A 350912-nucleotide genomic window follows, 5' to 3' on the forward strand; every position below is an offset into this window, starting at 1 on the left:
GCTGGCCGCTCTGCCGGGTGCGGTGGGGGCAGCGACGACAACGAGACCCGCACCGCCCGCACCGCCCCCGGACGCCGCGGCCGCCGTCGTCGTGCGGGACCTCACCCTCCGTCGCGGGCGGATCGAGGTGCTGCACAGCCTCTCGCTGACCATGGGCCGAGGCGACTTCGTCGCAGTCGTCGGGCCGAATGGGGCCGGGAAGACCACACTGGCGCAGGCGATCGCGGGGCTGCTGCCGACACCGCGCGGCACGGTCGCCGCCGACCGGGCCGGCTTCGTCTTCCAGAACCCCGAGCACCAGTTCGTCCGGCACAGCGTCGCCGACGAGCTCGCGTTCAGCCTGCGGGGACGGCCGGCCGAAGAAGTGGCGGAGCGGGTCGACGCGATGCTGGCGACGCTCGACCTGACCGCGCAGCGCGAAGCGCACCCCTTCCTCCTTTCCGGCGGCCAGAAGCGCCGGCTCTCCGTCGGCACGGCGCTGATCGCGGGCGCGCCGCTGCTGGTCCTCGACGAGCCCACCTTCGGCCAGGACCGGGCCCGGGCGTCAGAGCTGCTCGAGACGCTGTCCCGGCTCAACGCCGGCGGCGCCACCGTGATCATCGTGACCCACGACCTCGACCTCGCCTCCGAGCACGCGAGTCACATCGCGGTGATCGCGGACGGGCGGCTCGCGGCCCACAGCACCACGAAGGGCATCCTGGGCGATGCCGGCCTGCTGCGGCGCACCGGACTGCGGCAGCCGCCGCTCGGGCAGGCGCTCGCCGGGCCCGGCATCCCGGCGGCTCTTCGCGGGATCACGCGGCTGCGCGACCTGCCGGGCGGTGCGCTGTGACCTTTCTCTCCGGTGACCCGTACGGCACGGGCGAGCGGCCGACGCGGCGGTTCCTGCACCACCTGAACCCGCTCGCGAAGGTCGCGGGCATCCTGCCGGCGTGGATCGGGCTGTTCTTCACGCGGGATGCGCTGACCCCGCTGATCGTGCTCGTCGCGGCGATGCTGCTCCTGCTGATCGGGGCGCGGCTGCGGCCCGCGGTGCTCGTGACGCTCCTGGTCGGGGCGCCGGTCGTGGTGCTCGCAATGGCGCTGAGCTTCGGCTTCTGGACAGACCCGGCCCGCGTGACCGACCGGACCGTGCTGTTCGCGATCGGATCGGCGCCGTACACTGCGGGGGCGTTCGCGGTCGGAGCGGCGACCTCCCTGCGGCTGACCGCGCTCGTGTCGCTCGCGCTGGTGGGCGGGCTGACGACGACGGGGCCGGACCTGTCGCGGGCGCTGGTCGCGCAGCTGCGCGTACACTACCGGATCGGCTACACAGCGGTCGCGGCTACCGGTTCCTGCCGCGGTTCCGGACAGAGCTGGCGGTCATCCGGCAGGCGCAGCGGGTGCGCGGCATCGGGAGGCTCTCCCGGCCGTTCGCGGCTGTCATCCCGCTGCTGGCCTCGAGCATCCGCCACGCCGACCGGATGGCGCTCGCGATGGAGTCGCGGGCCTTCGGCGCGCATCCCACGCGCACCGAGCGGCACCCCTCGCGCTGGCGCGCCCGCGACACGGTCTTCACGCTCGTGCTGTGGCTACTCACCGCCGCGCTGTTTCTCGGCAGCGCGCTCGCGACGCGGGCCTGACCGCCACCGCCCGACGATTCAGAGGACAGGGCGGGCGATGCGAGCGGCTTGTTCGAGCGCCGGGAGGGCGCGGCGAAGCCCGTCCACCTGTTCCGGCGAGAGACCCTGGAGGATGGCGACGACGGCCCGGGCCCGGTCGGAGCGGGCGGCGAGGAGCAGATCGATGCCGGCATCCGTGCCGGAGACGAGGAAGGAGCGGCCATCGTCGGGGTCGGGGGTGCGCTGAACGAGGCCGCGCGCTTCCAAGTCGGTGACGACACGCGTGATGGTGGGGGCGGCGACGGCCTCGATGGCGGCGATCTCACTCGGGCGAAGGGGACCGCTGCGGACGATCGTCGACAGGGCGGAGAGCTGACCGTGGCTGAGGTCGCCGGTGGCCGACCGGATGCGCCTGCTCAGCCGGCCGACGGCAAGGGTCAGGCGACCGGGAAGATCGTCGCCGCCGATGATCGGCCGTCCAGAATCGTCATACTCGCTCTGCATCGACTTCCTCGCCTTCCTCACTGACCATCCGCCCTCCGCGGTGGTCCTCCTGACCATATTTCGACTCCGCCTGCGAAAGAGGCTATTACACCAACGACGCTTATTATTACGGCTGGGAGGAACACTGCGACAAGACCGTCCTCGAACGATCTCGGCATCGGCCGAGGGGGAGCTGCCCGCCTGGGCCGGCGGTGCCGCTCCCGCCCGGGCCGCGAACCCGCGGAACCGTGAGCCCACGGAGCCGGGATGTCCCGATGAGGGGAGCCTGCGGGCAGCAGCAGCGTCACGACACAGCGCCGTGGAACGCTCCAGACCAGCAGGAGCCCTCTCCCGAGCCGCCCCACGAGGTCGGCGGCGGGTTGGGGCGACGATGGAAGCGACACGGTCTGGCGGCTGCTCGCGACCCCTGGACGACGAGGGCTCCGGTCGCCTCACCGGTGCGTGCGGCTCCGAGCGAGTCTGCGATCTCTAGGAGATACTAATTTTTATAAAAATGACATCGTTGCCGACTGTGGCCGCCGTCTTCCAGCCATTCACGCGGCCACTCTCCGGCGATTCCTTTATGGAAATCAAGGAATTTCTTGCCGTCCACCGCGCGTCGCCGACGTCGCCGACAGCGCTGAAATCACCCGGACAGGGTGATCGCATCTTCGCCGAAACGCGCCTATTGTTCGCGAGTGCAGGCCCCTTGCGATCGGATTCACTGCGTGCTGACTTGTCGGAGGTCTTGTGGTCGATGTCGACGGCGAAACGCCAGAACCCGGTGGAGAGCGGATGGTACTGCGCCGCGCCCTGGTCCGCCGGCTCGATGAAAGCGAGCGGGATTCCGCGATGATCACGATCATCGCCTCGACCGGGAGCGGCAAGACCGAACTGCTGCGCCGGTGGTGTGGAAGCGCCTCCAGCAAACGCAAGTATTTTGACGTTGCTTCGGACTCTCACTGGCTGGATCGGCTCGCCAGGACACTCGGCCAGGAGAACGGCGTGACGGTCGTGGTCGACGCGGTGGAGCGAGTAGAGGGCAACGCGGAGCGCGAACAGCTCCTCGAACTCGTGACGAACGCGACGGGTGCCGTGGTCCTCAGCGGACGCGATCTGCCGATCGCGATCGCGGCGCCGCGCGAGGAACGGCCGCACCTCTCGATCGGACCCGGCGAACTGGCCCTCCGCGTCGAGGAGGCGTATAAACTGCTGCGCGCCCACGGCGTCACACTCGACACCTCCGAACTCCTCGCCCTGGTGGACCGCGCCGACGGACGGGCGGCGACGCTGACGCTGGCGGCGGAGACGGCGGCCAGAGCGGAGAGCCCCGGAGCGGCGATGGCCGCCGTCCGCCGCTCGCCGGGCAGCCTCGCCACCCTGCTCGTGCGCCGCCTGCTCGACTCCCTCGACGGGGAGCGCGCGGTTGCTGCTGGCGCTGTCGACGGTCCCCTCTTTCGATGCGGAGCTCGCCGCCGCGCTCGCGGGCTGCCCGCACGCCATCGCGGCACTCGAAGGGATCGGCTTCGGCCCGGGACTGCTGAACCGGCCGGACAGCGGCACAGACCCAGACCCCCACGGTCGCTACAGCTTCGAGCCATCCTTCCGCGACGGCCTGATGGCCGAGTTCCTGAACCGCGATGCCACCCGCTTCGCCGAGTTGCACAGCGTCGCGGCCGAGCGGCACATCGCCAACGGAGACATCGGGCTCGCCCTGGATCAGGCGCTGCACTCGGGTTCGGCCGACCTCATCGAAGACCTGCTGCGGCGCTTCGGCCTCGGACTCGTCTTCAGCGGCTCTGTCCTCCGCGTCCGCAACGCCCTCGCGGCGCTGGAGGATCGCGGCATCCTCTCCCCCACGACCGGGCTGCTCGGCGCGCTGGTCTGCTCACCGCAGCTGACCGAATCTGTGCGCGTGGATCATTTCCTCGCGCTCGCGGAGGACGAGGTCGCCCCGCGCTCACCCGAGCGCGACGTCGCCGCCGGCGCGCTTCACGCACTGCACACCCAGGACGGTCCCGGGGCCGATGCCGCGCTCAGCGCTGTGGAGGCCGCGGTCGCCCGCACGACCAGTCAGCCGTTCGGCGAGGGCGGCCCGGTGGCCGTGCTCGACGCACGCCTGTTCGCCGAAGTGGTGACGGCGCGCGTGCGGATGGCGACAGGCCACCCCGACATCGCCCTCCGTCGCGCCGTCCTCGCAGCCGACGGCGCAGAGGAGTCGAACCGTCCCTGGCTCGCGATGCTGGCCCTGGACACCGCCGCGAACGTCGCCACCGGCCTCGCCAACTGGGCGCTGGTCGGCGTCCTGGAGCGTCGCATCGCCGGGCTCGAACAGACCACCGTCGAACCGGGCAGCCTGGTCGACGCCGGTATCCGGCTGCGCGCCGCCGTCGCCGCGTACCGGTCGTGCGAACCGTATCGCGTCTCGCAGCTGGACGACATCATCGCAGCGCAGTGGCGAGCCCTCGACTCCGTGGGCGTCCTCGCGCCGCGAGCCCTCCGCCTGCTGTTCCGTCTGGACACCGAGCCGGACCCGCGCGCCGTCTTCGATCAGATGGAACAGCTGTTCGCCGCCAGCCTGCGGCGACGCCCAGAGACCCTGGCGCTCAGCGCGTTCCGCTTCCTCGACCTCGCCCTCCTCTACCGCGGGCGCAGCGCCGCACGCAGCCACGTCGACACCCTCACAGCGGCCGTCGGCTCCGATCACCTGTGCGCCTTCCTCGGCTGTGCGATGCTGCGGGAGGGGACACCGGCCCAGGAGGCCGGAGCCGTCGCCCTGGAGACGGCCCTGACCGACGGCACCCGGGCACGCGAAAGGACGAATCTGGTCCTCGGCTGGCTCCTGCTCGCCCAGTGGTCGCACAACGCCGGGGACGATGCCTCGGCGCAGGCCCGGCTGACGCAGGCCGTGACCCTGGCCGAGCGGATGCGGGCCCGACGCCCCTTCCTGGCACGCCCCTCCTTCGTCCGACTGATCTCGGACCATCTCGGCTCGTTCGGTGCGACGGACGGTTTCGCCGCATCCATCGTCGAAGCGGCCGGGGCAGCCGGGATCAGGGGCGAGGACGACGGCGGTCCGGAGTCCCGCCTGACCGCTCGTGAGCGCGACCTCCTGCGCGAGCTCCCGCTGCACCAGACCGTGCCGCAGATCGCGGCCAAGCACAGTGTGAGCGTCAACACGGTGAAGACCCACCTGCGCTCGATCTACACGAAGGTCGGCGCCAGCGGACGCGCCGAGGCGGTCCGGCGGGCACGCGAACTCGGTCTGCTCTAGGTGTGCTGCTCAGGGCAGTTGGTTGAGGTGTGACGCGATAGATGGGTGAGGACCTCCCGGTCGAGAGTGGGGCTGTCTAGTTTCCCTGCACTCGATGACTTAGGAGGTCCTCGTGACCCACGCTAATGCTGCTTTGACTCCTCGCGAATGCCTCCGCCTGGCCCGCCAAGTCGTCGACGACGGCTGGTCCGTTGCTGCGGCGGCGACCTACTTCCGAGTGTCCTGACGCACCGCGGACCGATGGGCTCGTCGTTACGTGGAGATGGGCGAGGCGGGAATGCTGGACCGTTCGTCACGGCCGCATCACAGCCCGAACAAGACCCCGCGAAGACTGGTCCGCAAGGTCGTGCATCTGCGGTGGAAGAAGCGGCTGGGACCAGTCGGTATCGGCGCCCAGCTCGGCATGCCCGCCTCGACCGTTCACACGGTCCTCTCCCGGTGCCGGATCAATCGGCCCAGCCACGTCGACGTCCGCACCGGCGAACCCGCCCGCCGCTACGAGCACGAGCATCCCGGATCGATGATCCACGTCGACATCAAGAAACTCGGCAACATCCCCGACGGTGGCGGCTGGCGCTACGTCGGACGTCTCCAGGGAGAGCGGAACAAGGCCATCACCGCGAAGCGGACCGGGAAACACGGGATCACCGGCGACATGATCACCGGCACAGCGTTCGTTCATACCGTCATCGACGATCACTCCCGTGTCGCTTACGCCGAGATCCACGACGACGAAGAGGATCCTCGCCCCGCAACGCCCGACGCACCGTGTTCCGCCCCACACTAAGATCACGCGCGATCTGCTTGATCGGGATCTTCTCCGCCCGATGCAACCGCCGGATCTCTGCCCACGTATCCACTGAAATCACCCTCCTAGCCTGAGCCAGAGGGTCCATTCCAAGTCGGCGCTACGGGGTCCATTCTACTTTGGCGTTAACAGCGCACGCATGGGCGATCCTGTCACCATGCATACGTGAGCACACGACTGCCTGCGTCCCTCAACGCGCTTCTCGCCGGACTCATCCTGATGGGATCCATGGCGCCCACCGCATCTCCCCCTGCGAGCCCAGTCTTGGCAGCGACCCCGACGACCTCTGCGGTCGCCGCGGGCGACCGTCGAGACGTGACGGAACCGAGCGCCCCCGACACGGTGTGCGCCACCGTGACCGCGCAGCTTTCCATGCCCGGCGGGAAGGCGAGCGACGCGGGTGAGGCATCGCCGCCCGACACCGCGCGCATCCAGCACGCGCTCGATGCGTGCGCGCAGAAAGGGACGGACGTCGTCGCCGTGCGTCTGAGCCCAACGCCGGATGCGGCGGCTTTCCTGAGTGGGCCACTGACCGTGCGCGAGGGGGAGGTGCTGCTGGTGGACGCGGGAGTTGTCCTCTATGCATCGCGCAATCCCGCCGACTACCAGGTCGACGACCACCCGGCCTGCGGCACCATCTCCAAGAAAGGCGGCGGATGTGCGCCCTTCGTCACTCTCGCGGGTGCGCACAGCGGCATCGAGTCGGTCCCCGCGGCCGACAGGTCGCAGGGGCGCATCGACGGCCGCGGCGGGAGCACGATGCTGGGCGCGGCGCGGAGCTGGTGGGATCTCGCGGCTGCCGCGAAGGGCCACGGGACGCAAAACGTGCCGCGGCTCATTCAGGCACGCGGGGTCGACGACGTCGTACTGCACGATGTCGACCTCGTCGACGCGCCGGGATTCCACGTCTCGTATCAGAACGGCGACGGCCTGACTGTGTGGGGTGTGCGCATCCAGACGCCGGCGGACGCCCGCAATACCGACGGCATCGACCCCGCCGGTGCGCAGGACGTGACGATCGCCGACTCGTGGATCATGGACGGTGACGACGGCATCGCGATCAAGGCTCTCTCTGCTCCCTCCGCCCATATCTCCGTCATCCGGGACCATTTCTTCGGCACCCACGGGATCTCGATCGGCAGCGAGACGGAGGCGGGGGTCAGCGACGTGTTCGTGTCGGACGTCACCGTCAGCGGCAGGGATGCGTTCGGCAACGTCAGCGCCTCATCGGCGGGCATCCGGATCAAGAGCTCGCCCAAGGCGGGCGGCCTCGTGCAGCAGGTGACGTATCGGAACATGTGCGTCGACGCCGTCAAGGCGCCGATCCAGTTCGATCCGAACTACGCGAACAGGACGGGATCGACGGTGCCGTGGTTCACCGACATCGTGATCGACGGGTTCCGGTCGTCGAACTCGCCGACCAACGCCGAGAGCATGCTCAAGGGACTCGACGAAGCGCATCCGCTCGCCCTGACGATGTCGAACGCCGTCGTGGACGCGCGTCACGTGACGGTCGCACTCGCGACCATCTCGGCATCCGGAGTGACCTTCGGGGGCTTGCCGCTCGCCGTCAACCGGCCCGGCGTGGACGTGACGATAACTCCGGGGCAGCCGAACGCGCCCACCTGCACCTTCCCGACCTATCCCGCCCCCTGACACTCGCAGCCTGCTGTGCCCTCGTCATGCCGCTCGGGCCCGCAACCACGTCGTTCCCCTTCACCGGCGCTCTTAGGGTTGCCAAGCGTTAGGCGGTCGAGGGTGTCCGCCGTGCGACTGGTGACATCTTTCAGCCAGGCGGTAAGGGAGGAAGTTCGCTTCTGGGCGGCACGAATGTCAGCGGTCGCGGAGTTGAGCTCAGCGGCTGCTGATTGCAGATTCTCGGTGCTTGTCGATGCGGTGGCGCTTGCGTAGAAATTGTACGGGTGAGCCGTGTCGCCGGGCGTCAGGGCGATCAGTCCGGCCAGCCGGACTTCCGCGTTGTGCAAGGTTGTGCATTTCTCGGCTGGAAGGTTGGGCTGACCCCGGTGGTCGGCGGCAATGGTGGTGTCGGATTCGCGTCCAATGAGAACATGCCATCCTCAAACTGACATAAATCGATTATCGGCTATTTTTGGGGCGATTTTGGGTACGATTGCGCGAGCTTTCCTTTTGTCGAAATTGCTACCCATCTCGCAGTCTGTGCGAGTAGCCTGGCGATATGACCACCACAACGACGCAGAAGCCTAGGATGCGCGCGTACGACGACGCAGTGCGTTCGACATTTCCTGAGCTGGTCACCAAGCTCCGCGACATCATCGGCGTGCGCCTGGTCGCCTACATCGGCAACGTCAAGTCGACGAAGCCGGTAGCAGAGTGGGCCGTCGGCCCTCGGGAGCCCGGCGAGACCGACCGCGACCGGCTGTTCGTCGCCTACCAGATCGCGGCGTTGCTTCGCGAGCGGAAAGAAGCCGTCACGGTCCAGTCCTGGTTCAAGGGCATGAATCCCGCCCTCAACGATGCCTCTCCGGCGCGAGTGCTGCGCGAGGGCGATCCGAACGAGGTTGGTCCGGAGGTGATGGCGGCCGCCAAGGCGTTCGCCTTCATTGGATGACGGGGTTGGCGATCGCGGAGGTCTCCGAGCAAGTCTGGCGGGTGGGTTACCGACCCGACCCGTGGGCATGGGCGGACTGGCGCTACGCGAACGACGCAGGCCGGTTCAACGGCCGCTGGGACGACCAGCTCTGGCCGAGCTGTTCCGAACGCTCTACACCGGCGAGAGCTTGCTCGCCTGCCTGCTGGAAGTGCTGGCGCAGTTCCGGCCCGAGCCGCAAACGGACGCCGAGCTCGATGAGATCGAGGACGAGGCCGGCGAGGTAGACCTCTATCCGGACGCTCCCTCTGGCACCGTCGGTTACGGATGGCTGGAGGAGCGTTTCGGCGGCAAGGTGGACTAGACAGGCCGGTACTGCTTCGTCACACACAGCGAGAGCCTCGCGGCCATTCAAGCCAGCTTTCCGTTCGCTCGATTCAAGCTGACCCCGATCCTGCTCGACACCTCGGTCTTGAAGGACGCGCGACAGCGGGACCTCACTCGCTCGATCGCTCGGTGGATCTTCGAGCTGCGCGACCAGAACCAGAACGACCTGGTCGACGGGATCCAGTTCACCTCACGTTTCGGTGATGAGTACCGGATGTGGGCCGTCTTCGAGCGCGCAGCGGACCGCGAGACAAGCGAACGCCTGGCCAATGCTGAGACGTTCGAGCTGCGCCACGATACGCCCGAGATCGTCGATGCGTTCCGGCTTCACCGACTGCGCTGGCCGGACTAAGGCCGGCTCAGTGATTCGTAAGTGCTTCCGCGGCGAACTCGGTGATGAAGCACAGGTGAAGCACGCATTCCGTGTGGTTGAGGCGTTCCGGGCCGCTCATCAGGTCCCACTCGCCAAGGCCAACATGGGTCTGCGGTCGATGATCAAGACCGAAGGTTGTCAGGTTGAAGTCTCGCAGCGTCTCAAGCGATTCACGACGATCATCGACAAACTCACCGCCCGGGAGCAGACGCTTGCGCTCTCAGGGATGCAAGACATTGGCGGTTGCCGCGCCATCCTCGGCAGCGTCGAGGAGATCCGCCGTGTCGAGGCCCGGCTACGCAAGCGCCGTCCCGTGACCAGATACAAGGATTACATCACTGACCCTCGCCTTTCAGGCTATCGCGGAGTGCATCTGGTTGTTAAGTATGATCAACGGTGTGTGGAGATCCAGCTACGCACCCCGCTCATGCATCTTTGGGCGATCACGGTCGAGCGCCAGTCGGCGCTCGTCGGTGAGAACCTCAAACAAGACGGATCTCATGCCGTCCAACAGTTGATGTCGGTGATGTCACGGGCAATGGCCATCGACGAGGCAGGCGAGACCATACCCAGCTCTTTACTCGAAGAGATCGAACGCCTTAGAGTTCAAGCAACTCCCTACCTCGAGAAAGGATCGGTGTGATGACGACTATCCAGCATTTCATTCTGGTGTTCGACCACTCCAAAGGTCACCTCACCGGCGAACCGCTCGAATACGGTCAGGACAGCGAGAGCGCCCTTGCCCGCTACTCCGAGCTTGAGGAAGAGTTCCGCAGCAACACGAACATGGACATCGTCCTCATCGGCTCGGACTCTCTCGATACCGTCAAGGTCACCCACGCCAACTACTTCGATGGGACCGCTGCGTTCGCGAAGTACCTGAACGACATTCAGGCACAACGAACCAACTAACCCCTCGCCCCACCCCAGCGGGAACACCACCCACAACCAGCTAACACCCGACACGCCCCGGCCCAGCCCCACCCCTCACACGGGTAGGCCGGGACGGTTTTGTGTTCTGCGCTGGCCTCAGCAATGGGGAGGGTCTGTCTCACAGTGGCGCGATTCACGACCAAATCTCTGGGGTGTTCCAACCAGCGGGGAATCCCATTTCGGTGACGGCGTGGTTGGCGGGAATCTTGTTGATCAGGGCATGTAAGAAGAGTTGGCCGGTCGTTGTCCGCGTTGATGGTCGTTGGTCAGTAGGCGGGGATGCGTAGGGGCGCTCCGTCATGCGACGACCGCCTGTAGTGCGCCAGCTGAGCGATGGGCGCTATGTTCTTGGCGTTACGCGCGTGACGACACTGCCCCGATCGCAGAGGTTCCATGGCGGACACGAAACCCAAATGGCCTGCACACCTTGAAGAGGTATGCAGGCCATTTGCTGGAATTCAGACTTGGTGGGCCGGTTTCATCGGCCGACCAAGTGCAATTCCAGTGTCTCCTCCGAGAGGAGGCTCGTGGCGCTGACTGTGATCAGTGGACACCGGGCTTGACAATGCTGGAAGAGATGGCCACCTAATGAACGTTATTGGAGAATCGCTTGAGCGCCAGCTTGGTGCCGTGGAAGAAGTCCTGGTCCCCGGGCAGGAGGCCGCCTGGGCCCGCGTAGGGGCTCGTGTTGTCCCAGTGCTGCCACAGCGTCCAGTGTTTCCACCCACCGGGCAATGCGCCGGGGCCGTCCGATACGTCCGAGACCCAGTTGGCGATGAACAGCGGGTAGGAGGCGAAGTCCGTGGTGTTGCCAGTGTACTCCTTCCACCAGGACGGGTTGGTGTAGATGACCGGCTTCACACCACCCGTCCTCTTCTCCACCACGGAGACAAAATCGTGTATCCACTTGACGATGTCCGCCGGGGTCATCGCCTTACATTTCTTGATTGCCCACGGCTTCGTCAGGTCGTCGCAACGGTGCTCCAGGTCAAGCATGGGAGGCAGGATACGCTGAGTGGGCTCCCAGTTGTGGATGGTGTTCATAAAGTGCTTCGCCTGCGAAGTGCCGTCCGACCAGAACGGCCGTCCGAAGTGGTACGACCCGCGATAAAACCCGGCATTTTGGGCTCCCTTCCACTGCTTCTCGTACTGGGAGCTCACGTAGTCGTCGTCCTCGGTCGCTTTGATGTAAACGAAACGGGCACCCTTCGACGCCGCATCGCTCCAGTTGACGTCGGTCTGCCAGCCGCTCACATCATCGCCACGCACATAATCCAAAGGCGGAATTGGCCGCGGTCGTTGCCGCAACTCTTGGGAGCTTACATCGCGAGCGAGCGTGCTACCAGCGTGGTCTTGGGTGGGATCGCCACCGCCCCTGTCCGGCTCCGCCGCCGCGGCGGACAAAGAACCACCGAGCCCCACCGCCAGGATCGCGGCCATCACGGCCGAGACCATACCGACACGCACCGAATGAGCTCGACGTCCTCGCATCATCTTTTGAACGTTCATTAAGAATAACCTCGTTTTCAAAGAAAATCGGTGTATCTATGGAGAGCTATGACAATGCCACCGGCGCCGGCCGAGTGTCAATACCGGGTAAAGCAAACCGGGATCTTCTGGGGGACAAGTGAAGTCGTTCGTGATAACCAGCTATGACAAGGAGTCGCGTAGGACTGCTGAGGGTTTGGGTGATTCCTGATCTGTGGTGACCGGCGCGCGGACAGGGTGACACTGCGGCGGGTCGGGGTCAGAACAAGAACTGCTGCACGCCTTTTGCATCCCGATGGTCGCGCCGAAAACTCACGAGCTCGCTGGCAGGTCGTTCCGCTGCCGCTCTGCTCGGCGTGCGTGGAACTACGCGACAGGCCAGACCTCCAGCCGTGTGCTCATATCCATTATATTATCACAGCGAAAAACACATCCACACGAGGACACCACCGGGCATACCCCCACACTTTGCCCACACCCGACAAGGCTGCCACCTCGGGGAAAGCTTTACTCGGACTAGTCCCGCGTCCAGCGCGCGGCCGCGGCACCGAGTGCGACGAGAAGGGCGGTGGCCGCCAAGCCGATGAGGCCGATGCCGATGTAAGCGAGCGGGAGCGTGCCCATGTAGGGGTTCGAGAAGCCGACGAAGAGGAGGATCACCCCGAGCACTACTCCGATCAAGGTAATGTAGACGAGCGCCATCATGAACGGATTCGCGCGCGGGATCTCGATCTTATCCGCATTGGGAACTATCGGCGTCTCGTTGCTCACGCTCTGAGAGTAGCAGCGACCGGACAGTCTTGGGTACACCCCAGGGTGAGGGCAAACCCTAGCAGGTGTAGGCCAACCTACATGCTCTGTTTTAGCTTCCGCCACGATTGGAATATGAAGTTTTCATTTCTAATTTTATAGCACTCTTTGTGTGCATTCTTGTAGAGTAATACTGAGGGCGCCTACTCTGGTTCGTGGGCGTAGTTCGTGGGTTTTCCTCGCGGCCCTGCTTCTCATCGTCGCTGTAGCGCTCGGGATTCCGCCGATCTACGGAGCCGTGGACCCCCTGCTTGGTGGCATCAATCTCGCTAACTACGCGTTAAGTAGTGCTGTGTTCGGGGCGTGCCTGTGTGCAGGCATCGCGGTTGCCGAGGCACATCGGCTCTCCGCAGCCAAGAAGATCCTGTGCGGGCCGGTGGGCGTGATCAGCCTTGCGCTCTTCATCGTCATAGAGTTCGTGTTGCTCATCTCCGCGGGGCTATCCCACAGCTCCGTGTCACTGGGCGGATTTGAGGACCACTGGCAAGTTGGCCTGTACGCCACTCTCGGCCGCGTCTACCCCGGCATTGTGGCGGCGCTCCTGATCCCATCGATAGTCTCCACGCTCGGTCTGCCCGAGCGGGGATGGCGCGCGGGTGGTGTCTTTGGTTCTACTCGTATCCGTGAGCGGGATCCTACTCACGGCGCTGCTGACCCTGCTCATCGTGAGCGGATGGCTACCACAGGGAATGAACCCGATTGTCACTTATGTGACGTACGCCTCGATCGTTCTGTTTGCGCTGGCCAGGCTGGGAGGCTGGCTCACCCGCAATCGCCTACAGCACGAGGTAGACGATGAAAACGACCGCTCCCGCGAGTACACCGACTAAAACCTGCGCCGTCGTGTGCGCACGGACGACGATACGCGCCCACCCTAAAGTGATCACCGCCAGCCCGAGGAGAGCCGCAGCCCACCAGGGCATCACCGTGAATTGCAGCAGCCAAACGAACGCGGCGATAGCCATGTGGATAGACAGCTTCCACACCACATTGACTGCCATAACCACGATCAGCCCCACTGCGGAGGCGATTGTGAGTGAGGTCACCTCCCAGGGTGCGCGCACGCCGAGCAGGATCACGATGACGCCGAACACGACACCAAGGACACCAAGGAGGATCGGGAGCCGCTGTGACCGCTGCCCGACGAACCGGTCTGACACGCGCCCTTGTCGAGCGAGCCAGATCATTGCCAGGTACGGCACTACCGCCACGCCCAAAATCGGCAAGAGCGCCCACCATCCGGGTGCCGATCCGACCCAAAGGCCCGCTTCTACAAAAGCGACCGTGAGCAGCGGTGCCGGCCCGAACACCTCGGACAACAGATGCCCCAGCCGGTCGTTGCTTCGTCGTCGAGTGAGTGTCATCCGAGATGCTCCACGATTCCTTGGTCGATGTCGTGCGCCCGTTCAATGACTGCTCGTCGTATGCGCCGAGCGCGGACTACAACCGCTTCGATGAGCTCATACGGATCAGCCGGAATTGCCGAGCAAATCGTCATGAACTCAACCATGGTGCATGAACGCCGCGAGTTCAGGATGCGATACACGGTGTCTTTCTTCAAGCCGGTGGTCTTGACCAGATCAACGGCATTCAGGCCGGCGTCCGTCAGCTCGGCGGTCAACTCGGCCGCGATAGCGCGATCAAGATACGACGCCAAGTCGTGATCGAAGATAAACATCCAGCCATCATATCAAATCAGAGACCAGGTGATCTTTAACACGAATAATTCTCTAATTTGCGAACAAGGCTAACTGTGATGCATAATTCAAATGTTAACCAGCCGAGCCAAGGAAGCCCAATGACGATTCACCAGACCACTAAGAGATGGTTTCAGTAGTCGTTTTTGGTGAGTTTGCGGGCGCTGGTGATCGCGATTGCTAGAGCGACGAGCGCCGTGATCGTTGAGGCGGTGCGGTCGTAGCGAGTGGCGAGTTTCCGGAAGGCGAGGATCCAGGCCATGGTGCGTTCGACTACCCAACAGTGTTTACCCAGTCACTGTTTGGAGTCGACTCCGATTCGTGCGATGCGTGCCTTGATCCCACGACAACGCAGGTAACAGCGGACGCGGCGGTTGTCGTAAGCCTTATCGGCGTGGAAGATAACCGGGCGGCGTCTGGGCCGACCGCGGCCGACGCCCTTGATCGCGGTGATGTTGTCTAACACAGGTTCCACGAGCATGGAGTCGTGTCGGTTGGCGCCGGAGATCTCCACATGCAGCGGGAGTCCGTTGCGGTCGGTCAGGACATGGTACTTGGTGCCCCGTTTCCCACGATCCGTGGGGTTAGGTCCAGTGAGATCGCCCCCCTTTTCGCCCGGACACTTACGGAGTCCAGGCAGGTTCTTGACCAGTCGATCATGCCAGCCTGGCCGAGTTCGTCGAGCATGATCTTCCGCAGTGCATCCCACGCGCCCGCTTCGGACCATTCACGCAGACGCCGCCAACAAGTGACCCCGGACCCATACCCCAACTCGGGCGGGAGCTTCTCCACGGGATCCCCGTCAGCAGCACGAACACGATCCCAGCGAACACCTTCCGGTCAGGAACCCGAGGCTGCCCAGCCCGCCCATTGACCACAGGCGGCCGAGGCGGAATCAACGGCTCCAGCCGCTCCCACAACATATCCGTAATGAACCGATCCTCAGCAAGCGTCGACACTCGACCAGCATCCCCGCTAACCAGCCACAACAACCACCGCCACGCCGACTACTGAAACCACCTCTAAGGACCCAAGCCCCGTGAGAGTTGCGCAACGAGTACGCGACGCCATCAGCATAGCAGGGATCGCGGATAGTGCCCTCGCTCGCGAGGTGGGCCTGACTGATGACGGATTCGCACGCAGGCTCAGTGGTCACGACGATTGGACGATGAGCGATCTGCTCACCCTCGCCGTACAACTGGGAATCGAAGCTCCCGCATTGATTAGATGAAAGAAGCCCCAAGCTCAGAACATGGGTCTACGGCTACACTTGGGGCTACAGTCGAACGTTAATTTCGGTGCGCCACGAGGGATTCGAACCCCCAACCTTCTGATCCGTAGTCTGACGGGTCTTTTGCTGGTTCCCGTGCTGCTCGCGTTGCTGTGGTGGGTCGTGGGGGTGGCGCGGTGAGTGGCGGGGTGGGGTGCAATCTGTGTGGTCGGTCGGCGCCGGATGCTGAGCCTCATGTCTGTTTCCGGGCGGATTGTCACGTGTGAGCGGGATGACAGGCTGTGGGTTGATGTGCGGGAGGCCGTGCTGGGTCGGCTTGACCAGTATGCGCGGGGGTCGCTCACGTTCGAGTGGAGGATGAGGATCGCGGAGGAGGCTGCCCGGTTCGTGGAGGACATGGTGGGCGAGCTCCTCGATGTGGATCCTGACTGGTAGGCCCAGTCTAATACCGAACCATATTCATCTTCATGAATATTGTTTCTGATGTGTGGGCGCAGGCGATTCGGGAGTACCTGGTGGCACAGGTCGCGGCGGGGGCACCACCGACGACGTGCGCGACGAGGCGGCAGCATTTGGAGCACTTGGCCCGGCGCGTGGATGTCGGGCCGTGGTCTGTTACTGGGGCTGATTTGGTCGCGTATGCGGGGGCGCAGGTGTGGAAGCCGGAGACGCGGCGGGGACGGCGGTCCACGTTCCGGTCGTTCTACGGGTGGGCGGTCGCGGTTGGGCATGTCGAGGCGTCACCTGCGGTGGTGTTGCCGAGGGTGAAACCGGGTCAGGCGCGGCCGCGACCGATCCCGGAGCATGTTTATGAGGATGCCCTGCTGCGCTCTGATGAGCGTTTGCGTCTGATTCTGCGTTTGGCGCACGATGCGGGTTTGCGGCGTGGGGAGATCGCGGTGGTGCATTCCCGCGACCTGTTCGAGGACCTGCATGGCTGGTCGCTGCGCGTCCGCGGCAAGGGAAACAAGGAACGGGATGTGCCGTTGACACCGCGCCTGGCGTTGGAGCTGCGAACCCTGCCGCCGGGGTGGGCGTTCCCCGGGGACGAGGGTGGGCATCTCTCTGCCCGGTGGGTGGGGAAGCTCGCCACCGGTGTTCTGCCGGATGGGTGGACGTTGCACACGTTGCGGCACTCGTTCGCCACCCACGTGTATGCCAGGTCTGATCTTGCGGTCACCCAGGATCTTCTGGGGCATGCATCCCCGGCTACGACCCGCGTCTACGTGCAAGTGGCGGATGGGCGTTTACGTTCCGCTGTCCTCGCCGCTGCTGCTGGTTGAGTGTTTCCCGGTGGTGGGTGTGTTGGTGAGGGCGAGGGTGTTGGAGAGGCCGAGGATGGCGGCTATGAGGGTGAGCCAGAGGTTGCTTTGGTTGGGGGTGATGAGGTTGTAGCTGACGGCGGTGGCGGCGGTGGCGATGAGGATGCGGTAGATCCAGGCGCGGGTGGCCGGGTTGGGGATGAGGTTGTTCATGGGGATGTCTTCCTATCGTGGTTGTTATTTTTTGTCTGCGTAGTATCCGGTGGGTGGGGGTGGTGGTGGTGGGGGTCCTTCGCCGCGGTAGATGTGGTCGATGAGGTCGCGGGTGTAGACCCAGAGGGTTCGTTCGCGGGTTTCGAGTTCGGCGAGGCGTTTTTCCAGTCGGGCGATGCGCCCGTACCTGGTTGCGGCGAGGCTGCCGGTGGCGGCGAGGGCGGCGACGGTGAGGGTGAGGAGCCAGTCAGGCATTCTGTTGCCCGTTCTCTCTCTGTTCGCGTTTGCGGGCGGCGATTTGTTGCCGCATTTGGATGAGAAGTCCGTCGGGGGCGGTGATGAAGGGTTGGCCGTTCGGACCGGGACGGACGGCTCCGGACATGATGAGCGCATTGACCTCGTCCATGCTGGTGAGGACGATGAGGTCGCCGTCGTCGGGGACGAGGTAGAGGGATTTGTCGATGGTGTCGTTGTTCTTGATGATGACGGCGGAGGGCATGTTCTCTTCTCCTGGGATGGGTGGGGTTGGGGTGATGATGGGCCAGCCGAGGATGTCTGCGGTCCAGCCGAGGTAGCGGCGTCCCCAGTTGTGTTCGGGCCAGTCCAATGGGACGGTGGCGTTGATGCCATAGCCGCCTGCATCGGTGGTGCGGATCATGCCGTCCCCGATGTAGAGGGCGACGTGCCCGTCACCGGCCGTGGCTCCAGAGCGCGCGGCGGTGTAGTAGACGGGCGCACCGATGTCGGGGTTGCGGTCGCCGGGATGTTTCAGCGGCGACCCGTTCCACCCGTCGATGGCGCGGGTGATCGGGGGCGGGTAGCCGTAGGCGGTGAGATCAGAGGTGATGGTGGTGTCGGGGGCGTAGGAGGACCAGACGAAGCCCAGGCACATGCCGTGTGGCCACCGCTGCTGGGCGAGGGCGTAGGCGATGGCTTGGGTGGGGGTTCGGAGGGCGGTCATGATGGGTTTCCGTGTCGGGGGATGTGGGAGGTGATGGTGAGGGTGGCTTCCGCGATGGCGATGGCGGGGGTGGCGGTGGCGTGGAGGGTGTAGGCGTGGGTGCCGGCCCGGCCGGTGACGGGGACGGTGAGGGTGAAGGGGACGGCGGCCAGCGCCCCGGATGCCCAGGGGGCGACGGTGTAGCGCCGGGAGGCGAGGGGGATGCCGTCCTGCCCTATTTGCACGGTGACGCCTTGGTTCGCTCCGGAGTCTTTGTTGATCAGGAGCATGTTCGCGTGGACGAGGGTCGGGGTGTCGGGGAAGACGCCGGTGGCGGTGAGGCCGGGGACGGCGGTGAGGGTTTGGCCCGTGGGGAGGATGAACTCGTCACCCTGGGTGGCGGAGGCCAGGACGGTGCCGGGGATCGGGTACCATCCGGCCGGGGTCGCGCCCTGCGGGTTGGTGTCGGGGTCGTAGGTGGCGTAGTAGCGTTCCGTCCATCCCTTGTCGGTGCGGATGGTGTGCGCGCCGTGGGTTTGCAGGGTGAGGCGTTCGCTCTCGCTTCCCGGGATGCCGAAGTGGGCGTCGCGAGCGTCGAGTGTGGGTGCGACCACGATGGGTGGGTTGGTGGCGGCGGGGATCCCGGCGGCGGTGAGGGCGGCTTCGACCCCGACGGCGAGGGCGGCGAGTTCGTCGCCGAGTTTGTAGGCTTTGGTGGCCCCGTCTGGGTAGGGGATGTTGTAGCGGCGGGTGTGTCCGGTCATGGGGCGAGTCCGATCGTGACGCGGCCGAGTTCGGCGAGGGTGAGGGTCGGGTCGTAGTCGGCGAGGGTCGGTGTGGGGTGGGTGACGAGCCGGTCGAGGGCAAGCGATCCGCCCGTCTCGATGGGGGTGGGGATGACGGTGACCTCGTGGGCCCACCCGGTGGTGTAGGTGAGGGTGCCGCCGATGATCTGGTACTGCGGCCCCATGCCCGCCACGCCGTTGAACGCGCTGCCGGGGAAGTGTAGAGGGGAAGGTTTTGCACGACGGGCCCCGGTAGAGGACCGCTTCGGTCTCCTCCGGCAACGGCAGACGCTTCATGTCGAAGGTCAGGGTGGGTGGGCGCAGTCTCCCGTTGAGACCGTTCACGATGGTGAGGATGTCGGTCAGGAGGCGGGTGGGGAAACGGTTGTAGGCGTCGCGGTAGCCGGGGACGAACTCGGTGGTGTCGAACGTCATGAACTGGGTGTCAACTTTCAGGACCCGCATCCCGGCAGGGTCGTACTGATCGGTGCGGCCCTGGATGAACCCTTGCGTGTAGAGGGTGCGTTTCTGCTCTCCCGGGGTGAGGGCAGGATCGGCCCCGTACCACCAGTAGGTGAGGTTCACCACGTCGATGGCATCGGCGACGGTGGACTCCACGGTGAGGTCGTTCACCCGCACCCGGGCTGCGGGCACAATCTGCCCGTCGGGGGCGTGAAGGGTGATCCTCCCGCTCTCCAGGGTGAGGGCGAGCGGGGACGCGGTAGCGAAACGGGCGACGGTGACCTCGTTCGCCCCCGGGTCGTAGGAGGGGACGGCGAGAGGCTCCGCCTGGTACGCCTGGTTGATCAGATCGCGCACGCTGCGGGCGGCCTCGGCTGCCTGCCCATGGAGGATCGGGACCGCTTTCGGGGTCCCTGCGGACAGGCGTGGGGTTTGAATCCAGTGGAGGATGGCGGACAGGCCATGCGTCCACAGGGTGCCCAACCGGTTTTCCGGGGTTTGCTCGGACCAGCCGCCCGCGCCCTCGACCCACCCGTCGAGCGCGTCCCCGGGCAGCACGGCCATGGCGAGGGTGGCGAGGGTGTCGGAGGCGGTCACCGTGACAACCCACACATCCTCGTCGGTGTCGGTGAGCGGGTTGTGGATGCGGTGCCGCTTCGCGGCCTGTTGGGTGATCACACCCCGGAACACCACCTGCTCCGGGGTTGCCTCCCGCACCCGGATCGCCACGGTCACCGGCCGCCCGATCCGCCTCGCGTCGGAGATGAACCCTCCCGTCCGATCGATCAGGGTCAGGGTGAGGACCCCGGGCTCCGGCTGCTCGTAGGCGTCGGTGCGTCCCCACCGGATGCGCACACCGTCCACCGCCACCATGTCCCCGCCGTCCCACACCTCCGGGACGGGAACGCCGCCGATGGCCACCCGAGCGCCTACGGCCGTCATAGCCTGCCTCCGGCGGGGGTGCGCCCACCGATGGCGGCGCTGTCGTCGAGAAGTTTCCTGATCTGCCGTGCGGTGCCCTCCGGGTCGGTGACCACACCGGTGACCGTGATCGTGACGTTCTGGTTCACGACCGTCGCGGACGGGAGAGCAGAGGCGGTGAACGGGGAGATGAAACCGGTGTACCCGGCAACGAAGACGGCCGGGACACCCCCGTAGCTGGAGGCGGTGGCGGAGGCGGTGGCATGTTTGCCGCCGGAGGTGGTTTTCTGTTGCGCGCCGAAGAGGCGAGAAAGCCAGTCGATGGCGGTCTTGATCCAGCCGATGAACGTTTTGATCCCGCCCACGATGCCGTCCCACACGTCGGATGCGACCTTCGACACCTCTTTCCAATGGGTGACCAGCACGATGATGATCGCGATGATCAAGCCGATGGCGGTAATGACCAAACCGATGGGGTTGGCGGTCATGGCGGCGTTGAACGCCCACTGCACCGCCGTGGCGATCTCCGCAATGGTCCGCCAGGCGCGGATCGCACCGTTCAAGACGAGGATCCCGCCGGCGAGGACGCTGACACCGGCGGCGAGGACGGTGGCGACACCGGTGTTCTTCGACACCCACCCGGCGAGATCGGTCAACGCCTGGGAAACCCACGTCACCACCGGCAGGAGCACGGTGCCAAGCTGGGCGGACACGTTCTGCCACTGTGCGGCGCTTCGCTGGGCGGCCCCTTCAGCAGTGTTCGCTTCACGGGCGAACTGGCCGGTGGCGTCCCCGGTTTGCTGGGTGAGCAGTTCCAGGATCGCCATGGCCTGCGCCTGCTTGCCCGCCGCCCCGGTCAACCCGGACGCACCATCCGCGGCGAGACGGGCGTTGATATCGGACTGTTTGATCGAGACGCCCGTACTTCTCGATAGGGTCGGTCTCTCTCTCGCCCAGCAGGGCGCTGAGCGCCTCGACAGCATCCGCGGCGGTGCCACCGTAGGTGGCCGAGAGGTCGGCACCTAATTTGATCAAGTCTTTCGTTTTGGGTTCCAGCTGGGAGATGGGTATACCCAGGTTTTTCAGTTGCGCACCCAGGATCGCCGCGGATTGTTGGGCTTGGTTCTGGGACAGGCCCACCGTCTTCCACGCCGACGCCGCCCACTTCTGAATATCGGATGCTTGCTGTTTGAACACGGTGGACACCGCACCCGCGGACTGTTGCATATCGGAGGCGGCATCGGCGGCGTCCTTGCCGAGGGCCAGTAGCCCCGCACCGGCAACACCAGCGATGAGGGACGCCTTGTCCGAGACCTTTTCTGAAACCGTCCGCGGCGCGCGAGGCAGCCTGGAAGCCTTTCTGGGCGTCTTTCGCGTCGGAGATGATCCGCACGGACAGGATCGCAGTCTTACTCACACTCTCACCCCTTTTCAGGTTCGGCCGCGGTCGGTTTCGGCCGCGGTCGGTGAGGATCGTCAGCACGGTTTGGATGAGCCGGTCGTCGGTTTCGGTCAACCACCGGGCCGGGTCGGTGCCGGTGGCCACGGCGATCTCGGTCAGAAGCCGGGCGGTGGACCCGGCAGGGTAGGGTCCACCCGCGAGGTCACCGCCTCCCCGCGGTCGTCCAGGGCAGGACTGACGTTCTGAATCACGTCGAGGAACGCATCAACCGTCGGCGTCTTCAACACGCCAGGGGCGGCTGGGTCGCGTTTGATCGCCGACCAGGCCATGAACGCCATCGCGAACAGGGGCGCATCGTCCAGGGCAGGCCACCCGGCACGGTCTCGGGCGATCTCGTACCGGGCGGCGTCGCTATACCCGGGACGGCAGACGAGGGTGGCGGCGGGGGCACCGGGTGGGGCGTAGGCGACGGACAGGCGGGGAAACTCGGCCGAATCGGTGGGCATGGTCATATTCCTTCTACTTTGTTAACCAAACTGTCGAGGTAGCGTTCATACAACGGCACCACACCGGTTGCGAACGCTGGGCAACCTCCGACAGGAACGGGTGCGGTTTGATATGCCGGGCGAACCATCCCCAATGGATCGGGTTCGCGTAGGGGACGGTGGCGTACCCGGCGCGGATGAACCCCGCCGTTTTGGTGCCGGAGGAGCGGATGCTCGCCGCCAGAGCGCCCGTGCGGCGGGCAACCCGGCCCCGCACGGCCGTGGCAGCGATGCGGGCGGCAGCAGTGTTGACCTGGGTGAAATCGGCCAGGTCGTCCCCTGCGGCCCGCAACGTGCGACGCAACCGGGCGAGCCCCTGAACCTGGAGAGCCCCCGCATCGGGTGTGTTCGCCATGCCGCTCACCCGCCGGTGATCGGGGTGAGGGTGGGACGACCGATCACGGGAAACTCGAAATCGACCTGCGAGGTGGACCCCACGTCCCCACCGAAGGCGGTGGGGCGAATCTTCAGAACACCCTCGAACTGACGGCCCGACGCGGTGGCCGGGGTGAACTTGAACGGTTTCGCCTGCCCGGCATGGGTGAAGCAATACTCCTGCACCGACGTTTTCGCACCCAAGTCGGCGTTCAGTTTCCCCTTCACCGTCCACGTTTCCGTGTCCGCCCCGGCCACGGTGTCGCCGGAGAGCACGAGCATGTCGTCCTCGCTCTTCACGTCCGGTTCCAGGGTGATCGAGGTCACCTGTGTCTCGAACACGGTGATGTCGGCGTTGTCGCCGATGATGAATTTGCCGGGGCCGGTCTTCTGCACGGTGGCGGTCATAACGGGTTTCCTTCTCTGTCAGGTGAGGGTAAGGGTGGTTTGCAGCCCGAGGAGGGGGTCCGGGGACAGGGACGGCAAGGTGAGAGTCACCGTCTGGACGACGCCGGTGATACCGGCCAGCCCGTCCAAGCCGTCCAACAGCGCGCCGAGGTCGTCCAAAACGATGCGGGAGGTGCCGGTGTCCGGGGTGACGGCAATCGCGTTGACGGTCGCGGTCACCCCACTGCCGCCCAGCCGGTCGAAGGTGAGAGTGTCCGGGATCAACCACACGCACGGCGGCACCATGTCCCGCGGGTCGATCACGCACGCCACCCCCGCCGCACTCCACTTTTCGGCCAGGGCGGTCAGGTCGGTGCCGAGGGTGGCCAGGGCGCTCATCCGACCGCCGGTGACTCGAAACCGTCCAAACCCAACATGCGGGCGATATCGGAGTCGTACCGGGCCGTGTAGGAGATCACATCACTGGTGAGCGCCTCCACACCGTTCGGACTGTTGCGCCTACGCAACAGACGCGCGCCCAGCATCAGAGCGCCGAGAGTGACCGAAGCCGGCCACGCCGTGTCCTCCGGCACGCCCGCCACCACCGGCAGGCCGCCGACATACGCGTTGACGGCACCCACGACCAGGCTCATATTCTGGTCGTCCGCGGGCACTTTCGACCAGGCGGAAAGCTGTGCAGCGGCCACGCCGCGCTTCTCGCCGACGACCATGCCGCTACTTGCCCGCCGTGTTCACGACTTTGAGGACGGCGCGCGGGTCGTTCACGATGGCGGCGATGTAGGAGAACACGCCCAGATCGATGCCACCGTTCGGGATGTTCAACGCCTCCACCTGGATCGGCCCCTTCTCGTACGGGGTGTAGGCGCGGGAGTCCGCCGCCAGGATCGTCCCGGACGGAAGCTCCGGGTCGCACTCGAAGGACAAACCCCCGGCGGTGCCGTTGGTGGTCCCCAGCTGCAGTTCGCCCTGCGAGCGAAGCCACCACGGCACCTCCGATTCCTTCAACGCCGCGAACGCCAACCACTGATCGGTGGCCATGCTGATGATGTCCAGCCGCGCCCCCAAGGTGACGGCGGCGACGCCGAGACCGGCGAGGGTCTGCGCGAACGTGGCACCGGGCGCGACGGTGGTCGCCGCGGTCAACAGCTCACTCACGAGCCACGCCTCGGTTTTGCGTTTGTAGTCGTCCATCGCTTAGGCGAGGGTTTGGGTGATGAACGCCCCGTCACCCAAATCAATGAACGCCCGGTCGAAGTCCCACCCGCCCGCACGGCGTACCGCGTCCGCGGACACCGGCACCGTCTTGATCGAGGAGGAGGGGATCGCCGCCGGGGCTCCCGCGTACGCGGTCAATAGTCGGCAGGGTCCCCAGATCGATCTTCCACCCCTGCACCTTCAGCGAGGACAACGGTTGCGGGGAACCCTTGTCGAAGAACGGGCGCACCGCACGGGACGCCTGCCACAACTCGTCCACCCACTGCGGGCGGGTGATCGTCGCCATCCCAGCATCATTGGCGGGAAGAACGTCATTCAACGCCGCCGTCAACAGCTGCGGGGGCGTGCCCCGCCGGTACCCGTCCGCGAACGCCGCCGACACCCGAGCCAGGGACAGGTCCCCACCGGTCGAAGGCACAACCTGCGCCGCCTGCACCGCCTGCGCGGTCGGGGCGGCGGTAGGGGGTGTTCTCCCGTTCGCGCGGGGCGGGCTGGGCCGGGGTGGCGGCCTGTGGGACGGTTTGTGGGACGGCTGGTGTGGGGTTCATGTTGTTCTCCTGGGTGGGGGTTTGGGCGGCGGTGACGGTGGTCACGCGGGCGTCCGGGTAGGCGGGCAGGGTGACGAGGGAGACCTCTCGGAGGGTGGCGGCGGACACCAGGAGGGTGTCCCCGTCGGCGGCGTAGGCGTAGTCGGTGATCATCGCCCCGACCGACAGGCCGTCCCGGGAACCGTTCTTCGCCTGGACGAGAGCGGTGTCACCGTCATGACCGGGATGCACGGTGAACGTCGCGTCGGCATGGTCGACGCCGTCCTGGAAGTCGGTCATGTAGCCGACCGCGGCAGCGTATGTGTCGTGTTGGATCAGCAGTTTCACCGCGGACAGGTCGGTGGGCACGGCAAGGGACCCCGCGGCGAACTGGGTCGGCCCGGTGGAGGCGTGACCGGTCTCACCGTAGGAGACGATCCGGCCGGTGATGGTGCGGGCGGCGGGCGAGGAAGCGGTCACCGTCACGGTGAGGGACGCCTGAAGAGGTTCAGGGGTGTGGGACTGACTCGGGTGGGGTGGATTGGTCATGGGGTGGGGTCTTCCTTCGGCGTGTCGGGGTTCTCCTGCGGGGTGTCGCCGCGCAGCGGAACACTCTGTCCGGCCTCGATGAGGCGGCACTCGTCGGGGGTGTAGATTCCCGCGGCTATGGCGGACTGGTAGCCCTGCATGCGCGCGTTGAAGTCACCGGCGATCAGGGCTGCGGTGACCGCCGTGCATTCCTGTCCCTGCGGGAGCACGTCCGGCAGGGTGAGGCGGGAGGTGATCGCGTCCACGTAGGGTTGCAGGGTGTAGTCCAGGAGTTCGCGGGATCGGGCGGGCACGGTGGTGTAGTTCATGCCGTTGCCTTCCACGGACACGTCCACCGCCCAGGCGGGCAGGTTGCAGGCGCGCGCCACGTCCAGGGCGGACTGGGTGTGCGCGGCGATCATCAACTGCTCCGGGGCCTGCCCCATCGTGGTCGCGTTCACGGTGGCGTTGGTGAAACCGACACCACCGTTCTCGCCCGTGCGGGCGGCGACCCACCGGGCGATCAGGGCGTCGATCTGCTCCTGCGGCATCGGGGGTCCACCGGTTTGGTGCAAATGGATCGAGGGCACCGGGTTGCGGTAGGCGCGCGTCGTGGCCCGCTTCAACGCAATCGCGTCCCGAATGTCCTGCGCCGCAGTGTGCAGGATGCCCTCGTGGGGGCATCGACGCGAATCCACTCACCAGGCTTCACCCGCCTGGAATCCACCGCCAGCAGGGTCCCCGCCCCATCGGTGCGGGCCTGCCACTCGGGCACCCACGCGAACCGGGACGGGTAACCGGTAGCATACCGTTCGGTGATCTCCAGGAACGCCCGCCCGTGGAACAGCAACGCATCGACGATCCATGCCAGTGTGATCGGGCGGGGCCGTCCGGCCTCGATCTGGGAAACCCAGCCCGGTTGCCCCGGGATCGGGATTCCGGTTTTCGTCACCTGCAACGGGAACCGGGCGATCTGCTGGCAGATCAGGTTCCGGGCGCGGGCGATGACCGGCACCGACATCGCCTCCCTGCGTCCGACCGGCATCGTCTCGGTCCCGAACAGCTCACCCAGGGTGAGGCGGGTGAGAACATCGTCATCCCGCCACGGCGAGGCCGCCGGTGCCATCAGGGACGACTGCCGAAGACCGGCCACCACCCGAAACGGACTGAGAATTCCCATACCCACCACCCTCAATGCGACCCCCTACACGGGGCGAATCAGCGGCGTTTCCGCTGCCTGCGCCGGTACTGCTCGCGAGCGCATTCCGCGTTCGTGACGCCGGGGTGGATGGTGTGTTCGTGGCGGACGGCGACGTCGTGGAATTCGCCGCGGTCCATGGCGAAACCGTGCCAGTAGGGGCATGCGTGGCAGCGCACGACGATCAGGCTCGCGGACTCGTCGCACCAGGTGTAGTCGGTGGTTTTTCGGGGCATGGGGGGTGTCCTTCTTTAGACGAATCGGAAGATCGGTTCGGCGGGGATGGGGTCGCCGTGGTCGTAGGCTCATAACCCGACCGCGGAGGCTTCCGGGCCGATGATCGCTCCGGTGGAGCGGGAGCGGGAGAACACTCGAACATCCCCCGACTGGCGCATGACCAGATTCGCGAGACCGGTGGTCAGGGTGCGGGAGCCGTCGTGTTTGAGGGTGCGGGCTTCGGTCACATACCCCAGCCACGCCTCGCACGCGGTCGCGAAGTCTTTGGGCCCGGTGGTGGACGGTTTCACGTACAGGGCGCCGGACTCGTAGGCGCGCTCCAGCTCGTCGGTGATCGCCCGGGTCGGCCCACCGTCGTCCGCGGCCAGATGCGCGGGCTGCCAGTGGGCGCACAGGTCGAGCAGGAACGGCACCACCCATGTGGTCCCGCCGGCGGTGTGCAGGATGCGAGTACACGGGGCCCCGTCGATGTCGCGCCAGGTGGCGCACACCGTCGCCAGCTCGTTCCCGGGAGAAACCGCGTAGGCGATGGCCAGAGCACGGCGGGAGGGAACCTGGATGGGGTCGGCGGTCAAGGCGGCGAAGTCCGCAGCAGGCACGAGCGGGTCGATGGTTTCGGTGAGCCGGTTCATGTAGGCGCGCATCCACTCCCCGCGCGGCTGGTTTGCTGCTTCTTTCTCCAACGCGGCCTGGGTGATCGTGTTCCCCAACGCCGGATGGAACACCCACCATGTTTTCGGTTCGTAGGGGTCCGCACCGTCGGGCATCGCCCACTCGGCGTAGAACATGTTCGGGTCTCCGGAGCGTCCGCGTTCCACGTACTCGTTCATGAACCCGGACTGTGCCGTGCCCTGGGTTCTGATCATCCAGATTTGCGATACCCCGTCCAGGGTGGACTGTGCGGGGCCGATAGCGCCCATCAGCTCCCCACCACGGACCGCATCGTGCTTCCAAATCTCGTCCAACGTCACCAGGTGCGGTGTCTCGCCGTGGATCGCGGACGGGGAGGGGGCGAACAAATGCACACCCGACCCGTTGGCGACGGTGATCGACTCGGTGCCCTGCGCCCGCCGAATCTTGAACAAAGACGCCAACGGTGAGGCCCCCACCAGCTCGCCGAGGTCGGTGAAGCGGGCGCGGGCGTCTTTCCCGGTCTGCGCGGTGAAAAACGCTTTGACCCCCGGGCGGGTCATGATCCGATGCAACTGCACCGGCCCCACCAGCGTGGTCTTCCTCGACTGGCGCGGCACCGTGACCAACACGATCTTGTACTTGTACGACCCGTCCGGATTCTTCTCCGTCGCCCCCCTCGCCACGATGCGCTGCCACGGCATCAACGGTTTCCCCAACGCCGCGGCAAGCTTTCCGATCTGATGACCCTCCGTGGCCGCGGCCGGATCGAGCGGGGTCAGGAACCGGGGTTCAGGAGCGAACACCGTCAGCCGCATCGTCCTGCAACAGGGCGGCGACAACCTCGTCCAGTGCGTCACGGCGGGTGGCTTCCGGTTGCGGCAGCGACGCCAACACCTCGTTCATCACCCGTAGCAGGTTCGCCCGCCCGCTCGGGGCACCCCGCCCGGTCGAGGAATCCAGGTCACGGGCCGTGACCCTCGCCAGCTCACACACACCCGCATGATGCGCCTGCACATACCCCAACCGGGTCAACTCATCAATCTGCGCCACCACCATCGCCTCCAGACCCCCACGGCCGGGACGAAAGCTTCGAAACCCGGGAGCGTCACGGATTCAACCGCATCACCACTCATCGCTCTCATTCCTCTCGGATCACTTTTTTTCAGGACGTTTCGGGGGGATACGGACACGCTGCGCGGGATGTCCCGGCTACTCGACAGTAAAAAAATCCCGCCCGTCCTCAACGATCTCCTCCCCCGTCACCGCACGATTCCCCCGCGCCTCGTTACACCGCCTGTGCGCCGGGGCAAGATTCAACACGTCGTACACGGCACCCCCCTTCGAGCGGGGCACCACGTGATCGGCCGTATCCGCACCCGGGAGACCACACAACCAACACGTGTCCCCATACGTGGCAAGCGTCAACGCCACGAACTGCTGCGCACGACGCCCACCCCACCCCGGCTGCGAAACCCCCGGCTCCGCCACCACACCCGGACCACGACCCAGCCCACTCACCACACACCACCATCCGGGTCGAAACGGGCGGCCTCGAACACCTGGAACACCGGCCGCGGATGGGTGCGCCAATGCTCGACGAGCTCCGCCGACGCATACGCATACGCCCGAGCGGCAGGACCAAGGAACAAACTGTAGGGGTCGATACCCAACCGCCTCCCCCAAGCGTTCAACATCGCACCCCGCGTCTCCTCCTCCGCCACCACATACGCCGCCTGCCGCACCACCTCGAACTCCTCACGCAGGCCACGCCACCGCGACACGGCGAACCCGAACACCGGCGAGGTCACCACACACCACCCGATACCCTGGGGCCGTGCCCACCATCGACGCCACCCGGCTTGCCCTTACCCTCACCCTCGTCCTGGCCGCGGCCGGTCTGATCACCGTGCTCGGCATCCTGATCCAGTTCGCGATCATCCGCACCGCCGTGCTGTCGGCTCTGCGCCAACACGCCCACGAGAACCGCGCGCACCCGCCCGGCACGGGCACGCCGCCGCTCACCCAGCAACAGACCGTAACCACCCCAGGCCAGGACCACGAACAGCAGCAGCAGCCACCCCGGCGTCTCCAGATCGGGGACACGCTCCAAACACGCCGCGATCACCGCCGCACCTCCCGCCGCGCCAACCGGTCCGCGTAGATCGCGTCCATATCCACCCGGTCATACCCGACGAGCAGCCGTCGGCCCGCGACCAGCCAGGGACCCGCCATCCCGTCATGCCCGCCCGTGGCCACCAACACGGCCACGAACCGGACCTGCGCCGCGGCACGCCGCCGCTGATCCTCCGCCACAATCGTGGAAGCACGGTCCGCAGCCGCGTCCAAACCGCGGGCGGTGTGCCGCAACGACGCCACCACCACCCGGCGGTCCGCCTCAGCCGAGGTCGAAGACCTGCTGAACATACTCATCACGATTGGTTTTCCTTCCAAGGTCTGCGGCCATCCAGGCCAACTCTTCCCGGGTGTAGACGCGGCCCGGGGCCACCACCTGCCCGGTCCGGCTGGTAAACCGCCCATCACACCGGGCACCACACCCATGACGACACCACCCCGACGCATCCCACCCATGCCGGGCACCCACCGGCCGATACGGCGCACACCGCATCGCCTGCCTCATCGCCCACCCCCACGACGGCGGACACTACCGACGCTGAACCAGTCCCACACCACAGCGACACCCCACACGGCCGCGATCAGGGGAAGGATCAAGGCGGGCATCACCGGGGCACCTCGCAGTCCGCCCGATAGCACATGCAGGCCCCGGGGTATGACGACGAGGGGCCATGCATCACGATCCCCTCGCCGCCACCGGAGACCCGGACGCCGTTCGCAAACTCGCCGTCGCCGTGCTTCATCTTTCCGACGCGATCAAGAGCATCGCCCGAGAACTCGACAAGCCCAGGTCCTGACCAATCGCAGTCGGCTCGATAGCACTGACACTCCCCATACGGCGTCGGGCCATGTCCAGCCCGCCCCACGGCGACACCCGTCTCCCTCACCGCGTTCGGCGGGTTCACATCCACGCCCGCCAGCAGTTGGGCCGACACGTTCGCGAGGTGCTTGGACACCTCCGCATCGGTGATGTCGTCGGCGGTGACGATCTCAGCTGCGGCGCGTTTCCTCCCGTGACTGTCCGTCTCGATATCGAACACGACAGTGATGGCATGCTCCCGCGGGTTGATCCTCTTGATCCGGGTCAGGTATTTCGTGATCATCGGTGTTTTCTTCTTCCTGCTGTTTGGTGAGTGTTGGGAGCGGTGGGCCCCCCACAGCCGAATGGGCACGGTTTTTAGGCGCGCCACATCAGCAGAGAGGGACCCACCGCGGGGTGCTGCTCTTCGGAGCCGCGCCGGTCGCTATCGGGCCACCACCCCTTTCGGGACGGTCAGGGCCGGGATGTGTGACAGAGGATTCATCTGGGGTGCGCCGCCCGGGCCTGTCTTTATCAGCGCGCTCTGCCACTCGTGGTCACTTTTGGTAACGCGGGTACAGCTCCGCGGGTCCCACCCCTACACGGGGCGTAGTGTCGTACCTGTTTCAGCCATATTCAGTTATCCCCTTCCACGAAGAAACAGGAGAACCACGAGGATGACGTGAAATCACATTTTTGTGCATGGATCATCTGATTGCGATCTTGCGACCAGAGACACGCATTTGGAGCGGCGTGTCGAGAAATTGGTTATCTCCGTACTACCCTGGGCATCATGACAATCACGACGACTCCGGGGATCGATGCCCTACACAAGCGACTTCGCATGGCACGCATCGGCGCAGACCTGGAGCAAGCGGATATCTCTGAGCGACTGGGCGTCGCACGCAACACCGTGAGCAACTGGGAGACGGGGCGCTCGGAGCCCTCCGCAACCCACTTCGTTCAGTGGGCGCTCATCTGCGGTGTCCCGCTCGAATGGCTGGGGGCCATTAACGATGAAACCCCCGCCGAAGCGGGGGTTTCACATGATGGTGCGCCACGAGGGATTCGAACCCCCAACCTTCTGATCCGTAGTCAGATGCTCTATCCGTTGAGCTAGTGGCGCATGCTCCATGCGTACTCGCGCGGAACGGATTAGAGCCTACATGACCGCATCGGAGACCGCCAATTGACGCGGAAGGGGTGGCGGGACGCTTCTGAAGCCGGCCGAATCCGGCGACCCTTCGCGACGCGACAGCCGTAGCATGAAGGCATGGTCACCGAGTTCAGCAACCAGAAGGACGCCGGGCGGTACGAGATGCGGGTCGACGTGGAGTTGGCCGGCTTCGTGGACTATCGCGTGCTGGACGGTGAGATCTCGCTCACGCGCACGTTCACCGTCCCGACGTTCCGCGGGAAGGGCCTCGCGGCGAAGCTGGTCGAGTACGCCGTGGACGACATCGCCAGGAGCGGAGAGCTGCGGGTGGCGCCGATCTGCCCGTACATCGCCAAGTGGTTCGATGCGCATCCCGAACACTCGGGGCTGCTGCGGCGTTAGACCGGGCGATGCGGGAGGCCGGGGAGAGACGCGCGGCGCGAGCCGTGCGCTTCGGGGGCGCGGACACGCTCGCGATCCGGTCTGAGCCTGTGCGCGCCCCCCGGGGCAACGAGGTCATCGTACGGGTCACCCACGCGGCGATCGGGGCCACGGATGTGACGGCTGTCCAGGGCCGATACGTCCTCCAGCCGTTCACCAGGCTGGTGCCGGGGTACGACTTCATCGGAGTGCTCGAAACGGAATCGGCGATGTCGGCCGCGCTCGGGCTGCGGAAGGGCAGGCGCGTCGCCGGGGTCCTGCCGGGCATGGGCGCTCAGGCGACCCGGCTGGTGGTCACGCCGAAGACGCTGGTCGCCGTGCCCGAGAGCCTCGGTTCGGCGGTCGCCGCGACACTGGCCCGATCGCGATGCCGAGGCCGAGCGCGGCCTCGTAGAGAATGATCGCGGCGGAGGTCCCGCTCTAGGTGTGTTTCTCAGGGACGTTGGTCAATCTGCTGATGGGTGGCTGGCTGCCGATGGCGGTGTGGGGCCTGTGGTGATTGTAGGAGTGCAGCCAGGCCGGGAGTGCGTTGCGGCGGGCTGATTCGGAGTTGTAGTGCCGGGCGTATGCCCAGCCGTCGGCGAGGGTGCGGTGGAAGCGTTCGATCTTGCCGTTCGTCTGCGGATGGTAGGGCCGGGTGCGTTTCGGTTGGATGCTGAGCTCGGCGCAAGCGTCGCGCCAGGCGTATGAGCGGTATGCGGAGCCGTTGTCGGAGAGCACCTGTTCGACGGTGACGCCACGGCTGGCGAACCAGCCGACCGCTCGACGCAGAACAGCGATTGCAGTGGCGGCGGTTTCGTCGTCGTGGATCTCGGCGTAAGCGACACGGGAGTGATCGTCGATGACGGTATGAACGAACGCTGTGCCGGTGATCATGTCGCCGGTGATCCCGTGTTTCCCGGTCCGCTTCGCGGTGATGGCCTTGTTCCGCTCTCCCTGGAGACGTCCGACGTAGCGCCAGCCGCCACCGTCGGGGATGTTGCCGAGTTTCTTGATGTCGACGTGGATCATCGATCCGGGATGCTCGTGCTCGTAGCGGCGGGCGGGTTCGCCGGTGCGGACGTCGACGTGGCTGGGCCGATTGATCCGGCACCGGGAGAGGACCGTGTGAACGGTCGAGGCGGGCATGCCGAGCTGGGCGCCGATACCGACTGGTCCCAGCCGCTTCTTCCACCGCAGATGCACGACCTTGCGGACCAGTCTTCGCGGGGTCTTGTTCGGGCTGTGATGCGGCCGTGACGAACGGTCCAGCATTCCCGCCTCGCCCATCTCCACGTAACGACGAGCCCATCGGTCCGCGGTGCGTCAGGACACTCGGAAGTAGGTCGCCGCCGCAGCAACGGACCAGCCGTCGTCGACGACTTGGCGGGCCAGGCGGAGGCATTCGCGAGGAGTCAAAGCAGCATTAGCGTGGGTCACGAGGACCTCCTAAGTCATCGAGTGCAGGGAAACTAGACAGCCCCACTCTCGACCGGGAGGTCCTCACCCATCTATCGCGTCACACCTCAACCAACGTCCCTGAGCAGCACAACCTAGACCCCGGCGACGAGGCCGGTGCTCCACTCTCCTCCGGCCTCGGTGACCGAGAGTTCGCCCGCGTAGTCGAGGAGCCGTCCGAGCCCCCTGCTCGCGGCGGACTCGTACACGCCGACGACGACCACGCGCGCGCCGGAGGCGACAGCGGCGGCCAGCCCGGCCGGCGCGTCCTCGAAGGCGAGGCAGGATGCGGCGGGAACGCCCAGTTTCTCGGCCGCCAGCAGGTAGGCCTGCGGGTCGGGCTTGCCGCGCACGACATCCTCCGCCGCCACCAGGACAGGCGGGACCGGGACACCCGCCGCCGCCATCCGGGCGACGGCCAGCTCGCGCGGTGCGCTGGTGACCACGGCGACGGGGGCGCCCGCGTCGATCAGCGCGGCCAGGAGAGCCCCGGCTCCGGGCACCTCCACGATGCCCTCGGTGCGGGCGACCTCCTCGGCGACAAGGGCGGAGAGGAGCTCGCCGAGCTCGGCGGGGGAACGCTGCGGGAGGAAGCGCGCCAGGGTGTCGATCGCCTGGCGGCCGTGCGCGTACCCTAGGATCTCGGCGGGGTCGAGGCCGTTCGCCCGGCTGAACTCGGTCCACACCGCCTCCACGACGGGGGTGGAGTCGACGAGAGTGCCGTCCATGTCGAAGAGGAATCCGGCCGCGGTCAGCTGCATGCCCCCAGCGTAGAGGGCGCGCGTGGACGGGACGGTCAGCCTCCGGCCGGGCGGGCGTTCTGCGCGGCGGGAAGGCCGACGGACGCACGGCCGGCCGCAGGGGCGCCGGACCGGTCGGTCCAGCGCCCTCTGCGACGCGGTTGGTTCAGTGTTTGAACGCGTCCTTGACTTTCTCGGCGGCGTTCTTGAGGTCGGCCTTCACCTGGTCGAGCTTGCCCTCCCCTTCAAGCTGCTCGTCGCCGGTGGCCTTGCCCGCGGCTTCTTTCGCCTTGCCTCCGGCATCCTCGGCCGCGTTCTTGATTTTGTCGTCGAGTCCCATGACCTCGTCCTTTCGCTTGCTCGGTGATCGTTCTTCCTCTGGGACGCTCCCACGCGGGTGGGCGCTCTTCCAGCCTCCACACTCCGGGCTGATTTTCAACCCCCCATAGCCTCCTCTTCCGGCCCGCGTACGGGACGAAGAGAATGGAGCACTGTGAGCACCGATCTCCCCCGGAACACCTACCGCCTCCAGATCACCCCCGAGTTCACGCTCCGGGACGCCGCCCGGACGCTCGGCCAGCTGGCGCGGCTCGGGGTGGACGCGGTCTACCTGTCGCCGCTGCTGCAAGCCGAACCGGGCTCCGCTCACGGCTACGACGTGACCGATCCGACCCGGGTGGACGCGGAACGCGGCGGTCCGGACGCGCTCCGCAAGTTCGCAGACAGCGTACACGCGCACGGGATGCGCGTGGTCGTGGACATCGTCCCCAACCACCTCGGCGTAGCGACGCCGGCGAACACAGCCTGGTGGTGGGACGTCCTGGCGGGCGGGCCGGAAGCCGGGCACGCGGGCTTCTTCGACATCGATTGGGCGTTCGGCGGTGGGCGCGTGCGCATCCCGGTGCTGGGCGAAGGCGCGGACGAGCTGGACAAGCTGAGGGTGGAAGACGGCGAACTGCGGTACGGGGAGCACCGCTTCCCGATCGCGGCCGGAACGGAAGGCGGTTCGCCGCGCGAGGTACACGAACGGCAGCACTACGAACTCGTCTCGTGGCGACGGGCGGACGCGGACCTGAACTACCGGCGCTTCTTCGCGGTGGACACGCTCGCCGGTGTACGCGTGGAGGACCCGCGCGTGTTCGGGGAGACGCACCGTGAGATCGGCCGGTGGCTGCGCGAGGGCCTGGTGGACGGGCTGCGCGTCGACCACCCCGACGGGCTGCGCGACCCCGGCGCGTACCTGGAGCGGCTGGCGGAACTCGCCGGCGGGAGGCCGGTCTGGGTCGAGAAGATCCTGGAGGGCGACGAGCGCATTCCGGCCTGGCCGATCAGCGGGACCACCGGGTACGACGCGCTCGGGGCGGTCGACCGGGTGTTCATCGACCCGTCCGGCGAGGAGCCGCTGACCGCGCTCGCGGAGGAGGTGGACGACCGGGAGGAGAGCCGCGACTGGCCCGCGCTCATCCACCGCCGCAAGCGGTCCGCGGCCGACGGCATCCTGCGTTCAGAGGTACTGCGGGTGACGCGCGAGCTCACGACGGCCGGTGCGACGGCCGATCCCGAGACGCTGGCGGATGCGGTGGCCGAACTGGCCGCGGCCTTCCCCGTCTACCGCAGCTACCTGCCGTTCGGGCTCGGCTATCTGACAGCGGCGCGGGATGCGGCGCTCGCCGCCCGACCGGACCTCGCTGAGGCGCTGGAGGAAACGACTGGGCTCCTGAGCCGCGCCGGCTCCGGCCCGGCCGAGCGCTTCCAGCAGACGACCGGGGCGATCATGGCGAAAGGTGTCGAGGACAGCGCGTTCTACCGGGTCTCCCGGCTGGCCTCGCTCGCCGAGGTCGGCGCCGACCCCTCCGCGTTCGCGCTGACCGTGGAGGCGTTCCACCGCCTCCAGGCCGACCGGCTCGTGCGCCTCCCGCACTCGCTGACGGCGCTGAGCACGCACGACACCAAGCGCGGCGAGGACACCCGCGCGCGCATCGCGGTGCTCGCGGAGCTGCCGGAGCAGTGGAAGCGGTTCCTGACCGCGGTCCGCGAGCGGGTCGCGATCGGCGACGGCTCGCTGGAGAACCTGCTGTGGCAGTCGATCGTCGGCGCGTGGCCAGCCTCCCGGGAGCGGCTGCGCGCCTACGCGCTGAAAGCAGCGCGCGAAGCGGGAGCGAGCACGTCTTGGGCCGATCCGGACGCGGACGCCGAGACGGCGCTCGCCGGGCTGGTGGATGCCGCGTTCGACGACGAGCGGGTCCGCCACGAGGTGCTCGCGATAACCTCCCGGGTGGAGGCGCCGGGAGCGAGCAACGGACTCGGAGCGAAGCTCGTGCAGCTGACGATGCCGGGCATCCCGGACGTCTACCAAGGCTCGGAGCGCTGGGAACGCTCGCTGGTCGATCCGGACAATCGCCGGCCGGTCGAGTTCGACGTCTCCGCCGGGCTGCTCGCACGCCTGGACGCGGGCTGGCTGCCGGAGGTCGACTCCTCGGGGGCGGCGAAGGTGCTGGTCACCTCGCGCGCGCTGCGGCTGCGCCGCGACCGGCCCGAGCTGTTCGCGGAATACCGGCCGATGGCCGCCGAGGGGCCGCGAGCAGGCCACCTGCTCGGGTTCGACCGCGGCGGCGCGACGACCCTGGCGACGCGCCTCCCGGTCGGTCTCGAGCGCGCCGGCGGCTGGGGGGAGACGACCGTCGAGCTCGGAGACGAGCCACTGCGCGACGAACTGACCGGCCGCGAGCATCGCGGCCGGGTCAGAGTCGCGGCGATCCTGTCGCAGTATCCGGTCGCTCTGCTGGCGGTGCCGCGATGAGCGACCGCCGGTTCCCCGTGTGGGCGCCGAGGGCGAACGACGTGGCGGTCGTGGCGCCGGCGCTCGGGACGTTCGCGCTCACCGCCGCCCCCGACGGCTGGTGGCGGCTGCCGGAGCCGCTCGACGCGGGTCCCGAACCGCTCGACTACGGATTCGTCGTGGACGGGAGCGGCCCGCATCCCGACCCGCGCTCCCGGCGCCAGCCGAACGGAGTACACGCGCTCGGCCGCGAGTTCGACCCCGCCCCGGTCGAGCCCTGGCCCGGACGCGAGGCGACCGGCGCCGTCCTCTACGAGCTCCACCTCGGGACTTTCACACCCGAGGGTACTCTGGACGCGGCCGCCGAACGGCTCGACCACCTCGCCGGCCTCGGCGTGGAAGCGGTCGAGCTCCTCCCGGTCAATGCCTACAACGGGCCGTACGGCTGGGGCTATGACGGTGTGCTCTGGTACGCGGTCCACGAGCCGTACGGCGGACCGGAGGCGTACCAGCGCTTCGTCGCAGCCTGCCACCGCCGCGGGATCGCAGTGATCCAGGATGTCGTCTACAACCATCTGGGCCCGAGCGGCAACGCCCTGCCCGTCTTCGGCCCCTACCTCAGCGAGGGCCGCACCACCTGGGGAGCATCGGTCAACCTCGACGGAGCGCTCTCCGACGAGGTCCGGCGTCACATCCTGGACAACGCGGCCTACTGGCTGCGCGACCTGGGCGTGGACGGGTTGCGGCTGGACGCGGTGCATGCCCTCCAGGACTCCCGCGCCGAGCACATCCTGGAAGCGCTCGCCCGGCAGACCGAACAGTTGCGCGAGGAGACCGGCCGCCCGCTGACGCTCATCGCCGAGAGCGACCTCAACGACCCGCGGCTGATCCGCTCGCGGGCCCGGCACGGATACGGGCTCGACGCGCAGTGGAACGACGATGCGCACCACAGCATCCACGCGAACCTCACCGGCGAGACCTTCGGCTACTACGTCGATTTCGGGTCACCGGACGCGCTGGTGAAGGTCTTCGAACGCGGGTTCTTCCACGACGGGACGTACTCGGCCTTCCGCGAGCGCCACCACGGCCGGCCGCTGGAGGCCGATCAGCCGCACTCGCAGCTGGTCGCCTTCAGCCAGGACCACGACCAGATCGGCAACCGCGCTGCGGGCGACCGGCTCAGCGCGACCCTCGACGACGGACGGCTCGCCGTCGCGGCGGCGCTGACGCTGCTCGGCCCGTTCACGCCGATGCTGTTCATGGGCGAGGAATGGGCGGCCGGGACACCGTGGCCATTCTTCGCCTCGCATCCGGAGCCGGACCTCGCGGAGGCGACCCGCAGCGGACGGATCGCCGAGTTCGCCCGGATGGGCTGGGACCCGGCCGCAGTGGCCGACCCAATGGACCCGGCGACCTTCCACGCGGCGAAGCTCGACTGGAGCGAGCGCGACAGCGAGCGCGGAGCCCGGATGCTGGACTGGTATCGCACTCTGACGCGGCTGCGGCGGACGATGCCGACGGACGCGAGAGCGCGGGAGGTGCGGTTCGCGGACGGCGTGTTCTCCTTCGTGCGCGAGAGGACGCGGGTGACCGTCGGCCTCAGCGGGGGCGGTCTCCCGCACCCGGACGGGACGGAGGCCGTGCTGGCGAGCTTCGGGGACGCGGTGCTGGTGACGCGCGTCTCCGCCCATTCGGCATAGCGGCCGCCGACCACCGTGTCAACGACTTCACGGGAGACGATCGACGCCGTAATCTGTCGCTCTACCGAACGGAGCCCTGTGACCGACCCCCTATCGTCGCCGTACCCGCTCGGCGTCACCCTTCTCTCCGGCGGCGCGAATGTCGCCGTCTACAGCGAACGCGCCGACCGCGTCACCGTGTGCGTGTTCGGCGAGGACGGCTCTGAGACGAGAACCGAGCTCACCGACCGCACCGGGCACGTCTTCCACGGCGTTGTGCCCGGGATGGCCGCCGGCGCGCGCTACGGGCTGCGCGTCGACGGCCCGTGGGACCCCACCGGCGGTCAGCGCTTCTCCCCCGCCAAGGTGCTGCTGGACCCGCACGCGCGCGCGATCGTGGGCGCATGGGACCTGAGCCAGGCCGACTTCGGGCACCAGCTTCGGCATCCCCGCCGCCGCGATGACACGGACGGTGCGGGTCACGTCGCGCTCGGCGTCGCCACCGACCCGGGTTTCGACTGGGGCGATGACAGGCCCCCGCGCATCCCGCTGGGAGAGACAGTCATCTACGAAATGCACGTCAAAGGCTTCACCAAGCGGATGCCCGGCGTGCCCGAGGAACTCCGCGGCACGTACGCGGGGCTCGCCAACGAGGCCGCGATCGACTACCTCAAGCGGCTCGGCGTCACCGCTGTCGAGCTCCTGCCCGTCCACCAGTTCGTGCAAGACTCGCACCTGCTCGAGAAGGGGCTCCGCAACTACTGGGGCTACAACTCGATCGGCTTCTTCGCCCCCCACAACGAGTACGCGGCGACGGGCGCGATCGGGCAGCAGGTCGACGAGTTCAAGGGAATGGTCAAAGCCCTGCACGCCGCAGGCATCGAGGTGATCCTGGATGTCGTGTACAACCACACCGCGGAAGGCAACCACCTCGGTCCGACACTGAGCCTCAAAGGCATCGACAACCCCTCCTACTACCGCCTGGTCGAGGGCGACGAGCGGCACTACTTCGACACCACCGGGACCGGAAACAGCGTCAATGTGAGCCATCCCGCCGCCCTTCAGCTCATCCTGGACTCCCTCCGCTACTGGGTGGAGGAGGTGCATGTCGACGGCTTCCGCTTCGACCTCGCCACCGCGCTCACCCGGCAGGGCGGCGAGGCCAGCCTGCACAGCGCGTTCCTGACGCTGGTGCAACAGGACCCGACGCTCAAGCCCGTCAAGCTCATCGCCGAGCCGTGGGATGTCGCCGGCTACCAGCTGGGCGGTTTCCCGGCGGACTGGTCGGAATGGAACGGCCGGTTCCGCGACGACGTCCGCGACTTCTGGCGCGGGACGGAGGGGATGCTGGCCACGCTCTCGCAGCGCGTGCTCGGCAGCCCCGACCTCTATGAGGACTCCCGCCGCGCCCCGCTGTCCAGCGTCAACTTCGTCACCGCGCACGACGGCTTCACGCTCGCCGACCTCACCTCCTACGAGCAGAAACGCAACGAGGACAACGGCGAAGACAACCAGGACGGCGAATCCGACAACCGCTCGGCCAACTACGGCGCCGAGGGACCGACGGACGACCCCGGCATCCTGGCGGTCAGGCTGCGGCAGCGCAAGAACTTCCTCGCCACCGTGCTCCTCTCGGCCGGCGTGCCCATGATCCTCGGCGGCGACGAGATCGGGCGCACGCAGCGGGGCAACAACAACGCCTACTGCCAGGACGGCGAGATCTCCTGGTTCGACTGGGCGGCGGCCGACGAGGAGCTGCGCGCCTTCACCGAGCGCCTCATCCGCCTCCGCCGCACCGAGCCCGCACTCCGGCCGGAGTGGTATCGGCGGGCGCCGGAGGCGGGCGGGCGGGATGTCGTGCGCATCCTGCGCGCCGACGGCGAACCGTTCGCAGCCGAGGACTGGGAGGACCCCGAAGCCCGCTCGATCGCCTTCGAGCTGCGTCATGAGGGCGCCGACACATTCCTGCTGCTGCTCAACGCCGCCGCGAACGGTGTGAAGTTCACCCTTCCCGCGACCGCCGACGGACCCTGGTCGCTCGAGCTCTCCAGCGACCCCGGGCTGGAACGGGCCGGCGGCGAGAGCGTCATCGCCGGCGAGATCTCATTCGCCCTCCTCCGCTCGTCGATGAGGGCTTGAGCGAGCCGTCCGCGGTCCCGTCTGTGCTGAGACCTGTCGCTGAGGGAGGAGTTCTGGCACACCACGCCGGGGAGTGGCAGGAAACGGAGGACATCGAGAGCGATCAGGAGGGGGGTGTCCTCCGTTTCCGACAGGACGCGGGGGCGGAAAACCGGGCGGAAACCGGGGCGGGGGTCAGCGGTGCCAGGCCGATGCGGGAGCCTGGACGATCTCGACGGGGCGGGTGCTCCAGTGCGCGCCGTTCGCGTAGTGGCTCGACGCCCACGGCGAAGCCCAGATGGCAGCGGCCGTCGCGTCCGCGTTCGTCCCGGCCTGCAGGCCCGCGACGATGCCCGGGTAGCCTTGTTGCAGGTTCTTCGCGCAGTACTCGGCGGCGCTCACGAGGTCAGGGTAACTGCCGAGACCAGCGCCGCCGCCGGAACCGTAGCCGTTGTTCAGAGGGTTGTTGCGGTTCCACCAGTCCGGCGGGCCGTTCTCCTGCCGCATCCAGCGCAGCATCACGGTCACGTTGGCGTCGGTCATCGGCCAGTCGCCCACGATGAGCACCAGCTTCGCCCACGATTCGTTCGTGCCGATCTGGACGAGACTCTGAATGCCGTCCGTCGCCCCGGACGACTCCCGGTTCGCGACCGGCGCGGCGAGCGTCGCGGCGGTGAAGAGGTACTGGTCCTTGTCCTGGCTCTGCGGCGCGGACCCGCCCGGAGCCACCGTCGTGGCGGGTCCGATCTGGAGGGCGCAGTCTGTCGGGACGATCGAGAAACCGCAGATGAGCCCGATCACGGCGAGCGTGACACCGATCCGGTGCCGCAGCGGCACCCGGCACGGCTGTGCGTGCAGGGCGACGGGACGGCCCGCCACGCGGCGGCCGCGGCTCCGTGGGGTGGCGGATGGGAGCTGCATACCCGACCGAGGGTACCAAAGCCCGTGATGGCAAGGAGCCCGGCAGGGAAGCGCCGCCCTCGGCCGGAAACACCCCGGAAGCGCGACAACGACCGCGGGGCCGCGCTGGCCGGGGACAGCCTCACTGAGGGTTTTCACATACTCGCCGAGTGTTTTCCAATCACCCGGCGGAACCTGTCCGATAGCGTCTCCGCGTGCCCAGACCTTCCGTTGAGTCCGCCCGCCTCCGCGTGCCCGCGCACTGGATCGTGTGGACAACCGTCCTGTTCGCCGTCACATTCGCGCTCGGCTTCGCTGCGAAAGCCGTTCCCGCCCTGCGGTTCGGCGACGTGGTCGTCGCCGTCAACGCCGTCTCCTCCCCGGCCCTCGACCGGGTGGCGCTCCTGGCCGACCTTCTCGACCGGCCGACGGTGGCGGCGGGGATCCTCGCGGCGGTCTTCGTCGTCCTTCTCTTCGTCACCGGCTGGCGCCGCGCGCTCGGCGTCTGCGTGGCGACCGGATTCGGCTGGCTGACGACGCTCCTGGTGAAGGCGGTCGTCGCCGAGCCCCGGCCGAGCACCGCGGAGCTGACGCACCCGCTGCATATCAGTCCGGCGACCCTCAGCTACCCGAGCGGTCACGTCGTGTTCGCGGTCGCGGTGGTCACCGGGCTCGTGCTCGCGTGCCGGCGCACCGGCCCAGCCGTGGCGGTCGGGGTGGTCGGCGGCGCGATCGCACTCGTCGTGGGCTGGGCGCGCCTGTATGCGGGCGTCCACTACCCGACCGATATCGTGGGCGGCATCCTCAACGGGATCGCCGGGGTGCTGCTGTTCGCCGGGCTCTGGAACCTTCCGTTCGGACGGCGGCAGCCGCGCTCAACAGCGGAGCAATAGCGGCGCAGCGGTGGCGGCCGTCAGCAGACGGACAGCTCCGCCAGCAGCACCCGGTCCTCGCCGGACTCCCAGAACTCGAACCGGTCGACCGCCAGGCCGGACGGCCCCGCCATCTCCGCCAGCCGCTCCGGAGAGTCGAACAGGTCGTGGTGGATCGGAAAAGGCTGTCGGCATCCGCCGCCGTGTTTCCAGGCATCCATCGCGGCGAAGGTCGCGGTCACCGCCCGGCCTCCGGGCCGCAGCACGCGCACCCACTCGGCGAGCGCCGCCCCGGGCCGCGAGAAGAGGTAGAGGCCGGTCACACAGGTGACGAGGTCAGCGCTGGCGTCGGGGAACGGGAGCACGGTCGCGTCCGCTTCGATCAGCTCCGCCGACGGCAGGACGGCCCGCGCGACGGCGAGCATCCCGGGCGAGAGGTCGAGGCCGGTCAGCCGCAGCGACGGCAACCGGCTGTACAGCGCGCGGAGGACGAGGCCCGTCCCTGTCGCAACGTCCAGCACATCGTGGATACCCCCGAGCTCCGCGAAAGCGGCGACCCGCTCAGCGAGGGCGGTGTGCATCGAGCTGCGGTCGTATTCGGCCGAACGCTGATCGAATCGCAGACGGATGGCATCCAGATGCTCCATCACAGCAGAGTACCGGCCGGCGCGGCGAGGAAGGACAGCTCAGCCGGAGCACCGGCGCCTGGCGGCTCTGCGACGCAGAGCGCGTCAGTCGTCCCCCCGCACCGTGGCGAGCACCCGCCACAACCGCTCGATATCGTCCGGCAGAGCGTCCAGCCGCCCCCGTTCGTCCGCGATCGCGTACGCACCGAAGAGTGCCTGGATGGCGACAGCCGACACTTCCCGCGGATCGGCCCCCGCCAGTTCACCGTCTTCGACGGCCTGAGTCACGAACATCGTGACCAGATCGGTCCAGCTGTCGCACGAGTTGCCGTCGACGGCCGGCCGCAGCGTCGTCTGACTGAGCTTCATCGCCGCGCGCATGCGGACATCCGCCGCGTACGCCACGCCCACTCGCTTCGTGATCTCCACGGCTGCGGCGATGCCTCGCACGCCGGAGCCGGTCACATCGGAGACGATCGCGGGCCAGTCGCCGTCCCCGCCCGCCACAAGAGCCCTCGCAAGGTCAAGTTTCGAACGGAAGTGGAAGTACACCGCCCCCTTCGTCGCGCCGGTCCGCTCGACGATGCGTTCGAGACGCGCACCCTCGTAGCCGTGCTCATCGAACTCAGCGGCAGCGGCGTCCAGGATCGCGGACCGGGTCCGTTCGGCACGTTCCTGTTTCGGCATTCTAGAAACGTACCGTGGATCGTCGCAGAAATGCCTGCCCGGATGGCAGAATATGCGCCTGGTCTCCTCGGCACCGCCGACGCGGTCCCCGTCGCCGCCGGGCGGACAGCGCGGACCGAAGAGGTCGCCGTCCGGGTGGACGGGAAAGCTCTCTCGTCCGCTCTGCCCTGCCTGCCCGAGACCCATCCTTCCCCCGGCCGCGAGGAGAGGATGAGGCTCAGTCCACGGACACGGCGAACAGATGCGCCGCGATCTCATGAGGCAGTTCGATACGGCCGTCCTCCCCGTCGATCTCCACGAGGATGGACGGTCCGCGCCGTTCGACCGCGACGCGCCGGCCGGGGAGCAGGCCGAGGGTGTGGAGGTCGCCCAGGGCCTCCACGTCCGCTTGCAGAGGTTCCCCGATCCAGGCGATCGTCGCGTCGCTGCGGCCCTCTCGCGAGGTGGCGACCTTGACGAGGTTGCGGGCTGCGTCCGGCGGGAGGTTCCCGGCTAACCGGTTGCCGTAGGGTGTCGTCTCCGGCGAGTCTAGCAACCGGTCGAGCAGGGCTTCGACGCGGTCGCTCATGACATGCTCCCAGCGACAGGCCTCCTGATGCACCTGCTTCCAGTCGAGCCCGATCACGCGGTCCAAGAAGACTTCCGCGAGCCGGTGCTTGCGCATGACAGACATCGCCCGCGCGCGTCCGCGGTCGGTGAACCGCAGCTGCCGGTCAGCCTCGACCACGAGCAGATCGTCGCGCTGCATCCGAGACACCGTCTGTTGCACGGTGGGTCCGGAATGCCCGAAACGCTCGGCGAGGCGGGCCCGCATCGCGACGGCGCCCTCCTCCTCGAGCTCCAGCACCGCCTTGAGGTACATCTCGGTCGTGTCGACCAGATCCTCCGCCTGCATCCCGCCTCCGATCTCGCTCGGTAAGGCAAGCCTAACCTACCGAGACGGCACTGTTCGGGAGGGCGGCGTCTCCTCCGGGCGCGGCGAGGCGCCTCCGCACACTTCAGCGATGGCGATGCCCCGCAGCCCTCCCCAGAAGCGCTCGTATCCGATCGGTTAGGTGCCCCCGATCTCGTGCGAAACCGGGCTCGCGAAGGTCGCCGCGATCGCGCGGTCCTCGTCTGGCGACGGCGTCCCGTCGCGGGCCGCGGACTGGAGCGCGCGGTAGACAGTGGCCCGCGAGGTGCCAAGCTCCTCCGCGATCTCGCGGACGGAAGCGCCCTGATCGCGCAGCGCGAGCGCCCGCTCGACATTCATGTCGGACAGGGCGCGCGGACGGCCGCCGAGGCGACCCCGCGCCCTCGCGGCATACACCTGCACCAGTGTCCGCTCGCGGATCAGATTGCGCTCGAGATCGTTGAAGGCCGAGATCGTGCGGATGATCGCCGCCCCTTCCGTCCCCCCGGTGTCCAGTCGCTCGGCGAGGGTGAGCACAGCGACGCCGCGCTGGGCGAGCAGTTCGAGCAGCGAGAGCACGGACGGGGAGGTGCCGCCGAGGCGATCCAGACGCCACACCACCAGCCGGTCGCCGCGTCCGAGCGCATCGAGCGCCCGCGCGAGCTCCGGCCGCCGGGGGCTCGAGGTGTTCAGGCTGATGTCCTCGAAGATCGTCCCCGCACCCTGCTGGCGCAGCAGGTCCCGCTGGAACTCTGCGCTGTGCTCCAACGGCCCCACGAAGATGTATCCGAACACGGCCATCCGCGACCACCGCTTCCGCTGTCCTCAAAGTTGTCCGAATCGTAGCACCGGACTCTGCGGGCTAAGGGGACTGCTGCCGGTTCAGGTGGATCCAATCAGACCTGTTCGAGGGGGGTGTCCCGTGTCTCTTTGGCGAAGAGATAGGTGATGGCGCCGACGAGGAAGCAGATTCCGAAGAAGGCGAAGCAGGGGGCGATGACGGCCAGGGTCACGGACTGCTTGACGATGTTGCCGCCGATGGCCGCGCCCATGATGAGAGGTCCGATGATCTTCGCGGTGGCTCCGGTTCCGTAGCCGAGGCCGAGGCCGGTGGAGCGGGCCGAGGTGGGGAACTGCTCCGCTCCGAAGGGGTTGAGGACACCGAAGGCTCCATCGCCGAAAGCCATCGCGATGGTGATGCCGGCGAAGAACATCCACGCGTTTCCCGCGGAGGCGACGGCGAGGAAGCAGCCGGCGGCGCCGAGGAGCCCGTAGCCGAGCATGACGTAGCGGCGGCCGATGACGTCCGCGAGCCACGCCGCAGACAGCCGCCCGAGGAGATCGGCGAGAGAGACGACGATGAAGAGGTTCGCGACAGTGTCAGCGAAGAATCCGAAGCCCTCCCCGAGGAGGGTCTGACCCCAGGATTGGATCGCGAAGCCGCCCATGATGAAGCTGAACGATCCGATCGTCACGACCAGCAACGACGTGAGGTAGGTCGAGAACAGCACCCGGTAGGTGGTGTTCTCGGCTGCCGGCTGGTGCGCGGGCAGGGCGCCGACCCGGTCGACGGGCACCTGCAAGGCCCATGCCAGCGAGGCCCGTGCGTCTTGTTCGCGACCACGGCTCTGGAGGAACCGCGGCGACTTGGGGACGAACGCCAGCCAGATCAGCAGCAGTGCCGGGATGCACCCCAGCAGCACGAGCATGCGCCAGTCGGCGCCGACCGCCTTCTGCGCGAGCGAGCCGATCAGCAGACCTACGTGGATGAACACGGACCCGAGTCCGGCGAGGAAACCTCGCTGTTTGCGGGGGACGAACTCCTGGACATAAGGGACCGAGACGATGTTCAGTCTTCCCACCCCGATGCCGACGACGATGCGGAGGACGGCGAGGACGATCCACCCCCCATCCGGGGTGAGCAGTGTCAACGCCGTGCCGGCGACGAACACCGACACACAGCATACGAACGTTCATTTCCGTCCGATCCGGTCGCCGAAGTGCCCCCAGAAGATCGCGCCGATCACGGTGCCCAGGCCCGCACAGGCGAGGATGGCGCCGGCCTCGAACCCGGTCAGCTTCCACGGTTCGGTCAGCAGCGACACGATGAAACCGACGAGGAACAGGTCGAAGAACTCGGCGAGGTTGCCGAGGACGACCACCCCGATGATGCTCCATTGGTTGCGGGTGAGCGGGCGGGTGTCGATCTGCGCGTATGCGGTGCGGGTGTCGGAATCTGCGGCGAGATGGTCAGACATGGTGTTCTCCTCGTTGAGTGTGACGTCCGGAGTTACCGGACGATGTCTGTGGTGTGTGGGATATCGAGGTCGGGAACGGCGATGTGGGTGAGGTCGCCGTGGTGGGTCAGGGCGAAGGATGCGGCGCGCTGACCACATCCGATCCCTGCGAGCAGGTCACCGGCGAGCAGGCCGTGGATCGTGCCTCGACGAAGGCGTCGCCGGCGCCGGGGCGGTCGACCACGGGGACTCGCTCGACGTCGAACTGACCTTCACCGATGTCCCCGCTGGAGACGTAGACGCCGTTGACCTGGTCCGTCGAGATGACGTGCCGGCTGCCGAACCGGTCCCGAAGGGCTCGGGCCGTCTCCGGCCCCGTGCCCTCGATGCCGAAGACGGCTTTCGCGTCGGTGCGCGAGCAGAACAGCATTGCCGCCTTCTCAGCGATCGGCGCCAGTGTGCGGGCGGCCTCGTCGCCGGACCAGAGCGAAGTGCGATGGTTGACATCGAGAATCACCTCGATGCCCCGTTCATCGGCCTGGTCGACCAGGCGATACAGCACCGCCGCTGTGGTCTCGGTCAAAGCCGCAGTGATGCCGGTGACGAAGACGGCTTTCGTGTTCAGCAGAGCCTCCCAGTCGTAGTGGTCGGCCGTGGTGGTGCGGAACGGGGTGTTGTGCCGGTCGTAGAGGACCTTGCCGGGCATCGGGGACTCGCCCGGCTCCATGAAGTAGAGGGCGACGCGCCCGGTGGGGGTGCGGATCACATGCGAGGTGTCGACCCCCACGCTTCGGTACTCCTGAAGGACTCGATCGGACAGATCCCCGATGAGCAGGACCGTCGACCAGGCGGTGCGGCGACCGAGCTGGGCGAGAAGCCCCGCTACGTTGGCCTCACTGCCGGCGGCGGCCATGCGCAGGTCTCTTGCCGAGGCCAGCCGATCGCCATGGGCGACGGTGAGGCGGAGCTGTCCTTCCCCGATTCGTGGTGAGGTCGTACATCATGCGCTCACTCCGCTGCTCGCCTGGCGAGTGCCTTAGCGGGTGTGATAGCGGTGGTAGTTCGCTTCGATCTCGGCGTCCGGCAGGACCTCCACTGGCCCGAGACGCTCCGCGATCGCAACCGTGCGGGCCACGTCTTCGACCAATCACAGCGGCCTGCAACGCCTTCTCGATACTGGCGCCGATGGTGAACACGCCATGCTGGCGCATCAGGATGGCCGGCGACCGGCCGATGCGGGAAAGCATCTCGCGCCCGATCGCGTCCCCACCGATCGGCGCATAGCCGCCGCACGGCACCGGTCCTCCGAACTCGTCGGCGATCGCGGTCATGCAGCAGGGGATCTCCCGCCCCACCGCGGCGAACGCCGTGGCATAGGTGGAGTGCGTGTGGACGATGCTGTTCACATCGTCTCTGCCGCGGTAGATCCCCAGGTGCGACGCGGTGTCCGACGACGGCCCGTGCTGCCCTTCGACGACTCTGCCTTCGACGTCGACGACCACCATGTCCGCAGGAGTCATCACATCATATCGCACGGCGGAAGGCTTGATGACGATGACCCCGGCTTCGCGGTCGCGCGCCGAGAGGTTGCCTCCCGTCCACGCCACAAGGCCCGCGCGAGCGAGCGCAAGGTTCCCCTCGCACACGTCTTTCTTCAACTGCTCAAGCATCATCGCTCCTCACCGTTCGTCGCGGCCGACGCCGCTCGTCATGGACCACGGGGATGCCGGCGTCCGCCAGCCACAGAGCGACGAGATCCCGCGAACGGGCCGCCACGACCGCCGAGTCGTCGGCATCGTCGTTCCACATCTCCAACATCAGCCGCCCGCACCAGTCCTGTCTGGCCAGTTCGCTGAAGGCGACGTCGAACTGCGCGATTCCCTCACCGAACGGCACACGCCGCGGTTCGCCCACACGCACATCTTTCACATGCAGTGCGACCATGCGCCCCGCGCCGACGGCGAGCTCGGCCCGGGTGTCCAACTGCTGCTCGGCCAGATTGCCGATATCGGGATACAGTTGCAGCCACGGTGACCCGATCTCCTCGACAACCCGCATGGCGGCGCCGATCGAGGTGATGTCGTGGCCATCGACGTTCTCTATCCCTAGGATCACTCCTTCTCGCGCGGCCAGTGCCACCGCCTGTGCGAGCACGTCGACCCACCGCCGCCGTTGCCCCTGGTCCGGCTCCTCGTAGTAGGCGTAGTAGCCCACGACCTGCAACACGGACATGCCGAGGTCGTGTGCCAGGCGAATGCCGTCGCGGTAGATCGCAGCAGCCTCGGCACGCACCGCCGGATCGGCGGAGCCCGGGCCGATGCCGCGATGCGCCGACAGGCACAACCCTCCTAGCCGCACGCCGGCATGGGCGGCGCTGTCGCGCACCTGACGCCGCAACGACGCGGGCCACGCGAGTCGGGCCCGTCGAGACGGGGTCTCGTCGACGCTCAGGTCCACGAAAGAGAATCCGGCCCCCGCCGCCTCTGCGAAGAACCGGTCCCAATCCCGGGGAGAGCGCGGATTCCTCAACGCCTTCTCGTATATCCCGAGGCTGACAGCCGAAGAGGACCGTGAAGACTCCACACCCGGAGCGGATGCGTCCACGACGACGGCCATCATCGCTCCCAGGCCTTCGCGATGGCCGCTCTCATCGCGGCTGCCGAATGCCCGGGGTCGTGAGAGCTGGTGATCTCTCGTCCGACGATGACCACCCCGACAGGAAGACCGGCGAATCCCGGAAGATCGGCAGCCGTGAACCCGCCGGTGACGCTCACCGTGAACCCCAGCTCAGCGAGCTCGGTCACTCTGTCCAGATCCGCGGTCGTCCACTCGAGCGTCCCCGCGGCTTCGCGGTCACGGGATCGTTTGACGATCGCATGCTCGACTCCCGCATCTCGCCACGCCCGTGCGCGGTCGAGGCTGTAAAGGTCGTCGTTGGTCTCGACCTGGACCTGCCCGTCGAACTCCGCCGCTGCGGCGACGACCTGGCGGATCGTCGTCAAAGACGCACCGGCGACGCAACTGACCCAATCCGCCCCGGCTTCGAAACAGTGGCTGGCGATGAGGCCCCCCGCCTCCGCGATCCGGACGTCGGCGAGGACGGTCTTGTCAGGGTAGAGCGCGCGGACCTCGCGGACGGCGCGCAGCCCTTCACCGAGGATCAGGATCGTGCCGCACTCGATCACATCGACCTCCCCGGCAGCGCGGCTGAGCGACCGCAACGCCGAGGGAAGATCGAGGACGTCCAGAGCCAGCTGGAGAAGCGGGGCGGGGAGGCTCATGCACTCACCGCTTCCCGCGCATCGCGAAGAATCGCTGGCCGTTGCCCATCAGCAGCTTGTCGACGTACTCCGCAGAGAACCCCTCGGCGAGCATCCGCGGCCCGTCGACGCTGGCGTTGAAGTCGACGCCGCTGACGGCGCCATACGCCTTCTGATAGGAGCGTTTGCCGGAGTCCGTGCCCAGGAGCAGACGGTCCTCGAAACCTGCCTCACCAAGCTGGCGCATCTGCGCGATCCGGTTGGAATCGGGCTGGTACTTGATCCGGTACGTGCCGTCGAGCTCCAGGTACACACCCTCATCGAGAATCTGACGCAGATAGAACACATCGGCGTTGCGCTGGATGTGACCGCACGCGATCCGATCCGGCGGGACCCCCATACGCGTCAACTCCTGGGCCTGTTCGAGACCGCAGGTCCCCGCCGTGGTGTGGGTGTTGATCGGCGCCCCCGTCTCGATCGACGCGAGAGCAGCAGCCTGCATGCACTTGCGCTCGAACGGCGTGATCGCGCCATAGGCCGTCGCCACTTTGATGCAGTCCGCCTTGTACGATGTGCGCTCCACGATCGGACCGGAGTAGTCGTGGCGGTCGATGCCTTCTTCGATGTCCGCGATCAGCAACTCGGCGATCGTGTCGACGCTGTACCGGTTCACCCAGTGCGACTGCGTCTCCAGGTACACATGCTCCCGATGGAACCCCGTCACCGCGATCACCGTGAGCCCTTCCACGGCCCGCGCCACTTCGGCCAGACGTTCCAGGTCCCGCCCGCAGTTCGCCGGGCACATGTCCACGACGGTGCCACCGGCCGAAGACCACCTCTTCGAGGCCTCGACGAACGAGGTGGCCTCTGCGATGGCCTTCGGGACATCGTCGAGCTGATGATCCTTGTCCAGATAGACCTCACCCGCGCCGACCCGAATGAGATGGTCATGCGCGTTGACCACACCCAGCGTGACCGGATCGACGTCCCCGGCAATTGTGCGGGCGAAAGGGCTGCTCATCTGATCTCCTCTGATGACTCGCTTCACGGGGCTGGTGATGTCCTAGTGGGAAGCCCGCCTCGTCGCCTCGTGCGACGTTGCCCTCGATGACACGAACGTTAGGGGTCCTCCCCTGTCGTGCGCAGCGCACTGATGCACATCTGTTCGCTGACTGCGGGAAGGGAGAACGGAAGACGAGCGCGATTCTCGGGTCTGCTCCAGCAGCTCGCCGACTATGATGCACATATGTTCATCGCAGACGATGCACAGGTCGACCGTCAGCACGCCGTGAAGCTGGTGGAAATCGCACGAATGTACTACGAGGGCAATCTCAGCCAGGCGGAGATCGCGTCCCGCGTGGGATACTCACGCCCCACCATCTCGCGACTGCTCTCCGAAGCGCGCGACCGCGGAGTGGTGCAAGTCCGCATCGTCCGCCCCCGAACGGGTCGTGGCCCTCGAGCAGGCTCTGACCGAGCGCTACGGCCTGTCCCACACACGGATCGCCGACCCCCTCGATGCCATGTCCGTTCAGCCGCAGGTCGCGCGCTGCGCCGCGGACCTGATCGCGAGCGAATGCCGCCTGGACAGCGTGGTGGCCGTGTCCAACGGACGCTCGGTCTCCTCGACCATCGCCGCCCTGCCCGATCTTCACCTGCCACGGACACGAGTCGTGCAGATGATCGGCAGCACCCCCTATTCGGACATGATGCACGACTCCAGCGAGACCTGCCGCCAGATAGCCCTCAAACTCGGCGGCAGCCTCGTGACCCTCCCCACACCGCTCATCGTTTCGAACGCCGCCGCCGCACGGTCGCTCATGAGCATACCTCAGGTGCGGTCCGTGCTCGCGGAGTCCGCGCGCGCCGACATCGCTCTCGTCGGGGTCGGCGCCGTCCACGATGGATGCTCCGGCAGCATCTTCTCGGGCGTCGAATCAGCAGGCCTGGCAGCACAGCTCATCAGAAGAGGCGCCGTCGCCCACATCTGCGGGCACCATATCGACGCCACCGGCGCACATGTGGAGACCAGCCTGTGCCACCGCACCATCGCTGTCACACCCGAGACCCTCCGCGCCATCCCGCTCGTGGTCGCCGTCGCCTGGGGCGCAGACAAGGTCCCCGCGACCCGCGCGCTCCTCGCCGGCGGATACCTCCACGCGCTGGTCACCGATCGCGATACCGCCATTGCGCTCGCATCCGACTGATCCCCCGTGCGCCGCTGACGCCAGCCGGCGACCGTCTTTCCGCGCTTCAGGGCGAAGAGCCGTTTGTCGATCGCGGCCTCGATCTGCGCGGCCGGCCGCTCACGCAAGAACCGGCATCCCGATCGACCAGATCGCCGAATGGCTGGGCGACGACCCGCGCACGATGCTCAAGGTCTACGCGCATGCCTTCGACGAGCAGCAGACGATCAGAGGGCCTCGTCGCCTCACCGAGCTGGGAGGAACCACCACAGGAACCCCGCACCATTCCTGGGAACGTAAACGACCGCCGCAGACGACATGGTTTCCAACCAGGAAACTGGCGGAGACGGAGGGATTTGAACCCTCGGTCCCCTTATGGGGACTCCACCTTAGCAGGGTGGTGCACTAGGCCTGACTATGCGACGTCTCCTCGTGTCCCTGCCGGGGCAGACACACGTCAGCCATTATATCGGACGTTTCCGCTCGGTTCGGACACGGATCTCCCCGGGGCCGGGACACGGCCCGCAGCTCCCGGATGCGCGCCTCCGGTCGGCCGCGTCACCGTCCTGAAAGGGAGACCGCAGGAGCGACAGCGCCGCAGGTCCTCGACAGCGAACCGACCGCTCCGGCCCGTCAGGGGTGGGGCTCGACCCGATCCTCTCCTCCGGACGCCGTGACCGATATGACCTCGGTCCCGTCGGTCCCAGCCGACCAGATAAATTTGACATTTACAATTAGTAATGGCGGTTCCATAGACGCCGTCCATCTATTCGGTATTGTCGGCGCCGATAAATTCAACTAGGCAGATGGAGGCGCATCCTCAACGGAGCATCGCGAACGACAGACTGCCGGACGGCGACGGGCTGGTTGGCTGCGAGCGTGTTCGAGGGCGGGATGCGCTGCGATCGTCACGACATGCTGCTCGTGCTGACCGCAACACGCGGCCAGCTGGTTCGTTCAGGCAAAAGTCCGTGCCGATGTTCCCTCGGAACTCACGCTCCACGACCTCCTCCAGCCCAGCTATTGCATCTAACCGAACGTCAAGGCAATCCAACGAATGCTCGGGCACGCTTCAGCGGTTATGACGCTCGATACCTACACCGACCTCTTTGACGACGACATCGACGCCGTAGCCAAAGCACTCGATACAGCTCGCACGAACTGGGATATGGGCAAAAAGCTCGTAGAACCAAGAGACACTCCCGAGAATTCAACGATCTCGGGGAATCTCACAGCGGAGGGCGTGGGATTCGAACCCACGAGACATTTCTGCCCACCAGTTTTCAAGACTGGCTCCATCGGCCGCTCGGACAGCCCTCCCGGCCGCCGAGGTGCCGGCGGCCTCGCGCGAGTCTAGCGAACCTGGCTGGGGCTTCGGCGTCCGGTGAGGAACCAGTTGGCGGCGGCCGCGGTGAAGACGACCAGGGCGGAGAGCGTGGGGACCAGCAGGGCAACCTCGGTTCCGGCAGCCGCGGCGAGGGCTCCGACGAGGGCGGAGGCCACGGCCTGGCCGACGATCAGGGCCGAGCCGAGCATGGTCATGACGGTTGCCGAGCGGCCGAGGGGGCTGCGTTCGGCGCCGAGACCGTACTGGGTGACGAGGGTGGGGCCGACGCCGAAGCCGGCGAGGAGGAGCACGACCAGCATTCTCGGCACGGTCGTTGTGAACGGGAGCGCGATCGTGGCGGCGACCAGGAGACCGGCGAAGGTCAGCCAGCGAGCGCGCAGGCTGAACCGCAGCGGTGCCCAGGCGACGCCGAGCGCGAGGACGGCCGAGCCGAGACCCATGACGCCGTAGATCAGGCCGGCCTGCTCGGGATGCCCGAAGCGGGTGAGGAAAGCCGTGAGGGCGGTGAGGGTCGAGCCGAAGAAGAAACCCATCCCGAGAACACCGACGACGAGGAGGAGGGCCGGGCGGAACAGCAGGGAGGCCGGGGCCTGGCGCACCGCAAGGCCGTCGGGCGCAAAGGGGCGCGTCGCTCCGCTGGGGTGGAGGGCGAAGGCGGTCACGAACACGAGTGCCAGCACCGCGGCAGCGATCACGGGCACGGCCGGGTTCAGGGTCGTGGCGAGCAGGCCGACGATGAACGGGCCGAACACGAACACAATCTCGTCGACCGCCGATTCGTACGCCATCGTGCCGTTCGGCACCGGCGCGTGCCGATCGGCCGGGAGCATGCGCTCGATGATGCCGACCAGACGGCTCCGCGACATCGGGGAGACCTGCGGGGCGGTCGCACCGATGACGAACGCTACGGCCAGCAGCGCGATGTCCGGCGCGGAGCTGAAGGCGATCCACGCCATCCCGAGCAGCGCCAGACTGTTCAGCATCCCGGAGACCAGCACCACGCGCCGCTGCCCGATCCGGTCGGCCAGCGCGCCGATGAGCGGCCCGAACAGGGCGGTTCCGATGCCGGCCATCGCCGAGGTCAGACCGCCGAGCGCGAGTTCACCGCGTGCGGCGACGACCAGGGTGAGCACGCCAACGACCATCATCGCGTACGGCAGCCGGGCCAGCAGGGCGACCGGGAAGTACGACACACCGACTGCCCGGACAAGGGCCGCAGGGCGCTCCTCCGTCTCGGTTCTCGTCATCTCGGCTCTCTCTTCCCCGGCGAACCGGGGGCGTCTGGTGCCGCCTTGGTCCACCGGAGAGAGCCGGCGCGAGGTAGATACACGAAGGTGCGGGGAAGGAGGCCCGGAGAGCCGCCCTCCCCCATTGTGCCGGAGGGAGGCTAGTCCTGGAAGGGCTTGGAGCAGGTGACCTGCGCGGCGGTCTGGCCGTGGACAGTGGACGGGAGCTGGACGGAGGCGTCGGCCGCGGCGGTCGAGCCGTCGGCCGGGGCCGGTGTGGCGGTCTCGGCCGGCGGCGTCTGCGCCGGCGTGCCGGGGGCGGCCTCCGAGCCAACGCCCGTGTCGCCGGTGAGGGAGATCGGCCGGTCGTTCTGCAACGCGGTCATGAGGGTCTCGGCCGCGTCGGTCGTCGGGGCGACACCGCCCTCCACATAGTGATTCGGGTACTGCACGAACACGACCTTCGAGATGTCGATGCTCTTCAGCGCCATCGCCATGGAGGCGATGGTGGTCACATTGTTGAGGCTGTCGGAGAGCGTGATGTTGCTCGTCGCCGCTTTCGCCAGGGCGTAGACCCTGACCGGGTTGGCGAGGGTGTCCGCGCTCTTGATCTGGCGGACCAGGGCCGAGAGGAACACCTGCTGGTTGCTGATGCGGCCGAGGTCGGAACCGTCGCCGACGCCGTGCCGGGTGCGCAGGAACGCGAGCGCCTGGGCGCCCTGGAGCGTGTTGTCGCCCGCTTTGACGTTCAGACCCGTGTAGGGGTCGACGATATCGCCGGCGACACAGACGTTCACGCCGCCGACCGCGTTCGACATCTCGATCACGCCGTCGAACTCGATGACGCCCGCGTAGCCGATCTGCAGGCCCGTGAGCTTCTCGACGGTGAGCACGGTGCAGGCGAGGCCGCCGTAGCTGAGCGTGTTGTTGAGCTTCTGCCGGCTCATGGCGTCGAAGCTGCCGCCCCTGGGGTCGGGGCACGATGGGATGGCGACGAACATATCGCGGGGGAAGCTGACGACAGTCGCATTCTTGTGGTCCGCGGAGACGTGCAGCAGCATCGTCACATCGTTGAGGTTCTCCCCCCGTTCGCCGTAGGCCTGGTTGCCGCCTCCGGAGTCGCTGCCGGCGAGGAGCACGTTGAACGAGCCGTCCATCGCGCCGAGCTGCGGGGTGACCGCGTTGCCCTTCGCGTCGACGAGTTTGACCGAGGGCTTGATGCTGCCGACGATGTCCATCGCCGCGTACGCCGCGACACCGACACCACTGGCCGCGCCGACGGCGAGCACGGCGGCCAAGAGCGCTGCGAGGGTCTTGAACGGGCTGTGCCGCTTCAGACGACCGTGCCGGGCCATCGAGAGACCGGGCGCTTTCTCCTGCGCCCGCGCCTGGGCGCGGGTGGAGGTCTCGTTCATTCACTCCTTCTCATCGGGGTCCGGGGGACGGGTGAGACCACGAGGCGCACACCGTCTGTCAGTCTGACATATCGACCTGGCAATGCTCTGGATGAGAGGACGTCCTGGTCAGAGGCTGTCGAGGAGGGTGGCCACACCATCCTCGACGACAGCGCCGGTGACAGTGCGCGCCGCCTCCTTCACCTCGGCGGGCGCCTGCCCCATCGCCGCGCTCCACCCCTCGGCGCCCGCCCACCGCAACAGCTCCAGGTCGTTGCGGCCGTCGCCGACCGCCACGACGTTCGCGAGCGGGATGTCCAGCGCACGGCGCACGCGCTCCATCGCTGTCGCTTTGTTCACGCCGTCCGGCGAGATGTCGAGCCACGCGGTCCAGCCGATCGCGTAGCTGACGCGGTGCAGGCCCATCTGTTCGCACAGATCGCGAGGAACTCTTCCTCGTCGTGGTGCGGCGACACGACGACGACGCGGGTCGCGGGATGCCGGGTCAGCTCCTCGAAGGAGACCTGCTCAGCGTTCACCAGCTCCCAGTCGATCATTCCCTCGGTGTAGCGGCGGTAGCCGGTCGGGTCCTCGACCATGAAGCTGCCCGAGGGCAGGTGCGGCCGGATGGTGCGCAGCACCGGGGACGGATCGAATGTCTCGATGAACTCACGCCGATAACCCTCTTCGAGGGTTTCATCTGCTCTCATTGTCAGAGCGGCGTTCGCGCACACGACGAACTCGCTGGTCAGCCCGAACTCCTCATGGATGGGCCGCGCGGTCTCCCAGCTGCGGCCCGTGGCGAGCATGACCTCGTTTCCAGCGTCGCGGACGCGGGCGACAGCCTCCCGCACGGCCCGCCCGACGGTCCCGTCCTCGTGGATGAGCGTCCCGTCCACGTCGAGCGCGATCAGGAGGCGGTCGCTCCCGGCTGTGCGCGTCATTTTCCGATCGGCTCCAGGGTCTCGAGCCCGCCCAAGTAGGGCCGCAGCGCCTCCGGCACGAGCACCGAGCCGTCTTCCCGCTGGTGGGTCTCGAGGACGGCGACGATCCAGCGCGTGGTGGCGAGCGTCCCGTTGAGGGTCGCGACCGGCGCGGTCTTGCCGCTCCCGGTCCGATAGCGGGTCTCGAGCCGCCTGGCCTGGAACGTGGTGCAGTTGGAGGTCGAGGTGAGCTCGCGGTAGCGGCCCTGGGTCGGTATCCACGCCTCCACGTCGTACTTGCGCGCCGCGCTGGAGCCCAGGTCTCCGGCGGCGGTGTCGATGACGCGATAGCTGAGGCCGAGGGCCTGCATCATCTCCTCCTGCCAGGCGAGCAGCCGGGCGTGCTCCGCCTCGGCGCGCTCCGGAAGCGTGTAGACGAACATCTCCAGCTTGGTGAACTGGTGGACGCGGATGATGCCGCGGGTGTCCTTGCCCGCCGAGCCCGCCTCCCGCCGGTAGCAGGTCGACCAGCCGGCGTAGCGCAGCGGCTCCGTCACATCGAGGATCTCGTCGGCGTGGTACCCGGCGAGCGCGACCTCGCTGGTGCCGGTCAGGTACAGGTCGTCGTTCTCGAGGTGGTACACCTCGTCGGAGTGCTCGCCCAGGAAGCCCGTGCCCTGCATGACCTCCGGCTTGACCAGCGTCGGGGTGATCAACGGCACGAACCCGTTGGCGAGCGCCTTGTCGAGCGCCAGGTTCATGAGCGCGATCTCGAGCCGCGCGCCGACGCCACGCAGGAACGAGAAGCGCGCGCCGGAGACCTTCGCCCCGCGCGCCATATCGATCGCGCCGAGCAGCTCGCCGAGGGCCAGGTGGTCACGCGGCTCGAAGCCGAACGCCGGAATGCCGCCGACCTCCTTGAGCACCGCGTAGTCGTCCTCTCCACCGCTCGGGACGCCCGCAACGATCGGGTTGCCGATCTTCCTCAGCACGCCCTCGAAACGCGCCTCGGCGGCGGCGGCGACCTGCTGGGCCTCCTTGACGCGGCCCGCGAGCTGCTGGGCCTGCGCGACCAGCTCCTTCTTCTCCTGTTTGGGCGCCTGCGCGACCCGCTTGCCGAAAGCGTTCTGCTCGGCGCGGAGCTCGTCGAAAGCCGTAATCGCGGTACGGCGTTCGATGTCCGCCTGCAGGGCTTCGTCCACCAGCTGCACGGAGCCGCCGCGCGCCTCCTGCGAACGACGGATGACATCGGGATGCTCGCGGAGCAGGACTGGATCGATCACGGAGCCCAGCCTATCGCCGTCGGGTACCGTGATCTCATGGCGGATGCTGCGGGGGTGGAGGGCAGAACCGTCGCCGTGGTCTACAACCCGGTGCGCATCGACGTGCCCCGCGTCCGCGCGGCGGTCGAGTCTGCCGCCGAGCGCGCGGGCGATGTCGAGCTGCTGTGGCTGCCGACCACAGCCGAGGAAGGCGGCCAGACTCAGACCCGGCATGCGCTGGAGCGCGGCGCCCAGCTCGTGCTCGCCGCCGGCGGGGACGGCACGGTCCGCGCGGTGGCGGAGGCCATGCGGGAGGGGGACGCCACCCTCGGGATTCTCCCCTCGGGCACGGGAAACCTCCTGGCGCGCACCATCGGCATCCCGTTCGCGAACGTCGAGGAGGCCTGCACGATCGCCTTCGAGGGCGCGACCCGGCGCATCGACATCGGTGTCGCCACGGCCGAGCGGGAGAACGGCCAGCGCGACGAGTACGCCTTCCTGGTGATGGCCGGTGTCGGCATCGACGCGCAGATGATCGCGAACACACGACCGGAGCTGAAGCGCCGGCTGGGCTGGCTCGCGTATGTGGACGCCGGGTTCCGCGCGCTGCCCAAGGCGCAGAAGCTGCGCCTGCGGTTCCGCCTCGACGACGCCCCCGAGCGCTCGGCCGAGGTGAGCACCATCCTGGTCGCGAACTGCGGCACACTGCCCGGCAACATGGAGCTGATCCCGGACGGCTCGGTGGACGACGGGATGCTGGATGTCGCGCTCCTGCAGCCCGCCTCTGTCTTCGGCTGGCTGGCGATCTGGCGCAAAGTCACCTGGGAGAACCGCGTGCTCCGGCACAGCGCGCTCGGCCGCCGCATCATCCGGTTCACCGACCGCGCGGTGCGCACCCGGCTCAGCTATCTGCGTGGCGCTTCCGCTCAGCTGCGCACCGAGCGGCCGGAGCCGTTCGAACTCGACGGCGACGCCTTCGGCGAGGTCGTGTCGCTGGACCTGCGGGTGGACGAGGGCGGGCTGCGGGTGCGGGTGCGGGTGCGGGGCTAGCGGCCGGCGTCGTCGACGAGGGAGGCCAGCCACTCCCGCGCCTCCGTGAACACACTGTTCCGGTAGCGCTGGTCGAAGTCGACGCCCACGCCGTCAGCGCGCGGGTAGGAGCCGAGGAAGAGGACACCCGGACTGAATCGGCGCAGACCGAGCAGGGCGTCGGCCACGCGCTCGTCGCGGATGTGGCCATCGGCGTCGATGACGAAGCGGTACCGTCCGAGGGCGTCGCCGATCGGGCGGGACTCGATCAGGCTCAGGTTGATGCCGCGGGTGGAGAACTGTTCGAGAAGCTCGAGCAGTGCGCCGGGACGGTCGTCCGGCAGCTCGGCGATGAGACTCGTCTTGTCGGCGCCGGTCGGCGCCGGGACGGAGTGCGAGGTGCTGACGAGCACGAACCGGGTGACAGCGTTCGGGTCGTCGCCGATGCTCTCGGCGAGTACGGCGACGTCGTGGTGGTCCACGATCCCCGGCGGGGCGATCGCGGCGTCGGCGCTGCCGCCGGCTCCGCCCCCGAAGAGAGAGGTCGCGGCCGCGACGTTGCTGGCGGCGGGCAGATGCCCGTGCTCGGGCAGGTTCGCGTCGAGCCACCGGTGGCACTGGGCATAGGCGACGGGATGCGCGTTGATCGTCCGCACATCGCCGAGCGTCGTTCCGGGCCGGGCGACGAGGACGAAATCCACCGGGACGAGGTATTCGCCGACGATCCGCAGACCCGGGACCGTGGCCAGCGCATCCTGCGCCACCGACACACCCCCTTCGATAGAGTTCTCGATCGCGATCATGGCCGCGACGCTGCGCCCGGCGACCACATCCGCCAGCGCCTCCCCCACATTGGCGACGGCCCGCCAGCGCTTCCCGCGGGCCTCCGGAACCTGTGCGAGCGCGGCTTCGGTGAAAGTGCCCGACGGTCCGAGAAAGCTGTAGACCTCGTCGACGGAGGCGAGAAGCTCGGCAGAGGGTTCGGGGGCGGCACTCGACATGGCGCTCAGCTTACCGAGAGCGGCTCCTGCCCCTCCCGGCGGCCCGCGCGCCGTGGAAGCATAGAGGACATGGACCCCCGAGCAGGCACCCCCGCACAGCCCTCCGACCTGATCGACATCGACGCCCTGCGGCGCGCCTACTACAAGCGGAAGCCCGATGCGGGCATCCCCGGACAGCGGGTGGTGTTCGGCACCTCCGGCCACCGCGGGTCCTCCCTCGACACGTCTTTCAACGAAGATCACATCGCGGCGACCACCCAGGCGATCGTGGAGTACCGCGCCGCGCAGGGCATCACCGGGCCGCTCTTCATCGGCGCGGACACACACCTGCTGAGCGAGTTCGCGACCGCGACCGCGCTGGCCGTGCTCGTCGGCAACGAGGTGCGCGTGCTGGTGGACGAATTCGGAGACTGGGTGCCGACCCCGGCCCTCTCGCACGCGATCATCGCGTACAACCGCGCGGGCCATCCCAACCGGGCGGACGGCATCGTCGTCACACCCAGCCACAACCCGCCCACCGACGGCGGCTTCAAGTACAACCCGCCCCACGGCGGCCCCGCGGACACCGACGCGACCAGCTGGATCGCGAAGCGCGCCAACGAGATCATCGCGAACGGGATGCGGGAGGTGCGGATGGCGGAGCCCAGCGGCGTCGAGACCTACGATTTCCGCGGGAAGTACGTCGACGACCTCGAGAGCGTCATCGACATCGCGGCCATCCGCGACAGCGGCATCCGAATCGGCGCCGACCCGCTGGGCGGGGCGAGCGTCACCTACTGGAAGGCCATCGCGGAGACCTACGGCCTGAACCTCGAGGTCGTGAACCCGGCGGTCGATCCTGCCTGGGGCTTCATGACGCTGGACTGGGACGGCAAGATCCGGATGGACCCGTCCAGCCCCTCCGCGATGGCCTCGGTGGTCGCGCGCAGCGGGGACTTCGACACCCTGACCGGGAACGACGCCGACGCCGACCGGCACGGCATCGTCACACCCGACGACGGCCTGATGAATCCCAACCACTACCTCGCGGTGGCGATCGACTACCTGTTCCGCACTCGCACCGGGTGGCGGAAGGACGCCGCGGTCGGCAAGACCCTCGTCTCCTCCTCGATCATCGACCGTGTGGCCGAATCACTCGGCCGCCGCCTCTGGGAGGTGCCGGTCGGCTTCAAGTGGTTCGTTCCGGGCCTCATCGACGGAACGGTCGGCTTCGGCGGAGAGGAGAGCGCGGGCGCGAGCTTCCTGCGCTTCGACGGCAGCGCGTGGACGACGGACAAGGACGGCATTCTGCTCTCCCTGCTCGCCAGCGAGATCCGCGCGGTGACAGGCAAGTCGCCCTCGCAGCTCTACCGCGAGCTGACCGAGCGCTTCGGCGACCCCGTCTATCAGCGGGTGGACGCACCGGCCAGCCCGGAGCAGAAGGCGGCGCTGTCGAAGCTCGACGGCGACGCCATCGCCGCGACCGAACTGGCCGGAAAGCCGATCGCCGCCAAGCTCAGCCGCGCCCCCGGCAACGACGCCCCGCTCGGCGGCGTGAAGGTCGAGACGGCGACAGCCTGGTTCGCGGCCCGCCCGAGCGGCACCGAGAACGTGTACAAGATCTACGCGGAGTCATTCGCGGGCGAAGGGAACCTGCGCGAGGTGCAGGAGCAGGCCAAGCGGATCGTCGGGGAGGCGCTGGGCGGGTAGGCCCGGCGGCTCGTGCCCGGCCCCGCCTAGTACTCCGTCCCGCCCGGCAGGCCGAAGAACTCCTCGAGTGTCGTGACACCGGTCGCGTGCAAGTGCGTCGCGAGGGGAATGCCGATGTACCGGTAGTGCCACGGCTCGAACATGAACCCCGTCACGGCCACCTTGTCCGCGGGGTAGCGGAGCAGGAAGCCGAAGCGCCAGGCGTTCGCAGCCAGCCACTCGCCCTGGGGCGTCTGGGCGAAACACGCGGACAGGGAGCACTGGGCGGGCACCGCGCTGATGTCCACGGCGAAGCCGATCTGGTGCTCGCTGTGGCCGGGCCGGGCCGGGCCGTACCGGCGTCCGCGGAGGCCACACCGCTGCGGGCGGCTTCGTAACCATAGACCCGCACCTGGGAATCGTACGAACGGTAGGCGCTCTGCACGGAGAAGTCGAGACCGGCCTCCGCCTTGCCTGCCTGGAACAGTGCGACCAGGGCCGTGGCAGCCTCCGCCCGGAGGGGCTGCCGGTTGACGAAGGTCACATCCGGGTACACGAGATCCGGCGGCTCGTAGGCGATCGGGTTCAGCGGACGCGACTTGTTGACGACGACCCAGCTGCTGACAGGGTCGTCGGTGGACTGCGCGGTCTTGTCGAAACCGACGGCGGCCGGGGTGGGAGAGGCGGACGGCAGCGGGCGCGGGGATGCGGCGTCCGGACCGGAGGGGCGGCGCTCGCCGTTCGCACCCTTTCCGCCGCGCGACACAGCTCCGCTGCCGGCGCACCCGGACACGGCCATGACGAGCGCGACGGCACCGCCGAGCAGCGCGCGTCTGCGAACATCCCCCGTCTTCACAGAACGAGCTTAGCCGCTGCCACCTTGTGGGACGTCACCCTGCCAGGCTCCAGAAGTGGCCGGAGCCGCCCGGGTGGTCGACGGTGATGGTCTGGTCGAGGTCGCGGTAGTCGCTGTCCTCGTTGTGACCGACCATCAGGATCTTGATCTGGCCGTGTACACGCTGCACACCGGAGACGATCTGGACGTGATCGAGCGAGTAGTCGCCGCTCCAGTCGAACATGACGATGTCACCGAGCTTGATCTTGTCGCGCTGATCGAACGAGTACTCCGTCAGGCCGAGCTGCGCGGCGTTCTCTCGGAGATAGTCGTCCATGGCCGGGACGTATCCCCAGGAAGAGCTCCAGTCGTCTCCGGCGTCTTTGTTGTACCACTCGGAGTTCATCGTCCAGCCGCGGGCGATGAGAGTCTGGCTGACGAAATTGGCGCAGTCTCCGCCGACCGGGTTGAGGTCGCCGTACTCGGCGGTGTTGTAATCCTTCCAGTACGTCATCGCGTAGGAAAGCTGCTTATCCACGGGCGTCTGCACCCGGTAGTCGTACGTCTTCGCACCGGTCGAGATCGCTTTGCCGGTCTTGTCCGTGATCGCGATCGGCACAGCGCCGGGGGCGAACCCCTGCGCGGCCGGCACGGTCGCCACGATCTTGTCCGCGGAGTCCTTCGTGACGGTGGCCCGCTGACCGCCGATCTCGATATGAGCCACCTTCCCCAGGTTGACGCCGGTGATCGTCACCGTGCCGCCGGAGACGCTGCCGGCCACCGGCTCGATCGCCGAGACCGTGACAGAGGCGGCGCTGTGGGTCACAGCTGCTTTGGCGACGGCCTTCGCCAGAGAAGACGGCTCGCCCGCGCAACCGGTGAAGGCGAGCGCGGCCATCATCGCGACGGCGGAGACGAGGAGGATTCGTGTGCGGTGGAGAGAACTCATGCGACCTTAGGAGAGTTTCGGAGGTTCGAGGCGGCGCGAACAACGCTACTCCGACGAGCTTTGCGCACCACCGGCACAGCGGGGGAACAGCGCCGCCCATCGCGGACGTTGCCCGAGAATAAAGGCATTATTAGCCACGTTCGCTCTTGGCGAACAGGGCTGCGTGAGGGCGGCTCGCGTTGCCGAAATAGTCGCACTGGGTGTAACTTTGCAGCCTGCGCAAAAATATTTGCTCTCCACGCCGCCGTGACGGCCGCATCGCCGGACGTCGCGATTCACGACTCTCGACTCGGGGACCCATGTCAAGCCAAGCACCAACGGCCAGCGCCGCTCCCAAGCCGATCATGACCCAACGGCAGATCCTCTTCGTGATCTTCGGGCTCATGGCCGGCATGTTCTTCTCCGCCCTCGACCAGACCGTCGTCGACACCGCCATCCGCACCATCGGCGACGACCTGCACGGCCTCAGGCAGCAGGCCTGGGTGACCACGGCATACCTCATCGTCTCCACGATCGCGACCCCGATCTACGGCAAGCTGTCCGACATCTTCGGCCGTCGCCCGCTGTTCATCTTCGCCATCGTCGTCTTCATCCTCGGGTCGTTCGCGGCCTCTTTCTCGAACTCGATGATCGAGCTGGCCGCATTCCGCGCGATCCAGGGCCTCGGCGCCGGCGGCCTGATGTCGATGCCGCTCGCGATCATGGGTGATATGCTCGCCCCCCGCGAACGCGCCAAATACCAGGGCGACTTCCTCGCCGTCTTCGGCATCTCCTCGCTGATCGGCCCCTGGTCGGCGGCCTCTTCGCCGGCGCCGACCAGATCCCCTAGATCGCCGGCTGGCGCTGGGTGTTCCTCATCAATGTGCCCATCGGCGTCCTCGCACTGTTCATGGTGCTCCGCTTCCTGCACCTGCCGAAGAACGCGCCCGCATCGGTGCGCATCGACTGGTGGGGCGCCGCAGCGGTCATCGTCGCGCTGGTCCCGCTGCTGCTGGTGGCCGAAGAGGGCCGCGACTGGGGCTGGGACAGCGCTGGTGCGATCGCCTGCTACGTGATCGGCGCCGTCGGCATCCTCGCCTTCATCCTCATCGAGATGAGGATGAAGGACGACGCGCTCATCCCGCTGACGCTGTTCCGCTCCTCCACCTTCTCGATGGCGACCATCATAGGCGTGTTCGTCGGCTTCGGGATGTTCGGGGCGATGCTGACCATCCCGCTCTACCTGCAGCTCGTGCTCGGCGCGAACCCGACCGAGTCCGGCTTGCAGATGCTGCCGATGATCCTCGGCCTCATGATCTCCTCGATCGCCTCCGGCCAGATCATCAGCCGCACCGGCCACTACCGGCAGTTCCCGATCATCGGAACGGCGATGCTCGCGAGCGGCTTCCTGTACCTGACGTTCCTCAAGAGTACGACAGCTCGTACTGGTTCATGGCGGGCGCGATGCTCCTCATCGGCCTCGGACTCGGCCAGCTGATGCAGACGCTCACGATCACCAGCCAGAACTCGGTCGGCCCGAAGGACATCAGCGTGGCGACCAGCGCCTCCACGTTCTTCCGCCAGATCGGCGGAACGCTGGGGACCGCGGTTCTGCTCTCCCTGCTGTTCACGGTTTTCCCGACGAACCTGCAAAACTCGCTCGCCGCCACGTCCACCCTGTCCAACGCCCTCGACGCCGCCCTCGACCCCTCGGTGGCGAACGCCCCGGCGAACAAGGGGATCATGGACAAGATCTACAACAGGATCGTGGAACCGCTTGAGGAGAACGCCCAGGCCGGGGCGCGCGCAGCGGGCGTGAAGCAGCTCGTCGCGCAGGGCGTCCCGCTGGACATCGCCGAGCAGAGAGTCCCGGCCGCGCCGATCGACTTCTCGAACGCCGAGGCGCGCAAAATCGTTGTCGAGAGCGCTGTGCCCGAGGTCCAGACACAACTCAAGAAGTCCGCTCCGAGCAGCTCGAACACCTCGGAGATCGACGACACTTCCTTCCTCACCAATGCCGACCCACGGCTCTCGAAGCCGTTCCTCCAAGGCTTCAACGCCTCGGCGGTCACGGTCTACTGGGTCGGGCTCATCGTCGTGCTGATCGCCTTCGCTCTGTCGCTGTTCTTCCGGACCCCGCCGTTGCGGGCCAAATCGGCGCTGCAGGAAGCCGCGGACGCCAAAGCCGAGAAGGACGCGACCGAACGCGAACAGGAGGAGCACGCGGATGCCGGCGTCCTCGCGAACCGCGCCGCGGAGACGTTCGGCGCGCTGGTCGAGCCCGGCGCCGACACCGCTTCGGTGCGCGCTCAGCGCCCGCAGACGGCAGGCGAGTAGCCCACCCGGGAACTCACGACGGCCGCCTTCCCCCGGGACGGCGGCCGTCGCCGTCCGCGAGCCGCCGCAGAGCGAACGGTGCCGCGACGCCGTGAAGCAGGATGCTGCCCACCACCGTGAGCACCGTCACGCCCAGAACATCCCCGCTGTCGTTCTCCGGCAGCTGGTTGAAGGCGAGGAGGCCGAACACGATCGACGTGGTGCCCCGCGGCCCGAGCAGCCCGAGAAAAGCGCGCTCGCGCCAGCCGAGCGGTGAGCCGAGCATCGCGAGGAAGACCGGCAGAGCCCGGAATATCGTGAGCGCCAGCAGTGCGATGACCAGCAGCCGCCAGTCGATCCCGTCCACGATCACGGCGGTTGTCATCCCGCCCAGGATGAACCAGACGAAGTTGGCCGCGACCGTGCTCGCCTCTTCCACCAGCAGCAGTTCCTCGTGCGGCACCGAGCGCAGCCCGGTCTTCCGCGTCCGGGCCACGCGGAAGACCACACCGGCCACGAACGCCACGACGAACCCGTTGGCGCCGATGTCGTGCAGCGTCGCCACACCGAACGCCAGCAACGGCGCGAGCAGCGTGACGAACCGGATACCGGTGGCGTCCGCCCAGCCGCGGCGGGACGCCCAGCGGGTGAGGAACCCGAGCGCTCCGCCGAGGACCAGCCCGACGACGATCGCCAGAACCGTGGCGGGGACTGCTCCCAAGAACGCCTGCAGGAAGTCCGCGATGTTCTTCTCGAGGTGTTTCCCGTCCATCCCGGCCTCGTTCCCCGTGTCGACGATGCGGATGAGGGCGGGCAGAGCGACGGCGACGGCCAGCGACATGCCGAAAACCGGCGAGATCAGGCCGTCGTTGTAGCCGCCCTCGACGTTGAGGATGCGGCGCACGCGGGCCGGGATGAGCTGCGAGCGCAGGAGAGCCGTCGCCGGAGCGAAGTCGATGGGCATCACGATGCAGGCGATGACGACGAGCACGAAGATCCCGGTCGTGGGCAACAGCCACACCCCGACGGCAACCACCAGTGCGAGCGAGAGCGGCAGCGCGATGAGCACCAGCCGCACGAGAGAGCGGCCCTCGCCGCCGAAGAGACCGCCACGCACCTCGCAGGCGTCCACGAAGAGCAGGACCGCCAGGATCAGCTCCACGACACGCTCGGCTATGTCGCTGTCGATGGCCGCCGTGAACGCGGGCACATCGACGAGGACGACGATCGCCCCCAGCGCGGCGAGCGCGGCCGGGCCGGCGATGCCGGTGCGCTCGAAGCGGCGCGCAACGAGAGACCAGAGAACGACAGCGGCGAAACCGACGAGGATGATGACGGGCACCCGGACCTCCGTTTCGGTGAGCGCCCCGCCCGGCCTGGAGGACTGCGGCCCCAGTCTGTCATCGAGCGGACTCCGCAGTCGCGCTCATCGCCCGTGATCTCGGGATCGCCCCGGCTCTCTGCCCCGCCAGCGGATCAGGCCAGCGCGCGATAGAGCCGGTTCCCGATGACGGCGATGAGGAGTCCCGTGGTCACGATCGCAGCGACGCCACCGGCGTAGGCGATGAACAGGTGCTCCGAGCCCGCCTGCGCCGAGAAGTAAGTCGCGGCCAGCGCAATGACCGCGGCGACCGCGCAGACCACGGCGATCCAGAACGGCGGCCACAGCTTCGAGCGTACGGGCGGGTCGGCCGGAGGAAGCCGCAGCGCCGCGAGGACGACCCCGGCGGCGCACCCCCAGAAGGCGATCACCAGCATCGCGGCCACCACATCGCTCGGCCGATGCCACTGCTCGACCAGTGTCGAAGCACCGGCGACGATCGTGAAGACCGAACCGATCACAGCCGCGAGAGGCCGGTAAGCCGGGGCGGTGACGAGGAACACCACCAGCGCGGCCGAGCCGGCGACGGAGGTGTGGCCGGAGGGCAGGGAGTTGGAGAGGCCGATGTCCACGCCCTTCTCCGGACGGGACAGGATGGCGTACTTCAGCACCTGCGTACACACGTTGGCCGCCAGCGCCGCGCCGACGGCCACGGCGAACACCGTGCCGTTGCGCCGGACGAGCACGATGGCAAGCGCGATCACGACCCCGATGACGACGGCCGCGACCGGCAGGACCTCGAGGAAGGTGGAGGCGAATTCGATCAGATCGCCCTTCCAGACATCCGCCCCGGTGAAGGCGCTCTCATCGATCACCTGGCCGATGTAGCTGCGGACGAACAGGAGATAGACGCCGGCGAACAGGACCGCGCATCCGAGTGCGCCCACGAAGAAAGGCAGGGCGCGAAGCGTAGGTCGCATAGTCACCCACCCTCCCACACGCGGACCGCGAATCGCCAGGACACCGGCCGCGGTCAGCCCACGAACCGTACCGGGCGCACTGCGGCGGCGAATCGCTCACGCATCACCGCGACAGCGTCCGGACTGCTGTCGACCAGCAGGAAGCGCCGGCCCAGCCCGGCGGCGACCGCGCCCGTCGTTCCGCTGCCGGCGAAGAAGTCGAGAACCCAGTCGCCCTCGCGGCTGGAGGCCTGCACGATGCGGCGCAGGATGCCCTCCGGCTTCTGCGTCGGGTACCCAGTCTTCTCCCGCCCGGTCGGCGACACGATCGTATGCCACCAGACATCGGTCGGCAGCTTGCCGAGCTCAGCCTTCTCGGGCGTGACCAGCCCGGGCGCCATATACGGCTCCCGGTCGACCGCGGTGGAGTCGAAGAAGTAGCCGCGCGGGCTCTTCACGTAGACGAGGATGGTGTCGTGCTTGGCGGGCCAGCGGTTCTTGGCCTTCGCCCCGTAGTCGTAGGCCCAGACGATCTCGTTCAGGAAGCATTCGCGGCCGAACAGCGCGTCCAGGAGCACCTTCGCGTAGTGGGCCTCACGGTAGTCGAGGTGGAGGTACAGCGTGCCGTCGTCGGCGAGGACCCGCCACGCTTCGATCAGACGCGGCTCCAGAAACTGCCAGTAGTCGTCGAAGCGGTCGTCATAGCTGAGCAGATCGCCCTTGATCCGCTCATAGCTGCGGCCTTTGAACCCGATCACACTGCCGCTCTCGGAGCGCACGGACGTGGTCCGCTGCCGCGCCTGCGGCCTTCCGGTGTTGAATGGCGGGTCGAGGTAGATGAGCCGGAAGGCGCCGTCCGGCAGAGCAGTCACGACGCTCACGTTGTCGGCGCGCACGACGGTGTCCGGTGCATCGGGATGCCAGAGCGGCGCAGTGTCCGCTGAGTCCGCGGCTGTCCTGACAAAGGGGTCAGCGGTCCTGAACTCGGATTCAGCGGGGGCGGATTCGAGCATGAGCCCATTCTTCCTCACCCAGGGAGAGCACGACAGCAATAAGTCCTTCCCACCACCCGTCGCAAACGGAGGAGATCTCAGCCGGTGACCGGCAGACAACAGGGAACGGAGGAGAAAGCGAGCGCTGGCGGCCGAATCTCCTCCCTTTGCGACAGGACAGGCTGGGACGACGGGGCGGACAGACCCCCGGACCAGACTCCCTAACCGCGGGTGCGCCGCGGGGGGAGGGGCGCGCGCCCCGAGTCGCCGGGCGCGCGGCCCTCGGCACGCTGGCCGCGGCCGGCCGCACCGAGGTCGATGCTGATCTTGCCGCCCTCCCAGATGCCGGTGCCGCCATCACCGGCAAGCGGCGCCGGAGCGGGCAGCAGCGAGTGCCGGTCCAACTCCTGCTGGGCCTCGTGCCGGGCCGGTGCGAAGATCTCGTCGAACGAGCCGCCAACAGCACCACCGATGGTCCCCGAACCGCGGCGGGACTTGTCCGACAGGTCGATCAAACCCAGCTTCACGGCCACGACGATCGCAACCACGATCGCTCCGACCGCGATCAGGACCCAGAAATCCACTCATCAAGGGTAGCGGAGAGTCCCGGCCGGTCTCGGCAGGTTCACAGCGGATTCACGAATTGCGGCGACCCCGGCAGGACGAGCGGGCGACCGGTGCGGATGCGGCCCGGCATCCGCCGAGTGCGGCACACCCCGCTCAGCAGGACCGGGTGAGCACCGTGCCTGCCGATCGGGAGGCGCGGTCGCATAGCCGCCACGACGGGAATCACCGCATCAAGGCACTCGATAGAGCCATTCGTCCGTGTCGAACTTCTCCCGCACGAGCCGTTCGGCCGCAGCGTATTCCGCTTCGGTGATATCCCCGTCCTTCGCGCCGGAGAAGACCCGGAAAGTCAGCTTCAGCTGCTCGATGATCTCCGCACGGCTCAGGCCGGTCTGACTCCGCAGCGGGTCGACACGTTTCGCTGCGCTCGCGATGCCCTTGTCGCTGATCTTCTCCCGGCCGATCCGGAGCACCTCGGTCATCTTCCGGCCGTCGATGTCGTAGCTCATCGTGACGTGGTGCAGCACAGCGCCAGAGCCCAGCCGCTTCTGGGCCGCACCGCCGATCTTGCCTTTCGGACTGGCGATGTCGTTGAGCGGGACATAGCTGGCGTCGATTCCGAGCGACCTCAGCGCGACGATCGCCCACTCGTCCAGGAACGCATAGCTGTCCGCGAAGCTCATCCCCTGCACGAGGTCTGCGGGCGCGTAGATCGAGTAGGTGATGACCGAACCGGCCTCCATGAACATCGCACCGCCGCCGGTGATGCGCCGGACGACCTGGATGCCGTACTTCTCCGCGTTCTGCGGGTCCACCTCGTTCCTCACCGACTGGAAGCTGCCGATGACGACCGCCGGCTCCTCCCACTCCCAGATCCGCAGCGTCGGTCCGCGGCGGCCCTCCCCGACCTCCGCGGTCAGCACTTCGTCCAGAGCGAGGTGCGTCCGCGGCGACAGCGGCTCGGGATGCACGATCTCCCAGTCGTAGTCGCGCCAGTTCGTCGCGCGGGCGAGCGCACGGCGGATCGCGACAGCGACCGCCTCCGGCGAGAAGCCCAGCAGCAGAGCGCCCTCCGGCAGCGCCTCCTTCACGGCGGCAGCGATCGTCTTCGCATCGGCCTCGGCCGACAGGCCGTTCACGGCGCCGTCGATCGCCTCCAGCGCCAAGTCCGGCTCGAGGAAGAAATCGCCAGCCAGTCGGAACCCGCTGATCGTGCCATCCACGACCTCCAGGTCGACGACGACGAGTTTGCCCCCTGGAACCTTGTACTCACCATGCATGGCCCCAGCTTAGAACCGTGCGGAGAGGACTAGACCCGGGCCGGGAAGCGGGCGTCCAGCCACGCAGTCAGGTCGGCGAACACCTCTTCGCGGTTCGTCTCGTTGTAGATCTCGTGGCGCGCGCCCGGGTAGACGATCGTCGTCACGTCGGACAGACCGGAGCGGTGGCGGTAGGCGGACTCCAGCTTGCGCACCGATGCGGCGCCGCCCAGCGGATCGTCGTCGCCCACCTGCAGGAGGAGCGGCAGGTCATGCGCGAAGCTCCGCGCTGCGGACGCCCGAGCAGCCGGGCGGCATCCGCCAGCCCGAACAGCTTCTGCAACGGAACCCCTGTCGTCAACAGGTCCGCGGCGAACGCCTCGGCCACCGCCGGGTCCCGGCTGAGCCACTCGGCGCCGGTGGCGCCGAGATGCGTGTGCCGCTTGTTGAGATCGCCCGAGTTCATCGACCCGAGGACGCGGTAGGCCGTGCCGGAGAGCACGGCCGCGTCGTACTTGTCGCTGTGGCCGTTGAGCACCATCTGCCCCATGAGCGAGCCCCAGCTGTGGCCGATGAGGACGAGCGGCAGGCCCGGGCTCTCAGCGCGGATGCGGCCGCCGAAATCGCGCAGATCGCGAACGGCCGCCCGCACCCCGCCGGGGCCGAGGCGGCCGAGGCGGGCAGTGTCCCCGTTCCACTGCGCCATCCCCGTGCGGCCGTGGCCGCGGTGGTCGTCCGCGTAGACGGTGTACCCGTGCGCCGCGAGCCGCCCGGCCAGCGCGGCGTACCGGCCAGCGTGCTCCCCCACGCCGTGCGCCAGCTGGATGACGGCGCGCGTCTCCTGGGCGGGATAGACATCGTAGAAGATCCGCAGGCCGTCGTCGGCCCTGTAGTCGTGCTCCATCGGCCCATTCTGCCGCAGCGGCCCACGAAGAGATTTATTTAGAAAAACTAATTTGCTAGGCTAAATATCTATGAGAGCCCGTCTCTCCACCCACGATCTCAGCAGCACGCTGCGTGTGGCCGTCGCGCGCCTCTCCCGCCGCCTCCGCGCCGAAAAGGAGGACGACAAGCTGAACGACACCCAGACCTCCACCCTCGCTTTCCTCGTGCGCGAAGGCTCGGGCACGATCGGCCGGCTGAGCGAGCACGAGCACGTCAAGCCCCCCTCCATGAACCGCACCGTCAACCATCTGGAGCACGCCGGCTACATCGAGCGCACCGCGCACGCGGACGACGGCCGCAAAGTGGTCGTCGTCCCGACGCCATCCGGACGCCGGCTCGTGGAGGAGACCCGCCGCCGCCGCGACGCCTGGCTGCACCAGCGGCTGAACGCCCTCAGCACCGACCAGCGCGCGACCCTGGCCGAGGCCGCCGCGATCCTGCGAGAGCTCGCCGACTCGTGAGCGCGATGTTCCGCTCCCTCGCCGGGGTGAACTACCGCATCTGGGCCGCCGGAGCGCTCGTCTCCAACATCGGCACCTGGATGCAGCGCACGGCCCAGGACTGGATCGTCCTCACCCAGCTCACCCAGAACAACGCCACCGCCGTCGGCTTCGTCATGGCCCTCCAGTTCGGGCCGCAGCTGCTCCTGCTCCCCATCACGGGATGGGCAGCCGACCACCTCGATCGGCGCAGGCTGCTCCTGGCGACGCAGGGGGCGATGGGGGCGCTCGGCCTCGTGCTCGGCCTCCTCACCGTCACCGGGGCCGTCCAGCTCTGGCACGTCTACGCCTTCGCCCTCGCGCTCGGCGTGGTCGCCGCCTTCGACGCCCCCGCCCGCCAGACCTTCGTCTCCGAGCTGGTCGCCGGGCCGAACCTGTCGAACGCGGTGGCGCTCAACTCGGCCTCGTTCAACGCCGCCCGGCTGATCGGCCCGGCCATCGCCGGTCTCCTCACCGCCGCCATCGGCGCGGGCTGGGTCTTCCTCATCAACGCGGGGACCTTCGGCGCGGTGCTGCTCTCGCTGACCCTGCTGCGCCGGGAACAGCTGTATCGCACCGAGCGGGCCAAACGCTCCCCGGGCAGCCTCATCGACGGGTTCCGCTACGTGCGACAACGCCCCGACATCCTCGTCATCCTGATCATGGTGTTCCTGATCGGAACCTTCGGCCTCAACTTCCCGATCTTCATCTCGACCATGTCGGTGAGCGTGTTCCACCGGGGCGCGGGCGAGTACGGCGTCCTGTCGTCGGTCATGGCGATCGGCTCCGTCGCCGGTGCGCTGCTGTCCGCCCGGCGCGAGCGGCCGCGAGTGGCGCTGCTGTTCGCCGGCGCGGCCCTGTTCGGAGTGGGATGCGCGATCGCAGCGGTCATGCCCGTCTACGGACTCTTCGCCCTCGCACTGATCCTCATCGGCGTCTCCGCGCAAACGCTCATGACCACCGCGAACGGCGCGGTCCAGCTGACGACGGACCCGGCGCTCCGCGGCCGCGTCATGGCCATCTACATGGCGATCTTCATGGGTGGAACTCCTCTCGGCGCCCCCATCGTCGGCTGGGTCGCCGACGCCTTTGGCCCACGCTGGGCGATGGGCGTCGGTGCGGCCAGCGGCTTGGCGGCGGCCCTCGTGGGCATCGTCTACCTCGTGAGCCACCGCGGGATGCGGCTGCGGTTCGACGGCATCCGGCCGCGCGTGACGATGGACACGCGCGAGCGGCTGCGCGAAGAGCTGGAAGGAGCCGAAGCGACGGCCACGCGGGCGTCATGACCGCACAATCCGTTTAGCAGACAGCCGAACCCCGTTTAGCAGACAGCCGAACCGCTCAAAGCCGTGAGACTCGGCACCTTTCCACAATCCTCAAGCGTGCCTACGGGAATCGCGTCACGCGAACGGCCTTCCTCACGCAGGACCGATCCTGACAACCTACCGATGACCCACAGAATCCTTCATATACCTTCACGGCAGAACCATCCCAGCCGATTCTATCCGTCATCTCTCGAATCGTTTCAGCGGAGCCCGCTTCGGCCTGCTGTCAGGCGAAACGCTATCACCCCAGACGACCGTTGCCTGGAGCGCATACGAGCCCAAAGCGAGCCGGGATCCGTCTTCGTCGCTAACATTCTCCGGAGTGGGAACGTCCCATCCGGCACATGTCACGACGAAATCCGAACCGGGGGTTCCCCGGCTACGCAATGAATTTTTAATCCGCGTTGAAGACGACCCGTGTCTTCAATTACCGCTTTTCCGTGAATATAAGCCGTAAGACCACCCGAGCATAATTCCGATTATTGCACCCGAGATGAGCGGCAATACGAACCATGGTCCCGCTATTGGAAGAAAAGGCTTAAGTGCAGCCAGCAAAAGAAAGCTCCCAACACATCCTCCTGCACCAACAATAGCGACTCGTGTTCTATCCGATTTTATCCGCCTTCCGAAGTAGGAAGAGTAGAAAGCGGTCACCGCTCCACCAAGACCGGCCATAACCCCTAAGGGCATCCAGAGCATAATTAAATATAAAAGACTCCACGATGATATCAGTGCCAGAAATGGTCTGGAGGCAAAAAAGAGGGATCCGATAAAAATTACACTCAGTGTCATTGAGCCGATAGCTGGGCCTAACAAAGCGAAGAAGCAGCCTAATCTGAGTTTACGATTTATCATTTTTCACCATACTTAAGAATCGCGCCGCGCAATAGAGTCGACTGAGTCGACCAGGTCACTTTAGCGAAGCCGATGTCTATTCCTCTCGTCACAAAATAATTAGCGCCGTGAGCGTTCGCGATTTGATCAAGAAATTTCTCACCTTTGCGATCAACAACCCGAAACTCAATAGTAGAGCCAGGAGCATCGAAGTAGTCGTTCGAAACTACGGTGAACTTGACACTATTATCCGTTGTCGCGATTTTCACCGTACCTGAAGCGTCACCCAGGTGGCCACCGCTATTAACGGCGTCTACCAATCGGCATGTTTCACCGGAAACAAAATGAAGAACATCCTTCAATAGTGAAGAGAAATATCTCACCCGGATGTTCTTTAAATATTTTAGCAATTTCCTTAGTGGAATACTTCTCAAGACCTACACCAAGCCAATTCTTGTAATGATAGGAATATGATTCCGTCTGCCACGGCACGCGGGAAACTGGTGGCTGTGGAACAGGTGAAGGAAGTGCCCTGGGCGAAGGAAGCAACTTCGACCCGGTACCACCAGATCCGGGTTTACCCGTTCCTCCTTTGCCGCTGCTGGTCGGTCCGTTAGCCTTATAAGGATTGGCACTCGAACCATAAGTGTATTCTTCGGCAGCAGCAGCCGTTCCCCATTTCTTCAGGAATTGATACTGCGCAGTTGACTTCGGATCAAAGCCGGGAGCCCACGGGATCAGTCCAGATGGGTCGCTCTTGGTGACGGGGTTGTTGTGGGAGTAGGAGTACCCGTTGTTCTGTTGCGGGTCGTTGAGGTCCAGGACCGGGTCCACCGAGAGGAACTTCCCGAGCGCCGGGTCGTAGGCTCTCGCACCTAACTGGGTGAGCCCAGTGACCGTGGAGGTGGGCTTGTTCAAATACCCATGCCCACTCCCCCAAACAGTCGGCGTTCCCCTAGTGTTTCCATACGGATCCGCGAACCGCCGAGGTGGGTTCTAACAGTGGTCGCAACACCGGCTAGTTTCGGGAGTTGTTATGACACTTGTAAGGACGTCGCAGAAGATGACCGGGCCGGCACCGATGTCGGCCGAGCGTGCATGATATATCGAGTTGTGGCGGCAGGGAATGAACACCTCCGAGATCTGCCGGATGCTCGGGATTCGCCGCAAGCTGGGCAACAACTGGCGGAACGGGTGGAAACATCGCGACCTGGTCACGGGCAAAGTGCGTTACTATCCGCCGATCGATGAGGTTCCGGTGGTGACGACGGTCTCGGCCCGGTTCTTATCGGAGGACGAGCGGGTGAGGATCGCCGACCAACTCAGGACGGGCGCGAGCATCCGCAGTATCGCAGCCGACCTGGGACGAGCACCGTCGACAATCAGCCGGGAAGTGCGCCGCAATCGCGGGATCACTGGGGAAGTATCGACCGTTCCATGCGCACCGGCTCGCGAGGAGTCGCCGTGCCCGTGACCGGCCGGGGAAGATCGCCTCCAACCCCCGATTGCAGCAGGAGATCCGTGGGCTGTTGAAGAAGTATTGGAGTCCCGTTCAGATCTGTCAGCACCTGCGTCAGCAGCATCCTGACGATCCGAGCATGCGCGTGGTGCATGAGACGATTTACCGCGACCTCTACGACTACCGCGGCGGCGCACTCCCGCGCGAACTCTGCCGAATGCTGCGCACCAAACGCGACAGACGCAAAGCACCCCGCGTGATCGCCCGGCGCAGGATCCGATTCAACGCTGCGCTCACGATCCATGACCGTCCGTTCGCGCCCACGGACCGCAGCGTCCCCGGAGCCTGGGAAGGCGACCTCATCATGGGGCTCGGCAACCGTTCGGCGATTGCCACACTCGTCGAGCGAACGACCCGGTTCACTCTCCTGTTGCCTGTTGACGCTGTCAACAGATCCGAGAGCCTCCGCGATCAGCTCGTCCCTGCTCTCGCGGCGCTCCCGCCCGAACTACGCCGCTCAATCACCTGGGACCAGGGCTGGGAAATGGCGAGACATGAAGAGATCAGCCGCGCAACAGGAACGAGAATCTACTCCTGCGACCCGCACTCGCCCTGGCAGCGCGGCAGCAACGAGAACACGAATCGGCTCTTGCGGGACTACTTCCCCAAACGCACCGACCTCAGAACACACACCCCGAAAGAGCTCGCCCTCGTCGCCGCCGAACTCAACAACCGACCCCGCAAAATCCTCGGCTGGAAGACCCCGAACACCCTCTTCAAGTGTTGCGACCACTGTTAGAACCCACCCCCACCTCCGGACCCGTCTGCAACAACACATTCCCCTCCGCGTCATACACCCGCGACTGCACACCCTCCTCAGTGGTAACGGTAGACAGCTTCCCCGACTCATCCCACGACAGAGCCTGCCCCGGACGGGCCACCGTGTTCCCGGACGCATCATAGGCGTACTCACCAGCACCGATCACCGTAGCCGCATGCGGACGCACCCCACCCGCCGCCGGATAAACGTAGGCGGTGGTGGTATCCCCACCCGCGGTGTGGGTCGTGGTCGAGGTCCGGTTCCCCGTCGCCGCGTCCACCCCATAACTCGTCCAATACGCGGCTGGACCCCCCAACCCCGCCACACTCGGACTCGCCCCGCAGTCCCCACTAGCGGGCGTCCACGCCTCGGTCAGCTGCTGCAACCCGTCATAACCGAAACACTGCGTGTCCGCCGCGACCCCTGCCCGCTCACTCGTGCTCGCGATCTTCACAATCCCACCCACAGCATTCCGGGTGATCCGCCGATCCGCCTCCCGCACATACCCACCCACATACGACGTATCGATACTCTGATTCACCAACCCCGTCCCCGGGTCGTACCCGAACCCGGTATACAGCATCTTCCCCGAACTCCCCCGCCTGATCTGCGACACCTGACCCGTCGGCGTATACGACACGATCCCGTACATCGTCGAACCCGAAATCGAGTCCAGATTCCCCACCCCGTCATACACGTAATACAACCGCTCCTGCGACAACCCCCCGATCGCCGGCAACGTGATCTGGGACACCTCCCCCGTCGTCTGCGTATACAGCGTCGACACCTTGTAGGCCGTGGTGGGGGTGGGTGCGCAGTCGCTGCTCTTCGGCGTCCACGCTTCGGTGAGCTGGTGGAGGTAGTCATAGCGGAAGCACTGCGTATCCGCGCCGGCCGCGCCGGTGGTGGAAGAGGTCGGTTTGCCCTTAGCCAACGTGTCGAACGACCACGACGCCAGCAACGCACCACTGGTAGAATCGGAGTATTTCGCCGTCTTCCGGTTCAACTGGTCATACGTGTACGCCAACACCTGCCCGCGCGCGTCCGTGGTGGACAGCACATTCCCCGCCAGATCATAGACACTCACCGTGCGACCGGAGTCCGGGTCGTCGGCGACAACCTGGTTGCCTTTCAGGTCGTACTGCCACGCCCACCTATTGCCCGCAGGATCGACCATGCCGGTCATCTTCCCGCCCGGGTTGTACTCATACGTGGTGGCCAACCCGGCACCAGCGATCCCCGCTCCCTGGTACTGGACCAGCTTCGTCTTCTCCCCCCGCGAGTTCGTGAACGTACTCGTCGGGGTGCCCCCAGCCGGTGGCACCATATCGGTGCGATCCGCCCCCGGATACGCATACCTCGTCCGGGACGTCTCATCCCCATACGTATACAGAACACTCGCGGTAGTCCGCCCCGCCGCATCGAACACCGTGTCCGTGCGGGAAGGCACCTGAGCCATACTCGTCGGCACGAACAGCTTGCCATTCGGCGCCTCGGTCGCCCAATACGGCCTCGTGGTCGACACCGTCCGACCCTGGGAATCATAAGCCGTGTCCGTGTTCACCCCACCGGAACCGACCGCGGGCGCCTGCGACTGCACCAGACGGCCGAGACCATCGACCACCTCGATCGTGGTCTTCGTCCCACCCGGGATCAGCGTCTTCGTCGTCACCGTCGATGCCTGCGTCTGCGACACCCCATAGGCGAACGCGCTCGACGGGGAGGAGGCGTTGTCCGCCTGCGCCCGGTTCGGGAGCCAGACTGCGGTGCGGCGGCCGAGCGCATCGTACGTCGCCGAGGTGACCTTCCCGTTTTCATCCGTCACTGACAACTCCGCGCCGCGTGCCGGATCCAGCACCGTGCTCGATACCCACCCGACCGGATTCGTGGTCTCCACCCTCGTCGTCGGGCCCCCCGTAGTGGCGGGCGTGTAGGCGGTCTTCGACACCCGCCCCAACACATCCGTCACCTCAACCGGCCGCCCCAGGCCGTCGTACACGCTCGTGGAGGCGACCGTCCACGTCTTCGCCGCACCCGACATCTCGGTGACCGCCTCGGTCATGGTCACCTCCCCCCGCGTCGGCGCCGCACCGACCGCGGCCCCGTCGTAGGCGGTGCGGACTCCGCTGATCAGCCGATCCGCACCCACCGTTCCGGACTGATCACACGCCCCGGAGGTGGTCAGCACCTCGGAAACTGAACCGACCAGGTTCGCCGCCGCGTTCACCGCCGCATACACCGTCGTCGCACACGTCGCAGGCGCGTCACTGGACACCACCTGCTGCGTCACCGACAACCCCCACGCCCCCGCGAACGCCGTGGACGACGTCGTCGTCCGGCTCCCCCCAGTGGACACCGGCTCGCTGGTCACCACCGTCGCCTCACCGGTATACCACGCGGAATGGTAACCATTGCTCGCCGTCGCCGCCGACATCCACGGCGTCGTCGTGGTCGACACCACCGGACCCCCCCACCCCCAACGTGGTCACCTGCTCCCGGACCCGCCCCGCAAAGGGACGCTCATCCGGCACACCCAACACACTCACGGCTTTCGCGCCGCCCGCGGGGGCGGCGCGGTCGCCGTTCAAGCCGCGGAAAAAGGTGTACTTCGTCACAGCCTGCCCCGCCGGATTCCCCGCACTCCCGACCCGCACCTCGGTGGAATCGAACCCAGCGAAAACCGACCAGGAGCGCTTGTCCGCCGCAGACAGCGGGGAGTCGTTGTACCGCCACGCCGGCGTGCCATACAGGTAGGACTTCTCAACCGCGGGAGACCCCGCACCACCGTGTTCGGGTTATCGATCACACTCGTGACCACATACTTATGGAACAGATCCTGCTGAACTGCTTGCGGCGGCGTCACCGCCGGACTCCACCACTGCGAGTAGCAGCGTTTCGTATTATTCTGCGGATTCGCGAAAATCGCCGCCCGATCCCCCGGCACACACTCCTGCCCCGAATAATTCACGCTCACCGTCGCACCCAGCTCGGTCTTGATCGAAGAGATCCGCCACTTATCCAACGGCACCAACCCGTCGATCGCCCACACCCGATTCTGCATCGTCGTCCCCGCAAAACTCACGGTCGGCTCCGTCAGTGACGTGCCGTTGCTGTAGCCGGTGTGGGTGATGCTGTCCAGCCACAACGCCGCCGACGTGCCATCGCCGGGGGCGGGGAACGACTGCTTGAGCTCCTAGGAATCCACATCCTTGTACGACCCACCCGTGAGGACCTGGGTCTTCACGCTGGCGAGCTTCGAGGTGGTCCAGAACGTCGGGGAAATCTGGGTCGCGCACGAACCCGAGGTGCAGAGCTGGTCGAACGGGACATCCGGATACGCCGCCGCATTCACCGGCTTCACCGCGTTCCCGGCTGTCGGCTGGGCCATGCACGACTCACCACCCGGATCCGAGCAGCGACCATTCCTGTCATAGGTGTCATAGGAGAAGAACACCTTCCCGCTGGCCGCGTTCGCCCCATAGACGGTACGGTGCTGGAGGTCAGGCCGTACTCGATGTGCTCCAACTCACCGCCCCGCGTATAAGCGGTCGCCGTCGACCCGTTTTTGGCGTAGAGGTTCGTTTGCGCGTTGTAATAGAACGCCTCCGCATTGCCGTGAGTGTCCACCACGTAGTCGAGGTTCCACCGCCACCCCAAGGTGCAGGACGACGCCGCGTGACACGGCTCCCCGACATCGTTCCCGAACACCGGAACACTCCACGCACTATTCGTCACCGGCTTCCCCGCACTCCAGCCAGGAAGCTGATTCAGGCCGAAGAAATACTGGGTCCCGTCCGTGGTCGTCATCTGCCAACACGCCGTGTCCGAGGTGCCATTCGCGGCACACAGTCCACCCTTGAGCTCCGTGAAGCGAGTGCCGTCATCATTGCCCAACCGGTACTGATTCGACCCCGCAACCTGGATCAACTCACCCGAATGCCCCGCGAACGACACTGACGCATTCGCGTTCTTCCAACACAGGTCCCCACTCGTCCTCACCGCACCACTCGGCCCATCATCCACCGCACACCCCACATAAGAACGCTCGATGAACCCACCCCCCGCCAAAGACCACCCCTCACCGACCGCCGACGGCTGATTATTCGTCGACCCCGTCAACCCATCCACCGACTGCGAATCATACGACAACGAAAGATCCGGAGAAGGACCAGCCGCAACCGGCGGCACCCGCAACGGATACTCCCACGTGAACGTCCCCGTCTGCGCCGACACATCCCACTCACTCGACGGCCTCAACGACGTCGCCGTGAAATCCCCCGTCCCCCTCCCACCAACCGGCGCCGCCAACGGTATCAACAACACCGGCGCCGAAGACAACACCGGCGCAAGCACCACATCCCCACCCTTCGCCTGGACAGACGAGGGGACCGAGTCGGCTGCCTCCACCACCGCCTTCGCGGACTCCGGCGGCTTCACCCCGTCCACCTGCACCCACCGGGCACGCGAAGCATAATCCGCACCAAACACCGCATCCAACAACCGCGACGGAACACGCACCCCCACCGACGCCTCACCCTTGCCCCCATCCACCCGCTTCAACTGAACGACCGGGCCGGACACACCGAGCTTCTTCGCCCGCTCAGCACTCAAAAACCGTGCCTCAACCTTCCCCGCACTATCCCTCGCCGCAGCCTTCGCCTTCCCCTTACGGGAGACATCGAGTTGCTTCCTCGCATCCCGAACCGCAACAGGATCCCCCGCCGCAGCCACCGCCACCCCCGACCCACCCAACTCACGCCACGCACCATCCACCACCGTGGCCCGACCACCACCAACAGAATCGACAACCACCGCACCCAAACCCGCCGAACCATCAGTGACAACCTCATACACCCCCGACAACGCCTCAGCAGACACAACTGGCGCCGACACCGGAGAAACACCACCCCCAACCTCGACCCCCGACGCCAGAGAACCCTTCACAACCTTCTCCGACACCAACGGAACCGGCCTCTCACCAGCAAACACCGGCACACCCTGCACAATCGCCACCACCAACGCCGCAACAGTCGCAACACCGATCGCAGCACGGCGACCAACCACCCCACGGCGACCAACCACCCCACGGCGAATAGAACGAGAAGAATCACGCTTCATTAGGAATCTTTCTGAACTCAACGAAATCACGCAGGAAAACAGGTCACGGTTGGGGGACAGGACGCTGACGCAACGTCGAATCCGGCAACGCAGCCGGATACACAGAGACATCTGCGACAGCGCCATCGAAGAACTGCGTCGGAATCCCACCGGTGAGAGCCGAGCCGACCACGACAGCGCCCAAAGCCGGAACATCATCCACCGGAAGCGAGAAGAACACCCGGTTCACAGTGAGGACATCATCCGCGTAAACCACAATCCCCAACTGCCGATTCACCGCATCCCAGACACCCGAAACCGTCACGAAACCCGGTGTGGTCGAAACCGCCGGTCCCGTCACGCACTTCGTCACCGCCGTGGGGCCCTGGGCGCGCAGACAGAACTGCCAATTCATTCCCGCCTGCAAAGAGAACCCTGAATCACTCACCCCGCTCCCCGAGACAACCGCCTGCGCCTCCGTCTGCCCCGACGTCTTCACCCGCGCCGAGACCGTGAACGATTTCGTCGTGTCCACCACACCCGGAGCGGTGGCCGTCGGCTGATACTTCGCCAGGAACCCCCGCGAGCCCTCGTTCACCGCCCCAGAAGGACAGGCAGAAGTCGTTGTCGTGAAGTAGTCGTTCCCCACCCGGCAGCGGAAGATCTCCACCGCCGTGTACCCGGCCGGCAGCGCCGAGGCCGAGGCCCACACATACCCGAGAGGCCGCCCCGTTGGACCAGCGCCGTCGCAGTTCGCGGCGCGGGAGAGCATGTTCCCCGCCCCATACGCGCACGCATACAGCACCTGCGTCCCGGACGGCTGCACAGCACCGGAACCGTACCGGGCAAGCTGCCCGATGGTGGACTCAAGGACGAACCCCGGCAGGGAAGCAGCGTCCTTCTCTGTTGCGTGCCCCCCACCCGGCTTCGCATAACCGTTCAGCGAAACCATGCCGAGGAACCTCAGCTGTGGGTCCTCACCGTCCGCACTCGCCCACCCGGCATTCCCGCCGACCGGAATCGACGCCGCTCCGACCCGGTCCGTCAAGGTCATCGCATCCACATCATCCGCACTCCAGACGTGACCGGTCGACAGATCCGGCAGTTCCGCCCGAACCTCCAGCCCCGCCGCGGACGCCTTCGACACCGAATCGTACGAAACGTTCCCCGCCCTGTCGTATGCGGCAACCCACAACGTCGAGAGGTCCTCGACCGGAGCGACCCGAATCGTCGTCCGTCCCGACGGATCCGCACAGACAACACGCACCGCGCCCGCCTGTCCCAGCCCACAATCCGGCAACGCCGACGTGTAACTGGTCACCGGCGCGGCAGGGCTCATCACCGGCCTACCGCCGTTGGTCCACCACACCTGATACCCGGCGATGGCGGGTTCCGCAGCAGTGACCACCACATCGAGCGGGCTGCCGACCGTCGCGCCCACCGCATCCACGCTCACCGTCGGCAGTGCCGGTTTCGTGGAATCCGCCACGAAATAGCACCTCGGGGAAGCAGCCGAATAGTTGATCGTGTCGAAGCCCACCGCCGACCACGCGTATTTCTCCCCGTCCACCAAACAGTTCGCCGGGATCGTGTACGTCAGGTTCGCGCCCTGAGCCTGGAAAGCCGTCCCCGGGACATCCTGCACCCCATTGGACAGCCGCGTGATCGTGAAGATCGCCGCCGTGTTCTGCGGGTCCGGGTCCGTCACCGTGACCCCGATCGTCACCGGCGCGCCACCGTAAACATAGACCGGATTGTTCGCATCCGTGCTGCAGGACCGTGCGGGAGCCGTGAACGCAGGAGCGGCTGGCGTGTTCGGGCGTGAGTTGTACGTCACGATCAACTGGGCATCCCACCGGTAATGTTTACCGGTGAGGGAGCTGCCCTCATTCTCCGCCCGCAGCGCGAGAGTCTGATACGGGAGCCCCGCGGCAGCAGCATCCTGAATCGCGACAGTGGCCGAGAAACCCACCCACTGCGGGTCCCGCTGGCACGGACCACCGACGTTGTAAGCCTGCCCGTCGATCGCCCGCACCCACTGCCCCGGGTCGGAATTCCAGGTGAAGCCGACACCGGAGGGCCCGTACTGCCACAACTGCATCCACGTGCTCGCACAACTGTTCGCCCACGTCTGAACGACATTGAAACGAGCGTTCTGAATCGCCTTCCCGGCAAGGAAACTCGTATCGAACCGGTAGAACGCCCGAGAGAGGTAGCCGACACCGCCCTGGACCCCGTAGCCGGCGCTGTTCTCCGGCGGATTCAAGTAAGACTGATTCGGATACGCACGATCCGTATACCAGTCGTACTGCAAATAGCCACTCCAATCCGGGTCCACATACAACGGATACGTCACATCACCATCCGTGATCGCACCAATGTCAAGAACCGACTCCGCACCCGACACGGAACTGGCAACCGCACGCGGCTCCGAACCCCCCGGACTCTCCTCGCTCGCCGCCTCGTGCGACGAGTCCCACCACAGCGGCGTCGCCGCCAGAACCGGCTCACCCTCGGCAGGATGCGCCTCCAACGCTCCCGTCTCGGCCGACTCGACCAGGCGCGCACCCGTGACCGTCAAACGCAAAGCCGACAACCGCTCATCCGCAGCAGCTTCCGCGTTCTTGACGACCAAAACTTCCCGCATGCCCGCTTTGGTCGCGGTGACCCACAGATTCACACCGAAGCGTTTAGGCTGACGGCATGACCGACCACTTCGACAGAATCACCATGTTCGGCGCCGACTGGTGCCGGGACTGCATCCGCTCCAAAGCCCTGCTCGACCGCGTCGGAGCCGACTACGAGTACATCGACCTCGTGGCGCATCCGGAGGAGGCCGATCGCGCCCAGGCGATCAGCGGCCGCACCAACATTCCGGTGATCGCGTTCCCCGACGGCCACCACCTGGTCGAGCCGACCGACCCGGAGCTGCTGGCCGCACTGGAGGGCTGACACCCGGCTTTCGACGGCTCCTCGCACACTCATGCAGCCCTCCTGCCGGGACAGAGTAAGGATCACCTGGAATATGAGCGTTGCTTGTCTGGCATTGAGATGCCAGGGTTGACGGGTCTGCTTTTGTGAAAGGCCCCTATGAGTCACCGCATCCTCCGCCGTGTCGGGGCGGGCATCGCCCTCTCGGCGCTGGCCCTCTCCGGTTCGCTCGTCGACCTGCCGGCCTCCGCCGACACGAACCAGGAGTTCCCCACCACCGGCCCCGCCTTCGAGACAGAGGCGACCGCCCTGCTCCCCCTCGAGGGGCTGGTGTCCGTCGGGCGTGATGCGCAGGGCAAGCTCGTCGTGGCACGCGCAGCGGACGCCCCCACGGCCACGGTGGCGGCGATCGACGGGCTGCAAGCGCGCTACAGCAACGTGGTCGAGCGTGTGAGCGAGACCGCCCGGCCGTTCGCGACCACGGATGTCGTCGGCGGAGCAGGCTACATGATCGACACCGCGAACGGCCTCACAGCCTGCTCCCTCGGTTTCAGCGCCTGGACTCCGGGAGGAGGCCCGGCCGTCATCACCGCCGGGCACTGCGCCGAAGAAGCCACCGGATCGCCCCTGCGGACCCTGCCCTCGGCCGAGCCTGCTGCCGGGGGCCAGGGTACCAGAGGATGTCCGCCCTGGGCGATATCGGTTTCGCGCAGTTCGGCGGCGCGGGCGGCTCTGCGGGCTTCACCGGAGACCCGGACAGCATAGACATCGCGGCCATCGACGTGACCGAGCCCTCGCTCGCCCTCCTGCCTGCTGTGACGAACTGGACGACGACGGCCTCGGACGACCTCTCCGCCACCCCCATCTCGGTCAAGGCCGTCGCGAATCCTGCCCTCGGGTCGCGCGTCTCGAAGTCGGGACGGACCACGGGCTTCACCACAGACGGAACCGTGGTCGAGGAAGGCTGGGCGATGATCGGCGATCGCTGGGTGCGCGGCTTCAAAGCCGACGGCCTGACCGCCGCGCCCGGCGACTCGGGAGGCGCGGTCATCCAGAACAACACGGCGGTCGGCCTGGTCAGCGGTGGGATCGAGGGCGACTTCACTTGGGTCGCCGACATCGCGGACACCCTGGCCGCCACCGGCGGCTACACGCTGCGGCTCGTCCTCGACGCGCCGGTGGTCTCCGTGGCGCCGGGCGCCTCCGTCACGCGCGGCTCGCGGATCACGGGGACGACCTCGGCCGGCGCGACCGTCACGGTCAGCGGCGATGACGGTTTCACGACGACCACGACCGCCGCCGCGGACGGATCATGGTCGTTCGCCGCTCCGATGACCGAGGGCCCGTTCAGCTTCACCACCCGGGCGCAAGACGGCTTCAATGCGTCGACGGACCACACCACCTCGGTCACACTCGTCGCGGCGCCGCTGACGGCTCCCGCCGTCACCTCCCCCGCCCCCGGAGCGCGGGACACTCCCGTGACCGCCATCACCGGCACGGCGAATCCGGGCTACACGGTCACCGTTTCCGGCGACGCGTCGGGCGCTGCGGTCGCAGCCCCCGACGGCACCTGGACGATCCCCGCCACGCTCGGCGTCGGCGCGCACCGCATCGCTGTCAGACAGAGCTTCGACGGCGACACGTCCGGGGAGACGGTGGTGGCGTTCGAGGTCGCTGAGGCCGTGGAGCCCGTCGGCCCGCCGGCGGACGAGACAGGGAGCGCCGCCTCCCCGTCCACGAGGACCGCGGCGACCACGACGAGCGCACGGCTCGCGGACACCGGCTCCGATCTTCTCCCGGTCGCGGGCGGAGCGACGGCCCTGCTGCTCACCGGACTCGCGTTGCTGGTCATCCGCCGGAGACGCGCTGCGGCCTGATCGGCCGCTGTGAGCGGAGGCCGGGAACCGACGAGGTTGCCGGCCTCCGTGCGTCCCGGCACCCGGGCATTCCGGCGTTCGCACGAGATGGTGGAGGGCGATCGGGTGGCCAGCCGGGATTCCGGCCCCTCGCAGCCCGAATGCGGGCGGCTGACGGGGAGCCAAGCAGCCGGGCGCTGCCTCCTCTACGGGGCATAGTGCGTCCTCTGCGCGCGGGCGGCGACGGCCAGGAAGCGCTACCGGTCGGCGATGTTCGCGGTGAGGGCCGCGACGGTCGCCGCGCGCTCGGCCGGGGTCTCCGGTTTGCCCGGAATGCCGGGGCGGGTCTGCCACGGGAGGGGGCCGTCCGCGCGACGGCGCTCGACGCCCAGGGCGTCCAGCCGCTCGAGGTGGCGGTCCAGCCGCGGCTCGAACTCCTCCCACGAGCGCGGGCCGCTGGACCACAGCGCCTCGCCCAGGGCGCCCAGTCGCGGGAACGCGAAGTAGTCGAGCACGCGCGGCGAGTCGATGTACTCGCTCCACAGGTTCGCCTGCGCGCCGAGCACGCGAGCGCGTCCGTCCGCGTCCAGGGCCTCGGGCACCGGGTCGAACTCGTAGACGTCCCGGGGCGTGATGACGGTGACGAGCGGGATCGGCTCGTCCGGCCGTTCCGATTGGCGGTAGTTGAGGTAGAGCCGGGTATCCGGGCAGAGCACCACGTCGTGTCCGGCTCGGGCGGCGGCGATCGCCCCGGTGTCACCCCGCCAGCTGGCGACGGTCGCGCCCGGGGCGAGTCCGCCTTCCAGGATCTCGTCCCAGCCGTAGAGACGGCGGCCGTGTGCGGTGAGGTGGTCGTCCAGCTGCCGGACGAACCAGCTAGCTCTGCGCCTCCTCCGGCGTCTCCGCCCCGATTTCACGCATCCGCTCGCGACTGCGCTCGTCCTCCAGCCACTGCGTCTTCACGGCCTCGTCGCCGCCGACGCCAATGAACGCGGACGGGAAGACCGCCATGACCTCGTCGAGCACGTTCCGGAAGAACTCCACCGTGCTCTCTTCGAGGTTCACAAAGTCCGGCAGGATGCCGAAGCGCGTGCCGACCTCGATCCGCCGGCCGCCGACGCCCAGCGACGGATACGCCGCCAGCGCCGCCTGGACGTGCCCGGGCAACTCGATCTCGGGAACGACCGTGATCCCGCGCGCAGCGGCATAGGCCACGACCTCGCGCAGATCGTCCTGCGTGTAGAACCCGCCGTGCGGGCGGCCGTCTCCGGGGCGGTCCGGCCCCCAGCCGACCTGCGTCTCGGTCCGCCAGGCACCCACATCGGTGAGCAGCGGGTAGCGCTCGATCCGCATCCGCCAGCCCTGATCGTCGGTGAGGTGCAGGTGCAGGATGTTGAACCGGTGCAGCGCGATCAGGTCGACGTAGCGCAAGAGCTCACGCTTCGGCAGGAAGTGCCGCGCGACATCCAGCATCACCCCGCGCCAGCGGAACGCGGGCGCGTCCCTGACCTCGCACGCCGGCGCCGCCCAGCACACGCCGGGCACGGCACCCGCGCGATAGACGGCGACGGGGAACAGCTGCAGCAGCGTCTGGGCGCCGTGGGCGAGACCGGTCGCTCCTCCCGCGCGGAGCCGCACACCGCCGGGATCGACGGCCAGACGGTACTCTTCGTCGCCGAGGGAACCATCCACATCGAGCCGGATGCCGAGATCGTCTCCGTCGAGCCCGTAGCCCGTCGCGGCCGAGAGCTGCCCGCGCAGCCAGCCGGCCACACCCGCCGCCTCCGCCCCCGCTTGGATGCGCGCCCCCGGTCGCAGAACGTACTCGCCCGGCCGCTCCTCGAGGCTCACCGGTCGCGGCAGCAGCCGCTCGGCGGCGCTCACGAGCGCTCCGGGCGCGCCGGGCGCTGACTGCGGACGGCCTCGTAGATCAGCCGGAGCGAATCGGCCATCTGGTCGTACAGCCGCTGCGCGACGCGCACGAACAGGAAGTCCACGAGCGCCAGCTGCGCGGTGCGGCTGGCCATGGCCCCGGAGCGGTAGAAGTTCTCCCGCGCCTGCGTCATGAGCAGCAGATCGCTGACGGCGGCGATGCTCGACTCGAGGGACGTTCGTGATCGCGACGGTGGTCGCACCGGCGGCCCGCGCCACGGCGAGCGCGTGATTCGTCTCCAGCGTCTCGCCCGAGTGGGAGAAACCGATGGCGACATTGCCCGGCTTCTGCAACGCGGCGGATGAGAGCGCGAGGTGGGAGTCGACCGAGCAGAAGGCGGTGAGGCCGATGCGGGAGAGCTTCTGCTGGAGGTCCTGAGCGGTCAGACTGCTCGATCCGATGCCGTAGAGATCGACGCGCGGCGCGGCGATGATCGCGGCGACCACGGCGTCCAGCGCCTCCGCATCGAGTTCGCGCGCGGTCTGCTCGATGGCGAGGGTCTCCTGGTAGGCGATCTTCGCGACCACCTCCTCCACACTGTCGGAGGGGTCGATGTCGCTCTCGGTGAGTTCGAACCGTTCGCGGGCCGCCTGTTCCCGGCTGGTCGCAGCCGCGACAGCGAGCCGGAACTCACGGTAGCCGCTGTAGCGGAGCGCCTGGCAGAATCGGGCGATGCTGGCCTGGGAGGCGTCGCACACAGCGGCCAGCTCCGCGATGGTCAGATCGACGACACGCTGGGGATGCTCGATCACCGTCCGCGCGATGCGCGCCTCGGTCGCGCTCAGGCGCGGGACGGCTTGGCGGACGGCGGAGAGGACGTCAGACATCCGGCTCAGCCTCTGCCGCACCGGCGGCCAGCGGGGCGGCGTTCTGTGAGTCAGCCACGGCCAGTCCTCTGGCAATACTGTCCGTTTTGCATATTCTCATGGTGTCGCCGGGGTGGACCGCTCGGCCAGTTCCAGACCGGCGATTCCGGCGAGCGGCCGTCCGGGCACGGTCCCCGGCGTCAGCGTCAACTGCCCGAGCACACGCGCGCGATCGATGGGGGTGCCCGGGAGGCCCACGGGGATGCCGTGCCACGAGAGGTAGCCGACCAGCGCGAACAGCAGCGATTCCTTGTGGTCCGCGTCGATCCCGAGTTCGTCGCTTGTCACGACCGGGATGCCGTGGAGCCCGAGCGCCGTGCCGAGCGCCCGCAGCAGTGCCGGGTTCCGCACGCCTCTGCCCGAGACGACCACCCGTGCCGGCGGCTGCGGGACCGCGAAGCGCACCGCGTCCGCGACCGTCCGCGCGGTCAGCGCCGTGAGCGTCGCTACCAGATCGGCGAGACCCGGCTCGCTGCCGGCGATCGCCAGCGCGCGATCGACGACAGCGAGATCGAACGTCTCCCGTCCGGTGCTCTTGGGCGGCGGCGCGGCGAAGTAGGGGTGCGCGAGCAGCTCCGAGAGGAGCGCCTCGTCGGCCGCGCCCGCAGCAGCCAGGAGGCCGTCGGTGTCCTGCGTCTGCGCATCCCCGGTCGCCCGGGCCACGACGGCGTCGATCAGCGCGTTGGCCGGTCCGCTGTCGAAGGCGACCAGCCCACCGTCGGAAGAGACCACCTGGACGTTGGCGATGCCCCCGAGGTTCACCGTAGCCACCGGACGGCCGGCGCGGACAGCCTCGCCCGCCAGCCACGCGCGGTCGAAGAGGCCCATCAGCGGGGCGCCTTCTCCGCCTGCTGCGATGTCGGCGGCGCGGACGTTCGAGAGCACCGGGACGCCGAGCCGCTCGGCGATCCATGCGGGCTGACCGATCTGCAGGGTCCCGCGGGCATGCCCGTCCTCGACCCAGTGATGCAGCGTCTGCCCGTACGAGACGGCCAGCTCGACGCCGCCCGCCTCCTCGGCGGCGAGGGCCGCGGCGGACGCGAACTCCTGACCGGCGACGGTGTCGAGCCGGCAGAACGCCTCCGGCGTCAGCGCGGCTCCGGCGACGGCCGCGAGCAGGTCCGCGTGCGCGGGCGACGACCACGGCACGGTGCGTGCGAGAAGCGTTCGCAGGCTCAGCGCCGGGCGGTCGCCGTCGTCCAGCGGCACGATGTCGGCCACGGCGACATCGATGCCGTCGACGCTCGTGCCGGACTGCAAAGAGAGTATCCTCACGCGCCGCTCATCCCAGCGAGGGCTTCCGCGACGACGACGGCCGTGACACGGCTCGACCCGAACGCGTCGACTGTCGGCAGCGGCAGGGCGTCGGGCGCGGGGAGGCCGGTGTTGACGAGGATCGCCTGTGGGCGCGCCGCCGCAAGCGTCCCGAGGGCCTGGCGCTGCGGCGAGCCGGGCTGAACAGCGTCCACGAGGACGGTTATCGCCGCGTCGGCGGGCGCGGAGCCGAGAGCATCGCTCAGCGCCGCCGCGCTCTCCGGCGAGCCCAGAGGTCCGACGCGGAACCCCACGGCGCCGAGGGCGACGGCGAACGGCTCGGCGGTGGAGGCGACGGCCCCCGAAGCCCGGTCGCGCAGATCGAGCACGATGCGGGGACCAGCCGCGAGCCCGGGCGAACCGTGAACGCCGATCGCCCGGCGCACGATCGCGGCAGCGTCGAAAGGCGAGGCCGGCACAGGCTCCGGGCGCGACGCCACCCATTCGGAGAGCCGCGCGACGGAGGCGGAGGCCCGCTCGAGCGCTGCGACCGGGAGCGTCCCGTCGTCCACAGCGGCCAAGAGCGCGTCCCGCACCTCGACGTAGTCCGCCTCGTCACCGGAGGCTCCACGCTTGGGGCCCAGGTCGGACGGGTTCCCGATGCAGAGCAGATCGGCGCCGGCGAGCAACGCGCGCACCGCGCCGGGCCCGGCTCCGAACTCGGCGCGGATCGCGGCCATGTCGAGGGCGTCCGTGACGATCGCACCGCCGAAACCGCGCTCGCGCAGCATCCTGAGCACCCGGGCGTCGAGCGTCGCGGGGAGCTCGCCCAGCGCCTCCACGACGACGTGCGAGGTCATCACCGCGGCGACACCCGCGTCGATCGCCGCCTGGAACGGCGGCAGGTGCTCCGACTCGACCGTGCCGAGCGGAAGCGAGACCCGCGGGAGCCCGACGTGGGAGTCCACGGCGGTGTCCCCGTGACCGGGGAAATGCTTGACGCAGGCGGCGACGCCCGCATCCTGAACACCGCCGACCATCGCCGCGACATGCCGCGCGACGAACGCGCCGCGGTCGCCGAACGATCGCGTCCCGATCACCGGGTTGCGCGGGTTCGAGTTGACGTCGGCGACCGGTGCGAGAGCGACGTTGGCCCCGGAGGCGCGCACCCGGCGGCCGAGCTCAGCCCCCGCGGCGCGGGTCACGGCCGCATCGTCGACCCGCCCGAGCTGCGCGGCGCCCGGCAGCGTCGAACCGTGCGCGGCTTCGAGGCGCGTGACGGTGCCGCCCTCTTCGTCGATGCCGAGCAGGACGTCTCCGCCCACCGCCGACAGCCTCGCCGACAGCGCGGGCAGCTGAGCGGCATCGTCCAGGTCGATGTTGTTCCCGAAGTAGACGGCTCCGGCCAGAGCACACTCGCGACGAGACGCCGCAGAGCAGGGTCGGCGACGGAGCTCATCCCTTGACGGCTCCGGCGACCAGGCCGCTGGAGAGCCGGCGCTGCACCACCATGAAGAAGATCATGACCGGGAGGGTGATGATGGTGGAGGCCGCCATCACATAGCCCCACTCGTTCGCGTTCTCGCCGAAGAACTGCTTGAGACCGATCGCGACCGTGTAATTGTCGGTCGCCCCGCCGAGCAGCGTCATCGCGAAGACGAACTCGTTCCAGGCGGTGATGAACGAGAACACACTCGTCGCGACCAGGCCCGGCATGACCAGCGGGAACAGCACCGAGCGGAACATCCGCCACCAGCTCGCGCCGGCGAGGTACGCGGCCTCCTCCAGCTCGACCGGGACCGCGGCCACGAAGCCGCGCAGCATCCAGATGCCGAACGGCAGCGACAGGGCCACATAGACGATGATGAGGCCGAGCAGCTGGTTCAACAGCCCGAGATCGCGCACCTGCACGAACAGCGGGATCACCAGCGCCTCCAGCGGCACCATCTGCACGGTCAGAACGATGAACAGGATGGCCGTGCGGAACTTGAACTTGAAGCGGGCCACCGCGACCGATGCCAGAAGCGCGAACGCCGCCGACAGCAGCACCACGGAGACCGCGACGATGGCCGAGTTGCGCAGGAAGACATCGAAGCCGCCCTTGGTGAGCACATACGCGAAGTTGTCGAAGGTGAACTCCTGCGGCACGAGCGACTGACCACCGCTCGACAGCATCCAGTAGACCGGGAAGAACGTGAAGATCAGCAGCAGCGTGACGAAGACCGCTTTGACGATGTTCCCGCGAAGCTTGCGCGTCACAGCTTCTCCTCCTTCAGCATCGTGCGGACGTAGATCACGGTGATCACCAGCAGGACCAGGGTCAGGAGCACCGCGATGGCGGAGCCGAACCCGTAGCGGTTCTGGCCGAACGACTCCACGTACGACCACACGCCGAGGTTCAGCACCTGGCGGTTCGAGCCCGAGCCGCCCGGCATGAGGTAGACCTGCGCGAACACTTTGAAGTCCCAGATGGTCGACAGGATGATGACCACCGCGAACACCTGCTTGAGCGAGGGGACGACGATCGAGAAGAATCGGCGGACAGGTCCCGCGCCGTCCATCTCCGCTGCCTCCAGCGTCTCTTTCGGCACACCGAGAAGTCCCGCGAGAACGGTGATCGCCACGAAGGGGAACCCGTGATGGACGATGTTCAGCAGCACGATCGCATAGAAGCTGATCGGGTTGGTGAACCAGTTGAAGGACTCGTCCATGAGTCCCAGGTTCTTGAGCGTCTGGTTGACGATGCCGTTGTCGGCGTCGAAGATCCAGACATAGGTGCCCGTCACAGCGGGCATCGCCCAGACCACCATGATGGCGCTGCCCACGACGGTGCGTCAGACCGGGCCGAGGTTGGCCATGAGCACGGCGACGAGGGTGCCGAGCGCCACGGTCCCCGCGACCGAGAGGATCGCCAAAACGACGGTGTTCGGCAGCGCGACCGTCCACAGCGTGGCGTTGCCGAAGACCTCGGCGTAGTTGGCGAAGCCGACGAAGTTCGTCTTGCCGCTGACGATCTCGCGAAGGCCGTAGTCCTGCAGCGAGATCAGCACCACACGGGCGAGCGGCCACAGGAGCAGCACCGCCAGCACGGCAAGGGCGGGAGCCAGCAGAAGCCACGGCCGGCTCACGCTCAGGAAGCTGCGGCTCCGCTTCGGGCCGGCGCCGGGGGCGACCGGCCACCGGCCGCGCGCTGTGCGCGCGGCCGGTGTCTCGGGACGAACGTCGACGGTCATCGTCCTACTTGCTGTTCAGCAGATCGGTCATCTCCTTGGCGGCGTCCGACGTGGCCTGATCGACCGTCTTCTGCCCGGAGAGGATCGCCTGGATCATCGTGTTGGTCGTCTGCTTGGCCTGGACCTTGCCGAAGTTCGGGCTGACCGGCAGCGAGGCGCCGCCGTCGACCATCTGCGTGGCGAAGGGCTTCACCAGCGGGTCGTCCGTCTTCATGGTCTCCTTGACCAGCGAGTTGAGGCCGGAGAAGTAGCCGATCTGCTCGGTCCACTTCTTCTCGAACGTCCCGGTGGTCATCATCTTGATGAACGCCCAGGCGAGATCCTTGTTCTCCGCCGACTCGAACATCGACAGGTGGGAGCCGCCGAGCACCGACGGGCTGATGCCGCTCTCCTTGCCCGGGATCGGCACCGCGCCGATCTTGCCGACGAGGTCCGGCGCGTTCTTGGCCACGGTTGCCGGGGTCCATGAGCCCTGGATCGACATGGCGGACCTTGCCCTTGTTGAAGTTGTCGATGACGTCGGTCTCCTTCCAGGTGGTCGCACCCGCCGAGGAGAAGCCGTACTTGGTGGCCAGGTCCGTGTAGAACTGGATGCCCTCGCGCGACTTCGCGGAGTCGAGCCCGGAGGTCCACTTGCCGCTCTTCTCGGTGGCGACCTGACCGCCGGCGCCCCACACCCACGGGTACACGCCGAACTCGGCGTTGCCCGGGACCACGAACGGCATCATGTCCGGTTTGGCGGCCTTGATCTTCTCGGCGGCGGCGACGATGTCGTCCCAGGTCTTCGGCGCCTCGAGGCCGAGCTCCTGGAAGACGTCGGTGCGGTAGACGATCGAGCGGACTCCGGCGTACCACGGCATCCCGTAGAGCTCTCCGTCGTAGGTGCCCGACTCCTTGAGGCCCTTCACCAGGTCGGACTCGAGACCGTCTTTCTTCACGTGGTCGCCGATCGGGGCGAGGGCGCCGGCGTCGGCGAACTCGGCCGTCCAGGTCGTTCCGGTCTCGGCCACGTCCGGGGTGGTGCCACCGGCGATGGAGGTGATGAAGCGGTCGTGCGCATCGGCCTACTGGACGAACTGCACATCGAGCGTGGCGCCGGTCTCCTTCTTGAACTCGTCGCCGACCTCCTTGAAGAAAGAGGTGGATTCAGGGTTGGTGCCCTGCATGATCCACACGGTGAGCTTCTGGCCCTTCGCGTCGATCGGGCCCCCATCGCCGCTGTCGCCGCTGGAGCAGGCGGTGAGCCCGAGCACGGCGACGGTGAGTGCGGCGATGGAGAGATAGCGCTTCTTCATGGTGCTGTCTCCTCCTTGAAACGGAAATAGTGATCGCAGAACGTGTCCGCTTCTGAAACTATCCTTCATAATTGGTGTCGAGTTTGCAAGTTTGTTCCACCGTCATGCATGCATTTACTGACGCTCGAAAAGAGACGCATTCAGTGAGTGACGAGCGCCCGGTGCAACTGCGCCCGCTTGCCACTGCCGCAGGGACGTCGCTGCCGGCCGACTCGGCTCCTCGGCGGCAGCGAACCCCATCCGGTCGCCCGCACCGGAACAACGACGGGGAACGGCATGGCCCGGCGGTCCCCGGCCCGCCACCGCTCTGGCGAAAGTGCGCACCGAATCGGCGATCAGCGCTTGCCCCGCTGCGGTCGGTCCACCGCATCCCCAGCCAGCACAAACCGGCGCGGAGGGACCGCTTGCCTGACAGGTCAGCGCACCCCGCGCATCATCCGCAGCACCCACGGGCTCAGCGCCGCGAGCACCACCCCGATCGCGACCCCCACCGCGCCGATCATCCCGAAGTAGACGACCTCGGTCTCCGGCGAGTACTTCTTCGCCAGCTCGCCCGCCATCGCGGTCCCGAGCGACACCGAGAGGAAGTACAGCGCCACCATCTGCGTCTGGTACGCCTGCGGAGCCAGCTTCGTCGAGGCCGAGAGGCCGACCGGCGAGATCAGCAGTTCCGCGATCGTGAACACCAGCAGGATGCCGACCAGCGCGAGCAGCGGCGTGCTGTTCTTCCCGCCGCCGGCCCAGATGATGAACAGCCAGAACGCGAGGCCCATCACCACCGTCCCGGCCGCGAACTTGATCGGCGTCGACGGCTGTTTGGCGCCCCACTTCGTCCAGATCGCCGCGAACACTCCGGACAGGACGACGATGAAGATCGGATTGATCGACTGCACCCAGGAGACCGGGAAGGTCCAGCCGAAGAGGTTGCGGTCCAGGCGCTCGTCCGAGTAGATCGTCACCACGGTGAACTGCTGCTGGTACAGCGTCCAGAACGCCGCGTTCGTGACGAAAAGGGGGATGAAGGCCACGATCCGGCTGCGCTCCTCGCCACTCAGCAACTTCGAGCTCAGGATCACGGCGAAGTACGCGATCGTGGCGAGGATCACGACGACGATCACGCACAGCGCGAGGTTCTCCGCGGTGATGACCCCGGTCAGCACCAGCACCAGGATGAGGATCACACCCGCGAGGCCGACCCCGGCCACGAGGGGGTAGCGCTTCGCGGGCAGCGGGTTCGGCACTTCGCGCGCCTGATCGGGCAGCCGCTTCCGGCCGAGCGAGTACTGGAAAAGCCCGATCGCCATCCCGACCGCCGCCAGACCGAAACCCCAGTGGAACCCGAGCTTCGACTGGAGCAGCCCGGTCAGCAGCGGTCCGAGCAGACCGCCCAGGTTGATGCCGAGGTAGAAGATCGAGAAGCCCGCATCGCGCCGCGAATCGCCCTCGTCGTAGAGGGAGCCGACGATCCGCGTCGCATTCGCCTTCAGACCGCCGCTTCCGACCGAGACGAACAGCAGACCGACGATCACGCCCGCGATGCCCGGCAGCACCGCGAGGGCGAGGTGCCCCGCCATGATGACGACCGCGCTCCAGAAGAGCACCCGCTCCGAGCCGAACAACCGATCCGCGAGCCACGCCCCCAGGATGGTCGACAGGTAGACGGCTCCACCGTAGGCCCCCACCACGCCCGCCGCCGTCGGCCGGTCGATTCCGAGCCCGCCATTCTCGACCGAGTAGTAGAGGTAGATGAGCAGGATGCCCTGCATCCCGTAGAACGAGAACCGCTCCCACAACTCCACCCCGAAGACGTTGGCAAGCGCCCGAGGCTGCCCGAAGAACCCGTGGCCGAGGGGCTCCCGAGTCTTCGCCAGAGAACTGTCACCGTTGCTGGTAGTGCCCATGCTGCAATACTCCCACCCCGGCAGCCCAACGTGAATTCCGGAAGCCGCGCGCTCGCGTGCTAATCTGCGCGCGTCTCGCCCGGGCCGGTCGCTCCTTCCCGAGGAGAGACCGAGCGGATCAGCCCCCCAGTGCAGCAGCGCCAGGCTCGCAATCGAGCGAATCCACGCCCATCTACGCATGATTCACGCGTGAAACACGCAGCCATGCAATGATCCACCGTAGGCTTCCCCCGTGGACAACCTCGATCGCAGCATCCTCGACCTGCTCCGCCAGAATTCCCGCGCCGGGTACAGCGCTCTCGGTGAGATCGTGGGCCTGTCCGCGTCCGCGGTCAAGCGCCGCGTGGATCGCCTCGTCGCGGACGGAGTCATCCGCGGCTTCACGATCCAGGTCGACCCCGCCCTCGACGGAATGAGCACCGAGGCCTATGTGGAGCTCTTCCGCCGGGGCACGGTCTCACCCGAGGAACTGCTGCGCATTCTGTCGGCCGTGCCGGAGGTCGTAGACGCCGGAACCGTCACCGGGAGCGCAGACGCGATCGTTCACATCCGCTCGCGCGACATCCCGAGTCTGGAGGCCGCGCTCGAGAAGGTGCGCCGAGCCTCGAATGTGGACCACACGCGCAGCGCGATCGTGCTCTCGCGCCTGATCGACCGCGGAACCGGCTGAGCCCCAGACCTCGCCCGACCGGCGGAACGACCCCCTCGGGCGTCGACACGGGACCGCGCCGCCTCTCCGGGACAGCCCTGCCGACGCTGCCGGGAGCGAGCGGATGCGCTCGAACAGGTCGCCGCTCTCGGGTCGCTGAGGCCGTTGTCGAGCCATCCTGATCCTTGTTCTGCGAGAACATTCAGCGGACACCCAGCTCTCAGCGCCTCGCACGGAGCGCCGCCACGGGCAAGAGTGGCACGATGGGCGCATGAAGCTGCTCGTTGTCGAAGACGATCCGGATATGGGAGGGCTTGTCCAGCGCGGTCTGGCCGCGGAAGGCTACGACGTCACCCTGATGACCAACGGCGTGGACGCGCTCATCGCGCTGCGCGACGACACCTACTCGGCCGCCGCCATCGACGTGATGCTCCCCGGTATGAGCGGGTTCGAGCTGTGCCGGCACATCCGCGATTCCGGCACGGCCATGCCCATCCTTCTGCTCACCGCCCGCGACGCGATCGAAGACCGTGTTCACGGCCTGGACTCGGGAGCGGACGACTACCTCACCAAGCCCTTCGCGTTCGCCGAGCTCGCCGCCCGGGTCCGCGCGCTGCTGCGCCGGGAGCCCACCGGGATGCGACCCCAGATCATCGTCGGCCGTCTCACGATCGACTCCCACGAACACCAGGCGCTCGTCTCCGGCCACGAGATGCCGCTCAGCCGCCGCGAGTTCACCTTGCTGCGCCTCTTCGCGACCAACCCGGACAAGACGCTCTCCCGCACGGACATCCTCGAGTCGGTCTGGGGGACGACGGAGAACATCGGCACCAACGTCATCGACCAGTACGTCTCGTATCTGCGGAAGAAGCTGGATGTCGCAGGCGCGGGCCTGTCGATCGTCACAGAGCGGGGGCGCGGCTACCGCCTGGACGCGAAGAACGCGCTGGAACCGAAGCCGTCCGGCGGGAGCGCGGCCGGGGCCGCCCCGGAGGCCGCGGCTCCGTGACCTGGCTTCGGCGGCTGTCGATCACCGCACGGATCACGATCGGCAGCCTCATCGTCGCTGCCCTGTTCGGCCTGGCGGCGGTCGTCGTGATCCGAGTGGGCGTCTCCTCCATCCTCCACAACGCGACCGTCACCCTTCTCACCAACGACATCAGCGGGCCCGAGGCGTCCGTGCAGAAGAATCCCGATGGACCGTTCAATCTGCCCGGTGGCGGCCAGGAGCTCGCGGTGGTCGGCTCCGACGGCCAGCTGCTCGAGACGACACTCCCCTCCGCGATGGCGTCCCGCGTCCCGCAATTGCTGGGTCTCGGGGACGACCCGACCACCGTGCAGATCAGGGACGACCAGTACCTCGTCCTCGTCCGGAGCGTCCAGACACCGGCCGGAGCCCTGCACATCATCGCCGCGCGCAACGATGAGACGACGGCCCTCATCCTGGACCGCCTCACCCTGGCGCTACTCGTCGGCGCGGGCATCGTGGTCCTCGGTTTCGGGGCCGCCTCCTGGCTGCTCACCCGCACTGCGCTCCGGCCGGTGAGCAGGATGCGCGAGCAGGCCGAGCGCATCGCCGGCTCCGAACGCGCGGGCAGGGACGAGTCGGCCGGCCTCCTCAGCGTCGGCCCCGCACGCGACGAGCTCTCCGAGCTCGCCACGACGCTGAACGATCTCATCCGCCGGCTGCGCGCCTCCGCCGAACGCGAGCGCCAGATGGTCTCCGACGCCAGTCACGAGCTCCGAACCCCCCTCGCCGTCCTCCGTGGACGTCTGGAGCTCGCGGAGCTGGATGCCGGCGACCCGGACGCTTTATTGGCCGACATCCGCTCCTCCCACGCCACCGCGATCCGTCTCGGCCAGCTCGCCAACAACCTGCTGGAGCTTTCTCGCATCGAGGCGGGCCCAGCGAAGGGCCGCATCGGCTGGCGCACCCTCGTGGACGAGCTGACCGACGCGATCGACCGCGCGCGCCTCCTCGTCAGCAGCGACGAGGACTCCGGCGACATCTCCGTGGACTTCTCCTACGATCCCCGGCGCCGACCCGGCCCCTCGGCCCGCATCGCCCTTTCTCCCACGGACTTCGGCCGCATCCTCGACAATCTGCTCGGCAACGCCATCACCGCCATCCGCGCCATGCCTGCCGACCGCCGCCCCGGTGAGGCCATCGTCACCGCCGACCTCACTGTCGCCGAGGATTTCGCCCTCCTCACAGTCCGCGACACGGGCCCCGGCATGCCCGCGGAGTTCATTCCGGTCGCCCTCGACCGCTTCACCCGCGCCGACGACGCCCGCACCTCCCAGTCCGGGACGGGCGGCGGGCTCGGGCTCGCCATCGTCTCCGCCCTCGCCGCCGCGGCCGAAGGCTCGGTGCGCCTCAAGAACGCGGATGACGGGGGCCTGGTGGTCGTCGTGCGGCTGCCGCTGGTGACGGAATAGGGTCCCCGCCGGTCAGATGACCTCCTCTGTCGACCGCGTCGGATTCCCGAACCGGTGGTTGGTGATCGAGATGGCCTGCTCGTGCAGGAAAGGCAGCACCTCGACTCGCCCCGAGGGTGTGACCGAGCCGGAATAGACCGCGACATCCGGGCTGCCGCTGAGCGCCACGGCCAGTTCCACCGGGTCGCCGCCGATCAGCCGGATGCGGTGGTCCGGAATGCGCTGCGCACGCACCCGTGAGAGCCAGTGCGCGTCGGACTCGACCACGACCTCCACTTCCCGTTCACGGAGCAGTTGCGCCGTCCCCCTCGGCAGTTTCACGCTCGTGCTGACCGAGAACCGTGAGCGGGCCACCGTCGCGGACGCCATCACACGAAGCAGTTCCGGTAGAGACGCGCCCTCCGACAACCGAACCGTCACCGGGACCGGGCGGTAGCGGAAGAGATTCCTCTCGACTCCGAGCCCGGAGACATCTCTCACCTGGTGGTACTCCGTCGCCATCGCGATCGCGTCGCTCAGCGCGGACCGCCGCACGAGGTCGAATGCGGGATAGCCCATCGACGACTGACCCGATTCGATCAGGTCGGTCACCCGCTGTTCCAGGCCACGCAGGTGCAGGCTGGAACTCGACTGGCCGAGCTCCGGTTCGCAGCTTCCGAGCCCGATCAGGTAATTCGGGCCTCCCGCTTTCGTTCCCGCACCGACCGAGGAGCGCTTCCACCCGCCGAACGGCTGCCGCCGGACGATCGCCCCGGTGATCCCGCGGTTGACGTACAGGTTGCCCGCCTCGACGGTGTCGAGCCACTGCGCGAGTTCCTCGGAGTCGAGCGAGTGCAGACCGGCCGTGAGCCCGTACTCGATCGCGTTCTGAAAGCGCACCGCCTCCTCGAGGGTCCTGGCCGTCATGATCCCGAGCACCGGCCCGAAGAACTCGGTGAGGTGGAAGTACGATCCCGGCTGGACGCCAGTCCGGATGCCGGGCGACCACAGCCTGCCGCTGTCGTCCAGCTGTCTCGGCTGAACGAGCCAGCCCTCGTCCGCACCGAGCGTGGTGAGCGCGTGCAGGAGCTTGCCGCTCGCCGGTTCGATCAGCGGGCCCATCTGGCTCGTCGGGTCCTGCGGGTAACCGACCCGCATGCTGGTGGCCGCATCCACGAGCTGGTTTCGGAACCGCTCGGACTTCGCGACCGATCCCACCAGGATGACGAGGCTCGCGGACGAGCACTTCTGCCCGGCGTGCCCGAAGGCGCTCTTCACGATGTCCGACACGGCGAGGTCGTAGTCCGCACTCGGCGTGACGATGATCGCGTTCTTCCCGCTCGTCTCCGCCAGCAGCGGGAGATCCGGACGCCAGGAACGGAACAGTTTGGCCGTCTCGTACGATCCGGTGAGGATGACCCGATCGACCCGGGCGTCGGCCACGAGCTGCTGCCCGAGCTCGTCTTCCCCGATGTCCACAAGGACCAGCAGTTCCCGGGGAACGCCCGCCTCCCACAGTGCCTCGACCATCACCGCGCCGCTGCGCTTCGCCTGCGGCGCGGGTTTGACGATCACCCCGCTGCCTGCGGCGAGCGCCGCGAGGACTCCGCCCGCTGGGATGGCGACCGGGAAGTTCCAGGGCGGGACGACCACCGTGAGCTGCGACGGAACGAACCGCGCCCCCTGGATGCTGTCGAGCTCGCGCGCGAGGGTCGCGTAATAGTGAGCGAAGTCCACCGCCTCGCTCACCTCGGGATCAGCCTCCGCGATGGTCTTGCCGGTCTCGGCCGCCATCACTTCGATCAGGCGGTCCCGGTTGGCTTCCAGCGCGTGCCCGGCCCGATCGAGGAGGCCCGCGCGCTCCTTACCGCTGCGAGCACCCCACGCGGCCCCTGCCGCGCGCACGCTTTCGAGAAGCCCGTCCAGCGTCGCCGGATCGCTGACAGCCGCACTCGCGATCGCCGCGACCCCGAGCTCACTCGCCCCGGCCCGGCTCAGGATGCGGCGGCCCCACGCCCGGTTGGCTGCGAGCGACGGATCGGTGTCAGCGGCGTTCTCGAACCCCGAGCGCCCCTCGTCTCGGCTGCTCCGCTCCCCGACGGCGCCGTCAGCGAACTCCAGACCCCCGCTCGACCCGCGGGTGAGGCCGAGCACCATGCTCGTCAGGCCCTCGTCCGCCGCACCCGGCACCGGATCGTCCGCCGACGGCCGCGTGAAGGCGGCCGCCGTCGACTCCTCCCACTCCCGGGTGCGATCCTGTATGCGGTTCGGAAGCGGCGCCGCTTCATGCGACAGGGCATCCGCCTCGAACTCCGCCACCGAGGCGAGGAAGCGCTGCCGCTCACGCTCGAACAGCTCGGGGTCCGACCCGAGCTCGAACACCGCCGACATGAAGTTCTCCGGGCTCGCGTTCTCTTCCAGCCGGCGGATGAGGTACGAGATCGCGACATCGAACTCGTCCGGATTGACCACCGGCGTGTACAGCAGCAGCTCTCCGACCGTCCGCTTCACGGCCTCCGCCTGAGCCGTCGCCATCCCGAGCAGCATCTCGACGTCGATCCGCTCGGCGACCCCGCGCCGAGCGGCGAGCAGCCACGCGAAGGCGACGTCGAACAGATTGTGTCCGGCGACGCCGATCTTCACGGCATCGGTGCGCTCCGGCGTCAGCGCCCAATCGAGCACACGCTTGTAGTTCGCGTCGGTGGCCTGCTTGCTGCCGTATGTGGCCAGCGGCCAGCCGTGGATCGCGGCGTCCACCCGCTCCATCGCCAGGTTCGCGCCCTTCACGACCCGCACCTTGATCGGAGCACCGCCCGCGACCCGTCGTTCGGTCGCCCATTCCGTGAGCCGCTGAAGCGCGTCGAGCGCATCCGGGAGGTAGGTCTGAAGCACGATCCCCGCTTCCAAACGGAGGAACTCCGGCTTGCTCAGGACGCCGGTGAACACCGCCATCGTGAGATCGAGATCGCGATATTCCTCCATGTCGAGGTTGATGAACTTCGGCGTCGGCGATGACGCGGCCAGCTGGTAGAGCGGCGTCAGCCGATCTACCACGCGTGCGACCGTCTCGTCGAACGACCACATCGACAGCTGCGAGGCGATCGACGACACCTTGATCGAGACATAGTCGACGTCGTCCCGGGCCAGCAGCGCACGAGTGCCTTTCAGCCGCCGCGCCGCCTCCTTCTCCCCGAGCACCGCCTCGCCGAGCAGGTTGAGGTTCAGGCGCGCGCCGTGGCCGGCCGGGTCGTGGGGTGCGCGCAGGTGCGCGATGGCGGGCCCGAGCTTCTCGGGCGTCGCGTCCACGACGAGATGGCCGACCATCCGCCGAAGCACACGGCGCGCGATCGGAATGACCACCCACGGCAGCACCGGACCGAAGACACCGCCCAGCCAGATCGCGAACCGCATGTACCAGGGCAGGAACGCCGGAATCTTCTTCGCGACGCGCTGCAGGTTGTACCCGGCGACGAAGAGATCCTGCGGCCGGGCCACACCGTCTACGAACCCGACTGCGAATTCCAGGCCGTCCGGATCGCGCAGCACACCCGCCAAACGCTCGGCCGCCGGGTCCTCGTGGACCGCCTCCCCACCGTGGCCCGCGCTCTGCGCGAGCCACGAGCGCACGAGCTCGACCGCCTCATCGGCCAGTCGTCCCGCAACCACGTCCCTGCTCTCAACCATGTCCACGACTGTATTCCTCGCTGCCTGGGCGGCATGCCGACCGTCCGAACCTGTGGACAAGTCGCAGCCGCGCGGAACCTGTGGAGTACATTCTCGGGTCTGACTATGATCGGAAAAAGCGAATGTTTCCGAACAATAGCGTGAAGCTGAACCGAATGGATGCGCGATGCTCGACACTCGTAAGCTTCGCCTCCTCCACGAGTTGAGAATCCGCGGCACCGTCTCCGGCGTCGCCAAAGCCCTGTCGTACAGCCCGTCCTCCGTCTCCCAGCAACTCGCCGCCCTGGAACGGGAGGTCGGCACGGTCCTCCTCGTCAAATCCGGGCGCCGTCTTCGGTTCACCCCGCAGGGTGAACTCCTCGCCGAGCGCACGACCGGCATCCTGGACGCTCTCGACGCCGCCGAGTCCGCGGTCGCGGCCTCCAGCACGACCGTCAGCGGCGTCGTGCGGATCGCCGTCTTCCAGTCCGCCGCACACGCCATCCTGCCCACCGCCCTCGACACCCTCGCACGCGACTTCCCCGAACTTCGCGTCGAAATCGCCGAGCGCGAACCGGACCAGGGGCTGTTCGAGGTGTCCGCCCGCGACGTCGACCTCGCCATCGCCGAGCAGTACCCCGGCAGCGCCCGGGGGATGCGCAACGACCTGGACCGCGTCGAGCTCGCGACCGACAGCATCCACCTCGCCACCGCCAGACGACGGGACGCCCGCATCCGAACCGCCTCCCTCGCCGCCGCCGCCGACCTGCCGTGGGTCCTCGAACCCGAGGGGACCGCCGCCCGCACCTGGGCCGTCCAGCTCTGCCGCACAGCCGGCTTCGAACCCGATGTCCGGTTCGAGACCGCCGACCTGGTCGCGCATATCCGGCTCATCGCTTCGGGAAACGCGGTCGGCCTGCTGCCCGGCCTCGTCTGGTCCGGCGAGGAGCCGAGCGTGTGCCTCCTCCCCCTGCCGGGTTCCCCGCGCCGCACGATCTTCACCTCCGCCCGCCGCTCCTTCGCCGTCAGCCCGGGTGTGGTGGCGTGCCGCCGGGCTCTCGCCGCGGCGATCCCGCGACCGCCGGCCGACCGCCCCGCGCCGGGTCCCTTCCCCTAGGCTCGTCTCCATGACCGACCCCGAAGCCCTTCGCGGCGCCGCGAGTCACGATGTGGTGATCGTCGGCGGCGGTCACAACGGGCTCACCGCCGCTGCCTACCTGTCGAGCGCCGGCAAGAGCGTCATCGTGCTGGAACGCCTGGACGAGGTGGGCGGCGCTGCCGTGAGCACACAAGCGTTCCCCGGCGTCGAGGCACGCCTCTCCCGGTACTCCTCCCTCATAAGCCTGCTTCCCCAGCGCATCGTCGACGACCTCGGCCTCGATATCCGCCTCGCCCGCCGCCGCTACTCCTCATACACGCCCGTGCCGGGCGACCCGGACAGCGCTGGACTGCTCATCGACAGCGCCGACGACGCGGCGACGGCGGCCTCGTTCTCGCGCATCGGCGCCCCCGACGACGCCGCCGCCCTCGCTGCGTTCTCCGAAGCGACCGGAAAAGCGGCCCGCGCGCTCTGGCCGACCGTCACCGAACCCCTCCTCACCCGGTCCGAAGCCCGGGCCCTCGTCGCGGACGACGAGCTGTGGGAGGCGCTGATCGAGCGCCCGATCGCTGGTTTCATCGAGAGCCGCCTGCGCAACGACCTCGTCCGCGGCGTTGTGGCGACCGACACCCTGATCGGCACCTTCGCGAGCACCGCCGATCCCGGACTCGCCCAGAACCGCTGCTTCCTCTACCACGTCATCGGCCAGGGGACCGGCCACTGGGATGTTCCGGTCGGCGGCATGGGCGCTGTCACCGGCGAGCTCCTGCGTGTCGCCCGCGAAGCCGGCGCACGCATCGTCACCGGCGCGGAGGTCACCGGCATCACTCCCGGTGGCAGCGTCCGGTACACCCGCAACGGCCACGAGCGCCGCGTCGACGGCACGCACATCCTCGTCAATGCCGCCCCCGCTGTCCTGGACCGCCTGCTCGGCGAAGAACCGGCCACCCCGCGACCGCGGGCCGAGGGCGCACAAGTGAAGGTCGACCTCCTCCTGAAACGCCTCCCGCGCCTGCGCGACGAGTCGATCGACCCGAAAGCGGCCTTCGGCGGCACCGTCCACATCAACGAGAGCTACACGCAGCTGGAGCAGGCGTACTCCGAGATGCTCCGCGGCGTCATGCCCGACCTCCTCCCCTGCCAGATCTCCTGCCACACGCTCACCGATCCCAGCGTCCTCGACCCGGATCTCGCGGCATCGGGCGCCCAGACGATCGCCGTCTTCGGCCTGCACACCCCTGACCGGTGGCTCAGCGACGAGAACAACGACGCGACCCGGGAACGCCTCCAGGCCGCCGCGCTCGCCTCGCTGAACTCCGTCCTCGCCGAGCCGATCGAAGACCTGCTCTTCACCGACGCGAACGGCGATCCCTGCATCGAGACGACGACCACACGGGATCTGGAACGCGACCTCGACCTGCCCGGAGGCAACATCTTCCACGGCCCGCTCACCTGGCCGTTCGCCGAAGACGGCGACCCGCTGAACACACCGGCCGAACGGTGGGGCGTCGCCACCGCGCATCCCCGCATCCTGCTCTGCGGCTCGGGCTCCCGCCGTGGGGGCGCGGTCAGCGGGCTCGGAGGGCACAACGCGGCGATGGCCGTGCTGGAGGGCTGAGAGCACTCGAATCCGATGCTCAGAGACCTCCCTCTGCGCTGCGGCGGAGACGTGGCTAAGGTGGGGAACACCAGCAATCGCACTCCCGGGAGGTCAGCATGATACGGCAGCCGACAGGACGACTTATCCGCAAAGACGACGGAGTGTATGTGGTCCTCGACCGGATCTTCCGAGCGCCGATCGAAGAGGTCTGGTCCTACTTCTCCCGGTCCCCGCGCCTCGCCCAGTGGATCGGAGAGTACACCGGGACGCCCTCGACGGGGGCGGTCCGGTTCCGGATGAACCAGGAGGGCGAGAACGCCGAGTGGGAGAACGTCGCCATTCTTCTGTGCGACGCGCCACACCGCCTCCATGTCGATGTCGGCAGGTCCCTGTGTGCGCTCGTGATGTACGTACACCTCACCGAGGCCAGCGGCAACACCACCGTCACCTTCGGCCAGCGGATGCAGTCGCTCTCCGAAGAAGAGGCGAACATGGGCGTCGGCTGGGACTTCTACCTCGACCGTCTCGTCGCCGCACACGATGACAAGACGCCGCCGGACTGGCTCGAACACTACAAGACGCTCTGCCGCGAACTCGACCACGACCTCCGGGCCGAGCGCCTCTCCGCTCAGCAGAGACGGTGAGCGGTTCAGTTCCCTTTATTGGCAAGGAATTGATGGGTGTAGTCCCCACATTACTACCCACATAGCCCGGTGAAGCTTTCCCCGAGGTGGCAGCCTTGTCGGGTGTGGGCAGGGGGGTGTTTGTGGGCAAAGTGTGGGCAGGGGGGTGGGGGTATGTCTACCGCCTGGAGGTTGCGGTCGATACGATTTGGCTGCACCCTGGACGGAAGGATCGTGGTGGGGCGATACTGGCGGAAGCACCCCAAGAAAGAATTGGAGGCTTTGCTTGGCGAGTTCCACGAAGCAGGGTGGCGAATCCAGGACCCGCCTAAGTACTACAGGCTGTATTGTCCGTGCTCCGCGGAGCACAAGACGTTCGTCCATCTGACGCCCAGCGGCGGATACTACGCTAATCACAAGCTGCAGTGGCTTTACAACCTTGACTGCTATACCGGATCGCGAGGAGAGAACTGATGCTTACCAGCATCCACAGCCAGTTCTATGTGTCCGGGGACAATGACCTGGATGCGCAGACAGACGCGGTGATGGAAGCTCTTCTTGAACTCGAAGAGGCGTCCGAGGGTCTCCTCAGCGGCAGCGACGTTACCGCATCTCTGCGGGAGCGGGTGGTGACCATCTCGGTTCTCATTGAGGCCGAGTCGGCGGCTGACGCGAAGCGCATCGGTGTCCTTGCCCTCGATGCGGCGGTCAGGATCGCGGGTGGCAACCCGACGATCCTGGAAGATGATGGTCCCGAAGATGGGTTCGTTCTCCAGGGTCGCACCGCCGAACTCATCGGCTCCAACTGAACGACGAAGCCCGCCCCCGCACAACAGGGGTTGTGCGGGGGCGGTAGATGGAAATCTATATAGCACTTACTGAAGTCGTTAGGCTTACTCAGGAAGGAGCTAAAGAAAAAGCGGTGCCAGCACCACCATCTAAGAAAAATGCCGCACTAAGGTAACGCATCTTAGTTCGTTCCCGCTCGCCTCTATATCCACCTACTATCATGCCATACAAGGTCACACCACTAAGGGGGTTCCTGTCATTGGTGCTACTAAAAACTGGCCCTCCGGAATCACCAGGGCCGCCTAAACCAAGAGGCCCTTCTGCGGTTTTCTCCCCCTCACGAACAGGCTCGGGAGGACTGATGGGACGCCAGAGACAAGTATAACTCCCCACGATACCACTCGTGCAGAAAAATAATGCATTACCGGCGCCGTCCGAGTAATTGACGACAGGAACGGTCGCGTAACCATGCAACCCAGGATGATATATAATCACCCTATTAAAAGCGCGAGGCGCGCTGTGCATAATCATCGTGCATGTATAACCCTTGACTTCAAAATGGCAATAGCGACTGCGCCGAGTTGTAGGCACAACACGAACAAGCATCAGGTCAGCATCGTCTGCCTTGTAGTAAACTTTTCCGACAACCGAGCCGCCGACCTTGACAACATCGCCTTCATTCCCACAGTGCCCTGTAGTGGCCACGTACCGAATAGCCCGACGGTATGCGGTCAAGTTATCCCAGAAACCTATGCTTGATAGCACAAAAGCTGCTGTACAGGGGACCCGAGGCATGTCTAATTGGGTGCCGCCGACAATATTATTCGGATCCGTACGTAACGGTTCGACTGCGGACGCGGGCCCTGTGGTGGCTACCCCCAGGCCGACGACCAAAGCTAGTACGAGACCCGCGATCGATGCTCGGCGACGTAAAACACGCCGACGAAAACTAAACAAACTAAAAACCTTACCTTTCAAAACGGAAACAAGTCCTCTAAGAAACATTGGAAAAAGCTGTTTACTGGAAATAGTTCTCACGAACACTTCCGGTCTACTGACCTTCTTGCATAACCTGCTCAAGGCTTGCCGTAACAGGGAAGACCGTTGCGCGCCGCACATTGATGGTTTCTACAAGGTCGCCTCCTTCGAGGCGGAAGGAAGCCCCCACCTTTTCGCCGTGCGCGTCTACAGCCCAGGGAACAGCGAACCCTCCGACCGGATCATTCTGCCCGTCACTAACAACAGCTACGGAACCGTCCTGGCGGATAACAGGGTGAAGACCTTTCATCATCTGTAACGGGAACCGGTACTCCCTTACCGCACCTGGTGACGGCACCCGCATCAGAACCTGCAGAGCATTCTCGGTCGGAAAAACACTCATAACCGTCTCCCCTACCTTTGTAGAACCCAAAGCACGCCCGGTGCCATGAAACGGTCGCCGGGAAACACCACCCGCATCGACAACCTCATTCGTCTGCTCGCCTGGCACGGTGAACGAAAAACCGCCATCATCTTCCGACGGCCCCTCCTCAGCCTGGGGAACCGGGCGGGTACGAGAGTCGACCACCGTCTTGGTATCACGCATCGGTGACCCCACGGCCGAGTCCACGCGCGAAACCAGCACAACAGACGACCCGGCAACCAGCCCCGCGACAACCAAACCAGCCACCCCCGCCACAACCCGAACCCTCCAAGATTGTGAGAACACACCCAACATCAAAACCTCCTCAATTCCTGCTACCCCTCGCACCATACGAGCGAGCATTCCCCCCAGACAGGCCCCTCATGAGGGGGCCTGTCTGGGAGGCAGGGAAGAGGTTAACCCCATGAGCGGGTCTGCGGGGAGGCCTATCCAAAAAATGGTGGAAACGGACGGTGACCCTAAGGCTCAGTTAAGGCCAGGGAGTCAGCCACGGCCGGCGAAGGCGATCACGAACACGTTCAGCGTTGGCCTCCACCCCCAACCACCACCGAAAAGCACGACAAAAACCCGCCCCGCCCAACCTCGTGAAGAGATGGGTGGGGCAGGGTGGCGGTGTCGGGTGTTAGCTGGTTGTGGGTGGTGTTCCCGCTGGGGTGGGGCGAGGGGTTAGTTGGTTCGTTGTGCCTGAATGTCGTTCAGGTACTTCGCGAACGCAGCGGTCCCATCGAAGTAGTTGGCGTGGGTGACCTTGACGGTATCGAGAGAGTCCGAGCCGATGAGGACGATGTCCATGTTCGTGTTGCTGCGGAACTCTTCCTCAAGCTCGGAGTAGCGGGCAAGGGCGCTCTCGCTGTCCTGACCGTATTCGAGCGGTTCGCCGGTGAGGTGACCTTTGGAGTGGTCGAACACCAGAATGAAATGCTGGATAGTCGTCATCACACCGATCCTTTCTCGAGGTAGGGAGTTGCTTGAACTCTAAGGCGTTCGATCTCTTCGAGTAAAGAGCTGGGTATGGTCTCGCCTGCCTCGTCGATGGCCATTGCCCGTGACATCACCGACATCAACTGTTGGACGGCATGAGATCCGTCTTGTTTGAGGTTCTCACCGACGAGCGCCGACTGGCGCTCGACCGTGATCGCCCAAAGATGCATGAGCGGGGTGCGTAGCTGGATCTCCACACACCGTTGATCATACTTAACAACCAGATGCACTCCGCGATAGCCTGAAAGGCGAGGGTCAGTGATGTAATCCTTGTATCTGGTCACGGGACGGCGCTTGCGTAGCCGGGCCTCGACACGGCGGATCTCCTCGACGCTGCCGAGGATGGCGCGGCAACCGCCAATGTCTTGCATCCCTGAGAGCGCAAGCGTCTGCTCCCGGGCGGTGAGTTTGTCGATGATCGTCGTGAATCGCTTGAGACGCTGCGAGACTTCAACCTGACAACCTTCGGTCTTGATCATCGACCGCAGACCCATGTTGGCCTTGGCGAGTGGGACCTGATGAGCGGCCCGGAACGCCTCAACCACACGGAATGCGTGCTTCACCTGTGCTTCATCACCGAGTTCGCCGCGGAAGCACTTACGAATCACTGAGCCGGCCTTGTCAACCTGCGATTTCGAGATCACGATCTCATCCACAAGCCTCCTCTTGTCGATCTGAGATTACAACCTCGTCCGCACTGCACGCCGAAACGGCCCCGGCCTACCGCCTCAATTGAGGGGTGGGCCGGGGCGTGGTGGTGGGTGTTAGGGGTTGGCGGGTGGGGTGGTTGTGGGGTCCTGCGTCGGGTTGGCGGGGGTTTGCGGGTCGGTCTTTTTGATGGTGCCGAGGCCGATGGTTGTCAGCCACCGGTTGATGGTGGGGATGGCCATGATGCGGGTGAGGGCGGCGGCAATCCCGGTGACGATGCCGGCGAGGCCGACCAGCCACAGGTAGACCTTCGAGGTGAGGGGCAGGCCGAGGGCGTCGATGACCTGCGGGAGGATCACGGCGAAGGTCAGGAAGGCGGGGATCCCTGTCTGGATGATGGTGCGGAGGACCCGTTGGCCGGTGTGAATAATCTCCGGGATCTCGGCGGTGAGGTGCTTGCTCATGATTCTCCTTCGGGGAGGTGTGGTCGGGGGTGTTCGAGGTTGTCGATACGTTGGTCGGTGTGGGAGAGGTCGGATCGGAGTTGGCGGATGTCGTGGCGGATGCCGCCGATGTCGCGCATGATCGTGCGCACGGTGACGGCGACGGTGTTGATGCCACGGATGACCGCGCCGTGTTTCTCGTCCATGTCGTCGCGCAAGGGTTGGTCATGGTCGTTAGTGACCTCGTAACGGATCGCGTCGGTGCTTCTGGCCTGTCGGCGGCCCATCACGTAGATGAGCGCGACCGCGACCGCCTGCATCGACCCGATCGCCCCGAGAAGGACAGCATCGCTCATCGTGCGGTCATCCCTGGGATGCGTGGGCGAACACGTCCTTGATCGCGGTCTCGCACGCGGCCTGGACTTGTTCAGGGGTGAGGGAGAGGCCACTGTTGGCCTGGATGCCGGCCAGCACGGCCGGGACGAGAAGGGCGGACACGGACTTCGCGAGGGCCACGGGGTCGCCGCCCTGTTGTGCGCGGAGGCGTGCGGTGCGGGATGCGAGGATGCCCCATACCGTCCCGTCGCCTTCCGCGTGGACGGGCTCGATGAGGCCGGTGCGGGTCAGGGCTTGGAACTCGTCCGCGGTCAGCCAGTCGAGGGTCCCGTCCGGGTTCAACGTGCCGATCGCGCCGGAGGCGTCGCCCGTTTTGATCAGCTGGATTTTCATGTCCTCCTCCAGAGGGGTTGGGGTTGTGAACGCTGTGGTCAGCGACGTTTGGGCTTTGTTACGGTCGATGGGGGTGGACGTGTACTGCCATACCGTCCAGTCAGGCCACCACCGGATGGGTGGTGGGGACGGGGTGTAGGAGGCGATCCACAAGGGCGCGCCGGCCGCCACGACGGCGGACCAGTCGGCGGCGTCCATGAGCGACTTGTTCAGATACACGCCCGGGACCACCCTGAGACGGGTCTTCACCTGGTTCAGGAAGGCGAGCGCCTGCGCGGGGCTCCACGCCCGGGTGCCTGTGGATGCCTCGTCCTCGATATCGAGCCACAGCGAATCCCCGGCGACGTAGGCGAGGTTGTCGGCGAAGAAGTCCGCGCACACCACTGGGTCGAGGTTCCCGTTGAAGAAGTAATGCCCGACATGCCTCCCCGCGGCCCGCGCGAGCGCGACCTGTGCCCGGTAGCAGGACCCGACGGTGAGTCCAACATTGGCGCGGCTTTGTTGGAGCACACCACTGAGGTTGCTAGGGCGTGGATCCACACTTTCGTCGCGAACGGCGGCACCACGATAGCAGCGCCGGCCGTGATCCAGGAGCGGGGGCCGGCCGTGGCTGTGCCGGTCCAGGAGAACCCCGAATAGTAATTCGCAGCCGTGCGGGTTTTGAGTTTTCCGAGGGGGGCGCCGGAGAGTTGGTCGAGTCGGGCGTTGATGCGTTTGATCTCGCCGAGGATAGAGGCGTTGAACCCGGTCGGGTCGTCCACAGCCATCGGTCACACTCCTTGCATTGCCAGTTTCACTGTTGTTCATGCGTCATCGCCCTCAGCGGCGACGCATCATGTCATGATGTAGCGTCCCGTTGATGAGTCAGGGACCCACATGTGGTTTCGAATGTTGACCGGGCGGCCATGGGTTGTAGATCCTTGCATGCTGAGTTTCACTGTTGTTGATGCGTCGCCGCTGAGGGTGATGATGCGCATGGTGTAGCCGCCGGGTGGGGAGTCGGGGACCCAGATGTGTTCTCGAACGTTGACCGTGCAGAGCTGCCCTAACGTGTAGGTGCCGGCCAGGGGTGGCTGGGACCCATCGACCTCGAGCCCGAACTGGATTATCGGGTTCTGGGCGAGCGCGAGATCCCCGGCGACAGCGGCGTCCAGTGTGCTCTGGACAGTTATGTCTTTGTAGTCTTTCTGCTGCTCCAGGTCGGGCCAGTCGGCGTTGACAAGGGTGTCGTCGCTTGCCGTGGACATGAGCGTGTCCACGTCGGAGCCGGCCCCGTTGCCCCACTGCCGGGTGGCCATTTGGGAGGCGTCTTCCAGGTGGGTGAGTTTCTTCACCGGTGATCCTGGCTGGGTGGCGTCGAAGGCTACCGGGGACGGTGTGATCAGCAAGGGCTGTTCGGTGGTGCCGATGCGCATCAGCCAGTTGATCTGTGACCGGTTGCCGTCTGACCAGACCGGGGTGAAGTCGTGCTCGGGGCCGTTGATCAGACCGGAGAAGTCGATGAGCGCTGACCCGACTGTTTTCAGATTGAACCCGTTGTACGTTTTCACATGGGTGGGGTCGGTGTCGGTTTCGATCGTCGGGTAGATGATCGGCAGTGTGTTTCCGACGACGAAGGTGAGCATGCTGACGCAAATTGACCCGAGCGACATGCCCGTCCACCGCTGCGATTGCGTCGCATACGGGGGGACCCAGTTGATGATTTTCCGCCGGTCGAGGAGGCTGCGGAACCCGGCCGCGTTCAACGTCACCGTTTGCCCGTCGAATGCGCGCGTGGTGATCGGGCCGGCGAACACTGGAACACCGATCGCGTCGTGCGGGTTCTGCCATTCGATCACGAGGGTGGTCCGCCACGGGGTGGTGTTCAAGCGCATCAGGTCCCTGTTCGCCATGGTGAGCGCCCCAGGGGCGAGCTCGACCGTGGCCGTGTCATTACCGAGCAGTTCCCGCTTCCATGACGTGATGTTGCCGTCCAGCGGGGCCAGCATATCCTCGGTGACGGTCTCACACAGGAAAATGGCGTACGACATCGAATCACCCCTTGCCGAGCCCGTAGATCCACAGCTGCCCGGTCATGGTCCCGCTCGTGTTCTGCGAGAGCGCGAATCCATCGTGCGACGCGGCGGTGAGGTACTTTCCCGAGATTTGAGCCGAGTACGGGTAGGACACGGCGGACGCGGCGATGGTCACGTTCGCGGCCAGAGCGGGACCGTAGAGAGTAACCTCGATGTCGGTCAACGTCTGCGTTCCCGCCTCGAGCTCGATAGCTCCAAGGGTGCCCGCGGTGGTGTTGACCACGCGGCCTGTCCCGGTGTCGTAGCCACGGACGGCTTGGTAGTTCGCCGCGGTCGCGTCGGCAGCGCCACCGGCCACCATTTGGAGTGCCGTGTTCGACGCCGCCGATTTGCCCGTGTTCGCGATAATCACCTTGTAGTTGGTAAACACTGACGTGAACACCCCGCTGATGACGAGCTTGGTGACACCCGAGTACGTGACAGCTCCGCGCGCGCTCACGCTCGCCGTTCCGCCCGTGGCGGCCACCGATGTCGGCGTAATGAGGGTGAGGCCCTGCTGCTGCGCCACGGCGGCCGACACCCAGCCGCCGCCGCTCCACACATAGTCGCCGTTGTTCGCGTTGTCGTTGTAGATGGTGGCGTGCTGACCAGCGGTCCCGGTCACCGTGCTCAGCAGGGCGTAGGTCGCAGCGATGATGTCAACGGGCGCGAATGTCGTTGGCGAGCGAAGGGTGAGTGTGCAGGCGGCGGCGCTGGCGGCGTTCGTCGGCACGGTGATGTCGGCGTAACGGAGATACCCGGCGGGTACAGCCGGCGCGACACCGGGCGCCCCGGCGGTCCCGGCGATGAGGGAGAACGACGCGCGCGCGTCGGCGTCGCCGTTCTCCGGGTTGTTCTGCTTCGCGACGATCAGGTCAATCCGGGAACCGGTCGCGGGTCCGGCGGCAGGGGTGAGCACGGTCTGGTCGATGGCGGAGACGAACGATGCCGCCGCGTTCGTCGGATCCGGCAATTGCAGCACAGCGGGCGCGATCGTGAACGCCATCGTCGACGCTGACTGGCTGACCGTCCCGCCCTGGACCAGTTGGGGGGTCGCACCGATGATGCCAGAGAGCGCCAGGCGGGCATCGATCGGTGCCGTGCCGGCACCACTGCTGGTGGGGGCGACGAACAGTCCACTGCGTGCGGTCACGGCTTACCTCCAGAGGTCGGCGATGGTGATCGCCGCGACACCAGCCGCGGCGGAGAAGAAGACAGAACTGGTGGACGTGACCGCGGAGAACTGGCGCGAGCTCAGCCTGGTGGTCCGGTCGACACCGCCGGTGAGGGTCGCGTAACCGGTTCTGTAGTCGATGGTCAACGTTTGGCCGGCGGGCACCGTGTCCGTGTAGGTGACCGTGTTCCCGTCGATGACGATCGAGAACCCCGACACCGGACCAGTCACCACCACATACGGGAACGCGGGGGTGTTCCCCGCGTTCGTGAGCGTGACCGCCCCCGAGGAGAGGTCCGTCACACCGAAGTCGAGGACGGTGGGCACCGCCTGGAACAGCGGGAACGTCATACCGGACGCGCTCGCACCCGACGCCGCGAGTTGCAGGATGCGGGGAGGCGACTGCCAGGCGGGGTCCGGGCATCGGAACTGCACCGCACCGCTGGCCGATCCGGCATACCATTCCAGGCCGAGAGGGAATGAACGCTTGGCGACCTTCGCAGGGATGCCCTGCGCGACCATGCCGGGCAGTTTCACCCACAACGGCCCCGCCGTCGCCTGCGGCGAAAGCACGCCCCGCAGCGCCGACAATGCGTCCGTGAGGGTCACAGCTGGGTGCTCCCGGTGTGGCCGAAGAACTCACACCGGGAGCGGCTCCTACGATCGGGGAAGAAGCGCCACGGGATTCCGCCCCGGACGCGCCAACCGAAGGAGAACCATGGACAACAACACGGTCAAGCAGCTCATCAATGAGGTCGGCGCAGCCGCCAGCTACGCCGCAGACGCCGCATCGAACGGAACGGCGATCCTGGAGAAACTTGACGAGGTCATACGGCTTCTTAAACGGATCGCGAACAAGTAACGGGGCGAGGACTCGTGCCCTCTCGATCGCCAGGCGACTAAGAGCGATCTGACGGGCACGAGCGTTTATCTCAGCATCTTCCTCAACCGTGAGACTCGCTATAATCTCGGTGGAACTCATTGCGATTCCTTCCTGAGACGCCCCGGATGCCACCCCGGGGCGTCTCGCTTTTTGTCGTGACAGATTGGGAAGCCGTGATCAGGCGGAAGGTGCGGCGGGTGATACCAACCCAGAGGAAGTCCGGATGATGGTGGCTTCGGGAGGCAAGATCGCCACCTCCGGACCGTGCTCATCGCTGAGCGTGTGGACGCGCTCGGCGTGCCAGCGGGGATTACATCCGAGAGCTAACGCCATTTCACGGGGAGTATCTGCACCCTTCGCCCCGGCGCAGGAGACACAACTGCCACAGGCTGAGGCGTCAGAAGGCACTGCTTGCCGTGAATCCTGTAGATCCCGGATGAACTGACGAAGCTTCTCAATGTCTTCACGAAGCTCCTGGTTATCCAGACCAGGGATGTACTTCCTCGCATCCTGTTTAACGACCTGCTTGCGCAAATCCCGGATCTGCGCACGAACCCCCCACTGGTTAACGAAGTCCTTGCAAGCAAGAAAAACGCGAAACACGAGAAACACGAGGATCGCACTAGCAACAGCAACAGCAATCGACATCCAAAACGAGATCACGCAGCACGCTCCGATTTTTGGGTTGTGCCATACCCTGGTGAGTAGGCTTCCGGAATGACTGATGGCATCGTTCTTGCCGCTACTGTCGCGACAGCGGCGTTCACCGGGTGGGCCGTCTGGCAGCGGTGGCGATACACGCCCCGCCCACACTGGACGGCACCACAAGTGGAGCGGGTGGGATACACGATCAAAGACGGGCGGGTTCTCGTCCTGTTCTCGGTGATGAATGTCGGCGACGGCGACGCCCTGAACGTGGAATGGGCGACGGATGGAGCAGCGATATTGTCATGTGATCGTGTCGCGCGCATCGCAAACGGCGGCAAGGCGATGATTGATGTGTGGCTGCCAACCGACGCAAAGCTCGCCCAAGGCCAGCTCGGGACTCCCGATCCGTGGCCCGATACAGAGACCTGGGATGCCCGAGGGGTTCGGTTGACCATCATTTGGTCTCAGCACCCTTCGCCTCGGCGCAGGAGACACCACTTCCACGGGCTTCCGAACGCACCTGAGCCAACAGCCTGAACAACTCCCGGGTCTGCTTCAGAATCAAATGCTGAACCGAAACGATCGACCACAACCCGGCCGCGGCAACCACCACGAACACCGACAACACCCACCCAGTCACGCGGCACGCTCCGTCCGCGCGTGCTCTCCCGTCGCACGCTCAGCGATCCGGCGACCGAAATCAGCGGACTCGAGAAGGTCCGCCTCCTTCATTCCCAGGGCGGTGGCGATCTTCTCGATCTCATCCGCGTCAAGGGCGTCAGATCCATTGAGGCGACGGTAGGCCGTGGCTCTGCTCACTCCGAGGATGTACGCAAGGTCGCTGCCAGGTCTTCCCCGTCGAGCCAGCTCGGCACGCACAGCCCCCGCGAGGGACACCGCGTAAGTGTTGCTAATTGGAAACATATTCAGAACCTACCTACACGCAAAGCCTGTTGTCAAGAGAAAACATCTGAGTAGAATGTCTCCCGTGCGGAAAAAGGTCAGCGACAGCCCCCCTGGTCAGTTCGCCTCGAAACTGAACCGATACCTCGCGCACCTCAACAGTGAGAACGGGTGGGACGCATCCGGACGCGCACTCGAACGCGCAACATCCAACGGACGCAGCTACAGCTACTGGCGAAACCTGCTCCTCGACGAACGCGCCATGAACGCAACCGACATACAAATGCTCGCCGAAGTCTTCGGCACCACCCCCCACGCCTTCGCCCGCGACGCCGTGACATGGCACGATCACACCACCACCCGCTGACACACCGAATGGGATGTGATTCATAACGCGCTCCTTTCTTAGCCGGCCCAACAGGCCGGGGTGGCTCATGTGACGGGGGACGGACAGGGGCGGCTTAGTGCGACCGTTCTTTGATGAGGTCGCGTTCTTCAAGAGCTGCGATGTAATGGTCTAAGTCGGTCTTGCGGAACTTGATCCGTTTCTGGCCACCGACGGGGGTCAGTTCGCCTTTTGCTCGTAGGTCGTCGATGTCTCGAAGGGTGCCGTCGATGTAGTACGCGGCGATCTCCCGCGTCATCAACGCGGGCGCGAACTCAATACGGAGCGTCATGACGCAACTGCCCCTGTAGGGAGCTGGGGGTACGAAGCGTTCCGCTTGGCCCGTTCGATGAAGTCGAAGGGGTCATATCCCAGCGCCCGAGCGGCTCGGTCGATGTCATCCGCGCTCAGCTCGGTCCTCCCGCTGAGCTTTGCGGAAGTGCTCGGCTGAGAGATTCTCCATGCCTTCGCTACAACCGACTGGGAGAGCCCACGCCGCGCGATCTCGGCCTTGATCTCGGCTCTAGCCGCTTCGGTGAGAGTGACTTCCATAGCCACAACTATATAGCAGTAGCTATGGAAGTCAATCCCTATTGCGCTGACTATATTTTATAGGTTATTTTATGGTCCATGACCGACCCGCTTACTCCGCTCTCACGAGCGCTTCATGACGAGATCTCGGCTCGCCGGGGGCCATCGCGGCGAGGGAAGCCGACCCAAGAAGAAATAGCCGAGGCCATCAACCGGACGCAACCGTATGTATCCTCTCGCATCACCGGAAAAGAGCCTTGGACCACGACGGACATCGACAACTTCGCACCGCTGTTCCGGGAAACCGCCTTCTCCTTGATCGCAGCTGCGCGCAAGCGGCTTGAACTCGAGAATGTATCGATGGCCCACGAGAGACGCGATGGTGCCAATGCGACTCATAAGGATGGAACCTCCTCAAATCTTGTCGTGAAGACGAAGGTTCGCCGCGACACACAGGTCAAGCGTGTTAAATCCGCCCATGACGACCTCATGGACCACTTTGGTTGACGATGAGTCGATGAACGTGATGAGAACGAGTGTTGGTGGACTATCGACGGAGGCACGAGAGTTCCTATCCGAGTTCGAGGCGGCTCTCGCTCGGATGTCTCCGGAGCGTCAACAGATGGTTGTGGCAACAGTTCGCGCTTGCGTTGATCCTGACAAAGCCATGTCAACCATGGCTCAGCTGATGGAGCACTTCGGATGACCGCCCTCAAGCTCGTCGTGGCGGCCATATGCGTGGCTATTTTTGTTGTGCGCCTACGCGACTTGCGAAGACTCAAGTTCAACACTCCCCCGGTGCAGCGTGCGTCGAAAAGAACCCTCACCCTCGTCTCGCTGCTGTTTGCGATCGCGGTTCTACTTGACGTTGACCCGTTCGTAGATTGGCTTGACGCTTTACTAGGAGGGATTCAGCTTCCGAACCTGATCCTCAGGGCCGTGGCCTACACCCTCTTCTTCCTCATCGCCCTCGTAACTGCGCGCGGATTCGGTTCTCTGCTGTCAATCTGGCTAGTCAAAGGCATTCCTGGACGGGTGGCGCTCATCGTCGCCTCCGGGCTTACAATCACGGCATTCTTCTTCAAAGACCACAATGCGCCGTATGCAAAACGTTCGCAGACTGGATCTATTGCCCTCACGTGGCAGGCATACCTTGCCTATCTCTGTATCGCTCTTCTGACGTGTCTTCTTCCTGCGGCTTTGTCCCCTGGTGGTGCCCCCGTTCTCAGAACATCAGCCGCGCTCATAGGTCTCGGATGCATCGCTGCAATCTCGTTCTTACCTGTTCGGGCTGGTGAGGCTGCCCTCAATTACACCCATGTCGTCTCGAATCTGCTGAAGATGGGGACGGTGCTATTGCTCTCCGCTGGAATCCTGACACCTTGGGTTGTGCGCCGAACAGAACTCATGCGAGAACGAAGAAAGCGAGGCCGATAGCTCCACCGAGAACCACACCTGCAATCACCTGCCAGACCGTGTGAGCGTGCAGGATGACGCGCGAAGTCGCGACGGCAGCTACTACGGCGATGGCCACGACTCCCCAAAATGTCCAGCTCCAAACGGCAACCGCGACGAGACTGGCCATCGTCGTGTGAGCAGAAATCTTCCACCAGGCGCTTACGATCCCTACTGCAGCGACCGCGAGCATGGTTGCTAAGACAGCTCGGTAGACCAGCGTGGGCGCTCCCATCATGGGCAGGACGCAGAGCGCCGTGGCCGCAGCAAGGATCGAGATGATAGCGAGTAGAACCCGCGCCCGGCGATCGGGTATGAACCGGTTTTGGAGTTTCCCGCACCTTATTCCAAGCGCTATCACTGCGGCAGGAACACCTGCAGTTATCATCGCCGCAACAAGCCCAACCAGCGGCGAGCCTCCGATCCAACCGCACGCAATCAGCAAGAAGACAGCCAAGTTCAACGTTGCAAAGGTGGTGGAAATGAACCGCGCGAAACTCACCACGAATGGAGCCTACTGCAGCAGTGTCTCTGAAAGGTGAACATCTTCCCGAGACAGCCCTAGCCACTGACCGAGTTAAAACCAGCTGATCGACCCCAGGTTGGTATAGCTGGGGGATCGCAGTCAGTGATCTGCTTGATCTTCTTGTCGAGGTCGGATCAGATCGCCTCGCCTTGCTACGCCGTGAACATCGATACCGTTGTGGCTATCACCACTCGTTCTTGGACATGCTGGCTTGTGTTGTTTGGTGGTCGGGCTGTCAGCTTGTGGGCGGGTGGAGTGCGTCTTTGAAGTGGGTGCCTAGGCGTTCCATTGCGTCGCGGGCGGCGGGGGAGGAGACGTGTTGGTAGCGGCGGGTGGGTTTTCTCGTCGACGTGGCCGACGATCTCTCCCACGATTTTCGCGTCGATGCCGAGTTCCATTAGCGCGGTCGCGGTGGTGTGTCGCGCCCAGTGTGTGGTTGGGATACCGGGTGTCCCGGGTGCTCGGTCTTTCGGTGGTTTCGTCTGTTCCTGGCTGATGACACCAGCTCGGAACAGCAAGTCGCGCCACAGCTGCTGATCCTCGTGCGGGAGGTAGGGGCGGCCGTCTTCGTGCCGCCATAGCAGGCCGTAGGGGTTCGGGCGGTCTTTCGTCGCCTCAAGGTATTCACGTAGGACCGCGACCACGGGCGGGATGAGAGGAACCGTGCGCGATTTTCCCGACTTCGGTCGGATCAGAGCCAGCCTCCCATACAGGTGGATGTACTCCAGGGAGGGTTTCACCTTGAACCGGCGTTGGGGGCATGACGAGCCGCGCTTGGTCAGACACGACCACCGTCCGTCCGCGAGTGGCTCGCAACCGTGCTCGGAGCGCAGCTCCTCAAGCTGCCAGTCCACGCGCAGAGTCCCCGCGTCAAGATCCAGGCCCTCGATCAGGGCTCCGAGTCGTTCGGACTGACGGATGCCATCGAGCACCGCCACCCACCAGCGGGTGCCCTCCACGTTCGCGGATGCGGCGAGCACGGCGAGCGCCTGCTCGGTGCTGAGGCTACCGCGAGGGTTCTTCGCGATGACCTCCGGAGGCTTCACGTCGTCCACGACGTTGCGCGTCACAAGCCCGTCGGCCTTCGCGGCGCTGAGCATGCCGCATGAGAATCTCATGCGCCTTACGCGCGGTGCTCGTCGCGAGGCCAGCATCGAAGACGGCCTTATGCACCAGGCGAACATCCGACGGTTTCAGCTCCGAGATCCGGCGACGACCAAGGAGAGGAACGATCCAGTTGCGCATCAGAGACTCTGTAGTCGCGAGTGAGTTCGGCTTCAGCCTCATCCGACAATCGGTCTCGACATAGTGCTCAGCCCATGCCGCAACAGTCACCGTGCGATCCAAGGTCGTACCGTACTCCGCGATCTCCGCAAGCTTCTGCTTCAACCTCTCACGCGCGACAGTTTGCGTCCGCGCCGACACCTCACGCTGCCGGCGGCGACCATCAGGGTGGAAGCCGTCGTCATACCGCCCACGCCACAGGCCCTTTGCCCTGTCATAGTGCAGACCGCCCTCACCCGGCGACCGCTTCTTCGGCATCACTCCCCACCATTCTCACCAGGTACCCACATAAGTCCCCACATACAACCGCAAAAACTATGTTTGCAGATGCACCCCCCGAAGACCATCACTTCCGCATAAATCCGGGGATCTCAGACCTATTTGCCAACATACTGCGACCCCACAAAACACCATACCATTTATGCTCAGCGGAACGGTACGACCGGCTGACGCCTCCGCCCGCTAGCTCCAGCGGTGGTCCTGCACCGCCATCCGGGGACCGCGCCGCTGGAACCGGAATCCGCTCGCCAGGATCAACCGGACGATCCGCTGCCGCTGGCCGGCCCAGGGCGCGAGCAATTCCAGCATCGCGTCGTCGTCCACCCGGCTCCCCGTCAGCGCCTCGCCGATGTTGTGCGCCAGGTGGTAGTCGCCGACGCTGACCAGGTCGGGGTGCGCGTGGGAGCGTTGCAGCGTCTCCGCTGTCGTCCAGATCCCGACGCCCGGGACCGTCCGCAGAGCCTCCGCGGCGGCGTCCAGCGTCGCCGCTCGCTCGGTCGCCCGTTCCAGCGACGGCGCGACCGCCAGCACGGCCTGGATCGCGCGCACCCGCCGGGGGTCCACGCCGGCGCGATGCCACTCCCACGACGGGATGCCGCGCCACTGCTCATATGTCGGCACGACCCTCAGCCCGTCCGGAACCGGCCCGGGCGCCGGTTCGCCATACCAGCGCAGGAGCCGGGACCACGATCGGTAGGCTTCGAGACTCGTCACCCGCTGCTCGATGATCGCCGGGATGAGCGCTTCCACTGTCCGCGCAGTCCGCGCCAGGCGCAGGCCCGGGTTCCGCCGCAGGCTGTCGCGGAGCAGGGGATGCGTCCGCACCTCGAGCCCGGACCAGTCATCGCCGCGCCCCAGCAGTCCCGGCACCGCCGCGACGGCCCACTCCGCTCCCGCGCCCCAGGCCGCCGCCGCCACGCTTCCGTCCGACGCCGGGCGCAGCACGCGCACGGTCGCCGGACCCGCCGGTGTGCGCCAGGTTCGCCACACCCCGTCACGGTCCCACCGGGTCGTCGGATCGTACGGGCCCCGGCCGAGGAACCCGAGCGTCGCGGGCACATCCACCGGCACGACCGGGCGGTACACCGTCTCCACAGCAGGCCCTGAGCAAGCGTCAGCCGAGAGGAGAGCGGTCATGGTCGGAATGCTACGTCACACTTCCGACGTCCGGGTTCCCGGTCCGGCCGTCTCCACCCGCGGCCGGCGCGCGCCGGCCGTGGAGGTCAGCGCTCGAGCGGGACCTCCAGGATACTGGCCCCCATCGGCGGGGCCGAGAGGGCCTGATCGAGTTCGCCCTTGGTCCGCGCGACCCGATGCGCCCACCCGTACGCGGTGGCGAGCGCCGCGATGTCCACCCTCTGCGGCGTGCACAGGACGCGGTCGAATGCGGCCGGCGGCGCGGTCGCCGCGACCTCGAGCCCGTCGAAGATCGTCCCCCCGCCATCGTTCCCGACGATCACCTGCACGTTCGGCCGCGCTTCTCCGGAGCCGCCGAGAAGGGCCCCCGCGTCGTGGAGCAGCGCCAGATCGCCCAGCAGGACTCGCGTGATCCCGGGCAGCGCTCCGGTCTCGACAGCGACCGCCTGGCTCACGAGGGCGACGCCGATGGCCGTGGCGATCGTGCCGTCGATCCCCGCTAGACCGCGGTTGGAATGCACGCGCAGTCTCTTCCCCGGAACGATGCGGTCGGCATCCCGGATCAAGCGGGACGCGCCGAGCACCAGCCGATCGTGCGGCCAGGTGTAGCGCCACAGCGCCTCAGCGAGCAGCGGCCGGGTGATCGGTGCGCGGACAGCGGCGAGCTCCGTTCGCGCGAACGCCAGCGCGTCGGAAGGGTCGGGGGACCGCGCCTTCGCCAGATCCGGCACCGTGGCGTCCGGGGACGCCAGCCGCTCCGCGGCCTCGATCAGCCTGCGGCTGGCGGACACCCAGCGTCCCACCCAGGCCCGCGCATCCGGCGAGCGGGGGTCCACCTCCGCGGCCGGCCGCACCGCACCGACGATGACCGCGCGCCGCCCCGGGTTGTAAGCCTGCCGTCCGCGCGGCGCGACCACGACCGTCTCCACATCGTCGCGCAGCAGCAGGGCAGGCACTTCGCGGCTGAGCGTAGGATGCCCGAACACCACGGCACGGCGCACCCGCCCCCCGAACTCCGGTTCCCGCAGCAGCTCCCGGTACGCGACCACGAGGTTGGGCCCGAAACGGGACCCACTGCTCACTTCCGCCAGCAGCGGGAACCCCGCCGCGCGCGCGTACTCCTCGGCTTCTGGACCGGCATCCGCCCCGGCGATCACGACTGTGGCCGGGCCGGCGCCGGGCACGACCGTCTCCCGGCCGAGCGTCTGCGCTCCTGCGAGCGCCGGAAGCGCCCCCCGTTCCACCACGGGCAGCGGCGGCACTGCGGCGGAGAGCGGCTCTCGGAAGGCGAGGTTCAGGTGAACCGGTCCCGGGTCTGCTGTGTCCGCGCCAACGGCTGCGCGCACGGATTCGACCGCCAGCCGTGCCGCGGTCGCGGCATCCTCTTCTCCACCGCTTGGAGCGGGCACATCCTCCGCGAGCCGCACGGCGACGCCGTACAGGCCGTCCTGGTGGGTCGTCTGGCTCGATCGGATGCCGCGAAGCTCCGGGGGCCGGTCCGCGGTGAGCACGATGAGCGGCACCCCGGACTCGTGCGCTTCGAGAACGGCCGGGTGGAGATTGGCCGTCGCCGTGCCGCTCGTCGTCACGACAACGGCGGGCGCGCCGGCCTCGCGTCCCATCCCGAGCGCGAGGAATCCGCCCACCCGCTCGTCGAGACGGACATGCAGCCTGACGGCGCCCGCCCGCTCGAGTTCGGCCGCAGCGAGCGCGAGGGCCTGCGAGCGCGAGCCTGGGCTGATGACGATGTCACGCACGCCGGCTCCGACGAGGTGTGTCAGCAGTGCGAGCGCGTAGTCCGTCGCCGGGTTTCCGGTTCGCGGGATGCGCTGCGCGGGCTCGTCCGCCGCCCGCGCCTCAGGCACCCCGGTAGCCGGTCTGATCATCGGGCTTGTTCTTGTCGTCCAGGTCGGCGAGCTCCTTCTCAAGCTGCCGGATGCGCTCTTCCTGGTCGTGGTCGAACCGCAGCTTCCCGAGGAACTCGGGATCGTCGTCCGGTGCGACCACCCGGCGCCCCGGCGCCTGCGACTGCCGCCGGCCCCGGCCGACGACGAACCACAGGAGGCCGCCGATGATGGGGAAGACAACGGTCACAAGCAGCCAGACAGGCTTGGGGAGGGCGCGCACCCGCGACCGGTCGAAGAAGGCGCAGTCCACCAAGGAATAGATGCAGAAAACCGCGGCTGCGACGCCGAGGACTATCCAGAGGCGAACCATGCGTCAATCGTAACTCTCAGAGTCGGTGCCTAAGCTGGGAGGGTGAAGCGGATTCCCTCTTGGCTGACCTACAGCGCTCTCCGGCTCCTGGTCTTCGCCGTCCCTCTCGTCATCCTGCTTCTGCTCGGCATCATCTGGTGGGCTTCCGCGATCGCCGCAGCGCTCATCGGCCTCTGCCTCTCGTACATCTTCCTGAGCCGTCCCCGCAACGCGGTCTCCACCGATCTGTACGCCGCCCGCCACCGCGAGAAGCCCGTCGCCTCCCCGGACGACGACGTCGAGGACGCCGCGGTGGACGCGGCGCAGGAGGCGCTGGGTTCGCTCCGCGCCACCGGCCGGGAAGAGAAGCCCGGCGCACCCGCTTGACCGGCGGCGGGACGGCCCCGGTCTCCCCGGGAGCTCAGAGCCGACCCGCGTGGTCAGGCACCCCGCATGGTCAGAACGCGTAGGCGAGTCCCAGTGCGATCGCGACCAGCAGCCCCGTCAGGCTCGTGAGCTGGAGGGCGGTCACCAGCTCCCGCGCGGTCTTGGCGAACAGGGTGATGACGCACGCCGGCAGCGCCGCGAGCAGCGCGAACATCCCAAACCACGCGATCGGGTAGAGCAGCGCGAGCACGCCGAGGATCGCGAACGCCACCAGAACGAGCACACAGAACACGATCCGCGACGCGACATCGCCGAGGAGCACAGCCAGCGTCCGCTTCTTCGCGAGGCGATCCGGTTCGATGTCCCGGATGTTGTTCACCATCAGCACCGAGCACGCGATGAGCCCCGCGATGACCGCCCCGAACCAGGACTCCTGGTTGATGACCCCCGCCAGCATGTACGTCGTCCCGGCGGTCGCGACCAGCCCGAAGAAGAGGAAAACGAACACCTCTCCGAGCCCGTAATAGCCATACGGCCGCTTTCCCCCGGTGTAGAACCAGGCCGCGGCGATGGCGGCCGTTCCCACAAGCAGGACCCACCAGTGCTGCGTGAGGACGACGAGCGCCAGTCCCGCGAGTGCCGCGAGCCCGAAGAAGACGAGGGCAAGCGTCAGAACTCTGCGTGGTGCGGCCTTCCCCGACCCCGTGAGCCGCCCCGGCCCCACCCGGAACTGGTCTGTGCCGCGGATGCCGTCGGAGTAGTCGTTTGCGTAGTTCACGCCGATCTGGAGCAGAACGGCGACCGCGAGACACAGCAGCGACCGCACAGGATGCCAGACGCCTGGCCCTTCTGCGACCTTCGCCGCCCCCACACCGATGAGAACGGGAGCGATCGCCAGTGGGAGCGTCCGCAACCGTGCCCCGGCGATCCAGTCCCGGCCCGTCGCCGGCCTCACCGCTGCGGCCGCGGCTCCCGGGCGTCCACTCTTCCCACCGCGTGGTCCGCGCGCCGGGGGTGGCGCCATCCGCTGCATTCCAGGCTTGTTCTGACTCATCACAGAGCGAATCGTAACAAGATCGGCTATGCCTCCGTTCCCGAGTCGCCGCTGCCCGCGGCGATCCTCCCGATTCTGGGCCGATCCGGCTTGCCGCTGCCCAATCGGGGCAGCTCCCGCACCCGGAGGATCCGCGACGGAGCGGCGGCCCGGCCGAGGCTCCGCGCCACGCTCGCCCGCAGCGCAGTCAGTTCCTCCCCACCCTCCATATCCTCCATATCCTCCATATCCTCCATATCCTCCACCGTGGATTCACTGCTGCTGCCGCTGCCGCCAGCCCCTCTCGCGGTGACCACACCGCGTTCCCCCGTCCCTCCTCCGACCACGACCACCGGCACCTGACCCCACTCCGCGTCCGCCGCACCGACCACGACGGCCGCCTCATATCCCGGCCTCTCCCGGACCACCCGTTCGACCGCGTCGAGCAGCACCTTCTCCCCACCGGAGATGATCACGTTGTCCGCGCGCCCCCGCACCCGCACCCGTCCATCGACCACACTGCCCAGGTCCCCCGTTCGGTACCAGCGCACCCCCTCCTGCTCGTGGAACACCGCCGCCGTCCGCTCCGGCTCCCCCAGGTACCCCTCGGCCAGCGACGGCCCGCTGACCTCGAGCGTCCCGGCGACCTCGCGCACGAGCGTGGTCCCGATCGGCGCACCGTCGTAGACGCACCCTCCCGCCGTCTCGCTGGACCCGTAGGTGCTCAGGATGCGCGCACCCGCCGTCACCGCCCTCTCCCGCAGCCGCGGATCGAGCGCCTGTCCCCCGACCAGAATCCCGTCGAATCGGCGAACCGCCTCCGCGACGGTCCGCGAGCCGCCCTCGATGGCGTCCATCAGCCGGGCGAGCTGCACCGGCACCAGCGAGGTGTAGCGGAGGTCATGGTCGAGCCGGTCCGCCGCCCGCGCGAACCGCTCCGCCTCGAAACGCCCCTCCTCGACACAGACCGGCTCGGTCTGCGCCGCCAGCGACCGCACGAGAACCTGAACGCCCGCGACGTAGTGTACCGGCAGCGCCAGCAGCCACTGTCCCTGGCCTCCCATCGCCCCGGCTGAAGCCGCCGCACTCGCGAGGAGCGCATCCGCCGACAGGGCCACCCGCTTCGGCGGCCCGGTCGACCCCGACGTCTCGATCACCAGAGCGACACTCTGCGCGACCGTGCCCTCGACGGGCGCCCCATCGCCGGCAGGTCTTCCCCCCTGCGCCCCACCGTCCCGAGGCAGAACCGCTGGCCCCCCTTCGCTCAACGCGGCCCGCAACGCGACGAGCACAGCGGCCGGCCGGCCGGCGTCCAGCACCCTGAGCGGTCTCATCGTTGCGTGACCTCAGTACTGCCAGGGGAACGGCGACCAGTCGGGCTCCCTCTTCTCAAGGAAAGCGTCGCGCCCCTCGACAGCCTCGTCGGTCCCATAAGCGAGCCGCGTCGCCTCTCCGGCGAACACCTGCTGCCCGACCATCCCGTCGTCCACCGCGTTGAAGGCGAACTTCAGCATCCTGATCGCTGTCGGCGACTTCGTCAGGATCTCGCGCGCCCAGTCGAGTGCGGTGGTCTCCAACGCGGCATGGGGCACCACCGCGTTGACCGCCCCCATCTCGTAAGCACGCCGTGCCGAGTACTCGCGTGCCAGGAAGAAGACCTCGCGCCCGAACTTCTGCCCCACCTGGCGGGCGAAGTACGCGCTGCCGTATCCGGCGTCGAACGAGCCGACATCCGCATCCGTCTGCTTGAACCGCCCGTGTTCCTCACTGGCGATCGTCAAATCGCACACGACGTGGAGCGAGTGCCCCCCGCCGGCGGCCCACCCGGGCACGACGGCGATGACCACTTTGGGCATGAAGCGGATGAGCCGCTGCACCTCCAGGATGTGCAGACGTCCACTCCGCGCCGCGTCGATACCCGCCGAGGTCTCGCCGTCCGCGTACTTGTAGCCGTCCCGCCCGCGGATGCGCTGATCGCCGCCCGAGCAGAACGCCCACCCGCCGTCTTTCGGACTCGGGCCGTTGCCGGTGAGGAGCACCACCCCGATGCGCGGGTTCGTGCGCGCATCGTCCAGGGCGGCATGAAGTTCGTCCACCGTGTGAGGCCGGAACGCATTGCGGACCTCGGGACGGTCGAACGCCACACGCGCCACACGCCCGCTCACGTCGTGGTGGTAGGTGATGTCGGTGAGCCCCCCGAAACCGGGGACATCGGCCCACTCTCGCGGGTCGAAAGTCTCTGATACTGCCGCTGCCATGAAGACAGCCTACGGTGGCCCGTCCCGGCGCAAGGGGCTCGTGGGAAACTTGTGGAATGATGCCCGAGCTAGCCGACCTGTTAGCGACTTCTCACGTCGTCCGCCTTCCGATGACCGGCAGATTCCGCGGCATCGCTGCCCGCGAGGCGGTGCTTTTCGAGGGCCCTCAGGGCTGGACGGAGTTCTCCCCGTTCACCGAGTACGACGATGCCGAGTCAGCCGCCTGGCTGCACGCCGCGATCGACTTCGGCTGGCGCGCCACACCACCGGCAGTGCGCGAGCGCATCCCCGTCAACGCCACGGTTCCGGCCGTCGCGGCGGGAGAGGTGCCGAGGGTCCTGTCGCGCTACCCGGGCTCGCGCACGGCGAAGGTCAAGGTCGCCGAGCCCGGCCAGACCCTCGCCGACGACATCTCCCGCGTCCGCGCCGTCCGCGAGCGCCTCGGCCCCGAAGGCCGCCTCCGCATCGACGCTAACGCCTTGTGGAACGTGGATGACGCCGAGCACGCCATCCATGCACTCGCCCCGTTCGACCTCGAATACGTCGAGCAGCCCTGTCCGTCCGTGGAAGAGCTGGCCGAAATCCGTCGGCGCACCGCGTACATGGGCATCCCGATCGCCGCCGACGAAAGCGTCCGCAGGGCAGACGACCCGCTCGCCGTCGCCCGTGCGGGAGCGGCCGACCTGCTGGTCGTGAAAGCGCAGCCGCTGGGCGGCATCCATTCCGCTCTGCGGATCGTCGAGGCCGCCGGTCTCCCGGTCGTCGTCTCCAGCGCGATCGACACGTCAGTCGGTGTCGCGATGGGCGCTCACCTCGCCGCTGCCGTTCCGGAGCTCCGATTCGATTGCGGACTCGGCACGGTCGCGATGTTCGAGCGGGATGTCGCCGTCGATCCCCTGCTCCCGGTCGACGGCAGCATCCCCGTCACGCGTCCGGTGATCGCCCCGGACCGGCTCGCAGAACTGGCCGCACCCGCCGAGCGCCGGGAATGGTGGCGGAACCGTGTCCGCCGTTGCTACGGGCAGCTCGAACATGCACTCGCGGGCTGACTGCTCAGACGTACAGCTGATCGGGCACGTCGAGACCGTAGATGGCACGCCCCGAGTTCCAGATCGCCGCGCACGCCGCACGCAGCAGGTTCAGCTCGTCGCTGCCCGATTTCAGGATGCGGACATCGTTGCCGTCGATCGTCACCGTCGCGTCGCCCACGCTCACAGCACCGCTCCGGGCCACCTTCATGACCGGATACGGCTGTGCGAGCCCACGCAAATCGTCCAGGATGTAGGTCGGCCGCGATTCTGCATCCGCCGCGATCAGCTGCTTGGCCCGGTCGATCCCCGTCAGCACCAGCACGGAGTCGATTCCGGCCCGGTTCGCACCGAGCACATCGGTGTCGAGGCGGTCACCGATGAAAAGCGGTCTCGCCGCAGCGAAGCGCGCCACCGCCTCCGCGAAGATGGCCACCTCCGGTTTGCCCGCCACGATCGGCAGGCGCCCAACCGCCGTATGCACAGCCGAGACGAGAGTGCCGTTTCCGGGCGCGACCCCGCGAGCCACCGGGATGGTCCAGTCGGTGTTCGTGGCGATCCAAGGTCGCTCGGCATCGGTTCGACCCTGGAGCGCGAACGCCGCCTCGGCGAGCTGCGTCCATCCCACATCGGGTGCGAAACCCTGGATCACCGCCGCCGGGTCGTCCTCGGCAGAGCGGGTGATGCCGAAGCCGCCCTTGCGGACCTCATCCACCAGCCCGTCGCCGCCGACGACGAGGACGGTCGCGCCGGGCGGCACCTGCTGGCTCAGGAGCCGCACGGCCGCCTGCGGCGAAGTCACGACATCCGTGGGCTCGACCCGAAGACCGAGTTCGGTCAGATGCCCGGCGACCGACGCATCTGTCCGGGAAGCGTTGTTCGTGATGTAACCGACTCGTGTGGTTTTTGCCGCGTGATTCAGGCTCTCGACCGCATGCGGGATCGCATCCGGCCCCTTGTAGACGACACCGTCCAGATCCGCCAGGATCAGATCGCGGCCGTCCAGCGGCGAAACACTGTTCTCATTCCTCCGGAACAACGCCATCGCCCGGCTCCCCCTCCTGCGCTCCCGCCTCGACCACGCCACCGTCGGCTCCGTCGCTCGCGCCCTCGTCCTGGATCGCGTCGAGACCCTCGATCCGGCACTCCTCCTCGACCACAGTGATGGTCTCAAGCTCATCGCCCGCATGAGCTTCCGCCAATGCCGCTGCCGCCCGCTCCGCGTACCCACGCCAGAATGCCGCCTGCTCGGCACGCCCGAGCTCCTCCAGCACTTCCGCATAAGCGTGAAACAGATCCGGGCTCCAGTTGAACGCGCGGTCCGGGTCCAGCTGTGGGATCTCAAGCTCAGCGAGCGCCGCCTCCGGCTGCTCCTGGTCCAGGCGCGCGCCCGACATTGCGATGGCGAGGGAGACCTGTACAGCGCTGGGGAGCGTCGCACGGTCCACAGAACGCCCGAGCTCGAGCGCGCGGTCAGGGCGCCCGACGCCCCGCTCGCTGTCGACCATCAGAGGCAGCTGGTCGTTGGAGCCCGTGATCCGCCGGTAGGTCCTCAGTTCGCGAAGGGCCAGCGCGAAGTCACCAGTCGCGTAGGCCGTGATCGCGAGCGTCTCACGCACGACACCGATGCGCCCGGCGCGCCGTGCCGCCGAGAGCGCATGACGGTGGGCAAGCACCGGGTCTTCCTCGATGACCCGCGAAACCATCACGAGGTGCCGCGCCACCCACTCCGCGTTGTCTTTGCTCAATGTCTTGAGTTCGACGCGAGCCCCCTTGTCGAGGTCGCGTGCCTCGATGTCATGCGGCAGGTCGGGGTCATCGTGCCGCGGACGGATGGAGCGCAACTCGCGCGCTCTCTCCTGCTCAGGTGTGAGCGCGGTGTCCTGGGCGGACCAATCACCGCGAGCGGGACGTCCCCCCTTTGTCCACAGACGCTCATCGTCGCGACGCCCCTGAGCCGCACGGGATGCGTGGAGGCGACCGCCGTCGGAAGAGCGCCCGCCCCGTGAGGGCTGCGCGTCGCGATCGCGAACGCCGTAACCACCGCGGCGATCGTCCCGTTCCGCCCGCTGACCGTTCCGGGCAGGACGGCCGTCGCGTCCGCGGTCGTTGCCGTCGCCGAAACGATCGGCGCGCGCACCCGCAGAATCGCTCGTGCCAGCACGGCCACCGCGATAAGCCAGCTTGCCTTCACCGGCACGCTCACGGCGATACGCCGGCTTCTCCTCGCGCGAACGCTCACCTCGAGGAGACGGTCTTCCACCACGGTCGCCGCGGTGAGAAGGCTTTCCGCCACCGGAGCCTTCGCCCCGGAAAGGCTGCTTCCCCTCCCCGGGACGCTCATGCCGATACGGCTTCCCGGCATCCGAACGATCACCGCGATACGAAGAAGTCCCCTTCCCGGAACGCTCAGAGCGATACGGCTTCCTCTCACCCGAACGCTCGCCCCGGGAGGGCTGCCGGCTACCGGCCGAACGCTTCGCGCGGAAAGGCGGCTTCCCCTCACCGGAGCCTGTCCGAGATGTTCCCGACCGGTCGCCACGACCGGCCGCCGCATCATTGCCACGAGTCGGGCCAGCGTTCTTCGCGCCGGTGCCGCCGAGGCGCGCGTCACCGTGGCCGGCGCTTTTGCCGCTGTTGCACCGCGCCCGTGCGTTCGTACCGTCGTCTGCCGGGGTGTCGCTCACGGCTTCTCCTGTCGATGCCGAGGATCGGTCCCCGGCCTACGTGCGTGCTTCACGAGCAGCTGCCCGCGAGAAAATGACCTGTTAAAGCGAAATGGCCACCCATCACTGGGTGGCCATCTCACAAAGAAGTCCGGCGGTGTCCTACTCTCCCACAGGGTCCCCCCTGCAGTACCATCGGCGCAGAGAGTCTTAGCTTCCGGGTTCGGAATGTGACCGGGCGTTTCCCTCTCGCTATGGCCGCCGAAACACTATTGATGTATCAAAGTGAACGATCAAGCTTCGCTTGAATCAGTTCTCGACCGTACATCGAGAACCACATAGTGGACGCGTGCAATCTCAGGCCCCTCATAGCTGCCTTACAACTCCTATGAGAGTGGTGATTAGCAAGTTATCGGCTTATTAGTACCGGTCAGCTCCATGGGTCGTTAGTCCCCACTTCCACATCCGGCCTATCAACCCAGTAGTCTAGCTGGGAGCCTCTCGCCCGAAGGCATGGAAATCTCATCTTGAGGCCGGCTTCCCGCTTAGATGCTTTCAGCGGTTATCCATCCCGAACGTAGCTAACCAGCGGTGCTCCTGGCGGAACAACTGGCACACCAGAGGTTCGTCCAACCCGGTCCTCTCGTACTAGGGTCAGATCCTCTCAAATTTCCTGCGCGCGCAGCGGATAGGGACCGAACTGTCTCACGACGTTCTAAACCCAGCTCGCGTACCGCTTTAATGGGCGAACAGCCCAACCCTTGGGACCTACTCCAGCCCCAGGATGCGACGAGCCGACATCGAGGTGCCAAACCATGCCGTCGATATGGACTCTTGGGCAAGATCAGCCTGTTATCCCCGAGGTACCTTTTATCCGTTGAGCGACAGCGCTTCCACAAGCCACTGCCGGATCACTAGTCCCGACTTTCGTCCCTGCTCGACTTGTCAGTCTCACAGTCAAGCTCCCTTATGCACTTACACTCGACACCTGATTGCCAACCAGGTTGAGGGAACCTTTGGGCGCCTCCGTTACTTTTTGGGAGGCAACCGCCCCAGTTAAACTACCCATCAGGCACTGTCCCTGAACCGGATTACGGTTCTAAGTTAGATATCCAGAGTGACCAGAGTGGTATTTCAACAATGACTCCACGAACACTGGCGTGCCCGATTCAAAGTCTCCCACCTATCCTACACAAGCCACACCGAACACCAATACCAAACTATAGTAAAGGTCACGGGGTCTTTCCGTCCTGCTGCGCGTAACGAGCATCTTTACTCGTAGTGCAATTTCGCCGAGTTCGCGGTTGAGACAGCTGGGAAGTCGTTACGCCATTCGTGCAGGTCGGAACTTACCCGACAAGGAATTTCGCTACCTTAGGATGGTTATAGTTACCACCGCCGTTTACTGGGGCTTAAATTCTGAGCTTCGCCGAAGCTAACCCTTCCTCTTAACCTTCCAGCACCGGGCAGGCGTCAGTCCGTATACATCGTCTTGCGACTTGGCACGGACCTGTGTTTTTAGTAAACAGTCGCTTCCCACTGGTCTCTGCGGCCTTCAAACGCTTCAGGAGCAAGTCCTTTCACGCCTCAGGCCCCCCTTCTCCCGAAGTTACGGGGGCATTTTGCCGAGTTCCTTAACCACGATTCTCTCGATCTCCTTAGTATTCTCTACCTGACCACCTGAGTCGGTTTGGGGTACGGGCGGCTAGAACCTCGCGTCGATGCTTTTCTTGGCAGCATAGGATCACTGAATTCGCCTTGACGGCTATGCATAAGATCTCAGGCTATGTGAGAGACGGATTTGCCTATCTCTCGCCCTACATCCTTACCCCGGGACAACCACCGCCCGGTACAGCTACCTTCCTGCGTCACACCTGTTAATACGCTAGCCGCACCAGCATGGGATCGAGCGTTAGGCCTGGACCGTCACCCCGAAGGGATCGGTGTCCAGGATTAGGACTCTTAGCACCACTGGATTAGCTTGAACGGTTCTTCGCCGGTACGGGAATATCAACCCGTTGTCCATCGACTACGCCTGTCGGCCTCGCCTTAGGTCCCGACTTACCCAGGGCGGATTAGCCTGGCCCTGGAACCCTTGGTCTTTCGGAGGACGGGTTTCTCACCCGTCTTTCGCTACTCATGCCTGCATTCTCACTCGTGTGGCGTCCACGGCTGGTTCACACCGCCGCTTCACTCGCCACACGACGCTCTCCTACCCATCAACACGGCTGGACCACGAAGGCCTACCAATAATGCCAATGCCACAACTTCGGTGGCGTGCTTGAGCCCCGTTACATTGTCGGCGCGGAATCACTTGACCAGTGAGCTATTACGCACTCTTTCAAGGGTGGCTGCTTCTAAGCCAACCTCCTGGTTGTCTGTGCAACTCCACATCCTTTCCCACTTAGCACGCGCTTAGGGACCTTAGTTGGTGGTCTGGGTTGTTTCCCTCTCGACGATGAAGCTTATCCCCCACCGTCTCACTGCTGCGCTCTCACTTACCGGCATTCGGAGTTTGGCTGACGTCAGTAACCTTTTGGGGCCCATCGGCCATCCAGTAGCTCTACCTCCGGCAAGAAACACGCAACGCTGCACCTAAATGCATTTCGGAGAGAACCAGCTATAACGAAGTTTGATTGGCCTTTCACCCCTATCCACAGCTCATCCCCTCAGTTTTCAACCTAAGTGGGTTCGGTCCTCCACGACGTCTTACCGTCGCTTCAACCTGGCCATGGATAGATCACTTCGCTTCGGGTCTAGGACATGCGACTGAATCGCCCTATTCAGACTCGCTTTCACTACGGCTACCCCTCACGGGTTAACCTCGCCACATATCGCTAACTCGCAGGCTCATTCTTCAAAAGGCACGCTGTCACCCCTACAAGGAGGCTCCAACGGTTTGTAAGCAAACGGTTTCAGGTACTATTTCACTCCCCTCCCGGGGTACTTTTCACCTTTCCCTCACGGTACTTGTCCGCTATCGGTCATCTGGGAGTATTTAGGCTTATCAGGTGGTCCTGACAGATTCACACGGGATTTCTCGGGCCCCGTGCTACTTGGGATACTCTTCGCGCCATTGGACCATTTCGGTTACGGGGTTGGCACCCTCTATGACTGGCCTTTCAATGCCATTCACCTATGATCCTCTGTAACGCTTGCTGTTCGGCAGAAGCAGCAGAAAAGTCCCGCAACCCCGACCATGCAACGCCTGCCGGCTATCACACATGATCGGTTTAGCCTCTTCCGGTTTCGCTCGCCACTACTAACGGAATCGCTTTTGCTTTCTCTTCCTGTGGGTACTGAGATGTTTCACTTCCCCACGTTCCCTCTACCCGCCCTATATATTCAGGCGGGAGTCACTGGGTCACCTTGCGGGCCCAGCGGGGTTTCCCCATTCGGAAATCCTCGGATCAAAGTTCGTTTATCAACTCCCCGAGGCTTATCGCAGATTACTACGTCCTTCTTCGGCTCCAGATGCCAAGACATCCACCGTTTGCTCTTAGAAACTTGAAATCACATGAGTTTGAATCGATCGGCGTCTCCTCTATCGAAGTAGATTCGACGCAGATTGACCAATGATCTAATCAGTACTCGAAAGTACTGTGATCATCTTTTGTGATCCGAACCCGAAGGTTCGAATCTAAGATGCTCGCGTCCACTGTGTAGTTCTCAAAGTACGGGCGGTACCTTTTCCGTCAGCCGAATTATGACCAACAAGAAAAGGTCCGAGGTCCAGTTCTCATCCGATCGATGAGGCCCGGTCCCTCAGGACCCAACAGCGTGCATGTGCGGGGCTTCCAGGATCGAACCGTTCCTTTCTCCGAAGAGACGTACTGAGTTCGAGCCGTTCGGCTCCGCACCAATGTCAATGTTCCACCCATGAGCTACCGTCTGAGACCAAGTCTTACCGAAGTGATAAGTACTGTCTCAGATCCGGCGCCTGGACACCCGAGGGTGCCAGATGCTCCTTAGAAAGGAGGTGATCCAGCCGCACCTTCCGGTACGGCTACCTTGTTACGACTTAGTCCTAATCACCGATCCCACCTTCGACGGCTCCCTCCACAAGGGTTGGGCCACCGGCTTCGGGTGTTACCGACTTTCATGACTTGACGGGCGGTGTGTACAAGGCCCGGGAACGTATTCACCGCAGCGTTGCTGATCTGCGATTACTAGCGACTCCGACTTCATGAGGTCGAGTTGCAGACCTCAATCCGAACTGAGACCGGCTTTTTGGGATTCGCTCCACCTTACGGTATTGCAGCCCTTTGTACCGGCCATTGTAGCATGCGTGAAGCCCAAGACATAAGGGGCATGATGATTTGACGTCATCCCCACCTTCCTCCGAGTTGACCCCGGCAGTCTCCTATGAGTTCCCGCCATTACGCGCTGGCAACATAGAACGAGGGTTGCGCTCGTTGCGGGACTTAACCCAACATCTCACGACACGAGCTGACGACAACCATGCACCACCTGTTCACGAGTGTCCAAAGAGTTGACCATTTCTGGCCCGTTCTCGTGTATGTCAAGCCTTGGTAAGGTTCTTCGCGTTGCATCGAATTAATCCGCATGCTCCGCCGCTTGTGCGGGCCCCCGTCAATTCCTTTGAGTTTTAGCCTTGCGGCCGTACTCCCCAGGCGGGGCGCTTAATGCGTTAGCTGCGACACGGAAACCGTGGAATGGTCCCCACATCTAGCGCCCAACGTTTACGGCGTGGACTACCAGGGTATCTAATCCTGTTCGCTCCCCACGCTTTCGCTCCTCAGCGTCAGTTACGGCCCAGAGAACTGCCTTCGCCATCGGTGTTCCTCCTGATATCTGCGCATTCCACCGCTACACCAGGAATTCCATTCTCCCCTACCGCACTCTAGTCTGCCCGTACCCACTGCAGGCCCGAGGTTGAGCCTCGGGTTTTCACAGCAGACGCGACAGACCGCCTACGAGCTCTTTACGCCCAATAATTCCGGACAACGCTCGCACCCTACGTATTACCGCGGCTGCTGGCACGTAGTTAGCCGGTGCTTTTTCTGCAGGTACCGTCACTTTCGCTTCTTCCCTACTAAAAGAGGTTTACAACCCGAAGGCCGTCATCCCTCACGCGGCGTTGCTGCATCAGGCTTGCGCCCATTGTGCAATATTCCCCACTGCTGCCTCCCGTAGGAGTCTGGGCCGTGTCTCAGTCCCAGTGTGGCCGGTCACCCTCTCAGGCCGGCTACCCGTCGTAGGCTTGGTGAGCCGTTACCTCACCAACTACCTGATAGGCCGCGAGTCCATCCTTGACCGAAGTTCTTTCCAACCGCTAGAGATGCCTCCGCGGTTCGTATCCGGTATTAGCTTCCGTTTCCGGAGGTTATCCCAGAGTCAAGGGCAGGTTACTCACGTGTTACTCACCCGTTCGCCACTAATTCCCAAGAGCAAGCTCCTGGTTCATCGTTCGACTTGCATGTGTTAAGCACGCCGCCAGCGTTCGTCCTGAGCCAGGATCAAACTCTCCGTAAAATGTTTAACTCCAAGCCGCAAGCGACTGGAAACATAGCGCAGGCTAGACAGGAAATATGTCTTCGCACTGCGAGTTTGTCTTGACTAGTTTCGAATATCTACTGACATTCTGTATCTAATCCAAAGGAATCTCGCATCGACTCATCTGACCGAAGTCTTCTGGGTCAATGCCGAGGTTGTTTGGCATTTGACATTATGCACGCTGTTGAGTTCTCAAGGATCGGACGCTCTCACTTTTCACCCTGTCGGGCTGCTCAATGAGGCAACTTCGCTATCTTACCACTTTCGGTCAGTTTGTCAAGCTGTCCGTTTCGCGCTTTTCGTTCATCCATCGTGGGATACATCCGACTGCTCGCGATCCGAAGCGATTAGACCTGTCCAGTGAGTGGGGTATTTATTCTAAGCGATACAAACGAACTTTCACAAGCTCAGATTGCCGCTAACTAAGGATCTTGGTCCCACTTGAGGCCGGGGAGATCTTCCTCTCTCCCGCACCTTTGGGGTGACAAGTAAGTACTTTACGCAGGTCCCCCGAGAGCGTGCAAATTCGACTGACAACCCGGGCGTGTCGAGGTTGACTTCGCCGGAACTCCGCTGTCGTCGCGCTCAGGGACGGGTCGGCCGCGCCGGGAGGGGATCGTTCCTGAACGGCACATCCTGGAAACGACGATGGCGCCGAACCGAGTTCGGCGCCATCGGAGCTCGCGAGTCCCGCTCTGGTCAGAGACCCGAGTAGGCATGCAGCCCGTGGAAGAAGACATTCACGATTCCGAAGTTGAACAGGACCGCGGCGAAGCCGACGATCGCAAGCCAAGCCGAACGGGACCCCCGCCACCCGCGGGTGGCGCGCGCGTGAATGTAGCCGGCGTAGACCACCCAGATGATGAACGTCCAGACTTCCTTGGTGTCCCACCCCCAGTAGCGCCCCCACGCTTTCTCGGCCCAGATCGCTCCCGCGATGAGCGTGAAGGTCCAGGCGATGAAGCCGACGATGTTGATCCGGTAGGCCAGGTTCTCGAGCGCAACTGAGGTGGGCAACGTGGCGAGGAAGGCGAACTGCTGCGGACGCGACTCCTCGAGCTGGCGCTCGCGCCGATACTGCAGCAGTTGCAGAGCCGAGAGCGCGAAGCCCAGCGCGAAGAAAGCCGTTCCCAGGACGGCCACAATGATGTGGATGACCAGCCAGTACGACTTGAGCGCGGGCTGGAGCGGAACCACCGGGACGAAGTAGCTCATCAACGCGACACCCTGGAGCACCAGAACGAGACCGAGGATGAACGTACCGAGGTACTTGATGTCCCACTTGAGGTTGGCGACGAGGAAAACGCCGATAATAACCAGAGTCCCGGTCATCGAGAACTCCCACATGTTCGCCCACGGGACCCGCGTGGCAGCGATGCCGCGAAGGAGGGTCGCGACGAAGTGAGCGACCCAGCCTGCGATGGTCAGCCCGAAGGCCAACTTGAGGGAGACCGACGACCCCGAGCCGTAGAGCACATCCTGCTCGACGCGCGAGCTGATCCGAGAGGAGAGACGTCCGAGCGCGGAGGACGGGGGCGCAGCGTCACCGCCACCGATGATGGGAATTCCAGAGCCGGGCGCGCTCGCTGCGGTGATCGTGGTCACGCCGGCGGCGACGGGAGCGGAGACATCGGCCCGGCGGGCGACCGCGCTCGGGACGACGGCCGCTTCGACCGCGGTCGCCCGGGCGCCGCGGCGGGCCAGATCGAGCGCGAACGCGATGAACGCGGCGCCGTAGAACCCCATCGCCACATAGATGAAGACCGTGGAGAGCTGAGACAGGGTTTCGGTCACGGTGCAAGCCTATTTCGTCGAGGGTCGGGACAATATCGCCGCGTGCTCATCGGCGACGGCGGAGACCACGGCGAGGAGATTCGGGTCCTCACCCCGGGCGAGGCCAGCATACTCCAGCATCAACGAGCCGTCACCGTCCTCGACCGCCTTCACCCAGATGCGTCGTCGCGGAACGAACAGCGATGTCAGCAGTCCAGCCAGGATGAGGACGGCGAACACGAGCACCCAGACCTGTGCGGGATCGTGGTGGACCTCGAGCGAGGCGTAGCGCTTGACGCCGTCGAGCGAGATGGTGCCGAGCCCGTTCGGCAGCTCGACCTTCTGGCCGGGACGGAGTTCGAGGGCCTTCGTCTTCGTGGGCGGACCCGCGAGCTGTTCCAGCCTGTCGGTGTTCAGCGAATAGACCGATTGCGGGACCCCGCTGTCGACGCCGAGGTCCCCGACGTACACATTGAGGCTGAGCACGGGATCGTCCAGACCGGGGAAGGTCGAGGTAAGGGCGCCGGCCGTGCCGCTCTCGCCGACGGTGGGGTAGAAGAAGCCGATCATCCCGACCTGCTGCCTCAGACCGTCGGGGACTTTGACCCAGCCGAGTGAGGTGAGGCGCGGGTCCTGCGCCAGGAACGGCACCGAATCGGCGAACACCACCCTGCCCTCCGGGTCTCGGACGGTGATGGTCGGGGCGTAGCCGTTCCCAAGCAGATAGACGTTCGTGCCGCCGATCGCGAGCGGCTCGTTGACCTTGATGCTGGAGGTGCCGCTCGCCTCCCCCGGCCCCGTGGTCGTGACGGTGGCCGCGTAGTCGAGCGGGGTGCCTTTGGCGTGCTCGTTCTGCGTCTCGTAGGCGACATCGAGTTTGTCGACCCTTATCGAGAACGGCTGAAGCGAGAAGTCGGAGAAGAAGCGCCCGGGGTTGAAGGAGTTGTAGGAGGGCAAGCTGTTGACGAAGCTCTGACCCTCGACCACCACCTTCTGCCCGGTGTAGCCGAAGCCGCCGCCGATGCCGACGGCGACCAGAACGCCGACGAGGGCGATGTGGAACACGAGGTTCCCGCTCTCGCGGAGATATCCGCGCTCGGCCGAGACCGACGTGGAGGTCGCATCCTGATAGAGGGCGACGCGGTAGCCGGAACGGTGGAGGATCTCGCGCGCGGAGCCGATCGGGTCCGGCCCGCCGGTGCGGAGCCCGGCCGGGAGTATCCGCACCTGGAAGCCCGCCATGCGGGTGAGCCGGACCGGTGTCCTCGGCGGCTTGGCACGCATCGCGTCGAAATGATGCTTGGTGCGCGGGATGATGCAACCGATGAGCGAAGCGAACAGCAACAAGTAGATGGCCGAGAACCAGAACGATGTGTAGACGTCGAAGAGCTGGAAGTTGTCGAGGACCGGCGCCAGCTGCGGGTTCTCGCTGAAGTACCTGGTGACGCCGTTGGGGTCGGCTCCCCGCTGCGGGAACAGGGAGCCGGGAACGGCGGCGATCGCGAGGAGCAGCAGCAGGAACAGCGCGGTGCGCATGCTCGTCAGCTGACGCCACGCCCAGCGTAGCCACCCGGTCAGTCCCAGCCGTGGCTGGACGACGTCGGGGTCCTCGCGCGGCGGCGCGACGTCGATGTGATCAGAGGGCCGGCTCAAAACCAGTGATCACCGCCAAGGACTGCGACAGGAGGGCTATCCAGAGCCCGGTTGCCATCAGAATGCCGATGACCACCAGCAGGGCGCCCCCGATGGTGTTGATGACACGAATGTGCCGTTTCAGGAACGAGACAGAACCCGCGACCCAGTCGAACCCGAGCGCCACCAGCAGGAACGGGATGCCGAGCCCGACGCAGTAGAAGAGCCCGAGCAGGGCACCACGCCAGGGCGATCCAGAATCCACGCTGAGAGCGCTGATGGCGGCGAGGGTCGGTCCGATGCACGGCGTCCAGCCGAGGCCGAACACGATGCCGAGAAGCGGAGCGCCCACGAGACCGGTGGCCGGACGCCAGGCCGGCTTGATCGTGCGCTGGAGAAACGAGAACTGGCCGATGAAGACCAGCCCCATGACGATGACGAGAACTCCCAGGAGCTGGATGATGACATCCTGCCAGCGGAACAGCCACTGCCCGAGGGCGCCGAACGCAGCGCCGTAAGCGACGAAGACCACTGCGAAGCCGAGGACGAAGAGCGAGACGCCGAGGAGCACCCGGCCGCGGTCACGTTTGGCGCCGGGGTCGCTGATCCCGCCGACGTACGCGAGATAGCCCGGCACGAGCGGAAGGACGCACGGAGAGAGGAACGACACCAGCCCCGCGAGGACAGCGATGGGCAGCGCGATGAGGAGCTGGCCGCTGAAGACGATCTGACCGATGTTCACGTCAGTTCTCGGCCACGGCATCGGAGATCAGCGAGTCCAGGATGCTGCGGTCCGGAAGACCACCCAGGATACGCGCGGCGACACGGCCCTTCTTGTCGATGACGAGCGTCGTCGGAGTGGCTTTCGGCGGAACAGCGTTGCTGAACGCGAGCAGGACGGAACCGGTGTCGCGGTCGAGCACAGAGGGGTAGGTGACGCCTTTGTCCTTTTCGAAGCTCGCGGCGGTGCTGGCGCTGTCGTACAGGTTGACACCGAGGAATTCGACGCCGTCGGAGGCGTGCTTTCGCGAGAGCGCCTCCAGGTCGGGAGCCTCCAGCCGGCACGGCGGGCATCCCGCGTACCAGAAGTTCACGACCAGCACCCTGCCCGCGTAGTCCTTCGAGGAGACGGCAGCGCCGTCGGCCAGCTTGCCCTGGAAGCGGACGGGCTCGCCGCGCTTGTCCGATGGGTACTCGCTCACGCTGCCGTCGCCGGCGATGTAGCCCTGGCCACTGCCGGAGCGGTATTGCGCGGCGAGGCTGTCGTTCGACGAGCACCCGGCAAGCAGAAGCGCTGCGACGACGGCGACAGCGGGCAGAGCACGCCTCAGGCGGGGGCGGGGGCTCATACGGCTCCCACGTCGGTCGCGGTCGAGCCGAGGCGGGCAGCGGGCTCGACGTAGGCGACCTCGACGAGACGGCCACCCGGCCCGGCCTTCGCAGAACCGGACAGGCCTTCGGCCTCGCCTTCGCCAGCCTCCACCGTGGCGCGCTCGAACGTGGTGATGCTGGACAGCGAGCAGCGGCGGTTGCGCGGGTCGTGTGAGAAGCGCGCGCCGACGACGGAGAGGTGGGCGACCCAGATCGGCAGCTGGTGGCTGACGAGGACGACATCCCCCGATTCGACCGAGTCGAACGCGTCCTCGATGGCCTCGCGTATCCGCTTCTCGATGCTCGTGTAGGGCTCGCCCCAGCTGGGTCGGAGCGGGTTGACAAGGTACGGCCAATTCACGGGCTTTCTCAGAGCGCGTCGCATCACGGTGCCCTCGAAGCGATTCGCTGGCTCGATGACGCGCTCGTCGACCGCAGGCTCCTGGCCGAACGCTGCGGCGATCGGCGCGGCGGACTCGCGCGTGCGCTGGAGGGGAGACATCCGGATGGCGGTGACGGGACGACCGCGCGAGACCAGTTCGTCGGCGGCGGTCTGCGCCATCCGGTGACCGAGTTTGGAGAGGCCGAATCCCGACAGCCTGCCGTACAGGATGCCGTCGGGGTTGAACACCTCGCCGTGACGGACGAGGTGGACCTGGCTCGCTACCACAGACCCAGTCTACGGATGCTCTTCCCTTGAATTGACTGAACATGAGGCCGAGTGCCACACGACCGGGCCGATCGCGCGAGAAAGCCGGGCGGTAGGCTTGGGGCTCGTGACCGCACGCAGTTTGATCAAAGACCTCGCCGCCCTTCCCGACGGACCCGTGAGCGTCGCCGGATGGGTCGAGACCGTCCGCGACCAGAAGAAGGTGCAGTTCGTCGTGCTGCGCGACGAGTCCGGCGCCGTCCAGCTGGTCAATCCGCGCACGATGGACGAGGACGGGACCGTCGTCGCCGATGAGCCGGCGCTCACGATCTCGGGGCTCTCGCAGGGCTCGTTCGTCCGGGCGACCGGCGAGCTCAAGCACGACGAGCGTGTCAAGCTCGGGGGCATCGAGATCAAGCTGAGCGCTCTCGAGGTGGAGACGGCGGCCATCCCGGAGACCCCGATCGCGGCGGATAGCGGCATCGACAAGCGCATGGATTGGCGCTTCCTCGACCTGCGCGAGCCGAAGCACGCCCTGATCTTCCGCGTGCAGACGACATTCGAGCATGCACTGCGGCAGTACTGGGTGGACAACGGCTTCATCGAGATCCACACGCCGAAGCTCATGGCCTCCGCCTCCGAATCGCGCGCCGAGCTCTTCGAGCTGCCGTACTTCGAGACGACGGCGTACCTCGCGCAGAGCCCGCAGATCTTCAAGCAGATGGCGCAGGCGGCCGGCTTCGGCAAGGTGTTCGAGATCGGCCCGGCCTTCCGAGCCGATCCGAGCTTCACCAGCCGCCACGCGACGGAGTTCACCAGCGTGGACACCGAGATCAGCTGGATCGAGAGCCACGAGGACGTCATGAAGGTCCACGAGGATCTCCTTGTGGCCGGGTTCACCGCCGTCAAAGAGAAGCACGGCACGGAGATCGAGGCGCTGTTCGGCGTGGAGATCACCGTGCCGGCCACACCGTTCCCGCGCATCCCGCTGGCCGAGGCCAAACGGATCGTCGCCGAGCGCGGCTACGAAGTCCCCCGGCACGACGACGACATGGACCCGGAAGGCGAGCGCCAGATCTCGGCCTACGTCAAGGAGGCGTTCGGGCACGAGTTCGTCTTCCTCACCGACTACGCAGCCAGCATCCGGCCTTACTATCACATGCGTCATTCTGAAGACCCGTCGATCACGAAAAGCTACGACCTGATCTTCAACGGCGTCGAGATCTCGACCGGCGCCCAGCGCGAGCACCGTGTGGAGACGATCGAGCGGCAGGCCCGAGAGAAGGGTCTGGCGGTGGAGGAGCTCGAAGACGTGCTCGCGTTCTTCCGCTACGGCGTCCCGCCGCACGGCGGCTTCGGGATGGGGCTCGCCCGCGTGCTGATGCTCATGCTGCACCTCTCGAACCTCCGCGAGACGACCTATCTCTTCCGCGGGCCGACGCGCCTGACCCCGTGACCCCCGCAGCGGGAAGCGTCGTCCAGCGCTCGCCCGCCACCAGGATGTGCCCGAGGAACCGCAATCCGATGGTGGCGGCCGCCTGATCGAGACGGCGGGTGAGCATCGTGTCGGCGACAGAGGCGTCCAGGACCCCCGAGGGGTGGTTGTGCGCGACGGCGAACGAACGCCCACCGCGGGTGAGCACGGCTTGAAGGATGTCGGCGGGCTGGATGCTGGTCTCGTCCACTCCCCCGTCGCGCAGCAGCACGAGTTCGATCGGACGGGCGGCGCGATCGGCGATGACCACGACGAACCGCTCGCTGTCGCAGTGAAGGAGCTCTGGCCGCACGATGTCGGCGATGGCTCCGGCATCGACGAGGCGCGTCCAGGCCGACGGAGCGCCCGCCCGGCGCCAGATCTCGATGATGGCCACGAGCCGGCCCGCGGTGGCGGGGCCGACGCCGGGGAGCGTCTCGAGCCGGGCGAAGTCCATCGTCGCGAGCCCGGGGAAACCGCCTGTGCGGCGGAGGATGGATCGTGCGAAGGCGAGGACGCTGCGACCGCTCTGCCCGGAACCGAGGACGAGTGCGAGGACTTCGTCGTCGGTGAGCGAGCCGATGCCGAGACGGCGCATCCTCTCGCGCGGGCGATCATGGTTCGGGATGTTCGCAAGCGGCACCTCCTCTTCTTCCTGCTGGGACATGACCCTCAAGCTACGGACGCTCCTCCTCAGTCATCGGCCCATCCGGCGATCTGTGGAGAAGTCCCGGCCCGGCGCGGCCTGTGGAAAGTAAAAGGCTGTCTCGAAACAAGACCCACCCCGAAGCTCCGGAACCACGCCGACGCTGGCACCGCCCTAGGTGTGCTGCTCAGGGACGTTGGTTGAGGTGTGACGCGATAGATGGGTGAGGACCTCCCGGTCGAGAGTGGGGCTGTCTAGTTTCCCTGCACTCGATGACTTAGGAGGTCCTCGTGACCCACGCTAATGCTGCTTTGACTCCTCGCGAATGCCTCCGCCTGGCCCGCCAAGTCGTCGACGACGGCTGGTCCGTTGCTGCGGCGGCGACCTACTTCCGAGTGTCCTGACGCACCGCGGACCGATGGGCTCGTCGTTACGTGGAGATGGGCGAGGCGGGAATGCTGGACCGTTCGTCACGGCCGCATCACAGCCCGAACAAGACCCCGCGAAGACTGGTCCGCAAGGTCGTGCATCTGCGGTGGAAGAAGCGGCTGGGACCAGTCGGTATCGGCGCCCAGCTCGGCATGCCCGCCTCGACCGTTCACACGGTCCTCTCCCGGTGCCGGATCAATCGGCCCAGCCACGTCGACGTCCGCACCGGCGAACCCGCCCGCCGCTACGAGCACGAGCATCCCGGATCGATGATCCACGTCGACATCAAGAAACTCGGCAACATCCCCGACGGTGGCGGCTGGCGCTACGTCGGACGTCTCCAGGGAGAGCGGAACAAGGCCATCACCGCGAAGCGGACCGGGAAACACGGGATCACCGGCGACATGATCACCGGCACAGCGTTCGTTCATACCGTCATCGACGATCACTCCCGTGTCGCTTACGCCGAGATCCACGACGACGAAACCGCCGCCACTGCAATCGCTGTTCTGCGTCGAGCGGTCGGCTGGTTCGCCAGCCGTGGCGTCACCGTCGAACAGGTGCTCTCCGACAACGGCTCCGCATACCGCTCATACGCCTGGCGCGACGCTTGCGCCGAGCTCAGCATCCAACCGAAACGCACCCGGCCCTACCATCCGCAGACGAACGGCAAGATCGAACGCTTCCACCGCACCCTCGCCGACGGCTGGGCATACGCCCGGCACTACAACTCCGAATCAGCCCGCCGCAACGCACTCCCGGCCTGGCTGCACTCCTACAATCACCACAGGCCCCACACCGCCATCGGCAGCCAGCCACCCATCAGCAGAATTGACCACCGTCCCTGAGAAACACACCTAGTCCCGCGCCGGGATGACCGTGAGGTGGTCGCCACCCGGCTCAAGGTCCACCCGGACCATGTCTCCGTCGCGCACCTCCCCGGCCAGCAAAGCGGTCGCGAGCCGGTCGTCGATCTCCCGCTGCATCAGCCGGCGCAGCGGACGAGCCCCGTAGATCGGGTCATAGCCACGCTCGGCGAGCCAGCGGCGCGCGTCCGGCGTGACCGCCAGCTCTAGCCGCCGCTCAGCCAGCCGGGCGACGAGCCGGTCGATGCCGAGCTCCACGATCTCGCCGAGATCCTCCTGCGTGAGGGTGGAGAACACGACGATGTCGTCGAGACGGTTCACGAACTCCGGCTTGAACGCCTGCCGGACGGCCTGCAACACCGCTTCCTCGCGCTCGGTCGCGTTCAGGACCGGGTCGACCAGGAACGGACTGCCCAGGTTCGAGGTCAGGATCAGGATGGTGTTGCGGAAGTCCACCGTGCGCCCCTGCCCGTCGGTGAGGCGGCCGTCGTCCAGCACTTGCAGGAGGACGTCGAACACCTCCGGGTGCGCCTTCTCCACCTCGTCCAGGAGGATCACCGAGTACGGGCGCCGCCGCACAGCCTCGGTCAGCTGGCCGCCCTGCTCGTAGCCGACGTATCCGGGAGGGGCGCCGACCAGCCGCGAGACCGAGAACTTCTCCCCATACTCGCTCATGTCGATACGGATCATCGCCTTCTCGTCGTCGAACAGGAAGGCGGCGAGCGCTTTGGCCAGCTCCGTCTTGCCGACGCCCGTCGGGCCGAGGAAGAGGAACGACCCCGTGGGCCGGTCCGGGTCCGAGATGCCGGCGCGGGTTCGGCGCACAGCGTCGGCCACCGCCTGCACCGCCGGTCGCTGTCCGACGATCCTCCGGCCGAGCTCGCTCTCCAGGTGCAGCAGCCTCTCGGTCTCGCCCTGCGTCAGCCGGGAGACGGGGATGCCGGTCCAGGCCGCCACCACGGCCGCGATGTCCTCGGCCGCGACCTGCTCGTTGACCATCCGCGGGTGGCTGTGCTCGGCCCGCTCGGCCTCCGCCAGCTCCCGCTCGATGTTCGGGATGGTCTCGTACTCGATGCGGGACGCCTCCTGGTAGCGGCCGTCGCGCAGCGCGAGGTCGCGGGCCGTCTTGGCCTCGTCCAGCTGGCTGCGCAGCTCGCCGACGCGGGTGAGCGCCGCCTTCTCGGACCGCCAGCGCTCCTGAAGCTCCGTCAGCTCGCGCTCCTGCTCGCCCAGCCGCTGCCGCAGCTGGTCGAGGCGTTCCTTGCTGGCGGCGTCCTTCTCCTTCTTGAGCGCGAACTCCTCCAGCTTCATCCGCTCGACCTGCCGCTGAAGCGTGTCGATCTCGACCGGCGCAGAGTCGATCTCCATCTTCAGCCGGCTGGCGGCCTCGTCGATCAGGTCGATCGCCTTGTCCGGCAGCTGGCGAGCGGTGATGTAGCGATTGGAGAGGGAGGCCGCGGCCACCAGCGCCGAGTCCTCGATGGTCACGCCGTGGTGGGCTTCGTAGCGCCCCTTGAGCCCGCGCAGGATGGCGACCGTGTCCTCCACGCTCGGCTCACCCACGTACACCTGCTGGAAGCGGCGCTCGAGGGCGGCGTCCTTCTCGATGAACTCGCGGTACTCGTCCAGCGTCGTCGCCCCGATGAGCCGCAGCTCGCCGCGCGCCAGCATCGGCTTCAGCATGTTCGACGCCGCGACGGACCCCTCACCGCCGCCCGCGCCCATGAGGATGTGCAGTTCGTCCACGAAGGTGATGATCCGGCCCTCGGCGTCGTCGACCTCCTTGAGCACGGCCTTCAGCCGCTCCTCGAACTGACCGCGGTACATGGCCCCGGCCACCAGCGCCGAGAGGTCGAGCGAGACCAGTTGTTTGTCTTTCAGCGAGTCGGCGACATCCCCCGCGACGATGCGCTGGGCCAGGCCTTCCACCACGGCGGTCTTGCCGACGCCGGGCTCGCCGATGAGCACCGGGTTGTTCTTGGTGCGTCGCGTGAGCACCTGGCTCACACGACGGATCTCGGCGTCTCGTCCGATCACCGGGTCGAGTTTGCCGCTCTTGGCGATCTCGGTGAGGTTCACGCCGTACTGTTCAAGAGCGCTTGTGGCCTCCTCCTGGGTGGAAGGGGCGCCCTGCAGGTTCGCCATACTCCTCGATCCTTTCCGCCTGACGACAAAGTTGAGTCTATTATGCTCAACTTTGGATCGGGGAGGGGCTTTCCGGGGTTGTGACCGATTTCTCGCGCAGCGCCAGACGAGCCGCGAGCCACGCAAGGGGCGCGGCCACCAGGACGGCGAACAGGACTAAGAACACGGCGGCGGCGCTCTCGCCCAGCATCATGACCACGCTCACAACGATCGCAATCGCGATCGCGCTGCCTCCCGCCGCCGCGGCCGGGGGCTGCGTGGCCGTTCTCCGGGTCAGGATCACGGCGGCGACAGCGCCCACCGCCGCGACAGCCGCCACCGCCCCGCCGATGAAAGCGCACGGAACGAGGAAGCCCACGATCGTGAGCGGCGTCTGCCGGGCCTGCCACTCCGACCGGGTCATTAAGAGGAGCACGGCGCCGACCAGGGCGCCCATTCCAGCCCCCGCGGGCACGGCGAGGCCGGCCGCCACCCAAAGCCGCCGCAGCCGCAGTCCAAAATCGCCCACGGTCTCTCACCGTACTCTGGCAGCGGTGCGCATCGTCCTCCTGGACAGCGCGACGGCCGCCGCGCTGTCTCAGATCCTCCCGCTGCTCCTGCTCACCCTGATGGTCGAGTTCCGGCGCGTAGAGCTGCACAAACGCGGGAGGAGCGTGCGCACGACGAGGACCTTGCTCGGCGTTTTCTTCCTCGTGTTCGGTACCTTCGAGACGGCGTTCGTCCTGTCGATCGACGGCGAACTCATCCCGTTCGCGTGGAGCGACCTGCTCGCCGCGCTCACGATCTTCGGACTGATCGCCGTGCTGTTCGCGCTCTCACTGCTCGAGCCGCCCGGCGCGAAGCAGCGAGACCGCGAGAAGGACGACGGCCTCCTCTGACCGCCCGCTACCGGCGCACCACGCGGATCGGCCCGGTCTCATCCACGAGGTCCGCGGGGAGGCGGCCCGGTCCGCGGACACACAGCTGTTAGGCGGCGAGGAGCAGCGCGATCCACACGACTCCGACGACGAGCGCGATGCGGGTGTCCTCGAACCAGCCGAGGACGCCGATCACGAAGACGAGGAAGGCGAGGGTCGCGATGCTCGCTGCGGGCCAGAGCGGGACGGGGAACTCCGAGGGCAGCATCCCCTCACGCCGGATGCGTTGCTTCATGCGCAGGTGGGCGAGCAGGATCATCAGCCACACCCACACCGTCGCGAAGGTCGCCACGGAAGCGATCACGAGGAAGACGCTCTCGGGGATCACCGCGTTCAGCACCACGCCCAGGAGCAGCGCGCAGGCCATCACCGCGACCGTCAGCCACGGGACGCCGTTGCGGGTGACACGACCGAACGCGCGCGGGGCGTGGCCCTGCGCGGCGAGGCCGAACATCATCCGGCCCGCGCCGAAGATGTCCGAGTTGATCGCCGAGAGCGCCGCGGTGATGACGACGGCGTTCAGGATGGACGGGGCCGCCGGGATGCCGAGCCCCTCGAAGATCATCACGAACGGGCTCTGCGCCCCGTCGATCGTGTTCCAGGGAACCAGCATCATGATCACCGCGAGGGTCAGCACGTAAAAAAGCAGGATGCGGACGGGGACCGAGTTGATCGCGCGCGGCAGCACCTTCTTGGGCTCCGCCGCCTCGCCCGCGGTGATGCCGATCACCTCGATGCCGCCGAAGGCGAACATCACCACGGCGAACGAGGCGATCACACCGCCGATCCTGTTCGGCGCAAAGCCGCCGGTCGCCGGGTCGGCCAGATTGCCCGGCCCCGCGTCGTTCGCACCGGCGAAGCCGAACACGATGATCACGACGCCGACGACGATCATCGCCACGATCGCGCTCACTTTGATGACCGAGAACCAGAACTCCAGCTCCCCGAACACCTTCACGCTCAGCAGGTTGAGCGCACCGATGAAGAAGACGATCGCCAGCACCCAGATCCACCGCGGGACGTCCGGGAACCAGAACGACATGTAGATCCCGAAGGCCGTGACGTCGGCCAGTGCGACCACGATCATCTCGAACGCATACGTCCACCCGGTGACGAACCCCGCCCGGGGACCGAGATACTTCGACGCGTACTGACCGAACGAACCGGAGACGGGGTGCCGCACCGCCCTCTCTCCGAGCGCTCGCATCACCATGAAGACGGCCGCACCGCCCACGATGTAGGCGATGAGCACGGCGGGACCCGCCTTCTGGATCGCCGAGGACGATCCGTAGAAGAGCCCGGTGCCGATGGCGGAGCCGAGCGCCATGAAGCGGATGTGGCGGGCGCTGAGGCCGCGGGAGAGGGCGGATGCGGCGGCCGCGGGCAGCGCCCTCCCCGCCGCGCCTGCGCCGGTTGCGGCGTCAGGCGCCGGCCTCTCCGTCTCGTTCCCGGTCGCGGGGGTGTGCTGCTCCATCGCTGCTCCATCTCCTGCGGACACCTCGCCGCATCCCGCCACTCAACCGGCTCGCCGCGAACATATCTACCGGTATGCATTTTTGCCCGTCTGGTATCCCAGACGCCAAGGCCGGTCGCCGAAGGACGCGCCGACTCCCGCGCGAACGTCCTCCGGGTTCCCGCGCCGAGCCGCGCGATGCGCTGTTCGAGTTCGTCGCGGACCCGAGCGGCGCCGAGACGACCAAGTCCCGCTCCGGCGGGGGTGATCGTGACATCCGCCGCCCGGGCGCCTTCGACGCTCGGGACGCGCGCGACGAAACCGCGCGACCGTCGACTCGTCGAGACCGAGCACGCCGGGACAGTCTTCCTGCCCCGCTGTCGCCCGCAGCGGAGGAGAGCGGAGGAGTTTCCTCCGACATCCTCCCTTTCCCGGCATCCGCCCCCATCCCATCCATCCCATCCATCCCCGTCCCGCCGGAAAAGGAGGAGATAGCAGCCAGAAAGGGGCGTCAACGCAGGAAACGGAGGAGATTCGGGAGGATGTCGGCCGAATCTCCTCCGCTTCCGGCGGGGCGAGACAGGGGCGGGGCGGTCCACAACCGCCACAGGCGGCAGGGATGTCAGGGTCTCCGGCTCAACTGCTTCAACCGCTCGTTGTAGGCGCGGAGCTCCGCATCCCCGTCGCGCTCCGCCTGCCGATCGAGGCGGCGGGCGGTCCTTTCGTCCGAGCGCATCCACTGGACGCTGACGAGCAGGGCCACCAGCACCATCGGCAGTTCGGAGGCGCCCCAGGCGACACCGCCGCCGACGTGCTGGTCGGCGAGCAGCGCGGCCGTGCCGGTCTGCCCGAGCGCGTGCCACCAGTCGGCCGCGAGCACCGTCCGGCTCTGCATGACCGCGACCCCGAAGAACGCGTGGAAGGCCAGCGTCGCCAGCATGACGATGAACAGGATCGGATAGGCCGGCCGCGGCGGCCCGGGATCGATGCCGACGAACACCCAGAAGAACAGGTATCCGCTCAGCAGGAAGTGGACGCACATCAGCACATGCCACTCGTGGCTGAACATCGCCGATTGGAAGGCGGGGGTGAAGTAGAACACGACCAGGCTGCCGGCGAAGACCGCACCCGCGACGGCGGGGCGGCTCAGGAAGCGCAGGTAGCCCGAGTGCGTGAAGAGCAGCAGCCACTCCCGGATGCCGCGGCTCCCGTCCTGCCGGGCGGGCAGCACGCGCAAAGCGAGCAGCACGGGTCCGCCGAGCACGAACAGTGGGGGCGCGATCATCATGAGCCCCATGTGCTGCACCATGTGGGTGCTGAAATGCACTAGCCCGTACACCGCTGCGCCGCCGCTGGTCAGCCAGACGAGGGCAAGGCATCCCGCGAGCCAGGCGACCAGGCGGCGCACCGGCCAGCGATCGCCGCGCCGGCGCAGCCGCACGAACGCCCAAACGTACAGCCCGGCGAGGGTAGCGGCGAGTGCGAGCCAGACCCAGTCGAGGTGGAAGACGGTGAACATCCTGGCCATGGTCACCGGGGGCGGGTAGTGGAAGCCCAGCAGTCCTTCCTGCGCCTCGGCGCCCGTCAGCGGCTGCTGGGAGACAGGCGGCGCGCTGCGCGAGAGACCGACGGAGACGCCGATCGCCACGGCCATGAACAGCACTTCGGCGGGGGCGAAGCGTACGAACGCGCGCCGATCGCCGGGGTCGCGGCGCAGCCGCGGGATGACCCGCCTGCGCTGCGCTGCGCCCGCGCACCCGAGCAGCACCAGGATCGTCGCCTTGAGCACGATGAGGAGCCCATAGGGCTGAAGCAGATCGGCGGGCGACCCCAGGCGCAGGGAGGCGTTCACGACACCCGAGAAGGCGACCGCGCCGAAGGCCCAGCCCGCCATCGTCGAGTAGCGGCCAACCGCTGCGGCGAAGCCTTTCTTCATGGTCGAACGCATCGCGAGCAGCGCGAACAGGCCGCCGACCCAGACCGTCACGCCGATGAGATGCACGGCCAGGCTGTTCACCGCGTTCGCGTGCTCGAACGACCCGGCCGCGTGGCCGGAGAGGGCGAGGGGCAGCAGCGCGAAGAGGGCGAAACCAGCAGCGAAACCAACCGTCGTGAGCCGCCGGGCGAGCAGAGCGAGCACCGCGGTCACGAGGACGCAGACGGCCGAGACCACGAGCGACTGCCCCAGCTCGACACCGAAGAGGAACGTTCCAAGCGTCGGCCAGAACAGCGGGTCGCGCGGCTGAACCCCCGATACGCTCACACCGGTCAGGACCAGCACCGTCACGGCGGCGGCGAACCACACCGCGGCCGCCCATCCCGCCCACCGTGCGGCACGCGACTGCGCCCAGCCGAGCATTCCCGGCCGTTTCAGCTGCCCGGGGGCGAAGAACGCAGCGACCACCAAGAAGCCGATCGCGACCGTCGCCGCGAGATCGTGAACCGTGCGGGCGATGGGGATGCCATAGGTGACCACATCGCCCGGGTCCTGAAGGGCGGTACCCGTGAGGAAGGCTCCCGAGAACACCATCGCCAGCAGAGCGCCCGCCACCGCCAGAGGCACACACAGGATGAGGAGCGCAGCGATCGCGCCGCCCCCGGCCGACGGGAGCGGCGGCGAAACCGGCTCCGTCGAGGAGCCGGAGGCCGGCGAGCTCACGCCGAGTCCCCCGCGTCGTCGTCGGGCGCAGCCGCCGGGCGGCGGCGTGCGACGAGCAGCACGATCGCGATGCCGGCCGCGGCGAGCGCGAGTATCCCCACCGCGACGCCGACGACGATCGCGGTGGAGTCGCCCGGCGGCTCCGCCTCGGTCCGCCGTTCCGAATCCCGCCGCCCCGACCCCTGCTGTCCCGCCAGCGGGGTCGGGCTGGACGACGCGAGGATCGCGCCCACACCGCAGGCCGGCCGCTCGGCCGACCCCGCCGCCGCGGCGAAGCCGGCAGGCGCCTGGAACCGGAACTGGATGGAACTCGACACCGTGTGGCCGTCGGCCGAGACGATCTGCCACTCCACCGTGTAAGTCCCGTCGCCGCCGAGGGCGACCGGGACGGTCACGGTGCGGTCCCGGATGCTCGAGCATCCCGTCTCGAAGTGCCGCCCCGCCGCGTCGGTCACCTGGACGAGGGCAGAGGAGCCGTCCCCGGTGAGGTCCAGCACGCGGTCGTTGAACGTGAGGCTCACGTCCGGGAGAGCCTGGGCCTGAACCGATCCCGCCGCGGGAGAGCTCTCCACGAGATAATCGTGGGCGCTCGCGGTGGCAGCGGGCGCGAGCGCTATCGCCACGGCCGCCACGACGCCCGCGGCCACGCAGACCCGTCGCGCGGTCACGACCGCGGACCCGTCGAGCGCCGGGTCGCGGCAAACACGGCGACGACGAGGGCGATCGCGCCGAGGGCGAGCCCGCCGATCCCGAGGCCGATCGCGACAGCGTCGCCGCTCATCGAACCGGCACCCGCCGAGGACCCGGCCGGGGCGGCCACGACACTCGGGACAGCGTCGTCGTCGGCTGCGGGCGGCGCATCGGCGATGTACACGGTCGGAGCCGGGCGCTCGGGCTCGCGGCCAGAGGCGGGCGTCTTCTGGTCCCAGTCCACGACGGTGCCATCAGAGTAGTACTGGCGGGTCGGCAGCGGGATGCTGCCGGTGTCCGGCATCGCACCGGCGGAGATCGTGAACTCCTGGAACTGGCCCGGCTCGATCCGCACACCCGGTTCGGCCGTCCAGGTGATTCTGACCGGAGCTTCGGTGATGGTGCCCTCGCCGGTCTTGACCGGTTTGGCGAGCTTCTCCGTGGTGACCGAGGCCGTCCAGCCGGGGACGGGCTTGTACGAAACGGACCCGAATGGCGTAGCCGTCGGAAGATCCACTTCCAGCTTGACCGTTCCAGCCGTGGCCGACTCGGTGGGGACTGTGAAGGTGAGGGTGGCGTAGCTGCCGACGCTGGCCCGATCGGGATCGACGTGTACGTGGGCGCTGGCCGCGAGCGGGACGGCGAGGGCGAGGGCGATCGCGGCGACCGAGGCTCCGGCGGCGGAGACGAGAAGGCGGGTAGATTTCACGGCAATTGTTATCCTTGTCTGGGATGGCTGACGCCCTCCCGCGGGTACGCAGAAGCGCCCAGGACACGGGAGGAGGGATGACGTCTCCCGGACGGACGGACGCGCGGCTCAGCCGACCGGGACAGCCCGCTACGGCGGACCGCGATGCCGCATCCCGCCCAGCACAGCCCGGGGAGAGGGGAGCGTGAGGGGCACGGGCTCCACACGCCCGCGGCTCGTCCCCGCCGCGGTGGGGCACGGACCCGCGACGCGGTCGAAGAAGCGGCGCAGCCGGTACGAGGCGAACCCGCAGACGGCCCAGAAGGTGTGCTCGCCGTGCCGCAGGACGACGATCGTCAGCGCAGCGGCTGCGATATGAGCAAGCCACATCGCCCAGCCCTCCACGACGAGAGCGGGGTCGGTCGCGGCTCCGGGGAGCAGCGTCAGGTGCATCCCGGCGTGAAAGTGCCCGCCCGCCGGCATTCCGCTGAACGATTCGGACGGGCTGAGCGAGAACAGCGCGTGGAAGAGGAACTGGCTGAGCAGCACGGAAAGAGCGAGCCGCCACAGCGCGAGCCGCTTGCCGGCGAGCGCGATGCAGGCGAGGGAGGAGAACGTGAGGCTGAGCGTCAGAGCGACGGCGCTCGGCGCCTGCCCGCCGCCCGCCACATGGAACAGCGCGGCGACGAGGGTCGCGACCCCGGCGGCGGCGAAGCCGCGGACGACCCGGGCTCCGCGCGAACTCATGGCTTCGAGTCTACTCGGGGTCCTGAACGGCTCGCGGTTGAGCCGGCCGGAAGCCGCTCCTGCCCGGCCACAGCGCGGCTAGGGTGAGACCATGCCGGAAGACCCGACGCCACCGTCTGCGCGCCACGCGGTCGCCGCGACGAGCATCGGCGAGCTGACCCTCACCGCCCGGGGCGATGCTCTGACGGGCGTCTACTTTCCCGGCCACTGGCATCCCGCCACAGCCGAGCGTCTGGGCGATGCCGTCGCTCTCGACGGCGACCCGGCTCTCTCGAGGGCCGCCGTCGAGTTGCGCGAGTATCTGGCCGGTGAGCGGACGGCGTTCGACCTCCACATCCAGCCCATCGGCGACGAGTTCCAGCTGCGCGTGTGGGCGTGCATCGAGCGCATCCCCTACGGATCGACCACCACCTACGCCGCCATCGCCGACGAGCTCGGCGACCGCCGCCAGGCCCAGCGGGTCGGAACCGCGGTCGGCCGGAATCCACTGTCGATCGTGATCGGCTGCCACCGCGTGCTGGGGAGCGACGGGAGACTGCACGGCTATGCGGGCGGGCTGGAGCGGAAGGCGCTGCTGCTGGAGCTGGAACGCGGCGGACCGGCGGACGACCAGCTGTTCTGACACGCTCCGGGCCGGGCTATCGCTTCCACGACGCGGTCACCGTGAACTTCGCGTTCCGCGCCACCTGCCGCGTCCGCCCCACCGCGCGCTCGAGCGCCGGCCGGTAGCCCAGGTGCGAGTTCCACACTGTCCACAGCTCGCCTCCGGGGGCGAGCACACGCCCCGCCTCCGCGAACATCCGGTGCGCGATCCCCGTGTGGACCGCAGCGCCGATGTGGAAGGGCGGGTTGAGCACGATGAGATCGGCCGACGCCTCCGCGCGGGTCGCGAGGCCGTCGTCGCGGATCGCAGAGACACGGCCGGCGACGCCGTTGGCCGCGGCGGTCGCACGCGCGGAGGCGACGGCGGCGGCGGACTGGTCGGAGCCCACGACGATCAGCTCCGGCCGTCGCACGGCGAGCCAGGAGGCGAGCACACCGGTCCCGCAGCCGAGGTCGATCGCTGTCCGAGCGCCGGGGACGGCGGCTTCCAGCGTCGAGAGCAGGAAACGCGTGCCGATGTCCACGCCCGTGCCCGCGAAAGCGGCGCCGTGGGCGCACACCCACAGACCGGTCTCCCGGTCGAGAGCGCGCTCCGGCCAGCGGTCCAGCGCGGTCGCGGCGGCGGGATGCGGCTCCGCGACGGTGAGGACGCGCGCCTTCTGCCGCGCGAGCGAAGCGCGGACCTCGCCGAACACCTCCGCGAAGACGGCGTTCATAGCGGGCGTCATGCGCTTGAGCATGCCGCCCGCGTACTCGGCGACAGCGGGGTGCGCATGCTCGGCGATCAGGGCGGCGGTCTCGGCGAGGGCGTCCAGGCTCCGCGGCAGGCGCAGCAGCACCGCCCGCGCGCCGGCGAGGAGGGAAGCGTCGAGGGCGTGGTGCTCGTAGGTCCCCGCGAGGCCCAGCTCCGCGGCGTTCCGGTCCAGAGCGCGTTCAGCGGTCAGCGGGTCCTGGTGGACGCGGATGCCGCGGGCGCCGAGGGAGGCCGCCGCCAGGGTGAGCGCTCCATAGGGGTCGCCGATGACGACCAGGCCCGGCCGGAGCACAGCTTCACCGGCGGTGTCCGCCAGCAGCCGGTCGGCGGCGTCCGCCGCGAACAGAGTGGGCGCCTCCACATCGGGCAACCGCCGCAGGCGCTCATACGGGAACACCGGCCCCGTCAACCGGACCGACCCAGCCAGCTCAGCCGCGAGACCGGCCCGATGATCGCGAACGCTCGCCCGACGACATCCGAGTACGGCAACGAAACCCCGCGACGCCGATTGCTGGTGCGCACGGCTGTCGAGCGAGTTGTAGCGATTGTCCCCCATGACCCAGAGCGAGTCCGGGGGCACGGTCACCCGGAAGACGACGCCGGAGGCCGCCGCCGTGCCCGACGGCAGCATCAGATAGGGCTCGCCGAGCGGCTTGCCGTTGACAAGCAGGCGACCGTCGGCGGAACAGCACGAGACGGTGTCGCCGGGCAGGCCGATGACGCGCTTGATCAGGTACTCATTGCCCCGGGCCGGCACGACGCCGACCTGTTCGCCCACCCAGCGCGCGGCCTGCACGGGCCACGGGCGGGTGTCCGGCCCGGACGGCTGCAACCAGCCCCCCCCGGGTCCTGGAAGACCACGATGTCGCCGCGCTGAAGCGGGACGAGTCCGGGAACGAGCTCGTTCACGAGCACCCGGTCCCCTTTCTGGAGCGTCGCCTCCATCGACGCCGAGGGAATCCAGAAGCTGCGCACCAGATACGACTTGACCAGGGTGGAGGCGAGCACCCCGATCACGACGATGAGCGCGATGTCGCGCACCAGCTTCCACCGGTCCCGGCGGCGCGCGTCTCTATCGAAGGCCTCGAATGTCACGGCGGGATCTTACCTTACATATCAAGACGCCACCTCGACGGCTTCGTCCGGGAACCGCTCGTTCCGGGCGAATCCCTGACCGGCGTTTGCCGGGGCAAGCCCCGTACGGACACGTCCGCAGCGCTCGGGGGCACGCGCAGAGGGGCGAGGAAGGCAGAGAAGCTGAACTCGCCGACGAGGCGTTGGCTTGTCAAGCCGACCGAGGCGTCTAGGGTGGGGCTCGTGGGAACCCTCGCATGGCTGGCCGGCGCGCTCGCGCTGCTCGCCCTCGTCCCGGCCATCCGGTTCGCCCGCCGGGCGTGGCGCTTCCGCGCGGCGACGACCGTGCGCTTCGCGCTCATCGGGCAGATCGCCGGACTCCTGCTGATCGTCGTCTGGTGTCTGCTGGCCCCGCGGCCGGACCTCGGCGGCGCCGGCTGGTTCGTCGTCGCCCTCGGCGCGCTGACGCTCTCCCTCGCGCTCGGCGATGCCTGGCAGTCCCTCGGCGGCATGCGCGTCCTGGCCGCGGCGCTCGCCGCCGCCACGGCGGCGGTGACCGTCGCCGCCGCGGTGGTCACCGTCCTCCCGACCCTGAACACGGCGACGATCGGGGGCCGCGCTGTCCCGATCACGGAATCGACGCTCGCCCAGGGCGAGCAGCTGACCGTCCACATCCCCCCGACCGCCTCCGGGTTCGCGGCGCGGGACGCCCACCTCTTCGTCCCGCCCGGCTGGCTCCGCGACCCCTCCTCGACCCGCCCCGTGGTCCAGATGATGATGGGACAACCGGGAAAGCCGACCCTCGGCGCCACCCTGGATGCGCTGCACAGCCTCGGCGACGACCGCTTCTCTGACGCACCGTTCATCCTGGTAGTCGACCAGCTCGGCGCGATCGACAAGAACCCGCCGTGCGCAGACACCAGCGCAGGAAAGGTCGACATCTACCTGGCGAAGGATGTCCCCGCCTGGATTCGCGCGAATCTGCCGGTCGACCCGGACCGGGACGGCTGGACGATCGCCGGCTACTCGCACGGCGGGGAATGCGCGGCCTACCTCGGCGCGAAACATCCCGGGACCTGGGCGAACGTCATCGACATCTCCGGCCCCGACAAACCCGGCGAGCACACCCCCGACCGCACCCGGGACCTGTACTTCGGCGGCAGCCAGAGCGCCTTCGAGGCGACCTGGCCAGAGAACGTCCTCGCGGCGTCCGACTACTCCGCCAAACCGATGCGCGGCATCTTCATCGCGGGACAGCTCGACACCCACTTCCGCCCCCAGGTCGTGGCCACCGCCACCGCCGCCGAGCACGCGGGCTGGAAGGTCACCTACTGGGCCGCACCCGACTCCACCCACACCGCGGCCCTCGGCCCCGGCCTCACGACCGCCTGCAACCAGCTGATCCCGCACTGGCTCGCGACCGGGGCCGTCCAGCCCGGGGATCGGATGCTCTGCACAGCGATCGAGACGCCCGCCGGGTGCGGGCTGGCGCAGGTGGCGACGGTCGCCGGAACGGCGGCGATCGCTTATCTGAGCGCACTGGCCCTGTTCCTGAGCGCGCAGCTGCTGATCTTCTTCGTGATCCGGCCGTCGAAGAGCCCCGACCCGGCGTAGCCGCGCCGCACAGGCCGGGCTCCGCAGCGACAGCGCGGCGGCGAGGGCTCAGCCGCCCGCCACCGCTTCCCGCGCCGCCGCGAACGCGGCCACGCAGCGCCGGATCTCCTCGCCGGTGTGCGCCGCCGAAAGCTGCACCCGGATGCGCGCCTTCCCCCGGGGGACCACCGGGAAGGAGAACGCCGTGACGTACACCCCGCGATCCTGCATCTCCTCCGCGATCCGCGCGGCGAGCGCAGCCTCCCCGAACATCACCGGGACGATGGGATGCTCCCCCGGCAGCAGCTCGAACCCGGCCTCGGTCATCAGCTCGCGGAACAGGGCGGCGTTCCCGGCGAGGCGCGAACGCAGCGCGTCCGACTGCTCCAGCAGATCCAGCGCGGCGAGGGTCCCGGCGACGATCGGCGGCGCGAGCGTGTTGGAGAACAGATAGGGCCGCGAGCGCTGCCGCAGCAGCTCCACGACCTCGCGGCGGGAAGACACGTATCCGCCGGACGCGCCGCCGAGCGCTTTGCCGAACGTGCCGGTGTGGATGTCCACCCGCTCCCCGACCCCGCACAGCTCAGGGGTGCCCCGGCCGTGCTCGCCGACGAACCCGACCGCGTGCGAGTCTCGTCCACGAGCACCAGCGCGCCGAACTCGTCGGCCAGGTCGCAGATCTCCCGCAGCGGGGCGATGTACCCGTCCATCGAGAACACCCCGTCGGTCGCGATGACCGTGAACCGCGCCCCCGCCTCCCGGGCCGCGGTCAGCTGGGCGCGGAGGTCGTCCAGATCGCGGTTCCGGTAGCGGTAGCGCATCGCCTTCGAGAGGCGGATGCCGTCGATGATCGACGCGTGGTTCAGCTCGTCGGAGACGATCGCGTCCTCCGGGCCGAACAGCGTCTCGAAGACCCCGCCGTTCGCATCGAAGCAGGACGAGTACAGGATGGTCGCCTCCGTGCCCAGGAACCGGGACACGCGCCGCTCCAGTTCCAGGTGCTGCTCCTGTGTCCCGCAGATGAAGCGGACGCTGGCCATCCCGTACCCCCAGTCGTCCAGCGCCGCCTTCGCCGCGTCGCGCAGAGCGGGGTGGTCGGCCAGGCCGAGGTAGTTGTTCGCACAGAAGTTGAGCGCATCGGCGCCGTCGGCGGCGATTCGCGTCGCCTGAGGGCCGTGGATGCTGCGCTCGCGCTTGGTCAGCCCGGCCTGGTCGATCTCGGCGAGCTGCGCGCTCAGGTGGTCCCGAAACGTTCCGTACATCAGAGCTCCGTCCAGTCGAGGATGACTTTGCCGCCGTCAGCCGTGGCCGCCGCGAAGCCCTTCTCCCAGTCCCGGGCCGCGAACCGGTCCGACACGATCGAGGCGATGGCGTCGTGCAGCGGCTTCGACGTCTGAAGCATCGCGCCCATCGCATTCCAGGTCTCGAACATCTCGCGACCGTAGATGCCCTTCAGCGTCAGCATGTGGGTCACCACGATCCCCCAGTCGATCGCCGTGCGCTGTCCGGAACCGGTCTGGGAAGGCAGCCCGAGCAGGGCGATCCGGCCGCCGTGGTTCATGTTCTCGATCATCGACGGCAGCGCGCCCGGCGCCCCGCTCATCTCGAACCCGACATCGAACCCCTCGCGCGCATCCCGAGCGCCCGCTGCGCCTCGCGGATGTCATGCTGCGAGACATCCACGGTGTAGTCCGCGCCCATCCCGCGCGCCAGCTCCAGCCGCCGCGCGCTGATGTCGGTGCCGACGATGAAGCGCGTGCCCACATGGCGGGCGACGGCGATCGCCATCAGGCCGATGGGCCCGCACCCGGCGACGAGGACGTCCTCGCCCACGACGGGGAACGCCAGGGCTGTGTGGACCGCGTTGCCCAGCGGATCGAACAGTGCGCCGACCTCCGGCTCGACACCGGTGTGATGCACCCACACATTCGTCGCGGGCAGCACCAGGCACTCCGCGAACGCGCCGTCGCGCTGCACGCCGACGCCCTGGGTGCGGATGCACATCTGCCGGCGTCCAGCGCGGCAGTTGCGGCAGGTCCCGCAGACGATGTGCCCTTCGCCGGAGACCCGGTCGCCCACCGCGACATCGCGAACGAGCGGCCCCACGGCGACCACCTCGCCGAAGAACTCGTGGCCGGGGATCAGCGGTGCGGTCACGGCCGAGGCGGCCCAGTCGTCCCAGCGCAGGATGTGCAGGTCGGTACCGCAGATCCCCGTCCGAAGCACCCGGATCTTGACATCCGCGGGCCCGATCGCGGGCTCGGGCATCTCGACCATTTCCAGACCGGGGCCACGCTCGGATTTGTACAGGGCTTTCATGTCGCCGTCCTCGTGGAGTCGCTCGTGCTTCGTCGCAGAGAGGCCGATGCGCCTTGTAGGCACGGTGGCCGTGACCCAGCCTAGTGGGGGCTTCCGCCCCGTACGGCGCCCGTCATGGAGCGCGCGAGCCGCTACGGCTCCAACGGCCGCCAGACGACCAGCTGTGTGCTGCGCCGCGCCCGTGTCCCCACGCGCAGCGAGACGACCTCTCCTTCCAACCCGGCGGCGAAAACCCGCCGGCCGGGCCGGTTCAAAAGCTCATCGGCCAGCGCCGCCTCCAGTTCGCGCACCCTGCCCCGGAGCGCGTTGACGCTGTCTTCGAGTTCCAGGATGCGCCGGATGCCTTCCAGGCTCACACCCTCGAAGCCGAGGCGGGCGATCTCCTGAAGCTTCTCGACATCGCGCATGGAATAGCGCCGTGACTTGCCGGCCGTGCGACTCGGGCTGACAAGGCCGAGCCGATCGTACTGGCGGAGGGTCTGCGGGTGCATCCCGGCCAGTTCGGCCGCGATCGAGATGACGAAGACCTGCGTGTTCTCGTCCACCGCCGCCTCCTCAGCTCCGCGCCTTGGCCAGGAGGTCCTCTCGCGGGTTCTCGTCGGGGAGTTTCTCGGTGAACGCCTCAAGGGCCTCCTTGGCCTCTCCGGACAGATGCGAGGGCACCGCGATCTGAACGACGGCGAGCAGGTCGCCGGTCCCCTTCGCCGTCTGCACACCGCGTCCTCTCACGCGCAGAGCGCGGCCGCTGGGCGTGCCGGGTGCGACGCGCAACTTGACCGGGTCTCCGCCGAGGGTGGGGACCTCGATGGTCGCGCCGAGCGCGGCTTCGGCGAACGTCACCGGAACGGTCACGCGGAGGTTGAGGCCGTCGCGCTCGAAGACGGGGTGCTTGCGCACCGTCACCGTCAAAACGATGTCGCCGGCCTCGCCGCCGTCCGGGCTGGGCTCGCCTTTGCCGCGCAGCTTGATCTTCTGCCCGTCGGCGACACCGGCGGGGATCTTCACTTTGAAGGGTTTGCCGTCGGCGGCCTGCAGGCTGATGGTCTCGCCTTTGGTGGCTGTGAGGAAGTCGATGGCGGTGTGGGCGGTTATATCGCGGCCGCGGGCCGGACCACCGTAACCGCGATAGCCGCCGGTCGCGGTGCCGAAACGGCCGTTGCCGAACAGCCCGCCCAGCACATCGTCGAAGTTGCCCCCGCCCGCGTAGTACTGGCCGCGCTGCTGGCCGCCGCCGAACATCCCACCGAAAACATCGTCGAAACCGCCGCCCGGGGCGCCGCTGCCCGGGGCAGTGAAGCGCGCGCCCGAACCCATCGCGCGAACCTGGTCGTACTCTTTGCGCTCCTCGGCGTCGCTCAGCACCGAGTACGCTTCGCTGATCTCCTTGAACTTCGCCTCCGCGGCGCTGTCACCGGTATTCGAGTCGGGGTGGTATTTGCGTGCGAGCTTGCGGTAGGTCTTCTTGAGCTCTGCGTCGCTGACGTCCTTGGAGACGCCAAGGACCTTGTAGAAGTCCTTGTCGAACCAGTCCTGGCTTGCCACGGCGCCTCCTCTCCGTCTGTGGTTTCCTTCGTCGAAATCTGACTGTCGCTTCGCGCGAGGAGCGGCGGGATGCCTCTCCCGCCGCTTCTCGCGCTGTTTCGTCCCTGACCGCTCAGGCCGGAACCGCGACGACCACCTTGGCCACCCGCACGGTGACGGAGCCCAGCCGGTAGCCGGTCTCCACCACATCGGCGACGGTGTCGGCCGTCACGCCGGGGGTGGGCTGCTGGAAGATCGCCTCGTGGATCTGCGGATCGAAAGGCTCGCCTTTCTCACCGTACGGGAGGAGGCCGAGCCGCTCGACGCTCGCACGCAGCTTGGTCGCGATGGTCGCGAACGCGCTGCCCTCGACGAGGTCGCCGTGATTGTCGGCGCGCTCGAGGTCGTCGAGCACCGGGATGAGGCCCTTGACGGCATCCCCGATCGCACGCTCGCGCTCGATCTCGCGGTTCGACTCCGTCCGCTTGCGATAGTTGGCGTACTCCGCGGTGACCCGCTGGAGGTCGGCGAGCCGCTCGGCCGCGAGCTGGTCGGCCGTGGTCTGACCGGAGAGAAGGTCGAGGTCGTCATCCGAGATGATCTCCTCGCCCTGGCTCTCTTCGACCGGACCCACGTCCACCAGTTCCTCGTGCGAGAGGTCCTGCGGCTCCCGGACCTTGCCGGTCTCGGGATCGATCCGCCGCTTGTCTCGGACGATCGGCTCCTCGCGCTCGGGCTCGTCGGAGCCCTGGCCGAGGTTCTGGTCGCTCATGGCTGCTTCTTCTCCTCGTCTTCGACGACCTCGGCGTCGATGACGTCCTCCTCGCCGCTGCTGGACGACGGAGCGGACGTCTCCTCGCCCGCGCCGCCGGCCGGGGCCTCAGCGGCCTGGGCCGCCGAGTAGATGGCCTGGCCGAGCTTCTGCTGGCTCTCGTTCAGCTTGTCGTACGCGGTCTTCACGGCCTCGTCGTCCTCGCCCGCCAGAGCAGCCTTGAGCGCGTCCACGTCGCCCTGGACCTCGTTCTTGATGTCCTCGGGAAGCTTCTCCTCGTTGTCTTTGATCAGCTTCTCGATCGAGTAGACGAGCTGCTCGGCCTGGTTGCGGGTCTCGGCGGACTCGCGGCGCTTCTTGTCCTCCGCGGCGTGCTCCTCGGCCTCGCGCACCATGCGCTCGATGTCGTCCTTCGGCAGGCTGGACCCACCGGTGATCGTCATCGACTGCTCCTTGCCGGTGCCCTTGTCCTTCGCGGACACGTGGACGATGCCGTTCGCGTCGATGTCGAAGGTGACCTCGACCTGCGGGATGCCACGGGGCGCCGGGGCGATGCCGGTCAGCTCGAAAGTGCCGAGCGGCTTATTGTCGCGGGTGAATTCGCGCTCGCCCTGGAAGACCTGGATCGCCACAGACGGCTGGTTGTCGTCGGCCGTGGTGAACGTCTCGCTGCGCTTGGTCGGGATGGCCGTGTTGCGCTCGATGAGCTTGGTCATGATCCCGCCCTTGGTCTCGATGCCGAGGGACAGCGGGGTGACGTCGATGAGGAGGACGTCCTTGCGCTCGCCCTTCAGCACACCGGCCTGCAACGCGGCGCCGACAGCGACCACCTCGTCCGGGTTGACGCCCTTGTTGGGCTCTTGACCACCGGTCTCCTGCTTCACCAGCTCGGAGACGGCCGGCATGCGGGTGGAACCGCCGACGAGGACGACGTGGGCGATGTCGGAGACCTTGATGCCGGCCTCTTTGATGACGTCCTGGAACGGCTTCTTGGTGCGGTCCAGAAGGTCGCTGGTCATCTGCTCGAACTGCGCGCGGGTGAGGGTCTCGTCGAGGTTGGCCGGGCCGTTCTCGGTGAGCGACAGGTAGGGAAGCTGGATGCTGGTCGACATGCTCGACGACAGCTCCTTCTTGGCCTGCTCCGCCGCCTCCTTGAGGCGCTGCTTCGCGATCTTGTCGGTGGAGGCGTCGACGCCGGTGGACTCCTTGAAGCGCTTGATCAGCCACTCCACGATCCGCTGGTCCCAGTCGTCGCCGCCGAGGCGGTTGTCGCCGGCGGTCGCGCGGACCTGGATGGTGGAGAAGTCGTCGTCTTTGCCCACTTCGAGCAGGGAGACGTCGAACGTGCCGCCGCCGAGGTCGAAGACGAGGATGAGTTCGTCCTCTTTGCCCTTGTCGAGTCCGTAGGCGAGGGCCGCCGCGGTCGGCTCGTTGATGATGCGCAGCACGTTGAGGCCCGCGATCTCTCCGGCCTCTTTGGTGGCCTGGCGCTCGGCGTCGTTGAAGTACGCCGGAACGGTGATGACGGCATCGGTGACGGTGTCGCCGAGATACTGCTCTGCGTCCCGCTTGAGCTTCTGCAGGATGCGCGCGGAGATCTCCTGCGCGGTGTACTTCTTGCCGTCGATCTCCTGAGTCTTCCAGTCAGTCCCCATGTGGCGCTTGACGGACGAGAGGGTGCGGTCGACGTTGGTGACGGCCTGGCGTTTGGCGGTCTCGCCGACGAGCACCTCGCCATCTTTGGTGAACGCGACAACCGAGGGGGTCGTGCGGAAGCCCTCCGCATTGGCGATGACCGTGGGCTCGCCGCCCTCGAGCACCGACACGACGGAGTTGGTGGTTCCGAGGTCGATTCCTACTGCACGGGACATAGGTGCTTTCTCTCCTTATTGTTGCGGGTCTGTCTGTTTCGTTCCGAAAGCCAGGGGCCGAGACTTGAGTCTCAACGACTCAAGTCTCGCATCCCGGCCGGGACATGTCAAGGCGACCGCCCTAAACTTGAGCATGATCGACTCAACTTTTGTGCCCGCGGCGCCTCTTCCCTCGTTCGGCGGCCGGGTATCGCCTCGCGCCGGCGTGCTGGGATGTCGCCCGAGCCCGAAGGGGGACTGGACGTCCCCACCACAACCGTGTGAGATATATCGCATGGAACATCCCGTCGACCGTCGAACGCTCAAAAAGGAGATCGCCCGCCGCCTCGCTGAGGGACCGGTTCAGGTCCACGCGAAGGAGACGCCCGTTCCGCTCGGCGAATGGCGCTCGATGGTGCGGGAGGTCGCATCCGAACTGGGACAGCCTGTGACGGTCTACGCCGCCGCCGACACCACCTGGGCGGCTCTCCTCTCCACCGACTGATCCGCTCACACCCGGCGCACAACACCCGTCGATACCGTAAGGGCATGGACACCGAACTCGCACCGCTGCTGTCCTCGCGCGCGATCGAGGCTCTGCAGAGCATCGACCCGGCCACACTCATCGAGATGCAGGCTTTCCGGGATGATTTCGCGCGGTTCATCATGCCCTACAAGTTCGGGATCGACGAGATCTCCACGAAAGTGTCCATCCTGCGCGAGGAATTCGCGGAACTGCACGACTACAACCCGATCGAGCACATCTCCAGCCGACTGAAATCGGCGGAGAGCATCGAGCAGAAGGTCGTGCGGAAGAACTGCGAGCCCTCGTTCGAGGCCATCCGGGACGCCATCACCGACATCGCGGGCATCCGGATCGTCTGCTCGTTCGTCTCGGACGTGTACCGGGTCTTCCAGCTCCTGACAGCACAGGAGGATGTGCGGGCGCTTGAGGTGAAGGCTACATCGCACACCCGAAGCCCAACGGATACAAGAGCCTGCACGTCATCGTCGAAATCCCGGTGTTCCTCAGCGACGGACCCGTGCTCTTTCCCGTCGAGATCCAGCTGCGGACGGTCGCGATGGACTTCTGGGCGAGCCTCGAGCACAAGATCTACTACAAGTACGAAGGGGATGTGCCGGAGCGCCTGCTCCAGGATCTCACCGCAGCGGCCGGGACGGCGAGCCAGCTGGACGTGACGATGGAGGACATCCACCGTCAGATCCGCGGCGACGGCGACGGCACCTTCACGCTGCCGATCGAGGCGTGACTCCGGACCCGGCCCTCTCCCCGGGCCGGGCGCGCACTCACCGGCGCCGGCAGGCCCTACGCTGTGCTCATGATGACCGACAGCCCGGCCGCGGACGGCGATGCCCTGGCGGACCCGCTCTCCACCGACCGCCGTATCCCGCGGGGACGGATCGTCGCGTGGGCGCTGTGGGACTGGGGAGGGGCGGCGTTCAACGCGGTGATCACGACTTTCGTGTTCACGGTCTACCTCACCGGCAGCCTGTTCGTGGAGCCCGCCCTCATCGCCGCACGCGACGCGGATACGGACCCGAATGGCCCGGCGCACGCGGCGGTCGCCGCGGCCGAGGTCCCGCTGTCGAGCGGTCTCGGCTGGGGACTCGCGGTCGCGGGCATCGTGGTCGCCCTGCTCGCACCGGTGCTCGGACGGCGCACGGACGGCTCGGGACGGCGGAGGCTCTGGCTCGGCATCAACACGGGCGCGGTGGTCGTGGCGACGGCCCTCCTGTTCCTCGTGGCGGGCACGCCGAAGGCCTTCCTGCTCGGCGTCGCGCTCGTCGCGATCGGGACGGTGTTCTACGAGATCGCGACCGTGAACTACAACGCCATGCTCGTCCAGGTCTCCACCCCGGCCACGATCGGCCGGGTGAGCGGGTTCGGCTGGGGCGCGGGCTATCTGGGCGGCATCGTGCTGCTGCTCATCGTCTACGTCGGGTTCGTCACGGACAACGCCGATGGGACCGGCGGCCTCCTGCACGCGAGCGAGGAGGCCGGGCTCAACATCCGCATCATCGCGGCGGCCTGGACGCTCGTGTTCTCGCTGCCCGTCCTCATCGCCGTGCCCGAGACGGAACCGAACGCGCGCAGACCCCGAGTCGGCTTCTTCGCTTCCTACGCGGTCCTCGTGCGCGATATCGGCCGGCTGTGGGCCGAGAGCCGGAACACTGTGCTGTTCCTCCTCGCCAGCGCACTGTTCCGGGACGGAATGGTCGGCGTGTTCGCCTTCGGCGGCATCCTGGCGCAGGGCACGTTCGGGTTCACCAGCGGCCAGGTCATCGTCTTCGCCATCGCGGCCAATGTGGTCGCCGGCGCGAGCACCGTGCTCTGCGGCCGGCTCGACGACCGCTTCGGGGCGAAAGCGGTGATCGTCACAGCGCTGATCGGGCTGGTGCTCGCGGGGCTGGCTGTGTTCTTCCTGCACGGCTCCGGCGCGGCGGCGTTCTGGGTCTTCGGCCTCATCCTGTGCCTGTTCGTCGGCCCGGCGCAATCGGCCAGCCGGACCTTCCTCGCGCGCTTGACGCCGCCCGGACGGGAAGGAGAGGTGTTCGGCCTCTACGCGACCACCGGGCGAGCGGTGTCTTTCCTCGCACCGCTGCTGTTCGCGACCTTCATCGCGATCGGCGGGGCGGAGTACTGGGGCATCCTGGGCATCGTGCTGGTGCTGCTGGCGGGGCTCCTGCTGCTTCCGGTGAGATCGCCGCGGTGACGCGGAGGAAACGGAGGAGTTGTGGCGCCGAGGTTGGGCGTGTCGCAGGGAAGGGAGGAGATTCGGGGGTGACGGAGTGCGATCTCCTCCGTTTTCGACGGGGCGGGGCACGGGCGCGACGTGGGTGAAGCCGTCCAGCCAACGCGGCCAAGACGGCCAGGACGGCCAGGACGGCCACCTAGGATGGACGCATGACGCCACCCCCGGAAGAGGTCGTGCTGCTCGCCGAGGACAGCACCCCGATCGGGACGGCGGACAAAGCCACAGTCCACAGCGCGAGCACCCCGCTGCACCTCGCGTTCTCCTGCCACCTCTTCGACGGCGAAGGCCGCGTCCTCGTCACCCGCCGAGCCCTCGGCAAAGCCACCTGGCCGGGCGTCTGGACCAACTCGTTCTGCGGGCACCCGGCCCCCGGAGAATCCTTCGAGGAGGCCATCGCCCGCCGGGCGCGCGACGAACTCGGCACAAGCGTCGACGCCCTCGTCCTCGCCCTGCCAGACTTCCGCTACCGGGCCGTGGACGCCACCGGCGTGGTCGAGCACGAGATGTGCCCGGTCTACACCGCCACCATCGCGGGGGAGCTGCGACCGTCTGCGGACGAAGTCGCCGAGTGGGAGTGGGCGGACCCGCGGGCGCTGCTCAGCTCGGTCACAGCGACGCCGTGGGCGTTCAGCCCCTGGCTCACCCTGCAACTGCCCGCCCTGTACACCGGCTCGGGCGACCGACCTTGGGGCCAGCTGTGAGCGCTGCTCATATTCTCCACCTGTGCAATTGACTGTGGATAACTGCGCGGATCGTATGCCGTGACGTGAATCCGTTCGCGCACTCACGTTCTGCGCGACGGGCGCATCATCCCGTGCGCGTCGCGTCGAGGTGCTGCTCGAGCCACCAGGTGCGGCCCCTGTCGTCGGACACCCAGCTCTCCCACTCGAACGAGTCGGAGGTGATGTTCGAGAAGTTCCAGCGGATGGGACGTCCGTCGGTCTGCGTGCCATCCTGCCGGATGCCGTCACGCCGATGGGCCGTCGCCACGAGCGTGCAGAAGGCGCCCTCCGCCGCGCCGAACCAGCTCACCCGCCACGCACCGAGCGTCGAGTCGTAGACGCGCATCGTGGAGCCGCGCCCCTCGAGCCGCTCCGGGTCCTCCGGGTCGCGCGCGATCAGCACATCCTGGACGGCGCGCCCGCCGAGTGTGTAGGCGAACGCCCACTCGGTGACCGACTCGCGCCACTCCTCCGCGCTCTCGTCGAAGGCGCGCAGTTCGGCCCGCCAGGTTCCCACCAATTACCCGAACAGGTGGATGCGCTGCGGCCGTTCGGCCGTGGGACCCGCTGCGATCAGGGCGCGTGCGAAAAGAGACTCGGTGACTTCGCTCAGGCGGATTCTAGTGGTCGTTGCAACACGACGATTAGCTGGTAGGTAGTTTAGCGAGGCGCTGGGCTGGGGTTTCCCAGCCGAGCGTTTTGCGTGGGCGGGTGTTGAGTTCGTGTGCGACTCGGGCAAGGTCCGCGGGCGAGTGCTGTGAGAGGTCGGTGCCCTTCGGGAAGTACTGCCTCAGCAACCCGTTCGTGTTCTCGTTAGAACCGCGCTGCCAGGGCGAGGCTGGGTCGCAGAAGTAGACGTCCATGTCGGTGGCGATCGTGAACGTCTTGTGGGCGGCCATCTCCGCACCCTGGTCCCAGGTCAGCGACTTCTTCAGTTCGGCCGGCAGGCCGCTCATCGTCCGAATGAGGCCATCGCGGACGGTCTCGGCAGCGTGGTCGGTCGGGAGGTGGACGAGCATCACGAACCTGGTGGTTCGCTCGACGAGGGTGCCGATCGCGCTGGCGTGGTCAGCGCCGATGATGAGATCGCCTTCCCAATGCCCTGGAACAGCACGATCAGCGACCTCAGCGGGGCGCTCGGAGATCATGAGCATCGGGTCGACGAACCGCGAACGACGTGCGTTGGTTCCCCGGTTCGGTCGGCGACGTGCGCGCCCGGTACGCAGCGCTGTCGCGAGATCACGGCGCAGCTGGCCGCGTCCTTGGAGATAGAGCGTCTGGTAGATCGTCTCGGTCGCCACTCGCATCCCAACGTCGTCCGGGAACTGACGGATCAGGGCTCGAGTGATCTGCTCGGGAGACCACCGCAACGCCAGCTTCGACTCAACGAAAGCACGCAACCGCAGCTCTGTCACCAGTCTTCGCGGCTTTGGCCGTGGGCGACGCTTCGCCGAGTAGCGATGTGCTGCGAAGGGGTGATAGATCCCGGTCGAGGACCGGTTCCGGGAGATTTCCCGACTGATCGTGGATGGCGACCGCCGCAGCTGGGCGGCGATGCTCCGCAGTGACAACCCATCGCGGAGGAGATCCCGGATCTGCTCACGTTCCTCCAGCGAAAGGAACCGCGGATCGAGCTTCCTCTCCAGCTGAAAGATCGCCGCCGGCGAGATTGTCTCGGTGCCGTCAAGAAACGTCGTCATACCTGTTTTGTAATCGACGACCCGACCATCTGGGTAATAGCGGCGATGAGCGGTCTTCCGGACACCGTTATCCCAATCCCGTGCCGTGCGGATGTTCACCCCGACGGCAGCCGCTGCTTCGCGACGCGAGATGCCATCGCGTCGCAACTGGAAGTAGCGTTCCTTTCCTGGATGCGGACCAGTCCCGGTTTTCCCCTGGCTGCGCAGGCCGGCCTTCCATACCCACGTCCCGCAGGTCGCCGGGTTGAACCCCAACTCACGCGCCGCGATCGTGATGCTCCCACACGCCTCGAACAACGCGAAGAACGCGTCCTTATCAGCCTGCGTGAAACAGCGTCGATCCCTCGAATAGCTCCTTAAACGGGCCACGGTCGTTACAACTCCCAGAAAGTCCAGGTGTTGCAACGACCGTTAGAACCCAAGTCAACATGGGTGGGGCCCTCTCAATGGATTCAGCTGGACGGTCGCCCGGCCTCCGCGCTCGACACATCGGTCCGGTGGAAGTTCAAGAACGACCGCGACGCCGTCGGCCCGCGCTGACCCTGGTAGCGCGAGCCGTACTCCGCAGACCCGTACGGCTTCTCCGCCGCCGAAGACAACCGGAAGAAGCACATCTGGCCGATCTTCATCCCCGGCCACAGCTTGATAGGCAGCGTCGCGACATTGCTCAGCTCCAGCGTGACATGCCCCGAGAACCCGGGGTCGATGAAGCCCGCGGTCGAGTGCGTGAGCAGCCCGAGCCGCCCGAGCGAACTCTTCCCCTCCAACCGCGCGGCCACATCGTCCGGCAGCGTCACACGCTCGAACGTCGACCCCAGCACGAACTCGCCCGGGTGCAGAATGACAGGTTCGTGCGGGTCCACCTCCACGAACCGCGTCAGCTCCGGCTGATCCTCCTCCGGGTCGATGAAGGGATACTTGTGGTTGTCGAACAGCAGGAAGAAGCGGTCGAGCCGCACGTCCACACTCGACGGCTGAACCATCCCCTGCTCGAACGGCTCCAGAACGATGCGCCCAGCACTCAGCTCGGCCTTGATGTCACGGTCGGAGAGAAGCACGGAGACAGCCTACCGGGTGACGGTTTGACGGCAATAAGTAAATTTCAGTCGTGCGAAATGGGCGTTCCCCCACGCCGACCGCCACCGAGCCCCTGTACACCAGGGACAAGCTCCCTCAAGAGCGAATCCGGCAACGGGACAACAGGTGGCGACGATCCTGGCGCTTGAGATCGATCTCCTCGGCGAAGAGTCTTCGTCCAAGAAGGTTGAGAGGCTCTTTCATCTGCATCGGTCGGCGATGAAGCGAGACACGATCGACGCCCTCTGGAAACGCCAGACAGCCACGTCTCCCAACGCCCTTGCCGCCGTGCTCCTCTCCGACTCGGTCATTGACGCAGCACGCAAAGAGATCCGCCGCAGTTCGGGCTTCAACCCCGACCTCGGAGACATTCGTTCCGTCGTCGTCGGCAGCGTGATTCGGCCAGAATTGCTCTAATGGGAAGACCGGGCGATGCTCGATCCGCTCAGTGCCTCCGACCTCGCTGCTAGGCTGGAACAGCTGACGTCACGACACCGCAGTGGCAGCGGTGACACAGCCAAAAAACTGCGAGTCTGGTAGGTTTTGGTTAGCTTGAACCGCTGGAAGCCCAGTGATTTCAGCCACGCGAGTGTAGTTCAATGGTAGAACTTCAGCTTCCCAAGCTGATAGCGCGGGTTCGATTCCCGTCACTCGCTCCACAGAAACAGACCAACTCGTTCCCGCCCCGACCGGGAAAACCAGGGCGCAGGAGCGGCTCCCACTTTGCCATCGGGTTCGCCCGGCGCAGGTGTCGGCCTGCCTATCGAGCTTGTCCTCCACAGGCCGTCACCTTCCGCCGTGTATGGTTGTTCTGACAAATTCGCATGGGGAGGCTTCATGCAGATGCAGGCTGAGCACCCGCTGCCTCGGGATCTCTTCGCCGGTCTGGACAAGACGAGCCCCATCCCGCTCTACTATCAGCTCGCCACGCGGCTCGAGCAGGCGATTCGGGAGGACGTTCTGCCGCCGGGCGCGCGGCTGGAGAACGAGATCGCATTGGGTCAGCGACTGGGATTGTCGCGGCCGACGGTTCGGCGGGCGATTCAGGAGCTGGTCGACAAGGGGTTGCTGGTTCGGCGGCGGGGAATCGGGACGCAGGTCGTGCATGGCAAGGTCACGCGCAACGTCGATCTGACCAGCCTGTACGAGGATCTGTCGCGGTCGGGGCAGACACCGCAGACGCGGGTGATCGGTGCGGAGGTGCGGGGGGCGACGGGCGATGAGGCCGAGCACCTGACGATCGGGACCGGAGATCCGGTGCTGCACCTGGTGCGGCTGCGGTTCGCGGACGGGGTACCGCTCGCGATCCTGGACAATACGCTGCCGACGGCGTTCGCCGACATCGCACGGGAGGACCTGGAGACAAGAGGGCTCTACCAGGTGCTGCGGGAGCGGGGCGTCACGATGCGGATCGCCAATCAGCGGATCGGGGCGCGAGCGGCGACCGGGCGCGAGAGCGAGCTGCTGGAGCTGAAGAAAGCGGCGGCCGTGCTGACGATGGAGCGGACGGCGTTCGATACGGGCGGACGGGCGGTGGAGTACGGGCAGCACTGCTACCGCCCGGACCTCTACTCGTTCGAGATCACGCTGGTCGACCGGTAGCGAAGATCAGCCCGGCTTTCGGCCTTCTTCCACAACGCACGCGACGAGGAGCGGCGAATTCGCCTCGCAGACAAGAACTACGAGGCAGGTACACACTTACTATAAAAAAACTTGTATCATTTTTTCCCCGTGCGATAGTTGGCCCACCCGGTGCCAGCCTCCCCGACTGGCCTCCGTTTTTCCTATCGAGACAGACGGGGCATCGTGTCCCTCTGCCGATCCGTAGCAAAGGAAGAAGGACGACATGATGATTCGCAATCTCTGGTCCGCTATGGGGGCCGCAGGTCTCGCAACGGTGTTGTTGGTCTCGACCGCGGGGCCGGTCGTTGCCGCCGACGATCCTGACCCCACAAGTCCCGTCACCCAGTCCGCCACGCCCGACCCCTCTTCGGACAAAACCGAGATCGAGGCCGCGGAAGCGCGATTCCAGGCCTCTCTCACCAACGACGACGGCTCGAAAGCCGTCTGTCGTGGAAGACGATGCAACCACCGCCGTGGAAAGCGACGCATCCTCCACCGCGGAAGACGACGGCTCCTCCGACACCGCAGGCGACGGGTCGGTCTCCACGTCGGACGTGGAGCGGGAGCGTCAGATGACGCCGATCAAGGGCGGGACCGAACTGCGGTTCCCCGACGAGAAAAACTGCACGGCAGGCATGGTGCTCAAGAAGAACGGCCTCTGGGCTAACCTCACCTCTTACCGCAAGGCGGTCCGCTACGTGGTCACCGGGGGACACTGCGGCAGCATCGGCGACCCGGTGATAGTCGCCAACCGCACCCTGGGGAAGGTGATCTGGAAGTCAGGTATATCCGACCTCATGCTGATTCGCGTCTTGCCGTCCTACTACCAGACGTCGCACTGCGGCATCGGCGGCTCGGGCGCTCCGAACTGCATCTACTTCGTTCACACTCACCCGCTCGCCGTGAGCCGGGTCCTCACGGACACCCTCCAAGCTCGGGGGCTCTCGAGCGTTCCGATCACAGAGGTCCGCAACGGGGCTCCCGCCACCGGCACGTTCTGCACGAGCGGCAAAACGACCGGCGTCAACTGCACCTGGACGACGACCGATCTCCCCCGGACATCGACCACGCGGCTGGGGGAACGCTGGCCGCCGCCACGTCGCCGACCGCCATCGATGACGGCGATTCCGGCGGCCCGGTCTACGACACAGTCAACGGTCTGATCTACGGGATCATAAAAGCGACTCTACTTGTGTCGGAGACCACTACGGTCTACATCAAAGCACAACAGTTCTTCACCAAAACCGGCAGCACCTACTCGTTGGCCCCGTCGTCCTGAGAGGAATCGCGACCCTCGGTGCGCCGCAACCGGGCCGTGCCCTCCGCGAGAAGATCGTGGACGGCACGGCCCGCCCCAGGCAGACACACCCTAGGCATAGAAAGCGGGGCGCTCCGCCGACGCGACGGCGACCGGGCCAGGCTCGGAGAGGGCGCGGACACCGGCCTCGCAAGCGAGCGCGACGAGATAGCCGTCCCAGGCGTTCGGCCCGGCGACGAGGGAGCCGTCGCGCACAGCGTCCACCCACGCCTGCACCTGTGCGTCATAGGCGCGGGCGAACCGGGTCGTGAAGCTGGTGTGCTCGGCGATGGAGAACCTCGCGTCCGACCAGCGCTGGAGTCCCGCGGGCTGACCGATGCGCGCGGTGCCGGTCTGGAAGACAGCCTCGGCGGCGACCTGGTAGCCGAACTGGACGCTGACATTCATCTCGACATCCACCAGCACGCCGTTCTCCAACTCGATGAGCACCAGAATGGGTTCGCGCAGCCGCTCCGGCGCCCGGTCATTCCGGCGCGGATACTTCACCTCGACACTGGCCACCGCCGAACCGGCCAGCCACGGCATGACATCGAACTCATGTACCACCGAGTCGGTGATCAGCATGCTCTGGGTGTAGCTCTCGGGCACCGAGGGATTGCGGTGAACGCCGCGCAAGAGGAGCAGCTCGCCTGCGTCGCCGGAGACGACCAGTTCGCGCAGCGCGCGCTACTCGTCGTCGAAACGGCGCATGAAGCCGAGCTGGATGTGCGGGCGGTCGAGCGTCTGCTCCAGCTCCAGGACACGCAGCGCGGCCGCACTGTCCGGCGTCAGCGGCTTCTCGCACAGGACAGGCAGCCCGGCCGCGAGGGCAGGCACGAGCACCGGCTCGTGGAACTGCCCGGGAGTCGCGATGACCACGGCGTCGAGGTCATCGGCGTCCAGAGCGTCGTCGAGGCTGGCGAAGGCACGGGAGCCGGGAGCGGCCGCCGCGGCGGCCGCGGCTCGACCGGCGTCCGGCTCCACGATCGCCGAGACACTCGCGCCGCTGATGACGCGGGTGATGCGCTGGATGTAGTCGGCGCCCATCTGGCCGGCGCCGACGACGCCGACGCGGAGATCCGGAGTGGTGGTCATGGTCTTCCTTCGTGGCGTGGGGTTCGGTTCAGCGTCCGTGGACGAGGGCGGCGGCGGTGTCGACCGCCTGGGCGACATCCCCGTCCTGGGGTACAGGAGGGTGCGGCCGACGACGAGGCCATGCACCCCGGGGAGGGCGAGCGCCGCCTCCCAGGAGGCGAACGTCTCGCCGGGGGAGGCATCGCTGTCGTCGCCGAGCAGCAGCGTCGGCAGCGTGGTCGCCGCCATGACGCGCTCCATCTCCGGAACGACGGGCAGTTTGAGCCAGGTGCCAGGTGTACGCGGAGGAAGCGCCCAGGCCGGCGGCGATCGCGACCGAGGCGATCACGACATCCGGGGTGAGGTCGTTGACGACGCGGCCCTCCCGCCAGGAGCTCAGGAAGGGTTCGAGGAGGATCGGCAGGCCGGAGCGGGCGGCGGCGGTCACCGCGTCGGCGGTCTTCTCCAGTGTGCGGACGGTGGCGGCGTCCTCCCGGTTCACCCGGACGAGGAGCTTGGCGGCATCGAGGCCGTCGCGCACCATCCCGCCGACATCGTAGCCGGTGAAACGGTCGTCCATTTCGAAGACCGAGCCGCTCAGGCCGCCGCGGTTCATGGAGCCGACGGCGACTCTGTCGTCGAGGACGCCGAGGAGGGCGAGGTCTTCGACGATGTCGGGGGTGCCGAGCACGCCGTCCACACCGGGACGGGACAAGGCGAGGGCGAGCCGCTGCAACAGGTCGAAGCGGTCGGCCATCGCGAGCTGATCGCCGCGGACGCCGCGGGCGCCGCGGGCGGGGTGGTCGGCCGCGACGATGAAGAGGCGGCCGTCTCCACGCACCAGCGGACGGCGGGTTCGCGCGGCGAGGGCCGCCGCGACGCCGTCCGGCCGGCTCTGGCGGACCTCGCGGAGGCGGGCGAACGCATCGGCGCCGATGAGCGGCGCCGGGCGGCCGATCGGGTCAGCATGTGGACATGGGCGAGCTCCTCGAGGATGCCGTCGACCTCGGCCGTGGTGGGCATCGCGGTCGAGCACTCGCGCCGGGTGGCCACGATCGCGCCCGCGACATTGGCGAAACGGAGCACGCGCTCCAGCGGCCACTCCTGAAGCAGGCCGTAGCAGAGCGCGCCGCCGAAGCCATCGCCGGCGCCGAGGCCGTTGACGACAGCCACCGAATAGGGTGGCACTTCGACCGTCTCCTCGCGGGTCTTCGCGAGGACGCCGCGCGGCCCCTGCTTCACGATCGCCAGCTCGACGCCACGGTCGAGAAGGTCGTCCGCCGCGCGCTGCGGGTCGCTCTCCCCGACGGCGACCTCGCACTCCTCGCGATTGCCGACCGCGACCGTCACCCGCTCGAGCGCGCGGCCGACCTCGACGGTCGCGCTCGCGGCCGAGGCCCAGAACATCGGGCGGTAGTCGAGGTCCAGGATGGTGAGGGGCCGCCGGCCGCGCGCCGCCCACGCGACATGGTGCGCGGTGCGGCTCGGGTCGCGGGAGAGGCCGGTCACCGTGGCCCAGAAGATGCGCGCGCGGCCGATGGCGTCGAGGTCGAGCTGCTTGCCGGTGATCGCCAGGTCGGGGGCGAGGGGGTCGCGGTATGAAGTACAGCGGGAAGTCGTCCGGCGGGAAGATCTCGCAGAACGTGACCGGCGTCTTCAGCGACGGGACGGTGGCGACGAACCGGTCGTCGACGCCGAGCCGGCGCAGCTCCCGGTGCGCGTAGCGGCCGAACGGGTCGTCGCCGGTTGCGGTGACGACGGCGGAGCGCAGACCGTGCCGGGCCGCGGCGATCGCGACATTGGTCGCGCTCCCGCCGAGGTACTTGCCGAAGGTCTCGACGTCTTCGAGGCCGACGCCGTCCTGCAGCGGGTAGAGGTCCACGCCGATGCGGCCGACGCTGATGAGATCGTACGGCTGGTCCGAGTCCGTCATGACGGGCAACTCCTTCGTCGACGCGATGCTACTGCGACCACAGTCTACGCTAATGTCCTGTCAAACTTACAAGAGCTGGGCTGTGTTCTGGCCCGCGGCTTCCGCATAGGGTCGAAGCATGACACGCGCCTCCTCCCGGCCCACCGCCCTCGTCACCGGCGCCTCCCGCGGCATCGGCCGCGCGATCGCTCAGGAACTGGCCAGGACGCACCGCATCCTCGTCGGCGGACGCGACCGCGCGGCGGTCGCAGCGGTGGTCGCCGAGCTGCCCTCGGCGGTCTGCTCGGGCGTGCTCTGGAAGACGCCGAGACCGAGGGCCGGCATGGTGACATGGTTGTTGAGGGTGAGTTCTGCTGGCATGTTCCGACGGTATGCCGTGGTGGCCGGGAGGAGGAGGGCCGGACGTTCCGGGTACGGGCAGGGCCTCCCTCCCCCGCCCCGCCGCGGGTACCGTCGACTCCATGACCCACAGTGACGACGCGCGGGAGTTCCTCACCTCCCGCCGGGCGCGGATCACGCCCGAGCGCGCCGGGCTGCCCGCGTTCGGCGGGCACCGGCGGGTGCCGGGGCTGCGGCGCGAGGACGGTCGCGATGCTGGCGGGGATGAGCGTCGACTATTACACACGGCTGGAGCGCGGGAATCTCTCGGGCGCGTCCGACAGCGTTCTCGAAGCGCTCGCGCAGGCGCTTCAGCTCGACGAAGCCGAAACGGCTCACCTGTTCGATCTCGCACGCGCGGCGACCGCGTCCCCGCGACTGCGGCGGCGGCGCAGTCCGAGGACAGTCCGGCCGAGCCTGCAACGGGTGATCGACGCGATCGGCGCAGCACCGGCGTGGGTGCGGAACGATCGCGGGGATGTGCTGGCCACAAACGAGCTGGGCCGCGCGCTCTACCTCGACCTCCTCGCAGAGACAGTGCAGCCGCCGAACAATTCGCGGTTCACGTTCCTGAACCCGCGGGCACGGGAGTTCTACGCGGAGTAGGAGCGTGCAGCGGACGACATCGTCGCCATCCTGCGCTCCGCGGCGGGGAGGAACCCCTACGATCGCGACCTCACCGACCTGAGCACGCGGAGCGAGGAGTTCCGGGTGCGCTGGGCTCGCCACGACGTCAAGCACCACCGCACCGGGCGGAAGCGGGTGCGCTACCACCATCGTGGGCGATCTCGACCTCGCGTTCGAGGCGCTGGAGCTGCCGGGAGAGCCGGGGTTGCGGGTCAATGTGTACACGGCCGATCCGGGCACGCCCTCGGAGGATGCGCTGAAACTGCTGGCGAGCTGGGCGGCGACGCAGCGGGCGCCGGTGGGGGCTCCGGCGGCTGAGACCACCTGACACGTCACCATCGGAAAGGGAGAACCATGCGACGACAGCGGAAGACGCCGACGGCCAGAGGACCGCAGGAGCTCTTCACCGGCGATGTCCACTTCGACATCATCGCTGCCGGGGAGACGCCCTCGCGGCTGCGCGTGAACCTCGTGCGGTTCGCGCCGCGCGCACGGACGGCCTGGCACCGGCACGCGAACGGGCAGACCCTGCATGTGACGCAGGGGGTGGCGCTGATGCAGGCGCGCGGCGGCGAGGTCATCGAAGTGTACCCCGGGGAGACCGTTGTCACTGCGCCGGGCGAGTAGCACTGGCATGGCGCGGCGCCGGAGCACTTCATGGAGCACCTCGCGATGTGGGAGGCGCTCGGCGAGGGGCAGGACGGACCGGAGACCGAGTGGGCCGAGCAGGTGACCGATGCGGAGTACGCGGGCTGAGCGAAGGCCCGGGGCTGCGGACAGATCGAAACGCCGCCAAAAGCGAGGAACGGAAAAGGAGGGGAGGAGAGCCGGCACGCCGCTTGCCGGCAGGAAAAGGAGGAGATCGCAACCTTCTTCTGCCGAGTTCCCCTCCGCTTTCGCCGCCCCGAGGGAGACCCCGCCGCGAGGAACCCCCGTGGTGCGCAGACGATGATGCGCCGCCGTTGAAACGCCCAGAGACGGCGCCCGGCCGGAGGCGCTGACAGCGCGAGGGCCGATCAGCCGATGAACAGCTGACCGGCCCTCGCCGAATCCAAGCCGTCTTGTCAGACGGTGCGGATGTTGGAAGCCTGCATCCCTTTGGGGCCCTGGGTGAGTTCGTACTCGACCTTCTGGTTCTCCTCGAGGGTGCGGAAGCCCTGGGTCTGGATTTCGCGGAAGTGGGCGAAGACGTCGACCGAGCCGTCGTCGGGGGCGATGAAGCCGTACCCCTTCTCTGCGTTGAACCACTTCACGGTGCCGATAGCCATCGTCTCTTCTCTCATCTCGGGTTTGGGTCCGGGTCGGCGTGTTTCGCCACCTCGGCCGCTGTTAACCAATGTTAACCGTAGTCCCAGATGCGCCCAGATGCACCACTGAGATCGACCCGGCGGCGAGAACGCCGTCGGAGACGTTTCGTAGACTGACGTGGCGAACCGGTGAAACGGCCCGGAGGGAGGCACAGGATGGCGCACGATCACGACCACGGCGGCCCCGCACCCGCGTTCGGCGAGGGAGCCCGGCGGCATCGCATCCGTCTCGGCATCGCCCTGGGCATCACCGCGGTCATTCTGATCGCGGAGATCGCGGGAACGGTCCTCACCGGCTCGCTCGCGCTGCTCGTCGACGCCGGCCACATGCTGACCGATGTCGGCGGACTCGCGATGGCTCTGGTCGCATCCTTCCTCAGCACGCGCCCGGCGACCAGCCGGCGCACCTGGGGCTACCGGCGCGCAGAGGTGCTGGCGGCGACCGCCCAGGCGGCGGTGCTGCTCGCGGTCGGGGCGTTCGTGATCGTCGAGGGCGTCCGGCGGCTGTTCGAGCCGCCAGAGGTCCCCTCGGGCGAGCTGCTGGTGTTCGGTGTCATCGGACTCGTGGGGAACGCCGCCTCCCTGCTGGTGCTAGCCTCCAGCCGCCGGGAGAACTTCAATCTGCGCGCCGCCTTCCTCGAAGTGCTCAACGACGCGATCGGGTCGGTCGCGGTGATCGTGGCGGCCGTGCTGATCGCGGTCACGGGGTGGGGCGGCGCCGACTCGCTGGCGGCGCTCCTGATCGGGGCGCTCATCCTGCCGCGCGCGTTCAGGCTGCTGCGCGAGACGACGAACGTGCTCCTCGAATCGACCCCGCCGGGGCTCGACCTGGATTCGGTGCGCGACCACATCCTGAACGTGCCGGACGTGCGGGAGGTCCACGATCTGCACGCCACGCAGATCGCGACAGGGCTGCCGGTGCTCACGGCGCACGTCATCGTGGAGCCGGAGTCGTTCGAGAACGGGCGGCTCCCGGTTCTGCTCCACAAGCTGCAAGAGTGCGTCGCCACGCACTTCGAGGTGAGCGTCGAGCACTCGACGTTCCAATTCGAGCCGCCACAGCACAGTCAGCACGAACAGCGCGGGCACGAATAGCGGCGGTGGGAGCCGCGCTCCGCCCCCGGAATGCGACACGCCGAGGACCGATGTTCTGGACAGCACAGCAGCGGCGGCGATAGCGTCGATCATCCGTCCAGGGAAGGACCCCCCGATGTCGACCACTCAACCGTCCGGTTTCTCCTCGTTCTCCCTCAACAGCGACGACATGGCGAAGAAAGCCGTCAACAGCGTCCGGATCGCGCTGGGCGTCAGCGGCGCCGTCGCGCTGATCGCCGGCATCGTCATCGTCTTCTGGCCGCGCTCCGCGGCGGCGGGGCTGACCATCCTGCTGGCCATCTCGCTGCTGGTCTCCGGCATCGCCTATCTCGGCGTCGGCGTCTTCGCCAAAGGCATCGGCAGCGGCGCGCGGGCCTTGGACATCGTCTTCGGCGCGCTGCTGATCGTCGGCGCGATCCTCGCGTTCGCGAACATCGCGGCCACGGCCGCGTTCCTGGGGGTTTTCCTCGGCATCCTGGTCGGCATCGCGTGGATCGTGGAGGGCGCCGTCGCCCTGGCCCAGATCGGCGCACCGGGCTCGCGAGCCTGGGGCGTCTTCTTCGGCATCCTGAGCATCGTCGCCGGGATCGTGCTGCTGTTCAGCCCGCTCTGGGGGATCGTGGTGCTGTTCCTGCTCGCCGGGATCAGCCTGATCGTGCTCGGGATCGCCCAGATCGTGCGGGCCTTCTCGTTCGGCCGCGGGGTCGCCACGACCGCACCTTAGGGGTTCACTGGTTCCGTGCTGCTGGACCGGATCGTCACAACGCTCGGAACCGTCTCCGCGACACGCTCGCGGCTGGCGAAGGTCGACGCCCTCGCGAACCTGTTGCGCGACCTCGGCTCCGAGGAGATCGCCCCCACCGTCGGATTCGTGCTCGGCCGGCCGCGGCAAGGCCGGGTGGGCGTCGGCTGGCGCGGCGCACGGGCGGCGCTCGGCACGCCGGCGGCCGAGCCGTCGCTGACAGTCCACGATCTGGACGCCCTGCTGGATCGGCTGGCCGCCGTCTCCGGCGCGGGGTCCGGCGGCGAGCGGGCACGGGAGCTGCGGGAATTCGCGGAACGGGCGACCGAGGGCGAACAGGACTTGCTCGTGCGGGTGCTGCTCGGCGAGATGCGCACGGGCGCGCTGGACGGTGTGCTGCTGGAGGCGATCTCTCGGGCGGCCGGCCGATCGCGAGTGTCCGCCGGGCGGCGATGCTCTCGGGCGATCCCGGTGAGACCGCCCGCCTCGCGCTGACCGACGAGCCGGGGAAGCTGGACGCGGTGGGGCTCATCGTGGGCCGGCCCGTCCTCCCCATGCTCGCGGCTTCCGCCCCGACGGCGGCCGAGGCGCTCGCGACGACGGGCACGGCCTCGATCGAGCACAAGCTCGACGGTGCGCGCATCCAGGCGCACCGCCGCGGGGACGAGATCAGGGTGTACACGCGCAGCCTCGCGGACATCACGCACCGCGTGCCCGAGGTCGTCGAGGCGGTGCGGCGCATGCCCGCGCGCGATCTCATCCTGGACGGCGAAACCCTCTCGCTGGACGAGGACGGAGCCCCGAGACCCTTCCAGGAGACGATGTCGCGGTTCGGCAGCGAGACAGCGGGGGAAGCGGCGCTGCACCCCTGGTTCTTCGACATCCTCCACCTCGACGGCCGCGACCTGCTCGACGAGCCGCTCTCGACGCGGCTGCGGGAACTGGAGCGGGTGGCCGGCGACCGGCGCATCCCCGGCGCGGTCACAGACGACCCGGCCGTCGCCGAGCGTGTGTCGAGGGAGGCGCTCGCGGCCGGGCAGGAGGGTGTCGTGGTGAAGGCGATCGGCTCGGTCTACACCGCCGGGCGGCGCGGTTCGGACTGGATCAAGGTGAAGCCGGCGCACACCTACGACCTGGTCGTGCTCGCGTGCGAGTGGGGGTCGGTGCGGCGGCAGGGGCTGCTCTCCAACATCCACCTCGGCGCGCTCGGCCCGGAGGGCGAGTTCGGCGAACAGGGCGGGTTCGTCATGGTCGGCAAGACCTTCAAAGGACTCACGGACGATCTGCTGCGCTGGCAGACGCGGCGGTTCCCGGAGATCGAGGTGCGGCGGACGCCCGGCACCTTATGGGTGGAGCCGGTGACGGTCGTGGAGATCGCGATCGACGGCGTGCAGCGCTCCAGCCGCTATCCGGGCGGCCTGGCGCTGCGGTTCGCACGCGTGAAGCGCTACCGGGACGACAAGCCGGCCGCCGAAGCGGATACAATCGGCGCCCTGCGTGCCCTGCTCCGGACGTAGTGCGCCGGCCGGGACGGACAAGACCGAGGGAAGAGACCATCCAGCGGGGGAGGCAACGGCTGGCGCGTTCTGGGCTCCGGCGGGCCTGAGCGACCGCTACGACCGACCGCGATTGCGTCGACGGACCTCCCGCGGTGCGCGCCCGGCCAGGAAGGAGCGGCCAGGGTCGACCACGAACCCCTGCCGGAGCGCCTCGCGGCCCACCAGCATGCGGAACCCCATCTGGTCGCGATTGCTGAGCGTCGTCTCGGCGACGACCGTGCGACCCGCGAGCTTCAGCTCGAGCAGCACGACGACGCGCTCCTCGGTGTGACCGGACGAACTGCGCACGAAGCGTCGATCGTGGACGGCGCACTCGACGCCCACCGCGTCCGCCTCCGAGTCCTGCCAGGGATGCACGGTGAAGCGCACCCGGTCGCCCGGCAGCTCTTCGAGGTCGAAGGCGTGCAGCGCGGAGCTGCGAGCCCCCGTGTCGAGCTTGACCTTGATCCACGGGATGCCGAGCCCGGACAGGCCGGCCCACTCGCGCCAGCCGGCGACAGTGACACCGGGCACGGGGCTGGCGGGGGATTCGGCGGGCATGCCCCTATCTTGACAGGCGATCGGCCTCCGGCAGCTGACCGGACGATGCCGCCCGCCAGCGCGTCGCGGCGCAGGGGCGCGTGCGCGGGGCGGGACTCTTCGCCCCTCGTCCGCTCCCGCCAGGGTGTCGTCCCGGCGAACAGGAAAGAGCCGATGAACGACGATAGCGGGCCGCGCCGCCGGGATGTTTAGATGGAGGGCCGCCGCCGACACCCCTCTCCGCAGGAGCCTCGATGAAACTTGCCATCCTCTCGCGCGCCCCCCGGGCGTACTCGACGCAGCGCCTGCGGGCGGCCGCACGCGCTCGCGGGCACACGGCTAAGGTGCTGAACACGCTGCGTTTCGCGATCGACCTCTCCGAGGACGAGCCCGATCTGCACTACCGCGGCCGGCTGCTGTCCGACTACGACGCCGTGCTGCCCCGCATCGGCAACTCGATCACCTACTACGGCACCGCCGTCGTGCGCCAGTTCGAGCAGATGGATGTGTACACGCCCAACACGGCGAACGGCATCACCAACTCGCGCGACAAACTGCGCGCCAACCAGATCCTCTCCCGCCACAACATCGGCATGCCGCCCACCGCGTTCGTGAACGGCCGCGCCGATGTGCGCATGGCTATCGAGCGGGTCGGCGGAGCGCCCGTCGTCATCAAGCTGCTGGAGGGGACCCAGGGCATCGGCGTCATCCTCGCGCCCGAAGCGAAGATCGCGGAGTCGATCATCGAGACACTGCACTCGACGAAGCAGAACGTCCTCATCCAGAGCTTCATCTCGGAGAGCCGGGGCCGCGACATCCGCGCGCTCGTCGTGGGCGACCGGGTGGTGGCCGCCATGCGCCGCATCGCGTGCGGCGACGAATTCCGCTCGAACATCCACCGCGGCGGCACCGTCGAGAAAGTCACGCTGACGCCGGAGTACGAGGAGGCGGCCGTCCGGTCCGCGCAGATCATGGGCCTGCGCGTCGCCGGTGTCGACATGCTCGAGGGCAACGACGGCCCGCTCGTCATGGAGGGCAATTCCTCCCCGGGCCTGGAGGGCATCGAACGCGCGACCGGGCTGGATGTGGCCGGTGCCATCATCGACTTCATCGACAACCAAGTCGCCTTCCCGGAGATCGACGTGCGGCAGCGCCTCAGCGTCTCGACCGGCTATGGAGTGGCCGAGCTGCTCGTTCACACGAACGCGGACCTGGTGGGCAAGACCATCAAGGAGTCCGGCCTCTGGGACCGGGACATCACCGTGCTGACGCTGCACCGCGGCAGCTCTGTCATCCCGAACCCGCGCAGCGGCGTGATGCTGGAACCGAGCGACCGTCTGCTCTGCTTCGGGAAGCTGGAGGAGATGCGGTCGATGATCCCGGACCGTCGCAAACGGCGGACGAAGGTGCGCAAACTGCCGGTGGCCTGAGCCGGGGCCGACGTGCCCTGCCGTCAGTCCGACTTGTCGAGGGTCCCGATCTTGCCGCCCTTGTCGTCGTAGACCGTCAGGGTGCTCCCGGCGACCGTTCCTCTGGCGGCCTTGTCGAGCCACTCATCGACCCCTTCGCACGCCATCCGCGTGCTCACGATCGGGCCGAAGGAGATCGAGTCGCCGTCGATCGAGCCCTTGCCCATCAGCCGGTTGCAGCCGTCGGAGCCGGAGAACGAACCGTCGCTCTGGATGGTGAGATTGGGTTTGCCCGCGGCGCTCGACCCCCAGCTCCCCGCCAGCGCGGCGCTGCCCGGGTTCCCCGCGCACCCGGCGAGGAGCGAGACCGCGGCGAGACCGAGCGCTCCCGCCCGAAGCCATTTCCCAGTGCCCATATCGTCCCCTTGTCATCGCGGCGGTCGCCTTGGCCCGAGAATAGCGGGCGGGAGGCGACCGCGCACTACAGGATCTCGGCATGCGCACGGGGACTCGTGCCCTGGGCGGGCATCGTGTGCGTCGGACGCTCGTTCGGGGCCCCGGCGCGTGTTCTGGGGCGCGCACCGGTCCGGCGGGGGACGAGCGGGGTCCGCTCAGGCGCCGGCGGCGGGTCTGGTGTCGGAGCGGAAAGCGGCCACGGCCTGATCGTAGGTGGTGTGCCTGCGCGCGGGGCGCGAGTCCACGGCGGGCGGAACATCCGTACGGCTCAGAGCGTGCAGCACGAGCTGTTCGACCAGGGCAGCCGCCGTGGTCTCGCGCGCGCGGGCGATGCGCACCAGCGAGGCGAACTCGCGCTCGCCGAGTCGAAGGGTCAGGGGGATGCCTGCGGGCGCGCGACCCGGACCGTATGCGGATGCGGGCTCAGCAATCTCATTGCTATGAGAATCCTTCATGAGGCGATGATGGCATGATCGCGCTCGCTCCAAAAGAGACCAAAGTCCCTCATCTTTCCGTGCTCCGCGATCGCCTGGTCGGCGACCGCTTCCTTGTCGAGCCGGTCCTCGGGGGAAAGCCTTTGAAATCATGGTCATGATCTTTGGAGAAGCTGTCCCGGCCACGCCGAGCCCTCCGCTCGGAAAAAGCACGGGGACCGAACGGGATCAGCGGTGGTGGCGGCGTTCGAGGGCGGCGCCTTCGACATCGGCGTTCGGGAGGAGACGGTCGAGCCAGCGCGGCAGCCACCAGGCCGAGCGTCCGAGAAGGTGCATCAAGGCGGGCATGAGCAGCATCCGCACCGCGAAAGCGTCGACCAGGACACCGAAGGCGAGCCCGAATCCGATGGACCGGATCATGGTCGAGTCGCTGAAGATGAAGCCGCCGAACACCGAGATCATGATGAGCGCTGCGGCCACGACGACGGTCCGCCCGGCCCGGAAGCCCTTCGCCACGGCCAGTCGAGCCGGTGCTCCGTGCGCACACGCCTCGCGCATCCCCGAGCCGAGGAAGAGCTGGTAGTCCATCGCGAGCCCGAACAGGATGCCGACCAGGATGACGGGCAGGAAGCTCAGGATAGGCCCGGTGTGGATGCCGAGCGCGTCCGCGCCCCAGCCCCACTGGAACAGCGCCGTGATCGCCCCGTAGGTCGCGAACAGCGACAGGATGAACCCGCCGGTCGCGATCAGCGGCACCAGCAGCGACCGGAACACCAGCACCATGATCAGCAGGGACAGCCCGACCACGACGAGCAGGTAGAGCGGCAGAACGTCCGCGAGGTTGGCCGAGATGTCGAGGTTGATCGCCGTCTGGCCGGAGACGCCGAGGTGGATGTCGCCCTCCACCGGGGGCAGCTCGCGCAGCGCACGCACCAGCTTCTCGGTGGACACACTGTTCGGCCCCTCGGCCGGGACGACCTGGAACGCCATCAGCCGGTGGTCGTCCGAGACGGCGATCGGGGCGACGGCCGTCACATCCTTCTGATCGGCCAGCGTGCGCGCGATGGCGAGCTGCGTCGCCGTCGCCTTCCCGTCGGCGAGGCCGGCCGGGACATCGGCGGTGACAAGCAGCGGCCCGGTCGCACCGTCTCCGAACGACGCCGCGGTCTGCTGGAACGCGTTGTAGGTGGTCGAGCCGACAGGCTCCGATGACCCGTCCGGCAGCCCGACGCGCATGGACAGGGCCGGGATGGCGACGATCAGCAGCCCGACGACGCTCGCCACCACGGTGATGACCGCCCGCCACGTCGACATCGGCTTGGCCTTGGTGTCGTCGACGTGGACGCTGCCGGCCTTGGCTCGGGCGCGTTTGGTGAGGACGCGCATCCCAAGCAGGCCGAGCAGCGCCGGCGTCAGGGTGACCGCGATGAGAACCGCGAGCACGACCGCGACCGCGCCGACCGTTCCCATCAGCCCGAGGAACGGGACGCCGGTCACGTTGAGCGCGAGCAACGCGACCACGACCGTGGTCCCGGCGAAGACGACGGCGTTCCCGGAGGTGCCGTTCGCGAGTCCCACCGACTCGACCGGGTCGGCTCCTTCGAGCAGCTGGCGCCGGTGCCGTTTTCACGATGAAGAGGGAGTAGTCGATGCCGACGGCGAGGCCGAGCATGATCGCGAGCACAGGGGTCACGGACGCCATGTCCACGACGCCCGAGAACGCGAGCGATCCGAGCGCGGCGACACCGACCCCGAACAGCGCGGTCGCGACGAGCGAGCCGAGCACGATCGCCGCGAAGACGACGCCGACAGCCTCCCCGGCGCCGACGATCTGCGGCACGCCCTGCGCGATGTCCGTCGAGAAGGAGACGTGACTCCATCGATGCGCTTCGACTCGAAGTGGTCCATGACGCCCTGCTTCGCCGCTTCCGGGAGTTCGAGCCTCTGCTCGGTGAAGGCGACGTTGACCAGCGCGGTGGAGCCATCCGCCGACACGACGCGGATGCCGTCGGCGAGCTTCATCAGCTCCGCGCCCCGCTGCAGCTCGGTCCGCTTGGAGGCGAGTTCGGCCGCGCCGTCGTCCAGCTTCTTCTGCTGGGCCGCGAGCTCGGCCGCGCCCGCGTCGAGCTGGGCCTGCTGCGCGTCGAGGGAAGCGGTCGGCATCCCGGGCGGCCTCCAGCTGCTTGCGCGCGGCGTCGAGCTGAGCCTGCGCCGCCGCCTGCGCCTTGCCCGAATCGAGCTGGGCCTGCCCGGCGTCGAACTGCCGCTGGGCGGCATCCAGCTGCGCTGAGCCGTCGCTCAGCTGTTTCCGCTGCTCGGCGCGCTGGGCCTCGGTCGCGAACGGGTCGACCACCGTGGCCACATCCTGAAGCCCCTCGGCGCTCGCCACGAGGTCGCTGATCGCGGCGCGCTGGCCGGCGTCCAGCGCCTCGCCGCCGTCGGCGTGGAAGACGACGGTGCCGGCCGCGCCCGCATAATCCGGAAGCTTCTTCGTGAGTTCGTCGACGACCGCTCCCAGGGCCGTCCCTGGCACGTCGAAGGCGGTGGAGAGCCCCTTGAAGCCGATGAGGAAGCCGCCGACCGCGATCCCGAGCACCACGATCCAGGCGACGATCACACGCCACGCGCGCTGAGCCGCGAATGTTCCGATGCGGTAGCTTGGGTTCTAACGGTCGTTGCAACACCTGGACTTTCTGGGAGTTGTAACGACCGTGGCCCGTTTAAGGAGCTATTCGAGGGATCGACGCTGTTTCACGCAGGCTGATAAGGACGCGTTCTTCGCGTTGTTCGAGGCGTGTGGGAGCATCACGATCGCGGCGCGTGAGTTGGGGTTCAACCCGGCGACCTGCGGGACGTGGGTATGGAAGGCCGGCCTGCGCAGCCAGGGGAAAACCGGGACTGGTCCGCATCCAGGAAAGGAACGCTACTTCCAGTTGCGACGCGATGGCATCTCGCGTCGCGAAGCAGCGGCTGCCGTCGGGGTGAACATCCGCACGGCACGGGATTGGGATAACGGTGTCCGGAAGACCGCTCATCGCCGCTATTACCCAGATGGTCGGGTCGTCGATTACAAAACAGGTATGACGACGTTTCTTGACGGCACCGAGACAATCTCGCCGGCGGCGATCTTTCAGCTGGAGAGGAAGCTCGATCCGCGGTTCCTTTCGCTGGAGGAACGTGAGCAGATCCGGGATCTCCTCCGCGATGGGTTGTCACTGCGGAGCATCGCCGCCCAGCTGCGGCGGTCGCCATCCACGATCAGTCGGGAAATCTCCCGGAACCGGTCCTCGACCGGGATCTATCACCCCTTCGCAGCACATCGCTACTCGGCGAAGCGTCGCCCACGGCCAAAGCCGCGAAGACTGGTGACAGAGCTGCGGTTGCGTGCTTTCGTTGAGTCGAAGCTGGCGTTGCGGTGGTCTCCCGAGCAGATCACTCGAGCCCTGATCCGTCAGTTCCCGGACGACGTTGGGATGCGAGTGGCGACCGAGACGATCTACCAGACGCTCTATCTCCAAGGACGCGGCCAGCTGCGCCGTGATCTCGCGACAGCGCTGCGTACCGGGCGCGCACGTCGCCGACCGAACCGGGGAACCAACGCACGTCGTTCGCGGTTCGTCGACCCGATGCTCATGATCTCCGAGCGCCCCGCTGAGGTCGCTGATCGTGCTGTTCCAGGGCATTGGGAAGGCGATCTCATCATCGGCGCTGACCACGCCAGCGCGATCGGCACCCTCGTCGAGCGAACCACCAGGTTCGTGATGCTCGTCCACCTCCCGACCGACCACGCTGCCGAGACCGTCCGCGATGGCCTCATTCGGACGATGAGCGGCCTGCCGGCCGAACTGAAGAAGTCGCTGACCTGGGACCAGGGTGCGGAGATGGCCGCCCACAAGACGTTCACGATCGCCACCGACATGGACGTCTACTTCTGCGACCCAGCCTCGCCCTGGCAGCGCGGTTCTAACGAGAACACGAACGGGTTGCTGAGGCAGTACTTCCCGAAGGGCACCGACCTCTCACAGCACTCGCCCGCGGACCTTGCCCGAGTCGCACACGAACTCAACACCCGCCCACGCAAAACGCTCGGCTGGGAAACCCCAGCCCAGCGCCTCGCTAAACTACCTACCAGCTAATCGTCGTGTTGCAACGACCACTAGAATCCGCCTCTAGCATGGGGGCGTGAAGATTCTGGTCCTCGGTTCCGGTGCCCGCGAGCACGCCATCATCACTGCTCTCCTGGCGGAGCGGGCCGGCCACGAGATCGTGGCTGCCCCCGGCAACGCGGGCATCGCCGCCGACGTAGCGGTCGAGCCGGGTCTGGACACGCTGAACGGCGCGGCCGTCACCGCGTTCGCGATCGAGAACGGCTTCGAGCTCGTCGTCATCGGCCCCGAGGCTCCGCTGGTCGCGGGCGTGGCCGATCCGCTGCGCACGCACGGCATCCCGGTTTTCGGCCCGGGACGGGCGGCCGCTCAGCTCGAGGGCTCCAAGACCTTCGCGAAGCGGATCATGGACGAAGCGGGCGTCCCCACCGGCCGGGCCGTGCGAGCGGCCACCCTGGCCGAGGCCGGAAGCGCCCTGGACGAGTTCGGCGCGCCCTACGTCGTCAAAGCCGACGGGCTGGCAGCCGGCAAGGGCGTCATCGTCACGGAGGACCGGGAGGCGGCGCTCGCCCACGCGGAGCGCTACCTCACGCACGGCAGCGTCCTCGTCGAGGAGTTCCTGGACGGCGAGGAGGTCTCCCTCTTCCTCGTGAGCGACGGCCACACCGTGCTCCCGCTCAGCCCGGCGCAGGACTACAAGCGCCTGCTCAACGACGACGCTGGCCCCAACACCGGCGGGATGGGCGCCTACTCGCCGCTAGCCTGGCTCCCGGAGACCTTCGTGGACGAGGTGATCGACACCGTCGCCCTGCCCACCGTGCGCCAGCTCGCGGCCGAGCAGACGCCGTTCATCGGACTGCTCTACTGCGGTCTCATCGTCACCGCGACGGGCATCCGGGTCATCGAGTTCAACGCGCGCTTCGGCGACCCCGAGACGCAGGTCGTCCTCCCGCGGCTGGTGACCCCGCTCTCGACCCTGCTCTTCGCCGCCGCGACCGGCACACTGTCCGGGATGCCGCGTCCCGAGTTCGCGCCCGACACCGCCGTGACCGTCGTGCTGGCGAGCGAGGGCTACCCGGAGTCCCCGCGCACCGGCCGGCCGATCGCCGGGCTGGAGGAAGCCGCCGCCGTCCCGGAGGTGACCATCGCCCACGCCGCCACCGCCCGCGACGAGGCGACCGGCGCCCTCCTGGCGACCGGTGGCCGCGTCCTGTCGGTCGTCGCGCGCGGCGCCACGTTCGCCGACGCCCGCACGCGCGCCTACGACGCCCTCTCCCGCATCCGCCTCGACGGCTCCCAGTACCGCACCGACATCGCCGCCCGCGCCTAACCAGCCATCCATTCCTCAGTTCTTCCGGGATTTTCCGGCGTTTCGGCGGAAGAAGTGAGGAAGCGGCGGCTGAAGCGGGGGAAGCCTAGGATGGGGGGGTGAGGGAAATGCCGGGGTGGAAGCGTGTGTATTCGGGGAAGGTGCGGGACCTTTTCGTGCCGGAGGCCGCCGAGGGGCTGAACGACGCCGACACCGTGCTCGTGGTCGCGAGCGACCGCGTCAGCGCCTTCGACCACGTCCTCGAGCCGGGCATCCCGGGCAAAGGCGAGCTCCTGACCACGCTGAGTCTGTGGTGGTTCGATCGGCTGGACGTACACAACCATCTGATCCCGGATCACACCCTGGAGGGCGAACGCGTCGGAGAGCGCATCCCCGCCGCGGTCTCCGGGCGGTCGATGCTGGTGAAGCCGCTCGACATGTTCCCGATCGAGTGCGTGGTCCGCGGCTACCTGACGGGAAGCGGATGGCGGGAGTACCAGGAGAGTCAGAGCGTGTGCGGCCTCCCGCTGCCGGCCGGGCTCGCCGACGGCGACCGGCTGCCGGAGCCGATCTACACCCCGGCCTGGAAGGCGCCGCTCGGGAAGCACGACGAGAACATCAGCTACGAGCGCACCGTCGAATTGGTGGGCGCCGAGGCGGCCGAGAGGCTGCGGGAGCTGTCGCTTGCCGTCTACGGGCGCGGCGCGGCGATCGCGGAGGAGCGGGGCGTGATCATCGCCGACACGAAGTTCGAGTTCGGGGCCGACCGCGAGACCGGCGAGATCACGCTCGCCGACGAGGTGCTGACGAGCGACTCCAGCCGATACTGGGACGCGGCGGCGGCCAGTGACGGCCGCACGCCGAAGGAGCGGATGGCGAGCTTCGACAAGCAGATCGTCCGCGACTGGCTGGCGGCGAACTGGGACAGGACGGGAACGCCCCCGGTGCTGCCCGCGGAGATCGTGGAGCGGACGGCCGGGCGCTACCGCGCGCTCGTGGAGCGGTTGACCGGGGCCTGACGGCCCTGCCCTGACCTGACCTGCGGGACGCGAAATTTCCGCGGTGCCTCCCACGTTGCACCGCGCATGGCCGAACTCCTCCCCGCCGATTCCACGATGGGTGCGGTGACGCTCCGGGTCGCCGACCTGGACACGTTGACCGCCTACTACCGCGATGCCGTCACCCTCTCCGTGCTCACCGCCGAGGGCGAACGGGTCGTCCTCGGCCGGGGGAGCGTCCCCGCCGTCATCCTGGAGCACGCGCCGGAGCTCCGGCACGCGGGACCGGGGGAGGCGGGGCTCTTCCACACAGCGATCCTCTTCGACAGCGAGGAGGCGCTGGCGGCTGCTGTCCACTCCGTCGCACGGCACGCACCGGGGACCTTCACCGGCAGCGCCGACCACCTCGTGAGCAAAGCGTTCTACTTCACCGACCCCGAAGGCAACGGGGTGGAGCTGTACTGGGACCGCGACCGGAGCCAGTGGAGCTGGACGCACGGACAGGTCGAGATGGACAGGCTGTTCATCGACCCGAACCAATTCCTGCAGGAACATCTCACCGAGCGCGGGGCCGCCCTGGCCGAGGGCGCGACACCGTTCGGGGAGGCGGCCGTCGGCCACATCCACCTCTCCATCGGTGATCTGGCGTCGGCGCGTGAGTTCTACGCCGAGCGCCTCGGGTTCGAGGTGACGGCCACGTTCGGGAATTCGGCGCTCTTCGTCTCCGCCGGCGGCTACCATCACCACCTCGGGATGAACACCTGGAACAGTCGCGGCGCAGGACGGCGCGGCCTCGCACTCGGACTCGGCGAGGTCGAGATCCGCGTGCCCGGCCGGGACGATCTGGGCGCGCTGACGGAGCGGATGCAGCACTACGGCGTGCCCACCCGCGACGACGGCCGGACGGTCTCCTTCGAAGACCCGTGGGCGAACGCGGTGCGCGTGGTCGCCTGATCCGGCCGAAGCCGAAGGCCCCCTCGCGAACCGGCGGATTCTAGTGGTCGTTGCAACACGACGATTAGCTGGTAGGTAGTTTAGCGAGGCGCTGGGCTGGGGTTTCCCAGCCGAGCGTTTTGCGTGGGCGGGTGTTGAGTTCGTGTGCGACTCGGGCAAGGTCCGCGGGCGAGTGCTGTGAGAGGTCGGTGCCCTTCGGGAAGTACTGCCTCAGCAACCCGTTCGTGTTCTCGTTAGAACCGCGCTGCCAGGGCGAGGCTGGGTCGCAGAAGTAGACGTCCATGTCGGTGGCGATCGTGAACGTCTTGTGGGCGGCCATCTCCGCACCCTGGTCCCAGGTCAGCGACTTCTTCAGTTCGGCCGGCAGGCCGCTCATCGTCCGAATGAGGCCATCGCGGACGGTCTCGGCAGCGTGGTCGGTCGGGAGGTGGACGAGCATCACGAACCTGGTGGTTCGCTCGACGAGGGTGCCGATCGCGCTGGCGTGGTCAGCGCCGATGATGAGATCGCCTTCCCAATGCCCTGGAACAGCACGATCAGCGACCTCAGCGGGGCGCTCGGAGATCATGAGCATCGGGTCGACGAACCGCGAACGACGTGCGTTGGTTCCCCGGTTCGGTCGGCGACGTGCGCGCCCGGTACGCAGCGCTGTCGCGAGATCACGGCGCAGCTGGCCGCGTCCTTGGAGATAGAGCGTCTGGTAGATCGTCTCGGTCGCCACTCGCATCCCAACGTCGTCCGGGAACTGACGGATCAGGGCTCGAGTGATCTGCTCGGGAGACCACCGCAACGCCAGCTTCGACTCAACGAAAGCACGCAACCGCAGCTCTGTCACCAGTCTTCGCGGCTTTGGCCGTGGGCGACGCTTCGCCGAGTAGCGATGTGCTGCGAAGGGGTGATAGATCCCGGTCGAGGACCGGTTCCGGGAGATTTCCCGACTGATCGTGGATGGCGACCGCCGCAGCTGGGCGGCGATGCTCCGCAGTGACAACCCATCGCGGAGGAGATCCCGGATCTGCTCACGTTCCTCCAGCGAAAGGAACCGCGGATCGAGCTTCCTCTCCAGCTGAAAGATCGCCGCCGGCGAGATTGTCTCGGTGCCGTCAAGAAACGTCGTCATACCTGTTTTGTAATCGACGACCCGACCATCTGGGTAATAGCGGCGATGAGCGGTCTTCCGGACACCGTTATCCCAATCCCGTGCCGTGCGGATGTTCACCCCGACGGCAGCCGCTGCTTCGCGACGCGAGATGCCATCGCGTCGCAACTGGAAGTAGCGTTCCTTTCCTGGATGCGGACCAGTCCCGGTTTTCCCCTGGCTGCGCAGGCCGGCCTTCCATACCCACGTCCCGCAGGTCGCCGGGTTGAACCCCAACTCACGCGCCGCGATCGTGATGCTCCCACACGCCTCGAACAACGCGAAGAACGCGTCCTTATCAGCCTGCGTGAAACAGCGTCGATCCCTCGAATAGCTCCTTAAACGGGCCACGGTCGTTACAACTCCCAGAAAGTCCAGGTGTTGCAACGACCGTTAGAACCCAAGACCCTCGCGAGGGGGCCTTACCGGAAGCGGGACGCTCAGCGCTCGGCGGGAGCGGCATGCATTCCGCGGTGACCGTCCTCGTCCGGCGCGGGCACTTCGGCCGCGTGGACGCCGTGGCGCACGGCGTCCACAGGAGCCTCCGAAGCGTGCGATCCGTGCGGCGCGGCGCCAGCGGCGGCTCCGGCTGTGACGGACTCCGGCTCGCCGGTGTCCGCACCCGCGTCCTTGCCGGCGCCGCTGCCTGCTCCTGCGGCACGCGGTCCCCAGGCCGGCGGGCGCGGCTTCTCCCACCAGACCACGAACAGCGCACCGAGGACGGCGACAGCAGCGGGCAGCAGCAGCGACTCCGACATCGCCTGCGTGAACCCGGCGTGCAGGAAGGCCGGCAGCTCCGTCCCGGTCGTCGCCCCGCTCGCGCTCGCGCCGCCGGGGAGCTTCGGCAGATCGACCGCGAGGCGGCCGGAGATGAGGGCGGCGATGGAGGCGCTGCCGAGCACCGCGCCGACCTGGCGGGTGGTGTTGAAGACGCCGGAACCGGCTCCGGCCTGGCTCAGCGGAAGGTTCCGGGTGGTGGTCGCCGAGATCGGCCCCCACACGCCGGACATCGCGATCCCGAGGAGGGCGCTCGGGATGAGGAGCAGCCCGATGTTCACGTCCGGGCTCAGCATCTGCGAGTAGAGGAACAGCGCGAGCCCGAACAGCACCAGGCCCGGGGTGGCGATGAACTTCGGGTTGATCTTGTCGATCAGCTTTCCCATCACCGGCGCGAGCGCACCGGAGAACACGGCGGTCGGCGCCAGCATCAGGGCCGACTGGGTGGGGGTGAGGCCACGGACGGTCTGGAAGTAGAACACCAGCGGCAGCGCCATGCAGGTCACGGCGAAGCCGACGGCCGTGATCGCGCCGTTGGAGAGCGAGAAGTTGCGGTCCTTGAACAGGGTGAGCGGCAGCAGCGGCTCCCTCTTGTTCAGGGCCTGCCAGACGACGAAGCCGATCAAGACGACGATGCCGGCGACGATCAGACCCCACACGCTGATCGGGCCCCAGATGACGCCCCAATCGTAGGTGCCGCCCTCCTGGATGCCGAACACCAGCAGGAACATACCGGCCGCCGAGAGCACGACACCGAGGATGTCGAACCGGTGCGAGTGCGTCGGCAGCGCCGGGACCAGCCGCAGCGCGAGGACGAACGCGACGACACCGACCGGGAGGTTGATGAAGAAGATCCACTCCCAGCCGAGCGCGTCGACCAGGACGCCGCCGAGCAGCGGGCCGACGAGCGTCGCCACGCCGGCGACCGCGCCCCACAGGCCCATCGCTGCGCCGCGGCGGTCCGGCGGGAAGATGCGGATGATGACGGCCATCGTCTGCGGCGTCATCAGCGCCGCGCCGAGTCCCTGGACGACGCGGGCGGTGATCAGCATCCCGATGCCGCCCCCCGGCATATCTCCGGAGAACCCGCACCAGGCGGAGGCGAGAGTGAAGATCACGAGGCCGATCAGGTAGATGTTCTTCGGGCCGAAGCGGTCGCCGAGACGACCGGTGATGAGGAGCGGCACGGCGTAGGCGAGCAGGTAGGCGCTCGTCACCCAGATGACCGCGTTGTAGTCGGTGCCGAGGTTCAGCCCCTTCATGATCGACGGGTTCGCCACGGAGACGATGGTGGTGTCGATGAGGATCATGAAGAATCCGATGACCAGCGCCCAGAGGGCGGGCCAGGGCTTCCATTCGCGTTCCATGAGAAGTCTTTCTGTTGTGTTCGGGAGGTTCAGGGGTGGTGCTTCTCCTCGTCCCAGGAGAGCTCTCCCGAGACGAGGTCGTCGATCAGGGCATCGAGGGCGGCCACGTCGGCCTCCGCCATCGTGCGCAGATAGCGCACATCCATCCAGTACTTGACAGGCAGCCCCTTCGCCCGCACGGTGTCGATCGCGTTGTCCAGCACGGCGATGTCGGCGCGGAGCAGACCGACCCGTTTCCGCAGGAGCGCGATCACGGTCTCGAGGGGCAGATTGTGCGCCTCCCCGAGACCGAGCGGGAACTCCGGGAACTCGTTGACCGGCGTGCCGAGGATCTCGGCCACGCGCTCAGCGAGCGCCAGCGTCCCCTTCTCCGTGATCTCGTAGGTGGTGCGCTCGGGCCGGTTGCCCTCGCGCTCGGTCCCGGTCGCCCGCACCAGAGCCTGCCAGGCCAGCCGGTCGACGGTGTGGTAGAGCGAGCCGGGACGGACCTTGACCAGCCGGTTCTCCGAGCGCTGCATGAGCGTCTGGTACATCTCGTACGGGTGCGTCGGCCCCTCGGCGAGCAGCGCGAGCGCGGCGACGGCGAGGGAGGTGAGCGCAGGGGTACGGGGCATGGGTCCTGGGTGGTCGGCGGTTGGCGGGAAAAGTATTGAATGAATGATTATTCCGAATGGAATAGTACGCATGGAGTGATCATGATGTCAAGCGGGTTCGCCGGGCTCCCCGCCCCGCTCCTCGAACAGCCGCCGGTGCGCTTCGGCTATGAGCTCCAGCGGAGTGAAATCGTCGAGGTCCGCTCTCGCGAGCACCGTCGCGGCGCCGATCCCCGTGAGGACCTGGAGCGCGGCCAATTCCTCGGCCGAGAATCCCCGCACCTTCAACCGGTAGACGCCGCTGCGCTGACGCCGTCCGCTCGCGAGCCGGCTCGCACTGCAGTCGACCACGCCGAGATCCTCGAGGTCGATCAGATGGGAGAGGGCCACGGTGGTCGACATCCGCAGAGCGGCGCCCATGTCGACGCTGGACGCGCCTTCGGGATGCGTCAGCAGATAGCGCAGCACCGCGGCACGGTTCGGCGTACACGCGACCACCGCGAGGAAGCCAATCGCACGATCAGGGAGGGAGGAGGTCTCCGACATTCGCCGACGCACCATGAGACCATCATGGGACGATCACTATCAAAAATCTTGTTATTAACTTATCTGTTAACAGATATGACAGAGATCGAAGCGCTCCTCCGGGCCGCGTCAGGGCCGAACGGCCACCCGCGGATACTCCGAGCAGGCGAGCGCGGCGTCCACCTCAGCCAGCGGGAAAACCGCGCCCACCAGTTCCTCGAACGGGTATCCTCGCCCCTCGCCGGCGAGGAAACGGACGGCCTGCTCCAGGTGATGCGGCGCGTAATCATGCACACCGCGAACAGTGAGCAGCCGGCGCGCGAGCTGTTCCGGCAGCAGCGGCCGTTCGGCAGACGGTCCGGCAGGGCCGACGGAGCCGACGAGCACCAGGATGCCGCCGACGTCCAGCATCCCGAAGAGAGAGCGCAGGGCGAACGGCGCCCCCGTGAACTCGAGTGCGATCGTCGGCGCCGCACCGCGCCCGCCGGCCTTCACGAAAGCCGCCAGCGAGCCTCCCAGGCCCTCAGCGGAGACCCCGGGATCGGCCACGGCGACAGCACCGAACGCGAGAGCCGCCTCACGGCGCTTCGGGTCGGGGGAGGGACAGCCCCGGCCCGCCTCGGCGGGGCTGAGGGCGAAGTCGGCGAGGTCGCGCCAGCCCAGCGCGTCGAGCACGGCGTCCTTGGTCGCGCGTGAGAAGCCCGTGATGAGGGCGACCTTGACGCCGATCGCGCGGAGACGGCGGATGAGCTCCTCGGCGCCCGGGACGGGACGGAGGCCCTCCTCTGCGGCAAGCTCGACGTAGGCGGACCCGAACACGGCGTTCGCGTGCTGCGCCTGGTACTCGTCGACGGTGAGCACGCGGAAGACGGAGATCGTCGGCTGCCCCATCGTCTCGCGGACGAAGGCACGGGCGCGGGCGGAGTCGGCGGCAGACCCGGCGATGCCCGCGGCTTCGGCGGCGCGCTCGAAGGCCCGCTCCACCAGCGCGCCGTCGACGACCGTCGTCCCGGCCAGGTCGAGCACGACGAGCTGGAGGTCGTCGACATCGAGGTCGTCGGTTTCGTCGTCGATGGTCGCGGCATCGTCGAACTCGCTGGTGATGAGACCGTCAGGGGTCATGGTGTGGCCTTTCTGTGCGGGGAGTGCCGGCTAGCGGAGCGGGGCCGCCGGGACCGGGACCCGCGGAACGGAGGAGAAGAGGTCGTCCACGACCCGATCGGCGAGGCCGAGGCCGGTCGTCATCCCGATGCCCGTGGTCACCGAGACCACTCGGACGGATGGAGCGGGCGAGGCGACCAGGAAATCGTCCGGCGCGGAGGCGTAGACGCCCTGCCAGCGCTCGCGCACCCGCAGGCGCTCGACGCCGAACAGCGCGCGGGTCTGTTCCAGCAGCAGTTCGAACGCCGGTTCGGACTGGAAGGGCGGCACATCCGCGTCGCGGTAATGCGTGTCGCCGACGATCAGCGAATCGTCCGGGCGCTGGGTGTACATCTGGTTCACATCCAGCGCCGCCAGCTCGGGATGCGCCTCAGCCAGCCGCTCGCGCACCACCGGTGCGCTCGGGGTCGCCGCGAACCCGCCGTACCGCAGCAGCGACCAGCCCGTCAGCACCGGCGCGGAGAGCGGCCGGTCGAGGTCGGCGTCCACGAGCATCATGTCGAGACCGCAGCGCAGGATGCCGTGTGCCTCCGCGATGCCGGGGAACAGCTGATCGACATCGTGGTTCACAGCGACGACGACCGCATCGGCGGAGACCCGCCCGCGCGAGGTGTACACGCGCCCGGTCTCCACGCCGGTCACGGTGGTCTGCCAGAAGAAGTCGACGCCGTGCGCGTCCAGCCAGCGGGCGATCGCCGGCGCGGCCTCGCGCGGGTCCACCTGCAGATCGGCGGGCAGCAGCGCGCCGCCGACGACACCGCCGCCAGCCGGGACGCGCTCGCGCACCTCCGCGGGCGTCAGCAGCCGCACATCCTGGACTCCGCGGCGGTCGCGGAACTCCTCGAGCACGGCGAGCTCGTCCGCCGCCTGGGCGACGACGACCGTCCCGGACTCGCGCAGCCAGAACCCGGCCTCCGGGGCGAGCATCAGCCACAGCTCCCGCGCGAGCTCGGCATAGGTGCGCGCCTCGCCCTCCTGCGGGGTGACGCACAGGTGCCCGAAGTTGCGGATCGAAGCGCCGTTCACACCCCGCGCCCGCTCGATGACGGCGACCGTCAGCCCGCGCCGGAGCGCCGCCACGGCGTGCCCCAGGCCGACGACGCCCCCGCCGACCACCGCCAGATCGTAGTGCCTTCCCATGCCGACTCCTTCCGCGCCTCAGCGCGTCGCCTTCCGCATCCAGACGGCGACGACCTCCACGGGGAAGGCCGTCGCCCGATCGCGAGGACGAACGCGAACACCTCGTTCCACGCCGCGACGCGCGCCACGCTGTCCGGGGAGGGGCCGCTCCCGCCACCGCCGACGGCCCCGGGGACCGTCGGCGCACGGATTCGTCAAGCCCCGCCCCTCGACAGCGCGCGCGTTCTCAGCCATGCGCACCACGGTAGGGGACGGGGACGACAGCGGCGGGAAGCCCGGGTAACCGGAAGGTGAACGGCGGGCGACCGCCGCAGGAGTGCGGGCGGGGCCGGCGGGGGCCGGTCCGACCAGCTCCGGCCCCACGGTAGAATCGGTGCGTCCCCATGCGCGAGTGAGCGGAGATCACCCTTTGTCGACGATCGTTGTTGAAGTCATGCCCAAGGCCGAACTGCTCGACCCGCAGGGGAAAGCCGTCGCCGCGGCGCTCACCCGCACCGGGAAGGGAGCGTTCTCCTCGGTCCGCGTCGGCAAACGCTTCGAGCTGACCGTGGACGGCCCGATCGACGACGCCACGCGCGCCGCGGTCGAGGAGATCGCGAACGACATCCTCTCCAACTCCGTGATCGAGGACGTAGTGGGCATCCACTATCCGCACGAGGACGCCTGATGCGCATCGGCGTCATCACCTTCCCCGGCTCGCTCGACGCCCGCGACGCGCTGCGCGCCGTCCGTCTCGCCGGCGCCGAGCCGGTCGCCCTCTGGCACGGCGACCACGATCTGCAGAGGGTCGACGCCCTGATGCTGCCGGGCGGGTTCAGCTACGGCGACTATCTGCGCTGTGGAGCCATCGCGAGCCTGTCGCCGATCATGACCGAGGTCCTGGAGGCCGCGGGCAAGGGGATGCCGGTCCTCGGCGTCTGCAACGGCTTCCAGATGCTCGCCGAGGCCCATCTCGTGGCCGGCGGTCTCATCCGCAACGACCACGGGAACTTCATCCGCCGCGACCAGTCGCTGACCGTCGAGAACACGGACACCCCCTGGACGGGCGGCTTCGAGCGCGGCCAGGAGATCGTCATCCCGCTCAAGAACGGCGAGGGCGGCTTCATCGCCTCCGCCGAGGAGCTGAAACGGCTCGAGGGCGAAGGGATGGTGGTCTTCCGCTACCGGGGCGTCAACCCCAACGGCTCCCTCAACGACATCGCCGGCGTCCGCAACGATCGCGGCAACGTCGTCGGGCTCATGCCCCACCCCGAGCACGCGGTCGAGCTGGGCTTCGGACCGGACACCGCCCAGGCGATGCGCTCCGGCACGGACGGACTCGCCTTCTTCACCTCGGTCGTCCGCTCGACGCTGGTGGAAGTGTAGCCGGGAGCCATGGCCGCCCTTCGGGCGAAGGGACTAGCGGCGCTCTTCCGGGCGGCGTTGACTGAGGGCATGGACGACACGGCGGGACGCAGGACACTCATCCGCACCCTCATGCAGCAGTTGCAGACCGGCCCGGTCACGGTGCGCGCGGAGGACATCGACATCTCGCCCCTCGAATGGCGCTCAGCCGCACGAGAGGCCGCCCAGCGGCTCGACCGGCCACTGACCGTGTACGCGCACGGGACAGTCACCTGGGTGCGGCTCGCGGAGCCGCCGACAGCGCCGACGCGCGCGCAGCGCCTTCCAACTTTCGGGTGATGCGCGCCGCCGCGGCTCCGGCGATGCTGGAAACATGCCACCTCGCCTCCTCTATCGAACGCTCGCCATCGCGGAAGCCGCCACCTGGACGCTCCTCCTCGCGGGAATGCTGCTGAAATACGCCGTCAAAGTCGGGGATTGGCCGGTCGTCGTGGCCGGTTCCCTCCACGGTTTCGTGTTCCTCTCGTACGCCATCGTGGCCACCCTCGTCAACGTCAACCAGCGCTGGCGCCTGCCGCTCATCGTGCTCGCTGTCGTCACCGCGATCGTCCCGTACGCGACCGTGCCGTTCGACCTCTGGGCGGACCGCTCGGGCGGCTGGACGGGGGCTGGCGCACGACAGCCACCGAAGACCCTCGCGACCACACGAGGTTCGGCCGGCTGTTCCGGTGGATGCTGACGCACGTCCCGGTGCTGGCCGGAACCCTGGCGGCCCTCGCCGTGGCGATCATGGTGGCGCTGCTGCTGATCGGGCCGCCGAAGCTGTCCTGACCGCTGGCTCCGCGGACCCGGCCCTCCCTAGCTGCCTCCGCGTTCACGGGTCGAGGCTGAGGTGGGGCTGTGGCATGCGGGGAGGTGGGGATGGGGATGCTCGATGATCACCACCTCTCTGGCGTGCTTCTTTCCCACGACCGCCGCGTCAGCGCGGACCGGGGCTTGACAGGCACGCTTTGATCCAGTAAAGCGTACCGCAACCCAATACTGCGCACAGAAGTTATCCTAAACAAGATTCGAGGTGGGTTTGCCATGATGACGAAACCTCCGAAGAAGGCGTTCCCCTGTCGTCGCCTCTTCAGCGTCGTCGCAGCCGGGGTGGTTCTCGCTCTTACGCCCGTCGCCGGGGCGCTTGCCGCTCCATCGTCTCCGCCCGGCGGCAAGGTCGCGGTCGCGACGCGGCCAGCGAACGTGCCGGCTGACTACATCGCCACTCCCGACGGATTCTTCGCACCGAGTTGCGTCTATCGTCTCGCCGCGAACCAGCTTCTCATGCCGGACCGCGGCACCGAGGCCATCGTCACGATGTCAGCCGCACAACGGCGCCTCGCCAACCCCGCGGCATGGGCGCCCCCGCCGCCCCTTTATCGACGGGCGTGGTCGACACGGTGACTCCCCAGCAGATTTCCACCGCACCGCACGTCAGCGCCTGCACGCACAACCACTACAGCCCGGCGGGCACTGCCCTCTCGCCTCAAACGACCACGCAGTCCAGACCGAAGCGGCCCACAATCAACGGATGGCTGGAGGATGCGCAAGACGCCACGACGGGGCCGATGAGCTCTTTGCACGAGGAGTGGAATGTTCCACGTGGCCCGAAGAAGCCCGGCAGGCAATACGTCTACTTCTTCCCAGGCTTTCAGAACCTAGAAGGACCCGCCACGATCATGCAGCCAGTGCTTGCCTGGACAGGTTCCGGCAACATCAACGGATGGTACGCGTCAAGCCGGAACTGCTGCATCGTCGGCAATGTGTACGGCAGCGATAACATCCTGATCACCGGAACCACCGTGACCGGCGACGTGTCCGGGCAGGGCTGCGACCCATCCACGGGCGTGTGCTCGAGCTGGACGATCACCGTCACCGACCAGCGATCGAAAAAGTCCGCCACTCTCACCACCACCTCCGGGGGATACCCGATGAACTGGACATTCGGCGGAGTGCTCGAGCCCTACGGCGTGTCCCGTTGTTCTCATTTCCCCGGCACCGATTTGACATTTTCGAATACCAGTTTCACCAACATCGCTAACGAACCAGTGTCCCCAACGTGGGAGACCGAGATACACACCCCGGTCTCGCCACAATGCGGCTACAAGGTCACGTTCCCCAGCCCTGACTCCATAACTCTGAGCTACTGAAACCCTCTTCCTGCCGTCGAACACCAACCATAACGGCCCGGAGCGATTCTGGGATTCTCGCGGTCGTTGCACCACCAGAGAAGTTCTGGGAGCTGCAACGACCGCGGCCCGTTCCAGCGCCAGCTCGAACTCGAACACCGGCCTCGTCGGCTCCGGCATCGGCACCCCGCTGCCGGAACCGCCGTCCACTCCATCCTCCCCTCGTCAGAGCGTCAGACCGTGCCCGATCGGGAACAGCGCGTCGCGCGATCCGCCCACGGCGTCGGGTGCGTGCTCCTCCACCGCCGCCATCGAGGACGGCAGTTCGAGCGGGAGTCTGCCCCGCGGCGGAATGCGGCCGGAGAGCGCGTCCCGGAGCGCCGCGTCGCTGGTCCCGAAGACGCCGACCAGTGCGACCACACCGGGCATGTCGACGAACGGCGTCAGAATGGCCGCGCGGTCCAGGTTGACGACCAGGACGACCGGGACACGCGCAGCGAGCGCCCGGATGCGCTCCACCTCGGCCGGCGGGAAATCGAGCGACCCCTGGTGGAACCACGCCTCAAGGAACAGGTCATCGCGGTGCTCCCACGGAGCGTTCACGCGCACGACGGCGACCTCGGCCTCCTCCGGCGTGGCGACCGCGTCCGGGAGGGAGCAGCCGTCCGCGTAGATCCGTGTGGCGGGGGCCAGCGGCAGAGCCCCCTCCGCCACCTGGAGCAGCGTCACCGACTCGGCCTGCGCCCGGTGGCCCGCGGCACGGAACGCCTCGTTCCCGACCAGGGCGAAGGCGGCTTCTTCGTCCACGAACGGGTCGCCGAAGAGCCCGAGCTGGAATTTCACGAGCAGCAGGCGGCGCGCGGACTCGTCGATCCGCGCCTCGCTGACGCGGCCGTCGCGCACGAGGGCGAGAAGCAGGTCCACGCACTCCTCTCCGCCGAACTGGTCGGCGCCCGCGTCGAGGATGCGGAGCATGCGCTCTTCGGGGTTCAGCTCCTCCACGCCCCAGGCGCGGGCCGGGAGCGCCTGGTCGCCGACATGGTTGTCGTTGACGAGTTCCCAGTCGGTGACCACGACGCCGTCGTAGCCCAACTTCTGACGGAGCAAACCGGTCACGATCTGCTTGTTGTAGCCGAAGCCGACGGGCTCGATCTCCTCGCCGTCGATCTCGAGGGCGATCGGCATCCCGTAGTAGGTGTGTTTCTCAGGGACGTTGGTCAATCTGCTGATGGGTGGCTGGCTGCCGATGGCGGTGTGGGGCCTGTGGTGATTGTAGGAGTGCAGCCAGGCCGGGAGTGCGTTGCGGCGGGCTGATTCGGAGTTGTAGTGCCGGGCGTATGCCCAGCCGTCGGCGAGGGTGCGGTGGAAGCGTTCGATCTTGCCGTTCGTCTGCGGATGGTAGGGCCGGGTGCGTTTCGGTTGGATGCTGAGCTCGGCGCAAGCGTCGCGCCAGGCGTATGAGCGGTATGCGGAGCCGTTGTCGGAGAGCACCTGTTCGACGGTGACGCCACGGCTGGCGAACCAGCCGACCGCTCGACGCAGAACAGCGATTGCAGTGGCGGCGGTTTCGTCGTCGTGGATCTCGGCGTAAGCGACACGGGAGTGATCGTCGATGACGGTATGAACGAACGCTGTGCCGGTGATCATGTCGCCGGTGATCCCGTGTTTCCCGGTCCGCTTCGCGGTGATGGCCTTGTTCCGCTCTCCCTGGAGACGTCCGACGTAGCGCCAGCCGCCACCGTCGGGGATGTTGCCGAGTTTCTTGATGTCGACGTGGATCATCGATCCGGGATGCTCGTGCTCGTAGCGGCGGGCGGGTTCGCCGGTGCGGACGTCGACGTGGCTGGGCCGATTGATCCGGCACCGGGAGAGGACCGTGTGAACGGTCGAGGCGGGCATGCCGAGCTGGGCGCCGATACCGACTGGTCCCAGCCGCTTCTTCCACCGCAGATGCACGACCTTGCGGACCAGTCTTCGCGGGGTCTTGTTCGGGCTGTGATGCGGCCGTGACGAACGGTCCAGCATTCCCGCCTCGCCCATCTCCACGTAACGACGAGCCCATCGGTCCGCGGTGCGTCAGGACACTCGGAAGTAGGTCGCCGCCGCAGCAACGGACCAGCCGTCGTCGACGACTTGGCGGGCCAGGCGGAGGCATTCGCGAGGAGTCAAAGCAGCATTAGCGTGGGTCACGAGGACCTCCTAAGTCATCGAGTGCAGGGAAACTAGACAGCCCCACTCTCGACCGGGAGGTCCTCACCCATCTATCGCGTCACACCTCAACCAACGTCCCTGAGCAGCACACCTAGGGGAGGGTGTGACCGGCGGCCCGGAACAGGCGATACCACTCTTCGCGTGTCAGCGGGAGGTCGGAGCCGGCCGCCGACTCAGCGACACGTCCGGCGTCGGTGGTGCCGAGCACGACCTGTATCCGGGCGGGGTGACGGGTGATCCAGGCGACGGCGACACCGGCCGGGGTGACGCCGTACCGGGCAGCCAGTTCGTCCAGCGCGTCGTTCAGCTCGGCGTAGTGCTCGCGGTCGCCCAGGAAGACGCCGTCGAAGAAGCCCTTCTGGAACGGCGACCACGCTTGCAGTGTGATGTCGTTCAGCCGGGCGTAGTCGAGGATGCCTTTGTCGCGGTCGACGGACTGATCGAGGCCGGCCATATTGGCGGCGACGCCCTGCGCGAGGATCGGCGCGTGCGTGATGCTCAGCTGCACCTGGTTCACCGCCAGCGGCTGCCGGACCCAGCGCTTCAGCAGTTCCACCTGGCCGGGCGTGTGGTTGGAGACGCCGAACGACCGCACCTTGCCGGACTCCTCCAGCCGGTCGAACGCCGCCGCGACCTCCTCCGGCTCGACGAGCGTGTCGGGCCGGTGCAGCAGCAGGATGTCGAGGTAGTCGGTGTTCAGGGCCGCGAGCGATTCGTCGACGGTCGTCAGGATGTGCTCGCGCGAGAAGTCGAAGAAGCCGTCCCGGATGCCCACCTTGGACTGGATGACGACCCGGTCGCGTTCGGCGGCGGGGATCGCCCCCGCGTCGCCGAAACGCCGCTCCGCGCCGTGACGCTCGTCGCCGTAGATGTCGGCGTGGTCGAACATGGTGATCCCGGCATCCCGGGCGGCTCCGACGAGCGCGCGGATCTCCTGGGCGGAGAGCGGGCTGATCCGCATGAGGCCGAGGATAACGTTCGAGGCATCGATCGCGGTGTTCGGCAGCGTGAAGGTCTTCATGCCCCCATGTAACACCCCCTTCGGGGGGTTCGCACCCGGGGGCCCGCGGGCACGACAAAGCTAGGCTCGCAGGATGGACGACGCGCTCGGCGAGGAGGCGGTGATCGCTCTGCGCACAGAGCTGGTGACCGCTGTCCGCACGCTGACAGAGGCGGGCGCCCGGGATGAAGCGCTCGCGGTGTACGTCCCACGCGGCGGCGCAAGCTCGGCGTCCCCCTCGAACCGGTGCTGCGTCCGGTCGGACGGGTGTGGCGGCTCGGGGTGCTGCTGCTGGACGCCGAGGCCGGGCTGCACGCGACGGGCCGGCTCATCCGCGCGACGCCTCCGGGGCGCACGCAGTACGTCTCCGTCTCCGCAGAGACCCGGCGCGCCTTCCGCGCGGCGGCCGGACGCGGACATGTCCGGGACGGTGAGACGGTCAACTTCGACAGCGTCCCGATCGATCTGACGGCCGGGGCGCTGCGGGACGCCACCGGACCGCTTCTGCTCCGCGACGGACGGCTGCTAGTGCGCTGGAGCGCAGCGGGCGAGCCGGTGGACGCGCACACCTACCTGGCCGAGCGGGTGGCGCTGGCGGCGGACCCACCCGCAGGCGCCTGACCCCCTCCACCCACCCCATCCCCCTCCTCCCCTCCCCCATCTCCCACCCCCTCCTCTCCCACCCCATCCAGCCCCACTGGAAGGGAGGAGATTCTGCCCCACCATCCCCATATCTCCTCCTTTCCTTGCGACACGCCGCACCTCGGCTCCACAAGTCCTCCGTTTCCTGCGCGGCAGGAAAAGGAGGAGATACATCTCAGATCCGGACAAAACGCAAGAAAAGGAGGAGTCTCGAGCGGCGAGGGCCGAAAACTCCTCCCTTTCGGGTGGGGCGGGGTGGGGGTGGGTGGCTAGCTGCTCGCTGCGAGGCGGAACCGCTCGGGTGGCGGAGCGCCGTCGAGGGCGAGCCGCGCGAGCATCCCGCCCAGCTCCGGCGCGAACTTGAAGCCGTGCCCGGAGAATCCGGTCGCGACGGTGACCTGCCCGACCCGGTCGAGCACGAACGCATCATCCGGCGCGTTGTCGTAGAGGCAGCTGACCACCGCGGGACGGTCCGCATCCGCACCGGGCACCCATTCCGCGACATACTCGCGCAGAGCGGCCAGCCGGAGCGGATCGGGGCGCGGGTCACGCGCTTCCGGGTCGACGGCCGGACCGTTGCCGTGGATGCCGACCTTCACTCCCTCTCCGGGCGTCAGCAGACCGTAGACGTCCCGGCCGGCCGAGACGGGATGATGCACGAAGCTCGGCCAGACGCTCTCGTCCGAGACCGGGCCCAGGACAAGCGGGAAATGGGCCGGCTGCTCCTCCGTCACGCGCACCTCCGGCAGCGGGCGGCCGCGCTCCGCGAGCCAGCCGCCGACGAGCTTCGGCGTCCACGAACCCGCCGCGACGGACCAGACAGGATGCCCGCAGCACGTCGTGGCCGACGAGCACGGAGACCGCGCCGCTGCCGACCGGCCGCACCTGCGCGACCGGCGCGCCGAACCTCAGCTCGGCCCCCGCGACGGCCGCCGCATCCAGCAGCGCCTCGATCGCAGCGTCGGCATGCAGCCGGCCACCGTCAGCGTGGAAGAGCACGTCCTCCTCGAAGAGCAGCCCCGGCCACCGGCGGTGCGCTTCCGTCCCGTCGAGCCGCTCGGTCCCGATCCCGGCCGCGGCCATCGCGTCCTGGATGCGGTCCAGAGCCGCCGGGTCGCCGTGATCGACCGCGCCGGTCTCCTCCAACAGGGCGCGTCCGCTCGCGCGTTCCAGCTTCCGCCACCCGTCTCGCGCGGCCACGGTCATCCCGACGTAGTCGGCTTCGGCGTAACCGTGGCGGAAGATCCGCGTGGCGCCGTGCGAGGAGCCGCGGTCGTGCCCCCGTCCGAACGCCTCCAGCAGCAGAACGCGAGAGCCGGCCTCGGCGAGCGCTCCGCGCCTCTCCCGGCGAGCGCAGACGACGACCCCCAGCGCAGCCCCCAGCAGAGCGCCGGTGGTGTTCGCGGCCACATCCATCAGCGAAGCGAACCGCTCCGGCAGGAAGGCGAACTGCCCGGCCTCGATGACCGCGCTCGCGGCGAAGCCGACGAGCGGGGCCAGCCACCAGCGCCGACGGCCGACGATCAGGACGAAGAGCAGCCCAGGGGGAACGAAGAAGAGCACATTGCCCGCGCTCTCGAGGACGGTGTATGCGTCGATCGGGCGGATGCCGATCCCGGAGAACGCCCCGAGCAACCGGAACAGCGGCTGCTGGAGTGGGCGATCCACCGGGATCGGCCAGAACGCGACCAGGGCCACGAAGAGCGCGTACGCAGCGAGGGCGACGGCAGCGGAGGAACGCGCTCGACGGGACAGGGGCACCGGGACAGCATAGGCGTCCCGGCTCACCGCGCCCTGGGAGAGAAATGTAAGATCGACCAGTGCAACAGACCAGGAAACTGCCGGTGCTCGTGCTCGCCGGGATGGTCGTCGGCTCGATGGTCGGCGCGGGCGTCTTCTCGCTGCCCGGCACCTTCGCGGGCGCCACCGGTGCGATCGGAGAGGCCGTCGCATGGACGCTGGCCGGCACCGGTATGCTGACACTCGTCTTGGTGTTCCAGCGCCTCGCCGTCCGCCGCCCCGAACTCGACTCCGGAATCTATGCCTACGCCAAGGCCGGGTTCGGCGACTACGTCGGCTTCTTCTCCGCGTTCGGCTACTGGGCGAGCGGATGCGCGGGCAACGTGACCTACCTCGTCCTCATCGGGTCCACGCTCGGGGCGCTCTTCCCCGCGTTCGGCGGTGGGAACACCGTGGTCGCGGTGCTCGTCTCCAGCGGCCTCGTCTGGCTGTTCTCCTTCCTGATCCGGCGCGGCGTCCCGCAAGCGGCCTGGATCAACACGATCGTCGCCGTCGCGAAAGTCCTGCCGCTGGAGGTCTTCCTCGTCCTGGTCGCGACCGTCGGCTTCTCCTGGCAGATGTTCGCGCAGAACCTCTGGGGCGGCGAAGCGCCCGGCCTCGGCTCCCTCGGCGGCCAGATCCAGCAGACGCTGCTGCTGACGGTCTTCGTGTTCCTCGGGGTCGAAGGAGCCTCGGTCTACTCGCGCTACGCCCGCTCGCGAAAGGATGTCGGCCGGGCCACGCTCATCGGCTTCCTCGGGGTGCTCTGCCTGTTCGCGATGATCACCATCCTCTCGTTCGGGGTCGCCCCGCGCGCGGAGATCGGCGGGATGAGGCAGCCGTCGGTCGCGAGCGTGCTGGCCGTCGTCGTGGGGCCGTGGGGCTACGCCTTCATCAGCGCCGGGCTGATCGTGTCGGTGCTCGGCGCGTACCTCTCCTGGACGCTGATGGCCTCCGAAGTGCTGTTCAGTGCGGCGCGCAACGATGACGCGCCTCGGTTCCTCGCCCGCACCTCCGCCCGTGGCGTCCCGGTCGCGTCATTGCTGCTGACGAGCCTGCTGGTGCAGACGCTGCTGGTGGTGACGCTGTTCGCGGAGAATGCGTTCACGTTCGCCCTGAGCCTGTGCAGTTCGCTCGCGCTCATCCCCTATGTGCTCACCGCCGCGTACGCGCTGAAACTTGAGACGCCGGCCGGCGACGATCCCGGCGGGCGCAGCCGGCGCGGGCTGGCGGTCGCGGTGATCGCGACCGCGTACACCCTCTTCCTCATCGTGGCCGCCGGGCCGCAGTATCTGCTCATGACTTTCGTGATCTATGCGCCGGGGACGCTGCTTTTCGCTCTCGCCCGCCGCGAGCGCGGGCTGCGGGTGTTCCGTCCGCACGAAGCCGCCCTGTGCGTGGCCGCAGTGCTCCTGGCGGTGACGGCGGTGGTGGCGCTGGCCACCGGGTGGATCAGAATCTGACGGTCATCCGGGTCTCAAACCGATATCGGCCTAGCGATCGGCCCGGGCCACCCGCAAGAGCGTCCTGAGCGCCGCGGGGAGATCCGTGTCCGGCCGCCAGACCGCGCGCAGTTCGCGGACGATGCGCAGATCCGTCAGCGGCACGCGCACCAGCCGTCCGGCGGCGAGGTCGTCGCGCACTGTCAGGATGCTGAGCAGCGCCGGCGCGAGACCGGACGCGACCGCGGTGCGGATGCCGGCGGTGGTCGGCAGCTCGGCCACGGGTTCGGCCGGGCGCAGCCCGGCGCCGGCGAGCGCCCGCTCGGCGGCGAGGCGCGTGCCGGACCCCCGTTCCCGGGCGACCAGCGGCACGGCGGCGAGGGCCGCGGCGTCGAGACCGGCTGCGCGCGCCCACGGATGGCCGGGCGCGACGACCACGATCAGCTCGTCGCGGGCGATCCGGCTGGTGCGGAGTCCGGGGGCGGAGTCCGGCGTCTCCACGAAGCCGAGGGGATACTCGCCGCGTGCGACCCCGGCCAGCACCGCCGCGCTGTTGACGGCGGCGACCGCCACCCGGGCCTCGGGGGCGACGGAACGCAGCCGCGTCAGCCAGCGCGGAAGCAGGTACTCCGCGACGGTGAGGCTCGCCGCGACGGACACCGCGCCCGCCTCGTCGCCGCGCAGCGCCGCTGCGCCTTCCACGAGGCGACCGGCGGCGGCCATCACCTCCGCCGCCCAGCCGGCCACGACCTGCCCGGCAGCGGTCAGCCGCGTCCCGGCCGGCGAGCGTTCCAGGAGCGCGAGTCCGAGGGCATCCTCCAAGCGGCGCATGCGGGCGGAGACCGCCCTGCGTCACCCCGAGCACCGCCCCGGCGGCCGAGAGCGAGCCGCGTTCGGCGACAGCGCACAGCATCCGGAGGGCCGCGATGTCCACGCCGGCTCCAAGCTGTGGTTGTGTCCCTGTCACGAACCGAGACTACCGCCGCCCCTCTCCCCTGGCGCAGTGTGGGGAGCATGAACCGTTTCCGCTTCGAGGCCGTCACCCCCAACTGGTTCGCCGCCGTGATGGGCACCGGGATCGTCGCGAACGCGCTGGCGGGCTTCCCGGGGCAACTGCCCGGGATGCGCGCGGCAGTCCTCGTGTTCTGGCTGCTCGCCGCCGTCCTGCTCGTCTTCCTGCTCGCGGCGACCGCCCTGCACTGGCTGCGGCATCCCGAGGCGGCACGCGGTCATCATCGTCACCCGGTCATGGCACACTTCTACGGCGCGCCGCCGATGGCCATGCTGACCGTGGGCGCCGGAGCGCTGCTGGTCGGCCACGACCTCATCGGGGACCGGGCGGCGCTCGCGGTGGATGCGGTGCTCTGGACGGCCGGCACCGTTCTCGGGCTGTTCGCGGCCGCCGCCATCCCGTACCTCGTCTTCACCCGGCTCGAGTTGGCGGACGATGCGGCTTTCGGAGGCTGGCTCATGCCCGTCGTCCTGCCGATGGTCTCCGCCGCCACCGGCGCCCTGCTCCTCCCCCACCTGGACGGCGCCGGGCAGCACACGATGCTGCTCGCGTGCCTGGGAATGTTCGGCATGAGCCTCCTCGCGTCGTTCTTCATCGTCGCCCAGCTCTGGACACGGCTCACCCGCCACAAAATCGGGGCGTCCACGATGGTCCCCACACTGTGGATCGTGCTCGGACCGCTCGGCCAGTCGGTGACCGCGCTCACCCTGCTGGCCCGCGAGAGCGGAAGCCCCTCGCTGCGCTCGGACGCGGTGCTCGTGGGCACGCCGATCCTCGGCTTCGCGCTGCTATGGCTCGCGATCGCGGCGGCGATCACCCTCAGCACCGCTCGCCAGGGGATGCCGTTCGCGCTGACCTGGTGGTCGTTCACCTTTCCGGTGGGCACCTGTGCGACCGGCGCCGCCGGGCTCGCGATCGTCACCGGCTCGCCCGCGCTCACCGCTCTCGCGGCCGGCTTCCTCGTGCTTCTGCTCGCCGCTTGGCTCGTCGTCGCGACACGCACAGTCGCCGCTCAGCTTCCCGGCCGTGCCCCGGCTGCGTCCGCTTCAGCCGCGCACGACACGACACGCACGACGACAGCGACCAGAACGATGAGGCCCGCGGCAGCGAAGGCGGCGACAGCGACCGGGACGCTCGGCAGCGAGCCCGCCAGCCGTGACAACCCGATCCAGGAGAGCCCCCACGCCGAAGCGGCAGCGGGAGCGAACCGGCCGCGATCCCCGACGGCGAGAGCCGAGCCGATGACCGCGACGACGCCGAGCACGGCCATTCCCCAGACCTCTCGGTCGATGCCCCACCCGGCGAAGCCGGAAGCAGCGAGCGCGGCGGCGATGTTCGCGACAGTTGCGACCATGACCCAGCCAAGGAAGAGACCCGTCGTGCCGTCGAAGAGGATCGCGTCGGCCATCGTGCCGGCCGGGTCGCGCCGGAGCCGCACGAAGGCGACGATCAGCGCCACGAGCAGGGCGGCGATGACCAGGACGCTCAGGGCGAGCAGCCTGGCCTGGACCGAGAGAATCCAGGCCGCTGTGAGGAGCATGGACGCCGTCATCCACCAGCCGGCGGCGCCGGGACGCCTGCGAGGGAAGCGCCTGCCAGATCGCAAAGGCGGCGAGGCCGGCATAGATGACGCTCCAGATGGCGAAAGCGGGACCGGCGGGTGCGACAAGGGTGGCATCCGGTCCGAGCGCGCCGCCCACCGCCTCCGGGATGGGACGGCCCCCGGCGAAACCCGACCCCGCGAACGCACCGATCAGAGCGACGACGGCAGCCGCGACGACCGCGCTCTGCCGCACCCGGTCGGCCGCGGTCGGCCGGACCGATCCGATCGGGAGGTCGTTGATCGTGGCGCTCATGGTAGACCCGCGACGGGCGGTGAGAAAGGGCGGCCGCCTCCGGACGACATCAGCAGCGCAAGAGCATCGGCCATCCCGCCAGGCTAGTCGGCGCTGTAGGGCCGCTCGCGCAGCAGCCTCGCCAGGTGCGCGGCGTTCCGCGCCGCTGTCGCCGTGGCCGAGGCGACCGCCTCTGGGGTCTCGTCGAAGTCTTTGTAGTCGACCGTCTGCATCGCCTCTCCGTTCCAGTACGTGCAGCCCTGCGACGGAATGCTGAACCCCACTCGTTGAGTCCCTGGAACACGTCGGCCACGATCGCGTGCGCGCCGTCCTCGTTCCCCACCACCCCGGCGATCGCGACCTTGCCCTCGATCAGCGGCCGGCCGCCGTCGCCGGTCTGGGAGAGTTCGGCGTCCAGCCGCTCGAGAGCCCGCTGCGCGACGGAGGTGAGGTGCCCCATCCACGTCGGACTGACGAGCACGACGATGTCGGACGCAATGATCTGCTCACGGAGGTGCGGCCACTCGTCGCCATCGCCCTGATCGAGTTCGACTCCGGGCCGGATGTCGTAGTCCACCATCCGCACAGCGGTGCCGGTCACCCCGTGCTCCGACAGGGCATCGAGCAGTTGTTTGGCGAGCAGCTGACTAGCTCGACTCCGCCGGGGACGGTTTGAGAGTGCAGACCAGCGCCAGCGCGCTGAGGGTTCGGGGGAAGTCGCTCATATCCCGACTGAACACTCCGCGGACACGAATGCAACCCCCTCCCGGAGACCTTGACGCAGCGCGGACATGACCGTATGGCTGAGTGGTGAGACGGGCGAGGCAGAAGCACACTGGCGGCGCCCTCGTGGCCGCGTACTATCGGCGGGGAAAAGGAGAGGGGCCGGGAGAGGACATGAAGGTGTTCCATGTTTACATCGACGATCTGAGGTTCACCTTCGTCGATCCCGAGCCGGTCGAGGAACTCAAACACCGGATCGTGGAAGCCAGCCGTGCCGCCGGTGCATTCGTGGCGATCACGCAGTCGAGCCGCCCGCCGAGCGAGGTCTTCGTGACCGGCCATACGCGTGTCCGGATCGAGACGGCGACCATCCCCCAGAACTCGGCCCCCGACGCCAGCGACAGGGACGACGACGCTTTCTGGTTCGACTTCGACTCCCTCCCCTGAACCGGCGCCGGCCGAGAACGCAGCGGGGATGCGGCCTGGCCGTCCTCGGCTGGCGAGCGATGCGGATGCCCGGTAGATTGCCCAAGATGAGCACACCAGAAGACGAGCGCACGCCGCAGCAGCACACCGGCGACCAGCCGAACGGCTTCCGGGCGGCGGAGCCCACCGTTCCCGCGGCCCCAGCGGCCCCCGTCCCGCCGGCACCACCCGCCCCCGGCGGCGCGTTCCCGGCCGCGCCGCCGGCACCAGCCGCATTCCCCGCGTACAGCGGCACACCCACCGCTCCGGTCGAGCGACCGACCGCCGCCCCGACGACTGTCACCGCGTCTTTCTGGCTTGTATATCGCGACCGCCGCGCTGAGCATCGTCGTCGGCATCGGTCGGCATCGCCGCCGCCGCGGGCAGCCGAGCGGTGGTCATCGACCAATTGCAGCGCCAGGGCGGCGCCTCCCTCCAGGGCCAGGACCTCGATCAGCTCGCGGACACCGCCGTGACGATCGGCATCGTGACGATCGTCGTCACGATGATCGTCGCGACCGCCCTGTTCGCGCTGTTCGCGTTCCTCATTCGTCGCGGAGGCAACGGCGCCCGCATCGTCTTGACGATCCTCACCGTGCTCTCGCTGCTGAACCTCGGCTCGGCGTTCGGCCTCGGATTCCTCCTCGTCGCCGCGGCGGTCGTGGCGGCCATCCTGATGTGGCTGCCTTCGTCGAACCAGTGGTTCGCCGCGATCAAGGCGTCGAGGGCTCCACGCGCTTAGCCCACCGGTGCTGGATGGGCGCCGGAGAGATCGACGGCCGCCGGCGGAACACCTGCGTCTCAGCCGGTGTGGCCACCCGCTCAGACGGGCAGGTACACGCTGAGCTCGTCCTCCGCCATCACCACCATGCCGCCCGTGTGCTGCGAGGTGTGCATGAGGGCTTCCAGCCACTGCGGGTTGATCGACGGCGGACGGCTGCCGGTGAACTGGAACGAGAGCGGGACCTCGCGGCTGATCCAGAGCGACACGCGCCCGGACCCCTGCTCGACCGGCACATCCCAGTTGAGGAGGAAGCTCTCGTGGCGGCGAAGCTTGGCGACGACCGCGAGCTTGATGTGGCTCAGCACTCGGTCATCCAGATCATACTCCTGACCCGTGCCGTAGACGAGTTTTCCCATGCTGTCCATAGTGCCTCACGCAGAGCACGGCTGCCCCTCCGCTCTCGGGGGATTGACACACGAAAGATTTCACCCTAAACGCCCCCGGCGTCGTGGATGCCGCGGGCGGGCGGCCTCAGGCGGGGACGCGCGGGGCGGTCGTGGCGGCGACGAAAACCGATTGGAGCGCCTTGACCTCCTCGGTCGTGAGCTGTTCGCGGTAGACCTCGGCGAGGCCCGCCCAGCGGACGGCAGACTGCGCGACCTGGCGCATCCCGACATAGCCGACCGCACGGGCGGTGTCGAGGAAGGCCGCATCGATGGTGGCGACGCGGTCGTGTTCGGCGTCGAGCCGGGAGACCTTGACGCGGGCCGCTTTCTCGAGCTGACGGCGACCGCCGCGCTGGGCGGCGAGCTGGAGCTCGACAATGCGGGCCAGGTCGTCGGCGCTCAGTGCGGCGACGCGGCGGAGGAACGCTCTCATCGAATCCCCTTTCATAACGGTCACGAGGCGAATATGAAATCTTAGCCGCAGATGGTGAGAAAATCATCAGAGAATACTTGCTTTTCCCGGGAGTCTCCGCGACCCCGGAGAACCGGCGGAGAACGGAACATCCAGGCCGGGGGGCTCGGCAGGAGAGGGAAGCTCGGCGTCGGGCATCGGAACCGCCGTGACGCTGTAAGCCGGACGAGAGCGCTCCGCCGACTTCTGCGGGCATTCTGGCAGAAGACGTGCGCCCGGCGGTGCGAAGTGGCTAGGCTGGCCGTGTTCGCGCGCGTCGAACACCAGGCAAAGAGGCCTCGATCAGCATGAACCGCCCACTCGCTGTCGCCGCGATCGGTTTCTAGCATGTCCACGCGGGCGACTACGCGCGCGCCGTGCAGGAGCATCCCGACACCACTCTGGTCGCCGTCTGGGACGACGACCCCGAGCGCGGCCGGGCCGCCGCCGAGCAGTTCGGAGTCGAGTTCGTCGCCGATCTGGGCGAGCTGCTCGCCCGCGACGGGCTCGACGCGGTCACCGTCACCACCGCGACCGACCAGCACCGGGAGGTGATGCTGCGCGCGATCCGCGCCGGCAAGCACGTCTTCACCGAGAAGGTCCTCGCTCCGACGTCGGAGGAGGCGGAGCAGATCGTCGCCGCCGCCGCGCACCTCGCTCTCGAGGTCTCGCTGCCGCGGCTCTACGATCCGTACACCGTCGCGATCGAACGGATACTCGACGAGGGGAGGCTCGGGGAGCTGACCTACAGCCGGGTGCGCCTCGCGCACGATGGCTGGGTGGCCGGCTGGCTTCCGGAGCGCTTCGGCGACCCGGAGGCGGCCATCGGCGGCGCCCTCACCGATCTCGGCTGCCACCCCGCCTACCTGACCCGGCTGTTCCACCGGGCCGAGCCGACCGCGATCTCCGCCGTGTAAGGCAGCGTCACCGGGCGGCAGGTGGAGGACAACGCGGTCGTGACCGCGGAGTTCCCCGGCGGCCTTCTGGGCGTGTTCGAGGCGAGCGTCGTGCAGGGCCCCGGCGACTTCTCGATCGAGTTGCGCGGCACGCGGGGAGCGCTGACGTACGGAGACGGCCGCAGCCTGCGACTGAACACCGGCGACGGCTGGCGGGAGCTCCCGCTGCCGACAGCGCGCCCGGGGGCGTTCGTCCAGTGGGTGCAGCACATCCACGACGGGACACGCGCCGACGACAACCTGGACCACGCGCTCGCGCTCACCCGCTCCGTCGTCGCCGCGAACGAGGCCGCCCGCACCGGGTACACGGTCGCGCTCGTTCCGGCGACCGCCTGACACACCCGCTGTCCCTTATCCCTTTGCTCACCCCTTTCCTTCGGAGGAGACCATGATCGCATCCACCGTTCGCATCGGCCTGATCGGGGCCGGCGGCATCGCCAGAGCGCACCTCGAGGGCTACCTCGCGAACCCCGGCACCATCACCTTCGCCGCGGTCGCCGATCCGGTGCGCGAGAGCGCCGAGAGCCGAGCGGGTGACACCGGAGCGGCGATCTACGCCGACTACACCGCGATGCTGGCGGAGGCAGACATCGACGCCGTCGACATCTGCCTGCCGCATCACCTGCACAAGGACGCGATCGTCGCCGCCGCGCGCGCCGGCAAGCACATCCTGTGCGAGAAGCCGCTCTGCCTGACACCGGAGGAGGCCGTGGAGGTCGCCACCGCCGTCGAGAAGGCCGGTGTCACCCTCATGTGCGCCCACAACCAGCTGTTCCTGCCGGCCGTCGCGAAGGCCAAGGAGCTGATCGACGCCGGGACGATCGGCCGGGTGTACGAGGTGCGCACCACCGACTCCTTCCACAACGACTTCGACCCGTCGAACATGGGCTGGCGAGCCCACGCCTCCACCTCAGGCGGCGGCGAGCTGATCGACACCCGGATACCACCCCACCTATCTGCTGCTGCACCTGGCGGGCGGGGTTCCGGTGGAGGCGACCGCGATGCTCGCGACCCACCGGCTGTCGTTCATGGAGGGCGAGGACTCGGCCACTGTGCTCGTACGGTTCGACAACGGGGTCATCGGCACCGTCGTCACCAGCTGGGCCTATCAGCCGGCCGATGGCACCGAGAAGTTCTCGGCGGTCGGCGAACTCGGCAGCCTCACGAGCGACGCCACCACGCTCAGCTACCGCCGCCGCGGCGATGCGGAGCCGACCGTCCTCGAACTGGGAACGGTCAACCCGTTCGCCGAAGAGCTCGGCCACTTCGCCCGCAGCGTGCTCGAAGGCACCCGCCCGCTGCACACACAGAAGGAGGGGATAGACGTGCTCGGGATCATCCTCGCGGCGTACGAATCGGCGCGGACGGGAACGGTCGCCCCGATCCCGTCGCTGACGGCGGCCCGCTGAACCTGTCCGGCGGCAGCCCGGCCGTGGCCGAACGGTGCGGTTTCCCGCGTTGGCATCACACAAGGCTCCATGACACGCAATCTATTTAATTTCAATACATACTTAATACGTGCAATTGGGTTAGTATTCAGCATGAGCACTCCACGGACGGGGCGCCGGCTGCGCAGACCAGAGCACACGAGGAACGACGACTTCGTCGCCGTTCCCTACCTTCGACAGGGCCAGATGATCTCCCTGATCAGATGGACACAGGTGTCCGGAGAATGGAAGTACTCCACCCTCCTCGCCCAGTACCTGCATCGCGACGAGGGCAGCTGGTACCTTGTGGTCGGCGGGCAGAGCGCCAAACTAAGCCGCTCGGAGTGGGCGATCTTCAACTGAGCGACGGCCGCCCGGGAACGGGCGGAACGCAGATTCGGGACGCGAGCGACGATGACAGCAGAGCGCGGGGGCGCCGCCGCGCCCCCGCGCTTCGATGAAGACGACTACGATACCCGCATGAAGACGGCGCTGCGCACCGCCCTCGGCTGGATCGCCGCCGTATTCGTCAACCTGGGCGCCCTCCTGTTGGTCGCGGGCATCCTCGTACCGCGGACGAACGGCTCCCCGGCGCTGGACGTCGGAATCGGGATGCTGGCCGCGGGAGCGATCGCGGGGGTGGGGTGGACACTGGGCGGAGGCAGTTAGACGCCCGCGGGGACCAGCGCCGCCCCCGGTGCGGGGCGGTGGCACAGCCGACCGGAGTCCCCTGGCCGCGCGACCCGCTCCGGCGTACAGCTCCCTGCTATGAGCACCCCAGATGACAAGGCCAGCGCCGCCCGCGAGAACCTCGAGGGCGGCTACACCGAGGCGAACGACGAAGGACCGCACAAGCGGACCATCCACGGCCAGTACACCGAGACGGAGGGCGTCACCCCCGACTCGGATGTCGAGGGGTCGTACACCGACGCGGAAGAGGCCGCCGACGCGCCCGACGGCGACTATACGGAGGGCGACTACCGAGAGCCCTGAGCCCCCGCGCGTCAGATGAAGCGCTTGCGGGCCTTCTCCGCCTCGCGCTTGGCCTTTTTGCGAGCCTTCTTCACGGTCGGATCGTTCCAGAACGATCGGACGGAGCTGGCGATCTGATCGTAGCGCTCGCGTCCCGCGCGGGCGCCGAGGATGTAGGCGGCGACGAAGAGAGCGAGGACGAGGAGAGTCTTGGGTCGCATGGCGCGACCATAACCCTTGGCGGGTCATCTGGGAAGGCCGGAAACGGCGTCGGCTTCTCACCGAGCGTCGCGCTTCTTCGCTTGGAGCGCACCACGAGACGAGGGATGGCAGCCCCGCGATCACGAAGGCAGTCTGGAGGCACACCCCGAGGACGACGCGCTCTCCGGCCGAGGGGACCGAATGGCCGCGCGACGATCAGAGGTAATACCAGCTGACCCTCGCCGTGATTCCTCCGTACCCGTACGATTCGACGGCGATGGTCATGACGGGGTTTCCGTGGCTCCTCCCACCGACGTAGTAGCACTTGACGTACGCGAAGCCGTGCATGGCCGGGCAGTTCTGGTCCGAACGGTAGGGAACGCGCTCCCCGATCAGCTCCACGTACTCAGCGGCTTTGAGATGCACGCCGTCCCAGTAGGGGTCCGAGCCGGCAGAAGTGCAGTTCGTGATATCCGAACCCACTTGGCCGTTGTTGTACCACTGGGTGGCAGCGCAGTTCGCAAGTCGTTCGACCCCTGTCGAGCGCCAGGAGAAGTCTCCGGATGTCGTGTAGAAGTCTTCGGCTTGAGCGGCTCCGGCCGTGCCGGCGACAAGCGTGATCGTTGCGATGCCCGCAATGAGCAGGCGGGAGAACGTGCGCGATAATCGCATGGTGATTCCTCTCGATTGTGAGTGACGGGCTTCAGCTCGCCCGAACACGCTGAAAGATAGAGATCGACGGGGAATGGCGGCTGCTCTCACGGATGAAAAGACCGTGAACAGGGGCTGAATCAGCCCTGACATCGGGGCGAGGACGGGACGGCCGCTTCCGCCTGCTCATTCACCGTCGCGGACGCTCGGGACGCCGATGCGGCGCGGCGGGCCCGAGACGATTCACGCGTATGAACCCTCTCGGGCGACCGGGGTTTCATCCACAGCAGGATCCGGTACACCCTCTCCACATCCATGCATTTTGTTCTCCACAGTGCATGAAGCAAAAATAATGCTGGTCAGAAGTCTTTTCTAGCTCCAGTGACGACAGTTATCCCCAGACAGTCGTGCGTTTATCCACGAGATTTCCCCGGTCTTGAACGTCTTTTCCACACAGTTATCCACAGGTAAATCACCCCAGAGCGGCAAGCACCGCGTCCGAGACATCGCTGAGGTGCCGGAGCGCCCGGTGTCGCTCGTCCGCGGTGTTCGTCAGGTAGGCGACCACGACATCCCGGGCCGGGTCCGCCCAGACATTGCAGATATTGCTGCCGTTGTGCCCGAAAGCGAGCGGGCTCGCCCGCGAACCGGTGGGCCGGGCGAGCCCGATGGGGCCGCCGAGTTGGAAGCCGTGCGCCCAGCGAACGGGCCCGCCCATGATCCGATCCGGCTCGCCGTCGCTCGACACGGCCCGCGCTGCTGCGATCGTCTCCGGGCGCAGCACCCCCTCGCCGCCGGCCAGCAGCATCCGGTAGAACTCCGCGAGCTCGCGCCCGTTGGTGCTCACCGCCGCAGCCGGGATGGGAACCGAGCGGGTCCGCAGGCGGTTGAAAAGCAGGGTCCGGGCACGCTCGGGCACGCTCAACGCGCGCAACGGGACCGCACGGCCGGACTCGGCCGCGGCCAGCCCCAGCGACGTCGCGCCGAGACCCGCGGGCTCCAGCAGTTCCTCGGCGATGAACCGCTCCACCGGAACCCCGCTCACCCGGCGGACGAGCTCACCCAGGATGAAGCCGAAGCTCAGGATGTGATAGCCCACCACTTCCCCGGCCGGCCATCGCGGCTTCGCGTCCTCCGCCGCGGCGACCGAGCGCCCCGGGTCGGTCATGCGCACGGTGTCCCCGAGCATCGTCCCGGTCGAATACGGAACACCCGCGCGGTGCGAGAGCACCTGCCGGATCGTGACGCCCTTCTTACCGCGGGCGGCGTACCCAGGCCAGTGACGGGCGACAGGATCGTCCAGCCGCAGCATCCCGCGCTCGGCGAGCAGATGGACAGCGAGAGCGACGAACGGTTTGCTCACCGAGAATGTGTAGAAGAGCGCGGCCGCGCTGCACCCGGAACGGCGGTCGAGGACGACCTCGCCGCCGCGCAAGACAGTGAGCCAGGCAGCGCCGCCGCGGGCGTCGACGAGATCGGTCACACGGCGGAAATCGGGCACGCTGGCATCCTCCTCCGCAGCGACCCGGCACGCAATGATCCAGGGAGCGCCCGTCTCTCCGGCGCACGGCCGGCCCGTGGCCCGGAACGGAGTGAGCCCGCTTTTCAGCCGGCGACGAGCCCACCCCGTTCCCCTCCGCCGACGAGGACGCTGTTCGCGCTTCTGAGCGTGGATGACTCCCTTCGCGAGCATGTCGCAGCGCTGCGTCATCCACAGCTTGGATAACGGTGTGAATGACACGATTGTTTTTTCGCACACAGCTTCGAAAATCGAATTTGAGAAGCAAATAACCTGATCAAATGGCTTTTCTCTAAGCTGAGAATTCTGCGACCATACACATGTCGGGCGTGTCCTCCACATTTTCTCCACGCTCTTCCCCGTGTTGTCCCCAGAGTTATCCACAGCTGCGCGACAGGGGAGGCGGCGGTTGCGGAAAGCGCCAATCCGATCGGCGGGTCCGCGTCGAACCCCTGATCGAGGTGGGCGGCCCGTCCGCCGTCGTCAAGGAGGAACGAACAATGCGCACATCACCGAATCGCCTCGTCGCCACCGTCTTCGGCGCCGTCTACCTGCTGGTCGGCCTGCTCGGCTTCGCCTTCACGGGCGGCGTCGGATTCGTGGCGACCCAGGGCGGGCTGATCCTCGGCATCTTCGAGGTGAACCCGCTTCACAACATCATCCATCTGCTCGTCGGCGCAGCGCTCCTCATCGCAGGACTCACCCGCGCCGTCGCCGCCAAGGCGGTGAACACCACGATCGGAGCCGTCTACCTGCTGCTCGGCATCGTGGGCTTCTTCCTGGTCGGGACGGAAGCGAACATCCTCGCCCTGAACACGCCCGACCACTTCCTGCACCTCATGAGCGCGATCGTGCTCCTCGGTGTCGGTCTCGGCGCCGAGCGGACCGTGCGCTCCTCTTCGGCCGCCGTCTGACCGATCGGGCCACGGCACTCCCATGAGCAGGATGAGGGAATCCCTATCCCGTCGCTCCGGCGACCCGGGCATTCCTCGCCGTGGCCGCGCTGGGGGCCGGGCTACTGCACGCGGCCCTGGCCCCCAGCGCACCCCTTCCGATGCTCGCCCTGCTGCTGGCCTTCGCGCTGGCGGAGCTCGGCTGGGCGGTGGCGACACTGGCGCGCGATCGGCCACCGCTGTTCCGCGCCATCCCGGCGCTGGCCCTCGCGCCGATCGGGATGTGGGCGACGCTCGCCACGATCGGCGCAACGGCATCCTCCGGCACAGTGCTGACGCTCCCGCTCCTGCCGATGGGCGTTGCCTCGCTGCTGGACCTCGCCGTCGCCGCCCCGGCAGCCGTCGTGCTCCGCCGCCGGCGCCCGGCTCCACCCCAGAGCGGAGCCGTCCGCTTCACCGCCGCTCTCCTGCTCAGCGCCTGCGCTGTCTGCGGCGTCACCATTCCGGCACTTGGAGCCACTCATGCTGGCATCGCAGCGGTGACGGTCCACCACCACTGATGGTTGACGGGACCGGCCGCCAGAGGACACACTGAGGTAAGCCTTACTTGATCTGGAGACCTCATCGTGGCCGAGCCCATCCCCTTCTCCCAAGCACTCCGCGAGCGCACCCAGACTGTCCACGAGGAGAGCGAAGGCGCGACCTTCATGCAGGACCTCATGAGCGGCAAAGGCAGCCGGGAAGACTATATCCACCTGCTCGCGCAGCACTGGTTCATCTACGACGCGCTGGAAACGGCCGCCGGTTGGATGGCGGACGACCCGATCGCCGCCCTGTTCATCACCCCGAAGCTCACGCGCCTGCCCGCCATCGAAGCCGACCTGGAGTTCCTCCTCGGTGAGGACTGGCGCGACCGCGTCCACCCGCTCCCGAGCACACTGCGCTACACCGCGCGCATCCGCGAGGTCGGCAGCACCTGGCCGGGCGGCTTCGTCGCCCACCACTACACGCGCTACCTGGGCGACCTCTCTGGCGGCCAGATCATCCGCACGCTTCTACAGCGTCAGTACGGCTTCGAGACCAACGGGGTCGGTTTCTACCTCTTCGCCGAGATCGCCAAGCCGAAAGTGTTCAAGGACGTCTACCGGGCCCAGCTCGACGCGGTGGACTGGAACGAGGAGGAGCGCGACCGCGTGATCGCCGAGGTCGGCCTCGCTTTCCGGTTCAACACACAGCTGTTCGACGATCTGGCGGCGGCCAAGGCGGCGGCCGCCTGAACACCCCCGGGCCGGTCAGCGCAGGCTGAGCACGAAAGACGCGTTCCCGAACCGCACGATCGAGCCCGGGTCCACCTCGTGCCGGGTGTTCGGATCGCACGCGAACGTCCCCTCGCCAGGGTAGGTGATGGTCGTCCCGTTCGCCGACCCGAGATCCATCACCCAGAAGACATCGTCGTACCGGCCGAATGCCAAGTGCGCACGGGAGACGGACTTCGCATCGTCGGCCACCGTGATGAGTTCGACGTGAGCGGGGTCGTCGAACTCGGTTCCGGGCGTGTGGACCGCCGGGTTCCGCCCCACGACTCCGCTCCCGCTGGACTCCACGCGCTGACCGTCGCTGAACTCCATCACGAATGTCACTGACATCTCCGTCTTCCCTTCACACCGCTCAGGATGCCACGCCAAGACATCATGACTCTAACCCGTGTTCGCACCCCGTGCGCACGCAGCAGAACAGACCGCGCCCGGCGCACACCGACCCAATAGGCGTCCACCTCGGCTTGCGTGGGCTCGTAGGCGTCGAATGCCACCCGGTCGGCCCGCGCGGCGAGCACCATGACCTCGGCGCTCCGCGCGATCGCGGCGACCTCCTGCCGCGTCGCCGCGCGCGGAACGGATTCCCCGAGTTCGGCGATCCGGTCGCGCACCTGAGACCAGCCACCGGTGAGCACGCGCTCCCGTCGGTCCTTCCGGCGCCGCCGCCCGCGGAGGACTCCGCGCAGCAGCGCAGGCAGCCAGAGCGGTGCGAGCAGCGCAGCCAAAGCGGGGCCGGCGACAGCGGCGATCCCCAGTACAGCGTTCAGGGTGCGCAGCCACTCGGGAAGCTCGGGCTCCGGCTTCTTGTCGTCGCCGGCCGAGCCGGTGGAGGAGACGGCATCGGGTCGTGTCGGCGGGGGTGGCGGCAGCACCGTCTCCGGCAGCGCGATCGCCTTGGTGCTCTCGCGATCGTCCTCCGGCGCCTCCCGTTCGGGCGGGTTGGGATCGATCGCCAGCCAGTGGCCGTCCGCGGTCCGCACCTCGACCCACGCGGTGAGATCCGCGCCGGTCACCCGGTCACCCGTCGGCTCGTATCCGACAACCACCCGCGACGGGAAGCCGAGCTGCCGTGCCATCAGCGCGAGAGCGGGCGCGTACTGCTCGGCGTCGCCGACCATCGGCTCGGTGTCGACTAGTTCGGACAACCAGGCGACGCTGTGACCGGAGCGGCTCGGCGGCTCCCCCTCACCGCCGTGGCTCGTGTAACCGGCTCGCAGCCAGGTCGTGAGCGCGAGAAGCCGCGCGCCCGGGGAGCCGTCGCCGGCGTGGCGGCCGACGGCATCGGCCAGGGAGGCCGGGATGCTGGAGACGCCCGAGCCGGCCCCGGGAGGCACGGCCGCGGCGATGCTCGCGTCCTCGGACATTCCCTCGATCACGGTCCGCATCGTGTAGCGAGTCCCCTTCCCGACCTCACCGGCGACCGCACCCGCACCCGCCGTGCTGTTGTAGAAGAAACCGTCCAGCGTGATCGACTCGACAGCGCCCGCCGTGGGAAGCCACGATCCGCGGTAGTCCTCGACGGTGACCGCGACGCGCGCCGACCGGCCCTCGGGCGCAACCGGACGAACCACGCGAAGGGAGATGCGCTCGTACGCGCCGGAGGCCGGATCGGTCCCCACGGCGAACACGCGGCCATCGTAGTCGTCCAGCACGGCGAGCCGCAGCCGCGAACCCTCCGGCAGCCCGCCGACGCGCAGCATCACGGTCTCAGCGCCGGGCGGCAGCACGCTGTTGCGGTAGGCGACGAGCGGGCTCAGCTCCGCTCGCGGGTCGAACGGCGACGTCACCGCATCCCGGATGACGGTCCGGGACGCGGTGGCCGGCAGCACCGCGGCGATCCCGGCGCCCGCGCCGGCCGTCGCCGCGATGACCGCGGTCGCCGCCAGGAACCGTCTCGGCCGCGCCCGCCCGCCGCGCGGCATGCCGATCCCGCGGGTCGCCCAGAGCAGCGCCACCACGACGAACAGGATGCCGAGCAGGACGGGCCAGAGCGGCTGGTGGCCGCCGAACGCCAGCCCGAACAGGAACACCGCCGCGGCAGCGGCGAGCGCCCAAGCCGGACAGGAAGAACGCAGAACGAGGGAGAAGCCAGCTGCGGCAGCCGCTGCGACGACCAGCAGAGCGGGCATGAGGAGCGCGCCGTAGTCGCCCAGCGGCAGCGGCACCGACAGCATATCCTTCCACCCGAACACGGCCCCCGAGGCCAGCATCCCGAGGCCGTCGGGCGTCGGCACCACCACGGCGACCGTTCCCCCGGGGACGGCGAGCGGCGCTCCGACGAGGGCGAGCGCGAGCGCGGTGGCTCCGGCGACCGCCCAGCCCGGCCAGCGGAACCGAGCGCCGAGCGCCGCGACACCCCCGCCGACGACCACGCCGCCACCGATCACCGCCAGCACCCGCCCCTGTTCGTAGACCGGCCACAGCGACGCCGCAGCGACGAGCAGCAGGGCGGCGAAGAAGGCCGCGTCGACGGCGCGCGCCCTCACGCCGCGGCCTTGCCGAGTGAACGGCCCAGGTCGTCGAGGAACCCGATGGTCAGCACGGTGAGACCGCCGATCCTGCGCAGCGTCGGCAGCCGCCCCGGACCGCAGACGACCACCACGATCTCCGCTCCGGCCGGGAACCGGAGCGCCCACGACCGCAACTCGCGCATCGTCGGGGCGGTGCCGCACACGAGATAGGCGAGCGAGACGTCCTCGATCGTGCCCGCCGCCAGCCGTGACAGGCGACCGATTCCCACCCGAGCGGAGCCGAGCTGCACTTCGGCGAGCGCGTCCAGAAGCCGTGCCGTGCCGATGGTGGGCAGCAGAGCCGGGCGCGTCGCGTCAGCCGGGTTGCCGGTCACCACGCTCAGCCGGCGGCCGTCCCGCACCGCGCGCACCGCGATCGAGGCCGCCGCGGAGACGGCCAGCTCGAACTCCTCCTCGTCGGCGTAGTCTCGCTCTGCCAGCGAGAACGCGACCAGCAGGTGACTTCGCCGCGTCTCCTCGAACTGCCGCACCATCAGGTCTCCGCTGCGGGCAGTGCTCTTCCAGCTGATGTGTCTCCGGTCATCGCCCGGGGCGTACTCGCGCAGCGTATGGAACGCCAGGTCGCTCGCGGTCAAGTCTCTGGTCGGCGTCCCCTCCAGGTCACGCACGTAGCCGCTGCTCGCCGCTGGCACTGCCACGGTCACGGGATGCACCCGCACCTCAAGCCGTTCGGCCGACTCCACCTCGCGCCGGTACAGCCCGACAGGATCGCCGCGCACGGTGCGCACCGGCCCCACCACGACCAGCCCACGCCGGAGCGCCGGGACCGACAGGGCGCTAACGCCTCCCCGCGACCCGCGGGGCACCACTTCGCGCACCTCATCGCCGATCCGCACCTCCACACGGCTCGCCCAGCGGCGCCCGGTGCCCGCGCCGAGGACGACCCGCACCGCGACGGGACATCCGACCACGGTGCGAGTGGCGTCCGCCTCCAGACGGGCGGCGTCCCCCGGTCGCCGCAACAGGAAGAACACCGCGCCCGCGGAGAGCATGAGGAGAGCGGCACCGGCCGCAACGGCCTCCTTCCAGCCGAGCAGAAGGCCTGCAGCGAAAGCGCCGACACCGGCCGCCACCACGACGCGTCCCGTGCCGGTGACGTGGCCCAGCGCGGCCCGCAGCCGCTCAAGCGCCCACCGTCGCTCCGGCCCCGGCACGGCGGCTCTCGGTCACACCATCATCCGTTCCGCCGGGGGCAGCACGTCCAGCAGGAGCCGGCCGATCACACTCGCCGCGGTGACCCCGTCGAACTCGGCCTCCGGATCGAGCGCGAGCCGGTGCGCCAACACGGGCTCAGCGAGGGCTTTCACATCGTCGGGCAGCACATACGCACGTCCCTGCGCCGCCGCCCACGTCATCGAGGCGCGCACGAGGGCCTGGCCACCGCGGATGGAGGCGCCCAGCCGCACCTCGTCTCGCGTCGCATCCACCAGCCGGGCGACGTAGTCGATGACCGCAGGGTCCGTCCGGGTGCGGCGTGCGATCTCGGACATCCGCTCCAGATGCGCCGCCGAGGCCACGGCCGGCAGCACGAGCTGGTGGACGTCGATACGCGCGTTCCCGAGGATCTCGCGCGTCGAAACCGGGTCGGGGTAGCCCAGCGATGTCTTCACAAGGAAACGGTCCAGCTGCGCTTCGGGGAGCCGGTACGTGCCCGCCTGCTCGATCGGGTTCTGCGTCGCGACCACGAAGAACGGCCGCGGAACCTCATGCACCTCGCCGTCCACGGTGACGCGCCCCTCCTCCATCACCTCGAGCAGCACGTTCGCGAAGACGGGACCGGCGTGGAAGCGGAACTCCTGGCTGCGCTGGTCGTACACGCTCATCCCGGTCACATCTCCCGGCAGCAGGTCCGGTGTGAACTGGATGCGGCCGCTCGCCCCGCCGACCGACTGGGCCAGAGCCCGGGCGAGCGCGGTCTTGCCGGTGCCCGGCACATCCTCGAGAAGCAGGTGCCCGCCGCTGACGAGGGTGGTCAGCGCCAGCTGCACGGATCCGGGTCTTGCCGCGGACGATCCGCTCGACGTTCCCGACGACGGCGGAGAACACATCAGCGAACCAGGCCGCCTCCTCCGGTGTCATCGGGTCGTTCACGGGTCGCGTCCTCTGGTCGGTCACGGTGCGGTTCCTTCCTTCGGGATCGTGGTCAGGGCCGGCGGAACGAGCCCGCTGCGGACGAGGCGGGCGACAGGCGAGTCCCACCCGTTCACCCGCACCCAGACGTCGTAGACCCTGGCCGGGTCGGTGAGCTGCGGTCCGGTCAGGACGCTCTCCCCGCCCGCCCGGTTCTCCGCCGCGCACGGGATGCTGCGCCAGGCGGCCGAGGGCGCCGTCCCGACCGGCACGACCGCGACCTCGCACGAGGACACATACCCCGTGGTCGCGATGCCGCCGAGCGTCCACTGGGGGGAGCCTCCGGCGTCGGGGAGCAACGAGAGCGAGGGGTCGGCGAACCCGGCGGACTGGAGATCGAGGATGTTCGTGGTCGCCGCCGTGCAGAAGGCCTCGTTGACCAGGAACACGGTGTAGTCGGTCGCGATGGGGGACTCTGGATCGGTGTAGGGCGAGCTTCCCGCCGCGGCGCCCGAGCCGGGGTTCTTCCCGTCGCAGACCTGCCCGCCACCGCGCGAGACCACAGCGTACCCGAACGAGCCGCCCCCGAACTCGGCCATCCAGCTCACCTGCGCCCGCCCCTGCTCGACGGACCGGGCCACCTGCGGGGACGCGGTAAAGCTCGGCGCCGCGACCGCGCCACCGGTCGCCGACGGCCCGAGGCTCGACAGGTTCCGCGCCTGGACGGTCGCCGTGTAGTACTGGCCGGGCCGCAGAGCGCTGGAAGCGATCGTCGCGTTGGTCGCCTGGGCGCCGATGGTCTCGCCCGTCGCTACCACTCCGTCCGGGCCCTGGACCGAGTACGCGTACGAACGGATCGCGCTCCCGTGCGCCGGGTCATCGACCGCGCTCCAGGAGAGCGTCATCGCACTGCCGTCCCTGACGGTGGTGCCCGGTGTGAGCTGGACGGACGCCGGCGCGGCGGGAGTCCCATCGACCACGACCACCTCGCTCGGCGGACTCGCCGGCCCGTCGCCGACGCCGTTCACGGCCGCCGCGGTGAACTGGTAGCCCACGCCGAACGTCAGACCGCGCACTTCGCAGAGGCGCCTCGCGCTGCACCGCTGCTGGATGTCGCCGCTCGTCGAACGGACGATGAAGGAGGTCACCGCCGACCCGTTGGAGGTCACCGGCGGCATCCCGAGCGTCACCGACGCCGCAGCGACGTCATGGTCGAGCACCACGGGCGGCGCCGAGGGCGTGCCCGGCACATCCTGGACCATCAGACGCAGCGTCGCAGACATGCGGCGCGCCGGATCGTCGGTGGCGTCGGCGACGGTGTACGGGACGCTGAACGTCCCGACCGGCACTCCAGCGCCCACCGAGACGGTGACGCGCCCGGTCGCAGACCAGCCGCTCACCGCGATCCCCGGAGGCAGCGCCGAGGTGTCGAGAGCGACGACCCGCAGCGGTTTGCCGGGGAAGGGGTTCGTCGGCTGGTCGTTGCGCAGCACATCCACCGTGTCCGATGCGCCGCGCCGCAGCACCAGCGTGTCGTCCGCGGGCGCCGCGAGGGGCCGTGTGGAACGCACCACGGCGACAGTGATCTGCCCGGCCGTCCCCGCTCCGTTCCGATCGCGCGGTGTGACGGTGAACGCGGCCACCGACCCGACAGGCGCCCGGTCGTCGGCGCTCACCGTGAGCGTCGATCCGTTGAGACCGGAGGTGACGCCCTCGTGCGTCACTGGGTCCACTGTGTAGGAGACGGCGCCCCGCGACGAACCCGCCCCGCTCTCGGTGAGGGCGCGGAGGTCGACAGCGGTGTGCCCGCCCGGCTCCACACGGAGCGCGGTGCCGCGCAGGGCGGGCGGCTGGCTCTTGTGCGGGGCGACGGAGATCGGGAGGGTGAACGTCGCCCGGTTGCCGTCAGCCCCCTCCCGATCGGACACTGTGAAAGTGATGGAGGCCGGGCCGAAGTACTCCTTCGCCGGCGTGTACCGGAGGGTCGTCTCGTCCACGACCAGCGGCTGTCCGTCCGAGTACGTCGCCGTGACGCTCGCCGCGTCCACGATCCGCGCTTTGCGTCCGGCTGCGGCGACCACATAGTCGCCGATGCGGATCGTCAGCGGCTCACCGCTCGTCGTCGTCAGCTGCGGCGCGTCCGTCCGGCGCTCCGGGGCCGCGTCCTCGTACCCCGGGACCCAGACGAACGCCGTCGCGCTGACGGACGGGTCATCCTTGCGCGCGACCGTGTACGGGATGACCTGGCTCCGGGGCCGCACCTTCACCCGCACCCGGTCCCCGGACACGCTCGCGGTCGGGAAGCCGTCGTGTACCCTCAGCGTCAGCGCGGAGGTCCCGCCCTCACTGAAGGTCACCGAGCCGAGGGCGTCCACGGCGACGGTCTGCTTGCCGTCCACTGCCGTGAGCGGCACACGGACATCGGAGGCGACCGGGGCCGCCAACGGGGCGTCCGCCCGCACATCCAGATACAGCCACGCACTGGCTGTGCCGCCGCGCGGGTTGCGGACCGTGTACAGCACAGCCGCCGCGCCCGACGTCGCCGGGGCCGTCAGCTCGATGGTCTTCTTCCCGTGCGTCGCCACCAGACCGTCCGCGCCCTCGGCGGCGGCGACCGTCAGCGTGCCGCCCTGCGGGTCGCTGACGTTCTGCGTCACATCGACCTTCAGGGGCGACCCCGGCCGGACCGCGACCGCGTCGTCCACCGCCACGGGCGGCTGCACCGCCTCGGTCGGCGGCAGGACGCCGACGCGCACCAGTCCCGTCGCCTGGGCGCCCAGCGCGTCCACCACCGTGTACTGGAACTCATCCGTGCCCGCCGCGAAAGGACCCGGCGTGTAGTCGATGGAGTCGGCGCCGACGCCGGAGACCGCGCCAAGCCGCGGTGCGCCCGTCTGGCCGCCGAGCGTCACCGTGTCCCCGTCGGGGTCGATGCCGGTCAGCGGGATCGGGATGCGGACCATCTCGCCAGCTGTCGCGTGGGCCGTCACGGTGAGCGGCAGAGGAGGCCGGTTGTCCGACGACGCCGCATCCCGGACCGTGATGGTCACCTGGCCGATCGCGGTCTGCCCATCCGTCGTGCTCACCGAGTAGGCAGACCTGAAGGTGCCCGGTTTGAGCGGGGCGAGATAGCGCAGCCGGTCACCGGACGCGAAGAGGGCGCCGGCTCCCGGCGGCAGCTCTTTGACCAGCTCCGAGCCGAGGATCAGCGGTTTGCCGTCCGGCTGCGAGTCGTTCGCGAGCACCGGGATGTCCGCCACCTCGCCCACCCGCACCGTCACCTCGTCCGGCATCGCGACCGGGGGCTGCAACTGAAGCGGCTCCGGAACCTGGACGACCGTGATCGTCCCGGGAGCGCTCGAGCTGCCATTGCTCACGGTGTACTGGAAGCTCACCGGCCTATCGCTCAGGGGGCGGGTGAGGGCGAGGGAGACCCGGCTCTCGTCCAGCACACCGACCGCGAGCTCGTCCGGGACGCCGTCCACAGCGGTGATCCCCAGCACGCCGCCCGCCGGATCGACGTCCCCGGCCAGCGCCTCCACCTGCTGTGTCTGCCGCAGCGAGGCGTAGACGGTCACCGGCTGCGTCACCGGCGGCAGGGTGGCTTCCGGCGGATCGCTCAGCCGCAGCCGCACCCGGCCGCTCGCGTTCTGGTCGCCGTCGCCAGCGGTGTAGGTCAGCTCGTAGTCGCCCGCGGCCGGGGCCCGCGCGACGAAGGTCCCCGCCGCATAGTCCGGGGTGATCGTGACCGAGCCTCCACCCGACTCGGTCACCCCGGCGAGCATCAGCTCCCCGGTGCCGCCGCGCACGTTCGGCAGGGGCGCGACCGCGACCGGTTGCCCCGCGAACCCGGTCAGGGTGAACGAGCCGGCGATGATCGGCACCGTGCCCGGAGCACCGGCCGTGACCGCGAGGGAGCCGTTGCCCGTCGCTGTGCCGTCGGACACGGCCAGCGGCACAGTGCTGAGTCCCGGCTGCGTCCCGTCATCGGTGTACTGGACCTCGCCTGCCGGGGTGAAGGACACGCGGCCGGGGGCCGCCGCCTGCGCGTCGGCCAGGAAGATCGGGTCGCCGTCGGGGTCCACCCAGTCGTCCAGCGCGGCGATCCGGGTCATGCCTCCGTTGGCGACGGACGTCCGGGTCGTGCGCACCTGGACCGGTGGGCTGTTCTGCCCGGGCGGCACGATCGTGATGACCACGTCCGCCGCCGCCGTCCCTCCGTTCCCGTCGTCGATCGTGTAGCGCACGGTCTGCGTCCCCATCGCCTCCGGCGTCGCCGTCAGCTGTAGTTTCTGCGCGTTCTCCACGATGTCGAGACGCCCGAACCAGTCCGGCAGCGGCGTGAGCGCGGTGAGCGCAAGCAGGTCCCCGTTCGGGTCCGTGTCGTTCAGCAGCACCGGAAACGAGGTCACACGCCCCGCCCGCGCGCCGAACTCGTCATCCTGAGCGAGGGGCGCAGCAGCGACGCTGTCGATCTCCGGAGGCGTGTCCCGCGCGTCCTGCCGCGGGTGCCGCTCTCTGTCCTCCGCGGTGAAGTCCTCCCAGTTGTCGATGAGGGCGCCGTCGCGCTGGATCGCCCACGCCCGCCCGGTCGCGGCGTCGCTGACGACCGCCCGGCGTCCGTTCGCGAGGATCGCAGGAGCCGCGCCGACCATCTCGTCGAGCACGACGACCCGCAAGGACGACCCGCAGAGTTCGTACCCGACACCGCCCGACCAGGCCGCGTAATCGCAGCCGTCCACCCGCGACGGCCGCGCAGCGGTGCCCGTCGCCCGCGGGTCGTGGCCGATGGCGGTGACCTCGCCGGTCTCGGCGTGGACGGCGAGCACCCCCCGCGAGTGGGCGATCAGCAGCCGGCCACTGTCGGTGACGGGCGTGGCGAGCCGCGCGGAAGCCGGCTCCGGGATGTGCGCACCGAGCCGCACTGTGCGCCCGTCCAGCCACAGTTCGCCCGAAGCGGCGTCGTACACCGAAGGCCGGCCGCCCACGGGCGAGACCTGGACAGCCCCCGTCTTGCCCGTCCCGCCGCCGAATCGCACCGTGCGCGTCTCCGGCTTGGCCGCCGCGGTGAACACACCGGTCGTGAGACGCCCGCTCTTCGCCGAGAATACCCGGCGAAGTTCCCGTCCGCGTCGGCGGCGAGCGTGGCGTCGGCCCCCAGGGCGTAAGCGGGCGTCGACTTCGCCCGGAACGAGGCCACCGCCGACTCGGCGACGCTCCACACATCCCCGCTCGCGGGCAGGTACACGGCGACCCGTTTCCCCGCGTCCACCACTTCCGGCAGTCCGCTCGGCAGCGGAACCGTGTCCGTGACCTCCGCGCGAGCCGTGTCCACGATCTGCAGGGTGTTTTGTTCGCGCGGTCGTGGACGAGCAGCCGCGTCGGGTCCTGGATGAGGTCGGCCCCCATCCCGCCCGCCGCGACCGCTGCGCTCAGCGAGCCGATCTCCGTGTTGGCGTGGCCGACCATCCCGAGCGAACCGTTCGCCACCCACACCGATCCGTCGTCCAGCTCCGGTCGCTGGCGCGCGTAGCCCTCCGAGACCACCGTGACAGCGACGAGCCCGGCGACGAGCATCCCGCCGAGAACACCCAGCATCGCCCGCGAGAGCCGTCGCATCGCGTCGCCGCGCGCCGCGCATCGCGGCGGTTCGACCAGGTGCTGACGGCCCGTGTCCACGCCCCCTCATCCCGAGCACGCCGATCCGCTCTGCTGTCCGCCCAGGACGCCGCGGAGCACCGTGACCGTCACGCACACCCGCCCCGACACCGTCGAGACCGTGTAGCTGGTGGCGTTCTGCGGCATGCCCTCCGCCATGCCGCCCGGGCCGGTCACCCGGACGAGATAGCTGTCGCCCTCCACCAGTCCGGGGTCGTCCCAGCGGAAGGTGACGGTTCCCTCCCCCGAGTCCGCCCGAATCGAACCGACCTGCGGGATGGCGCCGCCGCCCGCCGGAGCGACGACGCTGAGCCCGAGGGCGACGAGCACGCCGACGACGACCAGCGACACAGCAACGACAACCGGAACGAGCCATCGCCGCCGGGCGCGCCCGGGGGCGCCCGTCTTCGCACGGGGCGTCTGCCCGATCCCGCCCGCCGTCGCCGTGGACTCCCCGGGAACCGGCCGGATGCGCCGCCCCGTGCGCCCCGATGTCGCCACGAACATCACCGTGGAGCCGCCGAGCCGCGTTCGCAGGCCCGTCGCGTCCTCCGCCGCCAGCACCCGGGCGGCCGGCACATCGAGCACGGAGGGCCGCATGCCCAGCTCCGCCTCCGCCAGCTGGATGCCGCGCAGCACATCCAGGACGGTCTCGGGCCGGTGCGCCGGGTCTTTGCTGAGCCCGCTCGCCAGCAGCTCCTCCAGCGCCGGAGTCACGTCCTCCCGCCCGATCGACGGCGCGGGCCTGCGGCCCAGGACCCGGCGCTGCACATCGTCGCGTGTGTTGGCCTGCCCGGGAAGCTCGAACGGCGAACGGCCGGCCAGCAGGCTGTAGACCGTCGCACAGAACGCCCACACCTCTGAGGCGACTGTCCCGCTCGTCTCTCCGGCCAGCACTTCCGGCGCCGACCACGGCACCGACATCCCGAACGCGCCCTGGCCCTCCGTGCGCACGACCGTCGCGGGGATGCCGAAGTCGGCCAGCACGGGCTTGCGCGTAGGCGGTGATCAGAATGTTCGCCGGTTTCACATCCCGGTGCAGCACCCCGCCGCGGTGCGTCGTCTCGAGCACGCTCCCCACCGCCACCACGACCTGCAGCACCTCATGCACGGGCAGCCGCTCCGTGCGGAACCGCTGCCCGTAAGACCCGGGGCAGTATTCCATCACCAGATACGGCCGTCCGTCCCCACTGACACTCGCCTCGTAGACCGTGAGCGCCGATGGGTGGGCCGACAGCCGTGCCATGAGCGTCGCCTCCGACAGGAACATCTCCCGCACGTCGACACTCGACACTTCGGTCAGCAGCACCTTCACCGCGACCTCCCTGCGCGGCATCCCCTGTTCGTAGAGGTAGACATCCGCGAAGCCCCCGAACCGATCGGCCGCACAGCGGTGTACCCCGCCAGCACCGGCGCGGGCTGAGGCAGCCGGGATGCCACAGCTCAGCCCACCGTCTCGAGGACGACACCGTCGCCCAGCAAGATCCGAGCCCCGCGCGCCACCGGGATCTGCTCGCCCGGACTCAGCCGGAACACCGCCCCGTTCGGCTGCTCGACCATCGTGCCGCCCGCGGACCAGAGATCGCGGACCAGCACCAGCCCGTCGCCCGCGGTGAGCTGCGCGTGGGTCTCCTCCACCGTCCCGGAGCCGAAACCGACCGCGACGAGCGATGACCGCCGCTCGTCGGCTTCGGCCGGGAGCGAGGGGCGCCGGCCGACGTACATCACACCGGCGAGCTCGTGTTCGACCGCACCGGCCGCGTCGGTGACACGGATACGGGCAGGCCGGTGCGAACGGCGGTTCGGCGAGGCGGATCGGGGCTGATACGCGGGCACCGCAGCGAACCAGCCACCCACAATGGTCGCGTCGAGGTCACCGGCCGCCGGAAGCGGAGCGCTCACGACGGTGGCTGCGAAATCGGGCGGGGGGAGAGGTGCGGGAACGGGGGAAGCAGGAATGACGACGGGGATGGTGCGATCGGCGCTGCCGGGACCCTGACTGTCGTCGGCGCCCGGGTCGCCGTCGATCCAGGGCTCGCCGGTCGTGAAATCGCGATCCGCGAGGACGACGCTGCCGAGATCCTCGGCGGCGGCCGGGTGGCCGTCCTGCTCCGCGATGCCATCGCCCGCAGAGCTGTCACCCGTGGGGCCCACCGCCGAAAGGTCCTTGCCGACGGGCTCGCCAGCATCCTCCCCGGGGCACTCCGCCTCGAACGCGGTCTCCGCAGGCGGCTGCGACAGGCGTGCGAGCCGGACGACCCCGTCGTACACGGCCTCCCCGAGCAATGCGCCCAGGACATCGACCTCTGCACCGGACACGAGCCCCAGTCGCACCGCGACGTGCCCGCCGATGGCGAGCTGGAGGATCCCCGATCCGCGATCCTGCACCTGGAATGTTGCGTCGGCGGAACGGTCGCGCGCGATCGCGACCTTGCGCGGAGCGCATAGCTCCAGGCCCCAGAGCTCAGACATCGTACCTTCGGGTGTTCTGATTCAAGGACGCCACCGCCGACCGTCCTTATGATTTCGGAAAGGAAATCAAATCAGTCATACCGGATTCCACACCGGTTAGCATGGGAGAGACACCGTCTTCCGAGGAGCCGTATGTCCGCCGAACGCTCGATCCCCACGACGCCAGGACACCCACCCGTCCGAGCCACCCGCGCCGTCCCGGCTGCGTCGGCGCGCAAACCGATCAGAGCGCAACGGCCCGTCGCGCTGGGTGAGACAGCGACCGCCGCGGCGACGTTCGCGAAAACCGAGGCTGCATACGCAGCGAAGGACACGAACACAGGTGACGCAATGAATGTCGCCGAAGGACAGGGCAGCACCGCGCCGGCGGCGGCCGGCCCGGCGATGCCCGGCCCGGCGGCCCTCCCACCCCACGCGATCCCCGATCCGGAGCTCAGCCACGCAGTTCCGCCCCCGCCCGCCGCGGCGGACGTCGACCCGCCCACCGGTCCCGAATCGGACAGGGTGGGTTCTAACAGTGGTCGCAACACCGGCTAGTTTCGGGAGTTGTTATGACACTTGTAAGGACGTCGCAGAAGATGACCGGGCCGGCACCGATGTCGGCCGAGCGTGCATGATATATCGAGTTGTGGCGGCAGGGAATGAACACCTCCGAGATCTGCCGGATGCTCGGGATTCGCCGCAAGCTGGGCAACAACTGGCGGAACGGGTGGAAACATCGCGACCTGGTCACGGGCAAAGTGCGTTACTATCCGCCGATCGATGAGGTTCCGGTGGTGACGACGGTCTCGGCCCGGTTCTTATCGGAGGACGAGCGGGTGAGGATCGCCGACCAACTCAGGACGGGCGCGAGCATCCGCAGTATCGCAGCCGACCTGGGACGAGCACCGTCGACAATCAGCCGGGAAGTGCGCCGCAATCGCGGGATCACTGGGGAAGTATCGACCGTTCCATGCGCACCGGCTCGCGAGGAGTCGCCGTGCCCGTGACCGGCCGGGGAAGATCGCCTCCAACCCCCGATTGCAGCAGGAGATCCGTGGGCTGTTGAAGAAGTATTGGAGTCCCGTTCAGATCTGTCAGCACCTGCGTCAGCAGCATCCTGACGATCCGAGCATGCGCGTGGTGCATGAGACGATTTACCGCGACCTCTACGACTACCGCGGCGGCGCACTCCCGCGCGAACTCTGCCGAATGCTGCGCACCAAACGCGACAGACGCAAAGCACCCCGCGTGATCGCCCGGCGCAGGATCCGATTCAACGCTGCGCTCACGATCCATGACCGTCCGTTCGCGCCCACGGACCGCAGCGTCCCCGGAGCCTGGGAAGGCGACCTCATCATGGGGCTCGGCAACCGTTCGGCGATTGCCACACTCGTCGAGCGAACGACCCGGTTCACTCTCCTGTTGCCTGTTGACGCTGTCAACAGATCCGAGAGCCTCCGCGATCAGCTCGTCCCTGCTCTCGCGGCGCTCCCGCCCGAACTACGCCGCTCAATCACCTGGGACCAGGGCTGGGAAATGGCGAGACATGAAGAGATCAGCCGCGCAACAGGAACGAGAATCTACTCCTGCGACCCGCACTCGCCCTGGCAGCGCGGCAGCAACGAGAACACGAATCGGCTCTTGCGGGACTACTTCCCCAAACGCACCGACCTCAGAACACACACCCCGAAAGAGCTCGCCCTCGTCGCCGCCGAACTCAACAACCGACCCCGCAAAATCCTCGGCTGGAAGACCCCGAACACCCTCTTCACTACGCTGCTAGAACAAACACACCATCCATGAGTGTTGCGACCACTGTTAGAACCCACCCGCGCACCCGCCCCGACGGCCGGTCCCGACACCAGCTTGGCCCCCTGGTCCCACTCCGAGGCCACAGCCGATGACGCGCCCAAGCTCGTTGCCAGCCGCGAACCCGAACTCATGCCGCACCCGGTCGCCGATCACCGCCCCTCCGACCCGGCCCCGTCCGACCCGGCCGACCGGCTCCGCCACGACTCCCACCCGAATGCCGTCTCCCTCCCGCGCACCCCTCCCGGCCCCGCAGCCTTCTCCTTCGACTCCACCGTCCTGCCCGTCCCGCACACCGGCCTGGATCACCCGTTCACCATCGGAGCGCGCTCCGATGGTGAGGTCCCGGCCTTCTCCGAACCCGAGCCCATGGCTCGACTCGACCTCGACGACGTCGGCCCCCAGCTCCCCCTCCCCGACTTCACTCCCGAGCTCTCGGCCGAACCCGCCGCCGACCTCGCCTTTCTCCCGCTGATCCTTCCCGAAGCAGAGACCCTTCCCGAACCAGAAGCCTTTCCCGAACCAAAGGCCCTCGGCATCGGCGACCCGATCCCGCCCGATCCCTTCCACCTCGATCGCCTTGAGGCGCTCGAACTCTCCGCCCGCCTGGCCCGTGCGGGTCTCGCCGACCTCCCGCCCACGACGTCCCCACCTTCGCCGAGCAGCCGCTTCCTCCGCTCGGGCGCGCCCTCCCCTCGGCGGCCGGGCCGATCGCCCCGCTCCCCCTCGCAATGCCGGGCGCTGACCGCCCCGCCTCGCCGTCGGTCTGGGACCACCTGGCGGAGCCCTCGAGGCCGGTGTCGCGATCCACCGACCCCGTGAGCAGCCCGCCGGACGGGTGGGGCCCAGCCGCAGCGCACGGGCAGCGCCCCGTAGAGCCCTCCCCCGCGGCCGGGCCCTCCCCCACCCCTCAGCGGGCGACCGAACGCCCGAAGACGGCGCATCCGCTCCGACCCCGGACCATCCTGCTCTCCTCCGGAAGCGCCGCTCTGTTCGCCGCGCTCCTGACCGTCGTCATCTGGCTCCGGTAGCGAAGCCTGAGTCGGCCACCGAGACCCGAACCGGGCGGGCGTCCCGCATGAAGCGCTCGACATCGGGGTCCACTGTGATGTCGCTCGGACGAAGCGGGCGGGTGAGGTAGAGCCCCTCGAGCGTTGTGATGCGGCTCAGCGCGACGTAGGTCTGCCCGGACGTGAAAGCGTGTGTCCCCAGATCCACGATCGCCGAGTCATAGGTCTTGCCCTGCGATTTGTGGATGGTGACCGCCCACGCCAGTCGCAGCGGGAACTGCGTGAACTCCGCCATGACATCTTTCGTCAATGTCTTCGTCTCGGGGGAGTAGGTGTATTTGTATTTTTCCCAGAGAGCGGGCTCCACCTGGTGGATGTCACCGTCCACGTCCACGGACACGGTCGAGTCGATCCGTGTGACGGTTCCAATGGTGCCGTTGACCCAGCGAGGGCCGTCGCCCTGCCCGACGTCGTTGCGCAGGAACATGACCTGAGCGCCGACTTTCAGCTCAAGGACATCGTCGGCTGGGAAGGTGCGTCCGCCGAAGTCGCCGCTGACGTCCGCCTTGGCGGTGAGCGCGCGCCCTGGCAGGCGTTCGAGCGCCTGCGCATTGATGCGGTTGACGGTGTCGTTGCGCGTCGCGAGGGTGATGGTCCCCTCGCTCGGCGCCGGGCGGGCACCGGTCTCGTTGAGGCGGTCGGCGATCTCCTTGGTGACCTGGCCATGGCGGACAGCGTTCAGCATGAAACGGAAGTCCGACTCGTGCTGGCGGTGGACATGAAGCAGCTCCACGATCTTCAGGTCCGCCTCACGCCAGACCTTCGCGTCGAAGAACCACATCGACCGGTAGGTGTCACGGAAGTAGGCGCGTTCCTCCCGGTCTCCCGGCACCGGTGCCAGCTGATAGGGATCGCCGAACAGCACCACCTGAACACCGCCGAACGGCTCGGCGCCGCGCTGGCGGGCCTGGCGGAGGCTGCGATCCACCGCGTCCATCAAATCGGCGTTGACCATCGAGACCTCGTCGACGATCAGGGTGTCGATCGTGTTGAGCAGTTTCCGGAGGTCGGCGCTTTGCTCGATGTCGTGATCGGCGACGACGCCGATCGGCAGCCGGAACAGCGAGTGGATGGTCTGGCCGCCCACATTCAGCGCGGCGACCCCGGTGGGCGCCGAGATGACGATCGATTTCTCGGTGTTCCAGGAGAGGTGGTTGAGCAGCGTCGACTTGCCCGTTCCAGCGCGGCCCGTGACGAAGACGTGTTCGCGGGTGTGCTCGATGAGCTCGAATACGGCCTGCTGTTCGGGGGAGAGCGAGAGTCGGCCCATCCGAGTCCCTTCCGCTCGCGCCTGCCGAACCACTCTAACCCCCGCCGCGCCCTGCGCCCCGTTATCCACAGGCCCCTAGGATGGCCTTATGGGTGGGGAGGGCACAAGCGTCAGGATGCGCCCCGTGCTCCTCTGGTCGGGCGTGGGTCTCCTCCTGCTCCTGGCTTTCGCCGCCGCGCTCGGCGCCGTCCAGCGCACGTTCTACTCACCCGGCGGCTTCGTGACGAACTACCTGGAGGCGATCGCCGCCCACGATGTCCGCGCTGCCGTCTCCATGCCGGGCGCGGCCCCGACACCAAACGCGCTGAAGCAGGCCGGCTTCCCGGAGAACGCCTCCCGCGAACTGCTCCGCGGCGATGTCCTCCCACAGCTGACCGAGATCGCGATCGTCTCCGACCGGCGGCTGGCCTCCGGCGAGCACCGCGTCACTGCCCGGGCCCGGGAGGATGGCAGACCGGTGACGGCGACCTTCGCTGTCCGGCCGTCCGGATCGGTGCTCGGCATCCTGCCGACCTGGTCGTTCGCCACCACTCCGCTGTCCGTCGCCCGCATCGCCGTGGCCCACGCGGACAGCTTCACGATCGCCGGCCATACGCTCTCCCCGCGCGCCGCCGCACCCGGCCAGCCCCCTGACGCCTTCAGCGTCTCGGCGGACTATCTCGTTCTGGCCCTGGCCCGCTACGAGTTCGGCCACACCTCGGCGTACTCGTCTGCCGCACCCGCTGTCGTGACCGGCGTGCCCGGTCGCATCGTCGAGACGACCATCGACGCGCAGCCCACTGGCCGGTTCACGGCGGCCGTGCAGAAACAGCTGAACAGCTTCCTGGACCAGTGCGCGAGGCAACAGGTGCTGCAACCGGCCGGCTGCCCGTTCGGGGTCGACATCGACGACCGGGTCAAGGGCGCCCCCGCCTGGAGGATGGTCTCCTATCCCGAAGTCCGTCTCCAGCCCGGCGCCACAGCCTGGACGATGGACCAGAGCGCCGGAGTCGTGCATCTCTCCGTGACCGTGCAGTCCCTCTTCGATGGAACGGTCGAGCGGCGCGAGTCGGACGAACGGATGACGGTGTCGCTGACCAGCGTCACGATCCGGCCGGACGGGTCGCTGAGGATCGTGGTCGCGAGATAGGGGGCTCTTCCCGTGGCGCCCCGCCCCGCTGTGCCAGCCGAGCGAGCCGCTCGTTGTACGCCTTCAGCTCTGCTTCGCCGGTGCGATCGGCATTGCGATCGCGCCGCTTGGTCTCGCGGTCGTCGCTGCGGCTCCACTGGATGGCGACGACGATGGCGAGGATGACCGTCGGGATCTCGCCGATGCTCCAGGCGATCCCGCCGCCGGTCTGCTGGTCGACCAGGGGGGCGGCGCCCCAGGTGCGGCCCATCGCGCCGAACCAATCGGCGAGCAGCAGCCCGTTCATCTGCATGACGGATAGACCGAAGAAGGCGTGGAAGGCCATCGTCGCGAGCAGCAGCAGCCGGAAGGGATACGGCAGCCGGTACTTGACCGGGTCGATGCCGATCAAAGACTGCACGAAGAGGTAACCGGTGATGAGGAAGTGGACGATCATCCACTCGTGGCCGACGTGGTCGGTGGTCGCCCAGCGGAAGATCGGCGTGTAGTAGAACGCCCAGAGCGAGCCGGCGAAGAGAACGGCCGAAACGAGGGGGTTGGCGATGACGCCGGCGAAGCGGGAGTGGACGGCGAGCAGTATCCACTCGCGGCCACCGCGTGAGCCATCGGTGCGTTTCTTGATGGCACGGACGGCCAGGGTCACCGGGGCTCCGGGGACGAGCAGGAGCGGCACAGCCATCGTCAGGACCATGTGGGCGGACATGTGGGCCGAGAAAAGATATTTCTCGTAGACATTCACGCCGCCGCTGGTGACGAAGAAGAGGAGGGCGATGCCGAACGTCCACAGGATGGTGCGGTGGACCGGCCACCCATCGCCTCGCTTGCGCAGCCGCCACACCCCGGCGAGGTAGAAGAAGAGGGCGAAGGCGCAGCCGAGCGCCCAGAGCAGATCGACGTTCCAGCTCGTGAAGAGCCGGCTGAAGGTCAGCTCGGGCGGAAGCTTCTCACCGGTCAGGATCTCGGCGGGCGTCGGAGCCGCCGCACGTGTCTGAGGGACGGGCGTCACCGTGCGGGCAAGGGCGGCGGCGACACCGGAGGCGACGCCCATGAACGCGAGTTCGGCGGTCACGATCCACCAGAAGGCTCCGCGCTTGCCGGTGCGCCGCAGCCGGTCGAGGAGGAGGCGGCGCTGCGTCACACCGAACAGACCGAGCGTGACCAGAACGGCGACCTTGACGAGCACCAAGATGCCGTACGGCGTCATCAGCTCAGCGAGCGTCCCGACTCGCAGCTCGGCGTTCACATAGCCGGAGGCGGCCACGACGATGAAGGCGATGAGCGCGATCGTGGAGTAGCGCTCGAGCACAGCGAGGAGCCGTTCGCCATCGAGCGTCTGTTTGATCGCGATGAGCGTCACGAGCCCGCCGAGCCAGACAGAGGCGAAGAGGACGTGCAGGCCGAAGGAGGTGACCGCAGCGTCGTGGCCGGCCGCTTCGGCGCTGTGGCCCTGCTGCGCCATCGGCACCACCGCGGCCATCGCCAGGAGGGTGACGAAGACGATCGCGGTCTGGTTGCGCACCGCGAAACAGAGGATCGTGGTGGCGGCGGCGATGAGCGTGATGCCGAGCCAGGCCTGGCCGAGGGAGATGCTGGTGATGAACGAGCTGAGGCCGTTGGTGAAACTGCGATCGAGGGACCACGGCACGGTGGAGACGCTGACGAAGGTGAACAGACCGGTCACCGCCGCAGCGACCGTGAGGACGGCCGCGCATCCCGCTGCGACATCGAGCGCCTTCCCGTACTCGTCTCTGTCCGAGCTGAACGCAAAGCAGCAGAGGACGAGCGCGCCGACCGTGCCAGCCAGGCTGAGGTTGACGATGAGGGTCGAGAGGGGCAGACCCCAGCGGACCACGGGGCCCGGGTCGAGCAGCAGCGGGGCGGCGGCGCCGCCGCCGAAGGCGAGAGCGGCCACCACAGCCGCGGCGGCGGCGAGGAGGAGCACGGCGGGGCCGATCACGCGGAGAAGACGAGACACCCTCTTACCCTACGGGGAGCGGGCTGGATGGCCATCTACCACACGTCACCGGTGTGCCCAGAGACCCGCGCAGACACGTCGGGGGCGGCGCCGCAGTTGCGGCGCCGCCCCCGACGCAAGCGTGCAAAGGCTACTTGACGGCAGCCTTGAGCTTCGAACCCGCCGTCAGCTTGACGCGATGGCCGGCCGGGATCGAGATCTCCTCGCCGGTCTGCGGGTTGCGGCCGGTGCGCGCGGCGGTCTCGGTGCGCTCGGCGGCGAGCCAGCCCGGGATGGTGACCTTGCCGCCACCCTTGACGGTGTCCGCGACCGTCGCGAAGAACGCGTCGACGACGCCGGAGACGGTGGCCTGGCTCTGACCAGATGCCGCGGCGACGGCGGCGACGAGTTCGGTCTTGTTCAGGTTGTCAGCCATTGAGTGTCCTCCTCGGACCTTATTGCTGGATTTACAGCTTCTCTGTGGAACGGCCACACGGGCCAGTAACGTTTGGTCGGTCGACCGCCTCGAATGTATCAGACACCCCCGGAAACACGCGGATTTTCGCGGATTTTCGACCGGTTCCCCGGGTGTTTCGCCGTCCGGGGACGCCAAAGGGGCGCCCGGCCGCAGCCAGACGCCCCCTCAACGGGTGTCGCTTTCGCTCACCAGCTGGACTTGGTGATGCCGGGCAGCTCGCCCCGGTGCGCCATGTCGCGGAAGCGGACGCGCGAGATGCCGAACTTGCTGAGGTTTCCGCGGGGACGGCCGTCCACAGCGTCGCGGTTGCGGACGCGAATCGGCGAAGCGTCGCGCGGGAGCTTCTGCAGGCCGAGACGCGCGGCCTCACGGGACTCGTCGGTCCCGTTGGGGTCGACCAGCGCCTTCTTGAGCTCGGCGCGCTTCGCGGCGTAGCGCTCGACGACGACCTTGCGCTGCTCGTTCTTGGCAATCTTGGACTTCTTAGCCATGTTTAGCGCTCCTCTCGGAAGTCGACGTGCTTGCGCACGACGGGATCGTACTTCTTCAGCACGAGACGGTCAGGGTTGTTGCGACGGTTCTTGCGGGTCACGTAGGTGTACCCGGTGCCCGCCGTCGAACGGAGCTTGATGATCGGACGGACGTCCTGCTGCTTTGCCATTAGATCTTCTCCCCACGGGCCAGGAGGTCTTTCACGACGGCCTCGATGCCACGGGCGTCGATGACCTTGATGCCCTTGGCGCTCAGGGTCAGGGTCACGTTACGGCGAAGCGACGGAACGTAGTACGTCTTCTTCTGGATGTTCGGGTCGAACCGGCGCTTGGTGCGACGGTGCGAGTGCGAGATGCTGTGACCGAAGCCGGGGGTGGCTCCTGTCACCTGGCACACTGCTGCCATTGCTTTCTTCTCCAATACCGTGGGACCGGACGGTCCCACCCAAGGTCACTTGTCGGCACACGGCTTCCCACCTCCGTACGGGTGTGGGGTTTCGTGAGCGGTCTGAGCAGGAGGAGCCCACTCAGCCAAAGAGCTATGCTACGGCATGAGGGGGGACGCGGCCAAATCCGCCGCGGAGCACCGCGCACACACCCCGAACACGTCCACCACATGCGCCGCCTGCGTGAACCCGTGGGCCGCCGCTGTCGTCCGGGCCCAGACCTCGACTTCGTCCGCCTCGATCTCCACCGTCAGCCCGCAGTTGCGGCAGATCAGATGATGGTGGTGGCGGCCGCTCGTACACGCCCGGTAGAGGCTCTCGCCCTCCGGCGATTGCAGCGAGTCGGCATCCCCCTCCGCGGCGAGATCCGCGAGCGCGCGATAGACCGTCGCCAGGCCGATGGGGGAGCCCGCCTCGTGGAGGCTGAGATGGAGTCCTTGCGCGCTGATGAAGCCCTCGGTCGAGGACAGGGCCTCGCGAACGGCATCCCGCTGCCAGGTGTTGCGCTTCACCATGCGTCCAGGCTAGCTGGCGCGGCTCACGAATCGCCGTGAGCCGCGGAGGCCGACGAGCCGGCAGACCGCATAGATGACGAACGAGATGGTGGTGACGTAGGGGCTGATCGGAAGCGGCTTCCCGAGCGCGAGCAGGATGCCCCCGACCACGGAGACGAGGGCGAAACCCACGCTGAGCAGCGTCACCACGAGCGGCGACGAGGTGACGCGCATCGCGGCCGCGGCCGGTGTGACCAGGAGGGACAGGACGAGCAGAGCCCCTACGATCTGCACCGAGACCGCCACGGCGAGGCCGAGCAGAACCATGAACGCGAGGGCGACGAAACGGGTCGGGACGCCACGGGAGGCGGCGACGTCCGGGTCGAGGCTGTCGAACATCAGAGGCCGCCACATCAGCAGCAGCCCGATCAGCACGACCGCGCCGATGCCGAGCAGCCAGCCGAGCTGTGAGTCGTCGACGGTCACGATCTGCCCGGTGAGCAGGCCGAACTTGTTGGCGCTCCTGCCGGGGTACAAGGCCAGGAAGAGGATGCCGAGGCCCAGCCCGAACGGCATCAGCACCGCGATGATCGAGTTCCGATCGCGCGCTTTCGCGCCCAGCAGCCCGATGATCATGGCGGCGATGAGCGACCCTCCGAGCGACCCGACGACCACGTTCGCCCCGAACAGCAGCGCCGCCGAGGCCCCGGCGAACGACAGCTCGCTGATGCCGTGGACCGCGAACGCCATGTCGCGCTGCATCACGAAGACGCCGATGACCCCGCCGACGACCCCCAGCACGGCTCCGGCGATGAGCGAGTTCTTCACGAGCATCAGGAGTTCGCCGTAGTTGGTGAAAGTGAACAGCTGCGACCAGAGATCGTTCATGCGGCGGGCTCCGGGTGCGGCCCCCGGCCGTGGTCGTGGTGGCCGTGGGTCTGGGCGTCCGGGATACCGACGACCAGGATCCGCCCGCGGCTCCTGATGACGTCCACCGGTGTCTCGTAGAGGTCCGTCAGCACGTCGCTGCGCAGCACCTCGTCGGGCGTGCCCGTGCGGAACCGGCCACCGGCCAGATAGAGGACGCGGTCGACCATCCCGAGCACCGGGTTGATGTCGTGCGTGACGAACATCACAGCGCTGGCGTGCTCGCGCCGCCGTCGGTCGATCAGCTTGCTGACACCGCGCTGGTGCTGAAGGTCGAGGGAGAGGAGCGGTTCGTCGCAGAGGAGCAGAGCCGGGTCCCCGGCGAGCGCCTGCGCGACACGGAGCCGCTGCTGCTCGCCCCCCGAGAGCGACCCCACGGGCGTGTCCGCGTAGCGGCGAGCTCCCACGGCGTCCACGAGCCGCTCAACGTGTCGGCGGTCCGCGCGGCGGAGGATCGGGAGGCCCCAGCGGTGCCCGTTCACGCCGAGCGCGACGAGGTCGCGGGCACGCATGGGGGTGCCCGCGGGTAGGAGCGTCTGCTGGGGGATGTAGCCGATGCTCCGATCGCCGCGGCGCACAGGGCTCCCAGCCAGCTCGACCGTCCCGGAGTCCAGCCGCTGCTGTCCGAGAATCGTCTTCAGCAGACTGGTCTTCCCGGAGCCGTTGGGGCCGAGCACGGCGACGAACTCACCCGCGTGGATGTCGAGGTCGAGGCCGCTCCAGAGCGTGCGCGCGCCGAAGCTGAGGGAGGCGCCGCGGAGACGGAGAACGGTCTCCCGTTCGGCCGCCGCGAGCATCCGCTCGATCGGCTCGCTCACTTCGCGAGCGCCGCCGCCATGGCGTCGATGTTCGCCTTCATCCAACCGATGTAGTCCTTGCCGCTCGGAAGAGTCTCAGTCACCGGTACGACGGGGACGCCGGCCTGCTTCGCGGCGGCGAGCACACGCTCGGTCTCGGGTCCGCTGGTCTGCTCATTGTAGGCGAGGAGTTTCACGTTTCGCCCGCTGAAGAGATCGAGCGTCTGCTGGAGCACCAACGGCGACACATCGCTGCCCTCCTCGACCGCTTCGCTGAACTTCTCGGGTGTCTTGTTCTCCAGTCCCATCGCCTGAAGCAGGTAGAGCGGGACCGGCTCGGTGATGGCGACGCCCTGGCCCGCATACGTCGCCTTGAGCTCGGCGGCGCGGTCTTCCAGCTCGGTCAGCTTGCCGCGGAACGTCTCGGCGTTCTTCTCGAACGTCGCCTTCTGGCCCGGGTCGGCCTTGGACAGAGCCGACACCAGAGCGGTGGAGAGTTTCTCAATGGTCGGGAAGTCGTACCAGACGTGTTCGTTGAGCTCGCCGTCGACGGGCTTCTTGCCGGAGAGGTCGACGACGTTCAGGACCGCAGCGTCGTGGTTCTTCGCCGCGTTCCGCAGCTTCTCCATGAAGTCGTCGTACCCGCCGCCGTTCTCGATCAGGATGTCGGCTTTGCTCACGGCGAGCTGGCTCTGCGCACTCGCCTCGAACGAGTGCGGGTCCTGCGCGGGGTCGGTCATGAGGGAGGTGATCTCGACGGCGCTGCCAGCGATCTTGGCCGCAATGTCGCCGTACACGTTGGTGCTGGCGACGATACGCACCTTCCCATCGGAGGTGGATTCGGCTGTGGAGCCGGCGGAGCAGCCGGCGAGCGCGAGGACGGAGGCTGCGGAGAGCGCGAGCGCGAGGAGGGAACGCTTCATGAGCGGAACCTGTCTAAGTCGGGGTGGGGTGGGCGGCCTGACGGCTAAGACAGTAGTACATGTTGATAATGATTGTCAAGATCAATCAAGGAGCAGCGCGGGCTCCTCGATGATCGAGGCGACATCCGCGAGGAACCGGGATGCGACGTCTCCATCCACGACCCGATGGTCGAACGAGCCGCCGAGCGTCGTGACGAATCGGGGACGCACCTCGCCGTCCACCACCCACGGCTTCTGCTTGATCGTCCCGAGCGCCACGATGCCGACTTCGCCCGGGTTCAAGATGGGCGTCCCGGTGTCCATCCCGAACACGCCGATGTTCGTGATCGTGATCGTGCCGTTCGCCATGTCCGCCGGCTGCGTCTTGCCCTCGCGCGCCGTGAGGGTGAGCTCTTCGAGCGCCCTGGCCAGTTCGAACAGGCTCATTCCCTGAGCCTCTTTGACGTTGGGCACGATGAGCCCGCGCGGAGTGGCGGCGGCGATGCCGAGGTTCACATAGTGGCGGACGATGATCTCCTCGTCCGTCCAGGTCGAGTTGACAGTGGGGTTGCGCCGCACCGCCCACACGATCGCCTTCGCCATGATGAGCAGCGGGGAGACCTTCACGCCGACGAAATCGGGCGCGTTCTTCAGGCGCTTGACGAACTCCATGGTGCGGGTCGCGTCCACATCCACGAAAACGCTGACGTGCGGGGCGCTGAACGCGCTCGTGACCATCGCGTTCGCGATCGCCTTGCGCACGCCCTTGACCGGGATGCGCTCCTCGCGGTCGTCCGGCCACTCCGGGGTCTGGATGTTGCGGAACACGCTAGCCTGCGTCGCCTCGCGCAGAACATCGTCGCGTGTGACTTCGCCGATGGCTCCCGTCGCCGTCACCGTGCTCAGATCGACGCCGAGATCCTTGGCCAGCTTCCGGATCGGCGGCTTGGCGATGACCGGCCCGCCACCCGGCGGCGGAACCGGCGTGGACGGGGCCAGCCCCAGCTCCGCGACCGGCTCGGCCGGCGGGAAAGCGGCCGGACGAGCAGCGGCCCCCGGATGCGTGACCCGGCGGCGGCTCGTCCCGTGCCCCGCAGAGCCGTAGCCGACGAGCACGGCGCCCGCCTTCGGCTCCTGGCTCTCGTGGGTGACGCTCGCCGCGGCGTCCACCACGGCCTGCTCCGCCTCACCGGCCGGCTCGGGCTCGCCCCGCTCGGCTTCGCCTCCGCTGACGGTGAAGATCGGCGTCCCCACCTCGACGGTCTGCCCCTCGGCCACCAGCAGCTCGCCGACGGTCCCCTCGAACGGCGACGGCAGCTCCACCAGCGACTTCGCCGTCTCGATCTCGACGATCACCTGATTGACGGCGACCGCATCGCCGGGCGCGACCTTCCAGGAGACGATCTCCGCCTCGGTCAGGCCCTCGCCCACATCGGGCAGAAGGAACTGGGACTCGCGCATCTACGTCTTCTTTCGGTTGGCGGGCTCGGTCAGCGGGCTCGGCTCAATAAGCGAGCGAGCGGTCGACGGCCTCAAGAATACGGTCCGCATCCGGCAGGTAGAGACCTTCGAGTTTGGCCGGGGGGAAGGGGGTGTCGAAGCCCGCGACCCGGAGCACCGGGGCCTCCAGTGAATAGAACGCCTTTTCGCCGACCACCGCGGCGACCTCGGAGCCGACGGAGACGGTGCCCGGCGCCTCCTGTGCGACGACCAGGCGGCCCGTCTTCTGCACCGACCGGAGGACCGGGGCGTAGTCGATCGGGGCGAGCGAGCGCAGATCCACGACCTCCAGGCTGCGTCCCTCCTCGGCCGCGATCTCGGCCGCGCGCAGAGCGACGGGCACCATCCCCGCCCACGCCACGATCGTCGCGTCCGTTCCGGTGCGGACGACCCGGCTGGCGTGCAGCGGCACCGGGTTCTCGAGCGTGTCGACCTCGCCCTTCGGCCAGTACCGGCTCATGGGCTCGAAGAAGATCACGGGATCGTCGGAGGCGATGGCCTCCTGGATCATCCAGTACGCATCGTGCGGTGTCGACGGCGCGGCGATCCGCAGTCCGGCGGTGTGCGCGAAGTACGCCTCCGGGGCCTCCTGATGGTGCTCGACCGCGCCGATGTGGCCGCCGTGCGGGATGCGGATGACGACCGGCATCGAGATCTTGCCGCCGTGCCGGTTGGCCATCTTCGCCAGCTGCGTCGTGATCTGGTCGAATCCGGGGAACACGAAACCGTTGAACTGGATCTCGAGCACCGGCCGGTAGCCGCGCATCGCGAGCCCGATCGCCGTGCCGACGATGCCGGCCTCGGCCAGCGGCGTGTCGACTACGCGGCTCGCGCCGAACTCGCTCTGCAGTCCTTCCGTCACACGGAAGACGCCGCCCAGCGGACCGACGTCCTCCCCCAGGATGAGGACCGTGGGGTCTGCGGCGAGAGCCTGGCGCAGACCCGCGTTCAGGGCCTTGACCATCGGGAGCGACTGGATGCGCGGTTCGGGTTCGGCGAGCGCGGGCGCAGCGCCCGCAGGCGGCGTATCGGGCGCCCGCTGCCCGTCGGCGGCCTCCCGATCGGCGGCATGCTCTCCGCTCGACCGGGAGCCGGGCTCGCCCGCCACGATCTCTCCGAGGTCGAGGGCCTGCGTGTCGGCCAGCTCGGGCTCGCTTTTCGTCTCGTTCACGCGTCACCTCCGAACGACGCTTCGTACTCCGCCAGCCAGCGCCGCTGCTCCTCCATCACGGGGTGCGGCTCACTGTAGACATGCTCGAACATGCTGCCGGCCGGCGGCGCGGTCAGCTCGAGCGTACGGCGTCGGACATCGGCGGCCAGATCGGCCGCCTCCTCGTCCGCACTGTCGAAGAACGCCTGCCCGACGCCCTGCTGCTCCAGGAACGCCCGGAAGCGCAGGATCGGGTCGCGTTCGGCCCAGTGTCTGACTTCGTCGTCGGTGCGGTACTTGGTCGGATCATCGCTCGACGTGTGCGCTCCCATCCGGTAGGTCAAAGCCTCGATCATGCTCGGGCCTTCGCCACCGCGGGCATCGTCCAGGTGCTTCGCGGTCACCGCGTAGGCCGCCAGCACGTCGTTCCCGTCGATCTGGACCCCCGGGATGCCGAAGCCGCTGCTCCGCAGGTAGAGGGGGGTGCGCGACTGCGTCTTCACCGGAACCGAGATCGCCCACTGGTTGTTCTGAAGGAAGAACACCTGCGGCGTCTGGTAGCTCGCGGCGAACACGAGCGCCTCGCTCACATCCCCCTGGCTGGTGGCGCCGTCGCCGAAGTAGCAGATGACGGCCTCGTCGGTCTCAGGGTCGCCGGTGCCGACCTTGCCGTCGAACGTCACGCCCATCGCGTATCCGGTCGCGTGCAGCGTGTGCGAGCCGATCACGAGTGTGTAGAGGTGAAAATTCCTGACCGCCGGGTCCGTCGGGTCCCAGCCGCCGTGCGTGACGCCGCGGAGCAGCGCCATGATGCCGACCGGGTCGATCCCCCGGATCATCCCGATCACATGCTCGCGATAAGAGGGGAAGATGTTGTCCTGCGGTCGCGCCGCGTAGGCGGACCCCACCTGAGCGCCCTCCTGCCCGTGGCTCGGAACCCACAGCCCGAGCTGGCCCTGGCGCTGAAGGTTCGCCGCCTCGTGGTCGAACGCGCGGACCCGGATCATGTCGCGGTAGAAGCGGCGGTAGTCGTTCTCGTCGAGCCGCTCCAGGTAGGGAAGGTACTCGCCGGCGGGTTCGCTCGGCTGGAAGCGGCCGTCTGCCGTCAGCAGCTGGACGGTGTTCGCCGGGCGCGGGGTATCGTTCGTCGCAACCACCGTTCTAACCTAACCGCTTACCCGGGTGCCCATTTGGTAGCTTTCCTCCAAGATCGGCGCTGACTTCAAGGACTCTCTCCACAGATTCATGCTCTCCGACGCTGATCCGAATCCCCTCCGACGGAAAAGCCCGAACGGTCAGGCCCGCGGCCGAGAAGGCGTCGTTCGCGGCGGCCGTCTCCTCGCCGGTGGCCAGCCACACGAAATTACCCTGAGCCCGCGGAACGCTCCACCCCTGCTCGATGAGCGCCTCCCGCAGCCGGTCACGCCGCATCGCGATGCGCGCCACCCGCTCCATCAGCTCATCCTCGGCCTCGAGGGAAGCGAGAGCCGCGACCCGGGCGGCGTCGGTCACCGACAGGGGGAGGGCGGCCGATCGCGCCGCATTCAGCACCGCAGCCGGCCCGACCGCGTAGCCGATCCTCAGGGCCGCGAGCCCGTAAGCCTTGGAGAAGGTGCGCAGCACGACCAGATTCGGGTGCCGCGCGAGCAACGGGATGCCGCTCACCGCCGCCTCGTCCGTCTCGAACTCGTGGTACGCCTCATCCAGCAGAACCAGCAGATCGTCCGGAACCTCCGCCATGAACGAGGCGAACTCCGCCGCCGTCACGACCGGGCCGATCGGGTTGTTGGGCGTGCAGACGATGACGGCTCGCGTACGGTCCGTGATCGCCGCGGCGAGCGCCGGCAGATCGTGCCCGCCGTCGGCGCGGTTCGGCACCTGCACGCTCGTCGCCCCGGCGACCGTCACCAATACCGGATACGCCTCGAATGACCGCCACGAATACACGACCTCATCGCCCGCTCCCGCCGCCGCACGGATCAGCTGCGCCAGCAGCGCCACGGAGCCGCTGCCCAGATGCACCTGCTCGATGTCCACACCGTGCCGCTCGGCCAGCTTGTCCTGCAGATCGGCGCCGCCCGCGTCCGGATGCCGGTTCAGCCCGCCGAGCATCGCACCGACGGCCGCCACCACCGAGGGCAGCGGGGGGTACGGGTTCTCGTTGCTCGACAGCTTGAAGCCGTCCGCCGCCGCCGTCCGCCCCTGCTTGTAGGCGGGAACGGCCACGATCTCGGGCCGCAACCGCACAGGCAGCGTGCTCTCGTCAGTCACAGACCCAACTTAGCCGCGCAGGCATTCCGGCGGGAGCACATCCTCTGTCTGCCCGGGCGGTGGCGGCCCTTCGGCTTCGAGGCCTGCCTCTCCTCCCTTTCCGCTCACGCACGGTGCGTCCACTCAGCGCTGTCCTCGGAGGGCAGCGCCTGCGAGGATGACATCATGCGATTCCTGCTCAAGACGATCATCAACGCCCTCGCACTGTGGCTCACGACCTTCGTCGTCAGCGGGGTGACCGTCCGCTCATACGCCGACTCGGACACGGCGACAGTGCTGACGTATCTGCTCATCGCCGTGATCTTCGGGCTGGTGAACGCGATCGTCGGGACCGCCATCCGGATTGTCGCGTTCCCGCTGTACATTCTGACGCTCGGCCTCATCTGCCTGATCGTGAACGGCCTGCTTCTGCTGATCGTATCAGGGATCAGCGATGCGATGGGCTTCGGGCTGCACATCGCCGGCTTCTGGTCGGGCGCGCTGGGCGCGCTGGTGCTGGGCATCATCGCCTGGCTGTTCGGGCTCTTCCTGCGGCCGCTCTCGCGGAGGTGAGCATGCGGTGCGCGCTCCGCGGCGGGCCGCCGTCCGCGGGTGCGGGAGAATAGAAGCATCCACCCCGCGCAGCCACTCCGAGGAGCCCCATGACCGCCCTGCCTCCCCAGCCGTTGAGCCCCCTGGACGGACGCTACCGCCCGGCGGTGCTCGGCCTCGGCGACCACCTCTCCGAGGCGGGCCTCAACCGCGCCCGCGTTCAGGTGGAGGTCGAATGGCTCCTCTACCTCACGAACCACCGGATGTTCGGGTCGAGTCCGCTGAGCGCCGAGCAGGCCGAACAGCTGCGGGCCCTGGTCGATAGCTTCGGGCAGGCCGAGATCGAACGGCTGGCCGAGCTGGAGGCGACCACCAAACACGATGTCAAAGCCGTCGAGTATCTCGTGCGCGAGCGCCTCCACACGCTCGGACTGGACCACATCGCCGAACTCACGCACTTCGCGGCGACCAGCGAGGACATCAACAACCTCTCCTACGCGCTCACGGTCAGCGCCGCCGTCAGCGAGGTCTGGCTGCCCAAGTACCGAGCCGTGATCGACGAACTGCGCGCGCAGGCCGCTCAGCACCGCGACGCCGCGATGCTCGCGCGGACCCACGGCCAGCCCGCGACGCCCACCACGATGGGCAAGGAGCTCGCAGTCTTCGCACACCGTCTCGAACGCATCCGCAAGCAGGTCGAGCAGACCGAGTGCCTCGGCAAGTTCTCGGGCGCGACCGGCACCTTCGCAGCGCACCTCGTCGCCGATCCCTCCGCCGACTGGCCCGCGATCTCCGAGGAGTTCGTCCGCAGCCTCGGGCTCGACTGGAACCCCCTCACCACCCAGATCGAATCCCACGACTGGCAGGCGGAGCTTTACGGGCGCATCTCACACGCCAACCGCGTCCTGCACAACCTCTGCACCGACATCTGGACGTACATCTCGCTCGGCTACTTCCGCCAGACGCCCGAACCCGGCGCCACCGGATCGTCGACCATGCCGCACAAGGTCAACCCGATCCGCTTCGAGAACGCCGAGGCGAACCTCGAACTCTCCAGCGCCATCCTGGACTCGCTCGCGGCCACCCTGGTCACAAGCCGGCTCCAGCGTGACCTCACCGACTCCAGCGCGCAGCGGAACATCGGCGTCGGGCTCGGCCATTCCGTGCTCGCGCTCGACAACATCCATCGCGGACTCGGCCAGATCTCGCTCGATGCCGACGCCCTGGACGCGGACCTCGGCACCAATTGGGAGGTGCTGGCGGAGGCCATCCAGACCGTCATCCGCGCGGAGGTCACCGCGGGCCGCTCGACCATCGAAGACCCGTACGCACTGCTCAAGGGTCTGACCCGTGGCAAGCGCGTCGACCACGCCGCGCTGACCGAGTTCGTCAGCGGCCTCGAAATCGGCCCGGCAGCCAAGAACCGTCTGCTAGAACTCACACCGGCGGGCTACATCGGCCTCGCCTCGCAGCTGGTCGACCGCCTCTGAGCGAACGGCGATTCCGGGAGCCCGCGGTCAGTGCGCCGCGGGCTTCTCCGTTCCCGGGGCCTCGTCCCCTCCAGCCGGAGCCGTTCGCCCCCCGGGCTGCGCCCGCTCGGCAGCCTTCGCCGCCGCTTCGGCATCCTGCTCATGGATGTCCTCCGCCTCGGCTTCGTTCGGTTTGAAGGCGAGCGCGAACAGCGCCACCGACACCAGCGAGACGATGAACGCGATGCCGAACGCCACACCGGCGATCAGGAGCTCGCGCGTCGCCATCAGCACGATCAGCCCGGTGAACACAGCAAGACCGCCGGAGATCGCGAGCAGCTCGATCGGGAGGAAGCGGTCACGGCGGGTGGGTTCGAGTCTGGCGCTCACGGGGGAGTCTTTCTGGCTGCGTTTGCTCACGATCCGCTCTCCGCTCGCTGCGGCGACGCGGATCGGGATGCGGATCGCAGCGTCACCGCCCCGATGCCCTGGAACACACCGACGATCACGGCCCACGCGCCGAACAGGCTGACAGCGAGCACCGCATCGGCCGGCGCGAACAGCAGCACAAGCGCGAGCACAGCCGTGAGAGCGCCGGTGATGAGCCAGTCGCGGGCCGCGGGCTCCCGGTGGCGGGAACGAAAACCGTTGTAAAGCTCGAGGAAACCGGCCAGGGCGCCCCACACGGTCACGAGGTAGAGGAACATCGCGAGTCCGCTGCCGAGCAGCGCCAGGGCGAGCGCGCCGGCGAGGACACCGAGGACGCCCTGGATGACGAAGAGCGTCCGGGTCAGGCCGCGCGACGAGGACAGAATGCTCAGAATGCCGGTGGCGAGTCCATCGAGAACAGCGAACGCACCGAAGACGATCAGCCCGAAGGCCGCGGTGTGCGCGTCCCGCGTGAAGGTGATGACGACCGCGGCAGCCAGCGCCACGACGGCGCGCACGGCGGGCACAACCCAGGTGCGGCTCGGGGCGGAGACCCCCGGCGGCTGGGCAAGAACGGCGGGTGCCACTCGGCGACCTCTCTCAGTCGGTTTCGCACCCAGTCTAGCTGGCGGCTTCCTGCGCGTTCGCCCGGGCCGGCATTCGCAGCAGAGAGGTCAGGGCGGAACCCATCCGTCTATTACAGATGTTCGTTTATCGGTGCGCATCATGCGAAAGAATGATTTTGAAAACTATATCTAAAGTACCGCATACTTTGGGTAAGATCCTCTCTAAACTGAATCGGTTTCAGCCTGGAAGGAAGGCCGAACATCATGCCAGTCCCCATCTCAAACAAGGTCGATCTCGCACCTCGACGGCTCCTCCGCGACACTGTGGCGGAGTCGATCCGGAGCGCGATCCTGGACGGATCGTTCCGTCCGGGCGAGCGCCTCCACGACGAGGAGCTCCAAGGTTGGCTCGGAGTCTCACGAACTCCCATCCGCGACGCGCTCAACGAGCTCTCGCGGGCCGGGCTCGTCGAAATGGCTCCGAACCGGCTACACCCGGGTCGCCGACCCGGACTCCCGCGCTGCCGCCGACTCGCTCGAGACGCTGGCGGCGCTGCTTTCCGGAGTGCTCCGCATCGCTGTGCCGCGGATGACTCCCTCCGAGCGCCGCGAATGCTCAACCGGAATGGACCGCATCCTGCGGGAGTTCGGCGAGAACGATTCGGCGGCGCTAGGTGTGTTTCTCAGGGACGTTGGTCAATCTGCTGATGGGTGGCTGGCTGCCGATGGCGGTGTGGGGCCTGTGGTGATTGTAGGAGTGCAGCCAGGCCGGGAGTGCGTTGCGGCGGGCTGATTCGGAGTTGTAGTGCCGGGCGTATGCCCAGCCGTCGGCGAGGGTGCGGTGGAAGCGTTCGATCTTGCCGTTCGTCTGCGGATGGTAGGGCCGGGTGCGTTTCGGTTGGATGCTGAGCTCGGCGCAAGCGTCGCGCCAGGCGTATGAGCGGTATGCGGAGCCGTTGTCGGAGAGCACCTGTTCGACGGTGACGCCACGGCTGGCGAACCAGCCGACCGCTCGACGCAGAACAGCGATTGCAGTGGCGGCGGTTTCGTCGTCGTGGATCTCGGCGTAAGCGACACGGGAGTGATCGTCGATGACGGTATGAACGAACGCTGTGCCGGTGATCATGTCGCCGGTGATCCCGTGTTTCCCGGTCCGCTTCGCGGTGATGGCCTTGTTCCGCTCTCCCTGGAGACGTCCGACGTAGCGCCAGCCGCCACCGTCGGGGATGTTGCCGAGTTTCTTGATGTCGACGTGGATCATCGATCCGGGATGCTCGTGCTCGTAGCGGCGGGCGGGTTCGCCGGTGCGGACGTCGACGTGGCTGGGCCGATTGATCCGGCACCGGGAGAGGACCGTGTGAACGGTCGAGGCGGGCATGCCGAGCTGGGCGCCGATACCGACTGGTCCCAGCCGCTTCTTCCACCGCAGATGCACGACCTTGCGGACCAGTCTTCGCGGGGTCTTGTTCGGGCTGTGATGCGGCCGTGACGAACGGTCCAGCATTCCCGCCTCGCCCATCTCCACGTAACGACGAGCCCATCGGTCCGCGGTGCGTCAGGACACTCGGAAGTAGGTCGCCGCCGCAGCAACGGACCAGCCGTCGTCGACGACTTGGCGGGCCAGGCGGAGGCATTCGCGAGGAGTCAAAGCAGCATTAGCGTGGGTCACGAGGACCTCCTAAGTCATCGAGTGCAGGGAAACTAGACAGCCCCACTCTCGACCGGGAGGTCCTCACCCATCTATCGCGTCACACCTCAACCAACGTCCCTGAGCAGCACACCTAGAGCCCGTCAGCCCTCGGCCTCCGTGGCCATCAGCAGATAGCCGAACTGTTCGGTGACCACGGAGAAGCCGTGCCGCTCGCAGAGCCGTCGGGCCGCCGTGTTGAGGCTCCACACCGAGAGGGTCATCCGGTCGCCCGCAGCGACGAGGTCGGCGAGCACCCGCGAGGCGATCCCGCGACCGCGGCGCTCGGTGAGCACGGCGATGTCGACGAGGTAGATGCGGGGGCCGTTGCGGTCGAGCGTCACCGATCCCGAGGGCTCGCCGTCGTCCGTGATGATCGAGGTCGTCGCGCACGGGTGGCGGTCGTGGCGCTCGGCGGCGTGGACGCTGTAGCGCAGAGCCAGGGCCGGAGCGCGGAGGCCGGAGCGCGTGCCGGCCACTCCGCTGAGCGCGTCCAGGAACACCCGACGCAGGAAAGCCTCGTCGTCGGCGGTCGCCGGGCGGAGCTCGACGGCACGAGACACCGAGGGCACAGGCTCCCCTTCCTCAAGGCGGCTCTGCAGCTGGGAGGGATGCGCGAAAGCCTGGATGCGAGCATAGGGCATCCCGGGCGGTCTCCTCTGGCCCGCACTGAGGGGACACCGGCCCGGGGGCGGCGGGAGAATCCCCGGCCGCACCCGAGCCGCGGGGAATACCATTGTCCGGAAGGAGCGGACTTCGACTCCTCGACCACCCATCGTGTGAGGAGATACATGCCCATCCCCAATGACCAGCCCGAACAGCATCACCGGGTTCTGCTGCGCGACATGGTGCGCGAACGCATCCGCGACGCGATCATGGACGGCACGCTCCGCCCGGGCGAAGACCTCCGCGACGAGGAGCTGCAAGCCTGGCTCGGTGTCTCTCGCACTCCCATCCGGGACGCGGTCAACGAGCTCACCCGGGCCGGTCTCATCGAAATGGCCCCCAACCGCTACACGCGCGTGGCGACCCCCAGCGAGGAGGAGGCGCTCACCGCCTACAACACGCTCGGCGTCGTCCTGGCCGGCGTCGTCCGCCTCGCCGTCCCGAAGCTGTCGGACCGTGCGCGCAAAAGCGTCCTCTCCGACCTGGAGAAGTTGGCCGAGGCCGCGCGCGGCGGCGACTTCGACAGCGTCCGCGACCTGTTCATCCCGGTCTTCTCCCGCTACATCGAACACTGCGAGAACCCGCAGCTCGTCCAGCTGTGCCACGACACGCTCGACGGCCTCTCCTACAAGATGCGGACCGAGCGGATGCGCACCCTCGTCGACCAGCAGGAGCTCGCCGCCTCGATCGAGAAACTGCGGGAGGCCACGGCGTCCGGTTCCGCGGTGGAGGCAGAGCTCGCGACGGGGCTGGTGTTCCTGCTTCCGGCGTAGGCTCGGCAGCATGCTTGCGACGATCATCCACAGGGAACGCGACGTCCGTCTCGAAGAGGTCCCCGACCCTGTCCTCTCCGCCGGAGGCGACGCGATCGTGCGCGTCGCCGCCGCCTGCGTCTGCGGGTCCGATCTGTGGCCCTATCGCGGCGTCACACCGACCAGCCAGCCCCACCGGATCGGCCACGAGTTCGTCGGCGTCGTCGAGGCGGTCGGTCCGGAGGTCGAGACCATCGAACCGGGCGACTTCGTCATCGCACCATTCTATGACTGCGATATGACTTGTGTGAACTGCGAGAACGGCGTGAGCGCCTCCTGTCTGGACGGCGGATGGTGGGGCGCCGACGACCGCTCCGGCGCTTTCGCGGACGACGGCCAGGGACAGAGAGTCCGCGTTCCGCACGCCGACGGGTCGCTCGTCGCGACGCCGGAGTATCCGCCCGAGGAGCTCATCCCGAGCCTCCTCACCCTGTCGGACGTGATGGGTACCGGCCACCACGCCGCGGTCTCTGCGAGCGTGCGCCCGGGCAGCACCGTCGTGGTCGTCGGGGACGGCGCGGTCGGCCTGTGCGCGGTGCTCGCCTCTGCGCGGCTCGGCGCCTCCCGCATCGTCGCGATGTCGCGGCACGAGTCGCGCCAGGCGCTCGCCCGCGAGTTCGGCGCGACCGACATCGTCGCCGAGCGCGGGGACGCGGGCGTCGCTGCGGTCAAGGAGTTGCTGGACGGTATCGGCGCAGACTGCGTCCTTGAGGCTGTCGGCACCAAGGAGTCGATGGACCAATGGACCAGGCCATCCGGTCGTGCCGTCCGGGTGGCATGGTCGGGTATGTGGGCGTGCCGAACGGCGGCCCCGAACTCCCGGTCCGCCCCCTGTTCGCCAGCAACATCGGCGTGAACGGTGGTGTCGCTCCCGTTCGCAATTATGTGGAGGAGCTGTTGCAGGATGTCTGGTCGGGTGCGATCGGGCCCGGTCGTGTCTTCGATCTCCAGCTGCCGTTGAGCGATATCGCTGAGGCGTATGCGGCGATGGACGAGCGCCGTGCGATCAAGGCGCTCGTCCGGCCGTAGCCCGGCTCAGCCCGATCCGGAGACGTCGGCGCGGAGTCGAAGCGACGGGGCATCGAGGAGTGTCTTGTCGGAACAGGGCCTCATCGATTCCGCTCCAGCGCAGGAGGTTCGTTCTCTCCAGCGCTCAACCACGACAGTGAGTCGTCGCAGCTCAGCTAACGTCCCCGCGAAGTGCAGCCAGCCCGTCGGGCGCCTTACTCGGGGTCAGCGCTGACAGACGCTCAGCGTATGATTTTGCGCTACTTCTGCACCGAACCCAACGTGATGTGGTGGAGGCTGCTACCTTCGGCGTTTCAGGTTCTTGATATCAGATTCATGACCGGCTCGATAGAGAGGTACTCTCCGGTGCTCTGGAACAAATCGTTCACTACTGCAACTTCTGTTGCTGTCATCTGTACGGCCGGTGCGTTCCTGACGGGATTCGCACCAATACCAGCCAATGTGTCAGCGGCCGAAACATCTGAATCGCTCACCCTTGCCGCTTCGAAAGACTTGGCGGCGATCGGTTCAGAAGATGCCTTGCCTGAGCGGGATCTTGAGGTGGAAGGCGGTGACGAAGGATGGTACATCCTCGCACCAGATGGTTCTAAACAAAAAGTTCAGCCGGGTTCAGCGAGTCTGAAAGCTCCTGAGTCAGGTCGTTCACCACGACTGCTGGATCTGTGGATGTGGACTCAATGTTGGACGATCAATGACAGTAATTTCACGATCAAGTCATACGATTGGTGGTGGAGCGGTCAAAAAAATCAGATTGATCTGAAGTGTGGTTTCCATGACACGGCGAGAGGAACTGGTTCGGGGTACAAACACATCGCCGCTGGTCACCAGCAGGACTGGCAGAACAAACTGGACCAGATCGGAGACCCCCGCTATTCCTGGGACGATGTCATGAGTTCTGGGATCTATGCCGCTTTGATGTACCCCGAGTACACGACAGCACAGTCAGGTCAGAAGCGTTGTGCCTATGGAATTCTCGTTTATCTCACCGCCAAGGGTATTCAGCAACAGTTCGAGCCCACAGTTTTTTGGTCGGAGAACAACAAACTGATCATTACTGCCATCCCGAAAACTAAAGGTAGCTGTTAGGACGAATCCGAACATTGAAGCAGCAGCGTGAGGTCCGATTTCTCCTTGACTGGTGGGAGTCGGGTACCGAAAAGTATGCGATGGAGCCGAGTGACTACGGCCTCTCAGATGAGCTCACATTGCGCTTGCGTCGCTTCTACGATCATTGGTTCCAGCATGTGGACCCTGTCATGGGGTGGGACACCGAAGAAAACCTGGCGATATACCATCGGGACAAAGAAGAAGTTCTTCAGCTCCTTCGAGATGAGCTATCCATTGACGTGAACCTATTGGCCGATTAGCGCATCGTCGAATCGGCTTGTTTTCGTTCCATCCGTCCGAACAGGCGGAACCAGCTGTTCGTGCGCTCCGCGCGCCATCGCCCTTGTGCCTGTTTCCCGGGTGTGCGCTCGCACGTTTCATTGAGCTGCGCGCCGCCGATCCTCTCGTGACGCGCGCTCTTATGCGGCGATGGACGAGCGCCGTGCGATCAAGGCGCTCGTCCGGCCGTAGCCCGCTCAGCCGTTCGCGAGCAGGAGGCTGTCGAGGGTGTTCCGCGTGCGCGGGGCGAGTTCGCGCTCGCGAAGCGCCTCCGGCAGCGTTCCGGCGTCGCCGAGCGTGCCGATCGCGGTGACCGACACGGGCAGGAAGCGCTTCTCGAGGTCGAACGCCGCGCTCAGCCCCGCCGCATCGAAGCCGCCCATCTGGTGAGTGTGCAGACCGTCGTAGTGCGCCTGGACGATGAGGTGCGCGACGGCCTGGCCCACGTCGTAGGTGGCCCAGGGGTGCTCTTTGCCCTCCGCGTCCGCCGTCTCGGCCACCGCGGCCACCAGCACGCTCGCGGCGCCCGCCCAGAGCTGATTGAAGCCGACCAGCTGCGCGGCGATCGCCTCGAAGGCGGCGCTGCCGCGGCGCGCGACGATGAAGCGCCAGGGCTGTGAGTTGTTGGCGGACGGCGACCAGCGGGCCGCTTCCAGGGCGGCGGTGAGTTTGGTCTCGTCGATGACGGCGTCGCCGTCGAACGCCCGTGGGCTCCAGCGCTCGGCGAGCGTGGGCATCAGCGGGGTGGAGGTGTCGGCGGTGCGGGGCGAGGTGGCTTCGGCGATGGACAAAGCGGACTCCTATGTGAGAGGGCGGAAAAGGGTTCGGCGCCATTGCCTAGCTGTATCCCCCTCGAACACCGGGAGCGCTGGGAGAATTCCCGCAGCTTTCGTTCTTTCCGCTCCGCCCGGAGAGCGCCAGGGTGTTCCGCTTTCTTCTTCCCGAGCGCTTGCCCGGGACGATCCGTGAGGGGCTCCACGATCCGTCCCCGCTGAGCCTTGCTTCTCGTCTCCGCCCCTTGTGATGCGATGCGAACGGTGTCTATGAAGATTTTTCATTAATTTCGGCGCAGTCTCCTCGGGTGGATCGGGGGCGATGTCGCCCGCGGTCGTTGCGCCCGCAGCGCTTCCGAAAACCGATGATTTCAGCTCCGATCGGGTATTTCATTTCCCGGAAGGGCGGCGCTGCGCTCGTCTGCGTTCCGGTGTGCGCGAGCGCTGGGAGAGAGCGACCCGTGTGCTCTTGTCCACCCCCACTTTCCGGGTTCCGGTCGCCCGAGTAAAACATGGTCCACCCCAACCGGTCAGGCCCCAGCGCTGCGGACGCAGCGCCCCCAACCCACACTCGAAAGGTCAAGCGCTGTGAGAGGTCCCCGTCCGTGTTCATCTTCCTGCTACAACTCCGTCACATGCTCGGCGGTCACCCCGAGTTCTATCTGTTCGCCTTCTACTCCGCCCTGATCTGGGTGATCTGGATCGTCAAGGTTCTGATGTCCCGTCTCTACCGCCCCTACACCGCCGGGTTCTCCGGCACGACGAGTGTCGTCGTCCCGGTCGTCGACGAGCCGCTCGGCCTGTTCCGGAAGGTGCTCGGCCGGATGGTGGAGCAGCGCCCGAGTGAGATCATCGTCGTGATCAACGGTGTCCCCAACCCGGGGCTCGCGGGGGTGTGCGAGGAATTCTCGCCGCTCGTGCGCTGGGTTCACACGCCCATCCCGGGCAAGCGCAATGCGGTGATGATCGGCACGCGGATGTCGGTGGGCGAGATCACTGTGCTGGTCGACTCGGACACGGTCTGGACGCAGGACACCCTCAGCGAACTGGTCAAGCCGTTCGCCGACCAGCGCGTCGGCGGCGTCACGACCAAGCAGCGCATTCTGGAGCCGGAGCGCAGCTGGTTCACGCGCTGGGCCGACTGGCTGGAGAACACCCGGGCGCTCTACTCGATGCCGGCGCAGACCGTGGTCGGGCAGATCGGCTGCCTGCCGGGACGCACGATCGCGTTCCGCCGTTCGATCCTCATCCGGGTCACGGAGAAGTTCATGACGGAGAGGTTTCTCGGCGTCTTCCTCGAAGTCTCCGACGACCGTACGCTCACGAACCTCACCCTCAAGGAGGGCTATCGCACCGTCTACCAGCACACGAGCCTGACCTACACCGACGCCCCGCATGAGGTGAGGAAGATGTTCAAGCAGCAGCTCCGCTGGGCTCGCGGCAGTCAGTACAACACCCTGCGGATGCTGCCGTGGATGGTGGGGCACGCCCCGATGCTGGCGTTCTTCTTCACGATGGACATCCTTCTTCCCTTCCTGCTCATGGGCGTCCTCGGCGGGTGGGCTTACCGTTCGCTCACGGGCAACGGCTACAACTTCTACGAGGGCTTCCTGACCTCCTACGGCATCCAGGGCGGTGTCATGATGGTGGCCGGGCTGATGGTCGCGTCCAGCGTCGTCAGCATGTCCATCCGGCAGATCCGCCACCTCTCCGAGAAACCGAGCGACTTCTTCCGGCTGCCGGTGTTCATCGTCGTCTCGACGTTCTTCCTCATGCCCATCCGCCTGATCGGGTTCTTCCGGATGGCGCACGCCGCCGGTTGGGGCACCCGCGCCGGCGCTTACTCCGGCGGTCCCAGCGAGGTCAGCTCCGACGAGGAGATCGCGGCCTTCGACGGCACGGTGTCCGCCACCGCTCGGGCGACCACGATGCGCGATGCGACGAAAGCGGCGATCGAGGCGACCGGCACCGTCGTGACCGAGCCCGCCCGGCGCCGGCGCAACCCGCTCGCCGCCATTCCGTACCTGATCGGCATCGCGATCCTGACGGCGGAGGCTCTGTTCCTTGTCTAGTTCGACATTCATCAGCAGGGCGGCACAGTGTGGTGGGCGCGCTCCACATCGCGCGCCCAGGCGACCGCCGCCGCCTTCTTCGTCCTCATCACCGTCCTCGCCGGCCTCTCCGTCTATGTCTGGGTCTCCCTCAGCGGGACCCCGCTGCGCAAGGCTGTCGCCGAGGCGGCCGGCGCCATCACACCGTTCGCCGCCCAGAACGCCCAACTGCGGCGCGATCTCAGCAAGGCCACGAGCGTCATCGCCTCCCAGAAGGGCAAGCTCTCGGCGATCCAGACAGAGAAACTCGCCCCTGCGATCCGGCCCCGGCCTCCGTCGCCTGCGGCCCTGGCCGGGCCTCCGTCGCGCCGCACGCCCGCGCGGAGCTCCTGAATCCATCCCGCCGCTACGACGGGATGTACACCGAGAAGGCGCCCTTCGACTGGGCGGCATTCGATGCGACCAGTGCGAAGGTCGGCGTCGCACCGAACCTCATCGGCTACTTCTCCGGGTGGAACGAGAGGTTCCGCGCCGACGCCGTGATCCGGGCTTGGGCACACGGAAGCCTCCCGATGATGGCCTGGGAGTCCCGGCCGCTCGGCGTGGGCGGCGACCCGGCGGTCGCGCCCGGATACTCTCTGCCGGCGATCATCGCGGGCGGCTTCGACACCTATCTGCACCAGTACGCGAAGGACATCGTCGCCACCGGCCTGCCCCTCGTCATCCGCTTCGACCATGAGATGAACGGTGTCTGGTACCAGTGGTCGGAGACCGATGGCAGCGGTCCCCCCATCAACGGCAACGCCCCCGGCGATTATGCCAAGATATGGCGACACGTCCACGACATCTTCCAGCAGGAGCACGCGAACGACCTGGTGATCTGGAACTGGTCGCCGAACATCGTCAACGACCTGCCCGCCTCTCACCGTGCCGACGGCTATCTGGCCTCGCTCTACCCCGGCGACCGCTACGTCGACTGGGTCGGCCTCTCCGGCTATCTGCGCCCGCCCTACCGCAGTGACCAGTCCTTCACGTTCGCCGGCAGCTTCGGGCCGAGTCTGAGTCAGATCCGTGCGCTGACGAAGCATCCGATCATCCTCTCCGAGATCGGCGCTAGCGAGGCCGGTGGTCACAAAGCGGCATGGATCACCGCGCTGTTCGACGCGTTCGCCCAGCCGGAGAACGCTGACATCATCGGTTTCGCCTGGTTCAATCTCGTGGTCACATGTCTCGTCGGGGGAGAGCGTGTCACCAACGACTGGCGTGTCGACTCCCAGCCGGATTCGCTCTCGGCCTTCATCGCCGGGCTGACGAGACCCGAAGACCGATTCACCCTCGCACCGCCGCGCTGATGCGTTCGGGGCCGGCGTCTCGCCCGGGCGTTCCGCCGCAGCGGTCTGGAGAATATCCAGCGCTGTAAGCAGGGGCGCTCTCCCGCGCGACGACGGAGAACTCCGCCAGTTCGTGCCGGCCGGCGGCGTCGAAGCCGTCGATGCGCTCCAGCAGCATGGCGACGGCGCGGTCGGCGAGGCCGCGCAGGTCCGGCGCGACGGTCGTGAGCGAGGGGTAGGTCACGGCGGTGACGGCCACATTGTCCCACCCGGTCACGACGATGTCGTCAGGGATGCGCAAACCCCGCTCCTGCACCGCTCGCAGCGCCCCGATCGCCGCGAGGTCGTCGCGGCACACGAGCCCGTCGAGTTCGAGGCCCGCGTCGAGCGCCGCGCCCACCGCGGTGGCGGCGTTGACCGCGGAGACCGAATCGCTCGCGATGAGGCGGCGTGTGTCCGGTGCGATGCCCGCCGCTTCGAGCGCCTCCTGGTAGCCGGCGATGCGCAGGCGTGAGGTGCGGGTGAGGCCGTGCGCCTCGTGGCCCACGAACGCGACTTTCCGGCGTCCGAGCGCGAGGACGTGCTCGGTGACGGCGCGGGCGGCGGCGACGTTGTCGATCATGATCCTGTCCAGTGCCAGCGGGGCGGCGTTCTCGCCGAGGATCACGAGGGGCACACCGGGCCGGCTCTGGGCGAGCTCGGTGGAGCCCATGACGGTCGGCTGGAACATCATCCCGTCGACCAGGCCCGCCTCGCTCGCCGACACCACGGCCCGTTCGCCCTCGATGGTCCCGTCGGTCTGCTCGAGCAGCACGCGGTAGCCGTGGCGCGCGGCGGCGGCGTCCACCGCGCGGGCCAGTTCGGCGAAATACGGGAGGGTCACGTCGGCGAAGGCCAGTGCGAGGAGCCCGGTGCGTCCGGTCGCGAGCCGGCGGCCCATCATGTTCGGGCGGTAGCCGAGCTCGTCGATCGCGCGCTGCACCCGCTCGCGCATCCTCGCGCTGACGTGGGGATAGTCGCGGACGACATTGGAGACCGTCTTGATGGAGACGCCCGCGTAGTCGGCGACATCCTGCAGCCTGACCGCCATTCCGTCCTCCCGTTCCGATGCGCTCACTTTAGCGGAGGCTGCCTTGACACCAAATCTCCAGCGCTGTAAATTCTCCCCACACGCCGAGACGGCTAGATCGGCGGCACACCCGTGCAGCACTCGAGGGAGAGAACAAATGAAGATGCGAACAGCCGCCCGCGCCATCGCGGTCGCGGCCGTCGCCGGGCTCGGCCTGGCCCTCACCGGATGCGGAGCCTCCTCGGGCGACTATGACGGCCCCAAGGTCACCATCAGCTTCTGGAACGGCTGGACGGGCGGCGCAGCCCCGGTCCTCGTGCCGAAGCTGATCGAGAAGTTCAACGCCGAGCACGAGAACATCGTCGTCAAGGACGTCCCGATGGAGTGGGCGGACATCGCCAAGAAGATGCCGCTCGCCGTCAAAGCCGGCAAAGGCCCGGATGTCTCGGTCGGCCACGGTGACGACATCGCCACCTACGCCGCCCAGGGCCTCGTGCTGAAAGCCGACTCCATCGTCACGTCCCTCGACTACAAGGAGAGCGACTTCCCGGCCGGGTTGATGAAAGCCGGCGCCTACGACGGCGCCCAGTACGCCGTGCCGTGGAGCGTCACCCCGCTCGGCCTCTACGCCAAACAAGGACGTCCTGACGTCCGCGGGCGTGGACACCGGGAACCTGCCCGCGGACAAGGCCTCCTACCTCGCCGCGCTCGACAAGCTGAAGGCGGCGGGCGTGCAGGGGGAGTGGGTGGACGGCTACGTCTTCACCAGCACGTTCGAGTTCCAGTCGCTGCTCTGGCAGTTCGGCGGCGACCTCTTCGACAAAGACGTCACCAAGGCCACGTTCAACTCCGACGCCGGCGTCCAGGCGCTCACCTGGATGACCGACCTCGTGAAGAACGGCTACAGCCCAAAGGACGTCGCGCAGGACGGCAACATCAACGCCCTCATCGCCGGCAAGACCGCCTTCAACTGGAACGGTGTCTGGCAGACCACCAACACCGCGTTCGACAAGCTGAACTGGGCGGCTGTCCCGGTTCCGCAGATCGGCACGGAGAAAGCCGTCTGGTCGAGCTCCACCCACTGGATGTTCATGAACAACAAGGGGCAGGACAAGAACAAGACCGCCGCCGCCGCGACCTTCGTCAAGTGGATGAACGACAACTCCGCCGACTGGCCGCAGACCGGTGAGCTCCCCGCCAAGAACTCGGTGCGCGACGACCCCGCGCTGGTTCGGGACTATCCGAACCTGAAGCCGTTCCTCGACCAACTCGAATACGCCCGCTACGAGACCGCCGCCCCGGGCATCACCACCGTCACGGCGACCGTCACCACCGCGGTCAACGAGGCCATCACCGGCAAGAAGAACCCGAAGAAGGCGCTGGACGACGCTGCGGCGAAGGCCGACACCCTCCTGAAGCAGAACAAAGCGAAGTACGGTGACTGACACCGCCGAGATCGCGACCGATGCTGCGAGCGGACGCCAGTGCATCGGCGCCGCGTTCGCGGACGACCCCGCCGGACCGTTCTCCTCGCCCGCCGAGCGCCCCCTCGTCTGTCCGGTCGCGGCCGGCGGGGCGATCGACGCGAGCGTGTTCACCGACGCAGACGGGGCGCAGTACCTGCTCTGGAAGGACGACGGCAATTGCTGCGGGCTCGACACCTGGATCCACCTTCAGCCGCTGAGCCCCGACGGCGTGGCGCTGGCCGGGGAGCCCACCCGGCTGATCGAACAGACGCAGCAGTGGGAGGGCGACCTCGTCGAGGCGCCCGTGCTGGTGCGTCGGCGATGGGGGCTATGTGCTCCCCTATTCGGCGAACGACTACGGCGCCGACGCCCACGCCACCGGAGCCGCGCGGTCGAAGAGCCTTCTCGGTCCGTACACCAAGGACGCGGAGCCCCTCCTCTCGACAGCCGGAAGCCACGGGCGCTTCCTCGGCCCCGGCGGCCCGGACATGGTGAGCTTCCGTGGGCGCGACTGGATGCTGTTCCACTCCTGGGACGAAGCGTATCTCTACCGCGGCCTCCACGCCGTCCCGGTGATCTGGCGCGACGGACTGCCCCATCCGGAGGACGAACGATGACGCACCGAGGGCGGTGGCTTCTCCCCGCGCCGTGACCCACGATGCCGGGCGGTGTGGATGCTAGGTTTCCACACTGCCCGGTATACGTTCGGGGTTATCGCCGGTGGGTTATTCGGGTTCCCCCGGCGACTCTTGAAGGATACCGGATGTGTCGGTCAAATGGAGGACACTCTTGTACCCCGACCCGCCCCCAGTTCGAGGCACGTCTGAAGCGATATGAGCCTCTGGACGTGTCACCGCCCGAGTTCGCGGACGAGCGCGGCGACGAAGTCGTCGATGTCCTGCTCGGTGGTGTCGAAGGAGCACATCCAGCGCACCTCGTTCCGTGCCGCATCCCAGTCGTAGAAGCGGAAACGCTCGCGCAGGCGGTCGGCGACACCGGCCGGAAGCGTCGCGAACACGCCGTTCGCCTGGGTTCTCTGGCTGAAACCGATGCCCTGGACGCTTCCGTCCGCGATTCCCGCCTCCAGCGCGCCGCGCAGCCGGGCCGCCATCGCGTTCGCGTGGGAGGCTGAGCGCAGGTGCAGATCGTCCGTCAGGAGGGCGATCAGCTGGGCCGAGATGAAACGCATCTTCGACGCCAGCTGCATGGTGAGTTTGCGCAGGTAGAGCAGCCCCTCGGAGGCGTCCGGGTTCAGCACGACGACGGCCTCGCCGTAGAGCATCCCGTTCTTGGTGCCGCCGAAGCTCAGCACGTCCACTCCGGCATCGGCCGTGAACGCGCGCAGCGGCACGCCGAGCGTCGCCGCCGCATTGGAGATGCGCGCGCCGTCCAGGTGGAGCTTCATCCCGCGGGCGTGGACATGGTCCGCGATCGCCCGGATCTCCTCGACCGTGTACGCGGTGCCCAGCTCTGTCGTCTGCGTGATGGACACCGCGAGCGGCTGAGCGCGATGCTCGTCTCCCCATCCCCACGCCTCGCGGTCGATGAGCTCCGGGGTCAGCTTGCCGTCCGGGGTCTCGACGGTCAGCAGTTTGAGCCCGTCCACCTTCTCCGGCGCCCCGGCTTCGTCCGTGTTGATGTGCGCGGTCTTCGCGCAGATCACAGCGCCCCAGCGGGGCAGCATGGATTGCAGGCCGACCACGTTCGCACCGGTCCCGTTGAAGACGGGGAACACCTGAACGCCCTCGCCGAAGTGCTCGGCGAAAACCTCGTGCAGCCGCTCGGTGTAGACATCCTCGCTGTAGGCGATCTGGTGACCGGTGTTGGCGGCCGCGATCGCGTCGAGGATCTCGGGATGTGCGCCCGCGTAGTTGTCGGAGGCGAAGCCCCGCAGGTTCCGGTCGTGGAGTGGTAGCGTCACCCGTCCATCCTAGGTTCGCCGGGCGATCCGGACGGTTGCGAGCTGGAAGGGACGCAGCGGGAACGACCAGCGATCGCCGTCGGACGTCAGCGGTTCGCCGCTGTCGCGCTCCAGCAGGTCCACCCGACGCGCACCCGCCGCGGGGAAGCCGGCGGAGAGGGCAGCCTCGCCGTGCCGGCCGAGACTCTCGTAGAGTCGGACGATGACATCGCCGCTGCCGTCCTCGGCCAGCTTGACCGCCTCCACCAGCACGCCCTCGCCCTCCGCGGCCACGAGCGGAGCGGGCGCGGAGGGCAGCGCGACTCTGCGTAGCGGCAGGGCGAGTGCGTAGCCGTCGGCGATGGCGTCCGGAATGTCCGCGCCCGGCCGCACCAGCAGTGTGAACGTGTGCAGCCCCTGGTCGGTCTCCGGGTCGGGATAGCGCGGGCCCCGGAGCAGGGAGACGCCCAGGCGGGTGAGCGGCCGGCCCTCGTCGTCGCGGTCCAGCCGCACATCGTAGCCGGGGGTGACATCGTTGGCGACAGAGACGGCGAGGCCGCCTTCCGCCAGGTGCAGCCAGCGCTGCGTGGACGCCTCGAACCGGGCATGCTCCCAGCTGGTGTTGGCCGTCGCCGGGTGCCTGATGTGCCCGAAATGGGTCTCGGCGACGGTCTCCGCTGCCCGCAGCGCGAACGGGAAGGCCAGTTTCAGCAGCGTCTCCCACTCGTGCCAGTCCTCCTCGGTCTCGATGCGCAGCGCCCCGCCCTCGACGCTGATCCGCTGCGACAGCCAGGACCGCTCGGTGAGTGCGCGCTCCACCCGGACTCCGTCGCCGTCGGCGGTGACGCGCACCTGGCCGTCCGGGAGGCGCACGGCGCGCCGGTGGTGGCCGTCGATGTCCCAGGCGTCCCAGCGGTTCGGCAGGTCCCGGTGCAGTTCGGGGGAGTTGCCCAGGGAGCCGGGGCGGAGCAGGTCGGGACCGTCCGGAGTGCTCAGGGAGAGCAGCCGGCCGTCGGGGGCGATGATGGCGCGGAGGCGGGGGTCCGAGAGGGCGATGGGCGCGGTCGGGACGGTACTAGTCGTGGTGGGGACGGTGCCGGCTGCGAGCGGGAGAGCGCTCGCCGCCCTCCCGCCGCCCAGCGCGGGGACCCCGCTGACCGGGAGCGGCCCGGCGTCGAGCAGCACGGTGCCGTCGCCGGTCTCCGCGTCGCCGCCGTCATCGGCGCAGCCGGCGCCCCGCATCGCTGTCACAGCCTCCGCGATCGCCTCCTCCGCCTCCTCCGCCTCCTCCGCCACCCGCGCGTGATCCTCCGCCATCTCCCGGTACACCCAGGCGATCGCGCTGCCCGGCAGAGAGTCGTGGAACTGGTGCAGCAGCACCCTCTCCCAGCATTCCCGCAGCGCCTCGCCCGGGTAGTCCGCTCCCGTCCGCACCGTCGCCGCCGCGCACCACAGCTCCGCCTCGCGCAGCAGCCGCTCGCACATCCGGTTGCCGCGTTTCGCCGCCGCCTGCGTCGTCGCCACGCCGCGGTGCAACTCCAAGTACAGCTCGCCCGCCCAGACCGGGGGCTCGCGCAGCTGCGCCTCCAGCTCCTCGAAGAACGCCTCCGGTGTCCCCCATCGCACGCGCGGGACGCCCTCGAGGTCGCGCATCCTCTCGGCGCGCTCGCCGTGTTCGCGGGTCGGGCCGCCTCCACCGTCGCCCCAGCCGCTCGGGGCGTAGGAGAGCGTGTCGCTGTCGCTGGCGGCCTGCTGGCGCTCGGCCAGGGTCAGCTGCCGTGTACTCAGATCGCAGTTGTAGTTGTCCACTGGCGGGAAGTGGGCCAGGATGCGCGACCCGTCGATCCCCTCCCACCAGAAGGTATGGTGGGGCATCCGGTTGGTGTCGTTCCAGGAGAGCTTCTGGGTGAGGAACCAGCGCCCCCCGCCCCGCGCATCAGCTGCGGCAGCGCGGCCGAGTAGCCGAACGAGTCCGGCAGCCAGACCTCCTCGCACACCCGCCCGAACTCGCGCAGAAAGAACGACTGCCCCGTCAGGAACTGCCGCACCATCGACTCCCCGCCGGGCAGGTTGGCGTCCGCCTCCACCCACATCCCGCCGACCGGCACGAAGCGGCCCTCGGCAGCCCGCGACCGCACCCGCTCGAACAGCTCGGGGTGCCCTTCCTTCAGCCAGGCGAGGTGCTGGGCCGAGGAGGTGACGAAAACGAAGTCCGGGTACTCGTCCATCAGCGCGAGGGCATTGGCGTAGGTCCGGGCGACCTTTCTCCACGTCTCCCGGTACGGCCACAGCCACGCCGAGTCGATGTGCGCATGGTCCGCCGGCGACGACGGTGTGCGCGCTCGCCGCCGGTCGCGCCAGCGCGCCGGCGAGCGCGGCCCTGCCCGCCGCTGCGGTCGCGCCCACGGCGGCCGGATCGACGGCGTCGAGCATGTCCCGCAGGGCGTAGAGCACGGCGGTGCGGCGCGCGGGCGGGGTGTCCGGCTCCTCGGCGATCTCCTGCAGCACCAGCGCGTCGTGCAGCAGCCCCCACACCGCGGGATCGCGCAGCACAGCCTCCACTCTCCCGAGCCGGTAGCGCGGCTCGGCCGGCAATGTCGCGGGGTCGCCGAGCGGGGTCGGCTCGAAGGTGAACTCGGGGTCGAGGGTCGGGTTGCCCGCCGCCTCCACCAGGACCTCGACGCGCAGCGGGGCGCCGCCGGACTCCCAGGCCGCGCGCTCGGCCTCCGGAAGGTGGGGGAGCACGAGCCGCAGCGGGATGTGCCGGTTCAGCGGGGAGACGCCCTTCAGCACGAGGCCGCCCGGGGCGTGGGCGAGCCCCTCGGCCTGGAACCCGACCATCCCGGGCGTGAAGCCGAGGTCGACGACGAGGTCCGCCCGCTCGGCGTGCGCCGCCCAGGCGGCGGGCAGTTCGCCCGCGATCCGCAGCCAGGTGGTCGACCGGGGCGCGCCCCACGGATCGCCCGCCGTCATCGGTTCGAACCGGGCCGCCGCCGCGGTCGCGAACGGCACCGGTTCCCCGGGCGCGGTCCAAGCGCGCACGGTCAGCGGGACGCTCTCGGCCGCGATCCCCGGACGCACCCGGTCGCGCAGCAGCCGGCGCAGCCGCCCCAGGACGGCCGCGCGCTCAGCGCGCACATGCTCGGCGGTGGTTCGGTCTGCGCTCATCGGCGGCTGTCCTCCGTGGGTCGGGTGGCGAGCGGGGGTCGGATGGTGAGCGTGCGGCGTTGGGCGCCCACGGCGACGGTCAGGGTGGTGGTGGTCTCGGCGAGCGGTGCGCGCTCGGGAGCGGGGACGAACAGACCCTCCGCGGGCAGGTCCAGAACGAGCGTCGTCCGGCCGTCCGGCGGCAGCGTCACTCGGCCGAACGTCAGCAGCTCGGCGCGCCGCGGCACCACGATGGAGCCGTCGCGGCGGGCGAAGACGAGCACCAGCTCCTCGGCGGCACCGGCCCAGCCCCGGCCCGGTGTCGCGGCCAGCTCGACCCGTACGGCGTCGGCGTCGGCGCTCGCCGCGATCAGCTCGACCCCGGCGTAGCCGAGCCCGTGTCCGAGCGGGAAGAGCTCCGGCTCTGGCGCGTCCCGGTAGACCCCGGCAGCGGGATGCCGGTCGTCGCCGTGTGCGGGCACCGTCCCGGGGTGGGCGGGCAGCGCCGCCGCGAGCCGTCCGGTCGGCTGCCGGTTGCCGCAGAGCACCGCGGCGATCGCGTCGGCGCCCTCCGGCCCGGGGTAGGCGCAGAACAGTGTCGCGTCGGAGCGCGCGACGACCCCGGCGAGCACATACGGCCGTCCGGTGACCACGACCGAGACGAGAGGCGCGACGGTCAGGCCGCGCAGGGTCGCCAGCAGCGCATCCTGGTCGCCGGGCAGCAGGAGCGACGCCCGATCGACGCCCTCTCCGGTGTCCGCGGCGCCGTTCTCGGCGAAAGCGTCGTCGAAGCGCCGGTGGCTCGTCCCACCGAGCACCGCGATGACGCGGTCGGCCCCGGAGAGGGCGGCGCGCAGCTCGGAGCCGGGGATCCCGTTCTCCGGCCACGGTCCGGTGACGACGGCGATCCCGTCGCGGCCGGCGCGCTCCCGAAGAGCGGCCAGGCGTCGGCGGCCGCTTTGGCCGCGGCGTAGTTCGCGCCGCCCGCGGACGGCGACTCGACCGCGGTCGAGGAGACGATCGCGAGCCGGCCGGCCGGGGAGGCCGCCAGATCGTCGGCGAACACCCTGGTCGTGTTGCGCGGGGTGCGGAAGCCGCGCTCCAGGAAGTCCCAGTCCTCGTCGCTCTGGCCCGCGAGGCCGCCGCCGCGCCAGCCGCCGACGAGGTGGATCAGCCCGTCGAGCGCCCCGAAATCGCGGTGGATGCGCATCGCCAGCTCGGCGACCGAGTCCCGGTCGGCCAGGTCGCCGGCCTGGGCGCCGACGCCGGGGACCGCCGCGATCAGCGCCTCCAGCGCCTCCCGCCGCGTCCCCACCGCGAGCACGGTCGCGCCCGCGACCAGCACGAGCCGGCCGTCGGCCCCGTGGGGCGCCGGGCCGGTCATGCCGCGTCCGTCGTGCCCGTGATGCCGGCCGTCGACTCGATGACGCCCGCCATTTTCTTGCTCAGCGCCTCGTAGAACATCGACAGCGGGAACTCGTCGTCCAGCACCGCGTCGGTGTAGCCCTTCGGCGGGCCCGCCAGGATCTCGTCCGGGAGCCCGCGCGCCCACTGCGACGCGGGATGCGGCGTCAGCGTCCGGGTGAGCATCTCGTACGCGGCCAGCCAGTGCGCGACCTTGGGCCGGTCGATCGAACGCCAGTACAGCTCGTTGATCCGGTCGCTGAGGGCGACCACGACATCCGGCGCCGCGTCCCAGTCGATCGTGAGCCGGGTGTCGGTCCAGTGCAGTGCCTCGTGCTGGTGCAGCCACGCGAACAGCAGCTGGCCGCCGAGCCCGTCGTAGTTGCGGACGCGGCTGCCGGTGATCGCGAACCGGAAGATCCGGTCGAAGATGACCGCGTACTGCACGAGTCTCGCGTGCTCGCGGATCGTCTCGTCCATGTCCTCCGCCCGCGCGAGCCGCACCGACTCGCGGAAAGCGGTCAGGTCGCAGCGCAGCTCTTCCAGCGAGTAGAGGAAGAACGGCATCCGCTGTTTGATCATGAAGGGGTCGAACGGCAGGTCGCCGCACATGTGGCTGCGGTCGTGGATGAGGTCCCACATCGCGAAGGTCTCCTCCGTGAGCCGCTGATCCTCCAGCATCCGGGCGGCGTCCTCCGGCAGCTCCAGTCGGGCGATCCCGGCCGCGGCCCGCACGACGCGGCGGTAGCGCGCGGCCTCGCGGTCCTGGAAGATCGCTCCCCAGGTGAAGGCAGGGATCTCGCGCATCGACACCGTCTCCGGGAACAGCACCGCGGAGTTGGTGTCGTAGCCGGGAGTGAAATCCACGAATCGAAGCGGCACGAACAGCTTGTTGCCGTAGTCGCCGGCTTCCAGCGCGCCGATGAATTCGGGCCAGATGACCTCGACCAGCACGGCTTCGACGAACCGGTCGGCGCTGCCGTTCTACGTCTGCATCGGGAAGACCACGAGGTGACCGAGTCCGTCCACGCGGTGTCGCTGGGGCTGGAACGCGTTCAGCGAGTCAAGGAAGTCCGGGACGCCGAAGCCGTCGTCGGCCCAGCGCGCGAAGTCCCGCTGCAGCGCGGTCAAGTACGCCGCGTCGTGCGGGAAGCCCGGGGCCAGCTCGGCGATCGCCGCCGCGATCACAGCAGCGTGCCCAGCAGCGGCCGGGCGGGCGGACTCCGGCTCGATCGAGCCGTCCCTCGCCTGCATTCCCTGTAGCGCGACCGCGGCGCCCTTCAGCCGGAGCCACGCGGGATGCTCTGCCAGCTCCCGCACGCTGCGGCCGTCTTCGACGACCTTGGGCTCTCCGACAATCGCGTCCGGAGCGATCTGGTGGACGGACTGAGACATGACGAACCTCACCGTCGTTGGGTTGTGGCCGCTGAGACGCGGGCCGAGCGCGAGCGCGGTGTGCGCTCCCACCGAGCCTATCCGCGCGGATAGGGAGATTTTTTGCTCATTTCGGCGTATTCGTGCTTGAAAGCTGGCGTCCGCGCAGGAAATGGGATCAGGTGACGCTCGTGGTGTCCGCTGGCGCTGTGCTCTGTGCCGGGATCGCGGTCTCGCCCACAGCCGGAGCCGGAGCCGGACCAGGAGCCGGAGCCAGCGCAGCACACCACGACTGCCAGGCTGCCCAGGATGGATAAGGGTCAGCGCGCCCGAGGAGTTTGCGATGATGGAGACATGGCGAGAACGGTTCGGGGCGCGCGGGTGCTCATCACCGGCGCGGTCTCCGGCACGGGGCCGCTCTACGCGGAGCGCGCTGCTCGAAGGAGCCCGTGCGGTCGTCCTCTGGGATCGCGACAAGAGCGCCCTCGCCCGCCTCACCGACCGTCTGCGTCAGGAGATCCTCGCCGGGCGCGCCGGCGGCTGGGGCTCTCCGCCCCGCTCGCCCAGTTCGGCCGCCGGGCGTCCGGAGACCAGCGTGCATCCCCACGTCATCGACGTCGGCGAGCTCGGGGCCATCGCGCAGACCGCTCAGGCCGTCCGCAGGGAGATCGGCGGCATCGACATCCTGATCAACAACGCCGGCATCGTGCGCGGCAAGCTGTTCTGGGAGCACGACAACGGCGACGACATCCGCCCGACGATGCAGGTCAATGCGCTCGCTCCGATGTACATCCCCCGCGAGTTCCTGCCCGGGATGCTGACCAGCCCCCGCGCGGCTCGCATCGTCACCATCGCCCCCGCTGCCGGCGGCCTGGCGAGCCCGCGGATGAGCGTCTCCGTTGCGAGCAAGTGGACCGTGATCGGGTGGAGCGACAGCCTCCGCTTGGAGCTGAAGCGCGAAGAAGGCTACGACCGGGTCAAGATCACCACGGTCGTCGCGGGCTCCACCGGCGCCGGGACGTCCGAGGGCGCTCGGGGTCTGCTGCGGACGCCCCTCCTGACGCCGGAGCAGGTGGTGGACCGGGTGTGGCGCGCCATGCTCACGGGCCGGCCGATGCTGTCGCTCCCGTGGCCGCTCGGGCTCGCGAAGCTCCTGGAAGGAGTGTGCTGCCGACGCGGGCGTTGGACGCGCTGGCGGCATGGCCGTTCGGTGTCCACGGGCCGGTTGACGGGGCCGCCGGCGGCTCCTGAGGGCGTGCGCCTCCGCCGCCGACTCAGCCGATAGCCCGCACAACGGTGCGGTGGCCTGGACCCAGGTCGTCAAGACCGTCGAAACCGAACAGCCGGAGCTGAAGCGGGCACTCGGACCGGGCCTGCTGCTGCTGTTCATCGTCGGCGACATCCTCGGCACCGGCGTCTACGCCCTCACCGGCCAGGTCGCGACCGAGGTCGGCGGAGCCGCATGGCTGCCGTTCCTGCTCGCCTTCGCCGTCGCGACGTTCACCGCGTTCTTCCTACTTGGAGCTCGTGACCAAGTATCCGCAGGCCGCGGGAGCGGCGCTGTACACACACAAGGCGTTCGGCGTCCACTTCTTCACGTTCATCGTGTGCTTCATCGTGATGACCTCGGGAATCACGTCCGCCTCCACTGCCTCCCGCGCCTTCGCAGTGAACCTCAGCATCGGCTTCGGCATCTCCAACGACAACGTGACCACCCTGCTCGTCGCCCTCGCTTTCATCGTGCTGATCATGCTCGTGAACCTCCGCGGTGTCACCGAGAGCGTCTGGCTCAACGTCGTCCTGACCCTCGTCGAGCTCTCGGGTCTCCTCCTCGTGATCTTCATCGGCCTCTGGGCGGATCTCCGGCGGCAACGCCAACTGGTCCCAGGTCGTCGCCTTCGAGACCCCGGAGGACAAAGGCGTCCTTCTCGCCGTCAGCACGGCGACCTCCCTGGCCTTCTTCGCGATGGTCGGCTTCGAGGACTCGGTGAACATGGCCGAGGAGACCAAGGACCCTAGCAGGATCTTCCCCCGGATGATGCTCAGCGGTCTCGGCATCGCCGCTGTCATCTATGTGCTGGTCTCCATCACCGTCGTCGCCCTCGTCCCCATCGGCAAGCTCGCCGGCAGCGAGGCTCCTCTGGTCACCGCCGTCCAGACCGCCGCCCCGGACTTCCCCATCGCCGGTCTGCTGCCCTTCATCTCGATGTTCGCCGTGGCCAACACCGCGCTCATCAACATGATGATGGCCAGCCGCCTGCTCTACGGCATGAGCAAACAGGGCGTCCTCCCGCCCTTCCTCTCCCGGGTGGCCCCGAAGCGCCGCACTCCGTGGGCGGCCATCCTCTTCACCAGCGCCCTCGCCGTCGGTCTCATCGCCTATGTCTCTCTCGACCCTCAGGGGTCGATCGTGGCCCTGCTGGGCGGCACGACCTCGCTGCTCCTGCTCGCCGTGTTCGCTGTGTGAACGTCTGCGTGCTCGTGCTCCGCAAGCAGCCGGTCGGCCACGGGCACTTCCGCACCCCGATCGCGCTGCCGGTCATCGGTGCAATCACCTGTCTGTACTTGGTGTTCCCGTGGACCTCGGGACGCTCACAGGGACAGTACGGGATCGCGCTGGCCCTCCTCGCGATCGGGATCGTGCTCTGGGCGGTGACCCGGCTGTGGACGAGAGCGGCGGGGCGCAGGGAGGGAACCCGTTCGACGGAGGCAACCCGTTCGTCCGGCCGATAGCGGCTGACCGTCTCCGGTTCTCTGCCCGGTGAGTCCCGGGGAGGCCGCCGCAGGCCGGGAACACTCCGCTCAGCGGAACATCGGCCGGTCGTCCGCGTCTTCCGGGCGGTCGTCCGCGAGCTCGACCAGCACGGGGACGTGATCGCTCGGCGCGTCGCCCTTGCGCTCATCGCGGTGGATGCTGGCGTCCACGACCCGGTCGGCGAACGCCCGCGACCCGAGGACGAAGTCGATCCGCATGCCTTCGTTGCGCGGGAAACGCAATTGCTTGTAGTCCCAGTAGGTGTACCCCTCGGGAACGATCGGGCGCACCACATCCGTCAGCCTGGCCTTCTCGAACGCGGCGAACGCGGTGCGCTCCGGCGGGGAGATGTGCGTCGAGACGTCCGGGATCAGGCTCGGGTCGCCGACATCGGAGTCCAGGGGGGCGACGTTCCAGTCGCCCATGAGCGCGAGCGGCAGCTCGGGGTCCTCCGCCAGCCAGCTGCGCGCGTTCGCGAGGAGCGCTGCCAGCCAGTCGAGCTTGTAGGCGTAGTGCGGGTCGTCGAGCGCCCGGCCGTTCGGGACGTACAGGCTCCACAGCCGCACGCCCTCCACCGTCGCCCCGATCGCGCGCGCCTCCGTGGGCAGGCCGGGCCCATAGTGGCCCTTCAGGAAGCCGGGCATGTCCGGGAACCCGATCTCGGGCTCGTCGATCGGCAGCCGGGAGGCGATCGCCACCCCGTTCCACTGGTTCAGCCCGTGCAGCACGACCTCGTATCCGGCCTTCTCGAACGCCTCGTGCGGGAACTGCTCGGGTTTGCACTTGATCTCCTGCATGGCCAGCGCATCCACGTCTTCCCGGACCATCCAGTCCACCACCCGGGCGACTCGGGTGCGGATGGAGTTCACGTTCCAGGTGGCGACACGCATGCCCTGATCGTATCGGGGAGCGCTGACGCCCGTCTCGCCCCCGGGCGCATCCTGCGCCGGATGCGCCCGAACCCCTGCATACGGTGCGTTCGCCCCATAGAATCGCAGGTGTGACCGACCCACGACAGCAGCTCATCGACTACATCTCGGCCGAGGCCGTCTTCCGCGGCGACTTCACCCTGACCAGTGGCAAAAAGGCCAGCTACTACGTCGATCTGCGCAAGGTCAGCCTCGATCACCACGTTGCGCCGCTGATCGGCCAGGTCATGCTTGAGGTGATCGCCGGCATCCCGGACGTCGTCGCGGTGGGCGGGATGACGATGGGGGCCGACCCTGTCGCTGCCGCCATCCTGCACCAGGGCGCTGCGCGCGGGCTCGCCTATGACGCCTTCGTCGTGCGCAAAGAGCCCAAGGACCACGGCCGCGGCAAGCAGGTCGAGGGCCCGGACCTCGCCGGCAGACGCGTCATCGTGCTCGAAGACACCTCCACCACCGGTGGTTCCCCTCTCACAGCGATCGAAGCCCTGAAGAGGGCGGGTGCGGAGATCGCCGCCGTCGCTGTCGTGGTCGACCGCGACACCGGCGCCCGCGAGGCCATCGAAGCCGCGGGCTACCCCTACTACGCCGCCATCGGCCTGAAGGAGCTGGGGCTCGAGTGACCGACCATCGCGACCCCGAGCGTCCGTCCACCGGAGAGGAACCGGAGAGCGAGGCCCCCGCGCCCGCCGTGCCCGAGTTCGGGAGTTCGGAGTGGCTGCTCGCGCAGCTCACCGGTGGACGCCGGGCGGAAACGCCAAGTCCGCCGCCAGCCGGGGCGGCCCGACGCGACACGGCCGGGGAGGCCGCGCCGGGTGCTGCCGTGTCGCGGGGCGCCAGCGCGCAGCGGGATATCGCCGAGCTGCGGGCTGTCGCCCCGCGACGGCGTGCCACCACACCGCCGGATGAGAAGCCGACGGCGGACGCTCCGGGGGCGGTCGAGGATGCGCCGGCCGAAGCTGCCGCGCCGGTCGAACCGGATGCCGCTGAGAAGCCCATTGCATCGCCCGCGCTCGTCGCCTCCGGCTTCGAAGCGCTTCTGAAAGAACCCGAGGCGGAACAGGCGGAGGAGCCGGCCGAGGCCAGATTCGCGTGGAATCTGCGGCTTTCCGAAGACGCGGCGCAGAGCGAGGAGGCCGCCGGTCAGTGGTTCGAGGAAACGAAGCCTCGTGCGGCTCCGGAGGCGGCTCCCGTGCCGTCCTCGGCCCCCAGCTTCGAGCCGTCGAGCCTCTTCACGCCCCTCACCCGGCCTCGCCCATCGGCGGGGAACGAGCCAGAGCCCCCGGCCGGGTCAGGCGAAGAGCCGGAGGCGCCGCCCGCGGAGGAGACGGATGCGATGCTCAGGGGGCTGCTGTCGCCGGCGACGAGCGCGTTCGACGCGTTCCGCCTCACGGACGCAGCGGTCGCGGTTCCCGGCGACGAGGGCCTTTCCGGGCTGCCGGAGCCGGACCAGACCGAGCCCGAGCCGCCCGAGCAGGACCAGACCGAGCCAGACAAGGCGGATGACGGCCTCGCGCTGCTCTTCGGCGCTCCCGCCGAGGAGGAGGAACCCGAGGCCCTCGCGACGCAGACGCGGACGGAAGCCGACCCGGCCATCGCTCCCCGGCGCGCGTCCACGGGCGGCAGCCTCCTTTTCCCGCCGCTGGAGGCTGCGGCTCTGGAAGGACCGCAACTCACTGCGCCGACAGAGAGGGTTGCGGTCGAGGCGCTCACCGCCCGTTTCGAGCCGTGGGCCGATCTCGCTGAGACGGCCACGCTGGACGCGGCCCGCACACCGGAGGCCGCAGCGTCCGCCACGGCCCCGCCGATCGGGAACCCCCCATCTGTCCCGGCCGCTCCGTCCGCGACCGCTGCGTTCGAGGGCTCCGACTTCGCGCCAGCCGCACCCGCCCCTCCCGCGCCCCCGCGTTCGCCGGCGAGCAAGCAGACCCGCTCGCTCCTTCTGGTGGCCGGGGCTCTGGCGGTCGTCCTCCTGCTCGTCGGTCTGTTCGCGCTCGGGATGGCCATCCCGTCGCTGCTCGGCGCTCCGTCGGCGAAGCAGCCGGCCGCCGGAGACGCGTCGGCGATGTCGACCGCTCCTGCGGCGGCGACGCCGGCGCCGACCATCACCCCGAAGGCGGCCACCGCTGCCGGAGCCGGGGTGCATTCGTGGCATTCCCTCGGCGGCGGTGAGTGCATCGAACCGTACACCGGTCCCTGGGCCGACACGTTCACTGTGGTGGACTGCGCGGCGCCGCATGCCGCACAACTGCTGTACACCAACCTCTTCTCGGCCGACCCCGCCGCGTCCTACCCGGGAGCCGACACGCTCGCGGGGCAGATTAATGCGCTCTGCACGGCGCCGGGCGTGATCGACCTCGCGGCGGCGGGCTCCTATCCAGACCTGCAGGTTCAGGGAACCTTCCCGGCCACCGAGGCCCAGTGGGCGTCCGGCCAGCGCTCCTACTACTGCTTCGCCAACCGGTCCAGCGGGCAGCCGCTGACCTCGTCGGTCGCAGGCCCCGGACCCACGGGCTGACCCCGGCGGTCAGCGTATGCCGGGGCCGGTCAGCGCATCCCGAGGTCGTGTTCGTAGCGGACCAGCGCGCTCGCGGGGTTGAGCGATCGGGCCCGGGCGATCAGCTCGCCGAGAGTGTCCGCGCCGGGGAAGCTGAGGTTGAGCACGACGGCGTTCCGCCGCTCGCCGCTGCCGAAGAACCCCTCGGCGTCCAGGTCGGAGAGCGCCCCGCTGAGACAGCCGAGGAGGGCCTCGCCGGTCGCGGGCGGGCGGTCGAACGGGGTAGCCGAACTCCTCGAACAGTGCGGCCACCGGACGGAAGTGCTCGTCGCCGTACAGGTCGTACGGCGAATCGTTGACCGACCAGCGCAGCTCCTCGGGCCGGCGCTCCACCCCGTCCGCGCGCAGTTCCGCCACCGCGCGGTCGAGGCCCTCGATCGAGGCGGCCGTCGGGGCGGGCCGGTGCGCCAGCGGGGTCGTCCAGAGCCCGAAATAGTAGAAGGTGTCGTCTGGATGCGCGGTGCGCAGAGCGTTCCACGCGTCCCGCGCGGCTTCCCGCACGGCCATCCGGATGAGGGTGAGCGACTCGGGTGTCACATCCCGCATGGTGGTGCTGCTTTCTCGTGGTGCGTCAGAACTCGGACTCGACCGGTTCGTGTACGACGAGGGCTTCCACGCCCGGGAGGATCTCGTCCGGGCGGAACGGATAGCGGTCGATCTCCGCTTGGTCGCTGATGCCGGTGAGCACCAGGATGGTGTGGAGACCGGCCTCGATGCCCGCGAGGACGTCGGTGTCCATCCGGTCGCCGATCATCGCGGTGTTCTCGGAGTGCGCGCCGATGCGGTTGAGCGCGGAACGGAACATCATCGGGTTGGGCTTGCCGATGACGTAAGGCTCCATACCGGTCGTTTTGGTGATCATCGCGGTGACCGCTCCGGTGGCGGGCAGCGGCCCCTCGGCGCTCGGCCCGGTCGCGTCGGGGTTCGTCGCGATGAACCGTGCGCCCTTGCCGATGAGGCGGATGGCCTTGGTGATGGCGTCGAACGAGTAGCTGCGTGTCTCGCCGACAACCACGTAGTCCGGATTCGTCTCCGTCATGATGAATCCGGCCTCGTGCAGCGCCGTGGTCAGACCGGCCTCGCCGATGACGTAGACGTTCCCGCCGGGATTCTGCTGGCGGAGGAAGTCGGCGGTCGCCAGAGCGGAGGTCCAGATGGACTCCTCGGGCACGTCCAGGCCGGACGCGCGGAGCCGGGCGGCGAGATCGCGCGGGGTGTAGATCGAGTTGTTGGTGAGCACCAGGAACGGTGTGCCCTGATCCCGCCACTGCTGAATCAGCTCCGGGGCGCCGGGCAGGGCCTGGTTCTCGTGGACGAGCACACCGTCCATGTCGGTGAGCCAGCATTCGATCTCGTCGCGCCGCGTCACGGGAGCCCCTTTCGCTGGAGAAGTGACGCTCTCAAGCATATTGCCCCGAACATTGCCGTGAGGTTTCCCGCAGGTCCGGGCTTCCCGGGAACGCCGCCGGGGCGAGGGGCCATGCAGCGCGGATACCCTTGACCGGTGGACAACTCGGAGCACGCAGCGCCGGGGCAGGCGACCCCTAGCCCCGAACTCACCGCCCACGGCGTCGGTCCCTGGCCCGGCGTCTGGCCCGCGGACCCCGTCTTCGACCCCGAACTCCTTCGGACCGGAGACACCCGCAATGTGATCGACCGTTACCGCTACTGGCGGATGGAGGCGATCGTCGCGGACCTCGACCAGCATCGGCATCCCTTCCACGTCGCCATCGAGAACTGGCAGCACGACATGAACATCGGCTCGATCGTCCGCAGCGCCAACGCGTTCGCCGCGGACACGGTGCATATCATCGGACGGCGTCGCTGGAACAAGCGGGGAGCGATGGTCACAGACCGTTACCAGCACCTCCAGCACCATGACGATGTCGAGTCCTTCGTCGCCTGGGCGCGCGCGGACGGCCTCCCGATCGTGGCGGTGGACAATGTTCCCGGTTCGGTCCGCATCGAGACGACCGGGCTGCCGCGGGAGTGCGTGCTCTTGTTCGGGCAGGAGGGTCCGGGGCTCTCCGAGCCGGCGATCGCGGCTGCGGACACGGTGGTGGAGATCAGCCAGTTCGGCTCCACCCGGTCGATCAACGCGTCAGCGGCGGCCGCTGTCGCGATGCACACGTGGGTCGTGCAGCACGTCCCGTTCGCGTAGCGGGGTGATGGAAAAGGAGGAGACAAGAGGCGACATGCCGCTTACCAGCAGAAAAGGAGGAGAACAAGGTCTTCTTCTGCCGGATTCCCCTCCGTTTCCGACGGAACCGCATTTCAGCCCTCGCCCCGCCAGCCCGCATCGGCGGCGATCCCGGCCACCGCTTGCGCGTCGAGGGCGTAGACGGTCTCACCGTCGCCCTCGGCCGGGACAGCGACGACATGCGCTCGCGCGGGTCCGTTCGCGGGAAGGTCGATCAGCGCGAAGCCGGACCCCCGCACCGCCCGTTCCCCCGGCGGCGGCCACAGGACGTCCGTCGTGTTCGCGACGGCCGGCGCCACGACGATCGAGATGCCGCGCGCACCGCCCGCGGTCACGAGCGCGTGGTGGTAGTGGCCGGCGAGGATCAGCCGGACATCCCCGGACGAGCACACCTCGAGCAGCGGCTCGGGGTCGACGAGGCGGAGCGTGTCGAAGAGCCCGGTCGTCGGCGGCGCGGGCGGGTGGTGCAGGACGACGGCCGTCCCGTGCTCGGACGGCTCCGCGAGAGCCTCGGCGAGGCGGTCGAGCCGGGCGGTGTCCATGCGCCCGTAGCCGGCGCGGGGCACGCTGGTGTCGACGGTCAGGACGCGGAAGCCGTTCACGTCGAGTTCGCGCTCGCGCGGCCCGAGCACGGACTCGAAGGCGTCCGGCAGATCGTGGTTTCCCATCGCGTACGCGACCACCGCCCCGCGTTCGGCCGCTCACGGTTCGAGCCGTTCCTGCAACAGCCGGTACGACGCGGGGCTGCCGTCGTCGGAGAGGTCCCCGGAGGCGGCCACCACATCCACGGCGCCCAGCGACGAGGCGTGCGCCAGCACCCGGTCGAGGGCGGCGAGCGTGTCGACGATCCCGTAGTGCAGCCGGCCGTCGCCGCGCAGGTGCGTGTCGCTGAGGTGCAGAATGCGTAAGCGTGCGGTCACGAGGCGAGTGTAGCCGGGGCCGCCGACACTCGGCCCCGGCCCCGCCTCAGCTGATCAGCGAGGGCTGAAGATCGCGCAGGGTGCGGAAGTGCGTCATCCGGGTCACCCCGATCGCCGCCAGCAGCAGCGCGACGAGCAGCCACAGCGCCAGCACGCCCGCATCCGCCCACGCCGTCGCCGGGTTGCCGCCATACATCAGCTGGCGGATGCCGTCCACGGCATACGACATCGGCAGGACGTGGTGCAGTGCTGCGAGCGGACCGGGGAGCGTCTGCCAGGGGAACGTCCCGCCCGCCGTCACCAGCTGGAGCACCATCAGCACGAGCCCGAGGAACTGCCCCACGCTTCCGAGCCACACGTTCAGCGCGAGGATGATCGCGGCGAAGGCGGCCGAGGCGAGGGCCATCAGCCCGTACATCCCGAGCGGGTTCTGGATGCCGAAGCCGAGGGCTCCCGACACGATCGCGAACAGGCCGACCATCTGCACCGCCCCGAGCAGGGCGGGGGTCAGCCAGCCGGCGAGGGTGATCTTGACCGGCGAGTGCAGTGCGGTGATCGCGCGGCGGGAGACCGGCTTGATGATCAGGAACAGCGCGTAGATGCCGATCCAGCCGGCGAGGGCGACGAAGAACGGCGCGAGGCCCGCGCCGTAGGTTCCGGCGGAGGTGATCGACTCGTTCTTCAGGCTCACCGGGTCCGCGATCGTGGACGCCTGCTTTTTCTGCAGATCCGGGGAGGTGTCCGGGATCTGGCTGACGCCGCTGGCGAGACCGTCGTGCAGGTGTGCCGCGCCGTCGTGCAGCGTGGTCAGACCGTCCCGGAGCTGGGCGGCGCCCGAGGCTGCGGCGTTCGCGCCCAGAGCGAGCTGCGCCGCGCCGGACTGCGCCTCAGCCGATCCGGCGGCGACCTGGGCCGCCCCGGACGCGACCTGGCTGGCGCCGGCGGCGAGCTGGCCCACCGGGCCGACGGCCTCCTGGATCTGGGCGTTGCCCGACTGCACCTTGCCGTCGATGTCGCTGAGGGCGGCCTGAACCTGGGCGATAACCGCGGGGTCGGCTCCGTCGTTCTGCAGCTTCTGGACGAGCTGCTGTCCGGCGGCGGGGGCGTCCGCCGCCAGCTGCGCGGCGGCCCGGCTGGCCTGCGCCGCCTTCGCGGCGAGCTGGCTGTTCCCGGCGGCGACCTGGGCGGCGCCGGTGGAGACCTGTTGCGCCCCCGAGGTGAGTTCGCCCAGTTTTTCTGCCAGGGTGTGCGAGCCGGTCGCGAGCTGCGCCGTCCCGTCGGCGAGCTCGCTCGCTCCCGATCGCGCGGTGCCGCTCCCCTCGGCCAGCTGCTGCGCGCCGTCCGCGGCTGTGATCAGGTTCGATCGGATATCGGCGAGACCGAGAAGGAACCGCTGCGCCGCCTCCTCGTTCACCCGCTTGACGATGGAGGTGCGGATCTTCTCTCCGGCCTGGGCGCCGATGGTCGAGGCGAGATAGCTGTTCGTGTCGTTCGTCGTGAGGGTGACGACCGCGCGGTGCGGGCTCGAACCGGAGGCCGAGGCGAGGGCTTCGGAGAAGCCCGCCGGGAAGGTGATGCTGAAGTCGTATTTCGAGTCGTCCACACCCGAGGCCGCGGAACCGGAGGCGACGCGGTGCCACTGGAACGCGCCGTCCTCGATGAGCTGGCCGGCCACCTGGTCGCCGTAGTTGATGCTCTTGCCGTCCACGGTCGTGCCGGTGTCGTCCACGACGATGGCCGCCGGTATCCGGTTGAGATGGGCGTACGGGTCCTGGTTGGCCCACAGGTAGAGGCCGCCGTACAGCACGGGGACGCACATCAGTGCGATGAGCGCGACGATGGCCATCGGGCTGGCGGTCAGCCGGCGGAACTCCGCCGCGATCATCTGCGGGATCTTCACGCGCGCTCCTCGGCCTGTTCGGGTTCGGTCATGACCACATCGGGGAGAGCGTCGGTGTCGTCGCGTCCGGGGTCTTCGTCGAAGGTCTGGGGGCCTCCGGTCTCGTCCAGTCGGGAGACCAGGGATTCCGCCGCGATGGCGGCGGCGGAGGCGTCGCCCGCGACGATGAGCACCGCGATGCCGCGTCCGGCGAGCTCGCGGGCGAACCGCCACCACTCGACCGGATCGCCGCCGTGCCGGTCGGGGGAGACGATGACGAGCCCCTCCACGCTCTTCCGCATCAGCGCGAGCTCGGCGAGCAGACGGATGCGGACCGTCGGCGGCACCGTCCCGATGGCGTAGCGCGCGAACTCCGAGGCTCCGAGCTCGGCCAGTCGCCGGTTGACGGCGAGGGGGGAGGAGGACCGCCCGGCGAACATGAGCTCCTCCGCCGCGATCCCGGCGACGGTGACATCCGGGGCCGGCTCGCACACATCGGTCGCGTCGATGAGGGCGACCCTGCGGCGCAGAGCCGAGGCGTCGGTCGCCCCGTCGATCGTGACCGTGCCGGCGTCGGGACGCATCCGCCCGGAGGCGATCAGGCCGAGGACGGCCGGCCGCTGCTCGGTCTCGGCCCGGGCGAGCGTGGCCTGGCCAGTCTGGAAGGTGAGGGAGGTGGGCGGGAGGGCCGCGTTGCGCGGGTCCTTGGCGACGCTGTCGAGCACGATCCTCATCGGATGCTCGCCCCCTCGGCCTGCACAGCCTCGAAGGCCAGCTCGGGGGTCCCGTCGATCAGCGTTCCGGCCTCCTGCCATCCCATCCCGGCCGCGGACAGCCCGGCCAGCATGACCAGCCGGTGCCCGTCGGCGTCGGAGAGCCCGGTGCGCGTGGCCTCGTCCAGCACGGAGACGGCGGCGTTCTCGATCAGCCGGGTGACGGTCTCGCGATCGAGGTCGGCGCGGATTGCGCCCGCGGCCATCCCGCGCTGCACCGTCGTGCGCAACCGCTCGCGCGCCGGGTCGAGCGCTGTGACCACCTCGGCCCGGTGCGGACCGCGGACGGCCAGCGCCGCGCTGACCCGGATGTGCTCGACCCCGGCCCAGAGCGTCGCGCCGTACAGGGCGATCTCGACGCGGGCATCCGGATGCGACACCGGGCCGAGCAGGGCGGCGAGGCGGGCGGCGCCCCGGGTGAACACCGCGGTCAGCAGCTCGTCGCGGGTGGCGAAGTGCCCGTAGATCGCGCGGCGGCTGAGCCCGGCGCGCGCGGCGATGGTCTCGAGGGAAGCGTCGATGTCCTCGGTGAACGCCGCCGCCGCGGCCACGAGGATCGCCTCCCGGTTCGCGGTGGCGTCGCGCCGGGGGGTGCGGGTGGGGTTCGGCATGGCGCTATCGTAATCATATTGCACAGTACTGTGCAAATTCTCCTCGAGCTGCCCTTTCCCGGCCTTGGGGAACATCGGTATAGCCATTAGCGGTAAGCGGTAGACAAATGTGTCTATTGGTGGAGCTCGCTGGTCAGTGATGTTCCCCAAGGTCGAGCACGTGCGCCCGGCGACATACTCGCCGTCCAAGAGGTCGACCGCCTCGGCCGCAACCTCCTCGAAGGCCTCGTCGTCCTCAACGACCTGTTCCAGCGAGGCGTCGCTGTCAAGGTCCTGGACGGCATCGCTGCCGGCGAGCACACCGAGCGCTCCCTCATCCTCGATATCGCCCTCGCACTGTCCGAAGACCGGCGCCGCGACATCGCCACCAAAGCCAAGAACGGGCTCGATGCGCCCGACGTGCCGGGCGCATCGGAGGACGTCCCACCGTCGTCGACGACGACAAACGCGCCGCCATCCACGCATGACGAGCACGAGGCGAGTCCATCCGCACCATCGCCCTGCCATCTCCATCGGCGTAGTCCACAAGACCCTCACCGAAACAACGTCGCCGAGCCCGGGCCAGAGCTAAGCGCTACGCGCCGGTCCATTGCGACTCAACCGGCGCGTCCAGATAGTTTCTGGACATGGCAACGCCCAAGGACTTCGATTCCCTAGCTGTGCTGCCCAGGGACGTTGTGAACGCGTTCGGCGGGGGTTGAGCCTGCGATGCCGGTGTGGGGTCTGTGGTGATTGTAGTGATGGAGCCAGGTTTCGTAGCTGGCTGCGCGGGCTGCGTCTGATTCGTAGGTCTGGGCGTAGGCCCATTCGCTGGCGAGGGTGTGGTTGAAGCGTTCGGCTTTTCCGTTGGTCTGCGGCCGGTAGGGACGGGTGCGGCGGTGTTTCACCTGGTCCTGAGTGCGTCGGCGAACATTTTGGAGCTGGTAGCAGGAGCCGTTATCGGTCATCACCGCGGTCACAGCGATGCCGTGACCGTTGAAGAACTTGCGGGCGCGAACCCAGAACGCAGCCGCGGTCTCCTTGCGTTCGTCTTCCAGGATCTCGGAGTAGGCCAGACGGGTGCAGTCATCGACCGTGTGATGCAGAAACGCGTAACCGTGCCCGCATTTGCCACTGTTGCGGCGACCGGCCTGTTTGCCCACCTTGCGCCATCCGCCGCCGGCAGGGATCTTCCCGAGCTTCTTGATGTCGACATGCACGAGCTGACCGGGAGCCTGCCTCTCGTAACGGGTCGGCTTCGGCTTACGCACCGGAAGATCGGTGGACTGGTCAAGATGGTGCAGCAATGGCATCCGGTATCGGGCCAGCACTCGCCCGACCGTCGAGCGTGGAATACCGAGGTGGTAGCCGATGCGGTGTATTTGGTGAACCGGAGCGATAAAATCCGCCGCTCACGTCGCCTGGAGAGCCGCGACGGCGAGGAATAGGGACGAGAAGGACGGTCGATCAACGGCATCTCGGACCGGTATCGACTCGCCCACCGGTACGCGGTTGCCGGTGAAACCTGGAAACGCTCGGCTGCCCGCCGAATCGCCCAACCGTCGTCGATGATGAGTGATGCAAGCCGACGACGCCCTTCCGGCGTCAAAGGCGCGTTATCGTGAGTCACGAAGACCTCCGTGGAGCGGATGTGAGGGTGGTGCCCACATCGTCCCGGAGGCCTTCGCCTACCTCACCCGTTCACAACGTTTCGGGGAAGAACAGCTAGAGTTTGGCTGCGAGGACTGACCCGCCTTTAAAAACGGCCGCTGGGCCATGACCGTGTGCGGGTCACCGCTCCTTGAAGTATTGAAATAGCTTATCTTCACGAATACTCAGGACCATCCAGCCGCTGCCGATGAATGCACCCACGGAGCTCGCCACCAATGTGCCTGCGAAGACCCCTAAAAGGGTCATATGCAGTCCGTCAGAAAGCGCCGCCACCGCAAGCGCGAGAGGCGTCACGATGGTGGCCGCAGCTACAAGCACGAACACGATCTCGAATACCGACATGACCCAGAGCTGGCGGCGGTGGAATCCGACATGGAGGAGCGACGCGTACTCCAACTTGCGCATCGCCCCGGCGAACGCTGCCCGTCCCGCTCCCCACCGCCGTTTTCCCCGCACCGGCGCTGCTCGCCTCCACCGGGCCCGGCGCAGGATGGCCTTCCGGCCGCCCGCGATAGGATCGGATGCGACGCCCGTGCGCCCCGGCGGCGGCGCGCCCGTCCACCGAGAGGATACGAACAGTGCCCGCGATCGTGATCATCGGCGCCCAGTGGGGCGACGAAGGCAAAGGGAAAGCCACCGACCTCCTCGGCAGCCGCATCGACTACGTGGTCAAGTTCAACGGCGGCAACAACGCCGGGCACACGGTCGTCGTCGGGGAGGAGAAGTACGCGCTGCACCTGCTGCCGTCGGGCATCCTGACCGAGGGCGTCACACCGGTCATCGCCAACGGCGTCGTCGTCGATCTCGACGTGCTCTTCCAGGAGCTGGACGGCCTCATCGCCCGCGGCGTGGACGTCTCCCGCCTCAAGGTCAGCTCCAACGCGCACGTCATCACGCACTATCACCGCACGATCGACAAGGTGACCGAACGCTTCCTCGGCAAGCGCCAGATCGGCACGACGGGCCGTGGCATCGGACCGACCTATGCAGACAAGATCAACCGCGTCGGCATCCGCATCCAGGACCTCTTCGACGAGAACATCCTGCGCCAGAAGGTCGAAGGGGCGCTCGACCAGAAGAACCACCTGCTCGTGAAGGTCTACAATCGCCGCGCCATCGGCGTGGACGAGATCGTGGACGATCTGCTGAGCTATGCCGAGCGTCTGCGCCCGATGGTGGTCGACTCCTCGCTGCTGCTGCACGAGGCCTTGGAGGACGGCAAGTATGTGCTGTTCGAGGGTGGCCAGGCCACCATGCTGGATGTCGACCACGGCACGTACCCGTTCGTCACCTCCTCCAACTCCACGTCCGGTGGCGCAGCGACCGGCTCGGGAATCGGCCCGAACCGCATCGACCGCGTGATCGGCATCGTCAAGGCGTACACCACGCGCGTCGGGGCGGGCCCGTTCCCGACCGAGCTGTTCGACGACTGGGGCGAGTTCGTCCGCGAGCGCGGCTTCGAGTTCGGCACCACCACCGGCCGGCCGCGCCGCACCGGCTGGTACGACGCCCCGATCGCCCGGTACACCGCGCGCATCAACGGCGTCACCGATTTCGTGCTGACCAAGCTGGACACCCTCACCGGCATCGAGCGCATCCCGGTCTGCGTCGCCTACGACGTGGACGGCGTGCGCCACGACGAGGTGCCCGCCTCCCAGAGCGACTTCCACCACGCGAAGCCGATCTACGAGGAGTTCCCCGGCTGGACCGAGGACATCGGCGGCGCCCGCACCTTCGAGGATCTCCCGAAGAACGCCCAGGACTATGTACACGCCCTGGAGCGCATGTCCGGCGCACGCATCTCGGCGATCGGCGTTGGCCCGGCTCGCGACGAGATCGTCGTGCGTCACGACCTCGTGGGCGAGGCCCCCTCGTCCGCCGCCGCTTCTCGCTGATCCCCGCCAGCCGATCCTCCTCGCCCCGTCGGCAACGGAGGGCATTCGCGCATCTCTCGCGCAGAACTCCTCCGTTCTCTGCGTTCCCTCCGGGTCTTCGGCACGATCTCCTCCTTTTCCGGCCCTGTCGGATCGCGGGCGTGCCTTCTCCGCGTCACGCGAGGCGGGCGGCGGGCGTCAGAACCATGTGCTCAGCCGCGGCGGCGCCGCCGTGCGGAACAGCCGGTCGAGTGTGGCGACATCCCCGCGGATGCGCCCGGCCACGCCCAGCGCCCGCGCGCTGTCGTGCCCGAGGTACACGCTCCCGAGCGCGGCGACCGGCAGGGTCGCCTCCGCGGCCTCGTCCGTCCGCTCCACCCGTCCAGCGCCGCCGGCGACCGTCAGCCGATAGCGCCCGGCGGCGATCCCGAGGTCGTCGCCCACCTCCAGCACGAGCGAGCCGTCGCGCTCGTAGCTGCGGGCTTCGAGGCTGGCCGGGACGTCCAGGATGCGTACCCGCAGGTGGTCTTCGACGCTGGTCAGCTGCGCGCCGCGGACATCGGAGACGAGCGCTTGCAGCGGTTCGTCCACACCGCGGGTCGACGCCTTCACAACGGCGACCAGGTCGAGCTCCAGCAGGAAGCGCCACAGGGCGGTGAGGGCGGCGTCGGTCGCCGCGGCGAGGTAGTGAACCTCGACGGCGTTGCGGACCACGTCGTCGGTCCCCGTCACGGTGAAGCCCACGAAGCCCTCCGGCTCGCCGGCAGGGGAGTCGTAGCGGACCAGGCGGTGCCTCTCCCGATCGGGGGCGCCGCTCAGCGGCCCGATGAGCTGGTCGGCGAGGAAGGGCGTCATCCCGATCTCCCCCGCCCGCGCGGCCATCGCGCGATCCAGGACCCGGCGGCCGGTCTCGCGGTACTCGTCGGGGGAGGTGAAGGCCAGGCGGCCGGGGGCGTCGCCACCGGCCCAGCGGACCCGCTTGGTGTCGACGGCCCAGGAGGCCGCGTACGTCGCCGGCCCGAAGCCCCAGCGGCCGTAGATGACCGACTCGGAGACGGTGAGGGCGGCCACCGGGACGCCCAGCCGGTGCGCGGTCCGCAGCTCGGCCCCGAGCAGGGCGGTCGCCATCCCGCGCCGCCGGTGCGTGGACGAGACGGTGACCGAACTGATCGCCCAGGCGTTGAGTGTGCCCCCGCCGGGGACCGTCAGCGGCGCGACCCACGAGCTGACGGTGCCAACCGGCCAGGCGTTCGGCAGGCGGTCGTCGTAGACCGCCGTCGTGCGCCGGTCGGCCAGTTAGCCCCGGGCCTCCGCGAGCGTCTCGTCGCTCGGCTGCCGGTCGTGGAACCCCCGGAAGCTCGACCGGATCCACTCCGTGAACGCGGCCTCGTCCGCCGTGTCCGTCAGCGCCAGCCGCAAGCCGTTCGCGGCGAGGGCGCGGGCCGAGTGCTCGTCGAGGGATGCTGTGCGGTACGTCTCTGCCATCCCTCCACCGTAACGACGTCCGGCGCTCCGCTCGGTGCGGGGTGTTCGGGGCTGTGCGTCACCGCGGTGGCACACCCCTCTGTCGTACCCCGGGACGACATCGCGCGGATGATCCCGGCGACCCGGGATGACGCCCGCGGAGGATGCGCCGGACCGCTCGCGGCGGAAGGCTGGGGCCATGATCGAGAACACCTCCCCGCCCGCGCCGCCGACTCTCCAAGCCTTCGGCCTCTCAAAGTCCTACGGGCCCGTCGCGGAGCCCGCGCTGGCCGGTGTCGACTTCCGTCTCGAGCCCGGCGAGTCCGTCGCGATCATGGGCGCCTCCGGGTCGGGCAAGACCACCCTGCTGCACTGTCTCGCTGGCATCGTGGCCCCCGACTCCGGCACGGTCGTCCTCGACACCGTGCGGGGCCCGCTGGAGATCACCGGCTCGGCGAATCCGAGCGCTCCCGCCTGCGCCGCGAGGCTTTCGGGTTCGTGTTCCAGCAGGGCCTCCTGCTGCCCGAGCTGACGGCGATCGAGAACGTCGCCCTGCCACTGCTGCTCTCCGGGGCCAGCCGCACCGCGGCGGAGCGCAACGCCGCGGCCTGGCTTGCCGCGCTCGGTCTCGGCGGCTTCGAGCAGCGCCGCATCGGCCAGCTCTCCGGCGGCCAGGCCCAGCGCGTCGCCATCGCCCGCGCCCAGGTGACGGGCGCTTCGATCGTCTTCGCCGACGAGCCGACCGGAGCCCTGGACTCGCGGACCTCTGGCGAGGTGATGGATGCGCTTCTCACCGCCACCACCGGCCGCGGCCGGTCCCTCGTCGTCGTCACACACGACGAGGGCGTCGCGGCACGCTGCTCCCGTCTCCTCCGCTTGGCCGACGGCCGCATCGTGGCCGACGCGCGCACCAGCACGGAGCGGACGCGATGACCACCCTCCGCCTCGCCTGGCTCTTCGCCCGTCGCGGCGCGACCGACCGCGCCACCATCGTCCTCCCCGTCGTCGCTTTCGCCGTCGCCACCGCCCTGCTCCTCATCGTCGCCGGCGGGGCCCAGACCTTCTTCTCCTGGAACGACCAACTCGCTTTCTTGTATCAGGTCCTGGCCGTGCTCACCCTCGCGCTGCTCGTCGTTCCCCTTGTCGCGCTCGGCGGCTCCGCCGCTCGTCTGTCGGCCCGCCGTCGGGACGAGCGCCTCGCCGGTCTGCGCTTGCTCGGCGCCTCGCCCGCGCTGGTCTCTTCGCTCACCGTCATCGAGTCGACCGCTCTCGCGCTGCTCGGCGCGCTCGCCGGTGTCGTGCTCTACCTGCTCGCTGTCCCGTTCGTCGGTCTCCTCTCGTTCCGCGGTTCGCCGCTCGGCTCGGCCGTGCTGCTCGCCCCCGGCTGGATCGTGGCCGCTGTGCTCGGCCTCGGCGTCCTCGCTGCGGCGAGCGCCGCGCTGGGACTGCGCCGGGTCATCCTCTCGCCCCTCGGGGTGCGGACCCGGCAGCGGCCGCAGCGCGCCCACTGGCTCCGTGTCGTCATCGGCTCGGGCGCGATCGCGGGCGCTTCTGTCCTCATGGGCATGATCGGGCTCGTGCAGAGCATGGTCGGCCTGCTCACCGTCTTCGCGGTCGGCTTCGGGGGCGCGCTCGCCGTGCTGAACCTGATCGGACCGTGGGCGCTACGGCTGGACGCTGCACACCAGGTGAGGCGGGCGGCGACCACGCGCAGGCTGATCGCGGCGCGTAGCGTCCTGGAGTCGCCGAAGGCCGCGTGGCGGCAGGTCTCCGGTGTGGCGATGACGAGTTTCACCGCCGTTTTCGCCGGGGTGGGTATGGCGCTGCTGGACTCCGTGGGCAAGCAGTTGGACCGGGACTCGCGCCTGCTCGTCGCCGACATCCGCACCGGTGTCGTCACCACCATCGTCGCCTCTTTCCTCATGGTCGCGTGCTCGGCGGGCGTGAACCAGGCGGCGGCGGTGCTCGACCGCCGCGATCTCTACGTGAGCCTCGACCGGCTGGGGATGCCGGTGGCCGAGATGGACGCGGCCCGCGGCCGGGCGGTGCTCTCCCCGTTGCGCTTCACGACGATCGGCTCGGCGGTCGCCGCCGCGGTCGTCGTCCTGCCGCTGACCGGGATCAGCCTCATCCTGTCGCCGCTCAGCCTGGCGGTCGTCGCCGGTTGTCTCGCACTCGGCATCCTGCTCGTCTGGGTCGCGCTGTTGGCGACGCGGCCGGTGCTGCGGAGGGTTCTCGCCTATCCAGAGCCGGCTCTGTGACCCTATAGTGTCGTCTCATGGCTGAGAATGACTCGACGGCGGAGGCTCTCGTGCGGCTGCGCGGCATCCGGCAGAGCATCGACAACATCGACGCGGCGGTCGTCCACATGCTCGCGGAACGGTTCAAGTTCACGCAGCAGGTCGGAGCGCTGAAAGCCGAGTACGGCCTGCCGCCCGCCGACCCGGAGCGCGAGCGCGAGCAGATCGACCGGTTGCGGATGCTCGCCGAAGAGAGCCACCTCGATCCCGGCTTCGCCGAGAAGTTCCTGAACTTCATCATCGCGGAGGTCATTCGCGAGCACGAGCGGATCGCCATCGGAAACGGCCCCTGACGTGGTGTGGAACCCGGCCGAGCTCCCGGACGCGCACAGCCGGACCGTCGTCATCACCGGCGGCAACGCCGGAGTCGGGTACTTCACCGGCGAGCAGCTCGCCCGGGCGGGCGCGCACGTCGTGCTGGCCTGCCGCGACCCCGAGCGCGCCGAGGCGGCTGTGGCGGCAATCCGCCGCCGCGTCCGCGGGGCGCGTGTCGAGGCCGCTCCGCTCGATGTGACGGACCGCGACTCGGTGGACGCGTTCGCCGTCGCGCTGCTGGAGCGGCAACGGGTGGATGCGCTCGTGCTGAACGCCGGCATGGTCCATCCGCCGTCGGAGCGGGCGACCGACCGGTATGGCAACGAACTCGTGCTGTCCACCAATGTGATCGGGCATTTCCGCCTCGTGGCGCGTGCTCTGCCCGCGCTCGCCCGGGCGGACGGCGGCCGGGTCGTCAGCCTCGGCTCCCTGGCCACCCGCTTTGGACGCCTGCGCCTGGACGATATCCAGCTCGCCGGCACGTACACCCCCTGGCGCGCCTACTCCCGCTCCAAGATCGCCGCCGAGGCGTTCGGCTTCGAACTCGACCGCCGTCTGCGGGCCGCTGGCAGCGACATCGCCAGTCTGGTCGTGCATCCGGGCTACTCCACGTCGGGGCGCACCCCCGGCGTTCACGGCGTCAACCAGCCCGGCCGGGGGAAGCGCTTCGCCGACAACCTCCAGGCAGCGTGGACCCAGGGCAAGGACAGCGGGGCGTGGACGCCCGTCCGTGCTGTGCTCGACTCCGCCCTCGCCGGTGGCGACTACCTCGGTCCTGTGGCCCGCACCAAGGGCGTCCCGGCCCACGCGCGGCCCACGCGCGAGTCGCGCTCGCCCCGGACCGGCGCCCGGCTCTGGGCGTTTCTCGAATCCGCCGCCGCCCAGCCGTTCTCTCTCCTCTGAACGGCTGTCGTTTCCCTCACTCGTGGACGATGACGATGGAGAGGAGGCGTTGGCCGGTCGGGATGAGCGCGTGCAGAGCGTCCCGGGCGGCGGCGTAGTCCGCGCCGTCCGCGGTGAGTTCGGTGACGGCGCTCGCCCGGATGACAGCGGTCGCGATCACCCGCCCGCCGCGGGGCATGGCGCTGTGGATCTGCAGCAGCTCGTAGCCTTCGGGCAGCTGCTCCTCGACCAGTGACCGCGCGCTCTCGGAGTCGTCCGCCTCCGCTGTGAGCTCGCTCGTCTCGCTGCTCTGAATCAGACCACGCACCTTCATACCTCCACCCAGCCATCGCTTCCTCAGTTCTTCCGCCCGACACGCCGACAGAGGGCGGAAGAACTGAGGAAGCGATGGCGGGGTCAGGCGGTGGCTACGCGGCCCACTTTTTCGGTTTTGTCCCAGCGGGATTCGGCGCCGGCCAGCTCTTTCAGGTAGCTATCGAAGGTGATGGCGCACAGGAGCGATCCGTACCCCGCGATGTAGATGAGGGCGGGCGCGAGCCAGCGGCCGGCGCGCAGGCGTTCGGAGCGGCGGGCGAGCCAGGCGACGAGCATCGAGAACGGTATCCAAATGTAGATGGCGAGCGTCAGAGTGAACAGGGCCGAGCCCCCGAGCCGGACGCCGAACAGCCCGGGAAGCCAGGTCAGCATCATCGTCGGGAAGAGGGCGGTGAGCATCACGAGCATATTGACGATGCCGGGGAAGAGCATGACGTGGCCGACCTCTCTGCGTGTCGTCACCGCGTCCGTCTGCGATCCGAGGATGAGCACGAACAGGTAGGCGAGCGCCGCCGAGATCCACAGGATGCGGAAGACCGTCGTCGCGAAGCCGCTGTGCAGGAACAACAGCCCGGCGAGCCCGATCGACGAGATCACCATGATGAGCGGGAGCAGCCACAGGCTGAACCACACGATCCCGAACGTCCAGGCGCCGAGGTGGTGCTTGCGGGAGGGCCGGAACCACACTTTCGAGTACCGCGCCGTCACCGACACATTGCCGCGCGCCCAGCGCAGCCGTTGCTTCCACAGCGCGTCGATCGTGCGCGGCTCCTCGGCGAGCACATGCGCGTGCGGCTCGAACACGACCCTCTTGCCCTGCAACTGCGTCTCGAACGTGGTGATGGTGTCCTCGGCCAGCGTGCTGGTGTCCACCTGGCCGCCGATGGCCATGAGGTTCTCGCGGGAGTGCAGCTGCGCGCCGCCGGCGAGGCAGGCCTGAGCGCCGAGCACGTTCTGGGCGCGGCGGGCGGCCGGCTGCGAGAGGACGTACTCGGTGCTCACGAACTTGGTCAGGTAGTTGCGGTCGGCGCTGCCCTCGTGGATGTACGCGGAGACGGCGCCCACGTCCGGGTCGGCCAGGTGCCGGGTCATCTTGCGCAGCGAGTCCGGCTGGTAGATGACGTCGGCGTCCATGATGAGGAGCGCCTCCATCCAGTCGTCGGCGAGGATGCGCTCGATGCCGTGGTTGAGGGTGTGAGCCTTGCCCTGGCCGCCCTTCTCGCGGCGGAACAGGAAGACGTTGCCCGGGTAGCGCATCGCCCGCTCGCGCACCACAGCGGAGGTGTCGTCTGTGCTCGCGTCGTCCACCACATAGATGCGCAGCGCCTCTTTCGGGTAGTCGAGCGTCACGAGGCGGTCGATGGAGGCGCCGATCACCGCCCCCTCGTTCCACGCCGGGACCACGATCGCCACTCGGGGAAGGTAGGGCGCCGCTTTGCGGTAGTGGTTGATCCAGGCGTGCAGGGGGATCACGAAGAACGTCGACGCTGCGGCCACGACCGGTATCAGGCCGGTGAGCGCGAAGATGAGGCAGACCACCGTGCCGATCCACTGCAGCGCGCCGAGCACGTCCACGTCGCTCCCTCCCTGTGTCGACGCCCACACTATCGCTTCAGCCCGGCGGCGGCAGGGTCCCTCCCGCGGCGAGGCGCATCAGTTCGGATGACAGATCGATTCCCAACTCGGAGCCGCCGGCGGAGCCGAACTCGTGCCGATAGGGGTCCCACGAGGTGTCCTTGATGCGGGTTTCGACCCCGGACTCCATCAGCACGACCAGCTCGCGCGCCGCGCGGTCGATGCGCTGGCCGAGGGCGCTGTCTTGCCAGTCCTCGGTCGAAGCGAAGACGGAGGTGGGGGCGGTCATGGTGCGCATGTAGGCGAACATCGAGCGCAGCTCCCCGTCCACCGCGAGCGCGTGCCGGGCGGTCCCGGCCGTCGCGCCGAGGAGGAGCGGCTTGGCGATCAGGAGATCGTTGTCGAGCACCTGGAAGAACGAGCTGAACAGCCCGCTCATCCCGGCCTTTTAGATCGGCGTCGCCGCCACGATGCCGTCCGCCGAGGCGAGCGCTTCGACGGCCTTCCCGAACGTTGGTCCGAGGTGACCGGAGGCGAGCGCGCCGGAGAGCTCCGGCAGCAGTTCGCGCAAGTCCAGGCGCAGCGTCTCGACCGTGCGGCCGTCGCGCTGCACGTTCGCCTCCACGCGCAGGGCCAGCCGCTCGGCCAGCAGCTTCGTGGCGGAGGGATCGCTCACGCCCGCGTTCACGGCCACGAGCCGGAACGGGCGCTGCGGGGCGTTCGTCACGGGGTCTTCACTCCTCTGCGCCGGGGGTCGCAGCGCCGGGCTCTCGCTCGGCGCTGTCTTGGTAGGGCGCGCCACCGGTCAGGTTGTCGCCGCGGTTCGCGTTCGGCCGCGGCTGGCGCGGTGTCTCCTCGCCGTACTTCGCGCGCACGAGCGAGGCGTGGGTCGGCGCGTCGGGGGTTTGCGGGTCTTTGCGGGCCGCGGTCTCCTTGCGGAGCACCGGGACGACCTCTCCGCCCAGCAGGTCGAGCTGTTCGAGCACGGTCTTCAGCGGGAGGCCGGCGTGGTCCACCAGGAACAGTTGGCGCTGGTAGTCGCCCGCCCACTCGCGGAAGGTCAGCGTCTTGTCGATGACTTCCTGCGGGCTGCCGACGCTCAGCGGGGTCGCCTCGGTGAAATCCTCCATCGTCGGGCCGTTGCCGTAGACCGGCGCTTCGTCGAAGTAGGGACGGAACGCGTTCTTCGCGTCCTGCGAGTTCTTGGCGATGTACGCTTGCCCGCCGAGGCCCACGATCGCCTGCTTGGCGGTGCCGTGGCCATAGTGCTCGAAGCGCTCGCGGTAGAAGGCGATCAGGCGCTGGTAGTGCTCCTTCGGCCAGAAGATGTTGTTCGCGAAGAAGCCGTTGCCGTAGTAGGCGGCCTGTTCGGCGATCTCCGGGGTGCGGATGCTGCCGTGCCAGACGAACGGGGGCACGCCGTCGAGCGGTCGCGGGGTGGAGGTGAAGCCCTGCAGCGGGGTGCGGAAGCGGCCCTCCCAGTCCACGACATCCTCGTTCCACAGCCGGTGCAGGAGGTTGTAGCTCTCCAGCGCGAGTGGCAGGCTCTGGCGGATGTCCTGACCGAACCACGGGTAGACCGGGCCGGTGTTGCCGCGGCCGAGCATCAGATCCATGCGGCCCTTCGAGAGGTGCTGAAGCATCGCGTACTCCTCGGCGAGCCGCACCGGGTCGTTCGTGGTGATCAGCGTCGTGGAGGTCGTGACGATCAGGCGCTCGGTGAGGGCTGCGATGTGGGCGAGCAGGGTGGTGGGAGAGGAGGAGAAGAAGGGCGGGTTGTGGTGCTCTCCGATCGCGAAGACATCCAGCCCGACTTCCTCCGCGTGGGTCGCGATCGTCACGATCGCGTCGATGCGCTCCGCCTCGCTCGGCGTCTCGCCCGAGGTCGGGTCCCGGGTGATGTCGCTGACGGAGAAGATTCCGTACTGCATGCGCTGGCTCCTCAGAGTGTTCTCGGCAATTCTATGCAAATGCATACAACGGCATCGGCGACCGGGTATTCCCGGGGTGGGGTCCAGCAAAACATGTCACATTCCGTGTACTCCCAGGTTGCTTGGTCCAGAATGCCCTGACAGGGTTCGCAGAGGGAGGGTCTCGCGGATTGCGGTCGTCGTCCCCCTCACTCATTGGAGTTCCGCCGAGATGACCCACCTCTCGCGCCGCCGCCGCGCCGCTTCCGCGCTCGGCTTTCTCACTCTCAGCGCCGTGGCCGGCGTCATGGTCGTCGCGATGGTCGCGCCGGCCGTCGCCGTGAGCGGTATGGCCGCCGACAGCGGCCTCCAGCTTTTCGAGGGGCTGCCCGAGTACATCAAGCCGGACAAACTCGCGCAGACGACGGACATCTACGCGAAGGATGGGACGGGCGCCCCCGTTCTGCTCGCCGCGGTCTACGAGCAGAACCGTGAGGTCGTCGGCTCGGACCAGATCTCCCCGCAGGTGAAGGACGCCCTGATCGCGACCGAGGACCCGCGGTTCTACAGTCACGGCGGCGTCGATGTGAGAGCGGTTCTGCGCGCCGCCGCCGGGAACGCCCTGAGCGAGAACGTCGGATCGGGCGCGTCCACCATCTCTATGCAGTATGTCAAGAACATCCTTGTGCAGCGGGCGGAGGCCATTCCGGACAAGGCCAAGCGCGAAGCCGCCTACGACGACGCGACCAAGACGAGCATCGATCGCAAACTCAAGGAGATCCGGCTCGCGATCGGCCTGGAGAAGGCGTACACCAAGGATCAGATTCTGCTCGGCTATCTGAACATCGCGCCGTTCGGCGGCACGACGTACGGTATCCAATCGGCGGCGAAGTACTACTACGGCGTCACGGCGGCCGAGCTGACGCTGCCGCAGGCGGCCAGCCTGATCGCGTCGGTGAACGAGCCCAATGGGCTGCGCCTCGACCGCGAGGAGAACCTCGCGGACAACAAGAAGCGCCGGGACGGCGATGTGCTCGCCGCGATGCTCGAAGAGGGCAAGATCACGCAGGCACAGCACGACGAGGCCGTCGCCGCCCCCATCGAGCCGAAGATCACCCCGCTCGCCACTGGCTGCCACGCGGCGAACCCGCTGGGGGCCGGCTTCTTCTGCGACTACGTCGAACGTGTCATCCAGAACCGGAAGCTGCTCCAGGACGCTGCCGACCCGGAGCGGAGCACCCTCACCACCGGCGGCTACGACATCTACACGCCGCTCGATCTCGACCTCCAGCGCGCGGCGCTCGAGTCGATGAGCACGTACGTCCCGACGTCCGCCCCGGCCCTCGACCTCGGCGGTTCGCTCGTGACCATCGAGCCCGGCACCGGACGCGTCCTGGCGATGGTGCAGAACAAGGACTTCAACGCCGACCCGGACGACACCTCGCCGGAGAGCACGGCCGTCAACTTCGCCAGCGATTATGAGGACGGCGGTTCCAGCGGGTTCCCCGCCGGCTCGACGTACAAGGTGTTCACGCTCGCCGAGTGGCTCAAGACCGGGCACTCGATCGACGACACGGTCAACGGGAACGCGCGGGCACTCAGCCTCTCCACCTTCCGCGACAGCTGCCAGGGAACCCAGGGCGGAACCTATTCGCCCAGGAACGACAGCGGCCAGACGCCGGGGGACATGAGCGTGCGCGCGGCGACCGCCGGTTCGGTGAACGGGGCGTTCTTCTCGATGGCGCAGAAACTCGACCAGTGCGAGATCCGCAAGACGGCGGAGGCGTTCGGCGTCCGCCGTGCGGACGGGAAGCCGCTCACCTCCTACGTGTCGGACATCCTCGGAATCAACGAAGTGGCGCCCATCCGGATGGCCGCGGCCTTCGCGGGGATCGCGAACAAGGGCATCGTCTGCTCCCCCCTCGCGATCGACCGCATCGTGGACTCCGAGGGCAAGGACGTGCCGGTTCCGGGGCCGGAGTGCTCGGCGGCCGTCAGCCCCGAGGTCGCGGCCACGATGGCCTCGGCGCTGAGCGGTGTGATGAGCGGGACAGGCTCCGCGTCCAACCCGAGGGACGGTATCCCGGTGTTCGCCAAGACCGGCACCTCCGACGGAGAGCACCACACCTGGTTCGTCGGCTCCACCACGGAGCTCACGACGGCGGTGTGGGTCGGCAATGTCCAGGGCGAGGTCTCGCTGCGCCGGTCCACGGTCGGCGGCGTCCAAGGCGATCAGCTGAGACACCGGGTGTGGAAGACCTACATGACGGCCACCGACGCGAAGTACGGTGGAGCGGCGTTCCCGGCGTCGGTGGCCCAGCCGGTCCGCGTGACGACCCCCGCCCCGACGGCGTCTCCGAGCACACGACCCGAAGGGTGAAATCGCGGCATCGTGGCCGCAAGGCGCCGGACGACGCGAGCGGTTAGGGTAGTGTCGCGCGCGTGAGAGTCACTCTTCAGTTCATCGGCATGGGCCTTATCTGGGGCGCCAGCTTCCTGTTCATGAAGATCGGACTGGAAGGGGTCAGCTTCGGGCAGGTCGCCTGGGCCCGGCTGGTCTTCGGCGCGGTGACACTCGGCATCATCCTGCTCGTCACGCGCACCAGGCTCCCCCGCGAGCCGATCGTCTGGCTGCACTTCGTCGTCGTGGCGATCATGGGCTGCGCGCTTCCGTTCCTGCTCTTCGCCTGGGCGGAGCAGTACGTCTCCTCCAGCCTGGCGAGTATCTACAACGCGGTGACACCCATCACGACCGCCATCATGGCGACGGCGGCCTTCCGGGTCGAACGGCTCAGCCGCGACCAGGTCCTCGGGGTGATGGTCGGCGTGCTCGGTGTCGTCGTGGTCGTGGGGCCATGGCAGCTGTCGGCGCTCTCCGGCTCGCTCGGGGGACAGCTCGCCTGCCTCGGGGCGGTCACCTGTTACGGTGTCAGCTTCAGCTACTTGCGCCGCTTCATCTGCCACCGCGACATCCCGGCCACCGCGACGGCGTTCCTCAGCGTCGGCCTCGCCGCGGCGATCATGGTCGCGCTGACCCCGGTGATCGCCTGGCACCCCGTCCGGTTCAGCTGGCCGGTCCTGCTGAGCCTGCTCGCCCTGGGCGCTCTGGGGTCGGGTGTCGTCTACATCTGGAACATGAACGTGCTGCGCGCATGGGGGCCGACAGCGACCTCAGGCGTGACCTACGTGACGCCGGTCGTCGGCGTGGCGCTCGGCATCCTGGTGCTCGGGGAGCGCCTCAGCTGGAACGAACCGGCGGGCGCGCTGGTCGTGCTCTGCGGCATCCTGCTGACCCAGCAGCGGGTGCGGCTGTTGAGGCGGCGGCCGCCGGCAGCTGACCACCGTCCCGCCGGCCTCCCGCCGAAAACGGAGGAAATCCGAGCTCGGATCGACCCCGCAGTCCTCTCCTTCCCGGCGATCCGCCGGTTTTCGGGCGGATTCTCCTCCCTTTGCCACCGTGCGAACAGGCCGGTCGGTTCAGCCCACCACCGGTCCGAAGCGCTCCGGAAGCGTGGAGCGATGGACGCTGCGCAGCTCCTCCACGTCGATCGCGAAGAGGTCCTGGACCTCGAGCACCGGCTGCGTGCCGGCATCGCCGTCGGTGACGCCGATGCGGAGCGCGGGGACGCCGCGCCCGTCGCAGAGGCCACGGAACCTCACGTCGTCCTCGCGGGGAACGGAGACGATCACGCGCGCAGTCGACTCGCTGAAGAGCGCGCTCGCCGCGTCCACGCCGTCCCGCTCGGCGATGTCGCCCAGCCAGACGCGGGCGCCGACGCCGAAGCGCAGGACGCTCTCGGCGAGGGCCTGGGCGAGGCCGCCGTCGGCGAGGTCGTGGGCGGATGAGATGAGGCCCTGCTGCGACGCGGCGTGCAGGGTCTCGGCGAGCCTGCGCTCGGCGGCGAGGTCCACCGCGGGGGGTCGTCCGCCAAGGTGACCGTGGACCGTCGCCGCCCACGCGGAGCCGTCGAGCTCTTCGCGGGTGATGCCGAGGAGGTAGATGTTCTCGCCCTCGTCCTGCCAGCCGGCCGGGATGCGGCGCGCTACATCGTCGATCACGCCCAGCACGCCGACGACCGGGGTCGGGAAGACAGGGACATCGCCGGTCTGGTTGTAGAAGGAGACGTTGCCGCCGGTGACGGGGACACCCAGTTCCAGGCAGGCGTCCGAGAGTCCCTCGACGGCCTGCGAGAACTGCCACATGACCTCGGGGTTCTCAGGGCTGCCGAAGTTGAGGCAGTCGGTGACCGCGGCGGGCACGGCGCCGGAGGCGGCCACGTTGCGGTATGCCTCAGCGAGGGCGAGCTTGGCGCCCTCTTTCGGATCGAGCTGGCAGTAGCGGCCGTTGGCGTCGGTGGCGATGGCGAAGCCGAGGCCGCTCTCCTCGTCCACGCGGATCATGCCCGCATCGTCCGGGAAGGCGAGCGCGGTGTTGCCGCCGACGAAGTAGTCGTACTGGTCCGTGATCCAGGACTTGTCGGCCAGGTTGGCGCTGCCCAGCAGGGCGAGGGTCTGCTCGCGCAGCGCGTCGCCCGAGGCCGGCCGGGCGAGCGCCGAGGCCGAGTCGGCCCGCAGGGCGTCGATCCACGACGGGTAGGCGACGGGACGCTCGTAGACCGGTCCGTCGATCGCGACCGTGCGCGGGTCGACGTTGACGATCTCCTCGCCGTGCCAGTCGATGACCAGGCGGCCGGTGTCGGTCACCTCGCCGAGGACGCTGGTCTCCACATCCCACTTCGCCGTCACCGCGAGGAACTGGTCGAGAAGCTCGGGCTTGACGACCGCCATCATCCGCTCCTGGCTCTCCGACATGAGGATCTCCTCGGCGGTGAGGCTCGGATCGCGCAGCAGCACACTGTCCAGTTCGATGAACATCCCGCCGTCGCCGTTCGAGGCGAGTTCGCTGGTGGCGCAGGATATGCCGGCGGCGCCGAGGTCCTGGATGCCCTCGACCAGTTTGCCGCGGTACAGCTCCAGGCAGCACTCGATGAGCACCTTCTCGGCGAACGGGTCGCCCACCTGCACGGCCGGGCGCTTGGCCGGCCCTCCCTCGGAGAACGTGTCGGACGCCAGGATGCTCGCCCCGCCGATCCCGTCGCCGCCGGTCCGCGCGCCGAACAGCACGACCTTGTTGCCCACGCCGGAGGCGTTCGCAAGGTGCAGATCCTCGTGACGGAGCACACCGACCGACAGCGCGTTGACGAGCGGGTTGCCCTGGTACACCGGGTCGAAGTACGTCTCGCCGCCGATGTTCGGCAGGCCGAGGCAATTGCCATAGAACGAGATGCCGGAGACCACACCATGCACGACGCGCGCGGTGTCCGGCTCGTCGATCGCACCGAAGCGCAGCTGGTCCATCACCGCGACCGGACGCGCGCCCATCGAGATGATGTCGCGGACGATCCCGCCCACGCCGGTCGCCGCGCCCTGGAACGGCTCGATGTAGGAGGGGTGGTTGTGCGACTCCACCTTGAAGGTGACGGCCCAGCCTTCGCCGATATCCACGACGCCCGCGTTCTCGCCCATCCCGACCATGAGGTTCTTCTTCATCGCTGGCGTGACCTTCTGCCCGAACTGCCGCAGGTAGATCTTCGACGATTTGTAGGAGCAGTGCTCGGACCACATCACCGAGTACATCGCCAGCTCGCCGCTCGTGGGCCGGCGTCTGAGGATTTCGCGAATGCGCGCGTACTCGTCCGGTTTGAGGCCGAGCGCGGCGAACGGCTGCTCCCTCTCCGGCGTGGCGGCGGCGTTCGCGACCGTATCGACGACCTGGTGGGTGGTGGTGTCGGTCACTTCGGCGGCACTCCAGGATGCTTGTGACGGCGGGGGATGGGGCTCAGTCTACCGGGGTCAGGCGGGGCAGCGTTCGCTGGGCATCGTGCGCACCGAGACGTTCTCCAAGGGGACATTCGACTCGTTGGCGACTTGGATGCTCACGACACGATTCTCGAAGATCGCGAACACGATCCACCCTCCCCCACCGTCGGCGAGGCCGTAGTAGGTTGTCACATCGTTGTAGCTGCCCGTTCTCTCGATCTCGGGGTAGGCGCTGAGAAGTCGCTCCGCGGATGAGCCCACACCGATCCCTGCTTCGGTGGTCGGGCCACGGGGGACGTCTTGGCTCCAATCGCCGACGATGACCGCGGCGGTGTATGACGGGTCGGTCACCCCGCCGACGAGGAGAACCGAGAAGCCTTCGCTGTCGACAAGACTGAGCTGGCCCGGAACGCAGAGCTTGTCGGTATTGTCGGAGAAAGCGGCGAGCGTCTGCCGTTCCCGCTCCATGGACGAGCCGAGCGCTATCGGCCCGATCCCGTGGAATCCGATCGTCCAGGTCGTCGGGTCCGCGATGTCAGGAACGGCCACCGGTGGGTTCGTCGGTGTCGGTGTTGGTGTCGGCGACTCCATCGGCGCCGGCGCGACCGCCGGCCCCGGCTCGAAGATCCGCGTCCCCAATGCGAACGCGGCGCCACCGCCGGAGAGCGCCAGCGCAGCGATCACCAGCCCTACGATCAGCGCTACTCGCTTGCGCACCGGTCCCCGCTCCTTGTCCGCGCGCGCTTGCTCGTCCAGCCATCGGTTCCTCACTTGTTCAGGCGACACGCCGGGGCCGGGCCGGAACAAGTGAGGAATCGATGGCGGGGAGAGGGAGAGAGAGGGTCACTTGATTCGGGCGAAGGGGTCCGGGATGGCGGCCAGGAGCTCGCGGGTGTAGGGGTGCGTCGCGTTGTCGATCACCTGTGCGGCTGTCCCCTGTTCGCGCACCCGCCCGCCTTCGAGCACCGTCACGTCGTCCGCGAGCGCCCGCGCCGACAGGAGATCGTGTGTGATGTAAAGCATGGCGATGCCGCGGCCGGCGACCAGGCGGCGGAGGAGATCGAGGATCTCGGCGCGGATGGAGACATCCAGCATCGAAACCGGCTCGTCGGCGATGAGCACAGCCGGGTTCGCCGCGAGGGCGCGGGCGATCACGACCCGCTGGCGCTGGCCGCCCGAAAGCTGGTGGGGCAGCTTGTCGATGAAGCGCGCCGCGGGCGTGAGGCCGACCTGTTCGAGGAGGGCGGCGGCGCTCGCCGCCACCTCCGAGCGTGGGATGCCACCGTAGCTCCGCAACGGCCGCGACAGGATGTACTGCAAGGTGTTCGCGGGGTTCAGCGAGGCGAACGGGTCCTGGAAGACCAGCTGTGTCGTCGCGCGGTACTCGCGCAGGCGGCGTCCGCGCAGCGTCCCGACCGGGACGGAGGGGGAGCCGGGACGGGTGAGGGTGACCGTTCCGCCGGCGGGCCGCTCCATCCCGAGCAGGAGGCGCGCGATCGTGGACTTGCCCGAGCCGGACTGGCCGACCAGGGCGGAGATGGTGCCTTCGAGGAGGGTGAGCGAGATCTCGGCCAGGGCGGTGACGTGGCGGCGGCTGCGACCGCGGCCGACGCGGTAGGTCTTGCCGACCCCGCTCATGGTCAGCAGCGGCTCGGCGGCGCTCGCGGTGGCGGCCTTCGCCACCGCGCCGGAGGTCACGCGGTAGGCGTCGAGGAGTTTCGCTGCGTAGGGATGCCCGGCGCCGCCGGCCAGCAGGGCCGCGGGCGTCGACTGCTCCACGATCTCGCCGTCCAGCATGACGAGCACGCGGTCGCTCAGCTCCAGGACGGTGCCGATGTCGTGGCTGACGAACAGCACTGCGAAGCCCAGCTGCCCCTGAAGCTCGCGCAGCCGGTCCGGGATGCGGCGCTGCACGAGCACATCGAGCCCGGTGGTCGATTCGTCCAGCACGACCAGCTCGGGGCTGAGCGCCAGCGCGAGGGCGAGGGTGACGCGCTGCTTCATCCCGCCGGAGAGCTCGTGCGGGTAGGAGTCGAGCACGCTCTCCTCCAGGTCGACCATCCTGAGCAGCTCCGCGGCGCGGGCGCGGGAGGCCGGGACGCGATGGGCGCGGAAGGTGTCCCGGAACTGCGCCGCGATCGTCATGACCGGGTTGAGCGAGTTCATCGAGGACTGGAACACGGTCGAGAGCGAGACCCAGCGGATGCCGCGGAGCTCGTCGTCGCCGAGCCCATCGATGCGCCGGCCGTCGAAGACGACGCTCCCGCTCTCGATGGCGGCCGGTTTGCTGAGCAACTGCAGGATGGCGTTGCCGAGCGTCGACTTGCCGCATCCCGACTCGCCGACCAGGCCGACGAACTCGCCCTTCTCGATGGCGAACGAGACCGAGCGGACCGCGTGGTGCGGCGCGTGGTCGCGCGGACGGTAGACGACGGACAGATCGGTGACCTCGAGGAGTGCCACGGTCATCCCTCCCTCAGTTGGGGGTTGCTCAGCGTGTCGATGCCGAAATTGATGAGTGTGAAGCTCGTGATGAGCAGGGCGAGGGTGAGCCCCGGGGCGATCAGCCACGCGAGCTGCCCGGTGAGCAGGGCGCCGCCGACATTGGCTTGGTAGAGCATCGCGCCCCAGCTGACCGTCTGCGGATCGCCCAGCCCCAGGAACGCGAGCCCGGCCTCGCCGCCGATCGCGCCGAGGGCGGCGCCCATGAAGCCGACGACGATGAGCGAGGTCATATTGGGCATGATCTCCCGCAGGATGATGCGTGGCGTACGGTCTCCGGCCAGTTTCGCCGCAGCGACGTAGTCGCGGGTGCGCAGGGAGATGACCTGCGATACGCCCGACCATGTCGATCATCAGGTCGAGGGGGATGCGTTCGCCGTCGTCGTAGCCGAAGCTCGCAGCGATGGAGTGGCTGGCGGTCGCCAGCGCGCGGGTGCCGGGGAGGGCCGCGATGGCGCGTGCGCTGACCGCATCCCAGACATTCACGACTCGCAGCAGATCGGGGTCCTCATGGAGCCGGCGCAATTCGGCGCCGCGCTCGTGGATGGTCGTCATAGTGTCACCCTACGTCGACGGTCCCCGCGGCTCTAGGATGGCCGCATGACCGGAACCGGCGACCAGCTGCCGGCGCGGGACGCGCCGGAGACGGCGGCGCGCGTCCCGGCGAGCGGTTCGCACGACGTCCTCCACCCCGGCGCAGCTCTGTGCCTCTCGAGCGCTCCGAGCACCGGCGGCCTCCCGAACCCCCCAAGACCTGGTCTGCGAACGGCCGCCGTGTCTCGATCAACGCGGTCGTCGACTCCGCGTTCTTCGTCTTCGGCGGGCTGGCCGCGATCTGGCTGGCGTGGATCGTGCTCACCGAGAGCTTCGGGTGGGGCTTGCTCCTGTCTTCCGTTCTTCGTCTTGTTCTGGGTCGTCCTCGCCTACCTCGTGCTGCCGCGGCTGCATCGCATCCTGACCCGGATCTACGTTCCGGACTACTTCATCGGCCGGGCCCGCACCAGCGACGGGCTGCTCGGCGACCCGATCAACCTGGCGCTCCTCGGCACGGAAGCGCAGCTGGACGAGGCCATGACCGCGGCCGGATGGAACCGCGCGGACGAGGTGACAGCGGCCTCCAGCCGGCGGATCGTCGCCTCGACGATTCTTCGCCGCAGCTATGACGAGGCCCCCGTGAGCCCGCTCTTCCTGTTCGGGCATCAGCAGGACGTCGCTTACCAGCAGGAGGTTCTGGGCAACCCCGCCAAGCGTCACCACGTCCGCTTCTGGCGCTGCCCGGAGGGCTGGCTGCTCCCCGGCGGCCACCGCGTCGGCTGGCTCGCCGCCGGCACGTTCGATCGTGCTGTCGGCTTCTCGCTGTTCACGCTCCAGATCACTCACAAGATCGACGCGAACACGGACATCGAGCGCGACCATATCGTCTCCACCCTCACCGGGTCCGGGCTGGACGTGGAGGTGTCGGTCATCCGCGACTTCTCCACCGGCTACCACTCGCGGAACGGCGGCGGGGACAGCATCGAGACGGATGGCGATCTCCCGATCGTCGACCTCACCGGTGTGAGCGTCTAACCCGCCTCGACCGCAAGAGCCCGGAACGCGGACGCCCGCCGGGCCGCTCTGGCCGCGCGGCGACCCGTGCCGACCACACTCGGCTTCCTCCTGATGCTCCTCCGAGTGCTCGCCGGTGCGCTGACCGCCCTCGACTGGCCCGCCTTCGTCCACTCCCGGCTCGCCACAGCCGGCCCGTCGCTGACCGCTGCCGAGCAGTCCCAGGCGGAATCGGCCATCGCCGTCGCCGCGGGGGTCTTCGCGGGCGGGCTCGTCTTCTACTCCGTCCTCGCCCTGCTCGTCTTCGCCGGCAGCAACTGGGCGCGCATCGCCTCCATGTCGTACAGCGCGCTGCTGATCGTCGTCGCTGCAATCGACTTCTTCAACGGCGGGGCGCAAACGACCCTCCGAGCGAACATCCTGGGTCTCCCGCTCGACATCCTGGTGGTTCTGGCCCTCTCCTCCCAGGGCGCCCGCCTGTGGGCGAGACGCCCGCGCCCGGGCCGTCGCCGCGAGCGCCGCCTGGACGGCTGACGGCCGACGGACCACGAGACGACGAACGAGCCAGCGGACACCGGCACACCCTCCAGGCCGCATCGTCGTCACGGCTGTCGGCGCTGTCGTCCTCTCGCGGCCGGTCTGATCATGCGATACATGCGCCACCTCCACGATCGCCCCTTCGCATACCTCGACACCGAAGCCGAGGCTGATCCGTTCATAAGCCGGCAGCCTCCGCAGGGAACGGGGTCTGCTGCGCTCAGCCGGCTGCCGCCGCCCTCTCACCTGTCGCCGCATGCGCCGCCGCCGCATGCTCCGGACAAGCCAAGGCCCCGCATCCCTCGCAGACCACCAGCTGCTCCCGGCAGGCCGCCTCCACGCAGTTCCGCATCCGGCTGCTCGCCTCCCCGCACCCGGCGCAGCGCCCGATCACAGCAGCCGAGGGGGAGAACGTCACCGAGCCGCGCCCGTCGAACACGTACAGCGACCCCTCCCACAGCCCCGAGTCCCCGAAGCGCTCGCCGTAGCGCACCACCCCGCCGTCGAGCTGGTAGACCTCCTGGAACCCGCGCGAGCGCATCAGCCCGCTCAGGACCTCGCAGCGGACACCGCCGGTGCAGTACGTCACGATCGGCCTGCCCTTCAGATGATCGTATTTGCCGCTGTCCAGTTCGGCGACGAACTCGCGCGTCGTCGCCACAGCCGGGACCACCGCGTCCCGGAACCGTCCGATCTCCGCCTCGAAGCGGTTGCGCCCGTCGAAGAACACAACATCGTCCCGGGCCTCGACCAGGGCATGCACGCCGTTCGGATCGAGCCGCGCGCCGCCACCGAGGACTCCCGACGCGTCGACGACCAGCTCGTCCGGCGCTCCGAACGACACGATCTCGTCGAGTACGCGAACGGAGAGCCGGGGGAAGTCCAGGCTTCCGCCCTCGGCGTCCAGCCCGGACCCCTCGCTCCACTTCGCGTCCAACCCGGTGAAAGCCGCATAGTCTTTCGTCTTCCGCAGGTAGCGCTTCAGGGAGCCGAGCTCACCGCCGAGCGTGCCATTCAGCCCGTCCTTGGAGAGGAGGATGCGCCCGCGCAGACCGAGGGACTCGCACAAGTCGCGCTGCCACAGCCGGACGGCCTCGGGATCGGGCAGCGGGGCGAAGACATAGAAGAGGAGGACTTTCGCGACGGGCACCGGATGATGCTAGCCGCGAAAACTTCGAGTACCGTCAGATTCGTTCGTCTGCCGTTCATCAGAGGGGAGGATGGTCGCACTATGCGTTCCATCGTCATCATTCCGACCTACAACGAGCGGGAGAACATCGGCCCCGTCGTCGGCCGGCTTCGCGCGTCCGTTCCGGACGCCGACGTCCTGATCGTCGACGACGGCTCACCGGACGGAACGGGCGACCTGGCCGACGCGCTCGCCGCGACCGACGCGAACGTCAATGTGCTGCACCGCGCGGGGAAGTCCGGTCTGGGCGCCGCTTACCGTGCCGGGATGACCTGGGCGCTCGACGCGGGCTATGACGCGATCGTGGAGATGGACGCCGACGGCTCGCACCAGCCCGAGCAGCTGCCCCGCCTCCTGGCCGCCCTCCGCCGCCCGCCGGGCGAGGCGCCCGGTCCCGGCGCGGCGAGCGCCGACCTCGTCTTGGGCTCCCGCTGGGTCCCCGGCGGGAGTGTGGTCAATTGGCCTGCGCACCGTCGCCTTCTCTCGCGGGGCGGCAGCGCCTACTCGCGCATCGCGCTCGGCGTCCCCGTGCGGGACATCACCGGCGGCTATCGCGCTTTCACCGCTGACGCGCTGCGCAGCGTCCACCTGGACGACGTGGAGAGTCAGGGCTACTGCTTCCAGATCGACATGCTCCGCCGCGCCCACGCCGCCGGTCTCACCGTCACGGAGGTGCCGATCACCTTCGTGGAGCGGGAGCACGGCGCCTCGAAGATGACCGGCGGCATCGTCGCCGAGGCGATGCTCCGGGTCACAGCATGGGGCATCGCGGGCCTGCCCGGGCGATTCCGCCGCCGGACCGTGGCACCCGCCGAGGTGACCGAGGCGGCTCCGCAGGCGTAGCGTGTGGCCTATGCCGAACGATCCTCTTCAGCGCTTCCGCTCCGTCCCGCACTTCACCCTCACGAGCGACGACATCGCCGACGACCGGCCGCTCTCCCGCGAGCAGTGGGGCGCGGGCGGCGGTGGCGGCGACCGCTCGCCGCAGTTGTCCTGGAGCGGATTCCCGGCGGAGACGAAGAGTTTCGCCGTCACCATCCACGATCCGGACGCACCTACAGGCTCCGGCTTCTGGCACTGGGCCGTGTACAACATCCCCGCCTCTGTCACCGCGCTCGCGGCGAACGCGGGGGCCGAGGGCGGCGCGGGGCTGCCCCGGGGCGCGGCGATGCTCTCCAACGAGCTGCGCTCGAAGAGCTTCACCGGCGCGGGTCCGCCACCCGGCACCGGGACGCACCGCTACTTCGTGACCGTGCATGCCCTGGATGTGGACCGTCTCGACCTCGATCCGGAGTCGACTCCCGCTCTCCTCGGCCTCACCGCCGCCTTCCACGTCCTCGCGCGCGCCCTCCTCGTCCCGACCGCGACCGCCGGCGACATCTGACCCGTTCGGCCCGGCGAGCGGCCGAGCCCGGGAAGAGCGGCCGGGAGCCATCCGAGGAGCGCAGGGGAGGTAGGTTCGTTACGTGAAGCTCCACAACGTCCGTGTGTACAGAAGCGACGAAGACCTCCCCCGTCAGGACCAGCTCGCGTGGAAGATCGCCCAGGTCGCCGCCGACCCGGTGGAGGTGGATGCCGCCGTCGCCGACATGGTCATCAACCGTGTCATCGACAACGCCGCTGTCGCCGCGGCCTCCCTCACCCGCCGCCCGGTCGTCTCGGCCCGGTCGCAGGCGCTCGCGCACCCGCTTCCCTCCGCCGAGCTCGAGGAAATCACGCGGAGCGCCGGCCGCCCTCAGGACGGTTCGACCGTCTTCGGCGAGCGAGCCGCCGCCCGGGTGAGCCCCGAGTGGGCCGCCTGGGCCAACGGCGTCGCCGTCCGCGAGCTCGACTACCACGACACCTTCCTGGCCGCCGAGTACTCGCACCCCGGCGACAACATCCCGCCCGTCACCGCGGTCGCTCAGCATGCCGCGCGCGCGTTCGGGCTCACCGGTCGCGACCTCGTGCGCGGGATCGCGACCGGGTATGAGATCCAGATCGACCTCGCCCGCGCGATCAGCCTGCACAAGCACAAGATCGACCATGTCGCCCACCTCGGCCCCTCCGCCGCCGCCGGAATCGGGACGCTGCTGCACCTGCCTCCCGAGGCGATCTTCCAGGCCGTCGGCCAGGCGCTCCACACCACCACGGCCACCCGGCAGTCCCGCAAAGGGGAGATCTCCAGCTGGAAGGCTCACGCCCCCGCCTTCGCCGGGAAGATTGCTGTGGAGGCGATCGACCGGGCGATGCGCGGCGAGACCAGTCCCACCCCGATCTACGAGGGCGAGGACGGCGTGATCGCTTGGCTGCTGGACGGGCCCGATGCGAGCTACGGCGTTCCGCTGCCCGAGCCGGGCGAGGCGAAGCGCGCCATCCTCGACTCCTACACGAAGGAGCGCTCGGCGGAGTACCAGGCTCAGGCGTGGATCGACCTGGCCAGGAAGCTACACCGCGAGCATCCCGAGGTCGCGGACCCCGCGCGTGTGGAGAGCATCCTCCTCCGAACCTCGCACCACACGCACTACGTCATCGGCTCGGGGGCGAACGACCCGCAGAAGTACGACCCGGCGGCCTCCCGCGAGACGCTCGACCACAGCATCCCGTACATCTTCGCGGTCGCACTTCAAGACGGCGGGTGGCACCACGTCGAGTCCTACCTCCCGGAGCGAGCCGCCCGTCCGGACACGGTCGCGCTCTGGGGCAAGATCGCCACCGCCGAAGACCCGGAGTGGACGCGGCGCTACCACTCCACCGACCCCGCGGAGAAGGCGTTCGGCGGCCGGGTGGAGATCCGTCTCGCCGACGGCCGTGTCGTCGCCGACGAGATCGCCGTCGCGGACGCGCATCCGCTGGGCGCCCGCCCGTTCGCTCGCGCCGACTACGTCGCCAAGTTCCGCTCGCTGGCCGCCGGGGTGCTCGACCAGACCGAGATCGAGCGCTTCCTCGCCCTCGCCGAGCGCCTCCCGGACCTCTCCGCCGCCGATCTCGGGGGACTCACCATCACCGCGCGGCCCGGCCTGCTCGCCGGCATCCCCGTTCCGAAAGGGCTCTTCTGATGCTCTACTCCTCTGTGCCGGCGCACGAAAAGCGCGCGGCCTTCCGCGCCCGCCTCGCCTCGGGCCAACTGGTGAGGATGCCCGGGGCTTTCACCCCGCTCAGCGCGCGCCTCATCGAACGCAAAGGCTTCGAGGGCGTCTACCTTTCCGGAGCCGTCCTCTCCGCCGACCTGGGCCTCCCCGACATCGGCCTCACGACTCTCACCGAGGTCGCCGCCCGCTCCGCCCAGACCGCCCGGATGACCAGCCTCCCGGCCCTCGTGGACGCCGACACCGGCTTCGGCGAGCCGATGAACGTCGCCCGCACGGTCCAGACCCTCGAGGACGCCGGTGTCGCCGGCCTTCACATCGAAGACCAGGTCAATCCCAAGCGCTGCGGCCACCTCGACGGCAAGCAGGTCGTCGACGAGGGCACCGCCCTCAAGCGCATCCGCGCCGCCGTCGACGCCCGCCGCGACCCGAACCTGCTGATCATGGCCCGCACCGACATCCGCGCCGTCGAGGGGCTGGATGCCGCGATCGACCGCGCCAAGGCCCTGGTGGATGCCGGGGCCGACGCGATCTTCCCCGAGGCGATGGCCGATCTCTCCGAGTTCGCGGCCGTCCGTGCGGCCGTCGACGTCCCGATCCTCGCCAACATGACCGAGTTCGGCAAGAGCGAGCTCTTCACCATGGACCAGCTGCGCGACATCGGTGTGAACATCGTCATCTGGCCGGTCTCGCTCCTCCGCCTCGCGATGGGCGCCGCCGAGCGCGGCCTCGACCAGTTGCTCACCGGCGGCACCCTCGAGCCCACGCTCGGGGAGATGCAGCATCGCGCCGAGCTGTACGACCTGATTGACTACGAGGGCTACAATGCGTTCGATTCCTCTGTCTTCACCTTCGTGGTGAGGCGCTGACGCGCCGCGCCACCAGCAGCAAAGGAGTAAGCAGCATGACCGACCTGGAGATCCACAAGGGCCTCGCCGGTGTCGTGGTGGACACCACGGCCATCTCCTCGGTGAACCCCAAGACCAACTCTCTGCTCTACCGCGGCTACCCCGTGCAGGAGCTCGCGGCGAACCGCTCGTTCGAGGAGGTCGCCTGGCTGCTGTGGAACGGTGAGCTGCCGAACACCGGCCAGCTGGCCGAGTTCGAGAAGCGTGAGCGCAGCCTCCGCCGCCTGGACGACCGGACGCGCCGGGCGCTCGACGACATCCCGGCCGATGCTCATCCGATGGATGCGCTGCGCACCGCGGTCAGCCAGCTCGGCGGCATCGACCCCACGCTCCAGCAGCGCGACGGCATTCTCGACCCCGCGCTCAACGCCGACCGTGCCGTCTCCCTGCTCGCGCGGCTGCCCTCCATCGTCGCGCACATCCAGCGCCGCCGCCGCGGCCTCGAACCCGTCGAGCCGCGCGACGACCTCGACTACTCGCGCAACTTCCTCTGGCTCACGTTCGGCGAGGTCCCGGATGACGTGGTGGTGGACGCTTTCCGCATCTCGCTCGTCCTCTACGCGGAGCACTCCTTCAACGCGTCGACCTTCACCGCTCGCGTCATCGCCTCCACCCTGTCCGATGTCTACTCCGCGGTCACCGGCGCGATCGGCGCGCTCAAAGGCCCGCTGCATGGCGGGGCGAACGAGGCGGTCATGCGCGCTTTCGAGGAGATCGGGGACGCAGGCAGGGCCGAGGCCTGGTTGGATGAGGCCCTCGTCGGGAAGCGCAAGATCATGGGCTTCGGCCACCGTGTCTACAAGAACGGCGACTCCCGCGTCCCGACGATGAAGGCGGCGCTGGAGAAACTGGTCGAGCACGCCGGCAGGCAGGACCTGCTGGCCCTCTACGAGGCACTCGAGAAGGCGATGGGGGATCGCAAGGACATCAAGCCCAACCTCGACTACCCCTCCGGCCCCGCCTACTCTCTGATGGGTTTCGACACCGAGACCTCCACCCCGCTCTTCGCCGCGGCACGCGTTGTGGGGTGGACCGCCCACGTCTTCGAGCAGTACGCGGCGAACTCCCCCATCCGCCCCCTCTCCCAGTACACCGGCCCCGCCGAACGGCACCTCCCCCGCTGACGCTCATCGTCGCGATGACCGGGAACTCGGTCCCGCCCCTCTTCCTCTCCTTTTCCTTCCCCGCCCTCTCTTCCCGCCCTTCACCCGCTCCGCCCTTCACCCGCAAGTAAGGGAGGAGATTCGCCCCCATCCCGGCCGGATCTCCTCCCTTTCTGCACCTCAGCCCCTTACCGCGCGCCAAAGTCCTCCCTTTTCGGCCGCCCTGGGCGGCGAACTCCTCGAACGCGTCCGGCAGCCCCTTCACCCCGTCGCGGACGGCAGTGAACACCGTCAAACAGACAGCCTCGCCTCAACAGACAGCCTCACCGTGTTCAGTGCCGCCCGCGTGTCATGAGTTGGTTCCGTCTGTTGGGGGTTCTGGGGTGGGTGTCGGTGGTCTGGGGGTGTTCCACTGCTCGTAGGGGATCACGCCTTCGTCGCCCGGGAGGACTTTGCCTTGGTCGCGTTCGGCTTGGTCTTCTTCGTTCAGTTCCCAGAAGTCTCCGGGGGAGCAGGGGGCCAACGCGCCGACTCTGTAGGAGTTATCGGCGGCGTGCGTGTCGAAATCAGCGCGGAGCACCGGACCGCCCGATCCGTACACGACCGGGCCGCCCTGATCCAGAATCCGCACTGTCATTCCCAGTGACTTCCAGTAGTCCGCAACCTTGCGAGCGTCGCCGGTGTGGTCGGTTCCTCGGGGTGCCCAGTGGTCGTAGCTGTAGCTGGCGCCGAGGACGCCGCCGCCGAGGGAGCACTCATCAGCCCACACCGGACCGTTGCGGGGCCACCATCCGGTGACCGCGAGTTGTTTTGTTGTGCTGATCACGAGATCGACGACCGCGTCGCGGCCTTCTCTCGGTGTCATCGTGTTCTTCTCCTCACCTTTTCCTGCACACCCGACACTCGCCGTCCCGAACAGGACAACCATCACTGAGACAGCGATCACCCGCCGCGCAGTCCTAGCGAACATGGGCACCTTGCTCCAATCCTGAGAGAACACCCTTTTGGTAGTTGGTCGGCCCCAGGGGTGCGTATCGCGTGATCTCAGCGGTGTCACTCGTGATCGCGCGGGCCGTGTTCGCCAAAGACTCCGTTCCGCGGTCGAGGTATCCGGCTTCGGTGCCTCCGTCGCTGACGAGGGGGCTGTGGTCGGTGACGATGCGGTCGGCGTCGCCTCCGGTTTCGACGCCGAAGGGGTGGGAGCCGAAGCCGGGGGTCATCGGGTTGACTGTGTGGTCGCGGCTGCTGGTCCTGCCGATCCAGGCCCACTGATCCCCGCTCTCCCTCTCCCCGGGAAGCTTGTCGCGGGCGTGGCCGGAGTACACCTTCCCGACGTTCAGATCCGGCTGGGGAGCGCACACTGTCTGGCAGGCCGGCGGAGCCGAGGGTCACAAAGGTGTCTGCGCGCACTCCGGGTTGGGTGAGCGCGATGGCGGCGGTGGTCGTGCCGTAGGAGTGGGCGACGATGGACAATGACGGCATCGACCCGCCGCGCACGGCGGACAGGCCCCTGAGCGCCGAGGCGAGTTTGGTGCCGCCGGCGACCGCCCGGGTGACATCCAGCACCCCGAAATCCAGATCCCCGGCGCTCGGCGCGGGCGGGGTTCTGTATCCGATCCAGGCCACCACCGCGCTCTCCGGGGGAAGCAGCGCGCGCAGGTTCTGCGCCGCTTTCGCCCACCCCGTCATCCCGTGGGTCGTCGTTCCCATCCCGGGCACGGTGTAGCTGACCGTCGTGGCCGTGTCCAGATCACCGATCGCGACCGCCGCCAACGGCGGACGATCACCGGTCAACGCGATAAGCGAACGAGACGCCCAGGTCGCCGTCGTCTGCAGGGCCGCGTGGATGTTCTTCAACGCTTTCAGCTGCTCTTCCCCCTCCCGCAGGGACTGCTTCAGCGCCCGCTGTGACAACGCCGAAGGCCCCCTCGCGAACCGGCGGATTCTAGTGGTCGTTACAACTCCCAGAAAGTCCAGGTGTTGCAACGACCGTTAGAACCCAAGACCGAGGTGTCACCGACGACGGCCCTCAACCCCGCCAGCCGCGTCTCCAACTCCGCGATCGCCGCAGCCAGAGCACGCCGGTTCGCGTAGTCCCTCGCCCCGTAAGGGATGCCTTCCAGATTCCCGAACAGGACAGGGAAAGCCGTCAACAGCACCTCGTGACGCGCAGAGAACCGCGCACCAGGAGACGTCGACGAAGCCAGACCCTGCCACCAGGCATGGATCGCCACAGCATCCATGAGCAACAACCGGGTCCCCACACCCGGAGACGCCGCCAGCAACGCCCTCAACTCGACGACCGTGAACGTCGCGAAAGCCGCCAACACCTCCCCATCGCTCGGAGGACGCACCGCCGTCGCAACCAGATCCAGAGCACGATCCGACAGCAGACCACGACCGGCAGCATCGAACGCCGCAGCGATCTGCTCAACCCAGAGCGCATCGTCCCGGCTCTCCTCCAGAAGCCGCTCGAACCCCCGCAGGAACGTCACCGACTCCACCGGAACCCAGGAACACGACGCAACGAACGCACCCCACGCGTTCCGCACCCTCCACAACTGCTCCCCCAAACCGACATCACCCGCCCGCGTCTGCGACACGAAGACCCGCAGATTGTCCGGGACCGCTGAACTCCTCCCCGAGGACCCACCACCCGAAGTCCGCTCCCGCTGCCGCGGCGAGAACACCGCAGACACCACCGGAGGCCGCACCGCGACCTCCGACGGCCGCGGATCGAAGAACCCATCCACAGCCACACCAAACCACCCCCACCGCATCCGCAACCACACGACGACGCTCCCGCTCCGCCTCCCGCTCACGCCACGCCCTCAAATCCCGCCGACGCTTCTCCTCCTCCCGCGCCCTCACCACCGCCACCTCAACCTGCTCAGCGAGCCTGTCCAGCACACCCGCCAACCGGCCACGATCCGCAGCCTCCACCGAAGCAGCAACCGCGAAAAGACCGGCATAACAACCAGAGAAACCCTCCACAGCCGTCTCCACCGCCCCCCGACGCACTACCCCCACACCACGCAACTCCACATCCGCCGCACGACAAGCAGCGATCAGAGCCTCCGCCACCCCCGCATCAAACCGAAACCCCACCCCAACCCCCATGTGAACGCAACATTCCCCGAACGACAAACACACTACCCAAGAAAAATTACAAGTATCAAACATATCACATGTTTTTCACCGCGATCAGACGCCCGGTGAGCGTTCTTGTCACTCCGGCAGGAACCGCTCTCCTCGGCGCTGGAATTGTTGTGTCTCTTCTCCACGGTGAGGCGGTGAGAAAACCTCCGCCTGAGCTGCCGCGAGAACGCTCCCTGGCAACGCCCTAGGTGTGTTTCTCAGGGACGTTGGTCAATCTGCTGATGGGTGGCTGGCTGCCGATGGCGGTGTGGGGCCTGTGGTGATTGTAGGAGTGCAGCCAGGCCGGGAGTGCGTTGCGGCGGGCTGATTCGGAGTTGTAGTGCCGGGCGTATGCCCAGCCGTCGGCGAGGGTGCGGTGGAAGCGTTCGATCTTGCCGTTCGTCTGCGGATGGTAGGGCCGGGTGCGTTTCGGTTGGATGCTGAGCTCGGCGCAAGCGTCGCGCCAGGCGTATGAGCGGTATGCGGAGCCGTTGTCGGAGAGCACCTGTTCGACGGTGACGCCACGGCTGGCGAACCAGCCGACCGCTCGACGCAGAACAGCGATTGCAGTGGCGGCGGTTTCGTCGTCGTGGATCTCGGCGTAAGCGACACGGGAGTGATCGTCGATGACGGTATGAACGAACGCTGTGCCGGTGATCATGTCGCCGGTGATCCCGTGTTTCCCGGTCCGCTTCGCGGTGATGGCCTTGTTCCGCTCTCCCTGGAGACGTCCGACGTAGCGCCAGCCGCCACCGTCGGGGATGTTGCCGAGTTTCTTGATGTCGACGTGGATCATCGATCCGGGATGCTCGTGCTCGTAGCGGCGGGCGGGGTCGCCGGTGCGGACGTCGACGTGGCTGGGCCGATTGATCCGGCACCGGGAGAGGACCGGGTGAACGGTCGAGGCGGGCATGCCGAGCTGGGCGCCGATACCGACTGGTCCCAGCCGCTTCTTCCACCGCAGATGCACGACCTTGCGGACCAGTCTTCGCGGGGTCTTGTTCGGGCTGTGATGCGGCCGTGACGAACGGTCCAGCATTCCCGCCTCGCCCATCTCCACGTAACGACGAGCCCATCGGTCCGCGGTGCGTCAGGACACTCGGAAGTAGGTCGCCGCCGCAGCAACGGACCAGCCGTCGTCGACGACTTGGCGGGCCAGGCGGAGGCATTCGCGAGGAGTCAAAGCAGCATTAGCGTGGGTCACGAGGACCTCCTAAGAGATGGTTTCAGTAGTCGTTTTTGGTGAGTTTGCGGGCGCTGGTGATCGCGATTGCTAGAGCGACGAGCGCCGTGATCGTTGAGGCGGTGCGGTCGTAGCGAGTGGCGAGTTTCCGGAAGGCGAGGATCCAGGCCATGGTGCGTTCGACTACCCAACAGTGTTTACCCAGTCACTGTTTGGAGTCGACTCCGATTCGTGCGATGCGTGCCTTGATCCCACGACAACGCAGGTAACAGCGGACGCGGCGGTTGTCGTAAGCCTTATCGGCGTGGAAGATAACCGGGCGGCGTCTGGGCCGACCGCGGCCGACGCCCTTGATCGCGGTGATGTTGTCTAACACAGGTTCCACGAGCATGGAGTCGTGTCGGTTGGCGCCGGAGATCTCCACATGCAGCGGGAGTCCGTTGCGGTCGGTCAGGACATGGTACTTGGTGCCCCGTTTCCCACGATCCGTGGGGTTAGGTCCAGTGAGATCGCCCCCCTTTTCGCCCGGACACTTACGGAGTCCAGGCAGGTTCTTGACCAGTCGATCATGCCAGCCTGGCCGAGTTCGTCGAGCATGATCTTCCGCAGTGCATCCCACGCGCCCGCTTCGGACCATTCACGCAGACGCCGCCAACAAGTGACCCCGGACCCATACCCCAACTCGGGCGGGAGCTTCTCCACGGGATCCCCGTCAGCAGCACGAACACGATCCCAGCGAACACCTTCCGGTCAGGAACCCGAGGCTGCCCAGCCCGCCCATTGACCACAGGCGGCCGAGGCGGAATCAACGGCTCCAGCCGCTCCCACAACATATCCGTAATGAACCGATCCTCAGCAAGCGTCGACACTCGACCAGCATCCCCGCTAACCAGCCACAACAACCACCGCCACGCCGACTACTGAAACCACCTCTAAGTCATCGAGTGCAGGGAACTAGACAGCCCCACTCTCGACCGGGAGGTCCTCACCCATCTATCGCGTCACACCTCAACCAACGTCCCTGGGCAGCACACCGACGCTTGCCGCACCGTTCTCGCCGCAGCCGTCCGCGTCTGTGACAACATGGTCCTCACGCGCCTCTACGAGGAGACAGTGTGGGGGCTGGTCTTCCGCGTGCGGGCCGGGTACGAGACCGCGGATCTCCGGGAATCGGTCAACAGGCTCTACCAGGACCTCCGCGACGAGGTCACCATCACCACCAAGCGCAGCACGCGCTACGACCAGCACCATCCGATCACCCCGCGGCGACCGGTCGCGGCCGCCCACTGACGAACGAGACCGGCTGCGGCGATGCCGCCGCGGCCGGATCGATCGGGTGAACGACGATCAAAGCGTCGCCGTGGACTTCGATCGCCAGGGCTGAACAGGATGACGACGTCCGCGCAGAGCCTCTCGGCCGAGACGGCGGGCTACTTGATGGCGCCCGCGGACCAGGTAGCGCTGAGCGATGAAGGCGAAGCAGAGGGGGATGACGATGGAGATCACAGTGACAGCCGCGAGGTTCCCCCACTGCACGCCGGCGCTGGTGACGAAGAACGCTGCGCCGACGGTCACGGGCACGGCGCCCGAAGCCGACAGGATGACGGCGAACAGATAGTCCGACCAGGCGAAGACGAACACGATGATCGCAACGGCGACAAGGCCAGGTGCGAGAAGCGGGAGCACCATTGAGAAAAGGGCGCGGTACGTTCCCACGCCGTCGATGGCAGACGCTTCCTCGATCTCGACAGGGACATCCCGCAAAGTCCCGCAGATGATCAACAAGGCGAGGGGGAGTTGCATGAACGTGTTGGCGAGCACGAGGCCGAAGACGGTGTCGTAGATGCCGAGTCCGGAGAAGATGAGGAAGAACGGCACGGCGAAGAACATCGCGGGGACCAGTCGGAGACTGGTGATCGCCTGCAACAGCCAGCTCCCGCCGAATCCGGTTCGGACGATTGCATAGCTCGCAGGGACCGCGATGATCATGACCAGGATGACGGTGCCGACGGAGAGCTGAACCGAGTTGAGCAAGTAACCGGGGAAGTTGTACTTCGAGCCGCTGAGGACCGCCGCATAGTGATCGAAAGTGAAGCCACCGGCGACCGAGAATGGCGAGAGGCCGATCGCCGCGTCGGTCTTCAGTGAGGTGTAGATGGCGTTCAGCAGCGGCAGATTGATCAGCAGGGCGACGAGCGCGAAGAGGATCGTGCGCCACCAGGCTTTCGGCTTTCGACGCCGGCCGATCCCTTTCGTCGCGGTGCGCGCGTCCGTGGCGGCGCGTGCTCGGCTTCCGATGGTGATCTGGGTCATGGTGTCGCTCCGCTTGTGATGCGCCGGATGACGAAGGGGATGATCGGCAGCATGATCAGTGCGATCAGCACTGCCGCGGCTGAGGCGAGGCCGAAATTGCCTCCGGCGAGGATCTTGTAGACGTAGATGCTCAGTGTGGTGGTCTCGGTTCCGGGGCCTCCGGAGGTGAGCACATTGATCGTGTCGAAGGTCCGGAAGCCGTCGATGGCGCGCAGGAACCCGGTGATGAAGATCGTTGGCGTCATCAGGGGGAGGAGGATCGAGAAGACGAAGCGGCTTTTGTTCGCGCGGTCGAGTTGCGCAGCTTCGTGCAGTTCTGCCGGGATTCCCTGCATCGCCGCATGGAAGAGGAGGAAGGTGAACGACGTCCACTGAAGGATGTCCAGAATCACCAGCATGGGGACGACGGTGTCGGCGCTGAGGAGGGAGACGCGAAAACCGAGGCTGTCCAGGAAGGCCGGCGCGATGCCGATGTTGGCGCTGAGCATGAGCCGGAACATGATGCCCATCAGGGCCGGCGCGATCATGATCGGCAGAATCAGTGCGCTGAGGAAGAACTTCTTGCCGGGGAAAGCCCTGTCGAACAGCAGGGCGAGGATGAATCCGAAGGCGAGCTCGAACGCAGTGACGACGATGGTGTAGCCGATGGTGAAAAGCAGAGCGCGCCAGAACCCGGGGTCGCTGAGCATAGCGCCGTAGTTGCTGAAGCCGGTCCAGCTGGGAGTCGGGTTGAGCAAAGTGTGATTTTGCAGTGACGACGCGACGCCGTTCACGATGGGGAACGCGACCAGCAGAGCGAGGAAGAGGATCAGCGGTGTGGTGAGCACCCAGCGGACCGCACCTCGTGCGCGAACGTTCGTCTTCTGCCGGGCGACCGGGGCAGCTTGTTCGCCGCCCCGGTCGCCCGGCGTGTGGCCGTGGTTTCGGACATCGCGCTCTTTCTTGCTGCCGCGCCCGTTGCGCTACTTGCCCGACAAAGTGGTCAGGTCGGCGTTGGCCTTCTTCAGAGCCTCCTCGACCTGCCCCTGGCCGACCCATGCTCCGGAGAGATCGTTGGCCAGAGCGGTGTAGATGTCGAAGGCCCGGGCCAACGTCGGCTCGGCGTACGTGCCATCTTTCAGGATGCCTTCCAACGCGGTGATGCTAGCGCTCTTCTGACCCTGGAGCGCGCCGGGCATAGAGGCGAGACCCCCAGCGGCCACGTAGGTCTTCATCGCGTCCACGCTGTCGAGGTACTTGATGAACTTCTGCGCAGCGTCGACATGCTTGCCGTACTTGTTCACACCGATCGCCAGCGTGTGTACATGACTGAGGTGATCCTTCCCCGGCACACGGGCGATGCCGATCTTGCCCGCCGTCTTCGGGGACTGCTTCGGATCGTTGAGCTGATCGTAGGCCGCGTTCCGCTGGAGCGCGAAAGCGGCGTTGCCGCTGGTGAGCGCTGCCTGTGTCTCAAGGTATTCAGCCTGGTCGGAGTCCGGCGAGGTCAGAGCCTTGGTGTAGATCGTCCGGTAGATGTTCACGGCGACGGCCGCCTCCGGGCTGTCGAGGTTCGGCTTTCCCGAGGAGTCCAGCCAGCTGCCGCCGCTGTTGTAGAGGGCGTCGTCCCAGACCATCGCGTTGTAGACCAGGTTCTTCGCCTGCAGCGCCGTGCCGTACTTCGTCGGCGATGCCGGGTTTGTACTGCTGTGTGAAATAGGCTGCCGAGGCGATGTAATCATCCCAGGTCCACTGGTCGGGGCTCTTCGGTTCGAGAGTCTTGCCGAGCACCTGCTGGCTGATCTTCTCGAACGTTGCCTTGTCGTTGAGCATGCTGCCGATCAGGTCGGTGCGGTAGAAGACCATGTGAACGCTGGGGTCCAGGGGGATGCCGTACTGCTTGCCCTGAACATTGAGCGAGCCCAGCGAGCTCTTGAAGTACTGGCTGTCGTTCAGGCTGAGCGGCGCGAGGTACTGGGAATGCTGGGCGATGTAGTAGATGGCAGTCTGGTAGAAGTCGTAGTCCGACGACTTCGTCGACATCAGCGTCGCCTCTCTTGCGTACGTGTCGGTGCGGCTGAGCTGGTCGACCGTGACGTGGATCTTGTCCCCGGCTCCGGGACCGGAGTTGTAAGCGGCCATGACTTTGGACATGGCATCGGCCTCCGGGCCGGGGTTCATGATCAGCTTCAGAGTGGCGACGCCGCTGGCGTCGGCGCCGCCGCCCGATGCGTTGCAGCCGGTCAGAGCCAGCGTCACTGCGGTCGCACCAGCGGCCACCATGAACGCTCGCCGGGCGAGTTGTGCCTTCTTCATTGCCTTGTTCTCCCGTCGTTGGGTGGAAGTTCTGATTGATTGGCAGGTCTTGCGTACTTTGTCGCTCTCGTTTCGCGGGTGATAGCTGCGTCGCGTCAGCATGCTCACCGTGGGGTGCTGTGGACCTGTTCGGGTTCCCGGTGCATCGGAGTCCGATTGTGGTCCTCTTCCGATCGTGCCCGCCCCGACCGGCTGAGATGATGCAGCTGTTTTCGCGAGAGAGGCTCATCAGGCGTCCGGGCGCCGACGGCCGGACGACTGTCGTGCCGAGGCGGTCCCGGCCAGCCGGGGCCTGGTCAGCGCGACTGCGCGACAGTCCTGGCGCCACATCCCGCCCTGGGGACGCTGAGCGCAGGCACACCAGAAACAGCCGCAAGACGCGTTCCGCGCCCGTCGGATGCCGTGCTGTTCATGTGGTCTCCTTCGGCTTCTGAGCGAATCTATAACCCTAGGGTTATTGAATCACTCTATGATTGCAGTACGCTAACATCGTGATTGTCCTACCCGCAAGGACGAAACAAGACCGTTACATAGCGAGCGGACCCGAGGAGGTGTTGAGATGGCCGAACTCGCATTCGACCTCGGTCAGACCCAGACGCGGGTCCGCTTGATCACTGAGCGAGGCGACCGTGCGAATCTCGAGCTGGACGGCTTCCGCTATGGAAGCGACACGATCCAGACGATCCTCGACCGGTGCCGCCATGCCGCGGCAACGTTCGGTGTGACCGAGGTGCGGACCGTTGCCGGTGGAGGCACCGGCTTGTACGGTGCCGCCCCGCCGCCCAGCGCGTTGCGCGCCTCCTTGTCGGCGTCGCTCGGTGTCGAAAGGGTGATCATCGCCGACGACGCAGTCACCTCGCACCTGGGGGCTCTCGCCGGTGAGCCTGGCACACTGATCGCCGCCGGAACCGGGATCGTGGGCCTGGGCATCGGCCCTGCCGGAGCCGCTCGCGTCGACGGCGTCGGATCGCTCATCGGCGACGACGGCTCCCCCCGGCTTCTGGAGGCGCTCGAGCACGAGTACGGACCCGCAGCCGACGTCCCCAGCCTCATCATTCCCGGTCGGGAGAGTCGCCTCCTTCGCACCGGCCGTCGCTGCGGCGGCCCGCGAAGGCGACGTGAAAGCCGGCGCGATCTGGGCCGAAGCGGCCCGCCACATCGGCGACGCTGTGATCGCCGCCAGCAGTCGAGCAGGGTTTCAGAGCGATGAGCGATTCCCCTGGGGCGTCTCCGGCCGGCTGACCGGCGCCGGTGACTTGCTGGACCCCGTGCTCGACAGCATCGTGTATGCGCGCTTCCCTGCCGCCTTCAGATTCCCGGCTGTTGGATCGGCACTCGACGGAGCCGAACGACTGCTGCATCATCCCAATGCCACCGCTCTCGCGCCACTGGTTGCTCTGAGCGCAACAGAAAAGGAACTCAATACCTGAGCACCAGAAAACCTCCGGCCTCCGGCTTCCCCCTGGCGTCTTCATCTCGTGCCAAGCGCCGGTGGGCAGCCCGCTTCGCAACCCGAGCATCATGGTCAGTCTGGCGCTCGCCGCGCAGAAGGCCGGAGCTGCCGGCATCCGCGCCGAAGGCGCCGAGGACATCTCCCAGATCGTCCGTGCGGTGCAGATCCCTGTCATCGGAATTCGCAAGAAGCACTATGACGGAGGCGAGGTCTACATCACCCCAACTCGGTTCGAGGTGGACGAGATTGCCGGAGCCGGAGCGACGATCCTCGCGCTGGACGCCACGACCCGGCCACGACCCGGAGGGGAAACGCTCGAGTGCGTCGTCAGCCACGCCAAAGCACTCGGACTCATCGTGATGGCCGATCTCTCACGAGCAGAGGACGCCGGCCCGGCCGTCGAAGCCGGCGCCGATGTCCTCGTCACAACGCTCGTGGCAGCAAGCGAGCAAGACATCCGCCCGGGAGGACCCAATCTTTCGGTCATCGAGCGGCTGGCCCAGAGCTTCCCCGATCGGCAGATCATCGCCGAGGGGCGATTCGCGGGACCGAAGGACGTCCAGGGAGCACTCCGCGCAGGCGCCTCCACCGTCGTCGTCGGCAAAGCAGTCACCGACGCCTATGCCCTCACCATCGATCTCGTCGCCGCAGCCAACTCCTTGGCCGCATCCCGGCCCGTTGGCTAAGACTGGGGTTTTCGAGTAAAAATAGAGAACCGCTGGTGGCTCCGGCGGCCTGAAAAGGGAGAACCCAGTGGCGAAGTACGAAGACGTGCTGAAAGACCTCTCCCTGTCGATCGCCAAGATGCAGCCCGGCGAGCGCCTCGCCGGCGAACAGGCATTGGCGGCGCAATACGGCGTATCGGCCATGACCGTGCGGCGCGCCCTGCAAGTTCTGATCCAAGCCAAGCGAATCATCGGAATCCGCGGACGCGGCACCTTCGTCGCCCAGCCAACCGTGACCAAGCGGATGGTGATGGCATCGTTCACGGACTCGATGAAGGCCTCTGGCATGACCGCTCATGCGCGTGTCTTAGCCGCGACCATCGGGCCCGCCGGCGCAGAAGCCGCCGCGGACCTGAACATCCAGCGAAATGACCAAATCATCACCGTGGAGCGCCTCCGTTTCGGCGACGACGTCGCCTTGAGCATCGACCGCACTGTGCTGAATGCGGAAAGAGTGCCTGGCCTGCTGGGGGAGGACCTGACCGGCTCTCTCTACGAACTGCTCTACCGTCGATACGGGATGACGCTCTCGCGAGCCGAATCGCGTGTGTCGGCGGTGCTTCCGACAGCGGAGGAGGCAGCCCTGCTGAACATCCCGCCCAGCCAGCCCTGCCTGCGCGTACACTCCCGGAGCATGACCGACGAGAGGGCGATCGCTGAGCAGACCACCTCGCTCTACCGGGGTGACCGCTATGAGCTTTCCTTCAACCCGGACGCCGAGACCTGAGCACACGTTGTAAGGCCATTCACATTCGTCAGATCGGTGCCATGTCCGCGAAACGCGAGTACATGCCCTGGAATGCGACCGTAACCGTCTTCGTCGGTCCATTACGGTGCTTCGCCACGATCAGATCGGCTTCGCCCGCGCGCGGGTTGTCCTTCTCGTAGGCGGACTCGCGGTGGAGGAGCACCACGACATCGGCGTCCTGCTCGATCGAGCCAGACTCGCGCAGGTCGCTCAGAGCGGGAAGTTTGTCGGCACGCTGCTCGGGACCGCGATTCAGCTGGGAGAGCGCGATGACCGGAACCTGGAGTTCCTTCGCGAGCAGCTTCAGCGCCCGCGAGAACTCGCTGACCTCCTGCTGGCGGCTCTCGACTCGCTTGCCGCTCGTCATCAACTGCAGGTAGTCGATGATCACCATCTTGAGCCCGACGCGCTGCTTCAGACGACGGCACTTGGCCCGGATTTCGACCAGGGTCATATTGGGGCTGTCGTCGATGTAGAGGGGTGCGTCGTTGATGCGCCCCCGAGTGGCCGCGATGGTGGTCCAGTCGCGGTTGTCCACCGTGCCCTTCCGCATGTGCTGCAGGGGGACGGTCGCCTCGGCGGAGAGCAAACGCATCGCGATCTCGCTGCGGCCCATCTCGAGCGAGAAGAAGATCGTGGGCAGATCGTGCTTGATGGCGGCCGCGCGAGCGAAGTCGAGCGCGAGCGTCGACTTTCCCAGCGCGGGCCGCGCGGCGACGATGATCATCTGACCCGGGTGCAAACCATTGGTCAGCTCATCGAGCTCGGTGAAGCCAGTGGGAACACCCGTCATCGAGCCGTCCTTGTGCTTCGCCGCCTCGATCTCGTCGATGGCGACGGTGACCGCCTCCGTCAGCGGGACGTAATCCTCCACCTCCTGCGTTCCGGTCACCGAGTAGATCTCAGCCTGGGCGTTGTTGACGAGGTCGAGCACCTCACCCTCGGCTTTGTAGCCCATCTGGGTGATGCGAGTGCCCGCCTCGACCAAGCGGCGCAGCAGCGCCTTTTCGGCCACGATGTTAGCGTAGTAGCCGGCGTTGGCCGCCGTCGGAACAAGACTGGTCAGCGTGTGCAGGTATTCGGCTCCGCCCGCACGCGACAGCTCACCCAGTTTGGTGAGTTCGTCGGTCACGGTGATGACATCGGTCGGCTCGCCATGCGAGTAGAGCGACAGGATGGCATCGTAGACGATCTCGTGCTTCGGGATGTAGAAGTCCGTGCCACGGACGACCTCGACGACATCGGCGACGGCGTCCTTGCTCAGCAGCATGCCGCCGAGAGCGCTCTGCTCCGCAAGGAGATCGTGGGGCGGAGTGCGTTCAGGGGTGCGGGCCTCGCCCTGTTCACGATCGTCCGCGAGACCGATGTGGGCGATCGACACGTTCTCTCCTCACTCGTTTCGGCGCGCCGGACAGGTACACACTCTCGCACTGCCTCTAGCGTGAGTCCCGGGCACCCCGATTGCGTTCTGACGCGCCGCACCGCACTTCTGGCGGGCTGACAAAACACGGAAGCACGCTCTCAACGGCAAGGTACGAACAACCACCGACACTCGGACGGGCTTCCCGATCAATGCCCGCCTTGAATGTCGATCCACTCTACGAACCCAGATCCGACATCCACAACTTTGCCTGTGGATAACTTTGTGGACAATCTGCGGGAAACGCCGCGACGCTTGTGTAAAGCTTGGGAATAGATCTGTGGATGGAGAGAAATTTTTGACGTGGAAATGTTCTTTAACCAGCTCTTTCTCTTTCCACATCCTGTGAGGAAAAACTTCTTCAGACACTGTGGCAAGAACCGAGATTTGGGCGTGTCGGACTGTGGATGAAGCTGGGAAAACTTCCCTGAAAAGAGTGTAGCGGCGGGCCTTCGCCCGCCGCTACACTCTGCTTTCGCGACCGCTATTTGGCAGCGACCACCTGGAGGGTGATCACGGCCGAGAGGTCCTCGTGCAGGCGGACGGTGGCCTCGTGGTCGCCGACGGCCTTGATCGCGTTGGGGAGTTCGATCTTGCGCTTGTCGAGTTCGCCGATGCCAGCGGCCTTGACGGCCTCGGCGACATCCGCGGTCTTCACCGATCCGAACAGACGACCTTCGCGGCCGGCCTTGACAACCAGCTTGACGCGGGTGGCCTCCAGCTTCGCCTTGAGGTCCTGAGCGGCCTCCAGCGAGTGTAGTTCGCGAGCGGCGCGAGCCGCCTTGATCTGCTCGACCTGCTTCTCGCCGCCGCGGGTCCACGAGATCGCGAAACCCTGCGGAACGAGATAGTTGCGAGCGTAGCCGTCTTTTACCTCGACGACGTCGCCGGCAGAGCCGAGGCCGGTGACCTCGTGTGTGAGAATAACCTTCGACATGTGTCTACTCCTTAACGGCCGGAGCCGGCGTAGGGAAGCAGAGCCATCTCGCGCGCGTTCTTGACGGCGCGCGCGATCAGGCGCTGCTCCTGGACGGAGACACCGGTGATGCGGCGGGCGCGGATCTTGCCGCGCTCGGAGATGAACTTGCGCAGGGTCGCGACATCCTTGTAGTCAATGACGCCGACGCGGACGGACTTCGCCGGAGCGGCGTTCTTCCCGTCTTTGCCCTTGCGGATCGGCTTGCGGCGGTCGCCGCTCGACTTTCCAGCCATGATTTCCTTTGCTTTCCGCCCGTCACGGCCGAGGCCGACGGGCATATGAGTGTTGGGGACCTGTTAGAACGGAGTCTCGTCGTTGTACGCGCCCGGGGTGTTCCAGACATCGGCGCCAGCGGACGGGTCCGCGGGAGCGGCTGCCGCCCACGGCTCTTCGACGGCAGGAGCTCCGCCACCGAATCCGCCAGGACCACCGGGGCCGCGCGACGATTGCGCACGGGTCACTTGAGCGGTGGCGTAGCGCAGCGACGGCCCGATCTCGTCGATCTCGAGCTCGATGGAGGTGCGCTTCTCGCCTTCCTTCGTCTCGTAGGAGCGCTGCTTGAGCCGGCCCTGGGCGATGACGCGTGAGCCCTTGGTCAGTGAGCCTGCGACATGCTCGGCGAAGTCTCGCCAGACGCTCGCGCGCAGGAACAGCGCCTCACCGTCCTTCCACTCGTTCGCCTGACGGTCGAACGTGCGGGGAGTGGATGCGATGGTGAAGTTGGCGACGGCCAGCCCGTTCTGCGTGTAACGCAGCTCAGGGTCCGACGTGAGGTTGCCCACCACGGTGATGACGGTCTCGCCGGCCATGGGACTAGGCGCCGGCCTTCTCGGCGGTGGCGGCCTTGCGGGCGGCCTTCTCGGCGGCGCGCTTCTGAGCGGCCGCGACCTGGGCGATCGCCTCTTCGGCGCGGAGGACCTTGGTACGCATGACGGCCTCGCTGAGCTTCAGCTGGCGGTCGAGCTCTTTCGTGGTGTCACCGGTGGCGGTGAGCTGCACGACGGCGTAGATGCCCTCGGACTTCTTGTTGATCTCGTAGGCCAGGCGGCGGCGACCCCAGATGTCGACGTTGTCGATCGTTCCACCGTCGTTCCGGACGACGTTGAGGAACTTGTCAAGGCTGGGAGCAACGGTGCGCTCGTCGATCTCGGGATCGAGGATGACCATCAGCTCATACTGATGCATGACTAACCCACCTCCTTTGGTCTTGGCGGCTGCAGACGGTCTGCAGCAGGAGGGTTGTACATCGTGTGCGCGAGCAGGAACCCGCCCGGGCAACTTACCAAGGGTAACGGATGCCCCGTCTCGACGCCAGCTCGCGGGGTGAGGGGCGGCCAGACCGGGTGGGTGGCCCTGACGGCGAGGGCGGGGGAGGAGAATACGGGTCGCAGTACACATGCATCAACCATCCCCGCTCACCCGAAGCAGTGGGCTCGACGACCCGAATCCGTGGAAAACTCGTCGATCGAACGCACCTGTGGAGGATTACGCCTCCGCCGAACGCTCCGACCACCATGACAGCAGCCGGCGGGCGGCCTCTTCTTCGCCGAGAGAGCCCTGATCCAGCCGCAGATCCAGCAGGTACGTCATCGCCTGGCCGACTTCCCGCCCCGGCTTGATCCCCAGGAGCGCCATGACCTGCTGACCGTCCAGGTCCGGGCGGACGGCATCCAGCTCCTCCTGTTCTTTGAGCGAGGCGATGCGCTGCTCCAGATCGTCGTACGCGAAGCCGAGCCGGTCCGCTTTGCGACGGTTCCTCGTCGTGACATCCGCCCGGGTGAGGATGTGCAGCCGCTCCAGCTCGGGACCCGCATCCCGCACGTAGCGGCGCACCGCGGAGTCGGTCCACGCTCCTTCTGTGTACCCTAAGAACCGCAGATGCAGCTCGATCAGGCGGGACACGGACTCGATCGTGGCCTTGTCGAAGCGAAGGGCCGTCAAACGCTTCTTCGCGAGTTTCGCCCCGACCACATCGTGGTGGTAGAAGCTGACCGCCCCACCCGGCTCGAACCGGCGCGTGGCCGGCTTCCCGATATCGTGCAGGAGGGCGGCGAGCCGCAGCGTCAGATCCGGCGCGTCGCCGGGATGCCGTTCCTTCTCGTACTCGATCGCCTGCTCCAGCACGGTGAGACTGTGCTGGTAGACGTCCTTGTGGTGGTGATGCTCGTCCACTTCCAGGCGCAATGCGGGCAGCTCGGGAAGAACGCGCTCGGCGAGACCGGTCGACACCAGCAGCTCGATTCCTGGACGCGGGCGGTCGGACATCAGCAGCTTGCCGAGTTCGTCCCGGATGCGTTCCGCGCTGACGATCTCGATGCGATCGGCCATCGCGGCCATCGCGGCCCGGGTCTGATCGTCCACCTCGAATCCGAGCTGGGCGGCGAACCGTGCTGCACGCAGCATCCGGAGCGGATCGTCCCCGAACGACACTTCGGGGCTCGACGGCGTCGTGAGGACGCGGGCAAGCAGGTGCTCGACCCCGCCGGAAGGGTCCACCAGCCGCACCTCCGGAACACGCAGAGCGAGCGCGTTCACCGTGAAGTCCCGCCGCAGGAGGTCGCCCTCCAGTGCATCGCCGAACTCGACGTCCGGTTTGCGGGTCGTCCCGTCATAGCTGTCGGAGCGATAAGTGGTGATCTCCACCGCCTTCTCGCCGAACACAGCGCCGATCGTGCCGTAGGCGCGGCCGATGTCCCAGACCGCGTCGGCGAGGGGGGAGAGGAGGCGGACGATCGCGTCCGGACGCGCGTCGGTCGTGAAGTCGAGATCGTGTACCTCCCGCCCGAGCAGGGCGTCCCTGACCGGGCCGCCGACCAGCGACAGTTCGTGTCCGGCCGCCGCGAAAGCCGCCGCCAGGCGGGCCACGGTCGGCGAAGCGGCGATGGCTGCGAGGCGGTCGAGAGATTCGGCGACGGACTGCATGATGCCCCAGTTTAATGGGCGCGCTCGGCGCGCTCTCCCAGGGGTCGGCCCCTAGAATCGTCGTCATGGAGGCCGAACCGGGAGCGCGCGTCGACGCATGAGTGAATCCGGAACCACCCTCCGGGGTGTGCGATTCGCCGCCGTTCTCTTCAGTGCGGCGGTCGCCTTGTCGGCCCTCCCCGGCGGGGCCCCGGTGTCCGAGGCGAGCACCGTCTGGGGCTCCGCGACGAGCGGCGAGCGATCCGCCATGGGCAGGACAGCAACGACGGCTCGGCTCTCCGCCTCCCTTTCCGCCGGAACCGCGGGCCTTCTGGCGCCGGGCCAGGACCTCATCGCATCCGTCACCGTGACCAACTCCTCCGACACCGCGCTCACCTCCGGAACGGTCGGGTTCTGGCTGGACCCCGATGCGTTCACTTCGCGCAGGGGACTGACAGCCTGGCTCTCCTCGATGGACGCGGTGAAGGACAGGGTCGACCTCGGCTCGGTCGCGCTGCCGGTGCTAGAGCCCGGCTCTTCGGCCGTTGTGCGCGTCCCGGTCGCCGCTGCGGCTGTGCCGTTCGCCTCACGACCGGTCTCCGGCGTCTTCGGTGTCGGCGCCGCGGTGAGCGCCGACCAGCAGACGGCCGAAGCCCGCTCGTCGCTCGTGTGGTCGGTGGGCGAGACGGCGACCAAGACGGATGTCGGCGTGGTGATGCCGATCGTGAGCCCCTCCAGCGGCACCGGCCTGATCTCCGCCGACGATCTCGCGACCTACACGGCTCCCAACGGCGTCCTCACCCGCGACCTCGACGGGATCACCGGCCACAGCACGGTCGCCGTCGGCATCGACCCGATGATCGTCGCATCCATCCGCGCCCTCGGGAACGCCGCGCCCGCGACTGCGACCGACTGGCTGGCACACCTGAGCGCTCTGCCCAACGACACCTTCTCAGTGGGTTATGGGGACGCGGATATGACCGGTCAGCTGCAAGCCGGCCTCGCCACGCCCCTCGCCCCGATCTCCCTCGGCTACGCCCTCGACGCGAAGAACTTCTCACCGGCCCCGACCACGATCGGCGAGCCCACCACCACCGCCACGCGCGTCCAGCCGACACCGACGATCTCACCGGCACAGACCCCGAGCCCCAGCCCGACACCCCTGCCGGCCCTCCCCACCCTGAACGAACTCGTCGCGTGGGACTACGACCTTCCCGGCGTCGCCTGGCCCGGCGACGGCACTCTCCGCTCCGACGATCTCGCACCGCTCGCCACCGCCGGGCTGAAAACGGTCATCGTCTCCGGCGACAACACGAACGCCGACGAACTGGACAGCACACCGAACGCCGTCGTCCACACCGCCAGCAGCACGCTCGCCGTCGGCGACCAGCGGATCTCCGACGCCCTCCGCCAAGCGGTCTCCGCGCCGAGCGACATCGCGTGGAACACCGCGATGTCAGCAGTGAACGCACAGCTCGCGCTCCTCAGCGCCGAGGACACGGCCCCCCGTAAGATCCTCGTCGCCCTCGACCGTTCGTGGCCGTCGAGCGGGACGCAGTTGCAACGCACCCTCGACGCTCTGCTGAGCTCAGCGTGGTCGACGCCGGCCACCTTCTCCAGCATCATCTCCGCCTCCGGTTCCACCGACACCGTCTTGGTGGATGCGGCCGAGTCTCAGAGCCGCATCGACGCCATCCGAAGCCTGCTCACCGACGAGAAGGCGCTGACCGACTTCGCGACCGTCCTGGTCGACCCCGCGACGCTGAAGGGCAGGACCCGCGCGCAACTTCTCACTCTGCTGGCCGTGTCCTGGCAGAACCCTCGCACCGACTGGTCCGCGGCCGTGAAGAAAAGCCGCGAAGCCACCACCAAGACGCTCCACGCGATCCGCATCCTGCCCACCGAGAACATCAACCTGGTGAGCGCGCAGGGGTCCATCCCGTTCACAGTGAGCAACGAGCTGCCGGGCGAGGTCGCGACTGTCACGCTCAGGGCGTCTCCATCCAACGGCCGTCTCGAGATCGACGGACCCACCACCAAGTCCATCCCGAAGGATTCGCGGGGGACGATGCTCGTCCCGGTCAGGGCGAAGGTCGGAAACGGCCAAGTCGTGCTCTCCCTTCAGCTATACAGCCCGACAGGCGTCCCGATCGGCGATCCCTCCGCGGTGAGCGTGGAGGTACACGCTGACTGGGAGGGGCTCGGCGCGCTCGTCTTCGGCGCGCTGCTGGTGCTTCTGTTCGGCTACGGAATCGTCCGTGGACTCCTGCGCCGCCGGGCCCAACGACGCGCAGAGGCGCAGCAAACGCCCGAGGACGACAAAGACGGCAACGGTGCTCCCGGCGACGGCGGGAGCACGGATGGCTAGCATCGGCCGAGCCAGCGCCATGCTCGCGTCGGGGACATTCGTCTCGCGCGTCCTCGGCTTCGCGAAAGCCTGGCTGCTCGTTCAGGCGATCGGCGCCCTCAGCTTCGCGGGCGGGGCCTACGCGACGGCGACGCTGGTCCCCAACAGCATCTACGCGATCATCGCGCAGGGGGTTCTCAACGCCGTCCTGGTACCGCAGATCGTCCGGGCCTCCGGTGCGGCCGGCGGCGGACGCCAGTACATCAACAAGCTCGTCACGCTCGGAATGGTCGTCTTCGCTGCTGTGGCGCTGGTGGCGACCCTGCTCGCGCCGGTCCTCATCGGCCTGTTCGGTCTGCGCGGCGAACAGGCCGCGCTCGGCACGACTTTCGCGTACTGGTCGCTCCCGCAGATCTTCTTCCTCGGTCTGTACACACTGCTCGGCGAGGTGCTCAATGCCCGCAAGTCGTTCGGTCCCTTCACCTGGGCGCCGGTGATCAACAACATCGTCGCGATCGGGATGCTGACCGCCTTCATCCTGGGATTCGGCTCCGATCCGCTCGGCGAGCGCTCGCACGAGTGGAGCTCGGGGATGGTCGCGCTGCTGGCCGGCGGGGCGACTCTGGGCATCGCTGTCCAGGCCGTCGTCCTGTTCTTCTTCTGGCGCCGGATCGGCCTGCGGTTCCGCCCCGATTTCCGCTGGCGAGGCGTCGAGCTCGGCAACGCCGGGAAAGCCGCCGGCTGGACACTCGGGATGCTCATGGCCACCCAGATCGCGGGGCTGATCGAGACCAACGTCGCCAACTCCACCGGAGACGGCAAAGCGGGACTCTTCGCCATGAACAACGCGTGGCTCGTGTTCATGTTGCCGCACGGCATCATCGCGGTCTCGATCGTCACCGCGTATTACACGAGGATGGCGGAGCACGCGCACCGGGGCTCCGCCTCCGGGTTCCGCGCCGATTTCTCCAGCGCGGCCCGCTCGATCATGTTCCTGATCGTGCTCTCGTCCGCAGTCCTCATCGTGATCGCCTTCCCGGTCGCCCGTGTTTTCACACCCGAATACCCGGCGATGGGGCTCGTCCTCATCGCCTATCTGGTGGGACTGGTCCCTTTCTCTCTCGTCTTCATGGCGCAACGCGCGTTCTACTCGCTCGGCGACACCCGCACTCCGTTCCTGTTCACACTGGCGCAGACCGTGCTAATCGTCATCGGCGTTCTCGACTGTCTCGCGATCCCGGCCGGATACCGCGCAGCCGCGATCGCTGTCGTCGTGTCCACCGCCACGCTCGTCCAAGCCGTTCTGGCTTTCGCGCTGCTACGCCGACGCACCGGGGGAGTGGACGGGCGGCGCATCCTGAGCGGTCTGTGGCGGTTCCTCGCCGCAGGGCTGGCCGCCGTCGCTGGCGGGGCCGGATTCCTGGTCCTGCTGGGCGGGGTGGGTGAGGGTGCGTTCCCGGTGAGTAGTCCCCTCAGCGCGATCGTCGCCTCCGCCGTCGTCGGGATCGTCATGACGATCGTCTATGTCGGTTCCCTGGCGATCTTCCGCTCGGCAGAGCTGGAAGCCGGATTGGCGGCTCTCGTGGAGCGTGTTCTCAGACGCTCATCGACAAGGGGGTGACACGGAATAGCATCCGCCTAGGATGTGTTCTACAAGTCGGTGCCGCCGGACCCGGGGGCGCCGCCGATCACCAAGGAGCTCCGACGTGCGGCAGATCATCATCATCGGTTCCGGCCCAGCCGGTTACACCGCAGCCATCTACGCCGCGCGCGCCAACCTGAAACCGCTGCTGATCGCCTCCTCTGTCGAGGCCGGCGGCGAATTGATGAAAACCACCGAGGTAGAGAACTTCCCCGGCTTCCCCGACGGCGTCATGGGCCCCGATCTCATGGTCAAGATGCAGGCACAGGCCGAGAAGTTCGGCACAGAAGTCATCCTGGACGACGTCGTCTCCGTCGACCTCTCCGGCGATGTCAAGACCGTGACTCTCGGCTCCGGCGACGTCCACAAGGCACTCTCCGTGATCTTCGCGACCGGCTCCGCCTACCGAAAGCTCGGGCTGGAGGACGAGGAACGGCTCTCCGGCCACGGCGTCTCGTGGTGCGCGACGTGCGACGGTTTCTTCTTCCGCGAACGCACGATCGCGGTCGTCGGCGGTGGAGACTCGGCCTTGGAGGAGGCGACCTTCCTGACCCGCTTTGCGGACAAGGTCTACGTCATCCACCGTCGCGACTCCCTCCGTGCGTCCAAGATCATGCAAGACCGGGCCTTCGCCAACGACAAGATCGAATTCATCTGGAACTCGGAAGTCGTGGCGATCAACGGGAGCGAGCAGGTCGAGGGCGTCACCCTCCGCAATCTTGAGAACGACGACCAGAGCGATCTGGACATCGAGGGACTGTTCATCGCAATCGGCAACGACCCGCGCGTCCACCTGGTGCATGGTCAGCTCGACCTCACTCCCGAGGGAACCATCGCCGTCGCCGGCCGCAGTTCGAAGACCAAGCTCGCGGGCGTCTTCGCCGCGGGCGACGTCATCGACTCCTCGTACCGTCAGGCCGTGACCGCCGCCGCGTCGGGCACGGTCGCCGCGCTCGACGCGGAGCACTACCTGTCCACCCTCCCCCAGGACTTGCTGGACAATGCAGCGGAAACTGCGTCCGGCGACCTTGAACTCACAACCACCGCATAAGGAGAATCAGCCAATGTCAGCATCACGTTCGGTCACGGACGCATCCTTCGAACAGGATGTCCTCAACAGCGAGAAGACGGTCCTCGTGGACTTCTGGGCGGAGTGGTGCGGCCCGTGTCGCGCTGTCGGCCCGATCCTCGACCAGATCGCCGCGGAGCACTCCGACAAGATCGAGATCGTCAAACTCAACGTCGACGAGAACCCGCAGACCGCGGCGAAGTACCAGATCACCTCCATCCCCGCGATGAAGGTGTACCAGGGTGGCGAGGTCGTCAAGACCGTCATCGGCGCCAAGCCCAAGCCTGCCCTCGAAGCCGACCTGGCCGCCTACCTGGCGTAGGGCGACCGGTCTTTCCCGACCCGTCCGGTGCTCACCCGCCGGACGGGTCTTTTGGTACCCGCGCATGCCTCGATTTCCAGCGGAAAGCGCGACCCACATAGCATGGCTGAACGACACTAGAAATGGACTGATTGTTGACTGAACAGGGCAGCCCGCGTCAGCAGGGCAACAATCTGGACCCGTGGTACACCCACTACGCGCAGCGCACCAGCGGCCTCGCCGCCAGTGAGGTCCGAGCTCTGTTCGCCGTCGCCAGCCGTCCCGAAGTGGTCTCGCTGGCCGGCGGCATGCCGTACGTCGCCGCCCTCCCCGAAGACCTCGTCATCGGGGCGATGGATCGTGTCATGCGCGAGCGTGGACCGGTCGCTCTCCAGTACGGCTCCGGACAGGGGGTTCCCACCCTGCGTGAGCAGATCCTCGACGTCATGGCCCTCGAGGGGATCAGCGGAAGCGCGGACGATGTCATCGTCACCACCGGCTCTCAGCACGCACTGGAACTCTTCAGCAAACTCTTCATCGACCCGGGCGACGTGGTTCTCGCCGAAGGCCCCAGCTACGTTACGGCGATGGTGATCTTCCGCTCCTACCAGGCCGAAGTCGACCACATTCCCATGGACGAGCACGGGCTCATTCCCGAAGCGCTGCGCGAGCACATCGGCCGGCTCAAAGCGACCGGACGCCGCGTCAAGTTCCTCTACACCGTCCCGACCTTCCACAACCCGGCCGGTGTGACCCTCAGCGGGGAGCGCCGGCTCGAGATCCTCGAAATCGCACGCCAGAACGACATCCTGGTCCTCGAAGACAACCCCTATGGCTTGCTGTATTTCAACGAGAGCCCGCCAGCGGCCATGCGCTCCGTCGAGCAGGAAGGCGTCGTGTACCTAGGCACCTTCTCCAAAACGCTGGCCCCGGGGTTCCGCGTCGGATGGGCGCTCGCCCCCCATGCCATCCGCGAGAAGCTCATCCTCGCCAACGAGGCCGCCGTGCTCAGCCCGAGTTCATTCAGCCAGCTCGTCATCTCGGAGTATCTGTCCGACGCCGACTGGCGCGGACAGATCGACACTTTCCGGGGCGTGTACCGAGAGCGCAAGGAGGCGATGATCTCAGCATTGGAGGAGCATCTCCCCGAACTCACCTGGACGAACCCCAATGGGGGCTTCTATGTCTGGCTCACCCTTCCTCCGCACCTCGATTCCAAGGCGATGCTGCCACGAGCAGTGACCGAGCTGGTGGCCTATACGCCAGGAACGGCCTTCTTCGCCGATGGTTCCGGCGCCCAGAACATCCGTCTTTCGTTCTGCTATCCGACTCCCGAGAACATCCGCATCGGCATCCGCCGACTCGCCAGTGTGATCAACGGCGAACAGGATCTCCTCGACACGTTCGCCGGCACGGGACCGCTCACTGCCGTCCGGCCCGGCAAACCCAGCGTCAACCCGCCGACCGATCTGCAGTGAGTCCCGCAGAAGAGAAAGAGCTGATCATGCCTGAGAAATCATCCCTCGACATCGTCGTTCTCACCGGCGGCATCTCACACGAACGCGACATTTCCCTCCGCAGTGGACGACGTGTGGCAGACGGGCTTCAGTCACTCGGGCACCGAGTGACGGTCCGCGAGCCTGATGCGACGCTGCTGGCATCCATTCAAGATGAGCACCCCGATGTCATCTGGCCCGCACTGCACGGGGCGAGTGGCGAAGACGGCGCACTACGAGGGCTTCTCGAACTCGCCGGTATCCCGTTCGTCGGATCGCGGACCGGCGCATCCCGTCTCGCCTAGTCGAAGCCGACCGCGAAGGCCATCGTCGAGCGCGCCGGAGTGCGTACTCCCACATCCATCACCCTGCCCAAAGAGACATTCCGCGAACTCGGTGCCAACAGCGTGCTCGCCGCCGTGCTCGACGGACTGTCACTCCCGTTAGTCGTGAAGCCCGCAAAGGGCGGATCAGCGCAAGGGGTCACCATTGTCAGCGACCGTGGAGAGCTGCCCCGGGCAATGGTCGACGCCTACACCTATGCAGAGATCGCTCTCATCGAGCGCAATGTCGATGATGTTGAGGTCTCCGTCGCTGTGATTGACACCGGCGATGGACCAGAAGCGCTCCCGCCCGTCGAGATCGAGCCCGTGGCTGGCGCATACACCTTCGATGCCCGATACAACGCGGGGGAGACCCGGTTCTATGTTCCCGCCCGTCTAGACGAAGCCACGGCTGACGCCGTTGCGGAGGCGGCGAAGACTGCCCACAGGGCGTTGGGCCTGCGCCATCTCTCACGAATCGATCTGATCGTGGATGCCAGCGGCATACCGTGGTTCCTTGAGGCGAACGTACTTCCGGGCCTTACCGAGACCTCGATCGTGCCGCAGGCGATCGCTGCTTCAGGCCGCAACCACGGGGAGGTTTACGCCACTCTTGCCGACGCCGCAATCAAGGAAGGTTGATCGGCTGAGGTTTCACGTGAAACGGACTCGGGACTTGCTCGAATACTCTGACTCGCCGATTTCTTCCAGAATGCGGTTCAGATCCTGGATCGTGGCGAAGTCCACCACAATCTGACCTTTCCGCGGGCCGAGGGTGATCTTGACGCGAGTGTTCAGGCGGTCGCCGAGTTTCTGAGCGACCTCATCCAGATGACCGCGATGCCTCCCGGGTTTCACCGCCGTGCGAACAGTCTTGGGCGCTTTGCTCGCCACTGCTTCAGCTGCGCGAACGGAAAGATCCTCGTTGACGATCTTGTCGGCTAAGTGGACCATTCCGGTTTGGTCATCACCGAGCGAGAGAATCGCGCGTGCGTGCCCCGCTGAAAGGACGCCCGCCGCAACGCGCGTCTGCACAGTTGCCGGAAGCTTAAGTAACCGGATCGTGTTTGTGATCTGAGGTCGCGAGCGACCGATCCGCGTGGCCAGCTCCTCCTGTGTGATGCCAAAATCAGCGAGAAGCTGCTGATACGCAGATGCTTCTTCCAGTGGATTGAGTTGCGAGCGGTGGAGGTTCTCGAGAAGTGCGTCACGCAGCATCGCCTCATCCGCAGTGTCCTTGACGATCGCGGGGATGCTGTCGAGCCCGAGTTCTTTCGTCGCACGCAGACGTCGCTCACCCATGATCAACTCATACGTGCCGGCCTGATTACGCAGCGGACGGACGACGACCGGCTGAAGCACTCCGACCTCACGAATGCTTGCAACCAGCTCGTCCAGCTCGTCCCGGTCGAACTCGACACGAGGTTGAGACGGATTCGGCACAATATCGATGGGGGAGAGGTTCGCCAAACGTGCCCCTGGGACCGCAACAAGCGCTTCGGTTACAGTGTCCGACGGCTCGGGGAAGAACACATCCACTGGTCGAGCCGACTGGTCGGTCGTCGGAATGAGGGCACCGATGCCCCGACCCAGTCCGGTGCGCTTGGCTGCCATTAGCGGGATTCTCCTCTTCGTGCGATTTCGGCGGCGGCTTCGAGGTACGAAAGCGAACCAGAGGAGTTCGTGTCGTAGCTGATGACACTCTGGCCATAGCTCGGCGCCTCCGAGATGCGCACCGAGCGGGGGATGATGGTGTCCAAAACCTCCTTGGGGAAATGAGAGCGAACATCCTCCGCAACCTGATGGGCGAGATTGGTCCGCGAATCATACATCGTCAGCAGAATCGTCGACACTTGAAGCTTCGGATTGAGGTGCCGCTCGATCAGCTGAATGTTCTTCAGCAACTGGCTCAGACCCTCCAGAGCGTAATACTCGCACTGGATCGGGATAAGGACCTCAGTCGCCGCGACAAAAGCATTGATCGTGAGCAATCCGAGCGAGGGCGGACAGTCGATGAGAACGTAGTCAATATCATACTCATCCAAGAATCGGTTCAGGGCGCGGGAGAGCCGCTGTTCGCGGGCGACCATCGAAACCAGTTCGATTTCCGCGCCTGCAAGGTCGATCGTGGCCGGAATCACGAACAGTCCATGGAATTCGGGGCTCTTCTGGATGACATCTTCGAGCTCTTTGTCGTTCACGATGACGTCGTAAACGCTCGGCGTTCCCTCGCGGTGTTCGACACTGAGCGCGGTGGATGCGTTACCCTGCGGATCGAGGTCTATCACCAAGACTCGCGCACCTGATTTAGCAAGCGCGGCTCCAAGGTTGACAACAGTCGTCGTCTTCCCAACCCCGCCCTTTTGGTTCGAGATGGTGAAGATGCGAGTGTTCGAGGGCAACGGAAGACTCGCATCCGCAATCGCCTTCCGACGCCTCATGAGTTCCTGTATCTCTCTGGCCAGGGGGGTAGAGGTATCGAAAGCGGACTCACCCACCTCCACAAATATGTCTTGATCCGGTTGTTTCACGTGAAACCTCGTCACTTGGTTGGTGCCCGGCACCGCTTTGTCGGGATGAAGGCACACTCTCCGCGCACCACTCATAAACTCTAACGTGCATCCCCGACACCTCTCAGCGCTATCGGGGGACTGGTGGAAAACTCGCTAACTTGTTCGGTCCTGTGGGGAAATACTCTCAGCGAACAGTCGCCCGGATGACTCGTGTCACTTCGTCGAGGATTCCTTCGCCCAAGACGATGACTTCCGCACCACGCACCTTGAACTTACTGATCTCCTTCGCCGCACCATCAATCTCGGCTTGAGCAGCGGCACCCTTCATGAGTACGAGCTCACCGCCATCGCACAGCAGGGGAGCGGTCAATGGAAGCAGCTTGCGGAAGGCGCTCACCGCGCGCGCTGTGACCTGATCGAGCGGTGTTGCCAACTTCGCGTCTTCGGCTCGAGCACGAACGACATCAACGTTCAACAGTCCTAGCTCAGTGACTTGCTCATTCAACCAAGTCACCCGTCGATCCATCGGCTCGATGAGCACGAAAGAGACATCTGGCCGAGCGATCGCAAGCACCAGCCCGGGGAGACCCGCGCCACTGCCGACATCACCAACAACACCGGGTCGTAGAAGCGGTGCTACGATAGCCGAGTTCAAAATGTGCCGAGACCACAGACGTGGAAGTTCAAGCGGGCCGATGAGACCCCGTTCTTCCCCCTGTGATGCGAGATTGGCCGTGAACGTGCGTGCGATCGGCAACCGATCACCGAACAGCTGTGCAGCCGCAGCTGGCTCCAGCTCTACCGAATCCGTCACCGTTTCACGTGAAACTATGCAGCAGTGATAACCGTGTGCCGGCCGCGACCTTCGCCCTGGGAGGTCGAGACGTAACCACGCACGGAGACGATGTCGTGAACCAGCTTGCGCTCATACGAGGACATCGGAGGAAGCGATGCCTCCGCAGCGCCTTCCTTCAGTCGCGCAATGGCGTGCTCGACCAGCTGAGCAAGCTCTGCCTGGCGCGCATCGCGCGAACCAGCAATGTCCAGAATGAGTCGTGAGAACTCGCCGGTGTTGTTCTGTACAGCCAGCCGAGTGAGCTCCTGAAGTGCGGAGACTGTGTCCGGCTTCGCGAGAAGCTGGAGATTGGTTTCTGCCTCAGCGTTCACGGAGATGTAGACACGGTCGTTGCGCGTGTCGATGTCAATGTCGCCATCGATGTCGGCGATGTTGAGAAGTTCCTCGATGTAGTCCGCTGCGATGTCGCCTTCGCGATCGAGCTGGGATCCCGTCGATGTTACGGCTGCTTGCTCAGCCGTCATGGAGGGCAGCCCCTCCATGGGTGGAGTGGACTCGGTGTGCACGTCGGTCATGGTGTCGCTTCCTACTTCTTTCCGGCCTGCTTTTTCGCGCGATTCTTGCTCACGGGCTGGACCCGCTGAGTCGTCTGCGGCTTCTGTTGCGGCTGCTCTTCGACCGTGAGGACGACGGAGCCATCCTGCTGAACAAGCTTGCCCTTTCGGGCGAGGCGAGCCTCACGCGCTTTCGCAGCGTCCGAACCCGGAGTCGGCATGTTACGGATGACGAGGAACTGCTGTCCCATAGTCCAGAAGTTCGAGGTCAACCAGTAGAACATGACGCCGAGCGGGAAGGCGAAACCAGAGAACAAGAAAACAAAGGGAAGCAGGTAGAGAAGGATGCGCTGCTGCTTGAACTGGGGACTCGCCTTGGTCTCCGGGGACATGTTCTTGGAGACGATCTGCAACTGGGTGATGAACTGCGACCCCGTCATGAAGACGACCATGATGGCCGCGATGATCATGACCGACGTCTGCACAGGGTTGGCATTCATGGCGCCCTGGAAGCTCTGGTGCAGAGGGGCAACGCCGAAGAGAGTCGCGCCGCCGAATTGCTCGGCGAGGCCAGAGTTGAGCGGGCCGACGCCGGCGTGACCACCCTGTGCTCCATTGAGCACTTGGAAAAGCGCGAAGAACACCGGCATCTGAAGCAAGAGCGGAAGGCAGGAACTCAGCGGGTTGGTGCCCGTCTTCTTGTAGAGATCCATCGTCTCGCGGGACATCGCTTCGCGGGAGAACTGATCCTTCTTGCCCTTGTACTTGTCCTGGATTTTCTTGAGCTGAGGAGCGATCTCCAGCATTCGGCGCTGGTTCTTGATCTGCCGGACGAAGATCGGGATGAGCGCAGCGCGCACGACGATCGTGAGGCCGACGATCGAGAGCACCCAGGTGAGACCGGCCGCCGGGTCGAAACCGACTTGAGAGAGGAGCCAATGCCAGGCAACGAGAATCAACTCCACGACCCACTTGATAGGCCAGAGCAGAGTACCGATGATGTCCATAGTTTTGTGGCTAGGCCTTTCCCTGGCTGATGGCGACGACGAAACCGAACGCGGTCACCCGATAGCGGCTCTTCCTCCGGAGAGGGACATCATCGACCCCGCCCGCTGCCCACGGATGGCAGCGGAGGATACGGCGCACCCCGAGGTATCCGCCGACGATCACTCCATGCTCCTGCATAGCCTGCAAGGTATAGGCGGAACACGACGGATAGTAGCGGCAGACATCCCCGTAGAACGGAGAGACAACCGCTCGGTATCCCCGGAGCACAAGGACGGCGACGTTCCGCGGAACGAGGAGCACTGCTGAGATCGCGGTGATCATGGACGGACGTTGCCTTCGCTGGTGACGCTGTGACGGGAGACGCGTTGAGATGTGGAGGGGGTGAGGAAGCGAGCGGCAGCGCGCGAGACCTCTGCGTGCAGAGTAGCCCACGACGCTTGAGCGGATGCTGGCAATGCCCTGATCACGATGTCGATTCCGGTGTCTGCCGCGGCGCCGGCCAGGAGATCGGGGAGAACCAGATACGCGGCCGCTTTCAGCCGGCGACGCACGAGGTTCCGGCGAACCGCGTTTCCGACGGCCTTGCTCACGATGAAACCGAAGCGCACACCAGAGGAGTCACGATTCTTCCGGACGTAGGCGACGGTGTTCGCTTCCGTGAAGCGAACACCGCGCCGCACGGTCGTCCGATAGTCCACCCCCCGCGCGATGCGGTTGGCTTTCGCGAGCACCGGCTCAGTACTACGCCGAGAGCTTCTGGCGGCCCTTGGCGCGACGAGCGGAAAGGATGGCGCGGCCGGCACGTGTCCGCATGCGGAGACGGAAGCCGTGAGTCTTGGCGCGCTTGCGGTTGTTCGGCTGGAAGGTTCGCTTGCTCATAATCAATCTCCGTGTGGTGGTCTCTTCACAGGCCAGTACTGAGTGTTGAGGGGCCAGCACGGAAAGGCCAGGAAAGCTTCTAGGCAGCCGGAACGGCTGAAGTCAACTGATTAAAACTTACGACCTGAGCCCGACCGAGGTCAAACCGATCGCCCAAAACCATTGATTATGCACGGGATTGGCAGGAACCCCGGCATCGACGCGCCGGTGTATTCCGGTAAT

The 350912-nt window shown here is 67.7% G+C and carries 322 protein-coding genes, 4 tRNA genes, 3 rRNA genes and 53 pseudogenes (1 of these 382 running past the window's edge); 141 read left to right on the forward strand and 241 right to left on the reverse strand.

What is annotated here, in order from left to right; all coding sequences use genetic code 11:
• Both O159_RS11215 and O159_RS15960 read left to right on the forward strand, forming a co-directional pair.
• Positions 1-832, forward strand: partial view of an ABC transporter ATP-binding protein gene (locus tag O159_RS11215; protein WP_043993731.1) — the final stretch only. 836 nt of this gene lie to the left of the window's left edge; 832 of the gene's 1668 nt are visible here — the last part of the coding sequence; its start codon lies beyond the left edge, outside the window; it ends in the stop codon at positions 830-832.
• 550 nt (positions 833-1382) lie between these two features.
• Complete coding sequence (locus O159_RS15960) at positions 1383-1622, forward strand: energy-coupling factor transporter transmembrane component T (protein WP_021755902.1); 240 nt, start codon at positions 1383-1385, stop codon at positions 1620-1622.
• Positions 1623-1640: 18 nt separating this feature from the next.
• On the opposite strand, the gene O159_RS11225 is transcribed toward O159_RS15960, so the two are convergent.
• Positions 1641-2105 carry a MarR family winged helix-turn-helix transcriptional regulator gene (locus tag O159_RS11225; RefSeq protein WP_021755904.1) on the reverse strand — a complete coding sequence of 155 codons (465 nt, stop codon included), beginning with the start codon at positions 2103-2105 and terminating at the stop codon, positions 1641-1643.
• A gap of 468 nt (positions 2106-2573) precedes the next feature.
• Positions 2574-3308, reverse strand: coding sequence for a hypothetical protein (locus tag O159_RS11230; RefSeq protein WP_021755906.1), 735 nt, complete (start codon positions 3306-3308; stop codon positions 2574-2576).
• Positions 3309-3510: 202 nt separating this feature from the next.
• Between O159_RS11230 and O159_RS11235 the strand changes: the two genes are divergently transcribed.
• Entirely contained in the window at positions 3511-5358 is a 1848-nt protein-coding gene (locus O159_RS11235) for a LuxR C-terminal-related transcriptional regulator (protein WP_021755907.1), read from the forward strand.
• Positions 5359-5470: 112 nt separating this feature from the next.
• Positions 5471-6097: pseudogene (locus O159_RS11240) on the forward strand (helix-turn-helix domain-containing protein); the annotation flags it as partial.
• A 13-nt stretch (positions 6098-6110) separates the two neighbouring features.
• On the opposite strand, the pseudogene O159_RS15965 reads toward O159_RS11240, so the two are convergent.
• Positions 6111-6254, reverse strand: a pseudogene (locus O159_RS15965) (helix-turn-helix domain-containing protein); the annotation flags it as partial.
• A 176-nt stretch (positions 6255-6430) separates the two neighbouring features.
• Between O159_RS15965 and O159_RS11245 the strand changes: the two are divergent.
• The 7 genes from O159_RS11245 (at position 6431) to O159_RS11265 (ending at position 10407) form a co-directional block, all read left to right on the forward strand.
• Entirely contained in the window at positions 6431-7822 is a 1392-nt protein-coding gene (locus O159_RS11245) for a glycoside hydrolase family 28 protein (protein ID WP_236609479.1), read from the forward strand.
• Positions 7823-8088: 266 nt separating this feature from the next.
• Positions 8089-8253, forward strand: coding sequence for a hypothetical protein (locus tag O159_RS15100; protein ID WP_169725668.1), 165 nt, complete (start codon positions 8089-8091; stop codon positions 8251-8253).
• A gap of 110 nt (positions 8254-8363) precedes the next feature.
• Positions 8364-8756: a hypothetical protein gene (locus tag O159_RS11250; protein ID WP_043993735.1), complete on the forward strand. Its 393-nt coding sequence runs from the start codon at positions 8364-8366 to the stop codon at positions 8754-8756.
• Positions 8757-8823: 67 nt separating this feature from the next.
• Complete coding sequence (locus tag O159_RS13445) at positions 8824-9099, forward strand: hypothetical protein (protein ID WP_169725697.1); 276 nt, start codon at positions 8824-8826, stop codon at positions 9097-9099.
• 108 nt (positions 9100-9207) lie between these two features.
• Positions 9208-9474, forward strand: coding sequence for a hypothetical protein (locus O159_RS15105; RefSeq protein WP_052323540.1), 267 nt, complete (start codon positions 9208-9210; stop codon positions 9472-9474).
• The gene (locus tag O159_RS11260; RefSeq protein ID WP_236609480.1) at positions 9437-10138 is read left to right on the forward strand and encodes a RelA/SpoT domain-containing protein; all 702 of its coding nucleotides are present in this window, start codon (positions 9437-9439) and stop codon (positions 10136-10138) included. The genes O159_RS15105 and O159_RS11260 overlap by 38 nt, the downstream gene beginning before the upstream one ends.
• The gene (locus O159_RS11265) at positions 10138-10407 is read left to right on the forward strand and encodes a hypothetical protein (protein WP_043993737.1); all 270 of its coding nucleotides are present in this window, start codon (positions 10138-10140) and stop codon (positions 10405-10407) included. The genes O159_RS11260 and O159_RS11265 overlap by 1 nt, the downstream gene beginning before the upstream one ends.
• 606 nt (positions 10408-11013) lie before the next feature.
• Here O159_RS11265 and O159_RS11270 read toward each other — a convergent pair.
• From O159_RS11270 to O159_RS14230, 5 genes and pseudogenes are all read right to left on the reverse strand, one after another.
• A complete protein-coding gene (locus tag O159_RS11270; RefSeq protein WP_236609559.1) occupies positions 11014-11697 on the reverse strand; it encodes a GH25 family lysozyme in 684 nt (227 codons plus the stop codon).
• Between the two features lie 735 nt (positions 11698-12432).
• On the reverse strand, positions 12433-12687 hold the full coding sequence (locus O159_RS11275; RefSeq protein ID WP_021755913.1) for a hypothetical protein: 255 nt from the start codon (positions 12685-12687) through the stop codon (positions 12433-12435).
• An 815-nt stretch (positions 12688-13502) separates the two neighbouring features.
• Positions 13503-14090, reverse strand: a complete 588-nt coding sequence (locus O159_RS11280) for a hypothetical protein (protein WP_144267677.1) — start codon at positions 14088-14090, stop codon at positions 13503-13505.
• Complete coding sequence (locus O159_RS11285) at positions 14087-14404, reverse strand: helix-turn-helix domain-containing protein (RefSeq protein WP_021755915.1); 318 nt, start codon at positions 14402-14404, stop codon at positions 14087-14089. The genes O159_RS11280 and O159_RS11285 overlap by 4 nt, the downstream gene beginning before the upstream one ends.
• Positions 14405-14556: 152 nt before the next feature.
• A pseudogene (locus O159_RS14230) lies at positions 14557-15415 on the reverse strand (IS5 family transposase).
• A 473-nt stretch (positions 15416-15888) separates the two neighbouring features.
• Between O159_RS14230 and O159_RS11295 the strand changes: the two are divergent.
• Positions 15889-16089, forward strand: a complete 201-nt coding sequence (locus O159_RS11295) for a hypothetical protein (protein WP_169725698.1) — start codon at positions 15889-15891, stop codon at positions 16087-16089.
• Positions 16090-16121: 32 nt separating this feature from the next.
• A complete protein-coding gene (locus O159_RS11300; RefSeq protein WP_043993740.1) occupies positions 16122-16937 on the forward strand; it encodes a tyrosine-type recombinase/integrase in 816 nt (271 codons plus the stop codon).
• Here the strand turns inward: O159_RS11300 and O159_RS11305 are convergent.
• The 20 genes from O159_RS11305 to O159_RS11395 all read right to left on the reverse strand — a co-directional run bounded on the left by O159_RS11305 (position 16902) and on the right by O159_RS11395 (position 29113).
• A complete protein-coding gene (locus tag O159_RS11305) occupies positions 16902-17129 on the reverse strand; it encodes a phage holin (protein ID WP_021755918.1) in 228 nt (75 codons plus the stop codon). The two genes, O159_RS11300 and O159_RS11305, sit on opposite strands and share 36 nt — an antisense overlap.
• A 24-nt stretch (positions 17130-17153) precedes the next feature.
• Positions 17154-17384 carry a hypothetical protein gene (locus O159_RS11310; protein WP_021755919.1) on the reverse strand — a complete coding sequence of 77 codons (231 nt, stop codon included), beginning with the start codon at positions 17382-17384 and terminating at the stop codon, positions 17154-17156.
• Positions 17377-18090, reverse strand: coding sequence for an NlpC/P60 family protein (locus O159_RS14675; protein WP_021755920.1), 714 nt, complete (start codon positions 18088-18090; stop codon positions 17377-17379). The genes O159_RS11310 and O159_RS14675 overlap by 8 nt, the downstream gene beginning before the upstream one ends.
• Complete coding sequence (locus O159_RS11320; RefSeq protein ID WP_021755921.1) at positions 18087-20237, reverse strand: hypothetical protein; 2151 nt, start codon at positions 20235-20237, stop codon at positions 18087-18089. The genes O159_RS14675 and O159_RS11320 overlap by 4 nt, the downstream gene beginning before the upstream one ends.
• Before the next feature lie 17 nt (positions 20238-20254).
• Entirely contained in the window at positions 20255-21097 is an 843-nt protein-coding gene (locus O159_RS11325) for a hypothetical protein (protein ID WP_043993743.1), read from the reverse strand.
• Positions 21098-21794: 697 nt separating this feature from the next.
• Positions 21795-22145, reverse strand: coding sequence for a hypothetical protein (locus tag O159_RS11330; RefSeq protein WP_144267679.1), 351 nt, complete (start codon positions 22143-22145; stop codon positions 21795-21797).
• 13 nt (positions 22146-22158) lie between these two features.
• A complete protein-coding gene (locus O159_RS11335) occupies positions 22159-22539 on the reverse strand; it encodes a hypothetical protein (RefSeq protein ID WP_043994303.1) in 381 nt (126 codons plus the stop codon).
• A gap of 5 nt (positions 22540-22544) precedes the next feature.
• Positions 22545-22967 carry a hypothetical protein gene (locus tag O159_RS11340; RefSeq protein WP_021755926.1) on the reverse strand — a complete coding sequence of 141 codons (423 nt, stop codon included), beginning with the start codon at positions 22965-22967 and terminating at the stop codon, positions 22545-22547.
• Positions 22968-22985: 18 nt separating this feature from the next.
• Positions 22986-23345 (reverse strand): hypothetical protein, encoded by a 360-nt coding sequence (locus O159_RS11345; RefSeq protein WP_021755927.1) that lies wholly within the window; start codon positions 23343-23345, stop codon positions 22986-22988.
• Positions 23342-23677, reverse strand: coding sequence for a hypothetical protein (locus O159_RS11350; protein WP_021755928.1), 336 nt, complete (start codon positions 23675-23677; stop codon positions 23342-23344). The genes O159_RS11345 and O159_RS11350 overlap by 4 nt, the downstream gene beginning before the upstream one ends.
• 4 nt (positions 23678-23681) lie before the next feature.
• Complete coding sequence (locus tag O159_RS11355; protein ID WP_021755929.1) at positions 23682-24158, reverse strand: hypothetical protein; 477 nt, start codon at positions 24156-24158, stop codon at positions 23682-23684.
• A 43-nt stretch (positions 24159-24201) separates the two neighbouring features.
• Positions 24202-24468 (reverse strand): hypothetical protein, encoded by a 267-nt coding sequence (locus tag O159_RS14680; RefSeq protein ID WP_144267681.1) that lies wholly within the window; start codon positions 24466-24468, stop codon positions 24202-24204.
• A 25-nt stretch (positions 24469-24493) separates the two neighbouring features.
• On the reverse strand, positions 24494-25258 hold the full coding sequence (locus tag O159_RS13455; RefSeq protein WP_021755930.1) for an HK97 family phage prohead protease: 765 nt from the start codon (positions 25256-25258) through the stop codon (positions 24494-24496).
• A complete protein-coding gene (locus O159_RS13460) occupies positions 25255-25935 on the reverse strand; it encodes a phage portal protein (RefSeq protein WP_081689886.1) in 681 nt (226 codons plus the stop codon). The genes O159_RS13455 and O159_RS13460 overlap by 4 nt, the downstream gene beginning before the upstream one ends.
• Entirely contained in the window at positions 25860-26417 is a 558-nt protein-coding gene (locus O159_RS11370) for a hypothetical protein (protein WP_236609481.1), read from the reverse strand. The genes O159_RS13460 and O159_RS11370 overlap by 76 nt, the downstream gene beginning before the upstream one ends.
• Positions 26418-26455: 38 nt before the next feature.
• A complete protein-coding gene (locus tag O159_RS11375) occupies positions 26456-26671 on the reverse strand; it encodes a hypothetical protein (protein ID WP_021755933.1) in 216 nt (71 codons plus the stop codon).
• Between the two features lie 69 nt (positions 26672-26740).
• Positions 26741-28006: a hypothetical protein gene (locus tag O159_RS11380; RefSeq protein WP_144267684.1), complete on the reverse strand. Its 1266-nt coding sequence runs from the start codon at positions 28004-28006 to the stop codon at positions 26741-26743.
• An 88-nt stretch (positions 28007-28094) separates the two neighbouring features.
• Positions 28095-28361: a hypothetical protein gene (locus O159_RS11385; RefSeq protein ID WP_021755935.1), complete on the reverse strand. Its 267-nt coding sequence runs from the start codon at positions 28359-28361 to the stop codon at positions 28095-28097.
• Between the two features lie 153 nt (positions 28362-28514).
• On the reverse strand, positions 28515-28826 hold the full coding sequence (locus O159_RS16900; RefSeq protein ID WP_052323542.1) for an HNH endonuclease: 312 nt from the start codon (positions 28824-28826) through the stop codon (positions 28515-28517).
• Positions 28820-29113, reverse strand: a complete 294-nt coding sequence (locus tag O159_RS11395) for a hypothetical protein (RefSeq protein ID WP_169725699.1) — start codon at positions 29111-29113, stop codon at positions 28820-28822. The genes O159_RS16900 and O159_RS11395 overlap by 7 nt, the downstream gene beginning before the upstream one ends.
• A 26-nt stretch (positions 29114-29139) precedes the next feature.
• On the opposite strand from O159_RS11395, the gene O159_RS14685 reads away from it, so the two are divergent.
• The gene (locus tag O159_RS14685) at positions 29140-29466 is read left to right on the forward strand and encodes a hypothetical protein (protein ID WP_043993747.1); all 327 of its coding nucleotides are present in this window, start codon (positions 29140-29142) and stop codon (positions 29464-29466) included.
• Here the strand turns inward: O159_RS14685 and O159_RS11405 are convergent.
• Positions 29427-29735: a hypothetical protein gene (locus O159_RS11405; RefSeq protein ID WP_144267686.1), complete on the reverse strand. Its 309-nt coding sequence runs from the start codon at positions 29733-29735 to the stop codon at positions 29427-29429. The two genes, O159_RS14685 and O159_RS11405, sit on opposite strands and share 40 nt — an antisense overlap.
• Before the next feature lie 308 nt (positions 29736-30043).
• Positions 30044-30541: a hypothetical protein gene (locus O159_RS11410; RefSeq protein ID WP_021755942.1), complete on the reverse strand. Its 498-nt coding sequence runs from the start codon at positions 30539-30541 to the stop codon at positions 30044-30046.
• A gap of 540 nt (positions 30542-31081) precedes the next feature.
• Between O159_RS11410 and O159_RS16905 the strand changes: the two are divergent.
• Positions 31082-31231: pseudogene (locus O159_RS16905) on the forward strand (helix-turn-helix domain-containing protein); the annotation flags it as partial.
• A 56-nt stretch (positions 31232-31287) separates the two neighbouring features.
• On the opposite strand, the gene O159_RS11415 reads toward O159_RS16905, so the two are convergent.
• Positions 31288-31363, reverse strand: a tRNA-Arg gene (locus tag O159_RS11415).
• A 147-nt stretch (positions 31364-31510) separates the two neighbouring features.
• On the opposite strand from O159_RS11415, the gene O159_RS11420 reads away from it, so the two are divergent.
• Together O159_RS11420 and O159_RS11425 are read left to right on the forward strand one after the other, a co-directional pair.
• Complete coding sequence (locus tag O159_RS11420; RefSeq protein ID WP_021755944.1) at positions 31511-31795, forward strand: GNAT family N-acetyltransferase; 285 nt, start codon at positions 31511-31513, stop codon at positions 31793-31795.
• An 89-nt stretch (positions 31796-31884) separates the two neighbouring features.
• On the forward strand, positions 31885-32235 hold the full coding sequence (locus O159_RS11425; protein WP_144267688.1) for an alcohol dehydrogenase catalytic domain-containing protein: 351 nt from the start codon (positions 31885-31887) through the stop codon (positions 32233-32235).
• A 19-nt stretch (positions 32236-32254) separates the two neighbouring features.
• On the opposite strand, the pseudogene O159_RS11430 reads toward O159_RS11425, so the two are convergent.
• The 3 genes and pseudogenes from O159_RS11430 to O159_RS11440 form a co-directional block, all read right to left on the reverse strand.
• Positions 32255-33253: pseudogene (locus O159_RS11430) on the reverse strand (IS481 family transposase).
• Positions 33254-33366: 113 nt separating this feature from the next.
• Positions 33367-34032: an HAD-IA family hydrolase gene (locus O159_RS11435; RefSeq protein ID WP_021755946.1), complete on the reverse strand. Its 666-nt coding sequence runs from the start codon at positions 34030-34032 to the stop codon at positions 33367-33369.
• Between the two features lie 145 nt (positions 34033-34177).
• Complete coding sequence (locus tag O159_RS11440; protein ID WP_043993749.1) at positions 34178-34351, reverse strand: CsbD family protein; 174 nt, start codon at positions 34349-34351, stop codon at positions 34178-34180.
• Positions 34352-34504: 153 nt separating this feature from the next.
• On the opposite strand from O159_RS11440, the gene treY reads away from it, so the two are divergent.
• The 3 genes from treY (at position 34505) to glgX (ending at position 40608) form a co-directional block, all read left to right on the forward strand.
• Positions 34505-36811, forward strand: coding sequence for a malto-oligosyltrehalose synthase (treY, locus tag O159_RS11445; protein WP_021755947.1), 2307 nt, complete (start codon positions 34505-34507; stop codon positions 36809-36811).
• The gene (gene treZ / locus O159_RS11450) at positions 36808-38490 is read left to right on the forward strand and encodes a malto-oligosyltrehalose trehalohydrolase (RefSeq protein ID WP_021755948.1); all 1683 of its coding nucleotides are present in this window, start codon (positions 36808-36810) and stop codon (positions 38488-38490) included. Before treY ends, treZ begins: the two co-directional genes overlap by 4 nt.
• A gap of 78 nt (positions 38491-38568) precedes the next feature.
• Positions 38569-40608: a glycogen debranching protein GlgX gene (gene glgX / locus O159_RS11455; protein WP_021755949.1), complete on the forward strand. Its 2040-nt coding sequence runs from the start codon at positions 38569-38571 to the stop codon at positions 40606-40608.
• 174 nt (positions 40609-40782) lie between these two features.
• Here the strand turns inward: glgX and O159_RS11460 are convergent, their stop codons facing one another.
• On the reverse strand, positions 40783-41508 hold the full coding sequence (locus O159_RS11460; protein ID WP_236609482.1) for a hypothetical protein: 726 nt from the start codon (positions 41506-41508) through the stop codon (positions 40783-40785).
• A gap of 194 nt (positions 41509-41702) precedes the next feature.
• On the opposite strand from O159_RS11460, the gene O159_RS11465 reads away from it, so the two are divergent.
• Positions 41703-42380 (forward strand): phosphatase PAP2 family protein, encoded by a 678-nt coding sequence (locus tag O159_RS11465; RefSeq protein ID WP_043993751.1) that lies wholly within the window; start codon positions 41703-41705, stop codon positions 42378-42380.
• Positions 42381-42400: 20 nt separating this feature from the next.
• On the opposite strand, the gene O159_RS11470 is transcribed toward O159_RS11465, so the two are convergent.
• From O159_RS11470 to O159_RS11515, 11 genes are all read right to left on the reverse strand, one after another.
• Entirely contained in the window at positions 42401-43006 is a 606-nt protein-coding gene (locus O159_RS11470) for a class I SAM-dependent methyltransferase (protein ID WP_043993753.1), read from the reverse strand.
• An 84-nt stretch (positions 43007-43090) separates the two neighbouring features.
• On the reverse strand, positions 43091-43672 hold the full coding sequence (locus tag O159_RS11475; RefSeq protein ID WP_021755953.1) for a TetR/AcrR family transcriptional regulator: 582 nt from the start codon (positions 43670-43672) through the stop codon (positions 43091-43093).
• A gap of 217 nt (positions 43673-43889) precedes the next feature.
• Positions 43890-44567, reverse strand: a complete 678-nt coding sequence (locus O159_RS11480; RefSeq protein ID WP_021755954.1) for a metal-dependent transcriptional regulator — start codon at positions 44565-44567, stop codon at positions 43890-43892.
• A gap of 156 nt (positions 44568-44723) precedes the next feature.
• Positions 44724-45365 carry a recombinase family protein gene (locus O159_RS11485; protein ID WP_021755955.1) on the reverse strand — a complete coding sequence of 214 codons (642 nt, stop codon included), beginning with the start codon at positions 45363-45365 and terminating at the stop codon, positions 44724-44726.
• A 95-nt stretch (positions 45366-45460) separates the two neighbouring features.
• Complete coding sequence (locus O159_RS11490) at positions 45461-46522, reverse strand: MFS transporter (RefSeq protein ID WP_021755956.1); 1062 nt, start codon at positions 46520-46522, stop codon at positions 45461-45463.
• 15 nt (positions 46523-46537) lie between these two features.
• Entirely contained in the window at positions 46538-46822 is a 285-nt protein-coding gene (locus O159_RS15300; RefSeq protein WP_021755957.1) for an MFS transporter, read from the reverse strand.
• Between the two features lie 106 nt (positions 46823-46928).
• Positions 46929-47714 (reverse strand): sugar kinase, encoded by a 786-nt coding sequence (locus O159_RS11495; protein ID WP_021755958.1) that lies wholly within the window; start codon positions 47712-47714, stop codon positions 46929-46931.
• On the reverse strand, positions 47695-48474 hold the full coding sequence (locus O159_RS11500; RefSeq protein ID WP_236609483.1) for an L-ribulose-5-phosphate 4-epimerase: 780 nt from the start codon (positions 48472-48474) through the stop codon (positions 47695-47697). Before O159_RS11500 ends, O159_RS11495 begins: the two co-directional genes overlap by 20 nt.
• Complete coding sequence (locus tag O159_RS11505; protein ID WP_236609484.1) at positions 48464-49420, reverse strand: L-ribulose-5-phosphate 3-epimerase; 957 nt, start codon at positions 49418-49420, stop codon at positions 48464-48466. The genes O159_RS11500 and O159_RS11505 overlap by 11 nt, the downstream gene beginning before the upstream one ends.
• Complete coding sequence (locus tag O159_RS11510; RefSeq protein WP_021755961.1) at positions 49417-50082, reverse strand: orotidine 5'-phosphate decarboxylase / HUMPS family protein; 666 nt, start codon at positions 50080-50082, stop codon at positions 49417-49419. The genes O159_RS11505 and O159_RS11510 overlap by 4 nt, the downstream gene beginning before the upstream one ends.
• Before the next feature lie 4 nt (positions 50083-50086).
• Complete coding sequence (locus O159_RS11515; protein WP_021755962.1) at positions 50087-51082, reverse strand: phosphotriesterase family protein; 996 nt, start codon at positions 51080-51082, stop codon at positions 50087-50089.
• A gap of 291 nt (positions 51083-51373) precedes the next feature.
• Between O159_RS11515 and O159_RS16910 the strand changes: the two are divergent.
• Together O159_RS16910 and O159_RS11520 are read left to right on the forward strand one after the other, a co-directional pair.
• A pseudogene (locus O159_RS16910) lies at positions 51374-51478 on the forward strand (helix-turn-helix domain-containing protein); the annotation flags it as partial.
• Between the two features lie 34 nt (positions 51479-51512).
• Positions 51513-52268, forward strand: coding sequence for a sugar-binding transcriptional regulator (locus O159_RS11520; RefSeq protein WP_021755963.1), 756 nt, complete (start codon positions 51513-51515; stop codon positions 52266-52268).
• A gap of 317 nt (positions 52269-52585) precedes the next feature.
• Here the strand turns inward: O159_RS11520 and O159_RS11525 are convergent.
• The 7 genes from O159_RS11525 to serS all read right to left on the reverse strand — a co-directional run bounded on the left by O159_RS11525 (position 52586) and on the right by serS (position 58421).
• Positions 52586-52677: transfer RNA gene (locus O159_RS11525), tRNA-Ser, on the reverse strand.
• 805 nt (positions 52678-53482) lie between these two features.
• Positions 53483-53567: transfer RNA gene (locus O159_RS11530), tRNA-Ser, on the reverse strand.
• A gap of 33 nt (positions 53568-53600) precedes the next feature.
• Complete coding sequence (locus tag O159_RS11535) at positions 53601-54842, reverse strand: MFS transporter (protein ID WP_043993755.1); 1242 nt, start codon at positions 54840-54842, stop codon at positions 53601-53603.
• A gap of 140 nt (positions 54843-54982) precedes the next feature.
• Complete coding sequence (locus O159_RS11540; protein ID WP_021755965.1) at positions 54983-56236, reverse strand: LCP family protein; 1254 nt, start codon at positions 56234-56236, stop codon at positions 54983-54985.
• A gap of 108 nt (positions 56237-56344) precedes the next feature.
• The gene (locus O159_RS16625) at positions 56345-56575 is read right to left on the reverse strand and encodes an HAD family hydrolase (RefSeq protein WP_330216824.1); all 231 of its coding nucleotides are present in this window, start codon (positions 56573-56575) and stop codon (positions 56345-56347) included.
• Complete coding sequence (locus tag O159_RS11545; protein WP_330216825.1) at positions 56572-57159, reverse strand: HAD family hydrolase; 588 nt, start codon at positions 57157-57159, stop codon at positions 56572-56574. The genes O159_RS16625 and O159_RS11545 overlap by 4 nt, the downstream gene beginning before the upstream one ends.
• Positions 57156-58421, reverse strand: coding sequence for a serine--tRNA ligase (gene serS / locus O159_RS11550; protein WP_021755966.1), 1266 nt, complete (start codon positions 58419-58421; stop codon positions 57156-57158). The genes O159_RS11545 and serS overlap by 4 nt, the downstream gene beginning before the upstream one ends.
• Here serS and O159_RS11555 point away from each other — a divergent pair.
• On the forward strand, positions 58392-59450 hold the full coding sequence (locus O159_RS11555; RefSeq protein ID WP_021755967.1) for a diacylglycerol/lipid kinase family protein: 1059 nt from the start codon (positions 58392-58394) through the stop codon (positions 59448-59450). The two genes, serS and O159_RS11555, sit on opposite strands and share 30 nt — an antisense overlap.
• On the opposite strand, the gene pheA is transcribed toward O159_RS11555, so the two are convergent.
• Positions 59447-60430: a prephenate dehydratase gene (gene pheA, locus O159_RS11560; protein ID WP_021755968.1), complete on the reverse strand. Its 984-nt coding sequence runs from the start codon at positions 60428-60430 to the stop codon at positions 59447-59449. The two genes, O159_RS11555 and pheA, sit on opposite strands and share 4 nt — an antisense overlap.
• 69 nt (positions 60431-60499) lie before the next feature.
• Here pheA and pgm point away from each other — a divergent pair, with 69 nt between their 5' ends.
• Positions 60500-62119, forward strand: coding sequence for a phosphoglucomutase (alpha-D-glucose-1,6-bisphosphate-dependent) (gene pgm / locus O159_RS11565; protein ID WP_021755970.1), 1620 nt, complete (start codon positions 60500-60502; stop codon positions 62117-62119).
• A gap of 26 nt (positions 62120-62145) precedes the next feature.
• Here pgm and O159_RS15970 read toward each other — a convergent pair whose 3' ends face one another.
• The 3 genes and pseudogenes from O159_RS15970 to O159_RS11575 form a co-directional block, all read right to left on the reverse strand.
• Entirely contained in the window at positions 62146-62406 is a 261-nt protein-coding gene (locus O159_RS15970; RefSeq protein ID WP_236609485.1) for a M15 family metallopeptidase, read from the reverse strand.
• Positions 62407-62495: 89 nt separating this feature from the next.
• Positions 62496-62897 (reverse strand): annotated as a pseudogene (locus O159_RS15975) (M15 family metallopeptidase); the annotation flags it as partial.
• A gap of 91 nt (positions 62898-62988) precedes the next feature.
• Entirely contained in the window at positions 62989-63882 is an 894-nt protein-coding gene (locus O159_RS11575; RefSeq protein WP_021755972.1) for an amidase domain-containing protein, read from the reverse strand.
• Positions 63883-64181: 299 nt separating this feature from the next.
• Between O159_RS11575 and O159_RS16330 the strand changes: the two are divergent.
• Positions 64182-66198: pseudogene (locus O159_RS16330) on the forward strand (MDR family MFS transporter).
• Between the two features lie 13 nt (positions 66199-66211).
• Here the strand turns inward: O159_RS16330 and O159_RS11585 are convergent.
• The 6 genes from O159_RS11585 to O159_RS11610 form a co-directional block, all read right to left on the reverse strand.
• Positions 66212-67519, reverse strand: a complete 1308-nt coding sequence (locus O159_RS11585) for a cation:proton antiporter domain-containing protein (protein ID WP_021755976.1) — start codon at positions 67517-67519, stop codon at positions 66212-66214.
• A gap of 134 nt (positions 67520-67653) precedes the next feature.
• A complete protein-coding gene (locus tag O159_RS11590) occupies positions 67654-68478 on the reverse strand; it encodes a phosphatase PAP2 family protein (RefSeq protein ID WP_043993758.1) in 825 nt (274 codons plus the stop codon).
• Positions 68479-68531: 53 nt separating this feature from the next.
• A complete protein-coding gene (locus O159_RS11595) occupies positions 68532-69470 on the reverse strand; it encodes a DNA-methyltransferase (RefSeq protein WP_021755978.1) in 939 nt (312 codons plus the stop codon).
• Between the two features lie 200 nt (positions 69471-69670).
• Positions 69671-70033: a hypothetical protein gene (locus O159_RS11600; protein ID WP_021755979.1), complete on the reverse strand. Its 363-nt coding sequence runs from the start codon at positions 70031-70033 to the stop codon at positions 69671-69673.
• 213 nt (positions 70034-70246) lie between these two features.
• Positions 70247-71296: a lipoate--protein ligase family protein gene (locus tag O159_RS11605; protein ID WP_021755980.1), complete on the reverse strand. Its 1050-nt coding sequence runs from the start codon at positions 71294-71296 to the stop codon at positions 70247-70249.
• Positions 71297-71438: 142 nt separating this feature from the next.
• Positions 71439-72179, reverse strand: coding sequence for an alpha/beta fold hydrolase (locus O159_RS11610; protein WP_021755981.1), 741 nt, complete (start codon positions 72177-72179; stop codon positions 71439-71441).
• A gap of 70 nt (positions 72180-72249) precedes the next feature.
• Here O159_RS11610 and O159_RS11615 point away from each other — a divergent pair, with 70 nt between their 5' ends.
• Both O159_RS11615 and O159_RS11620 read left to right on the forward strand, forming a co-directional pair.
• Positions 72250-72681: a MarR family winged helix-turn-helix transcriptional regulator gene (locus O159_RS11615; RefSeq protein WP_021755982.1), complete on the forward strand. Its 432-nt coding sequence runs from the start codon at positions 72250-72252 to the stop codon at positions 72679-72681.
• Positions 72682-72686: 5 nt separating this feature from the next.
• On the forward strand, positions 72687-73985 hold the full coding sequence (locus O159_RS11620) for an MFS transporter (RefSeq protein WP_043994316.1): 1299 nt from the start codon (positions 72687-72689) through the stop codon (positions 73983-73985).
• An 890-nt stretch (positions 73986-74875) separates the two neighbouring features.
• On the opposite strand, the gene O159_RS14700 is transcribed toward O159_RS11620, so the two are convergent.
• Positions 74876-75178, reverse strand: coding sequence for a hypothetical protein (locus O159_RS14700; protein WP_236609487.1), 303 nt, complete (start codon positions 75176-75178; stop codon positions 74876-74878).
• Between the two features lie 10 nt (positions 75179-75188).
• Positions 75189-75821 (reverse strand): annotated as a pseudogene (locus tag O159_RS14255) (RHS repeat-associated core domain-containing protein); the annotation flags it as partial.
• A 163-nt stretch (positions 75822-75984) separates the two neighbouring features.
• Between O159_RS14255 and O159_RS13465 the strand changes: the two are divergent.
• Positions 75985-77116, forward strand: a pseudogene (locus O159_RS13465) (IS30 family transposase).
• Here O159_RS13465 and O159_RS13470 read toward each other — a convergent pair.
• Positions 77094-79508: an RHS repeat domain-containing protein gene (locus O159_RS13470; protein WP_052323544.1), complete on the reverse strand. Its 2415-nt coding sequence runs from the start codon at positions 79506-79508 to the stop codon at positions 77094-77096. The pseudogene O159_RS13465 and the gene O159_RS13470 overlap by 23 nt on opposite strands.
• Before the next feature lie 10 nt (positions 79509-79518).
• Positions 79519-79752, reverse strand: coding sequence for a hypothetical protein (locus O159_RS15110; protein ID WP_169725691.1), 234 nt, complete (start codon positions 79750-79752; stop codon positions 79519-79521).
• Between the two features lie 378 nt (positions 79753-80130).
• Between O159_RS15110 and O159_RS16335 the strand changes: the two genes are divergently transcribed.
• The gene (locus O159_RS16335) at positions 80131-80253 is read left to right on the forward strand and encodes a hypothetical protein (protein ID WP_269078356.1); all 123 of its coding nucleotides are present in this window, start codon (positions 80131-80133) and stop codon (positions 80251-80253) included.
• Between the two features lie 77 nt (positions 80254-80330).
• Here the strand turns inward: O159_RS16335 and O159_RS13480 are convergent, their stop codons facing one another.
• From O159_RS13480 to O159_RS11635, 3 genes are all read right to left on the reverse strand, one after another.
• Positions 80331-80525: a hypothetical protein gene (locus O159_RS13480; RefSeq protein ID WP_021755825.1), complete on the reverse strand. Its 195-nt coding sequence runs from the start codon at positions 80523-80525 to the stop codon at positions 80331-80333.
• Complete coding sequence (locus O159_RS13485; protein WP_144267659.1) at positions 80495-82156, reverse strand: hypothetical protein; 1662 nt, start codon at positions 82154-82156, stop codon at positions 80495-80497. Before O159_RS13485 ends, O159_RS13480 begins: the two co-directional genes overlap by 31 nt.
• Before the next feature lie 142 nt (positions 82157-82298).
• A complete protein-coding gene (locus tag O159_RS11635; RefSeq protein WP_169725700.1) occupies positions 82299-84815 on the reverse strand; it encodes a DNRLRE domain-containing protein in 2517 nt (838 codons plus the stop codon).
• A 122-nt stretch (positions 84816-84937) separates the two neighbouring features.
• Between O159_RS11635 and O159_RS11640 the strand changes: the two genes are divergently transcribed.
• The 3 genes from O159_RS11640 (at position 84938) to O159_RS13490 (ending at position 87042) form a co-directional block, all read left to right on the forward strand.
• On the forward strand, positions 84938-85186 hold the full coding sequence (locus tag O159_RS11640; protein ID WP_021755986.1) for a glutaredoxin family protein: 249 nt from the start codon (positions 84938-84940) through the stop codon (positions 85184-85186).
• A 138-nt stretch (positions 85187-85324) separates the two neighbouring features.
• Positions 85325-85930: a chymotrypsin family serine protease gene (locus O159_RS11645; RefSeq protein ID WP_043993759.1), complete on the forward strand. Its 606-nt coding sequence runs from the start codon at positions 85325-85327 to the stop codon at positions 85928-85930.
• Entirely contained in the window at positions 85846-87042 is a 1197-nt protein-coding gene (locus O159_RS13490; RefSeq protein ID WP_052323545.1) for a chymotrypsin family serine protease, read from the forward strand. Before O159_RS11645 ends, O159_RS13490 begins: the two co-directional genes overlap by 85 nt.
• 236 nt (positions 87043-87278) lie before the next feature.
• On the opposite strand, the gene O159_RS15310 is transcribed toward O159_RS13490, so the two are convergent.
• The 10 genes and pseudogenes from O159_RS15310 to O159_RS11690 form a co-directional block, all read right to left on the reverse strand.
• Positions 87279-87938, reverse strand: a complete 660-nt coding sequence (locus O159_RS15310; RefSeq protein ID WP_201766222.1) for a family 20 glycosylhydrolase — start codon at positions 87936-87938, stop codon at positions 87279-87281.
• Positions 87898-89781, reverse strand: coding sequence for a family 20 glycosylhydrolase (locus tag O159_RS15990; protein ID WP_236609488.1), 1884 nt, complete (start codon positions 89779-89781; stop codon positions 87898-87900). Before O159_RS15990 ends, O159_RS15310 begins: the two co-directional genes overlap by 41 nt.
• Positions 89782-89877: 96 nt before the next feature.
• The gene (locus tag O159_RS11665; protein ID WP_021755987.1) at positions 89878-91080 is read right to left on the reverse strand and encodes an anhydro-N-acetylmuramic acid kinase; all 1203 of its coding nucleotides are present in this window, start codon (positions 91078-91080) and stop codon (positions 89878-89880) included.
• 11 nt (positions 91081-91091) lie between these two features.
• Positions 91092-92399: a glycoside hydrolase family 3 N-terminal domain-containing protein gene (locus O159_RS15995; protein WP_021755988.1), complete on the reverse strand. Its 1308-nt coding sequence runs from the start codon at positions 92397-92399 to the stop codon at positions 91092-91094.
• A 130-nt stretch (positions 92400-92529) separates the two neighbouring features.
• Entirely contained in the window at positions 92530-93333 is an 804-nt protein-coding gene (locus O159_RS11675) for a carbohydrate ABC transporter permease (protein ID WP_021755989.1), read from the reverse strand.
• Positions 93330-94307 (reverse strand): annotated as a pseudogene (locus tag O159_RS11680) (carbohydrate ABC transporter permease). The gene O159_RS11675 and the pseudogene O159_RS11680 overlap by 4 nt, the downstream one beginning before the upstream one ends.
• Before the next feature lie 4 nt (positions 94308-94311).
• On the reverse strand, positions 94312-94758 hold the full coding sequence (locus O159_RS16340; RefSeq protein WP_269078358.1) for an extracellular solute-binding protein: 447 nt from the start codon (positions 94756-94758) through the stop codon (positions 94312-94314).
• Positions 94759-94855: 97 nt separating this feature from the next.
• Positions 94856-95317 (reverse strand): annotated as a pseudogene (locus O159_RS16345) (extracellular solute-binding protein); the annotation flags it as partial.
• Positions 95318-95371: 54 nt separating this feature from the next.
• Positions 95372-95602: a hypothetical protein gene (locus O159_RS16005; protein ID WP_236609489.1), complete on the reverse strand. Its 231-nt coding sequence runs from the start codon at positions 95600-95602 to the stop codon at positions 95372-95374.
• Positions 95603-96018: 416 nt separating this feature from the next.
• On the reverse strand, positions 96019-97503 hold the full coding sequence (locus tag O159_RS11690) for a peptide MFS transporter (protein ID WP_021755990.1): 1485 nt from the start codon (positions 97501-97503) through the stop codon (positions 96019-96021).
• A gap of 232 nt (positions 97504-97735) precedes the next feature.
• Here O159_RS11690 and O159_RS11695 point away from each other — a divergent pair, with 232 nt between their 5' ends.
• The 3 genes from O159_RS11695 (at position 97736) to O159_RS11705 (ending at position 100591) form a co-directional block, all read left to right on the forward strand.
• Positions 97736-98173: an Lrp/AsnC family transcriptional regulator gene (locus O159_RS11695; RefSeq protein ID WP_021755991.1), complete on the forward strand. Its 438-nt coding sequence runs from the start codon at positions 97736-97738 to the stop codon at positions 98171-98173.
• Positions 98174-98423: 250 nt separating this feature from the next.
• Positions 98424-99161, forward strand: a complete 738-nt coding sequence (locus tag O159_RS11700; RefSeq protein ID WP_021755992.1) for a response regulator transcription factor — start codon at positions 98424-98426, stop codon at positions 99159-99161.
• The gene (locus tag O159_RS11705) at positions 99158-100591 is read left to right on the forward strand and encodes a sensor histidine kinase (protein ID WP_021755993.1); all 1434 of its coding nucleotides are present in this window, start codon (positions 99158-99160) and stop codon (positions 100589-100591) included. Before O159_RS11700 ends, O159_RS11705 begins: the two co-directional genes overlap by 4 nt.
• Positions 100592-100603: 12 nt before the next feature.
• Here the strand turns inward: O159_RS11705 and O159_RS11710 are convergent, their stop codons facing one another.
• Positions 100604-104254: a bifunctional proline dehydrogenase/L-glutamate gamma-semialdehyde dehydrogenase gene (locus O159_RS11710; protein ID WP_043994319.1), complete on the reverse strand. Its 3651-nt coding sequence runs from the start codon at positions 104252-104254 to the stop codon at positions 100604-100606.
• A 166-nt stretch (positions 104255-104420) separates the two neighbouring features.
• On the opposite strand from O159_RS11710, the gene O159_RS11715 reads away from it, so the two are divergent.
• The 4 genes from O159_RS11715 (at position 104421) to O159_RS11730 (ending at position 108364) form a co-directional block, all read left to right on the forward strand.
• The gene (locus tag O159_RS11715; protein ID WP_021755995.1) at positions 104421-105350 is read left to right on the forward strand and encodes a LysR family transcriptional regulator; all 930 of its coding nucleotides are present in this window, start codon (positions 104421-104423) and stop codon (positions 105348-105350) included.
• A gap of 10 nt (positions 105351-105360) precedes the next feature.
• Positions 105361-106950, forward strand: a complete 1590-nt coding sequence (locus O159_RS11720; RefSeq protein WP_021755996.1) for a phytoene desaturase family protein — start codon at positions 105361-105363, stop codon at positions 106948-106950.
• A gap of 98 nt (positions 106951-107048) precedes the next feature.
• The gene (locus tag O159_RS11725; RefSeq protein ID WP_043993763.1) at positions 107049-107576 is read left to right on the forward strand and encodes an SRPBCC domain-containing protein; all 528 of its coding nucleotides are present in this window, start codon (positions 107049-107051) and stop codon (positions 107574-107576) included.
• Between the two features lie 452 nt (positions 107577-108028).
• Positions 108029-108364, forward strand: a complete 336-nt coding sequence (locus O159_RS11730) for a hypothetical protein (protein ID WP_021754404.1) — start codon at positions 108029-108031, stop codon at positions 108362-108364.
• A gap of 1031 nt (positions 108365-109395) precedes the next feature.
• Here the strand turns inward: O159_RS11730 and O159_RS14720 are convergent.
• The 9 genes from O159_RS14720 to O159_RS11775 form a co-directional block, all read right to left on the reverse strand.
• Positions 109396-110061, reverse strand: coding sequence for a hypothetical protein (locus O159_RS14720; protein WP_144267626.1), 666 nt, complete (start codon positions 110059-110061; stop codon positions 109396-109398).
• A gap of 372 nt (positions 110062-110433) precedes the next feature.
• Positions 110434-110703 carry a hypothetical protein gene (locus O159_RS11735; RefSeq protein WP_043993737.1) on the reverse strand — a complete coding sequence of 90 codons (270 nt, stop codon included), beginning with the start codon at positions 110701-110703 and terminating at the stop codon, positions 110434-110436.
• Complete coding sequence (locus O159_RS11740; RefSeq protein ID WP_021755999.1) at positions 110703-111404, reverse strand: RelA/SpoT domain-containing protein; 702 nt, start codon at positions 111402-111404, stop codon at positions 110703-110705. The genes O159_RS11735 and O159_RS11740 overlap by 1 nt, the downstream gene beginning before the upstream one ends.
• Positions 111405-111512: 108 nt before the next feature.
• The gene (locus O159_RS11745) at positions 111513-111860 is read right to left on the reverse strand and encodes a hypothetical protein (protein WP_021754741.1); all 348 of its coding nucleotides are present in this window, start codon (positions 111858-111860) and stop codon (positions 111513-111515) included.
• Positions 111857-112195, reverse strand: coding sequence for a DUF2746 domain-containing protein (locus O159_RS11750; protein WP_021756000.1), 339 nt, complete (start codon positions 112193-112195; stop codon positions 111857-111859). Before O159_RS11750 ends, O159_RS11745 begins: the two co-directional genes overlap by 4 nt.
• 7 nt (positions 112196-112202) lie before the next feature.
• Positions 112203-113078: a glycoside hydrolase family 25 protein gene (locus tag O159_RS13495; RefSeq protein WP_021756001.1), complete on the reverse strand. Its 876-nt coding sequence runs from the start codon at positions 113076-113078 to the stop codon at positions 112203-112205.
• Between the two features lie 323 nt (positions 113079-113401).
• Positions 113402-114598 carry a hypothetical protein gene (locus O159_RS11765; RefSeq protein ID WP_021754744.1) on the reverse strand — a complete coding sequence of 399 codons (1197 nt, stop codon included), beginning with the start codon at positions 114596-114598 and terminating at the stop codon, positions 113402-113404.
• Positions 114599-114602: 4 nt separating this feature from the next.
• A complete protein-coding gene (locus O159_RS11770; RefSeq protein ID WP_021754745.1) occupies positions 114603-115775 on the reverse strand; it encodes a hypothetical protein in 1173 nt (390 codons plus the stop codon).
• Between the two features lie 3 nt (positions 115776-115778).
• Positions 115779-116405: a phage tail family protein gene (locus O159_RS11775; protein ID WP_021756002.1), complete on the reverse strand. Its 627-nt coding sequence runs from the start codon at positions 116403-116405 to the stop codon at positions 115779-115781.
• Positions 116406-116514: 109 nt separating this feature from the next.
• Here O159_RS11775 and O159_RS15115 point away from each other — a divergent pair, with 109 nt between their 5' ends.
• Positions 116515-116658 carry a hypothetical protein gene (locus O159_RS15115; RefSeq protein WP_169725701.1) on the forward strand — a complete coding sequence of 48 codons (144 nt, stop codon included), beginning with the start codon at positions 116515-116517 and terminating at the stop codon, positions 116656-116658.
• Between the two features lie 198 nt (positions 116659-116856).
• Here the strand turns inward: O159_RS15115 and O159_RS14725 are convergent, their stop codons facing one another.
• Positions 116857-117342 carry an FtsB/FtsL family cell division protein gene (locus O159_RS14725; protein WP_144267696.1) on the reverse strand — a complete coding sequence of 162 codons (486 nt, stop codon included), beginning with the start codon at positions 117340-117342 and terminating at the stop codon, positions 116857-116859.
• Between the two features lie 54 nt (positions 117343-117396).
• On the opposite strand from O159_RS14725, the gene O159_RS14730 reads away from it, so the two are divergent.
• Positions 117397-117864 carry a hypothetical protein gene (locus O159_RS14730; protein ID WP_144267697.1) on the forward strand — a complete coding sequence of 156 codons (468 nt, stop codon included), beginning with the start codon at positions 117397-117399 and terminating at the stop codon, positions 117862-117864.
• A gap of 99 nt (positions 117865-117963) precedes the next feature.
• Here O159_RS14730 and O159_RS16350 read toward each other — a convergent pair whose 3' ends face one another.
• Complete coding sequence (locus O159_RS16350; protein WP_081689893.1) at positions 117964-118251, reverse strand: helix-turn-helix domain-containing protein; 288 nt, start codon at positions 118249-118251, stop codon at positions 117964-117966.
• 64 nt (positions 118252-118315) lie between these two features.
• On the opposite strand from O159_RS16350, the gene O159_RS11790 reads away from it, so the two are divergent.
• Positions 118316-118597: a hypothetical protein gene (locus O159_RS11790; RefSeq protein WP_021756005.1), complete on the forward strand. Its 282-nt coding sequence runs from the start codon at positions 118316-118318 to the stop codon at positions 118595-118597.
• Between the two features lie 94 nt (positions 118598-118691).
• On the opposite strand, the gene O159_RS11795 is transcribed toward O159_RS11790, so the two are convergent.
• Positions 118692-118907, reverse strand: coding sequence for a hypothetical protein (locus tag O159_RS11795; RefSeq protein ID WP_021755171.1), 216 nt, complete (start codon positions 118905-118907; stop codon positions 118692-118694).
• A complete protein-coding gene (locus O159_RS16915; protein WP_144267699.1) occupies positions 118904-119167 on the reverse strand; it encodes a helix-turn-helix domain-containing protein in 264 nt (87 codons plus the stop codon). Before O159_RS16915 ends, O159_RS11795 begins: the two co-directional genes overlap by 4 nt.
• Before the next feature lie 78 nt (positions 119168-119245).
• Here O159_RS16915 and O159_RS14735 point away from each other — a divergent pair, with 78 nt between their 5' ends.
• A complete protein-coding gene (locus O159_RS14735) occupies positions 119246-119653 on the forward strand; it encodes a hypothetical protein (protein WP_144267701.1) in 408 nt (135 codons plus the stop codon).
• 195 nt (positions 119654-119848) lie between these two features.
• On the forward strand, positions 119849-120583 hold the full coding sequence (locus tag O159_RS14740) for a hypothetical protein (protein ID WP_144267703.1): 735 nt from the start codon (positions 119849-119851) through the stop codon (positions 120581-120583).
• Here O159_RS14740 and O159_RS11805 read toward each other — a convergent pair.
• The 6 genes from O159_RS11805 to O159_RS11825 form a co-directional block, all read right to left on the reverse strand.
• The gene (locus O159_RS11805) at positions 120552-121106 is read right to left on the reverse strand and encodes a hypothetical protein (protein ID WP_021756007.1); all 555 of its coding nucleotides are present in this window, start codon (positions 121104-121106) and stop codon (positions 120552-120554) included. The two genes, O159_RS14740 and O159_RS11805, sit on opposite strands and share 32 nt — an antisense overlap.
• A gap of 173 nt (positions 121107-121279) precedes the next feature.
• Entirely contained in the window at positions 121280-122245 is a 966-nt protein-coding gene (locus O159_RS11810) for a tyrosine-type recombinase/integrase (RefSeq protein ID WP_169725703.1), read from the reverse strand.
• Entirely contained in the window at positions 122133-122669 is a 537-nt protein-coding gene (locus O159_RS16920; RefSeq protein ID WP_407929768.1) for a tyrosine-type recombinase/integrase, read from the reverse strand. Before O159_RS16920 ends, O159_RS11810 begins: the two co-directional genes overlap by 113 nt.
• Before the next feature lie 204 nt (positions 122670-122873).
• The gene (locus tag O159_RS11815; RefSeq protein ID WP_043993765.1) at positions 122874-123827 is read right to left on the reverse strand and encodes a DNA-3-methyladenine glycosylase family protein; all 954 of its coding nucleotides are present in this window, start codon (positions 123825-123827) and stop codon (positions 122874-122876) included.
• An 86-nt stretch (positions 123828-123913) separates the two neighbouring features.
• A complete protein-coding gene (gene menD, locus O159_RS11820; protein WP_021756010.1) occupies positions 123914-125692 on the reverse strand; it encodes a 2-succinyl-5-enolpyruvyl-6-hydroxy-3-cyclohexene-1-carboxylic-acid synthase in 1779 nt (592 codons plus the stop codon).
• The gene (locus O159_RS11825) at positions 125685-126044 is read right to left on the reverse strand and encodes a PLD nuclease N-terminal domain-containing protein (RefSeq protein ID WP_021756011.1); all 360 of its coding nucleotides are present in this window, start codon (positions 126042-126044) and stop codon (positions 125685-125687) included. The genes menD and O159_RS11825 overlap by 8 nt, the downstream gene beginning before the upstream one ends.
• 42 nt (positions 126045-126086) lie before the next feature.
• Between O159_RS11825 and O159_RS11830 the strand changes: the two genes are divergently transcribed.
• On the forward strand, positions 126087-126410 hold the full coding sequence (locus O159_RS11830; protein WP_021756012.1) for a DUF4229 domain-containing protein: 324 nt from the start codon (positions 126087-126089) through the stop codon (positions 126408-126410).
• Positions 126411-126480: 70 nt separating this feature from the next.
• Here the strand turns inward: O159_RS11830 and O159_RS11835 are convergent, their stop codons facing one another.
• Genes O159_RS11835 through O159_RS11845 form a run of 3 tightly spaced genes read right to left on the reverse strand, consistent with a single transcriptional unit; the run spans position 126481 to position 129701 of the window.
• On the reverse strand, positions 126481-127464 hold the full coding sequence (locus tag O159_RS11835) for a 1,4-dihydroxy-2-naphthoate polyprenyltransferase (RefSeq protein ID WP_043993766.1): 984 nt from the start codon (positions 127462-127464) through the stop codon (positions 126481-126483).
• A 26-nt stretch (positions 127465-127490) separates the two neighbouring features.
• Complete coding sequence (locus O159_RS11840; RefSeq protein WP_081689895.1) at positions 127491-128777, reverse strand: AMP-binding protein; 1287 nt, start codon at positions 128775-128777, stop codon at positions 127491-127493.
• A gap of 12 nt (positions 128778-128789) precedes the next feature.
• Positions 128790-129701 carry a 1,4-dihydroxy-2-naphthoyl-CoA synthase gene (locus O159_RS11845; protein ID WP_021756015.1) on the reverse strand — a complete coding sequence of 304 codons (912 nt, stop codon included), beginning with the start codon at positions 129699-129701 and terminating at the stop codon, positions 128790-128792.
• A gap of 56 nt (positions 129702-129757) precedes the next feature.
• Between O159_RS11845 and O159_RS11850 the strand changes: the two genes are divergently transcribed.
• Positions 129758-130750, forward strand: coding sequence for an o-succinylbenzoate synthase (locus tag O159_RS11850; RefSeq protein WP_043993767.1), 993 nt, complete (start codon positions 129758-129760; stop codon positions 130748-130750).
• Positions 130751-130754: 4 nt separating this feature from the next.
• On the opposite strand, the gene O159_RS11855 is transcribed toward O159_RS11850, so the two are convergent.
• From O159_RS11855 to O159_RS11900, 10 genes are all read right to left on the reverse strand, one after another.
• Positions 130755-131774: an HAD-IIA family hydrolase gene (locus O159_RS11855; protein WP_021756017.1), complete on the reverse strand. Its 1020-nt coding sequence runs from the start codon at positions 131772-131774 to the stop codon at positions 130755-130757.
• On the reverse strand, positions 131752-132573 hold the full coding sequence (locus O159_RS11860; RefSeq protein ID WP_021756018.1) for a hypothetical protein: 822 nt from the start codon (positions 132571-132573) through the stop codon (positions 131752-131754). Before O159_RS11860 ends, O159_RS11855 begins: the two co-directional genes overlap by 23 nt.
• Before the next feature lie 971 nt (positions 132574-133544).
• Positions 133545-133661 (reverse strand): 5S ribosomal RNA (gene rrf / locus O159_RS11865).
• Between the two features lie 134 nt (positions 133662-133795).
• A 23S ribosomal RNA gene (locus O159_RS11870) occupies positions 133796-136908 on the reverse strand.
• 459 nt (positions 136909-137367) lie between these two features.
• A 16S ribosomal RNA gene (locus tag O159_RS11875) occupies positions 137368-138891 on the reverse strand.
• Together the 16S, 23S and 5S rRNA genes form the textbook arrangement of a ribosomal RNA operon.
• Positions 138892-139611: 720 nt before the next feature.
• Positions 139612-140706, reverse strand: coding sequence for a c-type cytochrome biogenesis protein CcsB (gene ccsB / locus O159_RS11880; RefSeq protein WP_021756019.1), 1095 nt, complete (start codon positions 140704-140706; stop codon positions 139612-139614).
• A 9-nt stretch (positions 140707-140715) separates the two neighbouring features.
• A complete protein-coding gene (gene resB / locus O159_RS11885) occupies positions 140716-142338 on the reverse strand; it encodes a cytochrome c biogenesis protein ResB (RefSeq protein WP_021756020.1) in 1623 nt (540 codons plus the stop codon).
• Complete coding sequence (locus O159_RS11890) at positions 142322-143080, reverse strand: cytochrome c biogenesis CcdA family protein (protein WP_043993768.1); 759 nt, start codon at positions 143078-143080, stop codon at positions 142322-142324. The genes resB and O159_RS11890 overlap by 17 nt, the downstream gene beginning before the upstream one ends.
• Positions 143061-143666 carry a TlpA disulfide reductase family protein gene (locus O159_RS11895; RefSeq protein ID WP_021756022.1) on the reverse strand — a complete coding sequence of 202 codons (606 nt, stop codon included), beginning with the start codon at positions 143664-143666 and terminating at the stop codon, positions 143061-143063. Before O159_RS11895 ends, O159_RS11890 begins: the two co-directional genes overlap by 20 nt.
• Positions 143663-144358, reverse strand: coding sequence for a histidine phosphatase family protein (locus tag O159_RS11900; protein ID WP_021756023.1), 696 nt, complete (start codon positions 144356-144358; stop codon positions 143663-143665). The genes O159_RS11895 and O159_RS11900 overlap by 4 nt, the downstream gene beginning before the upstream one ends.
• Before the next feature lie 106 nt (positions 144359-144464).
• Between O159_RS11900 and aspS the strand changes: the two genes are divergently transcribed.
• Positions 144465-145793 carry an aspartate--tRNA(Asn) ligase gene (gene aspS / locus O159_RS11905; protein WP_043993769.1) on the forward strand — a complete coding sequence of 443 codons (1329 nt, stop codon included), beginning with the start codon at positions 144465-144467 and terminating at the stop codon, positions 145791-145793.
• Here aspS and O159_RS11910 read toward each other — a convergent pair.
• Positions 145723-146478 (reverse strand): JAB domain-containing protein, encoded by a 756-nt coding sequence (locus tag O159_RS11910; protein WP_021756025.1) that lies wholly within the window; start codon positions 146476-146478, stop codon positions 145723-145725. The two genes, aspS and O159_RS11910, sit on opposite strands and share 71 nt — an antisense overlap.
• Positions 146479-146747: 269 nt before the next feature.
• Between O159_RS11910 and O159_RS11915 the strand changes: the two are divergent.
• A pseudogene (locus O159_RS11915) lies at positions 146748-147734 on the forward strand (IS481 family transposase).
• Positions 147735-147743: 9 nt separating this feature from the next.
• On the opposite strand, the gene O159_RS11920 reads toward O159_RS11915, so the two are convergent.
• Complete coding sequence (locus O159_RS11920) at positions 147744-149897, reverse strand: ATP-dependent Clp protease ATP-binding subunit (RefSeq protein WP_021756028.1); 2154 nt, start codon at positions 149895-149897, stop codon at positions 147744-147746.
• A 46-nt stretch (positions 149898-149943) separates the two neighbouring features.
• Entirely contained in the window at positions 149944-150405 is a 462-nt protein-coding gene (locus O159_RS11925; protein WP_021756029.1) for a hypothetical protein, read from the reverse strand.
• Between the two features lie 25 nt (positions 150406-150430).
• Here O159_RS11925 and O159_RS11930 point away from each other — a divergent pair, with 25 nt between their 5' ends.
• Positions 150431-150775: a hypothetical protein gene (locus O159_RS11930; protein WP_021756030.1), complete on the forward strand. Its 345-nt coding sequence runs from the start codon at positions 150431-150433 to the stop codon at positions 150773-150775.
• Positions 150776-150782: 7 nt separating this feature from the next.
• Here O159_RS11930 and O159_RS11935 read toward each other — a convergent pair.
• The 5 genes and pseudogenes from O159_RS11935 to O159_RS11955 all read right to left on the reverse strand — a co-directional run bounded on the left by O159_RS11935 (position 150783) and on the right by O159_RS11955 (position 157051).
• A pseudogene (locus O159_RS11935) lies at positions 150783-152288 on the reverse strand (amino acid permease).
• 601 nt (positions 152289-152889) lie between these two features.
• Positions 152890-154926: a cytochrome c oxidase assembly protein gene (locus O159_RS11940; protein ID WP_021756032.1), complete on the reverse strand. Its 2037-nt coding sequence runs from the start codon at positions 154924-154926 to the stop codon at positions 152890-152892.
• The gene (locus O159_RS11945; protein ID WP_043993771.1) at positions 154923-155594 is read right to left on the reverse strand and encodes a copper resistance CopC family protein; all 672 of its coding nucleotides are present in this window, start codon (positions 155592-155594) and stop codon (positions 154923-154925) included. The genes O159_RS11940 and O159_RS11945 overlap by 4 nt, the downstream gene beginning before the upstream one ends.
• Positions 155591-156325 (reverse strand): YcnI family copper-binding membrane protein, encoded by a 735-nt coding sequence (locus O159_RS11950; protein ID WP_021756034.1) that lies wholly within the window; start codon positions 156323-156325, stop codon positions 155591-155593. Before O159_RS11950 ends, O159_RS11945 begins: the two co-directional genes overlap by 4 nt.
• A gap of 129 nt (positions 156326-156454) precedes the next feature.
• Entirely contained in the window at positions 156455-157051 is a 597-nt protein-coding gene (locus O159_RS11955) for a hypothetical protein (RefSeq protein ID WP_021756035.1), read from the reverse strand.
• Between the two features lie 91 nt (positions 157052-157142).
• Between O159_RS11955 and O159_RS11960 the strand changes: the two genes are divergently transcribed.
• Positions 157143-157673, forward strand: a complete 531-nt coding sequence (locus O159_RS11960; RefSeq protein ID WP_021756036.1) for a methylated-DNA--[protein]-cysteine S-methyltransferase — start codon at positions 157143-157145, stop codon at positions 157671-157673.
• A 16-nt stretch (positions 157674-157689) separates the two neighbouring features.
• Here the strand turns inward: O159_RS11960 and O159_RS15120 are convergent, their stop codons facing one another.
• The 3 genes and pseudogenes from O159_RS15120 to O159_RS16015 all read right to left on the reverse strand — a co-directional run bounded on the left by O159_RS15120 (position 157690) and on the right by O159_RS16015 (position 159503).
• Positions 157690-158817 (reverse strand): class I SAM-dependent methyltransferase, encoded by a 1128-nt coding sequence (locus tag O159_RS15120; protein ID WP_043993773.1) that lies wholly within the window; start codon positions 158815-158817, stop codon positions 157690-157692.
• A 165-nt stretch (positions 158818-158982) separates the two neighbouring features.
• Positions 158983-159204 (reverse strand): annotated as a pseudogene (locus O159_RS16010) (S26 family signal peptidase); the annotation flags it as partial.
• Positions 159138-159503 (reverse strand): S26 family signal peptidase, encoded by a 366-nt coding sequence (locus tag O159_RS16015; protein ID WP_021756038.1) that lies wholly within the window; start codon positions 159501-159503, stop codon positions 159138-159140. The pseudogene O159_RS16010 and the gene O159_RS16015, both read right to left, overlap by 67 nt.
• A 222-nt stretch (positions 159504-159725) precedes the next feature.
• Between O159_RS16015 and O159_RS11975 the strand changes: the two genes are divergently transcribed.
• The gene (locus O159_RS11975; RefSeq protein WP_043994333.1) at positions 159726-161096 is read left to right on the forward strand and encodes an alpha/beta hydrolase; all 1371 of its coding nucleotides are present in this window, start codon (positions 159726-159728) and stop codon (positions 161094-161096) included.
• Positions 161097-161144: 48 nt separating this feature from the next.
• On the opposite strand, the pseudogene O159_RS11980 reads toward O159_RS11975, so the two are convergent.
• The 6 genes and pseudogenes from O159_RS11980 to dnaK form a co-directional block, all read right to left on the reverse strand.
• A pseudogene (locus O159_RS11980) lies at positions 161145-162337 on the reverse strand (glycine C-acetyltransferase).
• Positions 162337-163394, reverse strand: a pseudogene (gene tdh / locus O159_RS11985) (L-threonine 3-dehydrogenase). The pseudogenes O159_RS11980 and tdh overlap by 1 nt, the downstream one beginning before the upstream one ends.
• 131 nt (positions 163395-163525) lie before the next feature.
• Positions 163526-163939 (reverse strand): heat shock protein transcriptional repressor HspR, encoded by a 414-nt coding sequence (locus O159_RS11990; RefSeq protein ID WP_021756040.1) that lies wholly within the window; start codon positions 163937-163939, stop codon positions 163526-163528.
• A 10-nt stretch (positions 163940-163949) separates the two neighbouring features.
• Complete coding sequence (locus tag O159_RS11995) at positions 163950-164936, reverse strand: DnaJ C-terminal domain-containing protein (RefSeq protein ID WP_021756041.1); 987 nt, start codon at positions 164934-164936, stop codon at positions 163950-163952.
• Between the two features lie 112 nt (positions 164937-165048).
• The gene (locus O159_RS12000) at positions 165049-165687 is read right to left on the reverse strand and encodes a nucleotide exchange factor GrpE (protein ID WP_021756042.1); all 639 of its coding nucleotides are present in this window, start codon (positions 165685-165687) and stop codon (positions 165049-165051) included.
• Positions 165684-167558, reverse strand: coding sequence for a molecular chaperone DnaK (gene dnaK, locus O159_RS12005; RefSeq protein ID WP_021756043.1), 1875 nt, complete (start codon positions 167556-167558; stop codon positions 165684-165686). Before dnaK ends, O159_RS12000 begins: the two co-directional genes overlap by 4 nt.
• Before the next feature lie 274 nt (positions 167559-167832).
• Between dnaK and O159_RS12010 the strand changes: the two genes are divergently transcribed.
• Positions 167833-168042, forward strand: a complete 210-nt coding sequence (locus O159_RS12010; protein WP_021756044.1) for a hypothetical protein — start codon at positions 167833-167835, stop codon at positions 168040-168042.
• Positions 168043-168047: 5 nt separating this feature from the next.
• Here O159_RS12010 and O159_RS16020 read toward each other — a convergent pair whose 3' ends face one another.
• A complete protein-coding gene (locus O159_RS16020) occupies positions 168048-168278 on the reverse strand; it encodes a hypothetical protein (protein ID WP_236609595.1) in 231 nt (76 codons plus the stop codon).
• Here O159_RS16020 and O159_RS12015 point away from each other — a divergent pair.
• From O159_RS12015 to idi, 3 genes and pseudogenes are all read left to right on the forward strand, one after another.
• Positions 168168-168808: pseudogene (locus O159_RS12015) on the forward strand (GTP pyrophosphokinase). The gene O159_RS16020 and the pseudogene O159_RS12015 overlap by 111 nt on opposite strands.
• Positions 168809-168877: 69 nt before the next feature.
• The gene (locus O159_RS12020; RefSeq protein ID WP_043993776.1) at positions 168878-170272 is read left to right on the forward strand and encodes an MFS transporter; all 1395 of its coding nucleotides are present in this window, start codon (positions 168878-168880) and stop codon (positions 170270-170272) included.
• A gap of 191 nt (positions 170273-170463) precedes the next feature.
• Complete coding sequence (gene idi, locus O159_RS12025) at positions 170464-171015, forward strand: isopentenyl-diphosphate Delta-isomerase (protein WP_021756048.1); 552 nt, start codon at positions 170464-170466, stop codon at positions 171013-171015.
• A 106-nt stretch (positions 171016-171121) separates the two neighbouring features.
• Here idi and O159_RS12030 read toward each other — a convergent pair whose 3' ends face one another.
• From O159_RS12030 to dcd, 4 genes and pseudogenes are all read right to left on the reverse strand, one after another.
• Positions 171122-171553 (reverse strand): hypothetical protein, encoded by a 432-nt coding sequence (locus tag O159_RS12030; RefSeq protein ID WP_021756049.1) that lies wholly within the window; start codon positions 171551-171553, stop codon positions 171122-171124.
• 96 nt (positions 171554-171649) lie between these two features.
• A pseudogene (locus O159_RS17015) lies at positions 171650-171742 on the reverse strand (IS5/IS1182 family transposase); the annotation flags it as partial.
• Between the two features lie 52 nt (positions 171743-171794).
• Positions 171795-172736, reverse strand: a pseudogene (locus O159_RS12035) (IS30-like element ISLxc3 family transposase); the annotation flags it as partial.
• A gap of 452 nt (positions 172737-173188) precedes the next feature.
• Entirely contained in the window at positions 173189-173794 is a 606-nt protein-coding gene (gene dcd / locus O159_RS12040; RefSeq protein ID WP_021756050.1) for a dCTP deaminase, read from the reverse strand.
• Between the two features lie 145 nt (positions 173795-173939).
• Between dcd and O159_RS12045 the strand changes: the two genes are divergently transcribed.
• The 4 genes from O159_RS12045 (at position 173940) to O159_RS12060 (ending at position 176599) form a co-directional block, all read left to right on the forward strand.
• Entirely contained in the window at positions 173940-174230 is a 291-nt protein-coding gene (locus O159_RS12045) for a hypothetical protein (protein ID WP_021756051.1), read from the forward strand.
• A 168-nt stretch (positions 174231-174398) separates the two neighbouring features.
• Positions 174399-174472: transfer RNA gene (locus O159_RS12050), tRNA-Gly, on the forward strand.
• Between the two features lie 184 nt (positions 174473-174656).
• On the forward strand, positions 174657-175415 hold the full coding sequence (locus O159_RS12055; RefSeq protein ID WP_043994335.1) for a GntR family transcriptional regulator: 759 nt from the start codon (positions 174657-174659) through the stop codon (positions 175413-175415).
• Positions 175416-175885: 470 nt separating this feature from the next.
• A complete protein-coding gene (locus tag O159_RS12060; protein ID WP_021756053.1) occupies positions 175886-176599 on the forward strand; it encodes a hypothetical protein in 714 nt (237 codons plus the stop codon).
• A gap of 206 nt (positions 176600-176805) precedes the next feature.
• On the opposite strand, the pseudogene O159_RS16925 reads toward O159_RS12060, so the two are convergent.
• The 3 pseudogenes from O159_RS16925 to iolC all read right to left on the reverse strand — a co-directional run.
• Positions 176806-177828, reverse strand: a pseudogene (locus O159_RS16925) (Gfo/Idh/MocA family protein).
• 28 nt (positions 177829-177856) lie between these two features.
• A pseudogene (locus O159_RS12070) lies at positions 177857-178765 on the reverse strand (class I fructose-bisphosphate aldolase).
• A 26-nt stretch (positions 178766-178791) separates the two neighbouring features.
• A pseudogene (iolC, locus tag O159_RS12075) lies at positions 178792-179740 on the reverse strand (5-dehydro-2-deoxygluconokinase); the annotation flags it as partial.
• Between the two features lie 118 nt (positions 179741-179858).
• Here iolC and O159_RS14270 point away from each other — a divergent pair.
• The 3 genes and pseudogenes from O159_RS14270 to O159_RS12085 form a co-directional block, all read left to right on the forward strand.
• Positions 179859-180017, forward strand: a pseudogene (locus O159_RS14270) (SDR family NAD(P)-dependent oxidoreductase); the annotation flags it as partial.
• Positions 180018-180201: 184 nt separating this feature from the next.
• Positions 180202-181073, forward strand: a pseudogene (locus tag O159_RS12080) (helix-turn-helix transcriptional regulator).
• Between the two features lie 26 nt (positions 181074-181099).
• Positions 181100-181372, forward strand: coding sequence for a cupin domain-containing protein (locus O159_RS12085; RefSeq protein ID WP_021756057.1), 273 nt, complete (start codon positions 181100-181102; stop codon positions 181370-181372).
• 437 nt (positions 181373-181809) lie between these two features.
• On the opposite strand, the gene O159_RS12090 is transcribed toward O159_RS12085, so the two are convergent.
• Positions 181810-182013, reverse strand: a complete 204-nt coding sequence (locus O159_RS12090; RefSeq protein WP_021756058.1) for a cold-shock protein — start codon at positions 182011-182013, stop codon at positions 181810-181812.
• A gap of 195 nt (positions 182014-182208) precedes the next feature.
• Here O159_RS12090 and O159_RS12095 point away from each other — a divergent pair, with 195 nt between their 5' ends.
• From O159_RS12095 to O159_RS12105, 3 genes and pseudogenes are all read left to right on the forward strand, one after another.
• A complete protein-coding gene (locus O159_RS12095) occupies positions 182209-183147 on the forward strand; it encodes a cation diffusion facilitator family transporter (protein WP_021756060.1) in 939 nt (312 codons plus the stop codon).
• 115 nt (positions 183148-183262) lie between these two features.
• The gene (locus tag O159_RS12100; RefSeq protein ID WP_021756062.1) at positions 183263-183871 is read left to right on the forward strand and encodes an HdeD family acid-resistance protein; all 609 of its coding nucleotides are present in this window, start codon (positions 183263-183265) and stop codon (positions 183869-183871) included.
• Positions 183872-183886: 15 nt separating this feature from the next.
• Positions 183887-185406: pseudogene (locus O159_RS12105) on the forward strand (ATP-dependent DNA ligase).
• 96 nt (positions 185407-185502) lie between these two features.
• Here the strand turns inward: O159_RS12105 and O159_RS12110 are convergent.
• Positions 185503-185988: an ATP-dependent zinc protease family protein gene (locus O159_RS12110; RefSeq protein ID WP_021756064.1), complete on the reverse strand. Its 486-nt coding sequence runs from the start codon at positions 185986-185988 to the stop codon at positions 185503-185505.
• Positions 185989-186221: 233 nt separating this feature from the next.
• On the opposite strand from O159_RS12110, the gene O159_RS12115 reads away from it, so the two are divergent.
• Positions 186222-187397, forward strand: coding sequence for a RimK family alpha-L-glutamate ligase (locus tag O159_RS12115; RefSeq protein WP_021756066.1), 1176 nt, complete (start codon positions 186222-186224; stop codon positions 187395-187397).
• 23 nt (positions 187398-187420) lie between these two features.
• Here O159_RS12115 and O159_RS12120 read toward each other — a convergent pair whose 3' ends face one another.
• The 3 genes and pseudogenes from O159_RS12120 to O159_RS12130 form a co-directional block, all read right to left on the reverse strand.
• Positions 187421-187792: an META domain-containing protein gene (locus O159_RS12120; protein WP_021756068.1), complete on the reverse strand. Its 372-nt coding sequence runs from the start codon at positions 187790-187792 to the stop codon at positions 187421-187423.
• A 195-nt stretch (positions 187793-187987) separates the two neighbouring features.
• Positions 187988-188287 carry a hypothetical protein gene (locus O159_RS12125; RefSeq protein WP_021756070.1) on the reverse strand — a complete coding sequence of 100 codons (300 nt, stop codon included), beginning with the start codon at positions 188285-188287 and terminating at the stop codon, positions 187988-187990.
• 207 nt (positions 188288-188494) lie between these two features.
• Positions 188495-190619, reverse strand: a pseudogene (locus tag O159_RS12130) (MMPL family transporter).
• Positions 190620-190709: 90 nt separating this feature from the next.
• Between O159_RS12130 and O159_RS16035 the strand changes: the two are divergent.
• From O159_RS16035 to O159_RS12150, 5 genes are all read left to right on the forward strand, one after another.
• The gene (locus tag O159_RS16035; protein WP_236609596.1) at positions 190710-191030 is read left to right on the forward strand and encodes a hypothetical protein; all 321 of its coding nucleotides are present in this window, start codon (positions 190710-190712) and stop codon (positions 191028-191030) included.
• 184 nt (positions 191031-191214) lie between these two features.
• Complete coding sequence (locus O159_RS12135; RefSeq protein ID WP_456237220.1) at positions 191215-192402, forward strand: IS30-like element ISLxc3 family transposase; 1188 nt, start codon at positions 191215-191217, stop codon at positions 192400-192402.
• Positions 192403-192448: 46 nt separating this feature from the next.
• Positions 192449-193702 (forward strand): phosphoribosylamine--glycine ligase, encoded by a 1254-nt coding sequence (purD, locus tag O159_RS12140; protein WP_021756075.1) that lies wholly within the window; start codon positions 192449-192451, stop codon positions 193700-193702.
• Positions 193703-193809: 107 nt separating this feature from the next.
• Positions 193810-194700, forward strand: a complete 891-nt coding sequence (locus O159_RS12145; protein WP_043993778.1) for a phosphoribosylaminoimidazolesuccinocarboxamide synthase — start codon at positions 193810-193812, stop codon at positions 194698-194700.
• Positions 194701-194766: 66 nt separating this feature from the next.
• Positions 194767-195633, forward strand: coding sequence for a VOC family protein (locus O159_RS12150; RefSeq protein WP_021756077.1), 867 nt, complete (start codon positions 194767-194769; stop codon positions 195631-195633).
• A 64-nt stretch (positions 195634-195697) separates the two neighbouring features.
• Here the strand turns inward: O159_RS12150 and O159_RS12155 are convergent, their stop codons facing one another.
• The 6 genes from O159_RS12155 to O159_RS12185 all read right to left on the reverse strand — a co-directional run bounded on the left by O159_RS12155 (position 195698) and on the right by O159_RS12185 (position 202334).
• On the reverse strand, positions 195698-196885 hold the full coding sequence (locus O159_RS12155) for an IS30-like element ISLxc3 family transposase (RefSeq protein ID WP_456237220.1): 1188 nt from the start codon (positions 196883-196885) through the stop codon (positions 195698-195700).
• Between the two features lie 326 nt (positions 196886-197211).
• The gene (locus O159_RS12160; protein WP_021756078.1) at positions 197212-198915 is read right to left on the reverse strand and encodes a DHA2 family efflux MFS transporter permease subunit; all 1704 of its coding nucleotides are present in this window, start codon (positions 198913-198915) and stop codon (positions 197212-197214) included.
• A gap of 29 nt (positions 198916-198944) precedes the next feature.
• Entirely contained in the window at positions 198945-199529 is a 585-nt protein-coding gene (locus O159_RS12165) for a PadR family transcriptional regulator (protein ID WP_021756079.1), read from the reverse strand.
• Between the two features lie 87 nt (positions 199530-199616).
• Positions 199617-200054: a helix-turn-helix domain-containing protein gene (locus O159_RS12170; protein ID WP_021756080.1), complete on the reverse strand. Its 438-nt coding sequence runs from the start codon at positions 200052-200054 to the stop codon at positions 199617-199619.
• Positions 200055-200162: 108 nt separating this feature from the next.
• Positions 200163-201155, reverse strand: a complete 993-nt coding sequence (locus O159_RS16040; protein ID WP_021756081.1) for an HAD family hydrolase — start codon at positions 201153-201155, stop codon at positions 200163-200165.
• A gap of 30 nt (positions 201156-201185) precedes the next feature.
• Complete coding sequence (locus O159_RS12185; RefSeq protein WP_021756082.1) at positions 201186-202334, reverse strand: TIGR03364 family FAD-dependent oxidoreductase; 1149 nt, start codon at positions 202332-202334, stop codon at positions 201186-201188.
• A 409-nt stretch (positions 202335-202743) separates the two neighbouring features.
• Between O159_RS12185 and purS the strand changes: the two genes are divergently transcribed.
• From purS to O159_RS14750, 6 genes are all read left to right on the forward strand, one after another.
• Positions 202744-203001 (forward strand): phosphoribosylformylglycinamidine synthase subunit PurS, encoded by a 258-nt coding sequence (purS, locus tag O159_RS12190; protein ID WP_169725704.1) that lies wholly within the window; start codon positions 202744-202746, stop codon positions 202999-203001.
• Complete coding sequence (gene purQ, locus O159_RS12195; protein WP_021756084.1) at positions 203001-203699, forward strand: phosphoribosylformylglycinamidine synthase subunit PurQ; 699 nt, start codon at positions 203001-203003, stop codon at positions 203697-203699. The genes purS and purQ overlap by 1 nt, the downstream gene beginning before the upstream one ends.
• A gap of 69 nt (positions 203700-203768) precedes the next feature.
• Positions 203769-204017, forward strand: coding sequence for a hypothetical protein (locus O159_RS12200; RefSeq protein WP_144267706.1), 249 nt, complete (start codon positions 203769-203771; stop codon positions 204015-204017).
• 34 nt (positions 204018-204051) lie between these two features.
• On the forward strand, positions 204052-204417 hold the full coding sequence (locus O159_RS12205) for a DUF3817 domain-containing protein (protein WP_052323548.1): 366 nt from the start codon (positions 204052-204054) through the stop codon (positions 204415-204417).
• A 347-nt stretch (positions 204418-204764) separates the two neighbouring features.
• The gene (locus O159_RS12210; RefSeq protein WP_021756086.1) at positions 204765-205124 is read left to right on the forward strand and encodes a hypothetical protein; all 360 of its coding nucleotides are present in this window, start codon (positions 204765-204767) and stop codon (positions 205122-205124) included.
• Positions 205076-205870, forward strand: coding sequence for a hypothetical protein (locus O159_RS14750; protein ID WP_144267708.1), 795 nt, complete (start codon positions 205076-205078; stop codon positions 205868-205870). Before O159_RS12210 ends, O159_RS14750 begins: the two co-directional genes overlap by 49 nt.
• Positions 205871-206074: 204 nt before the next feature.
• Here the strand turns inward: O159_RS14750 and O159_RS12220 are convergent.
• From O159_RS12220 to O159_RS12230, 3 genes and pseudogenes are all read right to left on the reverse strand, one after another.
• Positions 206075-207043, reverse strand: a pseudogene (locus tag O159_RS12220) (glycoside hydrolase family 3 C-terminal domain-containing protein); the annotation flags it as partial.
• 15 nt (positions 207044-207058) lie between these two features.
• Positions 207059-208039, reverse strand: a pseudogene (locus tag O159_RS14275) (IS481 family transposase); the annotation flags it as partial.
• A gap of 112 nt (positions 208040-208151) precedes the next feature.
• Positions 208152-209081, reverse strand: coding sequence for an aldo/keto reductase (locus O159_RS12230; protein WP_021756089.1), 930 nt, complete (start codon positions 209079-209081; stop codon positions 208152-208154).
• Between the two features lie 225 nt (positions 209082-209306).
• Here O159_RS12230 and O159_RS12235 point away from each other — a divergent pair, with 225 nt between their 5' ends.
• Positions 209307-209681, forward strand: coding sequence for a hypothetical protein (locus O159_RS12235; protein ID WP_021756090.1), 375 nt, complete (start codon positions 209307-209309; stop codon positions 209679-209681).
• Positions 209682-209971: 290 nt separating this feature from the next.
• Here the strand turns inward: O159_RS12235 and O159_RS16355 are convergent, their stop codons facing one another.
• Entirely contained in the window at positions 209972-210451 is a 480-nt protein-coding gene (locus tag O159_RS16355; RefSeq protein WP_407929770.1) for an FAD-dependent oxidoreductase, read from the reverse strand.
• Positions 210452-210575: 124 nt separating this feature from the next.
• Positions 210576-211490 (reverse strand): annotated as a pseudogene (locus tag O159_RS16360) (FAD-dependent oxidoreductase); the annotation flags it as partial.
• Between the two features lie 32 nt (positions 211491-211522).
• On the opposite strand from O159_RS16360, the gene O159_RS12250 reads away from it, so the two are divergent.
• Complete coding sequence (locus O159_RS12250; protein ID WP_021756091.1) at positions 211523-212944, forward strand: basic amino acid/polyamine antiporter; 1422 nt, start codon at positions 211523-211525, stop codon at positions 212942-212944.
• A gap of 30 nt (positions 212945-212974) precedes the next feature.
• Here O159_RS12250 and O159_RS12255 read toward each other — a convergent pair whose 3' ends face one another.
• Positions 212975-213745 (reverse strand): LysR substrate-binding domain-containing protein, encoded by a 771-nt coding sequence (locus O159_RS12255; RefSeq protein ID WP_169725707.1) that lies wholly within the window; start codon positions 213743-213745, stop codon positions 212975-212977.
• A 192-nt stretch (positions 213746-213937) separates the two neighbouring features.
• Here O159_RS12255 and O159_RS16630 point away from each other — a divergent pair, with 192 nt between their 5' ends.
• On the forward strand, positions 213938-215878 hold the full coding sequence (locus O159_RS16630; RefSeq protein WP_021756093.1) for an SLAC1 family transporter: 1941 nt from the start codon (positions 213938-213940) through the stop codon (positions 215876-215878).
• On the opposite strand, the pseudogene O159_RS12265 reads toward O159_RS16630, so the two are convergent.
• Positions 215875-216495, reverse strand: a pseudogene (locus O159_RS12265) (flavodoxin family protein). The gene O159_RS16630 and the pseudogene O159_RS12265 overlap by 4 nt on opposite strands.
• A 172-nt stretch (positions 216496-216667) precedes the next feature.
• Here O159_RS12265 and O159_RS12270 point away from each other — a divergent pair.
• Both O159_RS12270 and O159_RS12275 read left to right on the forward strand, forming a co-directional pair.
• Positions 216668-216940 (forward strand): hypothetical protein, encoded by a 273-nt coding sequence (locus O159_RS12270; protein ID WP_021756096.1) that lies wholly within the window; start codon positions 216668-216670, stop codon positions 216938-216940.
• Between the two features lie 412 nt (positions 216941-217352).
• A complete protein-coding gene (locus O159_RS12275) occupies positions 217353-217700 on the forward strand; it encodes a hypothetical protein (protein ID WP_021756097.1) in 348 nt (115 codons plus the stop codon).
• Between the two features lie 80 nt (positions 217701-217780).
• Here the strand turns inward: O159_RS12275 and O159_RS12280 are convergent, their stop codons facing one another.
• Entirely contained in the window at positions 217781-218107 is a 327-nt protein-coding gene (locus O159_RS12280) for a DUF7882 family protein (protein WP_021756098.1), read from the reverse strand.
• A gap of 106 nt (positions 218108-218213) precedes the next feature.
• Entirely contained in the window at positions 218214-218561 is a 348-nt protein-coding gene (locus O159_RS12285; protein WP_021756099.1) for a hypothetical protein, read from the reverse strand.
• A 392-nt stretch (positions 218562-218953) separates the two neighbouring features.
• Here O159_RS12285 and O159_RS16930 point away from each other — a divergent pair.
• From O159_RS16930 to O159_RS12310, 5 genes and pseudogenes are all read left to right on the forward strand, one after another.
• Positions 218954-219871, forward strand: a pseudogene (locus O159_RS16930) (Gfo/Idh/MocA family protein); the annotation flags it as partial.
• A 52-nt stretch (positions 219872-219923) separates the two neighbouring features.
• Positions 219924-220944, forward strand: a pseudogene (locus O159_RS12295) (Gfo/Idh/MocA family protein).
• Positions 220945-221169: 225 nt separating this feature from the next.
• Positions 221170-221325 (forward strand): hypothetical protein, encoded by a 156-nt coding sequence (locus O159_RS16060; RefSeq protein WP_236609494.1) that lies wholly within the window; start codon positions 221170-221172, stop codon positions 221323-221325.
• A 51-nt stretch (positions 221326-221376) separates the two neighbouring features.
• Positions 221377-221631 (forward strand): hypothetical protein, encoded by a 255-nt coding sequence (locus O159_RS12305; protein ID WP_021756102.1) that lies wholly within the window; start codon positions 221377-221379, stop codon positions 221629-221631.
• A 99-nt stretch (positions 221632-221730) separates the two neighbouring features.
• On the forward strand, positions 221731-221955 hold the full coding sequence (locus O159_RS12310; RefSeq protein WP_021756103.1) for a hypothetical protein: 225 nt from the start codon (positions 221731-221733) through the stop codon (positions 221953-221955).
• An 11-nt stretch (positions 221956-221966) separates the two neighbouring features.
• On the opposite strand, the gene O159_RS12315 is transcribed toward O159_RS12310, so the two are convergent.
• From O159_RS12315 to O159_RS12325, 3 genes are all read right to left on the reverse strand, one after another.
• Positions 221967-222155: a hypothetical protein gene (locus O159_RS12315; protein ID WP_021756104.1), complete on the reverse strand. Its 189-nt coding sequence runs from the start codon at positions 222153-222155 to the stop codon at positions 221967-221969.
• A gap of 196 nt (positions 222156-222351) precedes the next feature.
• Complete coding sequence (locus O159_RS12320) at positions 222352-222807, reverse strand: hypothetical protein (RefSeq protein WP_021756105.1); 456 nt, start codon at positions 222805-222807, stop codon at positions 222352-222354.
• Positions 222808-223258: 451 nt separating this feature from the next.
• Positions 223259-224287 (reverse strand): serine hydrolase domain-containing protein, encoded by a 1029-nt coding sequence (locus O159_RS12325; RefSeq protein ID WP_021756106.1) that lies wholly within the window; start codon positions 224285-224287, stop codon positions 223259-223261.
• A gap of 518 nt (positions 224288-224805) precedes the next feature.
• On the opposite strand from O159_RS12325, the gene O159_RS12330 reads away from it, so the two are divergent.
• From O159_RS12330 to O159_RS12340, 3 genes are all read left to right on the forward strand, one after another.
• Positions 224806-225219 (forward strand): DUF4383 domain-containing protein, encoded by a 414-nt coding sequence (locus tag O159_RS12330; protein WP_021756107.1) that lies wholly within the window; start codon positions 224806-224808, stop codon positions 225217-225219.
• A gap of 80 nt (positions 225220-225299) precedes the next feature.
• Positions 225300-225758, forward strand: a complete 459-nt coding sequence (locus tag O159_RS12335) for a hypothetical protein (RefSeq protein WP_236609495.1) — start codon at positions 225300-225302, stop codon at positions 225756-225758.
• A gap of 66 nt (positions 225759-225824) precedes the next feature.
• Complete coding sequence (locus O159_RS12340) at positions 225825-226475, forward strand: biliverdin-producing heme oxygenase (RefSeq protein ID WP_021756109.1); 651 nt, start codon at positions 225825-225827, stop codon at positions 226473-226475.
• Positions 226476-226490: 15 nt separating this feature from the next.
• Here the strand turns inward: O159_RS12340 and O159_RS12345 are convergent, their stop codons facing one another.
• The 5 genes and pseudogenes from O159_RS12345 to O159_RS12365 form a co-directional block, all read right to left on the reverse strand.
• Positions 226491-226844, reverse strand: coding sequence for an FHA domain-containing protein (locus O159_RS12345; RefSeq protein ID WP_043993791.1), 354 nt, complete (start codon positions 226842-226844; stop codon positions 226491-226493).
• Positions 226835-229000, reverse strand: coding sequence for a DUF3488 and transglutaminase-like domain-containing protein (locus tag O159_RS12350; RefSeq protein WP_021756111.1), 2166 nt, complete (start codon positions 228998-229000; stop codon positions 226835-226837). Before O159_RS12350 ends, O159_RS12345 begins: the two co-directional genes overlap by 10 nt.
• Complete coding sequence (locus O159_RS12355) at positions 228997-230199, reverse strand: DUF58 domain-containing protein (RefSeq protein ID WP_021756112.1); 1203 nt, start codon at positions 230197-230199, stop codon at positions 228997-228999. The genes O159_RS12350 and O159_RS12355 overlap by 4 nt, the downstream gene beginning before the upstream one ends.
• A gap of 12 nt (positions 230200-230211) precedes the next feature.
• Positions 230212-231124: pseudogene (locus tag O159_RS12360) on the reverse strand (AAA family ATPase).
• Between the two features lie 32 nt (positions 231125-231156).
• Entirely contained in the window at positions 231157-236190 is a 5034-nt protein-coding gene (locus tag O159_RS12365) for an Ig-like domain-containing protein (RefSeq protein ID WP_021756114.1), read from the reverse strand.
• A 317-nt stretch (positions 236191-236507) separates the two neighbouring features.
• On the opposite strand from O159_RS12365, the gene O159_RS15130 reads away from it, so the two are divergent.
• Positions 236508-236648: a hypothetical protein gene (locus O159_RS15130; RefSeq protein ID WP_169725708.1), complete on the forward strand. Its 141-nt coding sequence runs from the start codon at positions 236508-236510 to the stop codon at positions 236646-236648.
• 152 nt (positions 236649-236800) lie between these two features.
• Here O159_RS15130 and O159_RS12370 read toward each other — a convergent pair whose 3' ends face one another.
• The 3 genes and pseudogenes from O159_RS12370 to O159_RS13510 all read right to left on the reverse strand — a co-directional run bounded on the left by O159_RS12370 (position 236801) and on the right by O159_RS13510 (position 239245).
• Entirely contained in the window at positions 236801-237760 is a 960-nt protein-coding gene (locus O159_RS12370; RefSeq protein WP_021756116.1) for a protein kinase domain-containing protein, read from the reverse strand.
• Between the two features lie 73 nt (positions 237761-237833).
• Positions 237834-238109, reverse strand: a pseudogene (locus tag O159_RS16935) (protein kinase); the annotation flags it as partial.
• Positions 238110-238216: 107 nt separating this feature from the next.
• The gene (locus tag O159_RS13510) at positions 238217-239245 is read right to left on the reverse strand and encodes an FHA domain-containing protein (RefSeq protein WP_021756117.1); all 1029 of its coding nucleotides are present in this window, start codon (positions 239243-239245) and stop codon (positions 238217-238219) included.
• 330 nt (positions 239246-239575) lie between these two features.
• Between O159_RS13510 and O159_RS15135 the strand changes: the two genes are divergently transcribed.
• From O159_RS15135 to O159_RS12395, 4 genes and pseudogenes are all read left to right on the forward strand, one after another.
• A complete protein-coding gene (locus O159_RS15135; protein WP_169725709.1) occupies positions 239576-239782 on the forward strand; it encodes a hypothetical protein in 207 nt (68 codons plus the stop codon).
• A 104-nt stretch (positions 239783-239886) separates the two neighbouring features.
• Positions 239887-241030: pseudogene (locus O159_RS12385) on the forward strand (IS30 family transposase).
• Positions 241031-241093: 63 nt separating this feature from the next.
• A complete protein-coding gene (locus O159_RS14765; protein WP_144267714.1) occupies positions 241094-241858 on the forward strand; it encodes a hypothetical protein in 765 nt (254 codons plus the stop codon).
• Complete coding sequence (locus O159_RS12395) at positions 241855-242067, forward strand: hypothetical protein (RefSeq protein WP_144267716.1); 213 nt, start codon at positions 241855-241857, stop codon at positions 242065-242067. The genes O159_RS14765 and O159_RS12395 overlap by 4 nt, the downstream gene beginning before the upstream one ends.
• On the opposite strand, the gene O159_RS12400 is transcribed toward O159_RS12395, so the two are convergent.
• Positions 242051-243376 (reverse strand): ATP-dependent DNA helicase, encoded by a 1326-nt coding sequence (locus O159_RS12400; RefSeq protein WP_021756122.1) that lies wholly within the window; start codon positions 243374-243376, stop codon positions 242051-242053. The genes O159_RS12395 and O159_RS12400 overlap by 17 nt on opposite strands.
• A 115-nt stretch (positions 243377-243491) precedes the next feature.
• On the opposite strand from O159_RS12400, the gene O159_RS12405 reads away from it, so the two are divergent.
• A complete protein-coding gene (locus O159_RS12405; protein WP_021756123.1) occupies positions 243492-244505 on the forward strand; it encodes a hypothetical protein in 1014 nt (337 codons plus the stop codon).
• On the opposite strand, the gene O159_RS12410 is transcribed toward O159_RS12405, so the two are convergent.
• From O159_RS12410 to O159_RS12470, 13 genes are all read right to left on the reverse strand, one after another.
• Positions 244459-246480, reverse strand: a complete 2022-nt coding sequence (locus O159_RS12410; protein ID WP_052323550.1) for a cytochrome c oxidase assembly protein — start codon at positions 246478-246480, stop codon at positions 244459-244461. The two genes, O159_RS12405 and O159_RS12410, sit on opposite strands and share 47 nt — an antisense overlap.
• A gap of 130 nt (positions 246481-246610) precedes the next feature.
• A complete protein-coding gene (locus O159_RS12415) occupies positions 246611-246895 on the reverse strand; it encodes an HU family DNA-binding protein (protein WP_021756125.1) in 285 nt (94 codons plus the stop codon).
• 227 nt (positions 246896-247122) lie between these two features.
• A complete protein-coding gene (gene rpsN, locus O159_RS12420; RefSeq protein WP_011187085.1) occupies positions 247123-247428 on the reverse strand; it encodes a 30S ribosomal protein S14 in 306 nt (101 codons plus the stop codon).
• Between the two features lie 2 nt (positions 247429-247430).
• A complete protein-coding gene (rpmG, locus tag O159_RS12425; protein ID WP_011187086.1) occupies positions 247431-247598 on the reverse strand; it encodes a 50S ribosomal protein L33 in 168 nt (55 codons plus the stop codon).
• A complete protein-coding gene (gene rpmB / locus O159_RS12430; protein WP_011187087.1) occupies positions 247598-247834 on the reverse strand; it encodes a 50S ribosomal protein L28 in 237 nt (78 codons plus the stop codon). The genes rpmG and rpmB overlap by 1 nt, the downstream gene beginning before the upstream one ends.
• Before the next feature lie 138 nt (positions 247835-247972).
• Complete coding sequence (locus O159_RS12435) at positions 247973-248389, reverse strand: Fur family transcriptional regulator (protein ID WP_021756127.1); 417 nt, start codon at positions 248387-248389, stop codon at positions 247973-247975.
• A gap of 9 nt (positions 248390-248398) precedes the next feature.
• A complete protein-coding gene (locus O159_RS12440) occupies positions 248399-249256 on the reverse strand; it encodes a metal ABC transporter permease (protein ID WP_021756128.1) in 858 nt (285 codons plus the stop codon).
• A complete protein-coding gene (locus O159_RS12445) occupies positions 249253-250092 on the reverse strand; it encodes a metal ABC transporter ATP-binding protein (RefSeq protein ID WP_201766272.1) in 840 nt (279 codons plus the stop codon). The genes O159_RS12440 and O159_RS12445 overlap by 4 nt, the downstream gene beginning before the upstream one ends.
• A gap of 17 nt (positions 250093-250109) precedes the next feature.
• On the reverse strand, positions 250110-251015 hold the full coding sequence (locus O159_RS12450) for a metal ABC transporter solute-binding protein, Zn/Mn family (RefSeq protein WP_021756130.1): 906 nt from the start codon (positions 251013-251015) through the stop codon (positions 250110-250112).
• A gap of 81 nt (positions 251016-251096) precedes the next feature.
• Complete coding sequence (locus O159_RS12455; RefSeq protein ID WP_021756131.1) at positions 251097-252455, reverse strand: dihydrolipoamide acetyltransferase family protein; 1359 nt, start codon at positions 252453-252455, stop codon at positions 251097-251099.
• Positions 252456-252498: 43 nt separating this feature from the next.
• On the reverse strand, positions 252499-253458 hold the full coding sequence (locus tag O159_RS12460) for an alpha-ketoacid dehydrogenase subunit beta (RefSeq protein ID WP_043994357.1): 960 nt from the start codon (positions 253456-253458) through the stop codon (positions 252499-252501).
• 203 nt (positions 253459-253661) lie between these two features.
• Entirely contained in the window at positions 253662-254801 is a 1140-nt protein-coding gene (pdhA, locus tag O159_RS12465; RefSeq protein ID WP_021756133.1) for a pyruvate dehydrogenase (acetyl-transferring) E1 component subunit alpha, read from the reverse strand.
• A 4-nt stretch (positions 254802-254805) separates the two neighbouring features.
• The gene (locus O159_RS12470; RefSeq protein ID WP_043993799.1) at positions 254806-255915 is read right to left on the reverse strand and encodes a histidinol-phosphate transaminase; all 1110 of its coding nucleotides are present in this window, start codon (positions 255913-255915) and stop codon (positions 254806-254808) included.
• 165 nt (positions 255916-256080) lie between these two features.
• Here O159_RS12470 and O159_RS12475 point away from each other — a divergent pair, with 165 nt between their 5' ends.
• Both O159_RS12475 and purB read left to right on the forward strand, forming a co-directional pair.
• The gene (locus O159_RS12475; protein WP_021756135.1) at positions 256081-256467 is read left to right on the forward strand and encodes a phage holin family protein; all 387 of its coding nucleotides are present in this window, start codon (positions 256081-256083) and stop codon (positions 256465-256467) included.
• 89 nt (positions 256468-256556) lie between these two features.
• On the forward strand, positions 256557-257936 hold the full coding sequence (purB, locus tag O159_RS12480; RefSeq protein ID WP_021756136.1) for an adenylosuccinate lyase: 1380 nt from the start codon (positions 256557-256559) through the stop codon (positions 257934-257936).
• Between the two features lie 27 nt (positions 257937-257963).
• Here the strand turns inward: purB and O159_RS12485 are convergent, their stop codons facing one another.
• Together O159_RS12485 and O159_RS12490 are read right to left on the reverse strand one after the other, a co-directional pair.
• Positions 257964-258335 carry a hypothetical protein gene (locus O159_RS12485; RefSeq protein WP_021756137.1) on the reverse strand — a complete coding sequence of 124 codons (372 nt, stop codon included), beginning with the start codon at positions 258333-258335 and terminating at the stop codon, positions 257964-257966.
• On the reverse strand, positions 258332-258931 hold the full coding sequence (locus O159_RS12490; protein WP_021756138.1) for a DUF308 domain-containing protein: 600 nt from the start codon (positions 258929-258931) through the stop codon (positions 258332-258334). The genes O159_RS12485 and O159_RS12490 overlap by 4 nt, the downstream gene beginning before the upstream one ends.
• A 243-nt stretch (positions 258932-259174) precedes the next feature.
• On the opposite strand from O159_RS12490, the gene O159_RS14295 reads away from it, so the two are divergent.
• Positions 259175-259618, forward strand: a complete 444-nt coding sequence (locus tag O159_RS14295; protein ID WP_081689901.1) for a GntR family transcriptional regulator — start codon at positions 259175-259177, stop codon at positions 259616-259618.
• Here O159_RS14295 and O159_RS12495 read toward each other — a convergent pair.
• Positions 259581-260579, reverse strand: a pseudogene (locus O159_RS12495) (IS481 family transposase). The gene O159_RS14295 and the pseudogene O159_RS12495 sit on opposite strands and share 38 nt — an antisense overlap.
• Positions 260580-260701: 122 nt before the next feature.
• Entirely contained in the window at positions 260702-261241 is a 540-nt protein-coding gene (locus O159_RS12500; RefSeq protein WP_021756139.1) for a GNAT family N-acetyltransferase, read from the reverse strand.
• Positions 261242-261388: 147 nt separating this feature from the next.
• Between O159_RS12500 and O159_RS13515 the strand changes: the two genes are divergently transcribed.
• The 4 genes and pseudogenes from O159_RS13515 to O159_RS12515 all read left to right on the forward strand — a co-directional run bounded on the left by O159_RS13515 (position 261389) and on the right by O159_RS12515 (position 264471).
• Complete coding sequence (locus O159_RS13515) at positions 261389-262036, forward strand: GntR family transcriptional regulator (protein WP_021756140.1); 648 nt, start codon at positions 261389-261391, stop codon at positions 262034-262036.
• Between the two features lie 10 nt (positions 262037-262046).
• Positions 262047-263104: pseudogene (locus O159_RS12510) on the forward strand (zinc-dependent alcohol dehydrogenase family protein).
• A gap of 228 nt (positions 263105-263332) precedes the next feature.
• Entirely contained in the window at positions 263333-264190 is an 858-nt protein-coding gene (locus O159_RS14770; RefSeq protein ID WP_144267718.1) for a hypothetical protein, read from the forward strand.
• A 14-nt stretch (positions 264191-264204) separates the two neighbouring features.
• Positions 264205-264471 (forward strand): hypothetical protein, encoded by a 267-nt coding sequence (locus O159_RS12515; RefSeq protein WP_021756141.1) that lies wholly within the window; start codon positions 264205-264207, stop codon positions 264469-264471.
• 216 nt (positions 264472-264687) lie between these two features.
• Here O159_RS12515 and O159_RS12520 read toward each other — a convergent pair whose 3' ends face one another.
• Positions 264688-265281 (reverse strand): nitroreductase family protein, encoded by a 594-nt coding sequence (locus O159_RS12520; RefSeq protein WP_021756142.1) that lies wholly within the window; start codon positions 265279-265281, stop codon positions 264688-264690.
• A 587-nt stretch (positions 265282-265868) separates the two neighbouring features.
• Between O159_RS12520 and O159_RS12525 the strand changes: the two genes are divergently transcribed.
• The 3 genes from O159_RS12525 to O159_RS12530 are packed head-to-tail and all read left to right on the forward strand — an operon-like array spanning position 265869 to position 268666.
• Positions 265869-267335, forward strand: coding sequence for a glycosyltransferase (locus O159_RS12525; RefSeq protein ID WP_021756143.1), 1467 nt, complete (start codon positions 265869-265871; stop codon positions 267333-267335).
• A gap of 27 nt (positions 267336-267362) precedes the next feature.
• Positions 267363-267707 (forward strand): hypothetical protein, encoded by a 345-nt coding sequence (locus O159_RS16065; RefSeq protein WP_021756144.1) that lies wholly within the window; start codon positions 267363-267365, stop codon positions 267705-267707.
• 23 nt (positions 267708-267730) lie between these two features.
• Positions 267731-268666 (forward strand): glycoside hydrolase family 26 protein, encoded by a 936-nt coding sequence (locus tag O159_RS12530; RefSeq protein ID WP_021756145.1) that lies wholly within the window; start codon positions 267731-267733, stop codon positions 268664-268666.
• Here O159_RS12530 and O159_RS12535 read toward each other — a convergent pair.
• Positions 268644-269762, reverse strand: a complete 1119-nt coding sequence (locus O159_RS12535; RefSeq protein ID WP_236609496.1) for a LacI family DNA-binding transcriptional regulator — start codon at positions 269760-269762, stop codon at positions 268644-268646. The two genes, O159_RS12530 and O159_RS12535, sit on opposite strands and share 23 nt — an antisense overlap.
• A 331-nt stretch (positions 269763-270093) precedes the next feature.
• Between O159_RS12535 and O159_RS16070 the strand changes: the two are divergent.
• The 4 genes and pseudogenes from O159_RS16070 to O159_RS16380 all read left to right on the forward strand — a co-directional run.
• Positions 270094-270282: pseudogene (locus O159_RS16070) on the forward strand (ABC transporter substrate-binding protein); the annotation flags it as partial.
• A 91-nt stretch (positions 270283-270373) separates the two neighbouring features.
• Entirely contained in the window at positions 270374-271159 is a 786-nt protein-coding gene (locus O159_RS16075) for a type 2 periplasmic-binding domain-containing protein (RefSeq protein ID WP_021756148.1), read from the forward strand.
• Positions 271152-271439 (forward strand): annotated as a pseudogene (locus tag O159_RS16375) (family 43 glycosylhydrolase); the annotation flags it as partial. The gene O159_RS16075 and the pseudogene O159_RS16375, both read left to right, overlap by 8 nt.
• A gap of 73 nt (positions 271440-271512) precedes the next feature.
• On the forward strand, positions 271513-271797 hold the full coding sequence (locus O159_RS16380) for a family 43 glycosylhydrolase (protein WP_021756149.1): 285 nt from the start codon (positions 271513-271515) through the stop codon (positions 271795-271797).
• A gap of 233 nt (positions 271798-272030) precedes the next feature.
• Here O159_RS16380 and O159_RS12550 read toward each other — a convergent pair whose 3' ends face one another.
• From O159_RS12550 to O159_RS12570, 6 genes and pseudogenes are all read right to left on the reverse strand, one after another.
• A complete protein-coding gene (locus O159_RS12550) occupies positions 272031-273101 on the reverse strand; it encodes a threonine aldolase family protein (protein WP_021756150.1) in 1071 nt (356 codons plus the stop codon).
• Between the two features lie 9 nt (positions 273102-273110).
• Positions 273111-274322 carry a glycoside hydrolase family 38 C-terminal domain-containing protein gene (locus O159_RS16940; protein WP_407929771.1) on the reverse strand — a complete coding sequence of 404 codons (1212 nt, stop codon included), beginning with the start codon at positions 274320-274322 and terminating at the stop codon, positions 273111-273113.
• Between the two features lie 30 nt (positions 274323-274352).
• Positions 274353-275635: pseudogene (locus tag O159_RS16945) on the reverse strand (alpha-mannosidase); the annotation flags it as partial.
• A gap of 609 nt (positions 275636-276244) precedes the next feature.
• The gene (locus O159_RS12560; RefSeq protein ID WP_021756152.1) at positions 276245-277045 is read right to left on the reverse strand and encodes a glycoside hydrolase family 3 protein; all 801 of its coding nucleotides are present in this window, start codon (positions 277043-277045) and stop codon (positions 276245-276247) included.
• Positions 277046-277179: 134 nt separating this feature from the next.
• Positions 277180-277611: pseudogene (locus tag O159_RS12565) on the reverse strand (SDR family NAD(P)-dependent oxidoreductase); the annotation flags it as partial.
• Positions 277608-279026 (reverse strand): annotated as a pseudogene (locus O159_RS12570) (DUF6421 family protein). The pseudogenes O159_RS12565 and O159_RS12570, both read right to left, overlap by 4 nt.
• Before the next feature lie 322 nt (positions 279027-279348).
• Here O159_RS12570 and O159_RS12575 point away from each other — a divergent pair.
• The gene (locus O159_RS12575; protein ID WP_021756156.1) at positions 279349-280290 is read left to right on the forward strand and encodes an SDR family NAD(P)-dependent oxidoreductase; all 942 of its coding nucleotides are present in this window, start codon (positions 279349-279351) and stop codon (positions 280288-280290) included.
• A gap of 16 nt (positions 280291-280306) precedes the next feature.
• Positions 280307-281738, forward strand: a pseudogene (locus O159_RS12580) (APC family permease).
• A 69-nt stretch (positions 281739-281807) separates the two neighbouring features.
• Here the strand turns inward: O159_RS12580 and O159_RS12585 are convergent.
• The gene (locus O159_RS12585) at positions 281808-282650 is read right to left on the reverse strand and encodes an exodeoxyribonuclease III (protein ID WP_021756158.1); all 843 of its coding nucleotides are present in this window, start codon (positions 282648-282650) and stop codon (positions 281808-281810) included.
• A gap of 110 nt (positions 282651-282760) precedes the next feature.
• Between O159_RS12585 and pyrE the strand changes: the two genes are divergently transcribed.
• Together pyrE and O159_RS13525 are read left to right on the forward strand one after the other, a co-directional pair.
• A complete protein-coding gene (pyrE, locus tag O159_RS12590; RefSeq protein WP_021756160.1) occupies positions 282761-283309 on the forward strand; it encodes an orotate phosphoribosyltransferase in 549 nt (182 codons plus the stop codon).
• Positions 283306-285204, forward strand: coding sequence for a hypothetical protein (locus O159_RS13525; protein WP_021756162.1), 1899 nt, complete (start codon positions 283306-283308; stop codon positions 285202-285204). The genes pyrE and O159_RS13525 overlap by 4 nt, the downstream gene beginning before the upstream one ends.
• Before the next feature lie 9 nt (positions 285205-285213).
• Here the strand turns inward: O159_RS13525 and O159_RS12600 are convergent, their stop codons facing one another.
• A complete protein-coding gene (locus O159_RS12600) occupies positions 285214-285780 on the reverse strand; it encodes a DUF4303 domain-containing protein (RefSeq protein ID WP_236609497.1) in 567 nt (188 codons plus the stop codon).
• Positions 285781-285814: 34 nt separating this feature from the next.
• A complete protein-coding gene (locus tag O159_RS12605; protein ID WP_043993801.1) occupies positions 285815-286651 on the reverse strand; it encodes an HAD-IIA family hydrolase in 837 nt (278 codons plus the stop codon).
• Positions 286652-286747: 96 nt separating this feature from the next.
• Here O159_RS12605 and O159_RS12610 point away from each other — a divergent pair, with 96 nt between their 5' ends.
• Entirely contained in the window at positions 286748-287404 is a 657-nt protein-coding gene (locus O159_RS12610) for a TrmH family RNA methyltransferase (RefSeq protein ID WP_021756164.1), read from the forward strand.
• Between the two features lie 113 nt (positions 287405-287517).
• Here O159_RS12610 and O159_RS12615 read toward each other — a convergent pair whose 3' ends face one another.
• Genes O159_RS12615 through O159_RS16085 form a run of 5 tightly spaced genes read right to left on the reverse strand, consistent with a single transcriptional unit; the run spans position 287518 to position 291713 of the window.
• Entirely contained in the window at positions 287518-288126 is a 609-nt protein-coding gene (locus O159_RS12615; RefSeq protein WP_236609498.1) for a metallophosphoesterase family protein, read from the reverse strand.
• A gap of 18 nt (positions 288127-288144) precedes the next feature.
• Entirely contained in the window at positions 288145-288363 is a 219-nt protein-coding gene (locus tag O159_RS16080; RefSeq protein WP_236609499.1) for a metallophosphoesterase, read from the reverse strand.
• A 46-nt stretch (positions 288364-288409) separates the two neighbouring features.
• Positions 288410-290263 (reverse strand): YhgE/Pip family protein, encoded by a 1854-nt coding sequence (locus tag O159_RS12620; RefSeq protein WP_021756165.1) that lies wholly within the window; start codon positions 290261-290263, stop codon positions 288410-288412.
• A complete protein-coding gene (locus O159_RS12625) occupies positions 290260-290976 on the reverse strand; it encodes a hypothetical protein (RefSeq protein WP_021756166.1) in 717 nt (238 codons plus the stop codon). Before O159_RS12625 ends, O159_RS12620 begins: the two co-directional genes overlap by 4 nt.
• Entirely contained in the window at positions 290973-291713 is a 741-nt protein-coding gene (locus tag O159_RS16085) for a TetR/AcrR family transcriptional regulator (RefSeq protein WP_407929772.1), read from the reverse strand. The genes O159_RS12625 and O159_RS16085 overlap by 4 nt, the downstream gene beginning before the upstream one ends.
• A gap of 87 nt (positions 291714-291800) precedes the next feature.
• On the opposite strand from O159_RS16085, the gene O159_RS16950 reads away from it, so the two are divergent.
• Positions 291801-292283 carry a recombinase family protein gene (locus tag O159_RS16950; protein ID WP_407929773.1) on the forward strand — a complete coding sequence of 161 codons (483 nt, stop codon included), beginning with the start codon at positions 291801-291803 and terminating at the stop codon, positions 292281-292283.
• Here the strand turns inward: O159_RS16950 and O159_RS12635 are convergent.
• Positions 292280-293235, reverse strand: a pseudogene (locus O159_RS12635) (IS481 family transposase). The gene O159_RS16950 and the pseudogene O159_RS12635 sit on opposite strands and share 4 nt — an antisense overlap.
• Before the next feature lie 161 nt (positions 293236-293396).
• Entirely contained in the window at positions 293397-293681 is a 285-nt protein-coding gene (locus O159_RS12640; RefSeq protein ID WP_021756169.1) for a hypothetical protein, read from the reverse strand.
• Positions 293682-293854: 173 nt separating this feature from the next.
• On the opposite strand from O159_RS12640, the gene O159_RS12645 reads away from it, so the two are divergent.
• Positions 293855-295171: an adenylosuccinate synthase gene (locus tag O159_RS12645; RefSeq protein WP_021756170.1), complete on the forward strand. Its 1317-nt coding sequence runs from the start codon at positions 293855-293857 to the stop codon at positions 295169-295171.
• Positions 295172-295348: 177 nt separating this feature from the next.
• Here O159_RS12645 and O159_RS12650 read toward each other — a convergent pair whose 3' ends face one another.
• Together O159_RS12650 and O159_RS16090 are read right to left on the reverse strand one after the other, a co-directional pair.
• Positions 295349-296446, reverse strand: a complete 1098-nt coding sequence (locus O159_RS12650; protein ID WP_269078394.1) for a GNAT family N-acetyltransferase — start codon at positions 296444-296446, stop codon at positions 295349-295351.
• A complete protein-coding gene (locus O159_RS16090; RefSeq protein ID WP_021756172.1) occupies positions 296447-296635 on the reverse strand; it encodes a hypothetical protein in 189 nt (62 codons plus the stop codon).
• A 178-nt stretch (positions 296636-296813) separates the two neighbouring features.
• Here O159_RS16090 and O159_RS12655 point away from each other — a divergent pair.
• The 4 genes and pseudogenes from O159_RS12655 to O159_RS12670 all read left to right on the forward strand — a co-directional run bounded on the left by O159_RS12655 (position 296814) and on the right by O159_RS12670 (position 300132).
• A pseudogene (locus O159_RS12655) lies at positions 296814-297547 on the forward strand (ABC transporter ATP-binding protein).
• Complete coding sequence (locus O159_RS12660; protein ID WP_021756173.1) at positions 297544-298875, forward strand: hypothetical protein; 1332 nt, start codon at positions 297544-297546, stop codon at positions 298873-298875. Before O159_RS12655 ends, O159_RS12660 begins: the two are co-directional and overlap by 4 nt.
• A 17-nt stretch (positions 298876-298892) precedes the next feature.
• Positions 298893-299207: a chorismate mutase gene (locus tag O159_RS12665; RefSeq protein WP_021756174.1), complete on the forward strand. Its 315-nt coding sequence runs from the start codon at positions 298893-298895 to the stop codon at positions 299205-299207.
• A gap of 1 nt (position 299208) precedes the next feature.
• The gene (locus O159_RS12670) at positions 299209-300132 is read left to right on the forward strand and encodes an SDR family NAD(P)-dependent oxidoreductase (RefSeq protein ID WP_043993805.1); all 924 of its coding nucleotides are present in this window, start codon (positions 299209-299211) and stop codon (positions 300130-300132) included.
• Between the two features lie 16 nt (positions 300133-300148).
• Here the strand turns inward: O159_RS12670 and O159_RS12675 are convergent, their stop codons facing one another.
• The 4 genes and pseudogenes from O159_RS12675 to O159_RS12690 form a co-directional block, all read right to left on the reverse strand.
• The gene (locus O159_RS12675) at positions 300149-300445 is read right to left on the reverse strand and encodes a hypothetical protein (RefSeq protein WP_021756176.1); all 297 of its coding nucleotides are present in this window, start codon (positions 300443-300445) and stop codon (positions 300149-300151) included.
• An 83-nt stretch (positions 300446-300528) separates the two neighbouring features.
• Positions 300529-302022: a glycosyltransferase family 2 protein gene (locus O159_RS12680; protein ID WP_021756177.1), complete on the reverse strand. Its 1494-nt coding sequence runs from the start codon at positions 302020-302022 to the stop codon at positions 300529-300531.
• A gap of 37 nt (positions 302023-302059) precedes the next feature.
• A pseudogene (locus O159_RS12685) lies at positions 302060-302824 on the reverse strand (CE1759 family FMN reductase).
• A complete protein-coding gene (locus O159_RS12690; RefSeq protein ID WP_021756178.1) occupies positions 302757-303953 on the reverse strand; it encodes an LLM class flavin-dependent oxidoreductase in 1197 nt (398 codons plus the stop codon). Before O159_RS12690 ends, O159_RS12685 begins: the two are co-directional and overlap by 68 nt.
• Positions 303954-304164: 211 nt before the next feature.
• Between O159_RS12690 and O159_RS12695 the strand changes: the two genes are divergently transcribed.
• Positions 304165-306312, forward strand: coding sequence for a transglycosylase domain-containing protein (locus O159_RS12695; RefSeq protein WP_021756179.1), 2148 nt, complete (start codon positions 304165-304167; stop codon positions 306310-306312).
• A gap of 89 nt (positions 306313-306401) precedes the next feature.
• A pseudogene (locus tag O159_RS14310) lies at positions 306402-307214 on the forward strand (DMT family transporter); the annotation flags it as partial.
• A 195-nt stretch (positions 307215-307409) separates the two neighbouring features.
• Here O159_RS14310 and purL read toward each other — a convergent pair.
• From purL to O159_RS16955, 5 genes and pseudogenes are all read right to left on the reverse strand, one after another.
• Complete coding sequence (gene purL / locus O159_RS12700; protein WP_021756182.1) at positions 307410-309728, reverse strand: phosphoribosylformylglycinamidine synthase subunit PurL; 2319 nt, start codon at positions 309726-309728, stop codon at positions 307410-307412.
• 57 nt (positions 309729-309785) lie between these two features.
• On the reverse strand, positions 309786-310469 hold the full coding sequence (locus O159_RS12705; protein ID WP_021756183.1) for a hypothetical protein: 684 nt from the start codon (positions 310467-310469) through the stop codon (positions 309786-309788).
• A gap of 126 nt (positions 310470-310595) precedes the next feature.
• Positions 310596-312221: an ABC transporter ATP-binding protein gene (locus tag O159_RS12710; protein WP_021756184.1), complete on the reverse strand. Its 1626-nt coding sequence runs from the start codon at positions 312219-312221 to the stop codon at positions 310596-310598.
• A complete protein-coding gene (locus tag O159_RS12715) occupies positions 312218-312577 on the reverse strand; it encodes an ABC transporter permease subunit (RefSeq protein ID WP_269078395.1) in 360 nt (119 codons plus the stop codon). Before O159_RS12715 ends, O159_RS12710 begins: the two co-directional genes overlap by 4 nt.
• Positions 312578-312635: 58 nt before the next feature.
• A pseudogene (locus O159_RS16955) lies at positions 312636-312809 on the reverse strand (isocitrate lyase/phosphoenolpyruvate mutase family protein); the annotation flags it as partial.
• Positions 312810-313157: 348 nt separating this feature from the next.
• Between O159_RS16955 and O159_RS16640 the strand changes: the two are divergent.
• Positions 313158-313823: an LssY C-terminal domain-containing protein gene (locus O159_RS16640; protein ID WP_330216826.1), complete on the forward strand. Its 666-nt coding sequence runs from the start codon at positions 313158-313160 to the stop codon at positions 313821-313823.
• Between the two features lie 66 nt (positions 313824-313889).
• Entirely contained in the window at positions 313890-314336 is a 447-nt protein-coding gene (locus tag O159_RS16645) for a hypothetical protein (protein ID WP_043993807.1), read from the forward strand.
• Between the two features lie 223 nt (positions 314337-314559).
• On the opposite strand, the gene trhO is transcribed toward O159_RS16645, so the two are convergent.
• Entirely contained in the window at positions 314560-315489 is a 930-nt protein-coding gene (gene trhO, locus O159_RS12735) for an oxygen-dependent tRNA uridine(34) hydroxylase TrhO (RefSeq protein WP_021756187.1), read from the reverse strand.
• A gap of 81 nt (positions 315490-315570) precedes the next feature.
• Here trhO and O159_RS12740 point away from each other — a divergent pair, with 81 nt between their 5' ends.
• The 5 genes from O159_RS12740 to O159_RS12760 all read left to right on the forward strand — a co-directional run bounded on the left by O159_RS12740 (position 315571) and on the right by O159_RS12760 (position 320628).
• The gene (locus O159_RS12740; RefSeq protein WP_021756188.1) at positions 315571-316371 is read left to right on the forward strand and encodes a polyprenol monophosphomannose synthase; all 801 of its coding nucleotides are present in this window, start codon (positions 315571-315573) and stop codon (positions 316369-316371) included.
• Positions 316372-316381: 10 nt separating this feature from the next.
• Complete coding sequence (locus O159_RS12745) at positions 316382-316912, forward strand: YbhB/YbcL family Raf kinase inhibitor-like protein (RefSeq protein ID WP_021756189.1); 531 nt, start codon at positions 316382-316384, stop codon at positions 316910-316912.
• Positions 316913-316994: 82 nt separating this feature from the next.
• The gene (locus O159_RS12750) at positions 316995-318566 is read left to right on the forward strand and encodes an MmgE/PrpD family protein (protein WP_021756190.1); all 1572 of its coding nucleotides are present in this window, start codon (positions 316995-316997) and stop codon (positions 318564-318566) included.
• Positions 318566-319465 (forward strand): methylisocitrate lyase, encoded by a 900-nt coding sequence (gene prpB, locus O159_RS12755; protein ID WP_021756191.1) that lies wholly within the window; start codon positions 318566-318568, stop codon positions 319463-319465. Before O159_RS12750 ends, prpB begins: the two co-directional genes overlap by 1 nt.
• A 35-nt stretch (positions 319466-319500) precedes the next feature.
• Positions 319501-320628: a bifunctional 2-methylcitrate synthase/citrate synthase gene (locus O159_RS12760; RefSeq protein WP_021756192.1), complete on the forward strand. Its 1128-nt coding sequence runs from the start codon at positions 319501-319503 to the stop codon at positions 320626-320628.
• Between the two features lie 328 nt (positions 320629-320956).
• On the opposite strand, the gene O159_RS12765 is transcribed toward O159_RS12760, so the two are convergent.
• From O159_RS12765 to O159_RS14325, 6 genes and pseudogenes are all read right to left on the reverse strand, one after another.
• Positions 320957-321472, reverse strand: coding sequence for a hypothetical protein (locus O159_RS12765; protein WP_043993810.1), 516 nt, complete (start codon positions 321470-321472; stop codon positions 320957-320959).
• A gap of 94 nt (positions 321473-321566) precedes the next feature.
• Positions 321567-321932, reverse strand: coding sequence for a hypothetical protein (locus O159_RS16100; RefSeq protein WP_021756194.1), 366 nt, complete (start codon positions 321930-321932; stop codon positions 321567-321569).
• A gap of 100 nt (positions 321933-322032) precedes the next feature.
• Positions 322033-322326, reverse strand: a pseudogene (locus O159_RS16960) (alpha/beta hydrolase); the annotation flags it as partial.
• A 236-nt stretch (positions 322327-322562) separates the two neighbouring features.
• A complete protein-coding gene (locus tag O159_RS14775; protein WP_144267720.1) occupies positions 322563-323102 on the reverse strand; it encodes a hypothetical protein in 540 nt (179 codons plus the stop codon).
• Positions 323103-323950: 848 nt separating this feature from the next.
• Positions 323951-324949: pseudogene (locus tag O159_RS12785) on the reverse strand (IS481 family transposase).
• Positions 324950-324971: 22 nt separating this feature from the next.
• Positions 324972-325830, reverse strand: a pseudogene (locus O159_RS14325) (IS5 family transposase).
• 181 nt (positions 325831-326011) lie between these two features.
• Between O159_RS14325 and O159_RS12795 the strand changes: the two are divergent.
• The gene (locus tag O159_RS12795; RefSeq protein WP_021756198.1) at positions 326012-326218 is read left to right on the forward strand and encodes a hypothetical protein; all 207 of its coding nucleotides are present in this window, start codon (positions 326012-326014) and stop codon (positions 326216-326218) included.
• 57 nt (positions 326219-326275) lie between these two features.
• On the opposite strand, the gene O159_RS12800 is transcribed toward O159_RS12795, so the two are convergent.
• From O159_RS12800 to O159_RS12820, 4 genes are all read right to left on the reverse strand, one after another.
• Positions 326276-327241, reverse strand: a complete 966-nt coding sequence (locus O159_RS12800; protein WP_021756199.1) for a carbohydrate ABC transporter permease — start codon at positions 327239-327241, stop codon at positions 326276-326278.
• Positions 327238-328068, reverse strand: coding sequence for a carbohydrate ABC transporter permease (locus O159_RS12805; protein WP_021756200.1), 831 nt, complete (start codon positions 328066-328068; stop codon positions 327238-327240). Before O159_RS12805 ends, O159_RS12800 begins: the two co-directional genes overlap by 4 nt.
• 135 nt (positions 328069-328203) lie before the next feature.
• Positions 328204-328962, reverse strand: coding sequence for an extracellular solute-binding protein (locus O159_RS12810; RefSeq protein WP_081689905.1), 759 nt, complete (start codon positions 328960-328962; stop codon positions 328204-328206).
• A gap of 1100 nt (positions 328963-330062) precedes the next feature.
• Positions 330063-330554 carry a hypothetical protein gene (locus tag O159_RS12820; protein WP_021756201.1) on the reverse strand — a complete coding sequence of 164 codons (492 nt, stop codon included), beginning with the start codon at positions 330552-330554 and terminating at the stop codon, positions 330063-330065.
• Between the two features lie 100 nt (positions 330555-330654).
• On the opposite strand from O159_RS12820, the gene O159_RS12825 reads away from it, so the two are divergent.
• The 3 genes from O159_RS12825 (at position 330655) to O159_RS12835 (ending at position 332441) form a co-directional block, all read left to right on the forward strand.
• Complete coding sequence (locus O159_RS12825) at positions 330655-330966, forward strand: hypothetical protein (RefSeq protein ID WP_021756202.1); 312 nt, start codon at positions 330655-330657, stop codon at positions 330964-330966.
• Complete coding sequence (locus tag O159_RS12830) at positions 330959-331675, forward strand: N-acetylmannosamine-6-phosphate 2-epimerase (protein ID WP_043993817.1); 717 nt, start codon at positions 330959-330961, stop codon at positions 331673-331675. The genes O159_RS12825 and O159_RS12830 overlap by 8 nt, the downstream gene beginning before the upstream one ends.
• Positions 331676-331742: 67 nt before the next feature.
• Positions 331743-332441 carry a GntR family transcriptional regulator gene (locus O159_RS12835; RefSeq protein WP_021756204.1) on the forward strand — a complete coding sequence of 233 codons (699 nt, stop codon included), beginning with the start codon at positions 331743-331745 and terminating at the stop codon, positions 332439-332441.
• Between the two features lie 28 nt (positions 332442-332469).
• Here O159_RS12835 and dnaB read toward each other — a convergent pair whose 3' ends face one another.
• From dnaB to O159_RS12865, 6 genes are all read right to left on the reverse strand, one after another.
• On the reverse strand, positions 332470-333843 hold the full coding sequence (gene dnaB, locus O159_RS12840) for a replicative DNA helicase (RefSeq protein WP_021756205.1): 1374 nt from the start codon (positions 333841-333843) through the stop codon (positions 332470-332472).
• Positions 333844-334366: 523 nt separating this feature from the next.
• Positions 334367-334819: a 50S ribosomal protein L9 gene (gene rplI / locus O159_RS12845; protein WP_021756206.1), complete on the reverse strand. Its 453-nt coding sequence runs from the start codon at positions 334817-334819 to the stop codon at positions 334367-334369.
• Between the two features lie 11 nt (positions 334820-334830).
• Positions 334831-335094 (reverse strand): 30S ribosomal protein S18, encoded by a 264-nt coding sequence (gene rpsR, locus O159_RS12850; protein WP_018189012.1) that lies wholly within the window; start codon positions 335092-335094, stop codon positions 334831-334833.
• 63 nt (positions 335095-335157) lie between these two features.
• On the reverse strand, positions 335158-335670 hold the full coding sequence (locus tag O159_RS12855) for a single-stranded DNA-binding protein (protein WP_021756210.1): 513 nt from the start codon (positions 335668-335670) through the stop codon (positions 335158-335160).
• A gap of 4 nt (positions 335671-335674) precedes the next feature.
• A complete protein-coding gene (gene rpsF / locus O159_RS12860) occupies positions 335675-336046 on the reverse strand; it encodes a 30S ribosomal protein S6 (protein ID WP_021756212.1) in 372 nt (123 codons plus the stop codon).
• Positions 336047-336346: 300 nt separating this feature from the next.
• On the reverse strand, positions 336347-337783 hold the full coding sequence (locus O159_RS12865) for a CCA tRNA nucleotidyltransferase (RefSeq protein WP_021756214.1): 1437 nt from the start codon (positions 337781-337783) through the stop codon (positions 336347-336349).
• A gap of 97 nt (positions 337784-337880) precedes the next feature.
• Here O159_RS12865 and O159_RS12870 point away from each other — a divergent pair, with 97 nt between their 5' ends.
• From O159_RS12870 to O159_RS12895, 6 genes and pseudogenes are all read left to right on the forward strand, one after another.
• Positions 337881-340130 carry a DUF6049 family protein gene (locus O159_RS12870; RefSeq protein WP_021756216.1) on the forward strand — a complete coding sequence of 750 codons (2250 nt, stop codon included), beginning with the start codon at positions 337881-337883 and terminating at the stop codon, positions 340128-340130.
• The gene (gene murJ / locus O159_RS12875; protein WP_043994369.1) at positions 340123-341730 is read left to right on the forward strand and encodes a murein biosynthesis integral membrane protein MurJ; all 1608 of its coding nucleotides are present in this window, start codon (positions 340123-340125) and stop codon (positions 341728-341730) included. Before O159_RS12870 ends, murJ begins: the two co-directional genes overlap by 8 nt.
• An 85-nt stretch (positions 341731-341815) precedes the next feature.
• Positions 341816-342802 carry a thioredoxin-disulfide reductase gene (gene trxB, locus O159_RS12880; protein WP_021756220.1) on the forward strand — a complete coding sequence of 329 codons (987 nt, stop codon included), beginning with the start codon at positions 341816-341818 and terminating at the stop codon, positions 342800-342802.
• Between the two features lie 13 nt (positions 342803-342815).
• Positions 342816-343142: a thioredoxin gene (gene trxA / locus O159_RS12885; RefSeq protein WP_021756222.1), complete on the forward strand. Its 327-nt coding sequence runs from the start codon at positions 342816-342818 to the stop codon at positions 343140-343142.
• Positions 343143-343276: 134 nt separating this feature from the next.
• Positions 343277-344599, forward strand: a complete 1323-nt coding sequence (locus tag O159_RS12890) for an aminotransferase-like domain-containing protein (protein WP_021756224.1) — start codon at positions 343277-343279, stop codon at positions 344597-344599.
• A gap of 26 nt (positions 344600-344625) precedes the next feature.
• Positions 344626-345582: pseudogene (locus O159_RS12895) on the forward strand (D-alanine--D-alanine ligase family protein).
• A 12-nt stretch (positions 345583-345594) separates the two neighbouring features.
• On the opposite strand, the gene O159_RS12900 reads toward O159_RS12895, so the two are convergent.
• From O159_RS12900 to rpmH, 8 genes are all read right to left on the reverse strand, one after another.
• The gene (locus O159_RS12900; protein WP_021756225.1) at positions 345595-346554 is read right to left on the reverse strand and encodes a ParB/RepB/Spo0J family partition protein; all 960 of its coding nucleotides are present in this window, start codon (positions 346552-346554) and stop codon (positions 345595-345597) included.
• A complete protein-coding gene (locus tag O159_RS12905; protein ID WP_201766275.1) occupies positions 346554-347381 on the reverse strand; it encodes a ParA family protein in 828 nt (275 codons plus the stop codon). The genes O159_RS12900 and O159_RS12905 overlap by 1 nt, the downstream gene beginning before the upstream one ends.
• A gap of 256 nt (positions 347382-347637) precedes the next feature.
• Positions 347638-348267, reverse strand: coding sequence for a 16S rRNA (guanine(527)-N(7))-methyltransferase RsmG (gene rsmG, locus O159_RS12910; RefSeq protein ID WP_043993823.1), 630 nt, complete (start codon positions 348265-348267; stop codon positions 347638-347640).
• A gap of 14 nt (positions 348268-348281) precedes the next feature.
• Positions 348282-348824, reverse strand: a complete 543-nt coding sequence (locus O159_RS12915; RefSeq protein WP_021756228.1) for a Jag family protein — start codon at positions 348822-348824, stop codon at positions 348282-348284.
• Positions 348825-348835: 11 nt separating this feature from the next.
• On the reverse strand, positions 348836-349810 hold the full coding sequence (gene yidC / locus O159_RS12920; protein ID WP_021756229.1) for a membrane protein insertase YidC: 975 nt from the start codon (positions 349808-349810) through the stop codon (positions 348836-348838).
• Between the two features lie 10 nt (positions 349811-349820).
• On the reverse strand, positions 349821-350132 hold the full coding sequence (gene yidD / locus O159_RS12925) for a membrane protein insertion efficiency factor YidD (protein ID WP_021756230.1): 312 nt from the start codon (positions 350130-350132) through the stop codon (positions 349821-349823).
• The gene (rnpA, locus tag O159_RS12930; RefSeq protein ID WP_021756231.1) at positions 350129-350542 is read right to left on the reverse strand and encodes a ribonuclease P protein component; all 414 of its coding nucleotides are present in this window, start codon (positions 350540-350542) and stop codon (positions 350129-350131) included. The genes yidD and rnpA overlap by 4 nt, the downstream gene beginning before the upstream one ends.
• Positions 350543-350552: 10 nt before the next feature.
• Positions 350553-350690: a 50S ribosomal protein L34 gene (gene rpmH / locus O159_RS12935; protein ID WP_011187117.1), complete on the reverse strand. Its 138-nt coding sequence runs from the start codon at positions 350688-350690 to the stop codon at positions 350553-350555.
• Positions 350691-350912: the final 222 nt, after the last annotated feature.

The organism is Leifsonia xyli subsp. cynodontis DSM 46306 (assembly GCF_000470775.1).
GTDB lineage: Bacteria > Actinomycetota > Actinomycetes > Actinomycetales > Microbacteriaceae > Leifsonia > Leifsonia cynodontis.

What these genes read in the sequence shown, in the direction of transcription:
- O159_RS11225 (WP_021755904.1), bottom strand. Translation starts at nt 2,105, where the DNA reads ATGCAGAGCGAGTATGACGATTCTGGACGGCCGATCATCGGCGGCGAC.
- O159_RS11250 (WP_043993735.1), top strand. Translation starts at nt 8,364, where the DNA reads ATGACCACCACAACGACGCAGAAGCCTAGGATGCGCGCGTACGACGAC.
- O159_RS13445 (WP_169725697.1), top strand. Translation starts at nt 8,824, where the DNA reads ATGGGCGGACTGGCGCTACGCGAACGACGCAGGCCGGTTCAACGGCCG.
- O159_RS11260 (WP_236609480.1), top strand. Translation starts at nt 9,437, where the DNA reads ATGCGTTCCGGCTTCACCGACTGCGCTGGCCGGACTAAGGCCGGCTCA.
- O159_RS11265 (WP_043993737.1), top strand. Translation starts at nt 10,138, where the DNA reads ATGACGACTATCCAGCATTTCATTCTGGTGTTCGACCACTCCAAAGGT.
- O159_RS11280 (WP_144267677.1), bottom strand. Translation starts at nt 14,090, where the DNA reads ATGACACTCACTCGACGACGAAGCAACGACCGGCTGGGGCATCTGTTG.
- O159_RS11285 (WP_021755915.1), bottom strand. Translation starts at nt 14,404, where the DNA reads ATGTTTATCTTCGATCACGACTTGGCGTCGTATCTTGATCGCGCTATC.
- O159_RS11295 (WP_169725698.1), top strand. Translation starts at nt 15,889, where the DNA reads ATGTCTGTTTCCGGGCGGATTGTCACGTGTGAGCGGGATGACAGGCTG.
- O159_RS11300 (WP_043993740.1), top strand. Translation starts at nt 16,122, where the DNA reads ATGAATATTGTTTCTGATGTGTGGGCGCAGGCGATTCGGGAGTACCTG.
- O159_RS11305 (WP_021755918.1), bottom strand. Translation starts at nt 17,129, where the DNA reads ATGAACAACCTCATCCCCAACCCGGCCACCCGCGCCTGGATCTACCGC.
- O159_RS11310 (WP_021755919.1), bottom strand. Translation starts at nt 17,384, where the DNA reads ATGCCTGACTGGCTCCTCACCCTCACCGTCGCCGCCCTCGCCGCCACC.
- O159_RS14675 (WP_021755920.1), bottom strand. Translation starts at nt 18,090, where the DNA reads ATGACCGCCCTCCGAACCCCCACCCAAGCCATCGCCTACGCCCTCGCC.
- O159_RS11330 (WP_144267679.1), bottom strand. Translation starts at nt 22,145, where the DNA reads ATGCCCACCGATTCGGCCGAGTTTCCCCGCCTGTCCGTCGCCTACGCC.
- O159_RS11335 (WP_043994303.1), bottom strand. Translation starts at nt 22,539, where the DNA reads ATGGCGAACACACCCGATGCGGGGGCTCTCCAGGTTCAGGGGCTCGCC.
- O159_RS11340 (WP_021755926.1), bottom strand. Translation starts at nt 22,967, where the DNA reads ATGACCGCCACCGTGCAGAAGACCGGCCCCGGCAAATTCATCATCGGC.
- O159_RS11345 (WP_021755927.1), bottom strand. Translation starts at nt 23,345, where the DNA reads ATGAGCGCCCTGGCCACCCTCGGCACCGACCTGACCGCCCTGGCCGAA.
- O159_RS11350 (WP_021755928.1), bottom strand. Translation starts at nt 23,677, where the DNA reads ATGGTCGTCGGCGAGAAGCGCGGCGTGGCCGCTGCACAGCTTTCCGCC.
- O159_RS11355 (WP_021755929.1), bottom strand. Translation starts at nt 24,158, where the DNA reads ATGGACGACTACAAACGCAAAACCGAGGCGTGGCTCGTGAGTGAGCTG.
- O159_RS14680 (WP_144267681.1), bottom strand. Translation starts at nt 24,468, where the DNA reads ATGGCGACGATCACCCGCCCGCAGTGGGTGGACGAGTTGTGGCAGGCG.
- O159_RS13455 (WP_021755930.1), bottom strand. Translation starts at nt 25,258, where the DNA reads ATGACCAATCCACCCCACCCGAGTCAGTCCCACACCCCTGAACCTCTT.
- O159_RS11370 (WP_236609481.1), bottom strand. Translation starts at nt 26,417, where the DNA reads ATGGGAATTCTCAGTCCGTTTCGGGTGGTGGCCGGTCTTCGGCAGTCG.
- O159_RS11375 (WP_021755933.1), bottom strand. Translation starts at nt 26,671, where the DNA reads ATGCCCCGAAAAACCACCGACTACACCTGGTGCGACGAGTCCGCGAGC.
- O159_RS11380 (WP_144267684.1), bottom strand. Translation starts at nt 28,006, where the DNA reads ATGCCGTGGCAGCGCATCGTGGCGAGGGGGGCGACGGAGAAGAATCCG.
- O159_RS11385 (WP_021755935.1), bottom strand. Translation starts at nt 28,361, where the DNA reads ATGGTGGTGGCGCAGATTGATGAGTTGACCCGGTTGGGGTATGTGCAG.
- O159_RS11405 (WP_144267686.1), bottom strand. Translation starts at nt 29,735, where the DNA reads ATGAGTATGTTCAGCAGGTCTTCGACCTCGGCTGAGGCGGACCGCCGG.
- O159_RS11410 (WP_021755942.1), bottom strand. Translation starts at nt 30,541, where the DNA reads ATGATCACGAAATACCTGACCCGGATCAAGAGGATCAACCCGCGGGAG.
- O159_RS11420 (WP_021755944.1), top strand. Translation starts at nt 31,511, where the DNA reads ATGGTCACCGAGTTCAGCAACCAGAAGGACGCCGGGCGGTACGAGATG.
- O159_RS11435 (WP_021755946.1), bottom strand. Translation starts at nt 34,032, where the DNA reads ATGCAGCTGACCGCGGCCGGATTCCTCTTCGACATGGACGGCACTCTC.
- O159_RS11440 (WP_043993749.1), bottom strand. Translation starts at nt 34,351, where the DNA reads ATGGGACTCGACGACAAAATCAAGAACGCGGCCGAGGATGCCGGAGGC.
- treZ (WP_021755948.1), top strand. Translation starts at nt 36,808, where the DNA reads ATGAGCGACCGCCGGTTCCCCGTGTGGGCGCCGAGGGCGAACGACGTG.
- O159_RS11460 (WP_236609482.1), bottom strand. Translation starts at nt 41,508, where the DNA reads ATGCAGCTCCCATCCGCCACCCCACGGAGCCGCGGCCGCCGCGTGGCG.
- O159_RS11470 (WP_043993753.1), bottom strand. Translation starts at nt 43,006, where the DNA reads ATGGAGCATCTGGATGCCATCCGTCTGCGATTCGATCAGCGTTCGGCC.
- O159_RS11475 (WP_021755953.1), bottom strand. Translation starts at nt 43,672, where the DNA reads ATGCCGAAACAGGAACGTGCCGAACGGACCCGGTCCGCGATCCTGGAC.
- O159_RS11480 (WP_021755954.1), bottom strand. Translation starts at nt 44,567, where the DNA reads ATGCAGGCGGAGGATCTGGTCGACACGACCGAGATGTACCTCAAGGCG.
- O159_RS11485 (WP_021755955.1), bottom strand. Translation starts at nt 45,365, where the DNA reads ATGGCCGTGTTCGGATACATCTTCGTGGGGCCGTTGGAGCACAGCGCA.
- O159_RS15300 (WP_021755957.1), bottom strand. Translation starts at nt 46,822, where the DNA reads ATGTCTGACCATCTCGCCGCAGATTCCGACACCCGCACCGCATACGCG.
- O159_RS11495 (WP_021755958.1), bottom strand. Translation starts at nt 47,714, where the DNA reads ATGGCCGCCGCCGGCAGTGAGGCCAACGTAGCGGGGCTTCTCGCCCAG.
- O159_RS11500 (WP_236609483.1), bottom strand. Translation starts at nt 48,474, where the DNA reads ATGATGCTTGAGCAGTTGAAGAAAGACGTGTGCGAGGGGAACCTTGCG.
- O159_RS11505 (WP_236609484.1), bottom strand. Translation starts at nt 49,420, where the DNA reads ATGATGGCCGTCGTCGTGGACGCATCCGCTCCGGGTGTGGAGTCTTCA.
- O159_RS11510 (WP_021755961.1), bottom strand. Translation starts at nt 50,082, where the DNA reads ATGAGCCTCCCCGCCCCGCTTCTCCAGCTGGCTCTGGACGTCCTCGAT.
- O159_RS11515 (WP_021755962.1), bottom strand. Translation starts at nt 51,082, where the DNA reads ATGAGCAGCCCTTTCGCCCGCACAATTGCCGGGGACGTCGATCCGGTC.
- O159_RS11535 (WP_043993755.1), bottom strand. Translation starts at nt 54,842, where the DNA reads ATGACGAGAACCGAGACGGAGGAGCGCCCTGCGGCCCTTGTCCGGGCA.
- O159_RS11540 (WP_021755965.1), bottom strand. Translation starts at nt 56,236, where the DNA reads ATGAACGAGACCTCCACCCGCGCCCAGGCGCGGGCGCAGGAGAAAGCG.
- O159_RS11545 (WP_330216825.1), bottom strand. Translation starts at nt 57,159, where the DNA reads ATGACGCGCACAGCCGGGAGCGACCGCCTCCTGATCGCGCTCGACGTG.
- O159_RS11555 (WP_021755967.1), top strand. Translation starts at nt 58,392, where the DNA reads ATGCTCGCGGAGCAGGACTGGATCGATCACGGAGCCCAGCCTATCGCC.
- pheA (WP_021755968.1), bottom strand. Translation starts at nt 60,430, where the DNA reads ATGTCGAGTGCCGCCCCCGAACCCTCTGCCGAGCTTCTCGCCTCCGTC.
- pgm (WP_021755970.1), top strand. Translation starts at nt 60,500, where the DNA reads ATGGACCCCCGAGCAGGCACCCCCGCACAGCCCTCCGACCTGATCGAC.
- O159_RS11575 (WP_021755972.1), bottom strand. Translation starts at nt 63,882, where the DNA reads ATGAGTTCTCTCCACCGCACACGAATCCTCCTCGTCTCCGCCGTCGCG.
- O159_RS11590 (WP_043993758.1), bottom strand. Translation starts at nt 68,478, where the DNA reads ATGCGACCTACGCTTCGCGCCCTGCCTTTCTTCGTGGGCGCACTCGGA.
- O159_RS11595 (WP_021755978.1), bottom strand. Translation starts at nt 69,470, where the DNA reads ATGCTCGAATCCGCCCCCGCTGAATCCGAGTTCAGGACCGCTGACCCC.
- O159_RS11605 (WP_021755980.1), bottom strand. Translation starts at nt 71,296, where the DNA reads ATGCATGGTGAGTACAAGGTTCCAGGGGGCAAACTCGTCGTCGTCGAC.
- O159_RS11610 (WP_021755981.1), bottom strand. Translation starts at nt 72,179, where the DNA reads ATGGAGCACGACTACAGGGCCGACGACGGCCTGCGGATCTTCTACGAT.
- O159_RS11615 (WP_021755982.1), top strand. Translation starts at nt 72,250, where the DNA reads ATGAGAGCCCGTCTCTCCACCCACGATCTCAGCAGCACGCTGCGTGTG.
- O159_RS11620 (WP_043994316.1), top strand. Translation starts at nt 72,687, where the DNA reads ATGTTCCGCTCCCTCGCCGGGGTGAACTACCGCATCTGGGCCGCCGGA.
- O159_RS13480 (WP_021755825.1), bottom strand. Translation starts at nt 80,525, where the DNA reads ATGGCCCAGCCGACAGCCGGGAACGCGGTGAAGCCGGTGAATGCGGCG.
- O159_RS11640 (WP_021755986.1), top strand. Translation starts at nt 84,938, where the DNA reads ATGACCGACCACTTCGACAGAATCACCATGTTCGGCGCCGACTGGTGC.
- O159_RS11645 (WP_043993759.1), top strand. Translation starts at nt 85,325, where the DNA reads ATGAGTCACCGCATCCTCCGCCGTGTCGGGGCGGGCATCGCCCTCTCG.
- O159_RS13490 (WP_052323545.1), top strand. Translation starts at nt 85,846, where the DNA reads ATGTCCGCCCTGGGCGATATCGGTTTCGCGCAGTTCGGCGGCGCGGGC.
- O159_RS15990 (WP_236609488.1), bottom strand. Translation starts at nt 89,781, where the DNA reads ATGTCTGACGTCCTCTCCGCCGTCCGCCAAGCCGTCCCGCGCCTGAGC.
- O159_RS16005 (WP_236609489.1), bottom strand. Translation starts at nt 95,602, where the DNA reads ATGAAGAAGCGCTATCTCTCCATCGCCGCACTCACCGTCGCCGTGCTC.
- O159_RS11690 (WP_021755990.1), bottom strand. Translation starts at nt 97,503, where the DNA reads ATGGGCACTACCAGCAACGGTGACAGTTCTCTGGCGAAGACTCGGGAG.
- O159_RS11700 (WP_021755992.1), top strand. Translation starts at nt 98,424, where the DNA reads ATGAAGCTGCTCGTTGTCGAAGACGATCCGGATATGGGAGGGCTTGTC.
- O159_RS11710 (WP_043994319.1), bottom strand. Translation starts at nt 104,254, where the DNA reads ATGGTTGAGAGCAGGGACGTGGTTGCGGGACGACTGGCCGATGAGGCG.
- O159_RS11715 (WP_021755995.1), top strand. Translation starts at nt 104,421, where the DNA reads ATGCTCGACACTCGTAAGCTTCGCCTCCTCCACGAGTTGAGAATCCGC.
- O159_RS11720 (WP_021755996.1), top strand. Translation starts at nt 105,361, where the DNA reads ATGACCGACCCCGAAGCCCTTCGCGGCGCCGCGAGTCACGATGTGGTG.
- O159_RS11725 (WP_043993763.1), top strand. Translation starts at nt 107,049, where the DNA reads ATGATACGGCAGCCGACAGGACGACTTATCCGCAAAGACGACGGAGTG.
- O159_RS11730 (WP_021754404.1), top strand. Translation starts at nt 108,029, where the DNA reads ATGCTTACCAGCATCCACAGCCAGTTCTATGTGTCCGGGGACAATGAC.
- O159_RS14720 (WP_144267626.1), bottom strand. Translation starts at nt 110,061, where the DNA reads ATGTTGGGTGTGTTCTCACAATCTTGGAGGGTTCGGGTTGTGGCGGGG.
- O159_RS11735 (WP_043993737.1), bottom strand. Translation starts at nt 110,703, where the DNA reads ATGACGACTATCCAGCATTTCATTCTGGTGTTCGACCACTCCAAAGGT.
- O159_RS11745 (WP_021754741.1), bottom strand. Translation starts at nt 111,860, where the DNA reads ATGAGCAAGCACCTCACCGCCGAGATCCCGGAGATTATTCACACCGGC.
- O159_RS11750 (WP_021756000.1), bottom strand. Translation starts at nt 112,195, where the DNA reads ATGAGCGATGCTGTCCTTCTCGGGGCGATCGGGTCGATGCAGGCGGTC.
- O159_RS11765 (WP_021754744.1), bottom strand. Translation starts at nt 114,598, where the DNA reads ATGTCGTACGCCATTTTCCTGTGTGAGACCGTCACCGAGGATATGCTG.
- O159_RS15115 (WP_169725701.1), top strand. Translation starts at nt 116,515, where the DNA reads ATGGACAACAACACGGTCAAGCAGCTCATCAATGAGGTCGGCGCAGCC.
- O159_RS14730 (WP_144267697.1), top strand. Translation starts at nt 117,397, where the DNA reads ATGACTGATGGCATCGTTCTTGCCGCTACTGTCGCGACAGCGGCGTTC.
- O159_RS16350 (WP_081689893.1), bottom strand. Translation starts at nt 118,251, where the DNA reads ATGTTTCCAATTAGCAACACTTACGCGGTGTCCCTCGCGGGGGCTGTG.
- O159_RS11795 (WP_021755171.1), bottom strand. Translation starts at nt 118,907, where the DNA reads ATGACGCTCCGTATTGAGTTCGCGCCCGCGTTGATGACGCGGGAGATC.
- O159_RS16915 (WP_144267699.1), bottom strand. Translation starts at nt 119,167, where the DNA reads ATGGAAGTCACTCTCACCGAAGCGGCTAGAGCCGAGATCAAGGCCGAG.
- O159_RS14735 (WP_144267701.1), top strand. Translation starts at nt 119,246, where the DNA reads ATGACCGACCCGCTTACTCCGCTCTCACGAGCGCTTCATGACGAGATC.
- O159_RS14740 (WP_144267703.1), top strand. Translation starts at nt 119,849, where the DNA reads ATGACCGCCCTCAAGCTCGTCGTGGCGGCCATATGCGTGGCTATTTTT.
- O159_RS11810 (WP_169725703.1), bottom strand. Translation starts at nt 122,245, where the DNA reads ATGAGATTCTCATGCGGCATGCTCAGCGCCGCGAAGGCCGACGGGCTT.
- O159_RS16920 (WP_407929768.1), bottom strand. Translation starts at nt 122,669, where the DNA reads ATGCCGAAGAAGCGGTCGCCGGGTGAGGGCGGTCTGCACTATGACAGG.
- O159_RS11815 (WP_043993765.1), bottom strand. Translation starts at nt 123,827, where the DNA reads ATGACCGCTCTCCTCTCGGCTGACGCTTGCTCAGGGCCTGCTGTGGAG.
- O159_RS11825 (WP_021756011.1), bottom strand. Translation starts at nt 126,044, where the DNA reads ATGGTTCGCCTCTGGATAGTCCTCGGCGTCGCAGCCGCGGTTTTCTGC.
- O159_RS11835 (WP_043993766.1), bottom strand. Translation starts at nt 127,464, where the DNA reads ATGAGTCAGAACAAGCCTGGAATGCAGCGGATGGCGCCACCCCCGGCG.
- O159_RS11840 (WP_081689895.1), bottom strand. Translation starts at nt 128,777, where the DNA reads ATGAGACCGCTCAGGGTGCTGGACGCCGGCCGGCCGGCCGCTGTGCTC.
- O159_RS11845 (WP_021756015.1), bottom strand. Translation starts at nt 129,701, where the DNA reads ATGGCAGCGGCAGTATCAGAGACTTTCGACCCGCGAGAGTGGGCCGAT.
- O159_RS11850 (WP_043993767.1), top strand. Translation starts at nt 129,758, where the DNA reads ATGATGCCCGAGCTAGCCGACCTGTTAGCGACTTCTCACGTCGTCCGC.
- O159_RS11855 (WP_021756017.1), bottom strand. Translation starts at nt 131,774, where the DNA reads ATGGCGTTGTTCCGGAGGAATGAGAACAGTGTTTCGCCGCTGGACGGC.
- O159_RS11890 (WP_043993768.1), bottom strand. Translation starts at nt 143,080, where the DNA reads ATGCCGTGGCCGAGAACTGACGTGAACATCGGTCAGATCGTCTTCAGC.
- O159_RS11895 (WP_021756022.1), bottom strand. Translation starts at nt 143,666, where the DNA reads ATGAGCCCCCGCCCCCGCCTGAGGCGTGCTCTGCCCGCTGTCGCCGTC.
- O159_RS11910 (WP_021756025.1), bottom strand. Translation starts at nt 146,478, where the DNA reads ATGTCCCAGCAGGAAGAAGAGGAGGTGCCGCTTGCGAACATCCCGAAC.
- O159_RS11920 (WP_021756028.1), bottom strand. Translation starts at nt 149,897, where the DNA reads ATGGCGAACCTGCAGGGCGCCCCTTCCACCCAGGAGGAGGCCACAAGC.
- O159_RS11955 (WP_021756035.1), bottom strand. Translation starts at nt 157,051, where the DNA reads ATGAGTTCGCGCGGAGCCCGGGTCGTCCGCGGCTTCGCCGCCGCCGGG.
- O159_RS11960 (WP_021756036.1), top strand. Translation starts at nt 157,143, where the DNA reads ATGCCGGAAGACCCGACGCCACCGTCTGCGCGCCACGCGGTCGCCGCG.
- O159_RS12000 (WP_021756042.1), bottom strand. Translation starts at nt 165,687, where the DNA reads ATGAGCGACCAGAACCTCGGCCAGGGCTCCGACGAGCCCGAGCGCGAG.
- dnaK (WP_021756043.1), bottom strand. Translation starts at nt 167,558, where the DNA reads ATGTCCCGTGCAGTAGGAATCGACCTCGGAACCACCAACTCCGTCGTG.
- O159_RS12010 (WP_021756044.1), top strand. Translation starts at nt 167,833, where the DNA reads ATGGAACATCCCGTCGACCGTCGAACGCTCAAAAAGGAGATCGCCCGC.
- O159_RS12020 (WP_043993776.1), top strand. Translation starts at nt 168,878, where the DNA reads ATGATGACCGACAGCCCGGCCGCGGACGGCGATGCCCTGGCGGACCCG.
- idi (WP_021756048.1), top strand. Translation starts at nt 170,464, where the DNA reads ATGACGCCACCCCCGGAAGAGGTCGTGCTGCTCGCCGAGGACAGCACC.
- O159_RS12055 (WP_043994335.1), top strand. Translation starts at nt 174,657, where the DNA reads ATGCAGGCTGAGCACCCGCTGCCTCGGGATCTCTTCGCCGGTCTGGAC.
- O159_RS12085 (WP_021756057.1), top strand. Translation starts at nt 181,100, where the DNA reads ATGCGACGACAGCGGAAGACGCCGACGGCCAGAGGACCGCAGGAGCTC.
- O159_RS12090 (WP_021756058.1), bottom strand. Translation starts at nt 182,013, where the DNA reads ATGGCTATCGGCACCGTGAAGTGGTTCAACGCAGAGAAGGGGTACGGC.
- O159_RS12095 (WP_021756060.1), top strand. Translation starts at nt 182,209, where the DNA reads ATGGCGCACGATCACGACCACGGCGGCCCCGCACCCGCGTTCGGCGAG.
- O159_RS12100 (WP_021756062.1), top strand. Translation starts at nt 183,263, where the DNA reads ATGTCGACCACTCAACCGTCCGGTTTCTCCTCGTTCTCCCTCAACAGC.
- O159_RS12110 (WP_021756064.1), bottom strand. Translation starts at nt 185,988, where the DNA reads ATGCCCGCCGAATCCCCCGCCAGCCCCGTGCCCGGTGTCACTGTCGCC.
- O159_RS12115 (WP_021756066.1), top strand. Translation starts at nt 186,222, where the DNA reads ATGAAACTTGCCATCCTCTCGCGCGCCCCCCGGGCGTACTCGACGCAG.
- O159_RS12120 (WP_021756068.1), bottom strand. Translation starts at nt 187,792, where the DNA reads ATGGGCACTGGGAAATGGCTTCGGGCGGGAGCGCTCGGTCTCGCCGCG.
- O159_RS12125 (WP_021756070.1), bottom strand. Translation starts at nt 188,287, where the DNA reads ATGAAGGATTCTCATAGCAATGAGATTGCTGAGCCCGCATCCGCATAC.
- O159_RS12145 (WP_043993778.1), top strand. Translation starts at nt 193,810, where the DNA reads ATGCCGGGGTGGAAGCGTGTGTATTCGGGGAAGGTGCGGGACCTTTTC.
- O159_RS12150 (WP_021756077.1), top strand. Translation starts at nt 194,767, where the DNA reads ATGGCCGAACTCCTCCCCGCCGATTCCACGATGGGTGCGGTGACGCTC.
- O159_RS12160 (WP_021756078.1), bottom strand. Translation starts at nt 198,915, where the DNA reads ATGGAACGCGAATGGAAGCCCTGGCCCGCCCTCTGGGCGCTGGTCATC.
- O159_RS12165 (WP_021756079.1), bottom strand. Translation starts at nt 199,529, where the DNA reads ATGCCCCGTACCCCTGCGCTCACCTCCCTCGCCGTCGCCGCGCTCGCG.
- O159_RS12170 (WP_021756080.1), bottom strand. Translation starts at nt 200,054, where the DNA reads ATGTCGGAGACCTCCTCCCTCCCTGATCGTGCGATTGGCTTCCTCGCG.
- O159_RS16040 (WP_021756081.1), bottom strand. Translation starts at nt 201,155, where the DNA reads ATGACCCCTGACGGTCTCATCACCAGCGAGTTCGACGATGCCGCGACC.
- O159_RS12185 (WP_021756082.1), bottom strand. Translation starts at nt 202,334, where the DNA reads ATGGGAAGGCACTACGATCTGGCGGTGGTCGGCGGGGGCGTCGTCGGC.
- purQ (WP_021756084.1), top strand. Translation starts at nt 203,001, where the DNA reads ATGCGCATCGGCGTCATCACCTTCCCCGGCTCGCTCGACGCCCGCGAC.
- O159_RS12200 (WP_144267706.1), top strand. Translation starts at nt 203,769, where the DNA reads ATGGACGACACGGCGGGACGCAGGACACTCATCCGCACCCTCATGCAG.
- O159_RS12205 (WP_052323548.1), top strand. Translation starts at nt 204,052, where the DNA reads ATGCCACCTCGCCTCCTCTATCGAACGCTCGCCATCGCGGAAGCCGCC.
- O159_RS12210 (WP_021756086.1), top strand. Translation starts at nt 204,765, where the DNA reads ATGATGACGAAACCTCCGAAGAAGGCGTTCCCCTGTCGTCGCCTCTTC.
- O159_RS14750 (WP_144267708.1), top strand. Translation starts at nt 205,076, where the DNA reads ATGGGCGCCCCCGCCGCCCCTTTATCGACGGGCGTGGTCGACACGGTG.
- O159_RS12230 (WP_021756089.1), bottom strand. Translation starts at nt 209,081, where the DNA reads ATGAAGACCTTCACGCTGCCGAACACCGCGATCGATGCCTCGAACGTT.
- O159_RS16630 (WP_021756093.1), top strand. Translation starts at nt 213,938, where the DNA reads ATGAACCGTTTCCGCTTCGAGGCCGTCACCCCCAACTGGTTCGCCGCC.
- O159_RS12270 (WP_021756096.1), top strand. Translation starts at nt 216,668, where the DNA reads ATGAAGGTGTTCCATGTTTACATCGACGATCTGAGGTTCACCTTCGTC.
- O159_RS12280 (WP_021756098.1), bottom strand. Translation starts at nt 218,107, where the DNA reads ATGGACAGCATGGGAAAACTCGTCTACGGCACGGGTCAGGAGTATGAT.
- O159_RS12285 (WP_021756099.1), bottom strand. Translation starts at nt 218,561, where the DNA reads ATGAGAGCGTTCCTCCGCCGCGTCGCCGCACTGAGCGCCGACGACCTG.
- O159_RS16060 (WP_236609494.1), top strand. Translation starts at nt 221,170, where the DNA reads ATGATCTCCCTGATCAGATGGACACAGGTGTCCGGAGAATGGAAGTAC.
- O159_RS12305 (WP_021756102.1), top strand. Translation starts at nt 221,377, where the DNA reads ATGACAGCAGAGCGCGGGGGCGCCGCCGCGCCCCCGCGCTTCGATGAA.
- O159_RS12310 (WP_021756103.1), top strand. Translation starts at nt 221,731, where the DNA reads ATGAGCACCCCAGATGACAAGGCCAGCGCCGCCCGCGAGAACCTCGAG.
- O159_RS12315 (WP_021756104.1), bottom strand. Translation starts at nt 222,155, where the DNA reads ATGCGACCCAAGACTCTCCTCGTCCTCGCTCTCTTCGTCGCCGCCTAC.
- O159_RS12320 (WP_021756105.1), bottom strand. Translation starts at nt 222,807, where the DNA reads ATGCGATTATCGCGCACGTTCTCCCGCCTGCTCATTGCGGGCATCGCA.
- O159_RS12330 (WP_021756107.1), top strand. Translation starts at nt 224,806, where the DNA reads ATGCGCACATCACCGAATCGCCTCGTCGCCACCGTCTTCGGCGCCGTC.
- O159_RS12345 (WP_043993791.1), bottom strand. Translation starts at nt 226,844, where the DNA reads ATGTCAGTGACATTCGTGATGGAGTTCAGCGACGGTCAGCGCGTGGAG.
- O159_RS15130 (WP_169725708.1), top strand. Translation starts at nt 236,508, where the DNA reads ATGAGGTCGGCCCCCATCCCGCCCGCCGCGACCGCTGCGCTCAGCGAG.
- O159_RS13510 (WP_021756117.1), bottom strand. Translation starts at nt 239,245, where the DNA reads ATGTCTGAGCTCTGGGGCCTGGAGCTATGCGCTCCGCGCAAGGTCGCG.
- O159_RS15135 (WP_169725709.1), top strand. Translation starts at nt 239,576, where the DNA reads ATGAATGTCGCCGAAGGACAGGGCAGCACCGCGCCGGCGGCGGCCGGC.
- O159_RS12400 (WP_021756122.1), bottom strand. Translation starts at nt 243,376, where the DNA reads ATGGGCCGACTCTCGCTCTCCCCCGAACAGCAGGCCGTATTCGAGCTC.
- O159_RS12405 (WP_021756123.1), top strand. Translation starts at nt 243,492, where the DNA reads ATGCGCCCCGTGCTCCTCTGGTCGGGCGTGGGTCTCCTCCTGCTCCTG.
- O159_RS12415 (WP_021756125.1), bottom strand. Translation starts at nt 246,895, where the DNA reads ATGGCTGACAACCTGAACAAGACCGAACTCGTCGCCGCCGTCGCCGCG.
- rpsN (WP_011187085.1), bottom strand. Translation starts at nt 247,428, where the DNA reads ATGGCTAAGAAGTCCAAGATTGCCAAGAACGAGCAGCGCAAGGTCGTC.
- rpmG (WP_011187086.1), bottom strand. Translation starts at nt 247,598, where the DNA reads ATGGCAAAGCAGCAGGACGTCCGTCCGATCATCAAGCTCCGTTCGACG.
- rpmB (WP_011187087.1), bottom strand. Translation starts at nt 247,834, where the DNA reads ATGGCAGCAGTGTGCCAGGTGACAGGAGCCACCCCCGGCTTCGGTCAC.
- O159_RS12435 (WP_021756127.1), bottom strand. Translation starts at nt 248,389, where the DNA reads ATGGTGAAGCGCAACACCTGGCAGCGGGATGCCGTTCGCGAGGCCCTG.
- O159_RS12440 (WP_021756128.1), bottom strand. Translation starts at nt 249,256, where the DNA reads ATGAACGATCTCTGGTCGCAGCTGTTCACTTTCACCAACTACGGCGAA.
- O159_RS12445 (WP_201766272.1), bottom strand. Translation starts at nt 250,092, where the DNA reads ATGCTCGCGGCGGCCGAACGGGAGACCGTTCTCCGTCTCCGCGGCGCC.
- O159_RS12450 (WP_021756130.1), bottom strand. Translation starts at nt 251,015, where the DNA reads ATGAAGCGTTCCCTCCTCGCGCTCGCGCTCTCCGCAGCCTCCGTCCTC.
- O159_RS12455 (WP_021756131.1), bottom strand. Translation starts at nt 252,455, where the DNA reads ATGCGCGAGTCCCAGTTCCTTCTGCCCGATGTGGGCGAGGGCCTGACC.
- O159_RS12460 (WP_043994357.1), bottom strand. Translation starts at nt 253,458, where the DNA reads ATGGTCAAGGCCCTGAACGCGGGTCTGCGCCAGGCTCTCGCCGCAGAC.
- O159_RS12475 (WP_021756135.1), top strand. Translation starts at nt 256,081, where the DNA reads ATGCGATTCCTGCTCAAGACGATCATCAACGCCCTCGCACTGTGGCTC.
- purB (WP_021756136.1), top strand. Translation starts at nt 256,557, where the DNA reads ATGACCGCCCTGCCTCCCCAGCCGTTGAGCCCCCTGGACGGACGCTAC.
- O159_RS14295 (WP_081689901.1), top strand. Translation starts at nt 259,175, where the DNA reads ATGCCAGTCCCCATCTCAAACAAGGTCGATCTCGCACCTCGACGGCTC.
- O159_RS12500 (WP_021756139.1), bottom strand. Translation starts at nt 261,241, where the DNA reads ATGCCCTATGCTCGCATCCAGGCTTTCGCGCATCCCTCCCAGCTGCAG.
- O159_RS13515 (WP_021756140.1), top strand. Translation starts at nt 261,389, where the DNA reads ATGCCCATCCCCAATGACCAGCCCGAACAGCATCACCGGGTTCTGCTG.
- O159_RS14770 (WP_144267718.1), top strand. Translation starts at nt 263,333, where the DNA reads ATGATTTTGCGCTACTTCTGCACCGAACCCAACGTGATGTGGTGGAGG.
- O159_RS12530 (WP_021756145.1), top strand. Translation starts at nt 267,731, where the DNA reads ATGTACACCGAGAAGGCGCCCTTCGACTGGGCGGCATTCGATGCGACC.
- O159_RS16940 (WP_407929771.1), bottom strand. Translation starts at nt 274,322, where the DNA reads ATGCGGGGCGCCGGCTGCGCCGATGACGGCGGCGACGCGGAGACCGGC.
- O159_RS12575 (WP_021756156.1), top strand. Translation starts at nt 279,349, where the DNA reads ATGATGGAGACATGGCGAGAACGGTTCGGGGCGCGCGGGTGCTCATCA.
- O159_RS12585 (WP_021756158.1), bottom strand. Translation starts at nt 282,650, where the DNA reads ATGCGTGTCGCCACCTGGAACGTGAACTCCATCCGCACCCGAGTCGCC.
- O159_RS12605 (WP_043993801.1), bottom strand. Translation starts at nt 286,651, where the DNA reads ATGCTTGAGAGCGTCACTTCTCCAGCGAAAGGGGCTCCCGTGACGCGG.
- O159_RS12625 (WP_021756166.1), bottom strand. Translation starts at nt 290,976, where the DNA reads ATGAGGATCGTGCTCGACAGCGTCGCCAAGGACCCGCGCAACGCGGCC.
- O159_RS16085 (WP_407929772.1), bottom strand. Translation starts at nt 291,713, where the DNA reads ATGGCTATACCGATGTTCCCCAAGGCCGGGAAAGGGCAGCTCGAGGAG.
- O159_RS12640 (WP_021756169.1), bottom strand. Translation starts at nt 293,681, where the DNA reads ATGCGCAAGTTGGAGTACGCGTCGCTCCTCCATGTCGGATTCCACCGC.
- O159_RS16090 (WP_021756172.1), bottom strand. Translation starts at nt 296,635, where the DNA reads ATGGCAGAGACGTACCGCACAGCATCCCTCGACGAGCACTCGGCCCGC.
- O159_RS12660 (WP_021756173.1), top strand. Translation starts at nt 297,544, where the DNA reads ATGACCACCCTCCGCCTCGCCTGGCTCTTCGCCCGTCGCGGCGCGACC.
- O159_RS12665 (WP_021756174.1), top strand. Translation starts at nt 298,893, where the DNA reads ATGGCTGAGAATGACTCGACGGCGGAGGCTCTCGTGCGGCTGCGCGGC.
- O159_RS12675 (WP_021756176.1), bottom strand. Translation starts at nt 300,445, where the DNA reads ATGAAGGTGCGTGGTCTGATTCAGAGCAGCGAGACGAGCGAGCTCACA.
- O159_RS12690 (WP_021756178.1), bottom strand. Translation starts at nt 303,953, where the DNA reads ATGCAGTACGGAATCTTCTCCGTCAGCGACATCACCCGGGACCCGACC.
- O159_RS12695 (WP_021756179.1), top strand. Translation starts at nt 304,165, where the DNA reads ATGACCCACCTCTCGCGCCGCCGCCGCGCCGCTTCCGCGCTCGGCTTT.
- O159_RS12710 (WP_021756184.1), bottom strand. Translation starts at nt 312,221, where the DNA reads ATGACCGTGGCACTCCTCGAGGTCACCGATCTGTCCGTCGTCTACCGT.
- O159_RS12740 (WP_021756188.1), top strand. Translation starts at nt 315,571, where the DNA reads ATGCGTTCCATCGTCATCATTCCGACCTACAACGAGCGGGAGAACATC.
- O159_RS12745 (WP_021756189.1), top strand. Translation starts at nt 316,382, where the DNA reads ATGCCGAACGATCCTCTTCAGCGCTTCCGCTCCGTCCCGCACTTCACC.
- prpB (WP_021756191.1), top strand. Translation starts at nt 318,566, where the DNA reads ATGCTCTACTCCTCTGTGCCGGCGCACGAAAAGCGCGCGGCCTTCCGC.
- O159_RS12760 (WP_021756192.1), top strand. Translation starts at nt 319,501, where the DNA reads ATGACCGACCTGGAGATCCACAAGGGCCTCGCCGGTGTCGTGGTGGAC.
- O159_RS12765 (WP_043993810.1), bottom strand. Translation starts at nt 321,472, where the DNA reads ATGACACCGAGAGAAGGCCGCGACGCGGTCGTCGATCTCGTGATCAGC.
- O159_RS12795 (WP_021756198.1), top strand. Translation starts at nt 326,012, where the DNA reads ATGGTCCTCACGCGCCTCTACGAGGAGACAGTGTGGGGGCTGGTCTTC.
- O159_RS12800 (WP_021756199.1), bottom strand. Translation starts at nt 327,241, where the DNA reads ATGACCCAGATCACCATCGGAAGCCGAGCACGCGCCGCCACGGACGCG.
- O159_RS12810 (WP_081689905.1), bottom strand. Translation starts at nt 328,962, where the DNA reads ATGATTACATCGCCTCGGCAGCCTATTTCACACAGCAGTACAAACCCG.
- rplI (WP_021756206.1), bottom strand. Translation starts at nt 334,819, where the DNA reads ATGTCGAAGGTTATTCTCACACACGAGGTCACCGGCCTCGGCTCTGCC.
- rpsR (WP_018189012.1), bottom strand. Translation starts at nt 335,094, where the DNA reads ATGGCTGGAAAGTCGAGCGGCGACCGCCGCAAGCCGATCCGCAAGGGC.
- O159_RS12855 (WP_021756210.1), bottom strand. Translation starts at nt 335,670, where the DNA reads ATGGCCGGCGAGACCGTCATCACCGTGGTGGGCAACCTCACGTCGGAC.
- rpsF (WP_021756212.1), bottom strand. Translation starts at nt 336,046, where the DNA reads ATGCATCAGTATGAGCTGATGGTCATCCTCGATCCCGAGATCGACGAG.
- O159_RS12865 (WP_021756214.1), bottom strand. Translation starts at nt 337,783, where the DNA reads ATGCAGTCCGTCGCCGAATCTCTCGACCGCCTCGCAGCCATCGCCGCT.
- O159_RS12870 (WP_021756216.1), top strand. Translation starts at nt 337,881, where the DNA reads ATGAGTGAATCCGGAACCACCCTCCGGGGTGTGCGATTCGCCGCCGTT.
- murJ (WP_043994369.1), top strand. Translation starts at nt 340,123, where the DNA reads ATGGCTAGCATCGGCCGAGCCAGCGCCATGCTCGCGTCGGGGACATTC.
- trxA (WP_021756222.1), top strand. Translation starts at nt 342,816, where the DNA reads ATGTCAGCATCACGTTCGGTCACGGACGCATCCTTCGAACAGGATGTC.
- O159_RS12900 (WP_021756225.1), bottom strand. Translation starts at nt 346,554, where the DNA reads ATGGCAGCCAAGCGCACCGGACTGGGTCGGGGCATCGGTGCCCTCATT.
- O159_RS12905 (WP_201766275.1), bottom strand. Translation starts at nt 347,381, where the DNA reads ATGAGGCGTCGGAAGGCGATTGCGGATGCGAGTCTTCCGTTGCCCTCG.
- O159_RS12915 (WP_021756228.1), bottom strand. Translation starts at nt 348,824, where the DNA reads ATGACCGACGTGCACACCGAGTCCACTCCACCCATGGAGGGGCTGCCC.
- yidC (WP_021756229.1), bottom strand. Translation starts at nt 349,810, where the DNA reads ATGGACATCATCGGTACTCTGCTCTGGCCTATCAAGTGGGTCGTGGAG.
- yidD (WP_021756230.1), bottom strand. Translation starts at nt 350,132, where the DNA reads ATGATCACCGCGATCTCAGCAGTGCTCCTCGTTCCGCGGAACGTCGCC.
- rpmH (WP_011187117.1), bottom strand. Translation starts at nt 350,690, where the DNA reads ATGAGCAAGCGAACCTTCCAGCCGAACAACCGCAAGCGCGCCAAGACT.